Annotated in this window: 418 protein-coding genes, 1 other RNA gene, 7 pseudogenes and 1 riboswitch (2 of these 427 running past the window's edge); of the genes and pseudogenes, 185 read left to right on the top strand and 241 right to left on the bottom strand. The window is 60.1% G+C overall.

Annotated features, from left to right (window positions below):
* From metK to BLU01_RS15095, 3 genes are all read left to right on the top strand, one after another.
* A protein-coding gene (metK, locus tag BLU01_RS15105; RefSeq protein WP_092276939.1) for a methionine adenosyltransferase crosses the window boundary here: on the top strand, nt 1-459 show its end. It extends 732 nt beyond the left edge of the window; 459 of the gene's 1191 nt are visible here — the last part of the coding sequence; its start codon lies off the left edge, out of view; its stop codon occupies nt 457-459.
* A gap of 333 nt (nt 460-792) precedes the next feature.
* Nucleotides 793-2472: an NAD-dependent DNA ligase LigB gene (gene ligB, locus BLU01_RS15100; RefSeq protein WP_092276936.1), complete on the top strand. Its 1680-nt coding sequence runs from the start codon at nt 793-795 to the stop codon at nt 2470-2472.
* 97 nt (nt 2473-2569) lie between these two features.
* Nucleotides 2570-2965 (top strand): DUF1090 domain-containing protein, encoded by a 396-nt coding sequence (locus BLU01_RS15095; RefSeq protein ID WP_092276933.1) that lies wholly within the window; start codon nt 2570-2572, stop codon nt 2963-2965.
* Between the two features lie 176 nt (nt 2966-3141).
* On the opposite strand, the gene BLU01_RS15090 is transcribed toward BLU01_RS15095, so the two are convergent.
* Nucleotides 3142-3591: a c-type cytochrome gene (locus BLU01_RS15090; protein ID WP_092276930.1), complete on the bottom strand. Its 450-nt coding sequence runs from the start codon at nt 3589-3591 to the stop codon at nt 3142-3144.
* 128 nt (nt 3592-3719) lie between these two features.
* Here BLU01_RS15090 and mltA point away from each other — a divergent pair, with 128 nt between their 5' ends.
* The gene (mltA, locus tag BLU01_RS15085) at nt 3720-4898 is read left to right on the top strand and encodes a murein transglycosylase A (RefSeq protein ID WP_092276927.1); all 1179 of its coding nucleotides are present in this window, start codon (nt 3720-3722) and stop codon (nt 4896-4898) included.
* Nucleotides 4899-5026: 128 nt separating this feature from the next.
* Here mltA and BLU01_RS15080 read toward each other — a convergent pair whose 3' ends face one another.
* Nucleotides 5027-5410 carry an MAPEG family protein gene (locus tag BLU01_RS15080; protein WP_092276924.1) on the bottom strand — a complete coding sequence of 128 codons (384 nt, stop codon included), beginning with the start codon at nt 5408-5410 and terminating at the stop codon, nt 5027-5029.
* A gap of 40 nt (nt 5411-5450) precedes the next feature.
* A complete protein-coding gene (locus tag BLU01_RS15075; protein WP_092276921.1) occupies nt 5451-6284 on the bottom strand; it encodes an EamA family transporter in 834 nt (277 codons plus the stop codon).
* Nucleotides 6285-6674: 390 nt separating this feature from the next.
* On the opposite strand from BLU01_RS15075, the gene BLU01_RS15070 reads away from it, so the two are divergent.
* From BLU01_RS15070 to BLU01_RS15060, 3 genes and pseudogenes are all read left to right on the top strand, one after another.
* Nucleotides 6675-7844 carry an MFS transporter gene (locus BLU01_RS15070; RefSeq protein WP_092276918.1) on the top strand — a complete coding sequence of 390 codons (1170 nt, stop codon included), beginning with the start codon at nt 6675-6677 and terminating at the stop codon, nt 7842-7844.
* A 532-nt stretch (nt 7845-8376) separates the two neighbouring features.
* A pseudogene (locus BLU01_RS15065) lies at nt 8377-9237 on the top strand (cation:proton antiporter); the annotation flags it as partial.
* Between the two features lie 163 nt (nt 9238-9400).
* Nucleotides 9401-10551 (top strand): IS3 family transposase gene (locus BLU01_RS15060; protein WP_092271200.1). Its coding sequence is split into 2 segments (ribosomal slippage): nt 9401-9635 and nt 9635-10551, totalling 1152 coding nucleotides; the frame shifts between segments, so codons are not numbered across the junction.
* Nucleotides 10552-10566: 15 nt separating this feature from the next.
* Here BLU01_RS15060 and BLU01_RS27600 read toward each other — a convergent pair.
* From BLU01_RS27600 to BLU01_RS15040, 5 genes are read right to left on the bottom strand one after another with little or no spacing between them, the layout of a single operon-like run.
* On the bottom strand, nt 10567-10866 hold the full coding sequence (locus tag BLU01_RS27600) for a hypothetical protein (protein ID WP_157720167.1): 300 nt from the start codon (nt 10864-10866) through the stop codon (nt 10567-10569).
* Nucleotides 10867-10880: 14 nt separating this feature from the next.
* Nucleotides 10881-11144: a hypothetical protein gene (locus BLU01_RS15055; RefSeq protein ID WP_092276914.1), complete on the bottom strand. Its 264-nt coding sequence runs from the start codon at nt 11142-11144 to the stop codon at nt 10881-10883.
* 2 nt (nt 11145-11146) lie between these two features.
* On the bottom strand, nt 11147-13192 hold the full coding sequence (locus BLU01_RS15050) for a hypothetical protein (RefSeq protein WP_092276911.1): 2046 nt from the start codon (nt 13190-13192) through the stop codon (nt 11147-11149).
* 37 nt (nt 13193-13229) lie between these two features.
* On the bottom strand, nt 13230-14579 hold the full coding sequence (locus BLU01_RS15045; RefSeq protein WP_092276907.1) for a hypothetical protein: 1350 nt from the start codon (nt 14577-14579) through the stop codon (nt 13230-13232).
* On the bottom strand, nt 14572-15387 hold the full coding sequence (locus tag BLU01_RS15040; protein ID WP_157720166.1) for a hypothetical protein: 816 nt from the start codon (nt 15385-15387) through the stop codon (nt 14572-14574). The genes BLU01_RS15045 and BLU01_RS15040 overlap by 8 nt, the downstream gene beginning before the upstream one ends.
* A 193-nt stretch (nt 15388-15580) precedes the next feature.
* Between BLU01_RS15040 and BLU01_RS15035 the strand changes: the two are divergent.
* A pseudogene (locus tag BLU01_RS15035) lies at nt 15581-16000 on the top strand (cation:proton antiporter domain-containing protein); the annotation flags it as partial.
* 48 nt (nt 16001-16048) lie between these two features.
* Here BLU01_RS15035 and BLU01_RS15030 read toward each other — a convergent pair.
* The gene (locus BLU01_RS15030; RefSeq protein WP_092276901.1) at nt 16049-16936 is read right to left on the bottom strand and encodes a formate/nitrite transporter family protein; all 888 of its coding nucleotides are present in this window, start codon (nt 16934-16936) and stop codon (nt 16049-16051) included.
* A gap of 182 nt (nt 16937-17118) precedes the next feature.
* Nucleotides 17119-17523, bottom strand: a complete 405-nt coding sequence (locus tag BLU01_RS15025) for an acyl-CoA thioesterase (RefSeq protein ID WP_092276898.1) — start codon at nt 17521-17523, stop codon at nt 17119-17121.
* A gap of 199 nt (nt 17524-17722) precedes the next feature.
* A riboswitch (S-adenosyl-L-homocysteine riboswitch) is annotated at nt 17723-17823 on the top strand.
* 23 nt (nt 17824-17846) lie between these two features.
* Here BLU01_RS15025 and ahcY point away from each other — a divergent pair.
* From ahcY to BLU01_RS15005, 4 genes are all read left to right on the top strand, one after another.
* Entirely contained in the window at nt 17847-19256 is a 1410-nt protein-coding gene (gene ahcY, locus BLU01_RS15020) for an adenosylhomocysteinase (protein WP_092276895.1), read from the top strand.
* Between the two features lie 179 nt (nt 19257-19435).
* A complete protein-coding gene (gene metF, locus BLU01_RS15015; RefSeq protein ID WP_092276892.1) occupies nt 19436-20281 on the top strand; it encodes a methylenetetrahydrofolate reductase [NAD(P)H] in 846 nt (281 codons plus the stop codon).
* A 170-nt stretch (nt 20282-20451) separates the two neighbouring features.
* The gene (locus tag BLU01_RS15010) at nt 20452-21267 is read left to right on the top strand and encodes a substrate-binding periplasmic protein (protein ID WP_092276889.1); all 816 of its coding nucleotides are present in this window, start codon (nt 20452-20454) and stop codon (nt 21265-21267) included.
* A gap of 223 nt (nt 21268-21490) precedes the next feature.
* On the top strand, nt 21491-23371 hold the full coding sequence (locus BLU01_RS15005; protein WP_092276886.1) for a DEAD/DEAH box helicase: 1881 nt from the start codon (nt 21491-21493) through the stop codon (nt 23369-23371).
* A 247-nt stretch (nt 23372-23618) separates the two neighbouring features.
* On the opposite strand, the gene BLU01_RS15000 is transcribed toward BLU01_RS15005, so the two are convergent.
* From BLU01_RS15000 to BLU01_RS14990, 3 genes are all read right to left on the bottom strand, one after another.
* Nucleotides 23619-24212 (bottom strand): YceI family protein, encoded by a 594-nt coding sequence (locus BLU01_RS15000; RefSeq protein WP_092276884.1) that lies wholly within the window; start codon nt 24210-24212, stop codon nt 23619-23621.
* A gap of 32 nt (nt 24213-24244) precedes the next feature.
* The gene (locus BLU01_RS14995) at nt 24245-24796 is read right to left on the bottom strand and encodes a cytochrome b (RefSeq protein WP_092276881.1); all 552 of its coding nucleotides are present in this window, start codon (nt 24794-24796) and stop codon (nt 24245-24247) included.
* Between the two features lie 322 nt (nt 24797-25118).
* On the bottom strand, nt 25119-26894 hold the full coding sequence (locus BLU01_RS14990; protein ID WP_092276878.1) for a flavin monoamine oxidase family protein: 1776 nt from the start codon (nt 26892-26894) through the stop codon (nt 25119-25121).
* A 237-nt stretch (nt 26895-27131) separates the two neighbouring features.
* Here BLU01_RS14990 and BLU01_RS14985 point away from each other — a divergent pair, with 237 nt between their 5' ends.
* Complete coding sequence (locus BLU01_RS14985) at nt 27132-28538, top strand: adenosylmethionine--8-amino-7-oxononanoate transaminase (RefSeq protein ID WP_092276875.1); 1407 nt, start codon at nt 27132-27134, stop codon at nt 28536-28538.
* 201 nt (nt 28539-28739) lie between these two features.
* Entirely contained in the window at nt 28740-29459 is a 720-nt protein-coding gene (locus BLU01_RS14980) for a 16S rRNA (uracil(1498)-N(3))-methyltransferase (RefSeq protein WP_092276872.1), read from the top strand.
* A gap of 109 nt (nt 29460-29568) precedes the next feature.
* On the opposite strand, the gene trhA is transcribed toward BLU01_RS14980, so the two are convergent.
* Nucleotides 29569-30186, bottom strand: coding sequence for a PAQR family membrane homeostasis protein TrhA (trhA, locus tag BLU01_RS14975; RefSeq protein WP_092276869.1), 618 nt, complete (start codon nt 30184-30186; stop codon nt 29569-29571).
* Nucleotides 30187-30323: 137 nt separating this feature from the next.
* Here trhA and BLU01_RS14970 point away from each other — a divergent pair, with 137 nt between their 5' ends.
* A complete protein-coding gene (locus BLU01_RS14970) occupies nt 30324-31244 on the top strand; it encodes a LysR family transcriptional regulator (protein WP_092276866.1) in 921 nt (306 codons plus the stop codon).
* 225 nt (nt 31245-31469) lie between these two features.
* Here BLU01_RS14970 and madM read toward each other — a convergent pair whose 3' ends face one another.
* The 9 genes from madM to mdcA all read right to left on the bottom strand — a co-directional run bounded on the left by madM (nt 31470) and on the right by mdcA (nt 38700).
* A complete protein-coding gene (madM, locus tag BLU01_RS14965) occupies nt 31470-32234 on the bottom strand; it encodes a malonate transporter subunit MadM (protein WP_092276863.1) in 765 nt (254 codons plus the stop codon).
* 1 nt (nt 32235) lies between these two features.
* Nucleotides 32236-32652, bottom strand: coding sequence for a malonate transporter subunit MadL (gene madL / locus BLU01_RS14960; RefSeq protein ID WP_092276860.1), 417 nt, complete (start codon nt 32650-32652; stop codon nt 32236-32238).
* A gap of 66 nt (nt 32653-32718) precedes the next feature.
* Complete coding sequence (mdcH, locus tag BLU01_RS14955; RefSeq protein ID WP_092276857.1) at nt 32719-33630, bottom strand: malonate decarboxylase subunit epsilon; 912 nt, start codon at nt 33628-33630, stop codon at nt 32719-32721.
* Entirely contained in the window at nt 33627-34247 is a 621-nt protein-coding gene (locus BLU01_RS14950) for a malonate decarboxylase holo-ACP synthase (protein WP_092276854.1), read from the bottom strand. The genes mdcH and BLU01_RS14950 overlap by 4 nt, the downstream gene beginning before the upstream one ends.
* Nucleotides 34241-35029, bottom strand: coding sequence for a biotin-independent malonate decarboxylase subunit gamma (gene mdcE, locus BLU01_RS14945; protein ID WP_092276851.1), 789 nt, complete (start codon nt 35027-35029; stop codon nt 34241-34243). The genes BLU01_RS14950 and mdcE overlap by 7 nt, the downstream gene beginning before the upstream one ends.
* Entirely contained in the window at nt 35026-35880 is an 855-nt protein-coding gene (locus BLU01_RS14940) for a biotin-independent malonate decarboxylase subunit beta (protein WP_092276848.1), read from the bottom strand. The genes mdcE and BLU01_RS14940 overlap by 4 nt, the downstream gene beginning before the upstream one ends.
* The gene (locus BLU01_RS14935) at nt 35873-36172 is read right to left on the bottom strand and encodes a malonate decarboxylase subunit delta (RefSeq protein ID WP_092276845.1); all 300 of its coding nucleotides are present in this window, start codon (nt 36170-36172) and stop codon (nt 35873-35875) included. Before BLU01_RS14935 ends, BLU01_RS14940 begins: the two co-directional genes overlap by 8 nt.
* Nucleotides 36172-37029: a triphosphoribosyl-dephospho-CoA synthase gene (locus BLU01_RS14930; protein ID WP_092276842.1), complete on the bottom strand. Its 858-nt coding sequence runs from the start codon at nt 37027-37029 to the stop codon at nt 36172-36174. Before BLU01_RS14930 ends, BLU01_RS14935 begins: the two co-directional genes overlap by 1 nt.
* On the bottom strand, nt 37030-38700 hold the full coding sequence (gene mdcA, locus BLU01_RS14925) for a malonate decarboxylase subunit alpha (RefSeq protein ID WP_092276839.1): 1671 nt from the start codon (nt 38698-38700) through the stop codon (nt 37030-37032).
* A gap of 859 nt (nt 38701-39559) precedes the next feature.
* On the opposite strand from mdcA, the gene BLU01_RS14920 reads away from it, so the two are divergent.
* Entirely contained in the window at nt 39560-39937 is a 378-nt protein-coding gene (locus BLU01_RS14920; RefSeq protein ID WP_092276836.1) for a DUF6124 family protein, read from the top strand.
* 169 nt (nt 39938-40106) lie between these two features.
* On the opposite strand, the gene BLU01_RS14915 is transcribed toward BLU01_RS14920, so the two are convergent.
* The 6 genes from BLU01_RS14915 to pilG all read right to left on the bottom strand — a co-directional run bounded on the left by BLU01_RS14915 (nt 40107) and on the right by pilG (nt 50146).
* Nucleotides 40107-40562: a chemotaxis protein CheW gene (locus BLU01_RS14915; protein WP_092276833.1), complete on the bottom strand. Its 456-nt coding sequence runs from the start codon at nt 40560-40562 to the stop codon at nt 40107-40109.
* On the bottom strand, nt 40555-46521 hold the full coding sequence (locus BLU01_RS14910) for an Hpt domain-containing protein (protein ID WP_092276830.1): 5967 nt from the start codon (nt 46519-46521) through the stop codon (nt 40555-40557). The genes BLU01_RS14915 and BLU01_RS14910 overlap by 8 nt, the downstream gene beginning before the upstream one ends.
* A gap of 38 nt (nt 46522-46559) precedes the next feature.
* Entirely contained in the window at nt 46560-48617 is a 2058-nt protein-coding gene (locus BLU01_RS14905) for a methyl-accepting chemotaxis protein (RefSeq protein ID WP_092276827.1), read from the bottom strand.
* 133 nt (nt 48618-48750) lie between these two features.
* The gene (locus tag BLU01_RS14900) at nt 48751-49305 is read right to left on the bottom strand and encodes a chemotaxis protein CheW (protein WP_092276824.1); all 555 of its coding nucleotides are present in this window, start codon (nt 49303-49305) and stop codon (nt 48751-48753) included.
* 10 nt (nt 49306-49315) lie between these two features.
* Entirely contained in the window at nt 49316-49681 is a 366-nt protein-coding gene (gene pilH / locus BLU01_RS14895; protein ID WP_092281622.1) for a twitching motility response regulator PilH, read from the bottom strand.
* 60 nt (nt 49682-49741) lie between these two features.
* Nucleotides 49742-50146 carry a twitching motility response regulator PilG gene (gene pilG, locus BLU01_RS14890; protein ID WP_008152601.1) on the bottom strand — a complete coding sequence of 135 codons (405 nt, stop codon included), beginning with the start codon at nt 50144-50146 and terminating at the stop codon, nt 49742-49744.
* Between the two features lie 225 nt (nt 50147-50371).
* On the opposite strand from pilG, the gene gshB reads away from it, so the two are divergent.
* The 7 genes from gshB to BLU01_RS14855 all read left to right on the top strand — a co-directional run bounded on the left by gshB (nt 50372) and on the right by BLU01_RS14855 (nt 56463).
* Nucleotides 50372-51343, top strand: a complete 972-nt coding sequence (gene gshB / locus BLU01_RS14885; protein ID WP_092276821.1) for a glutathione synthase — start codon at nt 50372-50374, stop codon at nt 51341-51343.
* A gap of 105 nt (nt 51344-51448) precedes the next feature.
* Nucleotides 51449-52348: an energy transducer TonB gene (locus BLU01_RS14880; protein ID WP_092276817.1), complete on the top strand. Its 900-nt coding sequence runs from the start codon at nt 51449-51451 to the stop codon at nt 52346-52348.
* Nucleotides 52349-52567: 219 nt separating this feature from the next.
* Nucleotides 52568-53140, top strand: coding sequence for a YqgE/AlgH family protein (locus BLU01_RS14875; RefSeq protein ID WP_092276814.1), 573 nt, complete (start codon nt 52568-52570; stop codon nt 53138-53140).
* On the top strand, nt 53140-53577 hold the full coding sequence (gene ruvX / locus BLU01_RS14870) for a Holliday junction resolvase RuvX (RefSeq protein WP_092276811.1): 438 nt from the start codon (nt 53140-53142) through the stop codon (nt 53575-53577). Before BLU01_RS14875 ends, ruvX begins: the two co-directional genes overlap by 1 nt.
* 82 nt (nt 53578-53659) lie before the next feature.
* Nucleotides 53660-54163, top strand: a complete 504-nt coding sequence (gene pyrR / locus BLU01_RS14865) for a bifunctional pyr operon transcriptional regulator/uracil phosphoribosyltransferase PyrR (RefSeq protein WP_092276808.1) — start codon at nt 53660-53662, stop codon at nt 54161-54163.
* Nucleotides 54164-54190: 27 nt separating this feature from the next.
* Entirely contained in the window at nt 54191-55195 is a 1005-nt protein-coding gene (locus BLU01_RS14860; protein WP_007913665.1) for an aspartate carbamoyltransferase catalytic subunit, read from the top strand.
* Nucleotides 55192-56463 (top strand): dihydroorotase, encoded by a 1272-nt coding sequence (locus tag BLU01_RS14855; RefSeq protein WP_092276805.1) that lies wholly within the window; start codon nt 55192-55194, stop codon nt 56461-56463. The genes BLU01_RS14860 and BLU01_RS14855 overlap by 4 nt, the downstream gene beginning before the upstream one ends.
* 140 nt (nt 56464-56603) lie before the next feature.
* Here the strand turns inward: BLU01_RS14855 and BLU01_RS14850 are convergent, their stop codons facing one another.
* Entirely contained in the window at nt 56604-57038 is a 435-nt protein-coding gene (locus tag BLU01_RS14850; protein WP_092276802.1) for an NINE protein, read from the bottom strand.
* A 250-nt stretch (nt 57039-57288) separates the two neighbouring features.
* Between BLU01_RS14850 and BLU01_RS14845 the strand changes: the two genes are divergently transcribed.
* On the top strand, nt 57289-57909 hold the full coding sequence (locus BLU01_RS14845) for a C40 family peptidase (protein ID WP_092276799.1): 621 nt from the start codon (nt 57289-57291) through the stop codon (nt 57907-57909).
* Nucleotides 57910-58037: 128 nt separating this feature from the next.
* Here BLU01_RS14845 and BLU01_RS14840 read toward each other — a convergent pair whose 3' ends face one another.
* The gene (locus BLU01_RS14840) at nt 58038-59072 is read right to left on the bottom strand and encodes a type IV pilus twitching motility protein PilT (RefSeq protein ID WP_092276796.1); all 1035 of its coding nucleotides are present in this window, start codon (nt 59070-59072) and stop codon (nt 58038-58040) included.
* A 57-nt stretch (nt 59073-59129) separates the two neighbouring features.
* Between BLU01_RS14840 and BLU01_RS14835 the strand changes: the two genes are divergently transcribed.
* From BLU01_RS14835 to BLU01_RS14795, 9 genes are all read left to right on the top strand, one after another.
* Nucleotides 59130-59840, top strand: a complete 711-nt coding sequence (locus tag BLU01_RS14835) for a YggS family pyridoxal phosphate-dependent enzyme (RefSeq protein ID WP_092276793.1) — start codon at nt 59130-59132, stop codon at nt 59838-59840.
* 34 nt (nt 59841-59874) lie between these two features.
* Nucleotides 59875-60693 carry a pyrroline-5-carboxylate reductase gene (gene proC, locus BLU01_RS14830; RefSeq protein WP_092276790.1) on the top strand — a complete coding sequence of 273 codons (819 nt, stop codon included), beginning with the start codon at nt 59875-59877 and terminating at the stop codon, nt 60691-60693.
* Nucleotides 60694-60717: 24 nt separating this feature from the next.
* The gene (locus BLU01_RS14825; protein WP_092276787.1) at nt 60718-61305 is read left to right on the top strand and encodes a YggT family protein; all 588 of its coding nucleotides are present in this window, start codon (nt 60718-60720) and stop codon (nt 61303-61305) included.
* Between the two features lie 413 nt (nt 61306-61718).
* A complete protein-coding gene (metX, locus tag BLU01_RS14820; protein ID WP_092276784.1) occupies nt 61719-62858 on the top strand; it encodes a homoserine O-succinyltransferase MetX in 1140 nt (379 codons plus the stop codon).
* Nucleotides 62859-62865: 7 nt separating this feature from the next.
* The gene (gene metW, locus BLU01_RS14815) at nt 62866-63486 is read left to right on the top strand and encodes a methionine biosynthesis protein MetW (RefSeq protein ID WP_092276781.1); all 621 of its coding nucleotides are present in this window, start codon (nt 62866-62868) and stop codon (nt 63484-63486) included.
* 26 nt (nt 63487-63512) lie between these two features.
* A complete protein-coding gene (locus BLU01_RS14810; RefSeq protein WP_092276778.1) occupies nt 63513-63950 on the top strand; it encodes a DUF4426 domain-containing protein in 438 nt (145 codons plus the stop codon).
* Complete coding sequence (gene rdgB, locus BLU01_RS14805; RefSeq protein WP_092276775.1) at nt 63947-64543, top strand: RdgB/HAM1 family non-canonical purine NTP pyrophosphatase; 597 nt, start codon at nt 63947-63949, stop codon at nt 64541-64543. Before BLU01_RS14810 ends, rdgB begins: the two co-directional genes overlap by 4 nt.
* Nucleotides 64540-65745, top strand: coding sequence for a radical SAM family heme chaperone HemW (gene hemW / locus BLU01_RS14800; protein WP_092276769.1), 1206 nt, complete (start codon nt 64540-64542; stop codon nt 65743-65745). The genes rdgB and hemW overlap by 4 nt, the downstream gene beginning before the upstream one ends.
* A 22-nt stretch (nt 65746-65767) precedes the next feature.
* On the top strand, nt 65768-66091 hold the full coding sequence (locus tag BLU01_RS14795; RefSeq protein WP_092276766.1) for a DUF3392 domain-containing protein: 324 nt from the start codon (nt 65768-65770) through the stop codon (nt 66089-66091).
* A 124-nt stretch (nt 66092-66215) separates the two neighbouring features.
* Here the strand turns inward: BLU01_RS14795 and trmB are convergent, their stop codons facing one another.
* The 4 genes from trmB to BLU01_RS14775 all read right to left on the bottom strand — a co-directional run bounded on the left by trmB (nt 66216) and on the right by BLU01_RS14775 (nt 68458).
* Entirely contained in the window at nt 66216-66941 is a 726-nt protein-coding gene (trmB, locus tag BLU01_RS14790) for a tRNA (guanosine(46)-N7)-methyltransferase TrmB (RefSeq protein ID WP_092276763.1), read from the bottom strand.
* Nucleotides 66942-66950: 9 nt separating this feature from the next.
* On the bottom strand, nt 66951-67745 hold the full coding sequence (locus tag BLU01_RS14785) for a thiazole synthase (protein ID WP_092276760.1): 795 nt from the start codon (nt 67743-67745) through the stop codon (nt 66951-66953).
* Between the two features lie 60 nt (nt 67746-67805).
* Entirely contained in the window at nt 67806-68006 is a 201-nt protein-coding gene (gene thiS, locus BLU01_RS14780) for a sulfur carrier protein ThiS (protein ID WP_167370430.1), read from the bottom strand.
* A gap of 71 nt (nt 68007-68077) precedes the next feature.
* A complete protein-coding gene (locus tag BLU01_RS14775) occupies nt 68078-68458 on the bottom strand; it encodes a DUF423 domain-containing protein (RefSeq protein WP_092276757.1) in 381 nt (126 codons plus the stop codon).
* Nucleotides 68459-68532: 74 nt separating this feature from the next.
* On the opposite strand from BLU01_RS14775, the gene mtgA reads away from it, so the two are divergent.
* Nucleotides 68533-69255 carry a monofunctional biosynthetic peptidoglycan transglycosylase gene (mtgA, locus tag BLU01_RS14770; RefSeq protein WP_092276754.1) on the top strand — a complete coding sequence of 241 codons (723 nt, stop codon included), beginning with the start codon at nt 68533-68535 and terminating at the stop codon, nt 69253-69255.
* Nucleotides 69256-69439: 184 nt separating this feature from the next.
* On the opposite strand, the gene rpoH is transcribed toward mtgA, so the two are convergent.
* From rpoH to ftsY, 4 genes are all read right to left on the bottom strand, one after another.
* Nucleotides 69440-70294: an RNA polymerase sigma factor RpoH gene (gene rpoH, locus BLU01_RS14765; protein WP_007897890.1), complete on the bottom strand. Its 855-nt coding sequence runs from the start codon at nt 70292-70294 to the stop codon at nt 69440-69442.
* A 112-nt stretch (nt 70295-70406) separates the two neighbouring features.
* The gene (ftsX, locus tag BLU01_RS14760; RefSeq protein ID WP_092276751.1) at nt 70407-71429 is read right to left on the bottom strand and encodes a permease-like cell division protein FtsX; all 1023 of its coding nucleotides are present in this window, start codon (nt 71427-71429) and stop codon (nt 70407-70409) included.
* The gene (gene ftsE / locus BLU01_RS14755) at nt 71426-72097 is read right to left on the bottom strand and encodes a cell division ATP-binding protein FtsE (RefSeq protein ID WP_025215982.1); all 672 of its coding nucleotides are present in this window, start codon (nt 72095-72097) and stop codon (nt 71426-71428) included. The genes ftsX and ftsE overlap by 4 nt, the downstream gene beginning before the upstream one ends.
* Nucleotides 72094-73686 (bottom strand): signal recognition particle-docking protein FtsY, encoded by a 1593-nt coding sequence (gene ftsY / locus BLU01_RS14750; protein WP_092276748.1) that lies wholly within the window; start codon nt 73684-73686, stop codon nt 72094-72096. The genes ftsE and ftsY overlap by 4 nt, the downstream gene beginning before the upstream one ends.
* A gap of 345 nt (nt 73687-74031) precedes the next feature.
* Between ftsY and BLU01_RS14740 the strand changes: the two genes are divergently transcribed.
* The 7 genes from BLU01_RS14740 to BLU01_RS14715 all read left to right on the top strand — a co-directional run bounded on the left by BLU01_RS14740 (nt 74032) and on the right by BLU01_RS14715 (nt 81511).
* Complete coding sequence (locus BLU01_RS14740) at nt 74032-75387, top strand: M16 family metallopeptidase (RefSeq protein WP_092276739.1); 1356 nt, start codon at nt 74032-74034, stop codon at nt 75385-75387.
* Nucleotides 75380-76870 (top strand): M16 family metallopeptidase, encoded by a 1491-nt coding sequence (locus BLU01_RS14735; RefSeq protein WP_092276736.1) that lies wholly within the window; start codon nt 75380-75382, stop codon nt 76868-76870. Before BLU01_RS14740 ends, BLU01_RS14735 begins: the two co-directional genes overlap by 8 nt.
* Nucleotides 76870-77484, top strand: a complete 615-nt coding sequence (gene rsmD / locus BLU01_RS14730; protein WP_092276733.1) for a 16S rRNA (guanine(966)-N(2))-methyltransferase RsmD — start codon at nt 76870-76872, stop codon at nt 77482-77484. The genes BLU01_RS14735 and rsmD overlap by 1 nt, the downstream gene beginning before the upstream one ends.
* A 135-nt stretch (nt 77485-77619) precedes the next feature.
* Nucleotides 77620-78981, top strand: a complete 1362-nt coding sequence (locus BLU01_RS14725; protein WP_092276730.1) for a M16 family metallopeptidase — start codon at nt 77620-77622, stop codon at nt 78979-78981.
* A complete protein-coding gene (locus BLU01_RS28000) occupies nt 78978-79139 on the top strand; it encodes a hypothetical protein (RefSeq protein WP_231987087.1) in 162 nt (53 codons plus the stop codon). Before BLU01_RS14725 ends, BLU01_RS28000 begins: the two co-directional genes overlap by 4 nt.
* Nucleotides 79140-79160: 21 nt before the next feature.
* On the top strand, nt 79161-80438 hold the full coding sequence (locus tag BLU01_RS14720; protein ID WP_231987086.1) for a M16 family metallopeptidase: 1278 nt from the start codon (nt 79161-79163) through the stop codon (nt 80436-80438).
* 74 nt (nt 80439-80512) lie between these two features.
* Entirely contained in the window at nt 80513-81511 is a 999-nt protein-coding gene (locus BLU01_RS14715; protein ID WP_092276726.1) for a hydrolase, read from the top strand.
* Between the two features lie 123 nt (nt 81512-81634).
* Here the strand turns inward: BLU01_RS14715 and BLU01_RS14710 are convergent, their stop codons facing one another.
* Together BLU01_RS14710 and BLU01_RS14705 are read right to left on the bottom strand one after the other, a co-directional pair.
* Nucleotides 81635-82489, bottom strand: coding sequence for a sulfurtransferase (locus BLU01_RS14710; protein ID WP_092276723.1), 855 nt, complete (start codon nt 82487-82489; stop codon nt 81635-81637).
* Nucleotides 82490-82522: 33 nt separating this feature from the next.
* Nucleotides 82523-83194, bottom strand: coding sequence for a TetR/AcrR family transcriptional regulator (locus BLU01_RS14705; RefSeq protein WP_092276720.1), 672 nt, complete (start codon nt 83192-83194; stop codon nt 82523-82525).
* Between the two features lie 148 nt (nt 83195-83342).
* Here BLU01_RS14705 and BLU01_RS14700 point away from each other — a divergent pair, with 148 nt between their 5' ends.
* The 5 genes from BLU01_RS14700 to BLU01_RS14680 all read left to right on the top strand — a co-directional run bounded on the left by BLU01_RS14700 (nt 83343) and on the right by BLU01_RS14680 (nt 88050).
* The gene (locus BLU01_RS14700; protein WP_092276717.1) at nt 83343-84773 is read left to right on the top strand and encodes a coniferyl aldehyde dehydrogenase; all 1431 of its coding nucleotides are present in this window, start codon (nt 83343-83345) and stop codon (nt 84771-84773) included.
* A 28-nt stretch (nt 84774-84801) separates the two neighbouring features.
* Nucleotides 84802-85347 carry a twin-arginine translocation pathway signal protein gene (locus BLU01_RS14695; protein ID WP_092276714.1) on the top strand — a complete coding sequence of 182 codons (546 nt, stop codon included), beginning with the start codon at nt 84802-84804 and terminating at the stop codon, nt 85345-85347.
* 158 nt (nt 85348-85505) lie between these two features.
* A complete protein-coding gene (locus BLU01_RS14690; RefSeq protein ID WP_092276711.1) occupies nt 85506-87101 on the top strand; it encodes a GMC family oxidoreductase in 1596 nt (531 codons plus the stop codon).
* 115 nt (nt 87102-87216) lie between these two features.
* The gene (gene coaD, locus BLU01_RS14685) at nt 87217-87696 is read left to right on the top strand and encodes a pantetheine-phosphate adenylyltransferase (protein WP_045059801.1); all 480 of its coding nucleotides are present in this window, start codon (nt 87217-87219) and stop codon (nt 87694-87696) included.
* Nucleotides 87697-87798: 102 nt separating this feature from the next.
* Nucleotides 87799-88050: a YfhL family 4Fe-4S dicluster ferredoxin gene (locus BLU01_RS14680; RefSeq protein WP_048722619.1), complete on the top strand. Its 252-nt coding sequence runs from the start codon at nt 87799-87801 to the stop codon at nt 88048-88050.
* A gap of 124 nt (nt 88051-88174) precedes the next feature.
* On the opposite strand, the gene BLU01_RS14675 is transcribed toward BLU01_RS14680, so the two are convergent.
* The 3 genes from BLU01_RS14675 to BLU01_RS14665 are packed head-to-tail and all read right to left on the bottom strand — an operon-like array spanning nt 88175 to nt 90223.
* Nucleotides 88175-88498 (bottom strand): multidrug transporter, encoded by a 324-nt coding sequence (locus BLU01_RS14675; RefSeq protein ID WP_092276708.1) that lies wholly within the window; start codon nt 88496-88498, stop codon nt 88175-88177.
* Between the two features lie 54 nt (nt 88499-88552).
* The gene (mutM, locus tag BLU01_RS14670) at nt 88553-89365 is read right to left on the bottom strand and encodes a bifunctional DNA-formamidopyrimidine glycosylase/DNA-(apurinic or apyrimidinic site) lyase (protein WP_092276705.1); all 813 of its coding nucleotides are present in this window, start codon (nt 89363-89365) and stop codon (nt 88553-88555) included.
* Nucleotides 89366-89407: 42 nt separating this feature from the next.
* The gene (locus tag BLU01_RS14665) at nt 89408-90223 is read right to left on the bottom strand and encodes an HDOD domain-containing protein (RefSeq protein WP_167370473.1); all 816 of its coding nucleotides are present in this window, start codon (nt 90221-90223) and stop codon (nt 89408-89410) included.
* Nucleotides 90224-90452: 229 nt separating this feature from the next.
* Between BLU01_RS14665 and BLU01_RS14660 the strand changes: the two genes are divergently transcribed.
* The 6 genes from BLU01_RS14660 to ilvD all read left to right on the top strand — a co-directional run bounded on the left by BLU01_RS14660 (nt 90453) and on the right by ilvD (nt 98133).
* Entirely contained in the window at nt 90453-90992 is a 540-nt protein-coding gene (locus BLU01_RS14660) for a type 1 glutamine amidotransferase domain-containing protein (RefSeq protein ID WP_092276699.1), read from the top strand.
* A gap of 164 nt (nt 90993-91156) precedes the next feature.
* Nucleotides 91157-92353: a class I SAM-dependent rRNA methyltransferase gene (locus BLU01_RS14655; protein WP_092276696.1), complete on the top strand. Its 1197-nt coding sequence runs from the start codon at nt 91157-91159 to the stop codon at nt 92351-92353.
* A 437-nt stretch (nt 92354-92790) separates the two neighbouring features.
* Nucleotides 92791-93867: a SagB family peptide dehydrogenase gene (locus BLU01_RS14650; RefSeq protein WP_092276693.1), complete on the top strand. Its 1077-nt coding sequence runs from the start codon at nt 92791-92793 to the stop codon at nt 93865-93867.
* Nucleotides 93864-94835: a diiron oxygenase gene (locus tag BLU01_RS14645; RefSeq protein WP_092276690.1), complete on the top strand. Its 972-nt coding sequence runs from the start codon at nt 93864-93866 to the stop codon at nt 94833-94835. Before BLU01_RS14650 ends, BLU01_RS14645 begins: the two co-directional genes overlap by 4 nt.
* Nucleotides 94828-96033 (top strand): multidrug effflux MFS transporter, encoded by a 1206-nt coding sequence (locus BLU01_RS14640; RefSeq protein ID WP_092276687.1) that lies wholly within the window; start codon nt 94828-94830, stop codon nt 96031-96033. Before BLU01_RS14645 ends, BLU01_RS14640 begins: the two co-directional genes overlap by 8 nt.
* Nucleotides 96034-96291: 258 nt before the next feature.
* Complete coding sequence (gene ilvD / locus BLU01_RS14635; protein ID WP_092276684.1) at nt 96292-98133, top strand: dihydroxy-acid dehydratase; 1842 nt, start codon at nt 96292-96294, stop codon at nt 98131-98133.
* Between the two features lie 56 nt (nt 98134-98189).
* On the opposite strand, the gene BLU01_RS14630 is transcribed toward ilvD, so the two are convergent.
* On the bottom strand, nt 98190-99257 hold the full coding sequence (locus BLU01_RS14630) for an HAD family hydrolase (RefSeq protein WP_092276682.1): 1068 nt from the start codon (nt 99255-99257) through the stop codon (nt 98190-98192).
* Between the two features lie 254 nt (nt 99258-99511).
* Here BLU01_RS14630 and BLU01_RS14625 point away from each other — a divergent pair, with 254 nt between their 5' ends.
* Nucleotides 99512-100903 (top strand): L-cystine transporter, encoded by a 1392-nt coding sequence (locus BLU01_RS14625; protein WP_092276679.1) that lies wholly within the window; start codon nt 99512-99514, stop codon nt 100901-100903.
* 113 nt (nt 100904-101016) lie between these two features.
* On the opposite strand, the gene BLU01_RS14620 is transcribed toward BLU01_RS14625, so the two are convergent.
* Entirely contained in the window at nt 101017-101529 is a 513-nt protein-coding gene (locus BLU01_RS14620) for a dihydrofolate reductase (protein ID WP_092281618.1), read from the bottom strand.
* 85 nt (nt 101530-101614) lie between these two features.
* Here BLU01_RS14620 and BLU01_RS14615 point away from each other — a divergent pair, with 85 nt between their 5' ends.
* Nucleotides 101615-102985 carry a DUF2868 domain-containing protein gene (locus BLU01_RS14615; RefSeq protein WP_092276676.1) on the top strand — a complete coding sequence of 457 codons (1371 nt, stop codon included), beginning with the start codon at nt 101615-101617 and terminating at the stop codon, nt 102983-102985.
* On the top strand, nt 102978-104351 hold the full coding sequence (locus BLU01_RS14610; protein ID WP_092276673.1) for a GTPase/DUF3482 domain-containing protein: 1374 nt from the start codon (nt 102978-102980) through the stop codon (nt 104349-104351). The genes BLU01_RS14615 and BLU01_RS14610 overlap by 8 nt, the downstream gene beginning before the upstream one ends.
* Nucleotides 104352-104980: 629 nt before the next feature.
* Here the strand turns inward: BLU01_RS14610 and BLU01_RS14605 are convergent.
* The 8 genes from BLU01_RS14605 to BLU01_RS14570 all read right to left on the bottom strand — a co-directional run bounded on the left by BLU01_RS14605 (nt 104981) and on the right by BLU01_RS14570 (nt 114575).
* The gene (locus tag BLU01_RS14605; RefSeq protein ID WP_092276670.1) at nt 104981-105403 is read right to left on the bottom strand and encodes a hypothetical protein; all 423 of its coding nucleotides are present in this window, start codon (nt 105401-105403) and stop codon (nt 104981-104983) included.
* An 84-nt stretch (nt 105404-105487) separates the two neighbouring features.
* The gene (locus BLU01_RS14600) at nt 105488-106054 is read right to left on the bottom strand and encodes a phosphonate degradation HD-domain oxygenase (RefSeq protein ID WP_092276668.1); all 567 of its coding nucleotides are present in this window, start codon (nt 106052-106054) and stop codon (nt 105488-105490) included.
* Nucleotides 106054-107187: a TIGR03364 family FAD-dependent oxidoreductase gene (locus BLU01_RS14595; RefSeq protein ID WP_092276665.1), complete on the bottom strand. Its 1134-nt coding sequence runs from the start codon at nt 107185-107187 to the stop codon at nt 106054-106056. Before BLU01_RS14595 ends, BLU01_RS14600 begins: the two co-directional genes overlap by 1 nt.
* 119 nt (nt 107188-107306) lie before the next feature.
* Nucleotides 107307-108332: a putative 2-aminoethylphosphonate ABC transporter substrate-binding protein gene (locus BLU01_RS14590; protein WP_092276662.1), complete on the bottom strand. Its 1026-nt coding sequence runs from the start codon at nt 108330-108332 to the stop codon at nt 107307-107309.
* A 33-nt stretch (nt 108333-108365) separates the two neighbouring features.
* On the bottom strand, nt 108366-110090 hold the full coding sequence (locus BLU01_RS14585; protein WP_092276658.1) for a putative 2-aminoethylphosphonate ABC transporter permease subunit: 1725 nt from the start codon (nt 110088-110090) through the stop codon (nt 108366-108368).
* Complete coding sequence (locus BLU01_RS14580) at nt 110090-111166, bottom strand: putative 2-aminoethylphosphonate ABC transporter ATP-binding protein (RefSeq protein ID WP_092276655.1); 1077 nt, start codon at nt 111164-111166, stop codon at nt 110090-110092. Before BLU01_RS14580 ends, BLU01_RS14585 begins: the two co-directional genes overlap by 1 nt.
* Before the next feature lie 223 nt (nt 111167-111389).
* The gene (locus tag BLU01_RS14575) at nt 111390-112253 is read right to left on the bottom strand and encodes a LysR family transcriptional regulator (protein ID WP_092276652.1); all 864 of its coding nucleotides are present in this window, start codon (nt 112251-112253) and stop codon (nt 111390-111392) included.
* 15 nt (nt 112254-112268) lie between these two features.
* Nucleotides 112269-114575 (bottom strand): heavy metal translocating P-type ATPase, encoded by a 2307-nt coding sequence (locus BLU01_RS14570; RefSeq protein WP_092276649.1) that lies wholly within the window; start codon nt 114573-114575, stop codon nt 112269-112271.
* Between the two features lie 84 nt (nt 114576-114659).
* Between BLU01_RS14570 and cadR the strand changes: the two genes are divergently transcribed.
* The gene (cadR, locus tag BLU01_RS14565) at nt 114660-115109 is read left to right on the top strand and encodes a Cd(II)/Pb(II)-responsive transcriptional regulator (RefSeq protein ID WP_092276646.1); all 450 of its coding nucleotides are present in this window, start codon (nt 114660-114662) and stop codon (nt 115107-115109) included.
* A gap of 124 nt (nt 115110-115233) precedes the next feature.
* Here cadR and BLU01_RS14560 read toward each other — a convergent pair whose 3' ends face one another.
* From BLU01_RS14560 to BLU01_RS14550, 3 genes are all read right to left on the bottom strand, one after another.
* Nucleotides 115234-116205, bottom strand: a complete 972-nt coding sequence (locus BLU01_RS14560) for a thymidylate synthase (protein WP_092276643.1) — start codon at nt 116203-116205, stop codon at nt 115234-115236.
* 50 nt (nt 116206-116255) lie between these two features.
* Complete coding sequence (gene lgt / locus BLU01_RS14555) at nt 116256-117062, bottom strand: prolipoprotein diacylglyceryl transferase (protein WP_092276640.1); 807 nt, start codon at nt 117060-117062, stop codon at nt 116256-116258.
* Between the two features lie 94 nt (nt 117063-117156).
* Nucleotides 117157-117939, bottom strand: coding sequence for a sulfite exporter TauE/SafE family protein (locus tag BLU01_RS14550; RefSeq protein WP_092276637.1), 783 nt, complete (start codon nt 117937-117939; stop codon nt 117157-117159).
* A gap of 132 nt (nt 117940-118071) precedes the next feature.
* Between BLU01_RS14550 and BLU01_RS14545 the strand changes: the two genes are divergently transcribed.
* The gene (locus BLU01_RS14545; protein ID WP_092276634.1) at nt 118072-118818 is read left to right on the top strand and encodes an NRDE family protein; all 747 of its coding nucleotides are present in this window, start codon (nt 118072-118074) and stop codon (nt 118816-118818) included.
* A gap of 885 nt (nt 118819-119703) precedes the next feature.
* Here the strand turns inward: BLU01_RS14545 and ptsP are convergent.
* Both ptsP and BLU01_RS14535 read right to left on the bottom strand, forming a co-directional pair.
* Nucleotides 119704-121983, bottom strand: a complete 2280-nt coding sequence (ptsP, locus tag BLU01_RS14540) for a phosphoenolpyruvate--protein phosphotransferase (protein WP_092276632.1) — start codon at nt 121981-121983, stop codon at nt 119704-119706.
* Nucleotides 121984-122005: 22 nt separating this feature from the next.
* Nucleotides 122006-122485: an RNA pyrophosphohydrolase gene (locus tag BLU01_RS14535; protein WP_007945562.1), complete on the bottom strand. Its 480-nt coding sequence runs from the start codon at nt 122483-122485 to the stop codon at nt 122006-122008.
* Between the two features lie 143 nt (nt 122486-122628).
* Here BLU01_RS14535 and BLU01_RS14530 point away from each other — a divergent pair, with 143 nt between their 5' ends.
* Nucleotides 122629-123285 (top strand): histidinol-phosphatase, encoded by a 657-nt coding sequence (locus BLU01_RS14530; protein ID WP_092276629.1) that lies wholly within the window; start codon nt 122629-122631, stop codon nt 123283-123285.
* A gap of 124 nt (nt 123286-123409) precedes the next feature.
* Nucleotides 123410-123487: pseudogene (locus BLU01_RS27595) on the top strand (HAD-IB family hydrolase); the annotation flags it as partial.
* Between the two features lie 122 nt (nt 123488-123609).
* Here the strand turns inward: BLU01_RS27595 and BLU01_RS14525 are convergent.
* Nucleotides 123610-124035, bottom strand: coding sequence for a DUF2269 domain-containing protein (locus BLU01_RS14525; RefSeq protein ID WP_092276626.1), 426 nt, complete (start codon nt 124033-124035; stop codon nt 123610-123612).
* A 39-nt stretch (nt 124036-124074) separates the two neighbouring features.
* Nucleotides 124075-125589, bottom strand: a complete 1515-nt coding sequence (gene ilvA / locus BLU01_RS14520; protein WP_092276623.1) for a threonine ammonia-lyase, biosynthetic — start codon at nt 125587-125589, stop codon at nt 124075-124077.
* A 318-nt stretch (nt 125590-125907) separates the two neighbouring features.
* Between ilvA and rpiA the strand changes: the two genes are divergently transcribed.
* Nucleotides 125908-126579 carry a ribose-5-phosphate isomerase RpiA gene (gene rpiA, locus BLU01_RS14515; RefSeq protein WP_092276620.1) on the top strand — a complete coding sequence of 224 codons (672 nt, stop codon included), beginning with the start codon at nt 125908-125910 and terminating at the stop codon, nt 126577-126579.
* A 113-nt stretch (nt 126580-126692) separates the two neighbouring features.
* Here the strand turns inward: rpiA and BLU01_RS14510 are convergent, their stop codons facing one another.
* From BLU01_RS14510 to BLU01_RS14495, 4 genes are all read right to left on the bottom strand, one after another.
* Nucleotides 126693-127610, bottom strand: coding sequence for an SdiA-regulated domain-containing protein (locus BLU01_RS14510; protein ID WP_092276618.1), 918 nt, complete (start codon nt 127608-127610; stop codon nt 126693-126695).
* Between the two features lie 129 nt (nt 127611-127739).
* Entirely contained in the window at nt 127740-128669 is a 930-nt protein-coding gene (locus BLU01_RS14505) for an SdiA-regulated domain-containing protein (protein WP_092276616.1), read from the bottom strand.
* A 254-nt stretch (nt 128670-128923) separates the two neighbouring features.
* Nucleotides 128924-129589 carry a fumarylacetoacetate hydrolase family protein gene (locus BLU01_RS14500; RefSeq protein WP_092276613.1) on the bottom strand — a complete coding sequence of 222 codons (666 nt, stop codon included), beginning with the start codon at nt 129587-129589 and terminating at the stop codon, nt 128924-128926.
* A 37-nt stretch (nt 129590-129626) separates the two neighbouring features.
* Complete coding sequence (locus BLU01_RS14495) at nt 129627-131021, bottom strand: FAD-binding oxidoreductase (RefSeq protein ID WP_092276610.1); 1395 nt, start codon at nt 131019-131021, stop codon at nt 129627-129629.
* A gap of 204 nt (nt 131022-131225) precedes the next feature.
* Here BLU01_RS14495 and serA point away from each other — a divergent pair, with 204 nt between their 5' ends.
* Nucleotides 131226-132455 carry a phosphoglycerate dehydrogenase gene (gene serA / locus BLU01_RS14490; RefSeq protein WP_092276607.1) on the top strand — a complete coding sequence of 410 codons (1230 nt, stop codon included), beginning with the start codon at nt 131226-131228 and terminating at the stop codon, nt 132453-132455.
* Between the two features lie 62 nt (nt 132456-132517).
* Here the strand turns inward: serA and BLU01_RS14485 are convergent, their stop codons facing one another.
* Nucleotides 132518-132949, bottom strand: coding sequence for a DUF4399 domain-containing protein (locus BLU01_RS14485; RefSeq protein ID WP_092276603.1), 432 nt, complete (start codon nt 132947-132949; stop codon nt 132518-132520).
* A 135-nt stretch (nt 132950-133084) separates the two neighbouring features.
* Here BLU01_RS14485 and BLU01_RS14480 point away from each other — a divergent pair, with 135 nt between their 5' ends.
* Nucleotides 133085-133672, top strand: a complete 588-nt coding sequence (locus tag BLU01_RS14480; RefSeq protein ID WP_092276600.1) for a transporter substrate-binding domain-containing protein — start codon at nt 133085-133087, stop codon at nt 133670-133672.
* A 1164-nt stretch (nt 133673-134836) separates the two neighbouring features.
* On the opposite strand, the gene BLU01_RS14475 is transcribed toward BLU01_RS14480, so the two are convergent.
* Both BLU01_RS14475 and BLU01_RS14470 read right to left on the bottom strand, forming a co-directional pair.
* Nucleotides 134837-135322, bottom strand: a complete 486-nt coding sequence (locus BLU01_RS14475) for a DUF523 domain-containing protein (protein ID WP_092276597.1) — start codon at nt 135320-135322, stop codon at nt 134837-134839.
* Between the two features lie 2 nt (nt 135323-135324).
* Nucleotides 135325-135957, bottom strand: a complete 633-nt coding sequence (locus BLU01_RS14470) for a 2OG-Fe(II) oxygenase (protein ID WP_092276594.1) — start codon at nt 135955-135957, stop codon at nt 135325-135327.
* A 108-nt stretch (nt 135958-136065) separates the two neighbouring features.
* Between BLU01_RS14470 and BLU01_RS14465 the strand changes: the two genes are divergently transcribed.
* Entirely contained in the window at nt 136066-136797 is a 732-nt protein-coding gene (locus BLU01_RS14465) for a DUF2059 domain-containing protein (RefSeq protein WP_092276591.1), read from the top strand.
* Nucleotides 136798-136926: 129 nt separating this feature from the next.
* Here the strand turns inward: BLU01_RS14465 and BLU01_RS14460 are convergent, their stop codons facing one another.
* Complete coding sequence (locus BLU01_RS14460) at nt 136927-137874, bottom strand: phospholipase BipL (RefSeq protein WP_092276588.1); 948 nt, start codon at nt 137872-137874, stop codon at nt 136927-136929.
* 97 nt (nt 137875-137971) lie between these two features.
* Here BLU01_RS14460 and BLU01_RS14455 point away from each other — a divergent pair, with 97 nt between their 5' ends.
* Both BLU01_RS14455 and BLU01_RS14450 read left to right on the top strand, forming a co-directional pair.
* Nucleotides 137972-138550: a DUF6436 domain-containing protein gene (locus tag BLU01_RS14455; protein WP_092276584.1), complete on the top strand. Its 579-nt coding sequence runs from the start codon at nt 137972-137974 to the stop codon at nt 138548-138550.
* Nucleotides 138551-138668: 118 nt separating this feature from the next.
* A complete protein-coding gene (locus BLU01_RS14450) occupies nt 138669-141071 on the top strand; it encodes a penicillin acylase family protein (protein WP_092276581.1) in 2403 nt (800 codons plus the stop codon).
* 110 nt (nt 141072-141181) lie between these two features.
* Here the strand turns inward: BLU01_RS14450 and BLU01_RS14445 are convergent, their stop codons facing one another.
* Nucleotides 141182-142087 (bottom strand): AraC family transcriptional regulator, encoded by a 906-nt coding sequence (locus BLU01_RS14445; RefSeq protein ID WP_092276578.1) that lies wholly within the window; start codon nt 142085-142087, stop codon nt 141182-141184.
* A gap of 110 nt (nt 142088-142197) precedes the next feature.
* Here BLU01_RS14445 and BLU01_RS14440 point away from each other — a divergent pair, with 110 nt between their 5' ends.
* On the top strand, nt 142198-142539 hold the full coding sequence (locus BLU01_RS14440) for a carboxymuconolactone decarboxylase family protein (protein WP_092276575.1): 342 nt from the start codon (nt 142198-142200) through the stop codon (nt 142537-142539).
* Nucleotides 142540-142696: 157 nt separating this feature from the next.
* On the opposite strand, the gene BLU01_RS14435 is transcribed toward BLU01_RS14440, so the two are convergent.
* Nucleotides 142697-143662 carry a GlxA family transcriptional regulator gene (locus BLU01_RS14435; protein ID WP_092276572.1) on the bottom strand — a complete coding sequence of 322 codons (966 nt, stop codon included), beginning with the start codon at nt 143660-143662 and terminating at the stop codon, nt 142697-142699.
* Between the two features lie 230 nt (nt 143663-143892).
* On the opposite strand from BLU01_RS14435, the gene BLU01_RS14430 reads away from it, so the two are divergent.
* Nucleotides 143893-144534, top strand: coding sequence for an HD domain-containing protein (locus BLU01_RS14430; protein ID WP_092276569.1), 642 nt, complete (start codon nt 143893-143895; stop codon nt 144532-144534).
* A gap of 116 nt (nt 144535-144650) precedes the next feature.
* Here BLU01_RS14430 and BLU01_RS14425 read toward each other — a convergent pair whose 3' ends face one another.
* From BLU01_RS14425 to BLU01_RS14390, 8 genes are all read right to left on the bottom strand, one after another.
* The gene (locus tag BLU01_RS14425; protein WP_092276566.1) at nt 144651-145541 is read right to left on the bottom strand and encodes an ABC transporter permease subunit; all 891 of its coding nucleotides are present in this window, start codon (nt 145539-145541) and stop codon (nt 144651-144653) included.
* Entirely contained in the window at nt 145538-146419 is an 882-nt protein-coding gene (locus BLU01_RS14420) for an ABC transporter permease subunit (protein WP_178076580.1), read from the bottom strand. The genes BLU01_RS14425 and BLU01_RS14420 overlap by 4 nt, the downstream gene beginning before the upstream one ends.
* 35 nt (nt 146420-146454) lie before the next feature.
* On the bottom strand, nt 146455-147597 hold the full coding sequence (locus BLU01_RS14415; protein WP_092276560.1) for an ABC transporter ATP-binding protein: 1143 nt from the start codon (nt 147595-147597) through the stop codon (nt 146455-146457).
* A 73-nt stretch (nt 147598-147670) separates the two neighbouring features.
* Nucleotides 147671-148768: a polyamine ABC transporter substrate-binding protein gene (locus tag BLU01_RS14410; RefSeq protein ID WP_092276557.1), complete on the bottom strand. Its 1098-nt coding sequence runs from the start codon at nt 148766-148768 to the stop codon at nt 147671-147673.
* Between the two features lie 235 nt (nt 148769-149003).
* Nucleotides 149004-150101 carry a polyamine ABC transporter substrate-binding protein gene (locus BLU01_RS14405; RefSeq protein WP_092276554.1) on the bottom strand — a complete coding sequence of 366 codons (1098 nt, stop codon included), beginning with the start codon at nt 150099-150101 and terminating at the stop codon, nt 149004-149006.
* 182 nt (nt 150102-150283) lie between these two features.
* Complete coding sequence (locus BLU01_RS14400) at nt 150284-151648, bottom strand: aspartate aminotransferase family protein (RefSeq protein WP_092276551.1); 1365 nt, start codon at nt 151646-151648, stop codon at nt 150284-150286.
* A gap of 57 nt (nt 151649-151705) precedes the next feature.
* On the bottom strand, nt 151706-153064 hold the full coding sequence (locus tag BLU01_RS14395; RefSeq protein ID WP_092276548.1) for a glutamine synthetase family protein: 1359 nt from the start codon (nt 153062-153064) through the stop codon (nt 151706-151708).
* 50 nt (nt 153065-153114) lie between these two features.
* Nucleotides 153115-153495, bottom strand: a complete 381-nt coding sequence (locus BLU01_RS14390) for a glutamine amidotransferase (RefSeq protein ID WP_092281616.1) — start codon at nt 153493-153495, stop codon at nt 153115-153117.
* A 279-nt stretch (nt 153496-153774) separates the two neighbouring features.
* On the opposite strand from BLU01_RS14390, the gene BLU01_RS14385 reads away from it, so the two are divergent.
* Both BLU01_RS14385 and BLU01_RS14380 read left to right on the top strand, forming a co-directional pair.
* Entirely contained in the window at nt 153775-155151 is a 1377-nt protein-coding gene (locus tag BLU01_RS14385) for a glutamine synthetase family protein (RefSeq protein ID WP_054616983.1), read from the top strand.
* 227 nt (nt 155152-155378) lie between these two features.
* A complete protein-coding gene (locus tag BLU01_RS14380) occupies nt 155379-156017 on the top strand; it encodes a TetR/AcrR family transcriptional regulator (RefSeq protein ID WP_092276545.1) in 639 nt (212 codons plus the stop codon).
* Nucleotides 156018-156073: 56 nt separating this feature from the next.
* Here BLU01_RS14380 and BLU01_RS14375 read toward each other — a convergent pair whose 3' ends face one another.
* From BLU01_RS14375 to BLU01_RS14340, 8 genes are all read right to left on the bottom strand, one after another.
* Complete coding sequence (locus BLU01_RS14375) at nt 156074-156289, bottom strand: TOBE domain-containing protein (RefSeq protein ID WP_003229256.1); 216 nt, start codon at nt 156287-156289, stop codon at nt 156074-156076.
* A gap of 107 nt (nt 156290-156396) precedes the next feature.
* The gene (gene ssuB / locus BLU01_RS14370) at nt 156397-157227 is read right to left on the bottom strand and encodes an aliphatic sulfonates ABC transporter ATP-binding protein (RefSeq protein ID WP_092276542.1); all 831 of its coding nucleotides are present in this window, start codon (nt 157225-157227) and stop codon (nt 156397-156399) included.
* The gene (gene ssuC, locus BLU01_RS14365; RefSeq protein WP_092276539.1) at nt 157224-158006 is read right to left on the bottom strand and encodes an aliphatic sulfonate ABC transporter permease SsuC; all 783 of its coding nucleotides are present in this window, start codon (nt 158004-158006) and stop codon (nt 157224-157226) included. Before ssuC ends, ssuB begins: the two co-directional genes overlap by 4 nt.
* A 9-nt stretch (nt 158007-158015) precedes the next feature.
* Nucleotides 158016-159164, bottom strand: a complete 1149-nt coding sequence (gene ssuD, locus BLU01_RS14360; protein WP_092276536.1) for an FMNH2-dependent alkanesulfonate monooxygenase — start codon at nt 159162-159164, stop codon at nt 158016-158018.
* A gap of 25 nt (nt 159165-159189) precedes the next feature.
* The gene (locus BLU01_RS14355) at nt 159190-160170 is read right to left on the bottom strand and encodes a sulfonate ABC transporter substrate-binding protein (protein ID WP_092276533.1); all 981 of its coding nucleotides are present in this window, start codon (nt 160168-160170) and stop codon (nt 159190-159192) included.
* 101 nt (nt 160171-160271) lie between these two features.
* Entirely contained in the window at nt 160272-160865 is a 594-nt protein-coding gene (gene ssuE, locus BLU01_RS14350; protein WP_092276530.1) for an NADPH-dependent FMN reductase, read from the bottom strand.
* A 331-nt stretch (nt 160866-161196) separates the two neighbouring features.
* The gene (locus BLU01_RS14345; RefSeq protein ID WP_092276527.1) at nt 161197-161835 is read right to left on the bottom strand and encodes a peroxiredoxin; all 639 of its coding nucleotides are present in this window, start codon (nt 161833-161835) and stop codon (nt 161197-161199) included.
* Nucleotides 161836-162140: 305 nt separating this feature from the next.
* Nucleotides 162141-163487, bottom strand: a complete 1347-nt coding sequence (locus tag BLU01_RS14340) for an OprD family porin (RefSeq protein WP_092276524.1) — start codon at nt 163485-163487, stop codon at nt 162141-162143.
* A gap of 365 nt (nt 163488-163852) precedes the next feature.
* Here BLU01_RS14340 and tauA point away from each other — a divergent pair, with 365 nt between their 5' ends.
* Nucleotides 163853-164842 (top strand): taurine ABC transporter substrate-binding protein, encoded by a 990-nt coding sequence (gene tauA, locus BLU01_RS14335; RefSeq protein WP_092276521.1) that lies wholly within the window; start codon nt 163853-163855, stop codon nt 164840-164842.
* 131 nt (nt 164843-164973) lie between these two features.
* Here the strand turns inward: tauA and argA are convergent, their stop codons facing one another.
* Together argA and argE are read right to left on the bottom strand one after the other, a co-directional pair.
* The gene (argA, locus tag BLU01_RS14330) at nt 164974-166272 is read right to left on the bottom strand and encodes an amino-acid N-acetyltransferase (protein WP_092276518.1); all 1299 of its coding nucleotides are present in this window, start codon (nt 166270-166272) and stop codon (nt 164974-164976) included.
* 267 nt (nt 166273-166539) lie between these two features.
* Nucleotides 166540-167709 (bottom strand): acetylornithine deacetylase, encoded by a 1170-nt coding sequence (gene argE / locus BLU01_RS14325; protein WP_092276515.1) that lies wholly within the window; start codon nt 167707-167709, stop codon nt 166540-166542.
* Nucleotides 167710-167865: 156 nt separating this feature from the next.
* Between argE and BLU01_RS14320 the strand changes: the two genes are divergently transcribed.
* Entirely contained in the window at nt 167866-169233 is a 1368-nt protein-coding gene (locus BLU01_RS14320; RefSeq protein ID WP_092276512.1) for a CYTH domain-containing protein, read from the top strand.
* 148 nt (nt 169234-169381) lie between these two features.
* On the opposite strand, the gene BLU01_RS14315 is transcribed toward BLU01_RS14320, so the two are convergent.
* Complete coding sequence (locus BLU01_RS14315; RefSeq protein WP_092276508.1) at nt 169382-169861, bottom strand: Lrp/AsnC family transcriptional regulator; 480 nt, start codon at nt 169859-169861, stop codon at nt 169382-169384.
* A gap of 139 nt (nt 169862-170000) precedes the next feature.
* Between BLU01_RS14315 and BLU01_RS14310 the strand changes: the two genes are divergently transcribed.
* The 4 genes from BLU01_RS14310 to BLU01_RS14295 all read left to right on the top strand — a co-directional run bounded on the left by BLU01_RS14310 (nt 170001) and on the right by BLU01_RS14295 (nt 173573).
* Nucleotides 170001-170339: a hypothetical protein gene (locus tag BLU01_RS14310; protein WP_092276503.1), complete on the top strand. Its 339-nt coding sequence runs from the start codon at nt 170001-170003 to the stop codon at nt 170337-170339.
* A gap of 114 nt (nt 170340-170453) precedes the next feature.
* Nucleotides 170454-172238, top strand: coding sequence for a GspE/PulE family protein (locus tag BLU01_RS14305; protein WP_092276500.1), 1785 nt, complete (start codon nt 170454-170456; stop codon nt 172236-172238).
* A 137-nt stretch (nt 172239-172375) separates the two neighbouring features.
* Nucleotides 172376-172693: a DUF2388 domain-containing protein gene (locus BLU01_RS14300; protein ID WP_092276497.1), complete on the top strand. Its 318-nt coding sequence runs from the start codon at nt 172376-172378 to the stop codon at nt 172691-172693.
* Between the two features lie 211 nt (nt 172694-172904).
* Complete coding sequence (locus BLU01_RS14295; RefSeq protein ID WP_092276494.1) at nt 172905-173573, top strand: outer membrane protein; 669 nt, start codon at nt 172905-172907, stop codon at nt 173571-173573.
* A 129-nt stretch (nt 173574-173702) separates the two neighbouring features.
* On the opposite strand, the gene gcvP is transcribed toward BLU01_RS14295, so the two are convergent.
* The 10 genes from gcvP to BLU01_RS14245 all read right to left on the bottom strand — a co-directional run bounded on the left by gcvP (nt 173703) and on the right by BLU01_RS14245 (nt 186531).
* On the bottom strand, nt 173703-176576 hold the full coding sequence (gene gcvP, locus BLU01_RS14290; protein ID WP_092276491.1) for an aminomethyl-transferring glycine dehydrogenase: 2874 nt from the start codon (nt 176574-176576) through the stop codon (nt 173703-173705).
* A 164-nt stretch (nt 176577-176740) separates the two neighbouring features.
* A complete protein-coding gene (gene gcvH / locus BLU01_RS14285) occupies nt 176741-177124 on the bottom strand; it encodes a glycine cleavage system protein GcvH (RefSeq protein WP_092276488.1) in 384 nt (127 codons plus the stop codon).
* A gap of 52 nt (nt 177125-177176) precedes the next feature.
* Nucleotides 177177-178259: a glycine cleavage system aminomethyltransferase GcvT gene (gene gcvT / locus BLU01_RS14280; protein WP_092276486.1), complete on the bottom strand. Its 1083-nt coding sequence runs from the start codon at nt 178257-178259 to the stop codon at nt 177177-177179.
* A gap of 154 nt (nt 178260-178413) precedes the next feature.
* Nucleotides 178414-180030, bottom strand: a complete 1617-nt coding sequence (locus tag BLU01_RS14275) for an ABC transporter permease (protein ID WP_092276483.1) — start codon at nt 180028-180030, stop codon at nt 178414-178416.
* Between the two features lie 471 nt (nt 180031-180501).
* Nucleotides 180502-181506 carry an extracellular solute-binding protein gene (locus BLU01_RS14270; protein ID WP_092276480.1) on the bottom strand — a complete coding sequence of 335 codons (1005 nt, stop codon included), beginning with the start codon at nt 181504-181506 and terminating at the stop codon, nt 180502-180504.
* 219 nt (nt 181507-181725) lie between these two features.
* Nucleotides 181726-182943, bottom strand: a complete 1218-nt coding sequence (locus tag BLU01_RS14265) for a 2-octaprenyl-3-methyl-6-methoxy-1,4-benzoquinol hydroxylase (protein WP_167370472.1) — start codon at nt 182941-182943, stop codon at nt 181726-181728.
* A gap of 9 nt (nt 182944-182952) precedes the next feature.
* The gene (locus tag BLU01_RS14260) at nt 182953-183438 is read right to left on the bottom strand and encodes a DUF4442 domain-containing protein (RefSeq protein ID WP_092276474.1); all 486 of its coding nucleotides are present in this window, start codon (nt 183436-183438) and stop codon (nt 182953-182955) included.
* A complete protein-coding gene (gene ubiH / locus BLU01_RS14255; RefSeq protein WP_092276471.1) occupies nt 183431-184618 on the bottom strand; it encodes a 2-octaprenyl-6-methoxyphenyl hydroxylase in 1188 nt (395 codons plus the stop codon). The genes BLU01_RS14260 and ubiH overlap by 8 nt, the downstream gene beginning before the upstream one ends.
* A complete protein-coding gene (gene pepP, locus BLU01_RS14250) occupies nt 184615-185949 on the bottom strand; it encodes a Xaa-Pro aminopeptidase (RefSeq protein WP_092276469.1) in 1335 nt (444 codons plus the stop codon). The genes ubiH and pepP overlap by 4 nt, the downstream gene beginning before the upstream one ends.
* Nucleotides 185950-185976: 27 nt before the next feature.
* On the bottom strand, nt 185977-186531 hold the full coding sequence (locus BLU01_RS14245) for a YecA/YgfB family protein (protein ID WP_092276466.1): 555 nt from the start codon (nt 186529-186531) through the stop codon (nt 185977-185979).
* Between the two features lie 125 nt (nt 186532-186656).
* Between BLU01_RS14245 and BLU01_RS14240 the strand changes: the two genes are divergently transcribed.
* The 4 genes from BLU01_RS14240 to BLU01_RS14225 all read left to right on the top strand — a co-directional run bounded on the left by BLU01_RS14240 (nt 186657) and on the right by BLU01_RS14225 (nt 188090).
* A complete protein-coding gene (locus BLU01_RS14240; RefSeq protein ID WP_003213954.1) occupies nt 186657-186866 on the top strand; it encodes a TIGR02449 family protein in 210 nt (69 codons plus the stop codon).
* A complete protein-coding gene (locus BLU01_RS14235) occupies nt 186863-187180 on the top strand; it encodes a cell division protein ZapA (RefSeq protein ID WP_092276463.1) in 318 nt (105 codons plus the stop codon). Before BLU01_RS14240 ends, BLU01_RS14235 begins: the two co-directional genes overlap by 4 nt.
* Before the next feature lie 30 nt (nt 187181-187210).
* A non-coding RNA gene (gene ssrS / locus BLU01_RS14230) (6S RNA) lies at nt 187211-187389 on the top strand.
* An 86-nt stretch (nt 187390-187475) separates the two neighbouring features.
* The gene (locus BLU01_RS14225; RefSeq protein WP_092276460.1) at nt 187476-188090 is read left to right on the top strand and encodes a 5-formyltetrahydrofolate cyclo-ligase; all 615 of its coding nucleotides are present in this window, start codon (nt 187476-187478) and stop codon (nt 188088-188090) included.
* A gap of 108 nt (nt 188091-188198) precedes the next feature.
* Here BLU01_RS14225 and BLU01_RS14220 read toward each other — a convergent pair whose 3' ends face one another.
* On the bottom strand, nt 188199-188351 hold the full coding sequence (locus BLU01_RS14220; RefSeq protein ID WP_007942433.1) for a hypothetical protein: 153 nt from the start codon (nt 188349-188351) through the stop codon (nt 188199-188201).
* Nucleotides 188352-188544: 193 nt separating this feature from the next.
* Between BLU01_RS14220 and BLU01_RS14215 the strand changes: the two genes are divergently transcribed.
* Entirely contained in the window at nt 188545-188994 is a 450-nt protein-coding gene (locus BLU01_RS14215) for an EVE domain-containing protein (protein WP_092276457.1), read from the top strand.
* 120 nt (nt 188995-189114) lie between these two features.
* Here the strand turns inward: BLU01_RS14215 and BLU01_RS14210 are convergent, their stop codons facing one another.
* The gene (locus BLU01_RS14210) at nt 189115-189531 is read right to left on the bottom strand and encodes a flagellar basal body-associated protein FliL (RefSeq protein WP_092276454.1); all 417 of its coding nucleotides are present in this window, start codon (nt 189529-189531) and stop codon (nt 189115-189117) included.
* A gap of 150 nt (nt 189532-189681) precedes the next feature.
* Here BLU01_RS14210 and BLU01_RS14205 point away from each other — a divergent pair, with 150 nt between their 5' ends.
* Both BLU01_RS14205 and glpT read left to right on the top strand, forming a co-directional pair.
* Nucleotides 189682-190659, top strand: coding sequence for an NADPH:quinone oxidoreductase family protein (locus BLU01_RS14205; protein ID WP_092276451.1), 978 nt, complete (start codon nt 189682-189684; stop codon nt 190657-190659).
* A gap of 286 nt (nt 190660-190945) precedes the next feature.
* Complete coding sequence (glpT, locus tag BLU01_RS14200) at nt 190946-192298, top strand: glycerol-3-phosphate transporter (protein ID WP_092276448.1); 1353 nt, start codon at nt 190946-190948, stop codon at nt 192296-192298.
* On the opposite strand, the gene BLU01_RS14195 is transcribed toward glpT, so the two are convergent.
* From BLU01_RS14195 to trxA, 6 genes are all read right to left on the bottom strand, one after another.
* Complete coding sequence (locus BLU01_RS14195; protein WP_092276445.1) at nt 192271-192942, bottom strand: gamma-glutamylcyclotransferase; 672 nt, start codon at nt 192940-192942, stop codon at nt 192271-192273. The genes glpT and BLU01_RS14195 overlap by 28 nt on opposite strands.
* A gap of 220 nt (nt 192943-193162) precedes the next feature.
* Nucleotides 193163-194131 (bottom strand): CDP-6-deoxy-delta-3,4-glucoseen reductase, encoded by a 969-nt coding sequence (locus tag BLU01_RS14190; protein WP_092276442.1) that lies wholly within the window; start codon nt 194129-194131, stop codon nt 193163-193165.
* Entirely contained in the window at nt 194131-195597 is a 1467-nt protein-coding gene (ubiD, locus tag BLU01_RS14185; protein ID WP_092276439.1) for a 4-hydroxy-3-polyprenylbenzoate decarboxylase, read from the bottom strand. The genes BLU01_RS14190 and ubiD overlap by 1 nt, the downstream gene beginning before the upstream one ends.
* An 80-nt stretch (nt 195598-195677) precedes the next feature.
* Nucleotides 195678-197633, bottom strand: a complete 1956-nt coding sequence (locus BLU01_RS14180) for an acyltransferase family protein (protein ID WP_092276436.1) — start codon at nt 197631-197633, stop codon at nt 195678-195680.
* 252 nt (nt 197634-197885) lie between these two features.
* Entirely contained in the window at nt 197886-199145 is a 1260-nt protein-coding gene (gene rho, locus BLU01_RS14175) for a transcription termination factor Rho (RefSeq protein ID WP_007942421.1), read from the bottom strand.
* 244 nt (nt 199146-199389) lie between these two features.
* Entirely contained in the window at nt 199390-199719 is a 330-nt protein-coding gene (gene trxA / locus BLU01_RS14170; RefSeq protein ID WP_003206727.1) for a thioredoxin TrxA, read from the bottom strand.
* 303 nt (nt 199720-200022) lie between these two features.
* Here trxA and BLU01_RS14165 point away from each other — a divergent pair, with 303 nt between their 5' ends.
* The 5 genes from BLU01_RS14165 to ppx all read left to right on the top strand — a co-directional run bounded on the left by BLU01_RS14165 (nt 200023) and on the right by ppx (nt 204602).
* Nucleotides 200023-200808: a transporter substrate-binding domain-containing protein gene (locus tag BLU01_RS14165; protein WP_092276433.1), complete on the top strand. Its 786-nt coding sequence runs from the start codon at nt 200023-200025 to the stop codon at nt 200806-200808.
* Between the two features lie 21 nt (nt 200809-200829).
* The gene (locus tag BLU01_RS14160) at nt 200830-201498 is read left to right on the top strand and encodes an amino acid ABC transporter permease (protein ID WP_092276430.1); all 669 of its coding nucleotides are present in this window, start codon (nt 200830-200832) and stop codon (nt 201496-201498) included.
* Nucleotides 201495-202145 (top strand): amino acid ABC transporter permease, encoded by a 651-nt coding sequence (locus BLU01_RS14155; RefSeq protein WP_092276427.1) that lies wholly within the window; start codon nt 201495-201497, stop codon nt 202143-202145. The genes BLU01_RS14160 and BLU01_RS14155 overlap by 4 nt, the downstream gene beginning before the upstream one ends.
* On the top strand, nt 202132-202869 hold the full coding sequence (locus BLU01_RS14150; RefSeq protein WP_092276424.1) for an amino acid ABC transporter ATP-binding protein: 738 nt from the start codon (nt 202132-202134) through the stop codon (nt 202867-202869). Before BLU01_RS14155 ends, BLU01_RS14150 begins: the two co-directional genes overlap by 14 nt.
* 230 nt (nt 202870-203099) lie before the next feature.
* Complete coding sequence (ppx, locus tag BLU01_RS14145) at nt 203100-204602, top strand: exopolyphosphatase (protein WP_092276420.1); 1503 nt, start codon at nt 203100-203102, stop codon at nt 204600-204602.
* Nucleotides 204603-204768: 166 nt separating this feature from the next.
* On the opposite strand, the gene ppk1 is transcribed toward ppx, so the two are convergent.
* Nucleotides 204769-206988, bottom strand: a complete 2220-nt coding sequence (gene ppk1 / locus BLU01_RS14140) for a polyphosphate kinase 1 (RefSeq protein WP_092276417.1) — start codon at nt 206986-206988, stop codon at nt 204769-204771.
* Between the two features lie 18 nt (nt 206989-207006).
* Complete coding sequence (gene hemB / locus BLU01_RS14135; RefSeq protein ID WP_092276414.1) at nt 207007-208020, bottom strand: porphobilinogen synthase; 1014 nt, start codon at nt 208018-208020, stop codon at nt 207007-207009.
* Between the two features lie 208 nt (nt 208021-208228).
* On the opposite strand from hemB, the gene BLU01_RS14130 reads away from it, so the two are divergent.
* Nucleotides 208229-208861, top strand: a complete 633-nt coding sequence (locus BLU01_RS14130; RefSeq protein ID WP_092276411.1) for a DedA family protein — start codon at nt 208229-208231, stop codon at nt 208859-208861.
* Here the strand turns inward: BLU01_RS14130 and BLU01_RS14125 are convergent.
* Nucleotides 208842-210077 carry a sterol desaturase family protein gene (locus BLU01_RS14125; RefSeq protein WP_092276408.1) on the bottom strand — a complete coding sequence of 412 codons (1236 nt, stop codon included), beginning with the start codon at nt 210075-210077 and terminating at the stop codon, nt 208842-208844. The genes BLU01_RS14130 and BLU01_RS14125 overlap by 20 nt on opposite strands.
* 115 nt (nt 210078-210192) lie before the next feature.
* Between BLU01_RS14125 and elbB the strand changes: the two genes are divergently transcribed.
* Entirely contained in the window at nt 210193-210861 is a 669-nt protein-coding gene (gene elbB, locus BLU01_RS14120; protein ID WP_092276405.1) for an isoprenoid biosynthesis glyoxalase ElbB, read from the top strand.
* A gap of 116 nt (nt 210862-210977) precedes the next feature.
* Here elbB and BLU01_RS14115 read toward each other — a convergent pair whose 3' ends face one another.
* The 5 genes from BLU01_RS14115 to abc-f all read right to left on the bottom strand — a co-directional run bounded on the left by BLU01_RS14115 (nt 210978) and on the right by abc-f (nt 217029).
* Nucleotides 210978-211433 (bottom strand): YaiI/YqxD family protein, encoded by a 456-nt coding sequence (locus BLU01_RS14115; RefSeq protein WP_092276402.1) that lies wholly within the window; start codon nt 211431-211433, stop codon nt 210978-210980.
* Nucleotides 211434-211539: 106 nt separating this feature from the next.
* The gene (locus tag BLU01_RS14110) at nt 211540-213438 is read right to left on the bottom strand and encodes an FTR1 family protein (RefSeq protein WP_092276399.1); all 1899 of its coding nucleotides are present in this window, start codon (nt 213436-213438) and stop codon (nt 211540-211542) included.
* Nucleotides 213439-213680: 242 nt separating this feature from the next.
* Nucleotides 213681-214313: a LysE family transporter gene (locus BLU01_RS14105; protein ID WP_092276396.1), complete on the bottom strand. Its 633-nt coding sequence runs from the start codon at nt 214311-214313 to the stop codon at nt 213681-213683.
* 224 nt (nt 214314-214537) lie between these two features.
* Complete coding sequence (locus tag BLU01_RS14100) at nt 214538-215119, bottom strand: mechanosensitive ion channel family protein (RefSeq protein ID WP_092276393.1); 582 nt, start codon at nt 215117-215119, stop codon at nt 214538-214540.
* Entirely contained in the window at nt 215119-217029 is a 1911-nt protein-coding gene (gene abc-f / locus BLU01_RS14095) for a ribosomal protection-like ABC-F family protein (RefSeq protein WP_092276390.1), read from the bottom strand. The genes BLU01_RS14100 and abc-f overlap by 1 nt, the downstream gene beginning before the upstream one ends.
* Before the next feature lie 50 nt (nt 217030-217079).
* On the opposite strand from abc-f, the gene BLU01_RS14090 reads away from it, so the two are divergent.
* Nucleotides 217080-217544: a TIGR02444 family protein gene (locus tag BLU01_RS14090; protein WP_092276388.1), complete on the top strand. Its 465-nt coding sequence runs from the start codon at nt 217080-217082 to the stop codon at nt 217542-217544.
* Here the strand turns inward: BLU01_RS14090 and BLU01_RS27860 are convergent.
* Nucleotides 217541-218743, bottom strand: a complete 1203-nt coding sequence (locus BLU01_RS27860; RefSeq protein ID WP_092276385.1) for an AlgP family protein — start codon at nt 218741-218743, stop codon at nt 217541-217543. The two genes, BLU01_RS14090 and BLU01_RS27860, sit on opposite strands and share 4 nt — an antisense overlap.
* A gap of 192 nt (nt 218744-218935) precedes the next feature.
* On the opposite strand from BLU01_RS27860, the gene BLU01_RS14080 reads away from it, so the two are divergent.
* The gene (locus BLU01_RS14080) at nt 218936-219601 is read left to right on the top strand and encodes an FKBP-type peptidyl-prolyl cis-trans isomerase (protein ID WP_092276382.1); all 666 of its coding nucleotides are present in this window, start codon (nt 218936-218938) and stop codon (nt 219599-219601) included.
* Nucleotides 219602-219660: 59 nt separating this feature from the next.
* Here the strand turns inward: BLU01_RS14080 and rsd are convergent, their stop codons facing one another.
* The 7 genes from rsd to BLU01_RS14045 all read right to left on the bottom strand — a co-directional run bounded on the left by rsd (nt 219661) and on the right by BLU01_RS14045 (nt 226507).
* Nucleotides 219661-220119, bottom strand: coding sequence for a sigma D regulator (gene rsd, locus BLU01_RS14075; protein WP_092276379.1), 459 nt, complete (start codon nt 220117-220119; stop codon nt 219661-219663).
* Nucleotides 220120-220296: 177 nt separating this feature from the next.
* Complete coding sequence (locus BLU01_RS14070; RefSeq protein WP_092276376.1) at nt 220297-220845, bottom strand: disulfide bond formation protein B; 549 nt, start codon at nt 220843-220845, stop codon at nt 220297-220299.
* A gap of 665 nt (nt 220846-221510) precedes the next feature.
* Nucleotides 221511-222749, bottom strand: coding sequence for a heme biosynthesis protein HemY (locus BLU01_RS14065; RefSeq protein ID WP_092276373.1), 1239 nt, complete (start codon nt 222747-222749; stop codon nt 221511-221513).
* Nucleotides 222746-223900, bottom strand: a complete 1155-nt coding sequence (locus BLU01_RS14060; RefSeq protein ID WP_092276370.1) for a uroporphyrinogen-III C-methyltransferase — start codon at nt 223898-223900, stop codon at nt 222746-222748. The genes BLU01_RS14065 and BLU01_RS14060 overlap by 4 nt, the downstream gene beginning before the upstream one ends.
* Before the next feature lie 16 nt (nt 223901-223916).
* A complete protein-coding gene (locus BLU01_RS14055) occupies nt 223917-224684 on the bottom strand; it encodes a uroporphyrinogen-III synthase (RefSeq protein ID WP_092276367.1) in 768 nt (255 codons plus the stop codon).
* Nucleotides 224681-225622 (bottom strand): hydroxymethylbilane synthase, encoded by a 942-nt coding sequence (hemC, locus tag BLU01_RS14050; RefSeq protein ID WP_092276364.1) that lies wholly within the window; start codon nt 225620-225622, stop codon nt 224681-224683. Before hemC ends, BLU01_RS14055 begins: the two co-directional genes overlap by 4 nt.
* Nucleotides 225623-225760: 138 nt before the next feature.
* Nucleotides 225761-226507 carry a LytR/AlgR family response regulator transcription factor gene (locus BLU01_RS14045; RefSeq protein ID WP_092276361.1) on the bottom strand — a complete coding sequence of 249 codons (747 nt, stop codon included), beginning with the start codon at nt 226505-226507 and terminating at the stop codon, nt 225761-225763.
* Nucleotides 226508-227015: 508 nt separating this feature from the next.
* On the opposite strand from BLU01_RS14045, the gene argH reads away from it, so the two are divergent.
* Entirely contained in the window at nt 227016-228410 is a 1395-nt protein-coding gene (argH, locus tag BLU01_RS14040; protein ID WP_092276358.1) for an argininosuccinate lyase, read from the top strand.
* A 112-nt stretch (nt 228411-228522) separates the two neighbouring features.
* Here argH and BLU01_RS14035 read toward each other — a convergent pair whose 3' ends face one another.
* Nucleotides 228523-229182 (bottom strand): glutathione S-transferase family protein, encoded by a 660-nt coding sequence (locus tag BLU01_RS14035; protein WP_092276355.1) that lies wholly within the window; start codon nt 229180-229182, stop codon nt 228523-228525.
* Nucleotides 229183-229306: 124 nt separating this feature from the next.
* On the opposite strand from BLU01_RS14035, the gene BLU01_RS14030 reads away from it, so the two are divergent.
* The 3 genes from BLU01_RS14030 (at nt 229307) to BLU01_RS14015 (ending at nt 233104) form a co-directional block, all read left to right on the top strand.
* Nucleotides 229307-229591, top strand: coding sequence for a hypothetical protein (locus tag BLU01_RS14030; RefSeq protein ID WP_092276352.1), 285 nt, complete (start codon nt 229307-229309; stop codon nt 229589-229591).
* Nucleotides 229592-229819: 228 nt separating this feature from the next.
* On the top strand, nt 229820-230065 hold the full coding sequence (locus tag BLU01_RS14020) for a TIGR02647 family protein (protein ID WP_092276346.1): 246 nt from the start codon (nt 229820-229822) through the stop codon (nt 230063-230065).
* A 180-nt stretch (nt 230066-230245) separates the two neighbouring features.
* A complete protein-coding gene (locus BLU01_RS14015) occupies nt 230246-233104 on the top strand; it encodes a class I adenylate cyclase (RefSeq protein WP_092276343.1) in 2859 nt (952 codons plus the stop codon).
* Nucleotides 233105-233108: 4 nt separating this feature from the next.
* On the opposite strand, the gene rnk is transcribed toward BLU01_RS14015, so the two are convergent.
* The 3 genes from rnk to cyaY all read right to left on the bottom strand — a co-directional run bounded on the left by rnk (nt 233109) and on the right by cyaY (nt 234254).
* The gene (rnk, locus tag BLU01_RS14010) at nt 233109-233519 is read right to left on the bottom strand and encodes a nucleoside diphosphate kinase regulator (protein WP_092276339.1); all 411 of its coding nucleotides are present in this window, start codon (nt 233517-233519) and stop codon (nt 233109-233111) included.
* 179 nt (nt 233520-233698) lie between these two features.
* Nucleotides 233699-233917, bottom strand: coding sequence for a DUF1289 domain-containing protein (locus BLU01_RS14005; RefSeq protein ID WP_092276335.1), 219 nt, complete (start codon nt 233915-233917; stop codon nt 233699-233701).
* 4 nt (nt 233918-233921) lie between these two features.
* Nucleotides 233922-234254, bottom strand: coding sequence for an iron donor protein CyaY (gene cyaY, locus BLU01_RS14000; RefSeq protein ID WP_092276331.1), 333 nt, complete (start codon nt 234252-234254; stop codon nt 233922-233924).
* 314 nt (nt 234255-234568) lie between these two features.
* Between cyaY and lptM the strand changes: the two genes are divergently transcribed.
* From lptM to BLU01_RS13970, 6 genes are read left to right on the top strand one after another with little or no spacing between them, the layout of a single operon-like run.
* Entirely contained in the window at nt 234569-234745 is a 177-nt protein-coding gene (lptM, locus tag BLU01_RS13995) for an LPS translocon maturation chaperone LptM (RefSeq protein ID WP_092276328.1), read from the top strand.
* 12 nt (nt 234746-234757) lie between these two features.
* Entirely contained in the window at nt 234758-236005 is a 1248-nt protein-coding gene (lysA, locus tag BLU01_RS13990; RefSeq protein WP_092276325.1) for a diaminopimelate decarboxylase, read from the top strand.
* A 4-nt stretch (nt 236006-236009) separates the two neighbouring features.
* Entirely contained in the window at nt 236010-236840 is an 831-nt protein-coding gene (gene dapF / locus BLU01_RS13985) for a diaminopimelate epimerase (protein ID WP_092276322.1), read from the top strand.
* Nucleotides 236841-236853: 13 nt separating this feature from the next.
* Nucleotides 236854-237579, top strand: coding sequence for a DUF484 family protein (locus BLU01_RS13980; protein WP_092276319.1), 726 nt, complete (start codon nt 236854-236856; stop codon nt 237577-237579).
* A 2-nt stretch (nt 237580-237581) separates the two neighbouring features.
* Nucleotides 237582-238481, top strand: coding sequence for a tyrosine recombinase XerC (xerC, locus tag BLU01_RS13975; protein WP_092276316.1), 900 nt, complete (start codon nt 237582-237584; stop codon nt 238479-238481).
* Nucleotides 238478-239185 carry an HAD family hydrolase gene (locus tag BLU01_RS13970; protein WP_092276313.1) on the top strand — a complete coding sequence of 236 codons (708 nt, stop codon included), beginning with the start codon at nt 238478-238480 and terminating at the stop codon, nt 239183-239185. The genes xerC and BLU01_RS13970 overlap by 4 nt, the downstream gene beginning before the upstream one ends.
* Nucleotides 239186-239484: 299 nt before the next feature.
* Here BLU01_RS13970 and sutA read toward each other — a convergent pair whose 3' ends face one another.
* From sutA to glnK, 4 genes are all read right to left on the bottom strand, one after another.
* Entirely contained in the window at nt 239485-239808 is a 324-nt protein-coding gene (gene sutA / locus BLU01_RS13965) for a transcriptional regulator SutA (protein ID WP_092276310.1), read from the bottom strand.
* A 101-nt stretch (nt 239809-239909) separates the two neighbouring features.
* On the bottom strand, nt 239910-240335 hold the full coding sequence (locus tag BLU01_RS13960; protein WP_092276307.1) for a secondary thiamine-phosphate synthase enzyme YjbQ: 426 nt from the start codon (nt 240333-240335) through the stop codon (nt 239910-239912).
* A gap of 214 nt (nt 240336-240549) precedes the next feature.
* Nucleotides 240550-241887, bottom strand: coding sequence for an ammonium transporter (locus BLU01_RS13955; RefSeq protein ID WP_092276304.1), 1338 nt, complete (start codon nt 241885-241887; stop codon nt 240550-240552).
* A 35-nt stretch (nt 241888-241922) separates the two neighbouring features.
* On the bottom strand, nt 241923-242261 hold the full coding sequence (gene glnK, locus BLU01_RS13950; RefSeq protein WP_002555808.1) for a P-II family nitrogen regulator: 339 nt from the start codon (nt 242259-242261) through the stop codon (nt 241923-241925).
* Nucleotides 242262-242676: 415 nt separating this feature from the next.
* On the opposite strand from glnK, the gene BLU01_RS13945 reads away from it, so the two are divergent.
* From BLU01_RS13945 to BLU01_RS13925, 5 genes are all read left to right on the top strand, one after another.
* Nucleotides 242677-242937, top strand: coding sequence for an accessory factor UbiK family protein (locus tag BLU01_RS13945; protein ID WP_092276301.1), 261 nt, complete (start codon nt 242677-242679; stop codon nt 242935-242937).
* Nucleotides 242938-243378: 441 nt separating this feature from the next.
* Nucleotides 243379-243906, top strand: coding sequence for a BRO-N domain-containing protein (locus BLU01_RS13940; protein WP_092276298.1), 528 nt, complete (start codon nt 243379-243381; stop codon nt 243904-243906).
* Nucleotides 243907-244296: 390 nt separating this feature from the next.
* Nucleotides 244297-245790: a YifB family Mg chelatase-like AAA ATPase gene (locus tag BLU01_RS13935; RefSeq protein WP_092276295.1), complete on the top strand. Its 1494-nt coding sequence runs from the start codon at nt 244297-244299 to the stop codon at nt 245788-245790.
* A gap of 133 nt (nt 245791-245923) precedes the next feature.
* Complete coding sequence (locus BLU01_RS13930) at nt 245924-246427, top strand: hypothetical protein (RefSeq protein WP_157720163.1); 504 nt, start codon at nt 245924-245926, stop codon at nt 246425-246427.
* Nucleotides 246414-246716, top strand: a complete 303-nt coding sequence (locus BLU01_RS13925; protein WP_092276289.1) for a hypothetical protein — start codon at nt 246414-246416, stop codon at nt 246714-246716. Before BLU01_RS13930 ends, BLU01_RS13925 begins: the two co-directional genes overlap by 14 nt.
* 51 nt (nt 246717-246767) lie before the next feature.
* On the opposite strand, the gene BLU01_RS13920 is transcribed toward BLU01_RS13925, so the two are convergent.
* Nucleotides 246768-247982 carry an aldose 1-epimerase family protein gene (locus BLU01_RS13920; RefSeq protein WP_092276286.1) on the bottom strand — a complete coding sequence of 405 codons (1215 nt, stop codon included), beginning with the start codon at nt 247980-247982 and terminating at the stop codon, nt 246768-246770.
* A gap of 267 nt (nt 247983-248249) precedes the next feature.
* Between BLU01_RS13920 and BLU01_RS13915 the strand changes: the two genes are divergently transcribed.
* The 11 genes from BLU01_RS13915 (at nt 248250) to BLU01_RS13865 (ending at nt 264744) form a co-directional block, all read left to right on the top strand.
* Complete coding sequence (locus tag BLU01_RS13915) at nt 248250-249614, top strand: SrfA family protein (RefSeq protein ID WP_092276283.1); 1365 nt, start codon at nt 248250-248252, stop codon at nt 249612-249614.
* Between the two features lie 17 nt (nt 249615-249631).
* Nucleotides 249632-252697 (top strand): virulence factor SrfB, encoded by a 3066-nt coding sequence (locus BLU01_RS13910; protein ID WP_092276280.1) that lies wholly within the window; start codon nt 249632-249634, stop codon nt 252695-252697.
* On the top strand, nt 252694-255405 hold the full coding sequence (locus BLU01_RS13905) for a putative virulence factor (protein WP_092276277.1): 2712 nt from the start codon (nt 252694-252696) through the stop codon (nt 255403-255405). Before BLU01_RS13910 ends, BLU01_RS13905 begins: the two co-directional genes overlap by 4 nt.
* A 3-nt stretch (nt 255406-255408) precedes the next feature.
* Nucleotides 255409-256431, top strand: coding sequence for a hypothetical protein (locus BLU01_RS13900; RefSeq protein ID WP_092276275.1), 1023 nt, complete (start codon nt 255409-255411; stop codon nt 256429-256431).
* Nucleotides 256431-258425 (top strand): vWA domain-containing protein, encoded by a 1995-nt coding sequence (locus BLU01_RS13895; protein WP_092276272.1) that lies wholly within the window; start codon nt 256431-256433, stop codon nt 258423-258425. The genes BLU01_RS13900 and BLU01_RS13895 overlap by 1 nt, the downstream gene beginning before the upstream one ends.
* Before the next feature lie 10 nt (nt 258426-258435).
* Entirely contained in the window at nt 258436-259170 is a 735-nt protein-coding gene (locus BLU01_RS13890; RefSeq protein WP_092276269.1) for an ABC transporter ATP-binding protein, read from the top strand.
* Nucleotides 259154-260377, top strand: a complete 1224-nt coding sequence (locus BLU01_RS13885) for an ABC transporter permease (protein WP_092276266.1) — start codon at nt 259154-259156, stop codon at nt 260375-260377. The genes BLU01_RS13890 and BLU01_RS13885 overlap by 17 nt, the downstream gene beginning before the upstream one ends.
* The gene (locus tag BLU01_RS13880) at nt 260367-261911 is read left to right on the top strand and encodes an SUMF1/EgtB/PvdO family nonheme iron enzyme (protein WP_092276264.1); all 1545 of its coding nucleotides are present in this window, start codon (nt 260367-260369) and stop codon (nt 261909-261911) included. The genes BLU01_RS13885 and BLU01_RS13880 overlap by 11 nt, the downstream gene beginning before the upstream one ends.
* Before the next feature lie 72 nt (nt 261912-261983).
* Complete coding sequence (locus tag BLU01_RS13875; RefSeq protein ID WP_092276261.1) at nt 261984-262715, top strand: hypothetical protein; 732 nt, start codon at nt 261984-261986, stop codon at nt 262713-262715.
* 4 nt (nt 262716-262719) lie between these two features.
* Nucleotides 262720-263226 carry a hypothetical protein gene (locus tag BLU01_RS13870; RefSeq protein ID WP_092276258.1) on the top strand — a complete coding sequence of 169 codons (507 nt, stop codon included), beginning with the start codon at nt 262720-262722 and terminating at the stop codon, nt 263224-263226.
* Nucleotides 263227-263283: 57 nt separating this feature from the next.
* Nucleotides 263284-264744, top strand: a complete 1461-nt coding sequence (locus BLU01_RS13865; RefSeq protein ID WP_092276255.1) for a vWA domain-containing protein — start codon at nt 263284-263286, stop codon at nt 264742-264744.
* Between the two features lie 103 nt (nt 264745-264847).
* Here BLU01_RS13865 and BLU01_RS13860 read toward each other — a convergent pair whose 3' ends face one another.
* A complete protein-coding gene (locus BLU01_RS13860; RefSeq protein WP_092276252.1) occupies nt 264848-266824 on the bottom strand; it encodes a methyl-accepting chemotaxis protein in 1977 nt (658 codons plus the stop codon).
* Between the two features lie 419 nt (nt 266825-267243).
* The gene (locus tag BLU01_RS13850; RefSeq protein ID WP_092276247.1) at nt 267244-268164 is read right to left on the bottom strand and encodes a LysR substrate-binding domain-containing protein; all 921 of its coding nucleotides are present in this window, start codon (nt 268162-268164) and stop codon (nt 267244-267246) included.
* 173 nt (nt 268165-268337) lie between these two features.
* Between BLU01_RS13850 and BLU01_RS13845 the strand changes: the two genes are divergently transcribed.
* Nucleotides 268338-269735, top strand: a complete 1398-nt coding sequence (locus BLU01_RS13845; RefSeq protein WP_092281614.1) for a NorM family multidrug efflux MATE transporter — start codon at nt 268338-268340, stop codon at nt 269733-269735.
* A 111-nt stretch (nt 269736-269846) separates the two neighbouring features.
* Here BLU01_RS13845 and BLU01_RS13840 read toward each other — a convergent pair whose 3' ends face one another.
* Complete coding sequence (locus BLU01_RS13840; protein WP_092276244.1) at nt 269847-271520, bottom strand: putative bifunctional diguanylate cyclase/phosphodiesterase; 1674 nt, start codon at nt 271518-271520, stop codon at nt 269847-269849.
* Nucleotides 271521-271782: 262 nt separating this feature from the next.
* Here BLU01_RS13840 and rep point away from each other — a divergent pair, with 262 nt between their 5' ends.
* On the top strand, nt 271783-273792 hold the full coding sequence (rep, locus tag BLU01_RS13835; protein ID WP_092276241.1) for a DNA helicase Rep: 2010 nt from the start codon (nt 271783-271785) through the stop codon (nt 273790-273792).
* Between the two features lie 56 nt (nt 273793-273848).
* On the top strand, nt 273849-274421 hold the full coding sequence (locus BLU01_RS13830; protein WP_092276238.1) for a xanthine phosphoribosyltransferase: 573 nt from the start codon (nt 273849-273851) through the stop codon (nt 274419-274421).
* A 114-nt stretch (nt 274422-274535) separates the two neighbouring features.
* On the opposite strand, the gene BLU01_RS13825 is transcribed toward BLU01_RS13830, so the two are convergent.
* From BLU01_RS13825 to dadA, 6 genes are all read right to left on the bottom strand, one after another.
* Entirely contained in the window at nt 274536-276458 is a 1923-nt protein-coding gene (locus tag BLU01_RS13825) for an acetyl-CoA hydrolase/transferase C-terminal domain-containing protein (RefSeq protein WP_092276234.1), read from the bottom strand.
* Between the two features lie 237 nt (nt 276459-276695).
* Nucleotides 276696-277106 carry a c-type cytochrome gene (locus BLU01_RS13820; RefSeq protein WP_092276231.1) on the bottom strand — a complete coding sequence of 137 codons (411 nt, stop codon included), beginning with the start codon at nt 277104-277106 and terminating at the stop codon, nt 276696-276698.
* Nucleotides 277107-277287: 181 nt separating this feature from the next.
* On the bottom strand, nt 277288-277836 hold the full coding sequence (locus BLU01_RS13815; protein WP_092276228.1) for a cupin domain-containing protein: 549 nt from the start codon (nt 277834-277836) through the stop codon (nt 277288-277290).
* A 128-nt stretch (nt 277837-277964) separates the two neighbouring features.
* Nucleotides 277965-279041, bottom strand: coding sequence for an alanine racemase (gene alr / locus BLU01_RS13810; RefSeq protein ID WP_092276226.1), 1077 nt, complete (start codon nt 279039-279041; stop codon nt 277965-277967).
* 95 nt (nt 279042-279136) lie between these two features.
* On the bottom strand, nt 279137-279490 hold the full coding sequence (locus tag BLU01_RS13805; protein WP_092276223.1) for a RidA family protein: 354 nt from the start codon (nt 279488-279490) through the stop codon (nt 279137-279139).
* Nucleotides 279462-280766, bottom strand: coding sequence for a D-amino acid dehydrogenase (gene dadA / locus BLU01_RS13800; protein ID WP_092276220.1), 1305 nt, complete (start codon nt 280764-280766; stop codon nt 279462-279464). Before dadA ends, BLU01_RS13805 begins: the two co-directional genes overlap by 29 nt.
* Nucleotides 280767-280936: 170 nt before the next feature.
* Here dadA and BLU01_RS13795 point away from each other — a divergent pair, with 170 nt between their 5' ends.
* The gene (locus tag BLU01_RS13795) at nt 280937-281425 is read left to right on the top strand and encodes an Lrp/AsnC ligand binding domain-containing protein (RefSeq protein ID WP_010465173.1); all 489 of its coding nucleotides are present in this window, start codon (nt 280937-280939) and stop codon (nt 281423-281425) included.
* Nucleotides 281426-281548: 123 nt separating this feature from the next.
* On the opposite strand, the gene BLU01_RS13790 is transcribed toward BLU01_RS13795, so the two are convergent.
* Entirely contained in the window at nt 281549-281902 is a 354-nt protein-coding gene (locus BLU01_RS13790; RefSeq protein ID WP_007947437.1) for a YkgJ family cysteine cluster protein, read from the bottom strand.
* Between the two features lie 147 nt (nt 281903-282049).
* On the opposite strand from BLU01_RS13790, the gene BLU01_RS13785 reads away from it, so the two are divergent.
* Entirely contained in the window at nt 282050-283342 is a 1293-nt protein-coding gene (locus BLU01_RS13785) for an NAD(P)/FAD-dependent oxidoreductase (RefSeq protein ID WP_092276217.1), read from the top strand.
* 119 nt (nt 283343-283461) lie between these two features.
* On the opposite strand, the gene BLU01_RS13780 is transcribed toward BLU01_RS13785, so the two are convergent.
* A complete protein-coding gene (locus tag BLU01_RS13780; RefSeq protein WP_092276214.1) occupies nt 283462-283707 on the bottom strand; it encodes a DUF1127 domain-containing protein in 246 nt (81 codons plus the stop codon).
* 178 nt (nt 283708-283885) lie between these two features.
* Between BLU01_RS13780 and BLU01_RS13775 the strand changes: the two genes are divergently transcribed.
* Together BLU01_RS13775 and BLU01_RS13770 are read left to right on the top strand one after the other, a co-directional pair.
* Nucleotides 283886-285319: an aminotransferase-like domain-containing protein gene (locus tag BLU01_RS13775; protein ID WP_092276210.1), complete on the top strand. Its 1434-nt coding sequence runs from the start codon at nt 283886-283888 to the stop codon at nt 285317-285319.
* A 59-nt stretch (nt 285320-285378) separates the two neighbouring features.
* Nucleotides 285379-286947, top strand: a complete 1569-nt coding sequence (locus BLU01_RS13770; RefSeq protein ID WP_092276207.1) for a phospholipase D family protein — start codon at nt 285379-285381, stop codon at nt 286945-286947.
* A 184-nt stretch (nt 286948-287131) separates the two neighbouring features.
* Here BLU01_RS13770 and BLU01_RS13765 read toward each other — a convergent pair whose 3' ends face one another.
* Nucleotides 287132-288277: an MFS transporter gene (locus tag BLU01_RS13765; protein ID WP_092276204.1), complete on the bottom strand. Its 1146-nt coding sequence runs from the start codon at nt 288275-288277 to the stop codon at nt 287132-287134.
* 256 nt (nt 288278-288533) lie between these two features.
* Nucleotides 288534-290027 carry an aldehyde dehydrogenase gene (locus tag BLU01_RS13760; protein ID WP_092276201.1) on the bottom strand — a complete coding sequence of 498 codons (1494 nt, stop codon included), beginning with the start codon at nt 290025-290027 and terminating at the stop codon, nt 288534-288536.
* Between the two features lie 236 nt (nt 290028-290263).
* On the opposite strand from BLU01_RS13760, the gene BLU01_RS13755 reads away from it, so the two are divergent.
* Entirely contained in the window at nt 290264-290626 is a 363-nt protein-coding gene (locus tag BLU01_RS13755; protein ID WP_092276198.1) for a cupin domain-containing protein, read from the top strand.
* A gap of 190 nt (nt 290627-290816) precedes the next feature.
* On the opposite strand, the gene rpmG is transcribed toward BLU01_RS13755, so the two are convergent.
* Together rpmG and rpmB are read right to left on the bottom strand one after the other, a co-directional pair.
* Nucleotides 290817-290972 carry a 50S ribosomal protein L33 gene (gene rpmG, locus BLU01_RS13750; RefSeq protein WP_007894709.1) on the bottom strand — a complete coding sequence of 52 codons (156 nt, stop codon included), beginning with the start codon at nt 290970-290972 and terminating at the stop codon, nt 290817-290819.
* A gap of 11 nt (nt 290973-290983) precedes the next feature.
* On the bottom strand, nt 290984-291217 hold the full coding sequence (rpmB, locus tag BLU01_RS13745) for a 50S ribosomal protein L28 (protein WP_007894701.1): 234 nt from the start codon (nt 291215-291217) through the stop codon (nt 290984-290986).
* Between the two features lie 446 nt (nt 291218-291663).
* On the opposite strand from rpmB, the gene BLU01_RS13740 reads away from it, so the two are divergent.
* On the top strand, nt 291664-293250 hold the full coding sequence (locus BLU01_RS13740; protein ID WP_092276194.1) for an ABC transporter substrate-binding protein: 1587 nt from the start codon (nt 291664-291666) through the stop codon (nt 293248-293250).
* A gap of 185 nt (nt 293251-293435) precedes the next feature.
* On the opposite strand, the gene radC is transcribed toward BLU01_RS13740, so the two are convergent.
* On the bottom strand, nt 293436-294110 hold the full coding sequence (radC, locus tag BLU01_RS13735; protein ID WP_092276191.1) for a RadC family protein: 675 nt from the start codon (nt 294108-294110) through the stop codon (nt 293436-293438).
* Between the two features lie 136 nt (nt 294111-294246).
* Between radC and coaBC the strand changes: the two genes are divergently transcribed.
* From coaBC to BLU01_RS13700, 7 genes and pseudogenes are all read left to right on the top strand, one after another.
* Nucleotides 294247-295455 (top strand): bifunctional phosphopantothenoylcysteine decarboxylase/phosphopantothenate--cysteine ligase CoaBC, encoded by a 1209-nt coding sequence (gene coaBC, locus BLU01_RS13730; RefSeq protein ID WP_092276189.1) that lies wholly within the window; start codon nt 294247-294249, stop codon nt 295453-295455.
* Between the two features lie 5 nt (nt 295456-295460).
* Nucleotides 295461-295916 carry a dUTP diphosphatase gene (dut, locus tag BLU01_RS13725; protein ID WP_092276186.1) on the top strand — a complete coding sequence of 152 codons (456 nt, stop codon included), beginning with the start codon at nt 295461-295463 and terminating at the stop codon, nt 295914-295916.
* Between the two features lie 340 nt (nt 295917-296256).
* Nucleotides 296257-297633 (top strand): annotated as a pseudogene (locus BLU01_RS13720) (phosphomannomutase/phosphoglucomutase); the annotation flags it as partial.
* Between the two features lie 25 nt (nt 297634-297658).
* Nucleotides 297659-298564 (top strand): acetylglutamate kinase, encoded by a 906-nt coding sequence (argB, locus tag BLU01_RS13715; RefSeq protein ID WP_092276181.1) that lies wholly within the window; start codon nt 297659-297661, stop codon nt 298562-298564.
* Between the two features lie 192 nt (nt 298565-298756).
* On the top strand, nt 298757-298969 hold the full coding sequence (locus BLU01_RS13710) for a hypothetical protein (RefSeq protein WP_092276178.1): 213 nt from the start codon (nt 298757-298759) through the stop codon (nt 298967-298969).
* 16 nt (nt 298970-298985) lie between these two features.
* Entirely contained in the window at nt 298986-299558 is a 573-nt protein-coding gene (locus BLU01_RS13705) for a hypothetical protein (RefSeq protein WP_092276175.1), read from the top strand.
* A complete protein-coding gene (locus BLU01_RS13700; RefSeq protein ID WP_092276172.1) occupies nt 299545-299928 on the top strand; it encodes a hypothetical protein in 384 nt (127 codons plus the stop codon). Before BLU01_RS13705 ends, BLU01_RS13700 begins: the two co-directional genes overlap by 14 nt.
* Nucleotides 299929-300042: 114 nt before the next feature.
* Here the strand turns inward: BLU01_RS13700 and pyrE are convergent, their stop codons facing one another.
* Complete coding sequence (pyrE, locus tag BLU01_RS13695) at nt 300043-300687, bottom strand: orotate phosphoribosyltransferase (RefSeq protein WP_092276169.1); 645 nt, start codon at nt 300685-300687, stop codon at nt 300043-300045.
* A gap of 82 nt (nt 300688-300769) precedes the next feature.
* Between pyrE and BLU01_RS13690 the strand changes: the two genes are divergently transcribed.
* Nucleotides 300770-301549, top strand: coding sequence for an exodeoxyribonuclease III (locus BLU01_RS13690; protein ID WP_007934608.1), 780 nt, complete (start codon nt 300770-300772; stop codon nt 301547-301549).
* Nucleotides 301550-301627: 78 nt separating this feature from the next.
* Here BLU01_RS13690 and gltS read toward each other — a convergent pair whose 3' ends face one another.
* The 3 genes from gltS to rph form a co-directional block, all read right to left on the bottom strand.
* Nucleotides 301628-302836: a sodium/glutamate symporter gene (gltS, locus tag BLU01_RS13685; protein WP_092276166.1), complete on the bottom strand. Its 1209-nt coding sequence runs from the start codon at nt 302834-302836 to the stop codon at nt 301628-301630.
* 387 nt (nt 302837-303223) lie between these two features.
* Nucleotides 303224-303592 carry a DUF4870 domain-containing protein gene (locus BLU01_RS13680; RefSeq protein WP_092276163.1) on the bottom strand — a complete coding sequence of 123 codons (369 nt, stop codon included), beginning with the start codon at nt 303590-303592 and terminating at the stop codon, nt 303224-303226.
* Nucleotides 303593-303623: 31 nt separating this feature from the next.
* Nucleotides 303624-304346 (bottom strand): ribonuclease PH, encoded by a 723-nt coding sequence (gene rph / locus BLU01_RS13675; protein WP_092276160.1) that lies wholly within the window; start codon nt 304344-304346, stop codon nt 303624-303626.
* Nucleotides 304347-304614: 268 nt separating this feature from the next.
* Here rph and BLU01_RS13670 point away from each other — a divergent pair, with 268 nt between their 5' ends.
* The 6 genes from BLU01_RS13670 to BLU01_RS13645 all read left to right on the top strand — a co-directional run bounded on the left by BLU01_RS13670 (nt 304615) and on the right by BLU01_RS13645 (nt 309937).
* Entirely contained in the window at nt 304615-305478 is an 864-nt protein-coding gene (locus tag BLU01_RS13670; protein WP_092276157.1) for a YicC/YloC family endoribonuclease, read from the top strand.
* Nucleotides 305479-305490: 12 nt separating this feature from the next.
* Entirely contained in the window at nt 305491-306111 is a 621-nt protein-coding gene (gmk, locus tag BLU01_RS13665; protein WP_092276154.1) for a guanylate kinase, read from the top strand.
* 178 nt (nt 306112-306289) lie between these two features.
* Entirely contained in the window at nt 306290-306553 is a 264-nt protein-coding gene (gene rpoZ / locus BLU01_RS13660; protein WP_007894670.1) for a DNA-directed RNA polymerase subunit omega, read from the top strand.
* A 60-nt stretch (nt 306554-306613) separates the two neighbouring features.
* A complete protein-coding gene (gene spoT, locus BLU01_RS13655) occupies nt 306614-308719 on the top strand; it encodes a bifunctional GTP diphosphokinase/guanosine-3',5'-bis pyrophosphate 3'-pyrophosphohydrolase (RefSeq protein WP_092276150.1) in 2106 nt (701 codons plus the stop codon).
* Between the two features lie 24 nt (nt 308720-308743).
* Nucleotides 308744-309124 carry a RidA family protein gene (locus tag BLU01_RS13650; RefSeq protein ID WP_025130815.1) on the top strand — a complete coding sequence of 127 codons (381 nt, stop codon included), beginning with the start codon at nt 308744-308746 and terminating at the stop codon, nt 309122-309124.
* Between the two features lie 72 nt (nt 309125-309196).
* Nucleotides 309197-309937 carry a hypothetical protein gene (locus BLU01_RS13645; RefSeq protein WP_092276147.1) on the top strand — a complete coding sequence of 247 codons (741 nt, stop codon included), beginning with the start codon at nt 309197-309199 and terminating at the stop codon, nt 309935-309937.
* Nucleotides 309938-310061: 124 nt separating this feature from the next.
* Here BLU01_RS13645 and BLU01_RS13640 read toward each other — a convergent pair whose 3' ends face one another.
* Complete coding sequence (locus BLU01_RS13640) at nt 310062-310922, bottom strand: SDR family oxidoreductase (RefSeq protein WP_092276144.1); 861 nt, start codon at nt 310920-310922, stop codon at nt 310062-310064.
* Between the two features lie 188 nt (nt 310923-311110).
* On the opposite strand from BLU01_RS13640, the gene exbB reads away from it, so the two are divergent.
* The 6 genes from exbB to BLU01_RS13610 all read left to right on the top strand — a co-directional run bounded on the left by exbB (nt 311111) and on the right by BLU01_RS13610 (nt 318089).
* Nucleotides 311111-312091: a tonB-system energizer ExbB gene (exbB, locus tag BLU01_RS13635; protein WP_092281612.1), complete on the top strand. Its 981-nt coding sequence runs from the start codon at nt 311111-311113 to the stop codon at nt 312089-312091.
* A gap of 6 nt (nt 312092-312097) precedes the next feature.
* A complete protein-coding gene (gene exbD, locus BLU01_RS13630; protein ID WP_092276141.1) occupies nt 312098-312526 on the top strand; it encodes a TonB system transport protein ExbD in 429 nt (142 codons plus the stop codon).
* Nucleotides 312523-313272 carry an energy transducer TonB family protein gene (locus BLU01_RS13625; RefSeq protein ID WP_092276138.1) on the top strand — a complete coding sequence of 250 codons (750 nt, stop codon included), beginning with the start codon at nt 312523-312525 and terminating at the stop codon, nt 313270-313272. The genes exbD and BLU01_RS13625 overlap by 4 nt, the downstream gene beginning before the upstream one ends.
* Before the next feature lie 323 nt (nt 313273-313595).
* Nucleotides 313596-314525 (top strand): hydrogen peroxide-inducible genes activator, encoded by a 930-nt coding sequence (locus tag BLU01_RS13620; RefSeq protein WP_092276135.1) that lies wholly within the window; start codon nt 313596-313598, stop codon nt 314523-314525.
* A 9-nt stretch (nt 314526-314534) separates the two neighbouring features.
* Nucleotides 314535-316610, top strand: coding sequence for an ATP-dependent DNA helicase RecG (gene recG, locus BLU01_RS13615; RefSeq protein ID WP_092276132.1), 2076 nt, complete (start codon nt 314535-314537; stop codon nt 316608-316610).
* Between the two features lie 78 nt (nt 316611-316688).
* Nucleotides 316689-318089 (top strand): aminoacyl-tRNA deacylase and HDOD domain-containing protein, encoded by a 1401-nt coding sequence (locus BLU01_RS13610; protein WP_092276129.1) that lies wholly within the window; start codon nt 316689-316691, stop codon nt 318087-318089.
* Between the two features lie 238 nt (nt 318090-318327).
* Here the strand turns inward: BLU01_RS13610 and BLU01_RS13605 are convergent, their stop codons facing one another.
* The 10 genes from BLU01_RS13605 to BLU01_RS13560 form a co-directional block, all read right to left on the bottom strand.
* Complete coding sequence (locus BLU01_RS13605) at nt 318328-318717, bottom strand: helicase (RefSeq protein ID WP_092276126.1); 390 nt, start codon at nt 318715-318717, stop codon at nt 318328-318330.
* 140 nt (nt 318718-318857) lie between these two features.
* Nucleotides 318858-319448, bottom strand: coding sequence for a lysozyme inhibitor LprI family protein (locus tag BLU01_RS13600; RefSeq protein WP_092276123.1), 591 nt, complete (start codon nt 319446-319448; stop codon nt 318858-318860).
* Nucleotides 319448-321172 carry a tetratricopeptide repeat protein gene (locus BLU01_RS27995; RefSeq protein ID WP_231987150.1) on the bottom strand — a complete coding sequence of 575 codons (1725 nt, stop codon included), beginning with the start codon at nt 321170-321172 and terminating at the stop codon, nt 319448-319450. Before BLU01_RS27995 ends, BLU01_RS13600 begins: the two co-directional genes overlap by 1 nt.
* Nucleotides 321169-321591, bottom strand: a complete 423-nt coding sequence (locus BLU01_RS13590) for a hypothetical protein (protein WP_231987149.1) — start codon at nt 321589-321591, stop codon at nt 321169-321171. The genes BLU01_RS27995 and BLU01_RS13590 overlap by 4 nt, the downstream gene beginning before the upstream one ends.
* A 48-nt stretch (nt 321592-321639) precedes the next feature.
* Nucleotides 321640-322197: a hypothetical protein gene (locus BLU01_RS13585; RefSeq protein WP_092276120.1), complete on the bottom strand. Its 558-nt coding sequence runs from the start codon at nt 322195-322197 to the stop codon at nt 321640-321642.
* 60 nt (nt 322198-322257) lie between these two features.
* Nucleotides 322258-322686: a hypothetical protein gene (locus BLU01_RS13580; protein WP_167370429.1), complete on the bottom strand. Its 429-nt coding sequence runs from the start codon at nt 322684-322686 to the stop codon at nt 322258-322260.
* Nucleotides 322687-322714: 28 nt separating this feature from the next.
* Nucleotides 322715-324085: a tetratricopeptide repeat protein gene (locus BLU01_RS13575; protein ID WP_092276114.1), complete on the bottom strand. Its 1371-nt coding sequence runs from the start codon at nt 324083-324085 to the stop codon at nt 322715-322717.
* A gap of 25 nt (nt 324086-324110) precedes the next feature.
* Nucleotides 324111-326546, bottom strand: coding sequence for a PEP-utilizing enzyme (locus tag BLU01_RS13570; RefSeq protein ID WP_092276110.1), 2436 nt, complete (start codon nt 326544-326546; stop codon nt 324111-324113).
* Nucleotides 326547-326555: 9 nt separating this feature from the next.
* A complete protein-coding gene (locus BLU01_RS13565) occupies nt 326556-327998 on the bottom strand; it encodes a TIGR01777 family oxidoreductase (protein WP_092276107.1) in 1443 nt (480 codons plus the stop codon).
* Nucleotides 327991-328476: a cell division protein gene (locus BLU01_RS13560; RefSeq protein WP_092276104.1), complete on the bottom strand. Its 486-nt coding sequence runs from the start codon at nt 328474-328476 to the stop codon at nt 327991-327993. Before BLU01_RS13560 ends, BLU01_RS13565 begins: the two co-directional genes overlap by 8 nt.
* 465 nt (nt 328477-328941) lie before the next feature.
* On the opposite strand from BLU01_RS13560, the gene BLU01_RS13555 reads away from it, so the two are divergent.
* Nucleotides 328942-329331 (top strand): DUF6124 family protein, encoded by a 390-nt coding sequence (locus tag BLU01_RS13555; protein ID WP_092276101.1) that lies wholly within the window; start codon nt 328942-328944, stop codon nt 329329-329331.
* Between the two features lie 237 nt (nt 329332-329568).
* Here BLU01_RS13555 and BLU01_RS13550 read toward each other — a convergent pair whose 3' ends face one another.
* The 37 genes and pseudogenes from BLU01_RS13550 to tssA all read right to left on the bottom strand — a co-directional run bounded on the left by BLU01_RS13550 (nt 329569) and on the right by tssA (nt 366146).
* Complete coding sequence (locus BLU01_RS13550) at nt 329569-331551, bottom strand: T6SS phospholipase effector Tle1-like catalytic domain-containing protein (RefSeq protein WP_456238995.1); 1983 nt, start codon at nt 331549-331551, stop codon at nt 329569-329571.
* Nucleotides 331515-332177, bottom strand: coding sequence for a hypothetical protein (locus BLU01_RS28450; protein ID WP_456238994.1), 663 nt, complete (start codon nt 332175-332177; stop codon nt 331515-331517). The genes BLU01_RS13550 and BLU01_RS28450 overlap by 37 nt, the downstream gene beginning before the upstream one ends.
* Nucleotides 332162-332665: a DUF3304 domain-containing protein gene (locus BLU01_RS13545; protein WP_092276098.1), complete on the bottom strand. Its 504-nt coding sequence runs from the start codon at nt 332663-332665 to the stop codon at nt 332162-332164. Before BLU01_RS13545 ends, BLU01_RS28450 begins: the two co-directional genes overlap by 16 nt.
* 106 nt (nt 332666-332771) lie before the next feature.
* Nucleotides 332772-333218 (bottom strand): DUF3304 domain-containing protein, encoded by a 447-nt coding sequence (locus BLU01_RS13540; protein ID WP_231987165.1) that lies wholly within the window; start codon nt 333216-333218, stop codon nt 332772-332774.
* A 95-nt stretch (nt 333219-333313) separates the two neighbouring features.
* A complete protein-coding gene (locus BLU01_RS13535) occupies nt 333314-333868 on the bottom strand; it encodes a DUF3304 domain-containing protein (RefSeq protein WP_092276095.1) in 555 nt (184 codons plus the stop codon).
* Nucleotides 333853-334404 (bottom strand): DUF3304 domain-containing protein, encoded by a 552-nt coding sequence (locus BLU01_RS13530; protein WP_092276092.1) that lies wholly within the window; start codon nt 334402-334404, stop codon nt 333853-333855. Before BLU01_RS13530 ends, BLU01_RS13535 begins: the two co-directional genes overlap by 16 nt.
* Nucleotides 334404-335210, bottom strand: coding sequence for a DUF4123 domain-containing protein (locus BLU01_RS13525; protein WP_092276089.1), 807 nt, complete (start codon nt 335208-335210; stop codon nt 334404-334406). Before BLU01_RS13525 ends, BLU01_RS13530 begins: the two co-directional genes overlap by 1 nt.
* Nucleotides 335211-335221: 11 nt before the next feature.
* Nucleotides 335222-336558: pseudogene (gene tssI, locus BLU01_RS13520) on the bottom strand (type VI secretion system tip protein TssI/VgrG); the annotation flags it as partial.
* Nucleotides 336559-336633: 75 nt separating this feature from the next.
* Nucleotides 336634-337542: a tetratricopeptide repeat protein gene (locus BLU01_RS13515; RefSeq protein ID WP_092281604.1), complete on the bottom strand. Its 909-nt coding sequence runs from the start codon at nt 337540-337542 to the stop codon at nt 336634-336636.
* 100 nt (nt 337543-337642) lie between these two features.
* Complete coding sequence (locus BLU01_RS27580) at nt 337643-338152, bottom strand: hypothetical protein (protein WP_157720162.1); 510 nt, start codon at nt 338150-338152, stop codon at nt 337643-337645.
* A gap of 222 nt (nt 338153-338374) precedes the next feature.
* Nucleotides 338375-339235 carry a hypothetical protein gene (locus BLU01_RS13510; RefSeq protein ID WP_231987147.1) on the bottom strand — a complete coding sequence of 287 codons (861 nt, stop codon included), beginning with the start codon at nt 339233-339235 and terminating at the stop codon, nt 338375-338377.
* A 14-nt stretch (nt 339236-339249) separates the two neighbouring features.
* Nucleotides 339250-340257, bottom strand: coding sequence for a DUF2515 family protein (locus BLU01_RS13505; protein WP_092276083.1), 1008 nt, complete (start codon nt 340255-340257; stop codon nt 339250-339252).
* Nucleotides 340254-342491 (bottom strand): type VI secretion system Vgr family protein, encoded by a 2238-nt coding sequence (tssI, locus tag BLU01_RS13500; RefSeq protein WP_092276080.1) that lies wholly within the window; start codon nt 342489-342491, stop codon nt 340254-340256. Before tssI (BLU01_RS13500) ends, BLU01_RS13505 begins: the two co-directional genes overlap by 4 nt.
* Nucleotides 342492-342519: 28 nt before the next feature.
* Nucleotides 342520-343536: a serine/threonine-protein kinase gene (locus BLU01_RS13495; protein WP_167370428.1), complete on the bottom strand. Its 1017-nt coding sequence runs from the start codon at nt 343534-343536 to the stop codon at nt 342520-342522.
* Nucleotides 343533-344261 (bottom strand): PP2C family protein-serine/threonine phosphatase, encoded by a 729-nt coding sequence (locus BLU01_RS13490; protein WP_092276077.1) that lies wholly within the window; start codon nt 344259-344261, stop codon nt 343533-343535. The genes BLU01_RS13495 and BLU01_RS13490 overlap by 4 nt, the downstream gene beginning before the upstream one ends.
* Entirely contained in the window at nt 344261-347788 is a 3528-nt protein-coding gene (tssM, locus tag BLU01_RS13485; protein ID WP_092276074.1) for a type VI secretion system membrane subunit TssM, read from the bottom strand. Before tssM ends, BLU01_RS13490 begins: the two co-directional genes overlap by 1 nt.
* Nucleotides 347789-347801: 13 nt before the next feature.
* Nucleotides 347802-348677 carry a type IVB secretion system protein IcmH/DotU gene (gene icmH / locus BLU01_RS13480; protein WP_092276071.1) on the bottom strand — a complete coding sequence of 292 codons (876 nt, stop codon included), beginning with the start codon at nt 348675-348677 and terminating at the stop codon, nt 347802-347804.
* 5 nt (nt 348678-348682) lie between these two features.
* On the bottom strand, nt 348683-350014 hold the full coding sequence (gene tssK / locus BLU01_RS13475) for a type VI secretion system baseplate subunit TssK (RefSeq protein WP_092276068.1): 1332 nt from the start codon (nt 350012-350014) through the stop codon (nt 348683-348685).
* 2 nt (nt 350015-350016) lie between these two features.
* On the bottom strand, nt 350017-350517 hold the full coding sequence (gene tssJ / locus BLU01_RS13470) for a type VI secretion system lipoprotein TssJ (RefSeq protein WP_092276065.1): 501 nt from the start codon (nt 350515-350517) through the stop codon (nt 350017-350019).
* 5 nt (nt 350518-350522) lie between these two features.
* On the bottom strand, nt 350523-351719 hold the full coding sequence (gene tagH / locus BLU01_RS13465; RefSeq protein ID WP_092276063.1) for a type VI secretion system-associated FHA domain protein TagH: 1197 nt from the start codon (nt 351717-351719) through the stop codon (nt 350523-350525).
* A gap of 17 nt (nt 351720-351736) precedes the next feature.
* Nucleotides 351737-351877 (bottom strand): type VI secretion protein, encoded by a 141-nt coding sequence (locus BLU01_RS13460; protein WP_092276060.1) that lies wholly within the window; start codon nt 351875-351877, stop codon nt 351737-351739.
* Nucleotides 351878-352189: 312 nt separating this feature from the next.
* Complete coding sequence (locus BLU01_RS13450; protein WP_092276054.1) at nt 352190-353710, bottom strand: sigma-54 interaction domain-containing protein; 1521 nt, start codon at nt 353708-353710, stop codon at nt 352190-352192.
* A 10-nt stretch (nt 353711-353720) separates the two neighbouring features.
* Nucleotides 353721-356375, bottom strand: a complete 2655-nt coding sequence (gene tssH, locus BLU01_RS13445; RefSeq protein ID WP_092276051.1) for a type VI secretion system ATPase TssH — start codon at nt 356373-356375, stop codon at nt 353721-353723.
* A gap of 13 nt (nt 356376-356388) precedes the next feature.
* Nucleotides 356389-357396, bottom strand: a complete 1008-nt coding sequence (tssG, locus tag BLU01_RS13440) for a type VI secretion system baseplate subunit TssG (RefSeq protein ID WP_092276048.1) — start codon at nt 357394-357396, stop codon at nt 356389-356391.
* A complete protein-coding gene (gene tssF, locus BLU01_RS13435) occupies nt 357360-359147 on the bottom strand; it encodes a type VI secretion system baseplate subunit TssF (RefSeq protein WP_092276045.1) in 1788 nt (595 codons plus the stop codon). The genes tssG and tssF overlap by 37 nt, the downstream gene beginning before the upstream one ends.
* Nucleotides 359137-359601, bottom strand: a complete 465-nt coding sequence (locus BLU01_RS13430; RefSeq protein ID WP_231987146.1) for a hypothetical protein — start codon at nt 359599-359601, stop codon at nt 359137-359139. Before BLU01_RS13430 ends, tssF begins: the two co-directional genes overlap by 11 nt.
* Nucleotides 359598-359768, bottom strand: a complete 171-nt coding sequence (locus tag BLU01_RS27575; protein ID WP_157720161.1) for a hypothetical protein — start codon at nt 359766-359768, stop codon at nt 359598-359600. The genes BLU01_RS13430 and BLU01_RS27575 overlap by 4 nt, the downstream gene beginning before the upstream one ends.
* Nucleotides 359765-360160, bottom strand: a complete 396-nt coding sequence (locus tag BLU01_RS13425) for a hypothetical protein (protein WP_157720160.1) — start codon at nt 360158-360160, stop codon at nt 359765-359767. The genes BLU01_RS27575 and BLU01_RS13425 overlap by 4 nt, the downstream gene beginning before the upstream one ends.
* Nucleotides 360157-360543 carry a hypothetical protein gene (locus BLU01_RS13420; RefSeq protein WP_092276039.1) on the bottom strand — a complete coding sequence of 129 codons (387 nt, stop codon included), beginning with the start codon at nt 360541-360543 and terminating at the stop codon, nt 360157-360159. Before BLU01_RS13420 ends, BLU01_RS13425 begins: the two co-directional genes overlap by 4 nt.
* Entirely contained in the window at nt 360540-360812 is a 273-nt protein-coding gene (locus tag BLU01_RS13415; protein WP_092276036.1) for a hypothetical protein, read from the bottom strand. The genes BLU01_RS13420 and BLU01_RS13415 overlap by 4 nt, the downstream gene beginning before the upstream one ends.
* 44 nt (nt 360813-360856) lie before the next feature.
* Nucleotides 360857-361252: a hypothetical protein gene (locus BLU01_RS13410; protein WP_092276032.1), complete on the bottom strand. Its 396-nt coding sequence runs from the start codon at nt 361250-361252 to the stop codon at nt 360857-360859.
* Between the two features lie 143 nt (nt 361253-361395).
* Nucleotides 361396-361794, bottom strand: a complete 399-nt coding sequence (locus BLU01_RS13405) for a hypothetical protein (protein ID WP_197675584.1) — start codon at nt 361792-361794, stop codon at nt 361396-361398.
* A 51-nt stretch (nt 361795-361845) separates the two neighbouring features.
* Nucleotides 361846-362118, bottom strand: a pseudogene (locus BLU01_RS13400) (PAAR domain-containing protein); the annotation flags it as partial.
* Nucleotides 362119-362128: 10 nt separating this feature from the next.
* The gene (gene tssE / locus BLU01_RS13395) at nt 362129-362536 is read right to left on the bottom strand and encodes a type VI secretion system baseplate subunit TssE (RefSeq protein WP_092276026.1); all 408 of its coding nucleotides are present in this window, start codon (nt 362534-362536) and stop codon (nt 362129-362131) included.
* 13 nt (nt 362537-362549) lie between these two features.
* Nucleotides 362550-364025 (bottom strand): type VI secretion system contractile sheath large subunit, encoded by a 1476-nt coding sequence (tssC, locus tag BLU01_RS13390; RefSeq protein WP_092276023.1) that lies wholly within the window; start codon nt 364023-364025, stop codon nt 362550-362552.
* 28 nt (nt 364026-364053) lie between these two features.
* A complete protein-coding gene (gene tssB, locus BLU01_RS13385) occupies nt 364054-364557 on the bottom strand; it encodes a type VI secretion system contractile sheath small subunit (RefSeq protein WP_092276020.1) in 504 nt (167 codons plus the stop codon).
* Nucleotides 364558-364589: 32 nt separating this feature from the next.
* On the bottom strand, nt 364590-366146 hold the full coding sequence (gene tssA, locus BLU01_RS13380; protein WP_092276017.1) for a type VI secretion system protein TssA: 1557 nt from the start codon (nt 366144-366146) through the stop codon (nt 364590-364592).
* A gap of 711 nt (nt 366147-366857) precedes the next feature.
* Here tssA and BLU01_RS13375 point away from each other — a divergent pair.
* From BLU01_RS13375 to BLU01_RS13360, 4 genes are read left to right on the top strand one after another with little or no spacing between them, the layout of a single operon-like run.
* Nucleotides 366858-368876 carry a type VI secretion system Vgr family protein gene (locus tag BLU01_RS13375; RefSeq protein WP_092276014.1) on the top strand — a complete coding sequence of 673 codons (2019 nt, stop codon included), beginning with the start codon at nt 366858-366860 and terminating at the stop codon, nt 368874-368876.
* On the top strand, nt 368873-369721 hold the full coding sequence (locus BLU01_RS13370) for a DUF4123 domain-containing protein (protein ID WP_092276011.1): 849 nt from the start codon (nt 368873-368875) through the stop codon (nt 369719-369721). Before BLU01_RS13375 ends, BLU01_RS13370 begins: the two co-directional genes overlap by 4 nt.
* Nucleotides 369718-370512 carry a hypothetical protein gene (locus tag BLU01_RS13365; RefSeq protein WP_092276008.1) on the top strand — a complete coding sequence of 265 codons (795 nt, stop codon included), beginning with the start codon at nt 369718-369720 and terminating at the stop codon, nt 370510-370512. The genes BLU01_RS13370 and BLU01_RS13365 overlap by 4 nt, the downstream gene beginning before the upstream one ends.
* Nucleotides 370513-370547: 35 nt before the next feature.
* On the top strand, nt 370548-372746 hold the full coding sequence (locus tag BLU01_RS13360) for a lipase family protein (protein ID WP_092276005.1): 2199 nt from the start codon (nt 370548-370550) through the stop codon (nt 372744-372746).
* 90 nt (nt 372747-372836) lie between these two features.
* On the opposite strand, the gene BLU01_RS13355 is transcribed toward BLU01_RS13360, so the two are convergent.
* From BLU01_RS13355 to BLU01_RS13345, 3 genes are all read right to left on the bottom strand, one after another.
* Nucleotides 372837-373112, bottom strand: a complete 276-nt coding sequence (locus BLU01_RS13355; protein WP_003213368.1) for an HU family DNA-binding protein — start codon at nt 373110-373112, stop codon at nt 372837-372839.
* Between the two features lie 192 nt (nt 373113-373304).
* Nucleotides 373305-374453 carry an NAD(P)/FAD-dependent oxidoreductase gene (locus tag BLU01_RS13350; RefSeq protein ID WP_092276002.1) on the bottom strand — a complete coding sequence of 383 codons (1149 nt, stop codon included), beginning with the start codon at nt 374451-374453 and terminating at the stop codon, nt 373305-373307.
* Nucleotides 374454-374473: 20 nt separating this feature from the next.
* Nucleotides 374474-374641: a rubredoxin gene (locus tag BLU01_RS13345; protein ID WP_003437744.1), complete on the bottom strand. Its 168-nt coding sequence runs from the start codon at nt 374639-374641 to the stop codon at nt 374474-374476.
* A 200-nt stretch (nt 374642-374841) separates the two neighbouring features.
* Between BLU01_RS13345 and BLU01_RS13340 the strand changes: the two genes are divergently transcribed.
* Together BLU01_RS13340 and ubiA are read left to right on the top strand one after the other, a co-directional pair.
* Entirely contained in the window at nt 374842-375405 is a 564-nt protein-coding gene (locus BLU01_RS13340; RefSeq protein WP_092275998.1) for a chorismate--pyruvate lyase family protein, read from the top strand.
* On the top strand, nt 375405-376295 hold the full coding sequence (ubiA, locus tag BLU01_RS13335; RefSeq protein ID WP_092275995.1) for a 4-hydroxybenzoate octaprenyltransferase: 891 nt from the start codon (nt 375405-375407) through the stop codon (nt 376293-376295). Before BLU01_RS13340 ends, ubiA begins: the two co-directional genes overlap by 1 nt.
* 160 nt (nt 376296-376455) lie before the next feature.
* Here ubiA and BLU01_RS13330 read toward each other — a convergent pair whose 3' ends face one another.
* Nucleotides 376456-376833, bottom strand: coding sequence for a COG4315 family predicted lipoprotein (locus BLU01_RS13330; protein WP_092275992.1), 378 nt, complete (start codon nt 376831-376833; stop codon nt 376456-376458).
* Between the two features lie 151 nt (nt 376834-376984).
* On the opposite strand from BLU01_RS13330, the gene phoB reads away from it, so the two are divergent.
* The 3 genes from phoB (at nt 376985) to BLU01_RS13315 (ending at nt 380506) form a co-directional block, all read left to right on the top strand.
* Nucleotides 376985-377674 carry a phosphate regulon transcriptional regulator PhoB gene (gene phoB / locus BLU01_RS13325; protein ID WP_008150066.1) on the top strand — a complete coding sequence of 230 codons (690 nt, stop codon included), beginning with the start codon at nt 376985-376987 and terminating at the stop codon, nt 377672-377674.
* An 81-nt stretch (nt 377675-377755) separates the two neighbouring features.
* Entirely contained in the window at nt 377756-379042 is a 1287-nt protein-coding gene (gene phoR, locus BLU01_RS13320; protein ID WP_231987163.1) for a phosphate regulon sensor histidine kinase PhoR, read from the top strand.
* A gap of 123 nt (nt 379043-379165) precedes the next feature.
* Nucleotides 379166-380506: a hemolysin family protein gene (locus BLU01_RS13315; RefSeq protein ID WP_092275986.1), complete on the top strand. Its 1341-nt coding sequence runs from the start codon at nt 379166-379168 to the stop codon at nt 380504-380506.
* Between the two features lie 169 nt (nt 380507-380675).
* Here the strand turns inward: BLU01_RS13315 and BLU01_RS13310 are convergent, their stop codons facing one another.
* From BLU01_RS13310 to BLU01_RS13270, 8 genes are all read right to left on the bottom strand, one after another.
* The gene (locus tag BLU01_RS13310; RefSeq protein WP_092275984.1) at nt 380676-381572 is read right to left on the bottom strand and encodes a peptidoglycan DD-metalloendopeptidase family protein; all 897 of its coding nucleotides are present in this window, start codon (nt 381570-381572) and stop codon (nt 380676-380678) included.
* A gap of 235 nt (nt 381573-381807) precedes the next feature.
* Entirely contained in the window at nt 381808-382755 is a 948-nt protein-coding gene (locus BLU01_RS13300) for a response regulator (protein WP_092275979.1), read from the bottom strand.
* Nucleotides 382756-382922: 167 nt separating this feature from the next.
* Complete coding sequence (phoU, locus tag BLU01_RS13295; RefSeq protein WP_092275976.1) at nt 382923-383684, bottom strand: phosphate signaling complex protein PhoU; 762 nt, start codon at nt 383682-383684, stop codon at nt 382923-382925.
* 120 nt (nt 383685-383804) lie between these two features.
* Nucleotides 383805-384638, bottom strand: a complete 834-nt coding sequence (pstB, locus tag BLU01_RS13290) for a phosphate ABC transporter ATP-binding protein PstB (RefSeq protein ID WP_092275973.1) — start codon at nt 384636-384638, stop codon at nt 383805-383807.
* Nucleotides 384639-384784: 146 nt separating this feature from the next.
* Nucleotides 384785-386455, bottom strand: coding sequence for a phosphate ABC transporter permease PstA (pstA, locus tag BLU01_RS13285; protein ID WP_092275970.1), 1671 nt, complete (start codon nt 386453-386455; stop codon nt 384785-384787).
* Between the two features lie 16 nt (nt 386456-386471).
* Complete coding sequence (locus BLU01_RS13280; RefSeq protein WP_092275967.1) at nt 386472-388754, bottom strand: ABC transporter permease subunit; 2283 nt, start codon at nt 388752-388754, stop codon at nt 386472-386474.
* A gap of 240 nt (nt 388755-388994) precedes the next feature.
* Entirely contained in the window at nt 388995-389996 is a 1002-nt protein-coding gene (locus BLU01_RS13275; RefSeq protein WP_092275964.1) for a phosphate ABC transporter substrate-binding protein PstS, read from the bottom strand.
* A gap of 231 nt (nt 389997-390227) precedes the next feature.
* Nucleotides 390228-391526: an MFS transporter gene (locus BLU01_RS13270; RefSeq protein ID WP_092275961.1), complete on the bottom strand. Its 1299-nt coding sequence runs from the start codon at nt 391524-391526 to the stop codon at nt 390228-390230.
* A 364-nt stretch (nt 391527-391890) separates the two neighbouring features.
* Here BLU01_RS13270 and BLU01_RS13265 point away from each other — a divergent pair, with 364 nt between their 5' ends.
* Nucleotides 391891-392295 (top strand): acyl-CoA thioesterase, encoded by a 405-nt coding sequence (locus BLU01_RS13265; protein ID WP_003176975.1) that lies wholly within the window; start codon nt 391891-391893, stop codon nt 392293-392295.
* A gap of 70 nt (nt 392296-392365) precedes the next feature.
* Nucleotides 392366-393265, top strand: a complete 900-nt coding sequence (locus tag BLU01_RS13260; protein ID WP_092275958.1) for a D-hexose-6-phosphate mutarotase — start codon at nt 392366-392368, stop codon at nt 393263-393265.
* Nucleotides 393266-393377: 112 nt separating this feature from the next.
* Here BLU01_RS13260 and BLU01_RS13255 read toward each other — a convergent pair whose 3' ends face one another.
* From BLU01_RS13255 to BLU01_RS13235, 5 genes are all read right to left on the bottom strand, one after another.
* A complete protein-coding gene (locus BLU01_RS13255) occupies nt 393378-393914 on the bottom strand; it encodes a DUF3299 domain-containing protein (RefSeq protein WP_092275955.1) in 537 nt (178 codons plus the stop codon).
* An 87-nt stretch (nt 393915-394001) separates the two neighbouring features.
* Complete coding sequence (locus tag BLU01_RS13250; protein WP_008030708.1) at nt 394002-394247, bottom strand: GlsB/YeaQ/YmgE family stress response membrane protein; 246 nt, start codon at nt 394245-394247, stop codon at nt 394002-394004.
* A gap of 106 nt (nt 394248-394353) precedes the next feature.
* Nucleotides 394354-395436, bottom strand: a complete 1083-nt coding sequence (locus BLU01_RS13245; RefSeq protein WP_092275952.1) for a 5-(carboxyamino)imidazole ribonucleotide synthase — start codon at nt 395434-395436, stop codon at nt 394354-394356.
* Between the two features lie 11 nt (nt 395437-395447).
* A complete protein-coding gene (purE, locus tag BLU01_RS13240) occupies nt 395448-395939 on the bottom strand; it encodes a 5-(carboxyamino)imidazole ribonucleotide mutase (RefSeq protein WP_019694319.1) in 492 nt (163 codons plus the stop codon).
* Between the two features lie 332 nt (nt 395940-396271).
* Nucleotides 396272-397180, bottom strand: coding sequence for a LysR substrate-binding domain-containing protein (locus tag BLU01_RS13235; RefSeq protein ID WP_092275949.1), 909 nt, complete (start codon nt 397178-397180; stop codon nt 396272-396274).
* A 180-nt stretch (nt 397181-397360) separates the two neighbouring features.
* Between BLU01_RS13235 and aspA the strand changes: the two genes are divergently transcribed.
* The 7 genes from aspA (at nt 397361) to BLU01_RS13200 (ending at nt 410184) form a co-directional block, all read left to right on the top strand.
* A complete protein-coding gene (aspA, locus tag BLU01_RS13230) occupies nt 397361-398785 on the top strand; it encodes an aspartate ammonia-lyase (RefSeq protein WP_008150027.1) in 1425 nt (474 codons plus the stop codon).
* Nucleotides 398786-399284: 499 nt separating this feature from the next.
* On the top strand, nt 399285-400748 hold the full coding sequence (locus tag BLU01_RS13225; RefSeq protein WP_092275946.1) for an alanine/glycine:cation symporter family protein: 1464 nt from the start codon (nt 399285-399287) through the stop codon (nt 400746-400748).
* A 140-nt stretch (nt 400749-400888) separates the two neighbouring features.
* On the top strand, nt 400889-401893 hold the full coding sequence (locus BLU01_RS13220; protein WP_092275943.1) for an asparaginase: 1005 nt from the start codon (nt 400889-400891) through the stop codon (nt 401891-401893).
* Nucleotides 401894-402055: 162 nt separating this feature from the next.
* The gene (locus BLU01_RS13215) at nt 402056-403048 is read left to right on the top strand and encodes an AraC family transcriptional regulator (protein ID WP_092275940.1); all 993 of its coding nucleotides are present in this window, start codon (nt 402056-402058) and stop codon (nt 403046-403048) included.
* Nucleotides 403049-403308: 260 nt separating this feature from the next.
* Nucleotides 403309-404340 carry a histone deacetylase family protein gene (locus BLU01_RS13210; protein WP_092281598.1) on the top strand — a complete coding sequence of 344 codons (1032 nt, stop codon included), beginning with the start codon at nt 403309-403311 and terminating at the stop codon, nt 404338-404340.
* Between the two features lie 12 nt (nt 404341-404352).
* A complete protein-coding gene (locus BLU01_RS13205; RefSeq protein WP_092275937.1) occupies nt 404353-405468 on the top strand; it encodes a polyamine ABC transporter substrate-binding protein in 1116 nt (371 codons plus the stop codon).
* Nucleotides 405469-405600: 132 nt separating this feature from the next.
* The gene (locus BLU01_RS13200) at nt 405601-410184 is read left to right on the top strand and encodes a dermonecrotic toxin domain-containing protein (protein ID WP_092275934.1); all 4584 of its coding nucleotides are present in this window, start codon (nt 405601-405603) and stop codon (nt 410182-410184) included.
* Nucleotides 410185-410358: 174 nt separating this feature from the next.
* Here BLU01_RS13200 and pdxR read toward each other — a convergent pair whose 3' ends face one another.
* Entirely contained in the window at nt 410359-411912 is a 1554-nt protein-coding gene (pdxR, locus tag BLU01_RS13195; RefSeq protein ID WP_092275931.1) for a MocR-like pyridoxine biosynthesis transcription factor PdxR, read from the bottom strand.
* Between the two features lie 102 nt (nt 411913-412014).
* Here pdxR and BLU01_RS13190 point away from each other — a divergent pair, with 102 nt between their 5' ends.
* Genes BLU01_RS13190 through BLU01_RS13180 form a run of 3 tightly spaced genes read left to right on the top strand, consistent with a single transcriptional unit; the run spans nt 412015 to nt 413785 of the window.
* A complete protein-coding gene (locus tag BLU01_RS13190) occupies nt 412015-412638 on the top strand; it encodes an FMN-binding negative transcriptional regulator (RefSeq protein ID WP_092275928.1) in 624 nt (207 codons plus the stop codon).
* Between the two features lie 9 nt (nt 412639-412647).
* Nucleotides 412648-413094 carry a GNAT family N-acetyltransferase gene (locus tag BLU01_RS13185; RefSeq protein ID WP_092275925.1) on the top strand — a complete coding sequence of 149 codons (447 nt, stop codon included), beginning with the start codon at nt 412648-412650 and terminating at the stop codon, nt 413092-413094.
* 19 nt (nt 413095-413113) lie between these two features.
* The gene (locus tag BLU01_RS13180) at nt 413114-413785 is read left to right on the top strand and encodes a GNAT family N-acetyltransferase (RefSeq protein ID WP_092275922.1); all 672 of its coding nucleotides are present in this window, start codon (nt 413114-413116) and stop codon (nt 413783-413785) included.
* A 120-nt stretch (nt 413786-413905) separates the two neighbouring features.
* Here BLU01_RS13180 and BLU01_RS13175 read toward each other — a convergent pair whose 3' ends face one another.
* On the bottom strand, nt 413906-414805 hold the full coding sequence (locus BLU01_RS13175; RefSeq protein ID WP_092275919.1) for a homocysteine S-methyltransferase family protein: 900 nt from the start codon (nt 414803-414805) through the stop codon (nt 413906-413908).
* 111 nt (nt 414806-414916) lie between these two features.
* Between BLU01_RS13175 and BLU01_RS13170 the strand changes: the two genes are divergently transcribed.
* The 3 genes from BLU01_RS13170 to BLU01_RS13160 all read left to right on the top strand — a co-directional run bounded on the left by BLU01_RS13170 (nt 414917) and on the right by BLU01_RS13160 (nt 419152).
* Nucleotides 414917-415738, top strand: coding sequence for an ABC transporter substrate-binding protein (locus tag BLU01_RS13170; RefSeq protein WP_092275916.1), 822 nt, complete (start codon nt 414917-414919; stop codon nt 415736-415738).
* A complete protein-coding gene (locus tag BLU01_RS13165) occupies nt 415735-416589 on the top strand; it encodes an amino acid ABC transporter permease (protein WP_092275913.1) in 855 nt (284 codons plus the stop codon). Before BLU01_RS13170 ends, BLU01_RS13165 begins: the two co-directional genes overlap by 4 nt.
* A 283-nt stretch (nt 416590-416872) precedes the next feature.
* A complete protein-coding gene (locus BLU01_RS13160; RefSeq protein WP_231987145.1) occupies nt 416873-419152 on the top strand; it encodes an autotransporter outer membrane beta-barrel domain-containing protein in 2280 nt (759 codons plus the stop codon).
* A 207-nt stretch (nt 419153-419359) separates the two neighbouring features.
* Here BLU01_RS13160 and oadA read toward each other — a convergent pair whose 3' ends face one another.
* Nucleotides 419360-421168: a sodium-extruding oxaloacetate decarboxylase subunit alpha gene (oadA, locus tag BLU01_RS13155; protein ID WP_092275907.1), complete on the bottom strand. Its 1809-nt coding sequence runs from the start codon at nt 421166-421168 to the stop codon at nt 419360-419362.
* Between the two features lie 11 nt (nt 421169-421179).
* A complete protein-coding gene (locus BLU01_RS13150) occupies nt 421180-422595 on the bottom strand; it encodes an acetyl-CoA carboxylase biotin carboxylase subunit (protein WP_092275904.1) in 1416 nt (471 codons plus the stop codon).
* A 190-nt stretch (nt 422596-422785) separates the two neighbouring features.
* On the opposite strand from BLU01_RS13150, the gene BLU01_RS13145 reads away from it, so the two are divergent.
* Entirely contained in the window at nt 422786-423748 is a 963-nt protein-coding gene (locus tag BLU01_RS13145; protein WP_092275901.1) for a LysR family transcriptional regulator, read from the top strand.
* Here the strand turns inward: BLU01_RS13145 and BLU01_RS13140 are convergent.
* From BLU01_RS13140 to BLU01_RS13130, 3 genes are all read right to left on the bottom strand, one after another.
* The gene (locus BLU01_RS13140) at nt 423690-423902 is read right to left on the bottom strand and encodes a PA3496 family putative envelope integrity protein (protein WP_092275898.1); all 213 of its coding nucleotides are present in this window, start codon (nt 423900-423902) and stop codon (nt 423690-423692) included. The genes BLU01_RS13145 and BLU01_RS13140 overlap by 59 nt on opposite strands.
* Nucleotides 423903-424171: 269 nt before the next feature.
* Nucleotides 424172-425038 carry a transcriptional regulator HexR gene (gene hexR, locus BLU01_RS13135; RefSeq protein ID WP_008027445.1) on the bottom strand — a complete coding sequence of 289 codons (867 nt, stop codon included), beginning with the start codon at nt 425036-425038 and terminating at the stop codon, nt 424172-424174.
* Nucleotides 425039-425214: 176 nt separating this feature from the next.
* Nucleotides 425215-428088 carry an EAL domain-containing protein gene (locus BLU01_RS13130; RefSeq protein ID WP_092275895.1) on the bottom strand — a complete coding sequence of 958 codons (2874 nt, stop codon included), beginning with the start codon at nt 428086-428088 and terminating at the stop codon, nt 425215-425217.
* A 258-nt stretch (nt 428089-428346) separates the two neighbouring features.
* On the opposite strand from BLU01_RS13130, the gene uvrD reads away from it, so the two are divergent.
* From uvrD to BLU01_RS13115, 3 genes are all read left to right on the top strand, one after another.
* On the top strand, nt 428347-430530 hold the full coding sequence (uvrD, locus tag BLU01_RS13125) for a DNA helicase II (protein ID WP_092275892.1): 2184 nt from the start codon (nt 428347-428349) through the stop codon (nt 430528-430530).
* Between the two features lie 289 nt (nt 430531-430819).
* Nucleotides 430820-431692 carry a Tim44 domain-containing protein gene (locus BLU01_RS13120; RefSeq protein ID WP_092275889.1) on the top strand — a complete coding sequence of 291 codons (873 nt, stop codon included), beginning with the start codon at nt 430820-430822 and terminating at the stop codon, nt 431690-431692.
* 137 nt (nt 431693-431829) lie between these two features.
* Entirely contained in the window at nt 431830-432237 is a 408-nt protein-coding gene (locus tag BLU01_RS13115; protein ID WP_092275886.1) for an SMI1/KNR4 family protein, read from the top strand.
* 538 nt (nt 432238-432775) lie between these two features.
* Here BLU01_RS13115 and BLU01_RS13110 read toward each other — a convergent pair.
* Entirely contained in the window at nt 432776-434539 is a 1764-nt protein-coding gene (locus tag BLU01_RS13110; RefSeq protein WP_092275883.1) for a cation:proton antiporter, read from the bottom strand.
* 286 nt (nt 434540-434825) lie between these two features.
* Here BLU01_RS13110 and BLU01_RS13105 point away from each other — a divergent pair, with 286 nt between their 5' ends.
* Nucleotides 434826-435308: an acyl-CoA thioesterase gene (locus tag BLU01_RS13105; protein WP_092275880.1), complete on the top strand. Its 483-nt coding sequence runs from the start codon at nt 434826-434828 to the stop codon at nt 435306-435308.
* Nucleotides 435309-435413: 105 nt separating this feature from the next.
* Here the strand turns inward: BLU01_RS13105 and pdxY are convergent, their stop codons facing one another.
* A complete protein-coding gene (pdxY, locus tag BLU01_RS13100) occupies nt 435414-436286 on the bottom strand; it encodes a pyridoxal kinase PdxY (RefSeq protein WP_092275877.1) in 873 nt (290 codons plus the stop codon).
* Nucleotides 436287-436404: 118 nt separating this feature from the next.
* On the opposite strand from pdxY, the gene BLU01_RS13095 reads away from it, so the two are divergent.
* Entirely contained in the window at nt 436405-436818 is a 414-nt protein-coding gene (locus BLU01_RS13095) for a DUF3301 domain-containing protein (protein ID WP_092275874.1), read from the top strand.
* Nucleotides 436819-436848: 30 nt separating this feature from the next.
* Here the strand turns inward: BLU01_RS13095 and BLU01_RS13090 are convergent, their stop codons facing one another.
* A complete protein-coding gene (locus tag BLU01_RS13090; protein WP_092275871.1) occupies nt 436849-437841 on the bottom strand; it encodes a CobW family GTP-binding protein in 993 nt (330 codons plus the stop codon).
* Between the two features lie 27 nt (nt 437842-437868).
* Between BLU01_RS13090 and BLU01_RS13085 the strand changes: the two genes are divergently transcribed.
* Nucleotides 437869-438240 (top strand): NADH:ubiquinone oxidoreductase, encoded by a 372-nt coding sequence (locus BLU01_RS13085; RefSeq protein ID WP_092275869.1) that lies wholly within the window; start codon nt 437869-437871, stop codon nt 438238-438240.
* Here the strand turns inward: BLU01_RS13085 and BLU01_RS13080 are convergent.
* Complete coding sequence (locus BLU01_RS13080) at nt 438237-438908, bottom strand: DUF1826 domain-containing protein (protein WP_408003134.1); 672 nt, start codon at nt 438906-438908, stop codon at nt 438237-438239. The genes BLU01_RS13085 and BLU01_RS13080 overlap by 4 nt on opposite strands.
* A complete protein-coding gene (gene zigA, locus BLU01_RS13075; protein ID WP_092275866.1) occupies nt 438905-440110 on the bottom strand; it encodes a zinc metallochaperone GTPase ZigA in 1206 nt (401 codons plus the stop codon). Before zigA ends, BLU01_RS13080 begins: the two co-directional genes overlap by 4 nt.
* A 120-nt stretch (nt 440111-440230) precedes the next feature.
* Here zigA and folE2 point away from each other — a divergent pair, with 120 nt between their 5' ends.
* From folE2 to BLU01_RS13055, 4 genes are read left to right on the top strand one after another with little or no spacing between them, the layout of a single operon-like run.
* Nucleotides 440231-441127 (top strand): GTP cyclohydrolase FolE2, encoded by an 897-nt coding sequence (gene folE2, locus BLU01_RS13070; protein WP_092281594.1) that lies wholly within the window; start codon nt 440231-440233, stop codon nt 441125-441127.
* Nucleotides 441124-441792 carry a metal ABC transporter ATP-binding protein gene (locus BLU01_RS13065; RefSeq protein ID WP_092275863.1) on the top strand — a complete coding sequence of 223 codons (669 nt, stop codon included), beginning with the start codon at nt 441124-441126 and terminating at the stop codon, nt 441790-441792. Before folE2 ends, BLU01_RS13065 begins: the two co-directional genes overlap by 4 nt.
* Entirely contained in the window at nt 441792-442658 is an 867-nt protein-coding gene (locus BLU01_RS13060; protein WP_092275860.1) for a metal ABC transporter permease, read from the top strand. Before BLU01_RS13065 ends, BLU01_RS13060 begins: the two co-directional genes overlap by 1 nt.
* A gap of 11 nt (nt 442659-442669) precedes the next feature.
* Nucleotides 442670-443557, top strand: coding sequence for a metal ABC transporter substrate-binding protein (locus BLU01_RS13055; RefSeq protein ID WP_092275857.1), 888 nt, complete (start codon nt 442670-442672; stop codon nt 443555-443557).
* Nucleotides 443558-443657: 100 nt separating this feature from the next.
* Here the strand turns inward: BLU01_RS13055 and BLU01_RS13050 are convergent, their stop codons facing one another.
* Nucleotides 443658-444179: a DUF3617 domain-containing protein gene (locus BLU01_RS13050; protein ID WP_092275854.1), complete on the bottom strand. Its 522-nt coding sequence runs from the start codon at nt 444177-444179 to the stop codon at nt 443658-443660.
* Between the two features lie 131 nt (nt 444180-444310).
* Between BLU01_RS13050 and cls the strand changes: the two genes are divergently transcribed.
* Nucleotides 444311-445750 (top strand): cardiolipin synthase, encoded by a 1440-nt coding sequence (cls, locus tag BLU01_RS13045; RefSeq protein WP_092275851.1) that lies wholly within the window; start codon nt 444311-444313, stop codon nt 445748-445750.
* Here the strand turns inward: cls and cfaB are convergent.
* The 5 genes from cfaB to hflK (BLU01_RS13020) all read right to left on the bottom strand — a co-directional run bounded on the left by cfaB (nt 445747) and on the right by hflK (BLU01_RS13020) (nt 453201).
* Entirely contained in the window at nt 445747-446931 is a 1185-nt protein-coding gene (gene cfaB, locus BLU01_RS13040; protein WP_092275848.1) for a C17 cyclopropane fatty acid synthase CfaB, read from the bottom strand. The genes cls and cfaB overlap by 4 nt on opposite strands.
* Before the next feature lie 297 nt (nt 446932-447228).
* Nucleotides 447229-449145 (bottom strand): cation-translocating P-type ATPase, encoded by a 1917-nt coding sequence (locus BLU01_RS13035; protein WP_092275845.1) that lies wholly within the window; start codon nt 449143-449145, stop codon nt 447229-447231.
* Nucleotides 449142-450200, bottom strand: a complete 1059-nt coding sequence (gene hflK, locus BLU01_RS13030; RefSeq protein ID WP_092275842.1) for a protease modulator HflK — start codon at nt 450198-450200, stop codon at nt 449142-449144. The genes BLU01_RS13035 and hflK (BLU01_RS13030) overlap by 4 nt, the downstream gene beginning before the upstream one ends.
* A complete protein-coding gene (gene hflC / locus BLU01_RS13025; protein WP_092275839.1) occupies nt 450197-451237 on the bottom strand; it encodes a protease modulator HflC in 1041 nt (346 codons plus the stop codon). Before hflC ends, hflK (BLU01_RS13030) begins: the two co-directional genes overlap by 4 nt.
* Nucleotides 451234-453201, bottom strand: a complete 1968-nt coding sequence (hflK, locus tag BLU01_RS13020; protein WP_092275836.1) for a protease modulator HflK — start codon at nt 453199-453201, stop codon at nt 451234-451236. Before hflK (BLU01_RS13020) ends, hflC begins: the two co-directional genes overlap by 4 nt.
* Nucleotides 453202-453422: 221 nt before the next feature.
* Between hflK (BLU01_RS13020) and lpdA the strand changes: the two are divergent.
* A pseudogene (lpdA, locus tag BLU01_RS13015) lies at nt 453423-454823 on the top strand (dihydrolipoyl dehydrogenase).
* 43 nt (nt 454824-454866) lie between these two features.
* Here lpdA and BLU01_RS13010 read toward each other — a convergent pair.
* On the bottom strand, nt 454867-455343 hold the full coding sequence (locus BLU01_RS13010) for an Lrp/AsnC family transcriptional regulator (protein WP_092275833.1): 477 nt from the start codon (nt 455341-455343) through the stop codon (nt 454867-454869).
* Nucleotides 455344-455489: 146 nt separating this feature from the next.
* Here BLU01_RS13010 and BLU01_RS13005 point away from each other — a divergent pair, with 146 nt between their 5' ends.
* Complete coding sequence (locus tag BLU01_RS13005) at nt 455490-456119, top strand: LysE family translocator (protein WP_092275830.1); 630 nt, start codon at nt 455490-455492, stop codon at nt 456117-456119.
* A 3-nt stretch (nt 456120-456122) separates the two neighbouring features.
* Here BLU01_RS13005 and BLU01_RS13000 read toward each other — a convergent pair whose 3' ends face one another.
* The 4 genes from BLU01_RS13000 to BLU01_RS12985 all read right to left on the bottom strand — a co-directional run.
* Nucleotides 456123-458255, bottom strand: coding sequence for a hypothetical protein (locus BLU01_RS13000; RefSeq protein WP_092275827.1), 2133 nt, complete (start codon nt 458253-458255; stop codon nt 456123-456125).
* Nucleotides 458242-459438: a DUF3142 domain-containing protein gene (locus tag BLU01_RS12995; protein WP_092275824.1), complete on the bottom strand. Its 1197-nt coding sequence runs from the start codon at nt 459436-459438 to the stop codon at nt 458242-458244. The genes BLU01_RS13000 and BLU01_RS12995 overlap by 14 nt, the downstream gene beginning before the upstream one ends.
* Nucleotides 459439-459663: 225 nt before the next feature.
* Nucleotides 459664-460509 carry a class I SAM-dependent methyltransferase gene (locus BLU01_RS12990; RefSeq protein WP_092275821.1) on the bottom strand — a complete coding sequence of 282 codons (846 nt, stop codon included), beginning with the start codon at nt 460507-460509 and terminating at the stop codon, nt 459664-459666.
* A protein-coding gene (locus BLU01_RS12985; protein ID WP_092275818.1) for an acyltransferase family protein crosses the window boundary here: on the bottom strand, nt 460503-461373 show its 3' portion. It continues 284 nt past the right edge of the window; only the last 871 of its 1155 coding nucleotides appear in the window; the start codon falls outside the window, past its right edge; the stop codon is at nt 460503-460505. Before BLU01_RS12985 ends, BLU01_RS12990 begins: the two co-directional genes overlap by 7 nt.

Below are 461373 nucleotides of genomic sequence, written 5' to 3'. Positions count from 1 at the left end.
GGTCGCAAGATCATCGTCGACAGCTACGGCGGCATGGCCCGTCACGGCGGCGGCGCGTTCTCCGGCAAGGATCCATCGAAGGTTGACCGTTCGGCCGCTTACGCGGGTCGTTATGTGGCGAAGAACATCGTCGCTGCCGGCCTGGCCGAGCGTTGCGAGATTCAGGTTTCCTACGCGATTGGTGTGGCCCAGCCTACGTCGATCTCGTTGAACACCTTCGGCACCGGCAAAATCAGCGACGACAAAATCGTCAAACTGGTTCGCGAAGTGTTTGACCTGCGTCCATACGCGATCACCACCATGCTCGACCTGCTGCACCCGATGTACCAGGAAACCGCAGCCTACGGCCACTTCGGCCGCACGCCGCAAACCAAGACCGTGGGCGACGACACCTTCACCACGTTCACTTGGGAAAAAACCGACCGCGCCGACGACCTGCGTCTGGCGGCTGGTTTGTAAGACTTTTCCTGCTGCACCAAGCCCCGCACGGTTCGCGCCGTGCGGGGCTTTTTATTGGCTGGCGCTCGGGACCGAGTTGCTGCCTTCGCGGGCAAGCCTCGCTCCTACAGGGGCTCGTGAATACTCAAAACAACGCTGACCCCGTAGGAGCGAGGCTTGCCCGCGAAGGGGCCGTACGCGAAGGCGCCAATCGCAAGCACAACAAAGCCCCCCTGTAGGAGCAAGGCTTGCCCGCGATGGCGTCATCCGCATCACCCCGCCACATCCTGCAAAACAACCCGCCCTCGCACTTCCCAATACTGACCTAGCCTTCCAGCATCTACCCGAGCAAGGATGCTCTCGATGCTGCGCTACCTGCTGTTGGCTTTTCTCCTGACCTCACTCACCGTCAACGCGGACACCTGCCCCGACTGGACACCCGCCCGCGCGACAGTCGAAATCGACGCCGCACAAAAACAGATCGACCAGTGGGACGACAGTTACCACCGCAACGGCCGCTCGCTGATCGCCGACGAAATCTACGACCAGTCCCGCGCCCGCCTCACGCAATGGCGCCAGTGCTTCAACCTCGTCTCCGCCGACCAACCATTGCAAACCGCCGCCGGCAAAGTCGCCCATCCGATCGCTCACACCGGCCTGCAAAAACTCCACGATCAACGCGCCGTGGAGGATTGGCTGCGCGACCGCAAGCAGGTGTGGATTCAACCCAAAGTCGATGGTGTCGCGGTGTCGCTGATCTACCGCAACGGCCTGCTGCATCAGGCGATCAGTCGAGGTGACGGCGTCAACGGCCAGGACTGGACCGCCTCCGCGCGGCAGATCGGCGCGATTCCCCAGCGCCTGCCGCAGGTGCAAGATTTACTGGTGCAAGGCGAGCTCTATTGGCGCCTGACCGATCACGTGCAAGCACAGGCCGGCAGCCTCAATGCACGCTCCGCCGTGGCCGGCCTGATGGCGCGCAAAGTGCTGAGTGCCGAGCAAGCGGGTGGCATTGGCTTGTTTGTCTGGGACTGGCCGCAAGGTCCGGAGAATTTGCCGGAGCGGGTGGCGGCATTGGCGCAATTGGGTTTCCCGATCACCGCGCTGTACAGCCAGCCGATCGACTCAATCGCCGATGCGCAGCGCTGGCGCGATCACTGGTATCGCTCGCCACTGCCCTTCGCCAGTGACGGCGTGGTCCTGCGCCAGGATCAACGGCCCGCCGCCGAACGCTGGCAGGCGCGGCCGCCGTATTGGAGCGTGGCGTGGAAATACCCTTTCGCCCAAGCGTTGGCCGAGGTGCGCAAAGTCAATTTCAAGATCGGCCGCACCGGGCGGATCACGCCGGTGCTGGAACTGGTGCCGGTGCAGCTCGATGACCGGCAGATCAAGCGGGTGAGCGTCAGCTCGTTGCAGCGCTGGGAGCAGATGGACATTCGCCCCGGTGATCAGGTCGCCATCAGCCTCGCGGGGTTGACCATTCCCCGGCTCGACGAAGTGGTATTGCGCAGCGCTGAACGCATCGAAGTCAACGCGCCGCTGGCGGCTGACTTTCATCACTTGAGCTGCTGGCAGCCGACGCCGGGTTGCGAGAGCCAATTTCTTGCGCGCCTGGCTTGGCTCAGCGGTAAAAAAGGCCTGGCGCTGCCGCATGTCGGGCCGGGCACCTGGGAGAAACTTTTCGAAACAGGCCGCCTGAATAGCCTGCTGGATTGGTTGACACTCGATGCGCAAGAGCTTGCTAACATTAACGGCTTCGGCGAGCGCAGCAGCGCTCGTCTTTTTGGCAGTTTCGAAAGTGCCCGCCAGCGCCCGTTTGCAAGCTGGCTCAAAGCACTGGGATTACCCCCGACGGGCCAGGCCGTTCTCGCCGATTCATGGCAGGCGCTGGCGCAACGAAGCAATGAACAATGGCAGGCCGAAGCCGGCATTGGCCCGGGACGCGCAGCGCAGTTGAGCGCATTTTTCCGCGACCCGCAGGTGCTGGCCTTGAGTGAAACGTTACGCGTGGCGGGGATTGACGGTTTCCAGTGACCAACAATGCCCGGCGGCCCGGGAACCCAATGCTGGCGCTGCGCTCAAACAGCCCATTGCCACATCGACTCGATCATTTTTTTCGCATGGAGCTTTTATGAAATTTTTCACACCGCTCGCCCTGCTGACCCTATGCGGCGTGATGGCCGCGCCAGTGATGGCGGCAGAAGACGCCCCCGGCCTGTCCGGCTGCGCAGCCAAGAAACAAGGCATCGTCAATCAGATCGAATTGGCCAAGAGCCATGGCAATGCCGATCAGCAAGCAGGCCTGGAAACCGCCCTGCGCGAAGTCACCGAACACTGCACCGACGCTTCGCTGAAAAAGGAACGCGAAAACAAGGTGCTTGAAGCCAAGCATGACGTCAGCAAACGCCAGGCCGACCTCGACAAAGCCATGAGCAAGGGCGACGCCGAGAAGATCAACAAACGCAAAGACAAACTCGCCGAATCCCGCAAGGAATTGCAGGAAGCGCTGGATGAACTGGATAAGTAGGACCTAGGCGTTGCGAGGGAGCTTTTGTGGCGAGGGGGCTTGCCCCCGTTGGGTCGCGGAGCGACCCCAAATCAGCAGACGCGGATAATCAGATCGACCGCGCGGGCCGAATTGACGACTGCTTCGCAGCCGAACGGGGGCAAGCCCCCTCGCCACAGGGAATACACACCGCTAGATCAATGATCCCGAAACTGTTTATGGCACGCACTGCAGGCATCTTCGACTTTCTGCACCGCCGGCCCAAGGTTGCTGGCCTTGTACGGCTGGACCTTGCTGGCCACCACCAATTCACCGGTCGCGGTTTCAAGGTTGCGGGCCATTTCCTGGAAGCGTGCCTGTTGCTGCCAGACATCGTCCTTGGCGCTGGTGTGATCTTCTTCGCGCACCTGTGGGAAATGTTTCCACGGCTCGTGAGACAACGCATCAAGCTTCACCGCACCTTCGGCAAATTTCGGCCCATCGAACGGAATGCGTCCACGCAACATGCCACCCAGATCTTCGCCGGTCTTGAGCATTTGCTTGAAAATCGCCTTGCGCTGACCCAACGGAGAATTGGGGTCGACACCCCCGCAAGCGGACAACGTCAGGCAGGCCAGCAATACAACGGAAAGTCTTTTAAGAGTCATGGTGGCTTCAGGTTACGGGAAACGGCGGCCAGTATCCTCGCGTCATCGGCAAACACCAATAGCCCTATTATCAATAAGGGTTGTTTGAGCGCATGGAGCACTCGGGCGACCGTCAAAGGAATTACTCCATGAACAGCCGTTTCAAGGCCTGGCGCCCCCGCCTGACCTGGACCCTGCCGATGGTAGCCGTGCTCGCAGGCTGCACCGGCGGCGAAAACAACGCCCCCAAAACCCACGCATTGGCGACTTACACCAGCGCCACGTGGGAAGCATTGCCAGCTGTGTCCGACGCTGACCTGGTGGCCGGTTTCGGTTCCTGGCGCAGCGCCTGCACACGCCTCAAGGCTGATCCGATCTGGGGCCAGACCTGCGCCGCGTCCGCCAATGTGCCGGCCAGCGCCGATGCAATTCGTGGTTTCCTCAAACAAAACCTCGACGTCTATGGCCTGCGCGCCGCCAACGACAACCCGAATGGCTTGATCACCGGTTACTACGAACCGGTCTACCCCGGCAGCCTGACCCAGACCGAAGTGGCGAACATTCCGGTCTACGGCGTGCCCGAAGACATGATCGTTGTCTCACTGGACAGCATTTATCCGGAACTCAAGGGCAAACGCCTGCGCGGACGCCTCGAAGGTCGGGTGCTCAAGCCTTATGACGACGCTGCCACCATCGAGAACAACGGCGTCAAGGCGCCGGTGGTTGCCTGGCTGACGGATCCGATGAACCTGCAATTCCTGCAAATCCAGGGCTCGGGACGCATCCAGCTCGACAGCGGTCGCCAGTTGCGCATCGCCTATGCCGACCAGAACGGCCACCCCTATCGGCCGATCGGTCGCTGGTTGGTCGAACAGGGTGAACTGAAGAAAGAAGAAGTGACCATGGGCGCCATCAGCGCGTGGGCAAAAGCCAATCCCGAGCGGATTCCGCAACTGCTGGCGAGCAACCCCAGCTATGTGTTCTTCACGCAAAACCCGGACAGCAACGAAGGGCCACGCGGCTCGCTCAACGTGCCATTGACGGCCGGTTACAGCGCGGCGGTGGATCGCAAGGTGATTCCTTTGGGCAGCCTGTTGTGGTTATCGACGACCAAACCGGATGGCAGCGCACTGGTGCGTCCGGTCGCGGCACAGGACACCGGCGGCGCAATTGCCGGCGAAGTCCGCGCCGATTTGTTCTGGGGCACCGGCGAAGCAGCCGGGCAACTGGCTGGCGACATGAAGCAGCAAGGACAGATCTGGATGTTGTGGCCAAAAGGTGCAGCGCTGCCGCAAGTGCCGCAGGTGGCGGATGCGGTGAAGCCTTGAATCATCTGTCGTCAGTCAGATAGCTATCGCGAGCAAGCTAGCTCCTACAGGGAATGCATTCCAACTGTAGGAGCGAGCCTGCTCGCGATGAGGCCCTTACAACCGACAAATATCCTGTCTATGCCGACTCACATCGACACAAAAAAGAAACTCGCAATCAACGCCATCCCGACAAACCACACCAGCGACCGCAACATCGCCCAGTCCGCCAGGTAGCAAATGATGTAAAGCAGCCGACTGGTGATAAACAGCACCGCCAACACGTTGACCGTGACCAACTGCGCCGTGCCGACCAGATGCGCAACCAGCACCGCTGCGGCGAACGCCGGGGTCACTTCAAAACTGTTCAACTGCGCCGCATGCGCGCGTCGTCCGAAGCCGTTCAGCGATTCGAGAAAGTCTCGTGGATCATGGTTGTCTTGCAGCCTGAAGCCATTGCCGAACTTGGCGATCCCCGTGCACAGGTACGGCAGGAAAATCGCGATCAAAACGCACCACAGAGCAACCGTCATAGAGCAATCCTTTCTTCAGTTTTTGAAATTCGAGCGCCGGTCAAAACTTCATCACCAGCATGCTGACCAATACCAACCCACAGGCTAAGAGCCGCGGCCGGCCGAAAGGTTCTTTCAAGTAGCGCATGCCGAACAGCACCACCAGAATCACACTGATCTCGCGCAGCGCCGCCGCTTCGGCAATCGAGCCCAATTGCATCGCCCATAACACCAGAGCGTAGCTGAACAACACACAAAACCCGACCGTCAGCCCGAGCCGCCACTGCTCGCGCCAGAACAGCTTGAACGCCGGCCGTTTGCGCACCAGCGCCAGCAACGGGAATGGCCAGGTGCTGAGTAGCGTGACCCACACCAGATAGTCGATCGGATGCGACCAGCGCCGCAGCGCCTGGCCATCGATGAAGGTGTAACAACCGATGCACAGGCCGATCAGCGCCACCACCGGCAACATCGACCACGGCAATCGCGCGCCGCCACCGCCCTGCCAGAGCAGGCAGAGCATGCCGAGCGGGATCAGCAAAATGCCGAAGATCTGCTGATCGGTCAGCACTTCGCCGGCAAAGATTAGCGTCAGTGCCAGCACTACCAGTGGCGATAACCCGCGCATCAACGGATAGACCAACCCGAGGTCGCCGACTCGATACGCCTGAATCAGCAGATAGCGGTAAAGCAATTCGAACGCTGCCGACGCCAGAATCCACGGCCAGATTTCCAGCGGCGGCGCGCTCACGAACGGCAGCATGATCGCGACAAACAGCATCGCCACCGAGTCCATGCACGCGACCACCAACAGCCGCTCGGCGCTGAACTTGATCAGGGTATTCCACGCCGCGTGCAACAGCGCCGCCACCAACACCAGTGCTGTTGCAAGCACGGCCGACTCCTCTTGTTGTCCACCCGCTCCTATAGGAGCGAGGCTTGAGTGGGAGCATATTTTGCTGTGGGAGCAAAGCTTGCTGTGGGTGCATAGCTAGCAGTGGGAGCATAGCTTGCAGTGGGAGCATAGCTTGCTCGCGATGACGCCCCTGAGACCGCCATCGCGGGCAAGCCTTGCTCCCACAGCAAGCCTCGCTCCTACGCGATAGCGCGGGAGAATTGATTCGCGATATGTCCGCAGCTGTTTATACTGCAAGCGACCACGCCGCACTCAGTTGCGCACAGACTAATTCCAATAATTCACGCCCCCGCCCGCACTCTTCGAGATCGGTCGTTGGCCTGCGTATGCCTGATCACAGCGTCAAGACTACCGACAGAGACCTTGCGCATGCCACTCGCCTTGTTTGCCCTCGCTGTTGCCGCTTTCGGCATCGGCACCACTGAATTCGTCATCATGGGCCTGCTGCCCGATGTCGCCCGCGACCTCGCCGTGAGCATTCCTCACGCCGGCCTGCTGATTACCGGCTACGCCCTGGGCGTGGTGTTCGGCGCGCCGATCCTGGCGATCGCCACCGCCAACATGCCGCGCAAAGCCACACTGCTGGGGATGACGCTGATGTTCATCCTCGGCAACATCCTCTGCGCGTTGGCGCCGAATTACGCGACGCTGATGGCCGCGCGAGTCGTCACCGCGTTGTGCCACGGCGCGTTCTTCGGCATCGGTTCGGTGGTGGCGGCAGGACTGGTCGCGCCGAACAAACGCGCGCAGGCGATTGCCCTGATGTTCACCGGCCTGACCCTGGCCAACGTGCTCGGCGTGCCACTGGGCACGGCGCTCGGCCAATACGCCGGTTGGCGCTCGACGTTCTGGGCGGTGTCGGTGATCGGCGTCATCGCGGCCATTGCTCAGTGGTTGTGGCTGCCCAAAGACATCACCCTGGACAAGGCCAACCTGGCCAGCGAATTCAAAGTGCTGGGCAAGGCCAATGTGCTGCTGGCGCTGGGCATGAGAGTGCTGGCGTCGACCAGTCTGTTCAGCGTGTTCACTTACATCGCGCCCATCCTGCAGGACATCACCGGCGTCAGCCCACACGGCGTGACGGTAATGTTGCTGTTGTTCGGCGTCGGTTTGACCGCCGGCAGCATGATCGGCGGGCGCTTGGCTGACAGTCGTCTGTTGCCGTCGCTGGTGGGTATGGCGCTGGCGTGTGTGGTGGTGCTGGCGGCGTTCAGCCAGACCAGTCAATCGGTGATTCCGGCGGCGATCACGCTGGTGCTGTGGGGGATTTTCGCTTTCGCGCTGTGCCCGATTCTGCAATTGCTGATCATCGATCAGGCGCATGAAGCGCCGAATCTCGGTTCGACGCTGAACCAGAGCGCGTTCAACCTGGGCAACGCCGCCGGCGCGTGGATCGGCGGACTTGTGGTTGCCAGCGGCGCGGATCTGGCCGACTTGCCGTGGACCGGCGCACTGGTCAGCGGGTTGACGGTGCTGACCGCGCTTTTCTACATCTACCTGCAACGCCGGGGCGCGACGGCGGTCAATGTGTCCGGCTGATGGGTGGGTGTCAGGGGATCCACCCCTCACCCTAACCCTCTCCCCAGAGGGTAGAGGGGACTGACCGAGGTGTTCTGTCGAGTTTCATCGACCTGAAAGTTCTGAGTCGAACTCAGGTTTTTGAATGGCACAAAGGTCCGCTCCCTTTCCCCTCTCCCCTTTGCGGAGAGGGACTGACCGAGGTGTTCTGTCGAGTTACATCGACCTGAAAATTCTGAGTCGAACTCAGGTTTTGAACGCCACAAAGGTCTGCTCCCTTTCCCCCTCCACCCTTTGGGAGAGGGACTGACCGAGGTGTTCCGTCGAGTTACATCAACCTGAAAATTCTGAGTCGAACTCAGGTTTTGACTGGCACAAAGTTCTGCTCCCTTTCCCCCTCTCCCCTTTGGGGAGAGGGCTGGGGTGAGGGGTGGCTCTTGATCTCATCACCCATTTCAATCCACCCAACCTGTGCCCTCACCCTCGCCCGGCACATCAAACCCATGCACGACCCGCATCGTGCCTAACTCATCTCCCATCCAAAGGACCCCGGATGCTTGAACTTGTCGCTGCGTTTATTTGCCTTACGTCCCTGCTCACCTACGTGAATTTCCGCTTCATCGGCCTGCCGCCGACCATCGGCGTGATGGTCACGGCGCTGATGTTTTCCCTGTTATTGCAAGGCCTGAGTTTCATCGGTTACCCCGGTCTCGAAGAGCGCGTGCAGCAGTTGATCGGCCAGATCGATTTCGGCGATTTGCTGATGAACTGGATGCTGTCCTTCCTGCTGTTCGCCGGCGCCCTGCACGTCAACCTCAACGACCTGCGCAGTTACCGCTGGCCAATCGGTTTGCTCGCGACCTTCGGTGTGTTGATCGCCACAGCGGTGATCGGCAGCCTCGCGTATTACATTTTTGCCCTGTTCGGCTGGCACGTGAGCTTCCTCTATTGCCTGCTGTTCGGCGCGCTGATTTCGCCGACCGACCCAATCGCGGTGCTCGGCGTGCTGCGTACCGCCAACGCCTCCAAACCGCTGAAAACCACCATCGTCGGCGAGTCGCTGTTCAATGACGGCACGGCGGTCGTGGTGTTTACCGTGTTGCTCGGCATCGCGCAGCTGGGTGAAACCCCGACGGTTGGCGCCACCGCCATGCTGTTCGCCCACGAAGCGATTGGCGGCGTGGTGTTCGGCGGGCTGATCGGTTACCTCGTGTACCTGATGATCAAGAGCATCGAGCAGCATCAGATCGAAGTGATGCTGACCCTGGCGCTGGTGATCGGCGGCTCGGCCATGGCCTCGGAGCTACACGTTTCCGCGCCGATCGCGATGGTCGTCGCCGGTCTGATCATCGGGAATCTGGGCCGCAACCTGGCGATGAACGACATGACCCGAAAGTACCTCGACGGTTTTTGGGTTTTCCCAAAGGCGCCAAAAAGGCATGCATCTTTGTCACATTGAAGGGGGCTACGCAGCGCCACTGAAAGCTGAGATGCGCCTCTGTTCCTGCCGAGCTATGAATCGCCCCTAGTTTCGTAGACACCTCCAAGCCTTAAAATGAGGCCCATTAGGAGGTGCCATGAGCAACCAGCGATATCCCGAAGAATTCAAAATCCAGGCGGTCAAGCAAGTGACCGAAAAGCAGCTTCCTGTCTCGGAGGTGGCTGCACGATTGGGTGTGTCCGTGCACAGCCTCTATGCCTGGGTTAAGCGCTACACCAAGCCCCAAGAACAGCGCGTTGAGGAGGATGATCAAAGCGCTGAGGTTCGTCGTCTACGTGCCGAGCTGAAACGGGTGACGGAGGAGCGAGACATCTTAAAAAAGGCCGCCGCGTACTTTGCCAAGGAGTGCGGCTGAAGTACGCCTTTATTAAGCAGCAATCGGGTCATTACGCGATTCGACGGCTTTGCCTGACGCTCAAGGTTCATCCCAGCGGCTACTACGCGTGGCTATCAGAACCAAAATCTGCGCGAGCCAAGGACGATCAGCGACTGCTTGGATTGATCAAACACTCCTGGCTGGAAAGCGGTGGCGTTTATGGCTATCGCAAGATCCATGATGACCTGCGAGAGGTTGGTGAGAGCTGTGGCCGTCACCGGGTGGCTAGGTTGATGCGCCTTGAGGGTTTACGTTCTCAGACTGGGTATCGACGGAGGCCGGGAAAATATGGCGGTAAACCAGCCGTTGCCTCACCGAACTTACTGAAGCGCCAATTCGATGTCAGAGAACCCAACAAAGTCTGGGTCACAGACATTACCTACATCCGAACATATGAAGGCTGGCTGTATTTGGCCGTGGTGCTCGATCTGTTTTCACGCCAGATCATTGGTTGGTCAATGAAGTCGCAGATGACCAGCGACGTAGCCATTGATGCACTGCTGATGGCGGTTTGGAGACGTAAGCCGAAGCAAGAGGTGATGATCCACTCAGATCAAGGCAGTCAGTACAGCAGCTCAGACTGGCGAAGCTTCTTGAAAGCTAACAACCTGGTGGCCAGCATGAGTCGTCGAGGTAACTGCCACGACAACGCTGTGGCGGAGAGCTTTTTCCAGCTGCTAAAGCGGGAACGGATCAAGCGTAAAATCTACACTACACGCCAGGATGCTCGGGATGATGTGTTCGATTACATCGAGATGTTTTACAACCCAAAACGACGCCACAGTTTCAACAATCAGCTGTCACCGGTAGAGTTTGAAAAGCGTTACGCAGCGAGCCTGGAGAGTGTCTAGAAAACCCGGGGCGATTCAGATATTATCGTGAGATGGAATCACATCAAAAGGAGATTCATTAAGCGAGACTATTGCCAACAGTGCATTTACGGCTTCGCTAGCGCTTTTATTTCTAATAGCCTCACTAGAACCATCCCTAGTTTCTTTGATTCCCGAGATAGCAGTGGAAAGCCCTTGAAGCAACCTGAAATTAGCGCGGCGCAGTGCGACCACCGCGCATTCTAACTCGCTATTAATTTGCTCTAGCCCATGCTTGGTCTTCTTGGTGGGTTTGTTGCCCCTTTCGGCATACGCGGCAATTGCATCCTTAGCCACGCATCTAAGACGCTCTAACCCTGCGAAACCGTGATGACCAAGTAATTCATCGGATTTTTTTTGAGGGTGTTCAGACTCGTTGAGTCGATAGCGTAATGCTGTCCAGCCAAATCGAACTTGTAAGAAAGGGAAGCCAAAGCTCCTTGATTTTTTAGAGCGGAAGTAACAACCTCATTTGAGAAGTATTTTTTAACATCGGCAAGTACGCCCTCTAGCAGAACCTGCCGCGCCTTGATTGACTGATTGTAAACTTGAATTTCCGACCTAGGCTTACCCATGATTACGTCCCCTTTACGTGAACAAGAACCTGCATTTCCTTGCCATAAGCGCCAAGAACAAATGCGGGCTCAAATTTGACAATGCCTTTACTCATCAAATGCTCCAGATGCTCCGAAAAGGATTCTTGATCTACAAGACGCACATCATCCGTTCCGAACTGCTCCTTCATCAACGCACGTAACGATTTATAGTTATGCACATCACCAGTGAAGAATTTCTCAGCAATGATTTGAGCTTCCGCCCCACGGAGGGATGCGCCATCTGTGGCATCTGTAATGTACCTCCATGCATGCTCAATATCGTTATGCCCGAGAATCCAACGAAGTGTATCTATGCGTCCTTTCCCATATGCGTGAAAGAACAGCAGGGCCGCTACACGGCGCAACTGGTGCTGCCTGATATAATACCGAAGCCCTACGTCATTAACTTCGCTCTCAAAGTAGGCACACAAAAAGTCGAAGCATGTATTCATGCTCATTTTTGTGGCAGAATATATTACCTTTCTTCCATGCAAAGAAGGAACGGAGAATATAGTAGGAGCTTCCGCCGAGAAACCAGCATTGATGAGTTCCTCCTGAAGGCGTACTAATTGCCCAAGCATCTGCACCGCAAGAGGATCAATAGGCCTTGCGTCGTATTTCCGGAGACCATACGTATTGGTTGTGCTCTTTTCTCTCATGAACATCAGCCAAGAATTCGTGGAGTCGAATGCTCGGGCCGACGGGATCTGCAAAAGCTCATCTATTCGGCGAGCCATAAGCAAACCAACAACAAATTGAATAGCACCAATATAAACATAGACAAGTTCAAGCAAGCCTGCATTGGATCTTAGCCGCTCAAAATAGTTCTCCCTCGTTCCCTTTCGACTTTCAAGACCACTGCCATCGGCATCACTTGTATTTCTACAACCAAGCCCCAGTTTTTTCACACCGTGATGTTCCAAATCACTGCCAACAATTGAAACAACCTGCTCATCGGTTAGGCTTGTAAGCGTTTTGTCATGCTCATAACAGTATCGAGCCAACCTGCAAAACCCCTCAATAACGAGAGGGCCCAACTCGTAATGAAACTCGACAGCACCTTTGAATAATTTAAAAATCGTGCCGGACGGCACTGTCACATAACGACCAGGTTTGGCTAGCTCTGGCATGTAACCTTTAATTCTATCCAAAACTCGCTCATTGGGCCCTGGCACTCCAAGTTTCTTGAGCAACCCCATTCCATACAAAAAATTGTAAAATAGCCTGTACTGGGATTCGGCCATGAGACTTCCCGACCTAGCAGTAACCTTTACTCCCTCCATCTCACGCTTATAGGACTCACCAAGCGGATAAAAACTAAGAATTTCATGCCTCGGCTTGGCCATGTCCCCACGGATAGTATTTGGGTAAACTTCGGCTGAGATGCGTACAGAGTTTACTGTATAGCCAGCACCTCTATGTCCGTCGTAGTGACCTTTATGATATAAAGCGGCCCGAATACGTGGAATATTATCAACGGAAACATTAAGCTCGTTAGACTCGAGCTGGGTAGAACTTATCTCTGACATCGAAGGATTCTCTTCCAATATGGAAGCAATCGTCGCGACTGGTATTTCATCCAAGAGCGCTAGAGCATACTCACACAATTTTTCTGACCAATCATACAGCGCTTCAGCCACGGAGGACTCTGAAGACAGCTTATTTAGGATCCATTTCATATCGCCTTCAGACAAGCCTGCCAATCCGGCACTTGAAAGTTTAAGCTCATGTGCGTGAATTAGCAGACAGTCAATAACACCCACGGCGGCGTGAAACTTCCTTCTTAATGTCTCAACACTTTGAGAATTTGCCATTTCAACCAGGCTATTTCGCGTAGCGCCAATGAGCGCGTATTTAAGACCGTTCAACAGATCTAGGTTTTCGTCATCGGTAAGGTATGAGTTGTTGTCTAGGGCTACCTTCCAGTTGAGCAGGATAGGATCACCGTTGAAATTCACGCTCCAGATGGAGGCATTAAAATTATTGGTTAGCCAAGAAGCCTTACGGAACGCTTCTGCCGGTGCCACGCGAGGCTCGTTGAGGAACCCAAGTTTAGATGGAGCATTAATAAACAAACCTCTCCATTGACGCTGCGCTTGCTGTTAGTGACGCCTTGTGTAGATCGCTACGATAAGTGACATCTCGATGCTTACTGATCTCTCCCTCAAGAAAGCCTGCGTAACTCGCCCAGTAGACTGCCTTAGCATTAACCTTCTGATTGGGTGGCGCTTGTTCAACAGCTAATTTTATCGAGAGCAGCACGCTCAAAATATCGGCAGACACTAACGCATATACAGTCCCGTCGTTCTCAAGCTTTTCATGACGACCCTCTGGATCTTGAAGATACGCAGGAATATCTCCAAAAGCATGATTTACTAGGAAAGTGTCTAATTCATCCACGCTTGAAAAATTGCTCGCCCGAAATAAAAACGGGCTATCTTTAAGACTATGACAAATTAAGACCTTATTAAATACTCGCATACGCCTTTCATGCAGGAAATCGATAATCACCTTGGGCAGATAGTGATCCATGAGGTTAGGATCGTAGCTATCATGGCCTAAAGCCTGAGATGTAGTTTCAGCGCTATGCGTCTTAATGAATATCTCTGTTACTCTGGATGCGCGTACGGAAGACGCACTCACCATCTCCAAAAACTTAACGAGATCATCTTCAGGCATGTCCGTATGAGGGCGGAACTGAGCTAAAAGATTATTTCTCAAATACGTACCAGGTTTAAGTGTCGACCTCGACCACGGGGTTAGGGTGCTTTTGACAGGCGGTGAAAATGCGTTGCCGCATGTAATGAACAGCTTCCTCCATGAGGGATCACCCTGTGATTTCAGATACTCACGTAGGGGCGCAGTGATCTCAATAATTTGGTCGACCAAAGCTTTAGTTTCTGAGGTTAGCGTGATTTTTTGTTCAGACCTTCCTGCCCCCTTACGATCCTTGTACCCCACCAGCTTATATACCGACCCGTCCAGTACGTATCCAGATCTCTGCCCCTGCTTATTCCAAAGGTCGAAATCACCCAGAAACTCCGACGTAATTATCGGATGCCTTAGAATAATTAGGAGCTTAAATGGCATTAGACTCCCCGTCAGTGGCATCCCCATATAGCTAGCTAAATCAGAAGCCGGAGTCTGAGAATCTTTTGTATCCACTGACAAGGAAGCGTAGTGGCTGTAAGGCTCTCCATAGCCGTAGGTCTCGAAAATACAGCAAATATTGGGGATTATTAGTAGGTGCCCCTTCTTCCGTTTAGTCGTATCTACCAACTCCCCCTGCGCAGCGAGCTGTTTACGACGAAGAACCCTACTATATAGATCTGCTATCTGAGCTTTGGCCCATCCTTCAATAATCTTCAGCCGCTTAGATATGGAAATGAATAATATCTCAATAGCTTCAGACATCAGTAAGATGTAATGGCACTTCCATTACGAGCTTAACTTTTACCTCCGCACCATCATCATTTTTTCTGACATTAGTCGACTGACCATCGATTCGCTTCGCAGGTGCTAACGGCAGTTTCCCTCCCAATGGCTCGGCCCATACGCCTGGAAGAATGAAAATCTTCTCGACAAACCCAATATACTTATTCCAAGTCTTCATTTGTGCGTCGATATCCAGCCCCTGGGCCTCGCCACTCATGAAAAAACTTTCCCTAAAGTCCCAGAAGAAATTGTAAATCATTGTCGAATCGTTAAACGTGTATTCAGGCCAGGAATCACTATTCCGACTCAGAAAACCAGCCATCTTATTCGGCATAGTTAACTGCGTAGTTCCATACCCTGAAATATGGAGTCGTAGCTGCTCATACAAGCCGGATGTAAAGTCATGACCATGACTGTTATGAATATTGGCAAAGTGATAATACAACTTGGTGCCTTTACGGTTTTCTACAGGCCATCCAGTCCAATAATTGACTTTACGCTGGTCAACCCCAAGAAGTATTTTTTTCCACTTCGTATTATATTTTTTTCTTAGTCCACTTCCACATTCTGTCGGCGGCATGGAAGGGACGTAATTACGTGCTTCGAGCAGAATGTCTTGCAGATAAACGGAAATCTTCGCGCGCGTCACGTCAGACGTGCCGACCAAATCCTGTTCGAACAGCGCTCCTTGAAAACCCGCAACGATGTGGGTCAGCTCTGACGACGAAAGCTTCAAGAAAGACAAGGGCTGGTTGGTGATGTCACAAAAGCATTCGAGAAGCTTCAATGTCGTCGTCGACGGCACCTACCTACGCTCAGCGCAACGCTGAAACAACTCCACCACATCAGGCGCCAGAGCTCGGAAGGGATAGGTTTCAATGGGCGATCCTTTTTTGACGATTGTCACTTTCAAAATCCGTGGCGAGCTGGCTGTAACTTCTATTCTACAGGCACTCCGAATAACTGACAAAAAAATGCGAATGGCAAAATTTTGGGAATTGCTCGATGACATGCTCAACGCGCTGCTGTTCGCGCTGATCGGCATGGAACTGTTGCTGCTGCCGTTCAACTGGCTGCACGTGCTGGCGGCGAGTTTGCTCGCGTTGGCGATTCTGCTGTCGCGCCTGCTGACCGTGGCCCCGGCCATTATGTTGCTGCGACGCTGGCGCACAGTGCCGCGCGGGACGATCCGGATTTTGACGTGGGGTGGTTTGCGCGGCGGTGTTTCGGTGGCCCTGGCCCTGGCGTTGCCGCTGGGCCCGGAGCGCGATCTGATCCTGAGCATCACTTACATCGTGGTGCTGTCGTCGATCCTGTTGCAGGGTTTGAGCATCGGCAAACTGGTCAAACACGTCACCAAGGATGAGCCTGCGCCAACGGCGCAGGCAGAGCATCACTAAAAAAAGCATCACTGATAGAAAGCATCACTGACTAGAAAGCGTCATTGTTTACTTTTTGTCCTTTTGCGGATCAGGGCTTGGTTCCTGATCCGCCTCTTCTTTCGGCGCACTGCTTTCGCTGCGCACCTGCGCATGGCTGATCAGGGCGAAGATGAAACTGCCGCCAATGATGTTGCCCGCCAGCGTCGGCCCGGCAAATACCAGCCAGAAATCTTTCCACGGCAACTCGCCGGCAAACACCAGATACGAAACCTCCGCCGAACCGACGACGATGTGCGTGAAATCGCCGAGCGCCATCAGGTAGGTGATGAGGATGATGATCCACATCTTCGCGCTCTCCATGGACGGAATCATCCAGACCATGGTGGCGATCATCCAGCCGCTGATGATGCCTTTGGCGAACATATTCCCGGCGTCGTTTTCCATGATCTTGCGCCCGATGTCGAGGAAGGCCAGATCAGTCTTCGCGTCGAAAATCGGCAAGTGCAACATCACGTAAGCGACCAGCAATGTGCCGCACAGGTTGCCGACCAGCACCACGCTCCACAGTCGCAACAATCGACCGAAGTTGCTCAGTGTGGGTTTGGTCATGATCGGCAGCACGGCCGTCAGGGTGTTTTCGGTGAACAGTTGCTGGCGCGCCAGAATCACCGCGAGGAACCCCGCGCAGTAACCGAAACTGGCGATGACTTTGAAGCCTTCGCCGTCGGGCAGACGCGAGTTGAGCAAACCCATGGCCATCAGCGACAGGCCCATGGTCAGGCCGGCGGCGAGCGCCGACCACCAGAGCGCCGCGACACTGCGCTCCAGCTCCTGATCGCCCTGGGTTCTGATGATTTCATGCAGCACCGCCGCGCGTGGCGGCTGGTTGCGATGGGCTTCGTGTTTTTCTTCCGCCGAGAGATTCGGGGTCTTGCCGTCTTTTTGGGTGTCCATTGGAGCTGCGAACCGGTGGCGTGTGTGTACGTACGACACGCGCGGTTCGGCGCTGTTCACTCGCCACCCAAACGAAACCGCTCTTGTAGGAGCGAGGCTTGCCCGCGAAGGGGTTCACCTCGGTTTTTGGGGTGACGCGAATGGCGCCTTCGCGAGCAAGCTTCGCTCCTACAGGGCTCGAGTTACTCGCTGGCGAGTTCGTCCTGGAACTGGTCTTTGACGTATTTGATCTCGGTGCGGCCGTGCGGTGCCGGCAGTCCGTCTTCGCCGAGGTTGACGAAAACCATGCGCTCAACGGTAAGGATGCTTTTGCGGGTGATTTTGTTGCGCACTTCGCAGGTCAGGGTGATCGAGGTGCGGCCGAACTCGGTGGCGGTGATGCCCAGCTCGATGATGTCGCCCTGGCGCGAGGCGCTGACAAAGTTGATTTCGGAAATGTACTTGGTGACCACGCGCTGATTGCCGAGCTGGACGATCGCATAGATCGCCGCTTCTTCGTCGATCCAGCGCAACAGGCTGCCGCCGAACAGCGTGCCGTTGGGGTTGAGGTCTTCGGGTTTTACCCATTTGCGGGTGTGGAAGTTCATGTTCACTCCTGAGCGTCTTGCCGAATGATGGGCGCCATCATGGCAGAGCGCGCCGTTGAGCTCTATCAAGCATCGACTATGGCCTCGATTACCGTTCAGACATTGACCCACATAAACGCTTTGGAAGATCAGCTTAGCCCGCTATAATCGCCTCCGTTTCAAAACGGTAACGTTTGCTCTGCTACCGTTTTCCCGCCACCTGTCCGAGGGGCGCTGCAGCAGGTCAAACCTGTCAGGCTCGGATGGGGCGTTGCCAGGTCGCATGACCCGACACTAAACGCACAACGGCGCCCATTCGCATACATTACGAATGGAGGCTCTTCATGAGCGCTGTTATCACGCCTGCAGATTTTACCGATTACAAAGTCGCCGACATGTCCCTGGCTGCCTGGGGTCGTCGCGAAACCATCATCGCCGAATCCGAAATGCCAGCCCTGATGGGTCTGCGCCGCAAGTACGCCGCTGAGCAGCCGCTCAAAGGCGCGAAGATTCTCGGCTGCATCCACATGACCATTCAGACTGCCGTGCTGATCGAAACCCTGGTTGCCCTGGGTGCCGAAGTGCGCTGGTCGTCCTGCAACATTTTCTCGACTCAGGACCAGGCCGCTGCTGCTATCGCCGCTGCCGGTATCGCGGTTTATGCCTGGAAAGGCGAGACCGAAGAAGAGTACGAGTGGTGCCTGGAGCAAACCATCCTCAAGGACGGCGCGCCTTGGGATGCGAACATGATCCTCGACGACGGCGGCGACCTGACCGAGCTGCTGCACAAGAAGTACCCGGCGATCCTCGACCGCGTCCACGGCGTGACCGAAGAAACCACCACCGGCGTGCACCGTCTGCTGGACATGCTGGCCAAGGGCGAGCTGAAAATCCCGGCCATCAACGTCAATGACTCGGTGACCAAGTCCAAGAACGACAACAAGTACGGCTGCCGTCACAGCCTCAACGACGCGATCAAGCGCGGCACCGACCACCTGCTGTCCGGCAAGCAAGCGCTGGTCATCGGTTACGGTGACGTGGGCAAGGGCTCGTCGCAGTCCCTGCGTCAGGAAGGCATGATCGTCAAAGTCTCCGAAGTGGACCCGATCTGCGCCATGCAAGCGTGCATGGACGGCTTTGAACTGGTTTCGCCATTCATCGACGGCATCAACGACGGCACCGAAGCCAGCATCGACAAAGCACTGCTGGGCAAGATCGACCTGATCGTGACCACCACCGGCAACGTCAATGTTTGCGACTCGAACATGCTCAAAGCCCTGAAGAAGCGCGCTGTTGTCTGCAACATCGGCCACTTCGACAACGAAATCGATACGGCTTTCATGCGCAAGAACTGGGCATGGGAAGAAGTGAAGCCACAGGTGCACAAGATTCACCGTACCGGCGCTGGCAGCTTCGATGCGCAGAACGACGACTACCTGATCCTGCTGGCCGAAGGCCGTCTGGTGAACCTGGGCAACGCCACTGGCCACCCGAGCCGCATCATGGACGGTTCGTTCGCCAACCAGGTGCTGGCGCAGATCTTCCTGTTCGGCCAGAAGTACGCCGACCTGTCGCCAGCGCAGAAAGCCGAGCGTCTGACTGTTGAAGTACTGCCGAAGAAACTCGACGAAGAAGTGGCCCTGGAAATGGTCCGCGGTTTCGGCGGCGTGGTCACGCAACTGACCAAGCAACAGGCTGACTACATCGGCGTCACCGTCGAAGGCCCGTTCAAGCCGCACGCTTACCGCTACTGATTGGTCCTGCTGTCCGCCCCTTTCGCAGGGGCGGACTCATGCAGAACACGCAAATCTGTAGGAGCAAAGCTTGCTCGCGATAGCATCACCACGGTTTCCCCTGGATACCGCGGCGCGTTCATCGCGAGCAAGCTTTGCTCCTACAAAAGCAAGGCTTACGCGTTTCCAAGGATATGACCATGTCCCAAGACCGTCGCTACAGCTTCGAGTTCTTCCCTACCAAGACCGATGCTGGGCATGAAAAACTGCTCGCCACTGCCCGTCAGTTGGCGACTTACAATCCCGATTTCTTTTCCTGCACGTACGGCGCTGGCGGTTCGACCCGTGATCGCACGATCAACACCGTGTTGCAGCTCGAAAGCGAAGTCAAAGTCCCGGCCGCCCCGCACCTGTCTTGCGTCGGCGACAGCAAGGACGACCTGCGCGGCCTGCTGACGCAATACAAGGCGGCCGGCATTACCCGCATCGTCGCCCTGCGCGGTGACCTGCCTTCGGGCATGGGCATGGCCAGCGGTGAATTGCGCCACGCCAATGACCTGGTTGAATTCATTCGTGAAGAAACCGGCAATCATTTCCACGTCGAAGTTGCCGCTTACCCGGAAATGCATCCGCAAGCGCGCAACTTTGAAGACGATCTGCAGAACTTCGTGCGCAAGGCCAACGCCGGCGCCGACAGTGCGATCACCCAGTACTTCTTCAACGCCGACAGCTACTTCTACTTTGTCGAGCGGGTACGGGCGATGGGCGTGAACATCCCGATCGTGCCGGGGATCATGCCGATCACCAACTACAGCAAACTCGCGCGCTTCTCCGATGCCTGCGGTGCGGAAATCCCGCGCTGGATTCGCAAGCAACTGGAAGCCTATGGCGATGACACCCAGAGCATTCAACGCTTTGGTGAGCAAGTCATCACCCAAATGTGCGAACGCCTGCTGCAGGGTGGCGCTCCAGGGTTGCACTTCTACACGCTGAACCAGGCTGAACCGAGCCTGGCAGTGTGGAACAACCTGAAGTTGCCACGCTGACGCAGCTACAAGCTTCAAGCTCCAAGCTCCAAGCAAAACCAAAAGATCGCAGCCCTCCGGGGCTGCGATTTTTTGCGTTCAGCGCGCTTTTTTTGTGCGCCAACACACGGAGTTAGAGCTTGTGCAGGCAGTTTCTGGCTCTTTACGGTTTCTCGTCGTAATCTCAAGCCATGCCTTTGATCGCGCAGTTACTGACCCTGCTACTTTTCACTTGCCTGAGCTTCACCGCTAGGGGCGAGAAATTGCGCATTGTCACTGAGCCTTGGGCACCTTACGTCTATGAACAGGACGGCAAACCGCTGGGTCTGGACTACGAAACCACCGCCATCGTCTTCAAACGCTTGGGCATCGAAGTGGAATGGCAATTCCTGCCGTGGAAGCGCTGCCTGTCGATGCTCGAAACCGGCCAGGCCGACGGCGCGCTGGATATTTTCCACAGCGCCGAACGCGACGCCACCCTGCTCTACCCCAGCGAACCGCTCTCGGAAGTCGAGTTCGTGATGTTCTATGCCAACCAGCGCCCACACCCGTTCAGCACGCTCGAAGCACTCAAGGGCCTGACCATCGGCACCTCGCCGGGTTATCTGTACAGCGAGGATTTCAGCAGCTCGACGCTGTTTACCCGCGAACCGGCGCCGACCCATGAAGCCAACTTCGGCAAACTGGTGCGCGGGCGCATCGACCTGTTAATCACTGATCGCCGAGTCGGGCAGCATCTGCTCGATGAGCTGAATATCCGCGATCAGATCACTGAAAACCCGACAATCATCAGCCATCAGAGCCAGTTTCTGGCCGTGCGGCGCAACGCCGGGATGGATTTGCTGGTGCAGCGCTTCGGCGCCGAGCTCAAGCGATTCAAGCGCGAGCCCGCCTATGCTGAGCTGAGCGCCCGTTACGGGGCGAATCCGGACCCGGTGGTGCAGGCAAAAAGCACTTCAACCGTCCCCGGTAAAACCGTTGAGCAGCAGGAAAGCGGCGCGCAGTGATTGCTCTGTTATACTCCGGCCTTCCCGCCAGGCTCACGCCCGGACGCTCGGAATCGTTCAAGGCATCTCGACCCCGCTACAGCGCAGCTTTTCAGCCCGCGCGAGCGCTCCAGACGAGCCTTCGAAACCCAGCAGGACCGGACGGGATTGCGTTCCTCTTAAACGCCATTCGCGCCAGGCAAGACTCCCATTGGGCCAAGCCCTAACTAAAACAGGATTACTCATGTCCTTTGCTTCCCTCGGTCTCTCCGAGGCTTTAGTCCGCGCCATCGAGGCGGCGGGCTATACCGAGCCTACTCCGGTGCAACAGCGGGCCATTCCCGCCGTGTTGCAAGGTCGCGACCTGATGGTCGCGGCACAGACAGGTACTGGTAAAACCGGCGGCTTCGCCCTTCCGATTCTGGAGCGGTTGTTCCCCAACGGTCACCCGGACAAATCCCAGCGTCACGGCCCGCGCCAACCGCGCGTACTGGTCCTGACCCCTACCCGCGAACTCGCGGCTCAAGTGCACGAAAGCTTCAAGGTCTATGCCCGTGACCTGAAGTTTGTCAGTGCCTGCATCTTCGGCGGCGTTGGCATGAACCCACAGGTTCAGGCCATGTCCCGTGGCGTTGACGTGCTGGTCGCCTGCCCTGGCCGCCTGCTCGACCTCGCCGGCCAAGGCAGCGTCGATTTGTCCCACGTGGAAATCCTCGTGCTCGACGAAGCCGACCGCATGCTCGACATGGGTTTTGTCCATGACGTGAAAAAGGTCCTCGCGCGTCTGCCGAGCAAACGCCAGAACCTGCTGTTCTCGGCGACGTTCTCCAAAGACATCACCGACCTCGCCGGCAAGCTGCTGCACAACCCGGAACGCATCGAAGTCACGCCGCCGAACACCACGGTCGAGCGTATCGAACAGCGTGTATTCCGCCTCGCCGCCAGCCACAAGCGCTCGCTGCTTGCGCACCTGATTACCGCTGGCGCCTGGGAACAGGTGCTGGTGTTCACCCGCACCAAGCACGGCGCCAACCGTCTGGCCGAATACCTGGACAAACACGGCCTCACCGCCGTCGCGATCCACGGTAACAAGAGCCAGAACGCGCGCACCAAAGCCCTGGCCGACTTCAAGGCCGGCGAAGTGCGGATCCTGGTTGCCACCGACATCGCCGCTCGCGGCCTCGACATCGATCAGTTGCCACACGTGGTCAACTTCGAACTGCCGAACGTCGATGAAGACTACGTGCACCGTATCGGCCGTACTGGCCGTGCCGGTCGTTCGGGCGAGGCGATCTCGCTGGTTGCTCCGGACGAAGAAAAACTGCTGAAAAGCATCGAACGCATGACCAAGCAGAAAATCGCCGATGGCGACCTGATGGGCTTCGATTCGAGCGCTGTAGAGGCCGAGAAGCCTGAAGTTCGCGAGCGTCCGGATGTGCGTAACCCGCGCAACCCACGTGGCCCGCGCGGCGACGGTCCGAACGGCACTGGTGGTGGCGGCGGTCGTAAGGACAAAGGCAAGGACAAGGGCGGCAAGGAAAAACCTGCAGCCACTGGCCGTGGCGATCGTCCGGCGCGTGAGCACAAGCCGCGCGAAGGCACCCCGGCCCGCGAACAACAGCGTCCGGCGCCACGCGCTGCGGCGGCTGATCGTGCTCCGGATGAGTTCCTCGACGACGACGTGGATAACTTCGGTAACCGCGTTGACTACGTGCCTCAGGCCAAACCGGCCCAGGGCCGTGGTCGTCGTCCAGGTGCTCCGGCACAAGGCGCGGCAACTGGCGCAGGTGCTCCGCGCACCGGCGGCAAGCCTCAGGGTCGCCAAAGCGGCCCGCGCAGCAGCGACGGCGCCACCACCGGCACCCCGCCAGCCAAGCGCAGCGGCCCACGCAACGGCGCTCCACGTGACGGTCAAGCCCGTCGCGAAGAGTCACGCAACCGCCGCCCGGCCCGCACCGACGATCAGCCTCGTTCGGAACCGGCCGTGCAAAACCCGCGTGGCCCGGCACCGAAGATTATCCATAAAGAGTCGAAAACCGATCGGTTCCCGACTCCTGAGCAACTGGATCAACTGCCAGGTCGCCCGCGCGGCGAAAAACCAGCGCTGCTGACCCGCAACCGCTGAGTTTGAAGTAACCAAAAATGCCCCGGATCTCACGATCCGGGGCATTTTTTATGCACGCCACAAACCTGTAGGAGCGAGGCTTGCCCGCGAAAGCGGTGGATCAGTCAGCAGATATTTTGAATGTGAAGGCCCCATCGCGAGCAGGCTCACTCCCACAGGGGATATGCGGAGGTCATGGAGATATTGTCGGCAATAAAAAACGCCCCCAACCGTGAGGCCGGGGGCGTTTTTTTGTCAGGCGCGAAGGTTACTTCGCTTTGACACCTTCAAACGTGATGTACAGCTCAACCGCGTCGGAGGTTGGGCCCAGATCTTTTTGCTTGCCGAAGTCGGAGCGCTTGATGCTGGTGGTGCCTTCGAAGCCGGCACGGTAGCCGCCCCATGGATCCTTGCCTTCACCCAGGAAAGTGGCTTTGACCACAACTGGCTTGGTCACGCCCAGCAGAGTCAGGTCGCCGGCTACATCAGCAGTGTCTTTGCCAGCGGCGTTTTTGCCGGTGGATTTGACGCTGGTGGAAACGAAAGTGGCCTTGGCGAACTTGCTGACGTTCAGGAAATCAGCGCTGGCGATGTGCTTGTCGCGCTCGGCGTGGTTAGTGAACACGCTGGCGGTATTCACGTTGAACTCGATCTTGCTGTCTTCTGGCTTGGCAGCGTCGAAGCTGAACTTGCCGTCGATGTCCTTGAAAGTACCGGTGATGTAGCTGTAGCCCAAGTGGCTGATCTTGAAGTCGACGAAGGCGTGCTGGCCTTCCTTGTCGACGGTGTAGTCAGCAGCCATCACGTTAGCGGACAGCAGAGCGGAACCGATTGCCAGAGCGGCGAGAGTCTTTTTCAACATGCTTTCTATTCCTTTGGAGTTGAGGTTGAACTTCAAGCTTTGCGGCCGAGCATTCGCGTCAGCGTCGCATCACGGTCGATAAAGTGGTGCTTCAATGCTGCCAACGCATGGAGACCGGAAAAAATTACCAATATCCACGCCAGGTAAAAATGAACCACCCCAGCGGTGTCTGCCTGGTCCGGTAGTCCGGAAACCAGTGCAGGAATCTCAAACAGGCCAAACACCGGAATCCCGACACCGTCTGCGGTGGAAATCAGGTAACCGGCAATCATCACAGCGAACAGGCTGATGTACAGGAACGAATGACCGAACTTGGCGCCGATGCGCGTCATCCGGCTGTAGCTCTGCAACGTCGGCGGCGGTGGGCTGATAAAGCGCCACAGCACACGCAGCAACATGATCGCGAACAGCGTCAGGCCGATGCTTTTGTGCAGGTCCGGCGCGTCTTTGCGCCAGGTGCTGTAGTAATCCAGCCCGACCATCCACAGGCCCAACGCGAACAGCCCGAAGACCGCCAGCGCCACGCCCCAATGCAGGAACACGCTGACCCAGCCATAACGAGAAGAAGAGTTACGTAGCGGCATTGCTCAAATCCTGTGAGAACTGCGAACAAGACTAACGAGTTATCTATCGAATTAAAGCGGAAAATTTCGCTTTGAAATATCGAGAAATACGATCAAGAGTCTCCAAGTGGTGAGTTAAGGAAAGATTAAAGGCGAATTTGTGTCGGGCTGTGAGGCGAATGTCGAGAAATAGGTGTTGGTGCGGACGACGCTATCGCGAGCAGGCTCACTCCTACAGAGAACCGCGTGGCGTCAGATGCAGGAGCGAGCCTGCTCGCGAAAGCCATCTGCCAGGCAAAAAAAAGCGCGGCCCTCAGTCCGCGCTTTTATTCACCGCAACGCCTTACTGCGCTTTGGTCTCAGTCGCTGCAGCCGGTTTTGCCGCAGGCTTTTTCGCCGGTTCAGCTTTCTTCGCCGCCGGTTTGGCCGGGGCTTTTTTAGTCTCGGTTTTTGCCGCAGGTTTCTTCGCCGCAGGCTTGGCCGCTTTCTTCGCTGGCTCGGCTTTGACCGGTGCCGCAGGCTTCGGTGCTTCCACCGGCGCCGGGGCCGGGGCTACCACTGGAGCTGGCGTCGGGGCTGGCGGCGTTACTGGCTCAGGCGCCTTCACTGGTTGCGCTTTCTTCTCTTCGTCCGCAGAACCACCGAACAGATTGCCGAAGAAATTGCTGAAGACGTTGCCTTTCTTCTGCGCTGCCGCGCCCGCCGCTACTGCGGTCGCTGCCGGAACCACTTTCGCCGGTTCAAACGACTTGCCCGCCGCCAGGTCTTCAACCTGACTGGCCGCGCGCTGGCCGGTGCGCAAGGCGCCTTCCAAAGTGCCCGGGTACAAGGTGTCGGTGTGTTCGCCGGCAAACGCTACGCGCTGCAGCGGACGTTCCCACAGGCGCCAGTATTTGCTGATCTGGCCTGGGCCGAAGGCCAGGTAAGCGCCGCCCATCGACGGGTCGGTGCTGTAACGGCGGATTTCATAACCGGTGAACGAACCGCGCGCCTGTGGATAAAACGCGTGCAGGCGAATCAACACCTGATCGACCATCTGCTTGTCGCCGAAGGCCTGCATCACCCGCGCATTGTCACCGGACAGGTTGATCACAACGTTGGCGCCGCCCTTCAGCGCCGGTTCAATCCACAACATGCCGAGGCCGGCGTTGCTGTAGATCTCGCCGGACATGCGCGCCTTGCTTTCCCACACTGGAGTCTTGAACTTCAGCATGATCTGGTCGCGCCAGCCGTAGTTGGTGCCCTTGATCGCGCCGAGGTGCTGCGCGTCCAGCGCCGGGGTCATGCTGATCTTGTTGAGGGCGCGCAATGGCACCGCGACCACCACATAATCCGCCTGATAACCAACGCTGCCGACTTTGACGGTCACGCCGTCCTTGTCCTGGACAATCGCCGACACCGGTGAGCTGGTCTTGATGGTTTTCAGTTGTTTGACGAAGGCCTGAGCCAACACCGGGCTGCCGCCGAGCAGGCGCGAAGCCCGCAGGTCACGGTCGGAAACACCGCTGTAGACGCGGTTCTGCTGTGCGAAATACAGCAGCGACAGGCGCGAAGGTTCGTCGTAACGCGTACGAATCTGCTGATTGATCAACTGACGCGCCGTTGCTGGCAGCGACAGACGGTCGAGCCAATTGGACACGTTGATCTGATCCAGCGCATGCAGCGTGTTGTTGGCGGCCGGGTTTTGCGGGTCTTCGATCGAACGCGCCAGATCATCGACGGTTTTTTCGTAGCGCTTCAGCGCTTCGGCAGTCACCGGGTCCTTGGTGGCCAGATCGGCGGCGGTGAAATAAACACCATCAACCAGGTAGCCGGGTGTGCGCACGAATTCGGGCGCTGGCGTGGTGCTCAGCTTGAACGCCGAAACGTATTTGTTCAGCACCGGTTGGGCCTTGTCGTTGCCGATCCACTCACTGGTGGCCATGCCGGAGCGACCGCCCAGGCTTGGTTTGGCTTCCAGCAGCGTGACCTGCCAGCCTTTGTTTTGCAGTTCGTACGCCGCCGTGAGGCCCGAAAGCCCGCCGCCGATCACGATCGCTGTTTTATCCTTGGCCAGCGCCGAAACGCTGAACAGCCCCAACATCACCAGCGCACAGGCGCGCAGCCAACCAGCAGACATTCAGCGAACTCCGGAAATAAGCGTAGGAAAAATCAGTTTTGCGAGTCAGACGACTCAAAGAATCGCGAAGAATACGTCAGCCATCAAAACGCCGCCAGCGACGTCTATCGCCCCACACAAAGTAGCTCAATCGACACAATGGGTTGCTCGGGCGGGGTTGTTCCGGCGCGATGCATTGCATAGGCTTGCGCGATTGTATGTCCGCGCCTGTCGCGGAGCGCCTCGAGGAGACTGTAAATGGGCCTGAATAATCAGTGGATGCAACGGGATCTGGCCGTTTTATGGCACCCGTGCACCCAGATGAAAGACCACGAACAGCTGCCGCTGATCCCGATCAAGCGCGGTGAAGGCATCTGGCTGGAGGACTTCGAAGGCAAACGCTACCTCGACGCCGTCAGTTCCTGGTGGGTCAACGTGTTCGGCCACGCCAACCCGCGCATCAACCAGCGCATCAAGGACCAGGTCGATCAACTGGAACACGTGATCCTCGCCGGTTTCAGCCATCAGCCGGTCATCGAGCTGTCCGAGCGTCTGGTGAAGATGACCCCGGAAGGCCTGACCCGGTGCTTCTACGCCGATAACGGTTCGTCGTGCATCGAAGTCGCGCTGAAAATGAGCTTTCACTATTGGCTCAATCGCGGCCAGCCGAACAAAAAGCGCTTCGTCACCCTGACCAACGGCTACCACGGCGAGACCATGGCGGCGATGGCGGTCGGCGACGTGCCGTTGTTCACCGAAACCTACAAAGCGCTGCTGATTGACACCATCAAAGTGCCGAGCCCGGATTGCTACTTGCGCCCGGAAGGCATGAGCTGGGAAGAACACTCGCGCAACCTGTTCGTCGCCATGGAACAGACCTTGGCCGAGAATCACGACACGGTGGCCGCGGTCATTCTCGAGCCGTTGATTCAGGGCGCGGGCGGCATGCGCATGTATCACCCGGTGTACCTGAAGTTGCTGCGCGAGGCGTGCGACCGTTATGGCGTGCACCTTATCCACGATGAAATCGCCGTCGGTTTTGGCCGCACCGGGACCATGTTTGCCTGCGAGCAGGCCGGTATCCGTCCGGACTTCCTGTGCTTGTCGAAAGCGTTGACCGGCGGTTATCTGCCGTTGGCGGCGGTGTTGACCACCGACGACGTCTACAGCGCGTTTTACGACGATTACCCGACCCTGCGCGCCTTCCTGCATTCCCACAGCTACACTGGCAACCCGCTGGCGTGCGCCGCCGCGTTGGCGACGCTGGATATTTTCGAAGAAGACAACGTCATCGAGAACAACAAGGTCCTGGCCCAGCGCATGGCGACGTCCACCGCGCATCTGGTCGATCATCCGAACGTCGCCGAAGTGCGGCAGACCGGCATGGTTCTGGCCATCGAGATGGTCAAGGACAAGGCGACCAAGCAAGCCTATCCGTGGCAGGAACGGCGCGGTTTGAAGGTGTTCAAGCATGCGCTGGAGCGCGGTGCCTTGTTGCGGCCGCTGGGCAGCGTGGTGTATTTCCTGCCGCCGTACGTGATTACCCCGGAGCAGATCGACTTCCTCGCCGAAGTGGCCAGCGAAGGCATCGACATCGCCACGCGCGACAGCGTCAGCGTGTCAGTGCCGAAAGAATTTCACCCGGACTTCCGTGATCCGGGCTGACAGTCACCGCAAAACCCTGTGGCGAGGGGGCTTGCCCCCGTTGGAGGCCGAAGGACTCCCATCCCCACTCAACGCGGTACATCAGTTACACCGTGCTGAATGGATTGCGATTGCTTCGCAGCCGAACGGGGGCAAGCCCCCTCGCCACAAATCGTCAGCCGCCACAAAAGCGATTCCGAGCCAATTTTTCAGAGAACCCAGATGAGACTCTCCCGCTTCTTTATCGACGCCCCCCTGAGTACCGGCGAGCACGAGTTGCCCGAGGCGCAGGCCCATTACATCAGCCGGGTGCTGCGCATGGCCGAGGGGGATGCGGTGCAATTGTTTGACGGCTCGGGCCATGAGTTTCGCGGCTCGCTGGTGGACGTCGGGAAGAAACGCGTGGTGGTGCGGATCGATGAGAGCTTTCGCGGCCAGATCGAATCGCCGCTGCAGATCCACCTCGGCCAAGGCCTGTCCCGTGGCGAGCGGATGGACTGGGCAATCCAGAAAGCCACCGAGCTGGGCGTGACTGAAATCACCCCGATTTTCACTGACCGCTGCGAAGTCCGCCTCAAGGACGAACGCGCCGACAAACGTCGGTTGCACTGGCGCCAAGTGGCGATCAGCGCGTGCGAACAGTGCGGACGCTCAACAGTGCCGGTGATTCATCCGCCGCTGTTGTTGGCGGATTGGTTGAAGCAGACCGACGCCGAATTGAAGCTGGTGCTGCACCCGGTCGCGGAACCGCTGGTGAGCCATGCCAAACCTGCAACGTTGGCGTTTCTGATCGGGCCTGAAGGCGGGTTGTCGGATGCGGAAGTGGATCAGGCTAAAAGTGCCGGTTTCCACGCCGCCCGCCTCGGCCCGCGAGTGCTGCGCACCGAGACCGCGCCGGTGGTGGCGTTGGCGGTTGCCCAGCAATTGTGGGGGGATTTCTAAACCGCTATCGCGAGCAAGCTTTGCTCCCACAGGGTCAGGGTTGCCACCGAGCTTTCGACGGCCACCGACCTGTGGGAGCAAGGCTTGCCCGCGATGGGCTTACCTTGACCTACAGGACATAAAACAATATCGCCACAAAGTGCAGCACACTCCCGGCGATCACAAATAGATGCCAGATCCCATGCGCATGCCGCAACCGGTGATCCAGCGCGAAAAAGATAATCCCCACCGTATATAAAACCCCGCCCGACGCCAGCCACGCGAAGCCCGTAGCGCCCAGCGCCGCGAGCAAAGGCTTGACCGCCACCAAGACAATCCAGCCCATCACCGCGTAAATCACAATCGACAAAATCCGCGCCTCCGAACGCGGTTTGATCTCCTGCAAAATCCCGATCAGCGCCAACCCCCAGACAATCCCGAACAACGTCCAGCCCCACGGCCCGCGCAACGTCACCAGGCAAAACGGCGTGTAGCTGCCGGCGATCAGCAGGTAGATCGAAAAGTGATCAACCTTCTGCATGATCTCTTTCTTGCGCCCGCGCACGCTGTGGTAAACGGTCGAGGCGCTGTAGAGCACCATCAAGGTAAATCCGTAAATCGCCACGCTGACAATCTTCCACGGACTGCCGTCCATGCTTGCAATCACCAGCATCCACACCGCGCCAATCCCTGCCGCGACGGCCCCGACCAAGTGCGTCCAGGCGTTCAATCTTTCCCCGTGATACATCTGTTACTCACCTCAAAATTCGCTACAACATGGCGCAAGGCTCAGCCCTTGAGACTAAAAGCGCAATGTTTCAAGACACATATCCCCTTGCAACTTGCATCGTGCACAATCGAACCATTCGAACCAGAGTCCGGCCCATGCTGATCGACGAAGAGTTGACCCTGAAAAAACTCGAGGTGTTCCTCGCCTTCATGCGCACCGGCAACCTGGCCCGTGCCGCCGCCGAATTGCAGACCAGCAACGTCAGCGTGCACCGCGCGATTCATTCCCTCGAAAGCGCCCTGCGCTGCCCGTTGTTCAAGCACGAAGGACGCAACCTGACGCCGCTGGAAAGCGCTTACGTGCTGGAAGAACGCGCGCAAAAGCTGATTCAGGACGTCGTCGAAAGTGTGCGCCTGACCCGCGAAGCGGCCGGGTTCTCGGCGGAACGTTTCAAGCTTGGCTCGCTGTATTCGCTGACGGTGAAGACCGTGCCGCAGCTGATCATGGGCCTGAAGATCCGCCGCAGCGAACTGAATATCGACCTGATCCTCGGCTCCAATATCGACCTGTTGTACAAGCTGAAAAACATGGAAGTCGACGCGATTCTGGTGTCGCTGGACGACAGCATCCACGACGCCGACTGCGAGCATATTGCGCTGTTCTCCGACGACATCTTCCTCGCTACGCCGGCAGACTCGAAGTTCGCCCAGCGCGCCGAAGTCGACCTCGCGGAAGTGCGCGACGAGACATTCATTACGCTGACGCAAGGCTTCGCCACGCATCAGGACGGGATTCGGGTGTTCAAGCAGGCGGGGTTCGAGCCAAAAGTGGCGATGCAGGTCAACGACATCTTCACCCTGCTGAGCATGGTCAGCTCGGGCGTCGGTTATGCGCTGCTGCCGGGGCGGATTGCGGCGGTGTACGAAAACCGGGTGAAGCTGATTCCGCTGCAGGAAAAGTACCGATTGCAGCAGCACATTGGCGTGGTGTTTCTGAAAGCCAAGGAGCGTGATCCGAATTTATTAGCGCTGCTGGCGGAGTGTCGGATGTACGCCAATCGGAATGTGGTGGTATGACTGAGAACCACCCCTCACCCCAGCCCTCTCCCCAGAGGGGAGAGGGGGAAAGGGAGCCGATACGGGGCTTTTCAAACCTGAGTTCAACTTTTAATCGCAATGGATCTGCTTTTCAAAACCTGAGTTCGGCGCGATATTTCAGGTCGATGTAGCTCGAAAGAACAACTCGGTCAGTCCCCTCGCCCCCCTGGGGAGAGGGTTAGGGTGAGGGGTGGATCTTGAGCCCTACCCCACAATCCCGCGAACAATGAAGTACAACAACGAAGGCCCCAACAAACACCCAAGCCCGGTATGGAACGTCGCGGTCAACGCCCCATAAGGCACCAACCGCCGATCCGTCGCCGCCAGCCCCGCCGTCACGCCGCTCACGGTTCCGGCCAAGCCGCCGAAGACCATCGCCGAGCGCGGGTTGTCCAAGCCCATCCATTTCGCCGCCATCGGCGTGCCGACCATCACCAGAATCGCCTTGATCAACCCGGTGGCAATCGACAACGCCACCACATCCGAACTCGCGCCAATCGCCGCCCCGGTCACTGGCCCGACGATGTAAGTCACCGCGCCCGCGCCGATGGTGGTCATGCTCACCGCATCGCGATAGCCGAACGCCCAGGCAATGCTCGCGCCGACAATAAACGGCAGGATCGTGCCCAGCAGCAGCGCAATCACCCCGATCATTCCAGCCTTCTTCGCCTCGGTGGCCTGCACCTCGAACGCCGTCGCGACAATCGCAAAGTCGCGCAGCATCGCGCCGCCCATCAAACCGATGCCGGAGAACAGCGTCAGGTCCGCCAGGCCTTTTTGCCCGCCGGTCATGGTGCCGCCGACCCACGCCAGCACCAGGCCGATGACAATGGCAATCGCCGAGCCGTGAATCCGCCCGAACGTCAGGCGTTTCGACAACACCACCGACACCCACATGATCACGCCGACAAACGCGAACGCCGTGACCAGACCGTTATGTTCCAGGCCTTTCTCGATGAGATCCCACATATCAGCGCCCCCCTACCGGCGTGCCAACCGGGGAGATTTCCTGCGGTTCGTCGGGCAACGGTTCGCCCTTGTGCGTGCGGCTGATCAGCGCAATCGTGCCGCCGCAAATCACCACCGAAGCGATCGCCGCCAGCACCGCCACCGGGCCGCCGTGCAGCGCAGTGACGACGTTTTGCTGCGCCGCCATCGCCACCACCACCGGAATGTACATTGCGCCCCAGAAGCCGACGCCCATCTCGCAATCCTTGGTCATGCCGCCGCGCTTCTGCATCCACAGCCGCGCGCAGATCAACAGGATCATCGCGATCCCGACCCCACCGACGTTGGACTTCACGCCCAGCAACACGCCCAGCGCGTCACCCATGATCACCCCTGCCAGCGTACAGATCGCCAACAGCGCCACACCGTAAATAATCATTGTTGTAGTTCCTCAAGTTGCGTCGTCGAATGTTGTTTTTGTTGTTCGAAGCCTGAGTCGGGTGATCTAGAGTTGGCGGGTTCCCTCCTCACGCAACAGCGCTTGCAAGGTGTCGAGCCGCGCACCGTCGAAGGCGATCACGCTGCCCTGCTCGAACACCCGGCGCGCCAGCCCGGTCAGCACGGCGCCGGGCGGCAGTTCGATCTGCAGCCGCACGCCGCGCTCGTAAGCGCTTTGCACCGTGCCACGCCAATCGACGACGCGACACATGTTGAACGCGAGGTCGTCGCGCAAGGCTTCAACATTGCTGATCGGCCGGGCGCGGCTGCCGCTCAGGTAGCCTGTCGCCGGGGTTTGCAAACGTACCTTGGCGAAGGCTTCGGCAAGGGTTTGCGCCGGCGCATCCAGCAGCGGGCAGTGCGACGGCACGCTGACGGCCAAGCGTTTAGCCAGGCCTGCGCCGCGTTGTCTGGCCAACTGCGCCACGGCGTTCATCGCTTCATCGCTGCCGGCAATCACCACTTGGTTATCGGCGTTGATATTGGCCAGATACACCGGCGTTTCTTTGCTGTGAACCTGCGCCAGCAGCGTTTCGACGGTGGATAAATCCAGGCCGATAATCGCGGTCATGCCGTAGCCCTGTGGATAAGCCTGCTGCATCAGCTCGCCGCGCAGGCTGACCAGATGCAGCGCGTCGCTGAAGCGCAAAGCACCGGCGACCACCGCTGCCGGATAGGCGCCGATGGACAGCCCGGCGACATACTCTGCGGCCATCGCCAGTTGCCGTGAAGCCGCGACACCAGCGATCAGCAGGCACAGTTGAACCGCTCTGGTCGATCGCAACGCGTCGGCAGAATCGAGCAGCAAGACGTCTTCGCCGAGCACTTCACTCGCCTCGTCGAGCGTTTCCCGAGGCAACCGATGGAGCATGCCCGGCTGCTGCGCGCCCTGACCGGGGAACACCAGCAAACTGCTCACGCCGCTTGCTCCTGCGGGTGCCACGGATCCATCACCAGACAGGCCTGATGAGCGTTTTTCAACAGGACCCGGCGCGCTGGCCCGGCCCATTCGCGCAGGGCGACGGCGCCGCAAGGTGTCTGCAATTGCAGGTCAACCTGGCAGGCTGCGTTGTCGATAATCTTCAGTAGCGCCCGAGCCTGGGCACGGCTCAAGGGTTGCGGCGTACGCAGAATCAGATCGAGATCGCTGCGCTCATGCAGCGCTTGAACACCGCTGGCCAACTCAAACCCGGCGCTGCCGCTGATGCCCCAGACAAAACCACAGCCATCGAGCATCGGCCGCAGCTGATTCAGTGCACGTAACGCCGGCAAATCCCGATCAACCAGAACGTGGCAGAGGTCTTCCGGTTTGACCCGACGCTGAATCGCTTCGACCGCCATCAGCGTGGCAAAACGCTGCTCACGCAACGGCCCGCGCACGCCGACCGCGATCTGACCCGGCGCGCTCAACGCTCGCCGAACCACCACCGGATGACTGGCACTGAGCGCTTCGCTCACCCACGCCGGCGCGTCCGCAGGCAACTGCTGCGGGGTCATGCCCCAGAGCAAGTCATGCGCCAGAAACGTCTTCACCACTGCGCTCTCAGCAATTCGCGAACCTGGCTCGACGCCGCGCGGTTGCTGGCGCCGAGGCGGCTGCTGAGGTCGCAGCCCTTCGCGGCGACATCGGCCATCGCTTGACCGAGGCATTCGCTCACGCGCGACACATCCTGCGCCGTCGGCTGTTCAATCTGCTCCACTGACAAGGTTTCCCAGAGCAAACCGAGGCTGGCGTAACTTTCAATGTCATAGGCCATCGGCGGCACGCTGGCGGCCAGCGCTTCGAGTTCCTCGACACTGCGCAAGGTCACCCGCGCTGCCGAAGCCTTGCCCATCGCGTGGACCATGACGCCCGGATCGCGCAGCGCAATCAGCCGGTTGGCTTGATAACCGTGGGCGAGAAATGCGCCGGACATTGCCTTGCCGACCAGCAGACCGATCACGGCATGGCCGGCCAATCGAGCGCGCGCGTAACTGTCTGCGGCACCGGCCAAGGCTTGGTGAATACCGAGGGCTTCTTCGCGGCGACCGTAGGCTTGGCTTGGTACGTCGACGATGGCGATCAAAGCGCGCTTCTGCGATTTGTCACTGTCGGCCGCAATAACTTCCTCCACGGCTTTGGCCAAACCCCAACCTTCAAGCAATCCAACCTCGCCATTGCGCGCACGGGCGAAGCGGTTGTCGGGATCGGTCACCACAGCGATAAATCGCACGGTTTGGTCGCCCAAAACACCGTCGGCGACTTTCAGCGAGGCGGGCAAACCTTCAACAGGTTTGGCGCCGCTGCTCAAAGCATTGAACCAGTTCAAACCTCTCATGAGCGCTCTCCTTGATACAGATCGCGAACCACTGAAGGTTCGATTTGCGGTTCAGCATCCAGCCGCGCCAAACGCTGCAGAAACAGTGCGGATTGCTGGCTACGTTGCTGCGCCGGCAAACCTTGCTTGAGCAAATCACTGACCTGCTGCTGAATCTGCGCCACATCATCGGCGACATAACGATCCGCCAAACCACTGGCAAACCGCTGCTCGCCACCGGTCAGGCTCCAGATAAACGGACGATCCCGCGAGTCGTATTCCTCAAGACCCGCTTCCTGCTCGATCACCTGCGGACCATTCAAGCCAAGCCGCGCTTCTTGGGTCACCAGCAGATAACTGCACAACCCGGCCGCAATCGACATCCCGCCAAAACAACCGACACTGCCGGCCACCACGCCAATCACGGGTTGGTACTGGCGCAGATCGACAATCGCTGCGTGAATATCGGCAATCGCCGCGAGCCCGAGATTGGCTTCCTGCAACCGCACGCCGCCGGTTTCCAGCAACAGCACGGCGCGGGTTGGAATGCCTTTGCGGTTGTCTTCGGCGGCCAGTTCCAGCGCACCGGCGATCTTCGCGCCGCCGACTTCGCCGAGGCTGCCGCCCTGAAACGCGCCTTCAATCGCGGCGATCACCACCGGCAATCCACCGATGCTGCCCTTGGCGATCACCACGCCGTCGTCGGCTTGCGGCACCACGCCCTGGCGCGACAGCCATGGCGACATGACTCGTTGAAAAGGGTCGAGCAATTCGCGAAAGGTCCCGGCGTCGAGCAAGGCTTTCGCCCGTTGCCGGGCGCCGAGTTCTACGAAGCTGCGTCTTTGCAGGGATGGCTGGAGGAGATCAGTCATGGCCAATCTCCTCAAAGCCTTGCTCCAGACGCAGACGCACCACGCCCGGGGTCGCGCCGAAGTCGTGGATATCGATGACCATCGCTGGCGGCGTCTGCCCGTCGAACATCCGCGCAAACAGATGCTGCCAGCGCTGTTCGGCACCGTTGACCGAGGTCTGCACCTGAATCGTCAGTTTGCCGGCCTGCCCCGGTTCGATCAGCACTTCCAGATCGCCCGAGCCGACACAGCCCACCAGCGTCCGCCCGCGCGGCGGCTGCCCGGCGGGGAATTCAAAGGATAAGGTTTCCATCAGAAAGCTCCGGACTCGATACGGTCGATGAACAGGCAAGCGGCGAGCAAGTCAGCAGCGCCGCCGGGCGAGGCGTTCAACGCGATTAATTGTTGGTCCAGCTCATGCAAACGCCGACGCCCGCCGAGGCTGGCACTGCCGCCCGCGTCGAGCACCGCTTGCGCGCCGAGTTGCATGGTTTGCAGACCGGTTTCGCCGGCGCGGTAGAGCACACAGGTGTCGGCCAGTCGGGTCATGATTGCGAGCAAGGCGTCGAGGCGCGCGTTCTGCTCGCCGTGACCGAGGGCGCGGCTGCGCTTGAGTTGCGGCAATGCGCGTTGCAGCACTGCCGGAAAACCTAGCTGCGCTTCTTCGCGGGCACCGCGCGCGCCGTAGCGCTGGGCGACTTGGGCGCCGTGGCTGAGTGGGCGTGGGGCGAAGCGGTCGTCGAGTAACGCCAGACGTGCCGCGCACAACGTGACGGCGCTGGCATTGGTGGTGATGTTTTCCAGTGCGGCGGCGGCGACCAACAGGCCCAACGCCCAAATTGCCCCGCGATGGGTATTTACGCCGTTGGTGGTGGTGAGCATGGCTTGCTCGCCTTCGCGGCCAATGCGCCCGAGGGCTTCGCGCAGCGGCAAACCGACGGCGCCAAACTGGATCGCCGCCTCGGCCATTTCCTTGAACGCCGGCCACAGTGACAACGCCGAGGCGTGCATCAAACCGAGGTGCAAATCGCTGTGTGCACCGTTGCCGCGACGGTCAACCAGTGCCGGTTTCGGCGACAGGTCCGCTTCGTCGATCAGCGCGTCGACCGCCAGATCGGCCAGCCGATCGGCCAGCGTCAGCGGTTTGGATTGCAGATTAAGTGCGTGCATTTACCAACTCCTGAACTTGGCGGGCGGGTTGTAGAGGCCGCCGGACCACTCGACCAGATCGGCCACACTTTTCGCCGCGAGCAATTCGCGGGTGGCGTCGGTGCGGCGGATGCCGAGGTCTTCGGGCAAGGCGATCAAGCCTTCGCGGCGCATGCGCGCGGTGTCTTTCGGGTTGTGGCGCAGACCAATAGCGGTGACGCCGGCGACTGCGGCGATCATGGCTTGGCGTTCCTCCAGCGAACGCGCCTTGTACAGATAGGCGATGCCTTCTTCGGTCAGCAAGTGAGTGACGTCGTCGCCGTAAATCATGATCGGTGCTAGCGGCATACCGCTTTTACGCGCGACTTCGACCGCGTCGAGGGTTTCGACAAAGGTCGGTTTGCCGCCCTCCTGGAACGTCTCGACCATTTGCACCACGAGTTTTTTACCGCGTTCGAGCAAGGCTTCCGGCGCATCGTCGTGGCGCATGTCGAGCCAGGCCGGGGTGCCGTGGCGGCGACCGCGCGGGTCGTGGCCCATGTTCGGCGCGCCGCCAAAACCGGCGAGGCGCCCGCGAGTGACGGTGGAGGAATGGCCATCGCCATCGACTTGCAGGGTCGCGCCGATGAACAAGTCCACCGCGTATTGCCCGGCGAGTTGGCAGAACATCCGGTTGGAACGCAGCGAGCCGTCCCGGCCGGTGAAGAACACGTCCGGCCGCGCGGCGATGTAGTTTTCCATCCCGAGTTCGGTGCCGAAGCAATGCACGCTTTCGACCCAGCCACTTTCGATCGCCGGGATCAGCGTCGGGTGCGGGTTGAGCGTCCAGTTACGGCAGATTTTGCCTTTGAGGCCGAGGGATTCGCCGTAGGTCGGCAGGATCAATTCGATGGCGGCGGTGTTGAAACCGATGCCGTGGTTCAGCGACTGCACGTTGTGTTTTTCGTAAATCCCGCGAATCGCCATCATCGCCATCAACACGTGCACAGGCTTGATGTGCCGTGGATCGCGGGTGAACAGTGGCTCGATGTAGAACGGCTTGTCGGCCACCACCACGAAGTCGACCCAAGATGCGGGGATGTCGACGCGAGGCAGGTCGCTGACGTCGTCGACCAATTGGTTGACCTGGACGATGACGATGCCGTCGCTGAAGGCGGCTGGTTCGATAAGCGCTGGAGTGTCTTCAGTGCTCGGGCCGGTGTAGATATTGCCGGCGCGGTCGGCCATGAAACCGGCCGAGAGCACGACGTTGGGGATCAGGTCCACCACCAGTCGCGCATAGAGTTCGATGTAAGTGTGGATCGCGCCGATTTCCAGCAAACCGTCTTCAAGCAATTGGCTGATGCGCAGGCTCTGGGTGCCGGCGAAGGAGAAATCGAGCTTGCGAGCGATGCCGCGTTCGAACAGGTCGAGGTGCTCGGAGCGCCCGACGCTGGGCATGATCATGTGCAAGTCGTGAAGCTTGGCCGGATCGGCCTTGGCCAGCGAGCGCGAGAGGAAATCCGCCTGTTTCTGGTTATTGCCTTCGAGCACCACGCGGTCGCCGGGCAAGATCAACGCCTCCAGCGCCGCGACAATCTTGTCGGTCGGCAACACCACGCCGTCGGCCAAACCTTTCACCAACTCAAGCCGCCGCTGCTTCTCGCTGCGCCGCCGCGTCCATCGCGCGTTGGGGGAAATTGTTGTTGTCATGACCACTCCACGGGTTCGCTGTCGTGGGAGCCACCTTAGGAGCGTTGGGTGGGGGGTATCAATCAAGCAGAGTGTTGGATTGTTACGGTTAGGGTAATGGTTTGAAATATTGGGTGGCTGTTAGATCCACCCCCTCACCCTAACCCTCTCCCCAGAGGGGCGAGGGGACTGACCGAGTTGTTCTTGGAGCTACATCGACCTGAAAGACCGAGCCGAACTCAGGATTTGAAAGGCGCAGCCGTATAGATCTGAATGCCCGGGTCGAACTCAGGAGTTGAAAGGCGCAGCCGTATAGATCTGAATGTCCGGGTCGAACTCAGGATTTGAAAAGCGTGGAGATCTGCTCCCTTTCCCCCTCTCCCCTCTGGGGAGAGGGCTGGGGTGAGGGGTGGATTTCGGATACGCCTGGTTTTTATGTTCAAACACCCATCCCAATCGACCAGTCCCAAAAAAGGACCGATCAGTCCCTTTTTGGGACTCTTCAACCCTTCCCCGCCAAATGGGGATTTGTGTTTAAAAGTTGCGCGACAGGAGGGGTGAGCGGCTACGTGGTCTGGCGTTGTTGCCTACAGCAATGCGGGAAGCCGCTGACTGGTGGGGTTTTGCGTTGATCGTTATCGTTTCCGGGTCGCTGCCAATTCAGCGACCGGGTCTGGAAACCCGAGAACAGGATCAATGCACATGACATACTGCGGCGCTTTTTTTGCCCCGTAGCTCTAAGTTATGGCGGCTGTGCGTGGGAGACCTTCGGGTCTGCCGGGTTTGATCCTTTCTCGGTTTTTCCAGTCCGCGTACAGCTGCCACCCTTTTCGTCTGGAAAACGAAAAATGGCAGCTCCATTACTACAAGGATCTTCGCCATGTTCAAACCAACTCCCAACCCGCCGGAAACCGACACCAGTTCCGAAGCCTCCCTCGAAGCCGAAAAACTCAAGGAAGCCGCCGACCGCGTCTTCGCCCATTACTTCCCGCCCGCCCAAGAAAAACCGGGCAAGCGCCGCAAACACTCCCTCTTCACCGTCTCCCCCGATATCGACACCGAAGCCCTTCTGGCCAATGCCTCCGAAGACCTGCTGTCCATCAGCGCCATTGCAGCCGATCTGGCGGACGATGTAGAAGGATCACGCCGCTCGGTAGCCTTGGCGCTCAGCCGCATGGCCGATGGGGTGCAGTTGTTGGTGGAACGGGCGTTGGATCATAACGAGGCGTTGCAGATGAACGCTCAGGCCGGGGTTTAGCGCAGAAACCCTTGTGGCGAGGGGGCTTGTCGGAACGCCGCATCGCCCCGTTCGGCTGCGCAGCAGTCGTAAAATCATGGCGTGGGGTGTACCTGATACACCTCGGTTACAGGTTTTGGGGCCGCGTCGCGATCCAACGGGGGCAAGCCCCCTCGCCACAGGGATCCGGTCAGACCAGACCCGCACTTACAAGCAACTCCTCCAGCGCCAACAAATCCGGCACCTTCGCCACTTGTTCCCCAATCTGCACCGCCGCTTGTTCCAGCGGGCACAGCGGCACATCGACGTAGCTCAACTGACTATCGAGCTTGTAAGAGCGCGGAATCCCCTGCACCAGCAGCGCGATGAATTTCAACTCCGGGCGCCCGCCGAGCGCGTTGAGGATGACGATTCTCACGCGTTCGCCGATCACCACTTTGCTGCCGCACGCTGACTCGAAACTCAGCAACGGAATCTGCCGATTACGCCACGTCACCAGGCCCAAATACCACGGCGGTGTGTCGAGGTCGAATGCCGCCGGTTGATAGTCGATCAACTCGGCGACCGCGACGTTCGGCAGGATCAAATTGCGATCCGCCAATGGCAGCAACAGCCCGGTGAGGTTGCTGGTACGATGTTCATGCATGGGTTTTGCTCCACAGCGCGATGCTTTCGAGCAGCACGGTTTCCTGATACGGCTTGCCGAGGTAGTCGTTGACGCCGATGGCCATCGCGCGGTCGCGGTGTTTCTGGCCGGTGCGCGAGGTGATCATGATGATCGGCAAGTGCTGCAGACGCTCGTCGGCGCGCACTTGGGTGGCAACTTCGAAGCCATCCATGCGCGGCATTTCGATGTCCAGCAGCATCACGTCGGGCAGGTGATCTTCGAGCAGGAGCATGGCGTCGACGCCGTCCTTGGCGGTCAGCACGTTCATGCCGTGGCGCTCGAGCAAACGGCTGGTGACCTTACGCACGGTCACCGAGTCATCCACCACCAACACCAGCAACGGTTTATGCGGCTCGGCTTCCGGTTCCTGAGTCACCCGCCGTTGCGGCACGCGCGTCTGCATGGCGCGGATCGGCGCGAGCAAATCGATGATCAGCACCACCCGCCCGTCACCCAGAATCGTCGCCCCGGACAAGCCCTGCACCGCCGCGAATTGCGCGCCGAGGCTCTTCACCACAATCTCCCGCGTGCCCGCCATCGAATCCACTTGCACGGCGATGTGCCGCTCGTTGCATTGCACCAGCAACACCGGCAATGGCAGGCTCTGGCCCAACAGTTTCGGGCGTGTGCTGGTTTTCAGCAGTTCGCCGAGGTAGCACAGTTCGTAGTCCTGCCCGGCGTATTTGTAGGTCGGCGGATCGAGTCGGTAATGCCCTTCGAGTTCGCTGGGCAGCACGCGGACGATGCCGTCGATGGTGTTCAGCGGGATCGCGTATTGATCCTCACCGCACTGCACCATCAGCGCGCGGTTGACCGACACGGTGAACGGCAGCCGAATGCGGAAGTGCACGCCCTGCCCCGGCACCGAGTCGATGACCATGCTGCCGCCGAGCTGCCGCACTTCCTCGTGAACCACGTCCATGCCGACGCCGCGCCCGGAAATCTGGGTGATTTTCTCTGCAGTGGAAAACCCCGGTTGCAGGATGAATTGCAGCACGTCGCGGTCGCTGATATCGCTGTCCGGCGCGAGCAAACCGCGCTTGATTGCCTTGCGCCGCACCGCGTCCAGCGGCACACCGGCGCCGTCGTCGCGGATGTCGAAAATGATGTCGCCGCCCTCGCGCGCCAGATCGAGAGTGATCCGTCCCTGCGCCGGTTTGCCCGCCGCGAGCCGCACTTCGGCGGACTCCAAACCGTGATCCACGGCGTTGCGCAGCATGTGTTCGAGCGGCGCGGCCATGCGCTCCAGCACATTGCGATCCATCTCGCCCTCAGCGTTGCCGACGACGAACTCGACGTCTTTACCGAGCTCGCTGGCGACCTGACGAACGATGCGTTTCAAGCGCGGCAGCATTCGTTCGAACGGCACCATGCGCGTGCGCATCAGGCCTTCCTGCAATTCGGTGTTGATCCGGCCCTGCTGTTGCAGCAGGTTGTCGGCATCCTGATTGCGCCGGTCGAGGGTTTCCTTGAGGTCGAGCAAGTCCGAGGCGGATTCGAACAACGCGCGCGACAGTTGCTGCAACTGCGAATGACGGTCCATTTCCAGCGGATCGAATTCTTCGTAACCGAGGCGTTCGGCCTCGACTTGCTGGCGGCTGAGAATCCGCCCCTGGGTTTCGGTGTCGATCCGCCGTAACTGATCGCGCATGCGCTCGATGGTGGTTTCCATCTCGTTCAACGCTACGCGCGCATCGTTGACCTGTTGCTCGATGCGGCCACGGAAGATCGACGTTTCGCCGGCCAGATTGACCAGATCGTCGAGCAATTCGGCCGAGACCTTGACCATGTCGGCGCCCGCATCCGGCGCCGGCGCTTCGGGTTTTACAACAATCGGCGCAGCTGTCGGCACGCTGATCGGCGCTACCACCGGAGCAACAACAGCATCAACAACCGGCGCTGGCGGCTCAGCCTGATGGTTGAAGTTCTTGATCGCCTCGATCAACCGATCCGCGGGCGGACACGCTTGCCCGGCGCGGATCGCGTCGAGCATCTGCGCCAAGCGGTCCTGGCTGCTTTGCAGCAAGGTGAACAGCGCCGCCGTCGGTTGCAGCATGCCCGCCGACAAGCCTTCGTAGAGGAATTCCAGTTCATGCGCCAAGTCACCAATCGGCGCGATTTCTACCATCCGCGCGCCGCCCTTCAGCGTGTGCAGATCGCGCAGCAGGGTTTCCACTTCCTGGCGATTGGACGGCTCGGCCTGCCAGCGCAACAACGCCGCGCCGGAGTTTTCGATGATGTCGAAACCTTCTTCGAGGAAGATCTCCAGCAGCTCCGGATCATGCCCCGGGGAATCGGGCGCGGCGGGCGGTTCTGCCGTTTCAACGCTGTTCGAATGGCTTTGGCGGAACTGCCGGATCGCTTCGATCACTTCGTCGGGATCGCCCAACGGTTGCTGCTGTTGCTGCTGTTGCAACTGCTCAAGCAGCAGCGCCAAGCGGTCATGACTGGTTTGCAGCAACTGCGCCAGCGCGGCGCTGTGGCTGTAGCGGCGGTCGACCAGGCCTTCGTAAAGGTTCTCCAGTTCGTGCGCGAGGTCACCGACCGCCTCGATCTCGGCCATCCGCGCGCCACCCTTGAGCGTGTGCAAATCGCGCTGCAAGGATGACAGCGGCGCGGCGTTGTCCGGGTCGCCGAGCCAGCGCTGCAAGGCCTGGCCGGCGCTTTCGAGAATATCCGCGGCTTCTTCGAGGAAGATCGCAACGATCTCGTCGTCGTGCTCGATGTGCGTCGCGGTGTGCGACAGCTCGGCGGTGGCATTGCCGAGTTCACGAATGCTCAGCGTGCGGCTGCCGTCGCTGCGAATCAGGCCCATGGCCGACGGGTCGAGGCTGGTATCGAGCAAACCGCGCAAGGCCCGGACCCGCTCCGGTTGCGGGCTGACTTCCTGGCCGGCGGCCAGTTCGTCGAGCATGTTGATCAGCGCTTCATGGGCACTTTGCGCCTCATGGAAAAAGCCGTCGCTGACCGCTAGGCTGCTCTCTTCCACCGCGCCATAAAGGTCGAGCAAGGCTTCGCAGAGTTCGTCCACCGGGTGCAGATCGGCGAGGTGCGCGCCTTCGCCGAGGGTGGTCAATTCGTCGAGCAACGCGCTGAGTTCCTGGCGCTCGCCGGGGTGTTCTTGCCAGCGGCGCAGCAGGCTTTCGGCGTCGAGCAGGATGTCCATGCCCTGGGCGAGAAAGTTGTTGATCAGTTGTGGATCGCGTTTGACCCGCAAGCCACGGTTCGGCGCGCTGAGCAGCGCTTCGAGGCGTTCATCGAACAACGCGTGAGTGCGCTCGATCAACGAGCGCGCGCCGGGAATCTGCGCCAGCGGATCCGTCTTGAGTTGGCGCAAACCGAGGCGGAACAAGCCTTCGGCTTCGAGCAGCAATTCAACTTCGTCGAGGTCCAGCGCGATCAAATGCGCCTTGTATTCACGCGCCAGTTGGTCGAGCGGCCCGGCGAGTTCGGCAATCGGCAACACACCGGCCATCGACGCGCTGCCCTTGAGCGTGTGCAGTGCGCGCTGCAATTCATCGCTGGCCTGCAACGGCACGTGCTCGGCGGCTTGATCGAGGAAACGGTTAAGGCTGGCGAGGTGGGTTTCAGCCTCGTTGCGGAAGATCTCCAGCAACAGCGGATCCAGCGCCGCGACGTCTTGGCTGTCTTCATCGGCCAGCGGCGCATCGCCCTTGGCCAAGGCATGTGCGCGCGCGGCCAAACGGTCGACATCGTCGCGCTGACGTTGCGCGTTGGCGGCAAATTCGCTGATCAGTTCCGGCAGCAATTGCAGCGCATCGCCGAGCAATTGCTCGACCGCCGGGCCGGGCGCGACGCTGTGTTCGAGCACCCGATTGAGCAGGTTTTCCACGGCCCAGGCCAGTTCGCCGAGGACCAGCGCGCGGACCATGCGGCCACTGCCCTTCAACGTGTGGAAGGCCCGGCGCAGTTCGCTCAAGGCCGGTTTGTCGGCGGTGTCGGCCGCCCAGCGCGGCAGGTATTCGCGCAGTACGTCGAGGACTTCGTCGGTCTCTTCGAGGAACACTTCGCGCAGCTCATCGTCCACCGGCTCTTCGCCGGAGGGCGGCGGCAACAGGCTGCCGGGCGTGTTCAGCGCGGGCGGATTGACCGCCGACATCGGGCTCGCCAGCACTGCCGCCAGCGACTGCGCGGCGGTGGGGTTGTCGATCTGCTGCAGGTCCTGCAGCGCCTGCGCGCCATCGGCACTGAGCACGTCTTCGAGCAGCGGCACAGTTGGCCCCGGCCCACGCTTTTCGCTGGGGAAAAACCCGAGCAACGCCAGACCGTTTTCGCCGACATCCAGCAACTGTTCGCCCGGCGCTTGCGGGTCATCGTTCAGGCGCTCGAGGTAATACTCGATGCTGGTGATGACGTCGGCGAGGTGGTCGAGTTGCTGCCAGCCGGGGTGGTCGGTGTCGACCAGCAGGTGTTCGCGGATGAAGTCGTTGCAGGCCTCGATCAGGCTCGCGGCGCGGCTCAGCGGAATCATCGCCAGCGCGCCCCGCACCTGCGTGAGCAAGTCCGGCAGCGGTTGCAGTTGCGCGCGGTCCCAGTCGGCGTCGATGTAGTCGACGATGATGTCCTTGGCTTGTTGCAGGCAAATCCGCGCTTCACGAATGACAATCTGGTGAATCTGCGTCAGGTCGGTGGTCGGCAGACGGCTGTCTTCCTGGCTCTCCGGCTCGACGGTGCCGACCATTCCGGCCAGCGTCGCTTCGACGTAAAGCAAGGCACCGGCAACGTCCATCAGGATCGCGTCGTTGGGTTCGCGCTGGCCCTGGACCAGGCTCAACACCACCGCCAATTGGTCGATGATGACCTTGCGTGGCTGGCCAAAACCGAGCACCGCCAGGGTGTCGGCGATCTGCCGCAGAGGCGACAGCAGGCTGTCGAGGTCGGAGGTGTGCTGGCGGTCGCTGCGCACGAACAGGTCCAGGCGTTCCTTGACCCGCACCAGCTCTTCGCACAGCGCGGCGAGCACCGAGCGCATCGCGTCGCGGTCAGGGCCGGCGAGGCGCGCGCGCTCTTCGTCGAGCATCGCGCTGTCGGGCAGCGCATCGTCCAGTCCGTAGCGATCTTTCATGGTCAGCATCTGCCCGGTGGGATGTTCGGCTTTGGCAATGTAGAACAATAAACTTTTCAACAGCTCCGGCGGCGGCGCCTGATTGACGCCGGGCATGCCTTGTTCGAGCAGACGCTTGAGCTCCTTGTCGGCGTCCTTGAACAAGCTGCGCAGCGCCGGGCTGTTGGCAATCGCGCCGTTGCGCAGGCCTTCGACCAGCGCCGAAGCGACTTGCCACAACGGGCTCAGCGGCGCATCGACGCACAGCGCTTCAAGCCTGGCGAAGACTTTGCTCAGGTAATCCAGATTGGTTTCGCCGTCCTGTTCACGGAGCAAACCGACCAAGGCCATTTGCAGCATTTGCCGCAACTTGCGCAGCACATCGGCGAATTTTTCCGGTTCCAGCAGCGCCAGTTCATCGTCATCCAGCGCCGGCAATTCCGGCAGTTGCGGGCTGAACAGGCTGGTCTCCGACAGCAGGCTTTCACCGCGCGCACTGCGCAGATCGTTGATCAACGGCAGCACCACCAGCGGCAAATCACGGCGCGCGCTTTGCAACCGGTCGAGGTAAATCGGCAACTGGCCGAGCGCCTGGCGTAACAGGTGAATGGCTTCATCGCGATGATTGACGCGGTCGTGTTGCAAGGCTGCGGTCAGTTGTTCCATTTCTTCGGCGAGCAGCGCCGCGCCGTAGAATTCGACCATTTGCAAACTGCCGTGAACCTGATGGATGCACGCCAGGCAATCGTCCAGCGCTTGCGTCGCCTGCGGGTCATCAAGCAACACTTCCAGTGCCTGATGAGCCTGCTTCAGCGTTTCGGCAATCTCGCCTTTGACCCATTCGAGGGCCACATAGTCGTGCCGATCACCCATAACCACTCCAATCTGTTCTGCTTACGCCCGCAAGCGTTTCAAGCGTTGTCCGCGGCCGGTCTGGGCTCGGCCGGCAAGGTGAAACCCGACACCGAGCGGCGCAGTTGACTGGCCATTTTCGCCAGGTTGCCGATGCTTTCGGCGGTCGCCGTGGAGCCGGACGACGTCTGCGAGGTGATCTGCTGGATCACGTTCATGGTCAGGGAAATCTGCCCGGCCGACGACGTCTGTTGCTGCGCCGCGTTGGAAATACTCTGGATCAGCGCCGCGAGGGTTTTCGAAACCCCTTCGATCTCTTCCAGCGCCACCCCGGCATCCTGCGCCAGCCGCGCGCCACGCACCACTTCGGTGGTGGTCTGCTCCATCGAAATCACCGCTTCATTGGTGTCAGTCTGGATCGCCCGGACCAGCGTTTCAATTTGGCGGGTCGCGGCGGATGAGCGCTCGGCCAAGCGCTGCACTTCATCGGCGACCACGGCAAAACCGCGCCCGGCATCCCCGGCCATCGAGGCCTGGATCGCCGCGTTGAGCGCGAGGATGTTGGTCTGGTCGGCAATGTCGTCGATCAGGCTGACGATGTCGCCGATTTCCTGCGACGACTCGCCCAGCCGCTTGATGCGTTTGGCGGTGTCCTGAATCTGTTCGCGAATGTTGTCCATGCCGTGGATGGTGTTGTGCACCACCTCGTTACCCTTGTTGGCAATTTCCACCGAACGCTCGGCCACCGCAGAGGATTCGGCGGCGTTGGCCGAGACCTGATCGATCGATTGCGCCATGTCGTTGATCGCCGTGGACGCTTCGCTGATCTGTTGCGCCTGATGCTCGGAAGCCTGCGCCAGATGCATCGCGGTGGCCTGGGTTTCCTGCACGGCGGCGGCGACCTGGCCGGCGGTGAGGTTGATGGTCGCCACCAGATCGCGCAGTTGGTCGACGGAATAGTTGATCGAGTCGGCAATGGTCCCGGTGAAGTCTTCGGTGACCGAGGCCGTCACGGTGAGGTCGCCGTCGGCGAGGTCTTCGATTTCGTCGAGCAAACGCATGATCGCGTTCTGGTTGCGCTCGTTTTTCTCGGCGGTTTCCTGCAACTGGCGGTTGGTTTCCCGAACCATCACCAGGCCGATGAGGATGATCGACATCAGCGCCAACAGGCCCAATACATAACCGCCGATGGTGTCGGTATTGCGCCCGCCCGCGAGGTTTTCGAAACCGCTGGCCAGGTGCGAAGCCTCATCGAGCAGGGTTTGCGAGAGGGTGAAAATGCTGGTGGCCGCTTCGCGAACCTTGAACAGTTCGGGCGAGGTTTCGAGGATTTCATCCACCGAGCCGGAGACGAATTCGAACAGCTCGGAAATTTCCGTCAGGCGCGCGCGGGCGTCCTTGTCTTCCACCTGGCTGACGCGCAGCGCCGGGTCGCCCTGCAACATGCCGTTGAGCACCTGGCCGAAACGCGCGGCATCGCGGCCAAAGGCGTCGGCGGCTTGCTGCGAGTTTTCGTCGCCGGACAATACCGTGTTGACCGCGCCGAGGATGCGTTCGGCCAGCAGCGACTGACGCTGGGCCATCGCCACTTGCGCAGCCGGGGCGCCGCGTTGCAGGAGGATTTCGACGACTTTTTCGTACTCGACCTGCAACTGCGGCACGGTTTCAGCCAGGGTCGCGGCGACCTGGTGCAGCGACAATACGGTTTGTTCGCTGGAGAGAATCGCGTCGGTGTTTTTCAGCAAGTGCTCCCAATCCAGCTGCACCGCGCGCATTTGCGGGCGCACGATGGATGGCGCGGGCGGCAGGCCGGTGTTCGGGTCGCCCTTCTTCAGGTAACCCCAGCGCTGGGCAAAGTCGTTGCGCGCATCGCTGAGCAACTTGAACGCGGCAGCCTTGCCGGCGGCGGCTTCGGTGGCGTTCTTGGCAATGCGTTGCGAGAGCACACGCAGCTCACCGGCGTGGCCGATGTACTGTTTGTCGTAGGTGGCCTGAGTGTTGAGGTAAGCGAAGTTGGCGAACAGCAGCATGATGAAGATGATCAGCGCGATAAACAGCACGATGATCTGCGAGCGACTGCGCGACCCTTCTGGCTTGCCTGTTTTTGCTTTTGTCATCGGTCCTCGCCTGTACTGCCCAATTCAACCCGCCCCTGTAGGAGCGAGGCTTGCCCGCGAAGGCGTCGTGTCAGTCGACATTAATGTTGAATGAATAACCGCCTTCGCGGGCAAGCCTCGCTCCTACAGAGGATCAAACCGCGACATGCATGAAGTCCTGAGACTGCGCCAGCGCAAACGGGCTGAACACTTGCCAGCTCTGCTCGCGCTGAAAGTGGCCGCTGACGAACCCGGCCATCGTCGCGCTCAGTGCATTGGCCGGCAGTGCTTGCAGGCTGTCCTGGGCGAAATGCTGCAAACCGTAGACTTCATCGACCATCAACCCGGCAAACACCTCTTTATATTCCACCACCAGCACCCGCCGCTGCTTGCGCACCGCCGATGGCTCATGGCCCGGCTCCTGATCCGCAAAAAAACCGGACAAATCCATGATCGGCAGCAACCGCCCGCGCAGGTTGGCGACCCCCTTGACCCAGGGTTTTACCCCCGGCAATTGGGTGAAGCGCGGCTCATGCAGGACTTCGCTGACTTCGCCCATCGGCGCCACGTACCAGTGCTCGCCGAGGCGAAAACCGATGCCGCTCCAACGGTCCTGGCGGATTGGCTGCGACGGCAAATCCGCCGCCAGCACCCGGCAACGCTGGTCGATCTGCAGCAGCAGTTCGAAAGCCGTCAGCGATTCGCTCATGAGCGGGCGGTCAACCGGCCAGCACGTTGTTCAGGGTTTTGATCAGGGTGTCTTCGTCGACCGGTTTGGTCAGGTAATCCTTGGCGCCCTGGCGGGTGCCCCAGACCTTGTCGGTGTCCTGATCCTTGGTGGTGATGATGATCACCGGGATGTGCCCGGTGTCCGGGTCTTTGGTCAACTGGCGGGTCGCCTGAAAACCGTTGAGACCGGGCATGACGATGTCCATCAGCACGGCGTCGGGTTTTTCCTGACGGGCCAGCGCCACGCCGTCGGCACCGTTTTCGGCTTTCAACACTTCATGGCCGTGCTTTTCGAGCATGCCAGTGAGTTTGTACATTTCGGTCGGCGAATCATCGACGATCAGAATTCGTGCCATGGTTTTCCCCATTCTTCTTGTCGACGCCGGGCCCGTTGGCCGAGCGTCTCTGTTCGTGTCCTACTGCGGCAAAACGGCGGCGAAGCCCGGAACATGGGCCTGGATCGCGTTCAGCAGTTCTTCCTTGCTGAAAGGCTTGGTCAAAAACTGATCGGAGCCGACGATGCGCCCCTTGGCCTTGTCGAACAGCCCATCCTTGGACGACAGCATAATCACTGGCGTGGACTTGAACGCACTGTTGTTCTTGATTAAAGCGCAGGTCTGATAACCATCCAGACGCGGCATCATGATGTCGACAAAGATAATGCCCGGATGATTGTCGGCAATCTTGGCCAGCGCATCGAAACCGTCGATGGCCGTGATGACTTCACAACCAACGTTTTTCAGCAGCGTTTCGGCGGTGCGGCGAATCGTCTTCGAATCATCGATGACCATCACCTTCAAGGCGCTGGAATGCTGTTCCATAAATGCTCTACCGTCGCCTTTGCGAAACAAATTGTCCGTTTGATGGCTCGAAACCCTTGATGCTCAAGGGCCGACAGCACTTGGCAGCCTTTTTAGCACAGTCTCCAACACCAATCTATCGGCCGGCCTTCGCGGTGGTTTTTCCTTGACCGGGAACACACTCAGCGCCACTCTGACGCCACTTTTTCGCGTCCACCCGGACCACCCCAATTCGAGGAAAAACCCATGAGCGTTCGCGTCGGGATTGTCATGGACCCAATCGCCAGCATTTCCTATAAAAAGGATAGCTCGCTGGCCATGCTGCTGGCTGCGCAGAAGCGCGGCTGGGAACTGTTCTATATGGAACAGCGCGATTTGTACCAGGGCGAAGGTGAAGCACGGGCGCGGATGCGTCCGCTGAAAGTCTTCGCCAACCCTGAGAAGTGGTTCGAACTGGAAGCCGAGACCGACGCGCTGCTGAGCGATCTGGACGTGATCCTGATGCGCAAGGATCCGCCGTTCGACATGGAATTCGTCTACTCCACTTATCTGTTGGAGCAAGCCGAGCGCGCTGGCGTGCTGATCGTCAACAAGCCGCAGAGCCTGCGCGACTGCAATGAAAAGCTCTTCGCCACGCTGTTCCCGCAGTGCACGCCGCCGACCGTGGTCAGCCGCCGCGCCGACGTGTTGCGTGAATTTGCCGCCAAGCACGGCGACGTGATCCTCAAGCCGCTGGACGGCATGGGCGGCACGTCGATCTTCCGCCATCGCGCCGGCGACCCGAACCTCTCGGTGATTCTCGAAACCCTGACCGCGCTGGGCACCCAGCAGATCATGGGCCAGGCTTACCTGCCGGCGATCAAGGACGGCGACAAACGCATCCTGATGATTGACGGCGAACCGGTGGATTACTGCCTGGCGCGCATCCCCGCTGCCGGCGAAACCCGTGGCAACCTGGCGGCCGGTGGTCGTGGCGAAGCGCGGCCATTGAGCGACAAGGATCGCTGGATCGCCGCCCAGGTCGGCCCGACTCTGCGTGAAAAAGGCTTGTTGTTTGTTGGCCTGGACGTGATCGGCGAGAGCCTGACTGAAATCAACGTCACCAGCCCGACCTGCATCCGCGAGATCGATAACGCCTTCGGCACCGACATTGGCGGCCTGCTGATGGATGCCATAGAGAAGCAGCTGAAAGCTACAAGCTCCAAGCCGCAAGTTTGAAGCGCGCGCTTACAGCTTGTCGCTTGAAGCTTGAACCTTGAAGCTAAAAACCAACATTGCGTTATCATGCCGAGCCCGTAAAAACGCGATGTTGGTTTTTCTGTTATGACGCTCCCGTCCGATCTGCCTGCTGAACTCGCCCACCGTGGCGTGCGCCCGGCCGATCGCCTCGGTTTTACCCTGTTTCTGGCGGCGCTGATTCACCTGGCTTTGCTGTTGGGCGTCGGCTTCACGATGGTCGAACCCAAGCAAATCAGCAAAACCCTGGAAATCACCCTCGCCACGTTCAAAAGCGAAACCAAGCCGAAAAAGGCTGATTTCCTCGCGCAGGACAATCAGCAGGGCAGCGGCACTCTGGATAAAAAGGCGATTCCCAAGACCACCGAGGTCGCGCCGTTCCAGGACAACAAGGTGCAGAAAGTCACGCCACCGCCCGCCGCCAAGCCTGAAGTGCAGGAAGCGGCACCCAAGGCTGCCGTGACCACCGTCGCGCCGAAACCGAAAAAAGCCCCGACCAAAACCGAAGAGCCGAAACCCAAAACCAAACCTGCCGTGGCCGCGCCGACGTTCGACAGCTCGCAGCTGTCCAGCGACATCGCCAGCCTTGAAGCGGAACTGGCCAAGGAACAGCAGTTGTACGCCAAGCGCCCGCGCATTCACCGTTTGAGCGCGGCGTCGACCATGCGCGACAAGGGTGCCTGGTACAAGGACGAGTGGCGCAAGAAGGTCGAGCGCATCGGCAACCTGAATTACCCCGACGAAGCACGCCGCAAGCAGATCTACGGCAATTTGCGCCTGATGGTCTCGATCAACCGCGACGGCTCGCTGTACGAAGTGCTGGTGCTGGAGTCGTCCGGGCAACCGCTGCTCGATCAGGCTGCGCAGCGGATCGTGCGGCTGGCCGCCCCGTTCGCGCCGTTCACCGGGGATTTATCGGACATCGACCGACTGGAAATCATCCGCACCTGGAAGTTTGCGCGCGGTGACAAGCTCTCCAGTAATTAGGGCCTACGCCGTCTGTGTAGCAGCTGGCGAAGCCTGCGTTCGAGGACGCAGTCCTCGCAATCCGGCAAAACGGGGTCGTTCTGAAGAAATGATGTATGGCTATTTACGACTGCTTCGCAGCCGAACGCAGGCTTCGCCAGCTGCTACAGGGGCGCACGACAGCATTTCCTGTGCATCCCCAGCTTGTCAGTTCGCCCCTCCAACGCCACACTAGCGCTCATGAAAAACGTCAGCCCCAGCTACCTCAAGCATCACTTCCTGATCGCCATGCCACACATGGCCGACCCGAATTTTGCGCACACCTTGACCTACATCGTCGAGCACACGGCCAATGGGGCCATGGGGCTGGTGGTCAACCGTCCGCAAGACCTGAACCTGGCCGACATCCTCGAGCAATTGCGCCCTGACATCGAGCCGCCCGTGCTCTGTCAGCATGTGCCGATCTTCATGGGCGGCCCGGTGCAAACCGATCGCGGCTTCGTCCTGCACCCGTCCGGCAAGACCTTTCAGGCCACCGTCGAGCTGCAAGGCGAGCTGTCGTTGTCGACCTCCCAGGACGTCTTGTTCGCCATCGCTGACGGCGTCGGCCCGGCGAAAAGCGTGATCGCCCTCGGCTACGCCGGTTGGGAAGCCGGGCAACTGGAAGCCGAAATGGCCGACAACGCCTGGCTGACCTGCCCGTACGAAGCCGACATCCTGTTCAACACCAGCAGCGAATTGCGCCTTGAAGCGGCGGCCCGGCACCTGGGGATCAACCTCAGCCTGCTGACCAGCCAGGCGGGCCACGCCTGATGGCCCTGCGACTGATTCTGGGTTTTGACTACGGCACCAAACAGATCGGCGTAGCGGTCGGCCAGGTCATTACCGGCCAGGCCCGCGATCTCTGTACGTTGAAGGCGCAAAACGGCATTCCCGACTGGAATCAGGTCGAAGCGCTGATCAAGGAATGGAAACCCGACGCCGTGGTGGTCGGCCTGCCGCTGAACATGGACGGCACGCCGAGCGACATGTGCCTGCGCGCCGAGAAATTCGCCCGCCGCCTCAATGGCCGCTACAACCTGCCCTTCTATACCCACGATGAACGCCTGACCACCTTCGAAGCCAAGGGTGAACGGCGTGATCGCGGCGGCCAGAAAGGCAGTTACCGCGACAACCCGGTCGACGCCATCGCGGCCGCCCTGCTGCTGCAAGGCTGGCTTGACGAAAACACCGCGCTGTTTGAATCCTGAAGAGCTGCAAAAACCGACTCTCTATAGCGACACCCCGAGCCACCTGCGGCAACAACCGGCTCGGGCCTAAGAAGGAGCAACCATGAGCCTGCCCAATCCCGCCGAACTGATCAGCCAGATGGCCACCGAGCTGGACACTTATCTGGCCAAACGAGGCATCAGCGAACCGCGTTTCATCGGCATTCGCAGTGGTGGCATCTGGGTCGCCCAGGCGTTGCTCGAAGCCCTGGGCAGCGATTCGCCGCTCGGCACGCTGGACGTTTCCTTCTACCGCGACGATTTCAGCCAGAACGGCCTGCACCCGCAAGTCCGCCCTTCGGCGCTGCCATTCGAGATTGAAGGCCAGCATCTGGTGCTGATCGACGACGTACTGATGAGCGGCCGGACCATCCGCGCAGCGATGAACGAATTGTTCGACTACGGCCGCCCGGCCAGCGTGACACTGGTGTGCCTGCTGGACCTCGACGCCGGCGAGCTGCCGATCCGCCCGAACGTGGTTGGCGCAACGCTGGCGCTGGCCGCCCACGAGCGCGTCAAGCTGTCGGGCCCGGAACTCAAGCTCGAATTGCAAGACCTCGCCCTCTAATCCGCCCTATTGAGAGTCCCCCTCGCGATGACGCCTCTAGACACCAAGCGCCCGCTGCAGCTCAATGATCAGGGCCAGCTGCGCCACTTCCTCTCGCTCGACGGCTTGCGCCGCGAGTTGCTGACGGAAATCCTCGACACCGCTGACTCGTTCCTCGAAGTCGGCGCCCGGGCCGTGAAAAAAGTCCCGTTGCTGCGCGGCAAAACCGTGTGCAACGTGTTCTTCGAGAACTCCACGCGCACCCGCACCACCTTCGAACTGGCGGCCCAGCGGCTGTCGGCGGATGTGATTACGCTGAACGTGTCGACATCGTCAGCGAGCAAGGGCGAAACCCTGCTCGACACCTTGCGCAACCTCGAAGCCATGGCCGCCGACATGTTCGTTGTGCGCCACGGTGATTCCGGCGCCGCACACTTCATCGCCGAGCACGTGTGCCCGCAAGTGGCGATCATCAACGGTGGCGACGGCCGTCACGCGCACCCGACCCAAGGCATGCTCGACATGCTGACGATTCGTCGGCACAAGGGCGGTTTCGAGAATCTCTCGGTGGCGATCGTCGGCGACATCCTGCACTCGCGGGTGGCGCGCTCGAACATGCTCGCGCTGAAAACCCTCGGTTGCCCTGACATCCGCGTGATCGCGCCGAAAACCCTGCTGCCGATCGGCATCGAGCAATACGGCGTGAAGGTCTACACCGACATGACCGAAGGCCTGAAAGACGTCGACGTGGTGATCATGTTGCGTCTGCAACGCGAACGCATGACCGGCGGCCTGCTGCCGAGCGAAGGCGAGTTCTACCGCCTGTTCGGCCTGACCACCGCGCGCCTCGCCGGGGCCAAACCGGATTGCATCGTCATGCACCCGGGGCCGATCAACCGCGGCGTGGAGATTGAGTCGGCAGTGGCCGACGGTCCGCATTCGGTGATTCTCAATCAGGTCACCTACGGCATCGCGATTCGCATGGCTGTGTTGTCGATGGCCATGAGTGGGCAGACTGCGCAACGTCAATTCGAGCAGGAGAACGCCCAGTGAAGCTCAGCATTCTCGGCGCCCGCGTCATCGATCCAAGCAGTGGCCTGGATCAAGTTACCGACATTCATGTCGAAGCCTGCAAGATCGTTGCCTTGGGCGCGGCACCGGCCGGCTTCACGGCTTTGGAAACCATTGATGCCAAAGGCCTGGTGGCCGCACCAGGGCTGGTTGACCTCAACGTCGCCCTGCGTGAGCCGGGTTACAGTCGCAAAGGTTCGATTGCCAGCGAAACACGCGCGGCAGCGGCCGGTGGCGTCACCAGCCTGTGCTGCCCGCCGAAGACCAAACCGGTGCTCGACACTTCGGCCGTCGCCGAATTGATCCTCGACCGCGCCCGCGAGGCCGGCAACACCAAAGTGTTCCCGATCGGCGCGCTGAGCAAAGGCCTCGACGGCGAGCAACTGGCAGAGTTGGTTGCGCTGCGCGACGCCGGTTGCGTGGCGTTCGGCAATGGCCTGGAGAGTTTTCGCAACACCCGCACCCTGTGCCGCGCGCTGGAATACGCGGCGACGTTTGACCTGACGGTGATTTTCAACTCGCAGGATCATGACCTCGCCGAAGGTGGTTTGGCCCACGAAGGCCCGACCGCGAGTTTCCTTGGTTTGCCGGGCATTCCGGAAACCGCGGAAACCGTGGCCCTGGCTCGTGATCTGTTGCTGGTCGAGCAAAGCGGCGTGCGCGCGCACTTCAGCCAACTCACCAGTGCACGCGGCGTGGCGTTGATCGCCCAGGCGCAGGCGCGCGGGCTGCCGGTGACCGCCGATGTCGCGCTGTATCAGTTGATCCTGACCGACGAAGCGCTGATCGACTTCAGCAGCCTCTATCACGTCCAGCCGCCGCTGCGCACCCGCGCCGACCGCGACGGTTTGCGTGCGGCGGTGAAGTCCGGGGTGGTTTCAGCGATATCCAGCCATCACCAGCCGCACGAGCGCGATGCCAAACTGGCGCCGTTCGGTGCCACCGAGCCGGGAATCAGCAGCGTTGAGCTGTTGCTGCCCTTGGCGATGACGTTGGTGGAAGACGGTTTGCTCGATCTGCCGACGCTGCTGTCGCGCCTGAGCACCGGACCCGCCGAGGCATTGCGCCTGCCGGCGGGCAAGTTGGCGGTGGGTGGCGCGGCGGACATTGTGCTGTTCGACCCGGCCACTTCTACCGTGGCCGGCGAACGCTGGTTGTCCAAAGGTGAAAACTGCCCGTTCATCGGCCACAGCCTGCCGGGCGTGGTGCGTTATACGCTGGTGGATGGGCGGATCAGCCACCAGGCGTAAGACCCTGTGGCGAGGGGGCTTGCCCCCGTTCGGCTGCGCAGCAGTCGTAAAAACGGTAAATGCGGTCTCTCTGAGCCACCGCGCTTGCTGATTTTTGCAGCCGCTGCGCAGCCCGACGGGGGCAAGCCCCCTCGCTACAATTAGCGCGAGCCCGCCCGGCTACTAATGTTGTTCACCTCAGACACTTGGGAATTTAGCGTCCAGAAGTCATACAAAACCCCCAGAAAGAACAACCCGCCTGTCACCAGATACAGCAATCCGCTGATCCATTTCCCCTGATACATCCGGTGTACGCCAAACACCCCGAGAAACGTCAGCAGCACCCACGCCACGGTGTATTCGATTGGCCCGGGGGTGAAACGCAGATCCGCCTCACGGTCCATCGCCGGGATCAGGAACAGGTCGATCAGCCAGCCAATGCCCAGCAAACCAAAGGTGAAAAACCAGATCGTCCCGGTGACCGGTTTGCCGAAATAAAAGCGGTGAGCGCCGGTAAATCCGAGAATCCACAGCAAATAACCGATCAGTTTGCTGTGGGTGCCTTGCTGGATTGCAGGCGGTCGATAGCTGTTCATGGAGGACCTCGATTCACGCGATAGATAAATATTGTTGAATTCTTTGTGACTTTTTTACAGGCGTCCGACGTATGGCAAATGCTACCTTCACTGCCGTCAAAGCCTTGTAGCTCTTGAGTTCTGTCAGACAATTGCGTCCATTAACCGCGCATTTGGTTCCGTTGACCGCAAGGTTGAATCGACCAACGGCCCCGAAACGCTCAAAAAAGCTGTTATAAAGTTGCGCGCTAACCCATATGAGCCCTGCCTAATGCGTCCATTTTTCAAGACATGGCTAACCATTTGCCTATTATTGCCACTGGCCGCCCACGCCACCAATCGTGAGCAACGTCTTCCAAACGTTAATGGTTACACACCGAAATCCCATGTTTCTGCTCCCTCGAGCAAAAACAAGAAAAACGCTAAACAGACTGCAACGTTGGCCAGCGCCAACAGCAAGCTGGTGCCGCCAATGGCCACCAAGCAGAGCAGCAATGTGTTGAGCCGTGCGGTAAACGTCCTCGGTACTCCATACCGTTGGGGCGGCAGCAGCCCAAGTAAAGGCTTCGATTGCAGCGGTCTGGTGAAATACGCGTTCAACGACGCGACATTTGACCTGCCGCGCACCTCGAATGCGATGGCCAGCGGTCATGGCGAGAAAGTCGATCGCAAGGATTTGAAGCCCGGCGACCTGATTTTCTTCAACCTCAAGAGCCGTCGGGTCAATCACGTTGCGATTTACCTGGGCAACGACCGTTTTATCCACGCACCGCGTCGTGGCAAATCGGTGAGCATTGATACGTTGAAGAAGCCGTATTGGGCCAAGAACTACGTGGTTGCCAAGCGGGTTCTGCCCAAAGAGCCGAATCAGCTGCGCGTCGTGCAGCGCTGATCCGACACTTGCGTCGTTCTTGAGGTCCCCTTCGCGGGCAAGCCTCGCTCCTAAGGTCATGCGCCAGTTTCGCGGCACATATCAATCCTGTAAGAGCGAGGCTTGCCCGCGAAGGCGTTTCCGGCCCCTCAAAAGTTATCCGGTGACCGCGCCTTCTCGCGCGCGTGGTCGCGGCTGATCAAGCCTTTGCCGACCAACTCCTTCAAGCACATGTCCAGCGTCTGCATCCCCAGATTGCCCCCGGTCTGAATCGACGAGTACATCTGCGCAACCTTGTCTTCACGGATCAGGTTACGAATCGCCGAGGTGCCGAGCATGATCTCGTGCGCCGCAATGCGCCCGCCGCCGACCTTCTTCACCAGCGTTTGCGAGACCACCGCCAGCAGCGACTCGGACAACATCGAGCGCACCATCGATTTCTCATCCCCCGGAAACACGTCGACCACACGGTCGATGGTCTTGGCCGCCGACGTCGTGTGCAAGGTGCCGAACACCAGATGCCCGGTCTCCGCAGCGGTCAGCGCCAGGCGAATGGTCTCCAGATCGCGCATCTCGCCGACCAGGATCACGTCCGGGTCTTCACGCAACGCCGAGCGCAACGCGGTGGCGAAGCTGCGGGTATCGCGGTGGACTTCGCGCTGATTGATCAGGCATTTGCGTGATTCGTGAACAAACTCGATCGGGTCTTCAATGGTGAGAATGTGGTGATGGCGATGGTTGTTCAGGTAATCGATCATCGCTGCCAGCGTGGTAGATTTGCCGGAACCGGTCGGCCCCGTCACCAACACCAGCCCACGCGGCGCTTCGGTAATCTTGCGAAACACATCGCCCATGCCCAGATCGTCCATGCTCAGGACCTTCGACGGAATGGTCCGGAACACCGCGCCGGCGCCGCGATTCTGGTGGAAGGCGTTGACCCGAAAACGCGCCACGCCGGGCACTTCAAAGGAAAAATCGGTTTCCAGGTGTTTCTCGAAGTCGACCCGCTGGGTGTCGTTCATGATGTCGTAGATCAGCTCGTGCACCTGTTTGTGGTCCAGAGCCGGCAGGTTGATGCGCCGCACATCGCCATCGACGCGGATCATCGGTGGCAGGCCGGCAGACAGGTGCAGGTCGGACGCGCCTTGTTTGGCGCTGAATGCCAGCAGCTCAGTGATATCCATAGCGCTCCTCAATTCCAGTAGAATGCCGCGAACCTCAGACCCGCTGGCGCCTCTTGAATGTCCACGATAGCAGACAACATCCTTCAGGTTAGTTCGCGCATCCACGCCGCCGCCCTTGCCGCCAAGCGCGACGAGCACAGCGTCCAGTTGCTGGCCGTGAGCAAGACCAAACCCGCCGAGGCGCTACGCGAGGCGTATGCCGCCGGGCTGCGCGACTTCGGCGAGAACTATCTGCAGGAAGCCTTGAGCAAACAGCTCGAATTGGCCGACTTGCCCTTGATCTGGCACTTCATCGGCCCCATTCAATCGAACAAGACTCGCGCTATCGCCGAGCACTTCGCTTGGGTGCATTCAGTGGATCGATTGAAAATCGCACAACGCCTGTCCGAACAACGTCCTGCCGATATGCCGGCGCTGAATATCTGCATTCAAGTGAATGTCAGCGGCGAAGCGAGCAAATCCGGCTGTGCCCCCGCCGATCTGCCAGCCCTGGCCAAAGCCATCAGCGAACTGCCGCGCCTGCAATTGCGCGGGTTGATGGCGATTCCCGAGCCGACTGACGATCGCGCCGCCCAGGACGCCGCTTTTGCTGCCGTGCGCGACTTGCGCGACAGTCTGCAAACCAGCCTGCAATCCACTTTGAGTCAGCCACTCGACACACTGTCCATGGGCATGAGCCACGATCTCGAATCGGCCATCGCCCAAGGCGCGACTTGCGTTCGTATCGGTACGGCCCTGTTCGGCGCCCGCGACTACGCTCGACCATGAACATGGCTCACGCTTCTCTCTATAAGGACCTGACATGAGCAAAACCCGTATTGCATTTATCGGTGCCGGCAACATGGCCGCCAGCCTTATCGGCGGCATGCGCGCCAAGGGTCTGGACGCGGCGCACATCCGCGCCAGCGATCCCGGCGCCGACACCCGCGCTCGCGTGAGCGCAGAACATGGCATCGAAGTGTTCGCCGACAACGCCGAAGCGATTGAAGGCGCCGACGTCGTGGTCCTGGCAGTCAAGCCGCAAGCAATGAAAGCCGTGTGCGAAGCGATCCGCCCAAGCCTCAAACCGCATCAACTGGTGGTGTCGATTGCCGCCGGCATTACCTGCGCGAGCATGAAAAACTGGCTCGGCGCGCAACCGATTGTGCGGTGCATGCCCAACACCCCGGCGCTGCTGCGTCAGGGCGTGAGCGGTTTGTACGCGACCGCCGAAGTCGACGCCGAGCAACGCCAACAAGCGCAGGAGCTGTTGTCCGCCGTCGGTTTGGCGCTGTGGCTGGACGAAGAGCAGCAACTGGACGCGGTCACCGCTGTTTCCGGCAGCGGCCCGGCGTACTTCTTTTTGCTGATCGAAGCGATGACGGCGGCCGGGGTCAAACTCGGTTTGCCGGCAGACATCGCCGCCCAGTTGACCGTGCAAACCGCCTTGGGCGCCGCGCACATGGCGGTCGCCAGTGACGTCGACGCCGCAGAATTGCGTCGCCGTGTGACCTCGCCTGCGGGCACCACGGAAGCCGCGATCAAGTCGTTCCAGGCCAATGGCTTCGAAGCCCTGGTCGAAAAAGCACTCGGCGCCGCCGCACAGCGCTCGGCCGAGATGGCCGAGCAACTTGGGCGTTAATCAGCTCTTACAAAGGAATCAATGATGCTCGGACTCAATGACGCTGCCATTTTCATCATCAAGACCTTGGGCAGCCTGTACCTGCTGATCGTGCTCTTGCGTTTCATCCTGCAACTGGTTCGCGCGAACTTTTACAACCCGCTCTGCCAGTTCATCGTCAAAGCCACGCAACCGCTGCTCAAGCCGCTGCGCCGGGTGATCCCGAGCATGTTCGGCCTGGACATGTCGTCGCTGGTGCTGGCGCTGATCCTGCAAATGCTGCTGATCGCGGTGATCCTGTTGCTCAAAGGCTTCATGGTGAACTGGCTGTTCCTGCTGCCGTGGGCGCTGATTGCGCTGTTCTCGCTGTTCTTGAACATCATTTTCTACGCGATGATCATCAGCGTGATTCTCTCGTGGGTCGCACCGGGCAGCCACAATCCGGGCGCCGAGCTGGTAGCGCAGATCACTGAGCCGGTGCTGGCACCGTTCCGCCGGATCATTCCGAACCTCGGTGGCCTGGATATCTCGCCGATCTTCGCGTTTATCGTGATCCAACTGCTGCAGAGCTGGCTGATCCCGCGACTGGCCTACTACGCGCTGATGCCGACCGGATTGCTCGGCTTGATCTGATCGGCTACTCGCTCTGAACCGATGCCACTTCCAAGAGCCACCCCTCACCCCAGCCCTCTCCCCATGGGGGAGAGGGGGAAAGGGAGCTGATCGGGGACTTTTCAGAACCTGAGTTCGGCTTGGTATTTCAGGTCGACGTAATTCGAAAAACAACTCGGTCAGCCCCCTCGCCCCTTTGGGGAGAGGGAAAGGGAGCTGATCGGGGACTTTTCTGAACCTGAGTTCGGCTCGGTATTTCAGGTCGATGTAATTCGAAAAACCACTCGGTCAGTCCCCTCGCCCCTTTGGGGAGAGGGTTAGGGTGAGGGGTCGATCCAAAGCCGATCACCTATTTCCCAAACACCCCGCCCATTGCTTGCCGCTAGGCACACCGGTCTTTAGACTTACGCCTCATTTCAACGAGAGCAGGGTCGATGCCAACTGCCTTTCCCGCCGATTCTGTTGGTCTGGTGACGCCGCAAGTGGCGCACTTCAGTGAACCCCTGGCCCTGGCCTGCGGCCGTTCGCTCCCAGCTTATGACCTCATTTACGAAACCTACGGCACGCTGAACGCCACGGCGAGCAACGCCGTGCTGATCTGCCACGCCTTGTCCGGCCACCATCACGCGGCTGGTTTCCACAGCCCCGACGACCGCAAACCCGGTTGGTGGGACAGCTGCATCGGCCCCGGCAAGCCGATCGACACCACTAAATTCTTCGTCGTCAGCCTCAACAACCTCGGCGGCTGCAACGGCTCGACCGGCCCGAGCAGCCTCAACCCGGACACCGGCAAGCCCTTCGGCGCCGATTTCCCGGTGTTGACCGTCGAAGACTGGGTGCACAGCCAGGCGCGCCTGTCCGATGTGCTCGGCATCAGCCAATGGGCAGCGGTAATCGGCGGCAGCCTCGGCGGCATGCAGGCGTTGCAGTGGACCATCACCTACCCTGACCGCGTGCGCCACTGCCTGGCCATCGCCTCGGCCCCGAAGCTGTCGGCGCAGAACATCGCATTCAACGAAGTGGCGCGCCAGGCGATCCTCACCGACCCCGAATTCCACGGCGGTTCGTTCCAGGAAGCAGGCGTGATCCCCAAGCGTGGCTTGATGCTGGCGCGGATGGTCGGGCACATCACTTACCTGTCCGACGATTCCATGGGCGAGAAATTCGGCCGGGGCCTGAAGAGCGAAAAGCTCAACTACGACTTCCACAGCGTCGAGTTCCAGGTCGAAAGCTACCTGCGTTATCAGGGCGAAGAGTTCTCCGGACGTTTCGACGCCAACACTTATCTGCTGATGACCAAAGCCCTGGACTACTTCGACCCGGCGGCGAACTTCGACGATGACCTGGCAAAAACCTTCGCCGGCGCCACCTCCAAGTTCTGCGTGATGTCGTTCACCACCGACTGGCGCTTCTCCCCGGCCCGTTCGCGGGAACTGGTCGACGCGCTGATGGCCGCCAAGAAAGACGTCTGCTACCTCGAGATCGATGCTCCGCAAGGCCACGACGCCTTCCTGATTCCGATCCCGCGCTACCTGCAGGCGTTCAGCAATTACATGAACAGAATCCAATTGTGAGTAAGCCATGAGAGCCGATCTGGAAATCATCCAGGAATGGATCCCCGCCGGTAGCCGCGTGCTCGACCTCGGTTGCGGCGACGGCGAACTGCTGACCTGGCTGCGCGACAACAAGCAAGTCACCGGTTATGGCCTGGAAAACGACGCCGACAACATCGCCGAATGCGTGGCCAAAGGCATCAACGTCATCGAGCAGGACCTGGACAAGGGCCTCGGCAACTTTGCCAGCAACAGTTTCGACATCGTGGTCATGACGCAGGCGCTGCAAGCCGTGCATTACCCCGACCGGATCCTCGACGAAATGCTTCGCGTCGGCCGCCAATGCATCATCACCTTCCCCAACTTCGGCCACTGGCGTTGCCGCTGGTATCTGGCGAGCAAGGGCCGGATGCCGGTTTCCGAGTTCCTGCCGTACACCTGGTACAACACGCCGAACATTCACTTCTGCACCTTCGGCGACTTTGAAGAGTTGTGCCGCGAACGTGCAGCCAAGGTCATTGATCGGCTTGCCGTGGATCAACAGCACCGCCACGGGTGGGCCAGTAAGCTATGGCCTAATCTGTTAGGTGAGATCGGCATCTACCGCGTCAGCAGCCCAGGGTTGCCGGACCACAAAGTCGCGATTTGAGCCACGCTATTCCAAGGAGAACGATCATGGGTCGTCTAGCACTGTTTGTACTTACTGCCTGCCTCAGCGTGACGGCGATGGCTGCCGATGCGATCAAAGGCGAGCGCCAGGAAAAATTGGGCAGCGGCGCGGTCGTGCATTACAACACCTTCAACTCGACCTTCTTGACGCCGGATATCGCCAAGGCTGCCGAGCTGATCCGCAGCAAAAACCAAGGCGTGATCAACGTCTCGGTGGTCAAGGATCGCAAACCGCTGATCGCCCAGGTGAGCGGCACAGTCAAAGACCTGACCAGCAAAAGCGTACCCTTGACGTTCCGCCAGATCACCGAGCAAGGCGCGGTCTACTACATCGCGCAATACCCGGTGGACCAGCAGGAAACCCGCACCTTCGACATCACGGTCAAGGTCGGCGATGAAACCAGGACTATCAACTTCAACCAAGAGCTCTTCCCCGGCGAATGATCAACTTCACGCAACTCGTATTGGCCAGCCATAACGCCGGCAAACTCAAAGAACTGCAAGCCATGCTCGGCGCGTCCGTGCAATTGCGCTCGATCGGCGAGTTCAGCAGCATCGAGCCGGAAGAAACCGGCCTGTCGTTCGTCGAGAACGCGATCCTCAAGGCGCGTAACGCGGCGCGCATCTCCGGTCTGCCGGCATTGGCCGACGATTCGGGGCTGGCGGTGGATTTCCTTGGCGGTGCGCCGGGGATTTATTCCGCGCGTTACGCCGACGGCAAGGGCGATGCGGCGAACAACGCCAAGCTGCTCGACGCCTTGAAAGACGTGCCCGAATCCGAGCGCGGCGCGCAGTTCGTTTGTGTATTGGCGCTGGTGCGGCATGCCGACGATCCGCTGCCGATCCTGTGCGAAGGTTTGTGGCACGGGCGCATTCTGCCGGCGGCCAGCGGCGAGCACGGTTTTGGCTACGACCCGTTGTTCTGGGTGCCGGAACGCGAATGCTCCAGCGCTGATTTGAGCCCCAGCGAAAAGAACCTGATCAGCCACCGCGCCCGTGCAATGGATCTGCTGCGCCAGCGTCTGGGCTTGAAATGACCCACGACTCATCCGCGTCGCCGCTGATCTTCGGCGGCGCCGCCCAATCGCCCCGGGCCGCGCTGCCCGTGCTGCCGCCCCTGGCGCTGTACATCCACATTCCGTGGTGTGTGCGCAAATGCCCTTATTGCGATTTCAACTCCCACACCGCCAGCCCAGTGCTGCCGGAAGAAGAGTACGTCGACGCCTTGCTCGCCGACCTCGATCAGGACTTGCACGCGGTTTATGGCCGCGAGCTGAGCTCGATCTTCTTTGGTGGCGGCACGCCGAGCCTGTTCAGCGCTGAGACGCTGGGCCGTTTGCTCAAAGGGGTGGAACAGCGGATTGCCTTTGCCAGCGACATCGAAATCACCCTGGAAGCCAATCCGGGGACGTTCGAGCAGGACAAGTTTGTCGCTTACCGTGCATTGGGGATTAATCGCCTGTCGATCGGCATCCAGAGTTTTCAGGAAGAAAAACTCAAGGCGCTCGGGCGCATTCACAACGGTGACGAAGCGGTGCGCGCCGCTGGCATGGCGCGTCAGGCCGGGTTTGATAACTTCAATCTGGACTTGATGCACGGTTTGCCCGATCAGTCGCTGGAGGATGCACTGAATGACCTGCGCACGGCCATCGCCCTGAAGCCGACGCATTTGTCCTGGTATCAGCTGACGCTGGAGCCGAACACGGTGTTCTGGAATCAGCCGCCGGTGCTGCCGGAGGACGACACGCTGTGGGACATTCAGGAAGCCGGGCAGGCGCTGTTGGCCGAGCACGGTTACGCGCAATACGAAGTGTCGGCCTACGCGCAGCCCGGCAAACCGGCGCGGCATAACCTCAATTACTGGAGTTTCGGCGACTTCATCGGCATCGGCGCTGGCGCCCACGGCAAGCTCAGCCACCCCGACGGGCGCATCGTGCGCACCTGGAAGACGCGGCTGCCCAAGGACTATCTCAACCCGGCGAAGAGCTTCAAGGCTGGCGAGAAAGCCCTGAGCAATGACGAGTTGCCATTCGATTTCCTGATGAACGCCTTGCGCCTGACCGCTGGCGTGGAATCGCGGCTGTACCCGGAGCGCACCGGGCTGCCACTGGACAGCCTCGCCGAGGGTCGCCGCGAAGCCGAACAAAGCGGCTTGTTGCAGGTCGAACCGTCACGCCTGGCGGCCACCGAGCGCGGACAACTGTTTCTCAATGACTTGCTGCAGACATTTCTGAGCTGATTTCAGCCTTAAGGGAAAACCAATGGATTTGATCCTCGACCTGCTCGCCACCGCGTCTCGCTGGAGCCGCAGCAACCTGTCGGAAATCGCTCTGGCGCTGGTGGGCTGCTTGCTGGTGCTGTTCGGCGCGGACATCAAAAGCTGGGTCGAACAACGCCTGGGCAGCATTGCCGGCGCATTGCGCGTACCGATGATGGCCCTGCTGTGCATGGTCGGCAGCGGCGCCGCGCTGATCTACGCGACACCGTGGATCGTCAAAGGCCTGAGCCAGTTCAACAACTACAGCCTGGCGCCGGTGCTGTTGGTGGTCCTGGTGCTGATCGGCGTAGTCGCCGACCGCCGCTGAATCCCAGACACAAAAAAACCTGTAGGAGCAAGGCTTGCCCGCGATGAGGCCATAACATTCAACATCCTGGTTGACTGTCAGGCCGCCATCGCGAGCAAGCTTTGCTCCCACAGGCTTGTGGCGGTCAGGACTGTTTTTCGAACTTCAGGTCCCACACGCCGTGCCCAAGACGTTCGCCGCGGCGTTCGAACTTGGTGATCGGGCGTTCGGTCGGCCGTGGTACGCACTTGCCGTCTTCGGCGAGATTGCGGTAACCCGGCGCGACATTCATCACTTCCAGCATGTATTCGGCATACGGTTCCCAATCGGTGGCCATGTGCAGAATGCCGCCAACCTTCAACTTGCTGCGCACCAGTTCAGCGAACGATGCCTGGACGATACGGCGCTTGTGGTGACGGCTCTTGTGCCACGGGTCCGGGAAAAACAGCATCAGGCGATCGAGGCTGTTGTCGGCCACGCAATTGTTCAGCACTTCGATTGCGTCGCAATCGTAGACCCGCAGGTTGGTCAGGCCTTGCGTCAGCACGCCATTGAGCAGCGCGCCGACACCCGGACGGTGCACTTCCACGCCGATGAAATCCTGTTCCGGCGCAGCCGCCGCCATTTCCAGCAGCGAATGGCCCATGCCAAAACCGATTTCCAGCGAGCGCGGCGCCGAACGGCCGAACACCTGATCAAAATCCACCGGCGCATCGGCCAGCGGCAGGACGAACAGCGGCGTGCCCTGCTCCAGGCCTTTTTGCTGGCCCTCGGTCATGCGGCCGGCGCGCATCACAAAACTCTTGATGCGGCGGTGCTTGGACTCGTCGCCTTCTTCCACGGTGTTCGGCGTTTCGTTCGATTCAGTCATCAATGGCTCTTACTTGATCAGACCATCCAGCGGCGAGGAGGCGCTGGCATAGAGTTTTTTCGGCATGCGGCCGGCGAGGTAGGCCAGGCGACCCGCGACGATCGCATGTTTCATGGCTTCGGCCATCAGCACCGGCTGCTGGGCGTGGGCGATCGCCGAGTTCATCAGCACCGCCTCGCAACCCAGTTCCATGGCGATGGTGGCGTCGGAAGCAGTACCGACACCGGCATCGACCAACACCGGGATTTTCGCTTCTTCGAGGATGATCTGCAGGTTGTACGGGTTGCAGATCCCCAGGCCCGTGCCAATCAGGCCGGCCAGAGGCATCACTGCGATCACACCGATTTCCGCCAGTTGCCGGGCAATGATCGGGTCATCGCTGGTGTAAACCATCACGTCGAAGCCTTCCTTGACCAGCACTTCGGCAGCCTTGAGGGTTTCGATCACGTTGGGGAACAGGGTTTTCTGGTCGGCCAGCACTTCCAGTTTCACCAGATTGTGCCCGCCGAGCAGCTCACGGGCCAGGCGACAGGTGCGCACAGCCTCGGTCGCGTCAAAGCAACCGGCGGTGTTCGGCAGGAACGTGTAGCGATCCGGCGACAGCACTTCGAGCAGGTTCGGTTCGCCCGGGTTCTGCCCGAGGTTGGTGCGGCGCACGGCGAAAGTGACGATCTCGGCACCCGAGGCTTCGATGGCCAGGCGGGTTTCTTCCATGTCGCGGTACTTGCCGGTACCTACCAGCAAACGCGACTGGTAAGTACGACCGGCCAGGACGAAGGGCTTGTCGTTACGAACGATGCTCATGGGAAATCCTCTGTAGGGGTGAGGTTCTTGCAGAATTCTGGGCCGTGGCGCGTCGGGCTGTCAGCCGCCGCCAATCGCATGAACCACTTCGACCGTGTCGCCGTCGTTCAATGCGGTGTCGGCATGCTGGCTGCGCGGGACGATATCCAGATTGAGTTCGACCGCCACCCGGCGTCCGGTCAGGTCCAGACGGGTCAGCAGGGCCGCAACGGTTTCACCGTCGGGCAGTTCAAGGGATTCGCCGTTCAACTGAATGCGCATGTTGCAAGCCGCCATCATTTTTTGGGGCAGGCATTCTAGCCCGATCATGACCCAAAGGTCAGCACCAAGCGTCAAGCGGTCAGCGGCAAGCGCCACGCGGCGAGGCCCAGACAGAACCAACCGACCAGAAAGGCCAGGCCACCGAATGGGGTGATGATTCCCAGCTTGCTGATGCCGGTCATCGTCAGCAGGTACAAACTGCCGGAAAACAGCAGGATGCCAAGCGCAAACGACACGCCGGCCCAGGTCACCAGCCGGCCGGGAATCTGCGTCGCCAGCAGCGCCACGCCCAACAGCGCCAGGGTGTGCACCAGTTGATAGGTGACGCCGGTGTGGAAAATTGTCAGGTATTCCGCAGTCAGACGATTTTTCAAGCCATGCGCGGCGAACGCGCCTAGGGCAACGCCAGTGAAGCCGAAGAAAGCGGCCAGCATCAGAAAGCCACGCAGCATGTAGAACTCCAGTCAGACTCAATCAACAGGGTCTGTATAATGGCCCGCTCAACGGGTTCGGCCAAGCCATCTCTATGCTGCGTTTATTTTTGCGACGATTCATCAAGGCCCTGCTGTGGTTCGCGGGCGGCAGCGTATTGCTGGTGCTGATTTTTCGCGTGGTGCCGCCACCGGGCACGGCGTTGATGGTCGAGCGCAAGGTCGAATCCTGGATCGATGGTGAACCCATCGACCTGCAACGGACCTGGAAACCCTGGGATGAAATTTCTGACGACCTCAAAGTCGCGGTGATTGCCGGGGAAGATCAGAAATTCCCCGAGCACTGGGGTTTCGACTTCGGCGCGATCCAGAAAGCCCTGGCGCATAACGAGCTTGGCGGTTCGATTCGCGGCGCCAGTACGCTGAGCCAGCAAGTCTCGAAAAATCTGTTTTTGTGGTCCGGCCGCAGTTGGCTGCGCAAAGGCCTGGAAGCCTGGTTCACCGGGCTCATCGAGGTGTTGTGGCCCAAGCAGCGGATTCTTGAGGTGTACTTGAACAGCGTCGAGTGGGATGACGGCGTGTTCGGCGCTGAGGCCGCCGCCCGCCATCACTTCGGCGTGAGCGCCAAAGGCCTGAGCCGCCACCAATCGAGCTTGCTCGCTGCGGTTCTGCCCAACCCGCGCGTATGGAGCGCGAGCCATCCGACCAATTACGTCGCACGGCGTGCCGGGTGGATTCGGCAGCAGATGAGCCAGTTGGGTGGCGACAGTTATCTGGTTGGGATCAACGATTCACGCCGGGCGCCTTGGGCTCAGTAACGCTGAAGATCCCCTGTAGGAGTGAGCCTGCTCGCGATAGCGTCAGGTCAGTCGCAATAAATGTCGACTGATAGATAGTGATCGCGAGCAGGCTCACTCCTACAGGGATTTGTGTGCAGGACAAACCAACAAAAACGCCCCGATCATTGCTGATCGGGGCGTTTTTTATTGCCTGCTCGCTGCGTTACGCGGCGATCGACAACTTGAGCTTGTTCATCGCGCTTTTCTCTAGCTGACGAATTCGCTCGGCCGACACGTTGTACTTCTGCGCCAGGTCGTGCAGCGTGGCTTTCTCTTCTGCCAGCCAGCGCTGGTAGAGGATGTCACGGCTGCGGTCGTCCAGCACTTCCAGTGCTTCGTGCAGGTTGTGATTGGAGTTGTCGCTCCAGTCGGCATCTTCCAGTTGACGGGCCGGGTCGTACCGGTGGTCTTCCAGATAGTTGGCCGGCGATTGGAAAGCACTGTCGTCGTCCGCTTCCGCAGCCGGGTCGAACGCCATGTCATGGCCGGTCAGGCGACTTTCCATCTCGCGCACTTCACGCGGCTCGACACCGAGGCTTTCCGCCACACGGTGGACTTCCTCGTTGTTCAACCACGCCAGACGCTTCTTCTGGCTGCGCAGGTTGAAGAACAGCTTGCGCTGGGCCTTGGTGGTCGCGACTTTCACAATGCGCCAGTTGCGCAGGATGAACTCGTGAATCTCAGCCTTGATCCAGTGCACCGCGAACGACACCAGGCGCACACCCATTTCCGGGTTGAAGCGCTTGACGGCCTTCATCAGGCCGACGTTGCCTTCCTGGATCAGGTCAGCCTGAGCCAGACCGTAGCCGGAATAGCTACGGGCAATGTGTACAACAAAGCGCAGGTGGGCGAGCACCATCTGCCGAGCCGCCCCCAAATCCTGCTCATAATAGAGACTCTCGGCCAGTTCACGCTCCTGCTCCGGCGTCAGCAATGGAATGCTGTTGACGGTGTGCACATAGGCCTCCAGGTTCGCACCCGGGACCAGAGCATATGCAGGTTGCAAAGAATTGGTCATACGAAAAAACCTCCGACTTACAAACTCGTGCAGTTCAGCACTGCGAAAATTGACCGGAAACCAAGGGACAAGTTCCCATTAAAACCGAAAGGTCAATACGCGCAAAAATTTACTACTTCGGCGCCAACTCCCTGAGATGACGTGCGACTGCAATCCATGCACCGATATAACCCAACAGCACAGCGCCAAGCAAGAGCGACAGACCATCGGCGACTGGCACTCCGGCCAGCGCAAAATTACTGCCGTACAAGCCGGCCAGTCCAACCACCGCGTCGTTCAGCCAGTTCAGGCCAAACGCCAGCACGCCCCACGAAAGAAACCCGGCACCCAAGCCATATAGCGCGCCCATGTACAGAAAGGGCCTGCGTACATAGCTGTCCGTGCCGCCGACGAGTTTAATCACTTCTATCTCTGTGCGGCGGTTTTCAATATGAAGACGAATGGTATTGCCTATCACCAAAAGTAATGCAGAAACCAGCAACACGGTCAGCCCGAAGACAAAACGGTCGCCGAGCTTGAGGATGGCGGCCAGACGTTCGACCCAGACTAGATCAAGTTGCGCCTGTTGTACCTTGGGCAATTCGGAAAGTTTTTGTCTCAATGCTTCAAGCGCAGGCTTGTCGACTTCGTTCGGCGTCACCAGCACAACGCCCGGCAGCGGGTTTTCCGGCAGCTCTTTAAGCGCCTCGCCCAGACCGGACTGTTGCTGGAACTCTTCCAGCGCCTGATCGCGGCCGACATACTCAGCCTCGGCAACCCCGGGGATGCCTTTGATCTGCTCGCGCAACGCCTCGCCCTGCTCGGTGCTGGCGTCGAGTTGCAGATACAGCGAAATCTGCGCCGCGCGCTGCCACGAACCGCCGAGACGTTCGACGTTATTCAGCAGAAGTGACAGCCCCATCGGCAAACTCAGGGCCACGGCCATCACCATGCAGGTGAAGAAACTGCCGATTGGCTGCTTGCCCAATCGACGCAGACTGTCCAGCAGGCTGGCGCGATGGCTTTCGATCCAGGCGCGAAACAGCGTGGCGAAATCCGGGCCGTCGTCATCGTCGCGTTTTTTCTTCTGCGGCTGCGGGTCGGCGGCTTTCGGCGCCACGCGCTCGGACAGCTTGTTACTGCGCGTCGCACTCATACGCCGGCCTCCCCGTCGCCGATCAAGCGGCCGCGTTGCAAGGTCAGCATGCGGTGACGCATGCGCGCGATCAGTGCCAGGTCGTGGCTGGCGATCAATACGCTTGTGCCCAGACGGTTGATGTCTTCGAACACGCCCATGATTTCTGCCGCCAGACGCGGGTCGAGGTTACCGGTCGGTTCGTCCGCCAACAGCAGGGCCGGGCGATGGACGATGGCGCGGGCAATGCCGACGCGCTGTTGCTGACCGGTCGACAGGTCGCCGGGGTACAGATCGGTTTTATCCGACAGCGCCACGCGCTCAAGCGCCGAATCCACGCGCTTGACGATCTCGGCTTTGGACAAACCGAGAATCTGCAACGGCAACGCGACGTTGTTGAACACGGTGCGATCGAACAGCAACTGGTGATTCTGGAACACCACGCCAATCTGCCGCCGCAGGTAAGGAATCTGCGCGTTGCTGATGGTGCTCAGGTCTTGCCCGGCCAACAGCAGTTTGCCGGTGCTCGGACGCTCCATGGCCAGCAGCAGCCGCAACAAGGTGCTTTTACCGGCGCCGGAATGGCCGGTAACAAACAAGAATTCGCCTCGACGGACTCGAAAGCTCAGCTCATGCAAGCCGACGTGACCGTTCGGGTAGCGTTTACCGACCTGTTCGAAACGAATCATGAACGCTCCCGCTCGGCAAACAATGCCTGGACAAAGGGTTCTGCTTCAAAAGTGCGCAAGTCATCGATGCCTTCACCGACACCGATGTAGCGGATAGGCAAACCAAACTGTTTGGCCAGGGCGAAAATCACCCCGCCCTTGGCGGTGCCGTCGAGTTTGGTCAGCGCCAGGCCGGTCAGTTGCACGGTCTGGTTGAACTGCTTGGCCTGGTTGATGGCGTTCTGGCCGGTCCCGGCGTCGAGCACCAACAGCACTTCGTGTGGCGCGTCGGCGTCGAGTTTGCCGATAACCCGGCGAACCTTTTTCAACTCTTCCATCAGATTATCTTTGGTGTGCAGACGGCCGGCGGTGTCAGCGATCAACACATCGATGCCGCGCGCCTTGGCGGCCTGCACGGCGTCGAAGATCACCGAAGCCGAATCGGCGCCCGTGTGCTGGGCGATCACCGGAATCTTGTTGCGCTCACCCCAGACCTGCAATTGCTCGACGGCAGCGGCGCGGAAGGTGTCGCCGGCGGCGAGCATGACTTTCTTGCCTTCCAGTTGCAGCTTCTTCGCCAGTTTGCCGATGGTCGTGGTTTTGCCGGCGCCGTTGACGCCAACCACCAGAATCACGAAAGGCTTGTTTTGCGCATTGATTTTCAGCGGCTGTTCAACCGGCTTGAGCATCGCCGCCAGTTCCGCTTGCAGGGATTTGTACAGCGCGTCGGCATCGGCCAGCTCTTTGCGCGCGACTTTCTGAGTCAGGCGCTGAATGATTACCGAGGTCGCTTCGACGCCAACGTCGGCGGTCAGCAGACGGGTTTCGATGTCTTCGAGCAGCTCGTCATCGATGATCTTCTTGCCGAGGAACAGGCTGGCCATGCCCTCGCCGATGCTGGCGCTGGTCTTGGACAGACCTTGCTTGAGGCGAGCGAAGAAACCGGCTTTGGTTTCCTCGGTGCGCGGCGCTTCGGCAGGGGTTTCGATGATGGCGACCGGTGCGTCAGCAATCACCGGGGCGATAACGGGTGCTGGTGCTGGTGCTGGCTCTGGCGTCACCACAATCGGGGCAGCCGGCACGGCGAATACCGGCGCTTCCGGCTCCGGCGCAACAGGTGCAGGTTCGGAGATCTGCATCAGCGCGGGAGCCAGCTCGATGACTGGCACCTGAACCGGCTCAGGGGTAAACGCAATCGGCGCAGGAATCGGCGGCGCGATGTGCGCGGCCTGCTCGTCTTCAACCAGCGCCACCGGTTCTTCCGCCACCGGCAAGGTCAGCCAAGGCTCGGCGACCGGCGTCAATGGCAGCGCGGCGGCGATTTCCGCCTGCGGCTCACGTTCAGGCTCTGGCAAAGATGCTGCTTCAGCCTCGGCAGCCGGTTGCAGCACCGGTTCGGCGATCGGCAGAACGATCGGCGCCGGTTCTTCTTTCATAAGCGGCTCGGGTATAAGCGGCTCGGGCTCTATCACCGGCTCGGGAGCGGGCTCAGGAATCGGCTGCGGCTGTTCGACCACGGGTTCCTGCGGCTTTTTGCGCAGCCATCCGAACAGGCCTTTCTTCTTGCCAGCCGCAGCTGGGGTCTTCTTGTCGTCGTTGGAACCAAACATGGAGGACGGCTATCTCACGGTAGCGAAGCGCCCAAGGGGCGCCCCGGCAAATAAATATTCGATGCAGAACAGACTGCGATTCACCCAGCTTGTTCACGCGCAACAATTTGTCGAAGTGCCAAGGGCACCTCAAAGGTCGACTAACACGAAGGACTGGACCGGCATCGTCGGCGAAAACGTTGAGTTTAGCGGACAAACTCAAAGCTTCTGCCGGGAACCCATACAACCTGTCGCCCGATAAAAGGGCTCACAGGCGTGGCCGCCAGTAAAACGGACCAGTATCCTAGCACCCTCTCGCCCGCTGACGCTAAGAACAAGCAGGCAGCCCCAAAGGTTTAAAAACGTATGAATGCTCTAGCCCGCCGCGCCGCAGGCCTGCTGCTCAGCACAGTTTGTCTGCCCCTCTCGGCCCTGGCTGCCGATCCACAACCCACTCATGAATTCACCCTCGACAACGGCTTGAAGGTCGTCGTGCGCGAAGACCATCGTGCGCCGGTGGTGGTGTCCCAAGTCTGGTACAAGGTCGGCTCAAGCTATGAAACGCCGGGCCAGACCGGTTTGTCCCACGCGCTGGAACACATGATGTTCAAGGGCAGCGACAAAGTCGGCCCCGGCGAAGCGTCGCTGATCCTGCGCGACCTCGGTGCCGAAGAAAACGCCTTCACCAGCGATGACTTCACCGCGTACTACCAGGTCCTGGCCCGCGACCGCCTCGGCGTGGCGTTCGAACTGGAAGCCGACCGCATGGCCAATCTGCGCTTGCCGGCCGACGAATTCAGCCGCGAGATCGAGGTTATTAAAGAAGAACGTCGCTTGCGCACCGACGACAAGCCAATGGCCAAGGCTTACGAACGCTTCAAAGCCATGGCTTACCCGGCCAGCGGCTATCACACGCCGACCATCGGCTGGATGGCTGACCTTGACCGCATGAAGGTCGAAGAGCTGCGCCACTGGTATCAATCCTGGTACGTGCCGAACAACGCCACGCTGGTGGTAGTCGGCGACGTCACCCCGGACGAAGTGAAAACCCTCGCCCAGCGCTATTTCGGCCCGATCGCCAAGCGCGACGTTCCGCCAGCGAAAATTCCGCTGGAACTCGCCGAGCCCGGCGAACGCTTGATGACCTTGCACGTGCAGACTCAGTTGCCGAGCCTGATGCTCGCCTTCAACGTGCCGAGCATCGCCACCGCCGAGGACAAACGTTCGGTCAACGCCTTGCGCCTGATCTCGGCGCTGCTGGATGGCGGCTACAGCGGTCGCATCCCGACACAACTGGAGCGCGGCGAGGAGCTGGTGTCCGGCGGTTCGTCGAGCTACGACGCCTACACCCGCGGCGACAGCCTGTTCACGTTGTCGGCGACGCCGAACACGCAAATGAACAAAACCATTGCGCAAGCCGAGGCCGGGTTGTGGAAGTTGCTCGATCAACTGAAAACTACCGCGCCGTCCGCTGCAGAACTGGAACGCGTGCGCGCCCAAGTGATTGCCGGTCTGGTCTACGAGCGTGATTCGATTACCAGCCAGGCCACCGCTATCGGCCAACTGGAAACCGTCGGCCTGTCGTGGAAATTGATGGACACCGAACTCGCCGATCTCGAAAGCGTGACCCCGGAAGACATCCAGAAAGCCGCCAAGCTGTATTTCACCCGCGAACGTCTCAGCGTCGCCCATGTACTGCCAGAGGAGACGACTCATGAGTGAGCGTAAAAAACCGCGCCTGGCGCTGATCGGGCTGATACTCGTTGCGTTGATCGGCTCGGCCACCGTTTACCTGTTGCGCCCCGACGAGTCGACCGCCAGCGAAGCGCTCGACAACGCCAAGTCCAGCCAGAAATTGCAGTCGCTGGCCGAACTCGACGGCAAGGCCCCGAGCCACCGTAACCTCGACGTGCAGAACTGGACCACCGCCGAAGGCGCGAAAGTGCTGTTCGTTGAAGCGCGCGAACTGCCGATGTTCGACATGCGCCTGATCTTCGCTGCCGGCAGCAGCCAGGACGGCGATGCGCCGGGCCTCGCGATGCTGACCAATGCCATGCTCAACGAAGGCGTGGCCGGCAAAGACGTCGGCGCCATCGCGCAGGGCTTTGAAGGCCTCGGCGCGGATTTCGGCAACGGTGCCTACAAGGACATGGCCGTGGCGTCGTTGCGCAGTTTGAGCGCAGCGGACAAACGTGAACCTGCCCTGAAGCTGTTCTCGGAAGTGGTCGGCAAACCGACCTTCCCTGCCGACTCGTTCGCGCGGATCAAAAACCAACTGCTCGCCGGTTTCGAATACCAGAAGCAGAACCCCGGCAAACTCGCCGGCATCGAGTTGATGAAGCGCCTGTATGGCGACCACCCGTACGCCAGCTCCAGCGACGGCACGGCGAAAACCATTCCGGCGATCACCCTCGCCCAGCTGCGCGCGTTCCATGAGAAAGCCTACGCTGGCGGCAACGTGGTGATTGCGCTGGTCGGCGATCTTTCGCGCGCCGAGGCCGAAGCGATTGCCGCGCAAGTCTCCAGCACCCTGCCAAAAGGCCCGGCGCTGGCGAAGATTGCGCAGCCGACCGAACCCAAGGCGAGCATCGGTCACATCGAGTTTCCGTCGAAGCAGACCAATTTGATGCTCGCGCAATTGGGCATCGACCGTGATGACCCGGACTACGCGGCACTGTCGCTGGGCAACCAGATCCTCGGTGGCGGCGGTTTCGGCACGCGCCTGATGAGCGAAGTGCGCGAGAAGCGCGGTCTGGCCTACGGCGTGTATTCGGGTTTCAGCCCGATGCAGGCGCGCGGCCCGTTCATGATCAATTTGCAGACGCGCGCGGAAATGAGCGAAGGCACCTTGAAACTGGTGCAAGACGTGCTCGCCGACTACCTTAAAACCGGTCCGACGCAAAAAGAACTCGACGACGCCAAGCGTGAACTGGCCGGCAGCTTCCCGCTGTCCACTGCCAGCAACGCCGATATCGTCGGCCAGCTCGGCGCCATGGGTTTCTACAATTTGCCGCTGAGTTATCTGGAAGACTTCATGCAACAGTCCCAGAGCCTGACCGTCGAGCAAGTCAAAACTGCACTGAACAAACACTTGAGCACGGACAAAATGGTCATCGTCAGCGCTGGCCCGACCGTGCCGCAAAAGCCGTTACCGGCCCCATCTGATAAACCTGCCGAGCAGCCGCTCGGGGTTCCGGAGCATTAATGGCCAGTCCATCGCGTCCAAAAAAACCTGTTCACAACGTGCATAACGGCGTGAATCAATTGCGCATCATTGGTGGCGAATGGGGCAGCCGCAAGCTCAGCTTCCCCGACGCGCCGGGCCTGCGTCCGACCCCGGACCGGGTGCGTGAAACCCTGTTCAACTGGCTCGCGCCATACATCGCCGGGGCCAAGGTGCTGGATCCGTTCGCCGGCAGCGGCGCGTTGTTCCTCGAAGCGCTGTCGCGCGGCGCGGCCATGGGCCAGGCGCTGGACGCCAGCAACATCGCGGTTTCGAGCATCAAGGAACACTTGGGCACCCTGCGCTGCACCACCGGCCAGGTGCAAACCGCCGATGCCTTGCGCTACCTGGAAACCCAAACTGCAACCGCGTATGACGTGGTGTTCCTCGACCCGCCGTTCAATCAGGACTTGTTGCCGGGTGTGTGCGCCTTGCTCGAAGAGCGCCAATGGCTGGCCGATGACGCGTGGGTCTACACCGAAAGCGAAAACGCCCCGTCGTCGCTGGGCTTGCCGGGCAACTGGCGCCTGCACCGCGAGCAGAAATCCGGTCGCGTGTATTACGCGCTGTGGCAGCGTAGCGCGCCGGCTAACTGAGCTGTCCAAACCGAGCCCGTTATTCGCCAGGCATGAAAGTGCCTGGCGCGTGCGGTACATAGTTACCGCACGCGTTGCCCTCCGGTTCTCCACAGTGGTTTAGCCAATTTCGGCAAACCACTGGGATGAACACGGATGAACATCTTATGCAGCAGGATGCTGCTTTTTGCCTGGCTACTGCCCTTCTCGGCCCTCGCCGAACCCGCGCAATCCGCGCTATCCACCGTACAACCCACGCATGAATTCACCCTGAGCAACGGCTTGAGAGTCGTCGTGCGCGAAGACCATCGCGCGCCGGTGGTGACCTCGCAGCTCTGGTTCAAGGTCGGTTCCGCCGACGAACCACCGGGCCAGTCCGGCCTGTCTCACGCGCTCGAACACATGCTCTTCAAGGGCAGCAGCAAACTCTGCGCGGGCGAAGCATCGAGCATTTTCGACACGCTGGGCATTGCGCAAAACGCCTTCACCGACAAAGACGTCACCACTTATTACCAAACCCTGCTGCCGCACCAACTGGGCGTTTCCTTTGAAGTGCTGGCGGACATGATGTCGACCGCACACTTGCGCGCCGAGGATTTCGTCCCGGAACTGGCGGTCATTCAGGCTGAACGCCGTCTACGCGTCGACGATGATTTCAACGCCACCGCGCAACATCATCTCAACAGCCTCGCCTACCCGGCCAGCAGCTATGGCGCGCCGATCATCGGCTGGATGCACGACCTGCAACGCATGAATGCCGCCGAACTGCGCGACTGGTATCAGGCACGTTATGCGCCGGGGAACGCGACGTTGGTGATCGTCGGAGACGTAACGCTGGAACGGGTAAAACCGCTGGTCGAACGCTATTTCGGCGTGCTGCCGGCCAAACCTTTTGTCACCACCCGAACCGTCCTCGAACTCGCCGAACCGGGCGAACGCAGGATCATCCTGCATCAGCCGATTGCCGCACCACGGCTGCTAATGGCGTTCAACGTACCGAGCTTTGGCACCGCGCAAAACCAGCGAACCGTGCATGCGCTGACCCTGCTCAGCACCCTGCTGGCTGGTTCCGACAGTTCGCGTGTGCGCAAACGCCTGCAATTCGGCGAACGGCTGTTTTCGGCGACTACCTCCGAATACAACGCGCTGTTTCGCGGCGACAGCCTCTTTACTCTCGACGCCGAACTTCACACTCGGCAAACCATAAGCCTCGACGAGGCGGAAAAACGCATCTGGCAGTTACTCGACGAATTCAAGACAAACCCTCCCGGCGCAGAAGAACTGGAACGCGCGCGCACGCAATTGATCGCCAAACGGCTTTACGGCCGCGACGCCATCGAGGATCAGGCTGACCGTTTGGGTTCCTTCGAAAGCATCGGCGTGTCGTGGCGTGAAATGGACGACGAGGTCAATCAACTGAAACAGGTGACGCCCGAAGATATCCAGCAAGCCGCCGCGACCTATTTCACCCGGCAACGCCTGAGCACCGCCCACGTCCTCGTTGGAGCACAACCATGAATACGTTCACCGTAACGGCGCTGGGTTTGCTGTTGCTCAATTGCCTGGCTGTCGCGCCAGTGTTTGCCTCCGACCAACCCGCCTCTTCGCGTCTGCAATCGCTGGCAGAACTGGACCAGCAACCGATCGCCACGCGCAACCTGAACATCCACGGCTGAAAATCCCCTGCCGGCGGCAAAGTGCTGTTTATCCGCACCCCGGAACTGCCGATCCTCGACGTACATGTCAGCTTCGCCGCCGGCAGCGCGCAGGACGGCGAACACCCGGGGCTCGCTGCAGCAGCCTTCAACTCGATCAACCAAGGTGTCGCGGGCAAAGACCTGCCGGCGATCCTCGAAAGTTTTGATGGCTTGGGCGCGAAGCTCGACATGAACATCCACTACGACCGCGCTTCGCTGTCACTGCGCAGCCTCGCCGCCGACGACAAACGCGAACCGGCGCTGCAATTGTTTACGCAGATGCTCGGCCAGCCAGTGGTCAGCGAAAAATCCCTCGCTCGGGTGAAAACCCAGATAACCGAGTTGCTCAAAGTCCAACAGCAGAACCCCGACCTGCAAATCCATCAGGCCCTCAAAGAGGCACTGCTGGCCGGTCACCCTTATGCACAACCGGTGTTTGGCACGGCGGAAAGTCTCGGCAAATTGTCGATTGCCCAGGTTCAGGCCTTTCATCGTCAGGCCTACAGCGCGGCGAATGTGCTGATCACGCTGGTCGGCGACCTGACGCTGGAGCAGGCGCAGACGATCAGTTTGCAGATCATCAATGCCTTGCCGGCAAATGCGCTCGTGATGCCGGCGACGCCGCTTCCACAGCCAATCGAAACCGCCGCCACGCGGCATATCGAGCGTGCGTCGAACCAGACGCACATCGTTCTCGGCCAACTGAGTGTGCCGCGCCAGCACCCGGATTACGCAGCGCTGCGGGTGGCGCATGCAATCTTCGGCGGGCAGCGTGTCAGCTCCCGATTGATGACCGAACTGCGTGAAAAACGTGGCCTCACCTACACCGCGCAACTCAAGTCACCGCCGCTGCACGCAGCCGGTCTGGCGGTGATCGAATTCAACACGCAGCCGCAGTACCGCGACGGCACGGTGGCGTTGGTCAAAGAGCTTTATCGCGAGTTCCTGGTGCAAGGTCCGACGCAGCAGGAACTGGATGATGCAAAGGGTTATTTGCGCAGCAACAGTGCGCTGACCAGCGCCAGCAACACGCACATCCTGTCGCGTCTGGTCGAGATCAATGAGCGCGACTTGCCGCTGGATCTGGACTATTCGACTTTGCAGGCTCGCGATCTGACCCTCGCTGAAATCAAAGCGGCGCTGAACCGCCATGTTGATCCCGGCAAATGGTCGGTGGTGACCGTCGGCCCGAGCGTCGCGCAGTTGCCTTTGCCAGCCCCGGCAGAGGTTGCGCCGCAGAGTATGTGTCGCGCCGACACCGCGACTGTGGCAAGTTAAGCGCCATGAATACAGGCTGTAGGGCAGCGCGTTTCCGCCCTGCCGCCGACTGTTTTACCTTGCAGAGAACCAACTTGTACCAGCCTGACGAACGTTTCACCCCGGCCTTCGGCCTGAGCAATCCGCACTTGCAAACCTTGTGGGGCCCGCTATGGCGCAAAACCACGCATATCCAGCGAGATCGCGAACGCCTGTGGCTGGAGGACGGCGACTTCCTCGACCTCGACTGGCACGGCCCGCACAGCGCCGACGCACCGTTGGTTCTGGTGTTGCACGGGTTGACCGGCTCATCCAATTCGCCCTACGTCGCCGGCCTGCAAAAAGTCCTGGCGGCGCAGGGTTGGGCCAGCGTCGCGCTGAACTGGCGCGGCTGCTCGGGCGAGCCGAACCTGTTGCCGCGCAGCTACCATTCCGGTGCCAGTGAAGACCTCGCCGAAGCGATCAAACACCTGAAAGCCAAACGCCCGCTCGCGCCGTTATACGCGGTCGGCTATTCGCTGGGCGGCAATGTGTTGCTCAAATACTTGGGCGAAACCGGCAGCGACAGCGGCGTGCGCGGCGCCGTCGCAGTGTCGGTGCCGTTTCGCCTCGATCAGTGCGCCGACCGGATCGGCAAAGGATTTTCCAAGGTGTATCAGGCGCACTTCATGCGCGAGATGGTCGCCTACATCAAGAACAAGCAGCGTCAGTTTCAGCATGACGGGCGCGAGGATGGATTGGCGGCACTGGCCGCGCTGGGTTCGCTGGAGAACATGCGCACGTTCTGGGATTTCGACGGCCGGATCACCGCGCCGCTGCATGGTTTTGTCGATGCCGACGATTACTATCGCCGCGCCTCGAGCCGCTATTTCCTCGGCGAAATTCGCACGCCGACGCTGATCATCCAGGCGGCTGACGACCCGTTTGTGTTCCCCCACAGCTTGCCGCTCGCAGAGGAATTGTCGGCGTCAACGCAATTCGAGTTGCAGCCAAAGGGTGGGCACGTCGGCTTCGTCGACGGATCGCTGCGCCAGCCGGGCTACTACCTCGAACGGCGCATCCCGCAATGGCTGACTGCCGCACATCGCCAATAGTCCAAGCCCGACACGAAACCCAATGTAGGAGTGAGCCTGCTGGCGATAGCGCCGGGTCAGTCAACATTTGTGCTGAATGACCTACCGCGATCGCGAGCAGGCTCGCTCCTACAGGGGATCGGATCATTCGCCGGTGGCGATGCCCCGCGCGGGCTGATTGATCCATTCGCTCCACGACCCGGCGTACAACGCCGCCAACGGATAACCCGCCAGGCACAACGCGAACAAATTGTGGCAAGCCGTCACGCCCGAGCCGCAATACGCGACCAACTCTGTTGGTGAACGATCGCCGAGTTTTGCGGCGAAACGCTGCTTGAGTTGCTCGGCCGGCAGGAAACGTCCATCGCTGCCAAGGTTGTCGGTGAACGCCGCGCACTGCGCGCCGGGAATGTGCCCGGCGATCGGGTCGATCGGTTCCACTTCACCCTTGAAACGCGGCAAGGCGCGGGCATCGAGCAAGGTCAGTTGAGGTTGGCCGAGACGTTGCTGGAGTTGTTCGGCGCTGAGCAGCAACGCTTCATCCGGCGTGCCGCTGAACGTGCCACGGACAATCGACGGCGCGTCCAGACTCAGCGGCAGCCCCGCCGCGTGCCAGGCCTTGAGCCCGCCATCGAGAATAAACACGCCGTCGCGTTTGCCCAGCCACGCCAGCAACCACCAGGCCCGCGCGGCGAAAGCACCGAGGCCGTCGTCATACAAAACCACGTCGCTGTCGGCGTTGACGCCCCAGGCTTGCAGACGCTCGATAAAGTCTTCGGTTGCCGGCAACGGGTGGCGCCCGGTGACGCCGCGGCTCACTGGTCCGCTGAGATCACGCTCAAGATCGGCGAAACTCGAACCGGCGATGTGCCCTTCGGCATAACTGCGCTGACCGTAGTCCGGGTCTTCGAGGGCAAAACGACAATCCAGGATCACCAGCCCAGGCTGCTCCTTTTTCAGGTCCAACGCTTGCGGGCTGATCAGTTGCGCAATGGGCATAACGGGCTCCTGTGCTTGAGTCGATGGCTGATCCTACTGCACTTCTTCCAGAGCCTGGGCGAGTGGCACGTAAAACTCTTCAAACAGCGTGTTGACCTCGTGCCGCGCCTCATCGGTAACAAACCCGGCTTCGAGCACCAGCACCTGATACACGCCGCGTTTGATCGCCTGCTCGCTCAAGTGGTTGGAGTTTTCGCGCGTGGTGCACAGGAAACGCACCCACGAGGTGAGGATGATCCAGGCATTGATGGTCAGGGATTCAATCTGCACGCGGTCCATTTTGAGGATCCCGGCCTCGACAAACCCTTGGTAAATCGCCGAGCCCTGAATCACGCAGCGCTGGGAAAAACGCCGGTAACGCGCGGCCAGATCCGGGTCGCTCTCGAGCAAATGTTCGAGGTCGCGGTGCAGGAACCGATAACGCCACATCGCCGACAGCAGCTCTTTGAGGTAATAGCGCTTGTCTTCAACCGTGGCACCTCGCCCCTGCGGCGGACGCAAAAAGCTGTCCACCAGGGTTTCATACTCACTGAACAGCACCGCGATAATCGCCTGCTTGTTCGGGAAGTGGTAGTACAGGTTGCCCGGGGAAATTTCCATGTGGGCGGCAATGTGGTTGGTGCTGATGCTGCGCTCACCCTGCTGATTGAACAGCTCCAAGCTGTTCTGCACGATGCGCTCGCTGGTTTTGATCCTGGGGGCCATGGCTTGAGCTTTAATTCAGAGTGCGGTGACGCGCATCTTACGGCCTATCCGTAAACGGATAAAACAAAGCTGCGTCAGGAAGTCGTTTGACTTTCTAGAGCTTAGACTCTAAAAAGCCTCTTATCAGAATAAAAATCCGGAGCCTTCCATGACTGCCGACATCGCTTATTTGCAGAACTTACAGCAGCCGTTGGAAGAGCTCCAGACCTTGTTTAATTCACAGCGCGCCGCGTACGCCGCCAACCCGATGCCGCCCGCCGCCCAGCGCCAGCAATGGCTCAAGGCACTACGCGACTTGTTGAGCGATGAGCGCCAGGCGTTGATCGAGGCGATCAGCAAGGATTTCAGCCATCGCAGCGCCGATGAAACCCTGCTCGCCGAACTGATGCCGAGCCTGCACGGCATTCACTACGCCAGCCAGCACCTCAAGGGCTGGATGAAAGCCTCGCGGCGCAAAGTCGGCCTCGCATTTCAACCGGCCTCGGCCAAAGTGGTTTATCAGCCATTGGGCGTGGTCGGCGTGATCGTGCCGTGGAATTATCCGCTGTACCTGGCCATCGGGCCGTTGGTGGGCGCGTTGTCGGCGGGTAATCGGGTGATGCTCAAACTCAGCGAATCGACCCCGGCCACCGGCTTGCTGCTCAAAGCGTTACTGGCGCGGATCTTCCCTGAAGACCTGGTGTGCGTGGTCCTCGGCGAAGCGGACATCGGCGTCGCGTTCTCGCGGCTGCGCTTCGATCATTTGTTGTTTACCGGCGCCACCAGCATCGGCAAACACGTGATGCGCGCGGCGGCGGAAAACCTCACGCCGGTGACTCTGGAACTGGGCGGCAAATCCCCCGCCATCGTCTCCCGCGACGTGCCGCTCAAGGACGCCGCCGAGCGCATCGCGTTCGGCAAGACTCTCAACGCCGGGCAAACCTGTGTCGCGCCCGATTACGTGCTGGTCCCCGAGGACCGCGTCGGCTCGTTCGTCGAAGCCTATCGCCAGGCGGTTCGCGGGTTTTATCCGACACTCGCCGACAACCCGGACTACACCGCGATCATCAATGACCGACAACTGGCGCGGCTCAACGGTTATGTCAGCGATGCCACCAGCAAGGGCGCATTGCTGATTCCGTTGTTCGAGCAAGGTCAGGGCCGGCGCATGGCCCACAGTCTGCTGCTGAATGTCAGCGATGAGATGACCGTGATGCAGGACGAAATCTTCGGCCCGCTGCTGCCGATCGTGCCGTACACCGACCTCGATCAGGCGTTTGCCTACATCAATCAGCGACCTCGGCCACTGGCGCTGTACTACTTCGGCTACGACAAACGCGAACAACAACGCGTGCTCCACGAGACTCATTCCGGCGGCGTGTGCCTCAACGACACGTTGCTGCATGTTGCTCAGGACGACATGCCGTTCGGCGGCATCGGCGCGTCGGGGATGGGCCATTACCACGGCCACGAAGGTTTCCTGACGTTCAGCAAAGCCAAAGGTGTGCTGATCAAACAACGCTTCAACGCGGCGAAGCTGATCTATCCGCCGTATGGCAAATCGATTCAGAAACTGATTCAGAAGCTGTTTATCCGCTAACGCTGCAGACCGTCGGGTAATAACAATAATGCGCCCTAGCCTGTCCGATTCCCCCGCGCTGTCCCGCCGCGACTTGCTCAAATTCAGCCTCGGCGCCAGTGCTTTTCTGGCCACTGCCGGACTCGGCGCCAGCCTTAGCGGCTGTTCGTCGAGCGTTGCTGCGGACGGTTTCGCCACGCTGCGCAGGAGCGATCTGCTGTTTCTGCGCGCGTTGATTCCGGTGATGCTCGACGGCGCCGTGGCGGTCGAGAACCTGCCGAGCGCCGTCGATGGCACGTTGCAAAATCTGGATAACAGCCTTGATCACCTGTCGCCGGAAATGCTCAAGCTGACTCGCCAGCTGTTCGATGTGCTCGGCATGACCGTGACCCGTGGGCCGCTGACCGGGGTTTGGGGCAGTTGGGAAAATGCCTCGGCGCAGGCGATTCGGCATTTCCTCGAGCGCTGGGAAAACAGCTCGTTGAACCTGCTGCGCATGGGCCACAGCTCGTTGCTGCAACTGGTAATGATGGCGTGGTACAGCCGCAAGGAGTCGTGGGCGCATTGCGGGTATCCGGGGCCGCCGACGGTTTGAAAATTGTGTCGCCCCCATCGCGAGCAAGCTCGCTCCCACAGGGGTGTGGGTTGCTAATCAGGTTGTGTTAACACAGCAATTCCAATGTGGAAGCGAGCTTGCTCGCGATGACGTCCGCCGCCTCACCACACAATCCAAAATAAAAAGAGAAGCCGAACATGCCCGTACCCGATCCGTTTCGCGAAGGCCTGGCCCGTGGCTGGAAAACCTATAAAGGCGCGCAACTGGCCGGCGACCTGACGCTGGAAGCGGACGTGGCAATCATCGGCAGCGGCGCCGGCGGCGGCACCACCGCAGAAATCCTCAGCGCCGCTGGCTATAAAGTGTTGCTGATCGAAGAAGGCCCGCTGCGCACCAGCAGCGATTTCAAGATGCTCGAAGACCAGTCCTACGCCAGCCTGTATCAGGAAGGCATCGGCCGCATGAGCAAGGACGGCGCGATCACCATCCTCCAGGGTCGCGCAGTCGGCGGCACCACGCTGATCAACTGGACATCAAGCTTCCGCACCCCGCAGCCGACCCTCGAACACTGGGCGCGCGAACACCAGGTCAAAGGTCACAGCCCCGCCGAAATGGCGCCGTGGTTCGAGAAAATGGAACAGCGCCTCGGCGTCGCCCCGTGGCTAGTCCCGCCCAACGCCAACAACGATGTGATCCGCAAAGGTTGCGAGCAACTCGGCTATAGCTGGCACGTGATCCCGCGCAATGTGCGCGGCTGCTGGAACCTCGGTTATTGCGGCATGGGTTGCCCGACCAACGCCAAGCAATCAATGCTGGTGACGACAATCCCGGCGACCCTGGAAAACGGCGGCGAGCTGCTGTACCTGGCGCGCGCCGAGAAGTTGTCGATCAACAACGGCAAGGTCACTGGCCTCGAATGCGCGGCGATGGATGAGCGCTGCGTCGCGCCCACCGGGCGCACCATCACGGTCAAGGCGCGGCATTACGTGCTGGCCGGCGGCGGGATCAATAGCCCGGCGCTGCTGCTGCGTTCCGAGGCGCCGGACCCGCACGAGCGGCTCGGCAAACGCACGTTTTTGCACTTGGTGAATATGTCGGCCGGGCTGTTCGATGAGGTGATCAACCCGTTTTACGGCGCGCCGCAGTCAATCTATACCGACCACTTTCAATGGCAGGACGGCACCACCGGCAAAATGTCTTACAAGCTCGAAGTGCCGCCGCTGCAACCGGCATTGGCGGCGACTTTGCTTGGCGGCTTCGGCCAGGAAAATTCGCAACACATGGAGAACCTGCCGCACACCCACGCCATGCTCGCCTTGCTGCGCGACGGCTTTCACCCGGACAGCGTCGGCGGCAGCGTCGAATTGCGCGGCGACGGCACGCCAGTGCTCGACTATCAGGTCTCGCCCTACACCTGGGACGGTTTGCGCCGGGCGTTTCACAGCATGGCCGAGATCCAGTTCGCCGGTGGCGCGAAAGCGGTGATGCCGATGCACGCCGATGCGCGCTACGTGAAAACGTTTGCCGAGGCGCGCAGTTTGATCGACGGCTTGAGCCTTGAGTTGTACCGCACACGCCTCGGCAGCGCGCACGTGATGGGCGGTTGCGCGATGGGCGAAGACCCCAAATACGCGGTAACCGACAGTCTTGGCCGCCATCATCAGCTCGGCAATCTGTCGATCCACGATGGCTCGCTGTTCCCCACCAGCATTGGCGCGAACCCGCAATTGTCGGTCTACGGCCTGACCGCGCAACTGGCCACAGCGCTGGCCGAACGCCTGAAAAACCCGTGAAAAAACCAAAGTTGGCCGTCGTCTATAGTGCTTTCTTACTGAACAGGCGGCTTTCCCGACCGGGAAGGCTGCGATACCATCCGAGTCCCCAACGGACTCCCGCCAGGACGACGCGATGAACCGAGTGTTGTACCCAGGTACCTTCGACCCTATTACCAAGGGCCATGGCGACTTGGTCGAACGCGCCTCGCGCCTGTTCGATCACGTGATCATTGCCGTCGCCGCCAGCCCGAAGAAAAACCCGTTGTTTCCCCTGGAACAGCGTGTGGAGCTGGCCCGCGAGGTCACTAAACATCTGCCCAACGTTGAAGTCGTCGGCTTCTCGACGCTGCTCGCGCACTTTGCCAAAGAGAAGAACGCCAACGTGTTCCTGCGTGGTTTGCGTGCGGTTTCGGACTTCGAGTACGAATTTCAGCTGGCCAACATGAACCGCCAATTGGCGCCGGATGTGGAAAGTCTGTTTCTCACGCCTTCGGAGCGTTATTCGTTCATTTCCTCGACGCTGGTGCGTGAAATTGCAGCGCTGGGCGGCGACATCACCAAGTTTGTCCACCCTGCGGTGGCCGACGCCCTCACCGAACGCTTCAAGAAGTAACGACCGCTCAAGCGGCGCCCGCGTGCACTGCGGGCGCCAATGCGGCACAATTGCGCGCATTGGTTTATTGCGCCCGGGCCTGCCGCCCCGGCTGGAGTTAGCATGTCCCTGATCATCACCGACGATTGCATCAATTGCGACGTCTGCGAACCCGAGTGCCCGAACGCCGCCATTTCCCAGGGCGAAGAAATCTATGTCATCGACCCGAACCTGTGCACGCAGTGCGTCGGCCACTATGACGAGCCACAGTGCCAGCAAGTCTGCCCGGTGGATTGCATCCCGCTGGATGAAGCGCATCCGGAGACTGAAGAACAGTTGATGGCGAAATATCGGGTGATTACCGGTAAGGCTTGAGGCTTTTGGCGTCTGTCAGGGCGCCTTCGCGGGCAAGCCTCGCTCCCACATGGACCGCGCTATACCTGTGGGAGCGAGCTTGCTCGCGATGAGGCCATCCGCCACACCTGAAATCCAACTGCCTTCACTCGCGCTGCTCGAACCCTTCCCCGATACACCCCAGGCACCTGACAAACGCCGCTCTCGCCGGATCGACCACCAACGCCTGCCCCGCATCCCCCACGCCGCCGCCCAGCGCGGTAAATGGCAGCGACACCACAAACACCCCCGCGCCTATCACCGTCGCCGCGACCAGCAAGGGTCGGGCGATCAGCAAGTCGCCGATCATGGCAAACGCCGGAGGGTTCTGGATGGTGTAGCGCGGGTCGCCGCTGCCGTGTTCAGCCGCCAGCGCGGGCGGGCCGACGCTCAGCAGCAGGGCAACGACAAAGGTGCGAAACGAAATCATGGCACGGTCCTTCGGCTAGGCAGTGAGAACACTGACTATAGACCGTCGGGCGAATCAGCTCTGGCAGCGCGGGCAAAACACGCTGGCGCGCTGGCCGAGCTTCACCTCGCGCAGCAGCGTGCCGCAAACTTTGCACGGCTCGCTGCCGCGCCCGTAAGCAAACAATTCCTGCTGAAAATAACCCGGCTGACCGTCGCCGCCGATAAAGTCGCGCAACGTCGTGCCGCCACGTTCGATGGCGTGGGCGAGGATGCGTTTGATCTCGATTGCCAGTTTCAGATAACGCGCACGGGAAATGCTCTTGGCTTCGCGACGCGGATCGATGCCGGCAGCGAACAACGCTTCCGTCGCGTAAATATTGCCGACGCCGACCACCACCGCGTTGTCCATGATGAACGGCTTGACCGCCATCGAGCGCCCGCGCGATTGCTGGAACAGACGCTCGCCGTCGAACAGCTCGGTCAACGGCTCCGGGCCCAGGCGAATCAGTAATTCGTGGTTGAGCGGGTCGAGGCTCCAGAGCATCGCGCCAAACCGGCGCGGGTCGGTGTAGCGCAGGGCCAGGCCGGATTCGAGTTCGATGTCGACGTGCTCATGCTTGGCGGCCGGCGAGCCGACTTCCACCAGACGCAAATTACCCGACATGCCCAAATGGCTGATCAACGTGCCGACTTCGGCGTTGATCAACAGGTATTTGGCGCGGCGCTCCACCAGCACGATGCGCTGGCCAGACAGGCGCACGTCGAGGTCTTCGGGGATCGGCCAGCGCAGCCGTCGATCACGCACGATCACCCGGCTGACGCGCTGGCCTTCGAGGTGCGGGGCGATGCCGCGGCGGGTGGTTTCGACTTCCGGCAATTCAGGCATGGGGCTCTCGGATCAGACGCTTTTGAGCAAAAATGCTGCGCCTCAGTGATGAGCACCGAGGTCGCGAATGGTTTGCTTGAGGGTTTCGAAATCGTAGTCCGAGAGCCCGACGTAATCGAGCACCAGCGGGCCGATGCTGTTCCATTCGTGGTCTTCGTTCTGGTTGCCCAGCACCCGGTACGACGCGCAAATGTGCTCGGCCATTTTCAGGATCGCCAGCAGGTTTTTCAGTTGCGTGTTGCGCGCCGACTCGTCGCTGAAAATCGCCAGCGCATTGTGGTGATTGGCGATGGCGGCGGTGATGTGTTCCGGCAGGCGCCAGGATTTGGCGGTGTAGTACCCGACCACGGCGTGGTTGGTGTTGAACACGCGGTTTTCGGTGTCGACCACCCGGCACTCAGGGCTCGCGTTGGCGTAGGCCTCTTCCAGGGTTTTCATGTATTCGGGGAAACGCTTGAGCATCAGCGGCACGCCGCAATCGTGGAACAGGCCCAGCGCATACGCCTCGTCGCCGGCCTGCGAGCCAATGCGTTTGGCCAGCGTCAGGCAGGTCATCGCCACATCTTGCGCGGTGTCCCAGAAGCGGTTGAGCGTGACGATGGTGTCGTCGTTCATCTCGCCTTTGATCGATTGCGCGTTGATCAGGTTGATGATCGAACGGCTGCCCAGCAGGTTCACCGCACGCTGGATCGAGGCGATCTTGTTGCTCAAGCCGTAATACGGCGAGTTGACGATTTTCAGCAACGCCCCGGAGAGGCCCGGGTCCTGGGCGATCAACTTAGCGATCACTTCCAGGTCCGGATCGGGCATGTACTGCTCCATCTGCAGATCCACCATGATCTGCGGCTGGGCCGGCACGCTGATCCCTTGCAGGGACTGTTGGATCTGTTCGGACGTCAGCTCTTGGGACATAAGTACACACTCTTGGACAGGCGGGGATTCTAACCTTTAAAAACCACCACCCGACACACCGGTGGGCACATCGTCGGAACTTTCATTTGCGATAAGGCTTCGGAGTTTGTAATGCCGGCGAGGCGATTGCGCTTCGGCCAGCGACAAATTCCCACTCAAGTCAGGAGCTTATCCAATGTCCAATTCCCTGAATGGCAAGCGCGTCGCGATTCTGGTCACCGACGGTTTCGAGCAAGTCGAACTGACCGGACCCAAGCAGGCGCTGGAGCAGGCGGGCGCCAAAGTGGACATCCTCTCGGCCGAGGAAGGCCAGGTCAAAGGCTGGAACCACGACAAACCGGCGGACGATTTCAAGGTTGATCTGACCTTCAAGGCTGCCCATATCGAGCAATACGATGCCGTGGTGCTGCCCGGCGGCGTGCAAAATTCCGACACAATTCGTATTGATCAAGATGCCCAGCACTTGGTCAAGACCGGTGCCTCGGCGGGCAAGCCAATCGCAGTGATTTGCCACGGTGGCTGGCTGCTGATCTCGGCCGGGCTGGTCAATGGCAAAACCATGACCAGTTTCAAAACCCTCAAGGACGATTTGGTCAATGCCGGCGCGCATTGGGTTGATCAGGAAGTGGTCAAGGACGGCAACCTGATCAGCAGCCGCCAGCCGGATGACATCCCGGCGTTCAACCGCGAGTTGATCGGCGCGCTGTCGGCGTAACATCCTGAATCGCTTTCGCGGGCAAGCCTCGCTCCTACCTTTGGAATGCATTTCCCTGTAGGGGTGAGATTGGCCCGCGAAAGCGTCATCAGCGTTTCATCGCTACCCGGCCACCCGCCTGGCACAACACGCTATACTCCCGCTCTTTTTTCCGGAGCGACGTCATGTCCCTGCCTAGCCTGCGCCTCAAAGCCAACGCCGACCGTCGCCTGCGAAACGGCCACTTGTGGGTCTACAGCAACGAAATCGATGTAGCCGCGACTCCTTTGCACGGCTTCAAGGCCGGCGATCAGGCGATCCTCGAAGCTGCCGGCGGCAAGCCGCTGGGCATCGTCGCCATGAGCCCGAACAACCTGATCTGTGCGCGCCTGCTGTCGCGCGACATCAAGTTGCCGCTGGACAAATCGCTGCTGGTGCACCGCATCAACGTCGCGTTGTCGCTGCGCGATCGCCTGTTCGACAAGCCGTTCTATCGTCTGGTCTACGGTGATTCCGACCTGTTGCCGGGCCTGGTAGTCGACCGTTTCGGCGACATCCTCGTGGTGCAAATCGCTTCGGCGACCATGGAAGCGCATAAAGAAGACGTGATCGCCGCGTTGACCCAAGTGCTCAAGCCAAGCGGCATTCTGTTCAAGAACGATTCCGCCGCGCGCGACGCCGAAGGCCTCAACCGCTACGTCGAAACCGTGTTCGGCCTGGTGCCGGAATGGGTTGCCTTGGAAGAGAACGGCGTGAAGTTCGAAGCGCCGGTCATTCAGGGCCAGAAAACCGGCTGGTTCTACGACCACCGCATGAACCGCGCGCGCCTGGCACCGTATGTCAAAGGCAAACGCGTCCTCGACCTCTATAGCTACATCGGTGGCTGGGGCGTGCAGGCTGCCGCTTTCGGCGCCAACGAAGTGTTCTGCGTCGATGCATCGGCCTTCGCCCTCGACGGCGTCGAGCGCAACGCTGCGCTGAACGGCTTTGCCGAGAAAATGACCTGCATCGAAGGCGACGTGTTCGAAGCCCTGAAAGAGCTGAAGGCCAGCGAAGAACGTTTCGACGTGATCGTTGCCGATCCGCCGGCCTTCATCAAACGCAAGAAAGACATGAAGAACGGCGAAGGCGCTTACCGTCGCCTGAACGAGCAAGCCATGCGCCTGCTGACCAAGGACGGCATCCTCGTCAGCGCTTCGTGCTCGATGCACCTGCCGGAAGATGACCTGCAGAACATCCTGCTGACCAGCGCCCGTCACCTGGATCGCAACATCCAGATGCTCGAACGTGGCGGTCAGGGCCCGGACCACCCGGTTCACCCAGCCATCGCCGAAACCCGCTACATCAAAAGCATCACCTGTCGTCTGCTGCCAAACAGCTGATTACGCCGGTTTGACGGGGGGCCAGCAGGCTCCCCGCTCATTCTCCGCCATCGAAATCCCCTTCCAGTTATCCTCTGCGTCTTACACTTGCCGTCCTACTAACGTGCAGGAAGTTTCGCTATATCTTCCAAATTGAAGAATTAGACTTACACGCACTTACCTCCCATAAGATAGCTCCCACAAAATTACTGGATATTTCCTACCGATATTCTCCTTGATAAGAACTCATTACAAACTATGATTGAGTTGTCACCAAGGAGTGGCACTCACTATTACTTACAAGGAGTTCACAACATGAAAGCAGTTACTCTGGAAACCAACAAAATCGCTAACCTGGCTTTTCTGGTTGCACCGAAAGCCCGATAAGTAAATGAGACGCTGGGGAGTGCCGGCTTACCCAGCGTTTTCTATGGCCCCGCCAGAGCGAACAGCCCTTCATGCAGATAAACCCACATCTCTTCATGCTTCCCCGCACGCCCGGTCAAATAGTCTGGGATTACCGCAACCACAAGCAATTTGAACTCAACCTCGAATACTCGACGCGACTCGCGCAACTTATCGACAACCCCCGAGCGTTCGACACCAACAATATAATCGACACACAGTTTCTCAATACTGGAATATTGATAACGTCCACCCAGCGAGCAATCGAATGGGGCTGGGATGAACTATCAAAGATATTTCATATCGGCACTAAAAACATACCTTGCGAATATACACCCAAGAACATTCATGAATGGTCGAGACATTATCTGGACCATTGCAACGAAGTATTGGCCTCCAGCGGCTCAGGTGCGGATAACACCCGCCACGCGACCGGCAAGCTGATTGCCCTGCCCGCCCCTGCACGCCTGCCGGAAGGTTATCTGGCCGATGCCCTGGTCAATCGGAAAACCTGCCGCTCTTTCACTGGAGACGCGGTATCGCTCGACCACCTCAGCACCCTGCTCTATCTGTCGCTCGGCCATCTGAAAGAGCGTGAAGACGATCTCGACGACTCAGTCGCCGACGGCCTCGGCGCACGCCGCAGCAGCCCTTCGGGTGGAGGACTGAATGCCTGCGAAGGGTTTGTGCACGTGCAAAACGTCGAGTGCCTGGAACCCGGACTCTACGCCTACCACGCAGCCGATCACGCCCTGAGCTTCGTCAATCCCTTGCCGGTTGCGCCGCTGGGCCAACTCTTGTGCGGGCAACACTTCATCAACAACTTGCCGGTCGGTCTGTTTATCAGCGCGCGTTTCGACAAGTTGTGGTGGAAGTACCAACACTCGCGCGCCTACCGAATGGCCTACGTCGAGGCCGGGCATATCTCCCAGACCTTTCAACTGGTCGCTACTTCCCTCGGTTTGGGCACCTGGCTGACCGGCGCGCTGAAAGACGATCAGGTCGAAGCGCTGCTCGGACTTGAAGACAATGCTGAACAACCGTTGTTTTTCGTCGGTTGTGGCCGCAGCGACGGGCAAGTGATGTGCAAGGAACTGAAAGCGTTGCTGAACCAGAGACAGCAACAATGACTACCAACCCTGCGGCGGCGGAGTTCCCGGTCGGGCACTTTACCCTTGGCGACTGGAACAACCGCGCGTCAGTGCGCACGAGCGGCAACACCTATCTATTGCCATCACCGCCGGAACTGGAGCGCCAATTGCTCCACCGGCACTGGTTTCCGCCGGGTTTCCTGCCCTATCTCGATCACCCGAGTATCCAGGCTGCCGGCCCAGCGGTGGTTCATCGCCTGACGGCCAATCACTTGGTGTATTTCCTCGACTACACCACGTTGCTGGAACACCGCATCGTCAATCGCGCGGTGGAAACCATCGTCCACGACGAACTCGGCGTCGCTATCCCGCTGCGCATGAAAACCGCCGGGTTACAGCTCTACACCGACGAAGGATTCCATGCGCTGTTCTCCAACAGCGTCGCCGAGCAGATTGCCGACCTGTACGGGATCACCTCGCGGCCGTTGATGCCACGACGAATCACCCGGCTCAACGACCTGCTCGCCCGAGCCCCTAACGAACACAAAGCGCTGGCGCTGTTCCTGGTCGGTTTCGTCTCGGAGACGATCATCGCCCGCGAACTGCTTGATCTGTGCCGCGACCTGCTGGTGTCCGGTGTTCAGGAAATGCTCAGGGATCACCTCACGGACGAGGCTCGGCACAGTCGCTATTTTGCGCAAGTGTTCCATTACGTGTGGCTGAACCTGCCCGGCACCCGGCGCACCCTCGCCGCCCATTGGCTGGTGGAAATCATCCTGCTGTTTTTTGAAATCGATGACCGATGGCTCAGGGAAAGCCTGCTCAGCGCCGAACTGGATGCCGTTTGCATCACCGACATCCTCGGTGGCCTGACGGGCATGAACGCCGTTGCAGCGCGTGCGCGTTCAGGGGCGGGCGCCACGCTTAAGGCACTGCACACGGCGGGATTTTTTGACCTGCCCGGCAATCGACAACTTTTCGCGCAGGCAGGGCTCATTGATGAATGAAGACAACGCCGCTGTGAGTGTTAAAAAACGCCGTGTCGCGGTCATTCTGCTGATGACCATGGTGTTGCTCGGGGTCTTTCCGCTGGACGTGCTGTTGCCTTCATTTCCGGCATTGGCTGAGCACTTCCGCACCAGCCCCGCCGACATCGCGTTTTCCATCAGCCTGTTCGCCGTCGGCATTTCGTTGTCGCAACTGCTGATCGGGCCACTGTCGGACCGCATGGGGCGCAAGGGCTTGCTGTTGGCGGGCATGGCGGTATCGATAATCGGCGCGACAGGCTGCCTGTTAGCCACCGATTATTCCTGGTTCCTGCTGTTCCGGATGATCCAGGCCATCGGCTGCGGATGTTTTGTGCTGACCCAGGCGCTGGTTCAGGACTTGTTCGCGGGCAAGGAGCGCGATCGGCTGAGAATCCTCATGGTCACCGCCAGCGGAATTTTCATTTCCATATCGCCGCTGGCCGGCACGTTGCTGCAACAAGCGCTCGACTGGCCTGGAAGTTTTGTCGTGTTCATCGCGCTGGCCGGCGCGGTGTTTCTCAAAGCCTGCTTCTTCCTTGAGAACCAGCGCCCGACCAACGTTATGCACCGAGGTATCGTCCAGTCATACCGGGTGGTTTACCGCGACGTCGGTTTCACCGGTTACTGGTTGATTGCCGCCATTGCATTCGCCTGCCATTTCTCCTTCATCGTCATCTCGCCGCTGATTTTCATGGATCAATTGCAGCTCTCGCCCTACGAATTCTCGCTGACGCTGCTGCTTTACGGGCTGGCGTACATCATTGGCGGGATCATCGCGCGGATCCTCGGCGGCCGGATCGCGCCGAACACGCTGATCATCGTCGGCCTTGGCCTGATCTTCTTTTCGGGGCTGGTCATGCTGATATTGTCGAAACTGCTCGGGTTGTCGACGCCGACGGTGCTGGTTCCGATGATCATCTGCACTGCCGGCACCACCATTGCGCGGCCGGTCGCGACCTCGAAAGCCATGGAGATATTCCCGGACAGGGCCGGCACGTCGGCGTCGGCGGGCAACACACTGGTGTTCATCTTCGGCGGACTGATCAGCGCGTTGATCAACCTCAGCGCAACTGATTTGCAGACCACTCTGGCGGTGAGCTTTCTGCTATTGAGCGCCAGCGCGATCATCTTGAATGCGCTGATCACCCGGCGGCATCGGGCGCTGACGGCCGGGTGAACACTGCCGGTCGTCATTCCACACACGGCGTCAGCGCTGGATCGGTACTTTCCGGCATTCCCTCCTGACGCCAGCGGTGTAGAATCGCGAGATTCATCGCCATTCATCCCCCGGCGGGTTTATGAGCTCAGGCTGAGGCAAGCGGCGATCCCGCAAAGTCATCGGCAACTTCCGGACACACGGCCATTTCTGAGTGTTCCAGACGTTCATAGAAGCTCACTTCCCCTTTAGCACCTGATTAGCCGCCCGGAGTGTTCCATGCCTGATTACCGCTCGAAAACATCCACCCACGGTCGCAACATGGCCGGCGCGCGCGCACTGTGGCGCGCCACGGGGATGAAAGATGACGACTTCAAAAAGCCGATCATCGCCATTGCCAACTCGTTCACCCAGTTCGTACCGGGCCACGTCCACCTCAAGGACCTCGGCCAACTGGTCGCCCGCGAAATCGAACGCGCCGGTGGCGTCGCCAAAGAATTCAACACCATCGCCGTGGATGACGGCATCGCCATGGGCCACGACGGCATGCTGTATTCGCTGCCGAGCCGCGAGATCATCGCCGACTCCGTCGAGTACATGGTCAACGCCCACTGCGCCGACGCCATCGTCTGCATCTCCAACTGCGACAAGATCACCCCTGGCATGCTGATGGCGTCCCTGCGCCTGAACATCCCGGTGATCTTCGTTTCCGGCGGCCCGATGGAAGCCGGCAAGACCAAACTGGCCAGCCACGGCCTCGATCTGGTCGATGCCATGGTCATCGCCGCCGACTCCAGCGCTTCTGACGAGAAAGTCGCCGAGTACGAGCGCAGCGCTTGCCCGACGTGCGGTTCGTGCTCCGGCATGTTCACCGCCAACTCGATGAACTGCCTGGTTGAAGCCCTGGGCCTGGCGTTGCCGGGCAACGGTTCGACATTGGCCACCCACAGCGACCGCGAGCAACTGTTCCTGCAAGCCGGCCGCACCATCGTCGAGCTGTGCAAGCGCTACTACACCGACAACGACGAGTCGGTGTTGCCGCGCAACATCGCCAACTTCAAGGCGTTCGAGAACGCCATGACCCTGGACATCGCCATGGGCGGTTCCACCAACACCATCCTGCACTTGCTGGCCGCCGCCCAGGAAGCCGAGATCGACTTCGACCTGAAGGACATCGACCGCCTCTCGCGCCACGTACCGCAACTGTGCAAAGTCGCGCCGAACATCCAGAAGTACCACATGGAAGACGTACACCGCGCCGGCGGGATCTTCAGCATCCTCGGTTCGCTGGCGCGCGGCGGTTTGCTGCACACCGACCTGCCGACCGTGCACAGCACGTCCATGGCCGAAGGCATCGCCAAGTGGGACATCACTCAGACCAACGACGAAGCCGTGCACCATTTCTTCAAGGCTGGTCCGGCGGGCATCCCGACGCAAACTGCGTTCAGCCAGTCGACCCGTTGGGAAACCCTCGACGACGACCGTGAAAACGGCTGCATCCGCAGCGTCGAGCACGCCTACTCGCAAGAGGGCGGCCTCGCCGTGCTGTACGGCAACATCGCGCTGGACGGTTGCGTGGTGAAAACCGCCGGCGTCGACGAGTCGATCCACGTGTTCGAAGGCAACGCGAAAATCTTCGAAAGCCAGGACAGCGCCGTACGCGGCATCCTCGCTGACGAAGTGAAGGCCGGCGACATCGTGATCATCCGTTACGAAGGTCCGAAGGGCGGCCCGGGCATGCAGGAAATGCTCTACCCGACGTCGTACCTGAAATCCAAAGGCCTGGGCAAAGCCTGCGCCCTGCTCACTGACGGCCGTTTCTCTGGCGGCACGTCGGGCCTGTCCATCGGTCACGCATCGCCGGAAGCCGCTGCCGGCGGCGCGATTGGTCTGGTGCAGGACGGCGACAAGGTGCTGATCGACATTCCCAACCGCTCGATCAACCTGTTGATCAGCGACGAAGAACTGGCCGCACGCCGGGTCGAGCAGGATCAGAAAGGCTGGAAACCGGTGGAAAAACGTCCACGCAAAGTCACCACCGCGCTCAAAGCCTACGCCCTGCTGGCCACCAGCGCCGACAAGGGCGCCGTGCGTAACAAAGCAATGCTCGACGGCCTGTAACGCTTAACCGTCGAACAAAAAAATACCCCGCCCAGTGCGGGGTATTTTTTTGCCTGTTACTGAATCTCTTCCGGTTTGACGATCACCCAGTTTTTGTCCGCCGTCACCGGCAAGCCTTCTTTCGCTTGCGCCGCCGCGTGTTTGGCCATCATGCCGTTTATCTGGGTCATGTATTTGTCCTTGCGGTTGATCCACAAATGGATGCCGCCCTTGGCCACGTCCACGCCGTGGAACAACATGAAACCGTCGCTGGTCGGTGTATCGCCGCCGACAAGAATCGGTTTTTTCCACTCGTCGATGTAAGTCAGGATCGCCGCTTGTTTGCCGGCCATCCAGGTCGCCGGGGTCCACAGGTACGGGGTCAATTCGAGATCGAGGTTGGCTTTCTCGTCATATTTGCCGGCGGTGATCTGCTTGCGCGCGGTGGTCAGTTCGCCGGTCTTGCGGTCCTTGAGCAGTGTGGTCACACCGATGACGTTCTGCGGTTTGACGTTGTAGCCGTACTTCGGATCGGCCGCGACCATGCGCACCAGTTCCTCGGACGCGGCGGTCATCACGTAAACCTCGATGCCGTTTTCCATCAACTTGTTGTACAGCTCGGCCTGGCCGGTAAAGACTTTCGGTGGCTGGACCTCGATGGTCTTGACCACATCGCCCTCGTAATACGTGCTCGGCACCGGTTTGCCGGAGGCCATCAGCTCATCGACATAACCCTTGAGCTCTTTGAGGGTGAAGCCGGAAAACACCTGGGCGACCCACGGATAACAAACCATGTCGTCGATTTCGCAGAGGCGATAGTAGTAACTGAACAGGCTTTCCTTGTGCTCGGCGGTGTCCTTGAACGGGATCAGTTTCAGCGACGGGTCGAGGGTGTCGCGGGTGATCAGGCCCTTGTTTTCCATGAACGGCAGCAACGACTCTTCGAGGTCGTAGCGGTAACTGGTGTTGTCCATGTCGAACACCGCGAAGTTACCCTTGTTGGCATTGGCCGCGATCATCGCGTCCAGCGCCTTGGCCTGATCGAGCGGCCAGTGTTTCAGATCAGTGGCGGAGACCTGCGCGGCGAGGCTCAAGCCCAAACCAAGTCCCAGCGCGACAGCCAGCATTTTCGGTGCGAACTTCATGTGCGTGCTTCCTTGTGAAGAGACGCTGATTCAAAGACATCGACGCTAGCAAAAAACCGTGACAGTTCTCGCCTGCCCGCGACCGCTTGCGTCCCCATCGCGCCAGCTGCATCCCTGACAACGACACGCGCTTATTCCAAAAACGACAGTCAACCTCCGATTTCGGTATTAATTCATTAGATATCAAGCTGTTAGGCTTGCCGGTTCGCAGCTGCCCCGGAAGGTAGCTGGCACAAGTCGCTTTCGGAGTTTTTATGAATCTGCCACTGATTCTCAACTTGCTGGTGTTCCTCGCCCTGCTCTTTGGCTTGGCACAAACCCGTCACACCTCGTGGAGCCTGGCGAAAAAAGTCCTGCTCGCGCTGGCGCTCGGCGTCGCGTTCGGTGTGGCGCTGCACACGATTTATGGCGCCGGCAACCCGGTGCTCAAAGCCTCGATCAGTTGGTTCGATCTGGTCGGCAACGGTTACGTGCAGTTGCTGCAAATGATCGTGATCCCGCTGGTGTTCGCTTCCATCCTCAGCGCCGTGGCCCGTCTGCACAATGCTTCGTCGCTGGGCAAAATCAGTTTCCTGACCATCGGCACGCTGCTGTTCACCACCGCCATCGCGGCGCTGATCGGTATCGGTTTGACCAACCTGTTTGGCCTGACCGCTGAAGGCCTGGTCGCCGGTACCCAGGAAATGGCCCGCCTGCAAATCATTCAAAGCGATTACGCGGGCAAGGTCGCTGACCTGAGTGTGCCGCAGTTGCTGCTGTCATTCATCCCGCAGAATCCGTTCGCCGACCTCGCGCGGGCCAAGCCGACGTCGATCATCAGCGTGGTGATCTTCGCCGCGTTCCTCGGGGTCGCGGCGCTGCAATTGCTCAAGGATGACGTCGAAAAAGGTCAGAAAGTGATCAACGCCATCGACACCCTGCAAGCCTGGGTGATGCGTCTGGTGCGTCTGGTGATGAAGCTGACCCCGTACGGCGTGCTGGCGCTGATGACCAAAGTGGTCGCCGGTTCCAACCTGCAAGACATCATCAAGCTCGGCAGTTTTGTCGTGGTGTCGTACATCGGCCTGGGCCTGATGTTCGTGGTCCACGGTTTGCTGGTGTCGGCGGCCGGGATCAACCCGCTGCGCTTCTTCCGCAAGATCTGGCCGGTGCTGACGTTTCCGTTCACCAGCCGTTCCAGCGCGGCGAGCATTCCGCTGAGCATCGAAGCGCAGACCACGCGTCTGGGCATCCCGCAATCGATCGCCAGTTTCGCTGCCTCGTTTGGCGCCACGATTGGCCAGAACGGTTGTGCCGGTTTGTACCCGGCGATGTTGGCGGTGATGGTCGCGCCGACGGTTGGCATCAACCCGCTGGATCCGCTGTGGATCGCGACGCTGGTGGCGATTGTGACGCTGAGTTCGGCCGGTGTGGCGGGCGTGGGTGGCGGCGCGACGTTTGCCGCGTTGATCGTGCTGCCGGCGATGGGTCTGCCGGTGTCACTGGTGGCGTTGCTGATTTCGGTCGAGCCGCTGATCGACATGGGCCGCACGGCGTTGAACGTCAGCGGTTCGATCACCGCCGGGGCGATTACCAGCCAGGTGATGCAGCAAACTGATAAACAGCTGCTGGATGCGGATGAGCATGGGGCGTTGGCTCACGCTTAAGATTCTCATCGCCTGAGCGGGCCCCTTCGCGGGCAAGCCTCGCTCCTACAGGTTATGCGCCGTCTAGGAAATGGCGCCAATCCTGTAGGAGCGAGGCTTGCTCGCGAAGCTTTTCAGGCCTTCTCCCACACCTCAAAGCTGTACGCCGGTTTGTCATCCACCGCCGGGTTCTCGACGTTCGACACCAGTTTCCATTGCTGCTGATCAAACTCCGGAAACCACGCATCCCCCTGCGGGCTCAACGCCACGCGGGTCAGGTACAGCCGATCGGCCTGCGCCAGACCTTGCGCATACAACTGCGCGCCGCCAATCAGCATCAACTCATCGACGCCCTGCGCCTTCGCCCACTCTTCGGCGCGAACCACCGCAGCTTCCAGCGACGAAAAAACCTCCGCGCCTTCCAGCAGCAGATCGGCCTGACGGCTGACCACGATGTTCAACCGGCCCGGCAACGGCCGCCCGAGCGAATCCCAGGTCTTGCGACCCATGATGATCGGCTTGCCGAGGGTCGTAGCCTTGAAGTATTTGAAATCCCCCGGCAAGTGCCAGGGCATGCTGTTATCGACGCCGATCACGCGGTTTTCACCGAGGGCTGCGATCAGGCTGAGGGGAAGTGATTTAGTCATGTCGGCGAGGATACCAGAGCCTCCCATACCCCGATAAGCGCCACAGCGGTTATGCTCAGCGTTCATTTGAGCGACGGGAAGCCGCGTGACTGAACTGAATAACCTCTGGCTGACGGAAACCATTCGCTTGCGCGAAGAACACGCCGGCCCTCTCGACGATCTCGAAGCCAACCGATTGGCCCGCAGCGCGGGCGGCGACCTGCCGACGCGAATTCAGCGCCGCGCCTTGTGGCTGGCCGAGCGCGACGGCCTCACCGGCGCCCTCAAGCACTGGCTGCAAGGGGCGCGACTGGCGCTGGTGCTGATGGTCGTGCTGGCCCTCGTCAGCGGCGCCGGCCTGGCGTTTTCGGCGCTGGGCAACGGTTCACAACCGGTCAACATATTCTGGGCGCTGGGCACGCTGCTCGGTTTGAACCTGATCCTGATGATCAGTTGGGCGCTGGGTTTGGTGTTCGCCGGTGAACACGGCGCCGCGCTCGGCCGGTTGTGGTTGTGGCTCAGCGAAAAATTCGCCCGCGACGCCAAAGCCGCGCAACTGCCGCCGGCCCTGCTGCTGTTGCTGCAACGGCACAAACTCAATCGCTGGGCGCTGGGCTCGCTGGTCAATGGTTTGTGGCTGCTGATCATGCTCAGCACGTTGAGCATGCTGGTGCTGATGATGGCGACCCGGCGCTACGACTTCATCTGGGAAAGCACGCTGTTTGGCGCCGACTTTTTTGCCGCGCTCACCGACGCCCTCGCCGCCGTGCCGCACGCGCTGGGCTGGAGCGCGCCGCGGGTGGACATGATTCGCGTGACCCTCGACACCGATTACAACCGCGAACTGGTGCGTCAGAGCTGGGCTATCTGGCTGGTCGGCGCCGTGCTGATCTACGGCGTACTGCCACGACTGGTGCTGATGCTGCTGTGCCGCTGGCGCTGGAAACGCGGGCGCGCGGCGCTGCGTCTGGACCCGACCCTGCCGGGCTACGCGCAATTGCGCGAACGCCTGATGCCCACCAGCGAACGCCTGGGCATCAGCGACGCCGCGCCGGAGCAACTGCACCGCGTCGAAAGCGGCGTCAGTGCTTTGCAAAGTGATGGCGCGCTGCTGGTCGCCATCGAACTGGACGAGCAACGCCCATGGCCGCCGCAATTGCCGAAATCGGTGAGCAATGCCGGCATTCTCGACAGCCGCGAATCGCGACACAAACTCCTCGAACAATTGAGTCGGTTTCCCCCGGCGCGCCTGGCGATTGCCTGCGATCCACGGCGCTCGCCGGATCGCGGCAGCTTGGCGTTGATCGGCGAACTGGCGCGCAACGCCAGCGCCACCCGCGTCTGGCTGCTGCAAGCGCCGCCCGGCGAAGCGCTGGATGCCGCGCGCCTCGGCGACTGGCACGCAGCGCTGGAACAATTGGACTTGCCGTTCGCCGATTGCGCGCCGATGAATTGGCTGGAGACCGGTCATGACTAAGCCTTTGAAGCTCGCGGTGGTCGGCCACACCAACGTCGGCAAAACCTCGCTGCTACGCACCCTGACCCGCGACGTCGGTTTCGGTGAGGTGTCGCATCGGCCAAGCACCACGCGGCATGTCGAAGGCGCGCGGCTGTCGGTCGACGGCGAGCCGTTGCTCGACCTCTACGACACGCCGGGGCTGGAAGACGCGATTGCCCTGCTCGATTATCTCGAACGCCTGGAACGTCCCGGCGAACGCCTCGACGGCCCGGCGCGCCTCGCGCGGTTCCTCGACAGCAGCGAAGCCCGGCAGCGTTTCGAGCAGGAAGCCAAAGTGATGCGGCAACTGCTGGCCTCGGACGCCGGCCTCTATGTGATCGACGCCCGCGAGCCGGTGCTGGCCAAGTACCGCGACGAACTCGAAGTGCTGGCCAGTTGCGGCAAACCGTTGCTGCCGGTGCTGAACTTCGTCAGCAGCGCCCACCAGCGCGAAGCTGATTGGCGCGAAGCCTTGGCGCGCCTGGGTTTGCATGCGCTGGTGCGGTTTGACAGCGTCGCCCCGCCCGAGGACGGCGAGCGCCGACTGTATGAAAGCCTGGCGCTGCTGCTGGAAAACGCGCGGCCGCAACTCGAGCGCTTGATTGCCGATCAACAAGCGCAACGCCTCGCGCGTCAGCACAGTGCGGCGCGGCTGATTGCCGAGTTGCTGATCGATTGCGCGGCGTGCCGGCGCAGTGTGGTCAGCGAAGCTGCAGAGGAACAACAAGCGATCAGCGAATTGCGCAAAGCCGTGCGCCAACGCGAACAGCGTTGCGTCGAGGCGCTGCTCAAGCTCTACGCCTTTCGCCCGCAAGATGCGGCGGCCAGCGACTTGCCGCTGCTGGACGGGCGTTGGGGTGATGACTTGTTCAACCCCGAAACCCTCAAGCAATTGGGTGTGCGGGTCGGCGGCGGGATTGCGGCGGGCGCGGCGGCGGGGGCTGGCGTCGATCTGCTGGTCGGCGGCCTGACCCTCGGCGCGGCGGCCCTGGCCGGAGCGATTGCCGGCGGCGCCCTGCAAACGGCGCGCAGTTATGGCAGCCGATTGCTGGGCAAGATCAAAGGTCAGCGCGAATTGACCGTCGATGACAGCGTGCTGCGCCTGTTGGCGCTGCGTCAGCGTCAGTTGGTGCAAGCATTGAACCTGCGCGGGCACGCGGCGATGGACAGCATCCAGGTCGCAACGCCGCAGGACAAAACCTGGCGCGAAGGCAAACTGCCGGAAGCATTGAACAAGGCCCGCGCGCATCCACAATGGTCGTCGCTCAACCCCCATGCCAAATTGAGCCAGGCTGAGCGGCAAGAACAAATTGAAGCCTTAGCCGAGAAAGTCGTAAACCCATAACCCCTTGTAGCAGCTGCCGAGCAACGCGAGGCTGCGTTCGGCTGCGCAGCAGTCGCCAAACCAATCCCCGCGCATGTTCAGGTTACCGCGCACACCGGATTGGCGAGGACTTCGTCCTCGAACGCAGCCTCGCGGGCTCGGCAGCTGCTACAGGGCGCGTGCGCAGTGGTCGTCGGTCAGGGTGAGCGGCCAAAACGAATTGAAGCGCTAGCCGAGAAAGTCGTAAACCCATAACCCCTTGTAGCAGCTGCCGAGCCCGCGAGGCTGCGTTCGGCTGCGCAGCAGTCGTAAAACCAGTCACCGCGCCATGTCAGGTTTACCGCGCACACCGGATTGGCGAGGACTTCGTCCTCGAACGCAGCCTCGCGGGCTCGGCAGCTGCTACAGGGCGCGTGCGCAGTGGTCGTCGGTCAGGGTGAGCGGCCAAAACGAATTGAAGCGCTAGCCGAGAAAGCCCTAAACCCATAACCCCTTTTAGCAGCTGCCGAGCAACGCGAGGCTGCGTTCGGCTGCGCAGCAGTCGTAAAACCAATCACCGCGCATGTTCAGGTACACCGCGCACACCGGATTGGCGAGGACTTCGTCCTCGGACGCAGCCTCGCGGGCTCGGCAGCTGCTACAGGGTGGTGTTACCAATTGATCTGCAAATACTGTTTCACCAACGCCGTCACCCGACTTCGATCGGTGCGGTTCGAGTGCCCGTCATTGTCGACATCCGAACTCAAAATCACTTCCAGCCTGCCGTCGTTATCCTGATCATGCGCAGCAGCCTTATAGGCAATCTGCGCGCCGTCATGAAAATGCAGCCGCACCGTTTCCGCCGTGCCATCGCCTGAAGGGTTCTGCGAGAAAATCCGCAGGTGTCGCTCCTCGCCTTCCCCAATGTTGAACCACGCGCATTTCAAATAGGTTTTACCCAGCACCTTGAGGCGCAGCAACTCCGCCGCCGTCGCCTCGCGCAACAGCCGGTCATCCTCATAAAACCGGAAAAGCAGAAAATCCCCGACGCCCTGCGCGCTTCGATCCTGCGCCACCACTTGCAAATAACGCATCCGTGCGTCCTCCTGGAAAAACCCAGCTTGCAGCGCAACGGCAGAGCAATCCATCCGGCGTTTCCGAATGTCCTGTGCGACGGTTCAGCAGGTCACGCCAGACAAAAGCCGCAACGCCCTGTCCTTCAACAACGCAAGGTCTATCACCGGCACGTGCATTTCCTTGGCTTGCTCATCCCACTGGCGCATGCGCAGGCTGATCGCGCATAACGGATCGCGCTCGAAATCGTCGGCCTCGGCCAGCGTCATCACGCCGCCCTGATAGTCCAGCGTGCGACGGCTGGCTTCGCTCAAGCGTTGGAAATAACCCGGCTGTTTCAGCGTCAGGTAACGCTTGGCTTGCACGTGATATTCCACCAACCGCGCCAGGCGTTCGCTGAAACCGGCGCGGCGCAGGTAATCGGCGCCCAGCCGTTCATGGCTGACCACGCCGAAACCGCCCATGTTTGGCGCGTGCTCGGCGCAAATGTGACCGATGTCATGGAAAAACGCCGCGAGCACCACTTCGTCGTCGAAACCCTCGGCCATCGCCCGTTCAGCGGCTTGCGACATGTGCTCGATTTGCGACACCGGTTCGCCGATGTAATCGCTGTCGCCGAAGCGTTCGTACAGTGCGAAAACCTCGGCGATTACTTGCTCGTGGCGTGTCATCAAACCTCTCCCAGCAACATCGCGACATTGCGCTCAGCCAGCGCCGGCCCGACGCTCATGCCGACCCCGGAATGCATCAGCGCCACGCTGACACCGGGTTGCGGGCGCAGGAACGAGAACGGTCCCGGCCCTCTTGCGCCGTAGACGCCCTGCCATCGCTCGATCACCTGAATCCGGCAGTCCAGGGTTTGTTCGGCCAGTTCGATCATCCAGTTGTCGACTTGCTCGGCGTTGAATGGCGACGGATCGCGGCCGTAATGGTGGGAATCGCCGATGATCAGTTCGCCGTAAGGCGTCGGGCTGATCAGCAGATGGATGCCGTTGTCATGCAGGTGCGGCGTCTCGCGGAGGATTTGCGCTTGCACGGCGGCGGCTTCCGGCAAGTCGGCGAAGGCGCCGTAGTGCACGCAACTCAACCCGGTGAGCAACGCGTGTTGCAGGTTGAGAGTGAGCAGCGGCCGCGCGCGCAGCATTTGCAGACGACAGATTTGCGGGGCGAGCGCGGCAATCGGCTCGGCGAGCAACGTCTGATAATCGTGGCCGGAGCAGACGATGATCTGTTCGGCGCTGAAATGGCCGGCGGTGCTGTGCAAGCGGCCGGGCTCGATGTCGCGCACCAGCGTCGAGAAGTGAAACTCGACGCCGAGTTCGCTGTGCAGATAGTTGATCAGCGCCGGAATGGCTTCGCGCGAATACAGCTGTTGATCGTCCAGCCCGTGCAGCGCCGCGCGATGATGGCTGAACTGGCCGCCGTACAGATCGCGTAACGCGGCACCGCGCAACAGTTCGACGTTGTAGTTGTGTTCAACGGCGCGGCCGGCGCAAAAGGCTTCCAGCAAATGCTCTTCAGCTTCGCTGCGGGCGAACAGGTATGAGCCGTTGCGCTTGAGTTGCAGCCCGGCGACGTTGGCCCAATGCCCCCAGATGTCGCGGCTCGCCTTGGCCAGTTCGAGCATCGGCCCAGGTGGCTGGCCGGTGACCAGCGCCTGACCGAAGTTGCGCACCGAGGCGCCGAGCGGGGTTTCGCTGCGTTCGAAAACGGCGACTTTCAGCCCGCGTCTGGCGGCGGCGTAGGCGTGGGACAAACCGAGAATCCCGGCGCCGACGATGAGCATGTCGTGGTGTTGTGTCATTGAGAGATGTCCTGAATTTGAAGCCGCCTTCGCGGGCAAGCCTCGCTCCTACAGGGAATCGCGTCCCCCTGTAGGAGCGAGGCTTGCCCGCGAAGAGGCCCTTTCAGCCAATAAAGATCTTACTTGGCGACGACTTTCTCGGACTTGCCGTCGTAGCGCTTGCGCCATTCGGCGAGGATTTCGTCGCGATTCTTCGAGGCCCAGGCAAAGTCATTCTTGATCAAACGCTGCTCATAATCGGCTGGCAACTCGGTTTGCGGCTTGGCAATCCCCGGTTGCGCGAGCACCGCAAAGTTCTCTTTGTACAACTCCATCGCCGCCGGGCTTGCCGAGAAGTCCGCGAGCTTCTTCGCCGCTTCTTCGTGTTGCGAACCCTTGATCAGCGCGGTCGCTTCGATCTCCCAACCGAGGCCTTCCTTCGGCAGGATTATGTCCAGCGGCGCGCCTTGGCGCTTCAACTGAACCGCCGGGTATTCGAACGAAATACCAATCGGAAACTCACCCGAAGCCGCCAGTTTGCAAGGCTTGGAACCGGAGTGAACGTACTGGCCGATGTTCTGGTGCAAGCCGTCCATGTACGCCCAGCCCTGCTTCTCGCCGAAGGTTTGCAGCCACGCGCTGACGTCGAGGAAACCGGTGCCGGACGAGGCCGGATTAGGCATGACGATCTTGCCTTTGTATTCGGGTTTGGTCAGGTCCTGCCAGCTCAGCGGCTTGCTCAAGCCCTGCTTTTCGGCTTCGACGGTGTTGAAGCAAATGGTCGCGGCCCAGACGTCCATGCCGACCCAGGCTGGCGGGTTGGCGGCATCGCGGTAGTTGCTGCCGATCTTGTCGAGGTCCTTCGGCGCGTAGCTTTGCAGCATGCCTTGCTGATCGAGAATCGCCAGGCTCGACGCCGCCAGTCCCCACACTGCATCGGCTTGCGGACGGGCCTTTTCGGCGAGCAATTTGGCGGTGATGATCCCGGTCGAATCGCGCACCCATTTGATTTCAACGTCCGGGTTGGCTTTCTCGAACGCGTCTTTGTAGGTCTTCAGTTGTTCGGCTTCGAGGGCGGTGTACACCGTCAACTCGGTTTTCGCCGCGAAGGCGTTCAGGCTGAAAGCGGTGAGGACAGCAGCGGCCAGGGCCAGGGGCTTGAACATGATCTTTTCCTGTTTTTGAGTTGAGGGTGTGAGTCAGTGGCCGGGCGCGGTTTGCCGCCAGGCCTGGGAGCGGCGCAGCAAACCGCGCGATGCCCAGGCCAGCAGCAGCGACACGCCCGCCGAGGTGAACAGAATCAGGGTCGACATCGCCGCCGCACCGCCGACATTGCCGGCGTCGTCCATATTCAGCACCGCCACCGCCGCGAGGATGGTGTCGGGGCTGTAGAGGAAGATCGCCGCCGAAACCGTGGTCATCGCCGATACGAACAAATAGCGCACGATGTCCAGCAGCGCCGGCAGGCAAATCGGCACGGTGACGCGCAGGTAATGCCGATACAGCGGCGCTTTCAGCGACAGCGCGGCGGCTTCGAACTCGGCGTCGAGTTGGCGCAGCGCGGTGGTCGCGGTCATTTGCGCGGTGGTCAAATAATGCGCAATGGTGCACACCACCAGCAGCGTCATGGTCCCGTAGAGCACGTGCAACGGGTTGCCGCTGAGATTGAAGAAGAAGACGTAACCCAAACCCAGCACCAGCCCCGGCACCGCCATCGGGATAAAACTGAGCATGCGCAGCGTCAGGTTGAGGCCGCGCTGGCCCTTGGTTTTTTCCATCAGGTAAGCGCCGGTGAAGATCAGCACGCTGCCGATCAACGCGGTGCCCAAGGCCATTTTCACGCTGTTGCCGTAGGCCAGCCAGCCGCCGCCCGCCGTGTCGTTGAACTGGTAATGGTTGAGCGACAGCGACAGGTTGTACGGCCAGAATTTCACCAGCGACGAGAACACCGCCATGCCGAACACCAGCAGCAACACCGCGCAAATCAGCAACACAAGCGCCAGATAACAGCCATCGCGCAGCTTCGACGGCGCCGGTTGGAACACTTGCGCGCGACCGCTCATGGCATCGCCCTGGCGCCGCCGCAGCCAGGCATCGACGCCAAAACTCAGCAGCGCCGGCAGCAGCAAAACCATGCCGATCAACGCGCCGCGACCAAATTGTTGCTGGCCGACCACGGCTTTGTAGGCTTCCAGCGCCAGCACTTGATAGTCGCCACCGACCACCACCGGCACGCCGAAGTCGGTGATGGTCAGGGTGAACACCAGGCAAAACGCGGCGAACACGGCTTGACGCGTCGCCGGCCAGGTGATGCTGCGAAAGGCTTTCGCCGGACTGGCGCCCATGCTCGACGCCGCATCGAACAATCGCGCGTCCGCCAGCGAAAGCGCTGACAGCAGAATCATCAAGGCGTGTGGGAAGGTGTAGATGACCTCGCCGAGGACAATGCCCCAGAAGCCGTAGATATTGTCCGAGAGCAGTCCGCGCAACATGCCTTGGTTGCCGAACAGATAAACCAGGGCAATCCCCGGCAGCATCGACGGCGCCATCAATGGCAGCAGCGAGATGCCGCGAAAAATGCCTTTGCCGGGAATCAATGTGCGCTGCAACGCGTAGGCAAACAGGTAGGCCAGCGGTACGACAATCGCCGCGACGCTGAGGGAAACTTTCAGGCTATTGCCGAGCAACCAGTGAAAATTTGCGCTGCTCAGCAATTCTCGCGCAGCGACCAGACCACCGCCCTGCCCGGCTTCGGCGCTGAAGCCGCGCCAGAAGATCGCCAGCAACGGCATCAACACCGCGACACCGAGCAACATCAGCAACAGCACTTTGCCGCCGACCACGAACAACCGATCACCAAGCTCGGCGCGCGAAGTCTGCCGAACCTGCTTGTGCGCAATCGGCAGCGCGAGGTTCGCGCTCATCAGGCGAACACCTGCAGGCTGCGCGGTGGCAAAGCGACCATGATGTGCTGCGCGCCGAGGCGTGGCATGGCTTCCGGCGCCAGTTCGGCGAGCAAGGCGTGGCCCGGCAACTGATCGAGTTCGAAACTCATGCGGCAGCGATTGCCGAGAAAAGTGATCTCGCGAACCTTGGCCGGGAACAGGTTTTCTTCGTGCACGGGCGGGTTGACGTTGATTGCTTCCGGACGACAGAACAGCCGACCGGACGAGGTTTTCGCGCTGCCGTCGGCCAGACGCATGTTCATTCCGCCGACCTGCGCATGGCTGTCGCTGCTGCGTTGGAACGGCAGCCAGTTACCCTGACCGACAAATTCCGCGACAAACGGCGTCGCCGGGCGATCGTAGATTTCCTGCGGCGTGGCGTATTGCTCGACTTTGCCGTTGTTCATCACGGCGATGCGATCGGCCATCAGCATCGCTTCGTCCTGATTGTGCGTGACCATCAACGTGGTCACGCCGAGGTTGCGCTGCAATTGGCGCAGCTCGGTGCACAGGTGCTCGCGAACGCGGGCGTCGAGGGCTGACATCGGTTCGTCGAGCAGCAATAACGAAGGCGCCGGGGCCAGAGCGCGAGCCAGCGCTACACGCTGTTGCTGGCCGCCGGACAATTGGCCGGGGTACTTTTTCTCGCTGCCGAGCAGGCCGACCAGTTCAAGCATTTGCCCGACGCGCTTGCGCACTTCGTCGCGACCACTGCCGGCGAGGCCGTAGGCAATGTTCGCTTCGACGGTCAGATTGGGGAACAGCGCGTAGGACTGAAACAGAATGCCGTAGTCCCGAGCCTGCGGGGCGAGGTGGGAAACGTCGCGATCACCGAGGTAGAGCTCGCCGCTGTCCTGTTTCTCCAGGCCGGCGATGCAGCGCAGCAAAGTGGTTTTGCCGCAACCCGACGGGCCGAGCAGGCACACCAGTTCACCGGCGGCGACGTCGAGCGAAACATTGTCCAGCGCGGTAAACGCACCGAAGCGTTTCTGCACGCCACGCACTTTCATCGGCGCGCCGGGGTTGGTCAGGGCAGTTGCGTTCGAGTGGTTCATGGACAGACCTCATCAAGCAGATGAAGCCCATCCTAGGTTTGTAATGCGTCCGTCATGTGGCAGCGAGGCAAAAACGACTGATAGTGGTATTCGGGGATTTGGGTTGAAGTCATGCGGTGCCTGAACTGACGCCATCGCGGGCAAGCCTCGCTCCCACAGGACTGTGCAAATCCTGTGGGAGCGTGGCTTGCCCGCGATGAGGCCATTAAAGGCAATAAAGATTTCAGGCCGGCGCCATTTCCTGCGCCAATCCGAGGAACGCCGCCGGCAGCCGCGCGCTTTTGCGTTCCTTGAGGCAGTACAGGTATTCAGGAATCTGCGGCGCATTCTCGATGGTCAGCACGCGCAATTGCGGATCGTGCGGCACCTCCTGGCGGGCAATGATGCTGATGCCGATATTGCGCAGCACCGCTTCGCGAATCGACTCGCGGCTGCCGATCTCCAACAACGGCCCGAAACCTACACCGGCGCCCGCGAGCAATTCCTCGGTCAGCCGCCGCGTGGTCGAACCCGACTCGCGCATCAGCAAGGTATGCCCGGCCAGCGCACTCAGCGGCACATGCTCGTGCACCGCCAACGGATGATTACGATGCACCGCCAACACCAGCGGATCGCTGCCGAGCACCCGGCGGATCAGCCGCGCGTCGTCGAGCAGTTGCGATGACGCAGCGACATCAACGCGGTAATCCTCCAGCGCTTCCAGCACCTGCTGCGAATTGCCGATTTCCACCGAAACTTCGACGTGCGGCAAGCGCTCGCGGAAGGCTTTCACCAGATCCAGAATGTAATACGGCGCCGTCGCGGCGATGCGCAACGTGCCTTGGAGCTGACCACTGTTGCGCAGGAAAAACTCGATATCGGCTTCCTGCTGCAACAGCGTCTTGACCATCGGCAGCAACCGCGCGCCCTCGTCGCTGACGCTCAGACGGCGGCCGCCACGGTAGAACAGCTCAACCGAATACTGACTTTCCAGATTGCGAATCTGCGTGGTCACCGTCGGTTGGCTCAAGCCGAGCTTCTTCGCTGCCAGGGTAATGCTGCCCAGGCGGGCCACCATGTAAAACGCCTTCAGCTCGGCACTCAGCACAACCGTTCCTCATGCTTATTTGCGCAACAGGCGCAAACCGTTGAACACCACCAACAGGCTCACGCCCATGTCGGCAAATACCGCCATCCACATGGTGGCGATCCCGGCGAAGGTTACCCCAAGAAAGATCAATTTGATGACCAAGGCAAGGGCGATGTTCTGTTTGAGGATGCTCGACGTCTGCCGCGACAGGCGAATGAACGCCGGGATCTTGCGCAGATCGTCGTCCATCAGGGCGACATCAGCGGTTTCAATCGCGGTATCGGTGCCGGCAGCGGCCATTGCAAAACCGATCTCGGCGCGGGCCAGCGCCGGCGCATCGTTGATGCCGTCGCCGACCATGCCGACGTTATGGCCCTGTGCATAAAGCGCTTCGATTGCTTGCAGTTTGTCGGTCGGCAGCAAATCGCCTTTGGCTTCGTCGATGCCGACTTGTGCGGCAATCGCCTGCGCGGTGTGGGCGTTGTCGCCGGTGAGCATCAGGGTTTTGATGCCCAAGTCGTGAAGCTGTTGGATCGCTTCGCGGCTGGACTCTTTCACCGTATCGGCCACGGCAAACAGCGCCAATGGGCCGGACTGGTCGAGCAGCAGCACCACGGATTTACCCTGTTTTTCCAGAGCAAACAGCTTCTCTTCCAGCGCTGGGGAGCAAAGGTTCAGCTCCTCAACCAGTCGGTGGTTGCCCAAGTGGTAGACCTGACCGTCGATTTCGCCGCGCACACCGCGCCCGGCCAAGGCTTCGAAGTTATCCACAACCCGCGGCGCGAATTGCTTATCCACAGCCGCGTTGGCGATGGCCAGCGACACCGGGTGATCGGAACGACCGGCCAGCGCAGCCGCAATGGCCGGGGCGGTTTCGTCGGCAGTCGGGTCGAGGGACAAATAGTCGGTCTGCACCGGTTTGCCGTGGGTGATCGTGCCGGTCTTGTCCAACGCCAGGTAATCGAGCTTGTAACCGCCCTCCAGGTACACGCCGCCCTTGACCAGAATGCCTTTGCGCGCCGCCGCCGCAAGGCCGCTGACGATTGTCACCGGCGTCGAAATCACCAGCGCACACGGGCAAGCCACCACCAGCAAGACCAGCGCGCGGTAGATCCAGTCGAACCACGCGGCAGCCATGAACAGCGGCGGAATCACCGCCACCGCCAACGCCAGCACGAACACTGCTGGCGTGTAGATTTTCGAGAACTGATCGACGAAACGCTGAGTCGGCGCGCGCGCACCTTGCGCTTGTTCGACCGCGTGGATGATCCGCGCCAGGGTCGAATTATTCGCCGCTGCCGTCACGCTGTATTCCAGCGAACCTGCCTGGTTGATGGTGCCGGCGAAGACTTTGTCGCCGATGGTTTTCTCGATCGGCAAGCTTTCGCCGGTGATCGGCGCCTGATCGATGGTCGAGGTCCCGGAAACCACTTCACCGTCGAGGCCAATGCGCTCACCGGGCTTCACGCGCACGCGCGCGCCGAGTTCGATGGCTTTGACATCTTGCTCGAGCCAACTGCCGTCGGCCTGCTGCACCGTGGCTTGCTCGGGGGTCATCTGCATCAGGCCGCCGATGGCATTGCGCGCACGGTCGAGGGATTTCGCCTCGATCAACTCGGCGACGGTGAACAGGAACATCACCATTGCCGCTTCCGGCCACTGGCCGATCAGGATCGCGCCAGTCACCGCGATGCTCATCAGCGCGTTGATGTTCAGGTTGAGATTTTTCAGGGCAATCCAGCCCTTTTTATAGGTGCCGAGGCCGCCGCTGAGGATCGACACCAGCGCGATGATCGCCACCACCCAGTTCGGCGCGGCGTTGGTGAAATGGATGACTTCGGCGCCCAGCGCGGCGACACCGGACAGCGCCAGCGGCCACCAATGTTTTTTCTCGACAACCGCTGCCGGCGCGTCGACGCCCTCTTCCAGCGGCTCGGCGACCATGCCCAGCGACTTGATCGCGTCGATGATCGGCGCGTTGCTCGGCAAGTCATGAGTGACGCCCAGCACGCGGTTGATCAGGTTGAATTCCAGTTGCTGCACGCCCGACAGCTTGCCGAGTTTGTTCTGGATCAGCGTCTGCTCGGTCGGGCAGTCCATCGCGTCGATGCGAAAGCTGCTCAGACGTGCGCCCGCCGTCGGCGCTTCGGTCAATTGCACCAGCGAGGGCGCAGCGACTTTCGATGAACAGCAGGAATCGGCTTGGGCGCCGTGCTCATGTCCATCGCTATGGCCATGATCATGTTCATGTCTGCCGTGGTCGTGCTTGGCCACGGGCTGCGGTTTGCTGCAGCAATCGTCGGTAGCATCAGGTTTGTGCGTGTGCAGGGAATCGCTCATTGGTCGCGTCCGGAAAGGTGCCTGTTGCCAAGTAAAGACCCTGTAGCCACTATAGGGTCAAGCAACCTTTTGGAGATTGTTGCAATGAAGATCGGCGAACTGGCAAAACTCACCGACTGCGCGGTGGAAACCATCCGTTATTACGAGCGGGAAAACCTGCTGCCCGAGCCGGCTCGCAGCGACGGCAATTACCGCGTCTACACTCAGGCCCACGCCGAACGCCTGACGTTTATCCGCAATTGCCGCACGCTCGACATGACCCTGGAAGAAATCCGCAGCCTGCTGGCGTTGCGCGACAGCCCGCAGGACCAGTGCGAAAACGTCAACGCGTTGATCGATGAACACATTCATCACGTTAAAGCGCGGATCGACGGGTTGATGGCGTTACAGGCGCAACTGCTCGACCTGCGCCAACGCTGCGGCGAAGGGCCGGAAGCCGATCAATGCGGGATTTTGCAGCGCCTGGAAGTCAGCGGCGGGGTGGTGGCGACGGAGGTTGAGCATTCGCACGTGGGCAGAAGCCACGGGCATTAAGACCACCCTGGAACAAATGTGGGAGCGAGCTTGCTCGCGATGAGGCCATCACATTCAACATCTATGTTGACTGTCAGGCCGCTATCGCGAGCAAGCTCGCTCCCACAGAGTCTTTGATCGTTCTTTAGACCGCCATTGGCGCGGTCATCGGCGCGTGGTGCTGATAACCCTCAAGCGAGAAATCGCTCGGTTCGACCAATTCCAGCCATTCCGGTTGATACACGCCGGTTTCGGCAAACGCCGGCACGCGGTCGCTGATCACCAGTTTCGGCATCGGGAACGGCTCGCGGGTCAGCTGTTCATTGAGCATGTCCAGATGGTTTTCGTAGACGTGCGCATCACCGATGAAATAGGTGAACCAGCGCGGCGTGTAGCCGGTCAGGCGCCCGATCAGGCTCAGCAGCGCCGCGCCTTCGGTGAGGTTGAACGGCGTGCCCAGGCCCAAATCATTCGAGCGGATGTACAGCGTCAGCGAAATCTCTTTGGTCTCGACGTTCGGGTGGAACTGGTACAGCAAGTGGCACGGCGGCAAGGCCATTTCATCCAGCTGCGCAACGTTCCAGCCGTGGAACAGAATGCGGCGGCTGCCCGGATCCTTGATGATCGTATCGACGCACTGGCGGACCTGGTCGATGGCCTTGTACAGCACGACGTAGGCCTGACCGTCTTCTTCGCCCTCGGCAATCTGCCGATAGCCCTGACCCAGCGTCTGCTCGATCGCGGCTTTATTGCTCACCGGGATCTGCTTGTACGCCGGCCATTTGCGCCATTGCACGCCGTAGATTTCGCCGAGGTCGTCTGCGCCCTGACGGAACGGGTTGGCCAGCCACTGCGCGTTTTCGTTGGCGTTCTGGTCCCAGACCTTGCAGCCCAAGGCGCGGAATTCAGCGGCGTTGTTGACGCCACGGAGGAAACCGCACATCTCGCCAATCGCCGATTTGAAGGCCATTTTGCGCGTGGTAATCGCCGGGAAACCTTCTTTCAGGTCATACCGCAGCATCGCGCCGGGGAAGCTGATGGTGTTGACGCCGGTGCGGTTGGCTTGTTTGGTGCCGTTCTTGATGACGTGCGCCACCAGATCGAGATATTGCTTCATGAGTTACCTGTGTCCTTGAACCCGGGAGCCGTCGCCCCCGGTATTCGAATTTATACGGCGGCTGCCGGTGCCGCCGGGGCGCGATGATACGCCAGCCAGATCAGGAACAGACCGGCGAGCACCATCGGCACGCACAGCACCTGACCCATGGTCAGCCAGCCCCACGCCAGGTAGCCCAGTTGCGCATCCGGTACGCGGACGAATTCGACGATGAAGCGGAAGATGCCGTAGAACAGCGCGAACATCCCGGACACCGCCATGGTCGGCCGTGGCTTGCGCGAGAAGATCCAGAGGATCGCGAACAACGCCACGCCTTCCAGCGCAAATTGGTACAGCTGCGATGGGTGACGCGCCAGTTGTGCCGGGTCGGTCGGGAAGACCATCGCCCAGGCAACGTCGGTCGGCTTGCCCCACAATTCGGCGTTGATGAAGTTGCCGATGCGCCCGGCACCGAGGCCGATCGGCACCATTGGCGCGACGAAGTCCATCAACTGGAAGAACGACTTGCCGTTCTTTTTACCGAACCACAATGCCGCCAGCATCACGCCGATGAAGCCGCCGTGGAACGACATGCCGCCCTTCCACACTTCGAAAATCAGGGTCGGGTTGGCCAGATAGGCGCTCAGGTCGTAGAACAACACGTAGCCCAGACGCCCGCCGACGATTACGCCCATCGACATCCAGAAGACCATGTCGGAGAGTTTCTCCTTGGTCCAGGTCGGGTCGAAACGGTTCAACCGGCGCGACGCCAGCAGCCAGGCGCCGCCGATGCCGATCAGGTACATCAGACCGTACCAGTGGATTTTCAGCGGACCGATGGCCAGGGCCACCGGGTCGATCTGCGGGTAAGGCAGCATTGCGACTCCTCGTTAGAGTTGAAACCGAAAGACTTGAAGCAAAATTCCCGGGGGACGCTGTCACCCCAGGATTAAGCCAGGATTGTGCCGTGCGTCAGAGCAGGAAATTCACGCCCACGCAGAACAACAGTGCGGCGAACAATCTTTTCAGCAGGCGCGGCGACAAATTGTGCGCCAGTCGCGCGCCGAAGCGGGCGAAGACCATGCTGGTCAGGGCGATCCCCAACAGCGCCGGCAGATAGATAAAACCGAGACTATGAGCCGGCAGCAACGGATCGTGCCAGCCCAGAATCATGAAACTTAATGCACTTGCCAACGCGATCGGCAGCCCGCAGGCCGATGAAGTCGCCACCGCTTGCTGCATCGGCACGCTGCGCCAGGTCAGGAACGGCACGGTCAGCGAGCCGCCGCCAATGCCGAAAATCGCCGAGGCCCAGCCAATGAAACTGCCGGCGATGGTCAGACCGACTTTGCCCGGCACGGTTCGGCTGGCCTTGGGTTTGAAGTCCAATGCCAGCTGCACGGCGATGATCAACGCAAAAACGCCGATGATCTTCTGCAAGTGCGGGCCGGAAATCGCCTCGGCGGTCAACGCGCCGAATCCGGCGCCGATGAGAATGCCGACGGTCATCCAGGCAAAAATCGGCCAGCGCACCGCGCCGCGCCGGTGATGCTCGCGAACCGCATTCACCGAGGTAAAAATAATCGTCGCCAGCGACGTACCGACCGCCAAATGCGTCAGGATCGACGCGTCAAAACCTTGTAGCGTGAAACTGAACACCAGCACGGGGACGATGATGATCCCTCCACCAACCCCGAACAATCCAGCTAACACGCCTGCACAGGCGCCCAGCGCCAGATAGAGCAGAAATTCCATTGCTGTCTTCTCGCGCATCCCGAAATAGGAGCGGCATGGTAACGGATGCATGGCCTCAAGCTCTACTGGATGGCGATGGATGCGCGCGCAATGTCTGCGTAGAGTGGGCAAAAAACACACAAGGACCACCTTATGTGCCTGATTGTCTTTGCCTGGCGGCCGGATCATCCCCAGCCGCTGATCGTCGCGGCTAACCGCGACGAGTTCTATGCGCGACCCACCCAACCCCTGGCGCAATGGCCGCACGCGCCCGGCGTGCATGCGGGCCGCGACCTCGAGGCCGGCGGCACCTGGCTGGGGATTGGCGCCAACGGGCGCTTTGCGGCGCTGACCAATATCCGTGATCCGGGGCAGCCGGCGTCGTTGAAGTCGCGCGGTGAACTGGTCGCGGGTTTTCTGACTGGCGAGATGTCGATCGATGACTATTTAAGCGATGTGGTCGGGCGTTCGCTGGAATACGCCGGGTTCAACCTGCTGGTCGGCAATGCCAACGAACTGTGGCACTTCAACGCGCACAACAGCGAAGCGGTGATGCTTAAGTCGGGGGTTTATGGGTTATCGAACGCGGGGCTGGATACGCCGTGGCCGAAGGTGTTGAAGGCGAAAGCGGCGCTGAGCGAACGGCTGGACGATCCGCAGCCCGAGGCGTTGCTGGCGATTTTGAGCGATGCGCAAACTGCGCCGTTTACCGAATTGCCGGATACCGGGGTTGGCTTGGCAACGGAGACGTTGTTGTCGAGCGTGTTTATTGCGAGCCCGACGTACGGGACGCGGGCGAGTACTGCATTGATCGTGCAGGCGGATGGCACGCGGTTGATGGTTGAGCGCAGCTTTGGGCCGTATGGCGGGCATCTGGGGGAAGTGGAGATCAGGGCTTAGCTTTTGTGGAGTCAGTTAGAACCACCCCTCACCCTAACCCTCTCCCCAGGGGGTAGAGGGGACTGACCGAGTTGTTTTTTTGATATTTTGCGACCGAGGAAATCGAGTCGAACTCAGGGTTTGAACAGCATGGAGATCGGCTCCCTTTCCCACTCTCCCCAGGGGGTAGAGGGGGCTGACCGAGTTGTTTTTTTGATATTTTGCGACCGAGGAAATCGAGTCGAACTCAGGGTTTGAACAGCATGGAGATCGGCTCCCTTTCCCCCTCTCCCCAGGTGGTAGAGGGGACTGACCGAGTTGTTTTTTTGATATTTTGCGACCGAGGAAATCGAGTCGAACTCAGGGTTTGAACAGCATGGAGATCGGCTCCCTTTCCCCCTCTCCCCACGGGGCAGAGGGGACTGACCGAGTTGTTTTTTGATATTTTGCGACCGAGGAAATCGAGTCGAACTCATGGTTTGAACAGCAGGGAGATCGGCTCCCTTTCCCCCTCTCCCCAGGGGGTAGAGGGGGCTGACAGAGTTGTTTTTTTGATATTTTGCGACCGAGGAAATCGAGTCGAACTCAGGGTTTGAACAGCATGGAGATCGGCTCCCTTTCCCCTCTTCCCAGTGGGTAGAGGGGACTGACCGAGTTGTTTTTTTGATATTTTGCGACCGAGGAAATCGAGTCGAACTCAGGGTTTGAACAGCATGGAGATCGGCTCCCTTTCCCCCTCTCCTCAGGGGGTAGAGGGGACTGACCGAGTTGTTTTTTTGATATTTTGCGACCGAGGAAATCGAGTCGAACTCAGGGTTTGAACAGCATGGAGATCGGCTCCCTTTCCCCCTCTCCCCCATGGGGAGAGGGCTGGGGTGAGGGGGCGATGTTAGAGTCGCCGCAGGTTTAGAGGGTTTTGGCCGGAGCCGGATTGCCCAACCGCGCCAACCCGAGATTCTTCAGCGCCAATTGCAGCGAGCTGTGGATAACTTGCGGATTGTCGATGGTCATCAACTCCGCCAGCAGCTCCTTGGCTTTGCTCAGGTTGATCTGGCGCAGCATCCATTTCACTTTCGGCAAGTTGGTGGCGTTCATCGACAAGCTGTCGAAACCCATCGCCATCAACAACACTGCCGCCGCCGGGTCACCGGCCATTTCGCCGCAGATGCTCACCGGTTTGCCCTCGGCATGCGCGTCGCGCACCACGTTCTGCAAGGCTTGCAGCACTGCCGGGTGCAGGTAGTCGTAGAGGTCGGCCACCCGTGGGTTGTTGCGGTCCACGGCCAGCAGATACTGGGTCAAGTCATTGGAGCCGACCGACAGGAAGTCGACCATCCGCGCCAGTTCCTTGGTCTGGTACACCGCCGCCGGAATCTCGATCATCACGCCAATCGGCGGCATCGGCACGTCGGTGCCTTCGTCGCGGACTTCGCCCCAGGCGCGGTGGATCAGGTGCAGCGCTTCTTCCAATTCATGAATGCCGGAGATCATCGGCAGCAAGATCCGCAGGTTGTTCAGGCCTTCGCTGGCCTTGAGCATGGCGCGGGTCTGCACCAGGAAGATTTCCGGGTGGTCGAGGGTCACGCGAATCCCGCGCCAGCCGAGGAACGGGTTGTCTTCCTTGATCGGGAAGTACGACAGCGACTTGTCACCGCCAATGTCCAGGCTGCGCATGGTCACCGGTTGCGGGTGGAACGCCGAGAGCTGCTCGCGATAGATCGCCAATTGCTCTTTTTCGCTCGGGAAGCGCTGGTTGATCATGAACGGCACTTCGGTGCGGTACAGACCGACACCTTCGGCGCCACGCTTCTGCGCACGCGCCACGTCCGCCAGCAGGCCGGTGTTGACCCACAACGGCATGCGGTGACCATCGAGGGTCACGCACGGCAGGTCGCGCAGGGTATCGAGGCCCAGCGCCAGTTGTTTCTCTTCTTCGACCACCTCGGCGAACTGCTTGCGCAGCACTTCGCTGGGGTTGGTGTAGACCTCACCTTTGGTGCCGTCGACGATCAGGTCGATGCCATCGACCTTGGCGTACGGCAGGTCGACCAGCCCCATGACCGTCGGAATGCCCATGGCGCGGGCAAGAATCGCGACGTGCGAGTTGCCCGAACCGAGTACCGACACCAGACCGACCAGCGTGCCTTCCGGCACCTCGCCGAGCATGGCCGGCGTCAGCTCTTCGCTGACCAGAATGGTTTTTTCCGGGTAGACCAGGTTTTGCTGGCGCTCTTCCTGCAGATAGGCCAGCAGGCGTCGGCCAAGGTCTTTGACGTCCGAGGCGCGCTCACGCAGGTAGGCGTCGTCCATCAATTCGAAACGGTTGACGTGATCGGTGACCACCTGACGCAACGCGCCCTGGGCCCACTGGCCTGTCTTGATCACGGTGGTGACTTCGCTGCCGAGCGCGGCATCGTCGAGCATCATCAGGTAGACGTCGAACAGCGCACGTTCTTCCGGGCGCAGCTGCGTGGCGAGTTTCGCCGACAACGCGCGCATGTCGGCGCGCACGCCTTCGATGGCAGTCTTGAACAACGCCAGTTCGGCGTCGATGTCAGTGATGTTCTTGTCCGGCACCACGTCCAGATCGGCCGGCGGCAGCATGACCACGGCGGTGCCGACAGCGGCGCCCGGCGAGCCCGGCACGCCGACGAACTTGGCTTCCTGGATGCCTTTGCCCTGACGCCCGAGGCCGCGGATCGAACCGGTGGCTTCGGCGTGGGCGATAACCCCGGCGAGCTGCGCGCTCATAGTCACGAGGAAGGCTTCTTCACCTTCGTCGAACTGGCGGCGTTCTTTTTGCTGGATGACCAACACGCCGACGACGCGGCGGTGGTGAATGATCGGTGCACCGAGGAATGAGGCGTAGCGTTCTTCACCGGTTTCGGCGAAGTAACGGTAGCGCGGGTGATCCGCAGCGTTTTCGAGGTTCAGGGGTTCTTCACGCGTCCCGACCAGGCCAACCAGACCTTCGTTGGGCGCCATGCTGACTTTACCGATCGAGCGCTTGTTCAAGCCCTCGGTGGCCATCAGCACGAAGCGGTTGGTCTCCGGGTCAAGCAGATAGACCGAGCAGACCTGGCTGCCCATGGCCTCTTTGACGCGCAACACAATAATCCCCAACGCCGCCTTGAGATCCTTGGCGGAGTTAACTTCCTGGACGATCTTGCGCAGCGTATTGAGCATGGCTCGGGGTCGAACTCCGTCGTCAGTCGCGCGTTAAAAGGCGCGGGGCAAGCTCTTTGAGAGCGCGTCGATACACCTCGCGCTTGAATGTCACCACCTGACCCAACGGATACCAATAACTGACCCAGCGCCAGCCATCGAATTCCGGTTTACCGGTCAAATCCATCCGCACCCGCTGCTCGTTGGAGATCAGGCGCAGGAGAAACCATTTCTGTTTCTGGCCGATGCACAGCGGTTGGCTGTGGGTACGGACCAGACGTTGCGGCAAACGATAGCGCAACCAGCCCCGGGTGCAGGCGAGAATTTCAACATCTTCGCGCTCCAGGCCCACTTCTTCGTTCAACTCGCGATACAAGGCGTCTTCCGGCGTCTCCTGGGGGTTGATACCACCCTGTGGAAACTGCCAGGCATCTTGATTGATACGGCGAGCCCATAGCACCTGGCCGGCATCATTCGTGAGAATAATCCCGACATTGGGGCGGAAACCATCGGGGTCGATCACGGCAACAACCTCGCAAACGCATGTCGCCGCATTGTTCCACAAAGGTTGTGAAGGCAGCAACGCGCCGACCGACCTTATGTGCACTTGTGTGAAAAGTCCGTATTCTGGGCGCCTTTCTACAGACTTTTCAGCGAGTAACTGCAATGCGCCTGGCTTTATTCGACTTGGACAACACGCTTTTGGGCGGTGACAGCGATCACGCCTGGGGCGATTACCTGTGCGAACGCGGCTTTCTCGACGCCGTGACCTACAAGGCGCGCAACGACGAGTTCTACCAGGATTACCTGGCGGGCAAGCTGGATAACGCCGAGTACCTGAACTTCTGCCTGGAAATCCTCGGCCGCACCGAGATGGCCACGCTGGATCAATGGCACCTCGACTACATGCGCGATTGCATCGAACCGATCGTCTTGCCCAAAGCCATGGCGCTGCTCGCCAAACACCGCGAGGCCGGCGACAAACTGGTGATCATCACCGCGACCAACCGCTTCGTCACCGCGCCGATTGCCCAGCGCCTGGGTGTCGACACCTTGATCGCCACCGAATGCGAGATGATCGATGGCCGCTACAGCGGGCGCAGCACCGACATCCCGTGCTTTCGCGAAGGCAAGGTCACGCGCTTGAGCCGTTGGCTGGAAGAGACCGGGCACTCGCTGGAAGACAGCTATTTCTACAGCGATTCGATGAATGATCTGCCGTTGCTGGAGCAGGTGACGCATCCGGTGGCCGTAGACCCTGATCCAAACCTGCGCGCCGAAGCCGAGAAGCGCGGTTGGCCTGTCATGTCATTGCGCGACTGAAACCCTTTGTAGCAGCTGCCGAGGCACGAGGCTGCGTCGGGCTGTGCAGCGGCCCCCGAGGGCGGTCCTGCGGACACGCAACGCAGCCTCGTACCTCGGCAGCTGCTACATAGGGATCGTGTCTTTGGCCGTAGACCCTGATCCAAACCTGCGCGCCGAAGCCGAGAAGCGCGGTTGGCCTGTCATGTCATTGCGCGACTGAAACCCTTTGTAGCAGCTGCCGAGGCACGAGGCTGCGTCGGGCTGCGCAGCGGCCCCCGAGGGCGGTCCTGCGGACACGCAACGCAGCCTCGTACCTCGGCAGCTGCTACATATTGATTCGTGTTAAACCGGTTTGGCGCCCATCAATCCGGCGATTGCGATCAGGCAGGCAAAACTGAACAACGCCAACGCGAAGGTGAATTTGCCCACGCCGCTCGGCGCCTTGCGCAGTTTGTTCAACCGCACCAGCAGCCAGAACCACGCCAGCGCCGCAACGGTGTAGAGCACGCTCGACGCCAGAATCCACGTCTGCCCCAGCGGCCAGCCCACCAGATGCACCATCCACCAACCGGTAAACGGCATGCTCAGCAATGCCAGGCCCATCAGCAGCCAGACAAACACCCGTGGCCGTTGCAAGGTGCGGGCCGCAGCAGTCGCATCACCACTACGTCGCGTTTGCCAAACCCAGATCCCCAAGCCCAGCGCACAGCCCAACAGTATTGCCGTGGCCGCGGTGTGCGCCATTTTCAGGGCGGTTAACGTTTCCATGGTTCGATTTCCTCAGGGCTTGCCCATCAGCGTAGCCGCTCAGCCAAGAAACAACTGATAGGCCGGGTTGTCGCTTTCATCCCAATACGGGTAGCCGATTTCTTCCAGCGCCGCGGGCACCAGATGGCGTTCGTCGTGCGGCACTTGCAGGCCGGCGACCACTCGGCCGTCCGCCGCGCCATGGTTGCGGTAGTGGAACATCGAGATGTTCCAGCGCCCGCCGAGTTTGTTAAGGAAGTTGAACAACGCACCCGGACGTTCCGGGAACTCAAAACGCAGCACCACTTCATCGACCACCTGTGCCGCGCGGCCACCGACCATGTGGCGGATGTGCAACTTGGCCAGTTCGTTGTCGGTGAGGTCGAGCACCGGGAAACCCTGCTCGGTGAGGCTGGCAATCAGCGCAGTGCGCGGATCAGTGTCCGGGTGGGTCTGCACGCCAACGAAGATGTGCGCTTCGCTGCCGGTGTTGTAGCGGTAGTTGAATTCGGTGATCTGGCGCTTGCCAATGGCTTCGCAGAACGCCTTGAAGCTGCCCGGTTTCTCGGGGATGGTCACGGCGATGATGGCTTCGCGGCCCTCGCCCAGTTCGGCGCGCTCGGCGACGTGGCGCAAGCGGTCGAAGTTGACGTTGGCCCCGGAGTCGATGGCGACGAAAGTCTGCCCGCTGACGCCGCGCTGCTCGACGTACTTTTTGATCCCGGCCACGCCGAGGGCGCCGGCAGGTTCGGTGATCGAGCGGGTATCGTCGTAGATGTCCTTGATCGCTGCGCAGATTTCATCGGTGCTGACGGTGATCACTTCATCGACATAGTCTTTGCAGATTTCAAAGGTGTGATGGCCGATCTGCGCCACCGCCACGCCGTCGGCAAAGATGCCCACGGTCGGCAGCACCACGCGCTCGCCGGCGGCCATTGCTGCTTGCAGGCAATTGGAGTCGTCCGGCTCGACGCCGATGATCTTGATCTCCGGGCGCAGGTATTTCACGTAAGCGGCGATGCCGGCAATCAGCCCGCCGCCGCCGACCGGGACGAAAATCGCGTCCAGCGGCGCCGGGTGCTGGCGCAGAATCTCCATCGCCACCGTGCCCTGCCCGGCAATGGTGTGCGGATCATCGTAAGGGTGGATGTAGACGTAGCCTTTTTCGTCGACCAGTTTCAGCGAGTAGGCCAGGGCTTCCGGGAACGAATCCCCGTGCAGCACCACTTTGCCGCCACGCGAACGCACGCCTTCGACTTTGATTTCCGGGGTGGTCTTGGGCATGACGATGGTCGCTTTCACGCCCAATACCTTGGCCGCCAGGGCCAGGCCTTGCGCGTGGTTGCCCGCCGATGCGGTGACCACGCCACGCGCGCGTTCTTCGTCGCTCAGTTGCGTCAGCTTGTTGTAAGCGCCGCGAATCTTGAACGAGAACACCGGCTGCAAGTCTTCACGTTTGAGCCAAATGCTGTTGCCCAGCCGCTCGGAGAGCTGGCGAGCAGTCTGCAACGGGGTTTCTACGGCAACGTCATAAACGCGCGAGGTGAGGATCTTCTTGACGTACTGTTCGAGCATCGGAAAGCATCACTGAGCGGGTTGGCAGGGCCAAGGAGTCTAACCCGGCTTTCGCCCGAGCGACCACACTAAACCGGGGGTTTTACCTGTGGCGATGGGGTTTACCTGTGGCGAGGGGGTTTACCCCCGTCGGAGCGCGAAGCGCTCCCCTTCATTCCTTCAGACAAAATCTGCCCAGCAGGTTTTACGACGGCTACGCCGCCGAACGGGGGTAAACCCCCTTGCCACAGGTAAACCCCCTCGCCACAGGGACACGCGCAACCCATCAGCCTATAATGCCGGCCTTTCCGTTCTCCCCTTGCCCGCTTCGGAGCCCGCATGACTCAGGATCAACTCAAACAGGCAGTGGCTCAGGCCGCCGTCGACTTCATCCTCCCGAAACTCGACGACAAAAGCATCGTCGGGGTCGGCACCGGCTCCACCGCCAACTGCTTCATCGACGCACTGGCCAAGCACAAGGGCGCATTCGACGGCGCCGTCGCCAGTTCCGAAGCCACCGCCGCGCGCCTCAAGGGCCACGGCATTCCGGTGTATGAACTCAACACCGTCAGCGACCTCGAGTTTTACGTCGACGGCGCCGATGAAAGCGACGCGCACCTGAACCTGATCAAGGGCGGCGGCGCAGCCCTGACCCGCGAGAAGATTGTCGCGGCAGTGGCCAAGACCTTCATCTGCATCGCTGACGGCAGCAAACTGGTGTCGGTGCTCGGCGAGTTCCCGCTGCCAGTCGAAGTGATCCCGATGGCCCGCAGCCACGTCGCTCGCGAGCTGGTGAAACTGGGCGGCGACCCGGTTTACCGCGAAGGCGTGCTGACCGACAACGGCAACATCATTCTTGATGTGTTCAACATGCAGATCACCAATCCGGTCGAACTGGAAAAGCAGATCAACGCGATTGTCGGCGTCGTCACCAACGGCCTGTTCGCGGCGCGCCCGGCGGACTTGCTGTTGCTGGGCACCCCTGAAGGCGTGAAAACCCTCAAGGCCTGACGCATAGCGCTCTTGTAGGAGCAAAGCTTGCTCGCGAACAGCGGTGTGTCTGACGGACCGCGTTTTCGTTGTTCGCGAGCAAGCTTTGCTCCTACAGGGTTTTGGGGTGACGGCTAGGGTTGCGCCGGTTTTTTGAAGGTGTAAAACAGGTTCGGCTCGCTGACGAGGTACAACACGCCGTCGTCGTCCATCGCAATCCCTTCCGCCTGCGGCACTGTCCGCTTCAGCCCCTGACGCCCCTTGTTCAGTGACATCGTGCTCAACGGTCGGCCGTCCACGTCCATTTCGATAATCAGCCGCGATTCATCCGACAGCGCCATCAAATGGCCGCTGCGCTCATCGTATTGCAGGCTCGACAGGTCACGCACAAACATCCCGGCATCGCGCTTGGGGTTGTTGACCACGTGCACCGCGTAGGACTTTTCCGGGTTGTAATGCGGGAAGCCCTGCACTTCGTAGATCAGCATCGGGTCGCGTTCCTTGGCGACAAACAGGCGCTTGCCCACCGAGTCATACGCCAGGCCTTCGAAACCCTTGTTGCTGCTCATGTGCACACCGAGGGTCATCTGTTCGGCGTCATCGGCGTCGAGGAACGTCGTGTCTTTTTCCAGATGAATCTTGATCAGGCGCTGCTGGCGCTCGTCGGAGATCACGTAGGTGTCGGCGCTGATGTACTCCACCGCTTCCGCGTCGCCGAAGCCGATCAGCGCGATGCGTCGCAGGATCTTGCCCTCCAGCGACATCTCGACCAGTTCGGCATTTTTGTTGGTCACCGTGAACAGGCTTTTGCGCACCGGATCGTAAGTCAGCGCCGAGACATCGTCGTCGAGCCCGTCGATCACCTGCGCCTCGATCACCACCCGATACTGGTCCAGGCCAATCGACTGCTCGCCGTAAGGATGCCAAGCCACTTGCAGATTGAACCAGGCGCGTTCGAACAGGCGCATGTATTGACCGATCGCGACCAGCGCGATCAGGGCAATCACCAGAAAGATTGAAACCAGTGGTTTGGGGCGGGCAAGTCGGCGCATTCGGGCAGCTCGAAAACAGGGCGGGCGGATGAAATACCACGGCTGTCTGAACTGAAGCTTAATGGCCTATTGCCGCGGTGCAGCAGATTTACCTTAACCTGCGCCCGCGCGCCACCCTTGCGCTGTAGGCTATTTCTGTTTTTCGAAGCGATAAAACAGATTCGGCTCGCTGACCATGTACAGCGTGCCCGCCTCGTCCATGGTCACGCCCTCGGCGCGGGGGATGGTTTTTTTCAAACCGTTGAAGCCGCCGAGCAGGGTCATGAAGCTGACCTGCTCGCCCGTCTCGTCCAGTTCCAGCAACAGGTGCGAGTCGGCCGACAACACCAGGGTGTGCCCGGTGCGCGGGTCGATGGCCAGCGCCGAGAGGTTACGGATGTCCAGTTCGTTGCTGGCGAGTTTCTGCTTGTCGCCGCTGAGCGTCTGGCTGCCGTCGCTTTTCCAGGTGAATAACGCGGGCGGGCGTTCTTCGCCGAGCAACAGTTGTTGATTGCGCGAATCCCAGGCGACCGCCTCGAACGCTTTGTTCTGATCCACAGACGTGCCGAGGTCATATTTGGGGAAGTTGTCGCGTTGCAGTTCGCGGGTGTCGGCATCGATCTTGACGATCGACAGCAGGTGTTCGCGCTCATCGGTGATGGCGATCAAACCATTGGCCATTACCGTCAGGCCTTCCGGATTGCTCCAGCCCACCAGCGGCATTTTGCGCAGCACGTCGCCCTGCAGATTGAGCTCAACCAGGAACGGATTTTTGCCCATGACGGCAAACAGGGTTTTGGTTTGCGGGTTGTAAGCGAGGTCGGACGCCTCGTCCTTTTCCATGCCCGGCAGCGCTTTGCCATCGATCACTGCCTGGTAATCCGGCAGCCAGATGCTTTCCTTGCGCTCGGTCGGGCTCTCGAAACGCTCGAGCACCCACAGCAGGCCACGGTCGTCCCAATGCATCGCAAACGCCAAGCCGTAACCCGCAACGATCACCAGCAACAACCAGTAATACCAGCGCATGAAAAAGCGTGGACGGCGGGAAGTTTGTGCAGTTGGAAGCGGTCGGGTGGCCATCGGGAATGCGTTCCAGAAATTCAGGCTAAGGGTAATAGCACAATCAGGGCTGGCTCAGCGGCCAGGCACCGGAGAATTATCCGGATGGGATGTGAAAAAAACGGGAAATGGCGAAAACACCTTTGCGCGCATCCTCAAAAACGAATGTGGGAGCGAGCTTGCTCGCGATGAGGCCGTGTCAGTCAACAGAGATGTCGAATGACAGGCCGCTATCGCGAGCAAGCTCGCTCCCACAGGGTTTTGCGTTGTTTCGGTTAGCGGACGTTGCTGTTGAAGCTGCTTGCGCCGGGCAATTCCAGCACCAGTTCGTCGCCAACGTTCAGCGGACCGACGCCGACCGGGGTGCCGGTCAGGATCACGTCACCGGCCTGCAGCGAGAAGCAGCCGGCCATGTACTGGATCATCGGCACGATCGGGTTGAGCATGTCTTTGCTGTTGCCGTCCTGGCGCACGTCGCCATTGATGGTCAGGCGAATGCCGATGTCGGTGAGGTCAGCGAAGGTGCTGGCGGCCACGAACGGCGCGATCACAGCGGCGCCATCGAACGACTTGGCGATTTCCCACGGCAAACCCTTGGATTTCAGCTCGGCCTGCTTGTCGCGCAAGGTCAGGTCGAGCGCCGGGGCGATGCCGGAAATCGCGTCGAGGACTTCTTCACGGCTCGGCTTGGTCGACAGCGGCTTGCCGATCAACACCGCAATTTCCGCTTCGTAATGCACCGAGCCACGCTCGGTCGGAATCGCAAAACCGCCTTCCAGCGGCACCACGCAACTGCCCGGCTTGATGAACAGCAACGGCTCGGTAGGCACCGGGTTGTCCAGTTCCTTGGCGTGTTCGGCGTAGTTACGGCCAATGCACACCACTTTCCCCAGCGGGAAGTGAATACGCGTGCCGTCGACATACTGGTGCTGATAGCTCATTTCCCGACTCCTATTGCGTAGCGCTTAAGTTCGAAAATCAAACCGCGAAAATTTTACCCGGGTTCATGATGCCGTTCGGGTCGAACACCGCTTTCACGGCTTTCATGTACTCGATCTCAACCGGCGAGCGGCTGTAGGTCAAGTAATCACGCTTGGTCATGCCCACGCCATGTTCGGCGGAAATCGAGCCGTTGTACTTCTCGACGGTTTCGAACACCCACTTGTTGACGGTCGCGCACTTGGCAAAGAACTCGTCCTTGCTGAGGTTTTCCGGTTTGAGGATGTTCAGGTGCAGGTTGCCGTCGCCAATATGGCCGAACCAGACGATTTCGAAGTCCGGGTAGTGTTCGCCGACGATCGCGTCGATTTCCTTGAGGAACGCCGGGACTTTCGACACGGTGACCGAAATGTCGTTTTTGTACGGCGTCCAGTGCGAGATGGTTTCGGAGATGTACTCGCGCAGCTTCCAGAGGTTCTGCAACTGGGTTTCGCTCTGGCTCATCACGCCGTCGAGCACCCAGCCTTGCTCAACGCAGTGCTCGAAGGTTTCCAACGCGTGGTTGGCCACTTCTTCAGTGGTCGCTTCGAATTCCAGCAATGCGTAGAACGGGCAATCGGACTCGAACGGCGCCGGCACGTCACCGCGCGCCATGACTTTGGCCAGGGCCTTGTCGGAGAAGAATTCGAATGCGGTCAGGTCGAGCTTGCTTTGGAAGGCGTGCAGCACCGGCATGATCGAGTCGAAATCAGCGGTGCCGAGGACCATAGCGGTGAGGTTCTTCGGCGCGCGGTCGAGGCGCATGGTCGCTTCGACGACAAAACCCAGCGTGCCTTCAGCGCCGATAAACAGCTGACGCAGGTCGTAACCGGTGGCGTTCTTGATCAGGTCGCGGTTGAGTTCCAGCACATCGCCCTTGCCGGTGACGACTTTCATGCCGGCGACCCAGTTGCGGGTCATGCCGTAGCGAATCACCTTGATCCCGCCGGCATTGGTGCCGATATTGCCGCCAATCTGGCTCGAACCCGCCGACGCGAAGTCTACCGGGTAATACAAGCCTTTTTCCTCGGCGACGTTCTGCAGATGCTCGGTAACCACGCCGGGCTGGCAAACGGCCGTGCGGTCAGTCAGGTTCACTTCGAGGATCTGGTTCATGTAATCGAACGACACCACCACTTCGCCATTCGCCGCCACGGCAGCGGCGGAAAGCCCGGTGCGACCGCCGGATGGCACCAGCGCCACTTTCCGGGTGTTGGCCCAACGGACGATGGCCTGGACCTGTTCGGTGGTCTTGGGAAACACGATGGCCGTCGGGGCGGGGGCGAAATGCTTGGTCCAATCCTTACCGTAAGCATTCAGGGAGTCGGCGTCGGTCAGGACCTTGCCAGGCTCAACCAGGGTCTTCAGCTCTTCAATCAGGGCAGGATTGGTCATCGACAGAACTCTCGAACAATTCATGGTCATCCTGAGAACGCTTCACGTCGCAGGAATGAGTGTTTAGCGGGGTGCGTATGCTAGCATACCGACCCCGCAGGGTAGTGCCCAACGGCTATTCTGCGGCGACGGCTTTCCTGCCGTCCGGGTCAGCGTCTGCTGGCTATTTCCTGCCATTTTTCTCCGGGATACAGGTTTACGCAGATGAGCAAGACTTCTCTCGATAAGAGCAAGATCAAGTTCCTTCTTCTCGAAGGCGTCCACCAATCGGCTGTCGACGTTCTCAAGTCGGCTGGCTACACCAGCATCGAGTACCTCACCGGTTCTCTGCCGGAAGCCCAGTTGAAGGAAAAGATCGCTGATGCACACTTCATCGGCATTCGCTCCCGCACGCAACTGACCGAAGAAATCTTCGATCACGCGAAGAAACTCGTCGCCGTCGGCTGTTTCTGCATCGGCACCAACCAGGTTGACCTGAACGCTGCCCGCGAACGCGGTATCGCCGTGTTCAACGCGCCGTACTCCAACACCCGCTCCGTGGCTGAGCTGGTGCTGGCCGAAGCGATCCTGTTGCTGCGCGGCATCCCTGAGAAAAACGCTTCCTGCCACCGTGGCGGCTGGATCAAGAGCGCGGCCAACTCTTTCGAGATCCGTGGCAAAAAGCTCGGCATCGTCGGTTACGGCTCGATCGGCACGCAGTTGTCGGTTCTGGCCGAAGGCCTGGGCATGCAGGTGTTCTTCTACGACACCGTGACCAAGCTGCCGTTGGGCAACGCGACGCAGGTCGGCAAGTTGACCGATCTGCTCGGCATGTCTGACATCGTCACCCTGCACGTTCCGGAAACCGCCGCCACCCAGTGGATGATCGGCGAGAAAGAAATCCGCGCCATCAAGAAGGGCGGCATTTTGATCAACGCTGCGCGCGGCACCGTGGTCGAGCTCGAAGCACTGGCGGACGCGATCAAGGACAAGCACCTGATCGGCGCAGCCATCGACGTCTTCCCGGTGGAGCCACGCTCCAACGACGAAGAGTTCGAAAGCCCGCTGCGTGGCCTCGACAACGTGATCCTGACCCCGCACATCGGCGGCTCCACCGCTGAAGCGCAAGCCAACATTGGTCTGGAAGTGGCGGAAAAACTGGTCAAGTACAGCGACAACGGTACGTCGGTGTCGTCGGTCAACTTCCCGGAAGTGGCCCTGCCGGCTCACCCTGGCAAGCACCGTTTGCTGCACATCCACGAGAACATTCCGGGTGTGATGAGCGAGATCAACAAGGTTTTTGCCGAAAACGGTATCAACATTTCCGGTCAGTTCCTGCAGACCAACGAGAAAGTCGGCTACGTCGTGATCGACGTCGACGCCGATTACTCGGAAATCGCCCAGGAGAAACTGCAGCACATCAACGGCACCATTCGTTGCCGCGTGTTGTTCTGACAGTTGCTTGAGCGATAAAAAAAGGGAGCCTTCAGGCTCCCTTTTTCATGCTTGCGAAAACATCATTCGACGTTGACGGTGATCTTTTTCGAAACGATTGGCGGCTCGAAAGCCATGTGTCCCATGTCGCCCAACTCCAGCTGCAAAGTGTGTTTGCCTGGAGTCAGTTTCAGATCGGAAACCTTCACTTCCGTCTGCGCTTTGCCAAAATGCACATGTTTGGCATCTGCCGGGATGACTTGACCGGCGGCAATCGGCGCGGTGTCGATCAGCAAATGGTGGTGACCTGAATGCGCAGTCGAGTCACCGGCCGGCGCCAGGGAGATGTCCTTGACGCCGAACTTGATTACCGCGTCCTGTTTGATGGTGGCGCCGTCTTCCGGGGAAACAATGAACGCTTCAGCGCCCTTGGGGGCCGGAGTGGCGGCCGTTGCCAGCATCGAAGCACCCATCAACAGGCCAGCCAACGCTGCTCGTGACATGAACGTTTTCATTCTCTTCTCCAGTTTTTCCGTAAAATCCGCACGGCCGTGACAACTTCACGGCCATTCGTTGTCGAAGGACCTCGACAACCATAGCAAAGCGAGCCTGAATCAGAGCATCGCAATAATGAATTCAAAGGAGTGACCATGCGCTTTTTGCCTGGCCTGATCTGCCTGCTACCCCTTTTGAGCCCGCTGGCTCATGCCGAACTGATTGACGATGTGTTCGATCGCGGTGAATTGCGCATCGCTTTAGAGGCTAATACACCGCCCTTCAATTTCAAGGACGACGGCAAACTGACCGGGTTCGAAGTCGAGTTGGGTCAGTTGCTGGCCAATGAGCTGGATGTGCGCGCCGATTTCGTCGTCACCGATAACGGCGACCTGCTGCCCGGCGTCGAAACCGGCAAGTACGACGTCGCCATCAACCACATAGCAATGACCGCGGAACTCAAGGATCGTTTCGACTTCAGCCAGCCTTACAGCCACACCGATGCGCAATTGATCGCGCAGAAACCGGCGCAACCGCAGTCGATGCTGCTGGTGCAATCGTTGAACGCCGAGGCGCCGAAGGCCAGCGAGCCGGTGAGCCTGGCGATTCCGTTCCAGAAAGGTAACCCGGCGTTTCACGCGAGCCTGGACAACGCGCTGCAACGGATCAAGGCCGATGGCCGCCTGGAGGCGTTGACGCAGAAATGGTTCGGGGCGGATACGAGTGTAGAGCCCAAGCCCTGAGATTTTTGAGGCCTTTAGATCCACCCCTCACCCCAACCCTCTCCCCAGAGGGGAGAGGGGAAAGGGAGCCGATCTCCATGGTCTTCAAAGCCTGAGTTCGGCGTTTGATCGCAGTAGACCTGCTTTTTTCAAGACTTGAGTTCAACTCGGTAATTCAGGTCGATGTAGCTCCAAGGGCAACTCGGTCAGTCCCCTCTACCCTCTGGGGAGAGGGTAAAGGGAGCCGATCTCCATGGTCTTCAAGGCCTGAGTTCGGCGTTTGATCGCAGTAGACCTGCATTTTTTCAAGACTTGAGTTCAACTCGGTAATTCAGGTCGATGTAGCTCCAAGGACAACTCGGTCAGTCCCCCCTACCCTCTGGGGAGAGGGGAAAGGGAGCCGATCTCCATGGTCTTCAAGCCCTGAGTTCGGCGTTTGATCGCAGTAGACCTGCTTTTTTCAAGACTTGAGTTCAACTCGGTAATCAGGTCGATGTAGCTCCAAGGACAACTCGGTCAGTCCCTCTACCCTTTGGGGAGAGGGGAAAGGGAGCCGATCTCCATGGTCTTCAAGGCCTGAGTTCGGCGTTTGATCGCAGTAGACCTGCTTTTTTCAAGACTCGAGTCCAACTCGGTAATTCAGGTCGATGTAGCTCCAAGGACAACTCGGTCAGTCCCCTCTACCCTCTGGGGAGAGGGGAAAGGGAGCCGATCTCCATGGTCTTCAAGGCCTGAGTTCGGCGTTTGATCGCAGTAGACCTGCTTTTTTCAAGACTTGAGTTCAACTCGGTAATCAGGTCGATGTAGCTCCAAGGACAACTCGGTCAGTCCCCTCTACCCTCTGGGGAGAGGGTAAAGGGAGCCGATCACCATGGTCTTCAAGGCCTGAGTTCGGCGTTTGATCGCAGTAGACCTGCTTTTTTCAAGACTTGAGTTCAACTCGGTAATCAGGTCGATGTAGCTCCAAGGACAACTCGGTCAGTCCCTCTACCCTTTGGGGAGAGGGGAAAGGGAGCCGATCTCCATGGTCTTCAAGGCCTGAGTTCGGCGTTTGATCGCAGTAGACCTGCTTTTTTCAAGACTCGAGTCCAACTCGGTAATTCAGGTCGATGTAGCTCCAAGGACGACTCGGTCAGTCCCCTCTACCCTCCGGGGAGAGGGTTAGGGTGAGGGGTGGATTCAGGATCAGCTCAAAGCTCTCAAAGCCAGCGCCGCCTCAATCAACTCCAGCTCACTGAACACTTGCACGCCATGGCGCTTGAGCAGCGCCGCGGTCACGCCTTCGCCGGCGACTTTCACGCCGCTGAACGTGCCGTCATAGGTCAGCACATTTCCGCACGACGGGCTGTGGGCCTTCAACACGGCAATCCGGATCGCGTGCTTTTGCACCAGTTCCAGCGCCTGCCATGCCCCCGACAGAAACGCCGCACTGACGTCCTCGCCGTCGGTGGTGATCACCGAGGCCTGGCCATCGAGCACTTCAGCGCCCTGCCCGCCCGGTATTTCCGCCGCCGCGCGCGGCGTCGGCAGCCCGCCCGCGACTTCCGGGCACAACGGCACCACCCGACCTTCGGCGATCCACTGGTCCAACAGATCAAACGGCCCACTCGCGCCGCCGTCGTAGCGCACGCGGTGACCGAGCAGGCAGCGGCTTACCAGAATCTTTTGCATGATCAGAACGGCTCGTTGCCGCGCCGGCGAAACCACCCGGTCAATGACAGGCGATCGCGGGTCGCGGGCAGGACTTCGTGGGGCACCTCGCCCGACAGGAACACCACCAGGCAGCCGCCGGTGGGCACCACGTTGTGTTCGACGCCGCCCTTCAAATACATGCGCAATTCGCCGCCATGCTCCGGCAGCCACGCATCGTTGAGGTAGATCACCGCCGACACCATGCGCCGGTCATCGTCGCGAAAACGGTCGACATGCTTGAGGTAGAACGCGCCGGGCGGGTACATCGCGAAGTGGCTTTCGAAGTCTTCCAGACCGAGGAACAAACCACGGTTCATCGCCTCGCGCAGGCTGTCCATCAGGCTCAGGTAGCTGTCGCAGGATTCGGCTTCACCCGGTTCGAGCCACTGAATATGGTCGCCGCGAATGCCTTCGCGAATCTCCGAAGTCGGCCCACGGCCTACCGCTGCCGGCGCCAATTCACCCTCGGCTGCACGTTTACGGCACTCAGCCGCCAACTCCCGGGTCAGACCCAGAGGCAGGAAAATATTCTGCTGCGACCAGCCCCGTTCGGCCAGGTCGTCGACGATACGTAACAGCAGTGGGTGATCAGAGGATATTTGCATGGCGCGCATAGTATTCCTGTGCCTGCAAATCCGACAGAGCCGCGCAGCGGGCTGATACGAATTCTCGACAAGTTCTTGTACCGCACGGAGAATAGTCGCCTGCTGACAGGAGTCCCTATGCGCCGTTTGCTTTTCTCACTGCTGATGTTCTGCGTTTTGCCCGCGTGGGCAGACGACCACGACCAGTTGTACAAGGTCGCCGGTTGGCCAGAACAACGCGCGCATTTCAACGAAGCCCTGTCGGCCGCGCAGCAGCGCTACCAGAACAGCCTGCCGCCGGCGGTGTTTCAGGCATTGCTGAACAACAGCAACCAGCGCTTCGCCCCGCAAGCCATGGATCAGCGCGCCGAAGCGCAATTTCGCCAGACCCTCGCCGATCCGAAACCAGCGCTGACGTTTTTCCAGTCGCCGCTGGGCAAGAAGATCGTTGCCGCTGAATTGCTGGCGACCCGCCGCGATCAACTGGCGAAAAATGCCACGGGGCTGCCCAAGATCCAAGCCAGTGACAGCCGCCTGCTGATCATCGGCCACCTCGCCCAGGCCCTGCCCGCCCGCGAGGCCGGCGCCGAAGTGACGCTGGCGATTGCCGGCATCGCCGCTGACAGCTTGAGTTCGATGATCCCCGGTTTACTCGGTGGCGGTCAGGCGCCGGGCATGTTGAACGGCCAGCGCCAGCGCTTGATGGATCAAATGAGCGCCGACCTCAACAACACGCTGCTCTACGTCTATCGCGACTTGTCGGATAACGAGCTGGAAGAATTCGCAACGTTCGCCGAATCGGCGGAAGGCAAAGCGTATTACCAGGCTGCGCTGGCAGCGATTCGGGCGGGGTTGGCGGTGGGGCAGTAGGATTTTTAGCCCTACCAGTGATTTTTTGGTGCCTGATAGATCGCCTTCGCGGGCAAGCCTCGCGCCTACAGGGGATATGCATTCCAAATGTAGGAGCGAGGCTTGCCCGCGAAGAGGCTGGTAAGGCCCCTAAAGATTCCGCCCCTTGATCCGCTTGGTCAAAAACCCGAAATACTCTTCCCTCAACGCCGCCGTCTCATTCGCCAAATGATGCCGCGCCAACGGCAGCATCAACACCTGCGGCCGATCGAACTTGGCGTTCAACACCGCAAGGTTATGCTGCCAATCCACCGTCATGTCCGCTTGCCCCTGCACGATCAGCGGTCGCCGCGAACTCTTCGGCGCCCCTTCGACACGCCTGATCCAGCGCCGCAGCGCCCCGACCCATGCCGTTGGCAAACGCAGCGGCTGCAACGGATCGGCCTGCAGAAACGGCAGAAACGCCGGGTCATTGGAATTCTCGCTGAAGCGCCGGGCGATGCCTTTGACGAACGGCCGCAGCACGTGATAACTCAGCTGCGACCAGCCCCACGCGCGTGGCCGAACCAGCGGCGAGAGCAAAATAACCTGGCCCTGCGCCGGGCTGTCGACGCCGTGATTGAGCACATGATCGATCACGATCGCGCCGCCGGTGCTCTGCCCGCAGAGGTGCCACGGTTGCGGCAGACCCAGCGTTTGCGCTTCGACGAACAAGCCTTGCAGGGTGTCCTGATACTCGGCGAAATCTTTGATGCTCGCGCGCTCGCCGCTGGACAGTCCATGCCCCGGCAAATCACAGGCGATCACCGCAAAACCCTGATCCAGTGCCCACTCGATCACATGTCGATACAAACCGGTGTGATCGTAGAAACCGTGAAACACAAACAACGTCGCTTTCGCCCGCTCCGGCCACCAGACCTGGCTGACCACCTCATATTCCGCCACTTGAAAACGCCCCAGCCCCTGGCGCAGCGTGCGGCCCGGAAAGTCCAAACCATAAAAAAGCTGGTACGCCTGGCCCTGCGCCGACAACGGCTGCCACTCGGCCAATGGCCGCAGGCTGGCACGGAGGTGATCGGGATCGAAAGTGGCAGGCATGGGTTATTCCAGAGCGCGAAACAGACTTTATGGGCCTGCGATATTCATCTGTCGCGGCAAGCATGGCAAGCTGGGCGATCTTCGAGGATTGAAAGCCATGCGTCCGGCCTACCGCACCACTCTGCTTGCCAGCCTGCTCGCCCTCGTGTGCGCCGGCGTGTTATGGGCGGCTTACGACTGGTTTCAGGGCCGCTACTTGCGCGCGTTCAGCGAACACACGGCGGTGTTTTCCGGCGACCCGCTGCGCCTGCCCGACGACCTCGCCGGCCCCGGCGCGATCCGCCTCGTGCATTTCTGGGACCCGGCCTGCCCGTGCAATGTCGGCAATCAACAGCACCTCAGCGAACTGGTCGAGCACTACGTGGCGCAAGGCGTCGAGTTTTACGCAGTGCAAAAACCCGGCAGCCACGGCCAATTGCCCAGCACCTTGAGCAGCCTGAAAAGCATCAACGTCTTGCCCGGTTCCGAGCAGATTCCGGCCAGCCCCGCCGTAGCGATCTGGGACCGCGCCGGCAAACTCGCCTATTTCGGCCCGTACAGCGAAGGCCTGACCTGCAACTCCAGCAACAGCTTTATCGAACCGATCCTGCAAGCGTTGAATCAGGGCCGCAGCGTCAGCGCGACGCACACGCTGGCGGTGGGTTGCTATTGCCCGTGGCCGGTGGAAACGCAGTAAGGCATTCCGGACTATTCAAGGACCACAGTGCCCGGCACGGGAGGTCTGTGCTAAACGTTGGCAGCTCACACCGGCGGCCTTGCAGAAAAGCGGTTCGCCAGAAGAACAGGGAGTCACCATGAAGCGCGTCCTGACCGTACTTGCCTTGCTGATCATCGCGCTGGCCGTTGGCGTCGGCGTTTACCTGTACAGCAAGCAGCCGATACGTCAGGGTCAGGTCGAGTTGCGCAACCTGCAAGGCTCGGTGACCGTGCGCTACGACGAGCGCGGCGTGCCGCACTTGCGCGCCGAGAATGAAACCGACCTTTATCGCGCCCTCGGCTACGTCCACGCCCAAGACCGTCTGTTTCAGATGGAAGCCATACGCCGTCTCGCCCGTGGTGAACTGGCGCAAGTCCTCGGGCCGAAACTGCTCGACACCGACAAACTGTTCCGCAGCCTGCGCATCCGCGAACGCGCTGACCGTTATGTCGCCGCACTGGATCGCCAGTCGCCGGCGTGGAAAGCCCTGCAAGCGTATCTGGACGGGATCAACCAATATCAGGACAGCCACGCCGCGCCGGTCGAGTTCGACGTGCTGGGCATCAGCAAACGCCCGTTCACCGCCGAAGACAGCATCAGCGTCGCCGGTTACATGGCCTACAGTTTTGCCGCCGCGTTTCGCACCGAACCGTTGATGACTTACGTGCGCGATCAGCTCGGCGCCGATTACCTGAACATCTTCGACCTCGACTGGCAGCCCAACGGCGTCCTCGCCAAAACCCACAGCCAACCTGGCGTGGCCCTCGCCGCCAGCGACTGGAAAGACCTCAACGCCCTCGCCCGTTTGACCGAACAGGCGCTGGCCGACAACGGCTTGCCGCAGTTCGAGGGCAGCAACGCCTGGGCCATTGCCGGCAATCGCAGCAAGAGCGGCAAACCGCTGCTGGCCGGTGATCCGCACATTCGCTTTTCAGTGCCGTCGGTGTGGTACGAGGCGCAATTGTCGGCGCCGGGTTTCGAGTTGTACGGGCATCATCAGGCGCTGGTGCCGTTTGCGTTTCTGGGGCACAACCTGGATTTCGGCTGGAGCCTGACCATGTTCCAGAACGACGATCTGGACCTGATCGCGGAGAAGGTCAACCCGGACAATCCGAATCAGGTCTGGTATCGCGGCCAGTGGGTGGACCTGCTCAACACCGAACAGCAGATCGCCGTAAAGGGTCAGGCACCGGTCACACTGACCCTGCGCCAATCGCCGCACGGGCCGATCATCAACGACGCGCTCGGCACTGCCGCCGGCAAGACGCCGGTGGCGATGTGGTGGGCGTTCCTCGAAACGCCGAACCCGATTCTCGAAGGCTTCTATCAGCTCAACCGCGCCGACACGCTGGCCAAGGCGCGCGCCGCCGCAGCCAAGGTGCAAGCGCCGGGGCTGAACATCGTTTACGCCAATGCCAAGGGTGATATCGGTTGGTGGGCCTCGGCGTTATTGCCCAAGCGGCCGGCCGGGGTCAAGCCGGGTTTCATCCTCGACGGCAGCAGCAATCAGCCGGACAAGGAAGGTTTTTACCCGTTCAGCGCCAACCCGCAGGAAGAAAACCCGGCACGCGGCTACATCGTCTCGGCCAACTTCCAGCCGGTTTCGCCGACCGGCATGGAAATCCCCGGTTACTACAACCTGGCTGATCGCGGCCAGCAGCTGAATCGCCAGCTCAGCGACAAGAACGTGAAGTGGGACAACGAGGCCAATCAGCAGCTGCAACTGGGCACCACCACCGCGTATGGCCCGCGCCTGCTCGCGCCGCTGCTGCCGGTATTGCGCGAAGTGGTCAGCGACCCGGACGAGCGCAAACTGCTCGAGCAACTGGCGTTGTGGCCGGGCGACTATCCGCTGGATTCGATCAGCGCCACGCTGTTCAACCAATTCCTGTTCAACCTCACCGACGCGACGCTGCGCGATGAGCTGGGCAATGACTTTTTCGAAACCCTGCTCTCCACCCGGGTGATCGACGCCGCGTTGCCGCGCCTCGCCGCCAGCGCGGATTCACCGTGGTGGGACAACCGCGCCACGCCCGCCAAAGAGACCCGCGCCGACACGGTCAAAGTCGCCTGGCAGGCGAGCATCGCGCATCTGAAAACCACGCTCGGTGCCGATTCTGCGCAATGGCTGTGGGGCAAGGCGCACACCCTGACTCATGGTCATCCGTTGGGCACGCAAAAGCCGTTGGAGCGGGTTTTCAACGTCGGCCCGTTCGAGGCGCCTGGCACCCACGAAGTGCCGAACAACCTCTCGGCGAAAATCGGCCCGGCTCCGTGGCCGGTGACTTACGGGCCATCGACGCGGCGGCTGATCGATTTCGCCGACGCGGCGCACAGCCTGACCATCAACCCGGTCGGGCAAAGTGGCGTGCCGTTTGATCGGCACTATGAGGATCAGGCTGAGGCGTACATCGACGGCATGTACGTGCAGGCGCATTTCAGCGATGAAGAAGTGACGGCGAATACGCGCAGCACCTTGAAGCTATTGCCAGCGCGGTAGTTTTTTAGTGTTTGTGCTGCCGTCTTCGCGGGCAAGCCTCGCTCCTACAGATCTCACCGTCCGTAGGAGCGAGGCTTGCCCGCGAAGAGGCCATCACTGGCGCCGAAGATCTAAATCCCGCGCCGCACCCGCCCCGGCGCTTCGCCGTAGATTTCCCTGAATTTCTTGCTGAACGCCGCTTGCGATTGGTAGCCGACCTGCAACGCGATATCGCTCAAACCCAGGTGCGATTGGCTGAGCAGACTGAACGCCAATTCCATCCGAATCTGCGTCAGCAACACCCACGGCGAGACCCCGGCCACTTTCACGAACGCACGCATGAACGTCGCGCGGGACATGTTCGCGGCATCGGCGAGGCTATCGATGGTCCACTGGTGCGCCGGGTCCGCGAGCATCGCTTGCCAGGCGCGGCCGAGGCGTTTGTCGGCGAGTAACGCCAGCGCACCGCTGGCCGGGCCGAGCGTTGCCAGATGCGCGCGCAGCATCAGGGTGAACAAGGCCTGCGACAACGCGTCGAGCAAGAACTTCGCCCCCGCCTGATTGCCGTCCGCCTCGCCGCGCAGCACCTCGACCAGCGCCGGCAACGGCCCGTTGGCCGGCAGTGCGCCGCTGGGGATCACCAGATAATCCGGCAGGGAGGCAAACAGCAGCGAGGCGCGGTTGTAGTGAAAACTGCCGCAGAGCATGTCCAGGTCCGGACTGGCATTACCGATGCGATGCACCGGCAACGCACCGCCACGGATGATTTGCCGAGCGCTCGGCGCGACGGTTTTGCCGGGGCTGTGGATAACGTGGGGCGTGCCGCCGGGCAGCAGCAGAATGTCCCCGGCGCGCATCGGCAGGCGCTGGCCGTCGGGGAATTCGACGCGGCAATCGCCGGCCAGCACGATGTGATACGGCGCCTTGCCCAACACTTCCTGCTCGTGGGCCAGCGCCCAGTCGCCCTGGAATTGGCAGCGCAAATCCAGGGTCCCGCGGACATTGGCGAGGGTGATGAGTTTATCGATCGGATTCATTTGAGCGCATCGAAGAAATGACTGAGCGGATCGGACAAAACCGGACCGCGCCAAAGGGCAAAACTGAGCGTGTCGAAACAGTACACCCAACCTGCTCAGGAGTTAATGCAATGTTCAATAACTGGTCCGAACTGCTGCCCACCATCCAGAAAGCCTTTGGCGCGTTGGGCAAGAGCAACCCGAAAATGGTCAAGGCCTACATGGCGCTGGGCGAGGCCGCTGCCGAAAACGATGTGCTGGATGTGAAAACCCGCGAGTTGATCTCGATTGCGGTGGCGATCACCACGCGTTGCGACGGCTGTATCGCTTCGCACACGGCAGCGGCGATCAAGGCTGGCGCCAGTCGTGAGGAAGTCGCGGCGACCCTGGCCACCGCGATTTCGCTGAATGCCGGTGCGGCGTACATCTACTCGCTGCGCACGCTCGAGGCGTACGACACCCTGAAAAACTGAGTCACGCCGATCGTTCCTGCACTCTGCATGGGAACGATCAGACACAAAACCCTGTGGGAGCGAGCTTGCTCGCGATGAGGCCGCACCCGTCAACGCAGATGCTGAATGGAAGGCCGCCATCGCGAGCAAGCTCGCTCCCACAGGGTCGGTGTTTTGCCTAGACCATCGCGGTGAAGTTGCGGCGAAATTGCTGCGGCGTCACGCCCAGTCGGCGGTTGAACACGCTGCGCATGTGCTGGGCGTCGCGAAAGCCGCATTGATAGGCCACGGTTTTCAACGGCGAACGCGTGCTTTCCAGCAGCACCCGCGCCGCATCCACACGGGCCCGCTCGACAAACTCCGCCGGCGTCACTTTGGCTTCCTTGGCAAACACCCGGGAAAAATTGCGCGCGCTCATGTTGGCGGCGTTGGCCAGATCGGCGAGCGCCAGATCGCCAGTCAGATTGGCCAACACGTAGAGCTGCACCAACGCCACCGCCGAGGTCGGTTCGGCGTGCGGCGTGAGGAACGGGCTGAACTGCGATTGCCCGCCCGAGCGCTGGGTGAACACCACCAGCCGCTTGGCGACGCTGAGCGCGACTTCCGGGCCGTGATCGCGCGCTAGCAGATACAGCGACAAATCGATCCCCGCCGTGACCCCGGCCGAGGTGTAGAGCTCGCCATCCTGCACGTACAAACGATCGGCCTCGACCTGCGTGCCCGGAAACAACGCCGCCAGCGCTGGCGCGTCGTCCCAATGCGTGGTCACGGTGCGCCCGTCGAGCAAACCCGCACGCGCGAGAATGAACGCGCCGTTGCAGATCGAGCCAAAGCGCCGCGCCCGCGCGCAGGCATCGCGCAGCCAGGCATCAAACGTCGCGCCAAAATTCATGAACGGCAACTGCGGCCCGCCCGCCACCAGTAGCAAGTCGTAAGCGTCGAGTGCGGCGCTGAAATGCCGATGCGCGTTGAGCGACAAACCGTTCGAGCACGGCATCATCCCGCGCTCGATGCCAATGACTTCGAGCCGATAGTGATCGTGCGGCGCAAGAAAACGATTGGCCTCGGAAAACACATCCATGGCCCCGGTGACGTCCAGCGCCTGAACCCCGGAAAACACCACGATGGCGACGGTTTTTTGCATGGCTCGAATCGCCCTCCAGGTAATGAAAAGAAAGTCGCCCATCACACGATGTGCGTGCATCCGAGGTTATCGGGTTCAACCCTAGCCAATCCGCGCGCAACTAGCGAGGTTGGCGCGATTTGCATGCTCATTGGCCGGGATCGCAGGCATGCCGCGATTGTTCGTCGCTCGCGGCGAGAACAGACTTTCCCCAGCAGCGCCGCCACGGCGTTCCCCACGAGGAAAGCACCATGAGCAGCATCATCGCCGGCATCAAAATCCCCGACAGCGCGTTGGCCAAAGCCACCACCGAATACATCCGCGACGTCGAATCCGATCTGCTTTACCACCACTCGCGCCGGGTGTTCCTGTTTGGCGCGTTGAGCGGTGAACGCAAACAACTGGCCTACAACCCCGAGCTGCTTTACGTCGGCGCGATGTTCCATGACTTGGGGCTGGTTGAAGGTCAGCGCAGCGATGACGAGCGGTTCGAAGTCGACAGTGCCAACGCTGCCAAAGCGTTCCTCAAACCGTATGGTTTGAGCGATGACGACATCGAGCAAGTCTGGCTGTCGATTGCCCTGCACACCACTCCGGGCGTGCCGCAGCATTTACGGCCGAACGTGGCGCTGGTGACGGCGGGGGTCGAGATGGACGTGCTCGGCATCGATTACGCGGCGTTCCCGAGCGAGCAGCGTGAAGCGGTGGTGCACGCTCACCCGCGCGGCGACGGGTTCAAGGAATGCATCCTGTGTGCCTTCGCCAACGGCTTCAAGCACAAACCCGACACCACGTTTGGCACGGTCAACGCGGATGTGCTGGTGGACAGCGAGCCGGGATTCAAACCGATGAACTTCGTCGAGATCATCCGCAAATCCCCTTGGGTGTCCTGAGACAACGATGGGAGCGAGCTTGCTCGCGATGAGGGCATAACATTCAACGAAAGGGTTGAATGACAGTCCGCTATCGCGAGCAAGCTCGCTCCCACAGGGGAACGAGCATTGCAGGGTCAGGCCGCTTGCGGCGCTTGCGGACGGCGTACGTCCGGTTGCTTCCACGAATCGGCGGCGCTTTCTTCGATGGCTTGCTGGATCGCGCGTTTGCGGTTTTCTTCGGCGCGGCGGCTGAAGAACCAGACCAGGAAGGTCACGATCGACACCGCCAGCAGAATCAGACTCGCCACCGCGTTGATCTCAGGCTTCACGCCCAGACGCACCGCCGAGAACACTTCCATCGGCAAGGTCGTCGAACCCGGCCCCGAGACAAAACTCGCCAGCACCAGGTCATCCAGCGACAGCGCGAACGACATCATCCCGCCCGCCGCCAGCGACGGCGCGATCATTGGAATGGTGATCAGCAGGAACACCTTCCACGGCCGCGCGCCGAGGTCCATCGCCGCTTCTTCGATCGACAGGTCCAGCTCACGCAAGCGCGCCGACACCACCACCGCCACATACGCCGCACAGAACGTCGTGTGAGCGATCCAGATGGTGACGATGCCGCGTTCCTGCGGCCAGCCGATCATCTGCGCCATCGCCACAAACAGCAGCAACAGCGACAGACCGGTGATCACTTCGGGCATCACCAGCGGCGCCGTCACCAGCCCGCCAAACAGCGTGCGGCCCTTGAAGTGGGTGATGCGCGTCAGCACAAACGCCGCCAGCGTGCCCAGCGCCACTGCTGCAATCGCGGTGTAGCAAGCGATTTCCAGCGAGCGCAGTACCGAGCCCATCAGTTGCGTGTTGTCGAGCAAACCGACGTACCACTTGATCGACCAGCCGCCCCACACCGTCACCAGTTTCGAGGCGTTGAACGAGTAGATCACCAGGATCAGCATCGGCGCGTAGATGAACAGCAAACCGACGATCAGCATGAAACTCGAGAAACGGAAGCGCTTCATTCTTTACCCTCCATTTCCTTGGCCTGACTGCGGTTGAACAGGATGATCGGCACGATCAGGATCGCCAGCATCACCACCGCCAGGGCAGACGCCACCGGCCAGTCACGGTTGTTGAAGAATTCTTGCCAGAGCACTTTACCGATCATCAAGGTTTCCGGACCGCCGAGCAGTTCCGGAATCACGAACTCGCCGACCACCGGAATGAAGACCAGCATGCACCCGGCGACAATGCCGTTTTTCGACAGCGGAATAGTGATTTTCCAGAAGCTGTTGAACGTGCTCGAACCAAGGTCCGACGCGGCTTCCAGCAGGCTGTTGTCGTGTTTCACCAGGTTGGCGTAGAGCGGCAGGATCATGAACGGCAGATAGGAATAAACGACGCCGATGTAGACCGCCAAGTTGGTATTGAGGATCTGCAGCGGTTCGTCGATCCAGCCCATGGTCATCAGGAAACCGTTGAGCAAACCGTTGTTGCTGAGGATGCCCATCCACGCATACACGCGGATCAGGATCGCGGTCCAGGTCGGCATCATGATCAGCAACACCAGCACCGTTTGCAGCTCTTTGCGCGCGGTGGCGATGGCGTAGGCCATCGGGTAGCCGATCAGCAAACACAGGACGGTGCTGATCAGCGCCATCTTCAGCGAGCCGAGGTACGCGGCGATGTACAGCTCGTCGTCGCCGAGCATCGCGTAGTTGCCGAGGTTCAGCAGCAGTTGCAGCTTCTGCTCGGCAAAGGTGTAGATCTCGGTGTAGGGCGGGATGGCCACGTCGGCTTCGGCGAAGCTGATCTTCAAGACAATGAAGAACGGCAACATGAAGAACAGAAACAACCAGATGAACGGAACCCCGATGACCAGTTGGCGGCCATTGGGGATTATTCGGTTGATACGGCGTTTGAATTTGCGCATGTTCATGAGCGAAGTACCACGCCGCTGTCATCTTCCCAGTACACGTAAACCTGATCGCCCCAGGTCGGACGCTGGCCACGGCGCTCGGCGTTGGCCACGAACGACTGCACCAGTTTGCCGCTCGGCAATTCGACATAGAACACCGAGTGGCCGCCGAGGTAGGCGATGTCGTGCACCTTGCCGCTCGACCAGTTGTATTCGCAGGTCGGCATCTGGGCGGTGACCAGCAGTTTCTCCGGACGAATCGCGTAAGTGACCGACTTGTCCTGTACCGAGGTGCTGATGCCGTGGCCGACGTAGATCTGCCGATCGAGGTCTTTGCAGGTGATGGTCGCGTAACCCTCGGCGTCGTCGATCACTTCACCTTCGAAGATGTTGACGTTGCCGATGAATTCGCAGACCAGACGGCTGGTCGGGGTTTCGTAGATGTCGATCGGGCTGCCGATCTGCGCGATCCAGCCCAGGTGCATGATCGCAATGCGTTCGGCCATGGTCATGGCCTCTTCCTGGTCGTGGGTGACCATGACGCAGGTCACGCCGACGCGCTCGATGATCTCGACCAACTCAAGCTGCATCTGCGAACGCAGTTTCTTGTCCAGTGCGCCCATCGGTTCGTCGAGCAGCAACAGCTTCGGCCGCTTGGCCAGCGAACGCGCCAGCGCCACACGCTGACGCTGGCCGCCGGACAACTGATGCGGCTTGCGTTTGGCGAACTGGCTCATCTGCACCAGTTTGAGCATTTCGGCCACACGCGCATCGACTTCAGCTGCCGGGATCTTGTCCTGCTTGAGGCCGAACGCGATGTTCTGCGCCACGGTCATGTGCGGGAACAAGGCGTAGGACTGGAACATCATGTTGATCGGCCGCTCGTACGGCGGCATATCGGTGATGTCCACGCCATCGAGGAAAATGCGCCCCTCCGTGGGCCGTTCAAACCCTGCGAGCATACGCAGCAAGGTGGATTTGCCCGATCCCGAACCGCCGAGCAGGGCGAAGATTTCGCCCTTCTTGATTTCCAGGGACACGTCGTCCACGGCAATCGTCTCGTCGAACTTCTTCGTGACCCGGTCGATTTTGACCAACACCTGCTTCGGTGTCTGGTCGCCCTCGAGGGCTTTCTTGTAGGCGCCGGAGGCAACTGCCATTTACGAAACTCCCAAAACAAAAGAGTGCAGTTCGCTCAAGGTGAGCCAACCTTGGTTAGTTTGATCCTTGCCGCTATTTGCCCGACTTGACCTTGGTCCAGCTGCGGGTCATCAAACGTTGAATGTTCGGTGGTAACTCGGTCGATACGTAGGTTTTGTCGAGCACCGCTTGCGGCGGATAAACCGCGGCGTCGGTGCGAATCGACTGCTCCATCAACTTGTCCGAAGCCGGGTTCGGGTTGGCGTAGCCCACGTAATCACTGACCTGGGCAATGACTTCGGGTTTGAGCAGATAGTTGATGAACGCATGCGCTTCTTTGACGTTGGTCGAGTCCTTTGGAATCGCCAGCATGTCGAACCACAGCGCCCCGCCCTCTTTCGGAATCGAGTAAGCGATGTTCACGCCTTTCTTCGCTTCTTCAGCGCGGTTCTTCGCCTGGAACATGTCACCGGAGAAACCGATGGCGATACAGATGTCACCGTTGGCCAAGTCCGAGATGTATTTGGACGAGTGGAAATACGTTACGTAAGGCCGCACCGCGAGCAACTTGGCTTCAGCCTTTTTGTAATCCTTGGGATCGGTGCTGTTGGCGTTCATGCCCATGTAGTTGAGAACGGTGGGCATCATTTCATCGGCGGAATCGAGGAACGCGACGCCGCAGCTGTGCAGTTTCTTGATGTTCTCCGGCTCGAACAGCACGCTCCACGAATCGATCTTGTCGACGCCGAGCACGGCTTTGATTTTATCGACGTTGTAACCGATGCCGTTGGTGCCCCACAGGTACGGCACGGCGTACAAGTTGCCAGGATCATTCTGTTCCAGGCGCTTGAGCAAAACCGGATCAAGGTTGGCGTAGTTGCTCAGTTGTTTCTTGTCGAGCTTCTGGAAAGCGCCAGCCTTGATTTGTTTGCCAAGGAAGTGGTTGGACGGCACGACCACGTCGTAACCGGTACGCCCGGCCAGCAACTTGCCTTCCAGGGTTTCGTTGGAGTCGAAGACGTCGTAAACCGGCTTGATCGAGCTTTCCTTCTCGAAGTCGGCCAAGGTGTTCGGACCGATGTAATCCGACCAGTTATAAATATGCACAGTGCCGGCAGCCTGGACACTGAAGGCCAGTGTCAACCCGGCGCCGACCAGCATGGCGTTGCGTAACAAAGAAAAAATAGGCAAGTGGAGGTCCTCTAAAATTAGTTGGGCCCAAGTTGCCCCGTGTGCATGACAGCCGTAGCTGCCTGACAACAAAACCGGCGCGCAACTTACCCTCGATAAACCTTTGCAGCAAACTTTATGCAGATCTGTAGCAGCTGCCGCAGGCTGTGTTCAACGGCGAAGCAGTTGCGCTGTCGAGATCGCGGAGGTCCTACGGACCTCAACGCAGCCCTCGGCAGCTGCTACAGGGGTCTATTTATTTACCGGATTTAATCTTGGTCCAGCTGCGAGTCATGATCCGCTGGGTCGCGGCCGGCAGGTCGGCAATCGCGTACAGCTTGGCCAATACGTCAGCCGGTGGATAAACGCCCGGGTCGCTGGTGATGTCTTTATCAACCAGTGCCGTGGCCGCAGCGTTACCGTTCGGGAAACGCACCGCGTTGGTGATCTCGGCCATGATTTCCGGCTTCTGCAGGAAGGTCATGAACTTGTAGGCGCCTTCGACGTTTTCGGCATCTTTAGGGATGGCGACCATGTCGTAGAAGCTGCCCGCACCTTCTTTCGGAATGTTGTAGCTGACTTTCACCTTGTCACCGGCTTCAGCCGCGCGGGACTTGGCCTGGTAGATGTCACCCGAGTAACCGACCGCGACGCAGATGTTGCCGTTGGCCAGGTCGGAGATGTACTTGGACGAGTGGAAGTAGCCCACCGAAGGACGAATCTTCAGGAACAGCGCTTCGGCTTCGGCCAGTTGTTTTTTGTCCTGGCTGTCGGTTGGATAGCCCAGGTAATGCAACGCCACCGGAAGCATCTCGGTTGGCGAATCGAGGAAACTGATCCCGCAGGATTTCAACTTGGCAGCGTTCTCGGGTTTGAACAGCAAGTCCCAGGAATTGGTTGGCGCATCGGCACCCAGTGCAGCCTTGACCTTCTCGGCGTTGAAGCCGATGCCGATCGAACCCCACATGTACGGGAAGGCATGTTCGTTGCCCGGGTCGCTGACAGCCACAGCTTTGAGCAGGTCCGGGTTCAGGTTCTTCCAGTTAGGCAGCTTGGACTTGTCCAGCTTCTGGTAAACGCCGGCCTTGATTTGCTTGGCGAGGAAGTTGTTCGACGGCACGACGATGTCGTAGCCGGACTTGCCCGCAAGCAACTTGGCTTCCAGCGTTTCGTTGCTGTCGAACACGTCGTAGACCACTTTGATCCCCGACTCGGCTTCGAACTTCTTGACGGTATCCGGCGCGATGTAATCGGACCAGTTGTACACGTGCAGGACCTTGTCATCCGCCTGAACTGCACCCGCCATCACGCCCATAAGGGACATGGCGAGGAGGGTCTTGCCAGCTATCTTCATACCTAATGCCTTCATGGGTAATGCTCCAGTTTTTCTTTTTAACCACGTGTCCGGCGATCTGTCACAGGGCATCCGAACGACCGGTAGTCTGGCAAGTTCCGAGGCAGGCTTTCAAGGAAAGTCCGAGCCTTTGTTTGCACTGAGCGAAGTGCCGACCGCGCACCTCGCTCAGAGCCTAGCACTTAGCCCTGCAACGCACTCAGGGTCAGGTCCAGGCACTTACGTGCCTTGGTCACCAGTTCATCGATCTCCGCCTCGGTAATCACCAGTGGCGGCGAGATGATCATGGTGTCGCCCACCGCGCGCATGATCAGGCCGTTGTCGAAGCAGAAGGTCCGGCAAATCATGCCGACGCCCTTGCCTTCGTAACGCTTGCGAGTGGCTTTGTCCTGCACCAGTTCAATCGCCCCCAACATGCCGACGCCGCGCACTTCCCCCACCAACGGGTGATCGCTCAGCTCCCGCAGACGCTTTTGCAAATAGGGTGCCGTTTCAGCGTGGACGCGCTCGATAATTTTTTCTTCGCGCAGGATGCGGATGTTTTCCAGCGCCACCGCAGCAGCCACCGGGTGCCCGGAATAGGTGAAGCCGTGGTTGAAATCGCCGCCCTCGTTGAGCACTTTCACCACTTCATCACGCACGATCAGGCCACCCATTGGGATGTAACCGGAAGTCAGGCCTTTGGCGATGGTCATCATGTCCGGTTGCAGATCGTAATGATCGCTACCGAACCACTCACCGGTGCGGCCGAAACCACAGATCACTTCGTCGGCGACGAACAGAATGTCGTACTTGGCGAGGATTTCCTTGATGCGCGGCCAGTAAGTCTCTGGCGGCACAATCACGCCACCGGCGCCCTGGATCGGCTCGGCAATAAAGGCACCGACGTTATCCACGCCGACTTCGAGAATTTTCTCTTCCAGTTGATTGGCCGCCCAGATCCCGAATTCTTCCGGGCTCATGTCGCCACCTTCACCGAACCAGTACGGCTGGGCGATGTGGACGATGCCCGGGATCGGCAAGTCGCCCTGTTCGTGCATGTAAGTCATGCCGCCAAGGCTCGCGCCGGCCACGGTGGAACCGTGATAACCGTTCTTGCGGCTGATGATGACTTTCTTGTTCGGCTGGCCTTTGATCGCCCAATAGTGGCGAACCATACGCAGCATGGTGTCGTTGCCTTCGGAGCCGGAACCGGTGAAGAACACGTGGTTCATGCCTTGCGGCGCGATGTCGGCGATGGCTTTGGCCAGCTCCAGCACCGGCGGGTGCGCAGTCTGGAAAAACAGATTGTAGTAAGGCAGTTCGCGCATCTGTTTGGCAGCGGCATCGGCCAGTTCATCGCGACCGTAACCGATCGCCACGCACCACAGGCCGGCCATGCCGTCGAGGATCTTGTTGCCTTCACTGTCCCAAAGATAAACGCCCTTGGCGCTGGTGATGATGCGCGGGCCTTTCTCTTTGAGTTGTTTGAAATCGCTGAACGGCGCCAAGTGGTGATCGCTGCTCAAGGCTTGCCATTCACGTGTTTGCGGATTGTTGCTGGTCATGCGAATTCTCCTGTTGATCCAGTGAAAGCGCCGCCAGCCTCGGCGGCGCCCGGCGTATCAGACGGCGAAGAGCAGGAATTCCCGCTCCCATGAACTGATCACGCGCTTGAAGTTTTCATGCTCGGCCCGCTTGACCGCGACGTAGCCAGTAATGAATTTCTTGCCCAGGTATTTCTCGATGGTCGCGCTGTTTTCCATGCGTTCCAGCGCGTCCTCGATGGTCAGCGGCAGGCGCAGGTTGCGGCGTTCATAGCCACGACCGACCACCGGCGCACTTGGGTTGAGGCCTTCGACCATGCCGATGTAACCGCAGAGCAGGCTCGCGGCAATCGCCAGGTACGGGTTGGCGTCGGCGCCCGGCAGGCGGTTTTCCACCCGACGGTTCTGCGGCCCGGCGTCCGGCACGCGCAGGCCGACAGTGCGGTTTTCTTCGCCCCACTCCACGTTCACCGGCGCCGAGGTATCGGGCAGGAAGCGGCGGAACGAATTGACGTTGGGCGCGAACAGCGGCAGCAATTCCGGAATCAGTTTCTGCAGGCCACCGATGTGGTGCAGGAACAGCTGGCTCATGGTGCCATCTGCATTCGAGAAGACGTTCTTGCCGGTTTCGATATCGATGATGCTCTGGTGCAAGTGCATCGCGCTGCCCGGCTCGCCGGTCATGGGTTTGGCCATGAAAGTCGCGGCCACGTCATGCTTGAGCGCCGCTTCGCGCATGGTGCGCTTGAACACCAGAATCTGGTCGGCCAGCGACAGGGCATCGCCGTGACGGAAGTTGATTTCCATCTGCGCCGTGCCGTCCTCGTGAATCAACGTGTCGAGGTCCAGCTCCTGCAATTCGCACCAGTCGTAGACGTCTTCGAACAATGGGTCGAATTCGTTCGCCGCTTCAATCGAGAACGACTGGCGACCGGTTTCCGGGCGACCGGAACGGCCAATCGGCGGTTGCAGCGGGAAGTCCGGGTCTTCGCAGCGCTTGGTCAGGTAGAACTCCATTTCCGGCGCGACAATCGGCTGCCAGCCTTTGTCGGCGTAGAGTTTCAGCACCTTCTTCAACACGTTGCGCGGCGACAGCTCGATCGGGTTGCCTTGCTTGTCGTAGGTGTCGTGGATCACCTGCGCCGTCGGCTCGATGGACCAGGGCACCAGGTACACCGCGTTCTGGTCGGGACGGCAGATCATGTCGATGTCGGCCGGATCGAGCAGCTCGTAATAGATGTCGTCTTCGACATAGTCTCCGGTCACGGTCTGCAACAGAACGCTCTCGGGCAGGCGCATGCCTTTTTCGGCAATGAACTTGTTGGTCGGCGAAATCTTGCCCCGGGTGATCCCGGTCAAGTCGGCGATCATGCATTCGACTTCTGTGATCTTGTGGTCTTTCAACCAATCGGTGAGCTGGTCGAGGTTGTTACTCATAAATGCCTCTTAGGCTGGGTTTCCTGACTCGTATAAGTCAGGCGTTTAAGTCAGGCGTCAATTGACGCATCGGCGTGACTTGATACAGATTGCCACTGCGCCGACCACGCACATATGCCGTTGAAGGCTGCGCGAGAGTGTAGAGGGGCGACGGTCGTGCGTGCAGAATCGTGAGCAGTTCGCCGCGCCTCGGCTGAGCCGGCGCAGTCAAACGGTTCTATATTGGAAAGACGAGTAGTAAAGAGAATGTGCTGCGGGCCGTCCAGAATATCGGACGGGGCCAGCGAGATCACCGGGGAAGGAAGAGTCGACGCCGCGCCATTGGCAATGCTGGCCTTGGCGTGGACGTAACAATCGCCACTGATGTGATAAGCATACAGACCGATCTGCCTGGAGCAGACGGTGACGCCGATTAACGGCAGGCGAGACATGAAGCACCCCGGTATTATTGCTGTTATGGGTTTGAATCGGAGCTTAGCCTTGTTCATTTTTTTACACAACACCCCCGTAAAAAATACAACACGGCCCGCTCAAGCCCGCAGACATCAAAGTATTCAAAGGCATAAAAACGCCCCAAAGTGCCTCAAAAAAGCCACTTGAGCGCTTTTTTAGGGCAAAAAAGGCCTTGCTTGACTTCGGCATGCCGTTCGGGTTGACTGAAACCCGAAGAGCTCAATGATTGATATTTTTAACAACAAAGGTGTTGCATCATGTCGGTACCCCCGCGTGCCGTTCAGCTTAACGAAGCGAACGCGTTCCTTAAGGAACATCCTGAGGTTCTGTACGTTGACCTTCTGATTGCGGATATGAATGGTGTGGTGCGCGGCAAGCGCATTGAACGCACCAGTCTCCACAAGGTTTACGAGAAAGGCATCAACCTGCCGGCCTCTCTATTTGCTCTGGATATCAATGGCTCGACGGTGGAAAGCACCGGTCTGGGCCTGGACATCGGCGATGCTGACCGAATCTGCTATCCAATCCCAGACACCCTGTGCAACGAGCCTTGGCAGAAGCGCCCTACCGCGCAACTGTTAATGACCATGCACGAACTCGAAGGTGAACCCTTCTTCGCGGATCCCCGTGAAGTCCTGCGCCAAGTTGTTACCAAGTTTGACGAGATGGGCCTGACCATCTGCGCCGCATTCGAACTTGAGTTCTACCTGATCGACCAGGAGAACGTGAACGGCCGCCCGCAACCGCCGCGCTCGCCGATCTCCGGCAAACGCCCGCATTCGACACAGGTCTACCTGATCGACGACCTCGACGAATACGTCGACTGCCTCCAGGACATTCTGGAAGGTGCGAAAGAGCAAGGCATCCCGGCCGACGCCATCGTCAAGGAAAGTGCCCCGGCGCAGTTCGAAGTGAACCTGCACCACGTCGCCGACCCGATCAAGGCATGCGACTACGCGGTACTGCTCAAGCGTCTGATCAAGAACATCGCCTACGACCATGAAATGGACACCACCTTCATGGCCAAGCCTTACCCGGGCCAGGCAGGTAACGGTTTGCACGTCCACATCTCGATTCTCGACCGTGACGGCAAGAATATTTTTGCCAGCGAGGATCCCGAGCAGAACGCCGCACTGCGTCACGCGATCGGCGGTGTGCTCGAGACCCTGCCGGCGCAGATGGCTTTCCTCTGCCCGAACGTCAACTCGTACCGTCGTTTCGGCGCACAGTTCTACGTGCCGAACTCACCGTGCTGGGGCCTGGACAACCGGACTGTGGCGATTCGCGTGCCGACCGGTTCGTCCGATGCCGTACGCATCGAACACCGCGTAGCCGGTGCCGACGCCAACCCGTATCTGCTGATGGCTTCGGTTCTGGCGGGCGTGCATCACGGCCTGACCAACAAGATCGAGCCGGGCGCACCGGTTGAAGGCAACAGCTACGAGCAGAATGAGCAAAGCCTGCCGAACAACCTGCGCGACGCATTGCGCGAGTTGGACGACAGCGAGGTGATGGCCAAGTACATCGATCCGAAGTACATCGATATCTTCGTCGCCTGCAAGGAAAGTGAGCTGGAGGAGTTCGAACACTCCATCTCCGACCTTGAGTACAACTGGTACCTGCATACCGTTTAAGCGGTTGCAGAAAAAAAACGCCGCCGGCTGCTGAAGCCTGCGGCGTTTTTTTATGGCCGCCTGCGGCGGATCGCGAGCAAGCTCGCTCCCACAGTTGCTCTTCAGGGAACAGGAGTTTGGTGTTCGCAAATTATCCCCTGTGGGAGCGAGCTTGCTCGCGATGGTGTCCGGGCAGACAACAAAGTTGCCTGCTCGTACAATGCCCGCAGCCCCGCAGGAGGACTTCAATGACGCGCCCCGCCCCTATTCGCAAACCCCGCGCACGCAGCCAGGCGCGGATCGATTCGATCCTCGATGCCGCCCGCACGCTGCTGGCCGCCGAGGGCGTGGCCAGCCTGTCGATCTACAGCGTCGCCGAGCGCGCGGAGATCCCGCCCTCCTCCGTCTATCACTTCTTCGCCAGCGTCCCGGCGCTGCTCGAAGCGCTGACCGCCGACGTCCACGGCGCATTCCGCGCCTGCCTGCAAGCGCCGATCAATCACGATGAGCTAAACGGTTGGCGCGACCTCTCGCAATTGGTCGAGCAACGCATGCTCGACATCTACGGCGAAGACGCCGCCGCGCGCCAACTGATCCTCGCGCAACACGGCTTGACCGAAGTCACCCAGGCCGACCGCCAGCACGACATCGAACTCGGCGACCTGATGCACAAGTTGTTCGACCATCACTTTGAATTGCCGCGCCTGCCGAGCGATGTCGACGTGTTTGCGTTGGCGATGGAATTGGGCGACCGCGTTTACGCGCGCTCAGTGCAGCAGCACGGGCAAATAACCCCGCGCATGGCCGAAGAAGGCATGCGGGTATTTGATGCCTATCTGGGACTGTATCTGCCGCCGTACCTGCCCAAGCGCACATTGTCGGCCTGAGCTGATCGTTCCCATGCGGAGCGTAGGAACGATCAAAGGCAGACGCTCGCCGCTGCTTACAACTTGGCGATCGACACTTCGGTGGATTTGACGAAGGCGATTACTTCGCTGCCGACCACCAGTTCCAGCTCTTTCACCGAACGCGTGGTGATCACCGAAGTGACGATGCCGGACGCGGTTTGCACGTCGATTTCCGACAACACGTCACCCAGGACGATTTCCTTGATCGAGCCTTTGAACTGGTTACGAACGTTGATGGCTTTGATAGTCATGCGATTTCTCCTCGGGTCGAAATGAGCTGCAAGCGGCAAGCTACAAGTCGCAAGAAAAAGCACCCTGCTTCCTCTTGCCGCTTGAAGCTTGCAACTTGCCGCTGCCTCTATTGCGCCCAACGCAATTGCGTGGGCAATGGTGAAACGGGTTCCGGTTCCGGTGGCTCGCCGGGGAGCGACAACACGCGGTTGAGTACTTCGGTTTCCAGCGCCGCCAGCCGATGCGAGCCGCGCACACGCGGGCGTGGCAGTTCGACGTGAAGGTCGAGGCCGACTTCGCCGTCCTCGATCAGGATCACCCGGTCGGCAATCGCCACCGCTTCGCTGACGTCGTGAGTCACCAGCAACACGGTAAAGCCGTGTTTTTGCCAGAGCCGTTCGATCAGTTGCTGCATCTCGATTCGGGTCAGCGCATCGAGGGCGCCCAGCGGTTCGTCCAGCAGCAACAAACGCGGTTGGTGGATCAGCGCGCGGGCCAGCGCCACGCGTTGCTTCTGGCCACCGGACAGCGCCGCTGGCCACTCATTGGCGCGGTCCGCCAGGCCAACCGATTCCAGTGCTTCCAGGGCTTTGGGCCGCCAGTCGCCGCCGAGCCCGAGGCCGACGTTGTCGATGACTTTTTTCCACGGCAGCAAACGCGCTTCCTGGAACATCAATCGCGTGTCTTCGCGGGCCTCGCTGAGCGGCGCCGAACCGGCCAGCAGTTCGCCGCCGGTAGGTTTGTCGAGGCCGGCGAGCAAGCGCAGCAAGGTACTTTTGCCGCAGCCGCTGCGCCCGACTACAGCAACGAATTGCCCGGCCGGAATGTGCAGGTCAATCTCGCGCAGCACTTGCCGCGCGCCGAAAGTCTTTTGCAGCTTGCGCACCACCAGCGGAATTCCGCGCAGCAGGCGTGGGGGTTGTTGAGCAGTGTGTTGAGCGGTGTGTTGAGCAGTCATGCGGCACCTCCCTTGGCGACTTGATACGCCGGATGCCAGCGCAGCCACACACGTTCAAGTCCACGGGCGGCGAGGTCGGCAAGTTTGCCGAGCACCGCGTACAGCAAAATCGCCAAAACCACGACGTCGGTCTGCAGGAATTCGCGCGCGTTCATCGCCAGATAACCGATGCCGGAACTCGCGGAAATGGTTTCCGCGACGATCAGCGTCAGCCACATGAAGCCCAGCGCGAAACGCACGCCAACCAGAATCGACGGCAACGCGCCCGGCAGAATCACCTGCCGGAACAGGCTGAAACCGCTCAAGCCATAACTGCGCGCCATCTCTACCAGCGCCGGATCGACGTTGCGGATGCCGTGATACGTGTTGAGGTAAATCGGGAACAACGTGCCCAGCGCCACCAGAAAGATCTTCGCCGACTCGTCGATGCCGAACCACAGGATCACCAGCGGAATCAGCGCCAGGTGCGGCACGTTGCGGACCATTTGCACCGAACTGTCGAGCAAGCGTTCGCCCCACTTCGACAGGCCGGTGATGAAACCGAGCACCAGACCGATGCTGCCGCCGATGGTAAAACCGAGGGCCGCGCGCCAGCCGCTGATGGCCAGGTGCGTCCAGATTTCACCACTGCGCACCAGACTGACGCCGGCCTCGATCACTGCAATCGGCGCCGGCAGAATCCGCGTCGACAACCAGCCCGCCGACACCGACAACTGCCACACCGCCAGCAGCAACACCGGCAACGCCCACGGCGCAAGGTTGTGGATAATTCTCTTCATGACGGCGCCTCAGCTCTGGGACGCGGCTTTGGGGAGAATGTCGTTGGCGACCATCTCGCCGAACGGGCTGACGAAGTTGGCCCCTTGCGGTTGTTCCGGGCGCTGGACGTCGATGTGCGGGAACAGCAATTCGGCGACCCGGTAGGCCTCTTCGAGGTGTGGATAACCGGAGAAAATAAACGTGTCGATGCCCAGGTCGGCGTATTCCTTCATCCGCGCCGCGACGGTCGGACCGTCACCCACCAGCGCCGTGCCGGCACCGCCACGCACCAGGCCGACACCGGCCCAGAGGCTGGGGCTGACTTCCAGATTGTCGCGACTGCCACCGTGCAGCGCGGCCATGCGTTGCTGGCCGACCGAATCGAAACGCGACAGTGAAGCCTGGGCGCGCGCGATGGTTTCGTCGTCCACGTGCGAGATCAGTCGATCCGCTGCGGCCCACGCTTCCGCGTTGGTTTCGCGGACGATCACATGCAGACGAATGCCGAAGCGCACGGTGCGCCCGAGCTTCGCCGCTTTCGCCCGCACTTGTGCAATCTTCTCGGCCACCGCCGCTGGCGGTTCGCCCCAGGTCAGGACCATTTCCACTTGTTCAGCGGCCAAGTCCTGCGCCGCTTCCGACGAGCCGCCGAAGTACAGCGGCGGACGCGGTTGCTGGATCGGCGGATAGAGCAGTTTGGCGCCCTTCACGCTGATGTGCTGGCCATCGTAATCGACGGTTTCGCCTTCGAGCACGCGGCGCCAGATGCGGGTGAATTCCACCGAAGCCTGATAACGCTCTTCGTGGCTGAGAAACAAGCCATCGCCAGCCAATTCGTCCGGATCACCGCCCGTGACCAGGTTGAACAACGCCCGCCCGCCGGACAGCCGATCCAGGGTTGCGGCCTGACGCGCGGCGACCGTCGGGGAAATGATCCCGGGGCGCAGCGCGACAAGGAATTTCAGGCGCTGGGTCACCGGGATCAGCGACGCGGCGACCAGCCACGAGTCTTCGCAGGAGCGCCCGGTGGGGATCAACACCCCGCCAAACCCCAGGCGATCGGCCGCTTGAGCGATTTGTTGCAGGTAACCGTGGTCAACGGCGCGAGCGCCTTCGGCGGTGCCAAGGTAATGGCCGTCGCCGTGGGTTGGCAGGAACCAGAAAATATTGAGGCTCATGGAGTGGTCTCCTTGGGGGTTCGAATTACTGCGCTTTGGCAACGGCTGCCGGTGGCGTCCAGATCACGTCTTTGATGCTCAACGGCTTGGGAATCAGCTTGAGCTGATAGAAGCTGTCGGCGATTTTCTGTTGCGCAGCGACCACTTCCGGGGTCAGGAACAGCGCGCCGTAGCCCTGGCGCTTGACCGAAGTCAGGGTGATGTCCGCCGGCAAGCCGAGCAGCGGCGAGACCTGTTTGGTCACATCTTCAGGATTGGCTTTGGACCATTCACCGACCGCGCGCACTTCTTCGATGAGGGTCTTGATCACTTCAGGATTTTTCTGCGCGTAGGGCTTGGTCGCGAGGTAGAACTGATGGTTGTCGACGATGCCCTGGCCATCGCGCAGGGTGTGCGCTTGCAGTTGCTGTTCGGCGGCGGCCTGGTACGGGTCCCAGATCACCCACGCATCGACACTGCCGCGTTCGAACGCCGCGCGGGCATCGGCGGGTGGCAGGAAGACAGTCTGGATGTCGGTGTATTTGAGCCCGGCGTCTTCGAGTGCGCGCACCAGCAGGTAGTGGACGTTCGAGCCTTTGTTGAGGGCGACTTTTTTGCCCTTGAGGTCGGCCACCGATTTGATCGGCGAGTCCTTCGGCACCAGGATCGCTTCGCTGTGCGGCGCCGGTGGTTCGTAGGCAACGTAGAGCAGATCGGCACCAGCGGCCTGAGCGAATACCGGCGGCGTTTCGCCAGTGACGCCGAAGTCGATCGAGCCGACGTTCAGGCCTTCGAGCAACTGCGGGCCGCCGGGGAATTCAGTCCATTGCACGTCCACACCTTGCGCGGCGAGGCGTTTTTCCAAGGTGCCTTTGGCTTTGAGCAGCACCAGGGTGCCGTACTTTTGATAGCCGATTCGCAGGACGCCTTCATGGGAAGAAAGCGCTTGTGCTTGGGTAATGGCGCCGAAGGTCACAGCCGCTGCAAACAGAGCGACCAGACCACGACGCAAAATGACAGTGCGCATGGCGCTCTCCTATTTGCTGTTGGGTTTTGGCTGCACCTGCTTGGCCGTTGGCGGCTGAGTAAGGTGGAGTGGAGCAGATTCAGGGGTGGCTTGAGGGCCGCTTAAATGCTCCAGCGAGCACTTAATAAACGTTCGTTGAGCAGGTTCGGGTCGATCGGTTTCGGTCGGCGCGCCATGGCGCTGAGAAACAGTTCCAGCGATTCATCCAGACGTTGTTCCAGCTCCGGCGCCAGTTGCGCCTGGGCACTGCCCTCGGCGTAAGCAATCTGGCTGTCGACGGCGAAAATCCCGTGGAGCATTTCCTGCGCCTTCAGTGCTGACAGCACCGGTTTGAGCGCGTAATCCACCGCCAGCATGTGTGCGATGCTGCCGCCAGTTGCCATTGGCAACACCACTTTGTGATCCAGCGCGCGCTCGGGCAGCAGATCGAGCACGGTTTTCAGCGCGCCAGAGAACGACGCTTTGTAGACCGGCGTGGCGATCAGCAGGCCATCGGCGTTGGCAATCTGCTGCAACAGGTCGATCACCTTGGGGCTGTCGAAGCGTGCGTGCAGCAAGTCTTCGGCCGGGAAGTCCCGTACCTGATAACTCACCACTTCCACACCGCGTTCCTGCAACCAGCGTTGCGAGCGTTCCAGCAGCACCCCGGAACGGGAGCGTTGGCTGGGGCTGCCACCGAGTGAGACGACCAGCATTCAGATAATTCCTTGAACAATTCAGGCGATTCGCAGTGTGCGATCTCGCTTCGATGGAGTGACCTTAACAGGTGATTTATATATCCATAAATCATATTTATTCATTTGGTTATTCTTTAAAGAACTATGCAGAAGTACGATTTCCAGGCAAAAAAATAGGCCGTATAACGGCCTGAAAATCCCCTGCGATGTGGATACGTTTCAATTCTGATTTTGCGGTGCCTGGTGGATCGTCATCGCGAGCAAGCTCGCTCCCACAGGTACAGCGGATCGAATGTGGGAGCGAGCTTGCTCGCGAAAGCGGCGTCAGCCACGCCGTGCAATGGATGGTTTAGCGGTTCGGTTGCGGCGTCAGGCGCAGGTATGGTTTGACTGCGCGATAACCCTTGGGAAAGCGCTTATTGATCTCATCTTCATCCTTGAGCGATGGCACGATCACCACTTCATCACCGTCCTGCCAGTTGGCCGGGGTCGCTACTTTGTAGTCGTCGGTGAGTTGCAGCGAGTCGATCACCCGCAGGATTTCGTGAAAGTTGCGCCCGGTGCTGGCCGGGTAAGTAATAGTCAGCCGCACCTTCTTGTTCGGGTCGATCACAAACAGCGAGCGCACGGTCAGGGTGTCGTTGGCATTCGGGTGAATCAGGTCGTACAGGTCCGAGACCTTGCGATCAGCGTCGGCCAGAATCGGGAAATTGACGAGCGTGTTCTGGGTTTCGTTGATGTCTTCGATCCACTTGTGGTGCGAGTCCACCGGGTCGACCGACAGTGCAATCGCCTTGACGCCGCGCTGGGCGAATTCTTCCTTGAGCTTGGCGGTAAAGCCCAGTTCGGTGGTGCACACCGGGGTGAAGTCCGCCGGATGGGAAAACAGCACGCCCCAGCTATCGCCCAGCCACTCGTGGAAACGAATGGTACCGGCGCTGGAATCCTGTTCGAAATCGGGGGCGATATCGCCAAGTCTGAGGCTCATGGTGCTGCTCCTGGTGAGTGCGTGATGAGCCCAACTGTGCCTGCAATCGAAATGAATTAAAAAGAATAAATATCAATTTATTTAGATCTTAAAAGAATATTAAAAATCTGTTCACTGGACCTCATCTGCCATCGCCAGCAACATCGCCGACAAGGTTCGAGAAGGCCTTGAGTAGTTGCAAACGTGGCAACGTTTCGGGGTGGGATTACGGGGGTGACTCCGCCCAGAAACGCAAAAGCCCCGCCCGGCGAGGTGCCGGGCGGGGCTTTTTTTCCGCAGTTACGCGAGCGCTGCTTTTACAGCTATTACAGCAGCGGGATCGAGTAGCTGAGGATCAGGCGGTTTTCGTCCTGGGAGCGAACGCCCGGGATGTCTGTACGCCATGTAGCGTTTTTCCACATCACGCCAACGTTTTTCAGCGGGCCTTCCGGCACCACGTAGGCCACGGTCAGGTCGCGTTCCCACTCGCTGCTGTTATTGCCAGCAGGTACGGTAGCGCTGACGCGGTTGGTGTCGATATCGCTGCCACGCAGGTAAACCATACCGGCGGTCAGGCCTGGTACGCCAACCTTGGCGAAGTCATACGAATAGCGTGCCTGCCAGGTTTTCTCGCCGGCACGGCCGAACTTCTGGATCTGCATGTCGGTGATGGTGTAGTTCGACGAACCGTCGCCCTGGTTCAGCCAAGGGAAGTCGCTGCTGCCGTTGCTGACTTGGTATCCGCCACCGAAGGTGTGACCGGCAACGGTGTACAGGAACAGGCCGCTGTACAGATTGTTGTCGACTTTGCCTTTACCGTTACCAGTGCTGCTGTAGTTGCCGGAGCTGTAGTACAGCGGGTCGTGGCCGTTGGCACCGTCATCCGAGCTGTTGAAGTAGCGCAGGTCAGACTTCAATACGCCCGGGCCGATTGCCCAGTTGTGCACCAGACCGAGGAAGTGCTGCTTGTAGAAGTCTTCCAGGTTGCCGTAGTAGTACTGCGCAGTCAGGTCTTTGGTGATTTTGTAGTCACCACCGGCATAGATGAACTTGTTGCTGTCGCGACCATTGATGGTGCGGGAGTTGGCGCCACCGATCGACATCTGTTCATTGTTGCTGGAGTTACGACCTTTCACCGCTTCGATCTGACCGCCAACCAGCGTCAGGTCTTTGATGTCGCCAGAAGTGATCTGGCCGCCCTGCCAGGTCTGCGGCAGCAGACGACCATCGTTGGTCACGATAACCGGGTTCTTCGGCTGCAGAGTGCCCAGTTTCAGCTCGGTCTGGGAGATCTTGGCTTTGGCAGTCAGGCCCAGGCTGGAGAAGTTATCAACCGCTTCGCCGTTGGACTTGCTTGGGAAAACAGTGCCGCCGTAAGAGTTGTTCGACGCACCGTTAGTGCCGCCGCCCGAATCCAGCTTCACGCCCAGCAGGCCGATTGCATCAATACCGAAGCCAACAGTGCCTTGGGTGTAACCGGAGATGAAACGCAGATCGAAGCCTTGGCCCCACTCTTCGTTCTTGTTGGCGCCAGCGCCGTCACGGTTATCGGTATTGATGTAGAAGTTACGCAGACCCAGAGTGGCCTTGCTGTCTTCGATAAAACCGGCGGCGCCTGCCTGCTGCGCCAAAACCCCTACAGCCACAGCCAGGGCCAAGGTGGACTTGTTCATTGTTTCGCTCCTCTCGTTCTAATTCTTGTGTTCCTGGTCCGGGGTCGAATGCCCTGGATCCTAAGATGCGCGATTAGCGCCAGACCGTGACTGACAAGTCAATCGTAACCTTGTATGTCTACGACCAAGGTCTAATCGCCATGGATTGGGTCCGTGCAGGGTAATGATTTCTTCATAAACCCAAAAAGAATTATTTCATTCTTTTTCATACTGCTTTGGAATATAGCCCGCCGCCGAAAAACCGCGCCGGGATACCCGGTATCGGCACATAAGCTAATTACTAAATAATATTTATTGGCCTTTTTTTAGATCGATTAGCTTTGACGCATTCCCCATACGTCAATCCCTATCGAAAAGGCGACGCCATGATGGCCAAACGCGCACTATCCCGTCAAATTGTTACAGTTTGTGTGTCGGTATTAATTACTTGCGGCGCGCAGGCGGCCAACCTTACGGTCGGTTATCAAACCGGCATCGACCCAAGCAAAGTCCCGCAAGCGGATGGCGTCTACGAGAAAACCCTGGGTGAGAAAATCGACTGGCGCCGCTTCAACAGTGGCCCGGAAGTGGTCACCGCAATTGCTTCCGGTGACGTGCAGATCGGCAATCTCGGCTCCAGTCCGCTGGCTGCCGCCGCTTCACGCAATTTGCCGATAGTCGCGTTCATCGTTTCCGCGCAGATCAACGCCGCCGAAGCCTTGGTAGTGCGCAACGGCAGCGGCATCGATAAACCGCAAGATCTGATCGGCAAAACCGTCGCCACGCCATTCGTTTCCACTTCTCACTACAGCTTGCTTGGCGCGCTGAAGCACTGGGGCCTGGACACTTCGAAAGTCAAAGTGGTGAACCTGCAACCGGCAGAAATCGCCGCGGCGTGGAAACGTGGCGACATTGATGGCGCGTTTGTCTGGTCGCCGGCGCTGGGGGAAATTCGCAAGACGGGCAAGACCTTGACCGACGCCGCGCAGGTTGGCCAGTGGGGCGCGCCGACCTTCGAAGTGTGGGTCGCACGCAAGGATTTTGCCGAGAAGCACCCGGACGTCGTGGCGAAATTTGCCAAGGTTACGCTGGACTCGTTTGCCGACTATGCAGCGCATAAAGACAGCTGGACCGCCGATTCGGTGCCGGTGCAGAAAATCGCCAAATTGACCGGTGCCAACGCGGCTGATGTGCCGGAGTTGCTCGCCGGCTCAACCTTCCCCGACGCCAAAGCGCAGCAAACCACCGCGCTGCTGGACGGCGGCACGGCGAAGGCGATTGGCGAAACGGCGAAGTTTTTGAAGGAGCAGGGGAAAGTCGAAACGGTACTACCGGATTATTCGCCGTACGTCAGCGCGAAGTTCGTTGCCGAGTAACCCACAACGCACTTGTGGCGAGGGGGCTTGCCCCCGTTCGGTCGCGAAGCGGTCGCAAAACCCTACGACTCGGTTTAGCAGGTTTCAGGGCTGCTGCGCAGCCCAACGGGGGCAAGCCCCCTCGCCACAGGTCAAAGGGTTTTTTCGAAGATCTTCGAGTTGCGCTGATAGTTGTACAGCGACGCTCGCGCCGAAGGCAGGCGCTCGACGCTGCTGGGTTCGAAACCGCGTTCGCGGAACCAGTGCGCCGTGCGGGTCGTCAGCACGAACAAGGTTTTCAGGCCCTGCGCGCGGGCGCGGGTTTCGATGCGCTCCAGCAATTCATCGCCACGACCGCCGTGGCGATACTCCGGGTTCACCGCCAGACACGCCAGCTCGCCGGCATCCGAATCGGCAATCTGATACAGCGCCGCACACGCGATGATCATGCCTTCGCGCTCAACCACGCTGAACTGCTCGATCTCGCGTTCCAGCACTTCACGCGAGCGCCGCACCAGAATCCCCTGCTCTTCCAGCGGGCTGATCAAATCGAGCAAACCGCCGACGTCTTCAATCGCCGCTTCGCGCACCAGTTCGAATTGTTCCTGGGCCACCAGCGTGCCGCCGCCGTCGCGGGTGAACAGTTCGGTCAGCAGTGCACCGTCCTCGGCGTAACTGACGATGTGGCTGCGCGCCACCCCACCGCGACACGCTTCGGCCGCCGCATCGAGCAACTCGCCTTGATAGTTATTGCCGAGGCGTTGCAGGTGCGCCGGCACTTGTTGCGGGCGCAACTCGCGCACCAGCCGACCGTTTTCATCGATCAAACCAAGGTCGGCGCCGAACAGCAGCAATTTGTCGGCGCCCAAGTCGATGGCGGCGCGGGTCGCGACGTCTTCGCAGGCGAGGTTGAAAATCTCCCCGGTCGGCGAGTAGCCCAACGGCGACAACAGCACGATCGAGCGCTCGTCGAGCAGGCGATTGATGCCTTTGCGGTCGACCCGGCGCACTTCGCCGGTGTGGTGATAATCGACGCCTTCGAGCACGCCGATCGGCCGCGCCGTCACCAGGTTGCCGCTGGCCACCCGCAGGCGCGAGCCCTGCATTGGCGACGACGCCATGTCCATCGACAACCGCGCTTCGATGGCGATGCGCAATTGGCCGACCGCATCGATCACGCACTCAAGCGTCGCGGCATCGGTGATGCGCATGCCGTGGTGGTAATGCGGGATCAAGCCGCGTGCGGCGAGGCGGGTTTCGATTTGCGGACGCGAACCGTGGACCAATACCAGACGCACACCGAGGCTGTGCAGCAGCACCAGGTCGTGGACGATATTGCCGAAGTTCGGATGCTCGACGCCGTCGCCGGGCAGCATGACGACGAAGGTGCAATCGCGGTGGGCATTGATGTAAGGGGACGCGTGGCGAAGCCAATTAACGTATTCGGGCATGAACCTGGGCCTGTAATAAATAGCAGCCAAAAAATGGGCGAAACGGAAATGCACAGCGGGCTGGTGGTTATCGTCGGAACAGGCTTGGCGACACGCGCGCTCTCCTCATGAATACGGCTTGGGGCACCGGCAATTTAAACCGCTTTGTCTGTCATCCACATACCCCTGTGGGAGCGAGCTTGCTCGCGATGGGGCCGGCCCAGTCAACATCGCTGCTGAATGTAAGACCGCTATCGCGAGCAAGCTCGCTCCCACAGGGTGTTGCGTTTAATTGACCGACATCGGTGTTTGGGCCGGTGTCAGGCAGTAATGTTCAATCAGTTGCCGTAATAGATGCACGGTAGGCTGCAAACGTGACATTTCCAGGTATTCCCCCGGTTGGTGCGCGCAAGCGATGTCGCCTGGGCCGAGCACCAGTGTTTCGCAGCCAAGTTGCTGAAGATAAGGCGCTTCGGTGCCGAACGCTACCGCTTCGGCGCGATGGCCGGTGAGCTTTTCAGCGATGCGGACCAATTCGGCGTCCTCGGCCTGCTCGAAGGGCGGTACGGCGGGGAACAGCGGCGCGTAATCGATCTTCACCTGATGGCGCTCGGCAACCGGGGCGAGCTTCTGCAAAATCGCCGCGCGCAGGGCATTCGGGTCCATGCCCGGCAATGGCCGCAAATCGAATTCCAGCGAACATTGGCCGCAGATACGGTTGGGATTGTCGCCGCCATGAATGCAGCCAAAATTCATCGTCGGCACCGGCACGCCGAATTGCGCATTGCGGAATTCGCGCTGCCACAACAGGCGCAACCCGCGCAGTTCGCCGATCGCATCGTGCATCGCCTCGAGCGCGCTGTGGCCCAGGCGCGGGTCGGAGGAATGGCCGCTCTGACCGAGAATGTCGATGCGCTCCATCATGATGCCTTTGTGCATGCGGATCGGCTTGAGCCCGGTCGGCTCGCCAATCACTGCGGCACGCCCCAGCGGACGCCCGGCTTCGGCCAGGGCTCGCGCGCCGGACATCGAGCTTTCTTCATCGCACGTGGCAAGGATCAGCAGCGGTTGCTTGAACGGTTGATCGAGCAGCGGCAGCACCGCTTCGATGGCCAAGGCAAAAAAGCCCTTCATGTCGCAACTGCCGAGCCCGACCCAACGGCCATCGACTTCAGTCAGCTTCAACGGATCGGTCTGCCACAACGCGCCGTCGAACGGCACCGTGTCGCTGTGCCCGGCCAGCACCAGGCCACCGGGGCCGGAGCCAAAACTGGCGAGCAAGTTGAATTTGCCGGGGCTGACCTGCTGGATGTCGCAGGCAAAACCCAAATCACCGAGCCACGTCGCGAGCAAGTCGATGACCGGACGATTGGTCTGATCGAGTCTCGCCTGCGTACAGCTGACGGACGGTGCGGCGATCAGCGCAGCGAACTGATCTTTCATGGACGGCAAAGGCATCGCTGACTCCAACTCCCGAATTGAAGCCCATCATAGAACCATCCGGCGACAGGAATAAACCGCCGCGGCACTTAGGACGAATGACTCCTGTACACTGCACGACCTTGGCAGCCACACATTCCCCCGGCTGCGCTCCCGATCCTGGATTTTCCGGCCATGCAGAAAGAAACCGAAATCAAACTCCGCGTCAGCCGCGAAACCCTCGCCGCGCTGCGCGAGCACCCGCTCCTGAAAAAACGCAACAAAAGTGGCTGGGAACGCCGTGAGTTGATGAACCAATACTTCGACACGCCTGAGCGCGACCTGGCCCGCGCCAAGGTTGCCCTGCGCCTGCGCCGCGATGGCGAAGAAGTGATTCAGACGCTCAAGACCCGTGGCCAGAGCGTCGCCGGCCTGTCCGAGCGTAACGAATACGACTGGAACCTGCCCAAAGCCAAGCTCGACGTGAAGAAACTCGACGGCGAATGCTGGCCCGAAGAGCTGGCCGAACTGGACAAGAAAACCCTGAAAGCCATTTTCACCACCGATTTCGTCCGCGAACGCGCGGAAATCGCCTGGGGCCGTGGCAAGACCAAAGTGGTCATCGAAGCCGCGCTCGACTTCGGCCACGTCGTGGTTGGTAAACAGAAAGAAGAGATCTGCGAACTGGAACTGGAATTGCGCGAAGGCGAGCCTGCCGCGCTGCTGGAACTGGCCGCCGAACTGGCCGCAACCCTGCCGTTGATGCCGTGTGACATCAGCAAGGCTGAGCGCGGTTATCGTTTGTACGACGCCAACAGCTACTCGCTGAGCCTGCCGGCGCCGCAAATCACTGCTGAAATGCCGCTCGACGACGCGTTCGCCGCGCTGAGCTGGCACTTGTTGGGCAGTAGTCAGCGTCTGGCCGAGCAATATCGTTTCAATGGCCACTGGCGTCTGTTGCAGGACCGGGTGGAAAACCTTGTCGAACTGCGCGCCCTGCTCAGCAGCCTCGGCCAAGCCGCACCGCGTCAATCGACGCACGATTTGCGCGTGGCGCTCGACGCCTTGCTGGAAGACTGGCGCCCGCTGGTGCAGGCCGGTCAGGACGACGAAGACGTGCGCAAAGCCGCGCCGGAGCAGTTCCTCGAAGAGTTGCAGGATCCGCGTTGGGGCCTGTTCTCGCTGAACACTTCGCGCTGGTTGCTGGCGCGCACTTGGGCTGCTGATCGCAACGTTCGCGGCAATCGCCAAGGCGCTGCGCAATTGGCTAACTGGCTGCCACGCCTGCTTGGCGAAGAAGCCACGTCCCTGCAATTGCAGCGTTATCAGCAGCAGCCGGAAGACTTGGCCGAGCAACTGCCGCGCATCGAGCGCATCCAGTCGTGGATGCACCACGCCCGTGGCGTGCTGGACATCCCGGAAATGGATCGCTTGTACGGCGAGCTGAACAAATTGGCGCAATTGGCCAACGAGCCGATCACCGAAGAAGCGCTGGATGCGCGCAAACAACAGGCGATCGCGGTGTACCAGAACCGTGCTTGGAAAATGTTGCTGCGTATGTAATGCCCTGTGGCGAGGGGGCTTGCCCCCGTTCGGCTGCGAAGCAGTCGTAAATCAGCCAACGCGTTATATCTGACTCAACGCGTTGGCTGGTTTTGGGAGTCCTTCGGACTCCAACGGGGGCAAGCCCCCTCGCCACAAAAGCCCTCTGTCACAATGATGAGCGCAACACCGGCAAACTCGTCGTCGATTTAATCTCCGACAACGCGACTATCGAGTTCACCTCCTGAATCCCCGGCACCATCGACAGTTTCTCAAAGAAAAACCGCTCATACGCCTCGATGTCCGCCGTGACAATCCGCAGCAAAAAATCCACCGACCCCATCAGCACATAACATTCCAGCACTTCGGGAAAACCGCGAATCGCCTCGGTGAACTCGGTGAAGTTCGACCGCCCGTGCGCATTGAGTTTGATCTCGGCAAAGATCTGCGTGTTCAGGCCGATTTTCTTGCGATCAAGCAACGTCACCTGCCCGCGAATGATCCCCTCCTCTTTCATCCGCTGAATCCGCCGCCAACACGGCGACTGCGACAGCCCGACCTGCTCGGCGATCTGTGCGCTGGAAAGCGAAGCGTCCTCTTGCAGCAACGCGAGGATCTTGCGGTCGTAGCCATCCAGCTCGGCATGCATAGAAAAACCCTCAGATGATCACTTGTTGAATCAAACGATTCGATAAATCGCCAATACGCCCGATCATAGCCAAGAAATACCCGCTCCCGAATGTAAAAATTCCTCCAGAAAATTTGGCCAGATAATTTGGAGAGCGAGCATGCCGCATCTGGAAGCCGTGAATACCCCAGCCACCCGCGCCGATGTGTGGAATGTCAGCAACGCCCATTGCCGCGTGCAATATCAACTCTTGGCCGAGGCCGAACCGGATGTGCTCTGCCGCGCACTTAATCTGTTCGCCCTGCAGTTTCTGACGCCGGAACAGGTCAACGTGCAGCGTCTGGACGATCTGCTGTCGGTCGATATCGTCATCGACGGCTTGAGCTGGCACCGCGCCGAGGTCATCGCGGAAAAACTTCGTAACCTGATCAGCGTCTGCTCGGTAAACCTGCAAAGCGCCGATTCGGCGTGGCAGGCGCAGGCGCAGGCGGCCGGTTGAAAGACCTGGAAACGCCTTCGTCGGGTAGTGGCCCAACGGTCTGCGCCTGCGCGACTATCCTTTGCACACTGCGGTCTAGATCGCTGTTTGCAGGATTGTTCAAAAGGAAAGCGCATGTCCGTTCAACTTGCCACTCAGGACCGTTGGCTGGATCTCAATGATTTGCTGCGAGAACTGGTCGCCCAAGGCTTCATCAACCAGGATTCAGCGGAACTTGCCCTCAATGCGCGACGACGCAACGCCACCAGCGTGCAATTGCACCCGCTGGAGTTTATCGCCAGCCAGCACCTCGACGACCTCAGCCGGCCGGGCAAACACCTCGACCTCGAAAGCCTGACCCTGTGGCTGTCGCAACAGGCCGGCCAACCTTATTTGCGCATCGATCCACTGAAGATCAACGTCGCGGCGATCACGCCGCTGATGTCCTACGCCTTCGCCCAACGGCACAAGATTCTCGCCGTTTCCATCGACCGCGACGCGGTCACCGTGGCCAGCGCCCAGCCCTACGTCACCGCGTGGGAAGCCGACCTGACCCACGTTTTGAAGCTGCCGATCAAACGCGTAGTGGCCAACCCGGCAGACATCCAGCGCTTCAGCGTCGAGTTTTTTCGCCTGGCCAAATCGGTCACCGGCGCGACCAACGCCGATCAGCAGACCAATACCCTCGGCAACTTCGAACAGCTGCTCAACCTCGGCGCCAGCGATCAGGAGCCGGACGCCAACGACGCACACATCGTCAATATCGTCGATTGGCTGTTCCAGTACGCGTTCCAGCAGCGCGCCAGCGATATCCACATTGAGCCGCGCCGCGAGCAAGGCACGGTGCGTTTTCGCATCGATGGCGTGTTGCACAACGTCTATCAATTCCCGCCGCAGGTGACCATGGCCATCGTCAGCCGCCTGAAAAGCCTGGGCCGGATGAACGTCGCGGAGAAACGCAAACCGCAGGACGGCCGGGTCAAAACCAAAACCCCGGACGGCGGCGAAGTCGAACTGCGGCTATCAACCTTGCCGACGGCGTTCGGCGAAAAAATGGTCATGCGGATCTTCGACCCGGAAGTGCTGCTCAAGGACTTCGATCAACTGGGTTTTTCCGCCGATGACTTGCGGCGCTGGCAGGACATGACGCGTCAGCCCAACGGCATCATTCTGGTGACCGGGCCGACCGGTTCGGGCAAAACCACCACGCTCTACACCACCCTGAAAAAACTGGCGACGCCGGAGGTCAACCTCTGCACCATCGAGGACCCGATCGAGATGGTCGAGCCGGCCTTCAACCAGATGCAGGTCCAGCACAACATCGACCTGAACTTCGCCGCCGGCGTGCGCGCACTGATGCGGCAAGACCCGGACATCATCATGATTGGCGAGATCCGCGACCTCGAAACCGCCGAAATGGCGATCCAGGCTGCGCTCACCGGCCACCTCGTACTCTCGACCCTGCACACCAACGACGCCCCGAGCGCGATCAGCCGTCTGCTGGAACTCGGCGTGCCGCATTACCTGATCAAAGCCACGGTCCTCGGCGTCATGGCCCAACGTCTGGTGCGAACCTTGTGCCCGCACTGCAAAGCACCGCTGACGCTGGGCGAAGAAGACTGGCAAACCCTGACCCGCCCGTGGCAAGCGCCACTGCCGAACAACGCCCACCGCGCCATCGGCTGCCTCGAATGCCGCGACACCGGCTACCGCGGCCGCGCCGGCGTCTACGAAATCATGCAACTGACCGACAGCGTCAAAGCCCTCATCACCCCCGACACCGACTTGCTCGCAATCCGACGCCAGGCCTTCAAAGAAGGCATGCGCAGCCTGCGCCTGTCCGGCGCACAAAAAGTCGCAGCGGGGCTGACGACGATCGAGGAAGTGTTGCGAGTGACGCCGCAGAGTGAGCAGAAGTAGCTGGGGCGACGCTTGAATTCAGTGCGTCACCAACAATGGCCAATCCTGCCTGCAACATCCGCTGACCGAGCAGTCACGGAACTCGATTGGGTATATGACGATCCAACGCCGTAGTTAACCCCAGTGGAGTCACCCCTATGCGTCTCAAACTTGCTGTCGCTACCCTTGCCTTGCTGTCCCTTCCTGTTGGTTCAGCCATGGCCGACAGCTTTTGGCGTAACGTGCTGTCTTCCGGTGCAACCACCGGTTCGACTTACCTGACGTTCAAGGATCACAAGCTGATTGTTGCGGCTCAGGACGATGCCGGCAGTTTCGTCGCCAGTGACGGCGGCATCCGTGGCCCGTACCTGGAAGCGGCGATGCAGAAAGTTCGCGCAGACAACCCAGGCCTGCAGGCTACGGACATGGAGCTGGCGAACGCGATTCTGGCGAAGAATGCCGTTGCCTCTGAATAAGCCGTACCGTTGAACAAAGATGCCGCTCCCATGAGCGGCATTTTTTTGCCTCAAACAAACTGCACGGCTGTTTTCCTACAGCGACAAATGCCAAATCCGCGGTGGCCCGACGAGAATTCATCGGCCAACGCCGGATAAGTCCGATATTAGCCTCAGGTGCGCCAACCCAGACTTTGTCGATTCGAATAACCACACAAGCGAATCGATCACCATGAAAAAAACAAAACTGTCTGTATTACTGCTCGCCGCAGCCTTCACCAACCTGGCTAATGCTGAAGGCCTTTACGGCTCGTTGAAAATTCAAAGCGTCGAGCAGAACCTGGAAAGCGCGCTGCTCACCAGTCCCAGGGTCAGCCATCGTGTGGTGAGCCCGGATAGCCAGAAAGATGTCGGCGGCTCGTTGGCCATCGGCTACGGGTTCAAGGGTGACTGGCGTCTGGAAGGCGAATATTCGATCAAGCAGGATTCGCAGTTCAAGAGTCACTGGGCGCCGTTCGATGCCAACGTCAACAACATGCAAGTTTCGTCCAGTCGCCTGATGCTCAATGCCTACAAGGATTTCCCGCTCAACCAGTACCTGTCGGTGTACGCGATGGCGGGGGTTGGCGTCGCGCACATCAGTTCGCAGGGTTATCAGTCCAACCCCTCGCGACAGTTCGCCAACAACAGCCAGAACAATTTTGCCTATGCGCTGGGCGTTGGCGTGGACTTGAAAGTCACCCGGCAAATCACCCTCGGCAGCGGTTATCGCTACGTTGACATGGGCGATATCGAGACCGGTTACAACACCTTCGCCAATCGCATCAACGCTCGGGACGAACAACTCAAAGGCAAGTTGCGCGAGCAGAACCTCTACGTCGAAGCGCGCATGGCGTTCTGATTTTCGGCCCAACCTGCAACGTCCCTGTAGGAGCGAGGCTTGCCCGCGAAGGCGGCGGATCATTCCCCCATGATTCAGCCTGATCAACCGCTTTCGCGGGCAAGCCTCGCTCCTACAAGGGCTAGGTCTTCAGCGGTAATCGTCTACCGGGACGCACGCGCAAAACAGGTTGCGGTCGCCGTAGACGTTATCGACGCGGTTCACCGCCGGCCAGTATTTGTGCGCTTTGGTATGCGCATCCGGGGTCACCGCTTGCTCGATGCTGTACGCCCGCTCCCACACCCCGGTGATGTCGGCGAGGGTATGCGGCGCGCGTTTCAGCGGATTGTCTTCGGCGTGCCAATTGCCGTTTTGCACTTCGGTGATTTCTGCGCGAATGCTCAGCATGGCGCCGATAAAACGGTCCAGCTCGGCTTTCGATTCGCTCTCGGTCGGCTCGACCATCAACGTGCCGGGCACCGGGAACGACATGGTCGGCGCGTGAAAACCGTAATCCATCAGGCGCTTGGCGACGTCTTCTTCGCTGATCCCGGTCTGTGCCTTGAGTGGTCGCAAATCCAGAATGCACTCATGCGCGACCCGCCCGTTGCGCCCGGTGTAGAGCACCGGAAAGGCCCCGGACAGATGCTGCGCGAGGTAATTTGCGGCGAGGATCGCCACTTCGCTGGCATCGGCCAACTGCGGGCCCATCATCGCGATGTACATCCAACTGATCGGCAGAATGCTCGCGCTGCCCCACGGCGCGGCGCTGACCGCGCCGTTCTGCGGCTGCGGGCCGTCGAGCGGCACCACCGGATGATTGGCCACAAACGCTGCCAAATGTGCGCGCACGCCAATCGGGCCCATGCCCGGACCGCCGCCACCGTGGGGAATGCAGAAGGTTTTGTGCAGGTTCATGTGCGATACGTCGGCGCCGATATCCGCCGGCCGGGTCAAGCCGACCTGCGCATTGAGGTTGGCGCCATCCATGTACACCTGGCCGCCGTGGCTGTGGATAACTTCGCAGATCTCGCTGATGCCTTCTTCGTAAACGCCGTGGGTCGAGGGATAAGTCGCCATCAGGCAGGCGAGTTTGCTCCCGGCCGTCGCGGCTTTGTCCTTCAGGTCAGCCAATTCGACGTTGCCCGCCTCGTCACACTCGACGATCACCACGCGCATCCCGGCCATTTGCGCCGAGGCCGGGTTGGTGCCGTGGGCCGAGGATGGAATCAGGCAAATATCCCGCGCACCTTCGTCGCGGCTCTCGTGGTATTTGCGGATCGCCAACAGCCCGGCGTACTCCCCTTGGGCGCCAGAGTTGGGCTGCATGCAGATCGCATCAAACCCGGTGATCGCGCAGAGCCAGCGCTCCAGTTCTTCAATCATCAAGGTGTAACCGACCGCCTGTTCCCTCGGCACAAACGGGTGCAAATTGGCGAACTGCGCCCAGGTGATCGGGATCATTTCGCTGGTGGCGTTGAGTTTCATGGTGCAGGAACCGAGCGGGATCATCGACTGGTTCAGCGCCAGGTCTTTGTTCTCCAATTGCTTGAGGTAACGCAGCATCTCGGTTTCGCTGTGATGGGCGCTGAACACCGGATGGCGCAGATAGGGCGTGCTGCGCAACAAGCCGTCGGGAATGCCGGAGACGAGGGTTTGCGCGTCCAGTTGTTCGACGTTCAAGCCATGATCGGCGCCGAGGAAAATATCCAGCAGCCTGGCCACCGTTGTTTCATCGCAGGTTTCATCAAGGCTCAGGCCCAAGCGCCCGCGCCCGAGAATGCGCAGATTGATTTGCGCTGCTTTGGCACTTTCGATGATCGCGGTTTGCGCGCCGCCGACCTCAAGCGTCAGCGTGTCGAAGAACTGCTGGTTGACCCGGACAATGCCGTTGCGCTCCAGGCCAGCGGCGAGAATGCAGGTCAGCCGATGCACGCGCTGGGCAATCCGTTTCAGCCCTTCCGGGCCGTGATACACCGCGTAAAAACTGGCGATATTTGCCAGCAGAACCTGCGCGGTGCAGATGTTCGAGTTGGCCTTCTCGCGGCGAATATGTTGCTCGCGGGTCTGCAGCGCCATGCGCAGGGCAACGTTGCCACGGGCATCTTTCGAAACACCGATGATCCGCCCCGGAATCGCCCGTTTGTATTCATCACGACTGGCGAAGAACGCCGCGTGCGGGCCGCCGTAACCCATCGGCACACCAAAACGCTGCGACGAACCGAACACCACGTCCGCGCCCAATTCGCCCGGCGGCGTCAGCAATAACAGGCTGAGCAGATCCGCCGCGACGCAGGCCAATGCCTGCTGGGAATGCAGATGATCGATCAGCGGCCGCAGATCGCGGATCTCGCCGTGGGTGTCCGGGTACTGCAAAAGTGCGCCGAACACTTGATGCTGCTGCAAGTTATCCACAGCGTCGATGATCAGTTCGAAACCAAAGCCCTCGGCGCGGGTTTGAATCACCGAAATGGTCTGCGGATGGCAGTTCTCGTCGACGAAGAATAGATTGCTCTTGGACTTGGCGACTCGTTTGGCCAGGGCCATGGCTTCAGCGGCGGCGGTGGCTTCATCGAGCAGCGAGGCATTGGCCAGTTCGAGGCCCGTGAGGTCGATGGTCAGTTGCTGGAAATTCAGCAGCGCTTCGAGCCGGCCCTGGGCAATCTCCGGTTGATACGGCGTGTAAGCGGTGTACCAACCGGGATTTTCCAGGACGTTGCGCAAGATCACCGTCGGCGTCAGCGTGCCGTGGTAGCCCATGCCGATCAGGCTGGTCCAGACCTGGTTCTGCTCGGCATAACCGCGCAACTTGGCGAGCGCGGCTTGTTCGTCGAGAGCCGGCGGCAGATCCAGTTCTCGGTTGAGGCGAATGCCCGGCGGCACGGTCTGTTCGATCAGCTCGCTGCGGCTGCCCAGACCGAGGCTGTCGAGCATCGCCTGCTGCTCGGCGGCGTCTGGCCCCAAATGGCGGCGCAGGAAGGCATTGGGGTCGCGTAACTGGCTCAGGGACGGCAATGGGGACATGACGGGCTCTCTCTTGACTGGCGCTCAACGTCGATGCAACACGGTCAAACCAGCATAGCAGCCGCTGCCGACCGCGAATTTGGGGGCATCACCGCGCCTGCAGGGATTTACTGCGGGCAATAAAAAGCCCCGACAGGTCGGGGCTTTGGGGTAACGCCTGTGACTTACTCGCCGATGGCAGCCTTGTACGCCGCAGCATCCAGCAACTTGTCCAGATCAGCCGCATTGCTTGGCTTGAGCTTGAAGATCCACGCGCCGTACGGGTCGGTGTTGAGCGCTTCGGGCGAGCCGCTCAAATCTTCATTGATCGCAATCACTTCACCGGCAATCGGCGAATAGATGTCGGAGGCGGCTTTAACCGATTCCACCACACCCGATTGATCGCCAGCAGCAAACACTTTGCCGACTTCGGTCAGCTCAACGAACACCACGTCGCCCAAGGCTTCCTGAGCGTGATCGCTGATGCCGACGGTAACGGTGCCATCGGCTTCCAGACGCGCCCATTCGTGACTTTCGGCAAAACGCAGGTCGGCAGGGATATCGCTCATGTTCTGTGTCCTCAAAAAAGAATGTCAGCGGTCGATGCCCGCCAGAAAAGTTTTAAATCAAGGTTTTGCCATGGCGTACGAAGGTCGGTTTGACCACTCGGACCGGGTACCACTTGCCACGGATTTCCACTTCTGCGCGGTCGGCAGTCGCCATCGGCACGCGCGCCAGTGCAATCGACTTGCTTAGCGTAGGAGAGAAACTACCACTGGTGATCTCCCCTTCGCCAACATTGGCGATCCGTACCACTTGATGCGCGCGCAAAACGCCGCGTTCCTCAAGCACCAGACCGACCAGTTTGTGCTGCACACCGTTGGCTTTTTCCGCCTCCAGAGCCTCGCGCCCGATGAACTGGCGGTTGGCCGGTTCCCAGGCAATGCTCCAGGCCATGTTGGAGGCCAACGGTGAAATATCTTGATGGATGTCTTGGCCGTAGAGGTTCATGCCGGCCTCGACGCGCAAGGTATCGCGGGCGCCGAGGCCGATTGGCGAGATACCGGCGCCGACCAGATCGTTGAAAAAACCCGGCGCCTGCTCGGCTGGCAGAACGATCTCCAAGCCGTCTTCACCGGTATAACCGGTGCGCGCAATGAACCAGTCGCCATCGGACCGCCCTTCGAACGGCTTGAGCAATTGAATGAGGTTGCCGCGCGACTGGGTCACCAGTTCGGCGATCTTGTGCCGCGCCTGCGGACCTTGGATAGCCAGCATCGCCAGCTCGGAACGCTCCTTGAGCGCTACTTTGAAATCGCCAAGGTGCGCCTGCATCCAGGCCAGGTCCTGGTTACGCGTCGAGGCGTTGACCACCAGCCGATAACCTTCGTCGAGGCGGTAAACCAGCATGTCATCGACGATGCCGCCGCGCTCGTTGAGCATGGTGCTGTACAAGGCACGGCCGGGGCTGTGCAGGCGTTCGACGTCATTGGCCAGCAAATGCTGGAGCCATTCCTTGGCCTGGGGGCCGTCAACATCGATTACGGTCATGTGGGACACATCAAACACCCCGCAATCGCGGCGCACCTCATGGTGTTCCTCGACCTGCGAGCCGTAATGCAGTGGCATATCCCAACCGCCAAAATCGACCATCTTCGCGCCGAGGGCGAGATGAAGGTCATACAGAGGCGTACGCTGTCCCATGGGTTTCTCCTTCCGGGCGTGGCGAAGGTGCGGAACGGTGCTTACCGGTGAAAGCCTTGAAATACAAGGCTTCCAGCCGATCTCAGCTACCGGGTCTGAAGGACGGACCGCACCGAATGCCGCGCATTGTAGCCTCAAGGTGTAGGACTGACACCTAGGTGTTTCGATGCGCCGAACGTCGAATCAATCCGATGACCGGTAACAGCCCGACCAAAACCAGGGTCAGCGCCGGCAACGACGCCCTCGCCCATTCGCCTTCGCTGGTCATTTCGAAGATGCGCACCGCCAGCGTGTCCCAGCCAAACGGGCGCATCAGCAGGGTCGCGGGCATTTCCTTGAGCACATCGACAAACACCAGCAACGCCGCGCTCAACGTGCCGGGCAGCAACAACGGCAGATACACTTTGAAAAACAGTCGTGGCCCACTGACGCCAAGGCTACGTGCTGCTTCAGGCAACGAAGGACGGATTCGCGCCAGGCTGCTTTCCAGTGGTCCGTAAGCGACGGCGATGAAACGCACCAGATAAGCCAGGATCAGCGCTGCCAGACTGCCGAGCAGCAACGGCTTGCCGGCGCCGCCGAGCCAGCTCGACAGCGGAATCACCAGCTCGCGGTCGAGGTAACTGAACGCAAGCATGATCGACACCGCCAGCACCGAGCCGGGTAACGCATAACCGAGATTGGCCACGCTGACGCCGGAGCGGATCGCCCGGGTCGGCGCCAGGCGTCGGGCGAACGCCAGCAGCAGGGCCACGCTGACGGTGATCAGCGCCGCCATGCCGCCCAGATACAAGGTGTGCACGATCAGCCCGGCGTAACGCTCATCCAGATCGAAACGGCCACGCTGCCAGAACCACACCACCAGTTGCAGCATCGGAATCACGAACGCGCAGGCAAACACCAAGCCGCACCAACTCATCGCCGCCAAGGCTTTGAAGCCGCGCAGGTGATACAGCGCCTTGACCCGTGGCCGTTCGTTGCTCGCGCGGTTGGCGCCACGGGCACGGCGCTCGCCGTACAGCACGACCATCACCACCAGCAGCAACAGGCTGGCCAATTGCGCGGCGGTCGAGAGGCTGAAGAAGCCGTACCAGGTTTTGTAGATGGCGGTGGTGAAGGTGTCGAAGTTGAAAACGGATACCGCGCCGAAATCCGCCAGGGTTTCCATCAACGCCAACGCCACGCCGGCGCCAATGGCCGGGCGCGCCATCGGTAACGCCACACGCCAGAAGGCCTGCCACGGCGATTGCCCGAGGACCCGCGCGGCTTCCATCAGGCCTTTGCCCTGCGCGAGAAACGCGGTGCGCGCCAGCAGGTAAACGTAGGGATAAAACACCAGCACCAGCACCACAATCACGCCGCCGGTGGAGCGCACGCGCGGCAAACGCAAGCCGCTGCCGAACCATTCGCGCAGCAGCGTTTGTACCGGGCCGGCGAAGTCCAGCAGGCCGACGAAGACGAATGCGAGCACGTAAGCAGGTATTGCGAATGGCAGCATCAGCGCCCAGTCGAGCCAGCGTCGGCCAGGGAATTCGCAGAGGCTGGTCAGCCAGGCAAGGCTCACGCCCAACAGCGTCACGCCGACCCCGACGCCGAGCACCAGTGTCAGGGTGTTGCCGAGCAGGCGCGGCATCTGCGTGTCCCAGAGGTGGGACCAGATTTGTTGATCGATGGTTTGCCAGGAGAAAAACAGCACGCTCAGCGGCAGCAGGACCAGCGCGGCGATGGCGAAGACCAGTGGATACCAGCGGCGTTGGGCGGGGTGGGCCACGTTAAAGTCTCTGAGACGGTGGGTGTGTGGTGCATGGGTCAAGATCGCCCCCTCACCCTAACCCTCTCCCCAAAGGGGCGAGGGGACTGACCGCGGCGTTTAAGTGAAATGCTGCGACCTGACATTCAAAGTCGAACTCAGGATTTGAAAAGCATGAAGATCTGCTCCCTTTCCCCTCTCCCCAAAGGGGCGAGGGGACTGACCGCGGCGTTTAAGTGAAACGCTGCGACCTGACATTCCAAAGTAGAACTCAGGATGTGAAAAGCATGAAGATTTGCTCCCTTTCCCCTATCCCCAAAGGGGCGAGGGGACTGACCGCGGCGTTTAAGTGAAACGCTGCGACCTGACATTCCAAAGTAGAACTCAGGATGTGAAAAGCATGAAGATCTGCTCCCTTTCCCCCTCTCCCCTCTGGGGAGAGGGCTGGGGTGAGGGGTGGATCTTCAAGCAAACATAGTAATAACGCCGAACTCAATTCCAGCCGGCGCGATCCATCATGCGGATGGCTTCAGCCTGGCGTTTGCCGGCGATCTCTACCGGCAAGGTGTCGGCGACAAACTTGCCCCAGCTCGCCACTTCAGCAGACGGCGGCACGGCAGGGTTGGCCGGGAACTCCTGGTTCACGTCGGCAAAAATCTTCTGCGCTTCCGGCGTGGTCATCCACTCCACCAACGCCTTGGCCGCTTCCGGGTGCGGCGCGTGTTTGGTCAGGCCGATGCCCGACAGGTTGACGTGTACGCCACGGTCGCCCTGATTCGGCCAGAACAGCTTCACCGCCAGATCCGGTTTCTGCTTGTGCAGGCGGCCGTAGTAGTAAGTGTTGACGATGCCGACGTCGCATTGGCCGGCGTTGATCGCTTCCAGCACCGCGATGTCATCGGAGAACACGTCGGTGGACAGGTTGTTGACCCAACCCTTGAGGATTTCCTCGGTTTTAGCCGCGCCGTGGACTTCGATCATGGTCGCAGTCAGCGACTGGTTGTAGACCTTCTTCGCCGTGCGCAGGCACAGGCGACCTTCCCAGTTCTTGTCGGCCAGACCTTCGTAAGTGGTCAGCTCGCCGGGCTTCACCCGCGCCGTCGAGTAGGCGATGGTCCGCGCGCGCAGGCTCAAACCGGTCCAGGCGTGGGCCGACGAGCGATATTGCAGCGGGATGTTGCTGTCGATGGTTTTCGAGGTGAACGGCTGAAGAATGCCCATCTGCTCGGCTTGCCAGAGGTTGCCGGCATCGACGGTCAGCAGCAGGTCGGCGGTGGCGTTTTCGCCTTCAGCCTTGATCCGCTGCATCAGCGGCGCTTCCTTGTCGGTGATGAACTTCACCTGCACGCCGGTTTTTGCGGTGTAGGCATCGAAGACCGGTTTGATCAGTTCGTCGATGCGCGAGGAGTAAACCACTACCTCGTCGGCGGCCTGGGCGGCGGTACTGCCGATCAGGGTCAGGGCCAACGCGGTCAACAGACGCTTGGGTGCCAACATGGTCGTGGTCTCTCGATTGAAAAATGAGGCCAAATGATAAGGACTCACATTTGCCAGCTCAATCGAACAGTTGGCGGAGGAGTTACCAGATGTTGCACAGCCAGAAATTTGCGCTAAATGTACTGGCCTCATCGCGAGCAAGCTCGCTCCCACAGTGAAATGCATTCCAATGTGGGAGCGAGCTTGCTCGCGATGAGGCAATTAGCCCCAGCGAAAATCTCAGGCCTTGGCCAGCGCCGGCAAGTCCCCGGTCAGCCCCAGCGCTTCGCGCACGAACAGTGCCTTGGCTTCCGGCATCTGTTCGACCAGCTTCAACCCGGCATTACGCAACCAGCGCACCGGCAGCGGATCAGCCTGGAACAGCCGTTCAAAGCCTTCCATCGCCGCCATCAACGCCAGGTTATGCGGCATGCGCCGGCGCTCGTAGCGGCTGAGGACTTTCACGTCCGCCAGGCGCTCGCCGCGTTCGGCCGCTTGCAGCAAAACTTCGGCCAACACCGCCGCGTCGAGGAAACCTAGATTGACGCCCTGCCCGGCCAACGGGTGAATGGTGTGCGCCGCGTCGCCGATCAGCGCCAGGCCTTCAGCCACGTAACGCTTGGCGTGGCGCTGGCGCAGCGGCACGCACAGGCGCGGGTCGGCGCTGAGCACGGTGCCCAGACGGCCTTCGAAAGCGCGCTCCAGTTCAGCGCAAAACGTTACGTCGTCCAGCGCCATCAGGCGTTCGGCTTCGCTCGGTGTGGTCGACCAGACGATCGAACACCAATCCTGCTGACCGTCGCGTTCCAGCGGCAAAAAGGCCAGCGGGCCGTTATCGGTAAAGCGCTGCCACGCGGTCATTTGATGGGTTTTGGCGCTGCGCACGCTGGTGACGATGGCGTGATGCAGATAATCCCACTCGCGCGTGGCCACGCCCGTCAGTCGACGCACCGCCGAGTTGGCGCCGTCCGCCGCAATCACCAGCGGCGCGCGCAACGTGCGGCCATCGGCGAGGGTCAGCAGCCAATCGTCACCGGAGCGGCGCATCTGTTCCAGGCGCGCATTGGCCAGCATGCCGAGGTCGCATTCGTGCAGACGGTCGAGCAACGCGTCCTGGACCACACGGTTTTCGACGATATGCCCAAGCACGTCAGCGTGCACACTCGCCGCCGAAAAGTGGATTTGCCCGGTGCCGCTGCCGTCCCAGACGTGCATGTCGGTGTAAGGACTGCTGCGCCGGTTGGCGATGCCGTCCCACACGCCAAGACGTTCGAGAATGCGTTGGCTGGCCGCCGACAAGGCGCTGACTCGCGGCTCGAAAGGCGCGGCAGCGTCGAAGGGTTTGACGCTCATCGGGCTGCCATCCAGCAGCAGGACTTCCAGGCCGCTGTCCTGCAACGCCAGCGCCAAGGCACTGCCGACCATTCCGGCCCCGACTATCAGCAGATCTGCGCGCATTTCCATGCTTTAAGCCTGTCTCGCTTGCGGCTTGAGCCGCACGTAAAGGGTTTTTTCGACCCGCGCCACCAAGGTGCCCGCGCCGTCATGAATATCGACCTGCAACTTCGGCAGGTATTTCTCGCCGCTCGCCGTTTGCCGGCGAATCTCATCGAGCAAGGTCTCGTCGATGTTGAATCGGGCGAACACCGGACCTTTGCCCGGCGCGATGAAATCGATGTCGGCGGCCTTGTCCCAGACGATGTATTGGCGTCCGAGGTTTTCCATCAGCATCAACATGTAGAACGGATCGACCATCGAATACAGGCTGCCGCCGAACTGCGTGCCGACGTAATTGCGGTTGTACCAGCCCAGGCCCATCGAGACTTTGATGTCGCGAAAGTCATCGCTGATGTGCCGCACCCGCACGCCCGCGCCGAGGTACGGCGGATAGAGGGTCATGGCCCAGCGCATCAAGCGCGCCTTGCCGAATTTTGCTGTCAGCCACTTAAGCATCCGGGCGAGTACCCAAGCCCATCGCCTGCCGGGCGAACCAGCGTTTGGCCGGCGGCAGCAGATCGAGGCCAAGCAGGCCGATGTTGCGGCCCAGCGACACCAGCGGCTGAGTGCTGCCGAACAAGCGCGTGACCTGATCGGAGAAACCGACGGTGAGGTTCTGATCCATGCGCTGGCGTTCGCGATACGCCTGCAACGTGGCGAAGTCGCCGGGGCCGGTTTCGCTGGCGAGCAACGCATCGGCCAAAGCCTGGGCATCGCGCAGGGACAGGTTGAAACCCTGTCCGGCAATCGGGTGCAGACTGTGCGCGGCGTTGCCGAGAATCGCCAGGTGTGGACGCACTTGCTCTTCGGCCTCGATCAAGGTCAGCGGGTACAGATGCCGCGCGCCGACTTGTTTCAAAGTGCCGAGGCGGTAGCCGAACACGCCTTGCAACTCGCTGAGAAAACTCTTTTCATCGAGCGCCGCGAGCCGTTGCGCGTCCATGCCCAAACGGGTCCAGACCAATGCGCAACGGTTGTCCGGCAGCGGCAGCAAAGCCATCGGGCCTTCGTCGGTGAAACGCTCGAACGCCATGCCGTTGTGCGATTCGCTCGGGGTGATGTTGGCGATCAGCGCGCTCTGGTTGTAAGGGCGCGTCTTGATGCCGATACCCAGTTGCTCGCGCAGACCGGAACGGCCGCCATCGGCCAGCACCGCGAGTTCGCATTCCAGCGTGGTTTCGTCGTTGAGAGTCAGGCGATAGCCATCGGCCAACGGCTCCATGCGCGTGACTTCCGCCGGGCAGCGCCAACTGACCACGTCCTTGTCCAGACCTTGCCACAGGCATTGGCCGAGCCAGGCGTTTTCGACGACATAACCGAGCGCCGGCACGCCCTCTTCCATCGCCGACAGCCGCGCCGTGGAAAAACGACCACGGTCGGACACGTGAATCTGCTTGATCGGCTCGGCGCGGCGGGAGATTTCCTGCCACACGCCGAGTCGTTGATAAATCTGCCGAGCGCCGTAGGACAGCGCCGAAGAACGCGCGTCGTAGCTCGGTTGGTAGGTGTCGCCGGGGGCGAACGGTTCGATCAGGACGATTTTCCAGCCACGCGCCTTGGCCCCGGCCTGCAGGGCCAACGCCAGACTGGCGCCGACCAGACCGCCACCGATGATTGCCAGATTGATTCGACTCATGCCGCTTGTGTCCGCGCTTGGGCCATCAAAGCCTCGATTTCAGCGACCGTTTTCGGCACGCCTTTGGTCAGGATTTCACAACCGGTCTTCGTCACCACTACGTCGTCCTCGATGCGTACGCCAATGCCGCGCCATTTTTTCGCGACGCTCGTATTGTTCGGGGCAATGTAAATGCCCGGCTCGACCGTCAGCGCCATGCCGACTTCGAGCACGCGCCATTCGCCGCCGACCTTGTACTCGCCGACATCATGCACATCCATGCCCAGCCAATGGCCAGCGCGGTGCATATAAAAAGCCTTGTACGCTTCGCTGACGATCAACTCGTCAACGTCGCCCTGCAACAAGCCCAACTCGACCAGCCCGCTGGTAATCACTCGGACCGTGGCTTCGTGCGCCTGATTCCAGTGTTTGTTCGGGGCGATCTGCGCGAATGCGGCTTCTTGTGAAGCCAGCACCAATTCGTAAATCGCTTTCTGTTCCACTGAATACTTGCCGTTGACCGGCCAGGTGCGGGTGATGTCGCTGGCGTAGCAATCGATCTCGCAACCGGCGTCGATCAGCACCAGGTCACCGTCCTTGAGCACCGCGTCATTCTGCTGGTAATGCAGGATGCAGCTGTTGCGCCCGGCGGCGACGATAGAGCCATAGGCCGGCATCTTCGCCCCGCCCTTGCGGAATTCGTAGTCGAGTTCGGCCTCGAGGCTGAACTCATGCAGCCCGGCACGGCTGGCCTGCATCGCGCGGATATGCGCCTGAGCGGAAATCCGCGCGGCTTCGCGCATCACCTTCACTTCTGCCGCCGATTTATACAGACGCATGTCGTGCAGCAGATGATCCAACGCAACAAACTCGTTCGGTGGCTGCGCGCCGAGGTGCGCTTTGGAGCGGATCACGTTGATCCAGTCCATCAAATGCCGATCGAATTCGGGGTTGCTGCCCATCGCCGAATACACGCGGTCGCGCCCTTCGATCAGGCCCGGCAGGATGTCGTCGATGTCGGTGATAGGGAAAGCGTCGTCGGCGCCGAAGTCGCGAATCGCGCCTTCCTGGCCGGCGCGCAGGCCATCCCACAATTCCCGTTCGGCATTGCGCTCGCGGCAGAACAGCAGGTATTCGCCATGCTCACGGCCGGGCATCAGCACGATCACGGCTTGTGGCTCGGGGAAACCGCTGAGGTACTGGAAGTCGCTGTCCTGGCGGTAGACGTGCTCGACGTCGCGGTTGCGAATGGCCACCGCGGCGGCGGGCAGGATGGCGATGCTGTTGGGTTCCATCTGCGCCATCAAGGCCTTGCGGCGACGACTGTATTCCGATTTCGGGATATGAATCATGGGCAGATGGTTATTCCTGGCACGCGATTAATGCAACGACGGCTTGGCCGCAGCTTCGTCGGTTTTCTTGGTTTCGGTGAACAGCAGCAACGGCGCCACACGCAGGTACTCCATGACTTCCATGTAGTCGCTTTCGCCGTCGTCGGACTCTTCCAGCGCGTCCTGAACCTGCGCGATGGCGGCCAGATCCTGGAGCACTTCGGTGGCTTCAGTGGTCAGCGCGTATTCGCGACGGGTCAGGCCGAAACCGCTGAGGAAGCCCTGGCACCATTGGCCCAGTGCGGCGGCGCGGTCGGCCAGCGGTGCATCGTCGGTGGGCAGCAGGAGGACGACAGTCATGTCGTCGCCGGTCAGTTCGCCTTTGACCATCTCTTGCAGGCCGATCAGGGCATTGCGAACGTTGTCTTGTGGCTCGCCTTCGAGCAGCTCGGCGGCGTCGGCCAGCCAGCTGTCGGCTTCAAAACCGGCGCCGGCGCAACTGCGACCGAGCAGCAGGCCGTGCAGTTCGGCAGGCGAGACGGAATGACCGCTGGTGTTCAGCAGGGTGGCGAAGGCTTGGTACGGGGAATTCTGAATGGGCATGGGCAGCTAGGCGCCAGACGGCGCTATGTCTAGAATGAAGCCCTGTATCCTACATCGACAGACTCGCCAAGACTATTAAAGGCTGTCCGCCCGTTATTACCCATCAGACATTCTCAGTGGACACAATGGAAGACACCGATCTGCAAGCGCTGATGGCGAGACTCGAGTTGCTAATTAACCGAGTCGAGCAACTAAAAAGCCAAAATGGACTCCTATTAGCTCAGGAAAAAACCTGGCGCGAGGAACGCGCTCACCTCATTGAAAAAAACGAAATCGCCCGGCGTAAGGTCGAATCGATGATTTCGCGCCTCAAGGCCCTGGAGCAAGACTCATGAGTTCAAGCAATAGCGTTACCGTGCAGATCCTCGACAAAGAATATTCGATCATCTGCCCCCAGGAAGAGCGCAGCAACCTGGTGAGCGCCGCCCGTTACCTGGACGGCAAGATGCGCGAAATCCGCAGCAGCGGCAAAGTCATCGGCGCCGATCGCATCGCCGTAATGGCCGCGTTGAACATTACTCACGACCTGTTGCACAAGGAAGATCGCCCGGACGTAAACGCCAGTGGCTCTACCCGCGAGCAGGTTCGCGACCTGCTGGATCGTGTCGATCTGGTGCTCGCAACCGATCCGGACGTCACCAAGGGCTGAAACGCGAAACCGCTTGGGGTATACTCGCGTCACTCCCTGGGGTGCTTGCCAGTTGACGATGTCCCTGAGCCGATTCGCACTACCCTGGAAGTTGCACGTTGGGCTGGTGTGCATGTCCGCTAGACGGAAAGCCTTAAAGCCTACTGCTTCTTCCACCTTGAACTTTCGGGTTCAAGGGCTAAGTCAGCAGCGGTTCATCCGGGGAGCCTGATTCTTGTCCGATGCCGGTTTAATTACCGGCATCGGCTTTTTTACGGGTACGCTTTGTGCACCCGACCTGTTGAAGCCCTATTTCATGACCGAACCTGCGCTGCTTCCCCGCCCGCAACTTCGACGCATGCTGCGCAAGGCCCGCCGCGCACTGACACCCAGTCAGCAGCGCCAGGCCGCTCGTGGGTTGTATCAGCAATTGGCTCAGCACCCGCTGTTTCGCCGCGCAAAACACATCTCTCTTTATCTGCCCACCGACGGTGAAATCGACCCGCGTCTGTTGCTGCGCGCCGCACAACGCCGGGGCAAAGCCACCTATCTGCCGGTGCTCAGCGCTTGGCCGCGAACCAAAATGGTGTTCCAGCGGATTCGCCCCGGCGAGAAAATGAAACCCAACCGTTTCCGCATTCTGGAACCGCGCCACAACCTCGCCCGCCAACGCAAAGTCTGGGCACTGGATCTGGTGTTGTTGCCATTGGTCGGGTTTGACGATGTCGGCGGACGCTTGGGAATGGGCGGCGGATTTTACGACCGCAGCCTCGCCTATCTCTCTCGCCGGAAAAACTGGCGGCAGCCGACGTTATTAGGGCTGGCCCATGAATGTCAGAAGGTTGGACGCTTGGCGCAAGCGAGCTGGGATGTGCCGTTGCAGGGAACGGTGACAGACAAGGCGTGGTATTTCGCAGGATCCACACCGTAGGAGCAAAGCTTGCTGGCGATGGCGGTCTTTCAGGCAGATAGATATTCAATGCGACGCCGTCATCGCGAGCAAGCTTTGCTCCCACAATGCGGCGTCAGGAAGACAGGATCAGCGCTTGAAGGCCGAAGGCTGTTGTTGCTGGGCGATCTCGATCGGTGCGTCAGTCTTGTTGTTCCACAAGCTTTGGGCATAACCGGTGGTCACGACGCCGAGGCCGAACAAAATAACCAAAATCCATAGTAAATCCGGTTTGCGTTTCATCGATTGCCCCCCAAAGGCACATCAACACGATGACAGCAGCGGTTTCCGTTGTAGGCCGTGCAGCAGCGTCAAGCTAAGAAGGCCGGCATTTTGCGACAACGTGAACCGACACGCAAACGCTGGCGTCAACCGACTGTCGGTTTGTCCTGAAATTGCCCGACAACTTGCCCACTCACCCGCCAGGAGCAAAAAAATGGCCTATTGGCTGATGAAATCCGAGCCCGACGAATTCTCGATCAAAGACCTTGAGAAGCTTGGCAAAGCGCGCTGGGACGGGGTTCGCAACTATCAGGCACGTAACTTTTTACGGGCAATGGCGGTGGGTGACGAGTTCTTTTTTTATCACTCCAGCTGCCCGGAGCCGGGGATTGCCGGGATCGGCAAGATTGCCCAAGCGGCGTATCCCGACCCGACGGCGCTCGATCCGGAGAGCCATTACTTCGACCCGAAGGCCAGCGCCGAAAAAAATACCTGGAGTGCGATTGATGTCGCGCACGGCAAGACGTTTGCCAAGGTGTTGAAGCTGGATTATTTGAAGCAGCAAAGCGCGCTGGCGGAGATGCCGCTGGTGCAGAAGGGTTCGCGGTTGTCGGTGATGCCGGTGACTGCCGAGCAGTGGGCGGCAGTGAAAGCGCTTTTGTAGGAGCAAGGCTTGCCCGCGATGGCGGTCTTGAGACGTGCGTGCTGTAGGAACACGGCTTGCCGGCGATGGCGGTCTTGAGGGCGCTATCGCGAGCAAGCCTTGCTCCTACAGGATCCAGGATTACTGGATGATCAGGTTGTTAAACAACAGATCCTCAACCACTGGCTTGCCCGTCTCATCATTCATCACTTGCTGCGTCTGCTTCAGCGCTTCCTGACGCAGTTTTTCCTTGCCCTCGACACTCGCCATCGCATCGCTGGTCTGCTGACTGAACAGCGCCACCAGTTGATTGCGAATCAACGGTTCATTGGCCTTGACCGCTTTGGTCGCCTCTTCACCGGTAACGCGCAACGCCACGTCAGCCTTGAACACTTTTAACTTCGGCGTTCCATCCAGCCCGTAGTTGCCCACGAACGGCGGGGTCAGGGAAATATAATTGACCTTCGGCGCCTCGCCTTCTTTGGCCTCTTTGGCTTCTTCGGCCATCGCTGCCATCGGCAGAGACAGGGCCAGCAACAACATGATCCACGCTTTCACAATTCGCTCCTTATCCGGTTTGCGGCCTAGCATAACCACCCGTCGCGCAAGCACAAGCTTATGGCTGGCTATCAGGGCCGGGCATGCTCGTTGACCCAACGACTCACACACCTACACTTATCGGCCATCACTCCCAAAGGAATAGCCCTGATGAAAGCCGTGCTGTGCAAAGCCTTCGGCCCTGCCGAATCGCTGGTGCTGGAAGACGTCGCCAGTCCTGTCGCGAAGAAGAACGAAATCCTCCTGGACGTGCACGCCGCCGGGGTCAACTTCCCGGACACGCTGATCATCGAGGGCAAATACCAGTTCAAGCCGCCCTTCCCGTTTTCCCCCGGCGGTGAAGCGGCGGGCGTGGTCAGCGCAGTGGGCGAAAAGGTCAGCCACCTGAAAGTCGGCGACCGGGTCATGGCCCTGACCGGCTGGGGCAGTTTTGCCGAGCAGGTCGCGGTACCGGGCTATAACGTTTTGCCGATTCCACCGTCGATGGATTTCAACACCGCCGCCGCATTCAGCATGACCTACGGCACTTCGATGCACGCCCTCAAGCAACGCGCCCATCTGCAACCCGGTGAAACCTTGCTGGTGCTCGGCGCGTCCGGCGGGGTCGGCCTGGCCGCCGTGGAAATCGGCAAAGCCATGGGCGCCCGGGTGATCGCCGCCGCCAGCAGCGCGGAAAAACTCGCCGTGGCCAAGGCTGCCGGCGCCGATGAGCTGATCAACTACAGCGAAACCAGCCTCAAGGATGAAATCAAACGCCTGACCGACGGCCAAGGCGCCGACGTCATCTACGACCCGGTCGGTGGCGATCTGTTTGACCAAGCCGTTCGCGCCATCGCCTGGAACGGCCGCCTGCTGGTGGTCGGTTTTGCCAGCGGTCGCATCCCCGAATTCCCGGTCAACCTCGCCTTGCTCAAAGGCGCCTCCGTGGTCGGCGTGTTCTGGGGCTCATTCGCCCAGCGCCAACCGCAGGACAACGCGGCGAACTTCCAACAACTATTCGGTTGGTTTGCCGAGGGCAAGTTGAAGCCGCTGGTGTCGCAGGTGTATCCGCTGAGTGAAGCGGCGCAGGCGATCAATGATCTGGGCCAGCGCAAAGCAGTCGGCAAGGTCGTTGTGCAGGTTCGCTGATCCTGACGAAGCGGTCTGGGCGGTAAACACTACTGGCCAAATCGCTTCTTCTTTATATGAAGGACGCTTGTTCAAAAGCCGTGTTATTTCGAGGCCCGAGCCGCACGAAGCCCTATCGATAACATTTCCCACAACGCCCTCCACTTACACCAAAGCGACATGTTCATAAAAGAACACCTCATCTCCAATATTTCCGCTGTTTGGTCAATGCGAACCGGTGCTATTTTCGGTAACGAAACTGTAACATTCGCATCCGCAGTCAAAACAAGAAATCTGGAGCTCTTGAATGTTTGCTTTCTTTCGACCAGCCGCACATCAGGCTGCCTTGCCTGAAGAAAAAATAGACAGCACCTATCGACGCCTTCGCTGGCAGATCTTCGCCGGTATTTTCATTGGCTATGCGGGTTATTACCTGCTGCGCAAGAACTTCTCCCTGGCCATGCCGTACCTGATCGACGAGGGTTACACCCGTGGTCAGCTGGGCCTGGCGATGTCGGCGATCGCGATTGCCTACGGTTTGTCGAAGTTCCTGATGGGCCTGGTCTCGGACCGTTCCAACCCGCGCTACTTCCTGCCCTTCGGCCTGCTGGTGTCGGCCGGGGTGATGTTCATTTTCGGTTTCGCGCCATGGGCGACGTCCAGCGTGACGATGATGTTCATCCTGTTGTTCATCAACGGTTGGGCACAAGGCATGGGCTGGCCGCCGAGTGGCCGGACGATGGTGCACTGGTGGTCGCAGAAAGAACGCGGCGGCGTGGTGTCGGTGTGGAACGTGGCGCACAACGTCGGTGGTGGTTTGATCGGCCCGTTGTTCCTGCTCGGCATGGGCCTGTTCAATGACTGGCACGCGGCATTCTACGTACCGGCAGCAGTAGCGTTGGCCGTGGCGGTGTTTGCCTTCATTACCATGCGCGACACTCCGCAATCGGTTGGCCTGCCGCCTATCGAGCAATACAAAAACGATTACCCGCAAGGCTACGATTCCAGCCACGAAGACGAATTCAGCGCCAAGGAAATCTTCGTCAAGTACGTGCTGCGCAACAAAATGCTCTGGTACATCGCCCTCGCCAACGTTTTCGTTTACCTGCTGCGCTACGGCGTGCTGGACTGGGCGCCGACCTACCTTAAGGAAGCCAAGGGCTTCAACGTGGATAAAACCTCGTGGGCGTACTTCCTTTATGAGTGGGCGGGTATTCCGGGCACGCTGCTGTGCGGCTGGATGTCGGACAAGATCTTCCGTGGCAACCGTGGCCTGACCGGCATGGTGTTCATGGGCCTGGTGACCGTGGCAACGCTGGTCTACTGGCTGAACCCGGCCGGCCACCCGACCATCGACATGATTGCGCTGGTGTCCATCGGCTTCCTGATCTACGGCCCGGTGATGCTGATCGGTCTGCAAGCACTGGAACTGGTGCCGAAGAAAGCCGCCGGTACCGCAGCGGGCTTCACCGGGTTGTTCGGTTATCTCGGTGGTTCGGTCGCGGCCAGTGCAGCGATGGGCTACACCGTGGACCATTTCGGCTGGGACGGCGGATTTGTCCTGCTGATCGGCGCGTGCATCCTGGCGATGATTTGCCTGGCACCGACGCTATGGCACAAACAAATCGCCAGTCAGACTCGCGAAGAAGCCGTCGCCTGATCAACTGGTAATTGGCAACGCTTGAGCCGCGCCTCCAGATTTCGGTCTGGCATGGCGTGGCTGCGCAGGGCGTTGGCGGTCTGCTCGACATAATCGCGAGTGGTGCCGTAACGCCCGCAAGCGCTTTCGAAGACCTGGCTGAGCACGTGATCCGGCAAGTTACCGGCGTAGCTCGGCAGGTGCCGCTCCAAGACAAACCCCAACGCCTGAACCTGACTTCCGTCTTCGAGACGGCAGTTGAGCCAATGTGGGCGATAAGACGGGAATGGCATTTCGCGCTGCCACAAGGCATACAGCGAGGCTTCTAGTTGCTCTTCCGGCAACCGATAGGCAAACCCGCTGCAAGAACCGCCGCGATCGAGGCCAAACACCAGCCCTGGCACTTCCGGGGTGCCGCGATGTTCGTGGGACCACAAATACAAGCCGCGATGGTAGCCATGCACTCGGCCGCGCACGCGTTCGACGGCGGCGCATTCAGGGCGCCAGATCAGCGAGCCATAGGCGAACAACCAGACCGGCCCACCCTTGTGGCGCGCCATGGTCGATTGCATCGAGCTGAGCAATTGTTCGTGAGTAAGCTGCGGCCCAAGATCGAGTCGCGGAGGGTAAGGCAAATTCAGCAAAGCAGATTCAATGGCACTCATGGCGAATAGCGTTCAGCTCCCCGCGAATAAAGAATTACTTAATAGAACGCACCGCTGAAACAATAAGGCACATATGTTTTAAGGCAATTTAAGTGCCATGGCACAGTTCTTAACTAATTGCCTGACTCGGATATAACCTACCGGCATTTATATAAATCTATAAATACCGATCGGCTATATGGGGAGTTATAACGATCAACCCTCGGATCAAGATCGCGGATCAAGATCGTGGCGCGTACGCAAACACATCTGCGCGCATCTGATGCGCATCCATTCCCGCGTCGACCAGCGCATCCAGCGTGCCATAGACCATTGCCGGTGAGCCGCTGGCGTAAACGTGCAACGCCTTCAGATCGCTGAAGTCCTCACAGACCGCCGCGTGCAGCATGCCGCAACGGCCTTCCCAGCCGCATTGGTCGCTGACCACTTTGTGCAGGAACAGATTAGGCAACTTCAGCCATTCGTCCCAATGCTCGATTTCGTAGAAATCTTCAGGACGACGCACACCCCAATACAGATGCACCGGGTGCTTGAAGCCCTGGGCGCGGCAATGTTCGATCAGGCTGTGGATCTGGCCCATGCCGGTGCCCGCGGCAATCAGCACCAGCGGACCGTCCGGCAACTCGGCCAGGTGGGTATCGCCGAACGGCATCTCGATGCGCACCATCGGATTGCGTTGCAGCTGTTCGATCAGGCTCAGCGCACTGCTTTCGCGCGCCAGCACGTGAATTTCCAGATCGCGCCCGGCGTGTGGCGCCGAGGCCAGGGAGAACGCCGATTTCTCGCCGTTCTCGCGTTCGATCATCAAATACTGCCCGGCGTGATAGCGCGGCGGCTTGCCGGCCGGCGCGCGCAGCTGGACGCGAAAAGTGTCGCCGCCAACCTCCCGACATTCAATGACCTGACACGACAAGCTGCGCACCGGCAGTTCTCCCAGCGCGAGCACGCCATCCCACAGCACGATGCAGTCTTCCAGCGGCTCTGCTATGCAAGTGTAGAACTCGCCGTGATCGCGCACCGCACCGGCCTGTTCGACCCGGCCTTCCACCAGCAACGCCGCACACACGTGGCAATTGCCATTGCGGCAGCTCTGCGGGCATTCATAGCCCAGCCGCCGCGCGCCATCGAGAATCCGCTCGCCGGGCAGAATCTCAAGCACTGCTCCGGAGGGCTGCAAGGTTACGCGCATCAATCTATTCCTAACTGATTCCATATGTCATCGATCCGCTTGGTCACGGCTTCATCCTTGACGATCACCCGACCCCACTCGCGAGTGGTTTCGCCGGGCCATTTGTGCGTGGCATCGAGCCCCATCTTCGACCCCAGGCCGGAGACCGGCGAGGCGAAGTCGAGGTAATCGATCGGCGTGTTCTCGATCATCACCGTGTCGCGCTTGGGGTCCATGCGCGTGGTGATGGCCCAGACCACGTCGTTCCAGTCTCGCGCGTTGATATCGTCATCACAGACGATAACGAACTTGGTGTACATGAACTGTCGCAGAAACGACCAGACACCGAGCATTACCCGCTTGGCGTGGCCCGGATACGACTTCTTCATCGTCACGATGGCCATGCGGTACGAGCAGCCTTCGGGCGGCAGGTAGAAATCGGTGATTTCCGGGAACTGCTTCTGCAGGATCGGCACGAACACTTCGTTCAGCGCCACACCGAGAATCGCCGGCTCATCCGGTGGACGGCCAGTATAGGTGCTGTGGTAGATCGGTTTGATCCGATGGGTGATGCGTTCGACGGTGAACACCGGGAAGCTGTCGACTTCGTTGTAGTAACCGGTGTGGTCGCCGTAAGGGCCTTCGTCGGCCATCTCGCCGGGATGAATCACGCCTTCGAGGATGATCTCGGCGGTGGCCGGCACTTGCAGGTCGTTGCCACGGCACTTCACCAGTTCGGTGCGGTTGCCGCGCAGCAGACCGGCAAACGCGTATTCGGAAAGGCTGTCGGGCACCGGCGTCACGGCGCCGAGAATGGTCGCCGGGTCAGCGCCCAACGCCACGGACACCGGGAACGGCTTGCCCGGGTGCTTTTCGCACCATTCGCGGTAATCCAGCGCGCCGCCACGGTGGCTGAGCCAACGCATGATCACCTTGTTACGGCCGATCACTTGCTGACGGTAGATGCCGAGGTTCTGCCGATCCTTGTTCGGACCTTTGGTGACGGTCAGGCCCCAGGTGATCAGCGGGCCGACGTCGCCGGGCCAGCAGGTCTGCACCGGCAACATGGCCAGATCGACGTCGTCGCCCTCGATCACCACTTCCTGGCACACCGCGTCTTTGACGACTTTCGGCGCCATGGAAATGATCTTGCGGAAGATCGGCAGTTTCGACCAAGCGTCTTTCAAGCCCTTCGGCGGCTCGGGTTCCTTGAGGAACGCCAGCAGTTTGCCGATTTCGCGCAGCTCGCTGACCGCCTCGGCCCCCATGCCCATGGCCACCCGCTCGGGAGTACCGAACAGGTTGCCGAGCACCGGAATGTCATAGCCGGTGGGGTTTTCGAACAGCAGCGCCGGGCCTTTGGCCCGCAGCGTGCGATCACACACCTCGGTCATCTCCAGCACTGGAGAGACAGGGATCTGGATGCGTTTCAACTCTCCGCGCTGCTCAAGCTGCTGCACGAAATCCCGAAGATCCTTGAATTTCATTGATGTTGGCACCCGTAAAATAGGCGTACATCCTACCTGCTCTGACGCCCGAACAGCAGCCTGTCAGCGCATGCCAGCGATCAATTGTGCGCCGTACCCACCAGCACCGGCGCAAACAACGGGCTCAAACGCGCACTGCCGACGTCGGACAAATGGTCTTCGTCCTTGTACTGCGAATGGCCGTTGACCTCGATGCTGCAGACCTTGTCGGCACACATCAGCGGCGTCGGGTCGATGACATGCACGCCCGGGTCGGCGGCGCTCATCGAATCAAACAGCGAACTGAGGAAATGCTGACGCGCCAGGTGCTCTTCGAGCGGACGCCCCAAACCCTCGGCCGAACGCCCGACGCGAGCCAGGCTGGTCAAGCGGCCAATGGCGCCCTTGCGTTGCAGCGGCACTTCCTTGAACAGCCAGACCTGCGCGCCCGCCGCCCGAATCGCCGCCACACGGGCTTCGATCGCGGCAGCCATGCGTGCTTCCGATTGCGCAATGTTGTCGTGGGAGTTGAGCAGCACTTTTTTATCGCCGTCCTCACGCCCGTAAACGTAGAGACTCCAGTTGGACGCCAGCACCACATCCTTGATCTGCAAGCGACGCACCTGCTCCATGGTCTGTTCGTTGAAATCCCTGCAGCGCTCGCGCGGGTCATCGCTGAGGATCGGCGGGCAGGCGCTCATGCTGTAGAGCCATACCGGCCGGCCTTCGCGAGCGGCGTTGGTTTTGATCGCCGGCAACAGCGCGGCGGCGTGACTGTCGCCCCAGACCAACTGGGTCGCGGGCACGCTCTGGTTGTCGCCAACCAGACACGCCTTGTCGAACTTCTTGTCCGACGTCACCAGCATGCATTTCATCTGCCCGGCGCGCCATTCACGCGCCTGCGCATATTCCAGCGCTTTGCCGGTCAGGCGTTGCGGAAAACCATCGGAGGAGCGCACCACTGAACCGGTGACGGCCAACGCCGCCATGGCCAGCAAACCGCCGACCAGCACCGGTTTGCGCCCGGCCAGCAGACGCTTCTCACGGAACGGCAATTCGACGAAACGCCAGCTCAACCACGCCAGGCCCAGCGCCAGGAGAATCCAGCCGGCCGCTTCCCACGGTTGAATACCGTCGATGGAAATGGCGTTGGCGTAGACAAAAACCGGCCAGTGCCACAGGTAAAAGGAATAGGACAGCAAACCGATCCAGACGAATACCCGCGCGCTCAACAGGCGCCCGGCGATGGTCGAACCGTGCGCGCCGGACCAGATCAGCGCGGTCGCGCCCAGCACCGGGAGCAACGCTGCCCAGCCCGGAAACACGGTGCCGCGATCAAAGGTGAACACCGCCACCAGCACCGCGACCAACCCGGCAACTCCGACAAACTGATAGAGCCACGGCCGAATTGGCTGTTTTGGCGCCGGGACCACGGCGAGCATTGCACCGCAGAGCAATTCCCAGGCACGGGTCGGCAACGAGAAAAACGCGAAGTCGGGTTTGCGCTCGATGTAAGCGATGTTCAAACCGAACGACACCAACAACACCGCAAACAGCATCCAGCGCCAATGCCGGACATACCGCATCAACAACACCATCAGCAGCGGGAAGAAGATGTAGTACTGCTCTTCAACGGCCAGCGACCAGGTGTGCAGCAACGGTTTCAGATCCGAAGCCGGTTGAAAGTAACCGTCTTCGCGCATGAACAGAATGTTGGAAATGAACAGCGCCTGATACCGCACCGTCCTGCCCAGTTCGGAGAAGTCCTTGGCGGTCAGCAACAGCCAGCCCAGCGCCAACGTCGCCAGCAGCACCACGCTCAGCGCTGGAATGATCCGCCGTGCGCGACGCGCCCAGAAGTCGACGAAGCTGAACCGTTGCGCGCTGATCTCGCGGAACAGGATGCTGGTGATGAGGAATCCGGAAATGACGAAGAACACGTCAACCCCGACAAAACCGCCGCTGAACGTGCTGAAACCGAAGTGAAACAGCACCACCGGAATAACCGCCAGGGCGCGCAAGCCGTCAATATCGCGGCGATTGCCAAAAGTGTGCATAACGTCCCTTGTCGTTCCCGATACAAATCAGATTGAAATTGCTTTGAAACGGGAACGACCGGACCTCGCGCAACACATCACTGATCCCCCGCAAACTGTCTGCAGGGCAATAAATACGCGGTTGGCGGGGTGGTGGCACCCGATTAATGGGCGCCAGTTTACAGCACAGTAATTTTCAATCCAGATACAAAATCGTCGACATAAAAAAAGAGCGCCCGTTGCGGGGCGCTCTTTTTTGCAGCGAGCTGCGTGTTACTTGCGCTTCATCGACAAGAAGAACTCGTCGTTGGTCTTGGTCGTCTTCAACTTGTCGACCAGGAACTCGATGGCAGCGATTTCGTCCATCGGGTGCAGCAGCTTGCGCAGGATCCACATACGCTGGAGTTCGTCGTCGGCCGTCAGCAACTCTTCGCGGCGGGTGCCGGAGCGGTTGATGTTGATAGCCGGGAACACGCGTTTTTCAGCGATGCGGCGATCCAGAGGCAGTTCCATGTTGCCCGTGCCTTTGAATTCCTCGTAGATCACTTCGTCCATTTTCGAGCCGGTTTCAACCAGCGCGGTGGCGATAATGGTCAGCGAGCCGCCTTCTTCGATGTTCCGCGCGGCGCCGAAGAAACGTTTCGGTTTCTCCAGGGCGTGGGCATCGACACCACCGGTGAGCACTTTGCCGGAGCTCGGGATCACGGTGTTGTAGGCGCGAGCCAGACGGGTGATGGAGTCGAGCAGGATCACCACGTCTTTCTTGTGTTCGACCAGGCGCTTGGCCTTCTCGATCACCATTTCAGCAACCTGCACGTGGCGGGTTGGCGGCTCATCGAACGTCGAGGCAACCACTTCGCCGCGCACGGTGCGCTGCATTTCGGTTACTTCTTCCGGGCGTTCATCGATCAGCAGCACGATCAGGTGAACTTCAGGGTTGTTACGCGCGATGTTTGCGGCAATGTTCTGCAGCATGATCGTTTTACCGGCTTTGGGCGGTGCAACGATCAGACCGCGCTGGCCTTTGCCGATCGGGGCGCACAGGTCGATGACACGACCGGTCAAGTCTTCGGTGGAACCGTTGCCGGCTTCCATCTTCATGCGCACGGTCGGGAACAGCGGGGTCAGGTTCTCGAAGAGAATCTTGTTTTTCGCGTTCTCGGGACGGTCGTAGTTGATCGTGTCAACTTTGAGCAGCGCGAAATAACGCTCGCCTTCCTTTGGAGGGCGGATCTTGCCAACGATGGTGTCACCGGTGCGCAAGTTGAAGCGACGGATCTGGCTCGGCGAGACGTAGATATCGTCTGGGCCGGCGAGATAGGAAGCGTCAGCAGAGCGGAGGAAGCCGAAGCCGTCCTGGAGAATCTCCAGCACGCCATCACCGGAGATTTCCTCGCCGCTTTTCGCGTGCTTTTTGAGCAGGGAGAAAATCACGTCCTGCTTGCGCGAACGGGCCATATTTTCTATGCCCATCTGTTCGGCCAATTCGAGCAGTTCGGTAATCGGCTTTTGCTTGAGTTCAGTCAGATTCATATAGGAATGACGTAATCATTTATGGAGGGGGGGGAAATTAAGCTTTTGGCTTAATGAGGCCGCGCCGCAGAGAAGGCGACAGGATCGCGTACTTATTCGAAAAGGAGTGCGTCGGCGACGGCTAGCAGGGGGCAGTGGAGAAACCAGTGCGGGGCCGAATGTACCACCTGAGTTTCGGAGCGTCTAGCCCTGAATATGCAAAAAGCCCCGCAATATGCGGGGCTTTTCATACAACGTCGCCGACTCAGATGTTGGCGTCGAGGAATGCAGCCAATTGCGACTTGGACAGCGCGCCAACCTTGGTCGCTTCCACGTTGCCGTTCTTGAACAGCATCAGGGTAGGAATGCCACGAACGCCGTGCTTGGCCGGGGTTTCCTGGTTTTCGTCGATGTTCAGTTTGGCAACGGTCAGTTTGCCTTTGTAGGTTTCAGCAATTTCGTCCAGAACAGGAGCGATCATTTTGCAAGGGCCGCACCATTCAGCCCAGTAGTCGACCAGTACAGCGCCTTCGGCCTTGAGTACATCGGCCTCGAAGCTAGCGTCGCTAACGTGTTTGATAAGATCGCTGCTCATGGAAGTCTCCAGGTTGTAAGCAAAAAAACGTGGCCCATCATAGCCGCCCTTCCCCCGTTCAGGAAGCCGCAGATGATTGACTCTCGCTATGGTGGCGCATGAGTTTGGGTATAGCTCAATTCGCGCACCGGCGGGACTCGCATTGTAAAAATGCACTATCGCAGTGCACGAACCGCTGATTTATCCGGCGTTGATTATCCCGATAAACCCCTGCGCCGCCGCACCTGAGGCGCCGAAACGGATCTTGGCATGGCCCGTGCTCTATCGAATCGCATTAGCCTTCAAGCCGATTCGGAGTTTCCCATGACCCAGCGTTACCGCGCCCTCCTCGCCGCCCTGTTTGCCAGCCTGTTGCTGACCCAGGCACCCGCCCACGCCGACAGCCTCGAAGACGTGGTCAAACGCGGCACGCTCAAAGTCGCCGTGCCGCAGGACTTCCCGCCGTTCGGCTCGGTCGGCCCGGACATGAAACCGCGCGGCCTCGATATCGACACCGCCAAACTGCTGGCCGACCAGCTCAAAGTCAAACTCGAACTGACCCCGGTAAACAGCACCAACCGCATTCCATTCCTGACCACCGGCAAGGTCGATCTGGTGATCTCCAGCCTCGGTAAAAACCCTGAGCGCGAGAAAGTCATCGATTTCTCCAGCGCCTACGCGCCGTTCTACCTCGCCGTGTTCGGCCCGCCAGACGCCGACATCAAAAGCCTCGACGACCTCAAGGGCAAAACCATCAGCGTCACCCGTGGCGCCATCGAAGACATCGAACTGAGCAAAGTCGCCCCCGAAGGCGTGACCATCAAGCGCTTCGAGGACAACAATTCGACCATCGCCGCCTACCTCGCCGGCCAGGTTGACCTGATCGCCAGCGGCAACGTGGTGATGGTCGCGATCAGCGAGAAAAACCCGAAACGCGTGCCGGCGCTGAAAGTGAAGCTCAAGGATTCGCCGGTCTACGTGGGCGTGAACAAGAACGAGCCGGCGCTGCTGGACAAGGTCAACCAGATCCTGGCCACCGCCAAGACCGACGGTTCGCTGGAAAAGAACGCCATGACCTGGCTCAAAGAGCCGCTGCCGGCCGATCTCTGATCACCCGCCGGGAGAAGCAACATGGCTTATCAGTTTGATTTTCTGCCGGTGGTGCAAAACACCGATCTATTGCTGCGCGGTGCGCTGTTCACCCTGGAACTGACGGCCATCGGCGCTGTGCTCGGGGTCAGCCTGGGGATCGTCGGCGCGCTGGTGCGGGCGTGGAATATTCGGCCGTTCTCGGCCATTTTCGGCGTGTATGTCGAGTTGATTCGCAACACGCCGTTCTTGGTGCAGCTGTTTTTCATTTTCTTCGGTTTGCCCTCGCTGGGCCTGCAGATTTCCGAATGGCAGGCGGCGGTGCTGGCGATGGTGATCAACCTCGGCGCCTATTCGACCGAGATCATTCGCGCCGGCATTCAGGCGATTCCGCGCGGGCAACTGGAAGCCGCCGCCGCACTGGCGATGACCCGTTTCGAAGCGTTTCGCCATGTGGTTTTGCTGCCGGCGCTGGGTAAGGTCTGGCCGGCGCTAAGCAGCCAGATCATCATCGTCATGCTCGGCTCGGCGGTGTGTTCGCAGATCGCCACCGAAGAGTTGAGCTTCGCCGCCAACTTCATTCAGTCGCGCAACTTCCGCGCCTTCGAAACCTACGCCCTGACCACCCTGGTTTACCTGTGCATGGCGCTGATGATCCGCCAATTGCTGAACTGGATCGGTCGACGCTACATCGCAAGGAGCGGCCAATGAGTGATTTCACCCTTTGGGACATCGTCCGCAACCTGCTGACCGGCCTGCAATGGACGGTGGCGCTGTCGCTGGTGGCGTTTATCGGCGGTGGCGTGATCGGTTTGCTGGTGATGGTCATGCGCATTTCCAAGAAGACCTTCCCGCGCAGTTTCGCCCGCACTTACATCGAACTGTTTCAGGGCACGCCGCTGTTGATGCAGCTGTTCCTGGTGTTCTTCGGCGTGGCGCTGGCCGGCGTGGAGATTTCGCCGTGGATGGCGGCGGCGGTGGCGTTGACGCTGTTTACCAGCGCGTACCTCGCGGAGATCTGGCGCGGTTGCGTCGAATCGATCCCCCACGGCCAGTGGGAAGCTTCGTCGAGTCTGGCGCTCAATCCGCTGGAGCAATTGCGCTACGTGATCCTGCCGCAAGCCTTGCGCATTGCGGTGGCGCCGACCGTGGGGTTTTCGGTGCAAGTGGTCAAAGGCACCGCTGTCACCTCGATCATCGGTTTCACCGAACTGACCAAAACCGGCGGCATGTTGGCCAACGCCACGTTCGAGCCATTCATGGTCTACGGCCTCGTCGCGCTTGGTTACTTTTTGCTCTGTTATCCCTTGTCCCTCAGTGCGCGCTACCTGGAAAGGAGACTGCATGCCCCTGCTTAGAATTTCCGCCCTGCATAAATATTACGGCGATCACCATGTGCTCAAAGGCATCGACCTCAGCGTCGAGGAAGGCCAGGTGGTGGCGATTATCGGCCGCAGCGGCTCGGGCAAATCGACGTTATTGCGCACGCTGAACGGTCTGGAATCGATCAATGACGGCGTCATCGAAGTCGACGGCGAATACCTCGATGCCGCCCGCGCCGATCTGCGCAGCTTGCGGCAGAAGGTCGGCATGGTGTTTCAGCAGTTCAACCTGTTCCCGCACCTGACCGTGGGCGAAAACGTGATGCTCGCGCCGCAAGTGGTGCAAAAAATGCCGAAGAAGATTGCCTCGGACCTGGCCCGGCAGATGCTTGAGCGGGTCGGTTTGGGCGAGAAATTTGATGCGTTCCCGGACCGCTTGTCCGGCGGCCAGCAGCAGCGCGTGGCGATTGCCCGGGCGCTGGCGATGTCACCGAAGGTGTTGCTGTGCGATGAAATCACCTCGGCGCTGGATCCGGAGCTGGTCAATGAGGTGCTGAGCGTGGTCCGGCAATTGGCCAGGGAAGGCATGACGCTGATCATGGTCACCCACGAAATGCGCTTCGCCCGCGAGGTTGGGGACAAGTTGGTGTTCATGCATCAGGGCAAGGTGCACGAGGTCGGCGCGCCGAAAGATTTGTTCGCGCGGCCGCAGACGGCGGAGTTGGCGAATTTTATCGGGACCGTTGAGGCCGCCGGTTAGGCTTTTGTGGCGAGGGGGCTTGCCCCCGTTGGGCTACGAAGTAGCCCCAAAACCTTTCACATCAATTGCGGATAGACCGCGCATGCAGGTTTTACGACTGCTGCGCAGCCGAACGGGGGCAAGCCCCCTCGCCACAGGGGTGCTCTGGATCAAGGCTTTGCGCCGTACGCGTTGGCGCGAGCGTTTGATCGTGGCACGATGTCGAGGTTATCGACCGAGACCCCCAGACCATGCCGCAATCCCAAGCCAAGAATCTGTCCCTGATCGCCGCAATCGACCTGGGCTCCAACAGCTTTCACATGGTCGTGGCCAAGGCCCAGAACGGCGAAATCCGCATTCTTGAGCGCCTCGGCGAAAAGGTCCAATTGGCCGCCGGCATCGACGATGAGCGCCAGCTCAACGAAGAATCGATGCAGCGCGGGCTCGATTGCCTCAAGCGCTTCGCCCAACTGATCAACGGTATGCCGCTGGGCGCCGTGCGCATCGTCGGCACCAACGCCCTGCGCGAAGCCCGCAACCGTGGTGAATTCATCCGCCGCGCCGAAGAAATTCTCGGCCACCCGGTGGAAGTCATCTCTGGCCGTGAAGAAGCACGCCTGATCTACCTCGGCGTCTCGCACACCCTCGCCGACACTCCGGGCAAACGCCTGGTCGCCGACATCGGCGGCGGCAGTACCGAATTCATCATCGGCCAACGCTTCGAGCCATTGCTGCGCGAAAGCCTGCAAATGGGTTGCGTCAGTTATACCCAGCGCTATTTCAAAGACGGCAAGGTCACCCCGGCCCGCTACGCCCAGGCTTACACGGCGGCGCGGCTGGAGATCATGAGCATCGAGCACGCTTTGCATCGTCTGACCTGGGATGAAGCCATCGGCTCCTCGGGCACCATCCGCGCCATCGGCCTGGCGCTGAAGGCCGGCGGCCACGGCAGCGGCGAAGTGAATGCCGAAGGCCTGGCCTGGCTCAAGCGCAAGATGTTCAAACTCGGTGACGCCGAGAAAATCGATTTCGAAGGCATCAAGCCTGACCGCCGCGCGATTTTCCCGGCCGGTCTGGCGATTCTCGAAGCGATTTTCGATGCGCTCGAACTGCAACGCATGGATCACTGCGAAGGCGCGCTGCGTGAAGGCGTGCTCTACGACTTGCTGGGCCGTCATCATCACGAAGACGTCCGCGAGCGCACGCTCAGCTCGCTGATGGAGCGTTACCACGTCGATCTGGAACAAGCGGCGCGGGTCGAACGCAAAGCGCTGCACGCGTTTGATCAGGTGGCCGAGGATTGGGATCTGGACGACGGCGTCTGGCGCGAGTTGCTCGGCTGGGCCGCCAAGGTGCATGAAGTGGGTCTGGACATCGCCCACTATCACTATCACAAGCACGGCGCCTACCTGATCGAGCACTCGGACCTCGCCGGTTTCTCCCGCGAAGACCAATTGATGCTCGCGCTGCTGGTGCGCGGTCATCGGCGGAACATTCCCAAGGACAAGTTTGCCGACTTCGGCAAGGACGGCATCAAGCTGATCCGCCTGTGCGCGCTGCTGCGGTTTGCGATCCTGTTCCACCACATCCGTGGCACCCAGGAAATGCCGCAAGTCACCCTGCGCGCCAACGGCGACAGCCTTGACGTGCTGTTCCCGGCCAATTGGCTGGACGAAAACCAGCTGACCCAGGCCGACTTCGCCCTCGAAGCGGAATGGCTGACGCGCGTGGGCTTCACGCTCAACGTCCGCTAATCCCCGGTAAAAACTTACCGAACACCATCCTGTAGGAGCACAGCTTGCTGGCGAAGGCGATCTCACTGACGCCTTCGCCAGCAAGCTGTGCTCCTACAGGGGGCGGTGGTGGAACAAAAAAAAATGGCGATCCCGAGGGATCGCCATTTTTTATGCCGCGCGAACCTTAACGCACGGCCAGAATCGGGCTGCCGAGGCGTTCCAGCAGGGTTGCCTGGGCGCTGCGGGGGTTCTGGTTGCCGGTCGGGGTGTTGCGGATGTAGCGACCGTCCGACTGCAGACTCCAACTGTGGGTGTTGTCAGTCAGGTAAAGCTCCAGCTCTTTCTTGACGCGCATGATCAGCTTCTTGCCTTCCACCGGGAAGCAAGTCTCGACGCGCTTGTCGAGGTTGCGCTCCATCCAGTCGGCGCTGGAGAGGAACATCTGCTCTTCGCCGCCATTGAGGAAGTAGAACACCCGCGTGTGCTCAAGGAAGCGGCCGATGATCGAGCGCACATGGATGTTGTGCGAAACCCCGGCAATCCCCGGACGCAGGCAGCACATGCCGCGCACCACCAGATCGATACGCACGCCGGACTGGCTGGCCTTGTACAACGCGCGGATGACTTTCGGGTCAGTCAGCGAGTTGAACTTGGCAATGATGTGCGCCGGTTTGCCGTCGAGGGCGAACTGGGTTTCGCGGGCAATCATGTCGAGCATGCCCTTCTTCAGCGTGAACGGCGCGTGCAGCAGCTTCTTCATGCGCAGCGTCTTGCCCATGCCGATCAACTGGCTGAACAGTTTGCCGACGTCTTCGCACAAAGCGTCGTCGGACGTCAGCAAGCTGTAGTCGGTGTACAAACGGGCGTTGGCCGCGTGGTAGTTACCGGTGCCCAAGTGCGCGTAACGAACAATTTCGCCAGCCTCGCGGCGCAGGATCAGCATCATCTTGGCGTGGGTCTTGAAGCCGACCACGCCGTAAATCACCACCGCACCGGCCGCTTGCAGACGGCTGGCCAGTTGCAGGTTGGACTCTTCGTCGAACCGCGCACGCAACTCGATCACCGCCGTGACTTCCTTGCCGTTTCTCGCCGCATCGACCAGCGCATCGACGATTTCCGAGTTGGCACCCGAGCGGTACAAGGTCTGGCGAACCGCCAACACGTGCGGGTCTTTCGCCGCTTGGCGCAGCAGGTCGACCACTGGCGTAAACGACTCGAACGGGTGCAGCAGCAGAATGTCCTGCTTGCTGATCACGCTGAAAATGTTCTCGCTGTTCTGCAGCAGTTTCGGAATCTGCGGCGTGAACGGCAGATATTGCAGCGCGCGCTGGCTGTCGAGGCCAGTGATGCTGAACAAGCGGGTCAGGTTGACCGGACCGTTGACCTGATACAGCTCGGTCTCGTGCAGGTTGAACTGCTTGAGCAGGTAATCGGACAAGTGTTTCGGGCAGGTATCGGCCACTTCCAAACGCACCGCATCACCGTAACGACGCGAGAACAGCTCGCCGCGCAGCGCACGGGCCAAGTCTTCGACGTCTTCGGTATCGACCGCCAGATCGGCGTTTCGGGTCAGGCGGAACTGGTAGCAGCCCTTGACCTTCATGCCCTGGAACAGGTCATCGGCGTGCGCGTGGATCATCGACGACAGGAACACATAGTTGTCGCCCGAACCGCCAACCTCTTCCGGCACTTTGATCACGCGCGGCAGCAGACGCGGCGCCGGGATGATCGCCAGGCCGGAGTCGCGACCGAAGGCGTCGATGCCTTCGAGCTCGACGATGAAGTTCAGGCTCTTGTTCACCAGCAACGGGAACGGGTGCGTCGGGTCGAGGCCGATCGGGGTGATGATCGGCGCGATTTCGTCACGGAAGTAACGACGCACCCAGGTTTTGATCTTGGTGGTCCAGTGCCGACGACGGATGAAGCGGACCTGATGTTTCTCCAGTTCCGGCAACAGAATGTCGTTGAGGATCGCGTATTGGCGATCGACGTGGCCGTGCACCAGTTCGCTGATCCGTGCCAGCGCCTGATGCGGCTGCAAGCCATCGGCGCCCGCCTGTTCGCGGGCGAAGGTGATCTGCTTCTTCAGGCCGGCGACGCGAATCTCGAAGAACTCGTCGAGGTTGCTGGAGAAAATCAGCAGAAACTTCAGCCGCTCGAGCAACGGGTAGGACTCATCCAGCGCCTGTTCCAGCACGCGAATGTTGAACTGCAGTTGCGAAAGCTCGCGATGGATGTACAGGCTGCTGTCATCCAGGCCGGGAATGGCAATCGCCGGGGCGGCATGCGCCTCGTTTGGCACCGCGGGCGCAGAGGGCTCCAGCTCCGGTGGGGTTTCGGCGATTTGCTCGACCACGGGTTGAGCCTCTTTTACAGCAACTTCAGTGAGTCCTTCGGTATTCATGGAATGTTCCTGGGAGGGCTATTTTTGCTCTCGTAACAATTGAGCAGCGCGCACGGCAAAATAAGTCAGGATGCCATCTGCGCCTGCACGTTTAAAAGCGGTCAGGGATTCGAGAATAACCCCTTCGCTCAACCAGCCATTCTGGATTGCCGCCATGTGCATGGCGTATTCGCCGCTGACCTGGTAGACAAACGTCGGCACTTTGAATTCTTCTTTGACCCGGTAAAGGATGTCCAGATACGGCATGCCTGGCTTGACCATGACCATGTCCGCGCCTTCTGACAAGTCCGCCGCCACTTCGTGCAGGGCTTCGTTGCTGTTGGCCGGGTCCATTTGGTAGGACGCCTTGTTCGCTTTGCCGAGGTTCAGCGCCGAACCCACCGCATCGCGGAATGGGCCGTAATAGGCGCTGGCGTACTTCGCCGAGTAAGCCATGATCCGCACATTGACGTGATCGGCCAGCTCCAGCGCTTCGCGGATTGCCTGGATGCGACCGTCCATCATGTCCGACGGCGCGACGACTTGCGCGCCGGCAGCGGCGTGGGACAAGGCCTGCTTGACCAGCGCATCGACGGTGATGTCGTTCTGCACGTAGCCTTCTTCGTCGAGAATGCCGTCCTGGCCGTGCGTGGTGAACGGGTCCAGCGCCACGTCGGTAATCACTCCCAGTTCCGGGAAGCGCTCACGCAGGGCGCGGGTGGCGCGCTGGGCGATGCCGTCCGGGTTCCAGGCTTCGGCGGCGTCCAGCGATTTCAGTTCTGCCGGGGTCACCGGGAACAGCGCCAGCGCCGGGATCCCCAATTCGACCCATTTGGCCGCTTCTTCGAGCAACAGATCGATGGTCAGACGTTCAACGCCGGGCATCGAGGCGACTGCTTCGCGACGGTTTTCACCGTCCAGCACGAACACCGGCAGGATCAGGTCATCGACGCTCAATACGTTTTCACGCACCAGTCGACGCGAGAAATCATCACGACGGTTGCGACGCAGGCGGGTTGCAGGAAACAAGCGATTGGCGGGGGTAAAGCTCACGGCAGACTCCTGAGCCCGCGCTGGCAGGCGAGCGTGACAGTTATAAGCGGCCATTATGACGAACAGATGACAGTTGTGCTCAGCCCTGTGACGCGTAGCCGCATTCCATTGTCCGTGTAGGAATTGTTCACGTCGAGACACATTTGGACACTTTCCTCAATGTGTCTGAAGGGTTAGGCTGCGCGTTCATTTCGCCAGCACCCAGACAATGCTCCAACAATTTCTGCATGACTTCGGCTACTTTGCCCTTTTTCTCGGCACGTTCTTCGAAGGCGAAACCATCCTGGTGCTCGCGGGCTTCCTCGCGTTTCGCGGATACATGGACATCAACCTTGTGGTTGTCGTGGCGTTCTGCGGCAGTTATGCCGGCGATCAGCTGTGGTACTTCCTGGGGCGCAAGCACGGGCGCAAATTGCTTGCGCGCAAACCGCGCTGGCAATTGATGGGCGACCGCGCGCTGGAACACATCCGCCGCCACCCGGACATCTGGGTGCTGAGCTTCCGGTTTGTCTATGGTTTGCGCACGGTGATGCCGGTGGCGATCGGCCTGTCGGGTTATCCGCCGGGACGTTATCTGCTGCTGAACGGGATTGGCGCGGCGATCTGGGCCAGTGCCCTCGCTGCCGCGGCTTATCACTTTGGCGCGGTGCTTGAGGGCATGCTCGGCAGCGTCAAGAAGTACGAACTGTGGGTGCTCGGCGCGCTGCTGGTGCTGGGCCTGGGCCTGTGGATCCGTCGGCGCTTCAAGAATGCTCGTCTGGCGAAGAAGATCTACGCCGACGAGCAAGCGCTGAAAGCCGAACAGGCGCGGATCGAAGAAACTAAGACGCCAGCCGAGTGAAGCGGTTTCTGCAGCAGTAGAGACCGATTGCGCTGAGCAGACTGTAGCTGAGCAGCGCGACCCAACCCACCGCGCTGGCCGGCCACAGCCCGACCAGCGGCGCCAGCCACACCAGCGGCACGTTCAATGCCAGGCGCAACAGCTCCAGTTTCCACGCCCACGGGCGATTCTCCAGGGCCACGCCCAACGTAAACAGCCCCAGCGCCACGGCACTCCAGCCGAGCACCAGCGCGGCGGTCGGCAGGCTCGGTTCCAGGTTCATCAAATAGCTGCCCAACGCGATGTAGACGCAAAACTGCAGCGCCACGTAGATTTGCTGGCGCGCGTCCAGCGGCACTTCAAATTTGCGGAACTGGCTCAGGTCGGGTTTGCTCATCGGGTACTTCGCGGCGACGTCGGCCGGGCGCCAACCGGTGCGCATGAACCAGATGCGCAGCTTGTCCCACTTGCTCTCCGCGCGTTTCGCGTCCTCCCACAACTGCGCATAAAACTGCACGTTGGCCCACAGCGGATTCCAGCTCGCCAGCGGCGTGGTCACACCGAAAATCACCGGTTCGTTATCGTCCTCTTCCTGGAACGAGGCAAATAGACGGTCCCAAATAATGAACACCCCGCCGTAGTTGCGATCCATGTAGAGAGCGTTCTGTGCATGGTGGGCCCGATGATTGGATGGCGTGACGAAGAACCACTCGAACCAGCCGAGCTTGGGAATGTGTTTTGTGTGCACCCAGAATTGGTACAGCAGGTTCAGCGCTGCAACGCTGACGAACACCAGCAGCGGCACGCCAAGCACGGCCATCGGCAAGTAGAAGATCCAGCTCAGGAGAAATCCGGTGCTGGTCTGGCGCAGGGCGGTGGAGAGGTTGTAGTCCTCGCTCTGATGATGCACCGAGTGCGCGGCCCAGAGGATGTTGCGCTCGTGGCCCATGCGGTGCAGCCAGTAGTAGCAGAAGTCGTACAGGACAAAGGCAAACAGCCAGACCCAAACGCTGTCGCCGTCGAGTTTGAACAGGGCCAGATGCTCGAGCGCAAAAGCATACGTCAGCAGCCCCACGCCTTTGGTCAGCAGGCCGGTAGTGGTCGACAACACGCCGGTGCTGATGCTGTTGATCGCATCGGCGAGACGATAATTGCGCGTGCCGCGCCAACGGTCGGCCAGCAGTTCGACGGCAATCAGCACAAAGAAAAACGGCACCGCGTACAGAATGAAGTTCATGACGTGCCCTGAACGGAATCCGGATCACAGATCCTAGGTGTAGCCGCGAATTAACCCTATGGCAACGAGTGACAAATTAGTGGACATTTAACGCCATGAATCTGGAGAAAAGCCCATGAGCAAAAAAATTGCAGTGATCCTTTCCGGCTGTGGCGTATACGACGGCGCCGAGGTCCACGAAAGCGTGATCACCCTGCTGCGCCTCGACCAGCGCGGCGCGCAGGTGCAGTGCTTTGCGCCGAACATCGCGCAACTGCATGTGATCAACCACCTGACCGGCGAGGAGATGCCGGAGTCGCGCAACGTGCTGGTGGAGTCGGCGCGCATCGCTCGCGGCAACGTCAAGGACCTGCGCGAGGCCAGCGTCGAGGACTTCGATGCGTTGATCGTGCCCGGCGGTTTTGGCGCGGCGAAAAACCTCTCGAACTTCGCTGTCGAAGGCGCAGCCTGCACGGTGCAACCTGAAGTGCTGGCGTTGGCCGAGGCCTTCGCCGAAGCGAGTAAACCGGTGGGTCTGATCTGCATTTCGCCAGCGCTGGCAGCGAAGATCTACGGGCCGGGCGTGACGTGCACGATTGGCAATGACGAGGAAACAGCGGCGGCGATGAACAAGATGGGCGCCACGCACACTGAGTGTGCGGTGGGCGATATCGTCGAGGACAAGGCGCGCCGGTTGGTCAGTACACCGGCGTACATGCTCGGCCAGTCGATCAGCGAAGTGGCGACGGGGATCAACAAACTGGTCGACCGCGTGCTCGAACTGACCCACGAAAACGACGCCTGACCCCGTTCAACTGTGGGAGCGAGCTTGCTCGCGATAGCGGACTTTCAGGCAACATTATGTCGACTGATGCGACGCCATCGCGAGCAAGCTCGCTCCCACAGGGTTCTCGGTATGGATCAGGGTTTGCGGGTCAAGCGGGTGAGGATCCGGTCCAGCGCATTGGCGAACGCTTGTTTCTCGCGCTCACCAAACGGCGCCGGGCCGCCGCTCATCTGGCCTTGTTCGCGCAAGTCGGTGAACAAATTGCGCACCGCCAGCCGGTCGCCCATGTTCTGCGCGTCAAACTCCTTGCCGCGCGGGTCGAGCGCCGAAACGCCCTTCTTCACCAGCCGGTCCGCCAACGGCACATCGCTGCAAATCACCAGCTCACCGGGCACCGCGTGCTCCACCAGGTAATCGTCGGCCGCGTCCGGGCCGCTGGGCACCACAATCAGTTTCACCAGCGCCAGAGCCGGCTTGATCTGCGGCTGACCGGCGACCATCACCACTTCGAACTGGCGCTTCAAAGCGAACTTCACCACCAGATCCTTGGCCGCCCGAGGGCAAGCGTCGGCATCGATCCAGACACGCATTGTGTTTCTCCTGTTAAAAGCATCGCGGGCAAGCCTTGCTCCCACAAATTACACACGAACCTGTAGGAGCGAGGCTTGCCCGCGAACATGAGCGCAGCGAATGCCTTCAGGAAACCGGCACCCGCCGCTTCTCAGCCATCCGGCTGCGACCATACAACACTGCAATCGCAATAATCGCCAGCGCTTGCGCGCTCAACGAATACGCATCGGCGTGAATCCCCAGCCAATCGAAATCGAAGAACGGCACCGGTCGCGTGCCGAACACCCCGGCCTCCTGCAACGCCTTCACGCCGTGCCCGGCGAACACCACCGACAACGCGCAGAGCAACCCGGCATTGATCCCGAAAAACAACGCCAGCGGCAGTTTCGCCGAGCCGCGCAGGATCACCCACGCCAGCCCGATCAGCAACACCAGCGCCGTCGCCCCGCCCGCCAACACCGCGTCATGCCCGGCGGGACCGGCCTGCAGCCACAGGGTTTCGTAAAACAGGATCACTTCGAACAATTCGCGATACACCGAGAAAAACGCCAGGATCGCAAACCCCCAGCGCCCGCCGCCGCCAACCAGGCTGCTCTTGATGTAATCCTGCCACGCCGCCGCGTGCCGCCGATCGTGCATCCACACGCCCAGCCACAGCACCATGACGCTGGCGAACAACGCCGTGCAGCCTTCGAGCAATTCACGCTGGGCGCCGCTGACGTCAATCACATACGCCGCCAGCGACCAGGTCGCCAGACCGGCCACCAGCGCCAGTCCCCAACCAACGTTGACGCTGCGCACCGCCGACTGCTGGCCGGTATTGCGCAGGAACGCGAGGATCGCCGCCAGCACCAGAATTGCTTCCAGACCTTCGCGCAGCAGAATCAGCAGGCCGGAAATGTAGCTCAACGACCAACTCAAACCATCGCTGCCCAACAGTCCGGCGGATTCTTTCAATTTGCCTTTGGCGGCGTCCAGGCGCTGCTCGACCTGTGCGATCGGCAAGCCGTCCTGCAACGATTGCCGGTACGCCATCAGCGATTTTTCGGTGTCTTTGCGCACGTTGGCATCGACGTTATCCAGCGAACTTTCGACCAGTTCAAAGCCTTCCAGATACGCCGCCACCGACAGGTCATAGGCCTGATCGTGCTCGCCGCCACGGTAAGCAGCGATGCTTTTATCCAAGGTCGCTGCGGTGTAATCGAGCAACTGCGCCGGGCCACGCTTGACCTGCGGCGGTTGCGCCCGTTGCGCGCGGAACGTCGCCAGTGCTTGCGGGCCTTCAGCGGCGAGCACTTCGGCCGGCGTCTGCCGCGCCAGATCGGCGATGTTGTAAGTCTTCGCGGATTTCGCTGCCGCCGGATCGGCGCTGAAACCGGCAATGTAAGTCGCCAGATCCCAGCGCTGCCGGTCATCCAGTTGATCGGCGAAGGACGGCATATCCGTGCCTTCGACGCCTTGGACCAAAGTGTTGTAGATCGCGTACAGGCTCAAGCGATCCAGCCGCGCCGCATCGCGCAGATTGGCTGGCGGCGGGGTCATGCCGACGCCCGCCGGGCCATCGCCCGCGCCTGCATCGCCGTGACACACCGAACATTGCTGGGCATACAGCGGCGCGCCGCGCGTCGGATCCGGGGTGATGATCGGCGCCTGGCTGACCTCGTAGGCCACCGCCAATTTCGCCCCGAGCTGCCGCGCCTGCCGCGCAACGTCGGCGCCGTCCTGATGTGCGGCGATGGCTGCGCGCAAGTTGCTCACGCCTTTCTCCAGATCGTCGCGCTCCGGTTTGTCCGGCAAATCGGCGATCAAGCCTTGCAGCACACCGAGAAATTCCTGCTGCTCGCGGTATTCCGACTCATCGATCACCTTGCCCGCCGCGACCGTCGCCGGGTAATCGGCGCCGATGTAGTCGAGCAAATGCAGGGCTTTCGGCGCGCCCTCAGCGGTCTCGGCCGAGGCGTTGAGGCTGCAAAACGCAATAACCGGCAACACGAGCCACGCCAGCAAACGGGAAGAGGCAATCATGAATGAGTCTCAAGGGGAAATACGAAGTTACATATTGTTCACTTCGAATGCCTTTCACTCAAGCTTTGTTGGTCGCTCGGGAGGTGAGATATCAAGTGGCAGGACAACTGAGGTGACGGGGTTCGCCCCGTTTGGCGCGGCTGGGAGAGGGGTGGATAGCGGTTGCTGGACAGCAGACCGCGTCGCACCCCGGCGCGAGCAAGCTCGCTCGCCACAGGGGGTACGCGGTGATGGGGCGGGTTTTACACCACCGCTTTGCGCAACGTTGCCATGAACGCCGCGGCGCCGATGAACAGGCCGGCGAAGGTTCGGTTCATGCGTTTCTGCTGTTGCGGCGTGCGCAGCATGCGCAGCACTTTGGACGCGAGCCCGGTGTAACCGGCCATGACGATCAGGTCGACGCAGACCATGGTCACGCCGATGATCAGGTACTGCGCCAGCAGCGGCGCATGCGGATCAATGAATTGCGGCAGCACCGCGAGCATGAACACCAGCGCCTTGGGGTTGCTGATGTTGACCAGAAAACCACGGAACATCAGCGCCAACGGTTTGCCGATCTGCCGCACCGCCGCGTCGTCGCTCATGTCGCTGGGCAGCGCGCGCCATTGTTTGACCGCGAGGTAAACCAGGTACGCCACGCCGAACCATTTGATCGCATAGAACGCTGTGGCCGATGCCGTGAGCACCGCGCCGACACCGGCGCCGACAATCGCAATCTGCACCGCCAGACCGATTTGCAGTCCCAGGGCATTCCAATAGCCGCGCCAGAAACCGTAGCGCAGACCGCTGGACATCGACGCAATCGCGCCGGCACCGGGCGACAGGCTGATGACCCAGCAAGCGGCGAAAAACGCCAGCCATGTTTGAAGCCCCATTACACACCTCGACTCAGACTCGTGACAGACGTCTAAGCTAATGCTGGATTTGCCGGATGACTACCGATTTTTGCGGGATAAGCCAATGAACAGGGCGGGCGGCGCCATCGCGAGCAAGCTCGCTCCCACATTGGATCTTCAGTGAACTGCTTGTTTCTGAACAACTGAAAACCACTGTGGGAGCGAGCTTGCTCGCGATAGCGGCCTGTCAGATAACCGCAGGCCTACTTCTCAAACCCGCTTGAAGGCAACACATCCGTCCCCCGCCACCGCCGAACCGAGCGCTGGAAGAACAGGCTGTTAGGCACTTGCACCATCACGCTGCCGGTCCCGGCCGCTTCAACTTCGATCAGCGTGGTGAACAGCAGATTGATCGCCACCACCCGGCCCTTGACGCCCGGTTTGTCGAGGGTGTCCACCAACTCGACGACATCACCGATACGGAACGGGCCGACGGTGAAGATCAGAATGGCGCACAGCAGATTGGAGAGCACGCTCCACATCGCGAAGAATGCCACCGCCGCGACCGCGACGAACCCGGACAACGCGGTCCACAGCACCGTCGCCGAAACGCCGAGACGGCCGAGCACGAATATCAGCGCGCTGCCCATGATCAACCAGCGCAACACGCCACGCAGCGGCAGCAGCAATTGCGGCGGAAACGGGTAGCGCTCGCCGAGGCGCGTGAGGCAGCGGGCGACGAATCGCTGGGCGGAATAACCGGCCAGCAGAATCAACAGGATTTGCACGACGAGCCAGATCGGTTCGACCCACATTGCCGGCAGCGGCAGCGTGAAAGCCTCCATCAGGACAGCGCCTCCAGCTCCGCTTGCATGCTTTCCAGCAATTCCAGCGCTTCCATCCACGACTCTTCAAGCTCGCCTTCACGCACCTTGAGTCGGGCTTGTTCGGCCAGCAGATCGCGCAATTCGTTCTTGCGCGCCGGCTCGTAGATATCGCTGTCGCCGAGGCTGACATCGATCTTCGCCAGTTTCTCGTGCAGCTTGCCCAGCTCGGCTTCGAGCTTGTCGGCCTCGCGCTTGTGCGGCGCCAGTTGCTGACGCAACGCAGCAGCGGCCTGGCGCTGGGCTTTCTTGTCGGTCTTGTCCGGGTTGACCGGGGTGTTGCTGACCGGCGCATTCCGTTGGCGATAGTCGACCAGCCAGCGCGTGTAGTCTTCCAGATCGCCGTCGAACTCTTCGACCTTGCCGTCCGCCACCAGATAGAAATTATCGGTGGTGCTTTTGAGCAAATGACGATCGTGAGACACCACCAACACCGCGCCGCTGAATTCCTGCAGCGCCATGGTCAGCGCCAGACGCATTTCCAGGTCGAGGTGGTTGGTCGGTTCGTCGAGCAGCAACAGGTTCGGCCGGCCCCAGGCGATCAACGCCAGCGCCAGTCGAGCCTTTTCGCCACCGGAGAAGTTCAGCACCGGCTCATCAATGCGCGCGCCACGGAAGTCGAAACCGCCGAGGAAATCGCGCAAGGTCTGCTCGCGCTCGGTCGGCGCCAGGCGCTGCATGTGCAGCAACGGGCTGGCCTTGGAGTCGAGCGAATCCAGCTGATGCTGGGCAAAGTAGCCAACAACGGTGTTCTCGCCACGGGTCAGTCGGCCGGACAGCGGCTCGAGTTCACCGGCAAGGTTTTTGATCAGAGTCGATTTACCGGCGCCGTTCGGGCCGAGCAAACCGATGCGCGCGCCGGGGGTCAGCTGCAATTTGACCTTTTCCAGCACCGCGCGCTCGCCGTAACCCAGACGGGCGTCGGAGATGTCGATCAGCGGGCTGGAGATCTTGTGCGACTCGCGAAAGACGAAGTCGAACGGCGAATCGACGTGCGCGGCGGACAACTCTTCCATCCGCTCCAGCGCCTTGATCCGGCTCTGCGCCTGACGGGCCTTGGTGGCCTGGGCCTTGAAGCGGGCGATGTAGCTTTCCATGTGCGCACGTTGCGCTTGCTGCTTCTCGTAGGCCTGTTGCTGCTGGGCCAGACGCTCGGCACGCGCACGTTCGAAGGCGCTGTAGCCGCCGCGATACAAGGTGATTTTGCGTTGATCGACGTGGGCTACGTGATCGACCACGGCATCGAGGAAATCCCGGTCGTGGGAAATCAACATCAGCGTGCCGGGGTAGCTTTTCAGCCACTCTTCGAGCCAGATGATGGCGTCGAGGTCCAAGTGGTTGGTCGGTTCGTCGAGCAGCAGCAGGTCCGATGGACACATCAACGCCTGCGCCAGATTCAGACGCATCCGCCAGCCACCGGAGAAATCTCCTACCTGACGATCCATCTGATCGTTGGTGAACCCCAGACCTGCGAGCAATTTACGCGCCCGGGCATCGGCGGTGTAACCGTCGGCGCTGTCGAGTTCGGAGTGCAGGCGCGCCTGAGCGGCACCGTCATGCGCCGCTTCGGCGGCGGCGAGGTCACGTTGTACCTCGCGCAGGCGCAGGTCGCCATCGAGCACGTAGTCGACCGCGATCCGATCGAGCGTGTCGATCTCCTGGCGCATGTGGGCGATGCGCCAGTCGCCCGGCAGCAAGCAGTCACCCGAGTCGGGGTGCAGGTCGCCGAGAAGCAAGGCGAACAGGCTCGATTTGCCGGCGCCGTTGGCACCGATGAGGCCGGCTTTGTGGCCGGCGTGCAGGGTCAGCTCGGCGTCTTCTAGCAGACGTTGCGGGCCACGCTGTAAAGTCAGGTTCTGAAGTCGAATCATAATGGCGGCGGAGTCTACCAGCTTCGCTCGCAACTGGCGCGAGTAGCACTATGTCCTCTGACCTGTGGAGCTTTTCCCTGAACACTTACGCGCGTCCCGGCGTGGAAGGCCTGTGCCTGCAATGGCAGGCGGCGGGGGCAAATGTTTGCCTGCTGCTGTGCGGGTTGTGGCTGGAACAACGCGGCGTAGCCTGCACGGCGCAACGCTTGCGGCAACTTTCAGAGATCGTCGGGCCGTGGGAGGCGACGGTCGTGCAGCCGCTTCGAGCGTTGCGCACGCAATGGAAAACCGCTGCCGCTGACGACATCGACCTCGCGGCGTTGCGCGAGCACATCAAGACGTTGGAGTTGCAGGCCGAACGGCATCTGCTGGTGCGACTGGAACGAACAGCCGAGAACTGGCCGCAAGATGAGCTGACCGAACCATCGGCCTGGCTGGAAGGTGTGGCGGCGGGCGCCGCCAACCTGGACCGCGACGCGCTGCAACAGCTGCGCGTCGCGGTGACCGGCGCTTAGGAAGCGCTGGTTGGGTTGGTGCCGGTGCTCGACGATGCTGCCGGCGTTGGCGCGGCAGTTGTGGTCGAGGTGCTGGCGGCTGGCGCAGGCGCGGCGGCCGGAGCAGGGGCCGGTGTAGCAGGCTTGGCGACTGGCGCGGTGGTCGGTTTGGCGGCAGCAGGTTTCGCAGCAACTGGTTTGGCGGCAGCTGGTTTTTTCACTGCGGGTTTGGCTGCAGGCTTGGCGGCTGGTTTTGCAGCAGTCGTTTTGGCCGCAGGTTTGGCAGCGGCTGGTTTCGCAGCGCTGGCAGTGGCCGGTTTGGCAGCAGCAGTTTTCGCAGCAGGTTTGGCGGCAGCTGGTTTGGCCGGTGCTTTTGCAGCAGCAGGTTTTGCAGCAGTTTTCGCAGCGGCGGGTTTAGCGGCCGACCTGGCAGCAGGTTTCGCTGCGGCAGTTTTGGCAGCTGGTTTCGCAGCAGGTTTAGCGGTTGCGGTTTTTGCTGGTGTCGACTTCGCGGCTGTCGACTTCGCGGCTGTCGACTTGGCAGCAGTCGATTTCGCAGCGGCGGTTTTTGCAGCGGTGGTTTTCGCCACAGCAGGCTTGGCAGCAGCAGGTTTTGCAGCCGTCGTTTTAGCCGTGGATTTCGCGGCGCTGGCGGCGACAGGTTTCTTCGCTGCAGCTTTCGAAGCAGTTTTGGCAGCCGGTTTCGACGCCGCTTTGCTCGATGCTTTGGCAGCCGGTTTGACCACAGTCTTGGACGCCGCTTTTTCAGTCACAGGTTTGGCCGAAGTTTTCTTCGCCGGTGCTGCAGCAGGTTTCGCCGAACGCTGGGACAACGCCTTGCCGACAGCCTCTTGAACGCGACCGATACCCTGGGCCAGTTTCAGGCTTTCCTGAGCATCGCGCTTGAGTTGCAGAATGTAGCTGCGAGTCTCGGACTGACGATCTTTCAACGCATCGAGCAAGTCTTCGAGTTGCTTGACGCCGTCCTTTGCCTTGGCCTGTGCCTTGGCTTTGCCGGCGCTTGCCGCGTCTTGCAATTTGGTACGGGATTTATGCAGTTTTTCTTGTGCTTTGCCGCGCTGTTTTTCCAGTTTGGCGAGCAGTTTTTCAGCATCAGCCAAGGCTTGCGAACAAGCGGTTTCCAAATGCTCGAGCAGGCTGCCCGACAGTTGTTGGAGTAAGTGCAACGGAGTATTTACAGGCTTCTTGGTGGCCGACATGGTTTACCTCCTGGCTGACGTGAGTGCGGCTCATACTAGACTTCTGCTGACGCCGCTGCTAGGTCATGTTGACAGTAAGCATAGCGCTGCGTTGCACGGGATCGAAAATGTTCTGCGTCAGCGCAAAAGCAGTTCACCGTTCGACGCATTCGCACTGGCATAATCCCCCGCATCTGAGGTCGGAGAGTGCCCATGTCGCGTTACCTTTTTTTATCCTTGCTGGTGTGTTTTTCCGCGACTCAAGCGGCGGAAAAAACCGCGGCAAATGATGCTCACGATCTCGCTTACAGCCTCGGCGCCAGCCTCGGTGAACGCTTGCGCCAAGAGGTCCCGGACCTGCAATTGCAGGCACTGATCGATGGGTTGCAGCAAGCCTATCAAGGCAAGCCGCTGGCATTGAAAGACGCGCAGATCGAACAGATCCTCGCCGAGCACGAAGCGCAGATTGCCGAGCAACCGGCGGTGTCGCAAACCGAAGAAGCGCTGGAAAAAGAGCAGCGTTTTCTCACTCAGGAAAAAGCCCGGCCCGGCGTTCGTCAATTGGACGAGGGGATTTTGCTGACCGAATTGACGCCAGGCACCGGCGCCAAGGCTGGGCCAACCGGCAAGGTCCAGGTGTTGTATATCGGTCGCTTGCCCGACGGCACAGTGTTCGACCAGAACAGCCAACCGCAATGGTTCAGCCTCGACAGCGTGATCGCGGGATGGCGCATCGCGCTGCAAAATATGCCGGTCGGCGCGAAGTGGCGGTTGGTGATTCCATCGGCCCAGGCTTATGGCGCCGACGGTGCCGGCGACCTGATCGCGCCGTTCACCCCGCTGGTGTTCGAAGTTGAATTGCGCGGCGCCAGCAGCTGAATCGCGCAAACAAAAAACGGCGCGCATAGCGCACCGTTTGTGGTGTTGCCGGAAAGGGTTCAGGCCTGAACCGGATCCTCTTCCTTGTGAGCGGTGTGCAGCACTTCGATCAGGCAATCTTCCAGTTCGAAGCGTTCGTGCAACAGGCCACCCAGTTCCTTGAATTTTTCTGCGACGCATTTGCCGGCATCGCACAGGTCGTTGAACGCGAGCAGCTTCTCGGTAATGACGTCGATGCGCGGATAAATCGTCTCGGCCAGCTCCAGACCGCGAGTGTCACCAAAGGCCTTGGCTTCACCGGTGAGCTGTTCGTAGATTTCGAAGTGACCCGCCGACACGTAATCGACCAGCACACCGCAAAATTCCTGCAGCGGTTTAGCGTTCTCGCCCAGCGCTTCGGGCTTGGCGCCGAGAGCATCATAGGCCCGAACCAGTTCGTGACGCTCCTGCAACCAGCGGTCGATCAGCAGATGCACTCCACCCCAGCGTTCCTGAGCATTCTGACAACTTTCGAGCATGGTGATCTCTCTTCCCTTGTGGGTCATGCTGCCCTACACCTGTCGCACCCTTGAAGGTCAAGAATCGGCCAGGCAGAGCGTCATCGAGCAACATGATTCCAATGACACGTGCGGGCCAGATTATGCCCGCACGACAATGGCTTCAAGGTACGCAGGAGATAAAGTTCATACAAGTGTTTAATCACCTGCTATGGCCGGGTGCGACGACTCGCCGCTGAGCGGTCGCAGACAGGCGACCCAGACATGGCGCAGCAATTGATAGGCGCCGAGGATGAGCATCGCGACGAAGAACAGCAGGCTCCATTCCGGGATGCTCAGATCGAACAGGGTCCAGGAAATCTCCGCGCAATCGGCATCGCCCTCGAACAGTCGCCGCAACACGCAGGTCCAGGGCATGGAGCCGAACATATTGTCCAGAGTCGGAGAACAGCCCGCGAGTTGCTGCGGATCACTTTGCAGCAGCACTTGGCGCCACGCCGTGACGGTCCCGCCGAGACTGGCACAAACACCCGCCAGCCAATAGACGAATGAGCCGAAACGGCGCGGCCCGTGAACCGACGCGATCAGGTAGACAATCATCAGTAGCGCGAGGCAGCCCCGCTGCAACAGACACAACCCGCAAGGTTTGAGTCCGACCACGTATTCCAGGTGAAAGGAAACGCCAAGGGCCAATGCAGCCGCGGTGAATGCCATGAAAAACAATGAGCGTGAGCAGGCCAAAGACATGGCTAATCCGTACCAATAGAGACAGACGGTTACGGTAGAGGAAAGCGCAGCAGGCTTTCAAGACGGCCCGGCACGGACAGTTCACCAGAGGTGTAGGGAATTCCCGACAGGAGCGAGAGGAATCGGCGTAGTCCCTTGTAGGACTAAGCCGATCAGGGACTACAAAGCTCAACATCCAGCCAATTAATCAGCCGATCCAAAGCCCAAAACCGCGCCCGACGCACAGGGAACCTGCAGCAGCTGCCGAGCCTGCGCATCACCGCTTCATGTAGCAGCTGCCGAGTCCGCGAGGCTGCGTCCGGCTGCGCAGCAGTCGTGAATTCAGGCACTGCAGTGTTTCAGCAAAATCGCGTGCGCAGGCTTGGCGACTGCTTCGCAGCCGAACGCAGCCTCGCGGGCTCGGCAGCTGCTACAAAAACAACTCGCTGCTGGCTTCAGACCCGATCCGGCACCCGCAGCGCTGGAGCAGCTGCCGCCCCTGCGCATCACCACTTCATGTAGCAGCTGCCGAGCCCGCGAGGCTGCGTCCGGCTGCGCAGCAGTCGTGAATTCAGGCACTGCGGTGTTTCAGGAAAATCGCGTGCGCAGGCTTGGCGACTGCTTCGCAGCCGAACGCAGCCTCGCGGGCTCGGCAGCTGCTACAAAGGGCAACGGGCGGTCTTGAGTCAGATCCGAGCCGGGACCGGCAATGGCGCGGCCAGCAAGCGCTCATCCAACAAACCCAAGCCTTCCTGGAACAACTGATTGCTGCGCTCGGTATCGCCCAGTTGCGCCAGCAACCGCGCCAGTTCAGCGCAAGCTTCCGGATTACGCTGCACGCGCAGGCTGCTTTCCAGATAATCCCGCGCCTTGCCCCACAAACTGCTTTGCAGGCACAAACGGCCCAGCGTCAGCAGCAGGCTCGCATCGCCCGGATGATCCTTGAGCCAGCCTTCAGCCGTCTGCAGTTGCCGCGACGGATCGCTGCCACGCACCAAGCCGTAAAGACGCGCGAGGTGGCTGTCGTAGTTGCGCTTGAGCGCCGTGCGAAGCACTTCTTCGGCCTCGACCTGCGCGCCCAACTGGCGCAATTGCTCGGCGTAGGCCAAAACCAGTTGTGGCTCTTGGCGCTGAGCATTGGTCAGTTGCTGCCAGGCACGGGTCAGCGACTGCAAACCGACGGAACCGTCCTCTTCGCTGTGTGCCGCCAGGCTAAGATTTTCGCCCCACGCGCGACGCTCCAGCTCAGCCAGTTCCGCCGCAGGCAAAACCTTGTCCTTGCGCAGTTCCGGGAGCAAACGAATCACCGCCGACCAGTCGCCGCGCTGCTGATGCAATCGCTGCAACTGACGCAACGTTTGCGCATTGTGCGGATGGCGTTCGTGCATGGTTTGCAGGGTTGCCAGCGCACCGTCGGTGTCGCCGCGATCGGTCTGCAATTGCGCGTGACTCAAGGCAATCGCCAATTCGGCTTGAGGTTGGCGCTCCAGAGCGCGCTCGAGCAGGCTGTCGCTCTCGTCGTAATGACCTAATTCATTGGCGGCGCGCGCTGCGCCGAGGTAGTACAGCAGCGGTTGACGCTCGGCTTCGGCGGCACGATGCAGGTGACGCTGAGCACTCGCCCAGCGACCCTCGGCGAGGTCCATCTGCCCATGTTCGATCGCCACTTGCACCCGACGGCTGCGGTTGCGCCGCGACCATGGATTGACCACGCCACCCGAGGTCGTCACCAGTTGGATCAACACCTTGATGCCCCAGAACACCAGCCACAGCACCGCGACCAGCGCCAGGGTCGCCCACAGGCTCGATTCGAAGCGGAAGCTCTTGTAGGCGATCAGCACGTAACCGGAGTGCTCGGCAATCGCCAGCCCCAGCGCCGCAGCGGCCGCGATCACCAGAAACAGGATCACATAGAGGCGTTTCATGGCGTCGCCTCCTGCGCGGCGCTCGCGTCAGGTTTGGCCAGCGGCTTGATCGATTGCTCGGCGTTGACATTGCGCCGCTCCAGATAACCCTGAACTGCGCTGAGCGTGCCTGCCAAGTCTGGCGTGACCACGGTGACCGGCTCTTTGCTCAACTCGCCAACCTGCTCAAGCATGACTTTGCTTTGCGGGTTATCCGGATTGAAATTGCCCTTGAGCACATCGCGCGCCTCGGCCAGCGCTTGGGTATACACCGGCGCCTGACCATTGAGCGCGGCCCACTGCGCCTGCTCCAGCGCCAGGCTCAGGGCCAGACGCACCTGGCTCAGACTCTGCCCGGCCAGCAGCGGACGGACATTTTTGTCAGCGTTGAAATCGATGCGAATGTAATGCGAAATCTGATCCCACCACTGCGCCCAACGACTCGAACCATCCGCATCGGCGGTCAGGCCCAGCAGCGATTCGCCACGGTCCTTGTACTCCGGCGCGAGCTCGGTGAGGTTGATCACTTGATCGCGCAGGGCACCCAATCGCAGAAACAGCCCGGTGCGGTCCGGCTGCTCGGTGCTGCGCAACGCCACCAGGGTTTTCGCCACTTGCTCGCGAGCGGCAAAGGAACCTGGATCGTTCTGCTCACGGAGGATTTCGTCCGCGCCCTGCACCAGCGCCTGAGCGCTGCTGATGTCCTGCAACGCGGAAAGACGCAGGCTGGCCAGACGCAACAAATGCTCGGCCTCGGCCAGACGCCAATCCTTGCGGCTGGCGCCGAGGACGGTTTCCAGGCGTTGATTCAAGCGCTGCTGATCGCCCTGCAGTTGCGTCACCAGACGGCTGCGCGCATCCAGTTCTTCAGCGGCGGGTAGTTGCTCGAGGCGCGAGGTCAGGCGCTGGTCATTGAGCTTGAGGCTTTGCGCCGTATCGTTCAGCGCCTGGACCTGGCTGAGCTGCTGTTGATTATTGGCTTGCAGGTGACGCACCTGCCAGACTCCCCAACCGCCCACGGCAACCCCGGCGGCGCCCAGCAACAGGGCGACGATGGCCAGTCCGTTGCCTCGACGCTGCACGGCAGCAGGCGGGCCAGTTTCAACTGGCGGTTCAACCGGCTTGTTCAGCACGGGTTGCACATCATCTTTAGGCAAGGCTGTTTCGCTCACGTATCCATCCTTTGCATTAGAGAACGGGTACGGGTTGCTCCCGTAACGCCGTCAGCAAAGCCGTGGCATTCGCGCCACGACAATCCACAACTGTTTGGGCCCCGGCGGCACGTGCCAGCTCGGCAACCCTTGGGCTTGGAACAAACAACGGCAACTGCGCCAATTGCGGCCAGGCATCGCCCGCCAATTGATGCAGGTGCTCAAAACCCTGTCCACTGCTGACCACCAGCCCGTTCAAGCGTTCCGCTTCGATACGCGCGGGCAGCTCGGCCGGCGCATAGTGCGGCAAGCAGCGGCGGTACAACTCCAGATACTCGACACTAGCACCAAGCTCACGCAAACGCTCAGCGAGCAACTCGCGCCCGCCCTCCCCGCGCATGATCAGCACGCGCGGATCAGGCCGGGCAACAGCCTCGCGCAACTCGGGAAGATCAAGCAAGGCTTCGCTGTCATCGCCATTCACCGGGAAGCTCACATCGAGCCCAAAATCCTCGAGGATCTGCGCAGTCGCGGCGCCTACAGTGAACCATTTCAACGACGGTGGCTGCGGCCATTGCTGCTTCAGCAAATCGATGCCGATCCGCGCGGCAGGCTTGCTGACCACGATCACCGCACAAAAGCGCTCCAGCTCGCCGATCACCGCGCGCATTGTGTCAGAGGCAACTAGCGGCTCGATCTCCAAAAGCGGCAGGCAACTGCTGAAAACCCCCTGTTCGGCCAACACGCTGCACAGCGCCGCCGACTCATCGGCGGGGCGCGTCAGCAGCAGGCGCCAGCCGCTCACTCGTGACCTGCCTCGCCGTAAACCGCTTTGAGAATGTCGCCGGCGCCTTGGTTGAGCAGGTCTTCGGCAACCTGCACACCCAGCGATTCGGCAGAGCCGCGCGGCGCACGGGCCTCGGCGCTGAGCAGCAGGCCGCCGCTCGGATCACCGACCAGACCACGCAACCAGATTTGCTCGCCTTCGAGCACGGCATAGCAGGCGATCGGTACTTGGCAGCCGCCATTCAGGTGTTTGTTCAGGGCGCGCTCGGCGATCACACGAGTGGCGGTGTCGTGGTGATGCAACGGTGCCAGCAAGGCGTGGATTCGCGTGTCGGCGCTGCGGCATTCGATGCCCACCGCGCCTTGGCCACCGGCCGGCAGGCTGTCGTCGACGCTGATCGCCGAGGTGATGCGGTCTTCGAAACCGAGACGGATCAAACCGGCGGCGGCGAGAATGATCGCGTCGTACTCGCCGGCATCCAGCTTGGCCAGGCGAGTATTGACGTTGCCGCGCAGAAAGCGGATTTCCAAGTCTGGCCGACGTGTCAGCAACTGGGCCTGACGGCGCAGGCTCGACGTCCCGACGATGCTGCCTTCAGGCAATTCTTCGAGGCTGGCGTAGGTGTTGGAAACGAAGGCGTCGCGCGGGTCTTCGCGTTCGCAGATGCAGAACAGACCGAGGCCTTCAGGGAAGTCCATCGGCACGTCTTTCATCGAGTGCACGGCGATGTCGGCTTCGTTTTCGAGCAGCGCGGTTTCCAGTTCCTTGACGAACAGGCCCTTGCCGCCGATTTTCGACAGTGGCGAGTCGAGCAGCTTGTCGCCGCGACTGACCATGGGCACCAGCGTCACCGACAGGCCGGGATGGGCTTGTTCGAGGCGAGTTTTGACGTATTCGGCCTGCCAGAGGGCCAGCGCACTTTTACGGGTGGCGATGCGGATTTCGCGAGAGGACATGGATCAATCCGTACTGAATAGATACGGCGGATAATAACAGCTCAACCAAATCCACTTTGACTTGTATCAGGAACTGCGCGGCCTCCCTGGCCCTCAACGTCCGGCAATCTTGTGTGAAATCCGCCTGAGACTGGCGGATTAAAGCTGTTGCATCATTTTGCGCACACCGGCCACATGACGACGGCTGACGATCAACGCATCGCCGTTCAGGCCTTTGAGGAACAGCTGAAAATGCCCCAGTGGCGTGCGCTGCAGGCGTTCGATGCGCTCGCGGGCGACCAGCGCGTTGCGGTGGATGCGCACGAAGCGATCGCCGAATTCGTCTTCAAGCGCCTTCAGCGGTTCATCCAGCAGCACTTCGCCGCCCTCGTGGCGCAAGGTCACGTATTTGTGGTCGGCAATGAAGTAAACCACTTGGCCCAACGGGATCAGCTCGATGCCTTTGCGGGTACGGGCACTGATGTGGCTGCGTGGGCCGCTACCGGTTTCGGCGGCGGGACGCGTGAGGGCAGCAAGTTGCACACGGTTGGGGCGCTCGGCCTTCTTCAAGGCTTCGAGCAACGCCTCGGCACGCACCGGTTTGACCAGGTAAACCACGCCGCTGGCTTGCATCGCCTCTTCGGCAAAATCGTCAGGGCCGGTGCAAAAAACCACGGCTGGCGGGGTTTCGCGTTCGCACAATCGGGCAGCCACTTGCAGGCCGTCGAGGCCCGGCATGCGGATATCGAGCAGCACGATATCCGGTTTATGGCTGTCGATCAGCGCCAACGCCTCTTCGCCGTTCGTGGCTCCGGGCTCCATGACACTGTATCCCTCGAGTTCACCGACCATTCGGCTCAGGCGCTCGCGGGCTAGGGGTTCGTCATCAACGATCAGGACATTCATATTGCGCTGGATTCCTGCGTGAGTCTCGCACAAGGATAGCGTAGACAGGTGAAGTGACATCCGTCACCGCGATCCACGCTAAGACTGGCGCGAGGGCTAAAAAGTGCCGCGAGACCGGCGGCTAAATTTTCCACTGCCGGGCGTTTGGCGGCCCAGGCCCGCGCTGGCAAGGCACTGCCGCAAGAGCTGGCCGAGGCATTGCGGTTAAACCTGGCCGAGGCATCGCCGTAGGGTTTGCTGATACACACCATGAACACCCCCCTTTTTTTATAGGCAGCGCCAGCGCACAGAAGTGCGCTGTTCCTACTGTCCAACTGTAGACGGTTGCCGGCGCGATATTGCTCAATTGAAAAATATCGTTGCGCATTAACCGCCGGCGTTGCCCGAGTATGGCCCCGCACATGAGAAAAAAACGTCGCGACCAGCGTCAACGACAGGATTGGCAACCCTGTTATTATCCGCCCCAGCGTAAAACGCCAACTTTCTTCAAGCCGATACGAGCGAATTCATGAGCACTGACAAGACCAATCAGTCCTGGGGCGGCCGCTTCAGTGAACCCGTCGACGCCTTCGTCGCCCGCTTCACCGCCTCCGTCACTTTCGACCAGCGCCTGTATCGCCACGACATCATGGGCTCGATCGCCCACGCCACCATGCTGGCCAAAGTCGGCGTGCTGACCGATGCCGAACGCGACAGCATCAGCGACGGCCTGAAAACCATTCAGGGCGAAATCGAAGCCGGCCAGTTCGACTGGCGCATCGACCTCGAAGACGTGCACATGAACATCGAGGCACGCCTGACCGATCGCATCGGCGTGACCGGCAAAAAACTTCACACCGGGCGCAGCCGTAACGACCAGGTCGCTACCGACATTCGCCTGTGGCTGCGTGACGAGATTGACCTGATCCTCGCTGAAATCACCCGCCTGCAAAAAGGCTTGCTGGAACAGGCCGAGCGCGAGGCTGGCAGCATCATGCCCGGCTTCACTCACCTGCAAACCGCGCAGCCAGTGACCTTCGGCCATCACATGTTGGCCTGGTTCGAAATGCTCAGCCGCGACTACGAGCGCCTGGTCGATTGCCGCAAACGCACCAACCGCATGCCACTGGGCAGCGCCGCGCTGGCGGGCACCACCTACCCGATCGACCGCGAATACACCGCGCAACTGCTGGGCTTCGACGCCGTCGGCGGCAACTCGCTGGATAACGTCTCGGATCGTGACTTTGCTATCGAGTTCTGCTCGGCCGCGAGCATCGCGATGATGCACTTGTCGCGCTTCTCCGAAGAGCTGGTGCTGTGGACCAGCGCGCAATTCCAGTTCATCGATCTGCCGGACCGTTTCTGCACCGGCAGCTCGATCATGCCGCAAAAGAAAAACCCCGATGTGCCAGAGCTGGTGCGCGGCAAGACCGGTCGCGTGTTCGGCGCGTTGATGGGCCTGCTGACCTTGATGAAGGGCCAGCCACTGGCCTACAACAAGGACAATCAGGAAGACAAGGAACCGCTGTTCGACGCCGCCGACACGTTGCGCGACTCGCTGCGCGCGTTTGCCGACATGATCCCGGCGATCAAACCCAAGCACGCGATGATGCGCGAAGCGGCGCTGCGTGGTTTCTCCACCGCCACCGACCTCGCCGACTATCTGGTGCGCCGTGGTCTGCCGTTCCGTGATTGCCACGAGATCGTCGGCCACGCGGTCAAGTACGGCGTGGAAAGCGGCAAGGACCTGGCGGAAATGAGCCTGGAAGAGCTGCGCAAATTCAGCGATCAGATCGATCAGGACGTGTTTGCGGTGCTGACGCTGGAAGGCTCGGTGAATGCCCGTGACCACATCGGCGGGACTGCGCCGGCGCAGGTCAAGCAGGCTGTGGCGCGCGGTCAGGCGTTGCTCGCCAGCCGTTAAAAGCTTCGCGGGCAAGCCTCGCTCCTACAGGACTGCGTTGATTTTTAAATCAACACGAATCTGTGGGAGCAAGGCTTGCCCGCGATGACACTCGAAGGAGCGCTACAAACCCTTACTTCTTGGCCGCAATCATCGCCATAAACCCTGGCATGGCCGCGTCCTTGTCCGCCGCAATCCGCTGCACATGCGGATTCTGCTCCAGCCTTTCCAGCAACGCCTTCGCCGCCGGCATCTCGGCCAACAGATCAATCCCGAACAGCTTCTGCCCCACCGCACAGGCCAGCGGCACGCTGTAGAGAAAGTACAAATCGGCAATGCTCAGCTGGTCGCCCGCGACATACGGGGCGAATTTGCCGTGCCTGCCCAACGAGGCAAAACCCAGCAGCAACTCGGATTTGCTCTTGTCCTTGATCGCGTCCGGCACTGGCGAGCCGAAGAATGCTTCGCCATAACAGGCGCGGCCCGGCAGTTCGATGTACAGCTCGATTTCCTTGGCCAGCGCCAGCGTTTGCGCGCGTTCGAAGGGATCGCTGGGCAGCAGCGGCGTGCCTGTCTGGCTGTGTTCGAGGTATTCGAGGATCACGCTGGTTTCGTTGACAAAACCCTGATCGACGCCGAGCACCGGCACTTTGCCGCGCGGGCTGATGGCTAGCGCCTCCGGGGTCGCGGCCGGGTAAAACAGCACTTCTTCGAACGGCAGTCCCTTCTCCAGCAGCGCCAGTTTGACCATGTTGTAGTAGTTGCTGACGGAAAATCCATAAAGCTTGAGCATCACGAAGCCTCCAGGCCGTGCGGGGTGGGCAGTGCCTGTTTATAGATCGCCGGGGCGTTTCTTGCCAGCAGCATCACGGCGCTGAATGCAGGTAAACTGCGCGCCTTACCTTGAGGAGCCTGCCATGAGCGAGCCGACTGACATCGATAGCGACGAAGAAGAATTCGCCGAGAACACGCTGATCGAAGCGATTGAAAACCAGATCGAAAGCGACAACCCGCCAGCGGCCAAAGCGACTTTCAACAAGCTGACCCTGGTGGGTTACGAGCGCGAAGAAATCCTCAGCCTGATGGCCCACGTATTGGCAGTGGAAATCGACGCGATCCTCGAAGAAGACCGCGCGTTCAATACCGAATGGTACGAAACAGCCCTGCGCGCCCTGCCAGAATTGCCGCCAGAGAAGAACTAAACAGTGCCCGCACCTGTGGGAGCAAGGCTTGCCCGCGATGAACGATGACACGGTCCATCTGGCAGATCGCAGCGCGGCAATCGCGGGCAAGCCTTGCTCCTACAGCACCCCGCTGCCGGGGATTGCTTCCCAAGGCGAAAAAACCCTGATGCAAGCACTGGACATGCCGCACGAGTGGGCTCACCTTAGGGGCGCTGTCGTCCAATTCCTAGAAAGTCTGGAGTCCTTATGTCGCTTACCCCTGAGTTGGTTGCCGAACTGGAAGTCCTTGCCCTCTTCAACCTGGACAGTTCCCAGGAAGGTTTGAAAATTCATCAGACCGCTGCCCCGAAACACATTGCCGCCGCCAAACGCCTGCATGAAAAAGAACTGATCGACCAGCCCGACGGCGGTTACCTGACCAGCCTGGGTCGTGACGCTGCGCAAAATGTGCAAACCGTCCTGACCATTCTGAGCGTCGAAGAAACAGCCTGAGCCTCAGCGTTTCGCCCACGGAAACCCCTGCTAAGGGATTTCCGCGGGCCAACTGATGCCGCTCGCTGGAAATCTGGCGTCAAAAATCAAATTCAGCTTAAAACTCCCGGGGCCGAGGCGCTAAACTGCCCCTCATCCGCAGACCCCACGTCCGAGCTTCGCGAGCCGGTTTGAGCTGACATGACCCGCACCCATGAAATCCGCCCCGATCTGGACGAGGGAATCGACCGCAAGGTTCTCAGCCAGCTGCGCGCACGTTTTCTCAAACTCAACGAAGGCCGCCTGGCCCGGGCGATGGAAGGGTTGTCGACGCGCCAACAAGCGGTTCTGACCCTGCTGCCACTGTTTTTCCACGTCAATCACCCGCTGCTGCCGGGTTATGTGTCCGGCAGCACGCCGGCCGGGCTGTCGAACTACGAGCCTGACGCCAACACCCTCACCGAAGCCCAACGCCTGACCCGCTCGTTTTCCTACAAGCCGCGCCACGGCAGCAATCCGCCGCGACCGATTCTCGGACTGTTCCTGATGGGCAGCCTCGGCACCCTCGCGCAGGCGGACCAGAGCGACATGGACGTGTGGGTGTGCCACGGCCCGGACCTGAACGAAAGCGAACTCGCCGAGCTGCGCAAAAAATGTCAGTTGCTCGAAGTCTGGGCCGCCAGTCAGGGCGCCGAGGCGCACTTCTTTCTGATTGACCCGAGCCGATTTGTTCGCGGTGAACGCGATACGCAATTGAGCTCGGAAGACTGCGGCACCACTCAGCACTATCTGCTGCTCGATGAGTTCTATCGCACCGCAATCTGGCTCGCCGGGCGCACACCGATCTGGTGGCTGGTGCCGGTCTACGAAGAGGCGAGCTATAGCGAATACACCCACACGTTGGTGTCCAAGCGCTTTATTCGCGCCGACGAAACCCTCGACCTGGGCAATCTGGCGCACATTCCGCCGGGAGAATTCATCGGTGCCGGGCTCTGGCAGTTGTTCAAGGGCATCGAATCGCCCTACAAGTCCGTGCTCAAACTGCTGCTGATCGAGGTCTACGCCAGCGAACATCCGCAGGTCCAATGCCTGAGCCTGCGCTTCAAACAAGCGGTGTTTGCCAACCAGCTCGACCTCGACGAGCTGGACCCGTACATCGTGGTTTACCGGCGCATCGAGGAATACCTGACTGCGCGTAACGAACCCGAGCGCCTCGAAGTCGTGCGCCGCGCGCTGTACCTGAAGGTCAATCGCAAACTCACCGCCGGCAACAGCCGCAACCAGAGCTGGCAGCGTTCATTGCTCGAACGCCTGGCCAGCGAATGGCAGTGGGACCAGCGGCACCTGGCGTTGCTCGATAGCCGCAGCCAGTGGAAAGTCCGTCAGGTCGGCAGCGAACGCCGGGCCCTGGTCAGCGAACTGAATTACAGCTACCGCTTCCTGACCCAATTCGCCCGCACCGAACAAACCGTCAGCCTGATCAACAAACGCGACCTCAACGTGCTCGGTCGGCGCCTGTACGCGGCGTTCGAGCGCAAGGCCGACAAGGTCGAATTCATCAACCCGGGCATCGCCCCGGATTTGGCCGAAGACACCTTGACGCTGGTGCAAGCGCCGAACAAGAAGGAACCGGGCCAGACGCAATGGGGTTTGTACAACGGCAGCCTGACCGCGCATGAGTGGGAGCATTTTGCGCCGATCAAACGCAGCCGCGAATTGCTCGAACTGCTGACCTGGTGCCACCGCAACGGCGTGATCGACAGCAGCACCCGCCTGGCGCTGCACCCCGGCACCAGCGATTTGAGCGAATTCGAACTGTTCAACCTGCTCGGCAGCCTGCAACAAACCATCGCCCTGCCCCTGACCAGCGTCGCCGAAGACGCGCTGTTGCGCCCCAGCGTGCCGAGCGAAGTGCTGATTCTGGTGAACGTCGGCGTCGATCCGCTCAAGCACCATCGCGACCTCAACATCCTGATGACCACCGAACGCACCGACTCGCTGAGCTACGCCGGCGTGCGCGAAAATCTGGTGCTGACGCTCGATCAAGTCACCCTCAATAGCTGGAACGAAGTGCTGGTCAGCCGCTACGACGGCGCCCATGCGCTGCTCGATTGCGTCCGCGATTACCTCAACAACCTGCCGAAAAGTCCGTTGCAGCAACGCTCGCAGGTGCGTTTACAGGTGCGCTGCTTCTGCCACAACCGCGCGCAATTCATCGCCCGCCGCGTCGAGGAAATCCTCGATACCGCGCAGAACCTGTTGCTGAGCAAACTCAATCATCGCTATCTGATTCAGGTCCAGCAGCATTACCACGTGCTCGAATTGATCCCCGGCCAAGTCAACCACATCGCCCTCGCCACCCTGCCAGCGCTGTTCGATTACCTTGGGGAAGAACTGGCGAGCTACAGCCCGCTGCACCTCGACCCGATGGCCCTCGAAGAACAGGACATCGCGCTGCTGCTGCCGATGGGCCAGCCTGAATGCATTCAGGTGTTCTACCGGATCACCGAGCAACAGGCCGATTTGTACGTGCTGGATGAATTCAACGCGCTGTGGCAACAACGCCTGCCGTACCACGACGAACAAAGCCTGTTGGTGCCGCTGCAACGCTTCCTGCAATCGATCCTCTATCGCCGCGAAGCCCTGCTGCCGATGGACGCCGCCCAGCCGTCGAGCCTCGACACTTTGTATTACCAGTTATTGCCATCCGGCCCCGGCCGCGCCCGCCGAGTCGAACCGCGCCCCGCGCCGCAAACCCAAGCCGACAAGGCGTTCTACGACGTCCAGGCAATCATCGGCAAAGCCGCACCGGGACAGGTGCAGGTGACGTTGTATTGCAATCAGCGGGAGTTTTCGGAACTGGAGTATGGCGATCAGCTGTTTACCGTGGTCGCCCGGGAAATCATCGAACAACGCCGCGAAACAGAGCGTTACCGCTGCTACATCACCGACCTCGACTTGTCGGGGCTGCTCGGTGATGGGCAGAGTTCGAGCAATTTGTATCTACGCTACAAGGCCGACCTGGAGCGCGCCCTGAACGAGGCACTCGAGCAGGTCTGAACGCTTACTCCGGAAAGTCGCCGCCATTGGCCGGCTGCGATTCAACTTCCAGCAGGGTGAGCTTCAACGTCTTGCCACCCGGTGCTGGCCAGTCAATGTGCTGGCCGACTTTCAGCCCGAGCAACGCACTGCCGACCGGCGCCAGAATGGAAATCTTGCCTTCGTCGGCATTGGCATCCTTGGGATAAACCAGAGTCAGGTGGTAATCCTTGCCACTGCCTTCTTCGCGGCAGTGCACACGGGAATTCATGGTCACGACATCCGCGGGCACTTCATCGTGACCGACCAGAGTATCGGCGCGATCCAACTCGGTTTGCAGCGCGATAACGCCCGGCAGCGTGTCATCCAGGCTGTCAATCAGGCGCTCCAGACGTTGCACGTCCAGACGGGTAAGGGTGATGGAAGGTACGGTCATGATCCAGGCAGACTCCTTTCTTCTGCACAAAAAAAGCAAAACCCCGCCAGAAAAAGGCGGGGTTTTCACGAGCCTCGATGAGTTGAGGCGTTCCCGGACACTATCACAGCACAATAAATAAACAAGTGAGGGGAAGGGGCGCTTCAGACACCCGAAAAGCCCCCTCGCCACAAAAGCTCTTATGCCAGGGCTTTGCGGTCAGCCGCCTGGGCGCAGATCACCCGACGACGATCGTCGTCGGCCGAGCGCCATTCGCGGATGTCTTCGACATGGCGAAAACATCCCAGGCAGACCTTCTGTTCATCGAGCCGGCACACGCCGCTGCACGGCGAAGGCACAGCCGCACTCACGTTACTGAAGAGCGGCTTGGGCGGACGAACAGCTACCGGCTCAGTCACAGAATCACAAACCTTCAAAATCAAATTCAGCACCCGACTGCTGCTTGACGATCCGCTCAAGCATCTCGCCCAACTGCTCCTCACTCTTGTCACACATCCAGCGCTCACTCTCCTCGTCATAATCGAAGTGAAAACCACCAGACACCGCCGCCAGCCACAACTGCCGCAACGGCTCCTGCCGACTGAAAATCAACTGACTGCCATTCTCGAACTTCACCGTCAAAACACCGGCCGAACTCTCCAGATCAATATCCAGATCACTCTCATCGAAAATATCCTCCAACGACTGCTGGGTGGCATCGACCAGATCGTGGAAACGGGCTTCGGTCAAACTCATTGCAGGAACCTCAAAAAGTGTCTGATCACGCTCAAGCGCCGCAAGATACGGGCGAGCCCCAGTGAATGCAAAGGATAACGACCAAGGGCAACCACGAAACCTGTGGCAGCGAGCCTGCTCGCGATGAAGCCATCATATTCAACATCAATGGTGCCTGACACTACGCCATCGCGAGCAAGCTCGCTCCCACTGGGATTGCACTCGGCTGACCTGCATTGTCACAAGGCCCGCCGGACGGGAGCGGCGTTACATAGGCAAGCTGCCGGGTGGCCGGTATACTCCGGCGCAATTAACGCATTTTCAAGGATTTCGCCATGAAGCGCCTGATCTCTTCCCTTGCTGCGCTCGTCGCGGTTGCTTGCCTTGTGTCGGCCTGTGGTCAAAAAGGCCCGCTGTACCTGCCAGATGACGACCAGGACCCTGTCGAACAGGCCAAATCGTCGCAAAAACAGCCTGCTTCCAAAGCACACAAGCACGACGTCTACCAATAATAAGGGAACGCCATGGACGCTTTTAACTACCGTGACGGTGAGCTGTTCGCGGAAGGCGTGGCCCTGTCCGCCATCGCCGAACGCTTTGGCACGCCGACTTACGTCTACTCGCGCGCCCACATCCAAGCCCAGTACCTGGCCTATGCCGACGCGCTGGCCGGCGTGCCGCACCTGGTGTGTTTTGCGGTCAAGGCCAACTCCAACCTTGGCGTGCTGAATGTCCTGGCCCGCCTCGGCGCCGGCTTCGACATCGTCTCGCGTGGTGAACTGGAACGCGTCCTGGCGGCTGGCGGCAGCGCCGACAAAATCGTTTTCTCCGGCGTCGGCAAGTCCCGCGAAGACATGCGCCGCGCCCTCGAAGTCGGCGTGCACTGCTTCAACGTCGAATCCACCGACGAGCTCGAACGCCTGCAAGTGGTCGCCGCCGAACTCGGCGTTCGCGCGCCGATCTCGCTGCGCGTCAACCCGGACGTCGATGCCGGCACCCACCCGTACATTTCCACCGGTCTCAAAGAGAACAAGTTCGGCATCGCCATTGCCGACGCCGAAGACGTGTACATCCGCGCCGCGCAACTGCCGAACCTGGAAGTGCTGGGCGTCGATTGCCACATCGGCTCGCAACTGACCACCCTGCCACCGTTCCTCGATGCGCTCGATCGCCTGCTCGGCTTGATCGATCGTCTTGGCGAATGCGGCATTTACCTGCGCCACATCGATCTCGGTGGCGGCGTCGGCGTGCGTTATCGCGATGAAGAGCCGCCGCTGGTCGCCGACTACATCAAAGCCGTGCGCGAGCGCTGCGACGGTCGCGACCTGACGCTGCTGTTCGAACCGGGCCGCTTCATCGTCGCCAATGCCGGCGTGCTGCTGACCCAGGTCGAATACCTCAAGCACACCGAATACAAAGACTTCGCCATCGTCGATGCGGCCATGAACGACCTGATCCGCCCGGCGCTGTACCAGGCCTGGATGGACGTCACGCCAGTGCGCCCGCGCGACAGCGCCGCGCGCCCATACGACATCGTCGGGCCGATCTGCGAAACCGGCGACTTCTTGGCCAAGGAACGTGAATTGGCGCTGGAAGAAGGCGATCTGCTGGCGATTCATTCGGCCGGCGCCTACGGGTTTGTCATGAGTTCCAACTACAACACGCGCGGGCGTACCGCCGAGGTGTTGGTGGACGGTGATCAGGCATTTGAAGTGCGTCGCCGTGAGACGGTAGCCGAGTTGTTCGCTGGCGAAAGCCTGCTGCCGGAGTAAAACCATGCTGCTGCGTTTTACCAAGATGCACGGCCTGGGCAATGACTTCATGGTCCTCGACCTGGTCAGCCAGCACGCGCACATCCTGCCCAAACACGCCAAGCAATGGGGCGATCGGCACACCGGCATCGGTTTTGACCAGTTGCTGCTCGTCGAAGCACCGAGCAACCCGGACGTGGATTTCCGTTACCGGATCTTCAACTCCGACGGTTCCGAAGTGGAGCAGTGCGGCAACGGTGCGCGCTGCTTCGCCCGCTTCGTGCTCGACAAGCGCCTGACCGCAAAACGGCAGATCCGCGTCGAGACCAAAAGCGGCATTATCGAACTGGATATCCGCAGCGACGGCCAGATCAGTGTCGACATGGGCGCACCGCGCCTGGTGCCGGCCGATATCCCGTTCGAAGCCGAAAGCCAGGCCTTGAGCTATCAGCTCGAAGTCGACGGCAATGTGGTCGAACTGGCTGCCGTGTCGATGGGCAACCCGCACGCGGTCTTGCGGGTCAGCGACATCAACAACGCGCCAGTGCATGAACTGGGGCGCAAAATCGAACACCATCCGCGCTTCCCGGCGCGGGTCAATGTCGGTTTCCTCCAGGTCATCGACCGTAACCGTGCGCAGTTGCGCGTGTGGGAACGCGGGGCCGGGGAAACCCAGGCCTGCGGCACCGGCGCCTGCGCTGCAGCAGTGGCTGCGATCAGCCAGGGGTGGATGGATTCGCCGCTTTTGATCGACCTGCCCGGCGGGCGTCTGTCCATTGAATGGGCAGGCCCAGGCCACCCGGTCGTGATGACCGGGCCGGCAGTGCGTGTATACGAAGGACAAGTACGTCTTTGAGAGAGCCAAATCCATGAAAGATAAGCCCCAGGTTCCCGCCCGACAGCCCGACGAATCCTCTTCCGAAAGCCTTGAGGCGGCGGCGATTGCCGCGTACCTGGAGGCTCATCCGGATTTCTTCGTCGAGCACGAAGAACTGCTCCCGGCGTTGCGCATTCCCCACCAGCGCGGCGACACCGTGTCGCTGGTGGAACGCCAGATGACCATCCTGCGCGACCGTAACATCGAGTTGCGTCATCGCTTGTCGCACTTGATGGACGTCGCTCGCGATAACGATCGCCTGTTCGACAAGACCCGCCGCCTGATTCTCGCGCTGATGGACGCCGCCAGCCTCGAAGACGTGGTGATCAGCGTCGAAGACAGCCTGCGCCAGGACTTCCAGGTGCCTTTCGTCAGCCTCATCCTGCTGGGTGACAACCCGATGCCGGTGGGCCGCTGGGCTACCCACGCCGAAGCGCAAACGGCGATCGGCGGCCTGCTTTCGGAAGACAAAAGCGTCAGTGGCAGCCTGCGCGAGCACGAACTCGACTTCCTGTTTGGCGAAGAACAACGCAAGCAGATCGGCTCCACGGCCGTCGTCGCCATCAGCCATCAAGGCATCCACGGTGTTTTGGCCATCGCCAGTCGCGACCCGCAGCACTACAAGAGTTCGGTGGGCACGCTGTTCCTGAGCTACATCGCCGAAGTCATGGGCCGCGTGCTGCCACGGGTCAATAACTCCCTGCGCTCGGTACGCTGATCGTGGAACGGCAACTGGACGCTTACTGCGAACACCTGCGCAGTGAGCGGCAGGTGTCGCCGCACACGCTTTACGCCTACCGCCGCGACCTCGACAAAGTGCTCGGCTGGTGCAGCAAACAGAACATCGACAGTTGGGCCGCGCTGGACATTCAACGCCTGCGCAGCCTGATCGCGCGCCTGCATTCCCAAGGGCAATCGTCCCGTAGCCTGGCGCGGTTGTTGTCGGCGGTGCGCGGGCTCTATCACTATCTGAACCGCGAAGGCCTGTGCGATCACGACCCGGCCAATGGCCTGGCGCCGCCGAAAGGTGAACGGCGCTTGCCGAAAACCCTCGACACTGACCGCGCGCTGCAACTGCTGGAAGGCGCGGTCGAGGATGACTTTTTGGCCCGTCGCGATCAGGCAATCATGGAATTGTTCTATTCCTCGGGATTGCGCCTTTCCGAGCTGACCGGGCTTAATCTGGATCAGCTGGACTTGGCCGATGGCATGGTTCAAGTGCTCGGCAAGGGCAGCAAAACGCGTTTGTTGCCGGTCGGCAAAAAGGCCCGCGAAGCCTTGGAACTGTGGTTGCCGCTGCGGGCGCTGACCAACCCGGCGGACGACGCGGTGTTTGTCAGCCAGCAGGGCCGGCGCCTCGGCCCACGGGCGATTCAGGTGCGGGTCAAGGCGGCCGGCGAACGTGAACTGGGGCAAAATCTGCACCCGCACATGTTGCGACATTCCTTCGCCAGCCACTTGCTGGAATCCTCGCAAGACCTGCGCGCCGTCCAGGAATTGCTCGGTCACTCGGACATCAAAACCACGCAGATTTATACCCACCTGGACTTCCAGCATCTGGCGACGGTCTACGACAGTGCCCATCCACGGGCCAAACGAATCAAGGGCGATGAGTCATGACAATCCAGTTGATCACCTTCGACCTCGACGACACTTTGTGGGACACCGCCCCGGTGATCGTCAGCGCCGAAGCCGTGCTGCGCGAGTGGCTGACTGAGCACGCACCGCACCTCGGCGCAGTGCCGGTCGAGCATTTGTGGGCGATTCGTGAGCGCGTGTTGAGCAATGAGCCGGGCCTGAAACACCGCATCAGCGCCCTGCGCCGCCGCGTGCTGTTTCACGCCATGGAAGATGCCGGGTACGCCCACGACGAGGCGTCGACATTGGCCGACAAGGGTTTCGAAGTGTTTCTGCATGCGCGGCACCAGATTGAAGTGTTCCCCGAAGTCGAGCCGACGCTGGAGATTCTGGCCAACCATTACGCCCTCGGCGTGGTCACCAATGGCAACGCCGACGTACGCCGATTGGGGCTGGCGGATTACTTCAAATTCGCGCTGTGCGCCGAAGACATCGGCATCGCCAAACCGGACGCGCGCCTGTTTCATGAGGCATTGCAGCGTGGCGGTGCGGTGGCCGAAACCGCGGTGCACATTGGCGATCATCCCGGCGACGACATCGCCGGCGCCCAACAGGCAGGCCTGCGCGCAATCTGGTTCAACCCGACCGGCAAGCCATGGGAAGCGGACCGCTTGCCCGACGCCGAAATCCGCCGCCTCAGCGACTTGCCAGCGCTGCTGGCACGCTGGAACGCAGCTTCGGCCTGACCACAAAACCTGTGGGAACAGAGCTTGCTCGCGATAGCGGTGGGTCAGCCCACATCGATTCCGAATGTTAAGCCCCCATCGCGAGCAGGCTCGCTCCCACAGGGGATCTGCGTCGGGCACAGATATTGTGAGCGCCGCGATCAATTGTAGGAGTGAGCCTGCTCGCGATAGCGGTAGGTCAGCCAACACAGATATCAACTGACCCACCCCCATCGCGAGCAAACTTTGCGCATACCGCGCCCATGAAAAAGCCCGCAGCGACGGCGGGCTTTTTCAGCAAGCAAGCAGGTGACAGGCGTTTAGATAGGCCGGCTGCCGTACTTGTTGTCAGGCTTTTTGGGCGGATCGGCGACCACGCTGGCCTCCACTTCCTGCACCTTGCCACCTTTGGCCAGGAACTCTTCCATGGCCTTGGCCAGGGCGTCGCGTTCCTTGTTTTTGGCTTCGACGCTTGGCAACTCATCGACCGACACCGCAGCCTTGGCTTTGCCTTTGGCGGTCGGGGCCGGCGCTTCGCCGCCATCGTCTTCAGCAACGTCTTCCGCCGCTGCTTCCAGGCCTTCTTCGGCCTCGTCTTCGTCGCCTACTTCGAGGTCGTCGTTTTCCAGATCATCGTCGCTCATGTTCTACCTCATGACTTGCGAAAAGCAGATTAGTTATAGCCCAGCTACGCCGTCTGTCGAAGGCTGCCGGAAAAAATTCTACAACCGCTTGTAACGAGCGGTTACGCCCCTTCACCGTGCAGGGTGGCGAGGACTTTACGGGCACCGCCGAAATCGCGGTGCTCGCCCAGATAAACGCCTTGCCAGGTGCCCAACGCCAGCCGACCTGCCGCAATCGGCAGACTGATCTGACAGCCAAGTACGCTGGCCTTGAAGTGCGCCGGGAGGTCGTCCAGGCCTTCGTCGTTATGCTCAAAGCCGTCTGTTCCTTGTGGGATCAGCCGATTGAAAAATCGTTCGAAGTCGCGACGTACCGCCGGATCGGCGTTCTCGTTGATGGTCAACGACGCCGAGGTATGCTGCAGCCACAAGTGCAACAGACCGACCCGGCACGCCTTGAGTTCAGGCAGGCCGGCGAGTAACTCGTCCGTTACCAGATGAAAGCCCCGGGGCCGCGCCCGCAGGGTAATCAGCGTCTGTTGCCACATACAGTTCTCCGCACGTTCGGGGCGCATTCTAGCGCGCTCTGGGAAAAAACAAAGGCCCTAATATTCCCGCATTGCTGTAAGTTTTTCGCTTGTAAAAAACCCTCGTCGTAAACACGACATAAGGCGTAGGAAAAAACCTTTCAGCAGCCTCTTAAATGACAAATCCCGGACAAAAAAATGCCCGGCGAACCGGGCAAGTTTTTTTCTGCGCGTCTTACAAGTTGTAGCCGCGTTCGTTGTGTTGTGCCAGATCGAGGCCGACCGCCTCTTCTTCCTCGGTAACCCGCAGGCCCATGACCGCGTCCAGTACCTTGAGAATGATGAAGGTGACGATCGCGGTGTAGATCACCGTGAAGCCCACGCCTTTGCATTGAATCCACACTTGTGCGGCGATGTCGGTGACAGTGCCGAAGCCACCCAGCGACGGTGCAGCGAACACACCGGTGAGGATTGCGCCGAGAATACCGCCGATGCCGTGCACGCCGAAGGCATCCAGGGAATCGTCATAACCGAGTTTGCGTTTCAGCGTAGTGGCGCAGAAGAAGCACACCACGCCAGCGGCCAGGCCGATCACCAGCGCGCCCATCGGGCCCACGGTGCCAGCGGCCGGAGTGATTGCGACCAGACCGGCGACTACACCCGAAGCGATACCCAGTGCACTTGGTTTGCCGTGCGTGACCCACTCGGCGAACATCCAGCCCAATGCAGCAGCAGCGGTGGCGATCTGCGTGACCAGCATCGCCATGCCGGCAGTGCCGTTGGCGGCGGCGGCGGAACCGGCGTTGAAGCCGAACCAGCCAACCCACAGCATGGCCGCGCCCATCAGCGTGTAACCGAGGTTATGCGGAGCCATCGGGGTGGTCGGGAAGCCTTTGCGCTTGCCCAGTACCAGGCAGCAGATCAGACCGGCAACACCGGCGTTGATGTGCACCACGGTGCCGCCGGCGAAGTCGAGCACGCCCCAATCCCACATCAGGCCGCCGTTGCCGGACCAGACCATGTGCGCAATCGGTGCGTAAACCAGAGTGAACCAGATGCCCATGAAGATCAGCATCGCGGAGAACTTCATGCGCTCGGCGAACGCACCGACGATCAGCGCCGGGGTGATGATCGCGAAGGTCATCTGGAAGGTCACGAACACCGCTTCCGGGAACAACGCCGCAGGACCGGTGATGCTCGCTGGCGTGATGCCGGCGAGGAACGCCTTGCCCATGCCGCCGAAGAACGAGTTGAAGTTGACGACGCCCTGCTCCATGCCGGTGGTGTCGAACGCAATGCTGTAGCCATAAATGACCCACAGGATGCTGATCAGACCGGTAATGGCGAAGCACTGCATCATCACGGAAAGAATGTTTTTGGAGCGAACCATGCCGCCGTAGAACAGCGCGAGGCCGGGAATGGTCATGAACAGCACGAGGGCTGTCGAGGTCAGCATCCAGGCGGTATCGCCGGAATTGAGGACTGGGGCCGCCACTTCGTCTGCCGCCATAGCCAGGCTGGGCATTACGAGGGACAACAGGGCTCCTAGCCCTGCGAATTTACGCAGAGTCATATTGTTTTCTCCTGGGGCGTTGGGTTTGTGGCGGCTTAGATCGCGTCGGTATCGGTTTCGCCGGTACGGATGCGAATCGCCTGTTCCAGATTGACCACGAAAATCTTGCCGTCACCGATCTTGCCGGTGTTGGCTGCCTTGGTTATCGCCTCGATAACCCGGTCAAGATCCTTGTCGTCAATGGCGACATCGATCTTCACCTTTGGCAGGAAATCGACCACGTACTCCGCGCCGCGATACAGCTCGGTGTGACCCTTCTGCCGACCGAAGCCTTTGACCTCAGTAACGGTAATGCCCTGCACGCCGATCTCGGACAACGACTCGCGTACATCGTCCAGCTTGAACGGCTTGATGATGGCAGTGACTAGCTTCATGAAAACTCTCTCCCGAATTGGTGGACTTGCCCCAGGAAAACAAACCCGTCTCAAGTCTAAGCGCAGTGCCTGGCTTTGTAACGCATCGTCGGCCCAACCTGCCCGTCCGACGCCAGCTAACCACTCCGTGCAGAACTTCCCCGTTCCACGTGGCGCACTGCATTCGTCACAGCGACTGCATCAGTGCATGGGTCATTAGCGACTAAGCAGAAAGCTTGCCATCTCGCCAAAAACCCCTGAATTCAATCCCTTGGTCGCTGCTGCAAGCCGCTTCTCGTTAACGCCGCAGAGATAACGCACAACAACGGTGCGCTGCCGTCCGTCCGCTTGCGCGAAAAGCGTGCATCCGTGCCTGCGGAGTTGACTATAGACACTGCGTGATACACTGCCCGCCATTGTTTCCAGGACCTTTCCCATGCTCGCGCCCAAAGACTTCCTCGACGCCCTGAGCGGCACCGCCTCCCGCCTCTTCAGCGGCGACAACCCTTTGCCGAAAAGCGAAATCGAAAGCCAGTTCAAGGCCCTGTTGCAGAGCGGCTTCAGCAAACTGGACCTGGTCAGCCGGGAAGAGTTTGATAGCCAGATGGTCGTGTTGGCGCGCACGCGGGCACGCCTGGAAAGCCTGGAAGCGAAAGTCGCAGAGATGGAAGCGAAGCTGAATCCGCCGGTCGAGTAACGCCGCTGACAATGCGTTCCCCTGTAGGAGCAAGGCTTGCCCGCGAATGAGTCGCCTCGGTCGCCCAGCCCTCCCACACTGTAACGACTACCCCCCTGTAGGAGCTGCCGAAGGCTGCGATCTTTTGATCTTGCGCCCCGCAACAATCTCGGCAACGTCCTACAAAGAACATCCCCGCCGTCCGATAGCGTCGTAGTGCTCCAACTTCTAAGCTCCCAGCAGCTGATTATTCAGCACTGGGTTTGGCGACCTGGAAGCTTAAGGAGGCTACTTCTGTTCGATGGCGGCTAGTTTGAGCCACATCGAGTCATGGTGGCTGTGCGTGGGAGACCTTCGGGTCTGCCGGGTTCCTTTTGCTCCGGTTCGCCAACCCGCGTACAGCTGCCACCAATTGTTTGGCGACGATTGAGAGCAGCCCTTCAAGCAAAAGGAGTTGTATCAATGAATAGCGACGAAACCTATCTGATCCCAAACACCTTCACCCGCCACAAACTCCACCTCCACGCCCTGCTCATCCAGAATCAACCCTGGTTCAGCGCCCGCGACCTCGGGCGTCTGCTACGCCTGTTCCTCGACGAACGCGCCGTCCGAAAACTCGACCCCGACCAACATCAATCGGTGCGAATGCTCAGCCACGGCACCGTCGAAAACACCCTGCTCATCAGCGAATCCGGCGTCTACGCACTACTGATCTACCACTACTGCCCCGAACACCGAAGCCTGCGCGAATGGCTCACCCACGACGTAGTGCCCGCCCTACGAGACGCGCAACAACCCACCTCAATCGAGCGCCCGATCTTGAGCCTGCTGAGCTGGCCAGACATGTCATTGAGCTTGCTGCACTGGAATAACCAGCCGTGGATTCGGTTGCAGGATGTGCCACACATGCTACCGGAGGGTGATCGGCCACAGCGCGCGGGGAATGCGCCGTGGTGGAAGCGTGCTTCGCGAATGCTCCAAGCATTCTGAACGACGCAAAAAAACCCCACGCTTGCGGCGTGGGGTTATTGACGCTTGCCTGGCTGATCAAATTTGAATAGGCTCCCCGTCGTGGGTGTATCTGTTGAGGATACGCAGGCCCCGGCCTCACCGAAGCCTGCAAATAAAAAACCGCCAACTCAAGGCGGTTTTTTTTCGCCTCCAATTCAGCTTTCGCCAACATCCTTCATCGATCCAGGCAACATCCTACAACAACCTCGTCCCGCGACTGATTACGTCGGCGAACTGGCACGCTTAAGCTACAGGCTGCAAAAAGAAGCTCGCAACATCCTGCGAAAGTTTGGCACCTGCGACGTCACGCCATCCGACTACCCTTCTGAAACCGCAGGAAGCGGTTCCCAAAAAGCTCAAGGAACGATCATGGCCCTCTCCATCGTCCACAGCCGCGCCCAGATTGGCGTGGATGCGCCCGCCGTTACCGTAGAAGTGCATTTGGCCAACGGCTTGCCGTCGCTGACGATGGTCGGTTTGCCGGAAGCGGCGGTGAAGGAAAGCAAGGACCGGGTGCGCAGCGCGATCATCAATTCCGGGCTGCAGTTTCCGGCGCGACGGATCACGCTGAATCTCGCGCCGGCGGACTTGCCCAAGGACGGTGGGCGCTTTGATCTGGCGATTGCCCTGGGGATTTTATCGGCCAGCGTGCAGGTGCCGACATTGACCCTGGACGATGTGGAATGCCTGGGCGAGTTGGCACTTTCAGGCGCGGTGCGCGCGGTTCGTGGTGTGCTGCCGGCGGCGCTGGCGGCGCGCAAGGCCGGGCGAACGCTGGTGGTGCCGCGCGCGAATGCCGAAGAGGCGTGTCTGGCGTCGGGGCTGAAGGTGATTGCGGTGGATCATTTGCTGCAAGCAGTGGCGCACTTCAACGGGCACACGCCGATTGAGCCTTATGTCTCCAACGGTTTGCTCTACGCCAGCATGCCGTACCCCGATTTGAATGAGGTGCAAGGCCAGATGTCAGCCAAGCGTGCGCTGCTGATTGCGGCGGCAGGCGCGCACAATTTGCTGTTCAGCGGCCCGCCAGGCACGGGCAAAACCCTGCTCGCCAGTCGTTTGCCGGGCCTGTTGCCACCGCTGGCCGAGCATGAAGCGCTGGAGGTGGCAGCGATTCAATCGGTGTCCAGTTGTGTAGCGTTGAGCCACTGGCCGCAACGGCCGTTCCGCCAGCCGCACCATTCCGCCTCCGGCCCGGCGCTGGTCGGCGGCGGCTCGAAACCGCAACCCGGCGAGATCACCCTCGCCCACCATGGCGTGCTGTTTCTGGATGAACTGCCGGAGTTTGATCGCAAAGTTCTCGAGGTATTACGCGAGCCGATGGAGTCCGGCCACATCGTGATTTCCCGCGCCAAGGACCGTGTTCGCTTCCCGGCCCGCTTTCAATTGGTGGCGGCGATGAACCCGTGTCCCTGTGGATATCTTGGCGAACCGAGCGGGCGTTGCAGCTGCTCGTCGGACATGGTCCAGCGTTATCGCAACAAACTCTCGGGGCCGCTGCTGGATCGCATCGACCTGCACCTGACCGTCGCCCGCGAAGCCACGGCACTCAATCCATCGCCCAAACCCGGAGACGACACCGCCACCGCTGCAGCACTGGTCGCCGACGCAAGAGAGTGCCAACACAAACGTCAGGGTTGCGCCAACGCCTTCCTCGATCTGCCGGGCTTGCGCCGCCACTGCAAGTTATCCACAGCTGACGAGAACTGGTTGGAATCGGCTTGCGAACGACTGACCTTATCGTTGAGGGCAGCACACCGATTGCTCAAGGTTGCCCGTACCTTGGCAGACCTTGAACAAGTCGATGGCATTACCCGCGAGCACTTGGCGGAAGCGTTGCAATATCGACCTGCTTCAGCGTAACCGATGCAATCGCAAGTCATTCAGGCAGATAAACTTTCAGAGAGAGCGTCAGTAATAAATGGAGCGACTAAAGAGTCACTGGATCAGATTTGTCTATTGCCTGATAAGCATTGCTATCGTATGGACGGCATTGTTGCAGCAGGAAATCGTCGTCGGCTCACCGGCTTCACTGAATAACTTTTCCTACATTGGCACGGTGATAACCATCGTCGCACTCATCATTTCAATATCCGAAGTTCTGCACAGCGTGCGCTACTCACGAAGCATCAGTGCAGAAGCCAGCAGAGTGCTCAAGGACGCCAAGGCTGTAGAAGCCGCTTCAGCCGTCAGCGAATGTCTTGCAACGCTCAATGAAGCAGCAGGTTATGTGGATACCGAAAACTATCCATTAGCGCTGAAGTGCTATCAGCATTTCAGGATTCTGTTTGCCAAAATACCCGGCACAGGTCAGGCGTTCGACAGGATTGACAATATTCTTGGCGAGACTGAAATCGCCATCAGAAAAGGGATTTTCGCGACCGCTAACGCGCCGCTTGAGAAGCCTTTCAGAGTCCTTATTCACCACAATCTTGAAAACATCAAAGTGAACCTTGAAAAGGTTAATCCTGCCAGAGGGCGAAAATATGCTACCGCCTAGATTTCTCGACTTTGTCAAAGCGCTCACCGCGAGAACGGAGCAAGGCGAATTCTCATGGAATTTTGACGACAATAACTCGCTGGTGAAACTTAAAGAAAACAGCTTCTCTCTTTCATTGCGCTACAGCTTTAACGCCGATGAGAAATACGCGGAGTACGTCATTTATTACGTGGATGAAGTAGGAAATAAGGAATACCGGTTTTATACCAACCAAACCTGGAATGACTTTGATTTCATCCGGCGGTTATTTGATGCGGCACAAGCCTCAAAAATGAGACTGCCTTTTTAGTCCGGCCATGAGCAGTGAACACCCACTTCACTGCTCATCTTGTCAGGGCGTCTATTCCTTGGACAAATCCACCAACGGCACCTGACGCACCTCAGTCTCGCGCCCATCCTGAATATCGCTCACTTGCTTCAGCGCCTTATCCACCGCGCCTTTATCCGCCAACAAACTGTAGTGAATCTGGAACTGCTTCTGCTCTTTAACCCCAATCGTCGGCACTAAACCAAGTGGCCGTTGATACCGACGGTTGTAGGAAAAACTCGTCCCGGGCTCTAGCCCGGTAACGTAGCCCTGCCCTTGCGTATCGGTGTTTTTCCACAAGGAGAACACTGGCAGTTGCTGAGTATTGAAACCGACGGAAACACCGAGGCTGCCGGCCTTGTTATGCAGCACGGTCAATGTGTCGCCCTTGGCGTCGGCATAGGGCACGACGTTGTAGACCGTTTCGTCGTAATCCTTGGTCGGCGCGCGGTAGGTCTGCCAGTCCGGCAGGTCAGCTTTAGCCTTGTCGTTGAACGGTGAAACCTGTTTTACCGGCGCCGCGAAACGGGCGCCCTGCTCGAGGAACGGGGTGCTGAAATTGCTGTGGTACAGCGCTTGGTATTCCTTCGGGTAATCACCGTTATTGGTCAGCGTGTCGTTGAGCGAAAACGCCACGCTGCCGGGCTCGGTGACCAGTTCGGTGAGTACCGAGAAGTCGACTTTCTTGAAGGCCTGCTCTTTCAGCTCGCCGCGCAGGCTGATGGCGTAAGGCGGTTTTTCGTCGATGTGCAGGGTGACTTTGCTGGCCGGGATGTTGGCGGCGCGACCGTGCAGGGTCAGCAGTTCGCCGTTGTCGATGCCGGGGTGGCCAACCCACTCATAGCCGCAACGGGCGACCAGTTCGTTGAAACCTTCGAGCCAACCCAGCCCGCCGCGACCGTTGAGCTCTATAAAGGACGGATTGACCACGTCCTTGACCGGCGAATCCCAGCCCATGCGCACGTTGCCGACAGACGCTTGCAACACGTTCATTCCGCGGGTCGGCACCACCGAGAGTTTCAGCGTGCCGTTATCGATGTCGACGATGCTCACGCCTTCCTGCCGGCCGCCGTGCAAGGTGCGCAGGGTCACGGAGAAGGGTTTGTCGGTCTTCACGCCCAGTTGCTGGCTGGTGATCTGCCAGTTCTGCGCGGCTTTGTCGGTGTCAAGCAACACGTAATCCCAAGCCATGGCGTGGGAGGCAGCGGTGAGTGCGCCGAGGGTGATGGCAAATTTTAGCGGAGTCATGAGGCAAGCCTTTCTTGGATTTGTGCATTTTTTATAGCGCTGATGAATCGATTCAGCAAGATTAAAAAATTCAGCCGTCCAGACCGTCCTCAACAAATACCGAAACAGCATGAGCAGCGCGCTTCGTCTTGCGCTAGTCTCATACGGTTTTGGACCAACGGCTGATTGACGGCGACATCATAATGACATTAAGGTCGCCGGCTAATTGCAGGAGCAAGCACAGGCAATTTTGTCTGTCATTTGCGCAACGGATCATATGGAGTTTGGATGCGCGGGGCACTATTACGCAGCGGTAAGAGCGGGTCATTCACTGCCTTGGGCGAAACAGGCCAACCGGTCTACCGGGCGGCGCTGCAATTGCGCGAAGCGATTCGCCGCAAGAATCCCGAGATGGTCGATCACCTGGCCATCCCTCAAAGCGATGAACTCGGCAACCAGATCGACTGGTACAGCGGCCTCGACGGCGATGTGATCCCGTGGAGCAGCGCGACCGAAGAAGAACGCGCGCCCGCCCGCCGGCAACTTGAAGCGCTGAAAACTGCGCTCGATGAATTGAGCCAGCGCTTCCTCGGCACCGACCCGGCCGAGCAGCAACAGGGCGACAAAGCCGTGTTCGGCAAGTTGCTCAAGCGCGTCATTCATTTCCCCGACGAAAATTTCGTTTACCTGGTGCAAGGCAAGCCGGTGCTGACCTTTTGGGGTTTCGAGCATGCCGGCGCCGACCGCAATCGCGACCCTTTGCATTGCCTTTATTCCGTGCCGCTGGTGTTCACGCTGCCGCCAGTGGTTGAAGAACCAGTGATTGCGCCAGTCGCGCCGGTGGTTCCCGTGGTCGTTCGCCCATGGTGGCGTCGCTGGTGGTGGTGGCTGTTGCTGCTGCCGTTTCTGTTGCTGCTGCTGTGGCTGTTGCTCGGCATGCGCGGCTGCGTGCCGATTCCGCTGGTGGCGGTTGATCTGCTGCCAAGCGGCGTCGTGCCGATCGACCACCAAACCGAAGAACCGCAACTGACCGGCAACGCCGCGACGCTCAACGGTGTGCCGGTCACCGGCACTGTGCCGGGCGCCGCCAACGAACCTGCCGTCGAAGGCACGCATGCCGTGGAAGCGCCCGCCGTCGAAGGCCCGGAGGCCGACGCTGCGCCCGCCGACATAACGCAGGACCCGGCCGTCGAGGCGCCGACTGCGCCACCGCAAAACCCGACCGCCCCACCCGCCGTCACGCCACCCGCAGCGGAAAAAGCCGCCGCTGCCAAACCGGGCCCGGCGCTGAGCATTCCACCGGACGCCGCCGACGGCGCCGCTGATTTCCTTGACGGCCAGTACCGCGCGGGCGCCGGCATTCAGGATCGGCGCACCGGCAAACCGCTGCGTCTGGAATACCAGTTCAAGGATGGCAAGGGCGAAGTCACCGTGCACCAGGCCGACGGCTCGAAATGCAGCGGCCCGGTCACGGCCGCCATGAAGGGCGGCAGCCTCGCCATCGACAGTCAGGGCCAGGCCGTGTGCGGCGATGGCAGCACTTACGACATGCCCAAGGTCAACTGCCGCAAAGGCGCGACCACCGTCGCGGACTGCACCGGTGGTTACGGAAAAGATCAATTCCCCATGTCCATGCGGCAGACGGGCGAATAAACACGGAATAACCTGACATGTTGCCTGAAGTCACCCAATTCGAAGACACCGTCACGCTCGTCAGCGACACCGGTATCCAGTTCATGGATTTCGCCCTGCGCCTGGATCCGCGCAAGGAACCGGCGGGCGAGTTCGCGCCGATGATCAGCGGGCTGATCTGCCGCTTGCAGTACAACGAAGAGAAAGACTTCTACTTCTACGAGCCTGAACCGGAAAAAATCGAGAAAGCCAAACCGGCGTTCAGCGTCGACATGAAAAGCAGCCTCGACCTGCTCAACGGCGTCTGGCTGCCGATCCCGTTTTTCCGTTTCATGCCGCCGCATCGTTTCGACGAAGGCCCGAGCAACTGGTCGCGCATGCGCCTGGTGAAACTGGCCACGCCGGACATCGACGGCAACACCCATCGCCTGACCATGGCTTTCGACAGTCGCGTCATGCCCAAGCGTGACGGCACCGCGTACCTGGCGCCGAACGAAGAAGACATCAGCTCCGGCGTGTCTTTCAAACTGGCGACCAAGGCCAGCGAAACCCGCTGGTTCCTGGCGCAGGCGTGGGTCAATGAATGGCTGCTGGAAGTGTTCAATGAAGGCAATTCGCACCGTTCGCGCGAAGAGCTGGACATCGACATTCGCGCCAACCATCACCTCGCGCACTTCCTCAACCTGCTGAGCCTGTTGAGCACGCCGTCGGTGGCAACGCAGTCCACAGCGCGGCCGAAAGTCGATATCCCGGAACTGAAAGTAGTCGCCAACGACAGCAATGGCCTGGTCAAACCGATCCTCGTGGACCTGGTGCTGGACGTCGGCAACTCGCGTACCTGCGGCATCCTCATCGAGAACCACGGTCAGGCCGGCTCCGGGCTGAAACACAATTACGTGCTCGAACTGCGCGACCTGATCACCCCGGAACACACCTACAACCTGCCATTCGAAAGCCGCGTGGAGTTTGCCCAGGCGAATTTCGGCAAGGACCATTGCTCGGTCAAGAGCGGTCGCCACGACGCGTTCCAGTGGGCGACCATCGCCCGCGTCGGCAACGAAGCCAGCCGCTTGGCCAGCCGTCGTCGCGGCACCGAAGGCTCGACCGGCCTGTCCAGCCCGAAACGTTATCTGTGGGACGAAAACGCCTACGGCCACGGCTGGCGTTTCAACTGTTCGTACATCAAGACCGATAACGAACCGTACGCCACCGCCGCACCGTTCTCGCACCTGATCAACGAAACCGGCGAGGCGCTTTACAGCCTCGAAGAAGACGATCGCCTGCCGGTGTTCATGCCGCGTTATTCGCGCAGCTCGCTGATGACCTTCATGCTCGCCGAAGTGCTGGCCCAGGCGCTGTCGCAAATCAACAGCCCGGCCCAGCGCTCGCGCCAGGGTCACACCCGCGTGCCGCGCCAGCTCAACAGCATCACGTTGACCGTGCCGCCGGGCATGCCGCAAGCCGAGCGCAGCATTCTCAACGAACGTATGTTGCAAGCCATCGGCCTGGTGTGGAAAAGCCTCGGTTGGCACGCCGGCGAAGAAGACCCGCATCAGGATCAGGCCGTCAGCCCGCGCACGCCGATCCCGAGCATTCGCGTGGAATGGGACGAAGCCTCCTGCGGCCAATTGGTCTACCTGTACACCGAGGTCAACGAGAACTTCGCCGGTCACCCGGAAGAGTTTTTCGACACCATCGCCCGCCCGGACAAGACCGACCGCGAACGCATTACGCTGGCGACCATCGACATTGGCGGCGGCACCACTGACCTGGTGATCACCGACTATCGCCTCGACCGCGCCGGCAACACCGGCAGTGGCAGCAACGTGCACATTGTCCCGGAACAGCGTTTCCGCGACGGATTCAAAGTGGCCGGCGACGACATCCTGCTCGACGTGATTCAGGATTTCATCCTGCCAAGCTTCGACAAAGCCTTGCAGAACGCTGGCGTCAGAGCCCCGGATTCATTGATGTCGCGCTTGTGCGGCGACGAGTCCGTCAGCGCCCAAGACATGATCCTGCGCCAGCAATTGAACCTGCAGGTGTTTTCGCCGCTGGGCCTGGCGCTGCTCAAGGCCTACGAACATTACGACCCGCAAGAGCCGCAGGAAGTGACGCCGCAGAGTTATCGCCAGTTGCTCGGCGACAACGCCATCAGCCAGACCGTGCTCGATTACGTCAACGCTGCGGTGCGCCGCGATGTCGGTGGCCAGAGCGCGTTCGACCTGTATGAAGCGCTGATCAGCTTCGACCTGCAAAAGCTCCACGCCGCGTTCCTCAACGACCAGATCAACATCACCAAGATCCTCGGCGCGCTGTGTGAAGTGGTGTCGCATTACCCGTGCGACGTGCTGTTGCTGACCGGCCGTCCTTCGCGCCTGCCGGGGATTCAGGCGTTTATTCGCAAGGTCCTGCCGCTGCCGCCGGGGCGCATTCTGGCGCTGCAAAACTACCGCACCGGTGGCTGGTATCCGTTCCACAAGAATGGCCGCATCGACGACCCGAAAAGTACCGCTTCGGTCGGCGCCATGCTCTGTCTGCTGTGCGCCAACCACAGCGTGCCGAACTTCTATTTCCGCTCTTCGGCGCTCAAGCCGTATTCGACGGTCAAGCACATCGGCGTCATCGACCTGAACAACGTGATCAAGGATGCCGACGTGCTGTACCGCGACATCCAGTCCGAAGACTACAAAATCAAGCTGCCGGAAATCGGCGTCGGCGATGCGGCCGACACGCCGCAACTGGAAATGCGCGGCGATCTGCGCCTCGGCTTCCGCCAGTTGGCCGCCGACCGCTGGGCCGCCTCGCCGCTGTACACCCTGCGTTTCACCAAGGCTGGCCGCGAGAAATTCTCGCGTGCGGTCGGTGAGAACGGCAGCGCGCCGTTGCTCAAAGTGCGGTTCGAGGTGAAAGCCGCGGACAAGTACACGAAAAAACAGGATCTGGTCAGCGATCGCCTCTCGGTGCGTGATATCGAATCCAACAGCAACAACGTCAACTTCAACCCGCGCAGCGACCTCGAACTGGAACTCAACACCATGCTCGACGCCGGCCTGAGCGAGACCAAGTACTGGCTCGACAGTGGAAGTGTGAAACGCAAATGAATGATCTGAACCCCGATCAACATCAGCTCGCTGCCAGCTGGGCCGCTGTTTATGAAGGTGCCGGTCAGGCGCTGGAATGGATTGGCCAGACGCGCGTCAACGCCCCGCGCCTGGACAGCGAAGCCGACAATCTCAACATCCGCCTGCACCGCGCCCGCAACCTGGCCCACAGCCTCGGTCGCGTGGCCTGCACGCCGATGACCATCGGCTTCTTCGGTTTGTCCCAGGCCGGCAAGTCGTACCTGATTTCGGCCCTCGCGGCCGGGCACAACGGCAAGCTCGAAACCAACTACGGCGGCCAGCGCCTGGACTTCATCAAGCACATCAACCCGGTGGGTGGCGGCAAGGAAGCCACCGGCCTGGTGACGCGCTTCAGCCGTCGGGCGACGCCGAGCCCGGACGATCAGTTTCCGGTCGAGCTGACGCTGTTCAAGGAAATCGAACTGGCGAAGATTCTCGCCAACTCGTGGTTCAAGGATTTCGACCTCGAACGCATCTCCTACGAGATCGACGAAGAGCGCATCCAGCGTGTGCTGAAACCGTTCGAGGGCCGCGAGAACGGGCCGATCCAGCCGGGCGTGACGGCCGATGACCTGGTGTCGCTGTGGGATTACCTGCGCGACAACTTCCGCAATTCGGTGAAAAAACTCGAACACCTGTACTGGCCGAAAGCGCTGCAACTGGCGCCACGCCTGAACTTCCAGGAACGCGCCGAGCTGTTTGCGATTCTCTGGGGCGAGCAAGGCGAACTGACGCGCGTCTACCAGCAACTGGCCGGCGCCCTGCACAAGCTCGGTTTGCCCGAAACCGTGTTCGCGCCGTTGAAAGCTCTGGTGAGTTTCGAAAACGACACCTACAGCCAGCGCGACAGCATCATGAACGTCGACATTCTCGAACGCTTCGGCAGCCCGCGCGACTTGCCGATCGACGTGCGACCCAAGGTTGATGGCCGCCTGCAAAACAGTCAGGGCATTGCCGTGGCGCAACTCGCCGCGCTGACCGCCGAAATGACTTTTTGCCTGATCGAAGCGCCGGCCGATGACATCGTCAATCAGGTCGATTTGCTCGACTTCCCCGGCTACCGCGGACGCAAGAAGCTCCACGAAATCGCCGATTCCAACGACCCGGAATCCGCGACCAAGGACAACTCCGTCTCGCAGTTGATCCTGCGTGGCAAGGTCGCTTACCTGTTTGAACGCTACACCGACAATCAGGAAATGAACGCGCTGGTGGTCTGCACCGGTTCGACCAAACAGAGCGACGTCAACGACGTCGGCCCGGTGCTGACGCGTTGGATCGAAAAGACCCAGGGCGCCGACGCCGCCGCGCGCAGCAAGCGCGATACCGGCCTGATCTGGGCGCTGACCATGCTCGACCTGCGCATCACCAACTCCCTGAGCCTGACGGCCGATCAGTACGATGAGAGCTGGAACGGCATGGTCAAGCTGACCATGCTCGAACGCTTCGGCAGCCTCAGCTGGATGAACGACTGGGCCGGCACGCCGTTCCAGAACACCTTCCTGGTGCGCAAACCGCGAATGGACGCGGCGTTTATCGGCCAGGACGCCAGCGGCGCCGAAACCGGGATCAACAGCGCTTACCAGGAACGTATCGACGCGCTGGGCAGCAGCTTTGCCGCCAACGCGCTGGTGTGCAAACACATCAACAACCCGGCCAACACCTGGAAAGAAATGCTGCGCAACGATGACGGTGGCATCAGCCACTTCAGCGGCAGTTTCAAAGGTGTGGCGAACATCGAATTCAAACTGCAGCGGATCCGCGAGCAGTTGGGCGAATGCCTCGAAGGCTTGACCACGCATGGTTTGAGCACTTGGTATCACGCTGATGGTGATGGCGCCGCTGCCGCCAAGAAAGCCCAGGCGCAGATGATTTTGTCGGGGCTGGGTCGACGTCCGGCAGTGCTGGGCGAGTTTATTGATCAACTCGACATGCCGAGCGAAGAGGTGCGCGACCTGTACCTCAGCGGCGTGTATGAAACCGATGACGAGCCGGCCGAGAGTGACGAACCCGTCGCCGCGACGCCGAGCCACAGCCTGTACGGCAACGACGCCGGTTTCGACTTTGATTTTGGCGACGATTTGAGCCACGACACGCCGTCCAGCAGCAAGACCGCTGCCCCGGCGCCGGAACTGCAAAGCAACGAGCATCGCTTTGCCAAAGCGGCATTCAAAGCGTGGATCGCGCACCTGCGTGAACTGACGACACGGCAAAGCTTGCTCAACCTGCTGGGCCTGGAGAAATCCCTGCTCGAAGCGGTGGTCGACGAATTGATCACCGCCGGTTATCGCCAGGACCTGCCGGGCCAGTTGAGCCGCGCGGTGCTCAAACGTGCGCAAAGCGGCGCACGGCGCGATCAACTGGTCGAGCGCCAAGTGCTGGAAGTGCAACGCGTGCTGCGCGATTTCGTCTCCTGGTTCGGCTACATCCAGAAACCCGTGAGCGAGCGCCCGAACAGCCGCGCCGGGGCCAAAGCGCCGCTGTTTGCGTTCTACACCGACATCGGTCCGGGGCAAGTGCCGGAACTGCCGGCGCAACCGGCGAACCAAGCGCAGCGCTTCCTCGGCGACTGGCTCTCGGGCCTGGCCTACATCACGATGGACAACGCCGGCCATGGTGCCGGTCGCGAAATCACCCCTGAACAGAACGAACGGCTGGGCCAAGTGCTCACAGCCTTCGCAGCGAGATAAGCAATGCCAATTCGTGTCGACCTGCTCGCGTTAGAGCCCAATGTGCCTGGCCGGGCGTGCCTCACTGTGAAGAAATGGCAGGGTGGCGAAGAACAGCTGGAATTCTCCATCCAGCGCAACCAGGACGGTTTTTACCTCCAGGACCAGAAGGCCTGGAGCAATAATCCGTTCTGGTTCAAGGTCTCGCGTTTTGCCCTCGCGGCCAGCGGCGAAGCACTTGAGGCGCAGGTTGGCCCGGAAGTGGTCGATCCGTTGCTGGAGGGCGGCGCCAACTCGCAATTCCAGATTGAGCTGCGCGAACAGAACCTCGGCCACGCCGACAAAGGCGTAGTGCGTCCGGGCGTCGGTTTGCTGCCCTCGACGGCGGGTGGCCAGACGCGTTCGACTTACGGCGGCGCCGACCTGAGCGCGCCAGTCGTGCCCGAGCCGGAACCGGAAATCCCGGAACTGCCTGAGCTGATCCTGCCGGTCGCCGAGCCGGAACCAGAACCAACCCCGGCCCCCGCCGAACCGGTCTACACCCCGCCACCGGCGCCGGTGAAGAAAAGCAAAAAAGGCCTGATCGCGCTGTTGATCGTGGTGCTGTTGCTGCTGGCCGCCGGCCTCGGTTATTGGTTTTACCAACGCACCCCGGCACCGGCACCGACAGTTGCGGCGCCCGCACCGACCGCGACGAACGCTGAAGCCTGCACCCTCGACAGCATGAACAGCGTGCCCGAGCTGACCTTCGTCCAGACCTGCATCAAGGCTGCGCCGGACAGCGCCAAATTGCTCGAAATCATCAACCAGGCCAAGGCCAGCAAACACTGCGGCGTCGCCCAGCGTCTGTACGCCAACCGCGCGCAGGCCGGTGATCCGCTGATCGCCAATGCCTACGCCCGCGAGTACGACCCGAAATACCTCAAGGCCAGCGAGTGCTTCCCGGCCGCCGATAACGCCACTGCCGCTTATTGGTACGAAACCATCCTGACTCAGGACCCGAACAACGCCGAAGCCAAACAGCGCTTCGAGGAGTTGCAGAAGTGATGCGCTCGCCCGTGAGTCGATTCCTGTTGAGCGGCGCTGCGCTGCTGGCGCTGTGCATCAGCCCGTGGTCCCAGGCCGATGACAAACCGCTGATCCAGGCCGGTAAAAAAACCCTGTTCCAACGCGTGCTGACCACGCCGGGCTGCCAGATCAGCCCGACTGCTGGCGGCGCTGCCGGTGAGGCGCAACCGACCTTCAGCCGTTTCTACGTGTATGAGCGCGCTCAGGCCGCCAACGCCGAATGGCTGAAAGTCGGCCCGGACAGTTACGGCAAAACCATTGGCTGGCTGCCCGCCAGTTGCACCACCGAGTGGAAGATGCAGCTGACACTGGCCTTCACTAACCCGGCCAACCGCGACCGCTTGTTGTTCTTCAAGGAACGCGCCACGGTCGAAGGCATCCTCGATGCGCCGGACCCGGTGAGCAAAGTCGCACCGCTGCGTGCCACTCTGAAAAAAGGCCAGCAGGCACCCGGCGTGCTGGCCGAAGAACCTGAATACTTCGTCGACCTGCAAAAGCAGTTCTACTTGCTGCCGGTGCTCAGCGGCGAAGAAGTGATGACCGAAGGCGGCTTCCGCACGCGCCTGCTGAACGTCGCTTCGGTGAGCAAACCGGATGACAAGGACGCCAAGGGTGGCGCGGCCAAAACCGGCGCCGCCGCTGGCAAGGAAGCCGACGACAAGGCTGCCAGCCAGTTGAAGGAATTCAGCGCGGCGGTGGTATTTGTCATCGACTCGACGATTTCCATGGACCCGTACATCGACCGCACTCGCGAAGCGATCCGCAAGGTCTATCAGCAGATCGAATCGCAGAACCTCGGCAAGCAGGTCAAGTTCGGCCTCGTCGCGTTCCGTTCCAGCACGCAAGCGGTGCCGGGCCTGGAATACACCACGAAAATGTACGCCGACCCGACCCAGGTGAAGGACAGCTCCGACTTCCTCGCCAAGGTCGCTGACCTCAAGCAGGCCAAAGTCTCGAGCAGCAGTTTTGATGAAGACGCGTTTGCCGGTGTGATGCACAGCATCGACAAAGTCGACTGGACTCAATTCGGCGCGCGCTACGTGGTGCTGATCACCGATGCCGGCGCCATCGAAGGTGACGACAAACTCTCGCAGACCGGTTTGAGTGCCTCGCAGGTTCGCCTCGAAGCCACCAACCCAGGCGTGGCGATTTACACCTTGCACCTGAAAACCCCGGCAGGCATCAAAGACCACAGCAAGGCTGAAGCGCAGTACCAGAACCTGTCGACCTACCCGGGTACCAATACTTCGCTGTATTACCCGGTGAACGCCGGCGACGTTCAGGAGTTCGGGCGCAAGGTCGACGCGCTGGCCACCGCCATCACCTCGCAGGTGAAAGCCGCTTACCTGGGTGAAGACGCAATCGGCAGCGCGATCAACGCCAAGCAGGATCCGGCCGAGAAGAAAATGCTCGAAGACGCCGCGCTGATCGGCCACGCCATGCAGCTCGCCTATCTCGGCGAGAAGACCAACAGCAAGGCGCCGCCGGTGTTCAAGGCGTGGATCACCGACCGTGACCTGATCAAGCAGAACATCCCCACCACCGACGTGCGGGTGCTGCTGACCAAGTCCCAGCTCAGTGACTTGAGCGACGTCATGAAGCAGATTCTCGATGCCGCCAACGAAGGCCTGATCTCGCCGACGGAAATGTTCGAACGCCTGCGCTCGGTGGCCGCGACCATGGGCGCCGATCCCAACCAGCTCAAGCAGAACAGCAACGCCAAACTGGCAGACATGGGCGTGCTCGGCGAATACCTCGAAGACCTGCCCTATCAGAGCGAAGTGCTGAACCTCGACGAAGAAACCTGGAAGAGCTGGGACGGCCTGGCGCAGGAGAAATTTATCCGCACGCTCAACACCAAACTGCGGCACTACCAGCGTTACAACGCTGACGTCGACCGTTGGGTGGCTTTGGCCAAGGACAGCGATGCACGGGACAACGTTTATCCCGTGCCCCTGGAAATGATGCCTTAACGAGACACCGATGCTCGATATCAAAAACCTGCTGGTGCGCCGTGGTGAAGGCGCGCTGGCCCATCACGTGCGCCTGCCGCACTTGCACGTGCGTGCCGGGGAAATCCTCGCCATCACTGGCGAGAGTGGCAGCGGCAAAAGCACCTTGCTCGAAGCCATCGGCCTGTTGCTCGCGCCGGTCGAGCTCGAACGTTTTCAGTTAGGCCCTGGACGCCAAGAGCCCCCGGCGCGCACAGGCGTGCTACCCGCGCAGGACATCGCGCGGCTGCTCGCCAGTGATGACCAACCGGCGCTGGCAGCGGTGCGTTCGCAGCACTTGGGATTTATTTTGCAGAGCGGCGGGTTGCTGCCGTTCTTGAGCGTGCGCGACAACATCAGCCTGCCCCGGCGCTTGCTCGGCATGTCGACGCACAGCGCGCACATCGACCACGCGGTCGAGGTGTTGCGTCTGCAGGGTTTGCTCGACAAGCACCCGCAAGCGCTGTCGATCGGCGAACGCCAGCGGGTCGCCTGCGTGCGCGCGATTGCCCATGAACCGCTGCTGTTGCTGGCCGACGAACCGACCGCCGCGCTCGATCCGCACAGTGCCCGGCGCCTGTTCGAATTGCTCCTGAGTCTGGTGTCGAGCATGGGCCTGAGTGCGTTGGTGGTGTCACACGATTGGGCGTTGCTGAAAGATTTTGGCTTGCCGCGCCTCGGTGCGGTCAGCCGTCAGGGAGAGACTCTGTTTGAACCGATGGACTGACCGCTTGCGCCTGCTCGGCTCACTGGCGCTGCAAGACCTCTGGCACGACCGCAAAGTGTCGTTGTGCATCGCCGCCTCGCTGGTGGCGGTGATCGCGCCGCTGTTGCTGCTGTTCGGACTCAAGCACGGCGTGGTCAGCCAGTTGCAGGACGAATTGCTGCGCGACCCGCGCAACCTCGAAGTGAAAATGCTCAGCAACGGCAACTACGACACTGCCTGGATCGAGCGTCTGCGCCTGCGCCCGGAAACAGGTTTTGCCCTCGGCCAGACCCGCTCGTTGAACACTCAGGCGGATTTGTTGATCGGCATGACGCGGTTTGTTGAGAGTGCCGAAATCATCGCCACCGAACCCGGCGATCCGCAGTTGAACCTGGCGCAATTCAATCCCGTGGGCCAGCAAGTGATCCTCAGCGCCCGCGCCGCGCAACGCTTGCAAGCCAAGGTCGGCGACACTGTGCAAATGCGCGTGCTGCGCCGGCTCGAAGGGGTCAATGAGCGCGGCGAGCTGAACCTGACCGTGCTGGCGATACTCGACGGCGCCCGATTCGGCCGCGCAGCGGGGTTTGTCGCGCCGCCGCTGTTGCTGGATTTGGAACGCTTTCGCGACGGTTATCAGGTCGCCGCGTTCGGCGTCACCACCGGCAAACCGCTCGGCGACCTGCAACCGCTGTACGCGCGCGCCCGTGTCTACGCGCGCGACATCGACCAAGTCGCGCCGCTGGAGCGCTGGCTCAACGAACAACACATTGAAACTTCAAGCCGACTGGCCGATATCGATAACGTCAAAGCGATCAATCATGTGCTGGGGCTGATCTTCGGCGTTATTGCCCTGGCGGCGTTGATCGGTTGCGTGGCGTCGATGGTCGGCGCGTTTCTGGCCAATATCGACCGCAAGCGCAAAAGCCTCGCGGTCCTGCGTCTGCTCGGCTTCAAGCGTACGGCGGTCGCTGGTTTTGTGGTGCTGCAAGCGCTGCTGCTGAGCCTCGCCGGTTACCTTGGCGGGCTGATGTTTTACGCGGTCGGCAGCCATTTGTTCGACTACTTGCTCGGCAGCAGCCAGGCCACCGGCACCTTCGTTTGCCACATTACCCTCTGGCATGGCCTCGCCGCCCTGCTCCTGACCTTTCTGGTCGCTGCACTGGTCGCCGTGATCGGCGCCGTGCGCGCCATCAGCATCCAACCTGCGGAGAGTCTGCGTGAGCTATAAACGTTTTGGCTTGCTGTTGCCCCTGAGCCTGGGTTACTTGCTCGACGCCTCGGCGGCGGGCTGGGAAGAGAAGTATTACAACCCGATGCCCGAGGCCAGCGATGTCGTGCTGCCGATGCCGTGTGAAGGCTCGATGGTGTTTCGCAAGGTGTTCATTCCGGTCGCCGGGCCGCTCGACGATTACCCGATCAACATCGGCCAGGACGGCGCCGAATACGGCTACGTCGAGCAGACTCGACCGGCGTTTATCGCCGGCAGTTTCACCGGCGCGAAAAACGACAAATCGCGTTATTACCTGATGGCCAAATACGAGATGAGCCAGCTGCAATACGCTGCGCTCACCGAAGAAACCTGCCCCACCGCCGCGACCAAAATGCGCTTGCCGCAGGTCTCGGTGAGCTGGGTGCAAGCCGTGGACGCGGCGGACAAATACAACCTGTGGCTGCGCAAGAACGCCGCCGCCAAGTTGCCCAAAGAAGACGGCGCGCTGGGTTTCCTGCGCTTGCCGACTGAAGTCGAGTGGGAGTTCGCCGCGCGCGGTGGCCTGGAAGTCGGTGCCGCGGAATTCCGCGATACGCGCTATCCGATGGCTGACGGCATCAACGCCTACGAATGGTTCGCCGGGGCGCAGTCGTCCAACGGCAAACTGCAATTGTCCGGGCTGCAAAAACCCAATCCGCTGGGCCTGCACGACATGCTCGGTAACGCCGACGAAATGATGTTCGAACCGTTTCGCCTGAACAAACTCGACCGCCAGCACGGTCAGGCCGGAGGCTACGTGGTGCGCGGCGGCAACTACTTAACGGCCCAGGCCGACCTGCGCACCGCGTTGCGCAAGGAAGAGCCGTATTACAACGCCGACGGCCAGGTGAAAAACAAAACCACCGGTCTGCGCCTGGTGCTGGTCTCGCCAACCCTGACTTCGCGCGAGCGGGTGGCCGGGATCGAAAGCAGCTGGAAGAAACTCGGCACCGGCGCCAAGGACACCGAGTCGGCGGACAAGGGCACCGTGCAATCGCTGAACAGCCTGGCGTCCGGCGTCGAAGACAAAGCGCTCAAGGAGAAACTCCAGGCGCTGGAAAACCAGTTGCGCGCCAGCAATCAGCAGCAGGAAGAAACCCGCGATCAGGCGATCCGCGCCAGCCTCAACCTCGGTGCGTTCCTGTGCACCAAGATGCTCGACGACGGCCAGTACGTGGATTTCCTGCAGAAGAACTACAAGCTCAATTGCGAAGGCACCGACAAGGACGCCAGTTGCGACATGCGCAAAGGCAAGCTCGACGAGCAAAAGGATCGCCTGCACAAACTCAGCCGCTACTACGCCAGCAGCCTGGTGGAATCGGCGACGTTGTACGGCCAGCCACTGCTGGAAGCGCAAGTGCCGGTGATGGAAGAGATCATCACCCGCAACAAACAGCTGCAAGACCTCAAGCCGTACCTGCGCACTCACTGGGCCAATCAGAAGACCTTCCTGCAAAAGCAGAAGATCGACACTGAGGCCTGGCTGACCAGTTGCAAGACCGTCACCCAATAACGCAATTGGCTAGCTGATCAGCTACTCAATCAAAAGAACGCCACGCCAACATCGTCACCAAGGAGTTTCATCATGTCGCGCAGCCTTTGGACTCGCTTCAAGCTACAGATCGCTTTCGTCCTCACCGGCAGTCTGTTGCTGACCGGTTGTGCCAACACCGGCAGTTCGATGCTCGGCGGCAGCGACGGCGCCGACCCGCGCCTGACCCAGGGCAGTGACGCGCAGTTCTTCAGCAAATCCGGCTACCAGGCCTGCGCCGTCGGCGCCGGTGTCGGCATTCTCAGTTGTGCACTGTCCAACAGCAGCAACAAGGCTGTGTGCGCGATTGCCGCCGGGATTACCGCGTGTGGCGTGGCCATGGGCGCCAACTATTATCTGGATCAGCGTCGCAGCGAATACTCCGACACCACCACGCGTCTGGCGAAGATGAACAGCGATGTCGAGCAAGACACGCAGAACGTCATCGCCCGTACCGCGACCGCGCAGCAGGTGATCAACGACGACCAGGCGCGCATCGCCCAGATCAAAAAAGACATCGCCAACAAGAAAGTCGACAAGGCCAAGGCGCAAACCGACATCGCCGAGATTGACCAGAACATTGCGCGCCTGCGCAAAGACCTCGGCAACATGCGCACCAAGGTCACCGAATACACCAAAGTGGCGAACGCCGAGCGCGCTCAGGGCAGCAGTGCCGAGATCAAGCAAGTGGACGTGAGCATCCTGAAAATGAACGAGAAAGTCGCCGCCCTGCAAAAGGAAGTCGACGGTCTGTACAGCCAACGTTCCGCGATCACTCTGGGTTAAGCACATGACGCTAAAACAACTGGCGATTCTCACCGCCGTCCTGAGCTTGAGCGGTTGCGCGACCAAGCCGGGCGAATGCGATGCGACCAATCGCGACAGCAGCATGCTGACCAAAATGAACTGCGACTACTCCGGCGGTTACAGCGATCAGGTCAAGCAAAAGGAAACCGCCCTGGCGGCGTCCCGTCAGGAAAACGCCATGTTCCGTCAGGTCTACGAGAACATTCAGGCCCAGCAACTGAGCACCAAAACCGACCTCGCCAGCCAGCAGAAATCCCAGGCTGCGCTGAACCAGTCGCTGGGCCAGTTGCTGAGCTCGCTCAAGGCCCGTCACGGTAATCAGAGCCAGGTGCAAAAGCAGATTGCCGGGTTGGAACAGCAACTCAAGGCGTCCCAGGCATCCCCCACAACCAAGGCCTCGCCGGCAACGCTGGCAGCCAAGCAGGAACAGCTGAAAACCCTGCAGAAGAAAGTCAATCAGCTGCAATTCAGCCTCGGTTACGAAGAGTAACTTTTCACCCGGCAGGCTTCCGTTGGAGGCCTGCACCTTTTTCCAGGAATCGTCGTCATGCAGCGGGTTATCAGGGATGCGCAAGCCACACCGGAGGGGATGAGTGCGCTGCAAGCGAAAGTCGCCCTTATCCAGAAACACTTTCCGCCGAACGTCGCCAGCCTCTTCGCCATCCCGCGCATGGGCAGCGGCGACGTGCTGGAATGGTGGACCGAACTGGGTGGCCAACCGACGCCCTATGCCGAGCTCAACGAAGACGCACAACGACGATTGCTGCAAACCTGGGATGCGCGCCAGGCGTCCCTCGAACTGCTGGCGGACGAACTGCAAAAACGCGGTCAGCCGAGCGTCGCCGATGAGCTGCGCAGCCTGTTGGGCGCGCCCGAGCTGGACAAGCTCTACAGCCTGAATGGCGAGCCCTTGGCGGTGCGCTGGAACCAGCGGCCACCGCGACCGATTCCGCCGCCAGTGATTGCTGTTGCGCCGGTGATTGCGCCAGTCGTTGCGCCGGTGGTTGCGCGGCAATCGCGCCTTGGCTGGTGGGTCGCGGCGGCATTGCTGGCGTTGCTGTTGTTGCTGTTGGCGCTGTGGTTGTACTGGTTCCTGCACCGCGAGCCTGTGGTGCCGATCGTTCCGGTGGCGCCAGTCGCGCCGGTGGTGGTGCCGGTCGCGCCCGTGGTGACACCAGTGGAGCCGGTTCCCGAGCCTGTCGTCGAACCTGTGCCTGAACCGGAGCCAGAACCGCAACCCGTGCCAGAACCAGAACCGATCCCGGTCCCCGCGCCGAAACCCGTGCCGCCTCCAAAACCGGTGGTCGTCGCCCCGCCACCGGCGCCGACGCTGGACAACTTCGCCTGCCGCAAGAAATCCCCGGACACCAAGATTCCGCAATTCGTCGTGGTGCTCGACACGTCAGGCTCGATGGACATGAACATCAAGTCAGTGAAGGCCGACGAAGACTGGTTCTTCAGCAACGAGTACAACCGCTACCTCGACGCCAATCGCACGATGCAAATCTTCGCCAAACCGACGCGCATGGACGTCGCCAAGGATTCGCTGGCCGGCATGATCAACGGCCTCGACCCGAAGATCGACACACGGCTGATCACCTACGAAGGCTGCAACAGCACGCCGGATCAAGGGGTTTTCAAGTTTGGCGATCGTCAGCGCCTGATCAACGGCATCCGCGGCTTGCGCCCGAACGACGGCACGCCGCTGGCCGACAGCCTGGCCAAAGCCGCCAGCACCGTCGATGGGCGCAACAACGATGCGGTGATCGTGATGTTCGTCGACGGCGAAGACAACTGCCAGAAAGACGTCTGCGCCGTGTCCCGCCAAATCGCCCAGAACCAGCCGCGCCTGCGGGTCAACGTGGTCAACATCGGCACCGGCGGCCCCTCGCGCTGCATCGCCGAAAACACCGGCGGCCGCGTCTACTCCAGCAACAACGCAGCGGAACTGGGCAAACAGCTGAAACTGGCGAGCAAGGAAGTGGCGAGTAACGCCAAGTGTGACTAGGCAGGAAATTGCGCTGCTGCCATCGCGAGCAGGCTCACTCCTACAAGGCCGATATTGACCTTGTGGGAGCGAGCTTGCTCGCGATAGCTATTTCACAGGCGTCTCAACGAAACCGATCAACCTCTTGGCGCAAGTCTGCGGCCAGGCTTTCCAGTTCCTTGGCGGTGATCGCCAGGTTCGACACCACTTCACGCTGCTCGCTGTTCGCCAGCGCGATGCTTTGCAGGTTGCTGCTGAGCAACGTCGCGGTGCTGCTCTGCTCTTGGGTGGCGGTGGTGATAGCGGCGAATTGTTGGCCGGCGGAGCGGCTCTGTTCGTCGATGCGCTCGAGTGCCGAGGCGACGTTGGCATTGCGCGACAAGCCTTCCTGCATCAGCACGTTGCCCTGTTCCATGGTGCTCACGGCGTTGCCGGTTTCCTGCTGGATGCTCTGAATCATGCTGGAAATTTCGTCAGTCGCTTCACGAGTGCGCGACGCGAGGTTGCGCACCTCGTCGGCGACCACGGCAAAACCACGGCCCTGCTCGCCGGCACGCGCGGCCTCGATGGCGGCGTTGAGCGCCAGCAGGTTGGTCTGGTCGGCAATCGCGGTAATCACGCCGACGATGCCGCCGATTTCCTGGGAGCGCTGGCCGAGGGTGTTGATCACCGTCGCGGTGCTGTTCAGTGCGCCGGCAATTTGTTCGAGGGAAGAGGATGCTTCGGTCATCGATGTACGACCGATCTGCGTTTGCTGTGCGTTTTCCTGCGCCATGCGCTGGGTGTTGCTCATGTTGTCGGCGATGTTCAGCGAGGTGGCGCTGAACTCTTCCACGGCGCCGGCCATGCTGGTGATTTCGCCGGACTGCTGCTCCATGCCTTCATAAGCGCCGCCGGACAAACCGGACAAGGCCTGGGCGCGGCTGTTGACCTCGGCAGAGGCCTTGCGGATGTGCTCGACCATGGTCGACAGCGCTTGGCTCATCTGGTTGAAGGCGCGCGCCAACTGACCGATTTCGTCGTTGCTCGAGACGTTCAGGCGCACGCTCAAATCACCGGCGCCCAAGGCTTCGGCCTGACGCACCAGATCCCCCAGCGGCGCCAGTTTGCTGCGCAGCAACCAGACTGCCGAGCCCACCGCAATCAACATCGCCAACAGACTGCCGATGGCCAATTGGATGCCGACGCTCCAGGTCACGGCGCTGATTTCGGTTTTCGGCATGCTCGCCACCACCGACCACGGGCCGCCGTCGAACGGCACGGCAACGCTGTAGAACGCTTGCGACTTGTCGCTCCAGAACTCGCCTTTACCCGGGGTTTTGGCCAGGTCGACAATGGCCGGGATCGCCTGATCCAGCGCTTGCACGCCGGCAATCGGCACCAGCCATTTGCTTTGTTCGTCGAGCAACGCCAGCGAGCCAGTCTGGCCGATGCGAAAGCGCTGCAGGTTGGCGAACTGCGCGTTCTGCGCGTCGGTGTAATCAAATCCTACAAACAACACGGCAATGACCTTACCGCTGGTGTCCCTGACCGGCGTGTATTGGGTCATGTAGGAACGTTCGAACAACAAGGCGCGGCCGACGTAACTCTGCCCGGCGATCAACCGTGCGTAAGCCGGGTGAGCGTGATCCAGCAAGGTGCCGATAGCGCGGGTGCCGTCCTGCTTGCTCAGGGAGGTGCTGACGCGAATGAAGTCTTCGCCGCTGCGCACAAACACCGTGGCTACGCCGGCGGTCATTTGCTTGAACTCGTCGACTTCCTGGAAGTTGTTGTTCAACACTTCGCTGCCCAGATGCAGCCCCGGCGTCTGCACGCCGGCCACGCTCACAGGTTCGTCCGGGTGCACGCTCAGGCCCGCGCTGAAGCGCTTTTCGAACAAGCCGCTGAGGCGCTGGGTGCTTTCACGCAACGTGCCGTGGAAGGTGCTCAACTGATCGGCGAGCAAGCGCGCTTCACTGGCCAAATGCTCTTCGCGGGTGGCGAGGTTGGCAGTGTCCAGCGAACGCAAGGCGAACACGGTGCTGCCGCTGATGACAATCGCCAGTATCACGGCAAGCGCAAGACCTAGCTGTGAGGCGATCCGGGCACGGGGTTGAGACATGACAGCTCCTGGCCAAGCGACCGGATCCTCCTTGATCCGGTTGGGCGCTCAGCAAAATTTCTAATAATTGGATAACGCGTGTAGGCGTAGCGCAGAACCTGCACGAAGGTTCCACCAGCAGATATTCGGCGGCAAATCTGAATACTTGAGTTATTAACCCGGTTATAGCGCAGAACTGATGACAGTCCGTGATGCCGCCACCCGTTCGGTAGCCGCTGGCGAAGCCTGCGTTCGGCGGCGTAGCCGTTATGTAGCAGCTGGCGAAGCCTGCGTTCGGCGGTGTAGCCGTCGTGAAATCAGCCAGCGCGGTGTTTCAGTTTCAGCGTGTGCGCGGGTTTACGACGGCTTTGCCGCCGGACGCAGCCTCGCGGTGCTCGGCAGCTGCTACAGGGGGTGCGTTCGTTGAGGTGCGGTTTTGGTCAGCTCAGGCGTTCGACCGGGGGCAATTCCATGGCGCGGACTTCGCCCTGCAAAAAGTCGCTGAGCCTGCGCATGCGCTCACCGCCGGGACGGGTTTTCGGCCACACCAGATAATACTTTTCACCGCTGGCAACGGCGGTCGGCCACGGCAGACTCAGGCGACCTTGCGCGACATCTTCGGCGACCATCAGCAGGTCGCCCATCGACACGCCATAACCGCGAGCGGCGGCGATCATGCCCAGCTCCAGCGTGTCGAACACCTGCCCGCCCTTGAGCGAAACCTTGTCGGCGAGCCCCATGCGTTCCAGCCAATTGCGCCAATCACGCCGGTCCGGCGCCGGGTGCAGCAGCTCGGTGCTGGCCAATCGCGCGACATCCCACGGTTGATCGTCGAGCAGGTTCGGCGCACCGACCGGGATCAGTTCTTCCGGAAACAGCAACGTTGTCTCCCAATCCGGGGGGAAGTTGCCACGGCTGAGGATCACCGCGCAGTCGAACGGTTCGTGGTTGAAATCCACCGCGTCGATGTCCATCCAGGCGCTGGTCAATTGCACTTCGTTGCCCGGCTGCACATGCCGGAAACGGCTGAGCCGCGCCAGCAACCAGCGCATGGTCAGGGTCGACGGGGCTTTCATGCGCAGGATGTCGTCCTCGGCGCGCAAGGTATTGCAGGCGCGTTCCAGCGCGGTAAAACCTTCACGAATGCCCGGCAGAATCAGCCGCGCCGACTCGGTCAATTGCAGATTGCGCCCACTGCGATGAAACAGCCGACAGGCAAAGTGCTCTTCGAGCGTACGAATATGCCGACTGACTGCACTTTGGGTAATCGACAGCTCTTCTGCCGCACGGGTAAACGAGCTGTGCCGCGCCGCCGCTTCAAATGCGCGCAGGGCATACAGGGGAGGAAGCCGACGAGACATGCGCAAAGCTCCTATCGCGGATGGGGCAAAAGAGGGATCGGGCAAACTTATCAGAAAGTCCGCTGGATGAGTTTTAATCATGCCACCCATCCTTTTTATCCCTTTGTGAAAACCCCGCAGAGCGCCGAGAATCGGCGTTTCCCTGTTCTATCTGCCGTAGGAGCGTGATGACCATGCAGCATCCAGCACGTACCGAACTCTGGGCCATCATGCGGCTGGCGGGGCCGTTGATTGCCTCGCAGTTGGCGCACATGTTGATGGTCCTCACCGACACCCTGATGATGGCGCGCCTGAGTCCCGAGGCGCTGGCCGGCGGTGGTCTGGGAGCGGCGACTTATTCGTTCGTGTCGATTTTCTGCATTGGCGTGATTGCGGCGGTCGGCACGTTGGTGGCGATCCGCCAGGGCGCTGGCGATATTGTCGGCGCGGCGCGGCTGACGCAGGCCGGGTTGTGGCTGGCGTGGCTGATGGCGTTGGTGGCCGGGTTGCTGCTGTGGAACCTGAAACCGGTGCTGCTGCTGTTTGGCCAGACCGAAACCAACGTTCAGGCCGCCGGGCAATTCCTGCTGATCCTGCCGTTCGCCCTCCCCGGCTACCTGAGTTTCATGGCCCTGCGCGGGTTCACCAGCGCGATTGGCCGGGCGACGCCAGTGATGGTGATCAGCCTGTGCGGCACGGTGGCCAACTTCGTCCTCAACTATGCGTTGATCACCGGCATGTTCGGCTTGCCGAAAATGGGTCTGGTCGGCATTGGCCTGGTGACGGCAATTGTTGCCAACCTGATGGCCGTGGCGCTGGCGCTGCACATTCGCCGGCACCCGGCTTACGACGCTTATCCGTTGCGTCAGGGCCTGTCGCGGCCGAACCGGCAGTACCTCAAAGAACTCTGGCGCCTGGGTTTGCCGATTGGTGGCACCTACGCGGTGGAAGTCGGTTTGTTCGCGTTTGCCGCGCTGTGCATGGGCACCATGGGCAGCACGCAATTGGCCGCGCATCAGATTGCGCTGCAGATTGTTTCGGTGGCGTTCATGGTGCCGGCGGGGCTTTCGTATGCGATCACCATGCGCATCGGCAAGCATTACGGCGCCGGGCAATTGCTCGATGCGCGGCTGGCGGGTCGGGTCGGGATCGTGTTCGGCGGCGCTTCGATGCTCGCGTTTGCGATGGTCTTCTGGTTGTTGCCGAATCAATTGATCGGGCTGTTTCTCGACCACAACGACGCGGCATTCCGGCCGGTGATTGATCTGGCGGTGAGCCTGCTGGCGGTAGCGGCGTGGTTTGAGTTGTTCGACGGTACGCAGACGATTGCCATGGGCTGCATCCGTGGGCTCAAGGACGCCAAGACTACATTCCTGGTCGGGCTCGGTTGCTACTGGCTGATCGGCGCACCGGCCGCGTGGCTGATGGCGTTCAATCTGAACTGGGGGCCGACGGGCGTCTGGTGGGGCCTGGCGCTGGGCCTGGCGTGCGCGGCGGTGAGTTTGACCTTGGCGTTTGAGTGGAAGATGAAACGGATGATCCGGCGCGAGCCTGCGGTGCAGCAGCGTTTCGAAGTTCCTCAGCCAGAGTGAGATCCCGTGTAGGAGCGAGGCTTGCCCGCGAAGGCTTCGTGTCAGTTAACAAAGATGTCGACTGATACGACGCCTTCGCGGGCAAGCCTCGCTCCTACAGGGGATTTTGCGTTAGCTCATCACTTCTATGGCGGTCTGCTGGCTGCTGCCGAACGTCAGGTATTCGACCAATTCCGCCAGCGGCAGCGGTCGGCTGATCAAATACCCTTGCACCTGATCGCAACCGAACCCGCGCAGCAAATCCAGCTGTGCCGGGGTTTCCACGCCTTCGGCCACCACTTCCAGATTGAGGTTGTGCGCCAGGTTGATCATCGCGTGCACCAGTTTGCGATTCTCTTCGCGTTGCTCCATGCCGCCGACGAAGCTCTTGTCGATCTTCAGCAAGGTGATCGGCAGGCTGTTGAGGTGCACAAACGACGAGAACCCGGTGCCGAAGTCATCCAGTGAGAAGCGCACGCCCAAACGGCCCAGCGCGTCCATGGTTTGCTTGACCAGATCGCTGCGGCGCATCACCGCGGTTTCGGTCAGTTCGAATTCCAGCCATTGCGCCTCGACGCCACGCTCGGTGATCAAGCGACTCAGCGTCGAAAGCAACTGACTGTCCTGAAACTGGCGGAACGACAAGTTGATCGCCATGTGCAGCGCCGGCAGACCGCGTTCGCGCAACGCCTGCATGTCACGCAGCGCCCGGGAAATGACCCAGTAACCCAGCGGCACAATCAAACCGCTCTGCTCGGCCAGCGGCACGAACTCGCTCGGCGGCAGCAAACCGCGTTCGGCGTGGCGCCAGCGCACCAAGGCTTCGAGGCCGACGATCTGCCCGTCTTCGAGGTTCAGGCGTGGCTGGTAATGCAGCTCCAGCTCATCGCGGCGCAAGGCCCGGCGCAGTTCGCTTTCGAGGTCGGCGATGCTCCGGGCATTGCGGTTGATGCGTTCGTTGAAGATATGAAAGGTGCAGCCCTGGGTGCTTTTCGCTTGTTGCATGGCGATGTGCGCGTGCCACATCAGCGGGTCGGCGCCGGCCTGCGCGCGGGCGTGGGCGATGCCCAGGCTGGAGCCGATCAACAGGCTTTCGCCGTCGACCCAATACGGTTCGGCCAGCGCTTCGGTAATGCGTTCAGCCATCCATTCGGCGCGTTGCGGTGCGCGGCGCGTGTCGATCAGCAAGGCAAATTCGTCGCTGCCGAGGCGCGCCAGTTGATCGCCGACCTCCAGCTGACTTTTCAGCCGCGAGACCACTTGCAGGATCAAGCGGTCGCCGGCCTGATGGCCGAGGGCGTCGTTGGCATGGCGAAAGTTGTCGAGGTCGAGGTGGCCGAGCGCGAGGCCGCGCCCGTCGTTTTCCGCCAGGCGCGCGGCGAGCAAAGTCTGGAACCCCTGGCGATTGGCGATGCCGGTCAGCGGATCTTGCTCGGCGAGACGTTGCAGGGTGTTTTCGAGTACGCCGCGCTCGCGCACATGGCGCAGGCAGCGGCGCAGCATGCCGGGGTCGAGCACGTCGCGCACCAGCCAGTCACTGACACCGTCGGGCGGCGCCGATGGTTCGTGTTCGAGCAACAACACGGTCGGCAAGTTGCAGCGCCCGGGCGCCGGCTGCAGTGCCGGGATCGTCAACAGCACCGCGCTGCGGTTGTCATCGAACAGACTGCTGACCGACTCCCAGCTCGGCGCGCTGATCAGCACTGCCGAGCTCCCCATCGGAGCCAGACACTCGCGCAACAACGCTGTCCACGCTGGCTCTTCGGCCAGTAGCAGCAAACGCAAGGGTTCGACAGGCGTAGACAAGCTAGCTCCCTAGACTCTGCAATAGATGTAGGCGGCAGCATTATGCCGCGCACAAAACCAATGACCAACTGACCTGAGTGTGCAAACGCGGCTTTGTCGCTGGAATACGAACATTAGCCGCAAACTCCCTGCGCATCCTGCGTGAAAGTAACAAAACCGGCAAATGGAGATCGCGTGCTGCGTCACAAGTCGGACAGAGCAGCACAATTCGCTGAGCCTGTTAAAATGCCGGCCCATTTCGCAAATGACTCCCTGATTCCGTATGTCCCGACTCAATCCCCGGCAGCAAGAAGCCGTGAACTACGTCGGCGGCCCTCTATTGGTGCTCGCCGGTGCAGGCTCCGGCAAGACCAGCGTGATCACCCGCAAGATCGCGCACTTGATCCAGAACTGCGGCATCCGCGCCCAGTACATCGTCGCCATGACCTTCACCAACAAGGCAGCGCGCGAGATGAAGGAACGGGTCGGCACCCTGCTCAAGGGCGGCGAAGGCCGTGGCTTGACCGTGTGCACCTTCCACAACCTGGGCCTGAACATCATCCGCAAGGAACACGTGCGGCTGGGCTACAAACCGGGCTTCTCGATCTTCGACGAGACCGACGTCAAAGCCCTGATGACCGACATCATGCAAAAGGAATACGCGGGCGACGACGGCGTCGACGAGATCAAGAACATGATCGGCTCGTGGAAAAACGACCTGATCCTGCCGCCCGAAGCCCTGGAAAACGCGCGCAATCCCAAGGAACAGACCGCCGCCATCGTCTACACCCACTACCAGCGCACGCTCAAGGCGTTCAACGCGGTGGACTTCGACGACCTGATCCTGCTGCCGGTAAAACTGTTCCAGGAACACGCCGACATCCTCGAAAAGTGGCAGAACAAAGTTCGTTACCTGTTGGTGGACGAATATCAGGACACCAACGCCAGCCAGTATTTGCTGGTGAAGTTGCTGATCGGCACGCGTAACCAGTTCACCGTGGTCGGCGACGACGACCAGTCGATCTACGCCTGGCGCGGCGCGCGCCCGGAAAACCTGATGTTGCTCAAGGACGATTACCCGTCGCTGAAAGTGGTGATGCTGGAGCAAAACTATCGCTCCACCAGCCGCATCCTGCGCTGCGCCAACGTGCTGATCTCGAACAACCCGCACGAGTTTGAAAAACAACTGTGGAGCGAGATGGGCCACGGTGACGAGATCCGCGTGATCCGCTGCCGCAACGAAGACGCCGAAGCCGAGCGCGTTGCCGTCGAGTTGCTGACCCTGCACTTGCGCACCGACCGGCCGTACAGCGATTTCGCGATTCTGTATCGCGGTAACTATCAGGCCAAACTGATCGAGCTGAAGCTGCAGCACCACCAGATTCCGTATCGTTTGTCTGGCGGCAACAGCTTCTTCGGCCGTCAGGAAGTGAAAGACCTGATGGCCTATTTCCGCCTGATTGTGAACCCGGACGACGACAACGCCTTCCTGCGCGTGATCAACGTGCCGCGCCGCGAGATCGGTTCGACGACCCTGGAAAAACTTGGCAACTACGCCACCGAGCGAAAAATCTCGATGTACGCCGCGACCGACGAAATCGGTCTGGGCGAGCATCTGGACACGCGCTTCACCGATCGCCTGTCGCGCTTCAAGCGCTTCATGGACAAGGTCCGCGAGCAATGCGCCGGCGAAGACCCGATCTCGGCCCTGCGCAGCATGGTCATGGACATCGACTACGAGAACTGGCTGCGCACCAACAGCTCCAGCGACAAGGCTGCCGATTACCGCATGGGCAACGTCTGGTTCCTGATCGAGGCGTTGAAAAACACCTTGGAGAAGGACGAAGAAGGCGAGATGACCGTCGAGGATGCAATCGGCAAACTGGTTTTGCGCGACATGCTCGAACGTCAGCAGGAAGAAGAGGACGGCGCCGAAGGTGTGCAGATGATGACGTTGCACGCCTCCAAAGGCCTGGAATTCCCCTACGTGTTCATCATGGGCATGGAGGAGGAAATCCTCCCGCACCGTTCCAGCATCGAAGCCGACACCATCGAAGAAGAACGCCGCTTGGCCTACGTCGGGATTACCCGCGCGCGGCAGACGCTGGCCTTCACCTTCGCCGCCAAGCGCAAGCAGTACGGCGAGATCATCGATTGCGCGCCGAGCCGCTTCCTCGATGAGCTGCCGCCGGACGACCTGGCCTGGGAAGGCAACGACGACACCCCCGTCGAAGTGAAAGCCGTTCGCGGCAATACCGCTTTGGCAGACATACGCGCGATGTTAAAGCGCTAGAATCGACTACTTTTTAATCAGCCCTGGACGCACAGGCGTCCTTAGAGGAAAGCTTCATGGAAGCACTGCACAAGAAAATCCGCGAAGAAGGCATCGTGCTTTCCGACCAGGTCCTGAAGGTTGACGCCTTTTTGAACCACCAGATCGACCCGGCCCTGATGAAGCTGATCGGCGACGAATTCGCCACGCTGTTCAAGGATTCGGGGATCACCAAGATCGTCACCATCGAAGCCTCGGGCATCGCCCCGGCGATCATGACCGGTCTGAACCTCGGCGTGCCGGTGATTTTCGCCCGTAAGCAACAGTCGCTGACCCTGACTGAAAACCTGCTGTCGGCGACTGTTTACTCGTTCACCAAGAAGACCGAAAGCACCGTGGCGATCTCCCCGCGCCACCTGACCAGCAGCGACCGCGTGCTGATCATCGATGACTTCCTGGCCAACGGCAAAGCGTCGCAAGCGCTGATTTCGATCATCAAACAGGCAGGCGCCACCGTCGCCGGTTTGGGCATCGTCATCGAGAAGTCGTTCCAGGGCGGCCGAGCGGAACTGGATGCACAGGGTTATCGCGTTGAATCGCTGGCCCGCGTGCAATCGCTGAAGGATGGCGTAGTCACCTTCATTGAGTAACCCTGTAGGAGCAAAGCTTGCTCGCGATGGCGGCAGAACAGTCGATACAAATGTCGACCGTTATGGCCTAATCGCGAGCAAGCTATGCTCCCACAGGTGTTTCGGGTTTAGCGGTTATTGCGCGGTGGCTTTCAGGCCGGTGAGCAGCAGTCGCTGAAACAGGTCTTCTTTCAGCCCTTCCGGCTTCTCCAGTTGCATGCGCTGCAGATGCTCCGGGTATTGCGTCGCCTCGGGCGCATCCAGCGCAGCCTTGCCCAATTCCAGAATCTCGGTGAGTTTGAACTTGCTCTTCAGCCAGTTCAGCGCGCGCAAGACATCGCGCTCGACCTCAGTGAAATCGCAGCCCAGCGGATACTCCGGAAACAGGTTCGGGTGCCGCGCCTGAATCGCCTGCAAACGCTGCGGATGGTTATCGGCAAAACGCGGATCCATACGGAAATTCTTCGGCAACTTGCCGACCGCTTGCGCCTGTTCGATCAGCCCCGGTTGAAAGCGTGAATCGCTGACATTCAACAATGCCTCGATCACCGCTGCGTCGGTCTTGCCGCGCAAATCGGCGATGCCATATTCGGTGACGACGATGTCGCGCAGGTGCCGTGGAATCGTGCAATGCCCGTATTCCCAGACAATGTTCGAACTGACCTCGCCGCCCGACTCGCGCCAACTGCGCAGGATCAGCACCGAACGCGCGCCTTCCAGCGCATGCCCCTGCGCGACAAAGTTGTACTGCCCGCCGACACCGCTGAGCACGCGCCCGTCTTCCAGTTGGTCGGCGACACCGGCGCCGAGCAAGGTCATGGTGAACACGGTGTTGATAAACCGCGCGTCCAGACGCTGCAAACGCTTGAGCTCTTCCTGGCCGTAGAGCTCGTTGATGTAGCTGATGCGGGTCATGTTGAATTCGAGGCGTTTTTCCTGCGGCAACTCGCGCAGGCGCTCATAAAAACTGCGCGGGCCGAGGAAGAACCCGCCGTGCACCGAGATGCCATCGGGTTGCGCGGCTTCGTCGAGGGTGCCGTCGTTCGCCTGTTGCTGGGTCGGCACGTCCGGGTAGACCTTGCGCCGGATGATCCCGGCGTCGGCCAACACCAGCAGGCCGTTGACGAACATTTCGCTGCAACCGTAAAGGCCTTTGGCGAACGCATCGGTGCCGCCCTCGCGCTCGATCAACTGCGCCCACTGGCTGAGGTTCAAATCGGCGAGCAAGGCTTTGTAACCGGCGTTATCGGCCTGACGCGCAAGCAACGCGGCGGTCAGCGCATCGCCCATCGAGCCGATGCCGATTTGCAGCGTGCCGCCATCGCGCACCAGCGTACTGGCGTGCAGGCCGATGAAGTGATCCTGAAAACCCACCGGCATGTTCGGCGTCGAGAACAGCGTGCTGCTGTCCTTGGCGTCGATCAGCAGATCGAAAGCGTCCATGCCGACTTCCGCATCGCCCGGCATGTAGGGCAAATCGTTATGTACCTGGCCGACTACGAGAATGGTTTCCCCGGCATCGCGGCGCTTGGCGATCATCGGCAACAGGTCGAGGGTGATGTCCGGGTTGCAACTCAGGCTCAGGCGATCCGGATGCTCGGGATGGCTGGCGACCATTTGCGCCACCAGGTTCAAACCGGCGCCATTGATGTCGCGGGCGGCGTGGCTGTAATTGCTGCTGACGTAATCCTGCTGGGCCTGCGCGCTGTTCAGCAGGCTGCCGGGCTGCATGAAAAATTGCTGGATCTGGATGTTCGGCGGCAGGTCGTCACGTTGCAGGTCGGCGAGGAAATCCAGCTCCGGGTAATCACCGAACACGCGCTCCACGAACGGTTCGATGAAGCGCTTCTGCAAGCCATCGCCCAGCGCCGGTCGGCCCAGGCACAGCGCGGTGTAGACCGTCAGCCGGCGCTCGGGCAATTGCGCGATGCGTTGGTACAGCGCGTTGACGAAGTGGTTGGGTTTGCCCAACCCCAGCGGCAGGCCCATGTGAATGTGCGCCGGCAACCGCGCCAGCACCTCATCGACCGCCTGCTCGATAGAACACAGCTGCACCATCGGATCCTCCCTTGAATTGCGTGAATGGGGGTTGGACCGAGCTTGCCGGGGAATTGCTGCAATGAACAGTCTCAGCCGCCAAATCATGCAAGCACTGAGGCCCTCTGTGGGAGCGAGCTTGCTCGCGATGAGGCCGTGTCAGGCGCCAGCAAAGTTGCCTGACCCAGCGCTTTGAACAGAATCGCGGGCACAAAAAAGCCGCTGGTGAGCGGCTTTTTCGTGACAGATGCGGGCGTGTTACAGGCCGGACATCTCTTTGATTGCGCCTTTGAGCTCGTCATCGGAGCAATCGGCGCAAGTGCCTTTTGGCGGCATCGCGTTGATGCCGGTAATGGCTTTGGCCAGGATGCCGTCGAGGCCGCCCTGGTGATCGGCGCGTTCTTTCCAGGCCGCTGTGTCACCGATTTTCGGTGCGCCCAACAGGCCAGTGCCGTGGCAAGCATTGCAATGTTTTGCAATAACATCTTTCGGCGTTTTGGCGCCGCCGCCACCGGCCGCAACGGCCACTTCCATCCCTTTGCACTCTTGACCCGTTACACAGACCTGGCCGACAGGCGCAAGGCGTTTGGCAATGTCATCGGTAGTCGCAGCTTGTGCGCTGACAGCCCATAGGGCCAGTACGGTTGCTGGTGCAGCCAGCATTTTCATAATTAGGTTCACGCGTTCACCCTCAATGGTGGCTATTCACGCCCGCGGCCACGGTTCGCAGGCGGGCGCAAGTATAACGGCAAGCCCGCCACACTGAAACAACCCCAAAGTCGAAGGGGTCTTGTTGTGTGGGGTAAAACCCTTCGGGCGCCTTCGCGATGCTGGCCGGGCGCCTCTTCTGTCAGAAATTCGCTGGAGTGGCTGCGCTGATTAGTCGCGCCGGCGCATCGAACGGATTCCGGAAACGGTGCGGCTTGGTACTTTCAAAGTAGTAGCTGTCGCCAGCTTCGAGCACAAAAGTTTCGCCGCCGACCACCAGTTCCAGCCGACCTTCGACCAGAATCCCGGTTTCCTCGCCCTCATGCGTAAGCATTTCGTCGCCGGTGTCGGCGCCGGGCGGGTAAATTTCATTGAGGAACGCGATGGCCCGGCTCGGGTGGGCTCGGCCGACCAGTTTCATGGTCACGGCGCCATCGGAAATATCGATCAGCTCGTTAGCTTTGTAGACGATCTGAGTCGGTTTTTCCTGCAGGATTTCTTCGGAAAAGAACTCGACCATGGACATGGGAATCCCGCCCAACACTTTGCGCAGCGAGCTGATCGAGGGGCTGACGCTGTTTTTCTCGATCATCGAAATGGTGCTGTTGGTGACACCCGCGCGTTTGGCGAGCTCACGCTGCGAAAGACCTTTGAGCTTACGGATGGATTGCAGTCGTTCACCGACGTCCAATGCTGGAGCCTCCAGGGATTCAGGTTGTAGAAAATTTGAGCGTTATCATGGCGACAGCGTTCAGTATTTACAACACTTTGGCCTGAATCCTGTTCAGCGAGGCGACTTCCGGCGCGGCCTGTTTTGCCTCAAGCCCCGGAATAGAGCAGCGGCACCCGGCGCAGGTTGCAGAAGATCTGATAAGGAATCGTGTCGGCGGCCAACGCCACTTCGCTGGCCAGCACGTTTTTGCCCCACAACTCGACGGTCGACCCGAGGCCGGCATGCGGCACATCGGTCAAATCGATGCAGAGCATGTCCATCGACACCCGTCCGAGCAGTTGGCTGCGCTGGCCGGCGACCATTACCGGCGTGCCGGTCGGCGCATGACGCGGGTAGCCGTCGGCATAACCCATGGCGACCACACCGATGCGCATCGGCTTCTGCGTAATGAATCTCGCGCCGTAGCCCACCGGCTCGCCGGCCGGCAGTTCACGCACGCAGATCACTTTTGATTCGAGGGTCATCACCGGTTGCAGGCGCGAGGCCACGGCGTTGGCTTCTTCGAACGGCGTGGCGCCGTAGAGCATGATCCCCGGGCGCACCCAATCCCTGGAGATTTGCGGCCAACCGAGCACGGCTGGCGAGTTGCGCAGGCTGACCTCGGCGGCCAGGCCCTGCCGCGCCGCTTCAAACACCGCAACCTGCTCGGCGCTGGCCTGAGCGTGCAATTCATCGGCGCGGGCGAAGTGGCTCATCAAGACGATTTTCGCCACTTTGCCGCTGGCCAGCAGCCGTTGATAGGCCGCCTGGTAGTCCTTGGGATGTAAACCGACCCGGTGCATGCCCGAATCGAGCTTGAGCCACACCGTGATCGGTTTGCTCAGCGCCGCTTGCTCGATCGCTTCGAGTTGCCACAGCGAATGCACCACGCACCAGAAGTCGTGCTCGACAATCAGCGCCAACTCTTCAGCTTCAAAAAAACCTTCGAGCAACAACACCGGCGCGCGAATCCCCGCCGCGCGCAGCTCCAGCGCCTCTTCAATGCACGCCACCGCAAAGCCGTCGGCCTCGGCTTCCAGCGCTTGGGCGCAACGCACCGCGCCGTGGCCGTAGGCATCAGCCTTGATCACCGCGAGGGCCTTGGCGCCCGCCGTGACTTCACGGGCGATTTGGTAGTTGTGACGCAGGGCTTGAAGGTCGATCAGGGCACGGGCAGGACGCATGGCGGCAGACTTCTAGGCGGTCATGGGAATAAAAACCGGCGCTGGCTGACGGCGTGAACCGCCAACAGCACCGGGAGAGGGATCGTTACAAGCGGTTAAGGCAGTGCGGCAACCACTGACAGCTCAACCAGAATTTCCGGTTCGCACAGCTTCGATTCGACGGTGGCACGGGTCGGGGCGACGCCTTTTGGCAGCCACTGGTCCCACACCGCGTTCATGCCGGCGAAATCTGCATCGATGTCTTTCAGGTAAATCGTCACCGACAGCAAATGGTTTTTGTCGGTGCCGGCCAGATCAAGCAAACGCTCGATGTTGCTCAGGGTTTCGCGGGTCTGCTGTTCAATCCCGGCGCTCATGTCATCGCCAACCTGCCCGGCCAGGTACACCGTACCGTTGTGGGCGACGATCTGACTCATGCGTTCATTGGTGAGCTGGCGCTGGATTGCCATGTTTTGCGGACTCCTGGATTTTGCTGCCGTAACGGGAAATATCGAGGCCTTCGGCGCTGATCTGCGGGGTTTTCTTCGCCATCAAATCCGCCAGCAAACGCCCGGAACCACAGGCCATGGTCCAACCGAGCGTGCCGTGGCCAGTGTTCAGGAACAGGTTGCTGAACGGCGTCGCGCCAACGATCGGCGTGCCGTCCGGGGTGGTCGGGCGCAGGCCGGTCCAGAAACTCGCCTGGGCCAGATCGCCGCCCTGAGGATAAAGGTCGTTGACGATCATCTCCAGGGTTTCGCGCCGACGCGGGTTCAGCGACAGGTCAAAACCGGCGATCTCGGCCATGCCGCCAACGCGAATGCGGTTGTCGAAACGGGTGATCGCGACTTTGTAGGTCTCGTCGAGAATGGTCGAAGTCGGGGCCATCGCCGGGTTGGTGATCGGCACGGTCAGCGAGTAACCCTTGAGCGGGTAAACCGGCGCTTTGATGCCCAGCGGCTTGAGCAGTTGCGGCGAATAACTGCCGAGCGCGAGAACGTAGCGGTCAGCGGTTTCGAGCTTGCCGTCGATCCACACACCGTTGATGCGATCGCCGGCGTAATCGAGTTTCTGAATGTCTTGGTCGAAACGGAATTCCACGCCCAGTTTCACGGCCATTTCGGCCAGGCGCGTGGTGAAGATCTGGCAGTCGCCAGTCTGGTCGTTCGGCAGGCGCAGGGCACCGGCGAGGATATCGGTGACGCTGGCCAGCGCCGGTTCAACGCGAGCAATACCGGCGCGGTCGAGCAGTTCGAACGGCACCCCGGAAGCTTTCAGTACAGCAATGTCTTTGGCGGCGTTGTCGAGCTGCGCCTGGGTGCGGAACAGTTGCGTGGTCCCCAGGCTGCGGCCTTCGTAGGCGATGCCGGTTTCGGCGCGCAATTCGTCGAGGCAGTCGCGGCTGTACTCGGACAGACGGACCATGCGCTCCTTGTTCACCGCATAGCGGTTGGCGGTGCAGTTACGCAGCATCTGCGCCATCCACAGGTATTGGTCGATGTCGGCGGTGGCCTTGATCGCCAATGGCGCGTGGCGTTGCAGCAGCCATTTGATCGCTTTGAGCGGCACGCCCGGCGCGGCCCACGGCGAGGCGTAACCCGGCGAGACCTGCCCGGCGTTGGCGAAACTGGTCTCCATGGCAGCGGCCGGCTGCCGGTCCACGACCACCACTTCAAATCCGGCACGGGCCAGATAGTAAGCACTGGCGGTACCGATGACGCCGCTACCCAAGACCATAACGCGCATTTTTATTTCCCTCATCGCGGCGGACCGCTGACGTGTGTTGTGCAGATCAATGTGAGCAAACCGATGATATGCGCAGTTTAAAAAAGATCAGCCAGTGCTTTTCACTATATAAGTGCCTATATTTGGCGACAATTCTCGGCAAAAACCCTTTTCACGGAGGCGCATCCCCTATGCGTACCAACACTCAGACCAAACGTGAGCTGGACAAGATCGACCGCAACATCTTGCGGATCCTGCAAGCGGACGGGCGCATTTCCTTTACCGAGCTGGGGGAAAAGGTCGGCCTCTCGACCACGCCGTGCACCGAGCGTGTGCGTCGGCTGGAGCGCGAAGGGATCATCATGGGCTACAACGCCCGGCTCAATCCGCAGCATTTGAAGGGTAGCTTGCTGGTGTTCGTCGAGATCAGTCTCGACTACAAATCCGGCGACACTTTCGAAGAGTTCCGACGCGCGGTGCTGAAGCTGCCGCACGTGCTGGAGTGCCATTTGGTCTCAGGGGATTTCGACTATCTGGTGAAAGCGCGGATTTCCGAGATGGCGTCTTACCGCAAATTGCTCGGCGACATCCTGCTGAAACTGCCGCATGTGCGCGAATCGAAGAGCTATATCGTGATGGAAGAAGTCAAAGAGAGCCTGTGCCTGCCGATCCCGGATTGAGATCAAGACGGCTGGGCGCACGCCATCGCGAGCAAGCTCGCTCCCACAAGGACAGCGCGGCACCTGTGGGAGCGAGCGTGCTCGCGATGGGGTCGACCCGGTCAATTCGCAGGAACGCGACCGCTAGACCAACACCTGCCGCGTCGACGCCATGTACTCATGAATCTGCTTCTCCACCCGCGGATGGATCAGCTCCACCGGCCCGCGCCCGTTGGGGCATGGCAGGGTTTTGGTGGTGCCGAACAACCGGCAGATCAGCGGTCGCTCGTCGTACACGGTGCAGCCGTTTGGCCCCAGGTGTACGCAGTTCAGCTCATCCATCGCCGCGTCCTGCTCGGCGCGGGTCTTGCGCGGCAGGCGCGACATTTCTTCCGGCGAGGTGGTCACCGGGCCGCAGCAGTCATGGCAGCCAGGCACGCACTCGAACGAGGGGATCTGCTGGCGCAAGGTGCGAATTTTCTGACTGTTGCAACTCATCGAAGCGCTGACCAAAAGCGAAATAGAGCGCGAGTCTGACGCATCCGGCCCGATCCATACAGCCGCAACCGACCAGTGTTGCCCGCGCCGGAAGGTCCGGCTTATCCTCCGTCGACTTTTTCAAACACGATAATCAGGAACCCACGCATGAATGCCCCTGCCCGGCACACCGCCTCTTATTACGCCGCCAGCAGCCTGCCGCAGCCCGATCAACCGGTGCTGCAAGGCGAGTTGATTGCCGATGTGTGCGTGGTCGGCGGCGGGTTCTCCGGGTTGAACACGGCGCTCGAACTGGCCGAGCGTGGCCTCAGCGTAGTGCTGCTCGAAGCGCACAAGATCGGCTGGGGCGCCAGCGGCCGCAACGGCGGGCAGCTGATTCGTGGCGTCGGCCATGGCCTCGATCAGTTCGCCAACGTCATCGGCGCCGACGGCGTGCGGCAGATGAAACTCATGGGCCTGGAAGCGGTGGAAATCGTCCGCCAGCGCGTCGAGCGTTTCCAGATACCGTGCGACCTGACCTGGGGTTATTGCGATCTGGCGAACAAACCCCGCGACCTCGAAGGGTTTGCCGAGGACGCCGAAGAACTGCGCAGCCTCGGATATCGCTACGAAACGCGCTTGCTGCAAGCCCATGAAATGCACTCGGTGGTGGGCTCGGATCGTTACGTCGGCGGTTTGATCGATATGGGTTCCGGGCATTTGCACCCGCTGAACCTGGCGCTCGGCGAAGCGGCCGCCGCGCAGCAACTGGGGGTCAAACTGTTCGAACACTCGGCGGTCACCCGCATCAATTACGGCCGCGAAGTGAAGGTGCAGACCGCCCAGGGGTCGGTGCGCGCCAAGACGTTGGTACTCGGTTGCAACGCTTACCTGCAAGACCTCAACCCCGAACTCAGCGGCAAAGTGCTGCCGGCCGGCAGTTACATCATCGCCACCGAGCCGTTGAGCGAGGAACAGGCGCATAACCTGTTGCCGCAGAACATGGCGGTGTGTGATCAACGGGTCGCGCTGGATTATTACCGGCTCTCGGCGGACCGGCGTTTGCTGTTCGGCGGCGCCTGCCATTACTCGGGGCGCGACCCGAAAGACATCGCCGCGTACATGCGGCCGAAGATGCTCGAGGTATTCCCGCAACTGGCCGGGGTGAAAATCGATTATCAGTGGGGCGGGATGATTGGCATCGGCGCCAATCGCTTGCCGCAGATCGGCCGGCTCAAGGATCAGCCGAATGTGTATTACGCCCAGGCGTATTCCGGGCACGGGGTGAATGCCACGCACCTGGCCGGCAAGCTGCTCGCCGAAGCAATCAGCGGCCAGCACAGCGGCGGCTTTGACCTGTTTGCGCAGGTGCCGCACATCACCTTCCCCGGCGGCAAGCATTTGCGCTCACCGTTGCTGGCGTTGGGGATGTTGTGGCATCGGTTGAAAGAGTTGGTTTGAGAGATTTTTGGCGTTTGTAAGGACGCCTTCGCGGGCAAGCCTCGCTCCTACAGGTATCCAGCGCATAACCTGTAGGAGCGAGGCTTGCCCGCGAATGGACCTGAAGAACACCACAGACTTCAAATCCGCCAAAACGGCTTCAGCCCCTCCTCCAGCGCTTGCTCCCGGCTCAAGCCAACATCGCGCAACTGTTCGGTCGTCAGGTTCAGCAACGCCTTGCGTGTACGCAAACGCCGCCAGAACAGATGCCAGCGACTCAGGCAGGACGGCGCATTGCGCATCGCCGCCGCGCGGGTGCCGTTTTCCTGCCCTGCCGCCAGTTCCTGACTGTGTAACGTCAGCCGCACATCGCTCAAGCCGTTCATTTTGATTGCTCCTGTTTACTTGGGTAGCCAGAGCTTTCATGATGCGCGGACGTCGAAAAGCATTACAGATTCAAAGCAACTGTATTAATTCCATACAGATTGACCGTTCAGGCTCTGAATCACGTATTTAAAGCTGATCTGTACTGGTTAACCGCATCATCCGCGCCGAGGCTGCACCATGACTCTCTACGTCAATCTCGCCGAATTGCTCGGCACGCGTATCGAACAGGGCTTCTATCGCCCCGGCGACCGGTTGCCGTCGGTGCGGGCCTTGAGCGTGGAACACGGGGTCAGCCTGAGCACCGTGCAACAGGCTTATCGGGTGCTCGAAGACAGTGGCTTGGCGACGCCGAAACCGAAATCCGGCTATTTCGTACCGGTTGGCCGCGAGTTGCCGGAGCTGCCCGCCATCGGCCGCCCGGCGCAACGCCCGGTGGATATTTCGCAGTGGGATCAGGTGCTCGAATTGATCCGCGCCGTGCCTCGCAAAGACACCGTGCAACTCGGTCGCGGCATGCCGGACATCACCACGCCGACCATGAAACCGTTGCTGCGCGGGCTGGCGCAGATCAGTCGGCGCCAAGACATGCCCGGCCTGTATTACGACAACATCCACGGCAACCTCGACCTGCGCGAACAGATCGCCCGGCTGATGCTCGATTCCGGCTGCCAATTGAGCGCCGCCGACCTGGTGATCACCACCGGTTGCCACGAAGCGCTGTCCACCAGCATTCGCTCGATTTGCGCGCCGGGCGACATCGTCGCGGTGGACTCGCCGAGCTTTCACGGCGCCATGCAAACCCTCAAGGGCCTGGGCATGAAAGCCCTGGAAATTCCCACCGACCCGCTCACCGGCATCAGCCTCGACGCATTGGAACTGGCACTCGAACAATGGCCGATCAAAGCCATTCAACTGACGCCCAACTGCAACAACCCGCTGGGCTACATCATGCCCGAGGGGCGCAAACGCGCCTTGTTGAACCTGGCGCAGCGTTTTGACGTGGCGATCATCGAGGACGATGTGTATGGCGAATTGGCCTACAACTACCCGCGCCCACGGACGATCAAATCCTTCGATGAAGACGGCCGCGTCCTGCTTTGCAGCTCGTTTTCCAAAACCCTGGCCCCAGGGCTGCGGATTGGCTGGGTAGCGCCGGGCCGCTATCTGGAACGGGTGCTGCACATGAAATACATCAGCACCGGCTCCACCGCGCCGCAACCGCAGATCGCGATTGCCGAATTCCTCAAGGGCGGCCACTTCGAGCCGCATCTACGGCGGATGCGCAGCCAATATCAGCGCAATCGTGACTTGATGATCGACTGGGTCAGCCGTTATTTTCCGGCCGGCACACGCGCCAGTCGCCCGCAGGGCAGCTTCATGTTGTGGGTCGAGTTGCCGGAAGGTTTCGACACCTTGAAACTGAATCGGGCGCTGCACGACCAAGGCGTACAGATTGCCGTCGGGAGCATTTTTTCCGCCTCGGGCAAATACCGCAATTGCCTGCGAATGAACTACGCTGCCAAACCGACGCCGCAGATCGAAGACGCCGTGCGCAAGGTCGGCGCGGCGGCGATCAAGTTGCTGGCCGAAACAGATTTCACCAGCGACTGACCTTTCTCGGAAAACCGGCATCCTATGCCGACAACCGCCGCCACTCGGAACGATCCTACGTGAGAGCCAGACCACCGCTGTACGTGCTTTTGTTACTCACCGCGCTCCTTGGCGGTTGCGCCAGCATCAGCGCCCCGCGCGAGCCGAGCTCAGCGCTGCCGGCAGCCGATTCGGCGTTTGGCCGCTCGATCCAGGCCCAAGCGGCGCCGCATCAAGGGCAATCCGGCTTTCGCCTGTTGTCCAACAGCACCGAAGCCTTCATGGCCCGCGCCGAGCTGATCCGCAACGCCCAGACCAGCCTCGACTTGCAGTACTACATCGTCCACGACGGCATCAGCACGCGGATGCTCGTTGAGGAATTGCTCAAGGCTGCCGACCGTGGCGTGCGCGTGCGCATCCTGCTCGACGACACCACCAGCGACGGCCTCGACCAGATCATCGCGACGCTGGCCGCACATCCGCAGATCCAGATTCGTCTGTTCAACCCATTGCACCTGGGCCGCGCCACCGGCGTGACGCGGGCCATGGGCCGTTTGTTTGACCTGTCGCTGCAACATCGGCGCATGCACAACAAGCTGTGGCTGGCCGACAACAGCGTCGCCATCGTCGGTGGACGCAACTTGGGCGATGAGTATTTCGACGCCGAGCCGAACCTGAATTTCACTGACATCGACATGCTCAGCGTCGGCCCGGTCGCCGAGCAGCTCGGGCACAGTTTCGACCAGTACTGGAACAGTGCGCTGAGCAAGCCGATCGACGATTTCCTCAGCAGCAAACCAACCGCCAAGGACCTGCAAGAGACCCGCGCGCGGCTGGAGCAATCTCTGCAAGAGACGCGCAAGCAGAACCACGCGCTGTATCAGCAATTGATGATTTACGACAAACACCCGCGCCTGGATATCTGGCGCAGCGAGTTGATCTGGGCCTGGAACCAGGCACTGTGGGACGCGCCGAGCAAGGTGTTATCCAAGGGCGAACCCGATCCGCAATTGCTGCTGACCACGCAACTGGCACCGGAACTGACCGGGGTCAGCAAAGAGCTGATCATGATTTCGGCGTATTTCGTTCCGGGGCAACCGGGGCTGGTTTACCTCACCGGGCGCGCCGACGCGGGCGTGACCGTGAGTTTGCTCACCAATTCGCTGGAAGCCACCGACGTGCCGGCGGTGCACGGCGGGTATGCGCCGTATCGCAAAGCGTTGCTGGAGCACGGGGTGAAGTTGTTCGAGTTGCGTCGCCAGCCGGGTGAAGGTGGCGGCAGTGGCCCGAACCTGTTCCGACGCTCGGCGTATCAAGGCTCGGATTCGAGTTTGCACAGCAAAGCGATGATTTTCGACCAGAAGAAATCGTTTATCGGCTCGTTCAATTTCGACCCGCGTTCGGTGCTGTGGAATACCGAAGTCGGGGTGCTGGTGGACAGCCCGGAACTCGCCGCGCACGTGCGTGAACTGGCACTGCAAGGCATGGCGCCGCCGCTCAGTTACGAGGCGAAACTGCAGGATGGAAAAGTGGTTTGGGTGACCGAGGACGACGGCAAAATGCACATGTTGAGCAAAGAGCCGGGCAGTCTGTGGCGGCGGTTTAACGCATGGTTCAGCACCACCGTCGGCTTGGAGCGGATGTTGTAGTCAAGCTTTACTGATCAATTGTGGCGAGGGGGCTTGCCCCCGCTGGGCTGCGAACCAGCCCCAACGTTGACGACACAAATCTACCCGTTATGTCGCGTTGGATGGTTTTACGACTGCTGCGCAGCCGAACGGGGGCAAGCCCCCTCGCCACACAAGCTCGCTCCCACAGGTTTTGTGTTCAGTTTCAGGCAGGTTCGGCCACTGCGCCAAACGCACCTTGGCGCATCAGCAATATCACCAACCCAAACGCCCCCGCCGCCATCAGCAAGGGCAACGCGTGTCCGCTGATCCACTGGCTGCCCGCCCCGGCCGCCAACGGCCCGACGAGGCAACCGATGCCCCACAGCTGCGCGATGTGCGCATTGGCCCGCACCAGCGCGTCGTCGCGATAGCGCTCGCCGATCAAGATCAGCGACAAGGTAAACAACCCGCCAGCGCTCGCGCCGAACAACACCCACAGCGGCCAGATCAGCAACGTGTCGAGCAGCAGCGGAATCGCCAGGCTCGACACCAGCAGCACCACTGCGCAAGCGGTGAACAGACTGCGCCGCGACACCCGATCCGCCAGCGCGCCAATCGGCAATTGCAGCAACGCATCGCCGACCACCACTGTGCTGACCATCGCCAAAGCAATCTCGGCAGTGAACCCCTGGCGCAGGCAATACACCGGCAGCAGCGTCAGGATCATCGCCTCGAACGCGGCGAACAGCGACACCGCCCAGGCAATCGCCGGCAAGCCTCGGCAGAACGTCCACAAGTCACCAAACGTCACGCTGCTCGCTTCACTGGCCGGCGCGCCGCTGCGCCCGAGCAACAGCAATGGCGCAGAAATCAGCAAACCGACGCCGACCCAGAAACCGTAATCGTGATCAGTGCCCAAGGCCCCCAGCAACAACGGCCCGCCGAGTTGGCTCAACGCGTAACTGCTGCCGTACAGCGCCACCAAACGGCCACGCCACTGCTCGACCACCAACTGATTGATCCAGCTTTCGCCGAGGATAAACACCAACGTAAGGATCACGCCGATCATCAGCCGCAGCAGCAGCCAGATCGGGTAACTCGGCAACAGCGCGAGCAAACCGATGGACACCGCCCCGGCCCACAGGCACAAACGCATCAGGTTAGCGGTGCCGAAACGCGCCGCCAGATGGCTGGAGATCTTCGCCCCGACCAACACCCCAATCGCCGGCATGGCGGCCATGACGCCAATCGCGAACGAGCCATAACCCCAGCTCTCGAGGCGAAACGACACCAGCGGCATGCTCACGCCGAGGGCCAGGCCAACGCTCAAGACAGACGCCAACACGGCGAAATAAGTCGCCCAACGCATGTTCCACGCTCCTGTGGATATTTTTATATTCAGCACAAAACAATGTGGGAGCGAGCCTTGGTGGCGAGGGGATTTATCCCCGTTGGGTCGCGCAGCGGCCCCAAAACCTGCAACAACGGAGTATCAGATACACCGCGCGCATGGGCTCTGCGACTGCTCCGCAGCCGAACGGGGATAAATCCCCTCGCCACAAAGGCTTGCTCCCACAGGGATTTCTGTATTCGGGAGCCTGACTTGGCAGGCCCCCGTTACCGACTTACAACTTGATCCAGGTCGCCTTCAGTTCGGTGTATTTGTCGAACGCGTGCAGCGATTTATCGCGACCGTTGCCCGACTGCTTGAAGCCACCGAACGGTGCGGTCATGTCGCCGCCGTCGTACTGGTTGACCCAAACGCTACCGGCGCGCAGTGCCTTGGCGGTCAGGTGCGCCTTGGAGATGTCCTTGGTCCACACCGCTGCGGCCAGGCCATACGGCGTGTCGTTGGCGATCTGGATGGCTTCTTCGGCGGAGTCGAAAGCAATCACCGACAACACTGGGCCGAAGATTTCTTCCTGAGCGATTTTCATCGCGTTGTTCACGCCGTCGAAAATCGTCGGCTCAACGTAGGTACCACCGGTTTCCTGCAAGATGCGCTTGCCGCCCGCGACCAGTTTGGCGCCGTCGGTGTGGCCGGATTCGATGTAGGACAGCACGGTGTTCATCTGCTGCGTGTCCACCAGCGCGCCGACGTTGGTCGCCGGGTCCAGCGGGTTGCCCGGCTTCCAGGTTTTCAGTGCTTCGATCACCATCGGCAGGAAGGTGTCCTTGATCGAACGCTCGACCAGCAGGCGCGAACCGGCGGTGCAGACTTCGCCCTGGTTGAAGGCGATGGCGCTGGCGGCGGATTCGGCGGCGGCTTGCAGGTCCGGCGCATCGGCAAAGACGATGTTCGGGCTCTTGCCGCCGGCTTCGAGCCAGACGCGTTTCATGTTCGATTCGCCGGAGTAGATCAACAATTGCTTGGCGATTTTGGTCGAACCGGTGAACACCAAGGTGTCGACGTCGTTGTGCAGGGCCAAAGCCTTGCCGACGGTGTGGCCGTAGCCCGGCAGGACGTTGAGCACGCCTTTTGGAATACCGGCCTCAACGGCCAGCGCGGCGATGCGAATGGCGGTCAGCGGCGATTTTTCCGACGGCTTGAGGATCACCGAGTTACCGGTGGACAGCGCCGGCCCGAGTTTCCAGCAGGCCATCATCAACGGGAAGTTCCACGGCACGATGGCGCCAACCACGCCCACCGGCTCGCGGGTCACCAAACCCAGTTGATCGTGTGGTGTCGCGGCGACTTCGTCATAAATCTTGTCGATCGCCTCACCGCTCCAGCTCAGCGCTTGCGCCGCGCCGGGAATGTCGATGTACAGCGAATCGCTGATCGGCTTGCCCATGTCCAGGGTTTCGAGCAGCGCCAGTTCTTCGGCGTGCTGCTTGAGCAGGCCGGCGAAACGGATCATCGCGGCTTTGCGTTTGGTCGGAGCGAGGCGCGACCAGACGCCGGAATTGAAAGTAGCGCGGGCGTTTTCCACAGCGCGCTGGGCGTCGGCGGCGTCACAGCTGGCAATCTTGCCGAGCAGACGGCCATCGACCGGGCTGATGCACTCGAAGGTCTCGCTGGAGACGGCGTCGGTGTATTCGCCATTGATGTAGGCGCGGCCTTCGATCTTCAGATCGCGAGCGCGTTGCTCCCAATCGGCACGAGTCAGGGTGGTCATTCGGGTGTCCTCCTCTTGTTGAATACGAGTGCCCCGCGTTTGTTCGCGAGTGCTTTCAGGAATTCCGCCCGGCCAGCCGACTTTCGGCTCAGGGCACCCGCCACCCTAAACCAGTGACCGGGGTTGTTTCAATATATTTGACATAAGGCAGGTAAACGGCCTTGCGGTGTTCATTTTAATAAACATAGACTTTGGCCTTTCCAGCCATCGCGCCGCAATCACGGGGGATTACAACAATGAATATCGAGAACGTGGTCGACTTCAGCCAAGCCAAAACCGAACCGGAACGTTATCGACCGGACGAGGCGAAAATTCTCAAGGGCGATCCCGAACAAGTGGTTTACAACCACTACAACAGCCCTTGCGGCCAGTTGAATGCCGGCGTCTGGGAAGGCGCGGTGGGCCAGTGGCTGGTGAACTTCACCGAACATGAATATTGCGAGATCGTGCAGGGCGTTTCGGTGCTGCGCGATAACGACGGCAACAGTAAAACCGTGCGCGCGGGCGATCGCTTCGTGATTCCGGCGGGTTTTCGCGGTACGTGGGAAGTGCTGGAAGCGTGCCGCAAGATTTATGTGGCGTTTGAGCAGAAGGGCTGAGGGTTTGGGGACTTTGGTTGTCTGGGCCGGCCTCTTCGCGGGCAAGCCTCGCTCCTACAGGACGGACGCGATCCCTGTAGGAGCGAGGCTTGCCCGCGAAGGCGTCCTGACAGGCAACACATAACCCGCAGGCAACAAAAAAGGCCCGTATCTCGCGATACGGGCCTTTTTCGTAAGTCGGAAAAATCAATTACTTGATTTTGCCTTCTTTGTAGATCACGTGCTTGCGAACAACCGGATCAAATTTCTTGATCTCGATTTTGTCCGGCGTAGTGCGCTTGTTCTTGTCGGTAGTGTAGAAGTGACCAGTACCGGCGCTCGAAATCAAACGAATCAATTCACGCATGATTAGCTCCCTTAGATCTTGCCAGCTTTGCGGATTTCGGCCAGCACGACAGTGATGCCACGCTTGTCGATGATACGCATGCCTTTGGCAGATACGCGCAGACGCACAAAACGTTTCTCTTCTTCAACCCAGAAGCGGTGATGCTGCAGGTTCGGCAGGAAACGACGACGGGTTTTGTTGTTTGCGTGGGAAATGTTATTCCCAGTCACCGGACCCTTACCGGTAACTTGACATACTCTCGACATGCCTCAGCCCTCTAAAACCACATGCCCAACCCGGCATGGGTTGGCCGCTTAATCTCTCAGTCATTTGGCGCCAGGCGCCGCGTTTCTTTAGAGGTCTTACCGGCTACACCTACAGTGAAGGAACCGGGCCCCTAGAAAAGAGCGCTGCTTTATACCAGAAAGACCTCGAAGCAACAACATTCAGTGTGCGAAGAATTCACAAAAAGCCCATTTTCCGGGCTGTGAGCGCCTTGGATAAAGGCTATCGTCGATGGCGACCGCTCGTCGCAGAGCCTCCACCAACACCTCAACCCAAGACCCTTACCAACCCTCACACACAAAAATCTGGCGCCTATAGTCGCCCCAAAATGAAAAAGGGGATAGTCATTTGCAAAAGAGCCCTCTAGGGTAGGCCTTTTCCAGACTGCACTTGCAGATGGGCAATCGATCTGTGAAGGAATCTGACCATGCGCCTCGCTGCCCTACCGCTGCTGCTCGCCCCTCTGCTGCTGAGCCCGCTGGCCCACGCTGCGGCCCTGACCGTTTGCACCGAGGCCAGCCCCGAAGGCTTCGACGTGGTGCAATACAACTCGCTGACCACCACTAATGCCTCGGCCGATGTGCTGATGAACCGCCTGGTGGATTTCGATACCGCCAGCGGCAAAGTGGTCGCCAGCCTCGCCGACAGCTGGGAAGTCTCGCCCGACGGCCTGACCTACGTGTTCAAACTGCATCCAAAGGTCAAATTCCAAAAAACCGACTACTTCAGCCCGACCCGCGAGTTGAGCGCCGAAGACGTCAAATTCAGCTTCGACCGCATGCTCGACCCGGCGCACCCGTGGCACAAAGTCGCCCAGAGCGGCTTCCCGCACGCGCAGTCAATGCAGTTGCCGGCGCTGATCAAGAAGATCGACGCGCTTGACCCGCTGACCGTGCGCTTCACCCTCGATCATCCGGATTCGACCTTCCTCGCGACGTTGAGCATGGGTTTCGCCTCGATCTATTCCGCCGAATACGCCGACAAACTGTTGAAGGCCGGCACACCGGAAAAGCTCAACAGCCAGCCGATCGGCAGTGGCCCGTTCGTATTTACGCGGTTCCAGAAAGACGCGGTGATTCGCTACAAGGCCAATCCCGACTACTTCGGCGGCAAGCCATCAGTCGACCCGCTGATCTTCGCCATTACGCCGGACGCCAACGTGCGTTTGCAGAAATTGCGCCGCAACGAATGCCAGATTGCGCTCTCGCCCAAGCCGCTCGACGTACAAGCCGCGCTGAAAGAGCCGACGCTGAAAGTCGAAAAGACTGACGCGTTCATGACCGCATTCGTCGGCATCAATACTCAGCATCCGCCGCTGGACAAACCGGAAGTGCGCCAGGCGATCAACCTCGCGTTCGACAAGGCCAACTACATCAAAGCCGTGTTCGAAGACACCGCCCAACCGGCGAACGGCCCTTACCCGCCGAACACCTGGAGCTACGCGAAGAACCTGCCCGGCTACGCGCACGACGTGGAAAAAGCCAAGGCATTGATGGCCAAGGCCGGGCTCAAGGAAGGTTTCCAGACGACTATCTGGACCCGCCCTTCCGGCAGTTTGCTGAACCCGAACCCAAGCCTCGGCGCGCAGATGTTGCAGTCGGATCTGGCCGCCATCGGTATTCAAGCGGAGATCCGCGTGATTGAGTGGGGCGAGTTGATTCGTCGCGCCAAGGCTGGCGAGCATGACTTGCTGTTCATGGGCTGGGCTGGCGATAACGGCGACCCGGACAACTTCCTCACGCCGCAGTTTTCCTGCGCGGCGGTCAAGTCCGGCACCAACTTCGCGCGCTACTGCAATCAGGACCTGGACAAGCTGATCAGCGCCGGCAAAACCACCAGCGAACAAGGCGTGCGCACCAAACTCTACGAGCAGGCGCAAACACAGATCCAGCAACAGGCGTTGTGGCTGCCGCTGGCGCACCCGACGGCGTTCGCGCTGACGCGCAAGGACGTGCAGGGTTATCAAGTCAGCCCGTTCGGCCGCCAGGATTATTCCAAGGTCAACATCAAATAGTCCGACCCGACACAAAACCTGTGGGAGCGAGCTTGCTCGCTCCCATGAGTTGGGCGCAGATTTTGTGTTCACCGCAGATCAATTGTAGGAGTGAGCCTGCTCGCGATGGCGCCGTATCAGCCAACGATCCAGTGACTGAAAGAATGCAATCGCGAGCAGGCTCGCTCCTACAGGGTGTCCCTGCGTTACATCCAGCCGTACTCAGCCATCGACAGCGGCTCCCCGTCGCCGACGATGAAATGGTCGAGCACCCGCACGTCGATCAATTCCAGCGCCTCTTGCAGGCGTCTGGTGAGCATTCGATCTGCCTGACTCGGCTCGGGGTTACCAGAGGGGTGGTTGTGGCACAGGATCAGCGCGGCGGCGTTGTGCGCCAATGCGCGCTTGACCACTTGTCGCGGGTAGACGCTGGTGGTGTCGATGGAGCCGCGAAACAGCGTTTCGAAGGCCAGCACGCGGTGCTTGGAGTCCAGAAACAGGCAGCCGAACACCTCGTGGGGCTCGTGGCGCAGCATGGATTTCAGATAATCGCGCACGGCCACTGGGCTCTCCAGCACCGAATCCCGCCGCAAGCGCTCGGCCAAATGTCGCCGGGCCATTTCGAGCACCGCTTGCAGCTGCGCAAATTTCGCCGGGCCGAGGCCGAGATGCCCACTGAAGGTACGCAGATCAGCCTCCAGCAAAGTGCGCAAACTGCCAAATTGACTCAACAGGTGCCTGGCCAGATCCACCGCGCTTTTGCCCGAGACGCCAGTGCGCAGAAAAATGGCCAGCAGCTCAGCATCCGAAAGACTCGCCGAACCCTGCTCAAGTAGCTTCTCCCGCGGCCGTTCCGCCGCCGGCCAATCACGAATACTCATAACACCTCCCTGGTCTGTGGGCGCCGCTGTTCCGTAGCGGTCGCTGTGATATCGTAGCCCATCTTTTTTGCGGGCGAATTAATCCCTGGGGAGGGGGTTTCGCCATGCAGTCATCAACGAAATGAAAGGCAGACCTATGCAGCGGCTGTATCGGAAACGCATCGTTCTGGGCGTCGGCGGCGGCATTGCTGCCTACAAGAGTGCCGACCTGGTCCGCCGCTTGATCGACCAGGGCGCCGAAGTGCGCGTGGTCATGACCCGTGGCGGCAGCGAGTTCATTACCCCGCTGACCATGCAGGCCTTGTCCGGGCACCCGGTTCACCTGGACCTGCTGGACCCCGCAGCCGAAGCGGCGATGGGCCACATCGAGCTGGCCAAATGGGCTGACCTGGTGCTGATCGCGCCAGCCACCGCCGACCTGATCGCCCGCCTCGCCCAAGGTATTGCCGACGATTTGCTGACCACGCTGGTGCTGGCCACCGATGCGGTGGTGGCCGTCGCGCCGGCAATGAACCAGGCGATGTGGCGCGATCCGGCGACCCAAGCCAACCTGCAAACCCTTGAATCGCGCGGCCTCAAGACTTTCGGCCCAGCCTCCGGCAGCCAGGCCTGCGGCGACGTCGGCATGGGCCGCATGATGGAAGCCACCGACCTCGCGCAGTGCGCTGCGGACTGCTTCCAGCGTCAGGCGCTGACCGGCAAACACGTGCTGATCACCGCCGGCCCGACCCAGGAAAACATCGACCCGGTGCGCTACATCACCAACCACAGCTCGGGGAAAATGGGTTTTGCCCTCGCCGAAGCGGCGGTTGAAGCCGGCGCCCGCGTGACGTTGATCACCGGCCCGGTGCACTTGCCGACGCCGGATCGCGTGACGCGCATCGACGTGGTCAGCGCTCGCGACATGCTCGCCGCGTGTGAATCGGCGATCCCCTGCGACCTGTTTATCGCCTCGGCGGCGGTCGCGGACTACCGCCCGGAAGTCGTCGCACCACAGAAACTCAAGAAAGATCCTACGAACGGCGACGGCTTGTTGCTACAAATGGTGCGCAACCCGGACATCCTGGCCACCATCGCCACGCGCCCCGACCGTCCGTTCAGCGTCGGTTTCGCCGCCGAAACCGAACACCTGCTCGATTACGCTGCACGCAAGTTGAAAGACAAGAATCTGGATTTGATCGTCGCCAACGACGTGGCGAATCCGAGCATTGGCTTCAACAGCGAAGAAAACGCCTGCAGCGTGATCGACCGTGAACTGCACGCCACACTTTTCGCCCAGACCAGCAAGAGCAAAATCGCTCGCCAGCTGATCACTTTTATCGCCGACCGTCTGAACCAGGTTTAATTTACATGCACGCTTTGCAAGCCAAGATCCTCGACCCACGCATCGGCAGTGAATTCCCGCTGCCGCAGTACGCCACGCCAGGCTCCGCCGGCCTCGACCTGCGCGCCATGCTGGAAAAAGACACCGTGATCAAGCCGGGCGAAACCCTGCTGATCCCTACCGGCCTGTCGGTTTACATCGGCGATCCGGGCCTGGCGGCGCTGATCCTGCCGCGCTCCGGCCTCGGCCACAAACACGGCATCGTGCTGGGCAATCTGGTCGGTTTGATCGACTCCGATTACCAGGGCCCGCTGATGGTTTCGTGCTGGAACCGCAGCGACAAGGACTTCACCCTCGAAGTGGGCGAACGTCTGGCGCAGTTGGTGTTGGTGCCGGTGGTTCAGGCGCACTTCGAAATGGTTGAAGAGTTCGTCGAAACCGAACGCGGCGCCGGTGGTTTCGGGCATTCCGGTAGCCACTGATCGGACGAAAACCACTGTGGGAGCGAGCTTGCTCGCGATGACGGCCACACATTCGACAAAGGTGTCGCCTGCCAGTCCGCTATCGCGAGCAAGCTCGCTCCCACAGGTTCTCGTACTGCAAATTGCACAGCTGTCATCTGGAAGGTTTACCACTGAAAATCAAGGGATTGGCCGGCAAAATACCGGCTAATGCGACGATCATGGCCTTTTCGCACCACGAACTCTCTGTGGAAAATGCCGTCATACCCTTCAGTTTGAGCCAGCCCAAGCGTCAATCGCTGGCCGGTCCAGTCACTTTCGAAATGGAGCATTTCCACAGATGAGCAGTCCAGCCCAAGTTGCACCCAAGTTCCCCGACAGCATTTTCCGCGCCTACGATATTCGCGGCACCGTCCCGGAATTTCTCAACGGCGAAACCGCTTATTGGCTCGGCCGCGCGATCGGCGCCCAGAGCCTTGCCCAGGACGAACCGAATGTTGCCGTTGGCCGCGACGGTCGCCTGTCCGGCCCGGAATTGGTCGAACGCCTGATCCAGGGCCTGGCCGACAGCGGCTGCCACGTCAGCGACGTCGGCCTGGTGCCAACACCGGCGCTGTATTACGCCGCCAACGTACTGGCCGGCAAATCCGGCGTGATGTTGACCGGCAGCCACAACCCGTCGAACTACAACGGTTTCAAGATCGTCATCGCTGGCGACACCTTGGCCAACGAACAGATCCAGGCCCTGCACGAACGCCTCAAGACCAACAACTTGAGCAGCGGCAAGGGCAGCATCACCAAGGTCGAAATCCTCGATCGCTACAACACCGAAATCGTCCAGGACATCAAACTGGCCCGTCGCCTCAAAGTCGTGGTCGACTGCGGTAACGGCGCGGCCGGCGTGATCGCCCCGCAATTGATCGAAGCGCTGAACTGCGAAGTGATCCCGCTGTTCTGCGAGGTCGACGGCAACTTCCCGAACCATCACCCGGACCCAGGCAAGCCTGAAAACCTCGTCGACCTGATCGCCAAGGTCAAGGAAACCAACGCCGACCTGGGCCTGGCCTTCGACGGCGACGGCGACCGTGTTGGCGTCGTTACCAACACCGGCAGTATCGTCTACCCGGACCGCTTGCTGATGCTGTTCGCCCGTGACGTACTGGCGCGCAACGCCGACGCGGAAATCATCTTCGACGTCAAATGCACCCGTCGCCTGACGCCGCTGATCAAGGAATACGGCGGTCGCCCACTAATGTGGAAGACCGGTCACTCGTTGATCAAAAAGAAAATGAAACAAACCGGCGCGCTGTTGGCCGGCGAAATGAGCGGGCACATCTTCTTCAAGGAGCGCTGGTTCGGTTTCGACGACGGCATCTACAGCGCCGCGCGTTTGCTGGAGATCCTCAGCAAGGAAAAATCCACCGCCGAAGAGCTGTTCGCGACCTTCCCGAACGATATTTCTACGCCTGAAATCAATATCAATGTGACCGAAGAGAGCAAATTCAGCATCATTGATGCTCTGCACGACGCGAAGTGGGGCGAAGGCGCCGACCTGACCACCATCGACGGCGTGCGAGTCGACTACGCCAAAGGCTGGGGCCTGGTGCGCGCGTCCAACACCACACCGGTGCTGGTACTGCGTTTCGAGGCCGATGACGAGGCTGAATTGCAGCGCATCAAGGATGTGTTCAAAGTCCAGTTGAAGCGCGTTGCACCTGATCTCCAACTACCGTTTTGATCTTCTGATTCACCCGGAGCCCTGAATGACCCTCGAACGCGAAGCCGCCGCCAACACCGCCAAGGTCCTGTCCGAAGCACTGCCTTACATTCGCCGCTACGTCGGCAAGACGCTGGTGATCAAATACGGCGGCAACGCGATGGAAAGCGAGGAGCTGAAAACCGGCTTCGCCCGCGACATCGTGCTGATGAAAGCCGTGGGCATCAACCCGGTGGTGGTTCACGGTGGCGGCCCGCAAATCGGCGACTTGCTCAAGCGTCTGTCGATCGAGAGCCACTTCATCGATGGCATGCGCGTGACTGACGCGCAGACCATGGACGTGGTGGAAATGGTCCTCGGCGGCCAGGTCAACAAGGACATCGTCAACCTGATCAACCGTCATGGCGGCAGCGCCATCGGCCTGACCGGTAAAGATGCGGAGCTGATCCGTGCGAAAAAACTCACCGTGACCCGCCAGACGCCGGAGATGACCCAACCGGAAATCATCGACATCGGTCAGGTCGGCGAAGTGGTCGGGATCAACACCGATTTGCTGAACCTGCTGGTCAGAGGCGATTTCATCCCGGTGATCGCGCCAATCGGCGTCGGCGCCAACGGCGAGTCGTACAACATCAACGCTGACCTGGTGGCCGGTAAAGTGGCGGAAGCGCTGAAAGCTGAAAAGCTCATGCTGCTGACCAACATCGCCGGCCTGATGGACAAGCAAGGCACGGTCCTCACCGGCCTGACCACCCAGCAAGTTGACGAATTGATCGCCGATGGCACGATCTACGGCGGCATGCTGCCGAAGATCCGTTGCGCGCTGGAAGCGGTTCAGGGCGGCGTCGGCAGCTCGCTGATCATCGATGGCCGGGTACCGAACGCGATTCTGCTGGAGATCTTCACCGATACCGGCGTGGGTACGTTGATCAGTAACCGCAAGCGTCCTTGATTCAGTAACGCCAAAAGATCGCAGCTTTCGTCAGTGCCTACAGGGTTTTCCGATAACCCTGTAGGACCTGGCGAAAGCTGCGATCTTTTTTTGCCTGCGGGAAACGTCTGACCTGATTCAGCGAAACGTCTGACATATCGCCCGGTACTAGTCCGCATAGGATCTTCCCTGAATCCACAGGAGATCTTCCCGATGCAAAAAGACCATGTTCCTTACGGCAGCGATATCTCGGCAGGCCGTTATGCTTGCGCAGACTGCGGCCATGAGTATTCGGCCCCGTCGAGAACGTCGATGCCGCCCTGCCCGTATTACCAACCGAGCACCCATTCTCTGAACGGCTGGAAGGTCCTCAGCGGCCAAGGCGATGCCGTGGAAGATCCGTACCCAAATAATGCCAACAAGTGATCTCGGGAGGCTCAGCATGCAGATCTCGTTCACGATCGACGCTCAGGCTTTCGAGCAGGAGCAAAAGGAGCCGGTCAAAAAGACCCTGAAGATTTCCGACGGCGAAATCGCTCATGCCTTACAACGGATCGCCAAGGCAAGCCTCACTGAGTACCTGAAAATGCTGGTCGAAGGCGGGATGCCGAGTCGGGCCGATGAAGCGAAACAGGATCGTTTGCTGTACTTGATCCAAAGCTACTTCGGCCAGACCTTGCCGACCGAATCGCAGATTTCGACGATTTTTCAGTTGACCCAGAGCCAAAGCAAAACCCTGCTGAAAAACACGGTTTCGCGCTTTCGCAATCAGCTCGACGAGATCTTGCAGCACAGCATGCAAACGGTCATCGAGTCTGCGGAGCACGCACAGACGGTGTATCTGGTAGTCATCAGCTCGGACGTCATCCGTGATGAGCTGAACATGCTGATCACGCAAAACGAGCCGACCTTCAAACCCATCACCAAACGCAAAGGCAGTGCTGGGCAGTTCGAAATCAGCGAGGATTCCCACGCGCTGTTGTGCCAGACGCTGGGCCTGAATGCCGTTCAGTGACATTGTCGCGGTCAGCGGCTTGCTGCTGACCCTGACCACTTTCATGTTCAACCTGGCGTGGCCAAGGCTGCATGAGGCGCTGGAACTGGATGAAAATCAGTCGGGGGAACTGGCCAGAAAGCGCAGCAGGGGCAAGGTGCGTGATGTTTTGCTCGCCTGCGCATTGCCTATGACATGCGCTTTTTCGGCGTTGTTTTACGTTAACTTACCTGCCGCCGTAAGGATCATCAGCTCCAGCACACTGGACCTGTGGGACTTCGACGTGGACCGAACGCTCTACGTGTCAGTCGTCCTGGCATTGCTGGTATTTGCGCTATTCAACCCGTGGTTGGCACTGAAACTCGTACGGAAATGGCAAAGACTGCACTAACGACGCACTCCTTGTAGGAGCGAGGCTTGCCCGCGAAAGCGGTGTATCAGCCAACGAAGATGTTGGATGTTATGGCCTCATCGCGAGCAAGCTCGCTCCCACAAGGGAATGCGGTCAGACGCCGAATTGCGCGCGGTAGGCTTCTACGGCGGGCAGGTGCTGCTTGAGCTGCGGGTCATCGGCGAGGAATTCCAGCACCTGATTCAGCGAGACAATGCTGATCACTGGGATACCGAAGTCGCGCTCCACTTCCTGGATTGCCGACAACTCGCCGTTGCCGCGCTCTTGACGATTGAGGGCGATCAGCACGCCCGCAGCCTTGGCGCCATCCTGAGTCGCGATGATCTGCATCACTTCACGAATCGCAGTGCCGGCGGTGATGACGTCGTCGATGATCAGCACTTCGCCGCTCAGCGGTGCGCCGACCAGGCTGCCGCCTTCGCCGTGGGCCTTGGCTTCTTTACGATTGAAACACCATGGCAGATCACGCTCGTGATGCTCGGCCAGCGCCACGGCAGTGGTCGCCGCCAAAGGAATACCTTTGTACGCTGGGCCAAACAGCACATCGAAGGAAATACCGCTTTCAACAATGGCTGCCGCGTAGAAACGACCCAGCTGCGCAAGGGCCAAACCGCTGTTGAACAGACCGGCGTTGAAGAAGTAAGGACTGGTGCGCCCGGACTTCAGGGTGAACTCACCGAAGCGCAAAACGCCGCGATCGATGGCAAAACGAATGAAATCGCGCTGATACGCTTGCATGAAAAAAACCCCAAATACCACGGATTTAGCTAATTAGGTTGACGCCGTGTATCATACACGCACGCGATTTTTGGGGCCATTTATGCGGATCATCAGTGTGAACGTCAATGGTATTCAGGCTGCAGTGGAGCGAGGTTTGCTCAGTTGGCTGCAAGCACAGAATGCCGACGTCATCTGCCTGCAGGACACCCGCGCCTCCGCCTTTGAACTGGACGATCCAGCCTTCCAACTGGATGGCTACTTCCTTTATGCCTGCGAAGCCGAAGTACCCGCCCAAGGTGGCGTGGCTTTGTATTCGCGGCTGCAACCGAAGGCAGTCATCAGCGGTCTCGGGTTCGAGACGGCCGACCGCTACGGGCGCTACCTGCAAGCCGATTTCGATAAGGTCAGCATCGCGACCTTGCTGCTTCCTTCGGGGCAGAACGGCGATGAAGACTTGAACCAGAAGTTCAAGCTAATGGACGATTTCGCCCGTTATCTGGATAAACAGCGACGCAAACGTCGCGAGTACATTTATTGTGGCTCGCTGTACGTGGCGCAACAGAAGCTGGATATCAAGAACTGGCGCGACAGCCAGCAATCCCCGGGCTTCCTGGCACCTGAACGTGCCTGGATGGACGAGATTGTCGGCAACATGGGTTATGTCGATGCCCTGCGCGAAGTCAGCCGTGAAGGCGACCAGTACAGCTGGTGGCCGGACAACGAACAGGCTGAGATGCTCAACCTGGGCTGGCGTTTCGATTACCAGTTGCTGACCCCAGGCCTGCGCCGCTTTGTCCGCAGCGCGCGCCTGCCACGTCAGCCACGGTTCTCGCAGCACGCACCGTTGATCGTGGACTACGACTGGACGCTGACGATCTAAGCGTCGATTCGCAGAAAAAAAATGCCCGTATCGCGAGATACGGGCATTTTTTATGCGCCAGGCAACACGGCCAAAACTTCAGGCAACGGCAAAAAACGGCAGCGCAAGGTACAACTTGATCACGATGACATTAATGATGTCGATGAAGAACGCCCCCACCATCGGCACCACCAGAAACGCTATCTGCGATGGCCCGTAGCGCTGCGTTACCGCCTGCATGTTAGCGATGGCCGTAGGTGTTGCACCCAGCCCGAAACCGCAGTGCCCCGCCGCCAACACCGCCGCATCGTAGTTACGGCCCATGATTCTGAACGTCACGAAAATTGCAAACAACGCCATGACCAACGCTTGCGCAGCCAGAATGATGAAGATCGGCAGGGCCAGTGCCGCCAGGTCCCACAGTTTCAGCGACATCAAGGCAATCGCCAGAAACAGCGACAGGCTGACGTTACCCAACACGGACACTTCACGCTCGAATACCTGATACAAGCCCAGCGCTGAAAGCCCATTGCGTAAAACCACACCAATGAACAGCACGCACACGAAAGTCGGCAATTCAAGCGCGGTTCCTTGCAGCAAACCATTCAGAAGATTGCCGACCAATAAGCTCACTGCAATCAGCGCGAGGGTTTCGATAAACGAAAATGGCGTGATCGAACGCTCTTTGTTCGGCTGCTCAAAGCCTTTTGGCAAGCGTGGCGCCTCTTGAGTGTGGCAGCCAGGTACTTGAACCCGCTTGATCAGCAGGCGGGCGACCGGGCCGCCAATCAAGCCACCCAACACCAGGCCAAACGTTGCAGAGGCAATCGCCAGCTCGGAGGCAGACGCCAGACCGTACTTCTCACTGAACACCGTCCCCCACGCAGCGCCTGTACCATGACCGCCCGACAACGTAATCGAACCGGTCAGCAGCCCCATCAGCGGATCGAGCCCGAGCATGGTTGCGAGGCCAATGCCCATTGCGTTCTGGACGATCAGAAGTCCGGCCACTGCCAGCAGGAAAACGCCTACTACGCGACCGCCCTTCTTCAGGCTGGCGAAGTCGGCACTCAAGCCGATCGTGGCAAAAAAAGCCAACATCAACGGCGTCTGCAACGAAGTATCGAAACGGACTTCAATATCAAACGTTCGTGACACCAGCAGAGCCAGGGCAACCACCAAACCGCCAGCAACGGGTTCGGGAATATTGTAATTACGCAGGCAAGCCACGCGCGTAACAAGTCCGCGCCCCAGCAAAAGCACTAAGGAAGCGGCCACCAGCGTTCCATAAAAGTCGAGCTGAATCATTGGAATTGTTCTTGGCTATATATTCATAGGCGAACTTTTTACCCGCGCACGCCTGATGAATCGGCTGAGTATCTCAACACTGATTGGCTGAAATTCAAGGACCTTCGTTGGCTTGAATATGTCGATATATTTCTAAGTAAATATAACGTGGGGCAACTCTAACAATCGCAAAGTCTGATTGCCAAGAAAGCAGCTAACTTAGAGGCATTGAAGTTGTGACTTAAGATGTAAGAGTCATATTTTATTAAAGAATGCGCGCGTGGTTATCACAGATATCGCGCGCCCTCTATATCAAATCTGTTAATTGAATTATAAAAATACAAATGCCCTGACAAGTCAGGGCATTTGGTTACAAGCGGCAATCTGAGCGCGGGGCTGATTGGGTCGTTACTTGATCAACCGCAAAGTGAACGGATACCGATAAGGCACACCTTCATTGGCTTTTACGCCAGCGATGATCGTCAGTACCAGACCTGCGATGGCGATCAGACCCAGCAGGAAAAACCCGATGACCACCAATATCAAAAAGAACGAGATGGTCGCGGCGATGGCAACGGTGATCTGAAAATTCAGCGCTTCCTTGCCCTGCGCATCAATGAACGGGTCACTTTCGCGCTTCATCTGCCAGAGGATCAGCGGGCCGATCAACGTACCAAATGGAATCCAGATCCCCAACAAGGCGGACAAGTGACAAAACATCGCCCACTGCCGAGCCTCTTGGCTCGGGGTAGGAAGTAACTCTTGCCCATCACTCATAACATCCTCCTTGGTGTGAAAAACGACTCGATCAGTCAGCCAATGCAGCTTTTTGCAGTTCGAAAATCTCGTTCATGCCTTTCTTGGCCAATTCCAGCATGGCGTTCAGGTCTTCCGGCTGGAACGGCGCGCCTTCAGCGGTGCCCTGGACTTCGATGAAGCCGCCAGTGCTGGTCATTACCACGTTCAGGTCAGTCTCGGCAGCCGAGTCTTCCAGGTAATCGAGGTCAAGCACAGCCTCGCCCTGGTACATGCCGACCGAAACGGCTGCGATCATTTGCTTGAGCGGGTCGCCACCTTTCAGGCCGCCGCGCTTCTTGATCACTTTCAACGCATCGACCAGTGCAACCATGGCGCCGGTGATGGAGGCAGTGCGGGTGCCGCCGTCAGCCTGGATCACGTCGCAATCGACGTACAGGGTGACGTCGCCGAGCTTCGACATGTCCAGCGCAGCGCGCAGCGAACGGCCGATCAGGCGCTGGATTTCCAAGGTACGGCCGCCTTGCTTGCCGCGGCTCGCTTCACGCTGGTTACGCTCGCCAGTGGCACGCGGCAGCATGCCGTATTCAGCGGTCAACCAGCCTTGGCCCTGACCTTTGAGGAAACGTGGCACGCCGTTTTCGACGCTGACGGTGCAGATGACTTTGGTGTCACCGAATTCGACCAGCACAGAACCCTCGGCGTGTTTGGTGTAGTTGCGGGTAATGCGGATCGAGCGGAGCTGATCGGCAACGCGACCACTTGGACGTTTCATAGGGAATACCTGTACTGGGGACGGAAAACTGCCGAGCATTATAGAGCCGCGAGCCGCGAGTGGGCACGCCTAAAAAATCCAGCCGACGGCTGAAGCCCGCGAAATTGCCTTAACCGACGGCCTGCAGCCCTTTGTCACAGGGTGTGTTTGGGCGCATCCGCCGCACTGCGCTACAATCCTGCGCCTTTGCTGCCAGTCGGCTCACATTCATTGATATCGGGTTCGCGAAGCCAAGGTTTCGCGCCAGCCTGCATTGCGAGGTACCTCCATGGTGCACAGCATGACCGCCTTCGCCCGCGTCGAATCCGCCGGCGTCCAAGGCACCCTGAGCTGGGAGCTGCGCTCGGTCAACAGCCGCTACCTGGAACCGCATCTGCGTCTGCCGGAATCCTTTCGCGACCTCGAAGGCGCCGTTCGCGAAGCGCTGCGCCAAGGGTTGTCGCGCGGCAAACTGGAATGCACCTTGCGCTTCACCGAGGAAAGCACCGGCAAAACCCTGCAAGTGGACCGCGAACGCGCCGCGCAGCTGGTCGCCGCCGCTGAAACAATTGCCGACCTGATCAAGAACCCGGCCGCGCTGAACCCGCTGGAAGTGCTCGCCTGGCCCGGCGTGCTGGTGGGCGACGCGGCGGACCCGCAAGCCTTGAACGCCGAGGCACTGGCGCTGTTCACCCAGGGCCTGAAGGAATTGAAGGCTGGCCGCGAGCGCGAAGGCGCGGAGCTGGCCCGGCTGATCAATGACCGCCTGACCTCTATTGAAGAAGACGTCGTGACCCTGCGCGGGCTGGTCCCGCAAATGCTCGCCACCCAGCGCCAGAAAGTCCTCGACCGCTTTGCCGACATGAAAGCCGAGATGGACCCGCAACGCCTGGAACAGGAAATGGTCATGCTCGCGCAAAAGAGCGACGTCGCCGAAGAACTGGATCGCCTGAGCACTCACATCATCGAAGTTCGCCGGGTGCTCAAGTCCGGCGGGGCCGCCGGTCGGCGCCTCGACTTCCTGATGCAGGAACTCAACCGCGAAGCCAACACACTGGGCTCCAAAGCCTTCGACCCGCGCAGCACCACGGCGGCGGTCAACCTCAAAGTGTTGATCGAGCAGATGCGCGAACAAGTGCAGAATATTGAGTAAGGCAACCCCGACATGACCCACAGCACCGGCACCCTTTACATCATTTCCGCCCCATCGGGCGCGGGCAAGAGCAGCCTGGTCAAGGCCTTGACCGACGCTGACCAAGAGATTCGCGTCTCGGTTTCGCACACCACCCGCGCCATGCGCCCCGGTGAAGTGAACGGCGTGAACTATCACTTCGTCACGCGTGAAGCGTTTGTGAAGATGGGCGAACACGGCGATTTCCTCGAGCGCGCTGAAGTCTTCGGCAACCTCTATGGCACCTCGCAAAGTCACCTCCAGCAGACGCTGGACGCGGGCCACGACCTGATCCTGGAAATCGACTGGCAGGGCGCCGAGCAAGTGCGCAAGTTGATGCCGCAAGCGCGCTCGATCTTCATTTTGCCGCCATCGCTGGAAGCGTTGCACCAGCGCCTGACCAATCGTGGCCAGGACAGCGACGAAATCATCGACGGGCGGATGCGTGAAGCGGTCAGCGAGATGAGCCACTACGTCGACTACGACTACCTGATCATCAACGACAATTTCGCCCACGCACTGCGCGACCTGCAGGCGATTTTCCGTGCCAATCAGCTGCATCAAAAGCGTCAGCAGCAGCGCAACGGAAAACTTTTGGCCGAATTGCTTGGCTGATGAGCGCTTAATCAGCTCTTCCCAAAACCGCTGCAAGGGCTTTACATTGGCACTTGCAGCGCGTTGAAGGGCTTGGTCAAAAAATCAGCGCTTCCCTAAACGCTGGTGATTTTTTAAACTGTCGAGTCCGCTCGCCCAACCGGGCAGCGCGCATATTGCATTCGCTCCGAGGAATACCATGGCCCGCGTAACTGTTGAAGACTGCCTGAACCACGTGGAAAACCGTTTTGAGCTGGTCATGCTGTCCACCAAACGTGCCCGTCAACTGGCCACCGGCGGCAAAGAGCCACTGGTTCAGTGGGAAAACGACAAGCCTACCGTTGTAGCGCTGCGTGAAATCGCTGAAGGCCTGATGAGCTATGAGTTCATCGCCAATGCTGAAATCGTCGAAGACGAACCGCTGTTCGCAGCGTTCGAGGACGAGTCCAACGAGGCCGTCTAAGCCTATGCCTGGTCGACGTAGCACGGCGTGGGGTCACAGCCAACGGCAGGAGTTAATACTTTGCCGAGCATAGACGCCCTCGCCGATCGCTTATCGACCTACCTCGGCAAGGACCAGGTCAACCTGGTCCGCCGAGCGTATTTCTACGCCGAACAAGCCCACGACGGCCAACGCCGCCGCAGCGGTGAGGCGTACGTCACGCACCCTCTTGCGGTGGCGAATATTCTTGCCGACATGCACATGGACCATCAGAGTTTGATGGCCGCGATGCTGCATGACGTGATCGAAGACACCGGGATTGCCAAAGAAGCGCTGCAAGCGCAGTTCGGCGAAACCGTGGCCGAACTGGTCGACGGGGTCAGCAAACTGACCCAGATGAACTTCGAGACCAAAGCCGAAGCCCAGGCCGAAAACTTCCAGAAAATGGCCATGGCCATGGCGCGCGACATTCGCGTGATCCTGGTCAAGCTCGCCGACCGCCTGCACAACATGCGCACGCTGGAAGTACTGTCCGGCGAAAAACGCCGACGCATCGCCAAGGAAACCCTGGAAATCTATGCGCCCATCGCCAACCGGCTGGGCATGCACGCCATCCGCATAGAATTCGAAGACCTCGGTTTCAAAGCCATGCACCCGATGCGTTCCGCGCGGATCAACCAGGCCGTCAAGCGCGCCCGGGGCAACCGCAAGGAAATCGTCAACAAGATCGAAGAATCCCTGAGCCACTGCCTGGCGATTGATGAAATCCAGGGCGAAGTCAGCGGACGCCAGAAACACCTCTACGGCATCTACAAGAAAATGCGCGGCAAGCGTCGGGCCTTCAACGAGATCATGGACGTCTACGCGTTCCGGATCATCGTCGACAAGGTCGACACCTGCTACCGCGTACTGGGCGCTGTACATAATTTGTACAAACCGTTGCCGGGGCGTTTCAAGGATTACATCGCGATCCCCAAGGCCAACGGCTATCAGTCGCTGCACACCACGCTGTTCGGCATGCACGGCGTACCGATCGAAATCCAGATCCGCACCCGTGAAATGGAAGAGATGGCCAACAACGGCATCGCCGCCCATTGGCTGTACAAATCCAGCGGCGACGAGCAGCCCAAAGGCACTCACGCCCGCGCCCGCCAGTGGGTCAAAGGCGTGCTGGAAATGCAGCAACGTGCCGGCAACTCGCTGGAATTCATCGAAAGCGTGAAGATCGACCTGTTCCCGGACGAGGTATACGTGTTCACGCCCAAGGGCCGGATCATGGAGCTGCCCAAAGGCTCCACGGCAGTCGACTTTGCCTACGCGGTGCACACCGACGTCGGCAACAGCTGCATTGCCTGCCGGATCAACCGCCGTCTCGCGCCGCTGTCCGAACCGCTGCAAAGCGGCTCCACGGTCGAGATCGTCAGCGCCCCCGGCGCGCGGCCAAACCCGGCGTGGCTCAACTTCGTGGTCACCGGCAAGGCGCGCACGCACATCCGCCATGCGCTGAAACTGCAACGCCGCTCAGAGTCCATCAGCCTCGGCGAACGTCTGTTGAACAAGGTGCTCAACGGCTTCGACAGCAGCCTGGAAAAAATCGCCGCCGAGCGGGTCAAGGCAATGCTCGCCGAGTACCGCCTCGAACTGATCGAAGACTTGCTCGAAGACATCGGCCTGGGCAATCGCATGGCGTACGTGGTCGCGCGCCGACTGCTGGGCGAAGGCGAACAGTTGCCGAGCCCGGAAGGTCCGCTGGCGATTCGCGGCACCGAAGGCCTGGTGCTGAGCTACGCCAAGTGCTGCACGCCGATCCCGGGCGACCCGATTGTCGGCCATCTGTCGGCGGGCAAAGGCATGGTCGTGCACCTGGACAACTGCCGCAACATCAGCGAAATCAGGCACAACCCGGAAAAATGCATCCAGCTCTCGTGGGCCAAGGATGTTACCGGCGAATTCAACGTCGAACTGCGCGTCGAGCTGGAACACCAGCGCGGCCTGATCGCTCTGCTGGCCAGCAGCGTCAACGCGGCCGACGGCAATATCGAAAAAATCAGCATGGACGAACGCGATGGTCGCATCAGCGTGGTCCAACTGGTGGTCAGCGTGCACGACCGTGTGCACCTGGCTCGTGTGATCAAGAAACTGCGCGCCTTGACCGGGGTGATCCGCATCACCCGCATGCGTGCGTAGCCCACCCATTACAAGGAGTCATTCATGACCAAAACAGTTATCACCAGCGACAAGGCCCCGGCCGCCATCGGTACTTATTCCCAGGCGATCAAGGCTGGCAATACCGTTTACATGTCGGGTCAAATTCCGCTGGACCCAAAAACCATGGAACTGGTTGAAGGCTTCGAAGCCCAGACCGTCCAGGTGTTCGAGAACCTCAAGTCCGTGGCTGAAGCCGCCGGTGGTTCGTTCAAGGACATCGTCAAACTGAACATCTTCCTTACCGACCTGAGCCACTTCGCCAAGGTCAACGAGATCATGGGCAAGTACTTTGAACAGCCCTACCCTGCCCGCGCCGCCATCGGCGTTGCCGCTCTGCCAAAGGGTTCGCAGGTAGAAATGGACGCCATTCTGGTCATCGAGTAATACATCCGGCGCAGCCCTCACAGGCTGCGCCGGCTGATCTTTTGTAAGAAAGGTTTTTGAAAGGATTCCAACATGCGCAAAGCGCTTGCCCTCTCCTTGTTCGCCGTTTTCCTCGGCGGCTGCGCCAGCGATCCTGCCGACCGCGACATCAGCGGCACCTGGATCAACCAGGTCGCCATCGATGCTGCCGCTCAGGGCGGTCCGCTGCGTGAAGCGCTGCAGGCTTACGGCCCGAACCTGGAATGGGACGTCAACACCAAGGCCAATCAGGCCCGCTACACCAACGGTTTTGAAAACGTCGAAGGCAAGCTGCTGGCCGACGAGTCCGGCGCATGGAAGGTCGACTTCTATGGCAGTTCCGCCAGCGAACTGCGCCGCGACGGCAAGCAACTGAGCCAGGTCGCCAGCGACAACGAACCGGCGCAGGTTTTCGACCGCGCAGTGATTCAAGTGCCGGACGGCGCGCCGATTGGCGCCAGTTTCGAACGGGCGCTGTACACCGCTTACATGGGCGGCAGCTGGAAAGTCATCAGCGGCCCGGGCGAAGGCAACACCGTGCAATTTCAGGCGGATGGCCAAGTCACCGGCCTGACCGGGGCGGACCGTTATGCGTTATGTCTGGCCGGCGATTGCGCGTCGATGAGCGGCGGCAATGACAGCATGTGGCTGCAACTCAACGGCCAGGGCAACACGTGGGTGTTTGCGCGCAAGGGCAAGGAACTGGAGATTTTCCAGACCGTGAACGCCTCGATGGCTGATGAAATGCCGTCGTTCACGCCGGGTGATCGCAAGTGGTTGCTGGAGAAGCAGTAACAGCGAAATCGTTGTAGGAGCGAGGCTTGCCCGCGAAAGCTTCATAAATGCCGACGTAGATGTTGGATGTTATGACGCCTTCGCGGGCAAGCCTCGCTCCTACAATGCTTCGGGGGTTTGGAAGTCAGCAGCGGCCCTCGAGAATTGCCGCATAACCTTCGCGGTAGGTTGGGTATTGCGGCACCCAGCCCAACGCCTTCGCCCGAGCATTGCTGCAGCGCTTGCTCCCCGCCCGACGCACGCTCGCGTCCTCGGCCCATTCGGTCACGCCCAGATACTCGCGCAACCAGCCAACCACTTCGGCCAGGGGCGCTGGCGCATCGTCGACGCCTATATAGACGTCATCCAGCGCCACACCGCGCTCATTCGCTTCAAGCAGATACGCCATCAACCCCGCCGCGTCATCGGCGTGAATGCGGTTGCCGTACAGTGGCGGATCAAGCGCCACGCGATAACCGCGACGAACCTGAGTCAGCAGCCACTCGCGGCCCGGCCCGTAAATACCCGTCAGCCGCACAATGCTCGCGGGGATGCCGCTGTCGAGCGCCACTTGCTCGGCTTCGAGCATCAACCGCCCGGAATAACCGCTACCGGCGACGGTCGGCGAGGTCTCATCGACCCATTCACCTTCCTGCTGGCCGTAGACGCTGCTGCTCGAAACGAACAACAGGCGTTTTGGCACTTGGCCGTAATCGCCCAGCCACTCCAGCACGTGCTGCAAACCCTCGACGTAAGCGGCGCGATAACCCGCCTCATCGTGATCGGTCGCGGCCGCGCAATACACCAGGTAATCCACCGCGCCGATCGGCCAGGTGTCCGGGCAGTCCTTATTGAACAGGTCACCGGCAACGCCGATCACCCCTTCGGGCAGCCGCGAGATATTCCGGCGCAAGCCATGAACCTCCCAGCCTGAAACCAGTAATTGCTTAGCCAGACGGCTGCCAACATCACCGCAGCCGGCGATCAAAACAGAAGGCGCGGACATCAGAAAACTCCTCCGGGAAAGGTACAGACTAGCTTCCGCACAGGACGAGCGGCTAGCAATGAAGGAAAAAAAGATACTCTATTACTTTTGTTAACAAGAATTACTTGCAATAATGCCCGCCACTTTTGTTCTCGGCCTTCGAGGCCTGGAAGAACATTTACCGTCTTTTTTTCTCAGGTCCGGCCAGCATGACACGCAATCAATTCCCCGCTTCGCCTACCAAACGACCTCGCGCCTGGAGCGCTGTGGCCGCTCTGTTGCTCAGCCTGATGATCGCACCGGTCGCCGCTTTTGCTGATGCGCAAGCGCCAGCCGCTCCGGCCGCCGCTGCTACTGAAGCTGCGCCGGCACCTGCCCCAGCCGCGCCAGTCGCCGCGCCTGCTGCTGCCGACCCGGCCCCGGCCATCGATGCTTCCGTTGCAGATGCTCCGGAAGTGCTCGAACCGGACAACACCCTGGGCATGGCCCACGACCTGTCGCCATGGGGCATGTACCAGAACGCCGATATCATCGTCAAAATCGTGATGATTGGCCTGGCCATCGCTTCGATCATTACCTGGACCATCTGGATCGCCAAAGGCTTCGAGCTGATGGGCGCCAAGCGTCGTCTGCGTAACGAAATCGTCCACCTGAAAAAAGCCACCACCCTTAAAGAAGCCAGCGCTTCGGCGACCAAGCAAGGCACCCTCGCCAATCTGCTGGTCCACGACGCGCTGGAAGAAATGCGCCTGTCGGCCAACAGCCGCGAAAAAGAAGGCATCAAGGAACGTGTGAGCTTCCGTCTCGAGCGCCTCGTCGCCGCGTGCGGTCGCAACATGAGCAACGGCACCGGCGTGCTCGCCACCATCGGTTCCACCGCGCCGTTCGTGGGCCTGTTCGGTACCGTGTGGGGCATCATGAACAGCTTCATCGGCATCGCCAAAACCCAGACCACCAACCTCGCCGTCGTCGCTCCGGGTATCGCCGAAGCCTTGCTGGCTACCGCGCTGGGCCTGGTTGCAGCGATTCCGGCCGTGGTCATCTACAACGTCTTCGCCCGCTCCATCGCCGGTTACAAGGCGCAGGTGTCGGACGCCTCTGCTGAAGTCCTGTTGCTGGTCAGCCGTGATCTCGATCACCTGCCGACCGCTGAGCGCTCCCCGCAGCCCCACGTGGTCAAAGTAGGGTAATCAGCCATGGGCTTGCATTTGAAAGAAGGTGCGGACGACGATCTGCACGAGAACCACGAAATCAACGTCACGCCGTTTATCGACGTGATGCTGGTGCTGTTGATCATCTTCATGGTGGCCGCGCCGTTGGCCACCGTGGACATCAAGGTCGACTTGCCTGCCTCCAGCGCCAAACCGGCGCCACGGCCAGAGAAACCGGTGTTCCTCAGCGTCAAGGCTGACCAGCGCCTGTTCCTCGGTGAAGACGAAGTGAAGGTCGAAACCCTCGGCGCCACACTCGACGCCCGGACCCAGGGCAAGAAAGACACGACGATCTTCTTCCAGGCCGATAAAGGCGTGGATTACGGCGACCTGATGAGCGTGATGGACAGCCTGCGCTCGGCCGGTTACCTGAAGGTCGGTCTGGTCGGGCTTGAGACGGCAGTCAAGAAATGATCACGACGCGCCATAAGCTGACGCGTTACAGCGGGAGCCTGGCCGTGGTGCTCGGCGTGCATGCGCTGGCCATCGCGCTGGCGGTGAACTGGACCGCGCGCCCGCCGATCGAGCTGCCACCGCAGGCGATGATGGTCGAGTTGGCGCCGGTTCCGGCCCCGCCACCGCCCGCCCCGCCGAAGGTGATCACGCCGCCGCAGCCACCGGCTCCGGTGGAAGAACTGCCGATCCCGAAACTGGCGGAAGTGCCGAAAGCCGAGATCGCTGTGCCGAAACCGGTCAAACCCAAGCCAAAGCCTAAACCGCCGAAGCCTGTGGAGAAAAAACCGGAGCCGCCGAAGGAGAAACCGTCCGAGGAAAAACCGAGCGACGCGCAACCGACTCAGGCACCGACCGAGAAATCCGCGCAGCCAGCGCCGGGCCCATCGCCTGCGCAACAGGCCGCCAAGGCCAGTTGGCAAGGCACCCTGCTCGCTCACTTGGCCAAGTACAAAAAGTACCCGGCCAGTGCGCAATCGCGGGGCAAAGAAGGGCTGAACCGCCTGCGCTTTGTGGTCGATGCTGAAGGCAATGTGTTGTCGTACGAACTGGTCGGCCGGTCCGGTAACGCCGATCTGGACCGCGCGACGCTGGAAATGATCAAACGCGCCCAGCCACTGCCCAAGCCACCGGCGGACATGCTGAACAATGGCTCGATTGAAATCGTTGCGCCGTTTGTTTACTCCCTGGAAAAACGCCGGCGTTAAGCCGAACCCCCAACGTGTGGCGAGGGGGCTTGCCCCCGTTGGGTTGCGAAGCGACCCCAAAATCAGCGAATGCAAATCACCCGACACTCCACACTCGCTGCTGCCGGGCCTGCTGCGCAGTCCAACGGGGGCGAGCCCCCTCGCCACAGAAGTTCATGGGCCACAGAAGTCACGCACAAGATAAAGGCACCAAAAGGTGCCTTTCGCGTATCCGCCAACGGCAAACCTGCATTGCCCGGTGTCACTCACCACACTCTCTCTGATAACGTGCGTCTATCGATTGCAGCCGGTATGCTTGGCCCGCAACTTCACGGACGCTTGCTATGACCCTTACAGAATTACGCTACATCGTTACCCTCGCCCAAGAGCAGCACTTCGGCCACGCGGCCGAGCGTTGCCACGTCAGTCAGCCGACCCTGTCGGTGGGCGTGAAAAAGCTTGAAGACGAACTCGGTGTGCTGATTTTCGAGCGCAGCAAGAGCGCCGTGCGCCTGACCCCGGTCGGCGAAGGCATCGTCGCCCAGGCGCAAAAAGTCCTCGAACAGGCGCAAGGCATCCGCGAGCTGGCCCAGGCTGGGAAAAACCAGCTGACCGCACCGCTGAAAGTCGGCGCGATCTACACCGTTGGCCCGTACCTGTTTCCGCACCTGATCCCACAACTGCACCGGGTCGCCCCGCAGATGCCGTTGTACATCGAAGAAAACTTCACCCACGTGCTGCGCGACAAACTGCGCAACGGCGAGCTCGACGCGATCATCATCGCCCTGCCGTTCAACGAAGCCGATGTGTTGACCCTGCCGCTCTACGACGAGCCGTTCTACGTGCTGATGCCGGCGCAACATCCGTGGACCAAAAAACAATCGATCGACGCCGCCCTGCTCAACGACAAGAGTCTGCTGCTGCTCGGCGAAGGCCACTGCTTCCGCGATCAAGTGCTGGAAGCCTGCCCGACGCTGGGCAAGGGCAATGACGGCGCCAAGCACACCACGGTCGAATCCAGCTCGCTGGAAACCATCCGCCACATGGTTGCATCCGGTCTCGGCATTTCGATCCTGCCGCTGTCGGCGGTCGACAGCCACCATTACGCGCCGGGCGTGATTGCCGTGCGCCCACTGACGCCGCCAGTGCCGTTCCGTACCGTGGCGATTGCCTGGCGCGCGAGTTTCCCGCGTCCGAAAGCCATCGAAATCCTCGCTGACTCCATTCGCCTGTGCTCGGTGGCCAAGCCACAAGCGCCGGTGGTAGCCGGTTAAGTCGCAGCCATGACCGAGTTGTCGCAAGTGTCGGTGACCGCACTCAAGGGTGTCGGTGAAGCCATGGCCGAGAAATTGGCCAAGGTCGGCCTGGAGAATCTCCAGGACGTGCTGTTTCACTTGCCGCTGCGTTATCAGGACCGCACACGCGTGGTCCCGATCGGTCATTTGCGCCCCGGCCAGGATGCCGTGGTCGAAGGCACCGTCAGCGGCGCCGACGTGGTCATGGGCCGGCGCCGCAGTCTGGTCGTGCGGATACAGGACGGCACCGGCGGCCTCAGCCTGCGCTTCTACCATTTCAGCAACGCGCAGAAAGAAGGCCTCAAGCGTGGCACGCGGATTCGCTGTTACGGCGAAGCGCGGCCCGGCGCGTCGGGGCTGGAAATCTACCACCCGGAATACCGCGCCATCACCGGCGACGAACCGCCGCCCGTGGATGAAACACTGACGCCGGTCTACCCGCTCACCGAAGGCCTGACCCAACAGCGTTTGCGCCAACTGTGCATGCAAACCCTGACCCTGCTCGGCCCGACCAGCTTGCCCGACTGGCTGCCGACCGAATTGGCGCGCGACTATCAACTGGCGCCGCTGGCCGACGCAATCCGCTACCTGCATCACCCGCCCGCCGACGCCGACGTCGATGAACTCGCCATCGGTCATCACTGGGCGCAGCACCGTTTGGCGTTCGAAGAACTGCTCACGCATCAACTGTCCCAGCAGCGCCTGCGCGAAAGCATGCGTTCACTGCGCGCGCCAGCTATGCCGAAAGCCACCCGGTTGCCAGCCAAATACCTGGCCAATCTCGGCTTCACGCCGACGGGCGCGCAGCAGCGGGTCGGTAACGAAATCGCCTACGACCTCAGTCAGCACGAGCCGATGCTGCGGCTGATTCAGGGCGATGTCGGCGCGGGTAAAACCGTGGTCGCCGCCCTCGCCGCCCTGCAAGCGCTGGAGGCCGGTTATCAAGTCGCGCTGATGGCGCCGACCGAGATCCTCGCCGAGCAGCACTTCATCACCTTCAAGCGCTGGCTCGAACCGCTGGGCATCGAGGTCGCGTGGCTGGCCGGCAAGCTCAAAGGCAAGAATCGCGTCGCCGCGCTGGAGCAGATCGCCAACGGCGCGCCCATGGTGGTCGGCACTCACGCGCTGTTTCAGGAAGAAGTGCGGTTCAAGAACCTCGCACTGGCGATCATCGACGAGCAGCACCGATTTGGCGTCCAGCAACGTCTGGCGCTGCGACAGAAAGGCGTTGGCGGGCGCATGTGCCCACACCAATTGATCATGACCGCAACGCCGATCCCACGGACGCTGGCCATGAGCGCTTACGCCGACCTCGACACCTCGATCCTCGACGAACTGCCGCCCGGCCGCACCCCGGTCAACACCGTGCTGGTCACCGACACGCGGCGCGTCGAAGTCATCGAACGCGTGCGCGGCGCCTGTGCCGAAGGGCGTCAGGCGTATTGGGTGTGCACGCTGATCGAAGAATCCGAAGAGCTGACCTGCCAGGCCGCCGAAACCACCTTTGAAGACCTCACCGCCGCGCTCGGTGAGTTGAAGGTCGGGCTGATCCACGGGCGCATGAAGCCTGTGGAGAAAGCCGCGGTGATGGCCGAATTCAAGGCTGGCAACCTGCAACTGCTGGTCGCGACCACGGTGATCGAAGTCGGCGTCGACGTGCCCAACGCCAGCCTGATGATCATCGAAAACCCCGAACGCCTCGGCCTCGCGCAACTGCACCAATTGCGTGGCCGTGTCGGTCGGGGCAGCGCCGCCAGTCATTGCGTGCTGCTCTACCATCCGCCGCTGTCGCAAATCGGCCGTCAGCGCCTGGGCATCATGCGCGAAACCAACGACGGTTTTGTCATCGCCGAAAAAGACCTCGAACTGCGCGGCCCCGGCGAAATGCTCGGCACTCGCCAGACCGGCCTGCTGCAATTCAAGGTTGCGGACCTGATGCGTGACGCTGATTTGTTGCCCGCCGTGCGCGATGCGGCGCAGGCATTGCTTGAGCGCTGGCCCGATCATGTCAGCCCGTTGCTCGATCGCTGGTTGCGTCATGGGCAGCAATACGGACAAGTGTGAGCACCGTCGCAGTTTCCGGACACTCGCGCCGGGCAAGCTGGTTATACTCCTGCAATTGTTTGAAAACGGACACAGACCATGACCGAAGCTGCTCTCGTTCCCGAAGCCCCGCACGCCCCGTCTGTTATTCGGATGCTGCTCGGCAAACTGGGCATCGCCTACGAAGAAGTCATCGACCACCACGGCCTCAACGCCGCGCGTAAAGTGCAGGCAGTGTTGCTCGACGATGCCGTCGGCGCGCTCATGGTGCTGTTCCCGCAAAGCCAATTGCTGGACCTCAATCGCCTCGCCGAATTGACTGGCCGGCGCCTGACCGCGGTGTCCACCGAGCGCCTGGAAAAGATGCTCGGCAAGCACAACCTGAGCTTGCTGCCGGGCCTGCCGGCGCTGACCAGCTCACCGTGTCTGTACGAAGAAAGTCTGCTGCGCGAGCCGAAGTTGCTGATCAACTCGGGCGAGCCGAACGTGCTGCTGGAAATCACCAGCGACGCGTTCAAGACGATGTTGACCAAGGCCAGCGCCGCCAATTTCGGCGAGAACCTGACCAGCATCCGCCCCAACCTCGACCGCCCGGACGATGACCGCGAGGAAATCACCCAGGCCGTTCAGGCATTCACCGCGCGGCGCATCCAGCAACGTCTGGAAGCAACCATCGAGATTCCCCCGCTGGCCGAAACCGCACAGAAAATCATCAAACTGCGCGTCGATCCCAACGCGACGATTGATGACATCACTGGCGTGGTCGAAACCGATCCGGCGCTGGCCGCGCAAGTGGTGAGTTGGGCGGCGTCGCCGTATTACGCTTCGCCGGGCAAGATTCGTTCGGTGGAAGACGCGATCGTCCGCGTGCTCGGTTTTGATCTGGTGATCAACCTGGCGCTGGGTCTGGCCCTCGGCAAAACCCTGAGCCTGCCCAAGGATCATCCGCAACACACCACGCCGTACTGGCAGCAATCGATCTATACCGCCGCCGTCATCGAAGGCCTGACCCGCGCCATGCCGCGCGCCCAGCGCCCCGAAGCCGGCCTGACCTACCTCGCCGGCCTGCTGCACAACTTCGGTTACTTGCTGCTGGCGCACGTGTTCCCGCCGCACTTTTCGCTGATCTGCCGTCACCTCGAGGTCAACCCGCACCTGTGCCACAGCTATGTCGAGCAACATTTGCTGGGCATCAGTCGCGAACAGATTGGCTCGTGGTTGATGCGTTATTGGGACATGCCCGATGAGCTGGCCACGGCGCTGCGCTTCCAGCACGACCCGGCGTATGACGGCGCCTATGCCGAATACCCGAATCTGGTGTGCCTGGCCGTGCGCTTGCTACGCAGCCGCGGAGTCGGCTCGGGACCAGATGAAGACATCCCGGATGCGCTGCTGGAGCGCGTCGGCCTGAGCCGCGAGAAAGCCAACGACGTGGTCAGCAAAGTCCTCGAAGCCGAAGTGCTGCTGCGCGAACTCGCCTCGCAGTTCTCGCAGGGCTGAAAGCATTCGCGGGCAAGCCTCGCTCCTGTAGGAGCAAGGCTTGCCCGCGAAGAATCCCCCGCCGATCTGCCTGAAACACCCCAACCCCTGTGGCGAGGGGACTTGTCCCCGTTCGACTGCGCAGCAGTCGCAAAACCACTCAAAGAGGGGTGTCAGATAAAACCGGTGTTTCAGGTTTCAGGGCCGCTTCGCAGCCCAACGGGGACAAGTCCCCTCGCCACAAGGTTAATCATCAACCTCAAGCCTTGGCTTTAGGCTTCGCCTTGCGCGGCTTCAAATACTTGGTCAAACCCTGGAACCAGATCACCAGCGCCGGGTTGCCCTTGATCTGAATAGACTTGTCCTGAATCCCCGTCATAAACGCCAACTGCTTGTTCTTTGCCTGCATCGTCGCAAAGCCATACGCCGCGTCTTTAAAAGCAATCGCAAACGCCGGCTCGGCATACATGCCGGACTTGCTGGTAATGCGCTGGTTCTTCACCAGGAAGTGCCGCGCCACTTTCCCGTCCAGGGTCTGTAGCTGGAACACCAACTCCTTGTCACCCAACTGCTGCTGAAACGCAGGATTAGTCCGACTGGCCTTACCCATCAACAAACCCAGCATCCACAGAAGAAAACGAAATTTCATGCGTGCAGCCTCAAAAGGAAATGAACGGCGGGCGCAGTGTAGCGGCTTCGGCGGATAACGACACTATCGGGTTGTGTTGGAAGAAGATGTAGCACTTTTTGGCGTAAATGACTGCCAAGTCACGATTTCCGACTGACTAATCAGCGATAGATCGGCAACTGAAAGCGCATTCGCTGCCCGCAGTACTCCAGGTCTTCGCGGAATAAGCTGAAGGCCATTTCACAATGGCCATCCACGTAGTGCTGCCAGACCGGGTCAACCAATGCCTCTCCTCCCAAGCGATCAGCCGCCGCGCCCAACGTCATAGCTTGATTCTTGCCCACCATCGCCTGCATCGCATTGTAGAAACCATCGTTGGTCATCCCTGTCTGCAGATACATCAACTCGCTCAATCGTCCATTGGTGGTGTGCAGTAAACAGGACCATTTTTTGAGTGCAGGATCCTCACCAGTACCGGCATGTTGATAAAGCTCTTGGCAATACTCTTCCTTGAATTTCACCCAACTGCGCTGCACATCTACCAACAGTTTCCTGTCGTCCGGGGAAAGACTGGCCAACGCTTTTTTGTATTGATCATTTAGCGATGAATCGAGTCGGTCGAAGGTTTCCTGACTGCAAATCAGCAGGTCGGGATTCTCAAAACTGTCGGGCTGACAGGACGGTTGAGCGAAAACCGGAGATATGAACGTCGCTAAGGCAATACCGGCTAATACCTTTGTGTATCCCCACATCACTCAACTACTCCATCACTGCGCTCAGTCACTCGCGCAGGAATCTTCGACGCCTTACGCGCGTCAGTCATCAACGAGGCGTACTGCTTGTAAGCCTGTGCCGCCCGCACTTTATCCTTCAGTCCCCAGTAACTGTCCGCGAGGTTCAGATAGGCCACGGTCCGGTTGGGATTTCGGGCAATCACCGCGTTCAACAACTCGATGGATTCTTGGTAATAACCGGTTTCACCCAATAGGAACCCCAAGTCGTTAGACCAGCCGGGTAGCTGAGGAAAATCATACTTTGAAGCGATGTAGCCTTCTGGATCGCATTGGCCTGCGTTGTTGTACATCAGGAAGCTTCCCATCAACTCCCGGACCGCCTCGGTCTGCCCTTTTCGATACAGCGCCAACGCCTTGTCGAGCTTTTCCGCGACGTCAGTCATCATCAACTTCTTGTAGTCGGCAGACTTAGGGTGCAAGTCAGACAGCTGCTCAAACACCTTGCGCCCCTCGAAAGACGCCAATGACTTTTCGCCGATCATTCCTAGAGGCATTTCTCGAACACCGACAATCGAGTGATCACAGGCGTCGTTGTTCGTTACCTGCAACACGTTTTTCAGCTCAAATTGTCTGGAGCTTTTGTTGTAGCGAAACACCAAGTTGAAGTTATAAACGGCGTTATCTTCTTCGCTGCTGACCAGTACAAGGGCGCTCCCGGCTTCGGCAGAAGACTGTTTGACCGACACAGGCTCACCCTGCATATCGATCACATTAAGCACGCCTGCCGGGTTGTTGATGATGTTGACACTGAAGACATCGTTCATGGCCGTCGAGTATTGGCTCTTGACCAACGGCAACGCCTTGGAGGTATCCAGCAGGATGTCGTCGCCGGTGCCGTGTTCGCGTGTGATCTGCAGGCGGCGGAAGTCTGCCCCGGTGGCGCCGGACAGCACAGACACTTTTTGCCGGGATGCATCGCCTAATAAGCTGGCCGATAGTTTTTTGATGACGGTTGTCTGGGTGGCTGCGGTACTTCGTTGCGCGACTTCTCCCTTATCCAGGGAGGCCGTTTTTTTCGAAGTTGACTCGCAGCCGGAATAACACGCCAACTTCAACAATTCAGGTTGATCAGTGCCCTCAAACAGATAAGTCGCAGAACCATTTTGTTGCCCGTCGTTGTATACCGGAACGCTAACCGCCAACGTACCGGCCGCCAACGACTCGGGTGCGCCATCCGCTACTGATGGGGCGTAGGATTCAACGTCCTTGCAAACAGCATCGAGTGAGGATTCCAGGAGCCCCTGCCCTGCCGGGAAGCTCAGCTTCGCGTTGACCGGACGACAGTCATAGCCATGCCAGTACGGACCCACTTGCATCGAGATATTCAAAGAAAAAATATAGATATGGTTCAGGACAATGTCTTTACCGTCATAACTGAAGTCCACCCAACGACGGGTTTTGGCAGAAGAGTAATTTTCACTCTCCAGAATGTAACGGCTGCCGGATCGGTACAGCGCGTTGGTAAACATGGCGCCTGTATATTCGGGCCCGTCGAACAGTTTCTTTCCTGAGCGGGCATCTAAAATGTAGCCGTCTGCACTCAAGGCAACTGAACAACTGCCGGGGGCCTTGCCGTAATACTCACAGATCGTGGCGTGGGGAAAAACCAACTCAGTGGCACCCGCGCCAAAGCTCAATAGCGCCATCAGGAACATTGAAATCTTCAAGGTAAACAGTTTCACCACTGACACCCCTTCTCAGCAGAAGTCTCAATCAAGGGGTGATGATCAAACTCAAACCGTTTCTTGGTTTTGGCATTGGTGTAGGACATGCCGTAAATCAACGCACCTTGGCGAACCATGACGTATTCACCCGTGACTGCGCCGCCGACGACTTCCACCCATGTGGTGGTGAACTGAAAAGGCCGGCCCTCGGCCATTTCTTCTTGCTCGGTACTTTTGAATACCAACGGGATCGACTCTTTGGACGTCCCATACCTGGCGCCCGCCCCGCTCCACTTGGCGGCCTCGTCACGGTAGATCCTGAAATCCAGCTTTATGTCCTTGCCTTCCAAGGATTGAAAACAGTCAATTTCCGTTTCCACTTCGCTGTGAGCGAATGCGGGGAAGGCTAGCCACATCAGCATCAATAACTTTTTCAAAGACAACTCCCTTGTTTTGACTAGTCCATACCCTTGCGCCCAGCCAGATCAAGGCTGCCCATAAGTAATCTTTTTTATCTCCGGGCTTTCCCCGCGAAGGTCTTTCGCAGTCACGCCGTAGGCTTCCATCAATGCTTCAGATGAGCCTTTAGAGCCCTTCGCGCCAAACGACTGGTAAGAATCGCCATAGGTAAACATCTCCAATTCGCCGGCCGTTGAGTAATAGCCAAACCACTGCTTGCAAACGTCACAACCAGAATGGCCACCAATGGCGACCAGACTGCCCTTTGTCCCTTTGAGGCAACCCATCGCACTTACAAGAGTGACCACCATCGGTGTGCTTGCGCCGTCCATGGTCAATTGGGAAACCCGCTTAAGTTTGCGCTTTAGCTCCTTGCCGTTGAAAGTGATGGTCTGGTTGGAGCACACCGGGAGCTGGTGTTCTTGATCGTCCTGCACCCTCACCGACCGGCAAGATGAAACCAATGCCACTTCGTCGCCACCGCATTGCAAGACATCGCGTTGGGTGTAGGCATCCGGTGGAGCGGCAAAAACCGCCAGTGTGAACAACGCCGAAACGCTGCCCACGAATAAACGCTGAATCATCGAACAAATCCTCAAGGTACTAAATCGGCAGTCCTTTCATGTGGTAACTCCTGAATAAATTCACTGTTCCCATTGGCATCCTTTCTCCGGAGAAAAATCGATACTCCAGTTGTGAGAAAAGTCGGACTGCCTACCATTCGATTTCTTCGTGTAAGTCATGGAAAGGACTGTTACGCCCTGACTCACCATTTCGTACTCGCCGGACACCTTACCGTGAGACACCTCGGTCCACGTGGTGGTGGCCAGCCAAGGCATATCCGGGCTCACTTCCTCTGCTTGGTGGTCGGTTAAAACCAGAGGAATCGCCACACCGGAGGATGCGTACTTAACAAACCCACCGTGCCATTTGTTCGTTTCGTCGTAGTAAGTCCGAAGCTCGAATTTCACCGGACTCCCCTCACCCCTTTCAAAACAAAGATTCTCCGACACAACCTCGCAGTGAGCCGCCAACGGCAGCACGCTAATGACCAACAGCAGCAATCTCTTCACTTCAAATCCTTTGAAATAACCCCGGCATTCAAATCGAAAAATCCTGCACTTCGTCCAGTCCCCAACACCCATCAAAACTGAACCGGTAAATAACCTGATAACCCGTATCCGGTTTTTGCAGTTTCACCGTCGCCGACGTGTCGCGCTTGTCCACGACCTCTAGCGTCAGCCCTTGCGTCTCACGCGTCTTCGCCTCAGGGATCAGCGGGAATACCAGTTCGCTGCGATCCAGCAACGTACTGACCTGCTTCGGCTCAGGCTCGGCGTCCACTGTGATCTGCTTCTTCATCGGGACACGGGTAAAGGCTTTTTGAATGGCCGTGCTTTCCAGGAAATCGGCTAAAAACGCCTCGAGATTCTTCGACGGACAGGCTAATGCCTGGGGTTCCTCAGCAGGTTCTTGCGCCAGGCACGGCTTGGCCGTGTCGACCGTTATGCCCTGAGCAATCAGTTGTTCCGCGTTGGTGCGCGAACCTTCCTGTCCCTTGTTTGCCGCCGCCAGGTAACAGGCCAGCGCCCGTTGCGAATCCTGAATGCCCAGCGTGCCCCGCTGAAAGGCGCTGCCGAGGTCGTTGAGCGCATAGGGCGCACCTTGCGAAGCGGACCTTTTCAGCGCCGCCAGGGATTTTGCCGGGTCGGCGCAGGGGCGCGGGTCGCCATACTCGCCTTCGTCACAATAAAACCCGGACAGCGCATGGCTGGCCTGCGCGAGTGTTCGGGAACCTTGAATATAAAGTTCGAGGATTTTGCTGTTGTCCAGACGCGGCGCCTGTCCCGAAAGGCTGACTGACGCGGCCGCATAGGCAGCCTGGTCGTTACCTTGGGCGGCACCGTCCAGGTAACTGTCCAGGGACGAAACATACAATTGCACATCGGCCGGATACCCCGACTCGTTCGTCAGCGCGTCATACAGCGCGCCTCGCTTGAGGGCACGGGCACCCGGCGCAGCGCGCAGTTCCCCTTGTTGCGCGGACAGCACTTTTTCCAGTGACCAGTCTTCGACCCGCACCAATTTCCAGCAGTCGCCGAACTTGAACGTGAAGACCTTCAACACTTCGCCTTTGCGGTCGCGGACGAACACATAGTTGGGCAACTGAACCTGCAAGCTCAGCCCGGATTTGGCGATGTAATCCGCAGACAGCTCAACCAACGATCGCGGGCTCAGCATCGGCACTTGGCGTTGCACCACCCGAGGTTTCGACCCGGTGGAAACCACTGACAACTCCATTACCGGCGAAGCGACAAAGGCTGGCCGCGTGTCTACATTCGTCGTAACCGCGGATATGAACTCCGCAAAATCGGTGCTTGGGCACTGCGCCGCCTCCGGCTCCGCCGCAAATGCAGCCGACGACAACGCCAGCGCCAACCACGCCAGACACACACGCATCAAACCCGCCACAAAAGAATTCCTTTTCATCAAAAAATTACTTCACCAACGTCAGTTCACCATCCCGATACAACACCTCACACCCCACCCAAGCCACATCAACCTGCGGCAGCACCGCCGAGGGTTTGCGCAGTTCCCGCAACAAGGTCGAGCCGTGGGACAAGCGCCCGCCCATGCGCGCAATCACCGCCCGCGCGGCTTGATAGTGCGCGTGGCGTCCGGGGTCCAAGGTGTCCTCGATCAAAATGTCGTCGCCCAAAATGCCCTGCACCTGGCCCGGATAAATCATGAAACCCGTCGCCTGCTCGGTGCCCTCGCGGCCGTCCTGCCAGAAGCTGCCGTTGCGGCTGCGAATGTCGGGATGCGGCGCGAACCAGTGGGCCCGGTCGGCCATCGGCATGGCGTGGTGCAGGCGGAAGAACACCCGCATCAGGTTGTCGCGATACCATTCGCGCACTTGCAGGTAGTAACCGCGCAGCCCCGGCAGGCCGGTGGAGTGAGCGACACGGATAAGCCCCGACCATTGCGGGAAGGCCTGCAACGGCAGATCGGTCGGTGCTGGGCGTGGCGTGGCCGGGTCGGTTTCCCATGGCAGCCGATGCGGGCTGTTTTCGAGATCGTCATAGGCGGTCGGCGGCCGACCGAGCAGGTCGCCGCCACTGCTGGCCAACGCCGTGGCGATGCACAGATTGCCTTGCACTACGAACACGTAGAACCGGGTGAACCAGTCGGCCAGATGTTGGCCGCCGGCCCCTTGGGCGATGAGTTCGGAGAGCTCCTGATCGAAGCGCTGCAACCCCCTTTCCAGCGTCAGCAAATGCCCGCGCGCGATGCGTTGCATGCGCAGGAACAACGGCAGCGAACGCACCATCCGCAGCGGCCGCCACGGCAGATGCGGTGTTGCGCCGCCAACCTCACCGGCATAGCTGCTGGCGGAAATGCCCCAGTCGGCCAGCCGCGCGAGAAACAGGTCGTTGTTGATGTACGAAGCGCCGCCAAACACTGCGGTAAACGGCTCGTTATCCTGCAACACCCGCGAATCCCAACGCGCCATGATTGCCGGAATACTCGCTGCCGCACGTCGTTGCGCGTACTCCACAAAAACACTCGGTTGCGGCGGCAGGATCTCGGCGATGTTGGCGGCGGTCAGGTGCCGGCGCCAGCCGTAGTCGCTGATCGGCCGGTATTGCAGCAGCCAGAGTTGCTGGCCGTCCCAGGCCCATTCGACGTCGCCGGGCACGTAATGAAACACCCGCAATACGCCTTGCAGAAAGCGCCATAACGCGTCCGCCGTCAGGCCATGGGAAGGTTTGAATGTGTCGCTGCTCCACGATTCACCGAGACGGGAAATGATCGCGCGCTCGGGGCTGACGTGCCCGTCGGCCAGCGACTCCAGATGACCTTCAACCCACTCCAGTTCGACCGACAGATGCCGAACAAAAGCGATCCCGGACACCTGCGGTGTGATAAACCGCTGCACCACCACTTCCTCAACGCCCGCCGCGCTCAATTCCACGATGCGCGCAGCGACATTGGCCGCCGGTTCGCGCAGGAACGTGGTGCTCAACCCGGCATTCGCCGCATCGGCCTGATCTTCGCCGTAACTGGAAGAACGCACGGCCCACGTGGCATCCGGTTGGCTGGCGAGAAATGCCGACAACCGTGATTCATGACAATCGTTGAGCGACAGCGCTGGCGGCACTGCCTGCCCGGCCAGCTCGGCGAGGCGCAAACGGCCACCCTTGGTGTGCGCAACGAATCCACGCTCGCCCGACTCCAGCCACGCGGCGAACTCGGCCGGCGCGTCGATCCACGGGTAATGGCCCCAACCGGTTTTCAGGCTGATGGTCAGGTCTGCGCGCGCCAGAATCGCCGACCATGCGGCAGCTTGTGCAATGCCGAGCACGTTGTCCTGATCACCCCAAACCAGCTCGACCGGGTCGCTGATCCACTCCAGTAGCGGCAGCGCGGTGTCGGCGCGCACCAGGTCCCAGTGCGGCACAAACGCGCGACACCGCGCATAACCGGCGCCCATGCGCTGATACTGCGCGGGCGTCCAGGTCTGGTTGGAGAACTTGCGGGCGAACACAGCGGGTTTATTCGACAGCAACCAATGAATGGTCTTGCGGATCGGCCGCGGCGACATCAGCGCCGGCAGCCGTCGTTGCCACAAAAACGCGCCGACCGGCGCCAGCAACACACTGCGACAAAAATGCCCCGGCTTGCGTTGCAGCGCATGCAGCACCAACAACGCATTGACCCCGACCGCCATGATCGCGCTGCCCTCAACCGTCATCGCCAGCAAGGCTCGCGCGTAATCGGCGAGGTCTTCGCACGGCGCCTGCGGATTGTCGCCGAAGCCCGGCAACTCAAGCGGCAGCACCTGGTAGCGCTGAAAATGCGGCAGCGCGTCATCCCACCAATCGGCGGCGCTGCCATTGCCGGCCAGCAGGTACATCAACGGCTTGCTCATGAACAGTCCTCAGGCCAGATCGCGCAGGGCAGCGTCGAGTGTCGGATAACGAAACGTGTAACCGGCCTCGGTCAATCGGCTTGGCACCACACGCTGCCCGTCGAAAAACAACTGGGCCATTTCACCCGCCAACACTCGCACTGGCGCCGCCGGAATGTGAAACCACACCGGGCGCTTCAGGGCTTTGCCGACGCGCTCGGCAAACACACCTTGGCTCACCGCATCCGGCGCGACGAGGTTGTAGGTGCCGCTCAAATGGTTGTCATCGAACGACCGTGCAATCACTTGAATCACATCGTCGCGATGCACCCAACTCATGATCTGCTGGCCATCGCCCATGCGCCCGCCGAAACCCGAACGGAACGGAATCAGCAATGGCAATAACGCGCCGCCCGGGCCAAACACCACGCCCAAGCGCAACACCACCTGACGCACGCCGAACTCGGTTGCCGGTCGCGCGGCGGCTTCCCAGCGCGCGCACAACTCGGCCATGAAGCCGTCGCCCTTGCTCGCCTGTTCATCCAGGCTTTCGCTGGCATCACGCACACCGTAATAGCCGATGGCCGAGGCCTGAATCCACAATGCCGGTTTGTGCTTGGCGTTTTTCAACCAAGCCATTAGCGCCTCGGTGGTGTTGACCCGGCTGGCGATCAATTGCGCCTGTCGCTTGGCACTCCAGCGCGGCCCGGCGACCGGCGCGCCCGCGAGGTTGATCACCACGTCGAAGGTTTCGTCGTAGCCGAGTTTGCTCAGCGAACGCACGCACCGCGCGCGACCATCGAACAGGTAAGCCGCTTTCAATGGATCGCGCGCCAACACGCTGACCGTGTGCCCCGCGTCGAGCAATTGATTGACCAGCACTTCGCCGATAAACCCGGTGCCGCCGGTCACCAGCACACGTTTGTAGGAGCCACCGGCAAACGGGTTCGACGGTTTACCCTCGCGCTGCATGCGCCACGCCGCCAAACCATCGCGAATGCCCGAAGCCGTGACGCCGACGGCGAACAGCGTCAGCAACCAGCCACGCCAGCCAAAATCAATCGCGCTCAACCCGGTCGGCAGACTCGCCCACTGCGCCAGTTGCACGCCGTACAACGCGAAAAATGCGCCGCCATTCACCGCCAGAACGGTGTGCATGATTCGCTCGATGGCCGGCAGTTTGCGACTGCGATCCTCAACCACGAAATCCCACAGTGTCAGGCAAATTTCCAGGGCAAACAGCAGCGCGATCACAATCGCCCATGTGCCTTGGAACGCCAGATGCGCCATGCCGAGAAACAGAATCCCGTAGAAACAAGAGCGCATCGCGTGGATCGATAACTCCAGCCGCGCACTGTGCCGATACGGCAGCGCGACGGTCAGCTCGTGGTGATAGATGGTATCCAGCGCACCCAGAATGGCCTGCGCAATCAGTAGCGCGACCGCCCAATCGAGAAGTGAAAAATCAGCCATGTCTGGCGTCCCTCAGTGTGACGTTTGAAGTGGCGGCGCGGCGGTCGTGGCGGTAGAGCCAGACCAGCGGCGGCAGCAAAGTGAGCAGCGCGAAGCTGTCGACCCAAAGGTGTAACCAGAGCTGCGCGGTCAGGGAAAGCCACATGTCTTGCGGCGCCCAGATGACGATACCGGCGATTAACCAGCCCCACGCGATGGAGGTTTTGAGGCGATTGCCCAAGTGCACGAGGGCGAACATATAGAGGGAGTAGCTTTGCAGCGTGGCGCCGAACAGGGCCAGCCACCAGACTTGTTGCTCGCGGGCGGCGGGCGGCGGCAGGTCGGACCAGAAGCCGAGTTCGATGGTTTGCAGGTAACCGTCGAGCAGGCCGGAATTGCCGGCCCAGGTCAGGATGAGGCTGACGAATAAATGCACCAGCGCGGCGGCATATAGCCACGCGACGAGGGCTTGGCGAAGTCGGTTTGGGGGGACTGGCATTCCGTGTCCTGAGGTCTTCCTTGAGGGGGGCAAGTCTAAAGGGTTTATGAGTGAATGGCGGTTGTTGATTGGAAATAAATCGGCGATTTATATGACAGGAAACGTCGTGGTGTAGGACCCGATCCGGGTGGCGTTTTTCCGAGGTGGCTGCCCGCAAACCTCTCGGAAATTTCCTTCAAGTCGCAGGGCTATGCGTGAACTAGGCGAGGTTGGGTTTCATCGATAACCTTGTTTTCGTCACCGCAAAATCGGTGACTCGGACGTGCAAGTCCGGACCAGGTGCATGAATGGTATGGCTATTCGTCGAGTGTTTTCCTATCCTCGCGGATCGTTATGGCAGCTGTGCGTCGGAGATCTGCGGATCTGCCGGGTCCTGGTCCGGTCTTGCACACCAACGCACAGCTGCCACCTCTTTCGAAGTGCAAGCGAAACGGTGTCAGTCTCTTAATTCCAGGAGCTACATCTATGTTCAAACCAACACCTAACCCGCCCGAAGACGTATCGATAACCCCTTACGAATCCCTCGATTCGAAGAAGCTCCACGAAGCCGCCGAGCGCGCCCTCGACTACCACCTCGGGCCGAACCCCGACGCGAAAGCCAAACCCGAACCGCGCAAAGGCGCGCTGTTCACCGCCTCCTCCGAACTCAACACCGAAACACTTTTGGCCAATGCATCCGAAGACCTGCTAGCCATCAGCGCCATCGCTGCAGATCTGGCGGACGACGTGGAAGGCACACGCCGCTCGGTAGCGTTGGCGCTGAGTCGATTGGCCGACGGGGTGCAATTGATGGTGGAGCGAGCGCTGGATCAAATTGATTCGCCGGATCCGAGGGGGCATTGGACTAAGGCATAACGCGAACCTGGCTCGCCAGCCCAATAAAAAAACGGCCCTGGATTGGAATTACCAACAATCAGGGCCGTTTTTTGTTGGCGATTAGGAGCCTGGACAGACCCTGGGTTCGTCCATTTTCATCGGGTAGCTGTAGGGGTAGCTGGGAGAACCTCATCCGGTCGCCAATTCTGATCCAGAAACCTGAGCGCACAAACGCAAAGGACGGCTCATCAAGAGCCGCCCTCCATCGTTTTGCAGTTACACAGTCTTTTCAGACGAGTTCAACTTACCAGCCTGATCGGCCACCATATCCATCCAACCTCCGGGCTTATCCTCATCGTTAGCCGCTTTGGCCACCAGACTTGCCAACGCACTAGCGTCTTTCTTGCGGGCTGCTTCGACTGCCTGATGGGCCACCAGGATTTTCTGAAGGGCTGGAGTGTTTGCGTTGGCTGCGGTAAGCGGCTGCAGCGCGGGTAATGCGGCGACTTTAGCCACCATGTCGCCTGGTTCTTTGGTGAACGACCTCAACGAATCGAGGTTAGTGAGCATCGGTAGTGCAACACCGGTAAGCGGGTCGAACGCGCTGATTTCCGGAAGACCAACTTTGCCGCTCAGGACCGGCCGCGCCAAGGACGGCAAGAACAGTCCCAGCAACATACGAGGATCTTTTTTCTTGATACTCAAACCGATACTAGCCAAAGCAATACCGACTCCTATTACTCGTCCGGCGGTAGCCAAAAGCGACAGTTGCTTATTCGATTCATTGTCGAAGTGGACCAGACGAATGCGGAAATAATCTGTGAATGGTTCGCGGGGCCCCATGACAGGGTCCGAATTCATAAACCAGGCTCGAGAGTCATGAACCTGATCATCAAATAGTGCAACCAAGTCTTCTTTACCGACTTTCGGCTTACCAGGAGCACTAAACATTTGCTGATAGCGTGACGTGCCCTCTTTATATAAGTAAGCATATTCTTCTGCTTCGTCTTCCTCGTTTATCAAGTAAACAGTTCCGCCTAGCAACATATCCACCACACCGGCGACTGTAAACCCATCTTCAACGCCCCCCCACTCTTGCCGGTAATCATGACGGAATTCGGCCGCAGCGTTCAGCAATTGGCGTTGATCAAGCCGTGGGTCGAAATCCTTTTCCAAGTGCATTTTTTTAACTTCTTGGATTCCGCCAACGGATGCGATATCAGCTTCATGCTGCGCGTTTTCGGCATCGGTATAGATCAGCGGCGGCTTTTTCTTCAAAGTTATTGCAGAATCTTCGCTACGGCGAGTATGGATACGTTTCCAAGTATCACGCTCTACCTCAGTCATATCAGGTCGTAGCTTAGTAAAAAAATCTACTTGTTTCAGCCCACCTGCATAGCGGTCAATACGCCAGCCGGTTATTAAGCTCTGCTCTCGTTTCATCATCTCTTCGAGAGTGCCGCCCTTGGCTTGTGATTGCCAAGCGTTAAAACGCGTAACTAACGTTTTACTGAAGTCGAATTCACTTATAAGGTTACCTTTCATCCCTCGCCATTTATCGTGCACACCTTCTTGCAAGGAGCTTTCAGGGACTTGTAACGGCGCACCCGCCTTGAAGGCCTCAGCATAAAGATGATGCAAGGGAATCTGCGACAGTAACAGTTCTGTGCCAGATACGGCTTTTCCTTGATCGCCCGGTGAGTAACCATTACCAACGTCCGAGTGCACACCAGGATAAAGATATTCAAAGGTATCATGGCGATAACTGGATGGTTGCTGTGTATCTCTTCGCCCATCAGCTGTTTTGGGCCGACGGCGAATAGAATCTAAAGGAAAGCTCCCTCGTTGCTCATGCGCGGATACCAAGTGAACGCAACGTCTCAAGAAATGACAATCATCTGGCAAAGTTGTGTCTTGACAATTAGACCCATCATCGTCAGGAAGACGCATTGTGCCATCGGCCCAATCCATATGTCCGGCAGCAAATGGGGTACTATCAGCGATACCAACAGCTGCAACGGTGTCACAGATGCCAAGAAAATTAATGGATATGGGTAATCCTGCCAAACGATACTCTACGGAACCATTAGTAGCTTCACACCGGACCAAAGTTTGTAGCCAATTTACAAACGTTCGGGCCTCCGCCGCCCCTCTGGAAAATCCGTACACATAAAGACGCATGGCCAAGAGCTGGGGCTTAGTATCGGACTCACGAAGTTTAATCAGCTTCTTTTCGAAATCATCGATGATAGGGCGCAAAATTGCTTCACGTTTTTTTCTCCATTCTCCAACAACCCAGCACTAAGCACATTGCCGAGCCAATTGGTTGACATTTTCTCGAGCAACCCCTTCGTTTCATCGATATCAAATTCTTCTTTCTCCAGCGTCCGTTTCAGAGCATCTAAAAGTCTTGTCAGGCCCCAATTAATTCGATTTTCATCGCCTGATGAGCCTACTAGCCCCATTTGCCTGGGTTGATACTCGTTAACATCAGGAAATACCGTTCCAACACCGGGACAATAATAGTTGAAATATCCTTGAGTTTGACTATCCTCGTCCCCACCTAAACTAGCATGGAAAATTCGCGCAATATTACTGGAAGATGGGGGTGTTGATGCGCTGTCCGCTTTATCGTTATTATTGGTACCGTCAAATGCCAATGTAATATGCAATGTTTTACAGCACGGCATTCCGCTATCAGCCTCACCTTTGGCCTGAAGCATTTTTCGATGCTGATTGCGGAATTCTGTCTCGTCACGCCGCTGCAACTGGAGGTTATTAGTGACATGCTTCGGTTCCATACATAGCAGTCCCTCCAAAGGGAACCGAGGCGGAATCAACGCGCTAGCGGGAGATACACCGGCGTTGGTCAATGACTTGGACATACGGCCGGCTCCTTCATTTGAAAATATGCTGTATCGGGATAATTTGGATGTGACGGAGTAAAACAAGTAGTAGAAACGCGAACCTGATCACAAGGTAAAAAGTGCACTTTGAGGGAGCAAACCTTTTCAGCATAACGAGGTATTTCGACTGTCTCTCTATGTTGAACGTAGTGGGACGCATATTTTTTATATGCTGCTCTAAACTCATCCGTCCCCAAAGGTGGCAAATTATTTTTTGAACTGGCGTTTGGATCAGTCTCCCATTCTATGACAGCCTTTAAATTTGGACTCCACTTCATTGGAAGAACGCTACAGCAAACTTGTTTTCCGCCACCCTCATAAGGCCCAATATTTGGACCTCCGGCACCATTAATTGAAAAACTATTAATATTGACAGACGTATGGTTATAACCCTCTACAGGGGCCGATACTATTTCTTGACCTGCTTGACACGCACTCAAGCTTACAGCGCCCATCAGTACCAACATTACCCGAACAATATATCCAACTTCAAAAATCAAAACTAATCGGCGCCACTCACACATAAAAACCTCACCCCCCACACTTTGAATAAATATTCTTCTGGGTTTTTCCTCATAAGCTTGTACATACCTTCGGCTCCTCCATGTTCATCGGGTAGTTATAGGGGTAGTCCGGCTCACCAAACTTAATGTTGTCTGCGGAGACACGAACCTGATCACACGGTAAAAAGTGTACTTTCAACGATCCTGCAACATCGTATTTTGGAATTTCAACATTCGCTACATGGTGCGAGTAATTAGCGGCATGTTTTTTTAGCTTCGCACGAAACTCATCAGTTCCAAGAGGTGGCCATTTTTCTGGAAAATTTGATTTAGGGTCTTTCTCCCACTCAACAATCGCCCTCAATCCTGGCTTCCAGACGGGAGGAATCATCCCGCAGCAAACCTCACTGCCTCCACCTATTCTGGGTCCTAGGTTCGGTCCGACTGCGCCATTAACAGTAAACCGATTGATGGCTGCCGATGTGTGGTTATACCCAGTCACCGACGTACTCAACATCCTAGACTTATTGCTGCTACAGGAGCTTAGAACCAGCAGGCATAGAACCAGAAAACCGATGCTACTTATTGATCGCATATGAGCGACCGATCGAATTAAAGTACCGAACATATCGTCGACTCCTTAGGCTGAAAATAAGCCTTGTCGGGATAATCCGGGTGCTTAGGTGTAAAGCAAGTCGTAGAAACCTTCACCTGATCACAAGCAAGAAAGTGAACTTGAAGCGCGCAAAATTCGCTACCGTACTGTGGAATTTCAACAGTCGCCTTGTGATGATAGGCATTGACCGCGTACTTCTTATAGACATCCTTATCAATTTGTCCATATTTATCACGCTTAACAAATTTATCGGGATTAGGATCTTTATCCCACTCAACGACCGCCCTAAGCCCCGAACTCCATTGAGCAGGGAGCATGCTGCAGCAAACTTGACTCCCTCCACCTTGAAATGCCGAAATATTGTGTCCCCCGGCACCATTCACGGTGAACTTGATGATACTGGCCGAAGTATGATTAAACCCTGTTACAGGTGTTGACACCATTTCGGGACGCGTATGGCAACCGCTTAATCCCAACAGACTCAGGCAAAGCAATCCACCATAACTCCGAGATCCGAAGTCCCTAAAAAGCCCAATCAAAGAACCGGACATTTCGTCGACTCCTTTACATGGAAATAAGCCTTGTCGGGATAGTTCGGATGCCCGGGGGTATGACAAGTCGTGGACACTCTTACTTGATCGCAAGGAAAAAAGTGAACTTGCAAAGCGCAAACTTCTTCAGCGTACTTAGGAATTTCTACAGTAGCTGAGTGATGAGAATAGCCAACGGTGTGGCGAATAGCAGCCTCTTTTACAATTTGGCCGTACTGATCACGCTCTAGGGATTCGTATGGCTTTGGGTCTTTGTCCCATTCGATAAACGCTCTAAGTTCAGAGGTCCATTGAACAGGAAGTACGCCGCAGCAAACTTCACCTCCAGCCTGATTGGGTGGAATGCTAGGACCGCCAGCGCCATTGATACTGAACCGTATAATTTCTGCGGAGGTATGGTTATAACCAGTGACCGATGCGGACACCATTTCAGGATGAGCATGGCACCCACTCACCCCCACTAACGCCACCAACACCCACCCACGGACCAACCAAGAAACCATCACTTCCCCTGCAAGCTCAACCAACCCACTCATCAAATCAACTCCCTAACCGGCTCATCAATCACAAACGCCGAGTTCTCCACCAACCATTGATCAATAAACGGCTCCCGCTCTTCCGGCTCTTTCAATCCTTTCTGATTCGCCGCCAATTGGCTGCGGTACAGATGACGAATAAGGCTTTCATTGCGGCTCAGACCGTAGTGCTGCGGGATGGCGCAGTGGTCGATGCGGTAGGCATCGGCTTCGGTCCAAGCGAGCAGGTTGGCCACTTGTGGGTGGTCGAACATGACGGGGGCGCTGGGTGGGACGGTGGCGTGGCGGACGTAGTTGCCCGGCAGGCTTTGTGGGCGTTGGTCGCGGTCGAGCCAGTGCCAGGAAATGACGGCTGCGTGGAAGGCTTTGCTCTGCACAGGCGTGAGGGTTTCGACGACCGGCAGTAACATGCGCGGGTCGTAGTAACGCAGAACGCCCTCCGAGCGGCCTTGGTTCCATTGCGCTTGGAGGAAGCCGCGTAGATGGTTGGCCAGTGCCTCGAAATCCCAAGGGCTGAACAGAGCGACGACGTGTTTGTTGCAGTCGACGGCGCTGATGAAGGTTTTCAGCCAGGGCCGTTGGGAGGTTTCCACGCGCAGCAGTAGCGGGCCAAAGTCGGCGATCGCGACTTCCGGGGTGTTTTCGAACAATTTGGCTAATTTGGGCGTGTTGGCTTGCTCTGCTAATTCTTGCAGCAAGGGATAGTCGAGGCTGGTGGCATCGATCAGCAAGTCGAGGTGCTGGTGTTGCAGTTGTAGAGCGTTGACCCATAACTCGTCGAGCCAGTGCGCGTTAGTTTTATGCATGATGTCGTCCCTTATCGTGCGGCCAAAGCCTGAGCGTTACGTTTGGCCCGTGCCAGGCATTCCTTGCACACTGGCGGTGGCGGCATCGGCGCGGGGGTACTGCCGAGAGCCTGAGGCGGTACTCGCCGGCAATGTCAGAATCCGCAGCCCCCGGCAGCACCGGTGGCTTAATCCCGATCCCCGTGCCCGAGCCCGCCGACCCGCCCGCATTAATCTTGATCACCGGCCCAACCACCGTAATCCCACCGGCATCCAGCTTGATGAAACTCCCCCCGGCCTTAACCGTGAGCTCCATCCCCGCCACAATAACAATCTTGTCCCAAGCCTTCAGATGTATCTCTTTCCCGAAACTCGTCAGTTGCGCAGTCCCCAATTTCACATGCTGGTTCTCCCCAATCGTCAGGTGGTCGTCCATCCGCACTTCACTCTTGCGGTCGGCAATGGTGGTGCGATGTTCCTTAGCCTTCAACTCGGTGTAAGTGTTCTTCTCCACCGTGTCATGCCGCTCATTGCCCACGCGAATCTTCTGATCGTGCTCAACGTTTTCATCCCAATCGCGCTGGGCATGCAGGTAGATCTGTTCCGCGCCTTTCTTGTCTTCAATGCGCAGTTCGTTGTACCCGCCGCCGCCCGGTGAGCTGAGGGTTTTGAACACGGTGCGGGTTTTGTTCGCGGGCAGTTCGTAGGGGACGAGGTTTTCCTTGTGGTACAAGCAACCGGTCACCAGTGGTTGGTCGGGGTCGCCTTCGAGGAAGGTGACGAGCACTTCCATGCCGATGCGCGGGATGGCAATGGCGCCGTAGCGGTCGCCGGCCCAGCTCGATGAAACGCGCATCCAGCAACTGGTTTTGTCATCGGCCTGGCCCTCGCGGTCCCAGTGGAATTGGACTTTGATGCGGCCGTATTGGTCGCAGTGGATTTCTTCACCCTTGGGCCCGGTGACCAGCGCGGTTTGGCTACCGAGCACGCGCGGTTTCGGGTGTTGCAGCGCGGGGCGGTAGAACACCGCCCACGGGGTGGCGAGGAAGCGGTTGCGATAGCCTTGGTGGAAGTCGTCTTTGTTGGCGGTGGTGTCGCTGGTTACCGACTCTTCGAGCACTTGCGGCTGTTTGCCTTCGTGGAAGATTTCGGTGAGCAGCCACAGGTCGTTCCACTCCTGACGCGGGTGGTCGGACAGTTCCAGGAAATGGCCGCTGACCAGTCGGGTCTGGTCGCCGTTACCCTCGGCTTGTTGATAGTCGGCGCGGTGTCTTTCGAGTGCGCGTTGGCTAAGGAATTTGCCGCGCGCGCGGTCGATGAAGCGGCCGGGGTAGTCGTAGTCTTCCAGGTCCGGCTCAGTGCATTCGCCGAAAATTAAATTCCTTCCGATCACATCCACACCTTCAGATATTTCACTAAAATAAATCCAATACTTTTACTCGTATTATTTGCTTCTATTAGTGGCACGCTCAGGAATTTTTTGTTTCTTGCCCGACAGCATCATCAAATCGATGTATTTTTTATAGTTATCTGACGCTCTGTTCTGCTCACCCTTCGACCAATATGCATCCGCAATATTTAAGTAAGCAACCATACGACTGGGACTACTGGAGATAACTTTCTCCAGCAACCAAATTGCATCATCATTAAAGCCTGCCTGCTGCCAGTAGTATGCAATATCATTATACGACTGCTGATCAGACTTAGAATAGCCAAAGGTGCTGACATACGGCGCAACAAACTGCTGCTTAGGGAAATTTTGAAACCTGACCTTTTCCTTATAAAGTCTAGCCGTAGCATTCTTAAACTCAGATAAAGACTCTTCTTTGAATCTGGCAAAGTCTCGCATGACCAGACTTTTTTTAGCTTCGCAATCCGTCGTAGTGCAAACCTCTGCCGCGACCGATTTTTCGACCGAATAGCAATAAGGTTGTGTCGCTCCTTCTGGGCCTGGAATTTTTTTTAGATTAATCAATACCTCTGAGTTTACTTGAGGATTTGTACAATAAGGCACCAATCCAAACAAATCAGGGACGCCGCCTTTATTTTTTTCTATATCAATAGAGCTGACTATTTTACTGGTATAAATAGTCTTCACGGGAGACTTTCCAGCAGTATCGATCAACCAAAATGTATTTTCCTGAGATGTGCAATCACACTCACAACTCAAGACATATGCCCCTGAACGGATATCCCATTTTGTATTTGCAACCTCGCCTGAAGCGCAATAATTATTAGCCACAGCAACAGAACACACGTTACTATCCGGATCACAGATCATATTTTTATTATCTGCCCACACCGAAACCGCGCAAACCAAAAGAAGAAAAGAATAAACAATATTAAATTTCACACACGTCGCTCTCAAAATTCTTTTTACAGTGGGCATACATTACCCTTCATACCCATATCTCAATACGCATCTGCCAGATTCAGAGTCGCGAATAAAATGCTTACTCGGATCCTCCTTCGTATTTCTTAGTTTCCGGATTGAACCTCCAAACATGAGGAGTCATTAATTCCTCTCCACCTTTCTGTTGAATACTTCCATCCGGATTCCGCTTATAGGAATATATTTTTATATTTTTAAATTTGGCGCCACTGCTCTTATCAGAATCCAGAACTTCAACTTTGGCAAAATAGTCACTACCTACCAATTTAAGGTAACCGTGGCATTGAAGTAAAAAGCTAAAAACTCTGTCTCCGCTAGACCCTGCCCCTGTAGATGCCTCATAAATAAAGTCGTCATTACTGTCTCCGCTCAGGTCGCCGGTATAAACAATTCTCCCATGATCTGTAATAAACTCGGTAGAACTTATCGTAGCAAGAACCTTGGTTTTACCATCACCCAACTTCCAGTCTGTTATAAGGCTTTTAGAGTCTGTATCAGCATTGCAAAACTCACCTTCAACTGACCATGCAAGGGTCGAAAACAAGCCAATTAAAACGAAAAGATATTTCATACTTTAAGCATGCATAATGAAAGTATTCCGCCCAGGCCTTGTTGCATCCTGCGGGAAGTTAAACCATAGGTAAGCGCGATGCTGATGAAATACGGGGACAGATTTATTTTTTCCACGAGGTGATCTGCATAAATAAATCTTTTCACTTTTGTTTAAATAATGTGCAAAACCGACGATGCATAGACACCGTCGACCTTACAATTTATTTCTTAGTTACTCGCCTTAGTTCAATGCCTTAACGGCAGGATCTTGATAGCTAGTATCTATCTCAATGCCTGCATCGACTGCCTTTTTTTCACGAGCGTTTCTAATTTTTTGAAATTCCTTGAGACGCGCCGGCAATAGTTCCTTCCAGCGCGCCTTATCTTTAGTCTCGCTAAACGAAGCGACCCAGTACTCACGCTCTGTCGTGAAGTTCAAACTGACCAAGTACGTTCCGCGCTCTTTTGGCCGATCTTCAGAATCATGCCGCCACGCCTGCAACTTCAGGTGATTGCCATCTTTGTAAAAATGCCAATTATAAAAATCGTCTACCTCCAACCATTGCTCAACATCAATTTGATAGTCTGGATCCAACCATGGATGACTTAAAACATAGTCACCTAAAATTTTATTGGGTGTAGCCACTTTGTCATTTTGCGATCCTGAAATCCTAGGATCTGAAGGAGAATAATAATGCTTCCAACCAGCCGCCTTGATTTCCTTCATCAGTTCATACAAAAAAGCCTGATAGGCTTCATGCTTGCTGTTATCAGGCAAACTCTTTATCGACAATTCGATATTTTCTATATCAGGCCCAACATCTTTATCAACTGCAATGGAGACGCTGGCGACTTGATCAAGCTTCAGATCTTTATCTACAACTACTGAAGGAAGAGTTTCGCTATTAAAAGATGCGCTAATCTTGTACCAGCACATATTCACCTGTGCCATACATTCTTCTTCAAACTTCAAAGGGCTATTTGAAATCAGATCTTGGATGTTCTGATGTAGCTGAATTTGAATCAATGATTGATTACCGGTCATCGTTTTACCCCCAATAGTGTCTGAATCGCCGCAAGCAGCCAATAAAAAGAACAGCACAAAAAAACAATATCTCATTGGGTGTTTTTCCAGGTAGAGATGGTTTCGATTTCTTGTTCCATATAGTCCTTCTTGTCGCCCATTAACTTATGGTACTGATCGGCGATTTTTTTAATGAATTCCATTCGATCCGATTCATTGAATAGATCACCCTTTGTCATTTGAACCCTTAACGCCTCAGCCTTTACGTCGCATGCGGAACTGAAAGAAGCTACACGTAGCGGTACCAACGGGGCGCCCTCAAGTGCCGCTTGAGTTGTTAGCACCTTTTTGAACATATAACCTTCGTAAATCAAAGGTTGTAGTATTTTTCGTTGCTCGTGGTCAGCGATTGCAAGAAGCGAGGACATTTGTAAGTCCCTTTTTATGACGGGGTCGGTCACCTCCTCACACTCCTTTATTCGATTGAAGCCTTTTTCCACATAGGGTGTCAGTGCTAAATTCTTTAATACAGGCAACGCTTCACGTGCCCAAGGCAAACTATTTATGTTTACTGCCACTTGTGCTTCAACGCTTTGTGCATTCCTTGTAGGAGAGCACTCAGTGAACTGGCAAGGGTATTTTTTATAAAACCAGTGCCAAACAAATATATCTTGAAACAACCAAAAATTGCCCATCCCCAAACCGTTTTTTCCTATTTTGTAGGGAACTTGAAACGGTAATGGCACCAGAGCGGTCAGATAGGGTTCTGAAGGAATATAGTCCAGACCGCACTTGACCTGCTTACTTGCGAATGCAGCTAAACCCATCCAATAAAAGCGCCCTTTCTTTTCAGGCTTCCCATCTTCACCCAGTTCCAAATAGAATTCGGCATACGCCGCTGCGATGCGCGCGGCACGAGCGCTAAAATCTGAAACCAACTCCATTTTTGCCGTTTTAGAAAAAAGACCTTTCTTAGAGATACTTAGTCGCTGAATAGCTTCCTGCTGCCCCATCGCCCACAATGTCCCGCACTTTAGAGGAATCTCTTTGACTGAGCAGCTTTGGTTATTGGTCTGAAAAGTAGCTACAGGTGCACTCATTTATTTCTGCTCGCTTCGTAATCGTCAGCGTCTAGCGGAACAATCAGCTCGTCCCACATCAGGTGAACTTCTGCAGTTTCTTCCACTTCGGTTTCGATCCGTGGGTGGAGGCCGTCTGCATTACTTTTGGAAATTTTCGGGACAGCGGAAGAGGGAATGATAATGGCTGCTTTTACCGACTTAATTGGTTTACCGGTCCCCGTAACAAAACGAATCTGTTCATCGAATTTTTCACTGTTTGCCGCGCCGGATTTAAGCGTATTCCCTGCCCGCGCCTGATCAGCAATCAACGGCAAGCCTGGTGCCGCAATACCGATCCCTGTCCCGCTCCCTGCCGACCCACCAGCGTTGATTTTGATCACCGGCCCAACCACCGTAATCCCACCGGCATCCAGCTTGATGAAACTCCCCCCGGCCTTAACCGTGAGCTCCATCCCAGCCTCAATAACAATCTTGTCCCCAGCCTTCAGATGTATCTCTTTCCCAACGCTAGTCAGCTGCGCAGTCCCCAACTTCACATGCTGGTTCTGCCCAATCGTCAGGTGATCATCCATCCGCACTTCACTCTTGCGGTCGGCAATGGTGGTGCGATGTTCTTCCGCCTTCAACTCGGTGTAAGTGTTCTTCTCCACCGTGTCGTGACGCTCATTGCCCACGCGAATCTTCTGATCGTGTTCAACGTTTTCATCCCAATCGCGCTGGGCATGCAGGTAGATCTGTTCTGCGCCTTTTTTGTCTTCGATGCGCAGTTCGTTGTACCCGCCGCCGCCCGGTGAGCTGAGGGTTTTGAATACGGTGCGGGTTTTGTTCGCCGGCAGTTCGTAGGGGACGAGGTTTTCCTTGTGGTACAGGCAACCGGTCACCAGCGGCTGGTCGGGGTCGCCTTCGAGGAAGGTGACGAGCACTTCCATGCCGATGCGCGGGATGGCGATGGCGCCGTAGCGGTCGCCGGCCCAGCTTGATGAAACGCGCATCCAGCAACTGGTTTTGTCGTCGGCCTGGCCTTCGCGGTCCCAGTGGAATTGCACTTTGACGCGGCCGTATTGGTCGCAGTGGATTTCTTCGCCCTTGGGCCCGGTGACCAGCGCGGTTTGGCTGCCGAGCACGCGGGGTTTCGGGTGTTGCAGCGCCGGGCGGTAGAACACCGCCCACGGGGTGGCGAGGAAGCGGTTGCGATAGCCTTGGTGGAAGTCGTCTTTGTTGGCGGTGGTGTCGCTGGTTACCGACTCTTCGAGCACTTGCGGCTGTTTGCCTTCGTGGAAGATTTCGGTGAGCAGCCACAGGTCGTTCCACTCCTGACGCGGGTGGTCGGACAGTTCCAGGAAATGGCCGCTGACCAGTCGTGTCTGGTCGCCGTTACCCTCGGCTTGTTGATAGTCGGCGCGGTGTCTTTCGAGGGCACGTTGGCTGAGGAACTTGCCGCGCGCGCGGTCGATGAAGCGGCCCGGGTAGTCGTAGTCTTCCAGGTCCGGCTCGGTACTTTCGCCGTCAGGTTTATAGCCCGCTTCGAGTTGCAGGCGAGGTTTTTCGAAGTCGTAGTCGCGACGCGTGACGCGGCCGGTGCGGGTCTCCAGACGCAGTTTGAAACCTTTGATCACCGGCTCGTCGGCGACCATGCCACTGCCCTGCACATACGCGGTGGGCTGGCCAAGTTTCGGGAACACAGTCTGGTCGTCGCCGAACACTAGCAAATGACCCTCGGGCGTGTGCTGGAAGTGGTAGTGAATGCCTTCTTCTTCACACAGGCGCTGGACGAAGTGCAGGTCGGTTTCGTCGTATTGCACGCAGTAGTCGCGGTCGGGGCAGGTTTCGTTCAACTGGAAGCTGTAGGTGTTGCCCTTGATCCCGTGTTCTTCGAGGATCAGCGCGATGATTTTCGGCGCCGACATCTGCTGATAAATGCGCTGATTGGTGCGGTGATGCAGGTATTGCAGGTGCGGCACCAGGGAGATTTTGTAGCGCGTCAGGCGTTTGCCGGCATCGCCCTGAGCGACGCGATAGATCTGGCCGTGGATGCCTGAGCCCTGCTGATCAAGCGCCAGAAACGCTTGCTTGTGCAGGAGCTTTTCGAGGTCCAGATCAGGGTTTTCGCTGACCAGTTCGAGGTCGAAGCGATACGGCTGGCTGATGCCTTCGGTGCCGCTGAACGACAGCACTTGCAGGTTGCCGATGTTGTCGCTTTCAGCGCCCTCGATGGTCAGGCTGAAATGCGTTTCGTTAGCTGGGTTGAACATTGTGTGCTCCCTGTTCGGATGTCATCCGTTACGCCCGAAGTCGCAGACGTTGCAGCAAAGACGAGGTGACGCCCAGGGCGTCGCGTAATTGAGCGGCGGTGATGGTGCGATCAGCCGCGTTGAAGGTCAGCGCTTTTCGCAGGGCTGGCCAGCAGTGTTTCGGTAGGTTTCGCGGTGCGTGCAGCTCGCGCTCCAGGTGTTCATCGCGGGCCTGGGTCGAGGGCAAGCGGCGGAACGGGTGTTTGCCGCCGGCCAGTTCGTAGAGCACGCAGGCCACGCCGTAGACATCGGCGCTGGCGGTCAGTGGCTGGCCTTCGAGCAATTCCGGCGCAGCGTAGCCGGGGGTCCAAGCGTTGAAACGGTTGCGGCTCAGGTGCGGCAGGCCGGGCAAGATGCCCTCTTCAGCCTGGCCGAGACCGAAGTCGAACAGGCGCACACCTTCTTCGCTGAGCATGACGTTGCTCGGTTTCATGTCACCGTGCAGCACGCCGCGAGCGTGGGCATAGGCCAGCGCGTCGAGCAGCGGCAGCGCGATGTCGCGCAGTTCTTTCCACGGCATGCCCACGGGCCGCTCGCAGAGTAATTTGTCCAGGGTCAGCCCACGCATGAGTTCCATGGTGATGAAGGCGCGCTGGCAGTCGGTGTCGACTTCAAAGGTGTGAAAGCGCAGCACGTGGTCGTGGCGCAAGCGTCGGGTCAGGGCGAACTCGCTGTAAAGCAAGGCACTGGCGTCCGGCGATTCAGCAAATTCTTCGCTGAGGATTTTCAGCGCGATGTAGGGGTCGGGATCGCCGAACTGTTCGCTCAGCAAGTCCCGTGCGCGGTAAACCGCGCCCATGCCACCGGCACCCAGCAGGCGCTCGATGCGGTAACGGCCCGCGAGCACGTCGGGCAGTTGGCCGACGCTGGCCCGTGTCGGCGCCAGCGCAGGTTCAGCCTTGTGCGGCGCTCCTTTCAGAGGCTTGGCGAACGCGAAGTACGTAAGGTTGTTGGCCTCTTCTTCGCTCACCAGCAAGTCGTCGATCGGTGGCATGAGTTCAGTCATTTACGGATCACCACAGCAGTCAGGTTGTCCCGCGCCGAGCCACGCAGGGCGCCATCGAACAGACGCTCCAGCGCAACGTGCGGCGCGGTCAGGCTCAGGGCGTTACCCAAGGCATCGCTGCTGAGCCCTTGGTACAAACCGTCGCTGCACAGCAGAAACGTATCGCCGGGATAAACCTCGAGTTCGAGCACGTCCAGCGTCAGCACCTCGGCCGCCCCGACCGCGCGGGTCAGGGCATGCGCCGAAGGATGCGCCTTGGCTTGCTCGACGCTCATGTTTTGCTCGTCGATCAATTGCTGTTGCAGCGAATGGTCCTTGGACAGCTGATACAAACGCTGGCCACGCCACAGGTAACAACGGCTGTCACCGGCCCAGATGCATGCCGCGCGGCTGCCTTCTACCAGCAGCGCCACCACGGTGCTGCCCATGATGCTGTCGTGGCGCCCGGCCGTGACGGTCAACTCCTGGCCCAAGCGGCGGTTCAACCAGTGCAGGCACTGGCGAATGCCTTTGAGCCGTTCATCGAAGTCGTCCTGCGCCGGCAATTCCGCCAGGCTGGCGACGATCAACTGGCTGGCGATGTCGCCACCCTGATGACCGCCCATGCCATCCGCGACCACCCACAGCCCCTGCTGCGGCGAGTCGAGGAAGGCATCTTCGTTGCGCGCCCGAACCTTGCCGGCGTCGGTACGCGCAGCGCTGCGCCAGGGACTGGCAACCTGCATCAGAGCTGCACCGGCATACGGAAGGTGCGCAGCACGCCCATGTCGAACGGGTTCGGCGTGCGTTGGCTCGACAGCAGGTAGTTGGCGCGCAGGCCACCGACGTCTGCTTTGAGGACCAGCACGTCGCGCCCGGTCAGGTACTCGGTCTGCATCAAATCGAACAGACGGAACAGCGACCATGGGCCGGTGTTCTTCTCAATACCAATCGGGCGGCCGGCCATTTTGTCGAGGACCAGGCTGGTGCGACCGTCTTCAGCATCGGTCGGCCATTTGAAGGCCATCGGCAGGATCGGGCCGTGACGGTATTCCATGGTCTTGTCGCCAAACTTGAACTCGGAACGGCTGACGGCCGGGTCGAGGGTGTACGGCTCCAATTTGAATTGCACTTGCGGCTCGGCCGGGTTCTCGGCGAAGAAGCTCTGGCGAATGGTTTGCGCCGCGGCCATCTGGTCGAGGTAAACCTTGGAGACCGGCAGGCTGTGGCCATCGACGCTGCGCATCCGGTAGTTGCCCGGTTCACCGCTGACGAAGGGGCGCATGTAGCTGTCGAAGAAGCGGTCGACGATGCCCTGAGCCTTGAAGAACTCGCGGAAGTCGTTGATCGCCACGTCGCTGGTGCTGTGGGCGCTGAACGGATAACGCTTGTTGATCGCCTTGCCGTAGAAGCTGTACAGCTCGCTCTGATAACGCTGGTTCAGGTACTGGTAGGAATCGTTGAGCACCAGACGCCAGGTGTCTTCGGCCAATACGTTAAACCAGACGCTGACCGGACGCGGCAGGCGCCCCGAGGCATTACGCAAGTTGCTCAGCGCATCGCGCTGGCCACTCATGCGCGTCTTGGCCATCTCAAACGCAGCTTGCTCCGGCGCACTGGCACGCGCGAGGCTCGACAGTTGCAGTTGCAGGTCATTGAGCGCTTGCAGTGCCGGGGTCAGATCAGCGGCAGGGCCGTTGTTGTCATCGAGCAAACGGTGCAGCGGTTCGAAGCGACGTTGCAGGGATTTCTTCGAGGTGTCCGGCAGGTTTTTGGCCAGGGCATCGGATGCCTTGTCCGCTGCGGACGCTGCGAGTTTGCCCAGTTTGCCGCCCTTCTCACCGAGTTTTTCAGCGGCGTCGGCGGCTTCATCAGCGCTGTCGGCGATTACCGGGAAACGGGTGTTTTCGCGCACTTCGACCAGCAGTTGCAGGATCGGCGAGTTCGACGAGGTCAGGCCCGCCAGTTGCTCGGCGCCCTCTGCCGCGTCGTTGATCGGCGGCAATGCAACCTGGCCAACGGCTTCGCTCCAGAAGTTGGCGTAGTCACGGAAGTACAGTTGCTCCAGTTCGACCATCAAGCGACGCAAGTCCATGCCGCTGATGCCCGAGCCTTCGCCCAGCACCCAGTTGTCGCGCAGGATATCGGTGACCAGCGCAGAACCCTGCACCGAGAAATACTGCTGATAACCCTGTTGGGTGTAGAAGCCCGGAATCACGTAGTCAGTGCCGATAAACAGCGCAGCCTGCGGCCCCATGTGTTGGCTCAGACGGTATTCCGGCAGGTTGCGCGCCTGCTCACGGAGCATGCGGTAAACCACGTTCGCCAACGACTCGCTGCGCAGCACCTGACGTGCCTGCGCGACCAGTTGATCGTTGAGCGGATAGATGAACGGCTGTTTGAGCAAGCGCTCGAAGTGCGTGTTCAAACCGTTCTGCACCGCAGTGTTGCCGGCGTAGCGCAGGGACCAGTCGGTAGCGACCCAATCCTTGAGCCAGCCTGCGTCGCGGCGATCTTTCATGTTCAGCATCAGGTACGCGCGCAGGCTGTTGAGCAGGCGCTCGCGGTCCTGCATGTTGGCGCGGATCTGCCCTTCCAGCAGCGTCGCGACCCGTGGCAACAGTTGCGCTTCGAGCTCACGCTCGTAGGCCGCTTTCACCACCGGGTTGGCCTCTTCGCCCTGATACAAACCGCCGCGCTCGTGGTAACTCACATCGCCCTTGTTGGGGAAAACCTGAGTCGCCGCGTAGCTGCTGTCGAGGGTTTTGAGCACGGCCATGGAGTCATCGCGCGGGCTCAGAGCCGAGCGCGATTGCGTCCAGTTTTGTGCGAGGGTGCGCAGGTTTTCCAGACGCTCGTAGTTGGCCGAAAAACCGCCCGCCCACAGCAGACCGAACAAGCCCAGCGCCGCCAACGCACCGATGTACAACGCACGTTGGCCCCAATGGATGCGGCTGCGTTCGCGTTTGTCCAGACCGGCCAGATCGGCCTCGGGGAAAATCACGCGGCTGAGCAGATGGTGAATGAACCGCGAACGGCCACTGCGCAGGGTCGGCAGTACGCCGGCGTTCATCCCCAGATTGGCGCCGATGCCGGCGGTGGTCTGGTCCATTTCCTCGGTCAGGTGCGGTGCGCTGGTCAGGTAAAAACCGCGCAACTGGCTGACACGCTGGTAGCGGTTGCCGGTGAACGCCATGTCGACGAACAGGCACAGACGCTCGCCGATCTGCCCCAGCTGATGCGGGAAGTCGAGAATGCGGCCACGGCGCTGAGTGTCGCGCTCCTGGTGCATGCGCATGATCACTTGGCTGTTGAGGCGACGCAGCAGCTCTTCGAACTCGGCGCGCAGCACGGCGACGTCGGTGCCGCTTTGTTCTTTGCGGAAACTGGTGCCGAGCACCTGATCGCTTTCTTCGCGGGTCAGTTGATCGAAGAACTCGTCGAAACCGAGCAGCTTGTCAGCCTTGCTCAACACCAGATAAACCGGCACATCGACGTGCAGTTTCTGATGCACGTCTTGCAGGCGGGCACGCACCTGGCGCGCCAGGGTATCGAGGTCTTGTTCGCTGCCGCCCAGCAGGGTTTCCACCGGAATGGTCACCAGCACGCCGTTCAACGGACGGTTGCGGCGACGTTTGCGCAGCAGGTCGAGCAAAGTGCTCCAGGCGCTGCCATCGACTTCGGCATCCGCCTGGGTCAGGTAGCGGCCAGCGGTGTCGATCAGCACACCGTGATCGGCGAAATACCAGTCGCAATGACGGGTGCCGAGGGTGTCGCGGGTCAGCTTGCGATCGATCTTGTTGATCGGAAACTCAAGGCCCGAGAAGTCCAGCAAACTGGTCTTGCCGCTGCTTTGTGGACCGATCAGCAAATACCAAGGCAAATCACTGCGCCAGCGCTCGCTGCGACCGCGATACAGGCTCGAAGTCTTGAGGGTTTTCAGTGCGTCCTTGAAACGCACTTTGAGCTCTTTCTGCTCTTCGTCGATCAGCTCTTCGCGGCGGATACGATCCTGGCCGTCTTCGGTGTCTTCGATGGCTTTCTTGCGCACACCGGCGCGCCAGCTGACGAAGACCATCGTCAGGCCCCAGATCAGGAACAGCACGCTGATGGTCAGCAGACGCGAGGTCGAACCTTCCCAGAACTTGTAGTCATCGACCGCCAGCAGCGGCCCGACGAACCACACCAGCAGCGCGAGGAACAGCACCACCAGCAAGGTCCAGACCCAGGTCTTGCGCAAGAATGCGCCGACTTTCTTGAAAAACTTTTTCATCACACGTCCCTGTTTACGGCTGCGACTGCGGCTGGACCGCGGCCGGATCAAGCTGCTGATAAGGTTGCAGAACGGTTTCGCGTTGCTCGCTCAATACCCAGGCAAAACCCGAATACATCACGGCCAGGCAAACCACGGTGAACAACACCACCATCCACGCCGGCACGATGCGCACCAGGCTGCGGCGCTGATCGTTCAGGCCTTCCCAATGCGGCGACAATTCGCGTGGCACGTCGCCGCGCAGTTGACGAATCTGCCGATACAAGGCGTCGCGGATGCCTTCGAGTTCGAGCATGCCGCGGGCCTGCACCCGGTACTTGCCTTCGAAGCCCAGGGACAGGCACAGGTACATCAATTCCAGCATCGGCAGGTGCTTGACCGGGTTTTTTGACAGGCGATCCAGCAGTTGGAAAAACTTCTCGCCGCCGAAGGTTTCGTTGTGGAAGCTGCTGAGCAGGCTCATCTGCGACCACTCGCTTTCATTGCCCCACGGCGTGGTCACGACGGCTTCGTCGACCACGGTGCAGAGCACGTAACGCGCGGCCATCACCTGGCTGCTCTCGGCGCCGTTGTGCAACGCGCGCACTTCAAACAGTTTCAGCGCCGAAGTCAGTCGCTCGTTGAGCGCGTACATGTCTTCGCGGGTGTCGCTGTGCTTGAGGCGCACCACTTCCGACAACAGATCGGACGCGGCGGCCACCAGCGAATTGAGGCTGATGTTGAACGCTTCGGCCGGGCGCAGGCGCGCGGCGTAAATCATGCGTTCTTCGAGCTGCTCGAAACGCGGTGGCGCAGCGAAGTCAGTCAACGGACTCGAAGCCGGGCCGTGGCCCTGACGGTCGAGCAGGACGGTTTTATCGTCCTGGTTGTGTTCCATGTCCTTAATCATGTCGATCAGTTCCTGATGGCCCAGAATTTCAGTTCAAGCTCGGCAAATTCACCCGACACGTGGAACGCGAAGCCGCCGGAGCGCTCCAGTTGTGCCAGGTCTTCGGAACTGAGTTCGAGAATGAAATAGGTTTTGTTGGAGTGGAACGCGATCTGCCGCGGGGCCACCGGCAACGGTTTGACCTTGATGCCCGGCAGATGCAGGTTGACCAGTTGGCGGATGCGTTCCACCGGGCCGACCTTGAGGTGCGCCGGCAAGCGGTGACGCAGTTCTTCGGAGTCGCAGTTGGCGCTCGCAGCGAGCACGAACGACGCCGAGCCGAGCAGTTTGTGGTCGTGCAACGGCGAGACGATGATGCCGTACTGACGCGCTTGCAGCACCAGTTCGATGGCGTGCTGTTCGAGCACCATCGACAGCACCTGACGAATCGCTTCCATCAGTTTGCGGAAGCTCGCGCCCTGGTCGCTGTGCTGGTAACGGCTGTCCAGACGCGGGCGTTTGCTGTCGCTGGAGAAGGTCGCCAGATCGCCGAGCATGGTCAGCAGCGTGCGGTACAACTCTTCCGGGTGAACCTGTTCCAGGCCAAGGTAATGGCGCAGCAGCAATTCGGTGCGGTTGATCAGTTGCAGCATCATGAAGTCGCCGACTTCCGCGCCACCGACCTTGCCGTTCGAGCGAATCCGGTCAGCGATGGTATCGCCACGATGCCCGAGCATGCTGATGACTTCTTTCAGGCACGACAGCAGGTAGCTGGAGGAATGCGCCTGAATGTAGGTCGGCACGAAGTCCGGGTCGAGGCTGATCACGCCGTCGGGTGTGGTGTCGAGCACTTCACAGATTTTCAGTTTGACGTAGGCCTGATCGCTCTGTTGCTCGCCGAGCAGCAGTTTGAAGTCCGGGCGCCCGCAGCTGACCTGGCTCGAAGAATCGTCACCCGCGTTGGAGTCAGCGACTTCGGCTTCATAAGCGGTGTAGCGCGCCAGCACGTCGGATTGCTCCAGACGACGGGCCTCAATGTGGTTGCCCGTGACCAGCGGCAATGCCAGATAGATCGGCGTGTTGCCGGTGTTCGGCGGCACGTCCAGCGCCAGCGGCTCGGTGTTGCCGCCGAGTTCGAACAGGCTGCCGTCCGGCAGAATCCCCGAGGCCTGGCTGATCACCAGTTTGCCCATGTTGAGGAACTGCAAGTCGATGTCCAGGTTCAGGAAGCCCCAGGTGTAGCTGCCCAGCAACTGCGTGCGGGTCTTCATCTGGTGGTCGTAATAACGATCGTTGTGCTGGAAGTGCTGCGGCCGCAGCAGCATGCCTTCCTGCCAAATGACTTTATGCGAATTCATGATCAGTCAACCGCCTTGGCGAGCGTTTCATTGGTGTTGCGGATGCCGGCCTGGTCGAGGGTCAAGTCTGCCTCGGTGAGTTCCACCGGGGTGACTTGCACGGTGTAGCGCCACTTGGTGTCGGTCAGATCGCGATACGCAGCGAGGATGCCGACGTAGCGGCTGCCCTCCTCCACGCTGAGCTTGAGCTCGACGGTTTCGCCCGGGCGCAATTCCAGCTCTTCGGTGGCGACCATGTCCGGTGCCAGCGATTCCTTGGCGCGTTCGTAGAGGCTGAAGAAGTCAGCGTTTTCGAAGGCCACCGGGTGCTTGAGTTCGAACAGGCGCACGACAATCGGCGACGGCCGACCGTTGAGGTCCGGGTTCAACTGATCACTGGCGGTCAGCTTCAGGTTGACCTTGGTCACGGTCGAATACGGCGACAGCGACGAGCAGCCGGCCAGCAGCACCAGGGCCGCGAATGCCGTCAGCGTCTTGAAAAAAGCGGTCGAGCAGCGAGACATGCGGATCATCCTTGGTGGTCGGTGTGAAGGGTGGAAATCAGGCGAATCTGTTCTTCGTAAGCCTGGGCGAAGTCGCGCGCCAACAGGCGTTCGCTCCAGTCATCGTCCTGGCGCAGGGCCTGGTGATAACGCCCGTAGGCTCTCCAGCGGCTGCCGGAAGTGGCCATCAGCGGCTTGTTGTCGCGCTCGAAACGCAAGGTCAGTTGCTCCGGCGAGAAGTGCTCCAGCGTGCCGCGAACGGCGGCGCGGCTGGCGGTCAGCAGCGCCACTTGGTGTGCTTGCAGGTCGCGGAACGAGCGCGAGATCGCTTGCTCGGCCGGCAACTGGCCCGGCTTGTTCGGCTGCAACAGAATGCCCAGCGCTTCACCGGCATCGACGGCAAATTTCAGCGGATTCTTGTTGTTGCCCTGGACGATGGTCTGCGCCAGACGCAGTTCGTTTTTCAGCTCGCTGCGGGTGCGCAGGCTCTGCTGCAAACCGCCGACGCTTTGCTTGAGCAGGCGCGCAGCGTTCAGTGCCAGGGCTTCGCGGGCGTCGTGGTCGAGGCCTTTGAGGTCGACGCCAAGCGCTGCGCCGAAGTGCTCCCAGAAACCTTCACTCTGACGCTCGACCGGTTTCGGCGCAGGTGCCGGAACAGGTTCGGCCGGGGCTTCGATCAGCTCCGGAACCATCAGGCTTTCCATGTCGATGCGCGCATAGTCGGCGCGCTGTCGGGTGTCTTCGGGCGCCGCGCGTGGCGAGATCAGCTCGTCGATTTCGGAATAGACGCGCTCTTGCTGGTCGAGCGCGTTCAGCGGGTCGAGGTCGAGAAAAGCGTCGTCCGGAATGATGCTGCCCGCCGCTTGCGGGCGGCCGACTTCGACGTCGAACATCGCCGGGTCGCGCACCAGGCGCGCGCGTATCTCAAAGTCGCCCAGCACGTAAACGCTGCCGTGCTCGATCTGCATCGCTTCGCCCTTGCGCAGGCGCGCGCCGCTGCCGCTGTCCTGGATACCGTTGCTGCTGGTATCGGTCAGGTAAAACGTGCCCTCGCGGTAGCTGATCAGCGCGTGGTGGTTGGACAGGTGACGCTTGCGATCCGGAATGATCCAGTCGCAATCGTCGCCCCGGCCAATCACCCCGCCAGCCTGCTTGAAGGTCTTCTGGCACAAATCCGTGGGCACGAACTGCTTGGTGTTCAGCATTTCGAAAACCAGTTCCATGATGATGCTCCTTGCGGTCACTTGCCGCGATTGACCGCCTGCGGATCACCCAATGGGCGATAGGTGTTGTCGTTGAATTTGTAATTGCCGCTACAGCCGCCGAGGCCGCATAGAACGACGAGGGTCAACAGGACGGCTTGCCAGTGACGAACAGGCATCAGAGGGTCTCCAGAGGTAGACAAAGTACAAAGCGCCGACCCGTTTGGGCGGCGCTGTTAGAAGCGAATAAGGTGGGTTTCAAGGCTCTGGTCAGGGACTTTGAGCCGGACGCCTGTGGCGAGGGGGCTTGTCGGAATGCCGCACCACCCCGTTGGGTCGCGACGCGGCCCCAAAACTGGCTGCCGAGCGTCCTCAGGCAAACCGCGTTGACCGGATTGCGACTGCTGCGCAGCCGAACGGGGGCAAGCCCCCTCGCCACAGAGAGCCTGCTCACCACAGGAATCGCGTTCACCTGAAGAATTTGTTTTTGCTTAACCATCGAAATCACCCAAATTGATGTTCAGGCGACCGAGGCGGTACAGCAGCGTGCGGCGTGGCAGGCCGAGTTCGCGTGCGGCGAGGGTCTGGTTGCCGTCGTTTTTGCGCAGGCAATCGAGCAGCAGACTGCGTTCGACCTGCTCCAGACGTTCGCGCAAATTCAGGCCGCTGTTGTCTTCGGGCATGGCTTCCATGCGCAGCGAAAAGTGCTCGGCGAGCAACTCCCCGCCCTCGCACAACAGCACCGCGCGCTCGACCAGACCTTTGAGTTCGCGCACGTTGCCGGGGAAGTTGTAGCCGGAAAGATGATCCAGCGCCGCATCGGACCAGCGCACCGCGTCGCGTTGCAGGAACGAGCAGGCCTTGTCGGCGAAATGCCGGGCCAGATCGAGGATGTCGCCCTCGCGCTGCCGCAATGCCGGCAACTCGATCGGGAATTGCGCGAGGCGGTAATACAAGTCCTCGCGGAACTTGCCTTCGCTGACCAGCACCGACAAATCCCGGTGCGTCGCGGCGATGATGCGCACGTCGATCTTATGCGTGTCGTTGGAGCCCAGCGGCCGAATCTCGCCTTCCTGCAAAACCCGCAACAGCTTGGCTTGCAGCGACAACGGCATGTCGCCGATTTCGTCGAGCAACAAGGTCCCGCCATTGGCCGCATCGAACAGCCCGGCGCGGTCGCGGTCGGCGCCGGTGAAGGCGCCTTTGCGGTAGCCGAACAGTTCGCTCTCCAGCAGGTTTTCCGGGAACGCCGCGCAGTTTTGCACGATGAACGCTTGCGAACGACGCGGCCCGCAATCGTGAATCGCCCGCGCGACGACTTCCTTGCCGGTGCCGGTTTCGCCGCGCAGCAGCACCGTGTACGGGCTGTGCAGGACTTTGCTGATCAGCGAATAAGTCTGGCGCATCGCCGCGCTTTTGCCGATCAAGCCGTAACCGCTGATGCTCGGCACGCTGCGGGTGACCGGCGTCGCCGCACTGGCGGGTTGGCGCAAACGTTGCAGCAATCGCAATTGGCCGAGCACGAACGAACCGAGTTGCCCGAGCGAATCGGCAAAACCCTGCAAGTCGATGTGCCGGCGGCTGGCGCACAGCAGCAAGCCTTCAACGGCCTTCTGCTGATTGACCAGCGGCACGCACAGCAGCGATTGCCACGGCGTCGCCTGACTCGGCAAAAACGTGGTTTCGTGCAGGCTGCCGCTCAATTCGCTGAGGCACACCACGCGGTTCTGGCACAGCGCGAATTGCAGCAGTTGTTCACCGTTGTAATCCGCCGGCAGGCTCGCCGATTCGCGCGGTTGCAGCACGCCGTCGAGGCACTCGGCGTTCATTCCAAGGCACGTGTGCGTGGCGTCCAGCAAGTACAACTGGGTCAGCTCGCAACCGCTGAGTTCGGCCAAACCGCGCACGAAGTCACCCAGCAGCGCAGCACCGTCCGCCGCGCGCGACAGGCTGGCGAACTGCGCCAGCAAGGCCTCGGCGTAGACCAGCGGTTGCGGCACTTGAGTGAACATCACACCCACCTCAGGCGAACTCGCAAATCACGCTGGCGTTGCCGTCGAGCGTCGCGTGCACGCGCTTGAGGCTTTCGCCGGTGGCCATCGCATCGAGCAAGCGATCGGCCACCAGCGGCAGCACGTGCAAGTCGAGCAAATGGTCGATCAGACGCGCGCCGCTGTCGCTTTGGGTGCAACGCTCGGCGAGGTGATCGACGAGGTTCTGGCACCAGCTGAATGCCAGTTGACGGCGGTTCAGGCGCTCGCCCAGACGACCGAGTTTGATCTCGATCAGCTCGCGCAGTACCGGGCCACCGACCGGGAAATACGGGATCACGCGCATCCGCGCCAGCAGCGCCGGTTTGAAGTGTTTGCTGAGCACCGGGCGGATGGTTTCTTCGAGCACTTCGGCGCTTGGCCGCTCGCCGTTTTCGCAGAGCTCGCTGATCAGGTCGCTGCCCAGGTTCGAGGTCATCAGGATCAACGTGTTGCGGAAGTCGATCTCGCGCCCTTCGCCGTCGTTGGCCACGCCTTTGTCGAAGATCTGGTAGAACAGGTTGAGCACGTCCGGGTCGGCTTTTTCGACTTCATCGAGCAACACCACCGAGTACGGTTTCTGCCGCACGGCTTCGGTGAGCATGCCGCCCTCGCCGTAACCGACGTAGCCCGGCGGCGCACCGATCAGGCGCGAGACGGTGTGTTTCTCCTGGAATTCGGACATGTTGATGGTGGTGATGAAACGATCACCGCCGTACAGCAGGTCAGCGAGGGCCAGCGCGGTTTCGGTCTTGCCGACGCCGCTCGGGCCGACCAGCAGGAACACGCCAACCGGCGCATCAGGCTTGTTCAGGCCGGCAGCGGTGGCGCGCATCGAGCGGTCCAGCGCGTGCACGGCTTGTTCCTGACCACGAATGCGCACGCGCAAATCGGTGGCGAAACTGGCGACTTTGGCGTTGTGCTCGCGGGCCAATTGCGCCAACGGCACGCCGGTCCAGGCGCTGATCACTTCGGCGACCAGACGCGGGCACACTTCGAAGCTGACCAGACGGTCCTTGAGCTGCAAGTCGGTCAGGGTTTTGTGCGTTTGGTTGAGCGCGGCTTCCAGCGACGCGACGCTTTGCGCTTCGTCGACCGGCACTTCGAGGGTTTCGATGACCGTGCCTTCGGCGTCTTCTTCAACCGTGACCGTCGGCTCGACGGCCGCAGCTTCACGCGCCTTGGCCAGTTGCTGGCGCAGGTCGAGCAGGCGCTCGGCGAGTTCTTTCTGTTCGGTCCACAGCGCTTGCAGCGCAACACTTTCGTCTTCGGCGGCGGCCAGGCGATCTTCCAGAATGTCGAGCGCTTCGTGATCGATCAGCAAACCGGCTTCAGCATCACGGCGCAGGGCCTGACGCTGACGACCACCTTCAGCCAGTTCGCCGCGCAGGCGTTCGAGGCTTTCCGGGGCAGCGGCGAGGCTGATGCGCACGCGCGCGCACGCAGTGTCGAGGACATCGACGGCTTTGTCCGGCAGTTGCCGACCGGCGAGGTAGCGCGCGGACAGTTCGGCGGCGGCGACCACTGCGTCATCACGCAGGTAGATGCCGTGGCTCTTTTCGTAGACCTGGGCCAAGCCGCGAAGGATCGTCACCGCTTCGCTGACGGTCGGTTCGTGCAACTGCACCGGTTGGAAACGCCGGGCCAGCGCCGGGTCTTTTTCGAAGTATTTTTTGTACTCCGCCCAAGTGGTGGCGGCGATGGTGCGCAACTCGCCACGTGCCAGGGCGGGCTTGAGCAGGTTGGCCGCGTCGGAACCGCCAGCATTGCCGCCCGCGCCGATCAGCGTGTGCGCTTCGTCGATGAAGATGATGATCGGTTTCGGCGAGGCTTTGACTTCGTCGATCACACCTTTGAGGCGACGTTCGAATTCACCTTTGACGCTGGCGCCGGCCTGCAACAGGCCCATGTCCAGCGACAGCAGTTCGACGCCTTTCAACACCTGCGGCACTTCACCGGCGGCGATGCGCGAGGCCAAACCTTCGACGATCGCGGTTTTACCGACGCCGGCTTCACCGACCACGATCGGGTTGTTTTTGCGCCGACGGGCGAGGATATCGATCATCTGCCGAATCGCGCCATCGCGGCACAGCACCGGATCGAGTTTGCCGTCGCGGGCCTGCTGGGTCAGGTTGTGAGTGAAGCGCTCGAGCAACGATTCGCCCGGTACCGCCGGTTTGCCGTTGGCCGGTTGTTCTTTCTGCGACAGCGCAAATTCTTTCAGGCGCTCGATGTTCAGTTTCGCCAGCAATGCCTGGTAGCGGCTGCCGGCGTAACGCATCGGGTTGCGCAGCAGTGCGAGGATCAGCGCGGCTTGTTCGACCTGGGTCTGGCCCAGTTCAAGGTTGGCCACCAGCAAGGCGTCTTGCAGCCATTGCACCAGTTCCGGGGCGAACACCGGGTTGCGCGAAGCGCTGTGCTCGACCCGCGATTGCAGGGCGGCGCTGAGTTCGCCGGCGTCCACTTCGGCATCTTGCAACGCGCGTGCGAGCAAGCCTTGCGGGCGCTCCAGCAGGCCCAGCAGCAAGTCTTCGACGAGGATTTTGCTGCCGCCACGGGCGACGCAGCGTTCGGCCGAGCTTTCCAGGTCACGACGGGTTTCGGCGTCCAGCGCCTGAATCAGTTGTTGCAGGTCTACGTTGCTCATTGGTCATCCGTCCTTAATGAATTTTGCTGCCCAGGGTCACCACGCCGTCCGCTTTTTCGCGGCCGAGCCAACTGGTCCACCCCAGGCGACAGGCGTTCTGCTCACCAATGCGCAGTTCGCGGATTTCTTCCTGGCGCAAGACCAGGCGAATGTCGTAATCGAGCGGGTCACGCAGGGTGAACCGCACCAGCGCGCACAGCGGCTGGTAGCCGAAACCGATCGGCAGGAATTCGTGAAAACGCAGCCAGTCGAGCTCGCGAATGTGGATGCGGAATTTGCCGCTGCGATCACGCACGTGTTCGCCCAGCACCAGGTCTTCGCCGATCATGCTGTTGGCACGTCCCAAACGATTGCGCTGCTCGTCGAGAATTTCCACGCGACGCTCGATGCACTGCTCGATGGTCAGTTCGGCGTGCTTGAAGTAGTAACGCAGCACCGCTTCGATCAGCGCCGCCGAGTGCGCGCGCAAGCTGAGCAGGCCGAGGTACGGCAGCAGGCGTTTCCAGTTGAGTTCCTTGGCTTTGCGGATCTCTTCGCCGCCCAGGCCGATCAGCGCAAACAGCTGCGCGGAGAACGGGTCGAGCGCGCCGCTTTCGAAACTGGCGCGGTAGCGATACTTGCGCCAGATCGGCAGCATCAGCCGTTGCAGGCGATGGTGGAACAGGTCGAGAAAGTGTCGTGTCGGGTTGCCGTCCTCGCTGTCGCCCAGGGCTTGCTCGCCGTAGAACGCCGGCAGCGGCGAGCCAGAACCGACCAGGCCGATCAGGTTGAAACGCATGCGCGCGCGCAGTTGCCCGTGCTCGGTGAAAAACTCCACGCGATCGACGTCACTGCCGGGGAAACCAAGGCTCGGATTGGCCTGGAATTCCAGCTGATCGTACAGATCGTCCTGGCTCATGTGCGGGTGCGCGTCACGCAACCGATCGACCACCAGCAGCACGGCCTGAAACAGCGAGTACTCGCGTATTCCTCGGGTCAGCCCGCTTAAAGCAGCGGCTGAAGGCCCATACGTGGTGTCCATTGGTACACCTCTCCCTGTGTGCTTTTTACGCGCAGCTCATGGTACGAATTGAGACTGGCGTAAAGCGCGAAAAACTCGTTGAGAACCGAAGCGAAAACGAACAGGTCGCCCTCGCCGATATACCCTTCCGGGTCGATGGTCAGCTCGGTGCGCAACCCGCGTACCGGCAACCCTCGGTGCAATCTGTCGACGTGTTGATGCTTGATCGACTTGAGCCCGCCCAGCAGGCGCTTGCTGACTTTTTCAGCGTGTTGGTCGTAATAACGCGGCAGGTCGTAGGTTTCGAGAATCACCTTCAACGCGTTGACGTCGGCCAGCGACAAATAGTTAAGCGACATGTTGCTGATCAGCTTCCACAGGAAGTCGCGGTTCAGCGGCGGCGCGTAACTCGGCGTGGCCGGAGTGATGTTGCGGAAACTGAGGAACTCCGGCGTCTCTTCGCACGCCTGGCTGATGTCGCCGAGCTTGAGCTTGCGCGGCAGGTTCTGGTTGGTGCACATCAGCTCGATCGACAGGGTTTCGTGCGCTTCGGTGTGGCGGATGCCGAAGCTCAGGTAGGTGTCGAGGCCGTCATGCAGCGACGACGAGCGCTGGCGGATGCTGTAATGCGGACGGCTGTTGGGCACGTCGAAACTCGGGTCGTGCTCGAACGATTCGAACGGCACGTATTCCTGATAACCGAGGCCGCCAGGCTTCCATCCCGTGACGGTTTCCACGGAGAACACGCCGCAGTTTTCCAAGTCGTATTCGGCCGGCAGCAACAGGTATTCGTCCTGCTTGCCATCGAGGCGAATCGGCAGCGCATCGTGCTTGAACAGGTTGACGATCGGCGTGCAATAGAGCTTCACGTTGTCCAGCGTCGGACGCAGGCGCTGGATGCCGCTCTTGCGAATATCGAAACGCAATTCGAGCCCGCGCACTTGCTTGAGCGTGTCTTCCGGCAAGGCGTTGAGCAGGTCCAGACCGTTGACATCGACGAACAGGAATTTGTCCTGGAAGGCGAAATATTCTTGCAGGTAGCGGTAGCCGCGGAAGGTGTTGAGCGGGTACGGAATCAGCGCTTCTTCTTCGGCAAAACCTACCGGCTGCACGCGGTCGCCGGGCATCTTGAACGCCATCGGTACACCGTTGACGCCATTGATCGGCTTGCCGGCGCCGTCCAGCGGGATCAGTTCGATGCCTTGCAGATTGCGCAGCAGGCTCAAGTACAACATCTGGCTGATGTAGCGCTCGCCGGCGAAGTGCAGGCGCAAGCGGCTCAGGTCGAGCTCGCCGAGGTGGCCGTCGGCGCTCATCTGCAGGCGCAGGCTCAACAGCGAACCATCGCCCTTCACCGAATAATTCAGCGCGGCCAGATCCAGCGGCAAGACTTCGGTCGGGTAGCACGTGCGGAAGCGGCAGCGCACGTCATCGATCGGCACGCTTTCGACCGGCGTATCGCGCTCGACCATCAACGCAGGACCCGAACGTTTCAGCGGATCAAACTGCAAAATGCTGAACGCCGGCAGCGGCCGCATGTAGTTGGGCCACAGCAAGTGCATCAGCGAATGGCTGAGTTCCGGCAGCTCGTCATCGAGCTTCTGGCGCAGGCGGCCGGTCAGGAACGCAAAGCCCTCGAGCAACCGCTCCACGTCCGGATCCCGCCCGGCCTGACCCAGGAAAGGCGCCAACGCCGGGCTACGCTCGGCGAATCGACGACCTAACTGGCGAAGTGCGGTGAGTTCGCTTTGGTAGTAGTGGTTAAAGGACACGGGTTACCTGCCTGGTATTGAATCTCATGAAAAAAAATGTCCAGTAGAGCGCGACCGTCAGACCGGAAACGACGTAGCCGACGACCAGCAGGTAGGGCAAAAACACCACCCACATCACCATCATTCCAAGCCCGGCGAGGTGCCCAAAAAGCAAAAAGCCCAGCCCGCCGATCACCCATGGCGCGGCGTAAAAAGGGATGAACATCAGCGGCGCGCACCAGATTTTCTTCACGATCTGTTGTTCGGTTGTCCTGCTCAGCTTTCGCGTTGCCCACGCGGCAAAAACGATATAGGCCAGGGCTCCGAAGCAGAGGACGTGGATCATCAGGAACTGCTCCCAGTTGAATGCCGTCGGGTACCACACCGTCGATTCGAGATAAATCAGAACCTCGAACGCGATGATCGGCACCCAGAGGGCGGCGCCCAGGAATAGTCGACGGCTCAGACTGATCACTGGCAGACACCTGCGGTCGGGTCATTCAGGGTCACGTATGCCACACCGCCGAGGCGGTGGATCAATACGGTGATGAGCATTCGGCCAAGGGTGTTCATGTCACCGAACAGATTGGCGTCGGCCACGTACTTCAGGTAACCACGCATCTCGACCAATACGTTGATCATGGGCAAAAGACTCCATCCTTGAGTGTCCAGATACGTCGACCGCCATCGCGCTCACGCTTGATGCCAAGCAGGGCGTTGCGTATGTCGTGCGCACTGAAGAGACGCGTTTGTTCAGATCCTTTGACGGTCAGCGAGAAGTTGTCATCTACCTGTATATCGCCCTCTTCGTCGTAGGACAGGTAACTGGCCACGGCGAACTGGTTGCCCGGCGCAAGCACGCGCGGCTTCATCAGCGGCAGCCAGTTGCTGGCGTTCTGCGATTCGACTTGCAGCGGCACGCCGCAGGTATTCAACAGGTCAATTTGGTAAATGTACTTCAGTTGAGTCGTGCAGCCGGCCAACAACAGACAGCCCACCGCCAACACAGACGCTATGAAGGATAGAAGGTTCATGGACGAGCCTCTTCTCTGTCCGCTGTCATCGGCAGATACGAATCGACATAGACGTATCCGTCGTCAGCACTGTTGACCCGCGCCATCGTCAACGGCTTACCGTCCGGGGTTTGGAAACGGACCCAACCTTCGCGGTAGATATCGCCATGCTCATACCGCACCTGCACAAAATAATCCGGCGGATTGGACTGGGTGATCTCGATGAAAAAGCCGCCATCCTGCGCTCCCCGCCATACCGCATCGGGGTGACCCGGCAGCACTGGCGTTGCAGGGTTGGAGGGCCGTAGCGAGAAAAGCAGCGTCACCAGCGCGATGATCGCCAATACACCGATCGCGCTCAGCACATGATTAAGCCATTTCCAGACCCGCATCGAACGCGTCATGGCGTGCACCAAGTGCGCACATCGCGCTTGTCAAAGCCTGCACACTGATTGCGCTTGGCGATTGACCGATATGGTTCGTCTGGGGTGTAGACGAAGTAGTAGTAGCGGTGCGCGTCCTCCCCATAGAGCCAGTAGTTGCTGGAACCCCGGTTGATTTCATAGGGTTCGAAGGTCCAGATCGACGATTCACGTGGAATGAAATTCGCCCGGTCCGTCAGCAACATAAAGGCGTTGGAAATCACGGGCGTCGCCCAGGCCAAGGACACCATAACGGCCGCGACGGCTAGTGCGCCGAGCGATGTGAATAGCCGACTCACAACCTGGCTACTCCCTGCGTTGCACGCCAACGGGTAACCGCCGCATCGAGGGCACGTGTCACCAGAATTGCGGAAACGGTCAAACCGCCCGCCAACGCGCAATACGCCATGGCGCGAACAGGGTATTGCGGCAGCAGGTAAATCAGGATCGAGACCATCATGAAGATCGCCACGCCAAACTTGATGGCCAGGCGAGGGATGAAGACCAAAACGAGGTTCAGGAAAACGAAAAAGTAAAAAATCAGGTACATGCCCATGCCGATTGCGACGCCACGGGAGGTCAGCCCGCCGACCAGGGTTTTATAGATCGGCACGGCGAAGCCATTCATCACGATATAGAGCACGCAAGCCATCCCATGGATGACCAACCCGATCACTCGTTGGCTATTCATGTTCAAGCGCTGCCACGCGATTCTTCGCCACGATCAATCACCCAAAATCCCTCTTCCCTTTCATCCTGTAAAAATTCATCCGAGAAACCACCAAAACACTGGCGATGCAGGCCAAAAATCCCATCACCATCGAAAGCGCCAGATCACTGCAATGCCTCGGCAGGACAAAACGAGCGGTCTTCGATCGTCCATGCACGTACTGCGTTGTCTTCGACCTTCTCCACCCTCGCCAACGCCGTGCACAACGTCTGCGCATCAATGGTTTTGACGGCGCTGGCGGTTTTGATCACCAGGCTGTACCGGGCGCTTATCTGCCCCGAAACATCCTTCCCTGCCGACCTGTAGTTGGCGATGGAGCGGTGCTCACCCGGGGCCAACGTGAGGCGACGCGGCTGGTCGTCGTAGTTGGAGTCATGGACCAGCGACAGCTCCAGCGGTATGCCGCAGGTGTTCAGGAAATACACATCGTTGCGGTAGACCTGTTGTGCGGCGCAAGCCGTGAATGAAACGCCGCACGCCAAAAAAACTGTCCACCTGAACATCGAGCTCATCCCTGCAGGTCTTCATCAGCACATCTACGCTAGCGCTGGCTAGCTTCCGATAATCACCGTCCCGGACCCGGCCGTGACCTTGTTGCCATGAGTCCCAACTGAATCCACCGTCGCAGCCGGTTTGCCGTTAATCAAAACCGTCGTCGCCAACCCGCCCGACATCGCACCACCACACGCCGAGGCATCGCCTTGGCGGGCGGCCGCGAGGCCGTCGAAGAAGACGTCGCCGGAACCGGCGGCGATCGGGTTGGTGCCGTGACCGGGGAGCGGGCAAGCGGTGGGGTCGGTGACGCGTGCTGCGGGTTTACCAGCCATCGGGGTCTCCTTAGTTGACCTTCACTTGACCGCTGCCATCCAGGCGCGCGGCGAAACTGACCTGGCGCTTGAAACCATCAACTTCCAGCAGGCCTTCGATGCTGAAGGACAGGCGCAGTTGATCGTGGTCACGCGGCAGGGAAATGACACGCACATTGCTCAGGCGTGGCTCGTAGGCTTCGATGAAATTCTCGATCGCCAGACGGGCCTGACTCAGGGAGTCGTGCAGGCTCAGACGCATGTCATTGAGATCGGGCAACCCGTAATCGGACAGCGTTTGCACGCTGCCCGCACGGGTGCTGAGCATCTTGGCCAGATGGGCAGCCACGGACGCCATCGCGGAGACCTCGCGGCTCCAGCCGACGCGTTTTTGCGCGTCGCCACCCAGGCGTTCGAACAGGCTGCCGTATCCAGTCATGAGTTAGCTCCGTTTACTCTTTGTCCAGCTTGCCAACCAGCGACAGGGTGAAATCTGCACCCATGTACTTGAAGTGCGGGCGCACGTTCAGGCTGACGCGGTACCAGCCAGGCTCGCCTTCGACATCGCTGACGATGATCTGGGCAGCGCGCAGTGGACGACGGCCACGGACTTCGGCGCTTGGGTTTTCCTGGTCGGCCACGTACTGGCGGATCCACTTGTTGAGTTCCAGCTCAAGGTCGGTACGTTCTTTCCACGAACCGAGTTGCTCGCGCTGCAGCACTTTCAAGTAGTGAGCCAGGCGGTTGACGATCATCATGTACGGCAGTTGGGTGCCGAGCTTGTAGTTCAGTTCTGCAGCCTTGCCTTCTGCGCTGATGCCGAAGTTTTTCGGCTTCTGCACCGAGCTTGCGGAGAAGAACGCCGCGTTGTCGGAGCCTTTGCGCATGGTCAGGGAAATGAAGCCTTCCTCGGCCAGTTCGTATTCACGACGATCGCTGACCAGGACTTCCGTAGGAATCTTGGTTTCGATTTCGCCCATGCTTTCGAAATGGTGCAACGGCAGGTCTTCAACCGCGCCACCGCTCTGCGGGCCGATGATGTTCGGGCACCAGCGGAACTTGGCGAAACTGTCGGTCAGCTTGGTGCCGAACGCGTAGGCAGTGTTGCCCCACAGGTAGTGTTCGTGGCTGTTGGCGACGGTTTCTTTGTAGACGAACGATTTGACCGGGTTTTCTTCCGGATCGTACGGGTTGCGCAGCAGGAAACGCGGCACGGTCAGGCCAACGTAACGGGAGTCTTCCGACTCGCGGAAGCTCTGCCATTTGGCGAATTGCGGGCCTTCGAAGTGATCTTTCAGATCCTTGAGGTCCGGCAGACCGGTGAAGCTTTCCAGACCGAAGAACTTCGGACCGGCCGCCGCGATGAACGGCGCGTGGGACATGCAGGCTACGCTGGACACGTACTGCATCAGTTTCACGTCCGGCGAGCTTGGGGACATGTAGTAGTTAGCGATGATCGCGCCGACTGGCTGACCACCGAACTGACCGTATTCAGCGGTGTAGATGTGCTTGTACAGGCCAGCCTGCATCACTTCCGGCGAATCTTCGAAATCGTCCAGCAGGTCTTCTTTCGAGACGTTGAGGATTTCGATTTTGATGTTTTCGCGGAAGTTGGTGCGGTCGACCAGCAACTGCAGGCCACGCCACGACGATTCCAGCGACTGGAAATCCGGGTGGTGCAGGATTTCGTCCATCTGGCGGCTGAGCTTGGCATCGATCTCGGCGATCATGCGGTCGACCATGGCCTTCTTGACCGGCTCGCCGTTGTTCTGCGGCTTGAGCAGCTCTTCGATGAACGCCGACACGCCGCGCTTGGCGATGTCGTAGGCTTCGTCGTCCGGCGTCAGGCGGGTTTCGGCGATGATGCTGTCGAGAATGCTGTATTCGCCATTCTCTTTGCTCTTTTGCTGTGCTGCGCTAGTGCTCATTGTGTTGGCTTCCTTGGCTGATAGGGAATCAGGCGTCCTGGGCTGCGGCGTTCAGACCCAGCTCACCCAGTACGCGACCGCGGGATTCGTCGTCGGCGAGAACGCCTTCGATAGCTTTGCGGAACGCAGGCGCATTACCCAGCGGGCCTTTGAGGGCTACCAGCGCATCGCGCAGTTCCATCAGTTTTTTCAGCTCAGGCACTTGCTCGACCAGGCTGGCCGGGTTGAAGTCCTTCATCGAGTTGACGCGCAATTGAACGCCCAGCTCTTCAGTGCTGCCTTCTTCCTGAAGACGGTTCGGCACGCTCAACGACAAGCTCAGCTCTTGCTTGGCGAGCACTTCGTCGAAGGTCGTTTTGTCGATGCTGATCGGCTTGCGATCTTCGACTTTGCGCTCGTCCTTGCGGTGGGTGTAGTCACCGATTGCCAGCAATTTCAGCGGCAGTTCGATCTCTTCATTAGCACCGCCGGTCGCGGGTTTGAAGGTGACGTTGATGCGTTCCTTGGGGGCTACCGAGCCTTCTTTGGCCATGGCTTTTCTCCTTGCGGTTGTGGCCCTGGGGCCTATTCGAGTACCACTTCGAGATCGAGGTGGCACAGCCTGCGATAAATCTCTTCCTTGCGTTCACGTACGGCATGGTTCTGCGGCAGCAACTCGCAGCAGCTATGCAGCAAATGCAGCACTTCCAGCGCAAGATCGGGCTCCCAGGCACTCAGGCCTGAGTCCTGTAATGTTTGGTCGAGGGTTTCGAGTTGGGTCTTGGCCAGTTCGTATTTCTTGGCCATGAAGCACAGCCGCGCGAGGGCGAACTGCCAGAAGAACCGCACGCGCCCGCCGTGAGCGCTTTGCAGTCCTTGCTTGAGGATTTGCACGGCAGCCTTGAGGCCGTCCTTGCGCAAGATCGGCAAGACTTCTTCGAGCGCCACTTCCCAGGCGGGCTGGCTGTCGGCGACTTCGACTTTGCGCGGCGCACTGTTGGTTTGCAGGTGCGGCTGCACGTGTGCGCTGACCCAGGCGCGCGTGGCCGGGTCGGCGAACGGCGCGCCGTCATGGAAGCGCAATTCGATGATGCCGGGCAGTCGCTGAATCAAAAGCGCGAAGTGGATTTCCACTTCGCGCATCGCCATCTCGGCGTTCAGCCCCTGAAGGCATTCCCAGACCATTCGCTGGCCATCGAACCAGAACGGCGCCTTCGCAAGGCTGGCCTCCAGTTCCACCAACAGGTCTGCGTACTTGGCTTGATCGAAACGATCCTGATAGGCCTTGAGCTTGTCCGCCGGCAAGCCGCGCAACATGGTGATCTGCTCGGCATTGCGCTCGGGCACCGCGTCGATGGGCAACCACAGCAGCGTGCGATTAAGGCGCAAGGCGCGCAGGTCGGTGGCCTTCTGCTTAAGCCACCAGGCACACAGCGGACGGGCATTTTCCTGCTGCGCGCGCAGGGCTTTATGCGCTTCTTTTTCGTTGTCGATCGGTGCGCCGGGCGTAAACAGCTGCGTCGCGGCCTGCTTGACCTGGGCCACGGCGGCCCCGACCACGCCGGGTTCCGGCTGGTTGTCAGCGGCGCGTTGCACCATGTTTTTCAGGCGGCGGGAGATCGGCAGCAGCAGCGGCGCGTCATCGCCCAAGTGCTCGGTGCACGCAGCGTCGAGGCCTTCGAGGTGTTCCACCATCCGGCGGAACATCGGCAACTGCTCTTTGATCGCAACGTTTTCGGTCAGTACCTGCTCAAGACGCGGCACCAACCAACTAATGGCCGCGGAGCGGGTGCGGGCCTTGCTCGGATGAACTTCGGCCCAGTGGTTTTCCGACAGATGGTGCAGCAAACCGAGGCCGGCGAGCAGTCCCTGGAAGGATTCGCGCTGGTACAACGCCCAGGTCAGCCAGGCGCCGACACGCAAATCCTTGGACTGGGTGCGCAGCAGGTTTTCACTGTTTTCGCGGATTTTCAGCCAGTCGATCTGCCCGGCTTCGTGCATCGATTGGGCCTTGGCCAGCTCGCTTTCCAACGCCTCATATTCGCTTGAAAAGCGAACGTCCTCGCCCGCGAAATTCTCTTTGGAAACAGAGGCTTTAGCGAGTTCAAGGTAATGGGCGGAAAGTTTGCTTGAGTAGGACATCCATGGCCTTTAGTTAGGATTACGGTCACACGCCAATTGGATTCAACGGCGGCGGACAGTATCAAAGAGCTGCGAGGTCCTCATCCAATTGAGTTCGCGCTCTTTCAAGTGGGCGCATCGTAATCACAATGATGGCCACTAGCAAGCATCCGATTAAACAACAAGACGAACAGTTCTCTGATTCTTGTAGGAGATAACCCTACATGTGTAAGGGAATCCCTCTGATGGCAATCTAATGCCCTGTTTAGGGGGCTTCAGCACTCTTTTGGCAGCTTCAGAGCAATCACTCCAAATACTCGAAACTCTTGTCCGCTTGGTTCTCCCGGCGGAAACGGATAATGACAAAAATCACCGAAGATAAATGTAGGATCCGTCCTAAAAGTTACCGCAATCCGACTTCAATTTTATGAAAGACCGCCAGCAAACAAAAAAGTGCCACTAAAATAGTGGCATCTTTCGTTTCGTCATTAAGCAATTGTGCCTTAAGCGATTCGACCTCTCAGATCTCGATCAAACAGCAGCCTGTTATTGGCTGGCATCCCTTCTGTTAAACCGCCGAATTGAATCCCGGAACACTCTGACCGATGTCTAGGACCCCTCCTACATTTTCTTGTTTGTCGAGTTGATAGCGTGGCCTGAAACTCTCGTGATCGCAGACCAAGGACGGTTTGAGCATCGCGCGCTATCTCCAGCCTGCTTAAGGACAAGCGTATGTCTCGACCGGCCAATACGGCGCATTTCACCCTCCACATCCCCACGGTCCACAACGATTTCAAGGTGTTGGCATTCGATGGCACGGAAGCCGTCAGCAGTTTGTACGGCATTCACGTCGAACTGGTCAGCGAAAACCACGATTTCGACTTGGAGAGCTTGCTCAGTCAGCCTGCATTTTTGCAGTTCGGCCTTGAAGACGAAGGCATCCACGGTCGCATCGAAGAGGTGGTGATGGGGAAAACGGGCAAACGCCTGACGCGCTATCACCTGACGCTGGTGCCCGGGCTGCATTATTTGCAATTCAGCCGCCACCAGCGGATTTTCCAGAATCTGACGGTGCCGCAAATCATTGCCCAAGTGCTCGAGAGGCACGGCATTCAAACCGATGCGTTTGCCTTGCATGTCAGTGCCGCTCCCCCGCGCGAATACTGCACGCAGTACGCAGAAAGTGATTTCGAGTTGATTCAGCGCCTGTGTGCCGAGGACGGTATCGCCTGGCATCACCAGCATTCGCTCAAGGGCCATCTGCTGGTGTTCACCGATGATCAGACGTACTTCCGCAAATTGGGCGAAACCCCCTATCAGCAAGATTGCGGCATGGTCACGGAGCATCCGGTGGTCAGCGGGTTTTCCATGCGCTTCAGCACGCGCACCAGCACCGTGACGCGCCGCGACTACGACATGCAACGGCCCAGCCTGTTACTGCAAAGCAGCTTCACTGCCGAGTTCAGCCCAGAGCTTGAGGATTATCGCTACCCGCTGAAGCTCGACAATGAAAAACGCGGCAAGCAGCTGGCTCGGCAAGCCTTGGAGCGGCATCGTTTCGACTACCAAATCGCCGAGGGCCGGAGCGACCAGCCGTGCCTGCGCAGCGGTCACTTTTTCAACCTTACCGGGCACCCGCGCAAAACCTGCAATGACCTGTGGCTGTTATTAAGCGTCACGCACACTGGCCGCCAGCCCCAGGCACTCGAAGAGGCGCTGACCGGCGACGTGAAACCTGAGGACGGTTTCACTCAGGGTTATCGCAACAGCTTCAGCGCGATTCCGTGGGACATGTTTTACCGACCACCGATGTGCAGCCGAAAAACCTTGCTGGTGACCCAGACTGCGCGCGTCACCGGACCTGCCGGCGAAGAGATTTACTGCGATGAATTCGGCCGCGTCAAAGTCGAATTTCACTGGGACCGCGCCGAGCTCGACAGCGAGCGCAGCAGTTGCTGGCTGCGCGTCGCGTCCAATTGGGCCGGCGAAGGTTTCGGCTCGGTGACGATTCCGCGCGTCGGCATGGAAGTCGTGGTCACTTACCTCGAAGGCGATCCCGACCAGCCGCTGATTACCGGTTGTGTGGCCAACAAAGTCACGTCCGTGCCATACACCTTGCCCGAGCATAAAAGCAAAACCGTGCTGCGCAGCAATAGCTCGCCGCATACCGGCGGCTACAACGAGCTGTCGATTGAAGACCGCGCCGGGCTAGAGCAAATCTACCTGCGCGCCGAACGCGATCTCGAACAACTGATCCTCCACGACAGCAACACCCGGATTGGCCACGACCGTCGGCAACAGGTCAGTCGCAATAGCTTCAGCCTCATCGAAGGCGACGAGGTGCATACCACCCGCGGCGTGCGCGAAACCGTGGTCGGCGGCAATGAGTTGCTGAGCATCACCGGCAACAGCAGCACCTCGGCGGGTGGCACGCTGGTGATTCAGGCGGGTGCGCAGGCCAGCCTCAATGCCGCCAATATCGTGATCGATGCAGGCGCGAGCCTGACGTTGATGGCCGGTGGTCATCACTTGCTGATTACCGCCGGCGGGATTTTCAGCAGCGTCGCCATCGTGCAGGGCGGATCGCCCGCGGCGGGCCTGCTGCCGTCCGCTGCGATGGCGGGCGCCGCGCAACCCGTCATCGGCACCGTGCGCTCCATCGTGGCCGCCGCCCGCCAGCATGCTGCGGATTTTTGCCCGCTCTGCGAAGCCTGTCTTGATGGGCAATGCAGCATGGGAGCAACCGCATGATCCTTCCCGAACAGTGGTTGCGCGCACATTCCGATCAGGGTCATTGCCTCTATCTGATGCTGGATTGCGATGGCCAACTCGATGCGCGCGACGCGTTGCTCCAAGGCCTGGCAGCCGATCAATACCGTAGCGTCTACATCGGCACAGCGGCCAGTTCGCAGGCAGCCGACGGGCCGTACATTTTTCGGCTCGACAGGGCTGATCACCCGATCCTCAAAACGCTGCTCGAAACCCCTGAACTGCATTGGGGTTGGCTGGCGGCCAGCACGGACGATGACATCGCGGCTATAAGCCATCATTGGAGCGCCCGGTTGATCAGTGGTGAGCGACCGAATCAGGCGCTCTATCGCTTTCACGATAACCGCGTGCTCGGACGCGCCCTGGCGCATCTGCAACCCGAGCAATATCCAACATATCTCGGCCCGTTGGACAGCGTGTGCTACTGGCACGATGACCAGTGGATGATCACCAACAACCCCGATCCCGGCGCGCAGCCGCTGCCGGCCGAGCCACCGTGGCTGGCCATTCCCACCCCGCAAGCGACGTACGCCAGCGTGCAATTCGATAACGTTCACCGCTATCTGATGGCCGAGCACACGGACGCTTTTGCCAGGCTCGCCCAGCACCAGGACGTCAATGCATGGCTGCGCAACCTGCTAGACCTCGCCCATGCCTGGGGCTGGCGCGAACCTGAACACCTGCACTTCTTGCTGATGCAAACGTTGCAGTCGCCGGATTTTTCCGTTCCCACGTCCTGGAGCCCTCAGCCTGAGGAAACTTCGACCACTCACTTCGAGCGCCTGTATCAGGAAGCGCGTTACTGGCAGGGAGATGCCGCCTTATGAAAGACATGATTCAACATCTGGTCGCCGGCGGTTGTCTGGCCGTCATCGCAGGCTGCTCGGCAATCGAGAAAACCGACAGCTTCACCCTCACCGCCGACCTGCCGCCCAACTTTGCGTACGTTGCCAAGGTGCGTTACAAACCGGCTGTTGGGCAGACGTGCACTGTGCCGGCAAAGGAAAACAAGGCTGACGTCTTCAACCGCGAGTGGCGTACCGAGTACCAACCCAATTCGCAGATCAAGCTCTACCAGACAGTCAATGGCTGTCTGCTCGCGTTGAGCAGCATAAGGGTGGACATCAATGCGGCCTACGGAAAAGACCGAGGGGATGTTGGGGGGGATTTCGGCGCGATTCTCGTGGGTCAGCAGCCAAATGAGCGATACCGAGGCACCTTCAATGCGTCGGGCGAAAGTGAGTTTTTTGGAGAGTGTCAGTGGTTGTTTCGCACCGTCGGTAAATTGCGGCGCATTGTGAAACTTCTCGACTGTCGCAATACCGATGCGCAAGGCATTCCGTTTGGTCCGAAGCCCCTTGTGACACTTTCTTTGGAAGAACTGGCGGAAAAAACAGTTCGGTTAAAAATCAAGTTAGCTGAAGAAGAGGAACCCGCCTGGGGAGATCAATGGGTCAAGGTGCCCGGCGGGTGGAAACGCTGTATGGGCGACAACTTTGAAGACCCATACGCCTTTTGCCGCGGCAACTATAAGGACTTCAGCTCCTTCCACATGCCGGATGGCCGCAGCTGCACCATTTATCCCGGCTGCACAGAAAGCACGGAGGTGAAGCCGTGAAGCCAAATTCAATCTCAGAGCACGATAAACCCTTCATGGGTGGCGACATCCATGCGTGTCCAAAGCGTGGTCATTCAACCAGTTTTCAATTGGTGGATGAATTCGGGGACGGCAAACCCTACGCTGGGCTGGCCTATGAAGTCGTCGATTACGAAGATACTGTTCACACCGGCAGACTCGATTCCACCGGCTTCGGCAAGGTAGATAATCACTATCGAGGTGCGTTGATCCTCAAGATCAACCGAGAATATAAAGGGGGTGAGCAAACCTATTCGCTCTTGCAAGAGAGGCACCACTACCCCCTGCCTATCACCGAACTTCAAGTGCGCGCTGAAAAAACCCGATTCTTCGATAAAAGCGGCGCACGCACGCAAAACAGTCATGCAAAAGAACCCACCGATTTCTACTGCCAAGTGGAAGTCAGCGAGCTGGTTGAACAGGTGGCGCATTTACCGCCCCTATCCAAGCGCAACTTCGAGCCCGCCAATCACGTGCTGTTCATGATGCGCCAGCAATCGACATGTGCGAGGGGCGAGTCGGGCACCGACCTGAAAACAGCCAGACGTTTCGGCGTCGGACTACTGCCGAACCGACACCATGTGCTCGAAGTACGCCCTCTGCGGTCGTTGCGTCCTGTGCTGTCCACGGCCAACGAGTTTTGCGCACTGAACCTTTATCAACTGGCGCTGATGTCGACCCTCAGCTACACACGGTTCGGTCAAGATCCTGACGAGCAGCCGGTATCGTCAATGAAGGTCACTTTCCCTACGCAGCCAACCAGCGGCAACTGGTTCGGCGACGCATTGGCAACCGGAGAGGAAATTTGGCAGGTGGATGCGGGACAAAACACTGAAACGCCGTTTTATCCGCTGTATGAAGACGTTCCGTACTCCAAACGTCTGGAAATTATTCCGTTCAATCCTGAGTACTACCCGCGAGCGAATGCCCACGGTCTAGGAGATGAGCAGGAAAATCCCGCCAATGTTCACTCTCTCGACGACAGCAAGGAAAAAGGAGGAACCGATACCCAAGCCATCATCACTCATCACGACGAGCTGATTTTAATTGCCGTCCGCGGCACCAACGATCACCCATGGGACCTGCTGCGTGATATCGACGCGCATCAAGTACCTTTTGCAGAGGGAGTTGGGCAAGCACATCGAGGTTTCTATGAAGCCGCTAAAGTCGCCTATAGGTTCGCAACTAAATACCTCGATAAATTCCATTCCAACCAAAAACTCATCATCACCGGCCACAGCCTCGGCGGCGCCATCGCGTTGCTTCTAGTCGAGATGCTCCGCCGCCGACCAGGCTTCTCTTACGACATCCTCCTCTACACCTACGGCGCCCCCCGCGCCGCGGACCAAACCTTCGTCGATGGCGCCAGCGCCCTCACCCACCACCGCATGGTCAATCACAACGACCCGATCCCCAGCGTGCCCGGCACGCAAATGGATACCAAACCGGCAGTGATGGGCGCCGGCCTCGCGGTCGGCTTCGCCAACGCGCCACTCGGCGTTTCGATGTTTTTCGCGGGGGTGATCAATTTGAGCGGTGAAGCGTTCGCCCACCACGGCGAACTGCATCACTTCATGCCCGTGAGGTTCGAGAACGGCGATCAGGCTTCAATCCTCTGGCAGCCGGGCTGCGAGAGCATTAACCAACGCGCTTGTAATGAATTGCTTCAGCAGAAAAACGGTTTACCGAAACATCGGGCTTTTGAACCGAGCGTTTACATACTCAATCACCTGATGGTCGGCGGTTATATCCCCAACAGTTGGGCGACGCTGCGCCGCTGGCAGGAATCGCACGAATACAAACGGCCGATCGTCACCAGCCGCGAGTTCAAATGGGTCAGCGACGCCATTCAGAGCATGATCAACCAGTTGGAAAAATCCTCCCGCGAGACGCGTCCCGATGCTTATCGGCGCGCTCATCAAGGCGCAATCGACGCCATCATCGCGGAAAAGGGCAACCTGCAGGTCACCCGGGATCGCCTGGCGACGCTGCGCAAGGTCGCCAGCAGCGCCAATGTTTACGGGCATCTGGCAACAAACCCGCAGTTACTTGCCGATACCTTGAATCGCTGGAAGGCAAATCTCGCGAACACCGCCGCCGAACAACTGGCAAGCACACCGCCAGCCGTTGAGGACAACGACCAGGTCATTGCCGCCCTGACCGGGGGGCACGCAGTCGGTACGCCGTTTCATCTGGATATCGACTCGATCATGTGAACCCGCTGCGCATAAAAATGGGCCTGCGACTTAGTCGTCAGGCCCATCTTTCAATACGGTTCTCCCGGTGATTCAGGGAGCTCGCCGCACTTATGGATTTACGCTGTCTTTCAACGATTTGCCGGGCTTGAACGCGACGGTGTTGCTGGCCTTGATTTTGACTGGCTCACCGGTCTGCGGGTTTTTGCCGGTGCGGGCGCCGCGGTGGCGTTGCAGGAAAGTACCGAAGCCTACCAGCGTGACGCTGTCCTTGCGGTGCAGAGCGCCGGTGATTTCTTCGAGAACGGCGTTGAGAACGCGGTTCGCTTGTTCTTTGGTGAGGTCTGCTTTTTCCGCGATTGCAGCGGCGAGTTCTGGTTTACGCATTAGTGAAGCCCCTTTGACGGTTTTTTGTTGTTATGTCCGTGCTGTTCTCGTTGGAACAGCGCCCAAGGCGCCGCAGGTGCTCTACTCTGCGGCAGACGGGAGTGAGGATGGCACGCAGCGAAGAGCCGCGCCAGTCTCGGCGCGACCTTTGTAGGGGCAAAAGCGGGGTGATTCCGACAGAACGACCAGTATTTACGCCAGCAGGGCCGGAAGCTCTTTGTTCAACGCGAGTTTTTCCGTCACCGCCGCGCCTGTCAGGGCGTATCCGAGCAGTTTGCCCGAGGCATCGCGGCACAACGCCTTGATGTCGGCGCCCTGCCCTTCGACGGTCCAGACGCCTTCGGTGCCACGCGGTGGCGGCGAAACCACCAATGGGCAAACCGGTGTTTTTACAGTGATCGGCATGGCGCCATAGCTGACGGCGGTCGGGTTTCCGGCCAACGTCTGGGCCAGCGCTCTCGCACAGCTCATGAGGGGCATCACGTACAACAAATTCAGCCCATCGACCTCGGCGCAATCGCCCAAGGCGTAGATATTGGCGTGGGACGTCTTCAAATGCCGATCGACCATGACGCCGCGATTGACCTGAACGCCTGCCGCCGCCGCCAGATCAATGCGCGGGCGCAGACCGATCGCCGAGACCACCACATCGCAGGCAATCACTTGGCCGTCGGACAGATGCGCTTCGAGGCCATCGGCCGAACGCTGCAGGCGATTGAGCACCGGCCCGAGATGGAAACGCGCGCCGAGGCTTTCCAGGCCCGCCTGCACCGCAGCGGCTGCCGCCGGGTGCAGCAACGTCGGCATCACCTGTTCGCATGGCGCGATCAGCTGCACTTCGTAACCTCCGAGAATCAGGTCGTTGGCGAACTCGCAGCCAATCAGGCCGGCGCCCAGCACCAGCACCCGGCGCTTGCCGACGGCTGCCGCGCGAAAACGTGCGTAATCTTCCAGATCGTTGATCGGGAACACCGCGTCCGCGCCATCACCTTCAATCGGCACACGCACGGTTTCCGCGCCCCAGGCAAGGATCAGGTCCCGGTAGATCACCGATTCCTCGCCGATCCACAGGCGTTTGTGACCGGGGTCGATGCCGCTGATGCGCGTGTGGGTGCGCACTTCGGCTTTCAACTGTTCAGCCATGGCGCCCGGTTCGGACATGCTCAGACCGTCGGCGTCCTTGTTTTTGCCGAACCCGGTGGAGAGCATCGGCTTGGAGTAGGAACGCCCGTCATCGGCAGTAATCAGCAGCAGCGGGGTTTCGCCATCGAGTTTGCGAAACTCCCGGGCCAGGTTGTAGCCAGCCAGGCCGGTACCGATGATCACGACAGGTGCGTTCATTCCCAACTCCATTTTTTGTCTTAGTTGATTTCGATCATTTCGAAATCCATCTTGCCTACGCCGCAGTCCGGGCACAGCCAGTCTTCCGGCACGTCTTGCCACAGAGTACCCGGCGCAATGCCGTCATCCGGCCAGCCGTCGGCTTCGTTATAGATCAGGCCGCAGACAATACATTGCCACTTTTTCATTCAGTCATTTCCTCAGGATTCAGGCTATTGCTGGCGCGAACGGTCGATGGGTGCAGCGTTGCCGTCCGGCTCAGGGCGTTTTGTACTGATCGGACCCGACAGATGCAAGCGCGTTCGATGCAACAGCCGGCCGGCTCAATCAAAATCGCCGGCCGACATGGTAAGCTCGCCGCCTCATTTGCTGCCAATAATGACTCACTGTGCCGCACTCAAAATCCCCCTGCCCGACCCCGCCCTGGCTGTCGCAAAGCCAGTTGGCGCCCCGCCCCGACGCCGCTGTGCTGGACTGGTTGTTCGATCAAGGTTCGCTGACGCGACGGTTGATCCGTTTGTCGAATGATCGCTTCAGCGTCACGCCGCTGTTCGAAGGCTGGCAAACCCTGCGCGCCGACGAATGCGCGGCGCTGGAGCTTGCCGAAGGCAGTGAAGGCTGGGTGCGCGAGGTGTATTTGCGCGGGCATGGCGAGGCTTGGGTGTTCGCCCGCAGCGTCGCCTCGCGCAGCGCGCTGCAGGGCGACGGCTTACACATGGACGAACTGGGCAGCCGCTCGTTGGGCGAGTTGCTGTTTTGCGACCAGGCGTTTCAGCGTCAGGCCATCGAGGTTTGTCACTATCCTCAGGAATGGCTGCCGCTGGAGGCGCGGACACCCGAGTTGTGGGGCCGCCGCTCGCGTTTCGACCGGGGCGCGCTGAGCGTGCTGGTGGCCGAGATTTTCCTGCCGACCTTGTGGCTCGCCGCGCGCGCACATCCGGAGAACTGCTGATGTACACCCGCCTGCTCAAATCGCTGAATCGCTTCAATCCCCGGGCCTGGGATTTTATTCAGCTGACCCGAATGGACAAGCCGATCGGCATTTATCTGCTGCTGTGGCCAACGCTGTGGGCGCTGTGGATTGCCGGCAAGGGCTCGCCGTCGCTAGCCAACATTGTGATTTTTGTCCTCGGCGTGGTGTTGACCCGCGCCGGCGGCTGCGTGATCAATGACTGGGCCGACCGTAAGGTCGACGGCCATGTGAAACGCACCGAGCAACGGCCATTGGTCAGCGGCAAGATCAGCTCCAGGGAGGCGCTGGTGTTTTTTGCCGTGCTGATGGGCGCGAGTTTCCTGCTGGTGTTGTGCACCAATGCGACGACGATCTGGCTGTCGCTGGGCGGGCTGGCGCTGGCGTGCACTTACCCGTTCATGAAGCGTTACACCTACTACCCGCAAGTGGTGCTGGGCGCGGCGTTTTCCTGGGGCATGCCGATGGCGTTCACCGCCGAAACCGGCGACTTGCCGGCCGCCGCGTGGTTGCTGTACATCGCCAATCTGCTGTGGACGGTGGGCTACGACACGTACTACGCGATGACCGATCGCGACGATGATTTGCGCATCGGGGTGAAATCCACGGCGATTCTGTTTGGTGACGCTGACCGGGTCATCATTCTGACGTTGCAGAGTTTGGCGTTGGTGTGCCTGATGCTGGCCGGTTCGAAATTCGAGCTCGGTGGCTGGTTCCACCTCGGATTACTGGCGGCGGCGGGATGTTTCGTCTGGGAATTCTGGTACACCCGCAGCAAGGAGCGGATGCGCTGCTTCAAGGCGTTTCTGCACAACCACTGGGCCGGGTTGGCGATTTTCGTCGGGATCGTGCTGGATTACGCGCTGCGCTGATTTGCGTGTGTATGTAGCAGCTGCCGGAGGCTGCGTTCGGCTGCGAAGCAGTCGTAAAATCTACCGGCGCGGTATTCCAGATAAACCGCATAAGCAGATTTACGACTGCTGCGCAGCCGAACGCAGGCTTCGCCAGCTGCTACAGGGATCGCTGCTTCTGCTACTTGTGGACGACGTGCCAGACATCCTTCATGCCGTCACCCTTCATTTCTCCAGGTTTTTCGTCCTTCACAAACGTGTAGAGCGGCTTGCCGTCGTAGGCATATTGCATCATGCCGTCATCACGCTTGATGACCGTCCATTTGCCGTCATCCTTGGCACCCGCCGGCGCCATCAGCGGCGGCCAGTTCTTGGCGCAATCGGCGTTGCACATGGACTTGCCGTCGGCATCCTTGTCGAACGTATAAAGCGTCATCCCCTTATGGTCGACCATCATCCCGTCTTTCATCATCGCGGGGTCGGCAGCGAACGCCATCGACGGCAGAGCCAGGGCAGCGGCCAACATCAGGGCCTTGAGGGATTGCGTGAACTGAGTCATGGAAACCTTCTCTTGTGGTTGTCAGGATTCGGAATTAGAGCTTAGTCCAGGATCCCCACAATCGCCGTCGGACTAAAATACTGTCACACGACTGCAATAATTCCGTTATCTAATGCGGCGCAAGACAGTTGAATGACAAGAGGATTAAGGCATGGTTGGCAGGAGCATTCTGATCGTCGACGACGAAGCGCCCATTCGCGAAATGATCGCCGTTGCGTTGGAAATGGCCGGCTATGACTGCCTGGAGGCCGAGAACTCGCAGCAGGCCCACGCCATCATCGTCGACCGCAAGCCGGACCTGATTCTGCTCGACTGGATGCTGCCCGGCACGTCCGGCATCGAGTTGGCCCGACGCCTCAAGCGCGATGAGCTGACCGGTGATATCCCGATCATCATGCTCACGGCCAAGGGTGAAGAGGACAACAAGATTCAGGGCCTGGAAGTCGGCGCCGACGATTACATCACCAAGCCGTTTTCCCCGCGTGAGCTGGTTGCGCGCCTCAAAGCCGTGCTGCGCCGCGCCGGCCCGACCGATGGCGAAACCCCGATCGAAGTCGGCGGCTTGCTGCTAGACCCGATCAGCCATCGCGTGACCATCGACGGCAAACCTGCCGAAATGGGCCCGACCGAATACCGTCTGCTGCAATTTTTCATGACTCACCAGGAACGCGCCTACACCCGTGGCCAGTTGCTGGATCAGGTCTGGGGCGGCAATGTCTACGTTGAAGAGCGTACCGTTGACGTGCACATCCGGCGCCTGCGCAAAGCCCTCGGCGATGCCTATGAAAATCTGGTACAAACCGTGCGCGGCACCGGCTACCGTTTTTCTACCAAAGCCTGACCCGGACCTTTCCCGCCCGACAAGCTGACAAGGACGCGCGTTCACGTGAACCAAAACTGGCATGGCACCCTGATTCGCCACATGCTGCTGCTGGTCACCGCTTGCCTGGTGATCGGCCTGATTTCCGGCTATTACGGCTGGAGCCTGGCGGTCGGCATCGGCCTTTACCTGGCCTGGACCCTCAAGCAATTGCTGCGTCTGCACGAATGGCTGCGCCTGCACAAACCCGATGAACCGCCGCCCGATGGCTATGGTTTGTGGGGCGAAGTGTTCGACAGCATCTATCACCTGCAACGCCGCGACCAACGCGTGCGCGGGCGTCTGCAAGCAGTGATCGACCGCGTTCAGGAATCCACCGCCGCGCTGAAAGACGCGGTGATCATGCTCGACAGCGACGGCAACCTCGAATGGTGGAACCGCGCCGCCGAAACCCTGCTCGGCCTCAAGACCCCGCAAGACAGTGGTCAACCGGTGACCAACCTGGTGCGCCATCCGCGCTTCAAGGAATATTTCGAGCAAGACACTTACGCCGAGCCGCTGGAAATCCCCTCGCCGATCAATGATCGCCTGCGCATTCAGCTGTACATCACCCGCTACGGCAACAACGAACACCTGATGCTGGTGCGCGACGTCACGCGCATTCATCAACTGGAACAGATGCGCAAAGACTTCATCGCCAACGTTTCCCACGAACTGCGCACGCCGCTGACGGTGATCTGCGGTTATCTGGAAACCCTGCTCGACAACGTCGAGGAAGTGAACCCGCGCTGGACCCGCGCCTTGCAGCAGATGCAGCAACAGGGCGGGCGCATGCAAACGCTGCTCAACGACTTGCTGCTGCTGGCGAAACTGGAAGCCACCGATTACCCGTCGGACAACCAGCCGGTGCCGATCGACGGCTTGCTGAAATCGATCAAAAGCGACGCGCAGCAACTGTCCGGGCAACGCAATCAGAAGATCACCCTGGAGGCCGACCCGACGATTCTGCTCAAGGGCAGCGAGGCCGAATTGCGCAGCGCGTTCTCCAATCTGGTGTTCAACGCGGTGAAATACACCCCGGCCGAAGGCAGTATCCGCATTCGCTGGTGGGGTGATGATCAAGGCGCGCACTTGAGCGTGCAGGATTCCGGGGTCGGCATCGACAGCAAACACCTGCCGCGCCTGACCGAACGTTTCTACCGCGTCGATTCCAGCCGCAACTCCGACACCGGCGGCACCGGGCTGGGCCTGGCGATCGTCAAACACGTGCTGTTGCGCCACCGGGCGCGCATGGAAATCAGCAGCGTGCCGGGGCATGGCAGCACGTTCACCTGCCATTTTGCCCCGGCGCAAGTGGCCAAATCCCAGGTCATCAGCGCCGCCGATTGATACCGGCCAGCACTCGCCACTAGGCAATCGCCAAGTCAGCCGCTACATTGGCGGACTTGTGCCTGCCCTTCAGGCACCGCATTTCCTCCTTTTTCGAATACACGGAACCCGCAAAACTCCATCATGGACCCATCCCCTGGCTTGACCCTCGCGACACTCTTCGCCGATTTCGGCATGATTCTTTTTGCTCTGATCCTGGTTTTGCTCAACGGATTTTTTGTTGCGGCGGAATTTGCCATGGTCAAACTGCGCTCGACCCGCGTCGAGGCCATCGCTGAACAGAACGGCTGGCGCGGACACATTCTGCGCACCGTGCACAGTCAGCTCGATGCCTACCTCTCGGCGTGCCAGTTGGGTATCACCCTCGCCTCGCTGGGCCTGGGTTGGGTCGGTGAGCCGGCGTTTGCGCACATCCTCGAACCGCTGCTGGAAGCGCTCGGCGTGCAGTCGGCCGAAGTGATCAAAGGTGTGTCGTTCTTCGCCGCGTTCTTCGTCATTTCGTACCTGCACATCGTCGTCGGCGAGTTGGCACCGAAATCGTGGGCCATCCGCAAACCCGAGCTGCTGTCGCTGTGGACGGCGGTGCCGCTGTACCTGTTCTATTGGGCAATGTACCCGGCGATTTACCTGCTCAACGCCAGCGCCAACGCGATTCTGCGGATCGCCGGCCAGGGCGAACCCGGCCCGCACCACGAGCACCATTACAGCCGTGAAGAACTGAAACTGATTCTGCACTCCAGCCGTGGCCAGGACCCGAGCGACCAAGGCATGCGTGTTTTGGCCTCGGCGGTCGAAATGGGCGAGCTGGAAGTGGTCGACTGGGCCAACTCCCGCGAAGACCTGGTGACGCTGGAGTTCAACGCGCCGCTGAAGGAAATCCTTGCGCTGTTCCGTCGCCACAAGTTCAGCCGTTACCCGGTGTACGACAGCGAGCGCCAGGAGTTCGTCGGCCTGCTGCACATCAAGGATCTGCTGCTGGAACTGGCGGCGCTGGATCACATTCCGGAGTCGTTCAACCTCGCCGAGCTGACCCGTCCGCTGGAACGCATTTCGCGGCACATGCCGCTGTCGCAACTGCTGGAACAATTCCGCAAGGGCGGCTCGCACTTCGCCGTGGTTGAAGAGGCCGACGGCAACATCATCGGCTACCTGACCATGGAAGACGTGCTGGAAGTGCTGGTCGGCGATATCCAGGACGAACACCGCAAGGCTGAACGCGGGATCCTCGCGTATCAGCCGGGCAAGTTGCTGGTTCGTGGCGATACGCCGCTGTTCAAGGTTGAGCGTTTGCTGGGTATCGACCTGGACCACATCGAAGCCGAAACCCTCGCCGGGCTGGTCTACGAAACCCTGAAACGGGTGCCGGAAGAAGAGGAAGTGCTGGAAGTCGAAGGCTTGCGGATCATCATCAAAAAGATGAAAGGGCCGAAGATCATTTTGGCCAAGGTGTTGATGCTGGATTGATAGTCGGCTGGGCGCTTTTGTGGCGAGGGGGCTTGCCCCCGTTGGGCGGCGAAGCGGCCCCTAAATCCCGCAACCGCATAGTCCATGACACACCGCATTCAGAGGATTTGGGACGGCTTCGCCGTCCAACGGGGGCAAGCCCCCTCGCCACAAATGATCTTCACCTGCCTCACTGCTTGCCCAACGCAAAGTTGGGCAACGCGCCCACCGGTTGATTGAACTGGTACGGAATCGACACCAGCCCCAGCCCGGTATTGCGCTGCACCACAAAGTGCAGGTGCGGGCCGCTGCTGTTGCCGGTATTGCCGGACAACGCCAACGCGCTACCGACCATCACCCGCTGCCCCTCGCGCACGCTCACCGAACCTTTCTGCAAATGCAGGTACACGCCCATGGTCCCGTCGTCGTGCAGCACCCGCACGAAATTGCCTGACGGATCATTGCCGCGCCCGGTCTGACGGTTCTCGGTTTTCACCACCATCCCCGCGCGCGCCGCGATGATCGGTGTGCCTTCGGGCATGGCGATGTCCATGGCATAACGGTTCTTCGCCCCGAAGTGGCTGTATTGGCCGTTGGCGCCCTGGCTCAAACGAAACGGTCCGCCACGCCACGGGAACGGGTAACGATAGCCCTGAGCGGCGCCTGACGGGTCGCCCATCGAATATTGGAAGTTCGGGGTATACACCAGCGGTTTGCCGCGAGAAATCGCCGTGAGCAGCGCCAGACGCGATTTGCTGCGCGCCGGCAACACGCGGCGAATCGGTTTGCCCGGCGCGCCTTTAACGTTGCTCAACCCGACGAAACTCAGCTCGATTTCCACCGGCGCATACAGATCGTTGCGCACGAACACGGCGTCGGCGCCTTTCTGCTTTTTGATGTCGAGGTACACCTGGCGCTCAAGGTGCTCGACCATGCGATCGCGAAAAACGAACACCTGCGAGCCTTTGGTGGGGCGGTCGCTGTAGGAGACCACGCCATTGGCGTCTTTGGACTTGTAGATGGTCATCGCCCCCGCCGTGGTGGAAGCGAGCAACAGACCACAGAAAAACAACAGGCGCGCGAGCATGGGCAGGATTCTGTCGAGTAAGGCCTGGTGAGGAGCCTAGCAGGTGCAATGGACCTGGGTGGTCGGCAGATGTTTCAGATGGTCGCGTCAGCGAGAGGGGTATTGAATTTGATCGACCCTTCGCGGGCAAGCCTCGCTCCTACAGGGTTTTGGGGTGGCCACACATTTTGTGAGCAACACCAATCGACTGTGGGAGCGCGCTTGCTGGCGATGGCGGACTGTCAGGCGACGAAGATCACGCGCCGGGGATGAAGTGCTTCTGCGCCGTACCACGGGCGATCAGGCGCGAGATGTAGTCGAGCTTCTGCGCGTCCTGATCGACGAAGCGGAAGGTCAGCTGCAGCCATTCGCTGTCAGGCTTGGGTTCGTGGGCGACGATGGCGTGCAAGTAACCATTGAGGCGCGCGGTTTCTGCGTTATCGCCCTGCTCCAGGTCGAGCACCGCGCTTTCCAGCACTTGCGGCAAGGTGTCGCTGCGTTTCACTACCAGCAAGGCTTCCTTGAGACTCAACGCCTTGATCACGCACGGCTGGTTGCCGCTCGACAGGCGCAATTGGCCCTGGCCGCGACCGGCAGGTGCCGCCGTCGCAGCAGGGGCCTTGGGCGGTGCGTTGTTGAGCAAACCACGCGATGCTGCAGCCGCCGGGGCCGGGGCTGGCGCCGCAGCAACCGGTTTGGCGAATGGATTGACTGGCGCGGCGCCGAGCACTTCAGTCTTGCCGCCGGTCAATGCGCTGAGCGAATCGTTGCCGAACGCCGAGTTCATTTTGGTCGGCGCGCTGTTCATCAATTTGTCGAGTTTGCCGACCTTGTTCAGCGCCTGTTTGACCTTGGTCAGCAGTTGTTCGTTGGTGAACGGTTTGCTGACGTAACCGGAAACGCCGGCCTGAATCGCCTGGACCACGTTCTCTTTGTCGCCACGGCTGGTCACCATCACGAACGGCATGCTTTTGAGGTTGTCTTGCTCGCGGCACCAGGTCAGCAGTTCGAGGCCGGACATTTCCGGCATTTCCCAGTCGCACAGCACCAGGTCGAACGCTTCGCGCGCCAGAATCGCCTGAGCCTTTTTACCGTTGACGGCATCTTCGATGCGAATGCCCGGGAAGTAATTACGCAGGCACTTCTTCACCAGGTCACGAATGAACGACGCATCGTCCACGACCAACACACTGACCTTACTCATCCACAACCCCTTTAAAAAATCCCGGCAAGCATACCGCTTTGCTGGTGGCACATCGCCACAAACCTTCAGTCACGCCGGGACTTTTCGTTCGCGGGTGCTGCTTTCGAATTCGGTCCCACAAGCAAAAACGCCCGGCCGAATGGCCAGGCGTTTTAGTCAGGGCAATCCTACTTATCGTCAGCTTTGCCCGGAACATTAGCGGTTTCGCCACTTGTGCCTTCAACTTCTTCTTTCATGCGCTTGAGGCCAAGGTGACGCACGTCGGTGCCGCGCACCAGGTAAATCACCAGTTCCGAGATATTGCGCGCGTGGTCGCCGATGCGTTCCAGCGAACGCAGCACCCAAATGATGCTCAAGACCCGCGAGATAGAGCGCGGGTCTTCCATCATGTAGGTCGCCAACTCGCGCAGCGCGGTCTTGTATTCGCGGTCGATGATCTTGTCGTACTGCGCCACCGACAACGCCAGGTCGGCGTCGAAACGGGCAAACGCGTCCAGCGCATCGCGGACCATGTTGCGCACCTGGTCGCCGATGTGGCGCACCTCGACGTAACCGCGCGGCGCCTCGCCCTCTTCGCACAACTGGATGGCGCGGCGGGCAATCTTGGTCGCTTCGTCGCCGATGCGTTCGAGGTCGATCACCGATTTGGAGATGCTGATGATCAACCGCAAGTCCGACGCCGCCGGCTGACGACGCGCGAGAATGCGCAGGCATTCTTCGTCGATATTGCGTTCCATCTGATTGATCTCGTCGTCGATCTCACGCACTTGCTGGGCCAGACCGGAGTCGGCCTCGATCAGTGCGGTGACGGCGTCGTTGACCTGCTTTTCCACCAGCCCGCCCATGGCCAGGAGGTGGCTGCGCACTTCCTCAAGCTCGGCGTTGAACTGTGCAGAGATGTGATGGGTTAAACCTTCTTTACTAATCATCTGTTTCGCTCCGCGAAAGTTGCAAGCTTCAAGCTGCAAGCTTCAAGCAGTTATGTATAAGTCCTGATATCGCACCGCTTCTCTCTTGCCGCTTGAAGCTTACGGCTCGCAGCTCTACGGCTAGCCGTAGCGCCCGGTGATGTAGTCTTCGGTCTGTTTCTTCGCCGGATTGGTGAACAGCGTGTCGGTGTCGCCGAATTCCACCAGTTTGCCCATGTACATGAACGCCGTGTAGTCGGAAACCCGCGCGGCTTGTTGCATGTTGTGGGTCACGATAACGATGGTGAATTTGGATTTCAGTTCGTAGATCAGCTCTTCGACTTTCAGCGTCGAAATCGGATCGAGCGCCGAGCACGGTTCGTCGAGCAGCAGCACTTCCGGCTCCACGGCGATGGTGCGCGCGATCACCAGACGTTGCTGCTGACCACCGGACAAACCGAGTGCCGATTCATGCAGACGATCTTTGACTTCGTCCCACAATGCCGCGCCTTTCAACGCCCACTCAACGGCTTCGTCGAGCACGCGCTTTTTGTTGATGCCCTGAATGCGCAAGCCATACACGACGTTTTCGTAGATGGTTTTCGGAAACGGGTTGGGCTTCTGGAACACCATGCCGACGCGACGACGCAGCTCGGCGACGTCTTCGCCCTTGCGATAGATGTTGTGGCCGTAGAGGTTGATCGCGCCTTCGACACGGCAGCCGTCGACCAGATCGTTCATGCGATTGAAGGTGCGCAGCAGCGTGGATTTGCCGCAACCCGACGGGCCGATGAACGCGGTCACGCGCTGTTTCGGGATGTTCATGCTGACGTCGAACAGCGCTTGTTTGTCGCCGTAGTACAGGCTCAGGCCCGGAACTTCGATGGCAACGGTTTCCTGCGCCAGGCTCAGGCTCTGCTTGTCGCGGCCCAGGGCGGACATGTTGATGCCGTGGGTATGTGTCTCGTGCTGCATGGGAGGCTCCCTGTGCTGACAAATTCGGTTCAGTGAGCCGCAGGCCGAGCCTGCGGTTACGCAATTCTTTGTGGGAGCATGGCTTGCCCGCGATGGCGTCCTTGAAATCGCCATCGCGAGCAAGCTGTGCTCCTACAGGGCCAGCATCAACTATCCAATGCTTTGTATTTCTCGCGCAGGTGGTTGCGGATGTACACCGCCGACAAGTTCAGCGTGGCGATCACCAGCACCAGCAGCAGCGCCGTGGCGTACACCAGCGGTCGCGCCGCTTCGACGTTCGGGCTCTGGAAGCCGACGTCATAGATGTGGAAGCCCAGGTGCATGATCTTCTGATCCAAATGCAGGTATGGATAGTTGCCATCCAGTGGCAGCGACGGCGCCAGTTTGACCACGCCCACCAGCATCAGCGGCGCCACTTCACCAGCGGCACGCGCCACCGCGAGGATCATCCCGGTCATCATCGCCGGGCTGGCCATCGGCAGGACAATCTTCCACAGCGTTTCAGCCTTGGTCGCGCCGAGGGCCAACGAGCCCTCGCGCACGGTGCGAGGAATCCGCGCCAGGCCTTCTTCCGTCGCCACAATCACCACCGGCACCGCCAACAGCGCCAGGGTCAGCGAGGCCCAGAGCAGGCCCGGCGTACCGAAGGTCGGCGCCGGCAAAGCTTCGGGGAAGAACAAACGGTCGACCGAACCACCCAGCACGTACACAAAGAAGCCGAGGCCGAACACGCCGTAAACAATCGCCGGAACGCCCGCCAGGTTGTTCACGGCGATGCGGATCAGCCGCGTCATGGTGTTCTGTTTTGCATATTCACGCAGGTAAACCGCTGCCAGCACACCGAACGGCGTCACGATCATCGCCATGATCAGCGTCATCATCACGGTGCCGAAGATGGCCGGGAAAATCCCGCCTTCAGTGTTGGCTTCGCGCGGGTCATCGCTGAGGAATTCCCAGACCTTGCTGAAGTAGAAACCGATCTTGGTCAACGTGCCCATCGCGTTCGGCTGGTAGGCGTGAACCACCTTGCCGATGTCGATGACGACTTCTTTGCCGTTGGCATCGCGAGCGGTCAGGCTGTCGCGGTTGAACTGGGCGTGCAGGTCCGCCAGGCGCGCTTCGATGTCTTGATAACGCGCGTTCAGTTCAGCGCGTTCGCCGTCCATGTCGGCTTGCGCAGCGGCGTCGAGTTTGCCTGCCAGTTCCAGTTTGCGGCCGTGCAGACGAATGCGTTCGAGGCCGGCGTTGATCGCGCCAATGTCGGATTTTTCCAAGGTCTTGAGCTGCGCCGCAAGCTGGTTGACGCGATCAACGCGCGACTGCAACTCAGGCCAGGCCGCCTCGCCTTCAGCGATGACCTTGCCGTCCTGTTTGACGTTGACCAGGTAACCGTAGAAGTTGCCCCACTCGCGACGCTCGATGGCCATCAGCTCCGGCGGCGTCTTCTGGTCCGTCAGCCACTCGCCGACGATCCAGGTGAAATCGTTGCCGTTCAAGTCACGGTTGCCGACCTTGATCAGCTCGCGGGTCATGAACTCCGGGCCGACGTCCGGCACCGGCAGGCCAGCGCTTTTCAGGCGCTCGCGCGGCACTTCTTCCTTTTGCACCACTTCGCCGACCACCAGGTGATTGGCCTGGCCGGGCACGTCGTAACTGGCGTGAATCAAGTCCGCCGGCCAGAAGTGACCGAGGCCGCGCACGGCAATCACCGCCAGCAGACCAATGGTCATGATGACCGCGATGGACACCGCGCCACCGCTGATCCAGACACCGGGGGCGCCGCTCTTGAACCATCCTTTCAGGGAGTTCTGTTTCACAGACTTCTACCTTTGCTTAAAGCGACGAGTATTTCTTGCGCAGACGCTGACGAATCAGTTCCGCGAGGGTGTTCATGACGAAGGTGAACAACAGCAGCACCAGCGCCGAGAGGAACAGCACGCGGTAGTGGCTGCCGCCGACTTCCGACTCCGGCATTTCCACCGCGACGTTGGCGGCCAGGGTGCGCAGGCCTTCGAACAGGTTCATTTCCATGACCGGGGTGTTGCCGGTGGCCATCAGCACGATCATGGTTTCCCCGACCGCGCGGCCCATGCCGATCATCAGCGCCGAGAAAATCCCCGGGCTGGCGGTCAGGATCACCACGCGCGTCATGGTCTGCCAAGGCGTGGCGCCGAGTGCCAGCGAACCCAGGGTCAAGCCACGCGGCACGCTGAACACGGCATCTTCGGCGATGGAGTAAATGTTCGGGATCACCGCGAAACCCATGGCCAGACCGACCACCAGTGCGTTGCGCTGGTCGTAGGTGATGCCCAGATCGTGGGAGATCCACATGCGCATGTCGCCGCCGAAGAACCAGGTTTCCATGTACGGGCTCATGTACAGCGAGAGCCAGCCCACAAACAGAATCACCGGAATCAGGATTGCGCTTTCCCAGCCGTCCGGCACTTTCAGGCGAATCGACTCAGGCAAACGGCTGAAGATGAAACCGGCGACCAGAATGCCGATCGGCAACAGCATCAGCAGGCTGAAGATGCCCGGCAAATGCCCTTCCACATACGGCGCGAGGAACAGGCCGGCGAAGAAACCGAGGATCACCGTCGGCATCGCTTCCATCAGCTCGATCACCGGTTTGACCTTGCGGCGCAGGCTCGGAGCCATGAAGTAGGCGGTGTAGATGGCGGCGGCGACAGCCAATGGCGCGGCCAGCAGCATCGCGTAGAACGCAGCTTTGAGCGTGCCGAACGTCAGCGGCGCGAGGCTCATCTTCGGTTCGAAATCAGTGTTGGCGGCGGTCGACTGCCAGACGTATTTAGGCTCGTCGTAGTTCTCGTACCAGACCTTGCTCCAAAGCGCGCTCCAGGATACTTCCGGGTGGGAATTGTCCAGCAGCAGCGGCTGCAGCTTGCCACCCGCCTCGACGATGATGCGGTTGGCGCGCGGCGACATGCCGAAAATGCCTTGGCCGTCGACCACTTGATCGACCAGCAAGGTGCGGTGCGCGGTGCTGTGGAACACGCCGAGCTTGCCCGAGGCGTCGAGGGCGACGAAGCCTTTGCGGCGTTCTTCGGCAGTGATTTCAACGATCGGCGTGGTGCCCATCTGGAACGTGCGAATCTGCTTCAGGCGTTGTTCGCCATCCGGGTCGCGGGCCATGAACCATTGGGCCAGACCGCCGTTGGAATCGCCCAGGATCAGCGAAATGCCGCCGACCAACTGGGTCGAGGCAGTGATTTGCGCTTCGCCGTTTTCGAGCAGTTTGTAGCGACCGTTGAGGCTCTTGTCGCGCAGGCTGAAGACGTCGGCCTGAGCGCGCCCGTTGATCACGTACAGCCATTGCTGACGCGGGTCGACGAAGATGTTTTTCACCGGCTCGGTCATCTGCGGCAGATCAATGCGTTTCTGCTCGTTGGTGACTTCGCCGGTCATCATGTTTTCTTCGCTGGTCAGCGACAACACGTTGAGCTGCGAACCGGTCGAACCGACCAGCAACAGCGTGGCGTCGGTGGCATTCAGGCTGACGTGCTCCAGCGCCCCGCCCGCCTCGTTCAGCGCCAGTGGGGCTTCGCCGTACGGGTATTCGATGGCCGGCGAGATGGTCTTCTTGCCGTCCGGGTAGCTGACTTTGTAGGTGTGACGGAACACCAGCGCCTGACCGTTGGACAGACCGACCGCCACCAGCGGCTGACCCGGCTGGTCTTCGCCAATGGACGTCACGGTGGTGCCGGCCGGAATCGGCAGGTCGACGCGCTTGAGTTCGGCGCCGCTGTCGATATCAAAGAACAGCGCCTGGCCCTTGTCGGAAATCCGCATGGCGACCTGGTTCTGTTCTTCGAGGGAGATCATCAGCGGCTTGCCGGCGTCTTGCATCCAGGCCGGGGTGATGGCGTCCTTGGCGGTCAGATCGGCACCCTGGAACAGCGGTGCGACGACGTAGCCGAGGAAGAAGAAGATCAGCGTGATCGCGCCAAGCACAGCGAGACCGCCGACGAGGACGTACCAGCGGGTCAGGCGATCCTTGAGCGCGCGGATGCGGCGCTTGCGTTGCAGCTCAGGCGTATTGAAGTCAATGCGCTTGGGAGGATTAGTAGTCATGGTGGAATTGGCCAGATCATTCATGCGCACACCCTAGCGATCCTGTATGACAGAAAGATGACAATGCAGTGACGCAACAAATCCGCCGCCAGCGGGGACTGGCAGAGGATCGAAAATTGGGGGGCCGGCGTTCACCGGCATTTGTAGGAGCGAAGCTTGCTCGCGAAGGCGTCGGCACATTCAACATCACTGTTGGCTGACCCACCGCTTTCGCGAGCAAGCTTCGCTCCTACACAGGTCCGGGTTTACCCCGGACCTACGGTGTTACTTCTTTGCGACTTCAGCGCTGCCTTCTTGCAGACCCAGGTCAGCCAGTGCTTTTGCAGCAACCTTGGCTGGCAGCGGGATGTAGCCGTCTTTCACCACAACTTCCTGGCCCTGTTTGGACAGCACCAGTTTCACGAACTCGGCTTCCAGCGGGGCCAGAGGCTTGTTCGGGGCTTTGTTGACGTAGACGTAGAGGAAACGCGACAGCGGGTATTTGCCGTTCAGGGCGTTTTCTTCGGTGTCTTCGATGAACTCGGTGGTGCCTTTCTTGGCCAGTGCCACGGTCTTCACGCTAGCGGTTTTGTAACCGATGCCCGAGTAACCGATGCCGTTCAGCGAGGAGCTGATCGACTGCACGACCGAAGCCGAACCTGGTTGTTCGTTGACGTTCGGCTTGAAGTCGCCTTTGCACAGGGCTTCTTCCTTGAAGTAGCCGTAGGTGCCCGATACCGAGTTACGACCGAACAGCTGAACCGGCTTGTTCGCCAGGTCGCCGGTCACGCCCAGGTCGCCCCAGGTTTTAATGTCGGCTTTGCCACCGCACAGACGAGTCGAGGCGAAGACCGCGTCCACTTGTTCCATGGTCATGTGCTGGATCGGGTTGTCCTTGTGCACGAACACCGCCAAGGCGTCCACGGCAACCGGGATGGCGGTTGGCTTGTAGCCGTACTTGGTTTCAAAGGCTTGCAGCTCGTTGTCCTTCATCTTGCGGCTCATCGGGCCCAGGTTGGCGGTGCCTTCAGTCAACGCAGGTGGCGCGGTGGAGGAACCGGCGGCCTGAATCTGGATGTTTACGTTCGGGTATTCTTTTTTGTAGTTCTCGGCCCATAAGGTCATGAGGTTGGCCAGGGTATCGGAGCCGACACTGGACAGGTTGCCCGACACACCAGTGGTCTTGGTGTAGCTCGGGATAGCAGGGTCAACAGCGGCGAACGCGTTGGCAGTCGCAACGCCAGCAGCGACAAAAGTCATTGCCGCCATCAAACGCTTCAGTTTCATGCCTTACTCCTAGCAGATAGGGTGTGTTAAGTCGGGGCCAAGTATCAGCAGGCCGTGTGAACACTCTATGGCTGAAATATGACAATTGGATGAAAGGCCAGCATTCGGTGTTTCGACGTAATACCGCGTAATCGTTCTTCGCGGGCAAGCCTCGCTCCTACAGGTCGCAGTGATCCGTAGGAGCGAGGCTTGCCCGCGAAGGCGTCAGTCCTGTCGATAGAAGAAACCGGCTCAGCGCCCCTTCTTCCACAAATAAGCCCCAACCAAAATCCCCACCCCGCAAATGATCGCGACGTAGTAAGCAGGCCCCATCGGGCTTTGCTTGAGCAGCAAGGTGACGATCATTGGCGTCAAGCCGCCGAAGATTGCGTAAGCGAGGTTGTAGGAAAACGACAATCCGCTGAAACGCACCACGGCCGGGAAGGCTTTGACCATGACGTAAGGCACCGCGCCGATGGTGCCGACCAGCAAGCCGGTCAGGGCGTACATCGGGAACAGCCAGTCCGGGTGGTTGAACAGGCTGTGGTAGAAGGTCCACGAACTGATCAGCAACGCGGCGCTGCCGAACACGAAGACGCGGCCGGCGCCGAAACGGTCGGCCAGTGCGCCGGACGCCACGCAGCCGAGGCTGAGGAACACGATAGCCAGGCTGTTGGCCTGCAGCGCGGTGGTAGGCGCGAAGTGGTAGACGGTTTGCAGCACGGTCGGGGTCATGAGGATGACGACGATGATCCCGGCCGACAGCAGCCAGGTCAGCAGCATGGAAATCAGGATCGCCCCGCGATGGTCACGCAGCACCGCGCGCAGCGGCACTTCTTCGGCCAAGGCTTTGCGCAGTTGCAGTTCGGCGAACACCGGGGTTTCGTGCAGCCAGCGGCGCAGGTACACGGAGAACAAACCGAACACGCCGCCGAGCAGAAACGGGATCCGCCAGGCGTAATCCGCGACTTCGACAGGCGTGTAAATGCTGTTGATCGCCGTGGCGACCAGCGAACCCAGGAGAATGCCGGCGGTCAGGCCGCAGGTCAGGGTGCCGCAGGCGTAGCCGATGTGTCGCTGCGGCACGTGTTCGGAAACGAATACCCAGGCGCCCGGCACTTCACCGCCAATCGCCGCGCCCTGAATCACCCGCATCAGCAGCAACAGAATCGGCGCCCACATGCCGATCTGCGCATACGTCGGCAGCAAACCCATGATCAGCGTCGGCACGGCCATCATGAAAATGCTCAAGGTGAACATCTTCTTGCGCCCCAGCAGGTCGCCGAAATGCGCCATGACAATGCCGCCCAACGGCCGCGCCAGGTAGCCGGCGGCGAAGATGCCGAAGGTCTGCATAAGGCGCAGCCACTCGGGCATGTCGGCCGGGAAGAACAGCTTGCCGACCACCGTGGCGAAGAATACGAAGATGATGAAGTCGTAGAACTCCAGCGCGCCGCCGAGTGCAGACAGCGACAAAGTCTTGTAGTCATTGCGGGACAAGGGACGTGCGGATTGCGTCGGCTGCGCGATGCTCGAGGGCGCTGTGGTCATGGCAAGGGCTTCTCTTATAGTCGGATCTGCAACCCCAACAACGCTGGCGGAGGCTTGGGCAGGTCCGGCACGATAGCAAATTGTTCGAAAAAGCACATAGAGGCGCGTAATTGACGGTCGAAATGAGAACCCGACGGTCGTCTCGGAGTCTACCGATCGATATACTCGCAAGCCTGTAACAGTTTGAAAGGGTTGCTGTGCGAAAACGCCTCCGGGAGTTCACAGGCGATTTCGCAGAGTTTCCCTTTAGGCGCCTTACGAAAAACGTGACGAACGTAGTATGTTCGGGGCTGAATCGTTTTTTCTGAGACGGCTATCACCTTGAAGTATTAATGAAGAGTCACGGGTCAGAGGCACCCCCGGCATGATAGAGCTCGAACAAGAAGATCCAATCCCGCAAGGCGACCTTGCCCTGCAAATCACCGCACTCCCGCGCGAAACCAACGGCTTTGGCGATATTTTCGGCGGCTGGCTGGTGGCGCAGATGGATTTGGCCGGTACCGCAATGGCCAGCAAAGTTGCCGGTGGCCGCGTCGCGACTGTGGCGATCGACCGGATGGCATTCCTGGTGCCGGTGGCGGTAGGCGCGCAGCTTTCCTTTTATACCCAGGCGCTGGAAATCGGCCGCAGCTCGATCCAGATGATGGTCGAAGTCTGGAGCGACGATCCGCTGTCCAGCGAATGGCGCAAAGTGACAGAAGCGGTATTTGTGTTTGTTGCCATCGATGGCAGTGGTCGCACACGTTCGGTGCCGTCGCGCGCTCGTTAAACCTGCAGGTTAAACAAGGCGCTGCTTCTGCGGTCCATTGCAGTCATTGATCCTGATTGAGAGTTGCCCCATGAGCACGCCCAACGTTGAAGCCGTGAAACTCGATGAACTGAACTGCTGGCGCATCCGCCACGGTCAGGCCGAATTGCTGGTGGCCCAGCAAGGCGCGCATATCCTCAGTTATCAATTGGCCGGCCAACCGCCGCTGATCTGGCTCAACGACGAGGCCGTGTTCAAGACCGGCAAAAGCATCCGCGCCGGGGTGCCGGTGTGCTGGCCGTGGTTCGGAGTCTTCGCGCGCAATCCGCAAAGCGTGCAGGCGATGCGCGTCGGCAATGATGCGGCGAATGCCCACGGTCTGGTCCGGGCGATGGACTGGCAATTGGGCGGCATCGAAGCCGAGGGCGAGAGCCTGAACGTCGAGTTCATTCTGCCCTGCCCCGAAGGCGGATTCGCCGAATGGCCGCATCAGGTGGATTTGAAGTTGAGCATTCGTCTGGATGAACAACTGCACATCAGCCTCACCAGCCATAACCGCGGCACTGAAACCGTGTCCATCAGCCAGGCCCTGCACAGCTATTTCGCGGTCAGCGATGTGCGCAACGTGCACGTCGAAGGGCTGGACGGTTTGCGCTACATCGACACGACCAAGGACTGGGCCACCGCCACTCAGAGCGGTGATCTGGCGTTCGTCGGCGAGACGGACCGGATCTATCTGGACGTCCCGCAGCAGTTGAGCATCGTCGACCCGACCTGGGAACGGCGCGTCGAGCTGACCAGCAGCGGTTCACGCACAGCGGTGATCTGGAACCCGTGGATCGATCGCGCGGCGGCGTTCAGCGACATGGCCGACGATGGCTGGCAGCGCATGCTGTGCATCGAGACCGCGAATGTGATGGATGACGTGGTGGATCTGGCGGCGGGTGCCAGTCATACGCTGGGCGTAAGCATCGCTAGCAAACCGCTGTAAAAGCTTCGCGGGCAAGCCTCGCTCCTACAGGGATTGGTGCCGCCACAATTTTTTCGTGGTCGGACCTCGCCCCTGTAGGAGCGAGGCTTGCCCGCGAATCGATCTCCAGCCGCTACAAATCCGCCTCTTCCACCACCCGCACTTTCGCCGCATCCAGCGCATACGCCGCATCAGCCAGGTCATTGCTGACTTTCTCGACCTTCAACTTCCCCGTCACCCACAGCGGCGTGTAGATGTCGTCCAGCTTCAAGCCTTGCGGATAACGCACCAGCACCAATTGATTGGGCGGCGGTGGCGGCACGTGGATGCAGGCGCCGGGGTACGGCACGAGGAAAAACAGCGTGCTGCGGCCCTTGGCGTCGGACTCCAGCGGCACCGGATAACCGCCGATGCGAATATCCTTGTCGTTCATCGACGCCACGGTTTTGCTCGAATACATCACCGCCGGCAGGCCTTTGCTTTGCTTCAGGCCACCCTTGGCCGTGAAGGTGCCGTCGCTTTCGGGCGAGTCGTGGTCGATTTCGGGCATGGCTTCGAGGGCTTTCTGGTCCGACTTGGGCATCAGCGCCAGCCAGTCGGTTTCCGGCAATTCGCCGGCGTGGGCGAGGCCCGAGCCTAGTAAAAGGAAAGTCAGCAGGAGACGGCGCATGAAGGTGCTCGGCAAAGGAAGGGACGAAACAACGCCGGGCATTCTAGCCCTCTCGGCCTGCGCAGCAGAGAGGGCTTGGTCGGCAGATCAGTTCTTTTTGATCAAACCGTAGATCACCAGCAGCACGACCGCACCGACCAGCGCACCGATGAAGCCCGCGCCTTGACCGGCCTGGTAGATGCCCAGTGCCTGGCCGCCATAAGTGGCCGCCAACGAACCGCCGATACCGAGCAAGATGGTCATGATCCAACCCATGCTGTCATCACCCGGTTTCAGGAAGCGCGCCAGCAGGCCGACGATCAAGCCGATAAAGATGGTTCCAATAATTCCCATGGCACTTTTCCTCTGAATGATTTGAATATGCCAAGCCTAGTCAGACTTTGGCATCCTGCAATCAGAGAACCATTGGCAATTAAGGTTCCGCAGCGCCGAAATGAAACTATTCGGCAATCAGCGCTTCAACCTTGAGAATCTGCGCGGCCAGGGTTTCGCGATTAGCGCAACGCAAGTTGGCGTGACCGACCTTGCGCCCGACCTTGAACGCCTTGCCGTAGTGATGCAGATGGCAATCGTCGATGGCCAGGACCTTCTCGGTGTCCGGCACTTTGCCGATGAAGTTGAGCATCGCGCTCTCACCGACCTTGGCCGTCGAACCCAGCGGCAAACCGGCAACGGCGCGCAGATGGTTTTCAAACTGGCTGCATTCGGCACCTTCAGTGGTCCAGTGCCCGGAGTTGTGCACGCGCGGGGCGATTTCGTTGGCCTTGAGGCCACCGTCGACTTCAAAGAACTCGAACGCCATCACGCCGACGTAATTCAGCTGCTTGAGCACACGGCTGGAATAGTCTTGCGCCAGCGCCTGCAACGGGTGATCGGTGCTGGCCACGGACAGCTTGAGGATGCCGCTGTCGTGGGTGTTGTGAACCAGTGGATAGAAGCGCGTTTCGCCATCGCGGGCCCGCACGGCGATCAGCGACACTTCGCCGGTGAACGGCACGAAGCCTTCCAGCAGACAGGCAACACTGCCCAACTCGGCGAACGTGTCGACCACATCATCAGGCGTGCGCAGGACTTTCTGGCCCTTGCCGTCGTAACCGAGTGTGCGGGTTTTCAGCACGGCGGGCAGACCGATGGACGCGACAGCGGCGTCCAGATCCGCTTGCGATTGAATGTCGGCGAACGCCGGGGTGGGAATCCCCAGGTCCTTGAACATGCTCTTCTCGAACCAGCGATCACGGGCGATGCGCAGCGCTTCGGCGCTCGGGTAGACCGGCACGAACTGCGACAGAAACGCCACGGTTTCGGCCGGGACGCTTTCGAACTCGAAGGTCACCAGATCGACTTCATCGGCCAGTTGGCGCAAGTGATCCTGATCGCCGTAATCGGCCCGCAGGTGCTCGCCCAAAGCAGCGGCGCAAGCATCCGGCGCCGGGTCGAGGAAAGCGAAGTTCATGCCGAGCGGAGTGCCCGCCAGCGCCAACATGCGGCCCAATTGGCCGCCACCGATTACACCGATCTTCATCGTCAACAACCTCAGGCGATGCGTGGGTCTGGATTGTCCAGGACGCTGTCTGTCTGTTCAGCACGGAAAGTTTTCAGCACCGCGTGGAACTGCGGGTGCTTGGCGCCGAGGATGCTCGCCGAGAGCAGCGCGGCGTTGATCGCGCCAGCCTTGCCGATGGCCAGGGTGGCAACCGGAATGCCCGCCGGCATTTGCACGATCGAGAGCAGCGAATCGACGCCCGACAGCATCGACGACTGCACCGGAACGCCGAGCACCGGCAGGTGGGTCTTGGCCGCACACATGCCCGGCAAGTGCGCCGCGCCACCGGCACCGGCGATGATCACCTCGATGCCTCGCGCCTCAGCTTCTTCGGCGTACTGGAACAGCAAGTCCGGGGTGCGGTGGGCGGAGACCACTTTCACCTCGTAAGGAATGCCGAGCTTTTCCAGCATGTCGGCGGTGTGGCTAAGGGTGGACCAATCGGACTTGGAGCCCATGATCACGCCAACCAGTGCGCTCATCGTCGTGCCTCTTCTCTCTGGGCGCCCGGGGGCGCGTCAAAAAACAACAAGCCACGCAAAAATGCGTGGCTCGATTGTACGAAAAATGGCCAGTCAAGCCGGCCGAAGGCCGCGCAGTATACCTCAATGAAGCAGATAAACAGCCCCCTGCGCGACCATCTGTCATAACCCCAAAAGTCGCGGTTTTATTGACTTGAGAGTCAGTCAAATACCCCGCAATCCACCTGTGGGAGCGAGCGTGCTCGCGATAGCGTCCGGTCAGTCAACCTTGATCCTGAATGCAAGACCGTCATCGCGAGCAAGCTCGCTCCCACAGGGGTTAGTCGGTTTACTCAGGAACCTTGCGCGGCGCCGCCCTCGAGTTTGCGCCAGAGCAATCGCACGTTGGCCTTGCGCACCAGCGCGCAGCGGTACAGGCGAATCTCCAGCGGCACGTGCCATTGCGGGCCGCCGCACACCACCAGCTCACCGCGCGCCAGCTCGGCGCGCACGCTCAGTTGCGGCACCCAGGCAATGCCCAAGCCTTCGAGCGCCATGCTTTTCAGGCTGTCGGCCATCGCGGTCTCATAGATAGTGGTAAAGCGCAGCGCGCGCTGGCGCAGTAGCAAATTCACCGAGCGCCCCAGAAACGCCCCGGCGCTGTAGGCCAGCAGCGGCACACTGGCGTCGCCTTCCAGATCGAACAACGGCTTGCCGTCAGCATCCGCCGCGCACACCGGCAACATCTCGGTTTGCCCCAAGTGCAGCGATGGGAAAATCTCCGGGTCCATTTGCATCGCCGCGTCCGGGTCGTAGAACGCCAGCATCAAATCGCAACCGCCCTCGCGCAACGCGTGCACCGCATCGCCAACGTTGGTCGCGACCAGCCGCGTGGCAATGTTCAAACCTTCATTACGCAACTGCGCGATCCAGCGCGGGAAGAAGCCCAATGCCAACGAGTGAGCCGCCGCCACTTGCATCACTTCGCCCTGCCCGCCCTCAAGGTGATGCAGATGGCGCAGCACTTCGCCCAACTGTTCCACCACCGTGCGCGCCGTCACCAGAAACAACTGCCCCGCCGCCGTCAGTTCGATCGGCGTGCGCGAGCGGTTGACCAGTTGCAGGCCCAGCGCGGCTTCCAGACTGCGGATCCGCCGACTGAACGCTGGCTGGGTGACGAAGCGCCGCTCAGCCGCCTGGGAAAAGCTGCGGGTGGCGGCCAGGGCGCTAAAGTCCTCCAGCCATTTGCTTTCCAGATTCATCAGGTCCTCCCGGACACGCACCAAATTAGCTCACACGTTTGCCGCGTACACGGCGTCACATCGGCATTATGCCGAATGTGCATAGGCCAGCGCTTAACAGCATTGGCCCAAAATTGTTCACAAGCCTAGCATTTGCAGCGTTCCGGCACAGACCGGGTCCATATTGAGATGATTTCTATCATGTCCTCCGCTGCATCATTCCGCACAGAAAAAGACCTGCTTGGCGTACTCGAAGTACCCGCTCAAGCGTATTACGGCATCCAGACCCTGCGAGCGGTGAACAACTTCCGTCTCTCCGGCGTTCCGATTTCGCATTACCCGAAGCTGGTTGTCGGCCTGGCCATGGTCAAACAGGCCGCCGCTGACGCCAACCGCGAGCTGGGTCATCTGAGCGAAGCCAAGCACGCTGCCATCAGCGAAGCCTGTGCACGATTGATCCGCGGCGACTTCCACGAAGAGTTCGTGGTCGACATGATTCAGGGCGGCGCTGGCACGTCGACCAACATGAATGCCAACGAAGTCATCGCCAACATCGCGCTGGAGGCCATGGGCCACCAGAAGGGCGAATACCAATACCTGCACCCGAACAACGACGTGAACATGGCGCAGTCGACCAACGACGCTTACCCGACGGCGATTCGCCTGGGTCTGCTGTTGGGCCACGACGCGCTGCTGGCCAGCCTCGACAGCCTGATTCAGGCATTCGCGGCCAAAGGTCAGGAATTCGCTCACGTCTTGAAAATGGGCCGCACGCAACTGCAAGACGCTGTGCCGATGACCCTCGGCCAGGAATTCCGTGCTTTCGCCACCACACTGGGCGAAGACCTGGCCCGTCTGAAGACGCTGGCCCCGGAACTGCTGACCGAAGTCAACCTGGGCGGCACCGCGATCGGCACCGGCATCAACGCCGACCCGCGTTACCAGCACCTCGCCGTCGAGCGTCTGGCGCTGATCAGCGGTCAACCGCTGGTGCCAGCCGCCGACCTGATCGAAGCGACTTCCGACATGGGCGCCTTCGTGCTGTTCTCCGGCATGCTCAAGCGCACCGCGGTCAAGCTGTCGAAAATCTGCAACGACCTGCGCCTGCTGTCCAGCGGCCCACGGACCGGGATCAACGAAATCAACTTGCCGGCGCGTCAGCCAGGCAGTTCGATCATGCCCGGCAAGGTCAACCCGGTGATCCCGGAAGCGGTCAACCAGGTAGCGTTCCAGATCATCGGCAACGACCTGGCCCTGACCATCGCGGCTGAAGGCGGCCAACTGCAACTGAACGTGATGGAGCCGCTGATCGCGTTCAAGATCTTCGACTCGATCCGCCTGCTGCAACGCGCCATGGACATGCTGCGCGAGCACTGCATCGTCGGCATCACCGCCAACGAAGAGCGCTGCCGCGAACTGGTCGAACACTCGATCGGTCTGGTCACCGCGCTGAACCCGTACATTGGCTATGAAAACGCCACCCGCATCGCCCGCATCGCCCTTGAAAGCGGCCGCGGCGTGCTGGAACTGGTGCGCGAAGAAGGCTTGCTCGACGACGAAATGCTCGCCGACATCCTGCGCCCGGAAAACATGATTGCTCCGCGTCTGGTGCCTCTCAAGGCTTGACCAAACGCCGGTTCTTGCTCTTGTAACCAAGGGCACGAGAGCCACGCTCACCAGGTCGAGGGACTAGACACCTCTCACCTTTTGAGGGCTTGGGGATTTATTCCCCAAGCCCTTTTTTTTAACTGTTTACAGGCCCGACCGTACAACTCGTGCCTGACTCGACTTCTGTGGGAGCAAGGCTTGCCCGCGATGGCGCCCTCAACATCGCCATCGCGGGCAAGCCATGCTCCCACATGAGAAAGGGCTTCGTTTCGTCGCTTGCACCGCTATCGTGCAGACGGACGGCACTCGGATAGGTATAGTGCCGCCCCTCTTCGCGTGAGCGGTCGTCGGTAACGAGGCCCAAACCCATGCGAAACCCGAACTAATAACAAACTCCGCGATATGGAACCCGGGACGACACATTCGCCTCACCTGTTTTGCCCTGCGCAAACCGGTGTAACGCGATGTTTCTGCCAATCCAGCATTTGCTTAAACAAAAAACAGCGAGGAATACTCCATGCTCGAAGTCATCAACGGCTTCCTCTCAGAGAAAGTACTGATCGTGCTCATTGTCGGGCTCGGTGGCTACTTCACGATCCGCTCGCGTTTCGTTCAATTGCGCCATTTCTTCCATATGTTCGCGGTGTTTCGCGACAGCCTCAAAAGCAGCGCCGGTCAGCTCAGCTCGTTCCAGGCGCTGATGCTCAGCCTCGCCGGTCGCGTTGGCGCCGGCAACATTGCCGGGGTCGGCATCGCCGTGACCATGGGCGGCCCGGGCGCAGTGTTCTGGATGTGGGTGACCGCGCTGGTCGGCATGTCCAGCAGCTTCTTCGAATGTTCCCTCGGCCAGCTCTACAAACGCTGCGACTCCGACGGCACCTATCGCGGCGGCCCGTCCTATTACATTCAGCACGGTTTGCAGAAGCGCTGGTTGGGCATGGTCATGGCATTCCTGCTGTTGGTGACCTTCGGTTTTGCCTTCAACGGCCTGCAATCCCACGCCGTGACCCACTCACTGAAAGACGCATTCGAACTCGACCCGACTTACACCGGCGCCGCGCTGGCGGTGTTGCTGGGTCTGGTGTTCATCGGCGGGATCAAGCGCATCGCCAAGGTCGCTGACCTGCTGGTGCCGGTCAAAACCCTGGTGTACATCGGCGTGACCCTCTACGTGATCGTGCTGCAATTCGACCACGTACCGGCGATGCTGATGACCATCGTCAAAAGCGCTTTTGGTCTGGATCAAGCGTTCGGCGGCCTGGTCGGCAGCGCGATCATCATGGGCGTGAAACGCGGCGTGTTCGCCAACGAAGCCGGTCTGGGCAGTGCGCCCAACGTGGCGGCGGTCGCGTCGGTCGAGCACCCGGTGGCACAAGGTGTGGTTCAGGCGTTCAGCGTGTTCCTCGACACCTTCATCATCTGCACCTGCACCGCGTTGCTGATCCTGCTGTCGGGTTTCTACACGCCGGGCTTTGAAGGCGACGGCATTGCCCTGACCCAGAACTCGCTGGCCGCTGTCGTCGGTGACTGGGGCCGCAGCTTCATTTCCGTGGCGCTGTCGTTGTTCGTGTTCACCTCGATCCTCTACAACTACTACCTCGGCGAGAGCAACCTGCGTTTCCTGATCGGTGAAAACCGCTTGGCGCTGATGGCTTATCGGGCGCTGGTGCTGGTGTTGATCTACTGGGGCGCGGTCGAAAACCTCGGCACGGTGTTCGCGTTTGCCGACATCACCATGACCATGCTCGCGTTCGTCAACCTGATCGCGCTGTTCCTGCTGTTCAAGATCGCCATGCGCGTGCTGCGTGACTACGACGACCAGCGCGCTGCCGGGATCAAGACGCCGGTATTCGATTCGAGCAAGTTCCCGGACCTCGACCTCGACTTGCAAGCCTGGCCAGCCAACCCGCCAGCCTCCGCCAGCAAGGTTGAAGCGCCGACGCAAGCCAAGCCTCAAGACGTAGCCGCAGCGCAACGCTGATCGGTTAAAGTGCGAAAAACCTTGTAGCAGCGAGCCTGCTCGCGAAGCGGTCGTAACCTTCAACTTCACCGTTGACTGAAACGCCGCCATCGCGAGCAGGCTCACTCCTACACCGGACGTCATCGTTCTCGGAGATCTCCATGAATTCCTCGACCTACCCTGCCGCCCAGCACGTCATGGTGCTCTACACCGGCGGCACCATCGGCATGCAAGCCAGCGCTGCCGGTCTGGCCCCGGCATCCGGTTTCGAAGCGCGGATGCGCGAATACCTGCACAGCCAACCGCAACTCGTGGTGCCGCAGTGGCGTTTTCGCGAGATGAGCCCGCTGATCGACAGCGCCAACATGACCCCCGCCTACTGGCAGCAACTGCGCGAAGCCGTGGTCGATGCGGTGGACGTGCAGGGCTGCGACAGCGTGTTGATCCTGCACGGCACTGACACCCTCGCCTACAGCGCGGCGGCGATGAGTTTCCAATTGCTCGGACTGCACGCGCGCGTATGTTTTACCGGCTCGATGCTGCCGGCCGGCGTGACTGACAGCGATGCCTGGGAAAACCTCGGCGGTGCACTGGTCGCGCTCGGCCAAGGCTTGGCGCCGGGGGTTCACCTGTATTTCCATGGCGAACTGCTGGACCCGACACGCTGCGCGAAAGTGCGCAGTTTCGGCCGCCATCCGTTCAAGCGCCTGGAACGTCAGGGCGGCGGCGTGAAGGCGACTTCACTGCCGACAGAACTGACCTATGACCAGCCGAAAAACCTCGCGAACGTCGCGGTATTACCGTTGTTCCCCGGCATCGGCGCCGAGGTGCTGAACGGCCTGCTCGACAGCGGCATTCAGGGTCTGGTGCTGGAATGCTACGGCAGCGGCACCGGGCCAAGCGACAACCCCGAGTTCCTCGCCGCGCTGGTCCGCGCGCGGGACAACGGCGTGGTGGTGGTTGCGGTCACGCAATGCCATGAAGGTGGGGTCGAGCTGGATGTGTATGAGGCTGGCAGTCGCTTGCGCGGCGCTGGCGTGTTGTCCGGCGGCGGCATGACCCGCGAAGCGGCGTTCGGCAAATTGCACGCGCTGCTCGGCGCAGGGTTGGACCACGCCGAAGTGCGACGCTTGGTCGAACTGGATCTGTGTGGTGAGTTGAGCTGATCCGACACCGGCCTTGTATCAAGGCTTGCCCGCGCAGGCGTCATCAAAGACGCCAAAAGCTTCGCGGGCAAGCCTCGCTCCTACAGGTGTTATTTAGCGACATGATCGTGCCTGCGGGCATGTAACTTGCTCCATTCCAGCATCCAATCGCTGGAAGCCCCCATGCTGCACTCGCACCTCACCACTCTCAATGCGGTTTCCCTGGTGCTCAGCACTTTCCGCGCCGAAGGCTTGTCCAGCGCAGCGTTGCTCGCCGGCAGCGGCATCAGCGCGGCGGATCTGAGCCGGGCAGACACGCGCATCACCACTAATCAGGAGATGCAGGTCTGCGCCAATGCGGTCGCGCTCAAGCGTGATATCGGCCTGGAACTGGGCCGGCGCATGCACGTTTCGTCCTACGGCATGCTCGGTTATGCGCTGCTCACCAGTGCCACCTTCGGTGACGCTTTGCGCCTGGCGATGCGTTATCCGGCGCTGTTGGGAACACTTTTCGAGCTGAGCCTGGAAGACGATGGCGAGCGCGTCTGGTTCGTCGCCGCCGATTATCGGGAGAACCCGGCGCTGGCAGTGTTCAATGCCGAATTCTGCCTGGTGTCGTTGAAAGTCATCTGCGACGACCTGCTCGGCCATCCGCTGCCGCTGCTCGGCGCACGCTTCGAGCACGCGGCGCCGGATTATCAGGCGACCTACGCCGAACACTTCAATTGCCCTTTGAACTTCAACGCGCCGGACAACGCCTTCGCCTTCGACCGCGCGTGGCTCGATCAGCCGTTGCCGCTGGCCGATGTCATCACCCACCAAGCCATGGCCGAACGTTGCCGCAAGCAGAACACCGAGTTCACCGGTCGTCAGGCCTGGCTCGGGCGCATCCGCCAGTTGCTCGGCGCGCAATTGAACGCGGCGCCGGGGCTTGAGGGGCTGGCGGCGCAGATGAAATGTTCGGCGCGCACTTTGCGTCGGCACCTCAAGGATCTGGGCTGCAGTTATCAGGAACTGCTCGATGAGCTGCGGTTTGAACAGGCCAAGCAAATGCTCTGCGACGATCAACTGCCGATTTACCAGATCGCCGAGGCGCTGGGCTTCAGCGAAACCGCCAGTTTCCGCCACGCGTTCGTGCGCTGGAGCGGCGTTGCGCCGAGCCAGTTCCGCCCTTAAGCACAACGACGCAGGAATCAAATCCCTGTAGGAGCGAGGCTTGCCCGCGAAGCTTTTAGCGTTCGCAAGGACGCCTTCGCGGGCAAGCCTCGCTCCTACGGGTTCTGCGTCATTCGGGGGCAGACGCGCGCCAACAAGGGGCGAATTGCGGTCAGAGTTTTTGGCCATATCGATCCCCTTTTGGCCTCTCCTGCCGTTCTCCCAAACGCCGTGCGAGGCAAGACTGGGTGCAACCGAATCAGCCTGCGGAGAACAACAAAATGCTGACGATTTACTCAGACGATCACCACCTGCACCACGGCCGCTGCGAATTGATGGACGGGCAACTGATGCCCTGCTTCGAAATGCCGTCCCGTGCCGATCACGTTCTACAGCGCGTGCAAGACCGCGACCTCGGCCCGGTGGAAGCGCCACAGGATTTCGGCCTCGAGCCGATTGCCCGCATCCACAGCCGCGACTACCTCGATTTTTTCAAAGGTGCCTGGGCCCGTTGGACCGAGTTCAATACCGACGGCGACTTGCTGCCCTACACTTGGCCGGCGCGCACCCTGCGGCGGATCATGCCGACCAGCCTGCACGGCCAGCTCGGTTATTACAGCTTCGACGGCGGCGCGCCGATCACCGCCGGCACCTGGCAAGCGGCGTACAGCGCAGCGCAAGTGGCGTTGACCGCGCAAGCAGCGATCCAGCGCGGCGCCCGCAGTGCTTTCGCGTTGTGTCGTCCGCCGGGACACCACGCCGCCAGTGATTTGATGGGCGGTTATTGCTACCTCAACAACGCCGCAATTGCCGCTCAGGCCTTCATCGATCAGGGCCACAAAAAAGTCGCGATCCTCGACGTCGATTACCACCACGGCAACGGCACGCAATCGATTTTCTACGAGCGCAGCGACGTGCTGTTCACCTCGATCCACGGCCACCCGGAAGCCGAATTCCCGTTCTTCCTCGGCTACGACGATGAACTGGGCGAAGGCGCCGGCGAAGGCTACAACTTCAACTACCCTCTGCCCGCCGGCTCAGGCTGGGAGACCTGGAGCGCCGCGCTGGATCAGGCCTGCGAGGAGATCGAAAAGTACGGCGCCGACATCGTCGTCGTGTCGCTGGGCGTCGACACGTTCAAGGACGATCCGATCTCGCAGTTCAAGCTCGACAGCCCGGATTACCTGGCAATGGGCGCACGCATCGGCAAGCTCGGCAAACCGACGCTGTTTGTCATGGAAGGTGGCTACGCGGTAGAGGAAATCGGCATCAACGCCGTCAACGTTCTCGAAGGTTTTGAAAGCGCCCATTGAGGAATTAAAACAATGAACAGACTCAAGCGTTTTATCGCTCCAGCGTTCGTCCCCACGATGCTGTGCGCGACGTTGCTCAGCGGCGCCGCCCACGCCGAAGAGCGAACGTTGCGCGTCTACAACTGGTTCGACTACATCAAGCCCAAGGCGTTGGAAGACTTCAAGACACAGAACACCCAGACCAAACTGGTCTACGACATCTTCGACACCAACGAAGCGCTCGAAGCCAAGTTGCTCACCGGCAATTCCGGTTACGACGTGGTGGTGCCGTCCAACGTGTTCCTCGCCAAGCAAATTGAAGCCGGGGTGTTCCAGCCGCTGGACCGCAGCAAGTTGCCGAACTGGAATCACCTCGATCCCAAGTTGATGAAGCTGATCGAGGCCAACGACCCCGGCAACAAATTCGCCGTGCCGTACATGTACGGCACCATCCTGATCGGCTTCAACCCGGACAAAGTCAAAGCCGCGCTCGGCGCCAACGCGCCGGTGGACAGTTGGGACCTGATCTTCAAGGAAGAAAACATCAGCAAGCTCAAGCAGTGCGGCGTCGCCCTGCTCGACTCGCCGTCGGAGATCCTGCCGCTGGCCCTGCAACACCTGGGCCTCGACCCGAACAGCACAAAACCGGCGGATTACGAAAAGGCTGAAGCGCTGTTGATGAAGATTCGGCCCTACGTTACGTACTTCCATTCCTCGAAATACATGGCCGACATCGCCAACGGTGACATCTGCGTCGCGGTCGGTTATTCCGGCAGTTTCTCCCAGGCCGCCAATCGCGCCAAAGAGGCGAAAAACGGTGTGGTGGTCGACATGCGTTTGCCCAAAGAAGGCGCGCCGATCTGGTTCGACATGCTCGCGATTCCCAAAGGCGCGAAAAACCCGCAAGACGCCTACACCTTCATCAACTACCTGCTGCAACCGCAGGTGATTGCGCCGGTCAGCGATTTTGTCGGTTACCCGAACCCGAACAAGGACGCCACCGAGCTGGTCGATCCGGCGATCCGCAACAACCCCAACCTGTACCCGACGGAGTCTGCGATGAGCACGCTCTACACCTTGCAACCGCTGCCGCGTGATGCCGAACGCGCACGCACGCGAGCGTGGACCAAAATCAAATCCGGCACCTGATCATCCGCCCAGCCACCAGACCCGCCATGCGCGGGTCTTTTTTTGCCTGCGATAAATAGCTACCACCCGCAGCAGCATCGCGTTTCCTACCGTGGGCCACTCCGTAATGCCCCGATCAACAAGGAACCGACCATGACCTCCCCGCCCGAACACCTCAACAACGCCATGCTGCTGCAGGAAAAAAGTGCGCTGATCTACCAGACCAGCCGCGGCCCCAGCCTGCGGGAAGTCGGCGCAAAACTGTTGCGCGAAGCGCTGCACGAGCTGTACCCGAACCTGCACATCGATCCGGATCACACCTTGATCGTCACCCCGCACTGGGAGCCGGCCGGTGAATCGCTGAACAGCTTCGAGCCGCTGATCGAAACCATGACCACCACGTTGCTGGCGCAAAGTCGCTCGGCACAAGCGGCCAACTTCATTGAAGGCGAGCACTTCCTGACCCCCGCGCCGCTCACCGAATACCCCGTACAACTGGCGGTCAGCATCGAGGACATCGCCAACCTGCTGAATAACTACGCGCCGCTGCTGTTTATCGAATTCCAGCAGCAGCAGCTCGCTTACTGGAACGCGCCAATCAGCGGCAAACCGCGCTGGCATGAACTCAGCGACACCCTGAGAAAGGCCTTGAACCTGCAACAGATCAAAGGCTGGACCGCCGATGACTGCGAAGTCGCACGAGCCGTTTCCGCCTACCCCGACAAAACCGAGCGAGCCACGGCCAACACTGCGATCCCGGGCATTCAGGCGTGCCTGATCGACATCGATTACGACGAGCCGGACAACGTCCGCCACGTCGTACTCAGCGGCGCAATCGTGCTCAAGGCGACCCATAACAACCGCGAGATCCTGCTGCTGCACAGCATCGAGGGCGGCTACGAAACTTTCGCGTCCATGCAAGCGTTGGGCGCTTCCCTGCCGACGCGCATGGGCATGGAGGACACCGGGCATACCTGGCAATGGCGGCTGTTCGAACCGGATGGCAACGTGTTCGATTACGTCGCGTGGGCGCTGATCGCCGGGCAAATGGAGGCGATCTCTTCGCTGCAATCCTCGGCCGATGCAACCACGCTGCCCATTTCACCCGCCTCCAGCGGTACCGGGAATTTCAGCGCCGAAGAAAAGGTCCACTTCGACCAACTCGAAGCGGCGATACCCGCGTGGCTGGCCAACGCCTCCGCGTCCGACCTGCAAGCCTACGGCCATTACCTGTCCAATCAGGGCCGATTGCGCAACGCTTCCGCGCTCAACGACATCCAGTTGATCAGCGAATATGCCGAACAACAGATGCGCAACGCGATCATCGCGGACCGCAGCGCGCATGCCAATGACGCTGCTGCGCTGCCCCTTGAGGACCTGCGCATTGTTGTCGTCAGCAGTCTGAGCGTCGGCGCCTTCACCCTGCCCAACCCGCAGGAAACCCACGTCGAAACCCTCGGCCAGTTCGCCCTGCAGAACAACACGCCGTACAAAGCGGCGCTGAAATTTCTAAACAATCAGGCCTGCCCTGCCTGGCTGACGGTGCCTTACCTGGTGAAAATTGCGCAGCAGGTCGATGTCGGCAAAAACTACCCGGCGCTGCTCAAGGCTCACCTCATCGACGATGACACGCTGGCATTTGATCAACTGCAACGGTATGTCAACCTGTTGCCCGACCTGCTCAAACTCAAGGCTCTGGAATGCAAGCTGCAAAAGGACGGCGGCGTCAACGCGACGGGTTATCGCTACATCTGTGAATTGATGGACCGGGCACAGGGTCATCCGCCGCAGGAGTCGCAGGACATCGTCATCCGCCCATTGAGTTTCGTGCCGCGCCATCGTTTGTTGTCGACGGGCGATACCGTGGCGAACATGTTCATCATCGGCCCACGGCATCCGCACAACAGTCCGTGCCTGCTCTACCGTCCGGCGCTGGAACAACCGCTGCTGCAATTCGCCTCGCTGCAAAACATGATTTACGCCATCCACCAGCCTGGCGAACTGCGCGACTCGGTGCTGGCCTGGCTGCCGACCCCGGCGCTCAGTTTCGAATATTCGCAGTACGTGTTTCCGGTCGGCCTGCCGTCACCGTGGCTGACCACGCAAACCGGGATCGAGATGCTGTTCAACCTCGACTTGAGCGGGCCGATCAGCCTGGGCACCGACGAAATTCGCGAAAATCTGTTACCCACGTTGTTTACCAGCAACGCCAACACGTTGGTCGAACAAGCGGATCGGCAATCGCTGTCGAACGGCGAGCGTCGCTGGGAACTGCTGCGCGACAGTGGCTGGGCGATTTTCAATATCGCCTCGACTTTTCTGACCGGCCCGGTGGGCACCGCCGCGTGGGTCTGGCAATGCATCGGGCAATTGCAGCAAGGGCTGGAAGCACGCGAACGCGGCGACAGCCTGGTGCAATGGACGTCGCTTGGCGACGTGCTGATGACGCTGGGGATGATCCTGATCCACCGCGCCAGTCAGCGCCGCAATCGCGTCGAGGTCGAGCGCAGACCCGGCAAACGCCGCAGCTCGCTGCAGCAAAAATCGGTGCCGCGCTTGCTGGCACCGGCGACTGCCGCGACCACCATGACGTTCGACAGCCACCTGCTGACCGGCCAACTGCCGCTGGAACACGCTACCACGCTGGAAGAAACCGCCTCGGTTCCGCGCCGCGCGCCAGGTCCGCTGGGTATTTATCTGGACGCCCTGAAAGTCAGCGCGCCGGACTTGAACAATGCCGACGTGACCATCCTCAAAAGCGCTCCGCCGCACCTGTACCAGCTCGACGACAAACGTTACGCGAGGGTCGGCACACGCTGGTTCGAGGTGATGACCAATGGCGATGACGAAGTGGAAATCTTCAATCGCAAAAGCCCGATGCGTAATGGGCCGTTGTTGATCCATGACCTGCACGGCAATTGGTACGTCGACACGCGCCTGCGCCTGCGCGGCGGCGGTTTGAAAAGCCGCTTGAAAGCCATCCGCCTGCAAAAAGAGCAGCGCAAGGACGCCTTGGAGGAAAAAATCCAGGCGTTCAAACGTCAGGAAACGGCGATAAAAGATGAAGTGCAGGCATTGCAGGATGCGATGCTGCTGGCGCCCGTCGATGGCTACGAAGCGCACGCCAAGGCGTATACCGACCGCATCGAAAGCGTGATCGACAACTACCGCGAAGCGCTCGCGCAACTCGGCGAGTGGCGCCAACTGGGCGGCACAATCGGTTACACCTACGACATGCTGCGCCTGACTACCTTGCTGGAAAAATACCTGTCGCTGTGGTTCACGGTGAAGGGCTCTCTGTATTCGACGATCATTGCGCCGATGACCGGCGAAGGCGCGATCAACCCCAATGTGCCCGTGGGCGGCGACTTGCCGACGATTGGCCGGGCCACCGAGGTGTCGCACGCAATCATCCAGCGCATCGGCTGGGCGCAGGAAGCTCTGGACGGCCTGAAAGTGTTGGGCCGCGCCTCCCGCGAAGCGTCGCACACCATCAAAAGCCTGATGCCGCGCTACTCGCAACTGGATTACAAGGCCAACCTGATCGGCATGGCGTACGAGCAATGCGTGCAAGAACAGGCCAGCGAAATGATGCCGCTTGCCCGTGCGGCGGTGGCGGACATCGTGGTCGATGCCTCGGAAGCGAGTCACGAACTCAACGATCTGCTGAAACCCGCGCAGGCGCCAACGCCCGCCGCGCAACGCATCAATGTGCTGTCGCAACTGACCGATACTTTCGCCGATGCACTGCAACGGCTCGAAGACTTGCCCGAGCAATACCCTGCCATGACCCATCCCGAAGCAGTGGCGCGTTTGCATGAACAGATCAAGGAGTTCCAGGCAATTGCCCAGGCGCAGCTCTCGGCGCTTGTGCCGGAAGATGAGTGGGCCGTCGAGCAGGAAGAAACGCCCGCCGTTGCCGGGCCGTCGCGCCTGCAGGTGAAAGTCACGAAAACCCGCCCGCGCAACTCGCCAACGGACACCGAGCTGCCGGCGCAAACGGCTCATTTCAAGCGTTTGATGCCCAAGAGCGAGCAACCGGCCAAACCCGTTAGAAAGGACATAGAAGTTATTGCCGACGCGCTGGGGCTCAATCTTGAAGTCGAGAGTTTCATCACGCGCACGCGCAAGGACGCCGAACGCGCCAACCGCATCCCCGCCGACATGCAGCATCTGTTCGAGCAGCAAGCGCTCAGATATGAGGATGAAGCCGCAGCGGTCGATATCGCTTCAGCCAACATCCGCAGCACAACCGGTCAGCCGCCGCCGGTCTCGACGCTGAGTGCCGAACTGCGCAGCGGCGCCGAGCAACTGCGTACCGCCGGGATCAACGTTCGAGCGTCGATGCTGAAGAAACGCAAACCGCGTCAGGAGTATTTCCAGTGGTTGCATCAGAACACTCAAGTCACCGTCGTACGCAACGAACTGGGGCGGATCAGAACCAAAAATCGCAAAGACTATTTTCAGGAATATCGAATACTCGACACCACGCGTAGCGATCAGCCGCTATGGGTCGCGCACTTTCACTACGAGGCAGCCGACAGCCCGGCCAGCCAACCGACCGCGGCGCACCTGAAAATTGCCGACAGTTATCTGCAAACGCTGGAGCCGGAACTGCGTCAACAACTCGAATTGATTGAACCGATGGATTACGTGCTGCGCCGAATCAACGATCCGCTGACGCGCTCACTGTTTCTCGACCTCGAACCGATAAAACCGGCCGCAACAAATAGTTGAATCCTGTAGCAGCTGCGGAGCCTGCGAGGCTGCGTTCGGCGTTTGTAGCAGCTGCCGAGCCTGCGAGGCTGCGTTCGGCTGCGTAGCAGACGTAAATCCCAAGGCGAGAATTGCGTTCTCGAACGCACCCTCGCGGGCTCGGGAGCTGCTACAGGGGATCGGTATTTGGCGGAGTCAGTCGCAACCCCAGGCAACCCGCAAACGCATCAGCGCCGAGTGAATATCGGCCTCCGGCACAGCGGCGAAACCCAGCACCAACCCGGCGCGCTGATCTGCTGGCAGGGTGGAATCGGCCAACCAATAACTGCTCAACGGATTGATCTCAACGCCGACCGCCGCCGCTTGCGCCACCAGTTCGCGCTCGCGAGCGACGCTTTCCACCGAAACAGTCAAATGCAGGCCTGCCGCGACATTGGGCAGGCTGCCGACGCCCGGAATATCCTTCGGCCAACCGGCCAGCAGCGCATTGCGACGACTCAACGCGGCGCGGCGCATGCGCCGAATGTGTCGCTGGAAGTGCCCAGCGGCAATGAACTCGGCCATCACCGCTTGCGTGCTGACCTCCGAATGCCGCACGTCCACGGCGCGGCGCCGCGAGAACGCATCGACCAGCGCCGGCGGCAACACCAGATAACCGAGGCGCAATGCCGGGAAAGCCACTTTGCCGAACGTGCCGACGTACAACACGCGCCCCTGGCGATCCAGCGCCGCCAAGGGTGCCAGCGGCGCGCCGCTGTAGCGATACTCGCCGTCGTAGTCGTCTTCGACGATCCAGCCTTGAGTGCGCTCGGCCCACGCCAACAATTCCAGACGCCGCGCCAGACTCATGATCACCCCGGTCGGGTATTGATGAGACGGCGTGACATAAGCCAAGCGGCAATCGCTCAGCCCTTCCAGCTCAGCGCAATTGATCCCCTCGCCGTCAACCGCCACGCCGTGCAATCGGCCACCGGCCACGGCGAATGCATGACCCGCCGCGCGGTAGCCCGGATTCTCGATCGCCACACCATCGCCGGGCTCCACCAGCAGCTGTGCACAAAGGCTAATCGCCTGCTGCGCGCCACTGGTGATCACAATTTGTTCAGCCGTGCACTGCATGCCGCGCGAACTGCGCAAATACGCCGCGATCATTCCGCGCAATCGCTCATCGCCCGCCGGGTCGCCATAACACAACTGCTGTAAATCCGGTTTGCGCCAGAAAGCCGCGTTGAGCTTGGCCCACACCTCGAACGGGAACAGATCGAAGGCCGGCACACCGACTCTAAAAGCCTTCGGCGGACCACTGGGCGGCAGGGCCAAATGGTTGTTTTCAACCCGCTGCAAAGCCACATTGTGGATAACTTTACTGGATGGAATCACAGGTAAATCCAGCCAATTTGTGGATAAGGCTGTGGGTAAGCCTGTTGATAAGCCTGTGGACAGTTTTGTGGATAGTTTTTTTGCCGGTAACGCGGTTTGCGGTAATTGCGCGACATAAGTGCCGTCGCCGACCCGGCCTTCGATAAACCCTTCGGCGTACAACTGATCGTAGGCGCGGACCACGCTGTTGCGCGAAATCGACAACGCTGCCGCCAGATCACGAGTGGCCGGCAAACGCGTGCCGCTGGCCAGTCGGCCATCGAGCACCCGCGCGCGCAAGGCTTGATAGAGCTGTCGGCTCAGCCCTTGGCGCGGATCAAGTTCGATGCCGGCCGGGTTGAAGGACAAGGACAACGGTTCGCTGGTCATCGCCGTTCTCGCACTGAATGGACCTATGAAATTGGCCAGTAATGGCTCTTACAACGGACCAATAGCCTGCCTAGGATGGGGCCATTCGCCAAGGGAAATCTCATGTACAACCCCAGCTCATTCGCCATCGAAGATTTGTCGGAACTGCAGCAGCAGATCCTCGGCACGCGCCTCGCCATGCTGGTCACCCACGGCGAGCAAGGCTTGCAGGCCAGCCATATCCCGTTGCTGCTGGAGGCCGCAGAAGGTGCAAATGGCACACTCTACGGGCATTTGGCCAAGGCCAATCCGCAGTGGAAAGACTTGCAGAACGGCGCCGAAGCACTGGTGATTTTTGCCGGGGCCGACGCCTACGTCAGCCCCGGTTTCTACCCGAGCAAAGCCGAGCACGGCAAAGTCGTGCCGACCTGGAACTACGTCGCCGTGCACGCTTACGGCAGCGCTGAAGTTTTCACTGACGCCGAGCGCTTGCACACGTTGGTCAGCGCGCTCACCGATCGCCACGAAGCGAATCGCGCCGACCCGTGGAAAGTCACCGACGCGCCCGCCGACTACATCGACGGCATGCTCCGCGCCATCGTCGGGTTTGCGCTGCCCATCGAGCGTCTGCAAGGCAAACGCAAACTCAGCCAGAACCGCGCGGCCGCCGACGTCGCCGGTGTGCGCGAAGGGCTGGCCGCCAGCTCCGATGCGCAGGACCAAACCCTCGCCCAATTGATGCGTTAAGGAACAACCATGAGCCTGATCGAAATCCGCCCGGTCACCGCCGACGACCACGCCGCGTGGCTGCCGTTGTGGCAAGCGTACTTGCAGTTCTACAACACGCAATTGCCCGACGCCGTCAGCCAAAACACCTGGCAGCGCTTGATCGATGCCAGCGAGCCAACCCATTCGGCGCTCGCCTGGGCCGATGGCAACGCGGTGGGCATGGTCAATTTCATCTACCATCGCTCGAACTGGAGCATCGAGAATTCCTGTTACTTGCAGGACTTGTTGGTGGCGCCGCAGAGGCGTGGCACCGGCGTCGGTCGGCAGTTGATCGAATTCGTCTACGCCACGGCCAAGGCTGATGGTTGCTGCAAGGTTCACTGGTTGACCCACGAAACCAATGCGACCGCGATCCAGCTCTACGAGCGCATCGCCGAGCGTCCCGGTTTAATCCAGTTTCGCAAAGCCCTTTAAGGTTTCAGGAGAACAACAAATGACCACTTCACTGGCGGACTGGAAAGGCGCCCCGGCGCCCACGGCGCAACTGCTCGAAGGGCGCTTCATTCGCCTGGAAAAACTCGACCCGGCGCGCCATGCCGACGGCTTGTTCCAGGCCCTGGAAGGCCCGGGTGCCGATCCGAAACTCTGGGATTACTTGCCTTACGGGCCGTTTCCAGAACGCAGCGTGTTCAACGATTGGCTGAACAACCACGCGGCCAGCAGCGACCCGTATTTCTTCGCAGTGATCGACCGTGCCAGCGGCGACGTGCAAGGCATGCTCAGCCTGATGTCGATCGTCGCGGCGCAGGGCCGCATCGAAATCGGCCACGTGACCTTTGGCGCGCCGATGCAACGTTCACCGAAAAGCACCGAGGCGGTTTATCTGCTCGCCAAGGAATCATTTGCCTTGGGTTATCGGCGTCTGGAGTGGAAGTGCAACAACGGCAATGCACGCTCCAAGTACGCGGCCGAGCGTTTGGGTTTCAGCTTCGAGGGCGTGTTCCGCCAGCACATGGTGGTGAAAGGACAGAACCGCGACACCGCGTGGTATTCGATTCTGGACTCGGAATGGCCGGTGGTTGGCGCGGCATTCGAGCAATGGCTTTCGGATGAAAACCAGACGGATTCGGGGCAGGTGAAAACCCTGGCTGAGTGCCGCGGGTAAATCTTTAATGCCTGGAAGGACGCTATCGCGAGCAAGCTCGCTCCCACATTGGATAGCGGGTGATCACAATTTTGTGGTCAACCCAAAACCCTGTGGGAGCGAGCTTGCTCGCGATGGGCTTCACACGAGTTTTTGAGCCAGCACCGCAATATGCTCCGGCCCAATCCCGCAGCAGCCGCCCAGATGGCTGGCCCCGCGTTCGCGCCAATCGGCCGCCCAATGCAAGTAACCCGGCGGGTCGAGATCGTCGCGCAATGGGTCCAAACCATCGTTGGCCGTCGCTTCTTTCGGTTGCGGCGGGAAGGCATTCGCGTACGCGCCGATATGAATCTTTACACCCAAGCGCTCGAACGTCTCACGTGCGGCATCAATCGCCGCACCGATTACTTCCGGTTGGCTGCAATTGAACAGCAACGTCTCGACGCCCAACTCCGCCGCGACTGCTGCCGCCTCGGCCACCGGTTCGCCGGAGCGCAAACGCGGGACTTCGTCGGTGTCTTCGTCCTTCAAGGTAAACGACAACCAGAACGGCTTGCCGTCCTGCGGCAAACCGGCGTGAATCGCCCGCGCCTCGACGATCGAACTCTGGGTTTCCGCCAGCCACAGATCAACGTGCGGCGCGAGTCCCTTGACCAGCGGCGAGAGCAATTCAGTCACCCGCGCCGCATCAAACAAGTCCGGACGATAAGAACCAAATAGCGGCGGCAATGAACCGGCAACGCGCACTGCTTTGCCCGAAGCGTCCACCGCGCGCCGGGCCAATTCACCGGCCAGTGCCGCCAACGCCTGACCTTCTGCGGCAAAACGTGCTTCGCCGATATGAAACGGCACCACCGCGTAACTGTTGCTGGTGATCACGTTGGCACCACTTTCGATATAAGCCGCGTGCACCGCTTCAATCGCTTGCGGCGCTTCGCTCAGCGCCAACGCCGACCACTCGGGCTGTCTGAACGGCGCCCCTCGACGTTGCAGCTCACGACCCATGCCGCCATCCAGAATCACCGTGCTTACTGCGCTCATATGCTTTTCACTCATATGCTTATGAAAATAACTCACTATCAGAGTCGTTCTTATAACTATTTAATACGCACCATTCGGTTAATAACAACCTCTTTTTTTCAGGGATCGACTGTGAAATTTCAACCGCTATTGGCCTTGGGCCTGACCATTCTGGCCGCCTCTACCCAGGCTTTCGGCGGCGCCACGCTGGACCGCGTCGAGCAAAACAAAGAGCTGGTCGGCGTGTTGATGGAAAGCTACCCACCGTTTTCATTCCTCAACGACCAGAACCAGCTCGACGGTTTTGACGTCGACGTGGCCAAAGCCGTGGCTGAGAAACTCGGGGTCAAACTGCGCCTCGAAACGCCGTCCTGGGACGTGATCGCCGCTGGCCGCTGGAGCGGTCGCTACGACATCTGCATCTGCTCGATGACCCCGAGCAAGGCGCGCGCCGAAGTCTTCGATTTCCCGGTCGAGTATTACGCCTCGCCCGCCGTGATCGTGGTCAACGCCAAGGATGAGCGCATCCACAACGCCAAGGACCTGAGCGGGAAAAAAGTCGGCCTCACCAGCGCTTCCAGCTACGAAAGCTACCTGAACAAAAACCTGGTCATCGAAGGCGCCGAAGACACGCAACTGCAGTACCCGTTCGAGGATGTGCAGATCGCGCCGTACGACACCGACAACGTCGCCTTCCAGGATCTGGGCCTCGGCGCCGGGGTGCGCCTCGACGCGATCCTCACCAATCTGGTGACCGCGCAACCACGCCTGAATCAGGACAAGCGCTTCAAACTGGCAGGCGATCCGCTGTACTCCGAGCCGAACTCAGTGGCCATCGAAAAAGGCGACGCGCAGTGGGACGGCAAGGTGCGTGAGGTCTTCGCGCAACTGAAACAGGACGGCACGTTGAGCAAGCTGTCGCAAAAATGGATCGGCGCTGACATCAGCAAATGACTTCTTTTCACCAACCTCCACAGCCGCCGCAGTTGCCACAAATACCGCAACCGGTGGCTGAGTCACGTCTGCAACGCGTGTTCGGTTTCCGCACGCGGTTGTACCTGACGTGGGCGGCGATGTTCGGATTGTTCGCCAGTTTCTTCCTGAGCTTCGACCTGAAGTTCTCGATCATTCTCGACAAACTGCCGAACCTCGTCGGCCTGCGCCTGGCGCCCAATGGCTTTCTGCAAGGCGCGGCACTGACGCTGTTTCTCTGCGTGTGCTCGATCGTCGCCTCGTCGCTGCTGGGTTTCATCACCGCGCTGGCACGCCTGTCGAAAAGCGCCGTGGCGTTCGGCATCGCCAGTTTCTACGCCTCATTCTTTCGCGGCACGCCGCTGCTGATCCAGATCCTGCTGATCTACCTCGGCCTGCCGCAACTGGGCATCGTCCCGGGCGCCATCGCCGCCGGGATCATCGCGCTGTCACTGAACTACGGCGCCTACCTCAGCGAAATCTTCCGCGCCGGCATCCTCGGCGTCCCCCACGGCCAACGCGAAGCCTCCCTGGCCCTGGGTATGCGCGAAAGCGTGATCTTCTGGCGCGTCACCCTGCCCCAAGCCATGCGCACCATCATCCCGCCGACCACCAACCAATTCATCTCGATGCTCAAAGACTCGTCGCTGATCTCGGTGATGGGGGTGTGGGAGGTGATGTTTTTGGCGCAGTCGTATGGTCGGTCGAGCTATCGCTATATCGAAATGCTCACCACGGCGGCGATCATTTACTGGGTGATGTCGATTGGGCTTGAACTGATCCAGGCGCGGATGGAGCGGCATTATGGGAAGGCGTATTTGGGGCGGGGTTGAGAATTGCGGCAACCCTGGGATGGATTGGGCGTTTGAAGTTGAGTTTTCAACATTTCGCCAACGGAAGCGTCTGCGATGGTTGTAGGGAAAAGCGTCTGATCAGTGGGTGAAATGCTCAGCAGCCGAAGTCCGCAATGGATTCGGCTACAGGCGCCGTCGCCGTGCCTTTCGAGGCGTCAGGAGTTGGCTGACAGACTCAAAACGGATCGACTTTTACAGTTTGGCCTCACCCCAAAAGAGGCTGAACCCGATGTCCATCAGGCACACTTTTCGACCGCATTGCATGGCCCTGGCGATCTCTATCGCGCTGGGCCATGCCGGTTCTGCGCATGCTCAAGAACCCGCTCCTTCATTGCCATTGCCGGCGGCGCATCTGACGTCGATCGAAACATTTATCAACCGTCCGGAAACATTTAAAACAGAAGTCACAGCTAGAGCCTCTGGCCCTGACGGTATTGCATTGAAACTGGGCGATGACGACGATCTGGTGATGGTCAGCCGTCGCGGCCGCTTTAACGGAATCGTTGATGGCGGCGGCGGCCTCAACATTTTGCAACTTGATACGCTCAATGGTGGCGCATTGGGAGAGAGCAAGAATTTCAACCAACTGTTCATCAAACGAGGTTTTTGGACACGAACGGGAGAAAACGATTTCCATGAAGGCGCGATGGTCGCCGACAAGGCAACGTTGACCAACCTGGGACGTATCGGCGGGCAGGTATCGGTTGAGAAAGGCGCGACCTTTCGCGGCAAAGGCTCGGTCCACCACTTGCAGGTTGCGGGTCGGCTGGAAGTGAATGCGTTGCACGGAGCGCCGCATGTGCGGGGCAATCTGGAGCTGCAAGACACGGCAGAGTTGGCTTATGAGGTGAACGCCGATGGCCATAGCCAAACTATTCAGGTCGATGGTGGCGCTCAACTTGGAAACGCCACGCTGAAGGTTGTCGCCGTGACGGGTGAATATCCATTAAGCAGCCAATACGTAGTGATGACGGCGAATAAGGTCGACGGCGTGTTCGGCAAGTTGATTAGTGATCTGGCCTTCTTCACACCTGCTGCGACTTACGACGCAAAGAGTGTCGGCCTGACGTTCACCCGCAATGATGTGCCTTTAGAGAAACTCGCTTTCGACGAGAACGGACGCGCGCTTGGTAAAAGTGTCAGTGAGGAGCAAGTTTCCCCGCCTCCTGAGACAACAACCGAGGCGACTAATGAAACGCCTATCCACGTGCCTTCTACCCCCGCCTCCGAGACATCGCTCGTAGAGTCAACGTTACCCCCGATGCCGGAGCCGCTTGAAGTCGCTTCGACGCCAAAGCTGGTCATCGAAATGCCGGATCCCGCGTCTGCTGAAGCTTCCGTCTCCGAGACGGACTTATCTGCGCCAATACAGAACGTGGTGGAAGCACCTGAAACTTCTATTGCCCAAGTGATTGAGCCTCCCCCTCCAGAAGCAGCAATCCTCCAGGGATCATCCCCAGCCACCCAACCTGCTGCAGCGCCGGCAAAACCTGACTTGCCAACCAACGCCGCAATCGCCGCCCTGCTCGGTTCCGACAAAGCCACCGCTGCCATTGCCATCGAGCAATTAGCTGCGGGCATCAATGCCAATCTGGCGAACGCCACCCTGCGCAGTATCGATCCGGTGAACGCCAGCATGCTCTCCGCCATGCGGCAGATGGATCGTGGCAATTTCAATGCGCAAAACTCGGCGCCGAGTCTGGCGGCGGGCGACGATGCGGATGGCAGAGTGTGGTTTCAGGCGCTCGGCAATGGCGGCACGGTGGATCGCGGGCATGTCAGCAGCGCGCTGCAACACTCCACCAAAGGTTTGGTACTGGGCGCCGATTGGGCGCTGGATGAGCAATGGAGCCTCGGTGTCATCGGTGCGAAATCGCAGACGCGACTGGACGGTAGCCGGCTGGACGGCGACCTCGACAGTTGGCACCTCGGCGCCTATGCGCTGCGTCAAAGTGGGCCGTTGGCGATACGTCTGGGGGCAAGTCATGGCAAGCATGCGGGCAGCACCAAACGCCAGATCGCGTTCAATGGTTTCAGCGATCGTCCGAAGGGTCGCTACGACGCTAACACTCAACAGGCATTCGCCGAGTTCGGTTACAACCTCGGTAACGGCATGATCAGCGCCGAGCCCTTCGCCAATTTCGGTTACCAGCGCTACCACCGCGACAGCTACACCGAAAAGGGTGGCGCGGCGAAGCTGCAAGTTCACGGGCAAACCCGCGACAATTTCAGCAACACTTTCGGCCTGCGCCTGGCGCAGCTCAATACGCTGGATAACGGTATGCAAGTCACGCCGCGCTTCAGCGCTGGCTGGAAACACACCTACGGCGATGTCGACAGCAAAACCCGGCAACGACTGGTCACCGGCGGCAAGACTTACACCGTTGAAGGCGCGGCGCTGGACCGTGACAGCCTGATGCTCGATGCCGGACTGGACCTCGCCGTTTCGCCCCGGCATACGCTCGGCGTGGGCTACAACGCAGAGCTGGGCAACGACAGCCGCAGCCACGGCGTGATGGGCCAGTGGCGAATGGCGTTCTGATCAACAATCAATGACACACCAAAAACCCTGTAGGAGTGAGCCTGCTCGCGATGGCGGCAGATCAGTCGATATCAAAACTGACTGACACAGCGCTTTCGCGGGCAAGCCTCGCTCCTACAAGGGATCGTTGTGAGCCCAATATTCAGGCAAAAAAAAGGGGAGCACATGCCCCCCCGAGGTTTAAAGCGGTGTATCGCGGCTGTTATCTCAGCCTTCGATCTCGATCAGGATTTCACCCGGATTGACCCGGTCGCCCTTGGCCACATGAATGGCGGTGACCTTGCCGGCGATGGCAGCCTGGACTTCGGTTTCCATTTTCATCGCTTCGGTGATGAGTACCGATTGCCCGGCTTTCACCGAGTCGCCTTCCTTGACCAGCACATCGACGATGTTGCCCGGCATGGTGGTGCTGACGTGGCCCGGCGCGGTGGCTTGCTTGCGTTTGCTGCTGCCGCCGCTGACGAATTCGTTGAGCGGTTCGAACACCACTTCTTCCGGCATGCCGTCGATGGACAGGTAGAAGTGACGTTTGCCTTCAGCCTTGACGCCGACACCGGTGATGTCGACGCGGTAGGTTTCGCCGTGGACGTCAATGACGAACTCGGTCGGCACGCCTTCGCCACTGGCCGAGGTGACGCTGCCGGCTTCAGGAATCGGCAGCAGCACTTCCGGTGTCAGGGTGCCGGCGTTGCGTTCTTCGAGGAACTTGCGGCCGATGTCCGGGAACATCGCATAGGTCAGCACGTCCTCTTCGGACTTGGCGACGGCGCCGATTTCGCCACGCAGCTTGGTCATTTCCGGTTTCAGCAGATCAGCCGGACGCACGTCGATCACGTCTTCGCTACCGATTGCCTGACGACGCAGTTTCTCGTTCACCGTGCCCGGCGCCTTGCCGTAGCCGCCCTGCAGGTAAAGCTTCACTTCGTTGGTAATAGTTTTGTAGCGCTCGCCGGCCAGCACGTTGAAGAACGCCTGGGTGCCGACGATTTGCGAGGTCGGGGTCACCAGCGGCGGGAAGCCGAGGTCTTCACGAACGCGCGGGATTTCTGCCAGCACTTCGGCCATGCGGTTCAGGGCGCCCTGCTCTTTCAACTGGTTGGCCAGGTTGGAAATCATCCCGCCCGGTACCTGGTTGACTTGAACCCGGGTATCGACCGCGGTGAACTCGCTTTCGAACTGGTGGTATTTCTTGCGCACGGCGTAGAAGTACAGACCGATATCTTGCAGCAGTTCGAGGTTCAGGCCGGTATCGAACTCGCTGCCCTTGAGGGCCGCAACCATCGATTCGGTGCCAGGGTGGCTGGTGCCCGAAGCGAAACTGGAGATCGCGGTATCGATGTGATCGGCGCCGTTTTCAATCGCTTTGAGTTGGCACATGGTCGCCAGGCCAGCGGTGTCGTGCGAGTGAATGAACACCGGCAACGACTGCTCGGATTTCAATGCCTTGACCAGTTCGCCAGTGGCGTACGGCGTCAGCAGGCCGGCCATGTCCTTGATCGCCACGGAGTCGCAACCCATGGCTTCCATTTGCTTGGCTTGCGCGACAAACGCGTCAATCGTGTGCACCGGGCTGGTGGTGTAGGCGATGGTGCCTTGGGCATGTTTGCCCGCCGCTTTCACTGCTTCGATGGCCACGCGCAGGTTACGCACGTCGTTCATTGCGTCGAAGATGCGGAACACGTCGATGCCGTTGACCGCGGCTTTGGCCACGAAGGCTTTGACCACATCGTCGCTGTAGTGGCGATAACCCAGCAGGTTCTGCCCCCGCAGGAGCATTTGCAGGCGTGTGTTAGGCAACGCCGCGCGCAGTTGGCGCAGACGCTCCCACGGGTCTTCTTTGAGAAAACGAACACAGGCATCAAACGTCGCGCCGCCCCAGCATTCCAGCGACCAGTAGCCGACTTTGTCGAGCTTGTCGCAGATCGGCAGCATGTCTTCGGTGCGCATGCGGGTGGCGAGCAGCGATTGGTGGGCGTCGCGCAGGATTGTGTCGGTTACATGGATTTTCTTGGACATTTTGTTATTCCTCACAGGCCTGCGTGGGCGGCGATGGCGGCGGCGATGGCCAGGGCCAGCTCTTCGGGTTTGCGCTTGATCGAGTAGTTGGTCAGTTCAGGGTGGGCTTCAACGAAGCTGGTATTGAACTGGCCGCTACGGAATTCCGGGTTGCGCAGGATTTCCTGGTAATACGCGGCGGTGGTCTTGACCCCTTGCAGACGCATGTCGTCGAGGGCGCGCAAGCCACGGTCCATGGCCTCTTCCCAGGTCAACGCCCACACCACCAGTTTCAGGCACATGGAGTCGTAGAACGGCGGAATGGTGTAGCCGGTATAGATCGCCGTGTCGGTGCGCACGCCGGGACCGCCGGGCGCGTAATAACGGGTGATCTTGCCAAAGCTCGGCAGGAAGTTGTTCTTCGGGTCTTCGGCGTTGATGCGAAATTGCAGCGCGAAACCGCGGTGCTGGATGTCTTCCTGTTTCACCGAAAGCGGCAGGCCGGAGGCGATGCGAATCTGCTCACGGACGATGTCGATGCCGGTGATTTCTTCGGTGATGGTGTGTTCCACCTGCACCCGCGTGTTCATCTCCATGAAGTACACCTCGCCCTCGGCGAGCAGGAACTCCACGGTGCCGGCGTTCTCGTAGCCCACGGCTTTGGCCGCGCGCACCGACAGGTCGCCGATGTAGGCGCGCTGTTCCGGGGTCAGTTGCGGGCTCGGGGCAATCTCGATGAGCTTCTGGTTGCGGCGCTGGATCGAGCAGTCGCGCTCGAACAAGTGCACGACATTGCCGAAGCTGTCACCGAGGATCTGCGCTTCGATGTGCTTGGGATTGACGATGCATTTTTCCAGGAACACTTCCGCCGAACCAAATGCCTTGGTCGCTTCGGAAATCACCCGTGGGAAGGCTTGTTCGAGTTCTTCACGGCTGTTGCAGCGACGAATGCCGCGACCGCCACCACCAGAAGTGGCCTTGAGCATCACCGGGTAACCGATGCGATCGCCTTCGGTCAGCGCTTCGGCGATGTCGGCGACGTTGCCTTCGGTGCCGGGAGTGACCGGTACGCCAGCCTTGATCATGCTGCGGCGCGCTTCGGTCTTGTCGCCCATGCGGCGAATCACTTCGGCCGATGGACCAATGAATTTGATCCCGCGTTCAGCGCAGATGTCCGCGAGTTCGGCGTTTTCCGAGAGGAAACCGTAACCGGGATGCAGCGCATCGCAACCGGTTTCCACCGCCAGATTGACCAACTTGCGCGGGTTCAGATAACCGGCCAGTGGGTCGGCACCGATGCTGTGGGCTTCGTCCGCACGTTTTACATGCAAGGCATGGCGGTCGGCGTCGGAATAGACCGCGACCGAGCGAATGCCCATTTCGGCGCAGGCACGCACGATTCGTACGGCAATCTCACCACGGTTGGCGATCAGGATCTTTGTTATCACTTGGAGTTTCCCTTGAGCCGGTGGTACCCACGACCTGCTAGACCAGGTCGGCGCGTGACTAAATGTTTCAATTTAGTCGCAGCCCCACACTAGCCCTCGCGAGGGATTAACAAAAATGATTAATAATTGGGTCAGCCATAAGTAAAGACTTATAGTTGCCCGATCAGCCGCTGGTGAGAGTATTTATAAGATGCGTAAGTCATTGATGCGTATGACATTGCGTCAATTGCAGATCTTCAATGAGGTCTGTGATTTGCGCTCTTACAGCCGCGCGGCGGATGAAATGTCGCTGACACAACCTGCCGTCAGCCTGCAGATTCGTCAACTTGAGGAGCTGATCGGCCAACCTTTGTTCGATTACGTCGGCAAAAAGCTCTACATGACCGAGGCGGCTGAAGCGCTTCAGCGCGCCAGTCGGGATATTTTCGGACGCCTGGAAAACCTGGATATGCAGTTGTCGGACATGCAGGGTTCGCTGCAAGGGCAACTGAAACTGGCGGTGGAATCCAGCGCCAAATACTTCGTGCCGCACCTGTTTGCCGCGTTCAAACGCCAGCATCCCGAGGTGAATCTGCACCTGACCGTGGTCAACCGTGGCCAAGTGATTCGACGGCTGTCGGACAACCGCGATGACTTGGTGATCATGTCGATGGTCCCGCAGGACATGGGCCTGGAATTCCTGCCTTTTTTGAACAACCCGATTGTCGCCGTGGCGCCGCCGGATCATCCGCTGTGCCACATGGGCCCGCTGCGTTTGCAGGATCTGGAACCGTACACGCTGCTGATGCGCGAGCCGGGCTCCGGGACGCGAATGGCCTGCGAAGAGTATTTCAAAGAGAAACGCGTGCACTTCACCCAGACTCAGGAAGTCGCCTCGGCCGAGGCTCAGCGTGAATGCGTGTCGGCGGGTCTGGGCCTGGCGCTGTTGACGCGCCACGCCCTGAACCTTGAGTTGGCGACCGGCGCACTGATCGAGTTGCCGGTCGACGAGCTGCCGCTGTATCGCAGCTGGTGCCTGGTGCAGGCCAAAGCCAAACGCCTGTCACCGGTAGCGCACGCCTTCCTGGCGTTTATCCGCAGCGAGCGGGTGCAAATCAGCGCGTTGGTTGAGCGCTTCGACGGGAAGTTGCCGGTGCTGCCTGCCAGTAGTTGAGTTCGAGCTCGTCAGGGTAATCGCCAATCTCGGCCAGCAGCTGGCGGCGTTCGCAGCGATCTTCGATGGCACGACGAAACTCCATGCGGCGCTGGTCTTCCTGCTGACGACGGGTTTTCAGGGCGCTGTTGCGTTCTTCGTAGGGCTGGGCCATTTCGGTTCTCCCAAGGCGATTACGGGAGTTACACGATGAGCGTCGCGGATGACGATTTGGCGGCGGGTTGATTACAGACAGATGAAAATTTGTGCGGTGGCAAATCGCATTGTGGCGAGGGGGCTCGCCCCCGTTCGGCTGCGCAGCAGTCGCAAAATTTCTGGGACGCTCCACGACCCAACGGGGGCAAGCCCCCTCGCCACAACAACTCGGTCAAATGTGGGAGCGAGCTTGCTCGCGAATAAGGTCGGAACGACCTTGCGACGACGTCAGTCGTCCAGCGCTTTCACTGATTTAGGCGACAACCGCAAGCTGCGCAGGCTGCGCTTGACGCTCTTGAGGTGGTTGACCAGGCTCGGCCCGCGCGCCATCGCTACGCCCATCGCCAACACGTCGATCACCACCAGATGGGCGATGCGTGAGGTCAGCGGTGTGTAGATTTCAGTGTCTTCGTGCACATCGATCGCCAAATTGACGGTCGACAGCTCGGCCAACGGCGTCTGACTCGGGCACAAGGTGATCAGCGAGGCGCCGCTTTCGCGCACCAGATTCGCCGTGATCAACAAATCCTTGGAGCGGCCGGACTGGGAAATACAGATCGCCACATCGGTCGGCTTCAACGTCACCGCCGACATCGCCTGCATGTGCGGATCGGAATAAGCCGCTGCCGTCAGCAGCAACCGGAAGAACTTGTGCTGCGCGTCTGCCGCGACCGCGCCCGAGGCGCCAAAGCCATAAAACTCGACCCGCTGCGCTTGCGACATCAGCGACACCGCGCGCTGCAATTCCACCGGATCGAGCTTCTCGCGAACCTCCATCAACGTGTGCAACGTGGTGTCGAAGATTTTCAGGCTGTAGTCAGCGACCGAATCGTCTTCATGAATCGCGAACTGCCCGAAGCTCGCACCGGCGGCCAGACTCTGCGCCAGTTTCAGTTTCAGATCCTGGAAACCGGAACAGCCGATCGCGCGGCAAAAGCGCACGATGGTCGGCTCGCTGATGCCCACGCTGTGGGCCAGGTCGGCCATGGAACTGTGCATCACCGCCGCAGGATCAAGCAGCACATGATCGGCGACCTTGAGCTCCGACTTGCGTAACAGGTGGCGGGACTGGGCGATATGTTGCAGCAGATTCAAGGGGCTGGACTCTTTGTTATTGGCAGGCGCCGGGGATGTAGCAAGCTTGTAGTTATACTACATGAATCGGCTTTTTGCCTGCCCAATGCGTAACTCGATGTCCCGATTCCACGCCTCATGCGCTCCATGTAGCACCTTTGCACCTTTGTAGCAGCTGCCGAAGGCTGCGTCGGCTGCTACAAAGGATTGGCGTCTTTTCGCAGCAGCTCAGCGAGATCAGCGGCTTCCACCGGACGACTGATCAAATAACCCTGCACTTCATCGCAGCGCTCGGCCTCCAGGAACGCCAACTGCTCCGCGCGCTCAACGCCTTCCGCCACGACTTTCAGCGACAAGCCGTGCGCCATCGCAATGATCGCCCGAGTGATCGCCGCGTCCTCGCTGCCCTCCCCGAGCCCACGAATAAACGCCTGATCGATCTTCACGTAATCCACCGGAATGCGCTTGAGGTAGCTCAGCGACGAATAACCCGTACCAAAATCGTCGATCGCCAGTTTCACGCCCAGGTCGCGCAACTGCTGGAAGGTCGCGATGATGTGCTCGACGCTGTCGAGCAGTTGGCTCTCGGTCAGTTCCAGCTCCAGGTGGTGCGGGGCCAATCCGGTCTCTTCCAGCACCTGACGCACGAGGCTGACCAGTTTGCCCTGACGTAATTGATGCACAGACAAATTCACCGACACCCGAATCGGCGGCAGCCCCTGACGCTGCCATTCACAGGCTTGCCAGCAGGCTTGGCGCAACACGAACTCGCCGATCGGGCCAATCAGCCCGGTCTCTTCGGCCAGCCCAATGAATTCATTGGGCGGCACGTGGCCCATGGTCGGATGCTCCCAGCGCACCAAGGCTTCGGCAGCGTTCAAGCGGCCCGTGGCGAGGCACAGCTTCGGTTGATAAAACACTTTGAGCTGCTTTTCTTCGATGGCTTTGCGCAGGTGGTTTTCCAGTTGCAGGCGTTCCAGCGTGCTCGCTTGCAGGCTCTCGGTGTAGAACTGGAAATTGTTCCCGCCCAAGTGTTTGGCATGCTGCATGGCCATGTTCGACTGGCTGACCAGCGCGGAAATCTCTCGCGCATTGTCCGGCAACATACTGATGCCCATCGACGCACTGACCACCAACTCATGCCCGTCGACCGTCACCGGTAAACGCAGCTTGGCCGACAACCGGGTGGCCACGCGGGCCAGGCTCGACAGGTTGCCGTAGGCGTCGAACAGCACCGCAAACTCATCGCCGGACAGCCGCGCAATGGTGTCGGCCTCGGGCAACGCATTGATCAGCCGCCGGGCCATTTTCTGCAGCAGTTGATCGGCGATTTCATGGCCGAGGCTGTCGTTGAGCAGCTTGAAACGATCGAGGTTGATATGCAGCAACGCCAAACTGCGGCGACCGCCCTGACGTACCCGCTGATGAGCCTCGCCCAATCGCTCGCGGAATAGCGAACGGTTGGCCAGCCCCGTCAATTCGTCGTAATGAGTGAGGAATCGCATGCGCTCTTCGGATTCGCGTCGCGCCGACAGATCGGCGAAGAAGCCGACAATATGACTGACCTTTCCGCGACTATCGCGCACCGCGTTCAATTGCAGCCATTGCGGATAGAGCTCGCCATTCTTGCGCGTTTCCACCAGTTCGCCCTGCCAACTGCCGTGTTGCTCCAGCGCTTGGTGGATAACGTTGTAGTGGCGCCGGGCGTCGCGGCTGCACGGCAAATCGACCACGTTGTGGCCGAGCATGTCGCCGATGTCGTAGCCGGTAACGCGGCTGAACGCCTGGTTGATGGCGATCAGCGTGTAATGCGGATCAAGGATGACGATGCCTTCGCTGGCGGCTTCGAACACGGTGGCCGCGAGTTGCCGCTGTTCTTCCAGGCCTTTGCTGGCGCTGATGTCGCGGCGCGTGCCGACCATGCGGATCACCCGCCCGCTGTCACTGCGCTCGACTGCGCGGCCACGGTCCTCGATCCAGACCCAATGGCCGTCGCCATGGCGCACGCGGTATTCGATCTGGTAATCCTCGCTGCGGCCCTTCAAGTGCTCGACCAGCGCGCGTTTGAGCGCCGGCACGTCGTCGGGGTGCAGCCGCGGGCGCAGGTGGCTGAGCATCGCGGTGACGTATTCCGGCGCGAGGCCGAACAGCTCCTGAATCTGCGTGTGATGGACCTCGTCGGTTTGCAGGTTCCAGTCCCACAAGCCCAGTTCGCTGGCCTTCAGCGCCAACGCCAGACGCGCTTCACTTTTGCCCAGGGCCTGAGTGGCGGCGCTGAGTTCCTGGCTGCGTTCGGCCACGCGGTTTTCCAGTTCGACCTGGGCTTCGCGCAGCTCTTCTTCGGCGCTGCGGCGCTGATCGATTTCGCTGGCGAGTTCGTAATTGAGCTGATCGCTCTGCGCCTGTGCCTGCTGCAGATGTTCGATCAACGCCTGATTCTGGAAGCGCCGCAACAAACCACGATCAATCAGCCGATTGACCTGCCACGCGACCACGCTCAACGCGCCCAGCAGGATCAGCCCGAACCAGCCCCAACCTTGCTGCTGCTCATCGCCGCCCCAAAACATGTAGGCAATCGCCGGCAACAGACAGGGCAAGGTGAACGAGAGGAACGCCGGCAGGCTGACCGCATACGCGACGCTGGCCGAAAGTGCGGCGGCGCCGATCAGGCCGAATACCCAGGCTTGCTGAATGAAAGTGTCGGCGGGGACCAGGGCAATGCCGGCGCCCGCGAGGGTCAGCCCGGTCATGGCCGAGCCGAGCAAAAACATGCGAATCCAGATCGGGTGAGCCTGGCGATTGGGAATCGCCGAATCGAAGGCCGCCACTTGAATCACCCGCAGCGCCACCAGCGACAACAACCAGATCAGCCAGACGCTGACCAGAAAGTAGCGTTGCGGGCTCCACAGCAGCCCGGCGCACACCAGACCGTTGATCAGCATGAACAGCGTCGGCAACAGCGAGCCCTGGTACAGCAGGCGCGTACGCTCGACGGCCATTTGCATGGCGTACTGTTTGCGGATAACCCGCGGCTCCACTGAAGGGCCCGCCAGGTCGGAACTGAGGGTCATAGGCAATTTTCTTGTTCTTATAATGAGCGTGGTGAGCCCGAATCGTGCACGGAGCATACACAAGCAGCGCCGTTGACCAAACTGCCCAAAGTCAGAAAACAGACAAAAGTATCAGCGCCTGACAGACGCCCAAAAGCGCTCAAGCGAGCCCCGCCGCCGCTTGCAGGCAGTGACCGACCGGTCGTCCTGCATGGATCTTTCATCGGCTAAATCAAAGCGGGGTTTGCCCGGTGTGACGCCGCCCCCTAGAATGCCCCGATGCGCGATGATCTCTCCCTTCTGCTGAACTCCCTCAACGATGCCCAACGTCAGGCCGTAGCTGCCGCCGTGGGTCGTCAGTTGGTCCTGGCCGGTGCTGGTTCCGGTAAAACCCGAGTGCTGGTGCACCGTATCGCCTGGTTGATCCAGGTCGAAAACGCCTCGCCCCACTCCATCCTGTCGGTGACCTTTACCAACAAGGCCGCTGCCGAGATGCGTCATCGCATCGAGCAGCTGATGGGTATCAACCCGGCCGGCATGTGGGTCGGCACCTTCCACGGCCTGGCGCACCGCTTGCTGCGGGCGCACTGGCAGGAAGCCAAGCTGAGCCAGACCTTCCAGATTCTCGACAGCGACGACCAGCAACGTCTGGTCAAACGGGTGATCCGCGAGTTGGGCCTGGACGAGCAACGCTGGCCGGCCCGGCAGGCTCAGTGGTTCATCAACGGGCAGAAAGACGAAGGTCTGCGCCCGCACCACATTCAGGCCAGCGGCGATTTGTTCCTCGCGACCATGCGCAGCATTTACGAAGCCTACGAGGCCGCGTGCCTGCGCGCCGGCGTCATCGACTTCTCCGAACTGCTGCTGCGCGCCCTCGACCTGTGGCGCGATAACCCAGGCTTGCTCGAGCATTATCAGAAGCGCTTCCGGCACATTCTGGTGGACGAGTTCCAGGACACCAACGCCGTGCAGTACGCCTGGTTGCGCCTGCTGGCCAAGGGCGGCGACAGCCTGATGGTGGTCGGCGACGACGACCAGTCGATCTACGGCTGGCGCGGGGCGAAAATCGAGAACATCTATCAGTATTCCGATGACTTCCCGGACGCTGAAACCATCCGTCTGGAACAGAATTACCGCTCCACCGCCGGCATCCTCAAGGCTGCCAACGCGCTGATCGCCAACAATACCGGGCGCATGGGCAAAGAGCTGTGGACCGATGGCGGCGAAGGCGAGGCGATCAACCTGTACGCCGCGTTCAACGAGCACGACGAAGCACGCTATGTGGTGGAAACCATCGAAAGCGCGCTGAAAACCGGCTTGGCGCGCAGCGATATCGCGATTTTGTACCGCTCCAACGCCCAATCGCGCGTTCTTGAAGAAGCTTTGCTGCGCGAGCGCATTCCGTATCGCATCTATGGCGGCCAGCGCTTCTTCGAACGTGCGGAAATCAAGAACGCCATGGCCTACCTGCGTTTGCTTGAAGGTCGTGGCAACGATGCCGCGCTGGAACGGGTGATCAACGTTCCGGCCCGTGGCATCGGCGAGAAAACTGTCGAAGCGATCCGCGATCACGCCCGCCACAGCGATGTGTCGATGTGGGAAGCCATGCGCCTGCTCGTGGCCAATAAAGGCCTGACCGGGCGTGCTGCCGGCGCGCTCGGCGGGTTTATCGAGCTGATCGAAAACCTCGCCGCCAAGTGCATGGAAATGCCCCTGCACCTGATGACCCAGACCGTCATCGAGCAGTCGGGGCTGATTGCCTATCACGAAGCGGAAAAAGGCGAGAAAGGCCAGGCACGGGTAGAAAACCTTGAGGAACTGGTCAGCGCCGCGCGCGCGTTCGAGAACGCCGAGGACGAGGAAGACCTGACGCCACTGGCGGCGTTCCTCGGGCATGCGTCGCTGGAGGCCGGGGACACTCAGGCCGACGAGCATGAAGACAGCATTCAGTTGATGACGTTGCACAGCGCCAAAGGCCTGGAATTCCCTTACGTGTTCCTCGTCGGCATGGAAGAAGGCCTGTTCCCGCACAAGATGAGCCTGGAAGAACCCGGCCGTCTCGAAGAGGAACGGCGTCTGGCCTACGTGGGGATTACGCGGGCAATGCAGAATCTGGTGATGACTTACGCTGAAACCCGACGCCTGTACGGCAGCGAAACCTACAACAAGGTGTCGCGTTTCGTACGTGAAGTGCCGAAGGGTCTGATCCAGGAAGTGCGCCTGTCCAACAGCGTCAGCCGTCCATTCGGCGGTGGTCAGCAGCAGAGCTCGAGCAGCCTGTTCGGCGGCAGCGAGATTCCCGATACCGGTTTCAGCCTCGGCCAAGCGGTGCGCCATTCGGTGTTCGGCGACGGCGTGATCCTCAACTTCGAAGGCGCAGGCGCGCAAGCGCGGGTGCAGGTCAACTTCGCTGAAGGCAGCAAGTGGCTGATGCTCGGTTACGCCAAGCTCGAAGCGATCTAAACCTGGCGAGGCTTTTCTGTGGGAGCGAGCTTGCTCGCGAAAGGGGCGCCGCGGTTTGTCTACGGATAAACCGAGGTGCGGCCATCGCGAGCAAGCTCGCTCGCACAGGGTTCACATTTCCTACAACGCATGTCCGCTTGTCTTACGGACAAAAGTACATCGCCCTCTATCCCGCGGCTTACCTGAACCTCACCTGTCAGGCAAAAGCCCGAAACACTCTGCCGCTAGCCAGTGACACTTGAGCTGTGCAACATGGCACGCGTTCCATCCACAAATGGGAATTCCCTTTATGAAACGTTTTCTTAGCATCGCCATGGCCTTGTGCATTGGTCTGACGATGAGCCTGGACGCCAACGCCAAGCGCTTCGGTGGCGGCAAGAGCTCCGGCGCTGCGCCGTCTCACCAGACCAGCCAAATGGCTCCTTCTTCTGCCGCGGGTGGCGCTGCCGCCACTGCGGGCGCCGCCGGTGCGGCTGGCGCTGCAACCAAGGCCAGCGGTGCTTCGCGCTGGCTCGGCCCTCTGGCCGGCATCGCCGCCGGTGGCCTGTTGGCCTCGATGTTCATGGGCGACGGCTTCCAGGGCATGCAGATCTTCGCCATCCTGATCATGGCGCTGATTGCCTTCATGGTCTTCCGCTTCATCGCCGCTCGTCGTCGCAAGCAGCAAGACCAGCTGTCTCCAGCCGGCGCGCCGATGCACCGCGAAGCGTTCGATCAGAAGCCGGCCGGTACCGGTTCGATCTTCGGCGGTTCGGCAGCACCAGCCGCCGCGCGTCCGGTGATCAATGCGCCAGCCTGGTTCAATGAGCAGAACTTCATTGCTGCGGCCCGCAACCATTTCCAGTCCCTGCAACAACACTGGGACGCCAACGAAATGGACAAGATTGCCGAGTTCGTGACCCCGCAGCTGCTGGAGTTCCTCAAGCGCGAACGGGCTGACCTGGGTGACGGCTTCCAGTCCACTTACATTGATAACCTCAATGTGCAGCTGGATGGCGTCGATGATCGCGCAGACAAGACCATCGCCACCCTGACCTTCAGTGGTGTGTCGAAGACTTCACGCTTCGACCAGGGCGAAGTGTTCAGCGAGAGCTGGAACATGGAACGCCTGCAGGGCGAGAACCAGCCATGGCTGGTTGCCGGTATCCGCCAGAACGGCTGAACCGCCCCGCGTTGAATGTGTCGCAAGAAAAAGCCCCGGCCTTGGCCGGGGTTTTCTATTTCGCGGTTGCATCTATAGCGAGCTACTGTATAAACCGCCCCAACTAAACCGCGCCATCAAGCAAGAGGATCCCGGACGTGGAAGAAATCATCGAACAACTGCGTGAAGCCAACGAACCAGTACCGGTCCCCTTGGAGTTGCCTGACGAAGATCAAATCGTGGAAATCGAAGAACAATTGTTCATCGACATCCCATTCGTCTTCAGAGAATTTTTGCTGATCGTCAGCGACGTGGTCTACGGCAGCCTGGAGCCGGTCACCGTGACCGACCCGCAATCCCACACTTACCTGCCGGACGTTGCCGCCAACGCCTGGGACGCCGGTGTCGACCGCAGCATGATCCCGATCTGCCAGGACGGCGACGATTACTACCTGGTCGAAGAAGACGGCACCGTGGTGTTGTGGCAAGCCGAAGAAGAACTGATTGCCGAAGAAACCTGGGAATCGGTATGGCACTGGGCGCGCGACGTCTGGCTGGAAAGCTGAGCAAACCGCCGCAGCCCTTTGTAGCAACCGCCAAAGGTGACAACCGCCGAACGTAGCAGCTGCCGAAGGCTGCGTCCGGCTGCGAAGCAGCCGCAAACCCCACGCCGATCATCTGCCTGACACACCGTGGCGTCTGATCCGGCGACTGCTGCGCAGCCGAACGCAGGCTGCGCCAGCTGCTACAAAGTCCTGCCAATACCAGATCCATGTAGCAGCTGCCGAAGGCTGCGTCCGGCTGCGAAGCAGCCGCAAACCCACGCCGATCATCTGCCTGACACACCGTGGCGTCTGATCCGGCGACTGCTGCGCAGCCGAACGCAGGCTGCGCCAGCTGCTACAAAAAGCCCCGTCGCGACCAGATCCATGTAGCAGCTGCCGAAGGCTGCGTCCGGCTGCGAAGCAGCCGCAAACCCACGCCGATCATCTGCCTGACACACCGTGGCGTCTGATCCGGCGACTGCTGCGCAGCCGAACGCAGGCTGCGCCAGCTGCTACAAAAAGCCCCGCGGCTACACGGACCTGCTGCTACAAGATCAAGTCAGTGCCCGGCAGCGTCCTTGTGGTTATCCAGCGTCTCGAGCAACGCCACTTGCATGCGCGTATGCACGCGGATGAACCAGCGCCACAGCAGCGCCGCAACGGCAGCCGTGACCACGGCGATCAGCACCAGCAATTCGTTGGTTGGCAGAATGCTCGCCGACAACGCCGCCAACAGCAGGAAAATCACCAGCAACGAAAGAATCGGGATCACTTCGGCGATCACTCGACGTACTCGCTGCGTGTGCCGACCGGCCATTTCCGGCTTCACGCCCATCTCCGCCAACAACATCGAAAGCGCTTTGAGCTTGCGATAAGCCGCAATCAGAAACGGCAGCGACACCAGCAACGCCCCGCCCCAGATCAGCGCTTTCTGCCAACTCGGCTCACTGATCCACGCTTGCAGATACGCCGACATCCGCTCGGCGAAAAATGCGCTGGAAAAGAAAATCGCAATCACCAGCGCCAGATTCACCCCGACCTGCAACAGAATCCGCCGGATCATCGACGCCAGCAGCGCCCCCTCGCCCTGCGGCTGAATGCTGCGCAGCCATTCGCCATACATCCCCAACACCCGGCTCAGGCGTTGCGGCATGACGGCGGCAAGTTTGATCGACAGCGGATCGGCTGAACGAATCAGATACGGCGTCAGCAGCGTGGTAATCACCGAAACCGCCACCGCCACGGGATAGAGGAAGTTGCTGGTGACCTGCAAGGTCATGCCCAGCGCGGCGATGATGAAGGAAAATTCGCCAATCTGCGAAAGACCCATGCCGACCCGCAGTGAGGTACGTCCGTCGTTGCCGGCGATAAAGGCACCGAGCCCGCAGGACAACATCTTGCCGAGCACCACGGCCACGGTGATCACCGCGATCGGCCAGGCGTATTGCAGCAGGATCAGCGGATCGAGCATCAGCCCGATGGCGACGAAGAAAATCGCGCTGAACAGGTCGCGAACCGGTTCGATCAAGCGCTCGATTTTCAGCAGTTGCCGCGACTCGGCCATGATCGCGCCGATCAGGAATGCGCCGAGGACCATGCTGTATTCGAGTTTGACCACCAGCAGACAGAAGCCGAAACACAGGCCCAGCACAGTGATCAGCAACATCTCGTTGCTTTCGAATTTCGCCACATACGCCAGCAGGCGCGGCACCAGCAGGATGCCGACGACTAGGGCGACGATCATGAACAGCGAGAGTTTGCCGACCGTCGAGAACACTTCGCCGGAACTGACCGTGCCGCTGACCGCGATGCTCGAGAGCAACGCGATGATGCCGATGCCGAGGATGTCTTCGACGATCAGCACACCGAAGATCAACTGCGCGAAGCGCTCGTTTTTCATCTTCAGATCGTTGAGCGCCTTGACGATGATGGTGGTCGAGGAAATCGCCAGGATCGCGCCGAGGAACAGCGAGTCCATGGTGTTCCAGTCGAACCAGCGGCCGATTTCGTAGCCGATCCAGATCATCAGGACGATTTCCAGGAACGCCGCGATAAACGCCGTGGCGCCGACCTTGAACAGTTTGCGCAGGCTGAATTCCAGGCCGAGGCAGAACATCAGGAAGATCACGCCCAGCTCCGCCAGGGTCTTGATCGTCTCTTCGTCGTGGATCAGGCCGAACGGCGGCGTGTGCGGGCCGATGATAAAACCGGCGACGATGTAGCCGAGGACCACCGGTTGTTTGAATCGGTGAAAGAGCACGGTCACCACGCCCGCTACCAACATGATCACTGCCAGGTCCTGAATAAAACTGATGGCATGCATGGTATGAGGCTCCTTGAGTGACATAGCTCGACGGCCAGGCTCGGAAAAAGCCTGATCGAGCGGAGTAAAAATCCGCTTTGCGCGTAGGAAAATGCCTTTGGGGTGGGCTTTCGCAGGGTAACACCGCGACTTCCGGCAGAAAGGCGGTGCAATATATGGAAACAGATCGATGCGGCGTGACGGCAATCACCTGCCCGGCGTCCCGATAACTGAGGTTTGCAAAAACCGGCCAGGCCCCGCAGAGGTGCCGCCCTTTCGAAATTCTGCTTTGACCCGTGAGAACGTTATGGAACCCGGAAACGCCCAGCTGTCGATGACGGTATTGATGACCCCCGACATGGCCAATTTCTCTGGCAATGTGCACGGCGGGACGCTGCTCAAGTACCTCGACGAAGTGGCCTACGCCTGCGCCAGCCGCTATGCCGGCCGCTACGTGGTGACCTTGTCGGTGGACCAGGTGATTTTCCGCGAGCCGATTCATGTCGGCGAACTGGTGACCTTTCTGGCGTCGGTCAACTACACCGGCAACACCTCGATGGAAGTCGGCATCAAAGTCGTGACCGAGAACATCCGCGAGCGCTCGGTGCGCCACACCAATAGTTGCTTCTTCACCATGGTCGCGGTCGATGACCAGCGCAAACCGGCGCCGGTGCCGCCGCTGCAACCGCAGAACAGCGAAGACAAACGCCGCTTCATCCAGGCCCAGCAACGCCGGCAGATTCGTCAGGAACTGGAAAAGCGTTATCAGGAAATCAAGGGCGACGCCTGAGGTGTTTGATCGTTAAATCGCTTTCGCGGGCAAGCCTCGCTCCTACGGACCCGGGTCGTTCAGGCGAACTCCAACCTGTAGGAGCGAGGCTCGCCCGCGAAGCTTTTAAAGGCTGATCGCAACCGCCTCAAACCGCACCCGCGGATGCGCAATCCGGTCCTGCGCCCGCACCAGTTCCAGCTCGTAACTGGCGCACGCCTGGGTTTCCAGCAGCACTTCATGCACCGCCGCCGCGGTGAACTCAAACGCTGCCACCAGGCTATCGCCGAGCAGCACGCGCGCCAGGAACAACCCCGACGTCAGGTCACCGACACCGACCGGCTGACGCGGAAACGCCAACAGCGGCCGGCGCAAATGCCAACTGCCCTCAGCCGTCACCAGCAACATCTCGAACACATCCGTCGGTTTGCCGGGATAGTCCAGATGCTTGACCAGCACCGCTTTCGGGCCGCGTGTCAGCAGCGCTCGGGCCATCGCCAGGCAATCGAACAGCGACTGTGGCTTGCGCCCGGAAAAGCTGTCGAGCTCCAACTGATTCGGGCACATGAAGTCCGCCACCGCAGCTGCCTCTTCCAACAGAAAGTCGCTGACCTCGGCCGGCACGCTGCAGCCTTTCTCCGGGTGGCCCATCACCGGGTCGCACAAGTAAAGGGCTTTCGGATTGACCGACTTGATCCGCGCCACGCCCGTCAGAATCGCCCGCCCCTGAGCGGCGCTGCCCAGGTAACCGGAAAGCACCGCGTCACAGTTGCCCAGCTCGCCAATCGCGGCAATGCCTTCAACCAATTCGGGAATCTGCTGCGGCGGCAATATTTCGCCCGCCCATTGCCCGTATTGCGTGTGGTTGGAGAACTGCACGGTGTTGAGCGGCCAGACATTCACCCCGACCCGCTGCATCGGGAAAACCGCGGCGCTGTTGCCGGCGTGGCCGAACACCACGTGGGACTGGATGGCGAGCAGATGGGGCGTGCGTTTCATGCGCTGAGTTCCGTAAAACGATTGAAATTCGAGCCGCGCAGTATGCGACTAAACGCAGCCTGTACGACAGGCCGGCGACACAGTTAAGCTGGCGCTATCTTGTTGGAGCACTCTGTCGATGCTGACCCTCGGAAATATCTTCGTGCTGATGCTGCTGGCCACTGGCGGCGCGTGGCTCTGGCACAACCACGGCTTGCGCGAGCGCGCACTGGAGCGGGTCAAGCAGCATTGCGCGAAACTCGAAATCGAGTTGCTCGACGGCAACGTGGCGCTGAAAAAAATCGGTTTTATCAAAGATGCCAACGGTCGTCGACGTCTGGCTCGGGTGTATAACTTCGAATTCACCGTGACCGGCGAAACCCGCCACACCGGGACCATCACCCAATTCGGTGCGCACAGCGCGCAGATTGAACTGGCGCCGTACCCGATGCCGTTCGACGACACGCCGCCGGTGGTTGAAGTGGTGAAGCCGCGCGGCGAAGTGATCGAAATGAGCCAGTGGCGACAGGAACACACCAAGTGGCGTCCCTGAAGATTCAGCTCATCACCTGAAACCCTGTGATCAAACCTCTCGCAAAATCCGACACAGACTCAGACCTTCCTGCAACTCAGCAATATCCTGCGGCTCCGCAAAAATCAGCTCGATCCGCGAATCCTGACGCCATTCGCTCGCCTGCCACGCCTTCATTTCCAAGCTACCCAACTCCAAGCTAGCCAACGCATTCGCCGAAACCCAACCTTTGGCGCTGTGGATAACCAGCTTCGCCCGCTGCCAGGCAAGGCTTTCCAGCCAGCGCGCTACCCGCGCCGCATCAAATACCTGACTTGGATGCCAGCGCCAACCAATGCTCCAGCCGCCCTCCTGTGCCTGACTCAAGCAAATCGGTGACGCAGGATCAGTCCAGATCGCCGGCAACTGCGGCAACCCCTTGGGCAGCACAACGTTATCCACAGCCGCTATCGCCCGATTTTCCAGCCCCGGCAGTTCGCTCAATGGCAACGCTGCTTGCTGCGTCCAGTACACGGGACGCGCCGGCAACTGCTGGATAATCCGCCGCCGATCTTCCTCAGTCAGACCTTCAGACTTGTTCAGCAACAACAAACCCGCGCTGTTCAACGCCTGCTGTTGCGCCGCCGGCAGCGGTTTGCCGGCCGCGAGCGCTTGCGCATCCAGCACCAGCACACACGGTTGAAGCGCCAGTACGCCCAGCCACGGCGCTTCACTCAACTGACGCAGCAATGTCGCCGGATGCCCCAACCCGGACGGCTCGATAAACAGCCGGTCCGGCCGCGCCTTGCGCAGCAATCGCCCGAGGCCGATCTGAAACGGCGCACCATTCACGCAACACAAACAGCCGCCGGCCACTTCGCCCAGTGCGATACCATCGGCGCCCTGGGTCAGCAGCGCGGCGTCGAGACCGATCTGGCCGAACTCGTTGATCAGCACCGCCCAGCGTTCGTGCGCCGGGCGCTGCGCCATCAACTGCTTGATCAGGCTGGTCTTGCCGGCGCCCAATGGCCCGGCGATGACGTGCGTGGGAATGTTCTGCAACATGGTCAAAGTTTTTTGAGGAGGTAAAGGATGCGGTTGATCGGATTGTCGTGGTCAGCGTTGGCGTCGGGTTTGGCGCTGATGTCCGGCGAGGCGCTGGCGCAGGCGTGTGTGGTGCACAGCACGGCGGAACGGCTCGACGTCAAAGTCTGTCAGCAGAACCGCAACATCCCGGAAAAACTCTTCGCCGACGGCTTCTGCCAACCGAACTTGCCCGGGCAGAAAGTCGACGTGCAATACGTCGACCAATGCCCCAGCGGCGCGTTCGGCGTGTGCAGCAACGCGCAAGTCGCCAATATGCCCTACCGCCAGGATATTCACTATTACGGCGTGGCCACCGACGCGGCGTATTTACAACCGTTCTGCGAGGCGCAGAGCCAGGGTAACTGGCTCAAACCCTAACTCAGCCAGTCGAGCGTCAGAATCAACCGGCGCTGACCCGGCGCCGGTTGCGGCGAGCGATGAATCAGCCCGAAACCCTCGTTACCGTGCCACTTTTCACCTTTGAGCAACGCCACGTCACCGCTGTCGATGTGCTGGATCGGCGCCTGCGGCTCGGCGTGCGGATTGCCCAGCTGCCGACGATCGATCGCGCCTTCTTTCAGCCACTCGCTGCCGACGCCCGCATACGTGGTGATCAGCCGAACCGGCACATGATCGACGTGAAATCGCGGGCACATGGCTTGGTCCAACGCGCGCAAACGCAGGCCAACGCGCTTGGCGCCGAGCAAACACGCGAAGGCGCTGACCAGCCACGAAACGTCGGCGATAAAACCTTCGTAGCCTTCAAGGTCGCTGAAACCCGAGGCCAACCCGCGCAAGTTGGGTTCGGCGTCCTCGCTGGGTATTTCCAGGACCAGCGACTCGGCCAGCGGCTCGTTCAGCGATAACAGCAAACGGGCGAAATCGCCGATGTGCAGCGGCAATTGGCGTTGCCACACCGCGAGATTGGCGTCGTCGTGAAGGATTTTTGTCAGGACTTTCGGATTTGCTCCGTGATGCTGACGAGGTTTGCGCGCGGACGTTTTGCCCAGCGGGTTGGCCGCCACAGGTGTGAGTGCGCGCATCATGCGGCCTCTTCGTGCCACGGGCCGAACGGGTCGGGCAACATGCGCCAGGCCTCGATGCCCTGGGCCATTTCATCGTCGGTCAGCAGGCAGCTGTCGAGCTCGGCGCTGAGCTGCGCGAAGTCGATGTTCTGCCCGATAAACACCAGTTCCTGGCGGCAATCACCGCTGCCCGCTGCCCAGTTCTGCATGATCGCGGCAGTGCTTTCCTGATCCTGCGGCCATTGGTTTTTCGGCACAAAACGCCACCAGCGACCGGCGAACCCGTGGCGCATCAAACCGCCGGCCTGCGACCAACTGCCGGCGTCCATGTGCTTGCTCGCCAACCAGAAAAAACCCTTGGAACGCAGGAGTTTGCCATTGAGCCACGGGCGATCGATGAAGCTGAAAAAACGCTGCGGGTGAAACGGCCGGCGCGCGCGGTAAGCCGTCGAAGCGATGCCGTATTCGTCGCTTTCCGGCACGTGCTCGCCGCGTAATTCCTGCAGCCAACCCGGCGCCTGCGCGGCTTTTTCAAAGTCGAAACGGCCGGTGTTGAGGATCTTCTCCAACGCAATTTCGCCCATGACCATCGGCATGATTTCCGCTTGAGCGTTAAGCCGTTCGAGGATCGCCATCAGCTCTTCGCGTTCGCGGCGGCTGATCAGGTCAATCTTGCTGATCAGGATCACGTCGGCGAATTCGATCTGCTCGATCAGCAGATCGGTGATCGAACGCTCGTCTTCCTCGCACAGGGTTTCGCCACGCGACGCGAGGCTTTCGGCGGCTTGATAGTCGAGGAGAAAATTCATCCCATCGACCACGGTGACCATGGTGTCGAGCCGGGCAATATCGGCGAGGCTCTGCCCGGCTTCGTCGCGGAAGGTAAACGTTTCGGCCACCGGCAACGGTTCGGAAATGCCGGTGGATTCGATCAGCAAGTAATCAAATCGACCGTCCTTCGCCAGTTTGCTCACCTCCTCCAGCAAGTCCTCGCGCAGGGTGCAGCAAATGCAGCCGTTGCTCATTTCCACCAGTTTCTCTTCGGCGCGGTTGAGGCTGACATCGCGTTGTACTTCGCCGCCGTCGATGTTGATTTCGCTCATGTCGTTGACGATCACCGCGACCCGCAGGTTTTCGCGATTACGCAGTACGTAATTGAGCAGCGTACTTTTGCCGGCGCCGAGAAAGCCCGATAGGACGGTCACGGGGAGACGATGGGGCATCAGGTATTCCTCTCAGGTTGGGTCCAACGACGGGTCGAATGCCCGCTCGCGAAAAAAGCCTTGGTTGATTTTAATGTAATAACATAACATGCAAAACCGAACTTCACGATGGACCTGCTGATGAATGCGCTGACTCTGCCGGATATCGCCGCGCAGGCCTCACGCCAAGCCCTGCCACTTGAGTGGGTGGGCATGTGTGGCATTGCCCTGCCGATCCTGATTGACGGGCGACGCCTGAACGCGAGAGCGGATGCCGGCGTCAGTCTTGATGACGGCGAAGCGCGCGGCATTCACATGTCGCGGCTGTATCTGGCGCTGGAAATGCTCGAACGGGAAAACCTCACACCGGCATTACTGCGCCGGGTTCTGCAACGATTCCTGGACAGCCATCAAGGTTTGTCGTCTAGCGCTTATCTGAAAATTCACGCTGATTTGCTGCTCAAACGTCCGGCGCTGATCAGTCCGTTAGCCGGCTGGAAAAGCTATCCCGTCAGCATCGATGCACGTTTGGAAAACGATATGTTCCACGTGGAACTAAGAATCGACGTGGCTTATTCCTCGACGTGCCCCTGCTCGGCAGCGCTTTCCCGGCAGCTTATCCAGGCGCAATTCGTCGATGATTTCGCCAACAAATCGCTCAATCACGCAGACGTCCTGACATGGCTGGGCTCCACGAACGGCATCGTTGCCACCCCGCACAGTCAACGCAGCACCGCCCAGTTGCGCTTACGCCTGCTCGACTTTGTCGAAGACTTGCCGCTTATTGCGGCGATCAATGACGCTGAAGCTGCACTCGGCACTGCCGTGCAAACCGCAGTGAAACGCGCCGACGAACAAGCCTTCGCGTTGGCCAATGGGCAGAACCTGATGTTCTGCGAAGACGCCGCGCGTCGCTTGAATCTGGCGCTGAAACGCTCTCCCGGCATCGACGGATTTCACATCCGCGTGGTCCACGCTGAAAGCCTGCACGCCCACGATGCAGTCGCCGAGAGCCGCTGCAATTGGGAGCGCGCATGATCCGCTGCCTATCCCTGCGCTGGGGCGCACCTGGCCAAGCGCTGACGCCTGCGGTGGATTTTGCGTTGCCCGCAGGCAGTCTCACTGCTGTGATTGGCGCCAATGGCTCGGGCAAAAGCAGCTTGCTCAAAGTTATCGCCGGTCTGCAAAAACCACTGTCCGGGAAAATTGTGCTGGATGTTCCACGCCAGGGCGGCCTGTCTTTTCTGCCTCAGCAACAACACTTGGATCGGCAGTTTCCGATCAGCCTGCAGGAGTTGGTGGCCGCAGGATTCTGGGGCAGCAAACAATCAACGGAAGTCCGCAAGCACAAACTCGAAAGTGTATTGCACGACTGGTGCCTCAGCGGCCTGGAGCAACGTCCGCTCATGGCGCTGTCCGGCGGCGAATTGCAGCGCGCCCTGCTCGCCCGTTTAAGCCTCGCCGAGGCGCCGTTGCTGCTGCTCGACGAACCCCACGCCGCACTCGATGAACTCGGCCAGGAATTGCTGTGGCAACACATCCACGCCTGGCACGCCGCCGGCCGAACGCTGTTGATCGTGTGCCATGACCTCGCCGCCGTGCGCCAACATATAACGCAAACCCTGCTGATCAAAAGCAGCGGCTGCACCCTCGGGCTCAGCACCGAACTGATTCGCCAACAACCGCAAACGCAGGTGGCCTGATGATCGCCGCCGCGCAACTCTGGCAACCGTTTCACGAGTTCGTGTTCATGCGCCGGGCGTTGCTCGGTGGTCTGGTGCTGGCGTGCAGCACGGCGCCGCTCGGGGTGTTTTTGATCCTGCGGCGCATGAGCCTGATCGGCGACGCGGTGGCTCACGGCATCTTGCCCGGCGCCGCGTTGGGTTTCTGGTTCTTCGGCTTAAGCCTGCCAGCGCTGACCCTCGGTGGTCTCGGCGCGGGCCTGAGCATGGCCGGACTGGCCGCGTGGATCACCCGCCGCACCGGTCTGCGCGAAGACGCCAGCCTCGCCGCGATCTACCCGATTTCCCTCGCCAGCGGCGTGCTGATCCTCGGCATCGCCGGCAAACGCCTCGACCTGTTGCACCTGTTATTCGGCTCGGCATTGGCGGTCGATGGCCCGACGCTCAGCGGGATGTTGTGGGTCTCCGGTTTCAGTCTGATCGCCATGGCGCTGATCTATCGACCGCTGCTGCTGGACACGCTCGACCCGCTGTTCCTGCAAACCGTCAGCCGTCTCGGGCCGCTCGCGCACGGCGTATTCCTGACGTTGGTGGTGCTGAATCTGGTGATCGGTTTCCAGGCCATCGGCGCGTTGATGGTGGTCGGTTTGATGATGTTGCCGGCCGCCGCTGCGCGATTCTGGAGCCGTCGATTGCCAGTGCTGATGAGCATCGCCGCGCTGCTCGGCTGCCTCTCGGTGTGGTTTGGTTTGCTGCTGTCGTTCTATTGCTCGCTGCCCAGCGGCCCGGCCATCGTGTTGGTGGCGGGCGCGTTGTATCTGTTGTCCGTGGTGTTCGGGCCGGTGCACGGCTTGTTGCGCCGCCCGCCCTTGCTCACATCCCAATGAGGTGTATCCCGATGCGCGTTGTACTCGTGCTGTTCAGTTTGCTGCTGTCGATGTCGATACCCGCGTTGGCGGCGGCAGCGGAAAAACTCCAGGTCGTCACCAGCTTCAGCATCCTCGCCGACATGACGCAGCAGGTCGGCGGCGAGCATATCCAGATCACCAACATGGTCGGCGCGGACGCCGATGCGCACACTTACGAGCCGACGCCGGACGACGCCAAAGCGCTGCTCAACGCCAAACTGATCATCAAGAACGGCCTCGGTTTCGAGCCATGGCTGGATCGTCTGGTGACCAGCACCGAGACCACCGCGCCGGTGATCAGCGCCAGTCACGGGGTGATTCCGCGCTCGCTGGATGAGGATGGCGAAACCGTGCCCGACCCGCACGCCTGGCATAACCTGGCGAACAGCGAGCTGTACATCGCCAACATCACCAAAGCGCTGATTGCCGCAGACCCGGCAAACCGCGCCGACTATCAACGCAACAGCCAGGCTTACCTGAAACAGATCTACGCCCTGCTCGCCGAGGCCAAAGCCAAGCTCGGTTCGCTGCCGCCGGGCAAGCGCAGGATCGTTACCTCGCACGACGCTTTCGGTTATCTCGGCCAGGCATACGGCATCGAGTTCATGGCGCCGCAAGGATTGTCGACCGAACGCGACCCTTCGGCGGCGGAAGTTGCGGCGTTGATCACGCAGATCCGTCAGGCCAAGGTCAAAGCGGTGTTTATGGAAAACATCAAGGATGCGCGCCTGCTCAAGCAGATTGCCGATGAAAGCGGCGCGAAGATTGGCGGCACGTTGTACTCCGATGCGCTCGCCGCCAGCGGCCCGGCCAGCACCTTCGCCGGGCTGTTCGAATACAACCTCAACACCCTGTACGACGCGTTGAGCAAACCCTGAGCGGATCTGAGTTGATGGCGTTTTAGAGGACGCTTTCGCGGGCAAGCCTCGCTCCTACGGACAGTGATATCCGTAGGAGCGAGGCTTGCCCGCGAAGCTTTTATGCGCGCGGCTTGACCGTTCCGCAATCCTTACCCAGCCACACCGCGCGGCTGTCCAGGCTGCCCTGCTGCTGAATACCAGTGGCGTTGAACGTGCCGCTGACCTTGGTGGTGAACTCACGATCACTGAGGAACGTCGCGACGCCGGCACCTTGCGCTTTCGGGCAGCTGAACTTGAATTTCCACTGATTGCCGGTGCGATCAGTGATTTCCTGTTTGCAGCCCGATGCCGGGTCGGTCAGCGGAATGTTGTCCGTCGCCACTTGCTCCTGCGTCAGGCAGGCACGCACGCCCTTGCCGCCAATGTTGATGCCCTGCTTCTCCAACTGCGCGCGCTGCTGCGGCGTCATTTGGCCTTGCAACTGACCGAGGATCAGTTGCAGATCCGGCAGGTTCTGGTTATCGACTTTCATGTTGCTCGTGGTCAATTCCCACAGACCCGGCTGCAGCATCTGCGCCTGAGCGGCAACCGGAAGGGACAAACCGAGGGCCATGGCCACACCCAACAGACGAACATTCATCGAGTAACTCCTGATCATTAGTGGCCGTTAGACGTCAGCTCCAGGCTTCGGTTCATGGCCCAATTAAATAGCGACATTCTGCACGGAACATGGTCTTTTACGTATTGAATCTTCAGGAGCAAGGTTGCCTCATGGATTATTTTGGACCGCACGTTTTCGGTTACCTGATCGCCTTGTTGCACACGCTGGGCCTGATTGCCGCCATCCACGCCGTGTTGACCGTGCGCACCGCCCAAGGCTCGATTGCCTGGGCGCTGTCGCTGCTGTTCATTCCCTACCTCACGCTTATCCCTTATCTGGTGTTCGGCCGCAGCACGTTCGACGGCTATATTCAGGCCCGACGTCAGGCCAACGAAGAAATGCGCAAAGCGATTTCCGAGCTGAACTGGCGCCCCTGGGTCGAGGAAGCCCTCGCCGCCCGCGCGTCCAATGCCTATGCCTCGCTGCGGGCGATGCCAAAACTGGGACGCATGCCGTGCCTGGCGAACAACGACGTGCACCTGTTGATCGACGGCGCCGCCACGTTCGAAGCAATTTTCGCCGCCATCAGCAACGCCAAAGAAGCGGTGCTGGTGCAGTTTTTCATCATCCACGACGACCGCCTCGGCCAGCGCTTGCATAATCTGCTGCTGAAAAAGGCTGGTGAAGGCGTGGCGGTTTACTTGCTTTACGACCGCATCGGCAGCCACTCGTTGCCGCACAGTTATGTCCAACCGTTACGGGATGCCGGGGTCGAGGTCAAAGCGTTTGCCACGCGCAGCGGCTGGCTCAATCGCTTCCAGGTGAATTTCCGCAACCACCGCAAGATCGTCGTGGTTGATGGCGTCCTCGGTTTTGTTGGCGGGCATAACGTCGGCGACGAATACCTCGGCGAAAAACCTCCGCTGGCACCGTGGCGCGATACCCACGTGCAAGTGCGCGGCCCGGTGGTGGCGTGCATGCAGGAGTCGTTCGCCGAGGACTGGTTCTGGGCCGCACGCACGTTGCCGCCGCTGATCCTGCCGGACGTTTACCCGGACGACGGCGTGCTCTGCCAATTGCTCGCCAGCGGCCCGGCCGATTCCTACGAAACCTGTTCGCTGTTCTTTGTCGAAGCAATTCACGCAGCGACTGAACGCGTATGGATCACCAGCCCTTATTTCATTCCCGACGAAGCAGTGTTCGCGGCGCTGCGCCTGGCCGTACTGCGCGGTGTCGATGTGCGGCTGTTGCTGCCGTCGCGCCCGGACCACCGCATCGTTTACGCCGCGTCCAGCCTCTACGCTTTCGAAGCGGTGCGCGCGGGCGTGCGAGTGTTCCGTTACGAACCCGGTTTCATGCATCAGAAAGTGGTGTTGATCGACAGCGAAATCAGCGCCATCGGCAGCGCCAATCTGGACAACCGTTCATTCCGGCTGAATTTTGAAGTGATGCTGCTGACCGTCGACAGCGTGTTCGCTGGCGAAGTCGAGAAGATGCTCAACGATGACTTCGCCCAGTCCCACGAAATCGCCAAGGAAGAAAGCCGGGAAACCCACCGCCTGCAACAAATCGGCATGCGGGTCGCCCGGCTTATTTCGCCGATCCTTTAAGGCGTGTAAATGTCGTCGCGGGTCCAGGGCAATTCGTGGCTGCCGTCCAGATGCGCCTTCACCGCGAGAATCTGGTGCAGGTTGATCCAGCCTTTGGCGAAGGCGTAGGCGCAACCGGCCAGATACAGCCGCCAGATGCGCAGCGCCTGTTCGGGCACCTCTTTGGCGGCGGTTTCCAGATTGTCTTCGAGGCGTTCACTCCAGTGATCGAGCGTGCGCGCGTAGTGCAGGCGCAGGCTCTCGACGTCGACGATCTCCAATCCGGCTTCGCTGATCTCGGCGGCAATCATCGACAAGTGCGGCAGCTCACCGTTGGGGAACACGTACTTCTCGATGAAATCCCCGGCGCCGCGTCCCACCGGCCGGCCGTCAGTGTGTTTGGCGGTGATGCCGTGGTTCATCACCAGACCGCCCTCCTTCACTGCACCGAAAAGAATGTTGCAGTACTCGGCAAGGTTCGCGTGGCCGACGTGTTCAAACATGCCGACGCTGACCACTTTGTCGAAACGTCCGTCCTGCGGCAAATCGCGATAATCGAGCAGTTGCAGTTCGACCAGATCTTCCAGCCCTTCCTCTTTGACCCGCTCACGGGCCAGCGCCAATTGTTCCTTGCTCAGGGTAATGCCGAACACTTTCGCGCCACATTCACGTGCCGCGTAACGCGCCAGACCGCCCCAGCCGCAACCGACATCCAGCAGATATTCGCCCGGTTGCAGCCGCAGCTTGCGGCACAAGTGGCGGAATTTGGCTTGCTGCGCCTGTTCCAATGACTCGCTGCCGGTCTCGAAGTAGGCGCAGGAATACGCCATGTCGCTGTCGAGCCACAGTTGGTAAAACGCGTTGGAGAGGTCGTAGTGGTAGGAAATCGCCTTGGCGTCGGTTTCCTTGTCGTGGGCAAGTCGTACCGGCTGACTGTCGGCATCGCCCAATAACGCCTGGCTCCATTCATCGCAGACGCGGATCACGTCGCTGATCGAGCCTTCCAGCTCAAGCTTGCCTTCGACGAAAGCAGCGCCTAGCGCGTCCAGGCTTGGGTGGGTGAACTGGGTAACCATTTGTGGGTCCTTGACCACAATCGTGACGCTGGGCGTCGGCCCCAGGTTGAATTCATGGCCATCCCAGAGTCGCAGGCGAAGCGGTAACTGCAGATTCTGTAAGGCCGGTGGAAGTTGCGCGAGCATGGAAAATCCCCCCTTGTTTCAGACGTCTGATCTGAGGGTAGACCATCTCTAGAAAATAGCTGCCTATCGATAAATAGCCGTTTTCTATGACTGTGGGAGCAAAACTTGCTCGCGATAGCAACCTGGCAGGCGGCGCACGGGTGAATGTGCTGGCCCACTCGCGAGCAAGCTTTGCTCCTACAGAGACTTGGCCGCAGCTACCAAGCGCTCGTTGGATGGCCCTCAAGCAGATGACTTCGACTGTGCAAGACAGTTCTGAAAATTTCCCAACCGCTGATCCGCCAGTCAGCGCGCCGTTCAGTGCTCATCTTTCAACTTCAACAGTGGCTCCTGAAAGCGCAGCAACCGTCCGGCGTTGCCCAGCACCAGCAACGTGCTGAAGTTGTGCAGCAAAGCAGCGATCATCGCCCCCGCCGCACCGAGCCAGCCGAATGCGGCAAACGCGACAATCGCCAAGGTCCAGCCGAGGCCGATGATCACGTTGACCTGCAATGTCTGCCGACATTGGCGACTCAAGCGCACGCAGGTGCCGAGCCGGCGCAAGTCGCTGCCGATCAACACGATGTCCGCCGACGCCAGCGCAATGTCCGCACCGCCTGCGCCCATCGCCACGCCAACCACCCCGGCCTTCAGCGCCAGTGAATCGTTGATGCCGTCGCCAACCACCATCGGCCGAAAGCCGTTGCCGATTTCCGTCATCACTCGATTGAGTTTGTCTTCAGGCAAGGCTTGCGCCTCGACATCGCTGATCCCGACGTCACGCGCCAACGTCTGCGCGACGCTTTGCCGGTCACCGGTCAGCAGCAATTGCCGGCCCAGTCCGAGTTCGCGCAATTCCTGCAACGCAAAATGCGCTTCCGGTTTGAGCGTGTCCGCGAGCAACAGCCACGCGAGAAATTCGCCGTTCAGCGCGAGCCCGGCAATTGGCCCGTCGTGTTCGGGAATCGCCGAAGTCACGATGCCCAATTGCGCAAACAACTCCGGACGCCCGAGCGCTGCTTCGCCCTGCTCGGTCATTGCAACGACGCCCAAGCCCTGGCGTTCGTGAATGTCCAACAGCAGCAAAAAATGTTCTGGCGTGACCAGACTGGCCAAGGCGCGACTGACCGGATGGCTGCTCGCCGAACCGAGGCTGGCGGCCAGTTTCAGCACAGGGCTGCGATCCTCCAGCGGGCTGTCGATCGATTGCAGGCGCAGGGTGCCGAAGGTCAGCGTGCCGGTTTTATCCACCACCAGCGAGGTCAGGTCCGCCAGTTCTTCGAGGAACGCCGAGCTGCGAATCAGGATGCCGTGACGCGCCGCGACCGCCACCCCGGCAATCGCCGTGGCCGGCGCCGACAACACCAGCGCGCACGGGCAAGCGGCGACCAACACCGCGAGCATCGCTTGCGCATCGTTGGTGACGAACCAGGTCACCGCCGCCAGCAACAGCACCAGCACCATATAGCTGCCGGCGTAACGCTCGAGCAAACGGGTGATCGGCGGCTTGGAACGCTCGGCGCTCTGCATCAGCGCGATCACTTTGCCGAGGGTCGATTCGTGGCCGGTGCGCGTCACTTCAATCCGTAGCAGACCGTCGAGGTTGATCGCGCCACCGAACACGCTCATGCCGGCCGCCACTTCCAGCGGCACTGATTCGCCGGTAATCGACGCGGTGTCGAGGCTCGCCTGACCGGACAACACGCGGCCATCCGCCGGCACCCGATCCCCGGCGCGCACTTCGACAATATCGCCAGCCTTCAGTGTGCCGTTGTCGACTTCGATGATCGCGCCGTCCGCCTGCACTTTGCGCGCGTGGCTGCGGGTGAGTTTGCCCAAAGCGTGGATCGCTTCTTGCGAGCCGATGACGCTGCGTTCCTCCAGCACGTGGCCGAAGATCATGATGATGGGCAACAACGCAGCGGTGAGCAGATCGCCGGTGGCCCAGGCGCCGAGCATTGCCAACGCAATCAGTTGATCGGTGATGCCGTGCAAACTTGGGTAGCGCAGGCTGTACCACGCCGAGCGCATCACCGGCACGGCCACCAGTAACGAAGCAAAACCGAGCAGCAATTGGCTGACCCCAGTCTGCTCCGGCGACAGCCAACGCCAGATCAAACCGAGCGCCAGCAAGCCCAGCGCGAGCATGGCCAAGGTCAGTTGACGGGCGGCGCTGCGTTGTTCGGCCGAGGACAACAGGCTTGGTTCGGACGGGATGTGCGCGGGGGTGGTCATTGTGTGGCTCCCTGAATGATCAGGCGGGAATCGTCTTTTGGATCGACCGTGGTCACCGAACCGGCCTGGCCGAGAATCTTCGGCATGCGCTCGCGATAGAGGCGCAAGAGCATTTGCGGGTCGGTGCCCTGTTGCTGCGTTTTGCTCAGGCTCAGCACCGTAGCGGTGGCGGCCGAGGCATCGGCCAGTCGTTCACTGGCTTGCGCATGCGCAACTTGCAATGCGCGGTCGGCTTGTTCGTTGGCGATCTGGGTGAGTTTCTCAGCCTCGGTACGCGCATTGGCCACGGCTTTGTCGGCCTGTTGACTGGCGGTGAGCACCGCGTTGAAGGCATTGACCGCCGGGCCGGGCAAGCTGGATTGCACGTCGACGCGGGCGACCTCGATGCCGATGCCCTGCCCCGTCGCCGCCAGTTCGGCCAGGCGTTGGTTGATGCTTTGTACCAGATCACCGCGCAGGCGTTCGCGGCGTTCGGCGGCTTTGTTGTCGGCGCCGATCAGCTCAGGTCTGGCGACCAGAATCGTGTCGAGATCGCGCGCGGCAGTCAGCGCCACGGCACTGCGCGTGACCAACCGATCCAGCGCCGGTAGCACATGTTCGCCCTGAAGGACGAACGCGTAAGGCTCGGTGACTTTGTAAAAAACCCGCACGTCCAGCTGCACGACTCCGGCGTCACCGGTCAGCAAATAACCGGAACCGGCGAGTGCATCGCTGAGCGGCGTGGCAAACGTCGCCACACGATCCGCCTGCAACGCGACATCGCTACGGAGCAAGTTGTCGACGCGGCGCTCGATCACCCGATCCGCCGCCGGCAACAAAATCACCTGCTCAAAAGGACTCGGCCACGCCAGCAATAGCCCGGCGTTTTGAATGCGATCCAGCGCGCCGAAGTGCAACACCACCGCGCGATTCTGTGGATCAATCTGCCGCACATTCGAAAACGCCCAGACCAGCGCGGCCAAGATAGTCACCGCGTACAGCGCCAAAAAAGCCAAGCGTCCGGCCTGAATCCAAGGGCTGTTTATCGCATGTGTTCCACGTGGAACTAATTTCATGGCTGCGACCCGGACTTGTTGTCGAGGCTCGGCGGCCCGTCAACCAACACGCGGAATGGCGCCGCGTCGGTGCGCAAAATCAGTTTGGTGCCGGGCGAAACAATCGTGCCCAAGGTGTCGAGCGAACGCAGCAAATTGTAGAGCTGCGGCGACCCGGCATAAGCGCGGCCATAAATCTGCGCCGCTTCGACCCGGGATTGCGCTTCGATGTCAGCTGCTTTGACCGTGGCATCAGCTTGCACCACCCGCGCATCGCGCTCGGCGGCGGAGCGGATTTGCGCGGCTTCACGTTTGCCGATCGCCGTGCGTTCGGTGGCGATTGTTTCACGCTCGGCGCGCATGCGATCAACCGTGGCGGTGAGCGTCACCGACGGCAACGTCAGCCGCTCGATGCCAACTTGCAGCACGCGCACGCCATAAGTGGTGAGCAACTGCTGATCGATTTGCTGGCGCAGTTGCGCTTCAAAATCGGCGATGTGCACTTGATTGGCGTCGGTGTTCACCAGGTTGGCCAAGTCAAAACTGCTGGCGGTGGTTTCCAGCGCCGAGCCGACGAAGGTGCGAATCTGCCGCGCCGCTTCATCCGGCTGGTTCTGCACCGCGCGCATAAAGCGCTGCACATTGTCCGGATCACCCTGAACCTGCCACGCCACGTAAGCCTGGACGATGATGCGCAAACCGTCGCGCGTGCCGACATCCTGCAAACCGCTGGACGTGGTGCGCAGGCGCAAGTCCACCGGAATCGCCGCTTCGAACGGCGCCGGCCAGCGCCAGCCCAGTCCCGGTTCCAGTAACACCCGCGACGGATTGCCGAAACGGGTAATCACCGTGGCCTCGCCGGAACGCACTTGCACCAGGCTCGCCGCCGCAATGGCAAACGCCACCAGCAAGGCCGCCCAAGCCATGCGCCGCCACGGAAATGGCCCGGCGGCTTGCGCATCACCGTGGTGATGATGGTGATGCCCGTGATGGTGGCCCGCATGGCCATGATCGTGCCCAGCGTGGTCGTCGTGAGGGTGATTATGCGGCTGGCTCAATGGGTGGCTCCTGGCTGAGCGGGGTTACGCGGCGACGCGGGGTCGGCCGGCAGCGTGAAGGTTCGCAGGTCGATGGTCGGCGCATTGCTGCTGCCGCCGAGGCGATGATCGAGGATCAGCAACTGCGCGTTGGCCAGGCCTTGGCTCAGTTGACTCAAATAGTGTTCGAGGACAAAGGCCTGGCCGGCGCTGGCGTAAGCCTTGCGCTCGGCGCTGAAGCGCAAGTCGGAGGCCTGCGCCGTCGCGTTGATTTCGCGGGCACTGGCGGTCGCTTGATCGCGGGCAACGCTGGCCTGCAATTGCGCCTGATTGGTCGCCTCCGCTGCGGCGCCACGTTCACGCGCGATCAACGCTTGCGCGCCAATCTGCGCCGCTTGCACCGCGTGATACGCATTGGCTGCGCCGGCCGGTGGGTGAATGGCTTCGACCACCGTCGCGAGAATCTCCACGCCGCTGTCGAGTTTCTGCAAGTCGGCTTGCACCGCGCGGCCAATCTCGTCGCCCAGCCCTACCCGGTCGGCGCCAAGCAAACCGTCGAGGGTTCGCGACGCGAAGTCGTGCACCAGAATCCGGCTCGCGGTGCTGCGAATCAGCGTCGGTACGTCGGCGCTGTTATAAGTCGCGGCCAATGCCGCTTGATCGCTGAGGCCGATGCGGTAGACGAAACGCACGTCCATGTTGACGATCTGCAAGCTCTGTTTGTCGGCGCGGCTGCTGGCGATGACTTGGGATTTGTCGTTGACGTGGCTGGCGTCCCACAAGCGATTGGCGATCGCTGGCGGCGGACCTTCTGCCGGTTCAGCGGCCATCGGCACCCCTGCTCCGTCGCTGACGCTGGTGGCCAACTCGTGGACCACGCCGTTCTCGACGCTCAACACGCGACCCAGCGGCCACGGCAAACCGGCGTGCAAACCAGGGCCGAAGACTTGCACCGGTTTGCCGAAACGCTCGTAGATGCCGCGCCCCTGCAACGGAATTTCGTGAACACCGGTCAGCGCCCAACCGACGACCGCCACCACCGCCAGCACCGGCAAGAAGGCGCGACGTATGTAGCTGAAGGCCCAGATCTGCCGCAGGTCGATGCCGAAGCGGTTGTGCAATTCATGCTGCAACGCCAGCAACGGCTGCGGCGGCCAGCGCAGCAGGTCGGCGATGAAACTGCGCGCGAGCAATGTCGGTTCCACTTGCTCGCGCGGCGGACTGAACAGCGACAGCACGGCGCGCAGCAGCAATTCGGCTGCCACCAACCCCGGCAGCAGACCGATCAACACCGCCAGACGTACCGGCCAAACTGCGGTTTGGTTGGCGAACAACAGGCACAACGCGCTCAGCACCAGGCAGATAATCGCCACGCGCGTGAGCTGCGCCAACGCGTTCGCCTCCGGCCATTCGGCGGCGTTTTCCTGCGCGAGTTGGCGTTCCAGCACCAGCAAACCGAAGGCCAGCAGCAACGACAACGAAGCGCCGACACTGGCTGACACACCCAGCGTGGCCGGGGCCAGACTCAGGTTCCAGACTTGCGCGATGCTGTACAACGTCAACAACGCCCAACCGGCCAGCCACAACGTCGGCGCGCCGATCTGCGCGAGCATGCGCACCCAGCGCTGGCCGATTCGGTCGAGCAAGCGTTCGTACCCGCCCACCGGCTTAGGCACTTCTTCGTCGGCACCAACCGGCAGCGCCAGCGCCGGATGCATCGCCCGCGCGCGCCATTCGGTGACCCAACCGGCCGCTTGCAAACCGCCAATCAACACCAGCAAACCGCCGCTCTGATTGACCAGCAACGCGCCCCACAGCGACTGCGGCGCAAACAGCGCGACGAAAAACGCCAACACCAGCCCAATCGCCGCGAGCGCACCCAGGGCTATCGCGTACTGACGCAACCGCCGCTGCTGAAACTGCGCCTGCTGAAAGCGCGGCAACCCGCTTACTTGCGTTGCATCGACATCAAGATCGACTTGCATACCACCCCAGAATTTATTGATTGCCGATGTCACATCTTGTTACTCGTCGTTACCTTATAACGAAGCGGGTGAAATTTCCGTTGTAAATCGCTCCATCTAAAGCCGCCGACCTGTCGCCTGGCTGAAGCCTTGACCGAAACACCGCGAAACGCTCATATTACGCTCGTAATTTTTACCAGCAGCTACGGTTAACCATCCGGTCCCTACTCAGGAGTACAAGCATGAGCACCTATGACGTCGTGATTCTGGGCGGTGGCCCGGGCGGTTATAACGCGGCGATTCGCGCGGGCCAATAGGGCCTCAAAGCCGCGTGCGTCGAGGGCCGCGCGACGCTCGGCGGTACGTGCCTGAACGTCGGTTGCATGCCGTCCAAAGCCTTGCTGCACGCCTCCGAACTGTACGACGCGGCCATGGGTGCGGAATTCGCCAATCTCGGCATCGAGGTCAAACCGACGCTCAACCTCGCGCAGATGATGAAGCAGAAGGATGAAAGCGTGACCGGCCTGACCAAGGGCATCGAGTTTCTCTTTCGCAAAAACAAAGTCGACTGGATCAAGGGCTGGGGCCATATCGACGGGCCGGGCAAAGTCACCGTCACTGACAGCGCCGGCGATAAAACCGAGTTGAGCGCCAAGGACATCATCATCGCTACCGGCTCCGAGCCCACTCCCCTGCCCGGCGTCGACATCGACAACCGGCGCATCCTCGACTCCACCGGCGCGCTGTCGTTGAGCGAGGTGCCGAAACACCTGGTGGTGATCGGCGCCGGGGTGATCGGCCTGGAACTGGGCTCGGTCTGGCGGCGCTTGGGCGCGCAGGTGACGGTGGTCGAATACCTCGAGCGGATTTGCCCCGGCGTCGATGCCGAGGCCGGCAAGACCTTGCAGCGTTCCTTGAGCAAGCAAGGCATCAGCTTCAAGTTGAGTTCGAAAGTCACCAGCGCCACCACGTCCGAGAACGGCGTGCAGCTGAGCGTCGAACCTGCTGCCGGTGGCACCGCCGAATTGCTTGAAGCGGATTACGTGCTGGTCGCCATCGGTCGCCGACCTTTCACCGAAGGTCTGGGCCTGGAGAACGTCGGCCTCGCCACCGACAAGCGCGGCATGCTCGCCAACCAGGGCCATCGCACCGAAGCGGCGGGCGTCTGGGTGATTGGCGATGTGACGTCCGGGCCGATGCTCGCGCACAAGGCTGAGGACGAAGCGATGGCGTGCGTCGAGCAGATCGTCGGCAAGGCTGGCGAGGTCAATTACAACCTGATCCCGAACGTGATCTACACCCGGCCGGAGCTGGCCAGCGTCGGCAAAACCGAAGAACAGTTGAAGGCTGAGGGCCGGGCGTACAAGGTCGGCAAGTTCCCGTTTACCGCCAACAGCCGGGCGAAGATCAATCACGAAACCGAAGGTTTTGCCAAAGTGCTGGCCGATGAGCGCACGGATGAAATCCTCGGCGTGCATCTGGTCGGCCCGAGCGTCAGCGAAATGATCGGCGAGTATTGCGTGGCCATGGAATTCAGCGCCTCGGCCGAGGACATCGCCCTGACCTGCCACCCGCACCCGACCCGCTCCGAGGCGTTGCGCCAGGCAGCAATGAATGTGGAAGGGATGGCGACGCAGATGTAGCGCAGACACATGATCGTTCCTGCGCTCCGCGTGGGAACGATCCTTAACTGGCTGGCAAATGCCCGAGCGGCAGCGCGCCTGGGGTTTTCACAGTGTGGATCGCGAAATTGCTGCGAATGTCGCTGACCCCCGGCAACTTGAGCAAGCGCCCGGTGAGAAAACGCTCGTACGCGCGCAAGTCCGGCACTACCACTTGCAGCAGAAAGTCCGATTCCCCCGACACCAGAAACGCCGAAATAACTTCCGGCAGCGCCGTCACCGCCTCGCGAAACGTATCGGCCTGTTCGTCGTTGTGCCGTTCAACCTTGACCCCGACAAACACCGTCAACCCGAGCCCGACTTCATCGCGATCGACATTCGCCTGATAGCCGCGAATCACCCCCGCCTCCTCCAGCATCCGCACCCGACGCAAACACGGCGACGCCGACAACCCGATCTCATCAGCCAATTGCACATTGCTCAGGCGCCCGTCGCGTTGCAGGGCGGCGAGAATCTTGCGGTCGTAGGCATCGAGTTTCATCGCTTGGCAGATCCTGATGGTGAATGAGTGGTTGCGTGGCAGGTTATGCCAATCCCGCTGAGTTTAGAAGCCAACTACGCACGCACCTGCCCTGCCCTCCCGCCATAGACTGGATTGACCAAATCGACAACGAATGGCGGTGCAACATGCAAAGTCTCTGGCTGTTTTTCATGGCGCTGGCGGTGGTGTTTCTGTTGCCCGGCCCGGACATGATCCTGCTGCTGCAAACCGGCGCGCGTCAGGGCCGAGGCGCGGCGCTGGCCACGGCGATTGGTTTGGGCATCGCACGGGGTTGTCATGTCGCGCTAGCGGCGCTGGGGCTGGCGGCGTTGTTCAAAGCAGCGCCGTGGACGTTTGATGTGGTGCGGCTGGTCGGTGCCGCGTACCTGTTGTGGATCGGCATCCAATGCTTGCGCACGACGATGCTGCCGAATTTGAACACTGCCGCGGCGACCCTGGAAAAACCGCACTGGCGCGAGTCGATCCAGCGCGGTTTGCTGACCAATCTGCTCAACCCCAAAGCCTTGCTGTTTTGCTCGGTGTTGCTGCCGCAGTTCATCAATCCCCACGGCGGGCCGGTGCTCGCGCAGTTCGCCCTGCTCGGCGTGGCGCTGGTGGCGGTTGGTTTACTGTTCGACAGCGCTTACGCACTGGTCGGCGCCGCGCTGGGCCGTTGGCTGCAACGCAGTCCTTCGGCCCAACGGGTGCAGCAATGGCTGTTTGGCAGCCTGTTGATCGGCTTCGCGTTGCGGCTGACCTTTGTGCAACAGGCGTGAGCCTTAGCGGGTTGTGCGCCGACGGCGGTTGATCAGCAGCAGCGCGCCGGCCACCACAACCACCACCGCGCCGATCTGCACCGGCGTTTTGTACGGGCGCAGCGCTGAACGCACCGAATCCGTGGCTTGGGTCACGTAGCGTTTGCTGGCATTTTCAAAGTCGGGATACGGGCACTGGTGGCCAAAGTCACCGGCCCAGACCACGTACGGCCCTTCCTTGACGTAACGCTGATACAGCGCGCTTTGATCTTCGAGACTGGAATTCCAGCCCGCCGCGGTGCACAGCACGGCGGCAAAAGCGCTGCTGGTGTGCGGCAAATTGTCCGCCGCGCGGCTGGCCAGCGCGGTGGCGATAAACCGATAGTGGTAACGCTGATCCGGTTTGGCGGCGCTGGCCTGCTGGCGTTGAACTTCATCCTCAGCCACCAGTGGCCCGACTTTCAGCTCTGTACTTTCCAGGCTGTAGTTGCCACCGAACGTGGCGTAATCCGGGGCCATTTCATAGCCCAGGATCTCCATTCCCGACATCCGCGCAAACGCCGCGGCGTTGAACAGCGCCGCGGCGCGGGTGGTTGGCCACCAAGCGCTATTGGCCTCGTTTCGAAAATGCGCGTAGGCCTTGGCTTTGTTTTGCAGTTCGACATTGTCGAAATAAGCCGGCGCCTCATCGAAGCGCTCCTCACGCAACAAGCGCCGCCCGAGCAAATTGCGCAAACTCGCGGCCACCGGCAGCGGCACGTAGTTGTCGCGTTCCTGCTGGGTTCGCGGCGGCGGCGCCGGCACTTGCTTATCGACGTATTGCTTGAGTTCATCGACGGTCAGCACGCGCTCGGCGACGGTCGCGGCGTCGAGCCAATAGATCGATTGGCTGCGATAGAGCTGATCGAACGCTTGCAGATAATCGCCGCGTTGCAACGCAAGAATCGCGCTCTCACCCTCGACCCGGCATTTCGGCTCAAGGCTTTCGTAATCCCAGTCCGGGGTCTGCCGCGCGCCCCAGGATTCGTTGTCGGGGAACGCTTGGGCGGCTTTGGCATACGCCGCCGTCGCTGCCGTTTTGTCGCCCTCGCGCAACGCCAGTTTGGCCCGCACCCACCACGCCAGACCGCCGTCACCGGCGTGCTCGACAAACCCTTTGGCGCTGGCGTAATCGCCCTGCTGATAATTCAGCGCGGCGAGGCGATCAGCATTTTCGAGGCTGCCGCGTGTGCTGTTTTGCAGCAGTTTGATCAGCTTCTTTTCGTTCTCAGGTTGCTCACCAAATGACCAACCGACGCGACTGATCAATGATGCCGTGACCAATTGCTGCACGGTTTTGCCCTGCAGCAACGCGGCGACTTGCGGTTCCGGCATCGCCGCCAGTTCACCGACCAATTGTTTCAGCGAGGAATAGCCCACTGCCGAACCGTGGACGTTTTGCGTGGCGTACAGCTCGATGGCGCGGTTCCAGTCGCCGGCGGTCATGACCACGCGCGCTTCTTCGCCGAGGCTGGCGACGCCCAGTTCCAGCGGATCGCTGAAACCGTCGATGCTCAATTGGCGAGTCTGCGCGAACGCCTTTTGCGCCTGCGCCAACAGGTCAGGCGCGGCGCCCGCCGTGTCATGCGCGGCAAACAAGGCGCGGCCCAACGAGTAAGCGGCCCACGTGCTGCGCAACGTGCGTTGATCGGCCGGCAGCGCCAGGACTTTGTGGAAATACTCGGCGGCCAACCCGTGGTCGCCGTTGTTGAAGGCGACGGCGCCGGCCAGGTACAGGCGTTGTTCGGCAGGCAGACTCGCGCCCTGCTCTTCCACTTGGCGGGCATCGGTCAAACCGCGCAATTGCTTCACCAGCGCTTGCTGTTCGGCGCTCAAACCGGCCTGTTCAGCCTTGTCGCGCGGCTCGGTGTCCACCGGGGTTTCGTCGTAGATGTAGTTCGGCGCGGTGTTGGCGGCGGTGACGTTTTTCAGTCCGGCGATGGCGTGGCCGAGGCGGCTGACTTCGAACCCGAAGTTGCCTTCCGGCAGCTCCGACAGCGACTGGCCACGGTTATCCAGCAAGCGCATCGGGAAGTCCGGCCCGCAGGCCAGCGCGGTTCCGAGCGGCAAAGCGAGGCTCAGGCAGAGCAGATGACGCGGCCAGTTACGGGTAAACATGCGAACCTCCTTGATCAATATGTGCGCAGCGTGCCCAACCGATGGCGCGCTGTCCACCGGCCGCGATTCGACCGTCTTGCAGGCGGGTGAAAGTAAGCAGATCCGGGGTCTGTTGCAATGCATAACCGGCCAGCGCATCGGCGCCGTCACAGTCTTTCACCGCCAGCGTCAGGCGCTCGGGCCATCGGCTGTCGAGGTTGCCCTGATTGCTGATGGCGATGTCGTAGAGGCCGTTTTGTTCGGCGAGTTGCAGGCGCAGGCGCGTTTGCAGCGCGTCGCCGCGCGCGACCGCGTTCAAGGTGCTCAGGCTCCAGGCGCGGCGATCGCCCGCCAGCGGCAGGCGAAACCAGATCAGCCCGGCGAGATGTTCCGGCGGGTCGTCACGCAATTCGGCGCCGAGTTGGCTCAGTTGCAACGGATCGGCAAGCAATTCCCGGCGTTTGCCGACGCGCTCGACCGGCACTTCGCTTTCGACCACTGGCGCACCGTTGGCCCCCGGCAACAACGCCACGCCATACGCCGGCAACGCCAGATAAAAAGGTTTGGTGGTGACGCGGCTCCAGGCCTGGGCCCATTGCTTAGCCTGCCTGGCGTCGAACAAGCCGCGACGCGGATCGCTGACCGCGTGCACTTGCAACACGCTGCTGTCGACGCTCGCGAGCAATTCGGCCAGTTGCGCGCTGTCGAGCCAGGCCGGCAGCGCGGTGATGCTCAGCGGTAACGCGCTCGGCAGTTCAGCGCGCAATTGCGTGAGGAAGGTTCGATAGTCGGGCAGGCGCGCGTTGCCGGCATCGTGGTCGATTTCGACGCCGCTCACGGTTAAGCCTTGAGTTTGCCAATCGGCGAGCACTTGCTGGATCTGGCCGATGATCTGCTGTTTATCCAGCGACGGCAGCTGGCCATCCAGACGAATCACCGCAATCAGCGGCCGCCCGTCCTGCTTGAGCAACGCCGGATCAATCCGCGCCCGGCGCCAGCCTTCCTGCGGGAAGGCTTGCAACGCCAACACCCGCAACGTCGAGAAACCCGCGCGACTGTCACGCAACGCGGCTTCGTGGGCCGGCGTCCATTGGCGTTGCCAGACGTACAGTTGTTGGTCGAGCGCTGGCGCGGCGTGTTGCTCACAGGCATTGAGCAACAACGCAGCCGCCAACAGGGCCGAGAGACGAACGAAAAACCACATGACTTCCCTGATCCCTGAAATGCGAGGCCGACAGGGTAATGCACTCCACGGCAGACCGATAACCCCGTGGCGAGGGGGCTTGCCCCCGTTGGGCTGCGCAGCAGCCCCAAAACCCGTCACCGCATCCGTTCAGGCAAATACTGCTCACAGGATTGCGACTGCTGCGCAGCCGAACGGGGGCGAGCCCCCTCGCCACAATGGCTCACTGCTACAGGTGTGCGGTGATCAGGGTTTGCGGGCGATGATGACTTGGCTTTTCGCCACGACGGCGTCCAGCGCCTGTTTGATCTGGGCGCCGCGCGGTGATTCGAGAATCGCCTTCCAGGTGTCGGCCCAGTGATTGAGCAACGGGTGGTCGGCGTTGCTGAAATCGACTTTGGCTTCCCAGAACAACAGCATCCACATCGACCAGTAAAAGCCGTATTGGCTATGGCTCAGCACTTCCAGCCCGGCATCGCTGACCATGCCTTTGAACTGCTCTTCGCTGATGATGCGAATGTGGTTGGGCTTCTGGAAATACTCCGGCGCGGCGAGGTCTTTTTGCAGGTCTTCGGAGCTTGGGTGCGGCACGCTCAGCAGGTACAGCGCCCCCGGTTTGCCGACGCGCACCAGTTCGCTGAGGAACTGCGCCGGGTCGTCGACGTGCTCGATGACTTCGGTGGACACCACCCGCGTGGCGGTCGCATCGGCAATCGGTAACGGGTTGCAGTCAGTGACGTGGCATTCGACGTCGCGCGCCGGGGTGTCGCCCAGACGCTGGCGGGTCGCCTCGACTTTGCCCGCGTCGATGTCGGCAATGATGATCTTCGCCCCGCGCATCCCGCAGAAATGCACGTTGCCGCCATCCCCACAGCCGACGTCGAGCAGCGTGTCTTCGGCGGTCACCGGAAAACCGCTGAACAGCTCGCCAGTGGCCTGATTGAACCAGCCGCTGAGCATCGCATCGTGCAAGCCGAGCATGTACGGATCGACCTTCTCCACCGCTGGCGGCTCTACCGGCGTCACTGCCTGAACCGGGACTGCCGCAGGCGCGGGCGAGTGCCCTGTGAGTTTTTTCAAAATGCTCAGCATGAGGTAGCTCCAGAGGATGGGACGGCGGATCGCGGCGTGCTCAGACGTTGCACCAGGGCGGCGCCGCGATTACGCATGGGCATTTCGACGCAGCGGTAATTGAGTTCGCTCAACAGCACGATCAGCCCGCCCGCGATGGCAATGGTCAAAATCGGATGCCCGGCCGGGCTCGGCAAACCGGCGGCTTGTAAACGGAAAATCAATTCGCGCACCAGCAAATACGCCGGAATGTGGATCAGGTAAATCCCGTAGGAACGGCTGCCGACCCACACCATGAGGTTCTTCAGCAGGCCTTTGGGCAGCAAGTAATCCCGGTTGTAAGAGGCGATCCACACCAGCAGCGCGCTGAGCACGGCAATTGCGCCGATCCGGTAACTGGTGAAAGTGAAACGATCCGTCGCCATAAAACTCAGCGCCACCGCCAGCACCAGCAGCGCCGACACGCCCGCCCATGGCCGCCGCAAAAACCTCGGATCGCAACGCAGGTAACTCGGCTGCGCGCTCCACATCGCCAGAAGAATGCCGAGCGCCAGCGCGTCGGTGCGCACCACCATCAAAATCGGCGTGCGCAGCGTAAACAGTTGCACCGCGACCAGCGCCAGCAGCGCCCACACCAGATGCTTGCGGCAGAGCAGGATCAGCAGCGGGAACAACAAGTAAAACTGCTCCTCCAGCGCCAGACTCCAGTAGACAAAACTGGTGCCGTACTCGTAGTTGTAGAAGCTGTCGGCAAAACGGAAATTCGCGTATTGCGCGACGCCGGCCAGCGTCGCTTGCAGGTTGGCGTGCAAGCTGCCGAACGCCCCGGAACGGTTGATCAGCAAACAGGCGAGCAGCATCAGCGCCAGCCACAGCCACGCCGAC

It is taken from the genome of Pseudomonas prosekii (assembly GCF_900105155.1).
Taxonomy (GTDB): Bacteria; Pseudomonadota; Gammaproteobacteria; order Pseudomonadales; family Pseudomonadaceae; genus Aquipseudomonas; species Aquipseudomonas prosekii.
Note: the sequence above shows the minus strand (reverse complement) of the source record. Positions and strands in the feature narration are given on the sequence as shown.

Bases quoted from the DNA above. Each gene is read 5' to 3' on its own strand.
- ligB (WP_092276936.1), top strand. From the start codon at position 793: ATGCTCTCGATGCTGCGCTACCTGCTGTTGGCTTTTCTCCTGACCTCA.
- BLU01_RS15095 (WP_092276933.1), top strand. From the start codon at position 2,570: ATGAAATTTTTCACACCGCTCGCCCTGCTGACCCTATGCGGCGTGATG.
- BLU01_RS15090 (WP_092276930.1), bottom strand. From the start codon at position 3,591: ATGACTCTTAAAAGACTTTCCGTTGTATTGCTGGCCTGCCTGACGTTG.
- mltA (WP_092276927.1), top strand. From the start codon at position 3,720: ATGAACAGCCGTTTCAAGGCCTGGCGCCCCCGCCTGACCTGGACCCTG.
- BLU01_RS15080 (WP_092276924.1), bottom strand. From the start codon at position 5,410: ATGACGGTTGCTCTGTGGTGCGTTTTGATCGCGATTTTCCTGCCGTAC.
- BLU01_RS15070 (WP_092276918.1), top strand. From the start codon at position 6,675: ATGCCACTCGCCTTGTTTGCCCTCGCTGTTGCCGCTTTCGGCATCGGC.
- BLU01_RS15055 (WP_092276914.1), bottom strand. From the start codon at position 11,144: ATGGGTAAGCCTAGGTCGGAAATTCAAGTTTACAATCAGTCAATCAAG.
- BLU01_RS15045 (WP_092276907.1), bottom strand. From the start codon at position 14,579: ATGTCTGAAGCTATTGAGATATTATTCATTTCCATATCTAAGCGGCTG.
- BLU01_RS15030 (WP_092276901.1), bottom strand. From the start codon at position 16,936: ATGGACACCCAAAAAGACGGCAAGACCCCGAATCTCTCGGCGGAAGAA.
- BLU01_RS15025 (WP_092276898.1), bottom strand. From the start codon at position 17,523: ATGAACTTCCACACCCGCAAATGGGTAAAACCCGAAGACCTCAACCCC.
- ahcY (WP_092276895.1), top strand. From the start codon at position 17,847: ATGAGCGCTGTTATCACGCCTGCAGATTTTACCGATTACAAAGTCGCC.
- metF (WP_092276892.1), top strand. From the start codon at position 19,436: ATGTCCCAAGACCGTCGCTACAGCTTCGAGTTCTTCCCTACCAAGACC.
- BLU01_RS15010 (WP_092276889.1), top strand. From the start codon at position 20,452: ATGCCTTTGATCGCGCAGTTACTGACCCTGCTACTTTTCACTTGCCTG.
- BLU01_RS15005 (WP_092276886.1), top strand. From the start codon at position 21,491: ATGTCCTTTGCTTCCCTCGGTCTCTCCGAGGCTTTAGTCCGCGCCATC.
- BLU01_RS15000 (WP_092276884.1), bottom strand. From the start codon at position 24,212: ATGTTGAAAAAGACTCTCGCCGCTCTGGCAATCGGTTCCGCTCTGCTG.
- BLU01_RS14995 (WP_092276881.1), bottom strand. From the start codon at position 24,796: ATGCCGCTACGTAACTCTTCTTCTCGTTATGGCTGGGTCAGCGTGTTC.
- BLU01_RS14990 (WP_092276878.1), bottom strand. From the start codon at position 26,894: ATGTCTGCTGGTTGGCTGCGCGCCTGTGCGCTGGTGATGTTGGGGCTG.
- BLU01_RS14985 (WP_092276875.1), top strand. From the start codon at position 27,132: ATGGGCCTGAATAATCAGTGGATGCAACGGGATCTGGCCGTTTTATGG.
- BLU01_RS14980 (WP_092276872.1), top strand. From the start codon at position 28,740: ATGAGACTCTCCCGCTTCTTTATCGACGCCCCCCTGAGTACCGGCGAG.
- trhA (WP_092276869.1), bottom strand. From the start codon at position 30,186: ATGTATCACGGGGAAAGATTGAACGCCTGGACGCACTTGGTCGGGGCC.
- BLU01_RS14970 (WP_092276866.1), top strand. From the start codon at position 30,324: ATGCTGATCGACGAAGAGTTGACCCTGAAAAAACTCGAGGTGTTCCTC.
- madM (WP_092276863.1), bottom strand. From the start codon at position 32,234: ATGTGGGATCTCATCGAGAAAGGCCTGGAACATAACGGTCTGGTCACG.
- madL (WP_092276860.1), bottom strand. From the start codon at position 32,652: ATGATTATTTACGGTGTGGCGCTGTTGGCGATCTGTACGCTGGCAGGG.
- mdcE (WP_092276851.1), bottom strand. From the start codon at position 35,029: ATGAGAGGTTTGAACTGGTTCAATGCTTTGAGCAGCGGCGCCAAACCT.
- BLU01_RS14940 (WP_092276848.1), bottom strand. From the start codon at position 35,880: ATGACTGATCTCCTCCAGCCATCCCTGCAAAGACGCAGCTTCGTAGAA.
- BLU01_RS14935 (WP_092276845.1), bottom strand. From the start codon at position 36,172: ATGGAAACCTTATCCTTTGAATTCCCCGCCGGGCAGCCGCCGCGCGGG.
- BLU01_RS14930 (WP_092276842.1), bottom strand. From the start codon at position 37,029: ATGCACGCACTTAATCTGCAATCCAAACCGCTGACGCTGGCCGATCGG.
- mdcA (WP_092276839.1), bottom strand. From the start codon at position 38,700: ATGACAACAACAATTTCCCCCAACGCGCGATGGACGCGGCGGCGCAGC.
- BLU01_RS14920 (WP_092276836.1), top strand. From the start codon at position 39,560: ATGTTCAAACCAACTCCCAACCCGCCGGAAACCGACACCAGTTCCGAA.
- BLU01_RS14915 (WP_092276833.1), bottom strand. From the start codon at position 40,562: ATGCATGAACATCGTACCAGCAACCTCACCGGGCTGTTGCTGCCATTG.
- BLU01_RS14910 (WP_092276830.1), bottom strand. From the start codon at position 46,521: ATGGGTGATCGGCACGACTATGTGGCCCTCGAATGGGTCAAAGGCGAG.
- BLU01_RS14905 (WP_092276827.1), bottom strand. From the start codon at position 48,617: ATGACAAAAGCAAAAACAGGCAAGCCAGAAGGGTCGCGCAGTCGCTCG.
- BLU01_RS14900 (WP_092276824.1), bottom strand. From the start codon at position 49,305: ATGAGCGAATCGCTGACGGCTTTCGAACTGCTGCTGCAGATCGACCAG.
- pilH (WP_092281622.1), bottom strand. From the start codon at position 49,681: ATGGCACGAATTCTGATCGTCGATGATTCGCCGACCGAAATGTACAAA.
- pilG (WP_008152601.1), bottom strand. From the start codon at position 50,146: ATGGAACAGCATTCCAGCGCCTTGAAGGTGATGGTCATCGATGATTCG.
- gshB (WP_092276821.1), top strand. From the start codon at position 50,372: ATGAGCGTTCGCGTCGGGATTGTCATGGACCCAATCGCCAGCATTTCC.
- BLU01_RS14880 (WP_092276817.1), top strand. From the start codon at position 51,449: ATGACGCTCCCGTCCGATCTGCCTGCTGAACTCGCCCACCGTGGCGTG.
- BLU01_RS14875 (WP_092276814.1), top strand. From the start codon at position 52,568: ATGAAAAACGTCAGCCCCAGCTACCTCAAGCATCACTTCCTGATCGCC.
- ruvX (WP_092276811.1), top strand. From the start codon at position 53,140: ATGGCCCTGCGACTGATTCTGGGTTTTGACTACGGCACCAAACAGATC.
- pyrR (WP_092276808.1), top strand. From the start codon at position 53,660: ATGAGCCTGCCCAATCCCGCCGAACTGATCAGCCAGATGGCCACCGAG.
- BLU01_RS14860 (WP_007913665.1), top strand. From the start codon at position 54,191: ATGACGCCTCTAGACACCAAGCGCCCGCTGCAGCTCAATGATCAGGGC.
- BLU01_RS14850 (WP_092276802.1), bottom strand. From the start codon at position 57,038: ATGAACAGCTATCGACCGCCTGCAATCCAGCAAGGCACCCACAGCAAA.
- BLU01_RS14845 (WP_092276799.1), top strand. From the start codon at position 57,289: ATGCGTCCATTTTTCAAGACATGGCTAACCATTTGCCTATTATTGCCA.
- BLU01_RS14840 (WP_092276796.1), bottom strand. From the start codon at position 59,072: ATGGATATCACTGAGCTGCTGGCATTCAGCGCCAAACAAGGCGCGTCC.
- BLU01_RS14835 (WP_092276793.1), top strand. From the start codon at position 59,130: ATGTCCACGATAGCAGACAACATCCTTCAGGTTAGTTCGCGCATCCAC.
- proC (WP_092276790.1), top strand. From the start codon at position 59,875: ATGAGCAAAACCCGTATTGCATTTATCGGTGCCGGCAACATGGCCGCC.
- BLU01_RS14825 (WP_092276787.1), top strand. From the start codon at position 60,718: ATGCTCGGACTCAATGACGCTGCCATTTTCATCATCAAGACCTTGGGC.
- metX (WP_092276784.1), top strand. From the start codon at position 61,719: ATGCCAACTGCCTTTCCCGCCGATTCTGTTGGTCTGGTGACGCCGCAA.
- metW (WP_092276781.1), top strand. From the start codon at position 62,866: ATGAGAGCCGATCTGGAAATCATCCAGGAATGGATCCCCGCCGGTAGC.
- BLU01_RS14810 (WP_092276778.1), top strand. From the start codon at position 63,513: ATGGGTCGTCTAGCACTGTTTGTACTTACTGCCTGCCTCAGCGTGACG.
- rdgB (WP_092276775.1), top strand. From the start codon at position 63,947: ATGATCAACTTCACGCAACTCGTATTGGCCAGCCATAACGCCGGCAAA.
- hemW (WP_092276769.1), top strand. From the start codon at position 64,540: ATGACCCACGACTCATCCGCGTCGCCGCTGATCTTCGGCGGCGCCGCC.
- BLU01_RS14795 (WP_092276766.1), top strand. From the start codon at position 65,768: ATGGATTTGATCCTCGACCTGCTCGCCACCGCGTCTCGCTGGAGCCGC.
- trmB (WP_092276763.1), bottom strand. From the start codon at position 66,941: ATGACTGAATCGAACGAAACGCCGAACACCGTGGAAGAAGGCGACGAG.
- BLU01_RS14785 (WP_092276760.1), bottom strand. From the start codon at position 67,745: ATGAGCATCGTTCGTAACGACAAGCCCTTCGTCCTGGCCGGTCGTACT.
- thiS (WP_167370430.1), bottom strand. From the start codon at position 68,006: ATGCGCATTCAGTTGAACGGCGAATCCCTTGAACTGCCCGACGGTGAA.
- BLU01_RS14775 (WP_092276757.1), bottom strand. From the start codon at position 68,458: ATGCTGCGTGGCTTTCTGATGCTGGCCGCTTTCTTCGGCTTCACTGGC.
- mtgA (WP_092276754.1), top strand. From the start codon at position 68,533: ATGCTGCGTTTATTTTTGCGACGATTCATCAAGGCCCTGCTGTGGTTC.
- rpoH (WP_007897890.1), bottom strand. From the start codon at position 70,294: ATGACCAATTCTTTGCAACCTGCATATGCTCTGGTCCCGGGTGCGAAC.
- ftsX (WP_092276751.1), bottom strand. From the start codon at position 71,429: ATGAGTGCGACGCGCAGTAACAAGCTGTCCGAGCGCGTGGCGCCGAAA.
- ftsE (WP_025215982.1), bottom strand. From the start codon at position 72,097: ATGATTCGTTTCGAACAGGTCGGTAAACGCTACCCGAACGGTCACGTC.
- ftsY (WP_092276748.1), bottom strand. From the start codon at position 73,686: ATGTTTGGTTCCAACGACGACAAGAAGACCCCAGCTGCGGCTGGCAAG.
- BLU01_RS14740 (WP_092276739.1), top strand. From the start codon at position 74,032: ATGAATGCTCTAGCCCGCCGCGCCGCAGGCCTGCTGCTCAGCACAGTT.
- BLU01_RS14735 (WP_092276736.1), top strand. From the start codon at position 75,380: ATGAGTGAGCGTAAAAAACCGCGCCTGGCGCTGATCGGGCTGATACTC.
- rsmD (WP_092276733.1), top strand. From the start codon at position 76,870: ATGGCCAGTCCATCGCGTCCAAAAAAACCTGTTCACAACGTGCATAAC.
- BLU01_RS14725 (WP_092276730.1), top strand. From the start codon at position 77,620: ATGAACATCTTATGCAGCAGGATGCTGCTTTTTGCCTGGCTACTGCCC.
- BLU01_RS28000 (WP_231987087.1), top strand. From the start codon at position 78,978: ATGAATACGTTCACCGTAACGGCGCTGGGTTTGCTGTTGCTCAATTGC.
- BLU01_RS14710 (WP_092276723.1), bottom strand. From the start codon at position 82,489: ATGCCCATTGCGCAACTGATCAGCCCGCAAGCGTTGGACCTGAAAAAG.
- BLU01_RS14705 (WP_092276720.1), bottom strand. From the start codon at position 83,194: ATGGCCCCCAGGATCAAAACCAGCGAGCGCATCGTGCAGAACAGCTTG.
- BLU01_RS14700 (WP_092276717.1), top strand. From the start codon at position 83,343: ATGACTGCCGACATCGCTTATTTGCAGAACTTACAGCAGCCGTTGGAA.
- BLU01_RS14695 (WP_092276714.1), top strand. From the start codon at position 84,802: ATGCGCCCTAGCCTGTCCGATTCCCCCGCGCTGTCCCGCCGCGACTTG.
- BLU01_RS14690 (WP_092276711.1), top strand. From the start codon at position 85,506: ATGCCCGTACCCGATCCGTTTCGCGAAGGCCTGGCCCGTGGCTGGAAA.
- coaD (WP_045059801.1), top strand. From the start codon at position 87,217: ATGAACCGAGTGTTGTACCCAGGTACCTTCGACCCTATTACCAAGGGC.
- BLU01_RS14680 (WP_048722619.1), top strand. From the start codon at position 87,799: ATGTCCCTGATCATCACCGACGATTGCATCAATTGCGACGTCTGCGAA.
- BLU01_RS14675 (WP_092276708.1), bottom strand. From the start codon at position 88,498: ATGATTTCGTTTCGCACCTTTGTCGTTGCCCTGCTGCTGAGCGTCGGC.
- mutM (WP_092276705.1), bottom strand. From the start codon at position 89,365: ATGCCTGAATTGCCGGAAGTCGAAACCACCCGCCGCGGCATCGCCCCG.
- BLU01_RS14660 (WP_092276699.1), top strand. From the start codon at position 90,453: ATGTCCAATTCCCTGAATGGCAAGCGCGTCGCGATTCTGGTCACCGAC.
- BLU01_RS14655 (WP_092276696.1), top strand. From the start codon at position 91,157: ATGTCCCTGCCTAGCCTGCGCCTCAAAGCCAACGCCGACCGTCGCCTG.
- BLU01_RS14650 (WP_092276693.1), top strand. From the start codon at position 92,791: ATGCAGATAAACCCACATCTCTTCATGCTTCCCCGCACGCCCGGTCAA.
- BLU01_RS14645 (WP_092276690.1), top strand. From the start codon at position 93,864: ATGACTACCAACCCTGCGGCGGCGGAGTTCCCGGTCGGGCACTTTACC.
- BLU01_RS14640 (WP_092276687.1), top strand. From the start codon at position 94,828: ATGAATGAAGACAACGCCGCTGTGAGTGTTAAAAAACGCCGTGTCGCG.
- ilvD (WP_092276684.1), top strand. From the start codon at position 96,292: ATGCCTGATTACCGCTCGAAAACATCCACCCACGGTCGCAACATGGCC.
- BLU01_RS14630 (WP_092276682.1), bottom strand. From the start codon at position 99,257: ATGAAGTTCGCACCGAAAATGCTGGCTGTCGCGCTGGGACTTGGTTTG.
- BLU01_RS14625 (WP_092276679.1), top strand. From the start codon at position 99,512: ATGAATCTGCCACTGATTCTCAACTTGCTGGTGTTCCTCGCCCTGCTC.
- BLU01_RS14620 (WP_092281618.1), bottom strand. From the start codon at position 101,529: ATGACTAAATCACTTCCCCTCAGCCTGATCGCAGCCCTCGGTGAAAAC.
- BLU01_RS14610 (WP_092276673.1), top strand. From the start codon at position 102,978: ATGACTAAGCCTTTGAAGCTCGCGGTGGTCGGCCACACCAACGTCGGC.
- BLU01_RS14605 (WP_092276670.1), bottom strand. From the start codon at position 105,403: ATGCGTTATTTGCAAGTGGTGGCGCAGGATCGAAGCGCGCAGGGCGTC.
- BLU01_RS14600 (WP_092276668.1), bottom strand. From the start codon at position 106,054: ATGACACGCCACGAGCAAGTAATCGCCGAGGTTTTCGCACTGTACGAA.
- BLU01_RS14595 (WP_092276665.1), bottom strand. From the start codon at position 107,187: ATGACACAACACCACGACATGCTCATCGTCGGCGCCGGGATTCTCGGT.
- BLU01_RS14590 (WP_092276662.1), bottom strand. From the start codon at position 108,332: ATGTTCAAGCCCCTGGCCCTGGCCGCTGCTGTCCTCACCGCTTTCAGC.
- BLU01_RS14585 (WP_092276658.1), bottom strand. From the start codon at position 110,090: ATGAGCGCGAACCTCGCGCTGCCGATTGCGCACAAGCAGGTTCGGCAG.
- BLU01_RS14580 (WP_092276655.1), bottom strand. From the start codon at position 111,166: ATGAACCACTCGAACGCAACTGCCCTGACCAACCCCGGCGCGCCGATG.
- BLU01_RS14570 (WP_092276649.1), bottom strand. From the start codon at position 114,575: ATGAGCGATTCCCTGCACACGCACAAACCTGATGCTACCGACGATTGC.
- cadR (WP_092276646.1), top strand. From the start codon at position 114,660: ATGAAGATCGGCGAACTGGCAAAACTCACCGACTGCGCGGTGGAAACC.
- BLU01_RS14560 (WP_092276643.1), bottom strand. From the start codon at position 116,205: ATGAAGCAATATCTCGATCTGGTGGCGCACGTCATCAAGAACGGCACC.
- lgt (WP_092276640.1), bottom strand. From the start codon at position 117,062: ATGCTGCCTTACCCGCAGATCGACCCGGTGGCCCTGGCCATCGGTCCG.
- BLU01_RS14550 (WP_092276637.1), bottom strand. From the start codon at position 117,939: ATGGAATTTCTGCTCTATCTGGCGCTGGGCGCCTGTGCAGGCGTGTTA.
- BLU01_RS14545 (WP_092276634.1), top strand. From the start codon at position 118,072: ATGTGCCTGATTGTCTTTGCCTGGCGGCCGGATCATCCCCAGCCGCTG.
- ptsP (WP_092276632.1), bottom strand. From the start codon at position 121,983: ATGCTCAATACGCTGCGCAAGATCGTCCAGGAAGTTAACTCCGCCAAG.
- BLU01_RS14530 (WP_092276629.1), top strand. From the start codon at position 122,629: ATGCGCCTGGCTTTATTCGACTTGGACAACACGCTTTTGGGCGGTGAC.
- BLU01_RS14525 (WP_092276626.1), bottom strand. From the start codon at position 124,035: ATGGAAACGTTAACCGCCCTGAAAATGGCGCACACCGCGGCCACGGCA.
- ilvA (WP_092276623.1), bottom strand. From the start codon at position 125,589: ATGCTCGAACAGTACGTCAAGAAGATCCTCACCTCGCGCGTTTATGAC.
- rpiA (WP_092276620.1), top strand. From the start codon at position 125,908: ATGACTCAGGATCAACTCAAACAGGCAGTGGCTCAGGCCGCCGTCGAC.
- BLU01_RS14510 (WP_092276618.1), bottom strand. From the start codon at position 127,610: ATGCGCCGACTTGCCCGCCCCAAACCACTGGTTTCAATCTTTCTGGTG.
- BLU01_RS14505 (WP_092276616.1), bottom strand. From the start codon at position 128,669: ATGGCCACCCGACCGCTTCCAACTGCACAAACTTCCCGCCGTCCACGC.
- BLU01_RS14500 (WP_092276613.1), bottom strand. From the start codon at position 129,589: ATGAGCTATCAGCACCAGTATGTCGACGGCACGCGTATTCACTTCCCG.
- BLU01_RS14495 (WP_092276610.1), bottom strand. From the start codon at position 131,021: ATGACCAATCCTGCCCTGATTGAAGAGCTGAAGACCCTGGTTGAGCCT.
- serA (WP_092276607.1), top strand. From the start codon at position 131,226: ATGAGCAAGACTTCTCTCGATAAGAGCAAGATCAAGTTCCTTCTTCTC.
- BLU01_RS14485 (WP_092276603.1), bottom strand. From the start codon at position 132,949: ATGAAAACGTTCATGTCACGAGCAGCGTTGGCTGGCCTGTTGATGGGT.
- BLU01_RS14480 (WP_092276600.1), top strand. From the start codon at position 133,085: ATGCGCTTTTTGCCTGGCCTGATCTGCCTGCTACCCCTTTTGAGCCCG.
- BLU01_RS14475 (WP_092276597.1), bottom strand. From the start codon at position 135,322: ATGCAAAAGATTCTGGTAAGCCGCTGCCTGCTCGGTCACCGCGTGCGC.
- BLU01_RS14470 (WP_092276594.1), bottom strand. From the start codon at position 135,957: ATGCGCGCCATGCAAATATCCTCTGATCACCCACTGCTGTTACGTATC.
- BLU01_RS14465 (WP_092276591.1), top strand. From the start codon at position 136,066: ATGCGCCGTTTGCTTTTCTCACTGCTGATGTTCTGCGTTTTGCCCGCG.
- BLU01_RS14460 (WP_092276588.1), bottom strand. From the start codon at position 137,874: ATGCCTGCCACTTTCGATCCCGATCACCTCCGTGCCAGCCTGCGGCCA.
- BLU01_RS14455 (WP_092276584.1), top strand. From the start codon at position 137,972: ATGCGTCCGGCCTACCGCACCACTCTGCTTGCCAGCCTGCTCGCCCTC.
- BLU01_RS14450 (WP_092276581.1), top strand. From the start codon at position 138,669: ATGAAGCGCGTCCTGACCGTACTTGCCTTGCTGATCATCGCGCTGGCC.
- BLU01_RS14445 (WP_092276578.1), bottom strand. From the start codon at position 142,087: ATGAATCCGATCGATAAACTCATCACCCTCGCCAATGTCCGCGGGACC.
- BLU01_RS14440 (WP_092276575.1), top strand. From the start codon at position 142,198: ATGTTCAATAACTGGTCCGAACTGCTGCCCACCATCCAGAAAGCCTTT.
- BLU01_RS14435 (WP_092276572.1), bottom strand. From the start codon at position 143,662: ATGCAAAAAACCGTCGCCATCGTGGTGTTTTCCGGGGTTCAGGCGCTG.
- BLU01_RS14430 (WP_092276569.1), top strand. From the start codon at position 143,893: ATGAGCAGCATCATCGCCGGCATCAAAATCCCCGACAGCGCGTTGGCC.
- BLU01_RS14425 (WP_092276566.1), bottom strand. From the start codon at position 145,541: ATGAAGCGCTTCCGTTTCTCGAGTTTCATGCTGATCGTCGGTTTGCTG.
- BLU01_RS14415 (WP_092276560.1), bottom strand. From the start codon at position 147,597: ATGGCAGTTGCCTCCGGCGCCTACAAGAAAGCCCTCGAGGGCGACCAG.
- BLU01_RS14405 (WP_092276554.1), bottom strand. From the start codon at position 150,101: ATGAAGATAGCTGGCAAGACCCTCCTCGCCATGTCCCTTATGGGCGTG.
- BLU01_RS14400 (WP_092276551.1), bottom strand. From the start codon at position 151,648: ATGACCAGCAACAATCCGCAAACACGTGAATGGCAAGCCTTGAGCAGC.
- BLU01_RS14395 (WP_092276548.1), bottom strand. From the start codon at position 153,064: ATGAGTAACAACCTCGACCAGCTCACCGATTGGTTGAAAGACCACAAG.
- BLU01_RS14390 (WP_092281616.1), bottom strand. From the start codon at position 153,495: ATGTCTCGCCTGCCGTTAATCGGCGTCACCGTCTGCTCCAGGCAGATC.
- BLU01_RS14385 (WP_054616983.1), top strand. From the start codon at position 153,775: ATGTCGGTACCCCCGCGTGCCGTTCAGCTTAACGAAGCGAACGCGTTC.
- BLU01_RS14380 (WP_092276545.1), top strand. From the start codon at position 155,379: ATGACGCGCCCCGCCCCTATTCGCAAACCCCGCGCACGCAGCCAGGCG.
- BLU01_RS14375 (WP_003229256.1), bottom strand. From the start codon at position 156,289: ATGACTATCAAAGCCATCAACGTTCGTAACCAGTTCAAAGGCTCGATC.
- ssuB (WP_092276542.1), bottom strand. From the start codon at position 157,227: ATGACTGCTCAACACACCGCTCAACACACTGCTCAACAACCCCCACGC.
- ssuC (WP_092276539.1), bottom strand. From the start codon at position 158,006: ATGAAGAGAATTATCCACAACCTTGCGCCGTGGGCGTTGCCGGTGTTG.
- ssuD (WP_092276536.1), bottom strand. From the start codon at position 159,164: ATGAGCCTCAATATTTTCTGGTTCCTGCCAACCCACGGCGACGGCCAT.
- BLU01_RS14355 (WP_092276533.1), bottom strand. From the start codon at position 160,170: ATGCGCACTGTCATTTTGCGTCGTGGTCTGGTCGCTCTGTTTGCAGCG.
- ssuE (WP_092276530.1), bottom strand. From the start codon at position 160,865: ATGCTGGTCGTCTCACTCGGTGGCAGCCCCAGCCAACGCTCCCGTTCC.
- BLU01_RS14345 (WP_092276527.1), bottom strand. From the start codon at position 161,835: ATGAGCCTCAGACTTGGCGATATCGCCCCCGATTTCGAACAGGATTCC.
- BLU01_RS14340 (WP_092276524.1), bottom strand. From the start codon at position 163,487: ATGAACAAGTCCACCTTGGCCCTGGCTGTGGCTGTAGGGGTTTTGGCG.
- tauA (WP_092276521.1), top strand. From the start codon at position 163,853: ATGATGGCCAAACGCGCACTATCCCGTCAAATTGTTACAGTTTGTGTG.
- argA (WP_092276518.1), bottom strand. From the start codon at position 166,272: ATGCCCGAATACGTTAATTGGCTTCGCCACGCGTCCCCTTACATCAAT.
- argE (WP_092276515.1), bottom strand. From the start codon at position 167,709: ATGCCTTTGCCGTCCATGAAAGATCAGTTCGCTGCGCTGATCGCCGCA.
- BLU01_RS14320 (WP_092276512.1), top strand. From the start codon at position 167,866: ATGCAGAAAGAAACCGAAATCAAACTCCGCGTCAGCCGCGAAACCCTC.
- BLU01_RS14315 (WP_092276508.1), bottom strand. From the start codon at position 169,861: ATGCATGCCGAGCTGGATGGCTACGACCGCAAGATCCTCGCGTTGCTG.
- BLU01_RS14310 (WP_092276503.1), top strand. From the start codon at position 170,001: ATGCCGCATCTGGAAGCCGTGAATACCCCAGCCACCCGCGCCGATGTG.
- BLU01_RS14305 (WP_092276500.1), top strand. From the start codon at position 170,454: ATGTCCGTTCAACTTGCCACTCAGGACCGTTGGCTGGATCTCAATGAT.
- BLU01_RS14300 (WP_092276497.1), top strand. From the start codon at position 172,376: ATGCGTCTCAAACTTGCTGTCGCTACCCTTGCCTTGCTGTCCCTTCCT.
- BLU01_RS14295 (WP_092276494.1), top strand. From the start codon at position 172,905: ATGAAAAAAACAAAACTGTCTGTATTACTGCTCGCCGCAGCCTTCACC.
- gcvP (WP_092276491.1), bottom strand. From the start codon at position 176,576: ATGTCCCCATTGCCGTCCCTGAGCCAGTTACGCGACCCCAATGCCTTC.
- gcvH (WP_092276488.1), bottom strand. From the start codon at position 177,124: ATGAGCGATATCCCTGCCGACCTGCGTTTTGCCGAAAGTCACGAATGG.
- gcvT (WP_092276486.1), bottom strand. From the start codon at position 178,259: ATGGGACAGCGTACGCCTCTGTATGACCTTCATCTCGCCCTCGGCGCG.
- BLU01_RS14270 (WP_092276480.1), bottom strand. From the start codon at position 181,506: ATGTTGGCACCCAAGCGTCTGTTGACCGCGTTGGCCCTGACCCTGATC.
- BLU01_RS14265 (WP_167370472.1), bottom strand. From the start codon at position 182,943: ATGCGCGCAGATCTGCTGATAGTCGGGGCCGGAATGGTCGGCAGTGCC.
- BLU01_RS14260 (WP_092276474.1), bottom strand. From the start codon at position 183,438: ATGCTTAAGTGGCTGACAGCAAAATTCGGCAAGGCGCGCTTGATGCGC.
- ubiH (WP_092276471.1), bottom strand. From the start codon at position 184,618: ATGAGTCGAATCAATCTGGCAATCATCGGTGGCGGTCTGGTCGGCGCC.
- pepP (WP_092276469.1), bottom strand. From the start codon at position 185,949: ATGATTCATATCCCGAAATCGGAATACAGTCGTCGCCGCAAGGCCTTG.
- BLU01_RS14245 (WP_092276466.1), bottom strand. From the start codon at position 186,531: ATGCCCATTCAGAATTCCCCGTACCAAGCCTTCGCCACCCTGCTGAAC.
- BLU01_RS14240 (WP_003213954.1), top strand. From the start codon at position 186,657: ATGGAAGACACCGATCTGCAAGCGCTGATGGCGAGACTCGAGTTGCTA.
- BLU01_RS14235 (WP_092276463.1), top strand. From the start codon at position 186,863: ATGAGTTCAAGCAATAGCGTTACCGTGCAGATCCTCGACAAAGAATAT.
- BLU01_RS14225 (WP_092276460.1), top strand. From the start codon at position 187,476: ATGACCGAACCTGCGCTGCTTCCCCGCCCGCAACTTCGACGCATGCTG.
- BLU01_RS14220 (WP_007942433.1), bottom strand. From the start codon at position 188,351: ATGAAACGCAAACCGGATTTACTATGGATTTTGGTTATTTTGTTCGGC.
- BLU01_RS14215 (WP_092276457.1), top strand. From the start codon at position 188,545: ATGGCCTATTGGCTGATGAAATCCGAGCCCGACGAATTCTCGATCAAA.
- BLU01_RS14205 (WP_092276451.1), top strand. From the start codon at position 189,682: ATGAAAGCCGTGCTGTGCAAAGCCTTCGGCCCTGCCGAATCGCTGGTG.
- glpT (WP_092276448.1), top strand. From the start codon at position 190,946: ATGTTTGCTTTCTTTCGACCAGCCGCACATCAGGCTGCCTTGCCTGAA.
- BLU01_RS14195 (WP_092276445.1), bottom strand. From the start codon at position 192,942: ATGAGTGCCATTGAATCTGCTTTGCTGAATTTGCCTTACCCTCCGCGA.
- BLU01_RS14190 (WP_092276442.1), bottom strand. From the start codon at position 194,131: ATGCGCGTAACCTTGCAGCCCTCCGGAGCAGTGCTTGAGATTCTGCCC.
- ubiD (WP_092276439.1), bottom strand. From the start codon at position 195,597: ATGAAATTCAAGGATCTTCGGGATTTCGTGCAGCAGCTTGAGCAGCGC.
- BLU01_RS14180 (WP_092276436.1), bottom strand. From the start codon at position 197,633: ATGCACACTTTTGGCAATCGCCGCGATATTGACGGCTTGCGCGCCCTG.
- rho (WP_007942421.1), bottom strand. From the start codon at position 199,145: ATGAATCTGACTGAACTCAAGCAAAAGCCGATTACCGAACTGCTCGAA.
- trxA (WP_003206727.1), bottom strand. From the start codon at position 199,719: ATGAGCAGCGATCTTATCAAACACGTTAGCGACGCTAGCTTCGAGGCC.
- BLU01_RS14165 (WP_092276433.1), top strand. From the start codon at position 200,023: ATGACCCAGCGTTACCGCGCCCTCCTCGCCGCCCTGTTTGCCAGCCTG.
- BLU01_RS14160 (WP_092276430.1), top strand. From the start codon at position 200,830: ATGGCTTATCAGTTTGATTTTCTGCCGGTGGTGCAAAACACCGATCTA.
- BLU01_RS14155 (WP_092276427.1), top strand. From the start codon at position 201,495: ATGAGTGATTTCACCCTTTGGGACATCGTCCGCAACCTGCTGACCGGC.
- BLU01_RS14150 (WP_092276424.1), top strand. From the start codon at position 202,132: ATGCCCCTGCTTAGAATTTCCGCCCTGCATAAATATTACGGCGATCAC.
- ppx (WP_092276420.1), top strand. From the start codon at position 203,100: ATGCCGCAATCCCAAGCCAAGAATCTGTCCCTGATCGCCGCAATCGAC.
- ppk1 (WP_092276417.1), bottom strand. From the start codon at position 206,988: ATGAATACCGAAGGACTCACTGAAGTTGCTGTAAAAGAGGCTCAACCC.
- BLU01_RS14130 (WP_092276411.1), top strand. From the start codon at position 208,229: ATGCTCCAACAATTTCTGCATGACTTCGGCTACTTTGCCCTTTTTCTC.
- BLU01_RS14125 (WP_092276408.1), bottom strand. From the start codon at position 210,077: ATGAACTTCATTCTGTACGCGGTGCCGTTTTTCTTTGTGCTGATTGCC.
- elbB (WP_092276405.1), top strand. From the start codon at position 210,193: ATGAGCAAAAAAATTGCAGTGATCCTTTCCGGCTGTGGCGTATACGAC.
- BLU01_RS14115 (WP_092276402.1), bottom strand. From the start codon at position 211,433: ATGCGTGTCTGGATCGATGCCGACGCTTGCCCTCGGGCGGCCAAGGAT.
- BLU01_RS14110 (WP_092276399.1), bottom strand. From the start codon at position 213,438: ATGATTGCCTCTTCCCGTTTGCTGGCGTGGCTCGTGTTGCCGGTTATT.
- BLU01_RS14105 (WP_092276396.1), bottom strand. From the start codon at position 214,313: ATGGGGCTTCAAACATGGCTGGCGTTTTTCGCCGCTTGCTGGGTCATC.
- BLU01_RS14100 (WP_092276393.1), bottom strand. From the start codon at position 215,119: ATGGAGGCTTTCACGCTGCCGCTGCCGGCAATGTGGGTCGAACCGATC.
- abc-f (WP_092276390.1), bottom strand. From the start codon at position 217,029: ATGATTCGACTTCAGAACCTGACTTTACAGCGTGGCCCGCAACGTCTG.
- BLU01_RS14090 (WP_092276388.1), top strand. From the start codon at position 217,080: ATGTCCTCTGACCTGTGGAGCTTTTCCCTGAACACTTACGCGCGTCCC.
- BLU01_RS27860 (WP_092276385.1), bottom strand. From the start codon at position 218,743: ATGTCGGCCACCAAGAAGCCTGTAAATACTCCGTTGCACTTACTCCAA.
- BLU01_RS14080 (WP_092276382.1), top strand. From the start codon at position 218,936: ATGTCGCGTTACCTTTTTTTATCCTTGCTGGTGTGTTTTTCCGCGACT.
- rsd (WP_092276379.1), bottom strand. From the start codon at position 220,119: ATGCTCGAAAGTTGTCAGAATGCTCAGGAACGCTGGGGTGGAGTGCAT.
- BLU01_RS14070 (WP_092276376.1), bottom strand. From the start codon at position 220,845: ATGTCTTTGGCCTGCTCACGCTCATTGTTTTTCATGGCATTCACCGCG.
- BLU01_RS14065 (WP_092276373.1), bottom strand. From the start codon at position 222,749: ATGAAACGCCTCTATGTGATCCTGTTTCTGGTGATCGCGGCCGCTGCG.
- hemC (WP_092276364.1), bottom strand. From the start codon at position 225,622: ATGTCCTCTCGCGAAATCCGCATCGCCACCCGTAAAAGTGCGCTGGCC.
- BLU01_RS14045 (WP_092276361.1), bottom strand. From the start codon at position 226,507: ATGAATGTCCTGATCGTTGATGACGAACCCCTAGCCCGCGAGCGCCTG.
- argH (WP_092276358.1), top strand. From the start codon at position 227,016: ATGAGCACTGACAAGACCAATCAGTCCTGGGGCGGCCGCTTCAGTGAA.
- BLU01_RS14035 (WP_092276355.1), bottom strand. From the start codon at position 229,182: ATGCTCAAGCTTTATGGATTTTCCGTCAGCAACTACTACAACATGGTC.
- BLU01_RS14030 (WP_092276352.1), top strand. From the start codon at position 229,307: ATGAGCGAGCCGACTGACATCGATAGCGACGAAGAAGAATTCGCCGAG.
- BLU01_RS14020 (WP_092276346.1), top strand. From the start codon at position 229,820: ATGTCGCTTACCCCTGAGTTGGTTGCCGAACTGGAAGTCCTTGCCCTC.
- BLU01_RS14015 (WP_092276343.1), top strand. From the start codon at position 230,246: ATGACCCGCACCCATGAAATCCGCCCCGATCTGGACGAGGGAATCGAC.
- rnk (WP_092276339.1), bottom strand. From the start codon at position 233,519: ATGACCGTACCTTCCATCACCCTTACCCGTCTGGACGTGCAACGTCTG.
- cyaY (WP_092276331.1), bottom strand. From the start codon at position 234,254: ATGAGTTTGACCGAAGCCCGTTTCCACGATCTGGTCGATGCCACCCAG.
- lptM (WP_092276328.1), top strand. From the start codon at position 234,569: ATGAAGCGCCTGATCTCTTCCCTTGCTGCGCTCGTCGCGGTTGCTTGC.
- lysA (WP_092276325.1), top strand. From the start codon at position 234,758: ATGGACGCTTTTAACTACCGTGACGGTGAGCTGTTCGCGGAAGGCGTG.
- dapF (WP_092276322.1), top strand. From the start codon at position 236,010: ATGCTGCTGCGTTTTACCAAGATGCACGGCCTGGGCAATGACTTCATG.
- BLU01_RS13980 (WP_092276319.1), top strand. From the start codon at position 236,854: ATGAAAGATAAGCCCCAGGTTCCCGCCCGACAGCCCGACGAATCCTCT.
- BLU01_RS13970 (WP_092276313.1), top strand. From the start codon at position 238,478: ATGACAATCCAGTTGATCACCTTCGACCTCGACGACACTTTGTGGGAC.
- sutA (WP_092276310.1), bottom strand. From the start codon at position 239,808: ATGAGCGACGATGATCTGGAAAACGACGACCTCGAAGTAGGCGACGAA.
- BLU01_RS13960 (WP_092276307.1), bottom strand. From the start codon at position 240,335: ATGTGGCAACAGACGCTGATTACCCTGCGGGCGCGGCCCCGGGGCTTT.
- BLU01_RS13955 (WP_092276304.1), bottom strand. From the start codon at position 241,887: ATGACTCTGCGTAAATTCGCAGGGCTAGGAGCCCTGTTGTCCCTCGTA.
- glnK (WP_002555808.1), bottom strand. From the start codon at position 242,261: ATGAAGCTAGTCACTGCCATCATCAAGCCGTTCAAGCTGGACGATGTA.
- BLU01_RS13945 (WP_092276301.1), top strand. From the start codon at position 242,677: ATGCTCGCGCCCAAAGACTTCCTCGACGCCCTGAGCGGCACCGCCTCC.
- BLU01_RS13940 (WP_092276298.1), top strand. From the start codon at position 243,379: ATGAATAGCGACGAAACCTATCTGATCCCAAACACCTTCACCCGCCAC.
- BLU01_RS13935 (WP_092276295.1), top strand. From the start codon at position 244,297: ATGGCCCTCTCCATCGTCCACAGCCGCGCCCAGATTGGCGTGGATGCG.
- BLU01_RS13925 (WP_092276289.1), top strand. From the start codon at position 246,414: ATGCTACCGCCTAGATTTCTCGACTTTGTCAAAGCGCTCACCGCGAGA.
- BLU01_RS13920 (WP_092276286.1), bottom strand. From the start codon at position 247,982: ATGACTCCGCTAAAATTTGCCATCACCCTCGGCGCACTCACCGCTGCC.
- BLU01_RS13915 (WP_092276283.1), top strand. From the start codon at position 248,250: ATGCGCGGGGCACTATTACGCAGCGGTAAGAGCGGGTCATTCACTGCC.
- BLU01_RS13910 (WP_092276280.1), top strand. From the start codon at position 249,632: ATGTTGCCTGAAGTCACCCAATTCGAAGACACCGTCACGCTCGTCAGC.
- BLU01_RS13905 (WP_092276277.1), top strand. From the start codon at position 252,694: ATGAATGATCTGAACCCCGATCAACATCAGCTCGCTGCCAGCTGGGCC.
- BLU01_RS13900 (WP_092276275.1), top strand. From the start codon at position 255,409: ATGCCAATTCGTGTCGACCTGCTCGCGTTAGAGCCCAATGTGCCTGGC.
- BLU01_RS13895 (WP_092276272.1), top strand. From the start codon at position 256,431: ATGCGCTCGCCCGTGAGTCGATTCCTGTTGAGCGGCGCTGCGCTGCTG.
- BLU01_RS13890 (WP_092276269.1), top strand. From the start codon at position 258,436: ATGCTCGATATCAAAAACCTGCTGGTGCGCCGTGGTGAAGGCGCGCTG.
- BLU01_RS13875 (WP_092276261.1), top strand. From the start codon at position 261,984: ATGTCGCGCAGCCTTTGGACTCGCTTCAAGCTACAGATCGCTTTCGTC.
- BLU01_RS13870 (WP_092276258.1), top strand. From the start codon at position 262,720: ATGACGCTAAAACAACTGGCGATTCTCACCGCCGTCCTGAGCTTGAGC.
- BLU01_RS13865 (WP_092276255.1), top strand. From the start codon at position 263,284: ATGCAGCGGGTTATCAGGGATGCGCAAGCCACACCGGAGGGGATGAGT.
- BLU01_RS13860 (WP_092276252.1), bottom strand. From the start codon at position 266,824: ATGTCTCAACCCCGTGCCCGGATCGCCTCACAGCTAGGTCTTGCGCTT.
- BLU01_RS13850 (WP_092276247.1), bottom strand. From the start codon at position 268,164: ATGTCTCGTCGGCTTCCTCCCCTGTATGCCCTGCGCGCATTTGAAGCG.
- BLU01_RS13845 (WP_092281614.1), top strand. From the start codon at position 268,338: ATGCAGCATCCAGCACGTACCGAACTCTGGGCCATCATGCGGCTGGCG.
- rep (WP_092276241.1), top strand. From the start codon at position 271,783: ATGTCCCGACTCAATCCCCGGCAGCAAGAAGCCGTGAACTACGTCGGC.
- BLU01_RS13830 (WP_092276238.1), top strand. From the start codon at position 273,849: ATGGAAGCACTGCACAAGAAAATCCGCGAAGAAGGCATCGTGCTTTCC.
- BLU01_RS13825 (WP_092276234.1), bottom strand. From the start codon at position 276,458: ATGGTGCAGCTGTGTTCTATCGAGCAGGCGGTCGATGAGGTGCTGGCG.
- BLU01_RS13820 (WP_092276231.1), bottom strand. From the start codon at position 277,106: ATGAAAATGCTGGCTGCACCAGCAACCGTACTGGCCCTATGGGCTGTC.
- alr (WP_092276226.1), bottom strand. From the start codon at position 279,041: ATGCGTCCTGCCCGTGCCCTGATCGACCTTCAAGCCCTGCGTCACAAC.
- BLU01_RS13805 (WP_092276223.1), bottom strand. From the start codon at position 279,490: ATGGCAATCCAGCGCCAGCTCACCAATGAACGCATGAGTCAGATCGTC.
- dadA (WP_092276220.1), bottom strand. From the start codon at position 280,766: ATGCGCGTTATGGTCTTGGGTAGCGGCGTCATCGGTACCGCCAGTGCT.
- BLU01_RS13795 (WP_010465173.1), top strand. From the start codon at position 280,937: ATGCGTACCAACACTCAGACCAAACGTGAGCTGGACAAGATCGACCGC.
- BLU01_RS13790 (WP_007947437.1), bottom strand. From the start codon at position 281,902: ATGAGTTGCAACAGTCAGAAAATTCGCACCTTGCGCCAGCAGATCCCC.
- BLU01_RS13785 (WP_092276217.1), top strand. From the start codon at position 282,050: ATGAATGCCCCTGCCCGGCACACCGCCTCTTATTACGCCGCCAGCAGC.
- BLU01_RS13780 (WP_092276214.1), bottom strand. From the start codon at position 283,707: ATGAACGGCTTGAGCGATGTGCGGCTGACGTTACACAGTCAGGAACTG.
- BLU01_RS13775 (WP_092276210.1), top strand. From the start codon at position 283,886: ATGACTCTCTACGTCAATCTCGCCGAATTGCTCGGCACGCGTATCGAA.
- BLU01_RS13765 (WP_092276204.1), bottom strand. From the start codon at position 288,277: ATGCGTTGGGCGACTTATTTCGCCGTGTTGGCGTCTGTCTTGAGCGTT.
- BLU01_RS13760 (WP_092276201.1), bottom strand. From the start codon at position 290,027: ATGACCACCCTGACTCGTGCCGATTGGGAGCAACGCGCTCGCGATCTG.
- BLU01_RS13755 (WP_092276198.1), top strand. From the start codon at position 290,264: ATGAATATCGAGAACGTGGTCGACTTCAGCCAAGCCAAAACCGAACCG.
- rpmG (WP_007894709.1), bottom strand. From the start codon at position 290,972: ATGCGTGAATTGATTCGTTTGATTTCGAGCGCCGGTACTGGTCACTTC.
- rpmB (WP_007894701.1), bottom strand. From the start codon at position 291,217: ATGTCGAGAGTATGTCAAGTTACCGGTAAGGGTCCGGTGACTGGGAAT.
- BLU01_RS13740 (WP_092276194.1), top strand. From the start codon at position 291,664: ATGCGCCTCGCTGCCCTACCGCTGCTGCTCGCCCCTCTGCTGCTGAGC.
- radC (WP_092276191.1), bottom strand. From the start codon at position 294,110: ATGAGTATTCGTGATTGGCCGGCGGCGGAACGGCCGCGGGAGAAGCTA.
- coaBC (WP_092276189.1), top strand. From the start codon at position 294,247: ATGCAGCGGCTGTATCGGAAACGCATCGTTCTGGGCGTCGGCGGCGGC.
- dut (WP_092276186.1), top strand. From the start codon at position 295,461: ATGCACGCTTTGCAAGCCAAGATCCTCGACCCACGCATCGGCAGTGAA.
- argB (WP_092276181.1), top strand. From the start codon at position 297,659: ATGACCCTCGAACGCGAAGCCGCCGCCAACACCGCCAAGGTCCTGTCC.
- BLU01_RS13710 (WP_092276178.1), top strand. From the start codon at position 298,757: ATGCAAAAAGACCATGTTCCTTACGGCAGCGATATCTCGGCAGGCCGT.
- BLU01_RS13705 (WP_092276175.1), top strand. From the start codon at position 298,986: ATGCAGATCTCGTTCACGATCGACGCTCAGGCTTTCGAGCAGGAGCAA.
- BLU01_RS13700 (WP_092276172.1), top strand. From the start codon at position 299,545: ATGCCGTTCAGTGACATTGTCGCGGTCAGCGGCTTGCTGCTGACCCTG.
- pyrE (WP_092276169.1), bottom strand. From the start codon at position 300,687: ATGCAAGCGTATCAGCGCGATTTCATTCGTTTTGCCATCGATCGCGGC.
- BLU01_RS13690 (WP_007934608.1), top strand. From the start codon at position 300,770: ATGCGGATCATCAGTGTGAACGTCAATGGTATTCAGGCTGCAGTGGAG.
- gltS (WP_092276166.1), bottom strand. From the start codon at position 302,836: ATGATTCAGCTCGACTTTTATGGAACGCTGGTGGCCGCTTCCTTAGTG.
- BLU01_RS13680 (WP_092276163.1), bottom strand. From the start codon at position 303,592: ATGAGTGATGGGCAAGAGTTACTTCCTACCCCGAGCCAAGAGGCTCGG.
- rph (WP_092276160.1), bottom strand. From the start codon at position 304,346: ATGAAACGTCCAAGTGGTCGCGTTGCCGATCAGCTCCGCTCGATCCGC.
- BLU01_RS13670 (WP_092276157.1), top strand. From the start codon at position 304,615: ATGGTGCACAGCATGACCGCCTTCGCCCGCGTCGAATCCGCCGGCGTC.
- gmk (WP_092276154.1), top strand. From the start codon at position 305,491: ATGACCCACAGCACCGGCACCCTTTACATCATTTCCGCCCCATCGGGC.
- rpoZ (WP_007894670.1), top strand. From the start codon at position 306,290: ATGGCCCGCGTAACTGTTGAAGACTGCCTGAACCACGTGGAAAACCGT.
- BLU01_RS13650 (WP_025130815.1), top strand. From the start codon at position 308,744: ATGACCAAAACAGTTATCACCAGCGACAAGGCCCCGGCCGCCATCGGT.
- BLU01_RS13645 (WP_092276147.1), top strand. From the start codon at position 309,197: ATGCGCAAAGCGCTTGCCCTCTCCTTGTTCGCCGTTTTCCTCGGCGGC.
- BLU01_RS13640 (WP_092276144.1), bottom strand. From the start codon at position 310,922: ATGTCCGCGCCTTCTGTTTTGATCGCCGGCTGCGGTGATGTTGGCAGC.
- exbB (WP_092281612.1), top strand. From the start codon at position 311,111: ATGACACGCAATCAATTCCCCGCTTCGCCTACCAAACGACCTCGCGCC.
- exbD (WP_092276141.1), top strand. From the start codon at position 312,098: ATGGGCTTGCATTTGAAAGAAGGTGCGGACGACGATCTGCACGAGAAC.
- BLU01_RS13625 (WP_092276138.1), top strand. From the start codon at position 312,523: ATGATCACGACGCGCCATAAGCTGACGCGTTACAGCGGGAGCCTGGCC.
- BLU01_RS13620 (WP_092276135.1), top strand. From the start codon at position 313,596: ATGACCCTTACAGAATTACGCTACATCGTTACCCTCGCCCAAGAGCAG.
- recG (WP_092276132.1), top strand. From the start codon at position 314,535: ATGACCGAGTTGTCGCAAGTGTCGGTGACCGCACTCAAGGGTGTCGGT.
- BLU01_RS13610 (WP_092276129.1), top strand. From the start codon at position 316,689: ATGACCGAAGCTGCTCTCGTTCCCGAAGCCCCGCACGCCCCGTCTGTT.
- BLU01_RS13605 (WP_092276126.1), bottom strand. From the start codon at position 318,717: ATGAAATTTCGTTTTCTTCTGTGGATGCTGGGTTTGTTGATGGGTAAG.
- BLU01_RS13600 (WP_092276123.1), bottom strand. From the start codon at position 319,448: ATGTGGGGATACACAAAGGTATTAGCCGGTATTGCCTTAGCGACGTTC.
- BLU01_RS13585 (WP_092276120.1), bottom strand. From the start codon at position 322,197: ATGATTCAGCGTTTATTCGTGGGCAGCGTTTCGGCGTTGTTCACACTG.
- BLU01_RS13570 (WP_092276110.1), bottom strand. From the start codon at position 326,546: ATGAGCAAGCCGTTGATGTACCTGCTGGCCGGCAATGGCAGCGCCGCC.
- BLU01_RS13565 (WP_092276107.1), bottom strand. From the start codon at position 327,998: ATGGCTGATTTTTCACTTCTCGATTGGGCGGTCGCGCTACTGATTGCG.
- BLU01_RS13560 (WP_092276104.1), bottom strand. From the start codon at position 328,476: ATGCCAGTCCCCCCAAACCGACTTCGCCAAGCCCTCGTCGCGTGGCTA.
- BLU01_RS13555 (WP_092276101.1), top strand. From the start codon at position 328,942: ATGTTCAAACCAACACCTAACCCGCCCGAAGACGTATCGATAACCCCT.
- BLU01_RS28450 (WP_456238994.1), bottom strand. From the start codon at position 332,177: ATGTCCAAGTCATTGACCAACGCCGGTGTATCTCCCGCTAGCGCGTTG.
- BLU01_RS13545 (WP_092276098.1), bottom strand. From the start codon at position 332,665: ATGTTGGTACTGATGGGCGCTGTAAGCTTGAGTGCGTGTCAAGCAGGT.
- BLU01_RS13540 (WP_231987165.1), bottom strand. From the start codon at position 333,218: ATGTTGAGTACGTCGGTGACTGGGTATAACCACACATCGGCAGCCATC.
- BLU01_RS13535 (WP_092276095.1), bottom strand. From the start codon at position 333,868: ATGTCCGGTTCTTTGATTGGGCTTTTTAGGGACTTCGGATCTCGGAGT.
- BLU01_RS13530 (WP_092276092.1), bottom strand. From the start codon at position 334,404: ATGAGTGGGTTGGTTGAGCTTGCAGGGGAAGTGATGGTTTCTTGGTTG.
- BLU01_RS13525 (WP_092276089.1), bottom strand. From the start codon at position 335,210: ATGCATAAAACTAACGCGCACTGGCTCGACGAGTTATGGGTCAACGCT.
- BLU01_RS27580 (WP_157720162.1), bottom strand. From the start codon at position 338,152: ATGAAATATCTTTTCGTTTTAATTGGCTTGTTTTCGACCCTTGCATGG.
- BLU01_RS13505 (WP_092276083.1), bottom strand. From the start codon at position 340,257: ATGAGTGCACCTGTAGCTACTTTTCAGACCAATAACCAAAGCTGCTCA.
- tssI (WP_092276080.1), bottom strand. From the start codon at position 342,491: ATGTTCAACCCAGCTAACGAAACGCATTTCAGCCTGACCATCGAGGGC.
- BLU01_RS13495 (WP_167370428.1), bottom strand. From the start codon at position 343,536: ATGACTGAACTCATGCCACCGATCGACGACTTGCTGGTGAGCGAAGAA.
- BLU01_RS13490 (WP_092276077.1), bottom strand. From the start codon at position 344,261: ATGCAGGTTGCCAGTCCCTGGCGCAGCGCTGCGCGTACCGACGCCGGC.
- tssM (WP_092276074.1), bottom strand. From the start codon at position 347,788: ATGAAAAAGTTTTTCAAGAAAGTCGGCGCATTCTTGCGCAAGACCTGG.
- icmH (WP_092276071.1), bottom strand. From the start codon at position 348,677: ATGATTAAGGACATGGAACACAACCAGGACGATAAAACCGTCCTGCTC.
- tssK (WP_092276068.1), bottom strand. From the start codon at position 350,014: ATGAATTCGCATAAAGTCATTTGGCAGGAAGGCATGCTGCTGCGGCCG.
- tssJ (WP_092276065.1), bottom strand. From the start codon at position 350,517: ATGTCTCGCTGCTCGACCGCTTTTTTCAAGACGCTGACGGCATTCGCG.
- tagH (WP_092276063.1), bottom strand. From the start codon at position 351,719: ATGGAACTGGTTTTCGAAATGCTGAACACCAAGCAGTTCGTGCCCACG.
- BLU01_RS13460 (WP_092276060.1), bottom strand. From the start codon at position 351,877: ATGCCTGTTCGTCACTGGCAAGCCGTCCTGTTGACCCTCGTCGTTCTA.
- BLU01_RS13450 (WP_092276054.1), bottom strand. From the start codon at position 353,710: ATGTTCACTCAAGTGCCGCAACCGCTGGTCTACGCCGAGGCCTTGCTG.
- tssH (WP_092276051.1), bottom strand. From the start codon at position 356,375: ATGAGCAACGTAGACCTGCAACAACTGATTCAGGCGCTGGACGCCGAA.
- tssG (WP_092276048.1), bottom strand. From the start codon at position 357,396: ATGGACACCACGTATGGGCCTTCAGCCGCTGCTTTAAGCGGGCTGACC.
- BLU01_RS27575 (WP_157720161.1), bottom strand. From the start codon at position 359,768: ATGATCAACGTATTGGTCGAGATGCGTGGTTACCTGAAGTACGTGGCC.
- BLU01_RS13425 (WP_157720160.1), bottom strand. From the start codon at position 360,160: ATGAACCTTCTATCCTTCATAGCGTCTGTGTTGGCGGTGGGCTGTCTG.
- BLU01_RS13420 (WP_092276039.1), bottom strand. From the start codon at position 360,543: ATGACGCGTTCGATGCGGGTCTGGAAATGGCTTAATCATGTGCTGAGC.
- BLU01_RS13415 (WP_092276036.1), bottom strand. From the start codon at position 360,812: ATGGTGTCCTTGGCCTGGGCGACGCCCGTGATTTCCAACGCCTTTATG.
- BLU01_RS13410 (WP_092276032.1), bottom strand. From the start codon at position 361,252: ATGAATAGCCAACGAGTGATCGGGTTGGTCATCCATGGGATGGCTTGC.
- BLU01_RS13405 (WP_197675584.1), bottom strand. From the start codon at position 361,794: ATGTTCAGGTGGACAGTTTTTTTGGCGTGCGGCGTTTCATTCACGGCT.
- tssE (WP_092276026.1), bottom strand. From the start codon at position 362,536: ATGACTGGATACGGCAGCCTGTTCGAACGCCTGGGTGGCGACGCGCAA.
- tssC (WP_092276023.1), bottom strand. From the start codon at position 364,025: ATGAGCACTAGCGCAGCACAGCAAAAGAGCAAAGAGAATGGCGAATAC.
- tssB (WP_092276020.1), bottom strand. From the start codon at position 364,557: ATGGCCAAAGAAGGCTCGGTAGCCCCCAAGGAACGCATCAACGTCACC.
- tssA (WP_092276017.1), bottom strand. From the start codon at position 366,146: ATGTCCTACTCAAGCAAACTTTCCGCCCATTACCTTGAACTCGCTAAA.
- BLU01_RS13375 (WP_092276014.1), top strand. From the start codon at position 366,858: ATGTCTCGACCGGCCAATACGGCGCATTTCACCCTCCACATCCCCACG.
- BLU01_RS13370 (WP_092276011.1), top strand. From the start codon at position 368,873: ATGATCCTTCCCGAACAGTGGTTGCGCGCACATTCCGATCAGGGTCAT.
- BLU01_RS13365 (WP_092276008.1), top strand. From the start codon at position 369,718: ATGAAAGACATGATTCAACATCTGGTCGCCGGCGGTTGTCTGGCCGTC.
- BLU01_RS13360 (WP_092276005.1), top strand. From the start codon at position 370,548: ATGGGTGGCGACATCCATGCGTGTCCAAAGCGTGGTCATTCAACCAGT.
- BLU01_RS13355 (WP_003213368.1), bottom strand. From the start codon at position 373,112: ATGCGTAAACCAGAACTCGCCGCTGCAATCGCGGAAAAAGCAGACCTC.
- BLU01_RS13350 (WP_092276002.1), bottom strand. From the start codon at position 374,453: ATGAACGCACCTGTCGTGATCATCGGTACCGGCCTGGCTGGCTACAAC.
- BLU01_RS13345 (WP_003437744.1), bottom strand. From the start codon at position 374,641: ATGAAAAAGTGGCAATGTATTGTCTGCGGCCTGATCTATAACGAAGCC.
- ubiA (WP_092275995.1), top strand. From the start codon at position 375,405: ATGTACACCCGCCTGCTCAAATCGCTGAATCGCTTCAATCCCCGGGCC.
- BLU01_RS13330 (WP_092275992.1), bottom strand. From the start codon at position 376,833: ATGACTCAGTTCACGCAATCCCTCAAGGCCCTGATGTTGGCCGCTGCC.
- phoB (WP_008150066.1), top strand. From the start codon at position 376,985: ATGGTTGGCAGGAGCATTCTGATCGTCGACGACGAAGCGCCCATTCGC.
- phoR (WP_231987163.1), top strand. From the start codon at position 377,756: ATGCTGCTGCTGGTCACCGCTTGCCTGGTGATCGGCCTGATTTCCGGC.
- BLU01_RS13315 (WP_092275986.1), top strand. From the start codon at position 379,166: ATGGACCCATCCCCTGGCTTGACCCTCGCGACACTCTTCGCCGATTTC.
- BLU01_RS13310 (WP_092275984.1), bottom strand. From the start codon at position 381,572: ATGCTCGCGCGCCTGTTGTTTTTCTGTGGTCTGTTGCTCGCTTCCACC.
- BLU01_RS13300 (WP_092275979.1), bottom strand. From the start codon at position 382,755: ATGAGTAAGGTCAGTGTGTTGGTCGTGGACGATGCGTCGTTCATTCGT.
- phoU (WP_092275976.1), bottom strand. From the start codon at position 383,684: ATGATTAGTAAAGAAGGTTTAACCCATCACATCTCTGCACAGTTCAAC.
- pstB (WP_092275973.1), bottom strand. From the start codon at position 384,638: ATGCAGCACGAGACACATACCCACGGCATCAACATGTCCGCCCTGGGC.
- BLU01_RS13280 (WP_092275967.1), bottom strand. From the start codon at position 388,754: ATGAATGATCTGGCCAATTCCACCATGACTACTAATCCTCCCAAGCGC.
- BLU01_RS13275 (WP_092275964.1), bottom strand. From the start codon at position 389,996: ATGAAACTGAAGCGTTTGATGGCGGCAATGACTTTTGTCGCTGCTGGC.
- BLU01_RS13270 (WP_092275961.1), bottom strand. From the start codon at position 391,526: ATGACCACAGCGCCCTCGAGCATCGCGCAGCCGACGCAATCCGCACGT.
- BLU01_RS13265 (WP_003176975.1), top strand. From the start codon at position 391,891: ATGATAGAGCTCGAACAAGAAGATCCAATCCCGCAAGGCGACCTTGCC.
- BLU01_RS13260 (WP_092275958.1), top strand. From the start codon at position 392,366: ATGAGCACGCCCAACGTTGAAGCCGTGAAACTCGATGAACTGAACTGC.
- BLU01_RS13255 (WP_092275955.1), bottom strand. From the start codon at position 393,914: ATGCGCCGTCTCCTGCTGACTTTCCTTTTACTAGGCTCGGGCCTCGCC.
- BLU01_RS13250 (WP_008030708.1), bottom strand. From the start codon at position 394,247: ATGGGAATTATTGGAACCATCTTTATCGGCTTGATCGTCGGCCTGCTG.
- BLU01_RS13245 (WP_092275952.1), bottom strand. From the start codon at position 395,436: ATGAAGATCGGTGTAATCGGTGGCGGCCAATTGGGCCGCATGTTGGCG.
- purE (WP_019694319.1), bottom strand. From the start codon at position 395,939: ATGAGCGCACTGGTTGGCGTGATCATGGGCTCCAAGTCCGATTGGTCC.
- BLU01_RS13235 (WP_092275949.1), bottom strand. From the start codon at position 397,180: ATGAATCTGGAAAGCAAATGGCTGGAGGACTTTAGCGCCCTGGCCGCC.
- aspA (WP_008150027.1), top strand. From the start codon at position 397,361: ATGTCCTCCGCTGCATCATTCCGCACAGAAAAAGACCTGCTTGGCGTA.
- BLU01_RS13225 (WP_092275946.1), top strand. From the start codon at position 399,285: ATGCTCGAAGTCATCAACGGCTTCCTCTCAGAGAAAGTACTGATCGTG.
- BLU01_RS13220 (WP_092275943.1), top strand. From the start codon at position 400,889: ATGAATTCCTCGACCTACCCTGCCGCCCAGCACGTCATGGTGCTCTAC.
- BLU01_RS13215 (WP_092275940.1), top strand. From the start codon at position 402,056: ATGCTGCACTCGCACCTCACCACTCTCAATGCGGTTTCCCTGGTGCTC.
- BLU01_RS13210 (WP_092281598.1), top strand. From the start codon at position 403,309: ATGCTGACGATTTACTCAGACGATCACCACCTGCACCACGGCCGCTGC.
- BLU01_RS13205 (WP_092275937.1), top strand. From the start codon at position 404,353: ATGAACAGACTCAAGCGTTTTATCGCTCCAGCGTTCGTCCCCACGATG.
- BLU01_RS13200 (WP_092275934.1), top strand. From the start codon at position 405,601: ATGACCTCCCCGCCCGAACACCTCAACAACGCCATGCTGCTGCAGGAA.
- pdxR (WP_092275931.1), bottom strand. From the start codon at position 411,912: ATGACCAGCGAACCGTTGTCCTTGTCCTTCAACCCGGCCGGCATCGAA.
- BLU01_RS13190 (WP_092275928.1), top strand. From the start codon at position 412,015: ATGTACAACCCCAGCTCATTCGCCATCGAAGATTTGTCGGAACTGCAG.
- BLU01_RS13185 (WP_092275925.1), top strand. From the start codon at position 412,648: ATGAGCCTGATCGAAATCCGCCCGGTCACCGCCGACGACCACGCCGCG.
- BLU01_RS13180 (WP_092275922.1), top strand. From the start codon at position 413,114: ATGACCACTTCACTGGCGGACTGGAAAGGCGCCCCGGCGCCCACGGCG.
- BLU01_RS13175 (WP_092275919.1), bottom strand. From the start codon at position 414,805: ATGAGCGCAGTAAGCACGGTGATTCTGGATGGCGGCATGGGTCGTGAG.
- BLU01_RS13165 (WP_092275913.1), top strand. From the start codon at position 415,735: ATGACTTCTTTTCACCAACCTCCACAGCCGCCGCAGTTGCCACAAATA.
- BLU01_RS13160 (WP_231987145.1), top strand. From the start codon at position 416,873: ATGGCCCTGGCGATCTCTATCGCGCTGGGCCATGCCGGTTCTGCGCAT.
- oadA (WP_092275907.1), bottom strand. From the start codon at position 421,168: ATGTCCAAGAAAATCCATGTAACCGACACAATCCTGCGCGACGCCCAC.
- BLU01_RS13145 (WP_092275901.1), top strand. From the start codon at position 422,786: ATGCGTAAGTCATTGATGCGTATGACATTGCGTCAATTGCAGATCTTC.
- BLU01_RS13140 (WP_092275898.1), bottom strand. From the start codon at position 423,902: ATGGCCCAGCCCTACGAAGAACGCAACAGCGCCCTGAAAACCCGTCGT.
- BLU01_RS13130 (WP_092275895.1), bottom strand. From the start codon at position 428,088: ATGACCCTCAGTTCCGACCTGGCGGGCCCTTCAGTGGAGCCGCGGGTT.
- uvrD (WP_092275892.1), top strand. From the start codon at position 428,347: ATGCGCGATGATCTCTCCCTTCTGCTGAACTCCCTCAACGATGCCCAA.
- BLU01_RS13120 (WP_092275889.1), top strand. From the start codon at position 430,820: ATGAAACGTTTTCTTAGCATCGCCATGGCCTTGTGCATTGGTCTGACG.
- BLU01_RS13110 (WP_092275883.1), bottom strand. From the start codon at position 434,539: ATGCATGCCATCAGTTTTATTCAGGACCTGGCAGTGATCATGTTGGTA.
- BLU01_RS13105 (WP_092275880.1), top strand. From the start codon at position 434,826: ATGGAACCCGGAAACGCCCAGCTGTCGATGACGGTATTGATGACCCCC.
- pdxY (WP_092275877.1), bottom strand. From the start codon at position 436,286: ATGAAACGCACGCCCCATCTGCTCGCCATCCAGTCCCACGTGGTGTTC.
- BLU01_RS13095 (WP_092275874.1), top strand. From the start codon at position 436,405: ATGCTGACCCTCGGAAATATCTTCGTGCTGATGCTGCTGGCCACTGGC.
- BLU01_RS13090 (WP_092275871.1), bottom strand. From the start codon at position 437,841: ATGTTGCAGAACATTCCCACGCACGTCATCGCCGGGCCATTGGGCGCC.
- BLU01_RS13085 (WP_092275869.1), top strand. From the start codon at position 437,869: ATGCGGTTGATCGGATTGTCGTGGTCAGCGTTGGCGTCGGGTTTGGCG.
- BLU01_RS13080 (WP_408003134.1), bottom strand. From the start codon at position 438,908: ATGATGCGCGCACTCACACCTGTGGCGGCCAACCCGCTGGGCAAAACG.
- zigA (WP_092275866.1), bottom strand. From the start codon at position 440,110: ATGCCCCATCGTCTCCCCGTGACCGTCCTATCGGGCTTTCTCGGCGCC.
- folE2 (WP_092281594.1), top strand. From the start codon at position 440,231: ATGAATGCGCTGACTCTGCCGGATATCGCCGCGCAGGCCTCACGCCAA.
- BLU01_RS13065 (WP_092275863.1), top strand. From the start codon at position 441,124: ATGATCCGCTGCCTATCCCTGCGCTGGGGCGCACCTGGCCAAGCGCTG.
- BLU01_RS13060 (WP_092275860.1), top strand. From the start codon at position 441,792: ATGATCGCCGCCGCGCAACTCTGGCAACCGTTTCACGAGTTCGTGTTC.
- BLU01_RS13055 (WP_092275857.1), top strand. From the start codon at position 442,670: ATGCGCGTTGTACTCGTGCTGTTCAGTTTGCTGCTGTCGATGTCGATA.
- BLU01_RS13050 (WP_092275854.1), bottom strand. From the start codon at position 444,179: ATGAATGTTCGTCTGTTGGGTGTGGCCATGGCCCTCGGTTTGTCCCTT.
- cls (WP_092275851.1), top strand. From the start codon at position 444,311: ATGGATTATTTTGGACCGCACGTTTTCGGTTACCTGATCGCCTTGTTG.
- cfaB (WP_092275848.1), bottom strand. From the start codon at position 446,931: ATGCTCGCGCAACTTCCACCGGCCTTACAGAATCTGCAGTTACCGCTT.
- BLU01_RS13035 (WP_092275845.1), bottom strand. From the start codon at position 449,145: ATGACCACCCCCGCGCACATCCCGTCCGAACCAAGCCTGTTGTCCTCG.
- hflK (WP_092275842.1), bottom strand. From the start codon at position 450,200: ATGAAATTAGTTCCACGTGGAACACATGCGATAAACAGCCCTTGGATT.
- hflK (WP_092275836.1), bottom strand. From the start codon at position 453,201: ATGCAAGTCGATCTTGATGTCGATGCAACGCAAGTAAGCGGGTTGCCG.
- BLU01_RS13010 (WP_092275833.1), bottom strand. From the start codon at position 455,343: ATGAAACTCGATGCCTACGACCGCAAGATTCTCGCCGCCCTGCAACGC.
- BLU01_RS13005 (WP_092275830.1), top strand. From the start codon at position 455,490: ATGCAAAGTCTCTGGCTGTTTTTCATGGCGCTGGCGGTGGTGTTTCTG.
- BLU01_RS13000 (WP_092275827.1), bottom strand. From the start codon at position 458,255: ATGTTTACCCGTAACTGGCCGCGTCATCTGCTCTGCCTGAGCCTCGCT.
- BLU01_RS12995 (WP_092275824.1), bottom strand. From the start codon at position 459,438: ATGTGGTTTTTCGTTCGTCTCTCGGCCCTGTTGGCGGCTGCGTTGTTG.
- BLU01_RS12990 (WP_092275821.1), bottom strand. From the start codon at position 460,509: ATGCTGAGCATTTTGAAAAAACTCACAGGGCACTCGCCCGCGCCTGCG.